The organism is Microbacterium sp. NPDC079176 (assembly GCF_040686675.1).
Classification (GTDB): Bacteria; Actinomycetota; Actinomycetes; order Actinomycetales; family Microbacteriaceae; genus Microbacterium.
The window spans coordinates 1-444,168 of record NZ_JBFBLM010000003.1 but is presented as its reverse complement, the minus strand read 5'-3'; the positions used below and the strand labels follow the sequence as shown (position 1 = coordinate 444,168).

Sequence of the window (444,168 nt, the reverse complement as noted above, 5' to 3'; positions counted from 1 at the left end):
CGAGCAGCGCGAGCAGCGCCGGTGCCGCGAGTGCCAGGATGCCGGCGGCGATCAGCAGCTTCCACGGCTGCCACCGGAGGAACGGGATGACGGCGACGTAGAGCAGTCCGTAGAGCGTGAGGATCACCGCGATCGGCGTGTTCAGCATCTCCAGCGCCAGACCGATCAGGAAGATGACCGCTCCGCGACCGATCAGCTGCAGGCGGAGGCTCGGCATCCGCTCGGGATCGGGCAGCACGCTGCGGCCGGTCATCAGGGCGATCGAGACGCCGGCGAGCACGGCGAACAGGATCGACGATCGCCCGTGCACCAGGTCGGTCCAGGTCGACAGGTCGAAGGGATCGAACGCCTCGGTCTCGCCGATGTGCGCTCCGGCCATGCCGAGGATCGCCAGCCCTCGGGCGACGTCGAGTCCGAGGATGCGCGGAGCCCGCCCGAACTCGTGGAACCACCGCGATGCGGGAGGAGGCTTCGACACAGTGCTCACGGATGAATCGTACGATGGGAGTTCTATGCCTTCCCCTGTGATCTTCTATCCTCCCGAGCTGCCGGTCAGCGCTGCGCGGGAGGAGATCGCCGACGCCATCCGCGACAACCAGGTCGTCATCGTGGCCGGAGCGACGGGCTCGGGGAAGACGACGCAGCTGCCGAAGATCTGCCTCGATCTCGGGCGCGAGCGCATCGCGCACACGCAGCCCCGACGACTCGCCGCCCGCACGATCGCCGAGCGCGTCGCCGAGGAGCTGCAGGTCGAGCTCGGCGGCCTCGTCGGATACAAGGTGCGCTTCACCGACAAGGTGTCCGACGACACGCGCATCGCGCTGATGACCGACGGCATCCTGCTCAATGAGATCCACCGCGACCGGCTGCTGCGCCGCTACGACACGATCATCATCGACGAGGCGCACGAGCGCTCGCTCAACGTCGACTTCCTGCTGGGATACCTCGTGCGGATCCTTCCCGAACGACCGGATCTCAAGGTGATCATCACGTCGGCGACGATCGATCCCGAGAGCTTCGCCCGACACTTCGCGACGCCCGAGGGTGTGCCCGCGCCGGTGATCGAGGTGTCCGGCCGCACCTTCCCCGTCGAGATCCGCTACCGCGAGCAGACGGAGGAGACCGAGGAGTCCGACGAGGTGACCGCCATCGTCGCGGCCCTCCGTGAACTCGACCGCGAGGAGCCGGGCGACGTGCTGGTGTTCCTGCCGGGCGAAGCCGAGATCAGGGATGCCGCCGATGCCGTGCGCGGCGCGTACGCGAAGGACCGCTCCCCCACCGAGGTGCTGCCGCTGTACGGCCGGCTGTCGGCGGCGGAGCAGCACCGGGTGTTCGAGAAGAGCCGCGTCGCCGGTGTGCGGCGCCGGGTCGTGCTCGCCACGAACGTCGCCGAGACCAGCCTCACCGTTCCCGGCATCCGCTATGTGATCGACACCGGCACCGCGCGCATCTCGCGATACAGCAACCGCTCGAAGGTGCAGCGGCTGCCGATCGAGGCGATCTCGCAGGCCTCCGCGAACCAGCGTTCGGGCCGCGCCGGGCGCACGAGCGACGGCATCGCGATCCGCCTGTACAGCGAGGAGGACTTCGACAAGCGCGCGGAGTTCACCGAACCCGAGATCCTGCGCACCTCGCTCGCCTCGGTGATCCTGCAGATGCTGTCGCTCGGCTTCGGCGACATCACCGCCTTCCCGTTCCTCACCCCGCCCGACTCCCGGGGAGTCAAGGCCGCCGTCGACCTGCTCACCGAGCTGGGCGCCGTCACCGGCAGCGGAGACGCACCTCGACTCACCCGCATCGGTCGAGACATCTCCCGAATCCCGATCGACCCCCGCTTCGCCCGCATGCTGATCGAGGCCGGACGCCCCGGCGGCGGCGACGTCACCCGCGACGTGCTCGCGATCGTCGCCGGAATGTCGATCCAGGACGTGCGCGAGCGGCCGTCGCAGGAGGCGCCGCAGAGCGTGCGCGACGAAGCCGACCGCATGCATGCGCGCTTCACCGACCCGACGAGCGACTTCCTGTCGATCCTGAACCTGTGGAACCACCTCAGGGAGCAGCAGCGCGAGCTCGGTTCGAGCGCCTTCCGTCGCCTGTGCCGTTCGGAGCATCTCAACTACGTCCGGGTGCGTGAATGGTTCGACGTGCACCGTCAGCTGCGGTCGCTCGTGCGGGAGAAGGACTCCTCGCGCGGGGGGACCGCGGATCCGGATGCGATCCATCGGGCTCTGCTCGCCGGACTCCTGTCGCAGATCGGCATCCTCGACGAGCGCAACACCGGCAAGGGCCTCGATCCGAAGAAGAAGAGGATGGCGGAATACCGTGGCGCCCGCGGCATCCGCTTCTCGATCTTCCCCGGATCCGCCCTGCGCAAGAAGGCCCCGCAGGCGGTCATGGCCGCCGAGATCGTCGAGACCTCACGCACCTACGCCCGCACGGTCGCCGCGATCGACCCCGCCTGGGCGGAGGCGCTCGCGGGCGATCTCGCGAAGCGCCAGGTCACCGAGCCGCACTGGTCGAAGGATGCCGGCGCGGCGGTCGCGTACGAGAAGGTGACGCTGTTCGGGGTCGAGATCATCCCCCGGCGCCGTGTGCAGTTCGCCCGCATCGACCGGGCGGCGTCGCGTGAGATGTTCGTGCGACACGCCCTCGTCGAGGGCGAATGGGATCCGACGCGCATCGACAAGCGGGTCAGCGCTTTCTGGCGCAGCAACGCCGAACTGCGCAAGCGCCTCGAGAAGCTCGAGGAACGTGAGAGGCGTCGCGACATCCTGGCCGGCGACGAAGCGGTGTTCCGCTTCTACGACGAGCGGATCCCGACCGACGTCTTCGACGTGCGCTCGTTCGAGAAATGGTGGCGCGACGCGCTGGCCGCGACCCCGAAGCTGCTCGTGATGCGCGAGGCCGACCTGCTCGACGACGAGAGCAGGGCCGATCAGAGCGAGTTCCCCACCCGGTGGACGCAGGGCGACCAGGTGCTCGGGCTCGCGTACCGTTTCGAACCGGGGGCGGCCGACGACGGCGTGAGCGTCGTGATCCCGTTGCCTCTGCTCGCGCAGATCGAGGACAGGGGCTTCGACTGGCAAGTGCCGGGGCTGCGCGCCGAACTCGTCACCGGCCTGCTCCGCGCACTGCCCAAGGCGATCCGACGGCACGTGGTGCCTGCGGCCGATTGGGCCGACAAGTTCGGTGCCGAGCTCGCCGGAGACGGCCCCGAGTCGCACGGCGGCCTTCCTCATCGCACGCTCAAAGAGGCGCTGGCACGCCTCATCCAGCCGCTCGCGAATCAGCTCGTCTCGGCTGCCGACTTCGAAGACGATCGCGTGCCCGCGCACCTGCGGATGAACTTCCGCGCCGTCGACGAGCGCGGGCGCGTCGCGGGATCGAACCGCGACCTCAGTGCGCTGCAGGCCGAGCTCGCCGACCGTGCGCGCAGCAGCGTGGCCCGGTCGATCGCGACCCCGCCCCGCCGCCCCGGCCCCTCGAAGGGACCGCAGCCCGCTGCCGTCGCCACCTCGATCGAGAAGGACGGCCTCACCGCCTGGACGTTCGGCGACCTGCCCGAGGTGCTCGACACCCGCGTGGCCGGCGGCGTCGTCCGCGGGTACCCGGCGATCGTCGACCAGGGGAAGACCGTCTCGGTGCGCGTCGAGTCCACGGCGGATGCCGCCGCCACCGCCACGCGGGCGGGCGTGCTGCGCCTCGTGCTGCTCGGTGTGCCCTCGCCCTCGTCGTACGTGCAGCAGCACCTCACCAGCCAGGAGAAGCTCGCACTCGCCGCGTCGCCCTACCAGTCGGCCGCCGCGCTCATCGAGGACTGCCGGGCCGCGGTCGTCCAGAGCACGATCGATCGGCTGGCGCCGGGCGGCCTCGTGCGCACCGAGGCCGAGTTCGTGCGCGTGCGCGACGCGGTGTCGGCGTCGCTCGTCGACGACCTCTTCGCCTGCGTGTCGCTCGTCGCTCGCATCCTCACGAAGACCCGCGATGTCGAGCGCGGCATCCGTTCGCAGAACTCCCTCGCACTGCTCGGGCCGCTGAACGACATCCGCACGCAGCTCTCGGGACTCCTGCACCCCGGGTTCGTCTCGGCGGCAGGCGTCGAGCGCCTCACGCACTTCCCGCGATACCTCGACGGGATGCTCGAGCGGCTGAAGACGCTCGCGAACGAGCCCGGCAAGGACCGCACGCGCATGAGCGAGTTCGAGCGCATGGCGAAGGCCTTCGAGGATGCCGGGGGCGCGATCCCGCCGCCCGCCGACGCGCCGCCGGCCCTGGTCGAGACCCGCTGGCTGCTCGAGGAGTACCGGGTGAGCGTGTTCGCGCAGCGTCTCGGCACCGCGCAGCCCGTCTCTCCGCAGCGGATCATGAAGGTGCTGTCGTCTCGGGGGTAGCCTGAATCCATGGCTCGCGCGATCGTCTACACAGAGTTCGGTTCTCCTGATGTGCTGCACCTGATCGAGATCCCCGATCCGATCGCGCTCAGCGGCGAGGCCGTGGTGCGCATCGAGGCGGCGGGTGCCAACCCGATCGACGCCAAGCTGCGCAGCGCGAAGCGCCCCTCGCCGCCGATCACCGAGCCGCGTGCCGTCGGGTTCGACGGTGCCGGGGTCATCGAATCGCTCGGCGACGACGTCGACGGATTCGCGGTGGGCGACCGCGTCGCGATCCGCGACACCGTCGGCACCTACTCGAGCATGCTCGCCGTACCGGTCGACAAGCTCGTCGCGCTGCCCGATTCCGTCACCGCAGCGGAGGGTGCCGGCATCGGCATCCCCGCCGGCACCGCCTATCAGGCGCTCCGCTCGCTCGGAGTCACGGACGGTGACGTGCTGCTCGTGCACGGCGGTTCGGGCTCGGTCGGCCAGGCAGCCGTGCAGTTCGCCGTCGCCTGGGGCGCCACCGTCATCGCGACCGCCAGCCCGGCCCGACACGATCAGCTGCGTGACCTCGGTGCGATCCCGGTCGCATACGGAGACGGGCTGCTGGAGCGCGTACGCGAGGCCGCACCGGTCGGGGTGACGGTCGCGCTCGACTGCGCGGGGACCGATGAGGCCATCGAGGTGTCGCTCGAGCTCGTCGCCGACCGCGACCGCATCGCGACGATCGTCCGCGGCCCCGATGCCGCGTCGTTCGGCATCCGGGCGTTCTCGGGCGGTTCACCCGTGCCGCTCACCGAGCAGGAGCTCGCGTGGCGCGCGGAGGCCCTCGGCGCGACCGTCGACCTGCTGGCGGCGGGCGACTTCACGATCGAGCTCGGCCCCGAACTGCCGCTGAGCGAGGCGGCACACGCTCATGAGCTCATGGAGTCCGGAGCCGCCTCGGGCAAGATCGTGCTGATCCCGTAAGCCGCTCAGGACCAGACGCGGGCAGCCGTGCACGCCGTCGCCATGGAGAGGGAGTTCGCGGCGATCAGTCGGCGCGTGGCCTCGGCCAGCAACGCTCTCATGCTCTCGAGCGCGTTCGACCACTCCCGCTGGGCACGGTCATAGGCCCGTTGCGCTTCCCCGTCCCAGGTCGATTTCAGTAGCGTCGCCTCGGAATCGAAGGCGTCGAGTTCGTGCTCGATGGCTTTCACGGTGAGCGCGAGCTCGGCGACGGTCTGTGCCACGGCGTCGTGACGAACAGCGACCTTCATCGTTCCTCCGAGAGTTCGTTCGAGAGATCCAGCTCGCGAAGCACGTACGGCTGCGAGACGGCATCGGTGAGGTAATACGTGTAGAAGATCACCGCGGCTTCGTCGGCGGTGAAGATCTCGTTCGAGAACACGCGCACCGCTCGGTCGTCGCTGATGGGGATGAGGGTGGTCCTGCCGTCTGCGGGCTCGGGCCGTCCGACCGTGTACAGGTGCGACTCACCGTCGGGGCCGGGAAGCCGCACCTCGACGGTCATAGCGTCCGCGGAGCCTGCGGCCTGCATGAAAGAGTCCGTCGCCCGCTCACGAAACCCAACGATGCTGCGTGAGTCCGCGCCTCGCCAGATGACGTACGTGTGCTCGTTCTCGGTACCCAGGAGGCGGAGCATAAGTCGCAGGTGTTCGGACGCGGGGCGTCGATTCTCCGTGATCCACCCCATCTGGCCACTGGTGAACTGTTGGGCGTGAGTTCTGCGATTGGTCACGGCACAATCTCTATTTCCACTCGTGTGACAAGGATCTCTTCCCCGTCCAGCTTTCCGCGGGCCGGTGTCCCTCCGTCGACGGCTTCATCGAACTGTCGTTGGGTGCTGCCCGGTCTGTTGTAGCCGTCGATGGCGTTCCCGGATTTCACTTCAATGCCCGTATACGTGTTGGGGCCATCATCATTCTTCACCAGGCCGTCGTACGACCGTCCATTCTGCGGCGAACCCTCATAGTCGACTTTCACCTTCGAACGGATCACATCAGACTGCTCCCGCCTCTCATATTGCTCGAGCCCGATCTTCTCTTTGTCGACCCAAGGCGGGGGATTCTCACCGGCAGCGAACTTTCCCTCGTAATCGCGCCGATCTCCGCGGTTGAGGCCGTGAACGCGGTCACCAGCCCCGTGGCTCTCGGTGAGCCATCGGCAGGCGGCGTCGCCCATCATCGTCGCGCCTGCACCGGCCACTCCGACTCCGGCGACGACCAGTGCGGGCGAACCTGCCAGCGCACCGGCTCCGGTGAAGGTGATGGCGCCGCCTCCGGCTGCCAGCGCCGCGCCGCCGAGGAAGGTTGCAGCGCCGCCCAGGAGTTCGAGGATGATGTCGGGGTGTTCCCAGAGCGTCTGCGCCGAGATCGCGAGCATGTCCATCGCGGCTCGGAACGGCTGGACGACAGCGAGGTTGACGATCACCTCGGTCGTCGCGTGCTGTGTTCGTGTCGCGGCCTCCGCGTCGGTCAGCGGAATCCGCGCCGCATCCGCGGCATCGTCCAACCGGATCGCGCAGTCGCGCGCATAGACCTCGAGAGTCGCCCGGGCGTTGAACAGGACCTCCCGCGCTTCATCGTGTGCAGGACCTGACGGATCGACGAAGGGCACGTCGGCCTCGGGGTGCCGGAGCCCTTGCCCGACGCGCAACTCCCGCACGTGTGCACGGTGGGCGGCCAGCGCCGCAGCAGCCTGTTGCTCTGCCTCGTTCCAGAGAGTGGGTGCCTTCGTCGAAGATCCGAGCGGTCGTGCTCAACCTGTCTGCGAAGTCTTCGGTGTCGGCCACACGGACGCAGAGCCCGTCGGACCATGCGCTGCTGAAACGCGTCGCGGCTGCGACGACCCAGTCGTGTCCGGCGTCAGCAGGCTTCGCGGCATCGGACGAGCCCAGCTCGCCGACGATGCGACGTGCCTTCGACGCCATCGCACGCAGCACGTCGGTATCGACTTCGTAGAATGCTCCGCCCGCGACTGCCATGCGTCGACGTTAGCAAGCGATACGTCGTCATATGGAGACAGCAAGAAGTATGCCGATACTCTCGCAACAGGACACCAGCCCACCCCCGACGGTGACACGTCAGAGGTGGGCCGGTGCTGATCTCTCGACCGATCAGGCGGGCGCGACCGGCCTCCCGATCGACAACATCAGACGGTTCGCCCAATTGAAGAACGCGGCACCGTGGATCACATCGGCGATCTCGAGGTCATCGAGTCCCGCCGCCCGCAGCCGGGCGATCCCGTCGGCGCCGAAGGTGCTGGGCGTGTCGGTCAGGGCGACGGAGGCCGCGACAACCGCGTTCCACCGCTCCCCGAGGTCGGCGTCGACTCCCTGATCCAGCAGGAGATCGACGTCGTCGACCCGCTTGCTGTGGTGCGCCGCGAAGCGCGAGTGCACCGAGGCGCAGAACACGCAGCCGTTGCGACGCGAAGCCGCGGTTGCCGAGAGCTCGCGCTCGGCCCGGGGAAGACCCTCCTTGGCGTTGTAGAAGATGTCCTTGTCGACGAGCGTGCGCGCCTTGAGCACCTCGGGGTCGCGCGCCAGCAGCCGGAAGTAGTCGTTCTTCGCCCGAGAGGCGTCGACCAGACCGTCGTAGTGGCGCTCGGTGAGCTCCTCCTCCGCGAGCGGCGGCAGATGCGGGGTCCACCCCACCTCGGCTCGCGTGAACGCCTCGGGGTGCGGTGCGTCATCGCGCAGAAGCTCGGTCATGCTGCCTCCTCTTCGGAGTCGGATGCCGCGGCGATGCCGGCGGCGGAGAGAACCCTCAGGCCCGTGATGACGCGCTGCTGGAACGCGAGGAACGAGACGAGCTGCGAGAGGGTGACGATGCCGTCGGCCGACCACCCCGCATCCACCAGCCGCTGGATGTCGACGGCCGCGGATTCGCGCGGCCGGAACACGAGCAGGTGCGTGTGCGCGAGCGCGGCGGCGACCCGCCCGCCGAGCGCCTCTGCGATGTCGGGCGACGGCGCGTAGCGCTCGCCCTCGGTGTTCTGGTCCTGCAGTCCCGCTTCGGTGTACGAGCCGAAGGGCCCGGTCACCGCAGCGTTCGTGGCCTCGGCGATCACGACGGTGGCGCGCTGCGGGTCCACAGCCAGGGCCCGGTCTGCGTAGAACTCGGCCGTCGCATCCGCGTCGCCGGCGAGGCGCGTCGCGAAAGCGGCGATCAGCTCGCGCTCGGCCTGCGACACCTCCTCCGTCGACACCGGCGCGAAGAGCGCGTCGAAGCTCGCCTGCAGCTGCTCCCTGGTGACGGGCCGACGGCGCCGCAGCGCATCGAGCTCGGGCGTCACCCCTACGATCTGATCGACGATGTCGGTGGTCATGCCTTCTCCTTGATGGTGTCGGTGAGGGTGTATCCGAGAGCGGGGGCGACGTGCTCTGCGAAGAGCTCGATCGAGCGCAGCACGTGCTCGTGCGGGGCGTCGACCGAGTGCACCTGGAACGCGACCTCGGTCGCCCTGTCGAGCGTGGCGTCTGCGGCGAGGGACTCGGCGACCTCTTCCGGGGTGCCGAGGTGGGTGTCGAGGGCCACGATCAGCTCATCGAGGGTGTCGCCGGGGATCGTCTGGCCCTGTCGGCGGAACCCCTCGGCGGCACGACGCAGCCCGACCTCAGCGAAGCGCAGGGCCTCCGCGCGGTCATCCGCGACGAACACGGTGCGCGAGGCGGTGACACGCGGGGCGACGCCGTCGGGGAGAGCCTCGAGGTACGCGTCGATGATCGGATCCTGCAGCGCCGAGAGCGGGGCGTGCAGCGCGTCCGTCGACCGCGGCTGAGTGCGCGAGAGCAGGAGGCCATGCCCGTGGATGCCGGCGCGATGGCCGCCGGGGGCCGAGAAGGTCGCCTGCCAGATGCGGTCGCCGAGAGTGCCGGCATCCGGATAGAGGGTGTTGTCGGCGCCGATGTCCCGCCCCGCGAGCGCGTCGAGCAGCAGTCGCAGCTTGCGGTCGTAGGTGGGCGCCTTCTCGCGCACGTCCTCACCGAACGGGACGAAGGACGAGGGGGTTCCGCCGCTGCCGAGCCCCAGGTCGATGCGTCCGCCCGAGAGCAGGTCGGCGACCACCGCATCTTCGGCGACACGCACCGCATCTTCGAGCGGCAGCGTGACGACCCCGGTGCCGAGACGGATGCGCGAGGTCTGCGCGGCCACGTTGGCGAGATAGACGAGTGGCGAGGGCAGGCCGCCCTCCGCGGCGCGGAAGTGGTGCTGTGCGACCCAGGCGCGACCGACGCCGTGCCGTTCGGCGTGCCGGATCTGCTCGGTGGCCAGCGCGTAGCGCTCGGCGGGCGACGCGTCGTCGAGCAGCCGGGTGAAGAAGGCGATCGTGGGTGCGGTCATGCGGGCTGCTCCGTTCGTCCGGGGACGGCCGCGAGCAGCTCCCGGGTGTAGTCGTGCTGGGGGTCGTGGAAGAGCTCCTCGGTGACGCCTTCCTCGACGATCCGCCCGCGGCGCATCACCGAGACGGTGTGACTGATCCTGCGCACCACGGCGAGGTCGTGCGAGATGAAGAGGTAGGTGAGACCGAGTTCGGCCTGCAGCGAGGTGAGCAGTTCGAGGATGCGCGCCTGCACCGTGACGTCGAGGGCCGACACCGCCTCGTCGAGCACGACGATCTCGGGGTCGATCGCGAGGGCCCTGGCGATCGCGACCCGCTGTCGCTGCCCACCCGAGAGCTCACGCGGCGTGCGCTGCGCGAGGTCGCTCGGCAGCGACACCCTGTCGATCAGGGCGAGCGCCCGATCCCTGCGGTCGGAGCGCGTGCCCACCCCGAAGTTCTGCAGCGGCTCGGCGATGATGTCGACGACCTGCTGTCGCGGATCCAGCGATGCGAAGGGGTTCTGATAGACGAGCTGGATGCGCCGGCGCAGCGCGCGCAACCGCTGGCCCGACAGCCCTGTCACGTCTTCGCCGTCGATCTCGATGGCCCCGGCATCCGGTTCATGGAAGCGCGTGATGAGGCGCGCGGTGGTCGTCTTGCCCGATCCGGACTCGCCGACCAGCGCGTGCGTCGTGCCCCGGCGCACCCGGAACGACACGTCGTCGACGGCCCGGAATCGCTCACGCCCCGCGACCCTGAACTCCTTGACGAGACCGCTCGCGGTGATCGCGAACGGGTTCTCGGCCGCGACCGCCGCGGCATCCCGCAGGAAGGGCGGCGCCTCGGGGCGGCGGAACCCCGTCGTGAACGCCGGGGCGTCGGCGAGGAGCTGCTTCGTGTATCCGTCCGAGGGTGCCGCGAGCACCTGGGCGCTCGCTCCCTGCTCGACGATGCGGCCGTCCTTCAGCACGACGAGCCGTTGGGCGCGGTCGGCCGCGACGCCGAGGTCGTGGGTGACCAGCAGGATGCTCGTGCCTTCCTCTCGACGCAGCTCGTCGAGCAGATCGAGCACCTTGCGCTGGACGGTCGCGTCCAAAGCGCTCGTGGGCTCGTCGGCGATCAGCAGCCGTGGCCGCAGCGCGATGGCCGAGGCGATCAGCACACGCTGGCGCATACCGCCCGAGAGCTCGTGCGGGTACTGCCGAGCTCGGAGGTCCGGATCATCGATACCGACCCGGTCGAGGAGCTCGATCGCCCGCGCGCGCCGCGAGCGACGATCGCGGTGGCCGTGCAGCTTCAGCACCTCTTCGACCTGGGCGCCGATCGGGCGCACGGGATCGAGCGAGGTCACCGGGTCCTGCGGCACGAGTCCGATCTCCGGACCCCGGATGCCGCGCAGCGCGCGATCCGTCCAGCCCGAGATGTCGAGCTCGCCGAGGCGCACCGTGCCGCCGTCGACCCTGCCGCCCTCGGGCAGCAGGCCGAGCAGGGCGTGCGCGGTGGTGGACTTGCCCGATCCCGATTCGCCCACGAGCGCGAGTGCCTCTCCCCCGGCGATCTCGAAGGAGACCCCGTGCACCACCTCCCGGCGACCGGCTCTGGTGGCGTACGAGACGGCGAGGCCGTCGACGGTGAGCACGCTCATCGCGGGTTCCTTCCGATGCGGTGCGAGATGCGGTTGGCGCTGAGCACGACGACGACCACGATGAGTCCTGGCAGTGCCGTGAGCCACCAGGCGGTCGCGATGTAGTTGCGCCCCTCGGCGATCAGCAGCCCCCATTCGGGGGTGGGTGGCGGAGCACCGTAACCGAGGAATCCGAGGGTCGAGATCGCGAGGATCGCGGTGCCGAACTGCAGGGCGGCGAGCGCGACGATCGGCGTGAGCGAGTTCGGCAGCACATGGCGACGGAGCACCGTGAAGAAGGTGCCCCCGCTGCCGTACGCCGCCTCGACGTACTCGCTGCGGCGCACTCTGGCGACCTCCGACCGCATCAGGCGGGCGAAGGCGGCGACGCTGCCGAGGCCCACGGCGATCGCGGCGTTCACCGTGCCGAAGCCGAGGAGGATGATCACCGACAGCGACAGCAGCAGGCCGGGGATGGCGAGCAGCACGTCGACGACGCGCATCAGGATGTCGTCGACGACGCCGCCGATCGCGCCGGCGATCGCACCGAGGATCGTCCCGAGCGCGAGGCCCACGGTGACGGCGATGAGCGCTCCCGAGAGCGAGTGCACGGCGCCGTGGACGACGCGGCCGAACAGGTCGCGACCGAGCGTGTCGGTGCCGAAGAGATGCGCCGCGCTCGGTGGCAGCAGCTTGTCGGCGGGGGTGCCGGTGAGAGGGTCGCCGGGTGCGAAGACCCCGGGGATCAGCGCCCAGAGCACGGCGAGCGAGACGACGGCGATCGCGAGGTAGAGCCCCCACGGCAGAGCGAGCAGTCCGCGCGCGCGTCGAGGCGATCGGGTGAGCGTTGCGGCATCCTGCTGCGGTGTCTCGGGCGGGGTGTCGACGGATGCGGCCACGGCGGCGACGGTCATGCCGATGCTCCTGACTTCGAGAGGGCGCGCTGGCGCGGATCGATCAGCGGGGTGACGAGGTCGACGGCGAAGCTGATGAGCACGAAGCCGAGGGCCGACAGCAGCACGACGCCCTGCAGCACCGGGATGTCCTGGTTCGACACGGCCTGCTCGGTGAGGCGGCCGATGCCGGTGCGACCGAACACGGTCTCGGTGACCACGGCCCCTCCCACGAGCTCGCCGAACAGCACCCCGGCGATCGTGAGCGTCGGCAGGGCCGCGTTGCGCGCGACCGACCGGGTGAGCACCCACGACGGCGGCGCGCCCTTGGCACGGACGACGGTGATGAACGGCTGCGCCTGCACCTGATCGATGGCGCGCACCAGCACCTGGGCGAGCGGAGCGGAGATCGGCACGGCGAGGGTCAGCACGGGAAGGACGAGCCCGGCGACAGGGTCGGCGCCGACGATCGGCACCCACCCGAGACCGAACGAGAAGACCTGGATCAGCAGGATGCCGAGCCAGAACACCGGCACCGCGACGAACAGCCCCGGCACCTGACGGATGCCGTCGCGCAGCCACGCGAACGGCGCGAGAGACGAGAGCCCTGCGACGAGCACGGCGATCAGCAGCGCGACCACGAGCCCCAGCGACGCGAGCAGCACGGTCGACGGCAGTGCCTCGGCGAGCATCTCAAGCACCGGGGTGCCGAACTGCGTCGAGTAGCCGAAGTCACCGGCCGCGAATCCGAGACCCGCGTGCACGTACTGCTGCCACCACGGCAGATCGGTGCCGTAGGTGGCGCGGATGCCGTCGAGCTGCTCCGGCGACAGCCCGAGGCTGGGGTCGGAGAACTTGATCAGGATCGCATCCCCCGGCAGCAGCTGCAGGAGGAAGAAGGTGGCCGTGAAGGCCGCGATCAGAACGATCGCGGCCTGCCCGGCTCGTCGGAGGACGAAGCTCATCGGTGCACCGTCTCAGTCATGCTCAGTGCTCGGCAAGCCAGACGCCCGAGAAGGTGGGGCGACCGACCGACTCGAAGTCCACACCGTGCACGTAGGTGGCGGCGCCGTAGACCTGCGGCTCCTCGAACAGCGGGATGACGTAGGCCTGCTCGGCGATGTAGTCCTGCACGGCCTGCGAGGCCGCCGCTCGCTTCTCGGTGTCCGGCTCCGAGGCGACCGCCTCGAGCAGGGCGTCGAGCTCGGCGTCGTTCGAGATCAGCGCGTCACGGTTCTTCGTGTAGTACTGGCTCTTGATCACGTCGAAGTCGGCGCGGCCGACCATCGAGTGGTAGAAGCCCGTCTTGAGCGGGTCACGGGTGTCCTCGGCATACGACCCGGCATCCGCCGGCTTGACCGTGAGCTCCACGCCGACCTTCGCGAGCTGCTGGGCGACGAGCTCGAGCGTCTGCTTCGACAGCGGCTGCGGTGCGGCCTCGTACACGGTGATCGCGAGGCGCTCGCCGTCCTTCTCGCGGATGCCGTCGGCCCCGGCCGTCCAGCCCGCCTCGTCGAGCAGCTTCTCGGCCTTGTCGGGGTCGTATGCGTAGTGCTCCGACTCGTCCTTGTATCCGAGCGCCTCCTGCGACAGCACCGAGGTCGCGACGGGGTAGTTCTCGGTGAACAGGGTGTCGACGACCTCCTGGGCGTCGACCGCGGCGACGAGCGCCTGACGCACCCTGATGTCGCTCAGCAGCGGGTTCTCGGGACGCAGCGAGATGGAGTTGTTGACGCCACGCGTCTGCGGTGCGTACAGCGTGAAGCCCGAGCTCTCGACCCGGTCCTCGTCGAAGGCCTGCACGTAGCGGACGTAGTCGGCCTGACCTGCGAGCAGCGATCCGATGCGCACGGAGTCCTCGGGGGTGACGAGCACGTGCACGGCGTCGACGTACGGACGGCCCTGGTTCTCGGCGCTCTCCGGCGCCCACGCGTAGTCCTCGCGGGCGGTGAGGGTGAACTCTGTGCCCAGCTTCTCGTCGGTGAGGGTGAAGGGCCCGGCGCCGATGATCTCCTCGGCGTTGCCCGCCCCGAAGTCCTCGATGGTGCCGTCGAGCGTCTCGGGCGAGAGCAGGCCGGAGTTGATGGTCGACGTCGCCTGCAGGAACCCGGGGGCCGGGGCCGAGAAGCGGAAGGTGACCGTGTCGTCGTCGACGACCTCGCTCGAGGCGTAGTTGTTGATCGCCTCGGAGACCGTGAGGCCGCGCTCGGGGTCGCCGAGGCCGTACGTGTCGAAGTTCTTCGCCACGGCCGCGGCGTCCAGCGGCGTCCCGTCCGAGAAGGTGACGTCGGGTCGCAGGTCGAACGTGTACTCGGTGGCGTCGTCGTTCACGGTCCAGGCCGAGGCGATCCACGGCTCGATCTCGAGCGAGTCGGGGTTCTGCCACGTCAGGCGCGCGGCGATGTTGTTGACCACGCCTCCGTTCGGGTAGAACCCGGCCTGCGGCGGGTAGAGGTTCGTGAAGGTCTGGTGCTCCAGATAGGTCAGCGTTCCCCCGGTGACGGGGTCGCCCGCGTCGGCGGAGGCGCCGCTCGGGGCCGGCGAGGACGCGCAGGCGGCGAGTCCCGCCGCGAGGACGAGCGGAAGCGCGACGGCGGCTGCGCGGATGAGACGGCGGTTCATGCGGGTCCTCCTGGACGGGATGCTGTGGTTCGGTGTGCGGGTGAACGTCACGCTAGGGACTCTCACGGTCGTGACGCGAATGGGGTCGTCATGTGCGGACCCGGCCTGTCACGAGGCGTCATGACGGGTCACCAGACGCAATCCGACGTAATGGATGACGCGGTTCAGCGGACGAGAAGCGATGATGCGGCACGCTGCTCGCTGCCGACCTCGACGCCGACGCCGACGCCGACGCCGAGACGGTCCCGCAGCGGGGTGGGCGCTCCGTCGCTGCGACCGAGCAGGCCCCGTCGACGCAGTTCGGGCGCGGCGAGGCGGGTGAAGGCCTCGAACTGTGCGGGCTGGAACGCGGAGAGCACGTTGAACCCGTCGGCTGCACCCTGGTCGCGCCAGGTCTCGAAGTGGTCCGCGATCGTCGCGGCGTCGCCGACCACGAATGCGGCAGGCACGGCATGGGCCGCGACGAGGTGGCGCCAGGTCAGCGCCGTCTCGCCGTCATCCCCGACGCGGAGTCCGGCGATGAGTCGCAGGCGCTCGATCAGCGCCTGCCCTGCCTCCCCGAGGCGCCCGGCCTGATCGCGGGTCACGACCTCGTCGAAGCCGGCGGAACGCAGCGGTTCGTCGGCGCCGACGCCCAGGGCGTCGGCCAGCGCGACGACCGATCTGTTCGCGGGGAATGCCGTGCGGGACGACTGATGCCCCTCGTCGAGCGGGACGAGCGCGAGCAGCCGTTCGACGATGCGGTGAGCGTCGGCATCCGTCGGTGCGACCACAGGAAGCACGGGCGCGATCACCGCCAGCCCCTCGGGCGCGCGGCCTGATCGGAGCGCGATGTCGCGCAGCTGCCGCCGGGTGGCGATCGCATCGGCGATGTTCGGGGCGGCGATGAGCGCGAGGTCGGCCTCGGTCGCGGCGAGCGCGCGCGACCGCGGCGAAGTGCCCGCGTGCACGAGAGGGATCCGCCCCTGCGGGGGGCGGGCGACGTTCAGCGGTCCGGAGACGCGCACGTGCTCGCCCCGGAGGTCCGCACCCCGGAGCCCGTCCGGGTCGATGAGCACGCCGCGTGCGGCATCCGCGATCCAGGCGTCCTCGCTCCACGAGTCCCACAGACGGCGCAGGGCGACGACGAACTCCTCGGCGCGGTCGTATCGGCTCTCGTTGTCGGCGTGCGCTTCGCGACCGTGGTTGCCCGCGGCTCGTGGCTCGGCTCCGGTGACGAGGTTGACGCCGGCGCGACCGCCTGTCAGCAGGTCGAGGGATGCGAGCGAGCGCGCCGTCGCATACGGATCGGCGTAGGTCGTGTTCACCGTCGCGATGAGGCCGATGCGAGAGGTGACCCCGGCGAGGTACAGCACGGCGCTCACCGGGTCGATCCGCGCGAGCAGGTACGGGTCGCGGAATTCGAGGTCCGGCCCGGTGGCCAGCCAATCACCGAAGAACAGGTAGTCGAGCCCCGCGTCCTCTCCCTCTCGCGCGATGCGACGGAGGATCTCGGCATCGGCCGAGGGGTCGCGATGCGCGCCCGGCTGACGCCAGCCGGAGGGATACGCGCCGAGAGTGCGCACCATGGCGCCGATGATGAGGGGTTCGGTCATGCACCCGAAAGTATGAGCGAGCTCGGCAGCGGGCCAATCGGCGGGGAAGCGCAGCGAAACGGATCGCAACACGGCGACACATCCTCCCCGAGTGTCGGAGCCCGATCGGAGGATGGGACCATGACCTCGACCTCCTCCCCCGCGCTCTGGGCACCGCGGTGCTGACCGCATGACCGAGTTCGCCACGAAGCGCCTGTCGGCCGGGCTGGAGGATCCGAGCGATCTGATCGCCGACCTCGACCGCGCGTTCGCGCTCGTCTGAACGGCATCCGTTCCGGCCGCCCCCGGATGCCCTGGTCTGAACACCCCGTGCTCAGCCTCCACCCCCTACGCTGAGATGATGACTGGTCTTCGTTGGGGAATCCTCGCGACCGGCGGCATCGCCGGGGCGTTCGCATCCGATCTGCGCACCGCCGGGCTCGATCTCGTGGCGGTCGGCTCGCGCTCGCAGGAATCGGCCGACGCCTTCGCCGCCCGCTTCGACATCCCGCGCGCGCATCCCTCGTACGAGGCGCTCGTCGCCGACCCCGAGGTCGACATCATCTACGTCTCGACCCCGCACCCGATGCATCATGAGAATGCCCGCCTCGCGCTCGAAGCCGGCAAGCACGTGCTGGTCGAGAAGGCGTTCACCCTCAACCGCTCGGAGGCGGAGGACCTGCAGCGTCTGGCCGCCGACCGGGGTCTGCTCGCGATGGAGGCGATGTGGACGCGCTACCTGCCGCACATGGTCCGCATCCGCGAGATCATCGCCGCCGGGACCCTCGGTGAGATCCGCGCCGTGAGCGCCGACCACACCCAGCTGCTCCCCTCCGACCCCGAGCACCGTCTCAACGCCCTCGAGCTCGGCGGCGGTGCCCTCCTCGACCTCGGGATCTACCCGATCTCCTTCGTGTGGGACATCCTCGGCGCCCCGACCGGCATCCACGCCGTCGGCCGCCTGATCGAGACCGGAGCGGATGCCGAGGTCGCCACCGTCATGACCCACGACGGCGGAGCGATCTCGACGACGCTCTCGTCGTCGCGTGCCGCGGGCCCCAACGCGGCGAGCATCATCGGCACGACGGCGCGCATCGACCTCGACCGCGTCTGGTACACCCCCACAACGTTCCGCGTCGTGCAGCCGGACGGCACGGTCGTCGAGGAGTACGTGTCCGAGGTCGACGGTCGCGGCATGCAGTACCAGGCCCTCGCGGCCGAGCGCCTCGTGGGCGACGGCGTGCTCGAGGGCGACATCCTGCCGATCGCCGAGAGCGTCGCGATCATGGGCACCCTCGACGAGATCCGCGCGCAGATCGGCGTGCGCTACCCGCGCGAAGGAGTGAACCATGGCTGAGGCCACCGACGCCCGCGTCGCCGTCTACCTGGACTTCGACAACATCGTCATCTCCTGGTACGACCGTGTGCACGGACGGAACGCCTACGGCAAGGACCGCCAGCGGATCACCGAGAACCCGACCGATCCGGAGGTCACGGAGCGGCTGTCCCGCGCCATGATCGAGGTCGGCGCGATCATCGACTACGCGGCCTCCTTCGGCACGCTCGTGCTCACCCGGGCGTACGCCGACTGGTCGTCGCCCGTGAACGCGGTCTACAGGTCGCAGCTCGTGGCCCGCGCCGTCGACCTCGTGCAGCTGTTCCCGGCCGCCGCCTACGCGAAGAACGGCGCGGACATCCGCCTCGCCGTCGACGCGGTCGAGGACATGTTCCGTCTGCCCGACCTCACGCACGTCGTGATCGTCGCCGGAGACAGCGACTACGTCCCGCTCGCACAGCGCTGCAAGCGTCTGGGTCGCTACGTCATCGGCGTCGGCGTCGCGGGGTCCACCGCGAAGTCCCTCGCCGCCGCGTGCGACGAGTTCGAGGCGTACGACTCGCTTCCCGGTGTGGTGCGCCCGAGCAAGACCGCGCCCGCGCCCGTCGTCACCGTTCCCGAGGTCGCCGTCGAGCCTGTGGCCGAGCCGGCCGCCGAGCCCGCCGCGAAGGCCAAGTCGCGACCGCCGACGAAGGCCGCCAAGGCGAAGGCCGCCGCCGCGGCGGCGACCGCTGCGGCACCGTCGTCGTCCGCGAAGCTCGACGAGCACGGAGAGGGCACCGAGCAGGGCGAGGCGACGGAGCTGCTGCATCGCGCGCTGCGCCTCGGGCACGACAAGGCCGATGCCGACGAGTGGCTGCACAGCTCGGCGGTGAAGACGCACATGCGTCGCATGGACCCGTCGTTCAGCGAGAAGGCCCTCGGCTACCGCTCGTTCTCGGACTTCCTCAAGTCGCGCGAGAGCATCGCGGAGCTCGAGGAGACCGGCCACGAGCGCCTGGTGAAGCTGCGCGACTCGGTCTGATCCGCGCCACCGGTCACGTCGTCACTCCTCGAAGTCATACTCCTGGAACGCCGCGACCTCGGGCACCCAGCGTTCCGAGACGAACGCGGTGTGCGCGGGGTGCGCGTCGTAGGAGCGGTACGCATCGCGGTCGCGGAACACCATCGAGAACTGATGCTCGAGGTCGCTCTTCGGGCTCACCTGGCGACGGATCGTGAAGTCCTCGACACCGGGGATCGACGTGAGCACCGCTCTGCCCGTCGCGAGGAACTCGCGCTCCTCGGGGCTGCCCGCCTCGTGCACGAGGCGGAAGACGACGGTGTGCTGGATGGTCATGCGGGATCTCCGGTCTGCTGGCTGCTGAAGGCGGCGTCGAACGCGGCGGTGGGCGCGGGCCAGAGCAGCGACCGCACGTAGGCGAGGGCCTCCGGCGCGCCGTGCAGGCGGTCCATTCCCGCGTCCTCCCATTCGATCGAGATGGGGCCGTCGTACCCGATCGCCTCGAGCGCGCGGAACGCGTCCTCCCAGGGCACGTCGCCGTGGCCGGTCGAGACGAAGTCCCACCCGCGTCGCGGGTCGCCCCACGGCAGATGCGATCCGAGCACGCCCGCACGCCCGTTGTGCGGTCGCATCCGGGTGTCCTTGCAGTCCACGTGGTAGATCCGGTCGGCGAAGTCGACGATGAACCCGACGGGATCGATGTTCTGCCACATCATGTGCGACGGGTCCCAGTTGAATCCGAACGCCCCGCGGTGGTCGATCGCCTCCAGCGCCCGCACGGACGACCAGTAGTCGTAGGCGATCTCACCGGGGTGCACTTCGTGCGCGAACCGCACGCCCTCGCCGTCGAACACGTCGAGGATCGGGTTCCAGCGCGCGGCGAAGTCCTCGAACCCGCCTTCGATGACGGATGCCGGTACCGGCGGGAACATTGCCACATAGGGCCAGATCGATGAGCCGGTGAACCCGACGACGGTGTCGACGTCGAGCTTGCGCGCGACCCGCGCCGCCCGCTTCATGTCGTCCGCCGCACGGGCGCGCACGCCCTCGGAGTCGCCGTCGCCCCACACGTAGTCGCGCAGGATCGCCTGGTGACGGAAGTCGATGGGGGCGTCGCACACCGCCTGGCCCGCGAGATGGTTCGAGATCGCGAAGATCTGCAGACCGTGCCGGTCGAGGATCTCGCGGCGCGAGGCGACGTAGGCGTCGTCCTCGTCGGCTCGCCGCAGGTCGAGATGGTCCCCGGATGCTGCGATCTCGAGGCCGTCGTATCCCCACTCGGCCGCCAGCCGGGCGACCTCCTCGAACGGCAGATCGGCCCACTGGCCGGTGAACAGGGTGACCGGGTGCGTGGTCATGGACACTCCTTCGTATCGCGTGACGGGTCAGGTGCCGAGCGCTCTCAGCGCCTGGATGCTGCGGGCGGCGAGCGCGTCCTGGCTCGCCGCGAGTGGTCGCCAGACGGATGCGGCGACGGCTATCGTCGCGTTCTCGCCCGTGAAGCTCTCCAGCCCGAGCGGCCCTCGATAGTCCGCATCGTCGAGGGCCCGGAGGATCTCCGGCCAGTCCGTGTGGTCGTCGCCCACGGCGCCCCGATCGCTGCCGCACACCTGCACGTGCGCGATCGCCGAGCCCGCCGCGCGGATGGCCTCCGCGGGCTTCTTCTCCTCGATGTTCAGGTGGTAGGTGTCGAGCGCGAGCCCGACGCCTGCGCCGAGCAGCGGTGCGAGCGCGTCGAGGCTCTGCTCGACCGTGTTGAGCACGCTCGTCTCGTAGCGGTTGAGCGGTTCTACGGCCAGGGTGATCCCGGCGGAGGCGGCCTCGGCCGCGACCGGCTCGAGGTTCGTGCGCAGCTCGCGCACCACTCGCGAACGGTCCTCGACGGACATCCGCCAGGTAGCCCCGGTGGGTGCGTAGAAGGGACCGGCGACCACCGCGGAGCCGAGCGTCGCGGCCGCCGCGATGCACGAGCGCAGGTAGTCCTGTGTGGCCCCCACATCACCGGCCTGCGCGAGCAGCGAGCGCCGCGGGCCCATGGCCCCGACGACGATCGAAGCGAGGCCGAGGTCGTCGAGCACGTCGCGGGCTCGCGACGGATCCCAGTCCCCGACGCTCTCGAGCGGAAGCTCGAGCGCCTGATACCCCATCCCCGCCGCCTTCCGCGCGAGCGGCTCGAGAGTCGCGTCGGTCAGTGGAGACGTCCACACCCACGTGTTGACGGCGATCGTGCGAGGCATCCTGCTCCTTCGGGGATGACGCGAGTGCTCCCACCCTCCCATCCGCGAGGCGCAGAGGGGAAGGGTGGGAGCATCACCGCGGGTTACGGGATCTGGCGTTCCTGCCAGACGGTCGGGTAACCGGGAAGGTTCTCCCCGCCGAACTTCGCGTAGTGCCCGTCCGGCATTCCCTCGTTGGCGGCGAGGTAGTCGTCCAGCTCTGCTTCGGTGATCGGCTTCTGCGGGAGCACCCACTCCTTCGGAACCTCTTCGCCGGCGAAGATCATCTGCGCGGCGAGCAGCGGCGTGCGCCACTGGAAGTTCGAGTACACCGGGGCGAGGCCCGTGAGACCCGTGTCCTTCCACTTGCGGAGGAAGCTCATCTCGTCCTCGCCGGTCATCACCGGGTAGTCGGCGCCGGCATCTTCGAAGGCTTCGATCGCGGCGACAGCGCCGTCACCGGCATCCATCCAGATTCCCTGCACGTCGCCCTTGGCGAGCTCGTCGCTGATGATGCTCTTGATCTCCGCGGGGTCGGCGCCCGTGAAGTAGTCCACGGCCTCGATCCCCGCCTCGTCGAAGAGCTTCTCCGCAGCGGCCCACCGGTGCTCGAGCACGTCGACTCCGGGGAGGATGCGCAGCGCCACGACCTTGTCGCCTTCTTCGAGGTTGTCGATGAGGAACTCGGCCGTGTCGATGCCCCACGCGAATCCGCCGATCGGGTGGATGAACGTGACCGGGCAGTCGGTGTCGACGCCGCGGTCGAACACGATCACCGGCTTGCCGGTCTCGCATGCGCGCTCGACGGCCGGCGTCATCGCCGCGGTGCTGTTGGGCGAGATGAGGAAGACGTCGCAGCCGCCCTCGGAGATGAAGTAGTCGATGTCGGCGATCTGCGTGTCATCCGAGTCCTGCGCGTCGCGGGTCTCCATCTCGCTGATCGCACCGGCCTCCTGCAGCGACTTGAGCTGCTCGTTCATCGTGATCCAGCCCGTCTGCCGCCACGGGTTCGAGATCGAGGCGTTCGCGAAGCAGGCCTTCTTGGGCCCCTCGCTGGCGAACTCCGACGTGTCGACCATCTCGGCGTTGATGTGCTGGAGATACGGCTCGGTCGCCGGCCCCTGGGGCTCGACACCCCGCTCCTCCATCTGCTTGTCGAACAGCTCCTGGTCGAACCATTCGGTGGTCTCGGCCGACTCCTCCGGGTTCTCCGACTCCGCCGGCGCCACGGACGGGTCTGTCGTACACCCGGCGAGCGCGATGAGGCCGAAGAGAGCCACCCCTGCGGTGGCGATCTTCATCGATCGTCGCATTGCTAATCTCCTCTGGTTTCTGTGTGGATGGTGCTGGTTGTTACGGGTTCTGAGGTCTCTGTGCGCGGAACGTCCGGAGACGACTGCGGGCCTCGCCGGCGCCGTGCCCGGAAGGCGACCGCGGAGTACGCCACTGCGGCGATGATGATCACGCCCTGCACGGCGTCTCGCAGCGTCGAAGGAACCCCCGCGATGTTCAGCAGCATGAAGAGGGCCTCGAGCGCGAAGGCTCCCGCCGCCGCCGCGACGATCCATCCCCGGCCTCCGCCGAGCACGACCCCGCCGAGGACGACGGCGGTGATGGCGACGAACTCGTAGCCGCGGCCGACCGAGGGATGCACCCCGGCGTACCCCACGAGCAGCACGGCGGAGAGCGTGGCCGAGAGCGACGAGATCACGAACGCCCGTGTCGTCACCCAGGCGCTGCGCGCCCCGGCGAAGTCGACCGCGGTCGAGTTGTCGCCGACCGCGACGAGGAGCTTGCCGAGCGGGCGCTTGGTGATCCAGATGCCCAGCGCGAGCCACCCGATCAGGATGAACACCGCCCAGGGGATGAACTCGAGCACCGGCACGTCACGGATGCCGCCACGGCCGATCTCGCGGAAGCTGTCAGCCGGGTTGCCCGTGGCCGCTCCCCCGGTCCACCACATGACGCCGCCGAGAAGGGCGAGCATCATGCCCAGCGTGACGATGAAGGAGGGCACCTTGAGCAGCGTGGTGATGACACCGTTCACGAGTCCGACGACCACCCCGAAGACGATCATGAGCAGCAGCACGGGCACGGTGCGGGAGTCGTCCTGCCCGACGAGGTTGCCGGCGACGATCACCTGCGCGGTGATCAGCGAGCCCTGCGACAGGTCGAACTCGCCCGCGATGATGACGAAGTACTGGCCGATCGCGACGATGGCGATCGGTGCGACGCGCTGGATGAACCTCATGAACTGCCCCGGCTCCGCGAAGCTCGGGTTGAGGATCATGACCGCGACGAGCAGGATCACCAGCAGCAGGAACACCGCGCCCCGAGGGCTCACGAGTGTGCGCAGAGCGTTCACGACCGGCCTCCTTCCGGGACGGTGCTCGTATCGGCGAGTTCGGATGCTGCGGCCGCCATCTCGGACTCGGCCGCCTTGGCGGCGTCGTCTCCCCCGGTTCTCGTGCCGCCGGCGCCGAAGCGCGGACGGCGACTGACGATCGACCGACGACTGTAGACGGCCACCGCGGCGACGATCACCACGCCGCGGACGACGTCCTTCAGGAACGGGTTGACCTGCATGACGCTCATCACGTTGTCGACGACCGCGAGGATCGCGACGCCACCGATGGCACCCCAGATCGAACCGCGTCCGCCGAGCAGCAGGGTGCCTCCGAGCACGACGGCCGCGATCGACAGCAGCGCGTAGCCGCCCTGCTGGCCGACCGTGGGACTGCCGACGCCGAGACGGCTGGCGAGCAGCAGGCCGGCGAGGCCCGCGAAGACGGAGCACAGCACGTGCGCGGCGATCAGCGGCGGGCGGGTGCGCACCCCCGACAGGCGCGCGATCTCGGGGTCGCCGCCGACCGCATACAGGTGGGCGCCGGTGCGCGTGCGGTTCAGCAGCAGCCAGACGACGACGGCGAGCGCGATCATGATGATCGTCGACACCGGCACGGGCCCGACTCCGGTGGCGCCGATGAGCTGGAACTCCCACGGCACGCTGCCCGCCGAGCCCTCGAAGTTGGTGTTCAGGATCCCCTGCAGGATCAGCCCCACGCCGAGCGTCGCGATGAACCCGTTGACCTTCAGCACGGTGACGATGAGTCCGTTGACCAGACCGATCCCGGCGCAGACGAGCAGAGTGATCGAGACCGCGGCCGGGATGTTCCCGGGGTTGCCGTTCATGATCGTCGCCGCCAGGAGGCTCGACAGACTCACGACGTAGGTCACCGACAGGTCGAGCGACGCGCCCAGCACCACGAGGGTCTGCCCGATCGCGACGAGCCCGAGGACGCTCATGCCGGTGAGGATGTCGCGGATGTTGCCGGGGCTGAAGAAGTTGCGACCGACGGTGCCGACGAGGATGGCGCCGACGATGAGCGTCAGGATGAGGATCCCGAGCACGATGACGGTCGAGTCGATCCGCACTCTCTTCATCGTGCACCCCCGTCGACCGTCGCGCCCGTGGCTGCGCCGAGGATCTCGTGCTCCGCGGAACCCGCCGGCAGCTCGGCGACCAGTTCGCCGTCGTGCATCACGAGGATCCGATCGCTCATGCCGATCACCTCCGGCAGCTCGCTCGACACCATCAGCACCGCCTTGCCCTGTGCCGCGAGGTCGCGCATGAGCCGGTACACCGCGTACTTCGCACCGACGTCGATGCCGCGGGTCGGCTCGTCGAAGAGCACGATCTGCGGCTGTGTGAGCAGCCACTTGGCGAGCACGACCTTCTGCTGGTTGCCGCCCGAGAGGAAGCGCACCTCCTGGTCGAGACCGCGGGAGCTGATCTCCAGCGAGCTGAGCACCCCCGGCACCTCTCGACGGGACGAGGCGGTGCGAGCGGTGAAGACGCTGCGGATCACGAGCAGGGTGTTGTCGAGCACCGACTGCCCGAGCGCCAGTCCCTGGGCCTTGCGATCCTCCGAGACGAGGGCGAGTCCCGCGCGCACCGCCGCCCTGGCGCTCGTGATGCGCGTCGATGAGCCGTCGACCCGCATCGAGCCCCGCACGAACGGGTCGATGCCGAAGATCCCCTCGACCAGTTCGGTGCGTCCGGACCCCTGGAGCCCGGCGATCCCGACGATCTCCCCGGCGCGGAGGGTGAGCGAGACGCCGTCGACGAAGGCGTTGCCGCAGCCGTCGAGCTCGAGCCGCGGCTCGCCGACGACGGTGCCGGCCACGGCATCCGGGTAGTACGACTGGATGGATCGGCCGACCATTCGGCGCACGAGTTCGTCGGTCGTCAGGGCGCTCGTCTCATCGGTCGAGACCAGAGCGCCGTCTTTGAGGATCGTGATGCGGTCGCACAGGTCGAAGATCTCCTTGAGCCGGTGCGAGACGTAGATCACCGCCACCCCGCGAGACGTGAGCCGGCGGATGATCGCGTACAGCAGCTCGACCTCGCGGTCGCTCAGCGCGGCGGTGGGCTCGTCCATCGAGATGACCTGCGCCTCGAACGACAGCGCCTTGACGATCTCGACGATCTGCTGCTCGGCGACGGTCAGCGAACCGACCCGGGCCTGCGGGTCGATGAACGAGACGCCGAGGTCGGCGAGGAGCTCGCCGGTGCGACGGATCATCGCCTTCTGATCGACGAAGCCGCCGCGTCGGGGCTCACGTCCGAGATACACGTTCTGCGCGACCGTGCGCTCGGGCAGCAGCGTGAACTCCTGGAAGACGGTCACGATGCCGTCATCCATCGCCTGCCGCGGGTGTGCGTGCCGCACCTCCGCGCCGCGGTAGCGCACCACGCCGTCGTCGGCGGGCTGAACCCCGGCGATGATCTTCATGAGCGTGGACTTGCCCGCGCCGTTCTCGCCGACGAGTCCGTGCACCTCCCCCGGACGCACATCGAAGTCGATGCCCTTCAGCACCTCCACTCCGAAGAACGACTTGCGGATGCCCGAGACCTCGAGCACCGGCTGTGTGATCGTCGCGGTCATGCCGCCACCTCCGTCCATCGTCCGTCCGCGGCCGCCGAGGCGAGGACCGCCTCGGTGAGCACCGCCGAGCGGACACCGTCCTCGAACGTGGGCAGCCCGTCGGGGGTCGCGCCGCCGATCGCCGCATACACGTCGGCGATGAAGCCGTTGAACGCGTCCTGATAGCCCATGGCATGCCCCGAGGGCACCCGCTGCAGACGAGCCGAGTCGGGCGATGCGGTGGAGGGGTCGCGCAGCAGCAGCCGGGACTCCTCTCGCATGCCGATCCACAGCTCCTCCGGGCGTTCCTGCTCGAAGCGCAGGGTCTGCCTGGTCCCGTGGAGTTCGAGAGTCAGGGCGTTCTTGCGTCCGGCGGCCATCTGCGAGACGAGCAGGGTGCCGAGGGCACCGGACTCGGTCTCGACGAGGATCGCGACGATGTCCTCCGTGTCGACCGCCCGTCCGGCTCGCTCGGCGAACACCCGGCGGGTGCGGGCGCTCAGCGACCGGATCCGCTGGCCCGTCACGAACTCGATGAGGTCGCAGAGGTGCGAGCCGATGTCGGCGAACGCCCGGGATGCCCCGCCGGATGCCGACCGCACCCGCCAGTCATCGTCCGTGGAGAGGAGCATCCAGTCCTGCAGGTACGAGCAGTCGAGGGTGAGGAGCTCCCCGATGCCGCCCAGGGCGACGCGGGCCCGCGCCTCCCGCACCATCGGGTGGTAGCGGTAGACGAAGGGAACCGCGGTGACGCGGCCGAGAGATCCGGCGACTCGTGCGAGTTCACGGGCGTCCGCCGCGTTCGTGGCGAGGGGCTTCTCGCAGATGACATGCTTGCCGGCTTCGAGCGCGCGCAGCGCAAGTCCGGCGTGCGTGGCGTTGGGGGTGCAGATGTGGACGACGTCGATGTCATCGGCCGCGAGGAGAGCGGCGGCATCGGCCTCAGCACGCACGGCGCCGAGTTCGTCCGCGGCCTGACGCCCGCCCGCGAGGGAGCCGGTGGCGACGGCGCGGAACTCGCCTCCCGCGTCCCTGGCCGCGGTGCGATGCACGCGAGCCATGAATCCCCCGCCGAGGATGCCGACTCGGATCGTCCCGAGACCGGTGTCTGTGACATCCGTTGTCATGGCGGTGAGTCTGACACGGCTCCTCGACTTTTGCTAGGTATTCGTCAAAAGTTCTTCGTAACGAATCGGAAGTCGACCGAGCGGTGGCGCAAGTCTGTGGTTTACTGACGCAATGGTCGAGGCACTCCGCACCGCCGCGGCGGCGAATCCCGGGGCGGGCGAGATCTTCCAGATCCTTCGCGACGGCACCGCCCGCACCAAAGCCGAGCTCGCGACCATCACGGGTCTCGCGCGGTCGACCGTCGCGCTGCGGGTCGATGCCCTGCTCGCCGCCGACCTGCTGCGACCGGCAGGCGAGGCGGTCTCGACGGGCGGCCGACCGCCTGCGCGACTCGCCTTCAACTCCCGTGCCGGAGTCGTGCTCGCCGTCGACCTCGGTGCCACTCACGCCACCAGTGCCGTCGCCGATCTCGCCGGCGTGATCCTCGACTCGCGCACCCGCACGATCGACATCGGCGACGGGCCCGAGAGCCTCCTCGATCTGATCCTCGACGATGCGGGCGCTCTCCTCGAGGCCTCCCGCGCTGCCGGCATCCCGCTGCTCGGGGTGGGCATCGGCGTGCCGGGTCCCGTCGAGCATTCGACCGGGCGACCGACCAACCCGCCGATCATGCCCGGCTGGGACCGCTTCGACATCCCCGCCTACGTGCAGCGCACGTTCGACGTGCCGGTGCTCGTCGACAACGACGTGAACATCCTCGCGCTCGGCGAGCAGGCCACCACGTGGCCGCACGTCGATGACCTCGTGTTCGTGAAGGTCTCGACCGGCATCGGGTCCGGCATCATCGCCGGCGGACAGCTGCAGCGCGGCGCGCAGGGATCGGCCGGCGATCTGGGGCACGTCCAGGTGCCGAGCGGCGCAGGCTCGACGAGGGAGCCCGGCGACGAGCGCGACCTCGAAGCGCTCGCGAGCGGGTCGGCGCTGGCCGCAGCTCTGCGGGAGGCCGGGCTTGCGGCGCACAGTCCCGCAGATGTGGTCGACCTCGTCCGCTCGGGCAATGCCGCTGCGATCGAGGCGACCCGTCAGGCCGGCCGAGATGTCGGCGAGGTGCTCGCGACCGTCGTCAATCTGCTCAACCCGTCGATCATCGTGCTGGGCGGCAGCATCGCCCGCGCCGGCGAGCACCTTCTCGCCGGGGTGCGCGAGGTCGTCTATCGACGATCCATCCCCCTGGCGACCCAGCACCTCGCCATCGTGCAGTCGCAGGCGGGTGACCGGGCCGCCGTGCTGGGCGCCGCGATCATGGTCGCCCGCGAGGTGCTCTCACCCGCGAACGTCGACCGCTATGTGGCGACAAAGGCGCGCTGACCGCACCGCCGCCGCCACAGCGGCTGACCTCAGAGAGTCGCCTCGAAGGGATCGAAGTCGGCATCCAGCGAGCCCACCTCGTCGATCGTGCTCTCGACCTGCACGAAGCTGCGCGATTCGGCGGCCTCTTCGATCGACAGCAGCGTGTCGAGCACGTGATAGCCGAATTCCCCCGTGGCGACATGCGTCCGGCCGGCGGCGATCGACCGCGCCATGTCCAGCAGACCGACGCCGCGTCCCGAGAGCACGCCCTCCTGCTTGACGTCGACGACGTCCTGCACGGTCGGTTCCGGCGGCACGAACACGCGGGACAGCGGTCGCGTGATCGTGATCGGTCCGCCGAACGTGTTGGGGTCGGGGATCACGATCGTGCCCTCGGTGCCCGTGATCTCGACGATGCCCTGGCGCAGCAGAGGTGAGTCGGTGCTGTAGAGGCTCTGCGCCTGTCCGCCCTGCTCGAAGTCCATCAGCACGCTCAGCGTCGACGGGATCTCGACCGGGAACTCCTGTCCGGCGAGCTCTCCCACCTGCACCGTGCGCGTCGGAGCACCCTGGAGTCCGAGGGCTGCGACGGCCGCCACCGGACCGAACACGTGCACGAGCGCCGAGACGTAGTACGGCCCCATGTCGAGCAGCGGACCCGCACCCTTGGCATACAGGAACGCGGGGTTCGGATGGAAGATCTCCGGCCCCTGCCACTGGAACGTGGTCTGGGCGAAGAGGGGACGACCGATGTCGCCGCGGGCGATCGCGCGCTTCGCGGTCTGCACGCCGGGTCCGAGCACGGTGTCGGGGGCGACGCCGACACGGAGACCGGCGGCCTCCGCCCTCTGCAGCAGGCGCTGCGACTCGTCGCGGCTGACGCCGATCGGCTTCTCCGTCCACACGTGCTTGCCGGCGGCGAGGATCGCCTCCGACACCTCGACGTGCACGGCGGGGATCGTCAGGTTCACGACGATGTCGATCTCGGGGTCGTTCAGCACGAGCTCGACACCGCCCGCGCGAGGAACGCCGTACTTCTCGGCCTGCGCCTTCGCGCGGTCCTCGAGCAGATCGCCGACGGCGATCACGCGCACGTCGGGGAAGGTCGTGAGGTTCGACAGGTACTGGTCGCTGATGTTGCCCGCGCCGATGATCCCGACGCCGACGGGCCCGTTGCCGATCGCCATCAGCCGGCGACCTTCTCGTCGAGGTAGACGCGGCTGCGCTCGACCGCATCCCAGAGGTCGCCGTCGAAGTGGTCGAACTCGACGATCGCGAGCTCGAGAGCGGGGGCGGCCGCGATGGCCTCGATGAGCGGCACGGTGCCCTCGCCGGCTGCCACCTGATCGGCGGGCGGGTAGGCGCTCAGGAGCGCGGGATCGAGCGTGCCGTCCTTGGCGTGCACCGCGATCACGCGGTCCCCGAGGCGCTGCAGCAGGGCGACCGGGTCGACCCCGCCGCGTGCGACCCAGTAGAGGTCGACCTCGAGCACGACACGCTCGTCGAGCAGGCCGGCGAGCACCTCGAGCCCGGTGACGCCGTCGAAGACGGCCTCGAGCTCATGGGCGTGGTTGTGGTAGCCGACACGCACGTCGACGGTCGCGCCGACGGCGGCCGCCTCGTTGAGCAGGCGCGCGGTCTCCGCGATCTGCTCGATCGACTCCCAGCGCGCGGGCTCCGTGTAGGGGTCGATGACGGTGCCCATGCCGAGCACCTTCGCCGCGGCGAACACCTCGGCGGGCGACGGCACCGGAAGAGTGGTCCCGCTGCCGTCCGGATTGACGAACGACTCGGAGGCGAGGAACGCGTGGCCGGAGGGAGCGGTCAGGCCCGCCGCAGACAGGGCGTCGGCGAGCGGCTGAGCCCGGCGCACGAAGTCGTAGGGCTCGACGGCCGTGAAGCCTCTGGCGGCCACCTCTTTCAGCGAGCCTTCGAGGTCGGTCTCGAGCTGATCCTTGATCGTGAACAGCTGGATGGAAGTCTGAATCGCCACGGGGTCTCCTTCGGTCGTCGGTGACGTGCGGGCTGCCTTCACCCGTCTGTCCGAGCACGCTATCACCAAATACCTCCGCGCGGAAGTTTTCAATCTGTAGACTCGCCTCATGAGTCTGGATCAGGATCGCCCGCGGCAGCGCGGTGCCTACGCGAAGGGCATCGCCCGTCGCCAGGAGATCCTCGATCGCGCCATCGAGGTCTTCGCCGCACGCGGAGCCGACCGCACGAGCCTCCGCTCCATCGCCAGTGCCGTCGGCGTCACTCACGCGGCCCTCACCCACTACTTCGGGTCGCTGGAGGAGCTGCTCGTCGCGGTCTACCAGGAGAGCACGGCGCCCGGTCGCCAACAGCCCGACGCCCTCCCGGCCGATGCGACGCCGGTCGAGCGGATGATCGAGTCCGCGCGCACCAACCGCGAGGTCCCCGGGCTCGTCCAGCTCTACTCCATGCTCGTCGCGACCGCACTCGAAGAAGGGCACCCGGCTGCCCGTGACTTCGCGACGACCCGCTTCGCGCGGTTGCGCACGGACATGGCCGCGCTCGTGCGAGAGCAGCAGGACACGGGTCTCATACGCGAGGACGTCGATGCCGAGGCCGTCGCCGCCCTGGTCGTGGCCGCCTCCGACGGCCTGCAGACGCAGTGGCTCCTCGACGACACCGCGCCGCAGCATGAGGCACTCGCCCTGCTCGATCGACTGCTGCGTCCGACCTCTCGCTAGGGTGAGGGTGTGACAGCACCCGGCACTGATCGACGGTCGCCCTACGAGCGCGCGCTCGGCGAGCGCATCTCGGAACTCCACCCGAAGACCGCCTGGTACTTCCGCACCATCCCCGACGGGCATGTCGGAGTCGGCACGGGCGTGTTCACGAGCGCGGGCTCGCGCCATCGCTGGTTGTGGCCGGTGTTCCGCATCGCGGAATCCCTCGGAGTCGCGTTCGCCGGATGGGAGCACGACGTCCCGTTCCGCATCGAGAACCGCACGGTCGCGGGCGAGGCGCTGGCAGTCAGGCACTTCGATCTCCCAGGACGCACCTGGGTCATGCCCGACGTCGTCTCCCTCGGCGCGAACCGCATCCTCCGCAACGAGATCGGCCCCCGTCGCACGGTCGTCACGACCTTCGACATCGACGTGCGTGACGGTGCCGTCGTGCTGACCATCCGCCGGGTCGGGATGCGGTTCGGGCGGCTGCGCATCACCGCTCCGCCCTTCCTGAGTCCGCGCATCGGTCTCGTCGAGCGCTGGGACGAACAGCGCGAGCGGCACCACGTGAACATGACCATCGACGCCCCGCTGCTCGGCCGCGTCTACGAGTACACGGGATTCTTCGAGTACGCGATCGAGAGCGAGACGCCGTGACGGATCCGATGTCCCTCTCCGCAGGACCCGTCGTGATCGGCGGATCGACCGGCTTCATGGGGCAGTACCTGATCCCCCGTCTGCAGTCAGCGGGGCGGAAGGTGATCACCGTCTCGCGATCCGGCGCCGACATCTCCTGGAGAGACCAGGCGGCGATCGATCGGGCCGTCGACGGTGCGTCGCTCGTGATCGGCCTGGCGGGCAAGAGCGTGAACTGCCGCTATACGCCCGAGAACCGCGCCGCGATCTTCCGCTCGCGGCTCGACACGACCTCGTCGCTGAGCTCCGCGATTGCGAAGGCCGCGAATCCTCCCCCACTGTGGGTCAACTCCTCGACGGCGACCATCTACCGTCATGCCGAAGAGCGTCCGATGACCGAGTCGTCGGGCGAGATCGGCACGGGGTTCTCCGTCGAGGTGGCCAAGGCGTGGGAGCGCGCGCTGTTCGCGGACGACCTCCCCCGGACGCGGCGGGTGGCCCTGCGCAGTGCGATCGTGCTCGGCCACGGCGGCGTGCTCGGCCCGCTGAAGAACCTGGCACGACTCGGCCTCGGAGGGGCGCAGCACGACGGGCGCTGGCCGATCAGCCGCGCCCGCCGCGCCGCGGGCACGGGCCACCGCCCCGGCGCACGCCGCGGACGACAGCGGTTCAGCTGGGTGCACGTCGAGGACCTCGCCCGCATCATCGATTTCCTCGAGGTCACGCCGACACTCGACGGGCCCGTGAACGCCGCATCTCCGAATCCGACCGACAACGCCGACTTCATGGCCACCGTGCGGCGGCTGCTGGAGGTGCGCATCGGTCCGCCGATGCCTCGGTGGATGCTCGAGCTCGGCGCCATCGGCATCCGCACCGAGACCGAGCTGATCCTCAAGAGCCGGTGGGTCATCCCCGAGAAGCTGACGCTCGCCGGGTTCGAGTTCGCGTATCCCCACCTCGAAGACGCCCTGCGGGAGTCCTTCGATCTCGAGCGCGCGTCGGCTAGCTCGACGTGTCCGCGGCCCCGCTCGACGACGCGTCGCCCTCGTCTCGCCGGCGCTTCTCGATCTCCTGACGCAGCCGCCACTCCTCGATCTCACGATCGAGATCCGCGATCTGCTGCTCCGTGCTGCGAGCGTCGACCGGCGGGGCCTGGCGTGGCTCGGGTCGGCGGGTCGCGGGGCGCGCAGCCGGCCGCATCCGGGGCAGCCGCAGACCCGCCTCCGAGTACTCCCTGCCGATCGCGAACCACAGCAGACCGCCGATCAGCGGCAGGAGGATCACGATGATGATCCACGCCATCTTCGGCAGGAATCTCACCTGCGCGTCGTCTCGGCGGATGATGTCGACCAGCGCGCCGATCATCAGCGCGATGACGAGGAGCGAGAACAGGAACGGCATGTGTTCAGGGTAGACGACGCCCGCGTCTCGCGCGCCTGCTACGGGAGCAGGTGACCCGCCGCGCGGAAGAGCTCGTACCACTCGGCGCGCGTGAGCTCGATGTCGGCGCCGGCAGCGGCATCCTGCACCCGCTGCGGGGTCGTGGTTCCGAGCACGACCTGCATCTTCGCGGGGTGACGCGTGATCCACGCCGTCGCGATCGCGATCGGTGCGACCGCGTACGACGCAGCCAGCCGATCGATCACGGCGTTGAGCTCGGCATACTCGGGGTTGCCGAGGAACACCCCCGTGAAGAAGCCGCCCTGGAAGGGCGACCATGCCTGGATCGCGATGCCGTTGATGCGGCAGTACTCGACGATGCCTCCGCCGTCGCGGACGATGCTCTGGTCCTCGCCTGCCATGTTCGCGGCGACCGGCTGCGCGAGGATCGGCGCGTGCGTGATCGACAGCTGCAGCTGATTGGCGACCAGGGGCTGAGTGACCGCGGTGCGCAGGAGGTCGATCTGCCGCGGCGTGTGGTTCGAGACGCCGAACGAGCGGACCTTGCCTGCGGCCTCGAGCTCGTCGAACGCCCTGGCGACCTCCTCGGGCTCGACCAGCGCGTCGGGGCGGTGCAGCAGGAGAACGTCGATGTGGTCTGTGCGAAGCGCCGCGAGCGACCCCTCGACCTGGCGGACGATGTGCTCGTATGAGAAGTCGAACGTGCCCTCGGCGGGGTGGATGCCGCACTTGGTCTGCAGCACGATCTCGTCGCGCTCGGCGGCCGTCAGGCCCAGCGCATCGGCGAAGCGGCTTTCGCAGAAGTGCATGCTGCCGCCGTAGATGTCGGCATGATCGAAGAAGTCGATGCCGGCGCTGCGGGCGGTGTCGTACAGTTCACGGATCTGCGCATCATCCTTGTCATCGATGCGCATCATTCCGGCGACGACGGCGGGGGCTGTGGCGGATCCGAAGGGGATGGTCTTCATACCCCCACGCTAGTGCGGTCAGGGCGTGAGCCGTGCGACCGATATGTCGAGCGCCTGCGCGATGTCGGCCAGATCAGCCACGGTGAAGTCGGCCTCACCCGCGAGCTTCCTGCGGAGCGCTGCGCGGGCGATTCCCGCTCGATCGGAGAGCCAGGGTGTGTCCCGGCCCCCGCGACGCAGTTCTTCTTCGATCGCATTCGCCACCGCACGTCGCACATCTGTCGTCATTCATAGACAGTATCGCCGCATACGGGGTGCGACAAGCGTTCAGCGCACCAGTATGACGGCATCCTGGCTTCATGCCGGTGCTATCGTGACTCACGTGAAGACACCGGGCGAGCAGTTCAATGCGGCGGTAGGCCGCCAGCTCCGCGCCGAGATCGCCGCCGCCGGAAGCAGCATCGCCGCGATGGCGCGCGAGGTCGGCATCGCGAGGAGCGCTCTCGACAACTACGTCACGGGCAAGCGCTCGATCCCGGTTCCCATCCTGTACGCGGTCAGCGCGGCCCTCGACATCGCACCGCACGTGGTGATCACGCGTGCCGAAGAGCGGCTCCGTTCCGAGGGCTTCCGCGGCGGCGCCACGATCACCGCCCTGCACCCCCGCACCGATGTCCGTGGTCGACGCCAGGATGAATCCGAAGTCGCGTTCGAGTCTCCTCTCGCACACGCTGACGACACCGACGATCTCTACGACTGACGACCACCCGGCGAGGAGGATCATGGAGGCCCTCCTTCGCCTGCTCGAAGAGAACGGGCTGCACCTCATCGAACGTCGAGGTCGGCGCCCCGGCGGCTACGAACCGCACACCGCGACCATCCGGGTCACCCCCGGTCTCAGCGCGAGGGCCACATCCAGCGTGATCGCGCACGAGCTCGGGCACGCGATGCTCGGTCACACCCCCACCGCGGATTCGTCGATCCGCGCGCGACAGGAGCGCCGAGCAGACGAGTGGGCGGCCCGACTGCTGATCGACGCCGACGCGTACGCCGAGGCCGAGAGAGCGCGAGGCACCCACCCCGCCAGCCTCGCCTTCGAGCTGGGAGTGACCGTCGAGCTCGTGACCGCCTATCGACGGCTGCTGCGTCGCGTCGGGGACACCACGTACGTCGGCGCGAGGATGGGGCGGGGCCAGTGGGAGCATCGCGCCCCGATCGTGTGACATGGCGCCGGGCGCGGCGCTGATTGAATGGCTGCATGACCTTCCGCACCACTCCGGCCCCGATCACCCTCACCGGCCGCCTCGTCGAACTCCGACCTCTGGAGACGTCTCATCACGACGGCCTCCTCGATGCGCTGCTCGAGGGTGAGCTGTGGAAGCAGGCGTGGTACACCTCGGTGCCCTCCCCCGACGGGCTCGCCGCCGAGATCGACCGTCGGATCGGCCTGATCGAGACCGGTGGGATGATCCCGTTCACCGCGTTCGACGCCGAAGGACGGATCCTCGGCCTCACGTCCTATTACGACCTGGAGGCCGACGTCCCCCGGCTGCACATCGGCTACACCTGGAATCGCCCGTCGGCCCACGGCACCGGCACCAACGCCGAGTCGAAGCTGCTGCTGCTCCGGCACGCGTTCGAGGACCTCGGCGTGTTCCGTGTGGGCTTGACGACGCAGTGGGTCAACTTCCAGTCGCGGGCGGCGATCGAACGTCTGGGAGCGAAGCAGGACGGTGTCATGCGCGCGATGAGCCGATACCGCAACGGCGCGCTGCGCGACAGCGTCGAGTTCTCGATCATCGAGCCCGAGTGGCCCGCGGTGAAGGCCAACCTCGAGGCGAGGCTGGCCAGACGCGCCTGACTACTCGGTGGCGTTGCCCGACCAGTTGTCCTTGCGACGGGTGGCCGAGCCGCTGGCGCGCATCACGAACGCGAGCGACAGACTCACGATGAGCAGGCCGGCGATGAAGACGATCGCCTGGAAGTCCTCGAGCGACTGCGCGAGCCCCATGAGCCAGATGCCTCCGAGGAAGAGGATCATGAAGAAGATGAAGCTGAGGATCACGGGATCTCCTGTCGTAGCGGCCGTCATCCAGGATACCGCCTAGCGCACACGCGGCAGCGACGGAACCCCCTGGGCGATCGCCCGCGGGGGTGATTGCGTGCAGGGATGAGCACACGACTGACTGCCCTCGCCATCTCCTGCACCCTCAAGCCGTCTCCCGCGGAATCGAGCAGCGACCTCCTGGGGTCCCAGATCCTGCAAGCTCTCGCGGAGCACGGAGTCGCCGGCCAGCTGGTGCGCGCCGTCGATCACTCGATCAGTCCCGGCGTCGAGACCGACATGGGCGAAGGCGATGAATGGCCGACTCTGCGCGAGCAGGTGCTGGCGGCCGACATCCTCGTGTTCCTGACCCCCACCTGGATGGGCCAGCACTCGAGTGTCGCGCAGCGGGTGCTGGAACGCCTCGACGCCGAACTGAGCGAGACCGACGATGCGGGTCGACCGATCCTGTTCGACAAGGTCGCGATCGCCGGAATCGTCGGCAACGAGGATGGAGCCCACCACATCGCCGCGATCCTGTTCCAGGCGCTGAACGACGTCGGGTACTCGCTGCCCGCCCAGTCGTCGATCTACTGGAACGGCGAGGCGATGCAGACCGTCGACTACAAGGATCTGTCCACGACCCCTGAGAAGGTCGCGCAGGCCACGGCGACGGCAGTGCGCAATGCCGTGCACCTGGCCCGCAGTCTCCAGGCAGACGGATACCCCGCGGAGTAGTTCAGGACTTCGGCGCGCTCCCGCTGTCAGCCTTCGGCTGCACGTAGTCGTCGATCACGAGCTCGCCCGTCGCGTTGAGAGCGCGCATCATCTCTTCGATGCGCGCCTTCTCGATGTTGTGCGGGTCCGGAGAGGTGAAGAGGAACTGCAGCGGGATCGCCGGGTGCATCCAGACGGTGAGACGGCCGGGGTCGCCGCCTTCGCGAGGATGCCAGGTCATCATGAAGCTCTCCTGGCGACGGAGCTTCGTGCCGACGATGACCTTCAGATGAGCGAGCGTCTCGTCGTCGATGAGGATCGGCTCCGAAGTGCCGTCATATCGCAGTCTTCCCATGAAGGAAACCGTACCCCGACGCGCGTGTCATCGTGTACTCGCGTGCGCGCTCTGGCGCGGCGAGAACGTCACAACCTCATCACGGCGCGAACGCTCCACGTCGAGCCCTGCGAGCTCGAGTCGTCGGAAGACCCGACGCGGAAGCACGGGCAGTTCGGCCGTGCGGCCCGACGGCGGCTTCGCGAGCCCGGTGATCAGCGAGAGATCGACGCCCGCGCCGCGCACCTCGATGCGGGCGTAGTCCGATCGCGTCCGCCAGACGAGGTGCTGCAGCTGCCGGAAGGGGATGCGGTGGGTCGCGTTTCCGGCGCGGATGCGCAGGTCGTCATCGCCGAACGCGACGCTGCAGGACAGCGTCCGTCGCCTCAGCACGGCGCGGAGCGTCAGATAGACCGGCAGTCCGACGACCGCGCCCGTGAGGATGATCGCGAGGCGGGCGCCCATGTGCATCACCGCGTCGTCGAATGCGATGAGCAGCACGGTACCCGCGGTGCCGACGACGAGGACCACCGCCACGATGGCGACCGTCAGCGCCCGCATGCGCAGGTCGATGGCGGAGAACTGGACGTGGGATCCGTCGCCGTTCTCGTCACGCTCCCATTCGGGTGCGACAGGAGGCGGGCGCCTGAGGGCATCACGCCGTCCGATGCGGTCTGTGAGGCGCGACAGAAGGCCCAGCCAGATCCATCCCGCGGCGGGACCGGCGGCGATCTGCAGCACGACGATGACCGCCCGCACGGGTTCGGGCAGGCCGGCGAGCAGCTCGCTCCCGGCGTCGATCACGACGATCATCACAGCCGTCAGCACCACGGCGACACCGAGGTGCACGGCGACGCCGGCGCGCACCGGGCGCATGTCCATCGTCGCGTTGACGAAGGAGAAGGCGATGCTCCAGCCGCCGAGCAGCATGAGCAGGAACGGGAAGAAGCTCAGGTCGTCGCCCGCGATCGTCCACACCGTCGCGGCCACCAGCAGGAGCACTCCCCACGCGAGCGGAGCCCGCACGAGCCGGCGACCGATCTCGCGCCGCAGCCTCCGCTCCGAGGTCGTCGTGGGCGCCGTGTCGGTCATCGCCCCCATCCTAGAGCGAGGCCGGACGTCATCACGGGGTCACGACGTCGCGTGCGGCAGTACCGTGGATCCATGACCGCTCCTGTTGATCCGACACTCACTCCCGCCTGGTCCGAACTCGCCGCGCTGCGCGAGTCGATCACCGCCGATCTGCGAGGCTGGTTCGCCGCGGATGCCGACCGTGCGGAGCGATTCTCGTTCCCGCTCGCAGACCTCCACGTCGACCTGTCGAAGAACCTCGTCACCGACGACGTTCTCGCAGCGCTTCTGCGCCTCGCCGAGCAGACGGGAGTCGCCGAGCGATACGCCGCGATGCTCCAGGGAAGCCACCTCAACACGTCCGAGGACCGCGCCGTGCTGCACACGGCACTGCGTCGACCGGCCGGCTCCTCCCCCGCGCTCGTCGTCGACGGACAGGACGTGGATGCCGACGTGCAGGCCGTGCTCGACGCACTCAGCACTTTCGCCACCAGAGTTCGCTCCGGAGAGTGGCTCGGCATCACCGGAAAGCGCGTCACCCACGTCGTCAACATCGGCATCGGCGGCTCCGACCTCGGGCCCGTCATGGTCTACGAGGCGCTCAAGCCCTATGCGGATGCCGGGATCGAGGCGCGGTTCGTGTCGAACATCGATCCCACCGACCTCGCGCAGAAGACCGCGGACCTTGACCCCGAGACGACCCTCTTCATCGTCGCGTCCAAGACCTTCACCACCCTCGAGACGCTCACCAACGCCCGCCTGGCGCGCGATTGGCTGTGGGCCGGACTCCAGGCCTCGGGAGCCATCTCCGACGACGAGGACGCCCGCACCGACGCCGTCGCGCACCACTTCGTGGCGGTGTCGACCGCGCTCGACAAGGTCGCGGCCTTCGGGATCGATCCGGCGAACGCCTTCGGATTCTGGGACTGGGTCGGCGGCCGCTACTCGGTCGACTCCGCGATCGGCCTGTCGCTCGCGATCGCGCTCGGACCCGACACCTTCCGCGATCTGCTGGCCGGCTTCCATGCGGTCGACGAGCACGTGCGCACCACGCCTCTCGAGCGCAACGTCCCGGTGCTGATGGGTCTGCTCAACGTCTGGTACGTCAACTTCCACGGCGCGCAGTCGCATGCGGTGCTGCCCTACGCACAGCAGCTGAGCCGGTTCCCGGCCTACCTGCAGCAGCTGACGATGGAGTCCAACGGCAAGTCGGTCCGCTGGGACGGCACCCCGGTCACCACCGACACCGGCGAGGTGTTCTGGGGAGAGCCCGGAACCAACGGCCAGCACGCGTTCTACCAGCTCATCCATCAGGGCACCCGGCTGATTCCGGCCGACTTCATCGCGTTCGTGAACCCGGCCTACCCTCTGACCGACGGCGGGCAGGACGTGCACGAGCTGTTCCTGGCGAACTTCCTCGCGCAGACGAAGGCTCTGGCCTTCGGCAAGACCGCCGCAGAGGTCGAGGCCGAGGGAACCACCGGAGCGCTCGTCGCGGCACGCACGTTCGCCGGCAACCGCCCGACGACCTCGATCTTCGCACCCGCGCTGACACCGCAGGTGCTCGGTCAGCTGATCGCCCTGTACGAGCACATCACGTTCACGCAGGGCACGATCTGGGGCATCAACTCGTTCGACCAGTGGGGCGTCGAGCTGGGCAAGCAGCTCGCGATGCAGATCGCTCCGGCCATCGGCGGGGACGAGGCGGCCATCGACGCGCAGGACGCCTCCACGAAGGCGCTGCTCTCCTATTACCGCGCGAACCGGAAGTAGGCGAGACAGCGGGAGCGGCGGATGCAGTCGGTCACACCCGGCGACGCGCACGTCAGTGCGCGTCGCCGGGCACTGGTCGTCGTCGCCGTCCTGGTCGTCGCGGCTGGTCTCGTCACACACCTCGCCGGTCGGGGTCCGATCGCGGACGCATTCGGCGACGCCCTCTATGCGGTGATGATCTACGTCGTCATCGCGATCGTGCTCCCACGAGCCCCGGCCTGGATCGTGGGTGCGAGCGCCGCGGCGCTGTGCGTGCTGATCGAGTGCTTCCAGCTCACCGGTCTGCCGGCGATCTGGTCCGAGGCCTTCTGGCCGGTGCGACTCGTCCTGGGCGTCGGATTCGATGCGCGCGACCTCGTCGCCTACGCGGTGGGCGCGGGTGCCGCCGCCCTCTGCGACCACGCGATCGGTCGCCGTCTCCGCGCACGCGCACAGTAGACAGAAGAAAGACCCCCGAGCGATGCTCGGGGGTCTTTCTCGTCGGTGGACCTAAGGGGATTCGAACCCCTGACCTCCTCGATGCGAACGAGGCGCGCTACCAACTGCGCCATAGGCCCTGACGTCTTCTACGCTATCACGCTCGAAGACCCTCTCGTGCCGCGAGGATCAGCCCGCTGCACGCTTCGCGAGGAGGTCGCGCACATGCGCCTCGATCTCCGCGTCGTCGACGTATCCCATCTTCGCGAACGGAGACGCGGCGGCCTGCGCGGCCGCCGGAATCTGCACGGGTGCGGCGGGCGCCATGCGCTCCGCTCGCTCACGAAGCTCGGCGAGACGAGCCGCAGCGCGGCGCTTCTCCTGCGCATCCAGCTCCGCTCTCGCCACCTGCGCGCGCGAGCCTGCGACCGACACCAGCGGCTCGGGCAGCGGACGCGGGGTCCATGTCGCCGGGCCCTGATCGTGCAGTTCGGGCTCTGCCCTCTGCACGGGCTGCTCGACGACGCGCACCGAACGCCGGGCGGCGCGGGCGGCGACAGCCGACATGCGCTGCAGGGCGAAGCCGGCGACGACGATGATCGACCCGCCGACCCAGAGCAGCAGCTGCGCCTGAAGCGCGATCAGCTGCCACACGCCGAGCCCGGTGACGACGAGACCGAGAAGCAGGGTCGAGGTGGCGACGATGCGCACACGGCGACGCGCGCGGGCCTGTCGCATGACGGGATCAGCCCTCGTTGCAGCCAGCTCTTCGCGGAGCTTCATGAGCTCCGCGGCTTCCTTCTCGGACTGCAGGCGCTTCGCGAGCTTCTGCTGCGCGAGGGCAGTCCGCGCGTTGAGTTCGAGACGGACCTCGCCGGGGGTCTCGCTGGTCTCGGCCAGCACCCGCAGGGCCTGGTTCAGTCTGACGGCGTTGCGCTCCGCGGCGTCGTACTGGAAGCGCCCACGCCAGGAGGGCAGCAGGTAGAGCATCCACAGGAGCACAGCGACGAGGACTATCACTCCCCCGCTCAGCACCGGCCCGTCCATGTCGACAACGGTACGGGAACATCGCTGGTCACGACGCTCAGTCGGAGCGTGTGTCGCGAGGAGTTCTGAAGTCAGCGGCGTGTCAGAGCGCGAAACGGTCCGACGGCGGGATCGTCGCGGCGTCCGGAGGCACCTCGCCGTTCAGCCACCGGGCCAGAACGCCCTGCGGCACATCCTCGCGAGTGAGGGCGAACGCGTAGTGATCCCGCCAGTCGCCGTCGATGTGGATGTAACGGCGACGCAGCCCTTCGTAGCGGAAGCCGAGCTTCTGCACGACCCTCAGGCTCGCGACGTTCTCGGGCCGGATGCAGATCTCCATGCGGTGCAGCGCATACTCCGTGAAGCAGGCATCGGTCGCGAGCGCGACGGCTGTGGGCGTGATGCCCTTGCCGGCGAAGCGCTCGCTCACCCAGTACCCGATGGTCGCCGAGCACAACGACCCCCTGGCGACTCCCCACACGTTGAGCTGCCCGGCGATCTCACCCTCGTACTCCATGACGAACGGATAGCCCGCGCCGTCGCGGTACTGCTGCAGCAGACGGCGGATGCTGAGTCGCATGTCGAACGAGACCGATCCGTACGGGACGGTGGCCTCCCACGGCTGCAGCCAGGAGCGATTGCTCAACAGCTCGTGCTGAAGAGCCCTCGCATCCCGAGAGCGCACGAGGCGCAACTCGATGGGACCATGCCGCATCCCCGTCGCCTGATCCATCCGCGCGCTCCCGACGCCGCGTCGACGCCTAGAGGCGTTCCGCGAACTCCTTGAGCCACGGCCGCAGCTCGGGGCCGAGGTCGTCGCGGTCGGAGGCGAGCTGGACGATCGCCTTGATGTAGTCGACGCGGTCGCCGGTGTCGTACCGGCGTCCACGGAAGATGACGCCCACCACACCGGGGCCGTCGGCGCTGGTGGCCAGCTCCTGCAGTGCGTCGGTCAGCTGGATCTCGCCGCCCTTGCCGGGTTCGGTGCGCTCGAGCACCTCGAAGATCGAGGCGGGCAGGACGTAACGGCCGATGATCGCCAGGTTCGACGGGGCGTCCTCGGGTGCGGGCTTCTCGACGAGGTCGGTGACGCGCACGGCATCCGATCCCTCGATGTCCTCGACGGCGGCGGCGCCGTACATGTGGATGCTCGCGGGGTCGACCTCCATGAGGGCGATCACCGCGGCGCCGCTGCGCTCGTGCTCGGCGATCATCTCGGTGAGCAGCTGGTCGCGCTCGTCGATGAGGTCGTCGCCGAGGAGCACGGCGAAGGAGCTGTCGCCGACGTGCGTGCGGGCACGCAGCACCGCGTGACCGAGTCCCTTGGGCTCACCCTGACGGACGAAGTGGATGTCGGCGAGGTCGCTCGAATGGATGACGCGCTCGAGACGCCCCGTGTCGCCCTTCTCCATCAGCTTGACCTCGAGCTCGGGGACCGAGTCGAAGTGGTTGGAGATCGCGTTCTTGTTGCGGCCGATGATGACGAGGATGTCATCGATCCCGGCGCTGGCGGCCTCTTCGACGACGTACTGGATCGCCGGCTTGTCGACGACCGGCAGCATCTCCTTCGGCATCGCCTTCGTCGCCGGCAGGAAACGCGTTCCCAGACCGGCAGCAGGAATGACAGCCTTCATCTTCCGTATACCCATCCACCCAGCCTAGTGGGGATGCCGCCGTAGACTCGGAGCCATGTCCCACGACGTAGAGCATGAGAAGCGCGCGCTTCGCGCCGAGCTCCGCGAACGCCGCCAGCTGCTGAGCGACTCGCAGCGGGAGGCCGCGGCATCCGCCATCACGCAGCGCCTCGACGAGCTGGTCGACGCGCTCGGCGCCCGGTCGATCTCATGCTTCCTCTCGACCACGACCGAGCCGGGCACCCGGGAGTTCGTCACCGGCGCGGTGCGCCGCGGCATCCGGGTCCTGCTTCCTGTGACACGGGCCGACGGCCTTCTCGACTGGGCCGTGGCGACCGATGACGACGACGTCGCGGAAGGCCTCTTCGGGCTTCCCGAGCCGACCGGCGAGGTGCTCGGTCCGATCGCCGTCAACGATGTCGACCTGATGGTGATCCCCGCCGCGGCCGTCGACCGCACCGGGATGCGCATGGGCTGGGGGCGCGGGTACTTCGACAAGACCATCGGTTCGATGGAGAAGTGCCCTCCGGTCTACGCAGTCATCTATGATTCCGAGGTACTCGACTTCCTGCCGAGGGAGGTTCACGACCAGCCGGTCACCGGCGTCGTGACTCCCACGCAGACCCTCCACCTGTCGCCCACGCGACGCTGACCCGCGAGGATCGCAATGCCCACCTATGCCTATGCCTGCCGTTCGTGCGGTCACGCCTTCGACGCCGTGCAGAGCTTCTCCGACGACGCGCTCACCGTCTGCCCCGAATGCGGCGGCGAGCTGCGCAAGCAGTACGGATCCATCGGCGTGACGTTCAACGGATCCGGCTTCTATCGCACCGACTCGCGAGCGGGCTCCGGCTCTTCCGCATCCGCCCCGGCATCATCGAAGGCAGAGCCGGCCAAGACCACGACCCCGGCCCCCGCGTCGACCAGCACATCTTCTTCCTGACCCCATCAACTCCCCGGAGGCATCCATGCTCAAAGGTTTCAAGGACTTCATCCTCCGCGGCAACGTGATCGACCTCGCGGTCGCGGTCGTCATCGGCACCGCGTTCACGGCGATCGTCACCGCCGTGGTGAACAGCATCATCACCCCGCTCGTCTCGCTGTTCTTCAAGGCGGATGCGACGGGCAACTTCGGACCGCAGGTGCAGAGCATCTACGGAGATACCGTCACGTTCCCCATCGGCGATCTCATCTCGGCGATCATCAGCTTCCTCTCGGTCGCTCTGGTGGTGTACTTCGTCTTCGTGCTGCCGATGAACACGTTCAAGGCCCACGTCGAGGCTCGCAAGGGCACCGCGGCCGAGCAGCCGGAGGAAGAGCCGGCGGCCGCCACCGAGGCCGAGCTGCTCGTCGAGATCCGCGACCTGCTCGCCGGGAACAAGCCGCGCAGCTGACTCGCAGTCCGCACCGCGAAGCGCACGGTCCGATTCGGCCCGTGCGCTTCGTCGTCTCCCGAACACGCCTGAGCCGCCGGTGCTCAGTAGTGCGGGGGCACGTCCTGCATCAGACGGTCGTCGTTGGGCCCCTTCGGGCCCGTCGTCCGCTGAGGTTCCCGGACGACCCGATCCGGGTCCGTGTCGGTGCCCGGCACGGGAGTCAGCCGGGCACGCCGCGATCCGGCGACCCGCACGACCTTCTGCCGCGGGGCACCGGAGTCCGGCTGATCAGTCATTCTGCGGGTCGGTGAGATCGATCGGCTGCGTGTCGTTGTCAGCTCGGGCCGCGGATGCCGAGATTCCCAAGACTCCCGCGATGCGTGTGGCCGCCGTGACGGGGTCGCTGTAGAGGTCGAAGGCGTGCACGCGCACGTAATGCCACCCGAGGCGGCGAAGCACGTTCGGGCGCAGCCGCAGGGCCTCGCGCAGTGACTCGCCACGAGACTCCGGGTCGGACTCGATGACGACGGCCTTGCCGTTGTGCTGTGCGACGAGCGGCAGCAGACCGCGGTAGTCGACGTCGACCGCTGCGCCGAGACGGCGCAGCTCTCGTGCGAGGGCGAGCGTCAGCGGGTCGGCGAGATCCTCCAGGCGTGCGTCGCGTCCCCGGGTGGCGAGGCCGCCAAGGATCGACATCAGGGTGGCCGCGCCGAACTCGAGGCGGCCGTCGTCGAACGACGAGGGGCGGATCGACGAGACGATCACCATGGACCGGCGGGCGCGGGTCATCCCGACCGTCAGCAACCGCTCCCCATCCGGCGTGGACAGGTCGCCGAAGTCGCTGAGCACTCGGCCGTGCTTGGTCAGGCCGTAGCCGAGTGAGAAGATCACCCGGTCGCGGCTCTCGGCCACGGACTCCTCGAGGGTGAGCACCGCGAAGGGCTCGGCGGTGTCGCGACCGACGAAGTCGGCGACGTCGGAGCGCCCGGCGAATGCCGAGGTGACGGCGGCCCTCACGCGCTCGGCGTGACGCCGGCTCGCGGTGACCACCATGAGCGACTCGTCCGGGCGATGCACGGCGTGCTCCACGACCAGCGTGACGACGCGTGCGACCTCTGCCTCGGGGCTCTCCACCGCACCCGACACGGGGTCGGGTGCGCCGGTGCCGCCTTCGACGTAGTCGACGGTGAGGCTGCCGCGACCCAGGTACGAGCCCGCCCAGGGCAGCGAGACGATCTCGCCGCCGTAGAACGCGTCGTTGATGAGCTCTGCGAGGTCCTCGCCGCCCGCGCGGTAGCTGCGCGTGAGGGTCATCACGGGAAGCAGTTCGGACAGACGCTCGAACACCGACACGGAGTCGAAGGGCACCTCGTGCTCCCATTCGGGGCCGGGGTCCACGGCGACGTGGAACGCCGTCGGAAGCTGGGTGACCGGATCGCCGAAAGCGACGACCTGACGGGCACGGCGGATCGCCGGGGCCGCTTCGGCGAGGTTGATCGCGGCCGCATCGACGAGGAGCACCGTGTCGAACTCGACGGAGTCGGGGATCTGCGGCACGAGGTAGGGAGACGAGATCCAGACCGGCGCGAGCACGCCGACGAGTGTGGGCGCGGAGCTCACGATCTCCGCTGTCGTCGTCGCCGGCTGCTTCAGTGCACGCCTGAGGTTCTGCGACTCCTGCGGCTCATCGACGATGGCGATCTTCCACTGGTTCGCGAGCTGCCAGGCGAGCAACGGACCGGCCATCGCGGCGTGTGCCTCGTCGACGAGACGGAAGTCCCGCTCGAGCCGGTCGACCACCGCCGTGTTCGCACCGAGCAGCGCTCGATCCTCCTGCAGAGCCCGTTCCAGCAGTGTCTGCCACCAGGCGAACTCCAGCTCGTCACCCACGCGCGACTCGGCGACGTGGCGAACGGACAGCTCCGCGAGCAGCGGCTCGAGACCGAGGTCGGCCAGCCGATCGCGCAGCTGCGCGCGCTCCACGAGGTTGTCGAAGACGTCGGACTTCGCCGCGAGACCGGCGAGAGTGCGCACGAGGCGGGCGACGGGGAGCGTCGACAGCGGTTCCCTGCGGCCGAGCGCGACATCGAGCTCGGCGAGCTCAGCCGTGACGCGCTGCCACGAGGAGTGGACGTCGGCGAGCCCGAGTGGAACCTCGGGCGCCACTCCGGCTTCCACGAACCGCTGCCACTGGGTGCGCTGCGCCTGGATGCGCAGCAGCGACTCGTGCATCTCGGTGACATGGACGCCCGGGCGCACGTACTCCTTGGCGAGGCGACGCAGCCGACGCCGGTTCGCCCCGGACATCGCGGGCGCGTCGCGGCGCGATCCGTGAGCCTGGATGAGCTCGCCCAGCGGACGCTCGAAGACGGTGGGGCTGAACCGATCGAGAGAGTCGCGGATGCCCTGCAGCAGCCGCAGGTACTCACCGAGCTCGTCGATCGTCGAGAACGGGCGCATATGCGTCTGGGCGATGAGGGCGTACCCGCGCTCGAGGAGTGCCGGCACGCTGTCGGAGTGCAGACGCGCTGCCAACTGGTGCGCCGACTTCGCCGCCTCGGTGCTCGAGAACGTGACTCCGTACCAGGGCGAGTCGTCGGGTCCGAAGCGGAACTCGCCGAGGCGCGCGGCCTGCGCGAGCGCCGCTGCCGCCGACGAGCGATCGTCAGCGAGACGGCGGAGGGTCTCGGCGCTGAGTCGCGCCGTGGTCGACGGCGGGGTGGGCAGGGAGGCGAGCCTCGTGAGATGCCTGGTGGCGTCGAGCACCGACGAGTTCGTCCCCGCGACCGGAGCGGTGAGAGCGCTGCGGTAGTCCCTGAGCACCGTGCGGAGACGCACGAGAGCGTCATCGACGTCGCTGACCTTCGGAGCCGTCGCCTTCTCGTTCCGGCCGATCGCGCGGACGAGGTCCCGACGCACGTTCGCGGGCGATACCGCCAGGCTGTCGAGGCCGATGCCCGCAAGACGGTGCCGCACGCCGTCGAGGGTCGACCGTCGCGCCGAGACGACGAGCACCCTCTTGCCGGCCCGCACGAGTTCGCCGAGCGCGTTGATCACGGTCTGTGTGCCGCCTGTGCCGGGGAGCGTCGCGACGGTCAGCGAATGTCCGGCGGCGATCCTGGCGAGGAGCGCCTCCTGCTCGGCATCCGCATCGAGCAGCAGATTGTCGGATGCCGGCGCCCGGTCGTCCGGTCCGGTGTGGTGCGGCGCGGGTCGGCGGGCCGAGACCTGCTCGCGGTCACCGACGTGACCGGCCAGAGCGTTGAGCACGACGTGGTCCAGACTCCCGCCGTCGCGGGACATGGCACCGCCGACATCGGCGAAGGTCGAGACCACGAGCCGCGGCAGCACCGTGAAGGTGTCGATCGACCGCGTCGTGGCCCGAAGGCTGTCGATCACGGGCTGCGGCTTGAAGATCCCGCCGTCGTAGGCGAGGGAGGCGAGAGCCGCGGCGTCGATCGTGATGCCGAAGTGCTCACGCGCGATGCGCACGAGCTCGGGGTTCACCTCGAACGCGCCCTGCAGCTTGAGTTCGAAGTCGGAGTGGTGCCGACGGATGGCGAGGGGGCGAAGCAGCACGGGCGCCGAGAAATCCGCCCCGCCGATGCGCCAGCCGGCGACGCCGACTGCGAGGTGCACCGCCTCGATGCCGCGAACGGTGCGCAGCTCGGTGTTCTTCGCGGTGATCCGCTCGGCGGCGAGCCTCGCAGTGCGCAGACCGACCTCGTCGCGGTAGAGGTTCGACAGCAGGGTCGATTTGCCGGTGATGAACTGGGGAAGACTGCCGGGGTGGGCCTTCGAGATGTCGATGCTGGATTCGACCGTGTCGCGGAAGTTCACGAGCGGCGATGAGCCGCCGAGGTCAGCAGCTTCCGCACGCAGCCGAGTGCGCTCGGCCTCTGCCGCATGCGCGATGCCGATACCGGAGACCGGCTCGTGCGATTCGCCGAGGGTCACTGCGGCATCGGTCGCTGCGTCATCCGCAGCCTTGCCTTCACGTCGCCACACACCTCACACACTAAGCGCGCCTCGCCCCACAGGCGGTATCCCGGGCGGGTTTCACCGTATTTCCGCCCGCTCGAGGGCGGAGCGACGACCCTGCGGACTGCTTCTGCACCCGAGCGACGAGTCGGTGCGGTCTCCCCCGGTCGCGCTCGTGGGGACGCCCCCGCACCCCCGCTCCGGTCAGTATGGAGGCATGACCTTCCGCTATGACTTCGCACCGACTCCGTTCGGCGACGCCCTCGCGGTGTTCTCCGACGAGGGGCTCGTCCGATTCGACCTCTCGGAGTCGAATGATCCATCGGTTCCCTGGCTCCTCGAGAACGTCGCGAGCCAGCTCCGGGCCGTCCCGGAACCCGACCCCGGTGCGGCAGACGAGGTCACCGAACTCCTCGACGCGTACTTCGGTGGATCGCCGGTGCGATTCCACGATCACCTGGCGCTCGACTGGCGCCTCATCGACGGGTTCGCGCGCACGGCGCTGCAGACCATCACCACCATCGAATGGGGAGAGACGATCAGCTACGGTGAGGTCGCGGTGCTGGCCGGGCGCCCCGGTGCCGCGCGGGCCGTCGGCACCGCCTGCCGTCTCAGTCCCTTCTCCATCGTCGTCCCCGTCCACCGCGTGGTGCGGTCGGATGGCACGACGGGTCAGTACGGCGCGCATCCCGAGCGCAAGAGGTTCCTTCTCGACCTCGAGTCGCACGGCTGACCGCACACGGGGACCCCGACGAGTAGGCCGTCGGGGTCCCCGTTCGCGTCATCGGCCGCTCAGTGGTCGACGGCCTTCTCGGCCCCGAAACCGGTGAGCGAGCGCACTTCCATCTCGGCCGCCAGGAGCGGCGACTCCTTGGTCCGGCTCGTGACCGTCCCGAGCCAGCCGAGGAAGAAGCCGAGCGGGATCGACACGATTCCCGGATTGTTCATCGGCCACAGCACGATGTCGATCCCGGGGATCATCGAGGTCGGCGACCCGGAGAACACCGGCGACAGGATGATCAGGATGATCGCCGCGGCGAGGCCGCCGTACATGCTCCAGACCGCACCGCGGGTGTTGAACCGTCGCCAGAACAGCGAGTAGAGGATCGTCGGCAGATTCGCCGAGGCGGCGACCGCGAACGCGAGCGCCACCAGGAAGGCGATGTTCTGCCCCTGCGCACCGATGCCGCCCACGATCGCGAGGATGCCGATCACGACCACCGTTCGGCGTGCGACGCGCACCTCGCCGTTGGGATCCGGCTCGACGGGGTTTCCGGCCGAGTCCTTCTTCCCCTTCTGGATCACGTTCGCATAGATGTCGTGCGCGAACGAGGCTGCTGCCGTGATCGTGAGTCCGGCCACCACCGCGAGGATGGTCGCGAAGGCGACGGCCGAGATGAACCCGAGGAGGACCGGCCCGCCGAGATACAGGGCGAGCAGCGGCGCCGCCGAGTTCGGCCCGCCGGGTGCCGCCGCGATCACGTCCGCGCCGACGAGCGCGCCTGCTCCGTAGCCGAGCACCAGTGTCAGCAGGTAGAAGCCGCCGATCAGCCAGATCGCCCACACCACCGAACGACGAGCCTCCTTGGCGGTGGGGACCGTGTAGAAGCGCATCAGCACGTGCGGGAGCCCCGCCGTTCCGAGCACGAGAGCCATGCCGAGAGAGACGAAGTCCCAGGGGTTCGCTCCGTACTGCAGTCCCGGCGCGAGGATCGCGTCGCCCTTGTCCGAATTCGCCACAGCCGCCTCGAGCAGCGTGTTGAGGCTGAATCCGTTGATCGCCAGCACCCAGATCGTCATCGCGATCGCACCGCCGATGAGCAGGAACGCCTTGACGATCTGCACCCAGGTCGTACCCTTCATGCCGCCGATGAGGACGTAGACGATCATCAGTACGCCGACGACGGCGATCACGATCGACTGACCGAGTCGGCCGTCGATTCCGAGCAGCAGGGAGACCAGCCCGCCGGCTCCCGCCATCTGGGCGAGCAGGTAGAAGAAGCACACTGCGAGCGTGGTGATCGCTGCCGCCATGCGCACTGGCCGCTGCTTCAGTCGGAACGACAGGACGTCGGCCATCGTGAACTTGCCGGTGTTGCGCATCAGCTCGGCGACGAGAAGCAGTGCGACGAGCCAGGCGACGAGGAATCCGATCGAATACAGGAAGCCGTCGTAGCCGTTGATCGCGATCGCACCGCAGATCCCGAGGAAGGATGCCGCAGACAGATAGTCGCCGGCGATCGCGAAACCGTTCTGCGGCCCCGTGAACGAGCGGCCCGCGGCGTAGTAGTCCGCCGCCGTCTTGTTGTTCCGGCTCGCACGGATGACGATGAACAGTGTCACCGCCACGAAGGCGACGAAGATCGAGATGTTGAGAACAGGATTGCTCTCCACCGCGATCTCCCCCGCGGCGGCGTGAATGCGGTTCATGCGTCAGCCTGCGCCTTCTCGAGCTCTTCGCGGATCTCGGTCGCTATCGGATCGAGTCTCCGGTTCGCGAATGCGACGTACCCCATCGTGATCGCGAAGGTGGTGACGAATTGTCCCAACCCCATGAGCAGCCCGACGGTGATATCTCCCCACACTCTCTGCGACATGAATTCGGTCGCGAAGGCGGCGAGCAGGACGTAGACGAAATACCAGATGAGGAAGAATGCCGCGAGCGGGAAGATGAATGAGCGCTGCGTCTTCTTCAGTTCGCGGAATCGTGGTGATTCCTCGACAGCGATGTAGTCGATCGCTCCCGGCGAATCTGCCGTCGGATGGTCGGTCATGGGGCCTCCTTGCCTCATGTTCTGCGGCTCGCCCCGCAGTGCCAGGCGAATGATAGGGTCGACGCTACGAAACGGGGACACAGCGCCGTCACCCCCGAAAGTAGGTAGTCGTGAGCACATCGACCGAGATGGAATCAGAGACCGAGCTCGTCGCCAGAGCAGTGCGCGAGCTCGCGCAGCGCACCCGGTTCCCGGTCGCCTTCGGCGGCCTGATCGATGAGGGCGTGGTCAGCGTCACCAGCATCGTCGGAAACCGCACGCACAGCCTCGACGGGTTGCGCGTCAGACCCGAACGCGGTCTCGGCGGACGGGCGATGATGGAGCTGCGCCCTCGCATGACGAGCGACTACGGGTCATCGCAGCAGATCACGCACGACTACGACGTGTTCGTGCTCGGCGAGGGCCTCAGGACTCTGCTGGCCCTGCCGATCGTCGTGAGCGGCCGTCCCCGAGGAGTCCTGTACGCGGGGGCCTGGGACCGGACACCCGTCGGCGGCGTGACCACGGCGCCGGCGATGCAGGTCGCACAGTCCGTCGCAGAGGAGCTCCGAGTTCGCGACGAGGTGGAACGTCGCCTTCGCTCGGTCACGCCGTCGTCCGCATCCGTCCCCCCGCGCCATCGCGAAGAGCTGCGGGAGAGCTTCGCCGAGCTTCGCAGCATCGCGGCATCCGTCGATGATGCGGATCTTCGGGCGCGCATCGCACAGGTGGAGCAGCGCCTCGTGATGCTCGCGGACGACGCGGTCTCCACCGGCACCGGGCCGATCCCGACGGTTCATCTCTCCCGCCGCGAGACCGATGTGCTCGCCTGCGCCGCCCTCGGCGCGACGAATGCGGAGATCGGCGGGCAGCTCGGCCTTCGCGAGGGCACCGTCAAGGCGTATCTCGGCACGGCGATGTCCAAGCTCGACGCCTCGACCCGCCACGCCGCCGTGGCCAAGGCGCGGCGGGCCGGGCTGCTCCCCTGAGTCACGCGCGGCACTCCGCGGCACAGCGCTGCACAGCGCTGCACAGCGCTGCACAGGCCCTGCTCAGCGCTCACGGCTATCGTGGATACTGGTCGGTGAACCCCGGCCCCGGACGAGGCAGACCAGTACCCGGTGAGCGAAAAGACTGGTCCGAAAGGACCGTCATGTCGTGGATCGTGCTTATCGTCTCCGGAGTCCTCGAAGCTGTATGGGCGACTGCGCTCGGCAAATCCGAGGGATTCACCAAGCTGTGGCCGAGCATCATATTCGCGGGCGGTCTGATCCTCTCGATGCTCGGGCTCGCATTCGCCATGCGTGATATCGCCACCGGCACCGCCTATGCGGTGTGGGTCGGCATCGGCGCGACTCTGACAGTGGTGTGGGCGATGATCACCGGCGACAGCGACATCTCCTGGCCGCGGATTCTGCTGCTCCTCGGCCTCGTCGGCTGCATCGTCGGCCTGAAATTGATCGACCCTGGTCACGAATAGGACTGCGGGCTCGGATATTCGGCAGTACTGTATTCCCATGGCAAGAAGAATTGTGCACCAGCTGGTTGACGACATCGACGGAAGCATCCTGGAAGTGGGCGAAGGCGAAACGGTCCATTTCTCGCTGAATGGCACTTCTTACGAGATCGATCTGAATTCCGCGCACGCAGAAGAACTGCGCGCGGCATTGGAACCGTATATCTCGGCTGGACGACGGGCCGGCTCGGCGGCCTCGTCGCGGTCAGCAGCACCCCGGAAGCGCGCGGGTCGCAATCCCGAGGTCGCGGCGATCCGCGCCTGGGCGAACGACAACGGCTACACGCTCTCAGAGCGGGGCCGCATTCCCGCCCCGGTCGTCGAGGCGTACAACGCCGCGCACTGACTCAGTCTGAGGTCGCGACTCCTGGTTGAGCCCACGGCTCATCCCGGAGCGTGATCTCCTGGGCCATGTCGGACAGGAACCGGATGACGACGTCACGCTCGTCCGGAGTGAGTCGCGCCGCCGAGTAGAAGCGCTTGGCCTGCTGACGACCCACCGTCTCCATGGCCGCCTGCCGCGTCTCCGGCGTGATGGTGATCGCGAGAGCGCGCCGGTCCGTCGGATGCGGCGCCCGCCGGATATGTCCGCCCTTCTCGAGGCGGTCGAGCAGCTTCGTCGTCGACGCCGTCGATATGCCGAGGTGCGTCGCGATCCCCCCGGGAGTGGCCGTGGCCCCGCGGTTCGCGCACACGATCAGGTAATGCAGTGCGCGCATGTCCGTGTCGTTCAGGCGCATGTAGCGCCGTGAGGCGAGTGACAGCTTCTGCTCCGCGTCGCGGAGCTCACCGAGGGCGCCCATGACGAGCGCGATCTGGCGCAGGTCCTCGGGGTCGACACCTGATCGATCGATCAGAGTGCTCCGCGGATCCGCCGACTCGACGTCGTAGATCGCCGCGTGCGCGAGGCCATCCGGAGAGATCGGGTCCTTGCGAGACAGCACATCGGACGCACCGCTTCCGCGGGGGGTGGCGTCCGGTCCTTCGTGCATGCCATCATGCTACACACGATTGTTTCGTGTTATGTTGATTATTAGCTAAGCTAGCGAAAATCGAGGAGGTTCCCCGTTGGATGAGGTCACCCTCCTCTCTGCAGACGGAGTCGCGATAGGCGTGTTCGCGAAAGACGCGGTACACACCACCGATACTCCTCTTCACCTCGCCTTCTCCTGCCATGTCTTCGACCGGCAGGGGCGTCTTCTCGTCACGCGGCGAGCGCTGACGAAGCGCACCTGGCCCGGCGTCTGGACCAACAGCTTCTGCGGTCACCCCCGCCCGGGCGAGGACATGACACAGGCAGTGCATCGACGCGCGCAGGACGAGCTCGGACTCCGTCTCACCGACATCTCCCTGGTGCTGCCTGACTACCGCTATCGCGCGGTCGACGCGAGCGGGATCGTCGAGAACGAGATCTGCCCCGTGCACGTCGCCATCGCAGACGGCCCCCTCTCCCCCGATCCCGACGAGGTCGCCGAGTGGGCCTGGGTCGATCCGGCCGAGTTCGCCGACGCCGTCATCGGCGCCCCCTTCGCGTACAGTCCCTGGCTCGTGGAGCAGCTGCCCCGGCTGCGCGACCTCGGGGTGGTGTGATCATGACCGCGACCGTGACGCAGACCGCGCCGCGAGAGGACATGAGCACCCGTGTCGAAGAGGTGCTCCGACAGCGCTTCGCCATTCACTGCGAGAACGCCGAGGTGTACGGAGCCGAGTTCGCCGCCCTCTGGCGCGCGACCGCCGACCACGCTCTCGGCGGCAAGCTCGTGCGCCCGCGGCTGCTGCTCGACATCCACCGCGCGCTCGTCCCGACCGCAGGCGAGGACGCGATGATCGGGGCCGTCGACATAGCGACCCATATCGAGCTCCTTCACTATGCCTTCCTCCTTCACGACGACGTCATCGACGGAGACCTGACCCGCCGCAAGCGACCCAACCTGATCGGGCAGCTCGCCGCCGGCACACCGGGCGCCTCCGAGCAGGACGCGCTGCACTGGGCCAGGTCCAGCGCGATCCTGATGGGCGATCTGATGCTCTCGGCCGCGATCATGGGCTTCGCCCGGGCGGATGTGCCGGCGCACACACGAGGACGCCTCCTCGACCTGGTCGAGCAGACGATCCTCGAGACGGTGGCCGGCGAGCACACCGACGTCGCATTGAGCCACGGGATCATCGCCTCCGACGTCGACACCGTCCTGTCGATGAGCGTCTACAAGACGGCCACCTATTCGTTCTCGCTCCCGCTGCGCGCCGCGGCGCTCCTCGCCGACTCCTCCACCTCGGCCGAGAAGACGCTGCAGGCCGTCGGCCGCCATCTGGGTCTCGCCTACCAGCTTCAGGACGACCTGCTCTGCGTCTTCGGCGACCACCGGACACACGGCAAGGACCCCTTCTCCGACCTGAGAGAGGGCAAGGAGACGGCCATCATCGCCTTCGCGCGGTCGACGAGCGCCTGGCACGACATCGAACCGCGGTTCGGTTCGGCGGACCTCAGCCTGCAGGACGCCACCTCGATGCGCGATCTGCTCCGCGAGTGCGGAGCGGAGCGATTCGTGATCGGCCTCATCGGCGATCAGCTCGACGCGGTCTACGCCCTGCTGTCCGAGGCGGAGCTCGCCGGCGAGATCAGCTCGGATGCCGCACGGTCGATCCTCGTCTCCACCTCCCGCCTCGAAGGGCGTCACGCATGACCCCGAACCCTCACGACGCATCGGGTGCGAGTCTGGGGCGGTTCAACCGCGCCGCCGACACCGCATCCACCGAGGTCATCCGCACATATTCGACATCCTTCGGACTCGCGACGCGCCTGCTCGGCGAGAGACACCGTCAGCACGTGCGCAACATCTACGCGATGGTGCGCATCGCAGACGAGATCGTCGACGGAGTCGCCGCCCAGGCGGGGCTCGACGAGTCGGCGCAGAGCGGAGCGCTCGCGTCGTACGTCTCGGAGACGCACCGGGCGATGCGCGTGGGGTACAGCACGGACCTCGTCCTGCACGCCTTCGCGCGAACGGCGAGGGAGTGCGGGATCGGCGAAGATCTCACGCAGCCGTTCTTCGACTCGATGGCCGCCGACATCGCTGCGGAGTCGCACTTCACGTCCTACGACGCGGCGGCTCATGAGCGCTACGTCTACGGCTCTGCCGAGGTGGTCGGCTTGATGTGCCTGCGCGTCTTCCTGCGGGACGAGCGGCGCACCGACAGAGAGCTCGAGACCCTGACGCACGGAGCACGGCAGCTCGGTGCGGCATTTCAGAACGTGAACTTCCTGCGCGACCTCGCGGATGACACGGATCGACTGCAGCGCGGTTACCTCGGCGACGGCGGCCGCCTCACCGACGGCGATCGGGACGAGTGGGTGCGCACGATCACGGCGCAGCTCGATGATGCGGCGCGCTCGATCCCGCTGCTGCCCAAGGACTCTCGCGCCGCGGTCCGCAGCGCACTCGCGCTGTTCGCCGCTCTCACGCGCCGGGTCGCGAAGACTCCGGCCTCGAGTCTCTACGAGCAGCGGGTGCGCGTACCCGATCCGGTGAAGGCGATGCTGGCCGCGCGCTCGGTGCTCGTGACCGCGATGGAGCGGAGCCGATGAGCCGGGTAGCGGTCATCGGCGCAGGCGTCGCCGGTCTCGCCGTCGCCGGGCTGCTCGCCCGTGACGGCCACGATGTGACCGTCTATGAGAAGAACGGCCGTGTCGGTGGTCGTGCAGGCACCATCGAGCGCGACGGCTTCCGCTTCGACTCCGGGCCCTCGTGGTACCTCATGCCCGAGGTGTTCGATCACTTCTTCGAGATGATGGGCACCTCGACCCAGGAGCAGCTCGATCTGACCCTCCTCGATCCCGGGTATCGCGTATTCCGGGCGCCGCTCGCGGACGGGCGCACGGCGCCGTCCGTCACGGTTCCCACCGGTCGTGACGCGGTCTCGCGCCTCTTCGAGTCACGCGAGCCCGGCGCCGCACAGGCCCTGGATGCCTACCTCGACTCGGCGCACGACGCCCGTGTGATGGCCGAGCGCTATTTCCTCTACAACCCGTTCACGAGGCTGCGCACGCTGATGACACCGGAGGTGCTGCGCGCACTCCCCCGTCTCTTCAGTCTGCTGGGCACACGCCTGCAGTCATTCGCCGCGCGGCGTTTCCGTGACCCGGTCATCCGGCAGCTGCTCGGGTACCCCGCCGTGTTCCTCGGCACGGACCCCCGCACCGCACCGGCGATGTACCACCTCATGAGCGCTCTCGACCTCGATGAGGGCGTCAGCTACCCCCAGGGCGGATTCTGGCGCGTCGTCGAGCGCATCGCGGAGCTCGCGGAGGCGGCCGGAGCCGAGATCGTGCTGGATGCCGATGTCACGGCGATCAGCACCGGCGTCCGGTCGGGCGCTCCGACCGTCACGGGCATCGAGTGGCGCGACGCCGACGGAATCGCGCACCGGGCCGAGGCGGACATCGTGGTGTCCGGCGCCGATCTCCACCACACCGAGACGGCGCTGCTGCCGCCGCACCTGCGCACCTACCCCGATTCCTGGTGGCAGCAGCGCACGAGCGGTCCCGGCGCCGTGCTGGTGATGCTCGGCATCCGTGGTTCCGTCCCCGAGCTGCCGCATCATTCCCTGTTCTTCACGGAGGACTGGGATGCGAACTTCGACGCGATCTTCGGCGACGACCCCGAGATCCCCTCGCCCGCCTCGATCTATGTCTGCCGCCCGAGCGCGACCGACCGCACAGTGGCCCCCGAGGGCCACGAGAACCTGTTCGTGCTCGTGCCGATCCCCGCCGACACGGCGTTGGGAGCGGGCGGCTCCGACGGTGCAGGCTCCGCCGCGATCGAGCAGGCCGCGGATGCGGCGATCGACCAGATCGCGAGCTGGGCCGGCATCCACGACCTGCGTGAGCGCATCGTGGTGCGCGAGACCAAGGGCCCCGCGGACTTCCTCGAGGACTACAACTCGTGGCGCGGCGGGATGCTGGGGCCGGCGCACATCCTGTCCCAGAGCGCGATGTTCCGTGCTCAGAACGAGTCGCGCCAGGTGTCGGGCCTGTACTACGCGGGTGCCACGACCGCGCCGGGCGTGGGGGTGCCGATGTGCCTCATCAGCGCGGAGATCGTTCTCAAGCGCATCCGCGGCGACCATTCCAGCGGCCCTCTCGATGTCACGGCCCCGGCAGGGTCGACCCGCGGGGAATCCTGATGGGCTTCCTGTATCTCGCGCTCCTGCTCATCACGCTCGGCTGCATGCTGCTGCTCGACCGGCGGTTCCGACTCTTCTTCTGGAGCGACGCGGTGACCGCGGCGATCGTCACGGCGATCGGACTCGCCTTCTTCCTCGCGTGGGACGTCGCCGGCATCGTCGGAGGGATCTTCTTCCGGGGCGAGGCCGCCGTCGCGACGGGGATCGTCCTCGCCCCCGAGCTCCCCATCGAAGAGCCTGTCTTCCTGCTCTTCCTCGTCGTCTGCACCATGGTCGTCTACACCGGGGCTGTGCGGATCCTCACCCGACTGCGCCGACGCCCGGCGGAGGTCGCCTCGTGACCTACATCGAGCTCTCCGCATGGTTCGTCGGCGTCGCCGTCGTGGCGGCCGCCGTTCTCTCCGTGGTCGCTGGTCGGAACAGAGCCCATCTCGGCGCGATCGCCGCGACCGTCGTCGTGCTCTTCCTCCTCACCGCCGTCTTCGACACCGTCATGATCGCCACCGGACTGTTCCACTACTCCCCCGATCACCTCCTCGGGGTGCACATCGGTCTCGCACCGCTCGAGGACTTCGCCTATCCGCTCGCAGGGGCCGTGCTGCTGCCGACCCTGTGGGCAGCGCTGCGCGCACGTCGACGCGCTCGCGCCGGCCTCCGAGGCGCCGAGGAGGATCCCTCGTGAGCTCCTCGACCCGCGGATCCACCGGTCGCGACGCCCGGCAGATCGTCCTCTCCTCCCGCCCCATCAGCTGGATCAACACGGCATTCCCCTTCGCGGCCGCCTACCTCCTCAGCACGCGCGAGATCGACCTGACGCTGATCATCGGCACCCTCTACTTCCTCGTGCCGTACAACCTGGCCATGTACGGCATCAACGACGTGTTCGATTACGCGTCCGACCTCGCCAACCCGCGCAAGGGCGGGATTGAGGGCGCGCTTCTCGCCCCCCGCATACACCGCGCGACCCTGTGGGCGGCGGTCGTGACGAACGTCCCGTTCCTGGTCTACCTCGTGGCGGTCGGGAATCCCGCATCCTGGCTCTGGCTCGCGATCAGCGTGTTCGCGGTGATCGCCTACTCCGCACCCGGGCTCCGGTTCAAAGAGCGGCCGTTCCTGGATTCGACGACCTCGAGCCTGCACTTCGTCACTCCGGCGATCGTGGGGCTGACCCTTGCCGAGGGCGCCGTCACCTCGACAGCGGTCATCGTGCTGCTCGCGTTCTTCCTGTGGGGCATGGCCGCGCACGCCTTCGGAGCGGTGCAGGACATCGCACCCGACCGCGAAGGGGGCATCGGCTCGATCGCGACCGTGATCGGAGCACGGGCGACCGTACGGCTGTCGATCGCGCTGTGGGCACTCGCCGGCATCGCCATGCTGTTCACGTCCTGGCCGGCACCCTTGGGCGCCGCACTCGCGCTGCCGTACATCGTCAACGCCGCACCCTGGTGGAACGTCACCGACGACACATCGGCGGGGACCAACCGCGCGTGGCGACGCTTCATCTTCCTCAACTACTTCGCCGGGTTCCTCGCGACGATGATCCTCATCCTCGCCTGGGTCTCCTGACGCACCCCGATCCCCTGCACCTTCCGAGAGGAATCTGATGTCCACCCCTGAGCACGCGCCCACCCCGCCGACCCGAGAGCGCACGCGTCGGCACTCCTGGGCGCGCGTCTTCATCCCCGTCGCCCTCATCCTCATCTGGCTGGTGGGCGCAGGGCTCGGCGGCCCGCTGTTCGGCAAGGTCGACGAGGTCTCATCGAACGATCAGACGAGCTACCTGCCTGAGTCGGCCGATGCGACGCAGGTGCAGAAGCTCCTCGGCGAGTTCAACGACAGCGATGCCATTCCGGCGATCGCGGTGTTCGTCGCCGATGACGAGCTGTCGGAGTCAGACCTCCAGACCATCTCGGATGCGGTGGCCGACGCGCCCTCCGTCGAGGGCGTGAGCGAAGACGTCTCTCCCGCTCTGACGTCGGACGACGGCAAGGCCGTCCAGGCGTTCATCCCGATCGAGGGCGACGCGGAACTCGCCGACGCGATCGATGCACTCGGCACTCAGCTGCGGGATGCCGCGCCTGACGGCGTCACCGTCTACATCACGGGTCCCGCAGGATTCAGCGCCGACCTCGTCGCCGGGTTCGCCGGCATCGACGGCCTCCTCCTGGGCGTGGCCCTGCTCGCGGTGCTCGTCATCCTCGTGCTGGTCTACCGCTCGTTCCTGCTGCCGATCGTCGTGCTCTCGACGAGCCTCTTCGCACTCTGCGTCGCGCTCCTCGTGGTCTGGTGGCTGGCGAAGTTCGAGGTGCTGCTGCTCAGCGGCCAGACCCAGGGCATCCTCTTCATCCTGGTCATCGGAGCGGCCACCGACTACGCGCTGCTCTTCGTGGCGCGGTTCCGCGAAGAGCTGCGCGTCACCCGAGACAAGGGGGCCGCCGTGCTGGCGGCCTGGAAGGGCTCCTTCGAGCCGATCGTGGCCTCCGGCGGGACTGTCATCGCCGGACTGCTCTGTCTGCTGCTCAGCGACCTCAAGTCGAACAGCACCCTCGGTCCGGTGGCCGCCATCGGCATCGTGTTCGCGATGCTCGCCGCGCTCACACTGCTGCCGGCTCTCCTGCTGTTGTTCGGCCGCGCGGTGTTCTGGCCCCGTCGCCCGAAGTTCGAGCCCGAGGTCGTCGCCGACGAGCACGGCATGCGCAAGACGGGCCTGTGGGCACGGCTCGCGAACCTCATCACCCGCCGCCCTCGCGTCATCTGGATCGTGACGACCCTGGTGCTGCTCGCCGGCGCTTCGGGCGTCCTGCAGCTGAACGCCGTCGGCGTGCCCCAGTCCGATCTCGTGCTCGGCGCGTCCGAGGCGCGCGACGGTCAGGTGGCTCTGGGCGAGCACTTCCCCGGCGGCTCCGGCAGTCCCGTGTACGTGGTCGTCGCGGAGGACGAGCTGCAGGATGCCGCCGACGTGCTGCTGGCCGACGATGGAATCGACGGGGTCTCTGTCACGGCCGCTGACTCGCCGAGCGGTTCGGCGCCGGTCACGGAAGACGGCCTGGTCGCCGTCGGCCCTCCCGGGACCCCGGTGCCCGAGCCCACCGTCGTCGACGGAGACGTTCTTCTTCAGGGCACTCTGACCGACGCGGCCGACTCTGACGCGGCTGCCGCGACGGTGCGGGACCTGCGCACCCAGCTGGACGAGCTCGATGCTCTGGTCGGCGGAGTGACGGCGACCGCGATCGACACGAACGACGCCTCGATCCATGACCGCAACCTGATCATCCCGGTCGTCCTGGTCGTGATCATGCTGATCCTGATGCTGCTGCTGCGGTCGATCCTCGCGCCGGTGCTGCTCATCATCACCACGGTGCTGTCGTTCGGCACGGCGATGGGCGTCTCGGCGCTGGTCTTCAACGGAGTGTTCGACTTCCCCGGTGCCGATCCTGCGGTTCCCCTCTACGGATTCGTGTTCCTCGTGGCACTCGGCATCGACTACAACATCTTCCTGATGACGAGGGTGCGCGAGGAGTCGCTCGAGCACGGCACACGCGAAGGCGTGCTTCGCGGACTCTCGATCACCGGCGGCGTGATCACGTCTGCGGGTCTCGTACTCGCAGCGACCTTCGCCGCCCTGTCGGTGATCCCCATCCTGTTCCTCGCGCAGCTCGCGTTCATCGTCGCGTTCGGAGTGCTGCTCGACACCTTCGTGGTGCGCTCGCTGCTCGTGCCGGCACTCGCCTACGACCTGGGTCGAGTGATCTGGTGGCCGTCGAAGCTGTGGCGCAACGGCCGTGACTGAGATGTGCCCTCGACTGGATTCGAACCAGCGACCTGCCCTTTAGGAGAGGGCTGCTCTATCCTGCTGAGCTACGGGGGCGAGGATTCCATTCTAGAGGAAGCCCCGCCCCCGCCTTCCGTTCACGCGGCGAGTGCCAGGTACGGCTCCCATCGCGGGTCGCTCCGCTCCGTGCCGCGGACCGTCCACGCCGTCCCGTGCGGAGGACGAGGTGCGAACCTCAGTTCCCAGCGCATCTCCTGCGGCGTGCGGTCGCTCTTGGTGTTGTTGCAGCGCAGGCAGCACGCGACGAGGTTCTCCCACGAATCAGCCCCTCCGCGCGAACGCGGCATCACGTGGTCGATGGTCGAGGCGGCCTTGCCGCAGTACCCGCAGCGGTGGTTGTCACGGCGGAGGACGCCCCGCCGTGTGACCGGGACGCGTCTGCTGATCGGAATGCGCACATACCGCGAGAGGACGATGACGGCAGGACGGTCGTAGACGCCGTGACTGCCCCAGACGGGGTCGTCCTCGACACGTTCGATGACCGTCGCCTTGTCGTTCATGACCAGGACCAGGGCTCTCTTGAACGACACGATCGCGAGCGGTTCGTATCCTGCGTTCAGTACAAGTGTGCGCATCGTCATCCTCTCGATCCGCCGGGACGGCTTCCCGGCACTCTCGACTCACACGAAGCCGCACAGGACGGAAGCGTTCGCGGGGATGAAAAAAAGGCGCTGTCTACAGACAGCGCCTCATGCGCACGGCAAGACCGTGGCGTCCCTGCGGACGATGCAGAAGGACGTGACGACCGAGGGCATCCATGGTTCGGATGTTCGGTATTCGCTCCATCAGCTTCTCCCGACTATGCGACAACGGGTTCAGGCTAACCCATCAGCAGCACAGGAGGGTCAAACTGCGGGTGAACGCACGAAGGCGTGTCCGCGAGGGAAAGATGAAGGTGCGAGCGATCAGCCCGCGTTGGCGCCGAGCCAGGCGATCGGCTCCATGAGGCCGCCGTTGACCCAGACCTCGAAGTGCAGGTGGTTGGCTGTCGAGCGTCCGGTGCTGCCGACGAAGCCGATGAGCTGTCCGGCGGCGACGGTCTGCCCCGCCTGGACCTGACGCGAACCGTAGATCATGTGACCATAGGTCGTCTGCACGCGCTGACCGCCCACGACGCTGTCGAGCATGACGGCGACGCCGTATCCGCCGATGCTCTCGGCAGAGGCACGGACGACGCCCGCAGCCGCAGCGTAGATCGGGGTGCCGGCCGGGGCGAGCATGTCGGCGCCCTGGTGAGCGCCGCCGACGGTGCGGCTGACGTTGTAGGAACCCTGAGGAAGCGGGTACCGGACCTCGCCGGAACCGGGCGACACCAGCGCGTAGCGACCGATGTCGAAGCTGGTGTTCGACGCAGAGGCGACGGAGGCTGCAGCGGCGGCCGCGCGGGCCTTCGCGGCCTCTTCGGCCTTCTTCTTTTCGATCTCGTCCGGAGTCGTGGCGCTGAAGGTACCGCGACTCAGCGGAGCGGCGGTCGCGTCGGACGCGACGACCAGAGACTGGGCGTCGACAGCAGCGAGCTGCTGGACGGTCGCCGCGGTCTCTGCCGGCTTCGATGCGGCGTAGGCGGGAAGAGCGACAGCAGCGACGAGAGCACCGACGGCCCCGAAGATGGCGATCGAACGCAAGGGCTTAACGACCTTGCGAGCGTCGACGCGGCTGCGAGAGCTGCGGGCGACTGCTCGATCTTCAGTTGTCTTCTCGGGCGATTCGATGTCTTTGGCCAAAACTTAGTCCTCCTGCGCCTGCACGCTCGGGAAGCGCTGGCTCGTCGGCACTCTGCTCTCGTGGCACGTATGTAGCTCGGGTACGTTGTGCGGTCTGACCGGGAGGTCGACGAGCCTGGAAGGCGAATCCTCTCGGGTGTCGTCAGCGGGCTTCTTCGACGACTCGTCCGAGGTTACCGGAAGATAACGATCCTGTCACCCTGCGAACCTGGCAATCCTCGGAGAGGCGGAATCACGCGGATGTCGGGCCCTTCGGCCTCGAAGTTCAGGCGGGCTCGCCGACCAGGAAGATGTGCGAGGCGAGTTCGACGGGGAGCTCCAGACCGTCTTCCTTGCCCTCCATCTGGATAAGCACGTAGCCCTCGTTGAAGCGATAGTCGCCCTTCGCACCGGGAACCACGCCTGCGTCTCGCAGCTGCTCGAGCAGCTCCGGGTCGACCTGAGCGGGCTCGGCGAGACGGCGGACGGTGCCATCGATCGGAGCGCCGGCGGCGTTCAGCTTCTGCACGAGCCCGATGACGCCCTCGTCGAACGTGCGCGCAGGCGCGTCGCCGAGCTGGTCGAGGCCCGGGATCGGGTTGCCGTACGGGGACTCCGTGGGGTGGCCGAGCAGCTCGACGAGACGACGCTCGACCTGCTCGCTCATCACGTGCTCCCAGCGGCACGCCTCTTCGTGGACGAACGCCCAGTCGAGGCCGATCACGTCGGAGAGGAGGCGCTCGGCGAGGCGGTGCTTGCGCATGACGTTGACCGCCTTGCGACGACCGGCGTCGGTGAGTTCGAGGGTGCGGTCTTCGGAGACGACGACGAGGCCGTCACGCTCCATGCGCCCGACCGTCTGCGAGACCGTCGGACCCGAGTGGCCGAGCCGCTCGGAGATACGCGCACGCAGCGGCACGATGTTCTCCTCCTCGAGTTCGAGGATGGTGCGGAGGTACATCTCCGTGGTGTCGATCAAGTCCGTCATGTGGCCCTCCGGGTCTTCTTAGGCAAGCCTACATTCCCGCGCGGACATCAGGGCGTCATGCGGTGAAGGCCCCGGGGGCCCACGCCGTAGAATCAACGCATGGCGATCGAGATTCCCCGTGACCTCCTGCCCGCTGACGGCCGCTTCGGCTGCGGTCCCTCGAAGGTGCGCACCGAGCAGCTCGATGCGCTGCTCGCCGCAGGTCCGACGTTGCTCGGCACCTCGCACCGACAGGCACCCGTCAAGAACCTGGTGGGCAGCGTCCGCGAGCAGCTCGCAGCACTCTTCCGCCTTCCCGAGGGATACGAGATCATCGTCGGCAACGGCGGCTCGACGGCGTTCTGGGACGCCGCCGCCTTCGGCCTGATCGAGCGCCGCAGCCAGAATCTGGTGTTCGGGGAGTTCGGCGGCAAGTTCGCCGCCGCCGCTGCCGCACCGTGGCTCGAGGCGCCGGATGTGCGCAAGTCCGAGCCGGGCTCGCGCACCGCTGCAGAGGTCGTCGACGGCATCGACGTCTACGCCTGGCCGCACAACGAGACGTCGACCGGCGTCTCGGCACCGATCGAGCGCGTGGTCGCCGACGGCGCTCTGACCGTCATCGACGCGACCAGCGCGGCCGGTGGCATCGACTTCGACGCCTCTCAGGCGGACGTCTACTACTTCGCGCCGCAGAAGAACCTCGGCTCCGACGGGGGCCTGTGGTTCGCCGCGGTGTCGCCCGCCGCCGTCGACCGCATCGAGCGCATCGCCGCTTCGGGTCGGTACATCCCGGAGTTCCTCAGCTTGAAGAACGCCGTCGACAACTCGCGACTTAACCAGACGCTGAACACTCCCGCGCTGACGACGCTGCACCTGCTCGACAGCCAGCTCAGCTGGATCCTGTCGAACGGCGGCCTCGCCTGGGCCGGCGCCCGCACGGCGGAGTCGTCCGGCATCCTCTACGACTGGGCGGCGGCATCCGAGGTGGCGACCCCGTTCGTCACGGACGCGGCGCACCGGTCACCGGTCGTCGTGACCATCGACTTCGACGACAGCGTCGATGCGGCGGCGGTCGCCAAGACCCTGCGCTCCAACGGCATCGTCGACACCGAGCCGTACCGCAAGCTCGGTCGCAACCAGCTGCGCGTCGCGACCTTCGTCTCGATCGAACCGGACGACATCCGACAGCTCACCCGCTCTCTCGACTACGTCCTCGGGCAGCAGGGCGCCTGACACCCACCGACGAAGACGAAAGGGGCCGCGTGCGAACGCGGCCCCTTTTCTCATTCGTCCCGTGGACGATCATTCCTCGTCGTCGGAGTCCTCGGAGTCGTCGGAGTCGTCGGAGTCGTCATCCTCGTCGTCGGAGTCGTCATCCTCGTCGGAGACGTCGTCCTCGTCGTCATCCGACTCGTCCTCGTCGTCGTCGTCCGCGGCGGCGGAGTCGTCGAGCTCGTCGATGTCGACTCCGTCGAGGTCACCGGCGTGCAGCTCTCGCGGCTCCGCGGCCAGTTCGTCCTCATCGATGTCGTCATCGTCGTCGTCGTCGAGTTCATCGTCGTCATCGTCGTCGAGGTCATCGCCGTCGAGATCGTCATCGGAGTCGTCGTCCTCGACCGATGCGGCATCCTCGTCGTCCGCGGCGGCCGCGGCCGCCTGCTCCGCGAGCTCCACCTGGTGGGCGCGGTACTCGGCGAGGCGTTCGGCCCACGGCACCCATTCGGGTGCGAGCAGGGCGCCGTCGCCCGGCAGCAGCTCGAGTTCGAGCACCGTCGGCTCCTCGTCATCGACGCGAGCGACCGTGACGGTCCAGAACCAGCCGGGGTATCCGGGGAGTCGGTTCTCGAAGCGCAGCGAGACCGAGCCGTCCTCCTCGGGGAGATAGTCGGCTGCGGGTCCGACGGTCGACGCCGGAGTGATCTCGTGCAGGGCGGCGAGCGCGAGATCGTGAGCGTCGATCAGACGCTGGTCCGCCTCAGGCTTCGAGGTCATCGGCTACCTTGCGCAGAACTGCCGCGATCTTGCGGCCTTGTGCAGACGAGGGGTAGCGGCCGCGACGCAGGTCGCCGCCCATTCCGTCGAGGAGCTTCACGAGATCCTCGACGATGATCGCCATGTCGTCCGCGGGCTTGCGCTTCGCCTTCGCGAGGCTCGGCGGCGCTTCGAGCACCCGGACGGACAGCGCCTGCAGGCCGCGCTTGCCGTCGGCGACACCGAACTCCACGCGTGCACCCGCCTTCACAGCGGCGCCGGCCGGCAGAGCGGAGGCGTGCAGGAAGACGTCCTGGCCGTCATCGGCGGCGATGAAGCCGAAACCCTTGTCTTCGTCGTAGAACCTGACCTTGCCGGTGGGCATGGAAGAAACCTCGCTGAGTCGGTGTGGAGCTGGATGGGACGCACGTGTGCGGCCACCCCCAGCCTACCGGTCGCCGGGCACGGAATCCGTAGGTCACGATGCGGAACCGTGCCACCCCGCAACGACTAGGCTGAGACGGATGAGCACCAAGAGTCCCGAACCTGAGGTTCCCGTTCGCCGCATCGATCGCATTCTGGCGTTCACGGCACTCGGACTCGCTGCGGCGTCCATCATCTGCTTCTTCGCGATCATCATCGGCACAGCGGTCGGCATGCAGCAGGAGGACTTCGGTTCAGGCGCATGGCCGTTCATCGCCGCGATCCCCTACTGGGGGCTCCCCGCCGCCTTCGTCATGATCATCGTGCTCCTCGCCATGAGCTTCATCCGCAAGGGGCGCGCGGCATCGCGGCCCTGAGGTATCCGGCATGAGCACGCACGCCCGACCGCTGGCCGAATGGCTGTCCGCGGCGAGCGACGAGCAGCTCAGCACCCTCTTCACGGCACGGCGCGTGCGCCCGGACGTCAACTGGCAGGACTTCTTCGACGCCGCCGAAGCGCTTCTCGATCCCGCGTCGCTCGCTCGGGTCCTCCCCACCCTGACGCGCGACGAGGCCGCAGCCCTTCTCGCGTTCGCAGCGAGTCCCGCGTCGGAACACTCCGCGCAGCGCGAGACCCTCGAAAGCCTCGCGCTGCTGCGCCCGGACGGGGCGCCCTTCCCGCCGGTGGTCACCGCCGTCGCAGATCGTGCGGAGCCGAGCGCGCCCAGCGACACCGTGCCGGAGCCCACGACCGGCACCGAGACGGCCCACGCTGCCGAGCGCGCCTTCACCACCGTCTCGGCCCTGGCCGATCTGCTCCTACTCGCCCGCGAGAAGCCCTTCACCCTGCTGGCCGGCGGCAACGTCAGCGCCGGCGAGAAGCGACAGCTCGGCGAGTCGGGCGTCGTGGCCGAATCGATCGACGCGCTGATCGCCATCGCCGTCGACTCGCGCCTCGTCGCACCGGACGCCCGCAGACTGCGCACGACGCCACAGACCGAGGAATGGCTGCGATCGTCCGTGGCCGATCGGTGGAGCACCCTGGTCGAAGGCTTCCGCGACGCTCTCCCCCGCGGTCTGCGCACCACGGAGGGCGGGTGGATCCCCCCGAGCGACTGGGCCGACGCTCACCCCTGGGACCCTGCCTGGGCAGAGCAGAGCACGGCTCTGCTGGAGCGCGCCCGTCTGCTCGGGCTCATCGCCGACGAGGGCCGTGAGCCCGCATGGGCGGCGGCGATCCGGCGCGGCGCGAGCGTCGACGCCACTCCCCTCACGGCACTCCTCCCGAGCGAGGTCGATCGCATCTTCCTCCAGAACGATCTGAGCGCGATCTCCCCCGGCCCGCTGGCCCCCGGTCTGGACGTGCGGCTGCGCACGATCGCCGCGCGCGAGTCCGCCGCTCAGGCCTCCACCTATCGGTTCGCTCCCGAATCGATCGCCCACGCACTCGTCGCCGGCGAGACCGAGCAGTCGATCCTCGAGTTCCTCGAGTCGCTCTCGCTCACCGGCATCCCCCAGCCGCTCCGGTATCTCGTCACCCAGACCGCCCAACGGCACGGCCTGGTGCGGGTGTCGACAGACGCCGAGACCGGGCGAACGCGCATCGAGAGCAGCGACCAGCATCTGATCGAGGCCATGTCCGTCGACCAGGGGCTGCGGCCGCTCGCCCTCACGAAGCACGTCGCCTCGCTCGAGACCCGCGTCGGGCGCGACACCGTGTACTGGGCGCTCACGGATGCCCGCTACCCGGCGACGCTCGTCGACGAAGACGGACACGCGGTGGCCGGCGAACGGAACCCGGTCTCCGAGGCGACGCCCGACCCGGCGCCGGACTACTCGGGCCTCATCGCCGCGCTGCGCTCGCACCAGGGTGCCGACGCCGACGCGGCCTGGCTCGACCGCGAGCTCGAGGCCGCCGTGCGCGCGAAGGCCGTGCTGCGGGTCAGCGTGGGCATGCCGGACGGATCGACCAGGGAGCTGATCCTCGAGGCGACCGGGCTGGGCGGAGGCCGGCTGCGCGGGCGCGACCGGGCGGCAGACGTCGAGCGCACGCTTCCGGTGTCGAGCATCCGCGCCGCCACCGTGATCGCACAGTAAACTGGACAGCTATGTCTGATGGCCCCCTGATCGTCCAGAGCGATCGCACCGTGCTGCTCGAAGTCGCCCACGCCGATGCCGAGAGCGCCCGCCACGAGCTGGCGATCTTCGCGGAGCTCGAACGCGCGCCGGAGCACATCCACACCTACCGGATCACGCGGCTCGGCCTGTGGAACGCCCGCGCCGCCGGGCACACCGCCGAGGACATGCTCGACACGCTGGACCGCTGGTCCCGGTTCCCCGTGCCCCCGTCGGTGGCCGTCGACCTGCGCGAGACCGTGAACCGCTATGGGCGCCTCGTCATCGAACGCGACGACGAGGGCACCCTGATCCTGCGTTCGACCGACCCCGCCGTGCTCGCACAGGTGGCGAACAACAAGCGCATCCAGCCGCTGCTGATCGGCCACCCGGCGCCCGACACGTTCGTCGTCGATGCCTGGGCGCGCGGTCAGATCAAGCAGGAGCTCCTGAAGATCGGCTGGCCTGCAGAAGACCTCGCCGGTTATACCCCCGGCACCCCGCACGAGATCGAACTGGCAGAGGACGGATGGGCGATTCGCCCCTACCAGCAGGATGCCGTCGACGCCTTCTCGAAGGACGGCTCGGGCGTCGTCGTCCTCCCCTGCGGCGCCGGCAAGACGATCGTCGGCGCCGGCGCGATGGCCGCGACGAAGACCACGACCCTCATCCTCGTCACCAACACGGTCTCGGCTCGGCAGTGGCGCGACGAACTGCTCAAGCGCACGAGCCTCACGCCCGAGGAGATCGGCGAGTACTCGGGGCAGGCCAAAGAGGTCAAGCCGGTGACGATCGCGACCTACCAGATCCTCACGGCCAAGAGGAAGGGCGAGTACGCCCACCTCGCCCTGCTGGATGCTCTCGACTGGGGCCTCATCGTCTACGACGAGGTTCACCTGCTCCCCGCACCGGTGTTCAAGCTGACCGCCGACCTCCAGGCGCGTCGCCGGATCGGCCTCACCGCCACGCTGGTCCGCGAGGACGGACGCGAGGGAGACGTGTTCAGCCTGATCGGGCCCAAGCGGTTCGACGCCCCGTGGAAGCAGATCGAGGCGCAGGGTTTCATCTCCCCCGCCGTCTGCTACGAAGTTCGGGTCGACCTCCCGCCGGACGACCGGCTCGAATACGCCGCCGCGACCGACGACGAGCGCTACCGCCTCGCCGCCTCCGCCCCGGCGAAGATCGACGCCGTGCGCGAGCTCATCGCGAAGCACAAGGACGAGCGGATCCTCGTGATCGGTCAGTACCTCGACCAGCTGGACTCCCTGTCGCAGTCGTTGAACGCGCCGCAGATCACCGGCGCGACGCCCATCGACGAGCGTGAGGAGCTCTACCGCGCGTTCCGCGAGGGCGAGATCTCGCTGCTCGTGGTGTCGAAGGTCGCGAACTTCTCGATCGACCTCCCCGAGGCGTCCGTCGCCATTCAGGTGTCGGGTTCGTTCGGTTCCCGCCAGGAGGAGGCTCAGCGCCTCGGCAGGCTCCTGCGCCCCAAGCAGTCGGGCCGCACGGCGAGCTTCTACACGCTCGTCGCACGCGACACGATCGACCAGGACTACGCCCAGAATCGCCAGCGGTTCCTCGCCGAGCAGGGGTACAGCTACACGATCATGGATGCCGACGCGATCGCGGCCTGACCGTCTTCACTCCCTCGGGAACAGCGCCGCTACGCGGAGGGCGAAAGCGCCGCTCCGAAGGATAGTCAGCATCCGCATGGCCGAAGTCACCATAATGGGGACATGACTGATGCGCGCATCCTGGTCGTCGACGACGAACCCAACATCCGCGACCTGCTCTCGACGGGTCTCAGCTTCGCCGGGTTCCAGGTGAAGACCGTCGCCAACGGCGCCGCCACGATCTCGGCGGTGCTCGAGGAGGAGCCGGACCTCATCATCCTCGACGTGATGCTTCCGGACATGAACGGCTTCAGCGTGACCAAGCGTCTTCGCGGCGCCGGGTTCACTGCGCCGATCCTGTTCCTCACGGCGAAGGACGGCACGGACGACAAGATCGAGGGGCTCAACGCCGGCGGCGACGACTACGTCACCAAGCCGTTCAGCCTCGACGAGATCGTCGCCCGCGCTCAGGCCATCCTGCGCCGCACGATGCAGGCCGACGAGGAGTCGATCATCCGGGCCGGCGAGCTGTCGATGGATCAGGACACCCACGACGTGCAGGTGGGCAAGGAGTCGATCGAGCTGAGCCCGACCGAGTTCAAGCTGCTGCGCTATCTGATGCTGAACCCGAATCGCGTGCTGTCGAAGGCCCAGATCCTCGACCACGTGTGGGAGTACGACTTCAACGGCGATGCCGGCATCGTCGAGAGCTACATCTCGTACCTCCGCCGCAAGATCGACCCGCACACCGAGGAGTCGGTGATCCAGACGAAGCGCGGCTTCGGATACATGCTCAAGGTCGGCAAGTAGTCCGGCACACCGCCGCACGCTGACGCCGCACAGCATCCGTCTCCAGGGAGGTCCGCATGGCGCACAAGCCTGACGCGATCACCCGGTGGTGGCGGTCGATCAGCCTGCGCGCCAAGGTGACGGGTGTCACGGTCGCAGTGCTCGCACTGGGTCTTCTCGCCGCGGGCATCGGCACCGTGCCGATCCTGCGCAACTCGCTCATCAGCAACATCGATGCGCAGCTTCCGGCCCTGGTGTCGGCGGATCTCGCGAGCCGCTACTTCGAGGTGACGGTCGAGGACGGCGAGACCGTCTACACCCCCACCGACTCGCCGCGAGACTTCTTCGTCGCGATCTACGACGCCGAGGGCGTGCTGCAGACGACCACCGGGAACTCCGCCAACGGACAGCCGCTCTTCCCCGCGACCTATTCGCCTCTCGACGTGCAGGCGAACGAGGACACGCCGTTCACGATGGAGGGGACCGAAGGGTCGAGCTTCCGCGCCGCTGTCGCGCGGGTGCCCGGAGAGGGCGACGGATCGCTGCGTATCCAGATCGTCGCGATGCCGCTCGAGTACGCGGATCGCATCATCAGCCAGTACTTCGGCATCTACATCACGGTCGCGTTCGTCACGATCTTCCTGGCCGCTCTGCTGACCCGCGGTCTGGTGACGCTGACATTCCGTCGGCTCGGGCAGGTCGAGTCGACCGCCATGTCGATCGCCGCCGGCGATTTCACCCAGCGTCTCACCGATCTCGAGCCCACGACCGAGGTCGGCCGCCTGAACAGCGCGATCAACACGATGCTCGACCGCGTCGACGCGTCGCTCGCGCAGCGAGATCGCACCGTGCAGCACATGCGGCGCTTCATCGGAGATGCCAGCCACGAGCTGCGCACTCCCCTGGTGAGCGTGCGTGGATACGCCGAGCTCTACCGCATGGGCGCGATCAAGGGCGAGGAAGACACCGCACGCGCGATGGAGCGGATCGAGAAGGAGGCGATCCGCATGGGCGTCCTGGTCGAGGACCTTCTCGCTCTTGCGCGCCTCGACGAGGAGCGGGAGCCCGAGATCGAAGCCCTCGATCTTCGACCGATCGCGCGGGACGCCGCTCTCGACCTGCGCGCGGCGGCTCCGGCGCGCACCGTGACCGTGGTCGATCGCACCGTCGAGGCTCCGCTGATCGATGTCACCACGCGCTCCACACCGGTCGTTCCCTCCGCTCCGGAGACGCCAGCACCCCGTGGGCTCTCACGCGGAACGCTCGCGCGCCTGCGCCGTCGCCCCCGGAACTCCGGTGCAGCCGTGCCGGCGATCGACTTCACCGAAGCGGCGGACATCCCCGTGCGCACGCCGCCGATCGTGCTCGGCGAGGAGAACAAGGTCCGCCAGGTCGTCACGAACCTGCTGGGCAATGCGCGACGCTTCTCGGCGGAGGAGAGTCCGATCGAGATCGTGGTCGACGCAGATCGTGTGCGAGGCACGGGGAGCATAGCCATCGTCGATCATGGTGAGGGGATCCCGCCGCAGATCCGCGAGCAGATCTTCGAGCGCTTCTGGCGCGCCGACACCTCGCGCGCTCGCGAGACGGGAGGGTCGGGCCTGGGTCTCGCGATCGTCTCGTCCATCGTGAAGGCGCTGCACGGAAGCGTCGCGGTGTCGGAGACGCCCGGCGGCGGAGCGACGTTCACCGTCACCCTCCCCCTCGCACCTTCACGCGCGACACCTGCGCATCTTCTCGAGGACACCCAGCCGATCGAGCCGCTCGACATCTGACGGCTCCTGCTGCACGGAGAATCCTCCGCGCAGGTTCTCCACAACGGCTGCGGGCGATCGCGCCGCATCGGCATCCGGCAGTCGCCCCTCCCCTACCGTCGGAGAACCGAACGAGAGGAGTTCCCATGTCCGTCATCACCGTCGACACCGAAGCAGTAGGTGCCGCCCAAGGAGCCGCACTGGCCACGATGGAGCGTCTGCAGACCGAGTCTGCGACGCTCATGTCCCAGCTGACGCAGCTGCAGGCATCGTGGGTCGGCACCGCCTCAGCCGCGTTCCAGTCATGCGCTGAAGAGTGGCGAGGAGCCCAGCTGCACGTCGAGCAGGTGCTCGAGTCCATCGGGCACTCGCTGGGCAGTGCGGCGACGCAGTACGCGGATGCCGATCAGTACTCGGCGAGCCTGTTCCGCTGACTCACGGGTTCGACCGCCCGCGAACGCAGAAACGCCCCGACCGAGGTCGGGGCGTTTCTGTTCAGCAGTGATGGATCAGAAGTCCATGCCACCAGACGGGTCACCCATCGGGGCCGGAGCCTTCTCGGGCTTGTCAGCCACGACGACCTCGGTGGTGAGGAAGAGAGCCGCGATCGATGCTGCGTTCTGCAGCGCCGAGCGGGTCACCTTCGCCGGGTCGATGATGCCCGCTGCGAACATGTCGACGTACTCACCGGTAGCCGCGTTGAGGCCCTGACCCGAGGGAAGCTCGGAGACCTTGTTCGCGACCACACCCGGCTCGAGGCCGGCGTTCAGGGCGATCTGCTTCAGCGGAGCCTCGATCGCGACGCGAACGATGTTCGCACCGGTCGCCTCGTCGCCCGAGAGCGAGAGAGCGTCGAGAGCCTTGGTGCCGGACTGGATCAGCGCGACGCCACCACCGGGGACGATGCCCTCCTCGACGGCTGCCTTCGCGTTGCGGACGGCGTCCTCGATGCGGTGCTTGCGCTCCTTGAGCTCGACCTCGGTTGCCGCGCCCGCCTTGATGACGGCGACGCCACCTGCAAGCTTGGCGAGGCGCTCCTGCAGCTTCTCGCGGTCGTAGTCGCTGTCGGTGTTCTCGATCTCGCGACGGATCTGCGTGACGCGACCCTCGATCTGGTCTGCCTCTCCGGCACCCTCGACGATCGTGGTCTCGTCCTTGGTGACGATGACCTTGCGAGCGCGACCCAGCAGGTCGAGCGTGGCGTTCTCGAGCTTCAGGCCGACCTCTTCGGTGATGACCTGACCACCGGTGAGGATCGCGATGTCCTGCAGCTGCGCCTTGCGGCGGTCGCCGAAGCCGGGTGCCTTGACGGCGACCGACTTGAAGATGCCCTTGAGCTTGTTGAGCACGAGAGTCGCGAGAGCCTCGCCCTCGACGTCCTCGGCGATGATGACGAGCTCCTTGCCGTCCTGGATCACCTTGTCGACGATGGGCAGAAGGTCCTTGATGTTCGAGATCTTCTGGTTCGCGATGAGGATGTAGGCGTCTTCGAAGACAGCCTCCTGGCGCTCCGGGTCCGTCACGAAGTACGGGTTCAGGTAGCCCTTGTCGAACCGCATGCCCTCGGTGAGCTCGAGCTCGGTGCCGAAGGTCTGCGACTCCTCGACGGTGACGACGCCCTCCTTGCCGACCTTGTCGATCGCCTCGGCGATGAGCTCGCCGATGGCGGGGTCAGCAGCCGAGATCGAAGCGGTCGCAGCGATCTGCTCCTTGGAGTCGATCTCCTTCGCGCTGGCGAGGAGCTCCTCGGTGATGGCCGCGACGGCCTTCTCGATGCCGCGCTTCAGCGAGATCGGGTCTGCGCCGGCTGCGACGTTGCGCAGACCCTCGCGGACCAGAGCCTGGGCGAGCACCGTGGCGGTGGTGGTTCCGTCACCGGCGACGTCGTCGGTCTTCTTGGCGACCTCCTTGACGAGCTCCGCACCGATCTTCTCGTACGGGTCGTCGAGCTCGATCTCCTTGGCGATGGAGACGCCGTCGTTCGTGATCGTGGGGGCGCCCCACTTCTTCTCCAGCACGACGTTGCGACCGCGCGGGCCGAGCGTCACCTTGACGGCGTCGGCGAGAATGTTGAGGCCGCGCTCGAGGCCGCGGCGGGCCTCCTCATCGAAAGCGATGATCTTTGCCATGAGTTTTGTCGTCCCTCCTGGACGTAGACGTTGGGTTTAGCACTCAGAGTGAGAGAGTGCTAACGCCATTCTGGCACTCGACCCCATCGAGTGCAAGCTGCGGGGAGGGACCGCGCGGCGCTCTACGGGGCAGGGGTGTCTGCGGGAGTCTCGGGAGCGGTGGTCGCGCGATCGAGTCCGATGACCACCGTGAGCTGCTTCGCGCCGGTGTCGTTCAGATCGGTGTAGAAATCGCTCTGCTCCACCTGCGCTCCGCCGATGAGGTTCGCGAGGCCGATGGCCGCGAGCTCGTCCTCGTCGGCGACGTAGTAAACCGTCGTCGTCGAGAAGTCCTGGCTCGCACTGTCGGTCGCGAACACGACGTCCGCTGCCCAGCCGTTGTTGATCAGGACGTCGCGCATCTGCTCGTCGAGCCCCTCGTCCGGGGATGCGTTGAGGATCATCACCGAGTAGGTGACGTCGACGACTCCGGTCTCGACGGGTGCAGGACTGGCCGTGGGGACGGCCTCCGGGAAGAGGCTGATACGCCCCATCACCACCAGCGAGCCGAAGATGCCGCCGATGATGAGCACCAGAGCGGCCACGAAAGACCAGAGGAGCACGACCCAGCCGTTCATCCCCGGGGCTTCGGCGCGATGCGCTCCGACGCGTCCGGATGATCGGGGGACGTCGTCGAATCGATCTCGGCTGGGCTTTGACACCCCTCGATGCTAACGGCACCGACCTCTGTATCCGCATCGAGCGCCGTCGGCGCGTGGCGGACGCGCGAGTCAGCCGACGAAACCGGGCGTGCGAGCGGCTCTCTGGAATGATCTCGAGTCGCGGATGCGCCGCAGCCGACGCACCAGCATCGGGTCGTACTCGAGGGCGGCCTCCGACTCGATCAGACGTCCGAGGAGCTGGTAGTAGCGCGCGGCGCTCATACCCAGCTGGGCGCGGATGGTCTCCTCTTTCGCGCCGCCGTGGCGCGGCCACGCGGTCTCCAGCGCGAGGATCGCACGATCGCGCTCGCTCAGCTCTCCCAGCATGAGATCAGATTAGGTCGCCGCCCCGCCGATTCCGGCACGCCACTCCCACCATCGCCCGAGTGGGTCGGCGGCTGCGCGCACCTGCCCGTCGAGCGCCACGACGAAACCGGGCCACTCCGCGGCGACGACGGGCGGATCCCAGGCGTCGAGGAGCGCGGGAGGGTCGATGGTCAGCCAGCGCGCGCCGAGTCCGCGGATGCGGTCGACGAGGGCTTCACGGGCCTCCCGGGGAATGTGCACCAGCACGCCGGGAGTCGTGACGACGAGGGCGGCGTCGCGGGGCGCCTCGGCGGCGAGCTCGTCGATCTGCTCGAGCGCGTCGCCTGCGACGAGGTGGGGAGGGGCGGATGCCGCGATGTCGAGCGCCGCCGACACCCGTTGCTCGCGCCCCTCCTCCCCCGGCCACACCAGACCCAGCAGCCAGCGCCGGTCACGCTCGTCTCGCGCGTCGAGCGGCGCGAGGTCGATGCCGGCTCGCCACACCACATCGGGCATCCGCATCGGCGGAAGGGCTCCGTCGACACGGCTCTCGAGGATCACGGTGGAGGGGCCGTCCGCGGGGTCGAGCGACGCGCGCAGCCGCCCGTCCGCGCCCACGAAGCGATACGAGTACCTGTCCGGATAGAGGCACAGTCCTGCGGAGGCTCCGACCTCGAGCAGCGCGATCGGGCCGTCGATCTCCGACAGCGCGGGCAGAAGCGGCGCGAGACGCAGAGGTTCGTTCGTCTGCAGGCGCCGGCCGCTGCACTCGGCCACGATCTCATCGGCGCGCGCGATCACGAACGACCGCCAGGCGCCGTAGCCGACGAGGCCGGCGCCCAGCATCCGTGTCACCGCGAACACGAGCGGGGGCTGCCGTCTGTTCTCCGGAATCCGCGCGAGCACGCCCTGGACCTCGGAGTCGGCGGCGACACCGTCGGCCCACTCGACATACAGGTCGCTGCGCCCCGGCGCCTCCTGCTCGGCGAAACGCGCGTAGCGCTGCTGCACGGCATCCGTCATGGATCCATTGTCTCGTGGCGCCGAGCGCCTCTGAACGCGAGAGAATGGATCAGACCCCCAGGAGGACCGATGTCGTACAGCGTGGACAAGACCGAAGAAGAGTGGCGCGAGGAGCTCGGCGAGGAGCAGTACGCCGTGCTGCGCGAAGCCGCCACCGAGCGCGCCTGGACGGGCGAGCTTCTCGACGAGGGCCGAGCGGGCCTCTACACCTGCGGCGCCTGCGGTGCCGAGCTGTTCAAGAGCGGCACGAAGTTCGACTCCGGATGCGGCTGGCCGAGCTTCTACGAGTCGATCCGCCCCGACGCGGTGCAGCTCACCGAGGACACGACGCTCGGCATGGTGCGCACCGAGGTGCGCTGCGCGAACTGCGGCTCTCACCTGGGCCACGTCTTCCCCGACGGATTCGGCACGCCCACCGGCGACCGCTACTGCATGAACTCGATCGCCCTGAACTTCACACCCGAAGAGTCGTGAACGCCCTCGAGGCGGTCCGCGCACGGCAGTCCTGGTCGAAGGTGACCGACGACGCGCCGTCGCGCGATGAGCTGCTGACGCTCGTCGCCGCAGCGGGTCGTGTGGCCGATCATTCGTCGCTGCGCCCGTGGCGTCTCATCGAGCTCCGCGGGTCCGACCGCGAGGTGCTCGGCGCAGCGATCGCGAAGGCGGAGGGTGACAAGTCCCCGTCGACCAAGCCTCTTCGCGCTCCGCTGCTGATCGCCGTGGTCGCCAGCTATCGCAAGAGCGACAAGGTTCCCCGGTGGGAGCAGGAGGCGGTCGCGTCAGGCGTCGCCCACATGCTCAGCCTGCTGCTCGACGAGGCCGGCTGGGGTGTGCTGTGGCGCACCGGTCGGTACACGCGCTCGAAGGCCATCGCGAAGGCTCACGGCATCGGCAAGAACGAAGAGCTGCTCGGCTGGCTGTATGTCGGCGGCAAGCCGCAGGGCAAGAAGCCGGGACGCCGCAAGCCGGTCGACGCCCGGGCACTCGTGACGCGGATGCCGCAGCCGAAGAAGAAGTAGGGCGCTCAGCTGCGTCGGCGACGCGGGAGTGCGACGACCACGGATGCCACGGCGACGATCACCATGCCGACGATCTGCCAGAGCGCCGGCCCCGCGGCCGCGGGCCAGATGAGGTCGATGATCACCGACGTGGCGAGCTGACCGAGCACCGAGCCGAGGCCCATCAGCAGCACGCCGGTATGCGCGACGATGAAGGCGCCGAGCAGGATGTACGCCGCGCCGAGGAATCCTCCGAGGTACAGCCACGGCTCGGTCGGCAGCGCATCGGGCACTCCTCGCACGGCGATGCTGATGCCCGCGGCGGCCAGCAGCGCGACGGTGCCGGCGATGAAGCTCATGAAGGTGGCCGCGAGGGGCGACCTCACGCGCTGAGCCAGCCTGCCGTTGGTCGCCGCCTGCCAGGCGATGCCGACACCCGCGGCGAACGGCAGCAGCAGCATCCAGAGCGGGGCGGTGGCCAGCACGTCCCCGCTCAGGGAGATGCCCACTGCGGCGAGCGCGAACGCGCCGCCCAGCACGCGTCCCGGCGTGATCGCGACCACTCCCGCCGGGCCGAACCCGATCCTGTCGAGGACGAGGCCGTGCAGCGTCTGTCCCGCCACCACGCCGACCGTGAACAGCGAGACGCCGAGCACGCCGGCGGTGATCCCCTGGGTCGATACGGTGAGTGCGCCGCAGGCGCCGCCGAGCAGCATCCAGAACGGGATGGTCCGATCGCGGATGCCGCCGCGCAGTCGTCCGACGCCTCGACGAGCCGAGGGAAGGCAGACGATCACGATCGCCAGGGCCGCGAGTCCCACGGAGAACGAGATGAGACCGGCCGCGATGCCGTTGTCGATCTCGACGCCCAGCACCCCGTTGATCCGCGCCTGGACAGCCGTCATGACGCCGATCGCGACCGCTCCGCCGAGCGCGAGGGGCGGGGAGAGACGACGAACCTGGGTCACCCGTCGACCCTAGCCGAGCGAGGATCCTCCTCCCGCAGCGTGCACGATGTCCGTGGCCGGGCGTACCCTGACGGCATGTGCGCGAGCTACGGACTTGACCCCCGGTTCACCGACACCGAACTCCTCGCAGCGGCCGACGAGGCCGTGCTCGACGGGCTCCGGGAGTGGGCTGAGCAGAATGCCCGCGAGACCGTTCGCCCCACCGGCAAGAACCTCCGCAATCTCAATCCGATCGTGGTCCAGCCCGACACCGCTCCGACGCTCGAGCCGGCGTGGTGGGGATTCCTCATCAACGGGGAGCCGTCGAAGTTCCCGTCGATCAACACCCGCTCCGAGCGGCTGCAGGAGCGCCCCGGCGGATTGAAGAGTCGCGCGCTCGTCCCTGCGACCAGCTGGTACGAGATGAAGAAGCCCGAGCGCGTGTGGCACGAGTTCCTCGTCGACGAGGGGGCCCTCTTCGGGATGGCGGCGGTCACCCAGAGAGGTCGCACCGCCGACGGCGAGTCCTTCACCTGCTACTCGATCGTGATGCGCCCCGCTCCTCCGCACCTCGCGGACGTGCACGACCGGATGCCGCTGCTGATCCCCGCGTCCCTGAGTGAGGAGTGGCTCACCGCCGAGCCCACGAAGGACATCATCGACGAGGCGCTGCTCGCCGCTGCGACGCTCGACGAGCGCGTGCACGCCGCGCCGCGCGCGAGCGACAAGGGCGCGGATCGGCTGTTCTGAGCTCATGGATTCGACGGATCTCGTCGCCACCGCGGCGGAGCGTGCAGAGGAGCTGCCGGGCGCGGCGCGGGAGAACCCGTTCGGTCCCGAGTGGGACGTGTACAAGGTGCGCGGACGCGTGTTCCTGCTGATCCCTCTCGACCAGACCGGGAGGGTCACGCTCAAGTCGCATCCCGACGACTCGGTCGCATTGCGCGAGACCTTCGCCGACATCGTCCCGGGGTACCACATGAACAAGAAGCACTGGATCACCCTGATGCCGGGGCCGTCACTCGACGAGGAACTCGTGTCCGAGCTGGTCACGGAGTCGTACCGTCTGGTGGTCGAGAAGCTCCCACGCGCCCAGCGGCCCGTGGATCCCGACCTGTTCGGGCGCCCCTCGTCCTGACGATTCCGCACCGGCCATCCACCGTGAGGATGACCCGCTGCCTCCGGGGAACGGTACCCAGGGAGGACGCGCGGGCTGCGGCGCCGTCGATAGCGTCGTAGACATGATCACAGCAGAAGGCCTCACGAAGAGATTCGGAGACAAGACAGCCGTCCAGGACGTGTCGTTCACGGTCAAGCCGGGCACGGTCACCGGGTTCCTCGGTCCGAACGGCGCGGGAAAATCCACCACGATGCGCATGATCGTCGGCCTCGACCGGCCGACGTCCGGCATCGCGACCGTCGCCGGCCGGGAGTACCGGAAGCTTCGCGCCCCGCTCACCGAGGTGGGGGTGCTTCTCGACGCGAAGGCGGTGCACACCGGCCGCACCGCTCGCAATCATCTGCGTGCGATGGCGGCGACCCACGGCATCCCCGCGTCGCGCGTCGACGAGGTCATCGACCTGGCGGGCATCGCGCCCGTCGCCCGCAAGCGCGCCGGGAAGTTCTCGCTCGGCATGGGGCAGCGGCTCGGAATCGCCTCGGCCCTGCTCGGGGATCCGCACACGCTGATCCTCGATGAGCCTGTCAACGGCCTCGACCCCGAGGGGGTGCGATGGGTGCGCCAGTTCGTGCGCCACGCGGCGTCCGAGGGACGCACGGTCCTGCTGTCCAGCCACCTGATGAGCGAGATGGCGCAGACCGCCGATCACGTGATCGTGATGGGCCGAGGCAGAGTGCTCGCCGACGCTCCGCTCGAAGAACTCGTCCGCGCCTGGACGACGAACACCGTGCGCGTCCGCACGCCCCGCGCTGCGGATCTGGCCACAGCGGTCGGCGGCCCGTCGGTCGAGATCGTGAGCTCGGCTCCCGATCTTCTCGACATCGTCGGCCTGCCGGCCTCCCGCATCGGCGACCTCGCCGCTCGCCACGGCATCCCCCTGCACGAGCTCACCCCGACCACCGGGTCGCTCGAAGACGCCTATCTGGCGCTCACCGGCGACTCGGTCGAGTACCGCACGAAGGAGATCTCATGACCGTCCAGGCTCCTGCCCGCACGCGCCAGCACGTCGACACCGGACACCGCCTCACGTTCGTCCGCGCGATCCGCGGCGAGTGGATCAAGCTCTCCACGCTTCGCTCCACCTGGTGGTCCATCGGCATCGCCGCAGTGCTCACCGTCGGCATCGCGGTGCTCATCGCTCAGGCGATCGACCTGCCGGGCTTCGACCCCATTCAGGCCGTGGTCATGCCGATCCAGTTCACGATGCTGCTCGCGGGCATCCTCGGTGCGATCTCCGTGACGGGTGAGTACTCGACCGGAATGATCCGCTCGACGCTGGCAGCCAACCCAAAGCGCGGCTCCGTGCTCGCCGCCAAGGCCGTCGTGATCGCGGTCTTCCTGTTCGTGTCGTCTCTGGTGATCTTCTCAGCCGCAGCTGTCGCCGTCTCCGCGGTCGTCGCGTCGCGCGATCAGAGCATCGACTGGTCCGATCCGGCGGCATCGCTCCTTCCGATCGTCGTGTCGTCGCTTGCCATGTCCGTCTTCGCTCTCATCGGCGTCGCATTCGGCTTCATCCTGCGCTCGGGCGCCGGAGCCATCGCCGCTACCGTCGGCCTGCTGTTCGTCCTGCCGATCGTCGCGAGCTTCTTCACGATCGCCGGCGACGCGTGGACGTGGCTCCTCGAGACCGCGAACTACCTGCCGGTCGCCGCCGCTCAGAGTGCGATCCTTCCCGAGGGAGCCGCCCTCGAGGGCCCGGTCGCGTATCTCACGCTGGCCGGCTGGGTGGCTGCGGGCATACTCGCCGCGTGGGGCGTGCTCCGCACCCGCGACGCGTGACCGAGAGCCGACCGATGACCGATCCGCGTAGAGTCGGCCGGTGACCACCCCGATCAGCCGCAGCACCTCAGTCCGCGAGGACGAGGGGCTGCGGCTGCCGCGTCCCCCCGGCGTCCTGCGCCGTTTCTGGGCGCGGCATCCGGTGGTCGCCGACGTCGTCATCACGATCCTGTGCCTGCTCCTCTCGCTCGTTCCCGCTGGTGCGATCACCCGCGATCTTCCGATGCCCCTCGCTATCGGCGTGGCGATCCTGGTCCCCGCCGCCGTGCTCGGCACGTGCGCGACTCTGCTCTGGCGGCGCAGGCACCCGCTGGTGCCGTTCGTGGCATCTTTCGCACTCGAAGCCCTGTTCCTCTTCGCGCTTCAGCCGATCGGCGCTCCTGTCCTGCTGGTCAGCTGCTACTCGCTCGCCGTGTACCGCTCGTCGCGGGCGGCGTGGACCGGCTTCGGCATCGCGATCGCATCGCTCGCGGCGCTCGCCGGTGCGCTCACCCTCACCGGCGTCATCACTCTGCAGATCGCCGCGAACGCCGTCGTGATGTCGCTGGTCCTCGGACTCATCGGCACTTTGATCGGTGTGAATGTCGGAGGACGCAAACGCTACCTGGCTGCGGTGATCGACCGCTCCCGCCAGCTGCTCGTGGAACGCGATCAGCAGGCCCAGCTGGCCGCAGCAGGCGAACGCGCCCGCATCGCCCGCGAGATGCACGACATCGTCTCGCACTCGCTCACGGTGATCGTCGCCCTGTCCGAGGGCGCAGCCGCGACACCGGATCCCGTGCAGGCGCGAACGGCGGCGTCCTCCGCCGCCGAGACGGCTCGCAGCGCGCTCACCGAGATGCGCGCGATGCTCGGAGTCCTCCGCGCCGATGATTCGCCACTCCCCCTGGCACCTCTCGAGCCGACGCCACCGCAGGAGACGGTCGCAGTGGCGCAGCGCGCCGGTTTTCCGGTGACGCTCTCCGTCACAGGCACCGCCTCGATCTCCACCGCTCTGTCGCATGCGCTCGGCCGCATCGTGCAGGAAGGCGTCACGAACGCCATGAGGCACGCGCCGATGGCGACGTCGATCGAGGTCAGGCTGATCTACGCCTCGGATTCGGTGATCGTCGAGATCCTCAACGACGGCGTCTCCGGCCCTGTCGGCACGACCGGGTTCGGCCTGCGCGGGCTCGTGGAACGTGCCGCGCATTCGGGCGGCACGATCACCTCTGAACCCGTCGAACGCGGTCGGTGGATGCTGCGCGCCGAGCTGCCTGTGTCGCCCGCCGATCCTGCTGACCTCGAACCGAAGGATGCACCATGACCGAGCCGATCAGGCTTCTCCTCGTCGACGACCAGGCTCTCATCCGCGTCGGCTTCCGGATGGTGCTCGACGCCGAGGCCGACATGGTCGTGGTCGGCGAGGCCGCGGACGGGCATGACGCGATCCTCCAGGCGTCCGGACTCCGTCCCGACCTCGTGCTGATGGACATCCGGATGCCGGGGCTCGACGGGATCGCGGCGACCGAGGCCATCGTCCGCGAGAATCCGGACACCCGTGTTTTGGTGCTCACGACCTTCGATCTCGACGAGTACGCCTTCGGCGCAATTCGCGCCGGCGCGAGCGGATTCCTCCTGAAGGACGCGCAGAGGCACGAGATGATCTCGGCGATCCGAGCCATCCACCGCGGTGACGCGGCCCTCTCACCGCGGGTCACGCGGATGCTGCTGGAGCATGTGACCCCGACGCTCGGCGCGACACCTGCAGCGTCCGCCACTGCGACCGAGGACCTGACGGCAGACCTCACCGACCGCGAGCGCGACGTCTTCGTCGAGATCGCGCGCGGCCTCACGAACGCGGAGATCGCTCAGGCGCTGTTCGTCAGCGAATCCACCGTGAAGACGCATGTCGGCAGGATCCTGTCGAAGCTGGGATCCCGCGACCGCATCCACCTGGTCATCCTGGCTCACAGGATGGGTCTGGTCGACGGCGGCCTGTCCTCGGGCTCTTAGCAAGGGCGGAGGACAGGCCGACAGCCTCAGGCCTTCGCCGGTGTCCACTCGGAGACGCGGTTCAGCGTCTCGATCTCGTCCTCGCGCAGTTCCAATCGCGCTCCGGCGAGAAGGTCAGGAACCTGCTCGACCGTCCGAGCACTCGCGATCGGGGCGGCGACCGTCGGCTGAGCACGCAGCCACGCCAACGAGGTCGCCGCGATCGAGGCGCCGTGGGCGTCGCCGATCTCCTCGAGAGCGTCGATGATGCGCAGCCCCGCCTCCGTCGCGTATTTGGCCGCACCGGAGGCGCGCGGCGAGGTCTGACCCTCGACGGCCGTCGAACGGTACTTGCCGGTGAGGAATCCGCTCGCGAGCGAGTAGTAGGGCACCAGGCTCAGACCGAACTCCTGCGCCACCGGGATGATCGTCTCCTCGACGTCGTTGCGGTGAACGAGGTTGTAGTGGGGCTGCACGGCGACGGGCGACGCCGATCCCGTGCGACGGGCGATCTCCACCCACTCACGGATGCGCTGCGCGGTGTAGTTCGACACCGCGACGTTGCGTACGAGGCCGTCTGAGACGAGCTCGCCGAATGCGGTGACCGTCTCCTCCAGCGGCACGGTCTCATCGTCGAAGTGCGCGTAGTAGAGATCGATGGCGTCGACGCCCAGTCGGGCGAGCGATGCCTCGGCGGCCCTGCGCACGTTCGACGCCGACAGCCCGGAGAACTCCGGGTGCTGGCTTACCTTGGTCGCCACGATGACGCCTTCGGGCTTGCGTGACGCGAGCCACTCACCGATGATCGTCTCGCTCTCGCCGCCCGAGTTGCCCGGCACCCACGAGCTGTACCCGTCTGCGGTGTCGATGAAATCGCCACCACCCGCCACGAAGGCGTCGAGCACGGCGAAGGAGGCATCACGGTCGGCTGTCCAGCCGAACACGTTGCCTCCGAGCGAGAGCGGGAAGACGTCTAGGTCACTGTTTCCGATACGAGTCATACCCGGGAGAACGTGTGCTCTGCTCGCACTATTTCCCGTGTGACGATCTGTGTCGTCGAGGGAGGCGCGGATGCGATCCGCTGGACGGTGCCGACTACAGGACTCGAACCTGCAACCCCCGTATTACAAGTACGGTGCGCTACCAATTGCGCCAAGTCGGCGGACACCACCCAGCTTAGCGATGGGCGGCGGGCACCGACGAACTACGGTGCCGGGGTCTCCGAGGGTGCGGGCTCCGTGGTCTCGGTCGGCGCGGGAGTCGGAGTCTCGGTGGCGTAGTACGCGTCGCTCGCGACCGTGAGCACGAACTGCGAGAACTCGCTCGGGTCGTCGAGGGCGCCGACGTAGGCCTCGCCGTTCACGACGATCATGGGCGCGGCAGTGAGCACGAGGTCGTCCGACCCGACGAGCGGGCCCTCCAGCGCACGGGACGTGGCTTCCTTCGCCCAGGTGACGTAGTCCTGATCCTCGATGCACGACCGGACGCTCTTGACGTTGTCCGAGCCGACCGCGCCGGCGATGTCGGCCAGCTGAGAATCGGAGAAGCCGTCGGTGTTCACCTCGGGCTGGTCATCGAGCAGATCGTGGTTGAACGCGTAGAACTGTGCCGGCGAGTGCGTCGCGACACAGGCCGCGGCCGCCGCCGAACGCAGGGAGTACTTGGTGCCGTTCGAGCTCGCGGTGAGCAGCGCGACCGGGTGGTAGGTGACCGTCGCCGCACCCTCCGAGATCCAGTTGACGAGCTGGCGCGCGTTGGCGCGCTCGAATTCACCGGCATCCGGCGACAGGTAGTCGACGTAGATGTGGATGTCGACCGTGCTCGACGTGGTGGGCTCCGGGGTCGGCGTCGTCTCGCCACCCGCCTCGGTCTCCTCCGGGCTCGGAGGCGCGACCGTCTCGTCGGACATCGCGGACGCGCTGATGTCGGAGACGAGGATGCCGTCGTCGTTCATCCCGCCCGGGGTGAGCTGCGGCTTCGAGACCTGTGCAAAGACGGCGAGCGTGATCGCGGTGCCGATGGCGCCGACGGCGACGACGGCGATCGCCCCGAGGATGATTCGTCGCATCACGCGCGCCCTCGACTGCTGGGCATGCACCTTCTGTGCCTTCTCCCGCACGACCTCACGCGAATTGCGAGGGCTGGGGACGTTCGGCGTCTCGTCGCTCGACATCGTTCCTCTAGACAGTCTCAGGGGGGCAGGGTGGCCCCGGACGCCACTCGGGCGGCGAACGCCGCGTTAAGCGGCCGAGATCGATGTTAACCAGCCAGGCTGAGAAATACCCAGATGCACGGGCATCTGCCATACTGATCCCGACCCGATGAGGGGTCACGGCGGATCGCTCCGCCGCTCTATCACTACGGATCGTCCGGCACGTACCTGCCGGTGAAGGAGAAACACAATGGCATCTGTGACTTTCGACGAGGCCACCCGCCTCTACCCCGGCGGAACCCGCCCGGCTGTCGACAAGCTCAACCTCGAGGTCGCTGACGGCGAGTTCCTCGTTCTCGTCGGCCCGTCCGGCTGCGGAAAGTCCACCTCGCTGCGTATGCTCGCCGGCCTCGAAGAGGTCAACGCCGGCCGCATCCTCATCGGCGACCGCGACGTCACCGACGTGCCGCCGAAGGACCGCGACATCGCGATGGTGTTCCAGAACTACGCGCTGTACCCGCACATGACGGTCGCCGAGAACATGGGCTTCGCGCTCAAGATCGCCGGCGTCGGCAAGGAAGAGCGCGCCAGCCGCGTGCTCGAGGCCGCGAAGCTGCTCGACCTCGAGGAGTACCTGACCCGCAAGCCGAAGGCCCTCTCGGGTGGTCAGCGTCAGCGTGTCGCGATGGGTCGCGCGATCGTCCGTCAGCCCCAGGTCTTCCTCATGGACGAGCCGCTGTCGAACCTCGACGCCAAGCTCCGCGTCCAGACGCGCACGCAGATCGCGTCGCTGCAGCGCCGCCTCGGCGTCACCACGGTCTACGTCACGCACGACCAGACCGAGGCTCTGACCATGGGCGACCGCATCGCCGTGCTGAAGGACGGACTCCTCCAGCAGGTCGGTTCGCCGCGTGACCTGTACGAGAAGCCCGAGAACGTCTTCGTCGCCGGCTTCATCGGCTCGCCCGCGATGAACCTGTTCAGCGCAGACCTGGCAGACGGCGGCGTGCGCTTCGGCACCGAGGTCGTCCCGCTCGACCGCGACACCGTGGGCCGCGCCAACGGTTCGCAGGTCACCGTCGGCGTCCGCCCGGAGGACATCACCGTCGGGCCCGCCGACGGCAAGGGCCTCTCGGTCGTCGTCGACCTCGTCGAGGAGCTCGGCGCTGACGGTTACCTCTACGGTCACACCGAGATCAACGGCAAGCGCGCCGACCTGGTCGCACGTGTCGACGGTCGCAGCCACCCCAACGCCGGTGAGACCGTCACCCTCGCGGCGAACGCGGGCCACGTGCACGCGTTCGACATCGAGTCGGGCGTTCGTCTGAACGACAAGCCGATCGTCTCCGCCTGATCGGACCCACTGACGCGGCGCGGGCTGACTTCGGTCGCCCGCGCCGCTTCTTTCTTTTCCGCCCCGACCCACTGGAGAGACATGCAGGATGCGCTGCGGATCACGGCGAGCTCGATCGACCCGGCCCTGCTCGCCCTCCCCTGGTCGACCCCCCTCGGCAAGTGGCCGTCCGAGCAGATCGTGTCGCTTCCCAAGGGGCTGTCACGGCATCTGGTGCGCTTCGCCGACCTCTCGGGCAAGGTCGTCGCGGTCAAAGAGACGACCGATGAGATGGCGAGGCGCGAGTACGAGATGCTCGGCAACCTGGCCAGGCTCGATGTGCCCTGCGTCGACCGCGTCGCCGTGATCGCGGGGCGATCGGATGCCGCCGGCGAGCCGCTCCCCGCCGCGCTCGTCACCTCGCACCTGCGCTTCTCCATGCCGTATCGCGCCCTCTTCACCCGGGTGCTGCGCCCCGACACGGCGAATCGCCTGGTCGACGCCCTCGCGGTGCTCCTGGTGCGCTTGCACAACGTCGGCTTCTACTGGGGCGACGTCTCGCTCTCGAACACGCTCTTCCGCCGGGACGCCGGCGCTTTCGCGGCCTACCTCGTCGACGCCGAGACCGGTGAACTGCACGAGGAGGGACTCACCGACGGGCAGCGCCTCTACGACCTCGACCTCGCCCGCACCAACATCGCCGGGGAGATCATGGACCTCGCGGCCGGCGGACGGCTCGAGCACGGCGTCGACGCGGTCGCGATCGCCGACGGCATCGTCTCGTCGTACCACTCGCTGTGGGCGGAGCTGACGGTGCAGGAGTCCTTCGCCGCGGCGGAGACCTGGCGCATCACGGAGCGCGTCGAACGCCTCAACGCCCTCGGATTCGACATCGACGAGATGTCGATGTCGACGACCTCCGACGGCACGGTCGTCGAGATCCAGCCGAAGGTGGTGGATGCCGGACACCACCAGCGCCGCCTGATCCGCCTCACGGGCCTGGACGTCGAGGAGAACCAGGCCCGCCGCCTGCTCAACGATCTCGACGAGTTCCGTGCCCGTTCGACCAAGCAGTGGGTCGACGAGGAGATGTACGCGCACGAATGGCTGACCCGCGTGTTCGAGCCCGTTGTGCGTGCGATCCCCTGGGAGCTGCGCGCCAAGCTCGAACCCGCAGAGGTGTTCCACCAGGTGCTCGAGCACCGGTGGTATCTCTCTCAGGCGCAGGGACGCTCAGTCCCGCTCGCCGAGGTCCTCACGAGCTACATCAACGAGGTGCTGCGCCACCGCCGCGACGAGGCGACCATCATGGGCCCGCCCACCGAGACGATGAGCCTGCCCGTCATCACAGGCACGCACTCCGTCGCCGATGACGACGACGAGGTCGACTGGCGCGACCTCGTCTGAGGTCAGTACCCGACCGTGAAGCGTCCGCGACGGTGCACCGGGCGCTCGATCTCGTCGACCACCGCGACCGCGAAGTCCGCCCCCGAGATGAAGGACTTGCCCTCGGCGTCACGCACGAGCACATCTCCACCATCGCGATAGTGACCGGTGCGCTCACCCTCGGCCCAGGGTCCGAAGACCTCGGCCGGGTGGATGAAGAACCAGTCCAGCGACCGGTCCGTGCTCTGGAGCAGTGCGAGCGAGTCGATGCCGACCTGTGCCTCGTGCTTGTACTCCTCAGGGAAGTCGAGGTCGAAGAGGCGCGGGCCATCCGGGGCGACCAGGCTTCCACCGGCGCCGCCGACCACGCCGAGACGGGTGCTCGTATCGGCGAGCTCCGCGATGACGTTCGTCAGCGCCTCGAGCACGCGGTCCGCCATGTCGCCACGCGGCGAGAGGGCCGAGACGACGGCATCCGCTCCGTCGAAGGCGTTCGCGAGCGACGAGGCGTCCAGCGCCGAGCCCTGCACGTACGAGGCGCCGTCGACAGCATCGGTCGGCGTGCTGCGTGAGATCGCGATCACGTCATGGCCGCGGCTCACCGCCTCGGACACGATGTGGCGTCCGGCGTAGCCGGTTCCTCCGAGCACGACGATCCGAGCCATGACTTCTCCCCTACTTCTTCGCGTTGCGGATGGACGACACCTGGTAGAGCGCGACCGAGGTCGCGATGCCGGCGTTGAGCGATTCGGTCACAGCCGAGATCGGGATCGACACGATCTGATCGCAGGTCTCGGCGACCAGACGCGAGAGGCCCTTGCCCTCTGAACCGGTCACGATCACGACGGGGCGGTCGGCCAGCTGCAGCTCGGGCAGCAGGACGTCGCCGTCGCCGTCGAGGCCGAGCACGAAGACGCCCTGCTTCTTGAACTCCTTGAGCTGCGTGGTGAGGTTGGTCGCCAGCGCGACCGGCACGCGTGCCGCAGCACCGGCACTCGTCTTCCAGGCTGCCGAGTTCACACCGGCCGAACGACGCTGCGGCAGGATGATGCCGTGTCCGCCGAACGCACCGGTCGAGCGGATGATCGCGCCGAGGTTGCGGGGGTCGGTGATGCCGTCGAGGGCGACGAACAGCGGGACCTCGCCCTTGTCGATGACGGCCTCGAGGAGGTCCTGCGGGTGCGCGTACTCGTAGGGCGGCACCTTGACGGCGACGCCCTGGTGGACTCCGTCGAAGCCGGCCATGCGGTCGAGCTCCTGACGCGTGACCTCGAGCACCGGGATTCCGCGGTGGGTGGCGATCGACAGCATCTCCTTGACGCGGTCGTCCATCTCGACGCGCTGCGCGATGTAGAACGCCGACGCGGGGATCTTCGCCCGGAGAGCCTCGAGCACCGAGTTGCGGCCGGTGACGACCTCGACCTCGGTGGTGTTGTCCTTCGCGCGGGCCGAGCGGTTCGGGTTTCCGCCGGACGTCTGACGCTGCCCCGGCTTGCCCTTTCCACCCGATGCCGCATAGCGCTCGGCCGCGGCCTTGCGCTTGCCCGCCGGGTGCCAGGCGCGATCCTCCGCCTTCGGGGTCGGTCCGCGGCCCTCGAGGGACTTGCGTCCGAGTCCGCCGGTGCCCTTGGTGGGGCCCTTCTTCTTGCCGTTGCTTGCGCCGGGGCGCTGTGGCTTAGCCATCGATACTCCAATGAGTTCCGGCCGGAGAGTCCTCCAGCGTGATTCCTGCCGCGGCGATCGCATCACGGATGCGATCGGCCGCCGCCCAGTCCTTGTCAGCGCGCGCCTGCGCGCGCTGGGTGATCATCGTCTGCACGAGCGCGTCGAGAGCAGAGGCCTGCGCATCGCCCGTCGAGGCGACACCCACGCGCTCGAATCCGAGGACGTCGAGCATCGCGAGCACCTCGCTCCTCGCCGTCCCGGCGCCGTCGGCATCACCGGCGTCGAGCGCCGCATTGCCCGCGCGCACGGTGTCGTGCAGGACTCCGAGCGCTTGCGGGATGCCGAGGTCGTCATCCATCGCGGTGGCGAACGCCTCGGGCAGCGACGTGCGCTCCCCCCAGCCGAAAGTCTTCGGAAGCATGCGCTCTGCGCGCTCGACGAACGTGCGGATGCGGCCGAGTGCCGCCTCTGCCTCGGTCCAGGACGACTCCGAGAGGTCGAGGCTCGAGCGATAGTGCGCGGCGGCGAGTGCGTAGCGCACCACCTGCGGATCCCGCTCCGAGAGCACGTCGCTCGCCAGGGTGAAGTTGCCCAGAGACTTCGACATCTTCTGTCCGCCGACCGTCACGAGGCCGTTGTGCACCCAGTAGCGTGCGAAGCCGTCTCCGGCGGCGGTCGACTGGGCGAGCTCGTTCTCATGATGGGGGAAGCGCAGGTCGAGGCCTCCGCCGTGGATGTCGAACTCGGATCCGAGGTAGCGCTTGGACATCGCCGAGCATTCGATGTGCCAGCCGGGGCGACCTGCGCCCCAGGGCGACTGCCACACGGCATCCGCCTGCTCGTCGGGCTTGGCACCCTTCCACAGCGCGAAGTCCTGCGGGTTGCGCTTGCCGCGAGGGTCGGCATCCTCCGCCGCCTCCATCGCGTCGACGGACTGGTTCGTCAGCGACCCGTACTCCGTCCACGAGCGGACGTCGAAGTAGACGTCGCCGGAACCGTCCGGTGCAGGGTACGCGTGGCCGCGCTCGATGAGGATCGCGATCAGCTCCTGCATCTGCGGGACGGACGCCGTCGCGCGCGGCTCATAAGTCGGGGACAGGATGCCGATGCCGGCATACGCTGCGGTGAACTCCTGCTCCATGCGGTACGCGAGCGCCCACCACGGCTCGACGTCCGTCGCGTTGACGAGCACCTTGTCGTCGATGTCGGTGACGTTGCGCACGAACGTGACGCGGCCGTAGCGGTGAGTCAGCCAGCGCCGCAGGAGGTCGAAGCTCAGCGCCGCTCGGACGTGACCGATGTGAGGGCCGGACTGCACGGTGGCTCCACAGACGTACATCGTGATGTTCTCGGGATCGAGAGGCACGAAGTCGCGCAGCTGCTGTGCGCGGGTGTCGTAGAGGCGGAGAGTCACCGCACAAGCTTACCGGGCGGCGCAATCCGAAGACTGGGTGTGCCCCCGGCCCTGCCGCCGCTCAGTCGACCGGGTAGACCTGCCCGGTCTGCACGCCGAGCACGCTCTTCGCGAAGGCCTGCCCCACGCGGTGCGACGACACGGGCACGAAGCCGGGGAACGACGAGTGATACGACGGTGCGTCCGCGAGCACCGACGGGCTCACGGCGTTGATGCGGATGCCGCGGGGCAGCTCGGTCGCCGCGGCGACGACGAAGGACTCGATGGCTCCGTTCGCGAGCGACGCCGCGGCGCCGGTGGCGATCGGCTCGCGCGAGAGGATGCCGGAGGTCAGCGTGATCGAGCCGCCGTCGCGCACATACGACGTGCCGATGCGCACGACGTCGAGCTGCGACAGCACCTTGCCGCGGAAAGCCGCTTCGTAGTCGCTCCGGCTCAGCTCGTCGAGCGAGCGGAAGGGCACCTCTCCCACGGCGACGATCACGGCATCGATCTGTCCGACCGAGGCGAAGAGGTGCTCCACCGACGCCGAGTCGGTGACATCGACGGACGGCTCGCTGCTGCGCGACGCCGAGATGACCTCGTGTCCGGCCAACGCGTCGACGGCCGTGCGGCCGACCTGTCCACTGGCTCCGATGACCAGGATCCTCATGCTGCCTCCTCCGGATCGCGCGACGATCGCACGACGTTCTCCGACAACGAGCGCGGATGCTGAGACATTCCCGCGCAATCCGCGACGCCTGTCAGACCGCATGCACCATCGCGACTGCCGTCACCGCGATCCCCTCGCCTCGCCCGGGAAACCCGAGTCCGTCGGTCGTGGTCGCCGTGACGGAGACCGGCGCGCCACCGAGCGCGGTGGACAGGACCTGCTCCGCCTCCGCGCGTCGCGTGCTGAAGCGCGGTCGATTGCTTTGGAACTGCGCCGAGACATTGCCGATCGCGAAGCCGGCCTCGGCGAGGATCTCCCGGGTGCGGGCGAGGAAGACGTCCGCGTGTGCGCCGGCGTACTCGGGGTGTGCGGTGCCGAAGTGCTCGCCGATGTCTCCGAGCCCTGCAGCGCCGAGCAGCGCGTCCACGATCGCGTGAGCGACGGCGTCGCCGTCGGAGTGCCCGGAGAGCGCCGGCTCCCCCGGCCACTGCAGGCCGGCGAGCCACAGGTTCCCGTCTCCTCCGAATGCATGCACGTCGGTGCCGAGGCCGACCCGGGGTCCCGTCCACGTCGGGGCGAGATCGGGTGCCGGAATGGCGACAGCCGCCAGCAGCTGGCGGGCGCGCTCGAGGTCGGCGGACGTGGTGATCTTGAATCCGCTGGGCGAACCCGGGATCTGACGCACGAGGTGTCCGGCAGCGGCGAACAGCGCCGCATCATCGGTGTACTCGACGTCCGAGCCGCTCGCAGCATCGTAGGCGGCCTCGAGAAGGGCGCGCGGAAACCCCTGCGGCGTCTGCGCTGCCGCGAGCTCGGAGCGATCCACCGGCGCGATGACCGCGTCTCCCTCGACCCGCTTAAGCGTGTCGACCACGGGGAGCGTCGGGATGACCCCTGTCTCGCCGTCGATCGCCCGGGCCACGGCGTCGATCACTTCCGGCGGGGTCAGCGCGCGCGCCGCGTCATGCACGAGAACTCGCGTGACGTCTCCCCACAGGGCCTTCAGACCGGCGGCGACCGACTGCTGTCTGTTTTCTCCGCCCGTCACGACCCTGCCGAGGTCGACGCGATCGCCGGCCGCAGCACGCACCTCGGTCTCCGCGTCGCCCTCGAACCCTGCGGGGGCGACCACGATGACCTGGGCGGGCCCCGCCGCGAAGACGCCGTCGAGCGCGTGGCGGAGGATCGAATGGCTGTCGATGCCGACGAACGCCTTGGGCGCTCCGGCATTCAGTCGCGTGCCGGAGCCGGCGGCGACGACGATGATCGCGGTGTCAGGGACGGGAAGCATGCTCACCAGGTTCACGTTACCGGCGCGCACGAAAAAAGGCGGATGCCGAAGCACCCGCCTTGTCTCGATCCGCTCAGGAAGCGAGGACCTCGTCGAGCAGCGCGCTCGCCTTGTCCTCGTCGGTCTTCTCCGCCAGAGCCAGCTCCGAGATGAGGATCTGACGAGCCTTCGCCAGCATCCGCTTCTCACCGGCCGACAGACCGCGGTCCTGATCCCGACGCCACAGGTCGCGGACGACCTCGCTCACCTTGATCACGTCGCCGGAGGCGAGCTTCTCGAGGTTCGCCTTGTAACGACGAGACCAGTTCGTGGGCTCTTCGGTGAACGGAGCGCGGAGCACCTCGAACACGTTGTCGAGCCCCTCCCGGCCGATGACATCGCGGACCCCGACCAGATCGACGTTCTCCGCAGGCACCTCGATGATGAGGTCCCCCTGGGTCACGTTGAGCTTCAGGTATTTCTTCGCCTCACCCTTGATGATGCGCTCCTTGACCTCGATGATGGTCGCAGCGCCATGGTGCGGATAGACGACAGTTTCGCCAACCTCAAAAAGCATAAAAACTTGTCCTTTCGGCAACCTCAAGGATACCACAGGGGACATGCGCTAAGGTTCGCGCCGCCGCGTCCTCGGGCGGTGCCCCGCATGCGCATAGAATGGGACGCGGATATCCCGTCGTACCTCAGGAGGACCCGTGAAATCGCGCCTTGTTGCGTCTGCCGCCATCAGCGCCCTCGTTCTTCTGGGCGCGACGGGCTGCACGTTCATCTCGCCGCAGGCGACGACGATCGAATACTCCGCCTCCGACGGCGTCAACGTCTCGGACTCCGACGGCCCCATCGACGTGCGCAATGCCTTCATCGTCGCGAACGAAGACGGATCGGTCGGCAACTTCATCGGCGCCGTGGTCAACCCGACCGCCGACAAGGCGACGCTCACGATGACCGTGTCGGGCTCCGATGAGCCGTTCACCGTCTCCGTGCCCGCGGGCAAGACCGTCAGCTTCGGTGCCGACGAGGAACCGCTGCGCATCGACGGACTCGACACCATGCCCGGCGCGACCATCGAGATCCACTTCCAGTCGGGCGACGGTGCCGGCACGAAGACTCAGGTTCCCGTTCTCGACGGCACTCTGCCGTACTACGCCGACCTCGTGCCCACGGAGCAGAAGTCGACACCGACGCCCGAGCCGGCCCCCACGGACACGGCTGCCCCCGCTCCGGCGGAGTGAGCCGGCGCATACGCTGACGAAGAGGCCGACACCCTGCGGGGTGCCGGCCTCTTCTCCGTCATGGGGACGGGCGTGCCGTCCGACGACTGCGTCAGCCCTCGAAGCGGTACCCGAGACCGCGAACCGTGACGAGCATGACGGGCTCCCCCGGGTTCTCCTCGATGCGGGAGCGGATCCGCTTGATGTGCACGTCGAGCGTCTTCGTGTCTCCGAAGTAGTCGCTCCCCCACACGCGGTCGATCAGCTGACCGCGCGTGAGCACTCGACCCGAATTGCGCATCAGCACCTCGAGGAGCTCGAATTCCTTCAGAGGCATGTTGATCTGCTGTCCGGCGACCGAGACGGTGTGGCGATCGATGTCGAGCGAGACGCGTCCCCCGTCGAGCACGCGCTCGTCGAGCTCGCTGTCGGCCTGCACCACGCGACGAAGGACCGCGCGCATCCGGGCGAGCAGCTCGCGGGACGAGTACGGCTTTGTGACGTAGTCGTCGGCGCCGAGCTCGAGTCCGACGACGATGTCCACCTCCGAGTCCTTGGCCGTGACCATGATGATCGGCACCGCCGAGGTCGAGCGGATCTGCCGGCACACCTCGGTGCCCGGCATGCCAGGCAGCATCAGGTCGAGGAGCACGACGTCGGCGCCGCGCTCGCGGAAGGCGGCCAGCGCCCCTGGACCGTCCTCGGCGATCTCGACCTCGTACCCCTCTCGGCGCAGGAGGTAGGCGAGCGGGTCGGCGAGGTCGGGCTCGTCTTCGACGAGAAGGATGCGGGTCATGCGTTCTCTCCGTTTCGGACGCGAGCAGCGGCCTTGGCCGCTTTGCGCTCGCGCTTCTTCTTGTTCTTCTGGTCCTTGTCGATGCTCGGGGGAGCGTCGATCCTCGGAAGCCTGATGGTGAAGGTCGAGCCTCGTCCGGGGCGCGACCAGAGGCGTACTTCGCCGCCGTGGCGCTGTGTCGCATGCTTGACGATCGAGAGTCCGAGCCCCGTTCCGCCGGTGCGGCGGGACCGCGCCTCGTCCGCCCGGTAGAAGCGCTCGAAGATCCGCTCCCGATCCGCCTCCGCGATCCCGATGCCCTGGTCCGAGACCGCCACTTCGACCACCCCTTCATCGGCCTTCACACCGATGCCGACGCGCGATCCCTTCGGGGAGTAGACGATCGCGTTGGCGATGAGGTTGCCGAAGGCCTCGATGAGGATCTGCGAGTCGCCGCGCACCCAGACTCCGCGATCGCCACCGCGGGCGAGTTCGACCCCGGCGGAGTCGGCCTGCACGACGTGCGCCTCGAGCGCGGTGGCGAGAACCTCGTCGATCGAGACGGGCCGCACATCGGACAGCGCATCGTCGGTCTGCAGTCTCGAGAGACTCATGATCCGACCGGTCAGCTGACCGAGACGAGCGGCTTCGGCCGAGATCCGGGTGGCGAAGTGGCGCACCTGAGCAGGGTCGTCGGCCGCCGATTCGATCGCCTCGGCGAGCAGAGTGACGGCTCCCACAGGGGTCTTGAGTTCGTGGCTGGTGTTCGCCACGAAGTCTCGGCGCATCTGATCGAGGCGCTCCTGCTCCGTGACGTCGCGGATGATCAGCAGCGTCATGCGCGGACTGATGGCGCTCGCCCGAGCCGACACGAGCCGTGGATCGAGGCTGAGCCCGCCGCGCGTGATGCGCAGCGACTCGGTCGCCGAACTGCCCTCGATGCGTCCGCCACGCACGAGCTGACGCAGCTCGGGGTTCTCCAGGGGTGCGCCCACCTCGATGCCGAACCTGGTCGCCGCCTTCGAGACGGCGAGCACGAGTCCGGAGGAGTCGACCACGCATGCTGCATCGTCCATGCTGCCGAGCACGGCGGTCACACCCTCCGGGACCACGAGCGAGGTCTCATCGGCCACGCGCGCCCGCGCACGATATGCCCAGGCCACGAGAAGGGAGAGGCCGACGCCGATCACGAGGCCGACGGCCAACGCGAGCAGCGCGATCTGCGGCAAGGTCATAACCCCAGCGTAGAGTGCGTTCACCCGCGGATCGGCGGGTTCGCCCGCCCCTGAGCCACGGCGAGAAGTACTATTCACGTGCTGGGCACCGTTCGTTAACCTTCGGAGCAGACAATCGCTTTCGGGCCTGTGCGGGAGCGCTGTGCTCTCCTCTCGTGCGAGCGGCCCGGCCGTCTCGCGTTGACACCACAGCCGAGACCCGAACGAAAGGTTGCGCCGACATGCGCGAAGTCTTCCATCAGTCCCTCGAGGACCTGCAGTCCCAGCTCGTGGAGATCGCCGACCTCGTCACGGTCTCCATCGACAAGGCCACCCGCTCCTTCGCCACGAGCGATGTCGAGCTGGCCGAAGAGGTCATCGCCGATGACGCCAAGATCGATGCGCTGGCCGTGGCGCTCGACGAGCAGGCCATCGAGATCCTGGCCCGCCAGCAGCCGGTCGCGCGAGACCTGCGCGTCGTCGTCACCGCGCTGCGCGTGAGCGCCTCGCTCGAGCGCATGGGCGACATGTCCGAGCACATCGCCCAGCTCGCGCGCCTGCGCTTCCCCGAGCGCGCGATCCCGAAGGGCCTCAAGGGCACCTTCACGAAGATGGGCGAGCTGGACGTCGAGATCTCGCGCACGCTCTCCGAGCTGCTGCGAACCCAGGACCTGAAGCTGGCCGACACCATCCGCAACACCGACGACGACATCGACGAGCTGCACGCCAGCGTCTTCGAGAAGGTGCTCAGCGACAACTGGAAGGGCGAGGCCACGGCGACGGTCGACGCGACGCTCGCCAGCCGCTACCACGAGCGCTTCGCAGACCACGCGGTCGCGGTCGCCAAGAAGGTCATCTACCTGGCGACCGGCGACTGGCGCATCGAGGAGGAGGACATCGCCCTCGCGGTCGAGCAGCAGCAGGAGCTCGGCCACGCCTGAGCGCCGATGACACGACGAAGGGGGCGGATGCTGTCAGCATCCGCCCCCTTCGTCTGCGGTGTTACTTCTTGCCCTGCGCTGCCACGGCGGCAGCACCGGCGGCGGCAGCCTCGGGGTCGAGGTAGCGGCCGGGACCGGTGGGGACGTTGTTCTCGTCGAGCTCGTACACGAGCGGGATGCCGGTGGGGATGTTCAGCTCGGCGATGTCATCGTCGCTGATACCCTCGAGGTGCTTCACGAGGCCGCGCAGCGAGTTGCCGTGCGCAGTGACGAGGACCGTCTTGCCTGCTTCGAGGTCGGGGACGATCGCGTCGTCCCAGTACGGCAGCAAACGATCGATGACGAGCTTCAGCGACTCCGTCCGCGGCACCTCGCCGTCGATGCCGGCGTAGCGCACATCATTCACCTGGCTGAACTCGCTGTCGTCGTCGAGCACGGGCGGCGGCACGTCGAATGAACGGCGCCACAGCTGGAACTGCTCCGGACCGAACTCCTCGAGCGTCTGCGCCTTGTCCTTGCCCTGCAGAGCCCCGTAGTGACGCTCGTTGAGGCGCCACGAGCGCGTGACCGGGATCCACAGACGGTCGGCCGCGTCGAGCGCGATGTTCGCGGTCTGGATCGCACGGCTGAGCAGCGAGGTGTGCAGCACGTCGGGCAGGATGCCCGCCTCGGCCAGGAGCTCGCCGCCGCGGCGGGCCTCGTTCCGGCCCTGCTCGTTCAGGCGGACGTCCACCCATCCGGTGAAGAGGTTCAGTTCGTTCCACTCGCTCCGGCCGTGACGGAGCAGGATCAGGGTGCGCTTCGAAGTCATGGCCCCAGTTTATCGGCGCAGCCGGACGCGTCCGCGCCCATGCCCTGCGAGGATTGACGCATGGCGTCATCTCCCCTCGGTCGGCCGACCCGCGGCACCACCGGGACGAACAGGCTGCGCCGCAACGACCGCTGGATCGCGGTGAGCCCCGCGTTCCGCCGCGCCACGGATCCGCTCGTCATCGACCTCGGCTACGGCGCCAGCGGGGTGACCGCCTTCGAGCTCGCCACCCGACTGCAGCGCGTGCGAGCGGATGCCGAGGTGCGCGGCCTCGAGATCGATCCGGTCAGAGTCGCGACCGCGACTCAGCAGCTGGTCGAGGTGCAGGCAGGGAACACCGCCTTCTCGCCCGATCTGCGCGTCTCCTTCGCCCGCGGTGGATTCGAGGTGCCTCTGCCTGCCGGGCGGCGCCCCGCGGTGATCCGCGCGATGAACGTGCTCCGCCAGTACGACGAGTCCGATGTCGCCGCGGCCTGGAGCACGATGGCCGGGCGCCTCGCTCCCGAGGGTCTGCTCGTCGAGGGCACCTGCGACGAGATCGGTCGGGTGTCGAGCTGGGTCGACGTCGACCCGACCGGATCGCCGCTCCGGTTCACGATCTCGCTGCGTCTCGCGGATCTCGAGCATCCGAGCATCGTCGCGGAGCGGCTGCCGAAAGCGCTGATCCACCGCAACGTGCCCGGCGAGCGCGTGCACGCCCTGCTCGTCGACCTCGATCGCGAGTGGAGCCGTGCGGCGCCGTTGTCGGCCTTCGGAGCGACGCAGAGATTCCTGGGCGCGGTCGCCGCTCTGCGCGATCAGGGCTGGCCCGTGCTCGGCGTCAAGAGCCGGTGGCGACTCGGTGAGCTCACGCTCCCGTGGAGTGCGGTCGCACCGCTCCCCTGAAGGGCGCTTCTCGCCCCGCGAGTCAGCCCGCCTGGCGCGGATCCGGTGCGCTCGGGCGTCGGGACAGTCGGGTGATACGAGGGATGTCGGCCGTGGCACCGGCATCCGCCGGCACGATCACCTGCTGCGTCGCGGCGATGTCGACCCCCTCGGCGCGGACGACGAGATCGCCGACCGGCGTGCGACGCGACAGGATCGCGAGGGCGATGGGTCCGTCTTCATGGTGCCGGGCGACCGACGTGATGTGACCGACCTCGTCGTCGCCCGCGAGCACCGCATCGCCGACCGCGGGCAGCACGGCCTCGCTGCCGTCGAGGTGCAGTGCCGCGAGCCTGCGCGGCGGGTGACCCAGGTTGTGGACCTTCGCGACGGTCTCCTGTCCGCGGTAGCAGCCCTTGTTGAGGTGCACGGCGGTGCGGATCCAGTCGGACTCGTGCGGCAGCGAGCGCTCGTCGACCTCGGCCGACCACCGCGGTCGCCAGGCGGCGATGCGCAGTGCCTCGGCGGCGAGGAGTCCGGCGACCTCTTCCGGTGAGAGCGTCGCTGCCAGCGCATCTGCTGCCTCGGCGGTCGCGATGGCGACTTTCCAGGCGAGGTCTGCACCCGGGTGATCGAGGACCTCGGCGTACTGGTGACCGCCCGCGCTCACGCGCTGCCACGGATCGGTCCAGATCAGCGGTGCGCCTGCAGGAGCGGATGCCGCAGCTGCCGCATGCTCAGCCGCCCCGCCTCCGTCGACGAAGCCGAGCAGCGCGAGATCGGGACGCACCGCGACGGTGGCCTGTGTGCGGAACTTCATCCGCGTCAGCCAGGTCGCCAACGCCTCGGCGTCGCCGGCATCCGCGATGAGCCAGGTCGATGCCCCGTCGTCGAGGACGCCGGCGGCGTGCTCGACGCGCCCCTGGGGATCGAGCACGAGCATCTCGGTGCTCTCGCCGGGCGCGAGCCGACCGACGGACTGCGAGGAGATGGAATCCAACCATCCGAGTCGTTCGGGGCCCGCGACCTCGATGACCGTCCGGTCGTCGAGCGGCACGATCGCCCCGCCTGAGGCGAGGCGACGCTGCTCACGGAACGCGTCGCCGAAGTGGGCGATCCCGCCGTCGCCGGTCACAGCGCCGGGGATGCCGGAGAAACCGGTCATGTCAGACCTTGGCCAATCGTGCCGACGCGTGCGCCCGCATAGGAGTGCCGAGAGCCGCGATGTCCCAGGCCCAGAGCAGGTGGTTGTCGACGAGTCCGTACATGCGCGTCGCGGCGCCGTACTCCTTGGCACCCGCACCGCGGACGATCGCGTCGGAGGCGATGTCGATGCGCGGACCGTTGATCTCGCCGAGGTAGAGCTCGAGCGTCCCGTCGGCGTGTGCGAGAGAGACCTCGATCGGGAATCCGCCCGATGCCGCGCGCAGTTGCTCGACGTCGTCGACTCCGCGCGTGACCGGCTCGGTCAGCGGCGGCAGCAGCCCGGGGCCGGGATCGGCGGCGGTGGCCGGACGGCTGAGTCTCCAGAAACCGGTCTCGGCGACGAGCGGGAGGGAGACCGCCTGGTCGTCGCCGGTGAACGTCGCGGTGGCCGAGTAGTTCAGGAACGGACCGCCGTCGTGGCTGAAGCTCACGCGATGCGTGAACTCACCCTGTAGACGCTCGTCGCCGACCGGATAGTCGATGACGCCGGTTCCCTCCCAGACGCCGATGAGCCACGAGAGCGGCGCGAGGTCGGCGGGGAGATCGGTGGGGAGCTCGAGCACGATGCTCAGCGCTGGCCGCGGAAGAGGTTTCTCAGCACGACGACCGAGACGAAGGCGATCGCGAGGCTCGCCAGGCCCAGGAGGCCGATGAAGAAGAGTTCGAGCGCCATGAGATCCATGGCCACCACTTTACCCTGCGGTAGACCCGGTGTCTCGTCTGCGGATCAGGTGAGGAGTGCGGCCAGGCCGAAGCCGACGGAGATCACGCCCATCAGCAGCAGCGCGCCGATCGTGCTGGCGCCCACACGGAAGATGAAGCCCTGTGTGCGCCCGTACTGCAGCTGCACGGCGAAGGAGAGGAGCACGATCGCGCCGAACGCGACGAGCAGCCACGGCACCCGCCACTCCTCGGCGACGAAGATGCCCACGCCGACAGCGGCCACCAAGGCGACGGCCCAGACGATGAGCACGCCGACGAAAGCATTACGCGGTGCGAGCGCTGGATCCGTCATGACTCCATTGTCACCCATCAGCGCCCGGTATCATTGCGGCACGGCGTACCCCGCCGTCCGGAAGGAGTGCGTGTGGCCCAGGTCCTGGTGTTGACCAATGCTCCGGTCTCGGAGCAGGTCCTGCCCGCACTCGAGCTCCTCAGCCATCGAGTGCGTCAGATCCCGGCCGAGCCCGCCCAACTCGTGAGCGCCCCCGAGTACGACATCGTGATCGTCGACGGTCGTCTCGATCTCGTCGGGGCGAAGTCCCTCTGCCGCCTGCTGCGGGCCACAGGGCAGGACGCCCCGCTGCTGCTCGTCGTCACCGAGGGCGGCATGAGCGCCCTCTCGGGCGAGTGGGGCATCGACGACGTGCTGCTGTCGACTGCGGGGCCAGCCGAGACCGACGCGCGGGTCAGGCTCGCACTCGCACGCCGTGACGAGGTCGCCGAACCGACCCGCGTACAGGCGTCGGGCGTCACGATCGACGAGCAGTCCTATTCGGCGAAGCTCCGCGGACGCCCGTTGGACCTCACCTACAAGGAGTTCCAGCTGCTGCACTTCCTCGCCACGCACCCCTCTCGCGTGTTCACCCGCGAGCAGCTGCTCAGCGAGGTGTGGGGATACGACTACTTCGGCGGCACCAGAACGGTCGACGTGCACGTCCGCCGACTGCGGGCGAAGCTGGGCGACCAGGAGCAGATCATCGGCACGGTGCGCAACGTCGGCTACCGATTCAACGTCTACGACGAGGAGCCGGTCGCCGCTGCGCGCTGACGCACGAGAGGTCAGTTCACGCGCGCGACACCTCACGGTGCTTAGATGTACCCCATGATCGATCCCGCACTCGCCGACGCAGGTCTCGGTGACGCTGAAGATGACGACTTCGATGCCATCGAGTCCCCGGACGCGCTCCTCCCCGACCACCGCTACCTCGATCGTGAGCTGAGCTGGCTCGCGTTCAACCAGCGCGTGCTCGAGCTGGCGGAGGATCCCTCGCTCCCCGAACTCGAGCGCGCGAACTTCCTCGCCATCTTCGCGAGCAACCTCGATGAGTTCTTCATGGTCCGCGTCGCCGGGCTCAAGCGTCGCATCGTGACCGGCCTGGCCGTGCCCACCAACATCGGCCGCTCCCCCGCCGACGCCCTCGCCGACATCGCTCGCGAGGCGCACGCGCTGCAGCTGCGCCACGCCGACGCGTGGAAGTCGCTGGTGCGACCGGCTCTCGCCGAATCCGGCATCGAGATCACCGAATGGTCCGAGCTCAGCGACGACGAGCGGTCCAAGCTCTCCGAGTACTTCGGCGCGCAGGTCTTCCCCGTCCTCATGCCGCTCGCGGTCGACCCCGCGCACCCCTTCCCGTACATCTCGGGACTGTCGCTCAACCTCGCCATCCGCATCCGCAACGCCCGCACCGGCCGCCAGGAGTTCGCCCGCCTCAAGGTGCCGCCCATGCTTCCCCGCTTCGTCGAGGTGCCCGGAACCGGCGAGATCAAGCGCTTCCTGACGCTCGAGGAACTGATCGCCAACCACCTCGGCGACCTCTTCCCCGGTATGGAGGTCCTCGATCACCACGCCTTCCGCCTGACCCGCAACGAGGACGTGGAGATCGAGGAGGACGAGAGCGAGAACCTCATCCAGGCGCTCGAGGCCGAGCTGCTGCGGCGCCGCTTCGGCCCGCCCATCCGCCTCGAGATCACGGACGACATGGACGAGGTCACGATGGACCTCCTCGTGCGCGAGCTCGAGATCACCGACCAGGAGATCTACCGCCTGCCCGGGCCGCTCGATCTGCGCGGCCTGTTCGACCTGTCGCGCATCGACCGACCCGATCTCCGCTACCCGCCGCATCTGCCCACCACCGCGGTCGCCTTCCAGCCCACCGGCAGCAACACGCGGGCCGACATCTTCAAGGCGATCCGCAAGTCGGACGTGCTCGTGCACCACCCGTACGAGTCGTTCACCACCAGCGTCGTGGCGTTCCTCGAGCAGGCGGCGCGCGACCCGCACGTGCTGGCCATCAAGCAGACGCTCTATCGCACCTCGGGTGACAGCCCGATCGTCGAGGCGCTGATCAACGCCGCCGAGTCCGGCAAGCAGGTGCTGGCGCTGGTCGAGGTCAAGGCCCGCTTCGACGAGGCCAACAACATCGTCTGGGCGCGCAAGCTCGAGAAGGCGGGAGTCCACGTCGTCTACGGCCTCGTCGGACTCAAGACCCACTGCAAGCTCGCCCTCGTCATCCGCGAGGAGGACGGCGTGCTGCGCCACTACTCGCACATCGGCACGGGCAACTACAACCCGAAGACCAGCCGCATCTACGAGGACTTCGGGCTGTTCACCACCGACGCCCAGGTGGGCAAGGACCTCACGCGTCTGTTCAACGAGCTCAGCGGCTACGCGATCGAGAAGAAGTTCAAGCGCCTCCTCGTGGCGCCGCTTCACCTGCGCAAGGGACTGGTGCGCCAGATCGACCACGAGCGCCGCAATGCCGAGGACGGCAAGCCCGCCGGCATCCGCATCAAGGTGAACTCGATGGTCGACGAAGAGGTCATCGACGCTCTGTACCGCGCCAGCGCCGCCGGCGTGAAGGTCGACGTGTGGGTCCGCGGGATCTGCAGCCTGCGCACCGACCTCGAGGGCATCAGCGACAACATCACCGTCCGCAGCATCCTCGGCCGGTACCTCGAGCACTCGCGCATCTTCGCATTCCACAACGACGGCGACGCCCAGGTCTACATCGGCAGCGCCGACATGATGCATCGCAACCTCGACCGCCGCGTCGAGGCGCTGGTGCGCGTCACCGACCCCGTCCACATGAAGGATCTGCTCGATTTCTTCGATCTCGCCATGGACCCGGGAACCACGTCGTGGCACCTCGGAGCCGACGGCGTCTGGACCCGCCACGCCGAGGATGCCGCAGGCAAGCCCCTCGTCGACCTGCAGGACAAGACCATGGGGTTGATCCAGCGGCGTCGTCGAGCACGGGCGGTTCGATGAGCGCGCACACGAGCACCCAGACCGCACGGTCGAAATGGACGGACAAGGCCGTGTATGCGGCCGGCGCGGTCGTGTGGAGGCTCATCGACGGCAAGCTGCGCATCCTCCTGATCCATCGCACGAAGTACCGCGACGTCACGCTCCCCAAGGGCAAGGTGGATCCCGGCGAGATGCTCGCCGAGACCGCGGTGCGCGAGGTGCATGAGGAGACCGGCATCCGCGTCTCCCTCGGCGTGCCCGTCGGCGTCAGTCGATACCACCTGCCGTCGAGCAAGCAGAAGGTCGTGCACTACTGGGCGGCCGAGGCGACGGCCGACGCGATCCGCGCCTCGACCTTCGTGCCGAACCGCGAAATCGCCGCGCTCGAATGGGTGAGCGTCAAGAAGGCCCGCGCCCGGCTGAGCTACCCCGTCGACATCGAGATCCTCGACTTCTTCACGCAGCTCGTCGACGACGGCGTGCTGCGCACCTTCCCGATCATCGCTCTGCGTCATGCGAAGGCGCTCTCGCGCTCGGACTGGGACGGGGCGGATGCCGCACGGCCTCTGACAGACCGCGGCGAGCAGCAGGCGAAGTCGATCGTCGGTCCGCTGCGGGCCTTCGGTGTGCGCAAGATCATCACGAGCGATGCCGTGCGCTGCATGCAGACCGTGGCGCCCCTCGCGAAAGCCCTCGACCGCAAGACCGTCACCACCCCGAAGATCAGTCAGGATGCGTGGGAGGACGGCGACGACGATCTGCGTTCCGTGGTCGGCCGGCGCGTGCGCTCCGGCAAGCCCGCGGTGCTGTGCAGCCATGGCCCGGTCCTCCCCGGAATCCTGACGGAGATCGCGCTGGCGACCGGCACCGTCCGCGGCTCGTACGTGAGCAGCGCAGCCGACCTCGAACCGGCCGCCTTCTCGGTCGTTCACCTCTCGGCGTCGAATCCGGGGTCGGGGATCATCGCGATCGAGACGCACATCCCCAAGGCGTGACACCGACCGGCTCGCGCTGCGAGCCGTGGGAAGGCCGCAACCGGTTCCGGGTGCGGCCTTTCACATGCCCCAGAGAGACGCGTGCCGTTCACCTCCCGTTCACCTGCGCGGGAGAGTCTCGTTAACCGCCGCACATAGCGTCACTGTGTGCCCTGCACCGGGCCCCACCCATCAAAGATCGAAGGATCCACAGTGAAGATCTCCCGAATCGCACGTATCGGCGCCGTCGGCGCCGTTGCCGCTCTCGCACTCGCCGGCTGTGCCGCGAACGAAGGCGGAACCGGCGGCTCCACCGACGCCCCGAGCGAGTCCACGCTCTCCGGCACGATCGAGGCCACCGGCGCCTCCTCGCAGGAGGCCGCGCAGCAGTCCTGGGTCGCCGCATTCCAGACCGCCAACCCCGACACGACGGTGAACTACACCGCCACCGGTTCGGGCACCGGCCGCGAGAACTTCATCGCCGGCTCCTCGAACTTCATCGGCTCCGACCGCGCGTTCGACGCCGACGAGCTCGCCGCAGGCGGCTTCGGCTCCTGCACCTCCGACGACATCGTCGAGATCCCCGTCTACATCTCGCCCGTCGCCGTCGCGTTCAACCTCGAGGGCATCGACGAGCTGAACCTCGACGGCCAGACCATCGCGAAGATCTTCTCCGGCGCCATCACCAACTGGAACGACGCCGCCATCGCCTCGCAGAACGAGGGCGTGGAGCTTCCCGACCAGGCGATCGTCCCCGTGCACCGCGCAGACGCGTCGGGCACGCAGGAGACCTTCACCAAGTACCTCAGCGCCGTCGCCCCCGACGTGTGGACCTACGAGGCCAGCGACGAGTGGCCGCTGTCGACCGGTGAGGCCGGCGACGGCACCTCGGGCGTCGTCGACGCGATCACCAACGGTGTCGGCTACATCGGCTTCGCCGACGCATCGCGCACCGCTGACCTGGGCCAGGTCGCCGTCGAGGTCGAGGGCGAGTACGTCGCGTACTCCGCCGAGGCAGCCGCAGCGCTCGTCGAGGCTTCCCCGCTCGAGGAGGGTCGCTCCGACCACGACCTCGCGTACGCCGTCGACCCGGCCGCAGCGCCCGCCGGCTCGTACCCGATCGCACTCGTCTCGTACCTCATCGGCTGCGTCGAGTACGACGACGCCGAGACCGCCGGTCTCGTGAAGGCGTACTTCCAGTACGTCGCGTCGGCCGAGGGCCAGGACGCTGCAGCAGAGGCCGCGGGCAGCGCCCCGATCTCGGACAGCCTGCGCGAGCAGATCAACACGGCGATCGACGCGATCGTCACGGAGTGATCGACGGCTCAGCACACCGCTGAGCCCCGGTCCCGACGCCCCCGTGGTGTCGGTCGTAGGACTCGACCGACACCGCGGGGGCACCCGCATGAAAACCCCGAACGTCCCTCAGAGCCTGGAGTCGCTCCGATGACCACAACCTCAACGGGTCCCGATACCACCCGTTCCACCGGGACGCGCACCGCTCCCCGCCGCCGCGGCGACCTCGTCTTCTCGGGCACCGCGCTGGCGGCGGGAATCATCATCCTCGTCACCCTCGCCGCGGTGGCCGTCTTCCTCATCGTGCAGGCGATCCCCGCACTGTCGTCCGACACCTCCAACAACCACATCCTCGAAGGGCAGTCGTTCCTGTCGTGGGTGTGGCCGTTCGTCTTCGGAACGCTGTGGTCGAGCTTCATCGCCCTCGTCATCGCCGCCCCGATCGCCATCGGCATCGCGCTCTTCATCTCGCACTACGCCCCTCGCCGCCTCGCCGGCGTCCTCGGCTACATCATCGACCTGCTGGCCGCCGTGCCCTCGGTCGTCTTCGGTCTCTGGGGAGCGCTCACCTTCGCGCCGATGCTCGTGCCCTTCTACAAGTGGCTGAACACGAACCTCGGCTTCATCCCGCTCTTCAGCGGAACGCCCTCCGGAACCGGCAAGACGATCCTCACCGCCTCCCTGGTGCTCGCGGTGATGATCCTGCCGATCATGACCGCGATCTGCCGCGAGGTCTTCCTGCAGACGCCCAAGCTTCACGAAGAGGCGGCCCTCGCGCTGGGAGCCACGCGCTGGGAGATGGTCCGGATGGCCGTGCTCCCCTTCGCACGCAGCGGAATGGTGTCGGGCGCGATGCTCGGCCTCGGTCGCGCACTCGGCGAGACGATGGCAGTGACCCTCGTGCTCTCGCCGCTCGGCATCGTCACCTTCAACCTGATCAACCCGGAGAACCCCACGACGATCCCTGCGATCATCGCGCTGCGGTTCCCCGAAGCCCACGACGAAGGCGTCAACACGCTGATCGCCGCGGGTCTGATCCTCTTCATCGTCACCTTCGCGGTCAACTTCGTGGCCCGCTGGATCGTCTCGCGCCGCGCCGAGTTCTCGGGAGCCAACTGACATGACCGCCACTCTCACGCCCTCACCGTCGCCCGCGTCCGTCGTCGCCCCGACGCACATCACCTCGGCCGGCCACCTGCCCAAGTGGGCCCCCTGGGCACTGCTGCTGGTCGCATTCGTCGTGTCGGCGACGATCTTCGCCTTCATGAACGTGGGCAACGACCCCGCCGACTTCAACATCGCGCTGACGCTCGTCGTCGGCCTGCTGTTCTACATGGTGCTCATCATGGTGATCTCCACCGTGGTCGAGAGCCGTCGCCACGCGATCGACCGTCTCATGACGGCGCTGGTCTCCGGCGCCTTCGTGGTCGCGCTCCTGCCCCTGATCTCGCTGCTCTACACCGTGGTCGTCAACGGCCTCATGCGGTTCGACGGAGAGTTCTTCAGCTTCTCGATGCGCAACATCGTCGGCGAGGGCGGCGGCGCGGTGCACGCCATCTGGGGCACGCTGCTCATCACCCTCGGCGCGACGATCATCTCGGTGCCGATCGGCCTGATGACCTCGATCTACCTCGTCGAGTACGGCGAAGGCCGCAAGCTCGCGCGCGGCATCACCTTCCTCGTCGACGTCATGACCGGCATCCCGTCGATCGTCGCCGGTCTCTTCATCTACTCGGTCTTCTCGATCATCGTCGGACCGGGCACGCGAATGGGCATCATGGGTTCGCTCGCGCTCTCGGTGCTGATGATCCCGGTCGTCGTGCGCGGCTCGGAAGAGCTGCTGCGCATCGTGCCGAACGAGCTCCGCGAGGCGGCCTACGCACTCGGCGTGCCGAAGTGGCTCACCATCCTCAAGGTCGTGCTGCCCACCGCGATCGCCGGAATCCTGACGAGCATCATGCTGGCCATCTCCCGAGTGATCGGCGAGACCGCCCCGCTGCTGCTCACCGTCGGAATCGTGCAGGGCATGAACCTGAACATGTTCAGCGGCCAGATGGCCACACTGCCGGTGTTCTCGTACATGCAGGCCAAATACCCCGGCATCCCCGTCGATGCCTACCTCGAGCGGGCCTGGGCAGCCGCCCTCACCCTGATCGTCATCGTGATGGTGCTGAACCTCCTGGCTCGCGTCATCGCCAAGGTGTTCGCCCCCAAGATCAACGGCCGCTGAGCCGTCATACCCGACTGAAGAAGAAGAAGGATTTCACGTGTCCAAGAGCATCGAAGTCAACGACCTCAACGTCTACTACAGCGACTTCCTCGCGGTCGAAGGCGTCAGCATCGACATCAAGCCCAACACAGTCACGGCCTTCATCGGCCCGTCGGGCTGCGGCAAGTCCACGTTCCTGCGCACCCTGAACCGCATGCATGAGGTCATCCCCGGCGCGCGCGTCGAGGGCGAGGTGCTGATCGACGGCAAGAACCTCTACGGCACCGGGGTCGACCCCGTGCTCGTGCGCCGCCAGGTCGGCATGGTCTTCCAGCGCCCGAACCCGTTCCCGACCATGTCGATCAAGGAGAATGTGCTCGCGGGCGTCAAGCTCAACAACACGCGCATGGCCAAGAGCGACCAGGATGCCCTGGTCGAGAAGTCGCTGCGTGGGGCGAACCTCTGGAACGAGGTCAAGGACCGCCTCGACCGCCCGGGCTCCGGCCTGTCCGGCGGTCAGCAGCAGCGTCTCTGCATCGCGCGTGCCATCGCCGTCTCCCCCGACGTGATCCTCATGGACGAGCCCTGCTCGGCGCTCGACCCGATCTCGACCTTCGCGATCGAGGAGCTCATCGCCGAGATCAAGACCCAGTACACGGTCGTCATCGTGACGCACAACATGCAGCAGGCGAGCCGCGTGTCCGACAAGACGGCGTTCTTCAACATCGCGGGCACCGGCAAGCCGGGCAAGCTCATCGAGTACGACGACACCCGCACGATGTTCACCACTCCGTCTGTCCAGGCCACCGAGGACTACGTCTCGGGTCGCTTCGGATAAGCATCCGCCTCAGCTTCGACCGGGCGCCCGTTCTTCGCGGGCACAGCTTCGGAGCTGCTGGTCCGAAACGCCGTGCGACCCTCTGGTCCCACGGCGTTTCGTCGTTTTAGTCCGAATCGGTGCCCGGGGCCAGACCGCGGCACTCATCCTGCAGAGACGAGCCAGGACGAATTGCGTCCACAGATGCCGGCATCATGGTCGAGAACGAGCATCGGGATCGCGGATGCTCCTCTGATGTGCAGCTCATCATCGATCGAGATCTGGACCTGGCGCGACCTTCGGGCGAGAAGCTCACGCCGGGCTCTCGACGCTCGCGTGCGGCGCGGGCAGCTCCGTCGAATCCGACGGGGGGTCTACGCTGCCGACACGGCCTGCGCGAGCGCCGTCGAGGCTGCTGAGCATGGAGGCTCTCTGGGATGCGCCAGCGCAGCACGGCACCTCGGCATCTGGGTTCTCGAGGATCCAGCTCTGCACGTCTGGCTTCGCGCAGACAGACACCATCACCCAGGCGTCAGCCGTGAGTGCACCTGCATCCGTCATTGGGATTCAGGCGCTTCCTCGCGAACGTTCGGGCTCCCTTCGGCACCTCGGATACTGCTGCAGATGCTCCACTGCCGCGGCGGCGAGGCGTTCTTCGTCGCGCTCGAGTCCGCGCGCCGCCTCGGCCTGATCGACGGCGATGGGCTGCGATGGCTGCGGCTGCACGTCGATACCTTTGGACGAGACCTGATCGACTTCTCCCGCGCGGATGCCGACAGCGGCCTGGAGTCACTCGTTCGGCTGCGACTCCGCAAGTACGGATGGTTCGTCCGCTGCCAAGTGCGGTTCGTCGCGAGCGGCATCGTCGATCTCATGATCGATGATTGGCTTCTCATCGAGACGGATGGCAAGACGAATCATGAGAGACAGTCGCATCGACACCGCGATCTCACCCGGGACGCCACGGCCGCCGCGTGGGGGCACGCCACACTTCGGTTCGACTATGCGATGGTCATACATGACTGGGATCTCGTCGAGCGAGCGATTGTCGGAATGATGGCGCTCAGGCCCTGATCATTCTCGGATCAGCGCCCCATTTACGGGCACAACTTCGGATGCCGGTCGACGACGCGCCGATCCGGGTGACTGCGCGCGGCGGGTCGGTCGAGAGCTCCGAAGTTGTGCCCGTAGCGGGCGGTCGGGCCAGGCGCACGGCACCTCAGTCGCGGGGCGAGAGGAGGTAGTCGTTCAGCTCGGCCGTCAGGGCGTGATCGACCGGGATGTCGACTCCGTCGACGGCGGTGATCGGGGCGGCGAGGCGAACGCTCGAGACCAGCCATGCGGCGTCAGCCCGGGGAAGGTCGGATGCCGGCACTCGGCTGTATTCTGCGACGAGTCCCTTCCCGGCCAGGTAGTCGTAGACGCTCAGCTGCGTCGTGCCGTGCAGGATGCCGCCGTTCGGGGCCGGTGTCACGAAGCGATCCCCGACACGCAGGATCAGCGACGCGGTCGGCGCCTCGAGCACGAAGCCGTCACGCGACAGGAAGATGGCGTCGTCGGCTCCTCGTCGATGCGCCTCGCGAAGCGCCGCCATGTTCACGGCGTAGGAGAGCGTCTTGGCGCCCAGCAGCAGCCACGGTGCTTTCTCGGCCACGTCGAGGTCGTATCCGCGGTCGAGGGTGACGACGCGGATTCCCTGCTCCCGCACAGTCGAGAAGTCGGATGCCGGCGCCGCGGTGACCCAGGCCGTCGGCGTGGGGCCGTGCTCGACGCCTCGGCTGAGGATGAGCTTGATGACGTACTCGCCCTGCTCGCAGTGTGCGGCGGCCCGCTCGATCGCCTGGTGCCACTGCGCCTGGTTGGGAAGCGGCAGATCGCACAGCTGCGCCGAGTGAGCCAACCGCTCGAGATGCGGCACGACCTCCTGCGCATGACCGTCGATCACGCCGATCGACTCGAACACTCCGTCGCCGCGCTGCGTGCTCAGCTCCCCCACGCTGAGCGCCGGAGCGGCCGCATCGACGAGAGTGAAAGTCTCTGCGAAGTCGGAACGGTCGACGTCAGCCGCCGCAGGATCGATCATCAGAGCAAAGCGCCGTGTCATGATCCGAGCCTAGGGCCCCGGGAATAGCTGCAGCATGATCTTGTTACAATGGAGTGGCCGGGCCGCATAACCCCGGGCTCCAATTTTTGCCGCTGCGAGCGGCCTTCCGCCGAGAGGCGTTTTTGCGGCCCGGTCTTTTCATGCCCGGGCCAGGGTTGCGCCCGTCGCGAGTCCCGCGAGGGCGCGCACTCACCCGGACGCGTCCGCTCAGGCGAGGGCTCCGGAACGCCACAGCACAGCGGAGGCCGACAGATCCTGCGCATAGCTGCTCAGCCGCAGGGCGCGGGTCGTGAGCTCACTGGCGCGCGACGGCTCGGTCGGCTCGTAATCGTCCGCTGTGTGCGTCGCTCCCGAGGCCTGGACCCGGCAGAACGCCGCCGCTCGCTCGAGGGCGACCGCGAAGTCCCCCCGGAACGCGCCACGGAGGATCGTGTCGATCAGCGCGACGAGCTCATCGGGGTTCGCCGGCACCGGCGCCCCGGCGATCACGGCATCGACCGACGCGAGTTCCACCCTGCCGCGCTCGTACAGCAGGGCAGCGGTCTGCGGGTCGCCGTGGATCGCCAGCTGCAGGATGTAGAGCCGCCAGAGGGCGCCCGGCAGGGTGCGGGACGGTGCCTTCGACCAGAGCTCGGCGATCTCGTCGATGCCGTGCTCATCGGTGAAGGCGACGAGTCTGTCAGCGCTCACACCGCTCTCGTCGGCACGGACACGGGTCAGCAGAGCGGATGCCGTCGCGTGCGCGATGCGCGTCTCCTCGGCGGGATCGTGACTGCCGACGATGTTGTCGAAGGCGCTGGTGGGCCGGCGCACCGGACGGGAGAACTGCTCAGGCATCAGTCCAGGGTACGCGCGATCCGGGAGGTCAGGCTGTCGGAATCACGACGACGGGGTCGGTCGTCGGCAGGCCGGAGGGCGAACCGCCGTCCTGCTCCACCGTGACCGCGATCACGTCGCCCGCCTGCATCTCTCCGGCGAGCACTGCCGTCGCTTCGCCGTCTTCGGCCGCGAACACGCCTGCCGGCACCGGGGTGTCGCCTCGGACATACCAGAGCTCGTAGGTCTCCCCCTCGGCGAGCGACGGGATGCCGTCGGTCACGAGCACGGACTTGCCGAGAGACGCCGACCAGTGCGCGGTCGCCGTGCCACCGCTCTCGAGAGAGACGCTGGCCTGCTGAGCATCATCGGCCGACTGGATGTCCTCGAGAGCGACGACGCTGGCCGGACGGTTGATGTACGTGTTGATCGCGACAGCGCCCGCTCCCACACCGACGAGCAGTGCGAGGCACGCGGCGAGCGCGAAGAGGAAGCGGAGGCGGTGTGCCGGAGCCTTCGGCGCGGCTTCCCCACCGAGAGCGGTCGGAGCGGAGTCCTCCGCAGGCGCGGCATCCGACGTCTCGTCCGCCAGGGCGTCAGGGGTCGAATCGGCGAACACGATGTCGCCGTTCTGCGGTGTCTCCGCGATCCGTGCGAGCAGCGTCGCGCGGATGTCGGGCGACGGAACCACCGGAGCTGCGCCGTCGGCGAGGAATCCTGCGCTGTCGGCATCCGCATCGACGATGCTCTGCCACTCGGGATGCGCTGCGAGAGCGGCGTGATAGCGCTGCTGGTCATCGGGCGACAGCGCGTCGAGTGCCGCTCCTGCCGCGAGTTCTGCGAATTCCTGCTCGTTCATGCCGTCACCCCCATAGCTGTCCTCAGACGCGAGAGCCCATCTCGCATCCGTGTCTTGATCGTCCCCAGCGGTGCCCCGACGAGCACTGCCACTTCGTTTTGACTGTAACCGCCGTAGTAGGCCAGGACGAGAGCTTCGCGCTGAGCCTCAGGAAGGCCCGAGAGTGCGTGAACGACCTTCTCGCCCTCGATGCCCAGCTCCACCGTCTCCGCGACACTGTCGTGCGCGACTCCGATATCCCTGAACCCGGCTCGCACGTCTCGGTCCGCACTGGACTGGGACGCCCGAACCCGGTCGACCGCACGACGGTGCGCGATCGTCATCACCCAGGTTCTTCCCTGTCCCTTGTTCGGAGCGAACTTCGTAGCGGATTGCCAGATCTCCAAGAAGACTTCCTGAAGCACCTCTTCGCTCTGCGAGCGATTGACGAGAACCCTGAGAATGAGGCCGAAGACACGGGACGACAGATTGTCGTAGAGCTCCGCGAACGCGCGCTGGTCACCGTCGCCGATGCGCAGAAGCAGGTCAGCGACAGCATCCCGAGCCGTACCGTCTTCCGGTACGTCCATTCCGTCGATGACCATCTCTACCAGCATGCCGCATCCACCCCGCTTTCCCGTGCAGCCGCCACCCGAAAGTGACGGAAATGAGTCCTCTTAAGTGCGGTTCGTCGAATGATGTTCGCGGCCGACCCCCGGAACGGATTGGATTCGACGACTCGAAAAAAACTTTGCGATTTCTCCCATCCGATCCCGACGGGGCTCCGAACGACTGTCAACGCCACGGAGAGGCCGTGGCAGTGTTCTGAAGGAGCTTGAGATGTTCAGCACCAAGAAGAAGGTCACCGCAGCCATCACCCTCGGCCTTGCGAGCGCATTCCTGCTCTCCGCATGTTCCATGGGCGGCACCACCGAAGAGCCGGCAGAGTCGACGGCCCCCGAGTCGTCCGAGACGATGGCTCCCGAGACCGAGACGATGGACCCGGCCGCCAACCTGGTCGGCCCCGGCTGCGCCGCATACGCAGAGGCTGTGCCGGACGGCGCAGGCTCCGTCGAGGGCATGGCTCTCGACCCGGTCGCCACCGCCGCATCGAACAACCCGCTGCTCACCACGCTGGTGGCGGCAGTCAGCGGACAGCTGAACCCCGACGTCAACCTCGTCGACACGCTCAACGGCGACGAGTTCACCGTCTTCGCTCCGGTCGATGACGCCTTCGCGAAGATCGACCCGGCCACCATCGAGGCTCTCAAGACGGACAGCGCCACGCTGAGCTCGATTCTGACGTACCACGTGATCCCCGGACAGCTGACCCCCGATGAGATCGTCGGAACGCACGCCACCGTGCAGGGTGCAGACGTCGAGGTCACCGGCAGCGGCGACGACCTGATGGTCAACGACGCGACCGTCATCTGCGGTGGAGTCCAGACCGCGAACGCCACCGTGTACCTCGTGGACACGGTTCTGATGCCCCCGGCCGAGTAAGGCCCGGGAACGCCGAGGCGGACACTCGGTAGGCCATCTCACCTCTCGGGGGAGGTCGGTGGGATGGTGCAAGGAGCCGCTGACGACATCGTCGTCAGCGGCTCCTTCTTTGCGCCCTAGACTGGAGGGGCGGGCCTCTAGCTCAGTTGGCAGAGCATCGGACTTTTAATCCGCGGGTCGTGGGTTCGAGCCCCACGGGGCCCACCGTTATCACCGTCGGCCGGATCCGGCCACCCCCTTCACCGCATCCGCGTCCTGCGAGAGAGTCGTGGCGTCCCCATCCGGGACATCCACCCCACGAAAGGACGCATCATGGCGACTCTCACCGACAGCCGAGTGGCATTCCTCGCGACAGACGGATTCGAGGACAGCGAGCTGACCAGTCCGTGGGAAGCGGTGCAGGGCGAGGGCGCGAGCGCCACGCTCATCGCACCGGACGGACAGCAGATCACCGGCAAGAACGGTCACGTGCAGCACGTCGACCTCACCTCCGAGAAGGCCACGGCCGACGAGTTCGACGCTCTCGTGCTTCCGGGCGGTGTCGTGAACGCCGACCACCTGCGGCTCGACAAGGCATCCATCGACCTCGCGCGCTCGTTCTTCGAGCAGCACAAGCCCGTCGCCGTCATCTGCCACGGCGCCTGGATCCTGATCGAGGCCGGCGTGGTCGACGGACGGACGCTGACCAGCTACCCGAGCCTCGCGACCGACCTCCGCAATGCCGGAGCCACCTGGGTCGACGAGGAGGTCGTGGTCGATGCGGGGCTCGTCTCGAGCCGCACGCCCGACGACCTTCCCGCGTTCAACGCGAAGCTGATCGAAGAGGTCGCTGAAGGCAAGCACGCCGAGCAGACCGCGTGATCTGAGCACCGGGCGGTCCGGTGTCAGGCGCCCGCGCGCGCCCGGTGACGCCGGACCGCCGCTCTGTTCGCACAGCGCACCGAGCAGAACCGCTGGCGGCCGTTGCGCGTCACATCGACGACCACGTTCGTGCAGGGCGAGGCCTCGCAGCGCCCGAGTCTATCCATGCCGCGGGTGACCAGGTGCAGCGAGGTTCCGACGGCGAAGATCGCACGGAGGACGTAGGGCAGAGACTGGACGTCGTCGCGGTAGTGCAGGTGCCAGCCTTCGCCGTCGTGGTTCGTGAGGCGAGGGTAGGCCGCTGCTCTGGCCATCTGCGCGTTGAGGATCTGCGCGCGGGCGTCCGGATCCCGTGCGTCGACGATCGTCAACCAGTCGTCGACCACTTCTCTCACGCGTGCGCGGTCGTCCGCCGCGGGTGGGAACGTCATCGTCATCCCCATCTCGAGTGTGCGCTCCTCGATGCCCGGACGGTCGGCGGGGAAGTCGTCGGCGAGGGATGCCGCGAGAAGCACCGCGTATTCTCCGTAAGGGTTGAGATGCATAAGGCCATTACATCACGCTGGAGTCATGACCTCCCTGCACACTCTGCCGATCCCTCACCAGACAGCGAGAATCCACCAGCACGCCTGGACCGCGGACTCCCGGCATCCGACCAGCGAGGGCGTCGTCGTGTACGTCCGCTGCGCTGAGTGCGGCACGCATCGCGTCGATCTCGAGACGCACCCGCAGCGGCCGGCGACGGCCCTCAGCGCCGAGTTCGCCCGGACCCGCCGAGACGAGACTTCAGACCGTGACGATGTCTCCGTCGTGCGGCATCCACGGCTGCTGCCCTGACCGCTGGAAGGCCATCGGGATGCCGCGCGCATCCCGCTCCAGCGTGTCCGACACCTGCAGATGCAGGTGGGGCTCGGTGCTGTTGCCGGAGTTTCCGCAGTCGCCGATCCGATCACCCCGAACGACGAGATCGCCGACCCGCACGGTCACGCTGCCCGCACGCAGGTGCGCCAGCAGTACGAGTCCCCTGTCGCATCTGATGGCGACGTGATTGCCGGCGACAGCCCCCGCGCCCCGACGCACACGCGAGGGCTGTGTGAGGGCGTATCCGAGAAGGGCCCCCATCGAACGACGCGCGACGTGGTCGACCTCGCCGTCATGGACGCGGACGACCTCGCCCGACACCGGCGAGAGGATCGAGCGCCCGAAACCGACGAAACCCTCCGGGCTCTCGGTGCCGAGCAGGCTCCGGATCGTGCGCGGCGCGCTGCGCCCGTCCACGCCCACCGGGACGAAGTCGATCGCATACGAGCTGCCGAACAGCGTCGTGCCGTGGCTCGGAACGCGGGACGCCGGGCTGTTCTGCACCAGCCATCGCCCCGTGAAGGGCAGGGACAGCACCACCGGCTCCGAGGGGGTCATTCCGTCAGCTCGATGAGCTTGCGCACGGTACGCGCATTGCGTGCCGTCCCGGCGACCCCGAGCAGCCTATCGAGCACCGCCTTGGTGAGCTTGGTGGTGTGCACGCCGCCCTCGGCGTAGTCGATCCACAGATCGTCGTCGACGAGCGCTATCCGCTCCCCCGGCACGAGCCGCTCCTGCAGGGCGTCGACCGCACCTGCCGACGCGGGGCCCTCGAGGAACATGGCGTGCAGCAGATTCTCGGATGCCCCGGGGAACGGCTGCTTCGCGTGCGACCGCACGAGCTGGTCGTGCGTGCGATGGACGACGGGCGTATCGACGCCGAACTCGGTCGCGATCATCGCGCGCACGTCGGCGCAGACCGATCGCGGGTCACTCGGCTGCTGGCAGATGATGTTGCCGCTCGCGATGTAGGTCGAGACCTCCCCCAGCTCGGGCGCGATCAGTTCGCGCAGCCGCGCCATCGGCACCCTGTTGCGGCCCGAGACGTTGACGGCTCGCAGGAGCAGGACACTGCGGGTCACGCAGCGTCGCTCGCGATGAGCTCGGCGCCTGCGTGTGCGAGCTCTGCGAGGGCTGCCGTGCTCGGCTCCGGCGCGACACCCGCGATCAGGTCGGTGAGGATCCGGACGCGAACTCCGTGTGCGATCGCATCGAGAGCGGAGGCGCGCACACAGTGGTCTGTGGCGATGCCGACGACGTCGGCCGTGATGACCCCGGCGGCGGTGAGGATCGCTCCGACCGTCTCCCCCGACTCGGTCGCACCCTCGAACATCGAGTATGCCGGGCGACCCTGCCCTTTGTGCACATGGTGCGTGACGGCCTCCGTCACCAGCAGGGGATCGTAATCCGCACCCGGCGTGCCCGCGACGCAGTGCACGGGCCAGGTGTCGACGAAATCCGGAACCTCCCCGAAGTGGCCGCCGTTGTCGCCCTCGGCGTCGTGCCAATCGCGTGAGGCGACGATGACGTCGTACTCCGATGCATGCAGGGCGAGGAAGTCCGATACCGCGGATGCCACGTCGTCGCCGCCCGCCACGGCCAGCGCCCCGCCCTCGGTGAAGTCGTTCTGGACATCGACGATCAGAAGCGCTCTGCTCATGATCCGAGGGTACGCCGCCCCCGCGCGCCCGCCCAACCCCGGGAAACCAAAAGGCCCCGGGATGTTGTTCACATCACGGGGCCTGCTGGAGCCGCTTGTCAGAATCGAACTGACGACCTTTTCATTACGAGTGAAATGCTCTGCCGACTGAGCTAAAGCGGCGCGATCATCGATATTACCCGTTCCGGAGCCGCACCGCGAATCGAGCCGACATCACTCGCAGCGGACGTCGCTCTCGGGCACCACGTCGTCGAGCAGGAAGGCCTCCACAGTGCTGTCGACGCAGCTGCTGCCCTTGTTGTATCCGGTGTGCCCTTCGCCCACGCGGGTGATCAGCACGCCCTCTTCGAGCTGCTGAGCGAGCGACTCGGACCACTCGTACGGGGTCGCCGGGTCATTGGTCGTGCCGACCACGAGGATGGGGCCCGCGCCCTCGGCGTTGATCTCGCCCCGGGTGCCGGTCGGCGGATAAGGCCACACCGAGCAGGAGTCGGGTCCGTTCCAGTACGGAGCGATGGTCGGAGCTCCATCCGCGATCTTCTTCTCGGTCGCCGCCTCGGCGGCAGGATCGTCCTCGACCGGGTAGTCCATGCAGTTGTACGCGCGGAACGCCTCGCTCGAGTTGTCGAGGTACGTGCCGTTCTCGCGACCGTTGTAGAAGTCGGCGAGGAAGAACGCCGTCGTCGGGTCGCCCTGCAGCGCCTCGTCGAGGGCCTGGGTGAGGTACTGCCAGCTGTCCGCCGAGTACAGTGCCGCGATGATGCCGGTCATCAGCGAGTCCGCGCCGAGCATGCGTCCGTCGCCGTTCTCGAGCGGAGCGGCGTCGACACTCGCCAGCAGCGCACCGAGGTCGGCCATCGCCTCGTCGACCGTGCCGGTGAACGGGCACTCCCCCGAGTCGAGGCAGTCCTGCATGTAGGCGCGAAGGGCCGACTCGAATCCGAGCGCCTGGGTCGCGCCGACATCGAGGCCCGAGACGGCAGGGTCGATCGCGCCGTCGAGCACGAGGCGACCCGCCTTGTCGGGGTAGAGGTCGGCGTACGTCGCACCGAGGAAGGTGCCGTACGAGTAGCCCAGGTAGTTGAGCTGCTTGTCGCCCAGCACCGCACGGATCAGATCCATGTCACGCGCCGCGTTGATCGTCGTCACGTACGGCAGGATGCCGCCGCTGTTCGCCTCGCACGCGTCTGCGAACTCCTTGTGCGCATCGAGGAGCTCCGCCTCCCACTCGGCGCTCCCGCGCTTGCCCGCGGGGATCGAGTAGAGGTAGTCGTCCATGCCCGCAGCATCGAAGCACGTCACGGCCGTCGATTCGCCGACGCCGCGGGGATCGAAGCCGATCACGTCGTAGTTCTCGATGAGGGCGGCTCCGACGGCGAAGTCGAGGCTGTCGCGGATGAGTTCGACTCCACTGGCGCCGGGACCGCCCGGGTTGGTCAGCAGCGAGCCCTGAGCCGTTCCCGTCGCCTGGTGGCGCACGACGGAGAGGGTGATCTCTCCCTCCCCCGGGTTCTCCCAGTCGAGCGGCGCGGTCACGTCGGTGCAGTCGAAGCCCGTGCCGCATTCGCTCCAGGTGAGCGTCTGCCCGTAGAACGGCAGCAGGTCGTCGGCGACGCCCTCCGTGTCAGGAGCGTTGGTGGTCGACGGCTTCGGCTCGGCCTGCTCGGGGATCATCGAATACAGACACCCGGAGAGTGCGACCGATGCCGCGGCGAGGCCCGCGATCACAGCGACGGCACGTCGGATGCGGGAAGTCGGTCGATTGTTCACGGTGTCCTCCCGCTCGTGACAGTCACGAGCAAGCTCTCCAGGGCGAGCAGCGGTGCGACATTGCGCTCCAGCGACTGGCGTGTGTCGGCAAGGTGGTCGAGTACGACAAGAGTACGGGTCTCGGGCCAGGCCGCCGCGAGAGCAGCCAGATCCTCACGAAGCTCACGGTTGATCAGCTCGTCGTCCCTGCCGAGCTGCAGCATCACGACGTCACGGAACAGCGACTGGAGATCGGTGAGCACCCTGTCGATCCCGTCGCGCAGACTTCGGGTCGCGCGTTTCTTCTGATCGTCTTCCAGGGCTGAGATCTGCGCTCGCAGGGCGGGCGGGACAGCCTGCCCCTCGGCGATCCCGACGGTGCGGAGCAGGGAGGCGCGCTCGGCCGCATCGCGCTCGGCAGTGAGCGCCTTGGCGTCGTCCGTGGCCGCCTGGATGATGCCCCCGGCGACCTCGACGGCGTCGTTGACACCGCGAACTCCCAGCACCGACCTCAGGGTCTCGTCGCGGCGGCGACGGGCGGATTCGTCGGTGGCCAGACGCTGGGCCATGCCGATGTGACGCTGTGCGTGGCGGGCGGCCTGCTCGGCGATGGCTTCATCAACCCCCGTGCGGAGGGTGATCAGACGTGCCACGTCTGCGACATCGGGCTCACGCAGTCGCAGCGAGCGGACGCGGGAGCGGATCGTCGGCAGCAGGTCGGCTTCGCTCGGTGCGCAGAGGATCCAGACGGTCTGCTCGGGCGGCTCTTCGAGCGCCTTCAGGAGCACGTTGGAGGTTCGCTCGACCATGCGGTCGGCATCTTCGACCACGATCACGCGGTAGCGGCCCGCAGAGGGCGCGAAGTACGAGCGCTCGACGAGCGCACGGGCCTCCGCGATCGTGATGATGACCTTGTCGGTGCGCAGGGCCGTCACATCGGGATGCGTTCCCGCGAGGACCTGACGCATGGCCGCCTCGTCGTCCGGGTGATCCGCGACGAGCGCCGCGGCGAAGGCATGCGCGAGGGTGGATCGTCCCGACCCGGGAGGACCCGTGATCAGCCAGGCGTGCGAGAGCGCGGACGGATCGGATGCGGCGTTGCGCAACGTGTCGACCGCGGCATCCTGCCCCCACACGTCGGCCCACGGGAAAGGTGCGGCGACAGTCTGGGGCATGCCCTCAGCCTAATCGGGAGCACCGACGTACGCGGCACCGCCGGGCGATGTACGTGGCACCGACCGGGTGAAGCCCTGGCCATAACGCGGTCGGGCGCACAGCCGGGCGGATCAGCCGATGAGCCTCGAGACCCGATCGCGGATCTGCTCGGCGATGTTCTCCGGAGTCGCGGCGGCATCGAGAACCAGGAACCGCTCCGGTTCGGCCTGGGCCAGGGCGAGGTACGCGTCGCGGACGCGGGCATGGAACTCTGTCTTCTCGGCTTCGAGCCGGTCGAACGGCTTGTCGGCGGAGTCGAGTCGCACGCGCGCCGACTCGGGATCGAGGTCGAGCAGCACGGTGAGATCGGGAAGCGCTCCCTCGGCTGCCCAGAGCGACAGGTCGCGGATCTCGTCGCCGTCCAACACACGCCCCGCGCCCTGATAGGCGACGGACGAGTCGAGGTAGCGGTCCTGCAGCACGACCTCGCCGCGGGCGAGCGCCGGTCGAACGACGGTCGCGACGTGGTGCGCGCGATCGGCCGCGTAGAGCAGAGCCTCTGCCCGCGGGGCGATGTCGCCGCGATGGTGGAGCACGATGTCGCGGATCAGCTGGCCGACCTCCGACCCACCCGGCTCACGGGTGCGCACGACCGTCCGCCCCGCATCCGTCAGCCACTGCCCGAGCAGGTTCGACTGCGTGGTCTTCCCCGATCCGTCTCCGCCTTCGAGCGTGATCCAGACTCCGGAGTCAGCCGTCACGAACCGGCCTTCTTCGCGGCGTTCGCGGCACGGGTGGCAGCGGCCTTCTTGGCGGCTGCGGACCGAGCGGCTGCCTTCTCCGCATCGGTCGCGGTCGCCTTCTTCGCGGGCGCCTTCTTCGCGGGCGCCTTCTTCGCGGGCGCCTTCTTGGCCGCGGGCTTCTTCGCCGCGGGCTTCTTCGCCGCGGGCTTCTTGGCCGCACCGCGTTTGGGCGCCGGCCCCTTGGCTCGCTTGTCTGCCAGCATCTGCACCGCGGTCTCGAACGTGATGTCCTCGACCTTCTGGCCCCGCGGAATCGTGACGTTGGTCTCACCATCGGTGACGTAGGCGCCGAAGCGTCCGTCGCGGATGCGGATCGGCTTGCCGCTCACGGGATCTGCCTCGAACTCGGCGAGCGCGCTGGATGCTCGGCGCGATCCGGCACCGTACTTCGGCTGCGAATAGATCTCGAGGGCCTTCTCGAGGGTCACATCGAAGATCTGCGATTCGCTCTCGAGCGAGCGCGAGTCGGTGCCCTTCTTCAGGTAGGGCCCGAACCGGCCGTTCTGCGCGGTGATCTCCTCGCCGCTCTCCGGGTCGGCTCCCACGACGCGCGGCAGGCTGAGAAGCTGCAGCGCCGTGTCGAGATCGATCGTGTCGACCGACATCGAACGGAACAGCGAAGCGGTGCGCGGCTTCGGCGCGGCATCCTTCTTCGCCCCACGCTTGGGCTTGGGCGCCTCGACGACCTCGCCGGTGGCCTCGTCGACCGCCGCATCTTCAGAGACGGGGTCGTTCTCCTGAACGTAGGGCCCGAATCGGCCGTCCTTGACGACGACGATCTTGCCGTTGTCCGGGTTCGTGCCGAGCACGCGGTCGCCGGCGACCGGCGCATCGATGAGCTCCTGCGCCTTGGCCTCGGTCAGCTCGTCAGGAGCGAGGTCTTCGGGAACGTTGACGATGCGCGGCTTCTCGTCCGGAGCGTCGGGGTTCGCGACCTCGAGGTAGGGTCCGTACTTGCCGAATCGCAGGGTGGCGGTCTCGGTGATCGGCGTGGAGTTGAGCGCACGTGCGTCGATCTCGCCGAGGTTGTCGACGGTCTGGCGCAGTCCGACGTGCGAATCCGAGCCGTAGTAGAAGGAACGCAACCATTCGACGCGCTTCTGCTCGCCACGGGCGATCGCGTCGAGGTCGTCTTCGAGAGCTGCGGTGAAGTCGTAGTCGATCAGGTCGGCGAAGTGCTCCTCGAGCAGGCGCACGACACTGAAGGCGAGCCACGTCGGCACGAGAGCCTGGCCGCGCTTGGTGGCGTAGCCGCGATCGATCACGGTGCCGATGATGCTCGCGAACGTCGAAGGGCGGCCGATGCCGTGCTCCTCGAGCGCCTTGACGAGCGATGCCTCGGTGAAGCGCGGCTTCGGGGTCGTGCGGTGCCCCTTCGCCTCGGCATCGGACATCCGGAGGTCATCGCCGACGGCGACCGCAGGGAGCGACTGGTTCTCGTCGGCGTCCTTGTCGTTGCGCTTCTCGTCGCGTCCCTCTTCGTATGCCTCGAGGAAGCCCTTGAAGGTGTAGACCGTGCCCGATGCGGTGAACTCGGCCTTCTGCCCGTCGGCGTCGACCGCGATCGTGACGGTCGTGGTCTCGTACTTCGCGTCGGCCATCTGGCTGGCGACGGTGCGCTTCCAGATGAGGTCGTAGAGGCGGTGCTCCTCGCGGTCGAGTTCGGCGGCGACCGACTTCGGGGTGCGGAAGTTCTCACCCGACGGGCGGATGGCCTCGTGCGCCTCCTGGGCGTTCTTGCTCTTCGACTTGTAGACGCGCGGCTTGAGCGGCACGGCGCTGTCGCCGTACAACGCGACGGCCTGGCTGCGAGCGGCCTGCACCGCCTGGGTGCTCAGCGCCACCGAGTCGGTTCGCATATAGGTGATGTAGCCCTTTTCGTAGAGCCGCTGGGCGACGCTCATCGCCTGCTTGGCACTCATGGAGAGCTTTCGTCCGGCCTCCTGCTGCATGGTGGAGGTGGTGAACGGCGCGTATGGGCTGCGGGTGCCGGGCTTGGCCTCGACCTTGGTGACCGTGCCCGTGCCTGCGGCGTCGATCGCCAGCGCGAGGGCCGCCGCCTTCGCCTCGTCGAGGATGATGACGGCCTTCTTGAGCTTGCCGTCGTCGTCGAAGTCGGTGCCTCGGGCGAGCTGACCGCCGTCCACGCGGACCAGACGGACCTTGAATCCGGACGACGAGGACGCGAGCGCCTCGACGTCCCAGTACTCGGCGGACACGAACGCCATGCGCTCGCGCTCACGCTCGACGATCATGCGGGTGGCGGCGGACTGCACTCGGCCGGCAGACAGACCGGTCTTGACCTTGTACCAGAGCACGGGCGAGACATCCCACCCGTACAGTCGGTCGAGGATACGGCGGGTCTCCTGCGCGTCGACCAGGTCGGTGTCGAGCTCACGCGTGTTGCCGATGGCCGCTTGGATCGCGTCCTTGGTGATCTCGTGGAACACCATCCGCTTGACGGGGACCTTGGGCTTCAGCGTCTCGAGCAGGTGCCACGCGATGGCCTCGCCCTCGCGGTCCTCATCAGTGGCGAGCAGAAGCTCGTCGGCAGTCTTGAGCGCCCGCTTGAGTTCGGCGACGGTCTTCGTCTTGCGATCGGAGACCACGTAATAGGGGTCGAAGTCGTTGTCGACGTCGATCGAGTACTTTCCGTACGCCTGCTTGTCCGCGGCGGGGATGTCCTTCTTGTCTGCGAGGTCGCGAATATGGCCGACCGAGCTGAGCACCTCGTAGCCATCGCCGAGGTACCCCTGGATCGACCGCATCTTCGTCGGAGACTCGACGATGACGAGCTTCTTGCCTTCAGCCAAGGGAGCATCCTTTCTTCGAAGCACACCATACACACCGCCGTGATGGGTTGGTCACAGAGGTCGCCTGCATTTTCGCCGGAAAGTGCCTCGCGCCGCAGTCAGATCCCCTCGGGTGGCCCAGCACGGGCTCGGGAGACGGCAGCGAGTCCAGCGTACTTCGCCTTGACCTGCACGGTCGCCACGAAGCCGTCGACGGCGCATTCGGTGAGTGCTGCACCGGAGGCCGCGGCGACCCGCGCGGCGAGGGTGCACGGGTCGACCGTGACGACGACTGCGCCGCTGGCAGCGTCGGCCGCTGCCAGGGCCGCGGCGTCGGCAGCTCCCGCTGCGCGCTGCGCAGTGACTGCCGCGCCGCCGACGGCGGCGAGTCCGAATGACAGAGTCGCGCCGACCACCAGCACGCCGGCCGCGAGCACCGACCCCGCCATCAGTGCTCCACCTCCACCGTCGAGAACATCAGAGTCCTCCGGCGAGCGCGCAACTCGACGCGCGCACGCCCACCCTCACGAAGCCGCCGACGGTGAAGTCGGTCTCTGCGGACACGCACACGAGATCGCCCGACGTGCTGCTCGACATCGACGCACCGGGCACTGCAGCCGACACCGCATGTGCGGCGGCCCCCTCGTCTTCTCCTCTGCCGAGGAGCCGGGCCGCGTCAGCGGTCGCATCCTGCAGTGCCACCTGACGGGAGGCTGCGCCCAGAGCGCCGGCTCCGAGTAGGAGGACGAGCACGACGGCGGGAACCGCGAGCGCGAGCTCCGCAGTCACGGAGCCGCGCTCGCCGGCATGGACGGAAGTCATCACGACACCGTCAGTGCCCGACGCACCAGGTCCGTGAGGATGCCACGCACCTCGTCTGACCTCATGATCACGACCAGGAGGCCGGCGAAGGCGACGGCCGCCATCGTGGTGATGGCGTACTCGGCGGTGGCCGCGCCACTGTCGTCGCCGAAGAGGGTTGCCGCGCTGCGCCGGGTGAGCGAGGGGATGGTGTTCATGTGTTCCTTCTTTCTATGGGACGGATACGCGGTGCATCCGGTGGAACTCGGCCGTCACAGCGGCAGTGGAGTGGAGGCGAGCACGCTCAGCAGAAGCGGTGCGACGCCGAGCAGCAGGAAGGCCGGGAGAGTGCAGACTCCGAGCGGGATGAGCAGCGTCGTCGAGAGCTTGGCCGCGCGAAGGCGTCCGTCCACCCGTGACGCGTGTCTCTCCTGGCCGGCGGAAGCCCGAAGCAGTTCACCCGCCGGGACCCCGGCAGCATGCGACAGCTCGAGCACCGCGCCGATGCGAGCGTCGTCACCGGGAGACGATGCCGGGCTCTCGGCGACGAGGCGCAGGGCTCGTGGGATCGACGCGCCTCCTGAGAGGGCGACCGCCATGAGCTCGGCTCGCATACCCGGTGTTCCCGGTTCGGGACGCGCCCGCGTGAGGAGTCGCCCGGTCCACGCGCGCGCCGCGGCGACGAGCAGGAGCCCGGCGACCACGCACCCGGCGCCGGCGGGCGTCCCGACGATGACGCCGACAGTGTCGAAGCCGAGGGCGAAGCCGAGGAAGAGGCCGGCGAACGGCATCCAGAGCAGGAGCTTGGCGGTTCCCGCGGGCTCGGCGAGCGCGATGCGCACGTCGTCCGCGGCGGATGACGCGTCGCGCAGCGTCTCAGCGAGCATCCTCAGCGCCTCGGCGAGCGGTGCGCCGACGGTCGTCGCGATCTCCCAGGCGGCCGCGAGGTCACGCCACGCGCCACCCTCCGCTTCGATGGCCGCGATGAGCGGGACGCCGCCATCCACACGGGCGATCACGGACGCAGCGTGACGGTCGCCGATCGAGGCAAGATGGCGCCATGCGACCATCGGCACCGCGCCGGCTTGGAGAAGCACCGCGAGCGTCTGCACCGATGTCGCGGCGTCGCCCCCGGTATCGACGACCGGACGACGCCATCCCCTCACCACGGCCGCACCTCCTCGATGCTCAGCCGATCCCCGCTCACCGCGAGCTCGCCGGCGTGCGCGATGCGTCTCCGCCCGCCAGGCGCCCTGTCGAGATGAAGGACGATCGTGAAGGCGCTCACAGCCTGGCGCGCGAGCGCCGTGGCATCCATCGCCGCGAGGGCGCCGAGCGCTTCGAGCCGGGCCGGCACGTCGCTGAGACCGCTCGCGTGGAGAGTTCCCGCTCCCCCGTCGTGTCCGGTGTTCAGAGCAGTCAGGAGTTCTCTCACCTCCTCGCCGCGGCATTCTCCGACCACGAGACGGTCGGGGCGCATGCGCAGCGACTCGCGGACCAACCGGGCGAGGCTGATGCCGCCGGCTCCCTCGAGATTCGACTGCCGTGCCTCCAGAGCGACGTGGTGGGGATGCTGCGGGCGCAGTTCGGCGACGTCCTCGATCGTGACGATGCGCTCAGAGGCCGGGACGGCTGACAGCAATGCCGACAGCAGCGTGGTCTTGCCCGTTCCCGTCCCGCCGGTGATGAGGATGTTGGCGCGCTCGGCGACGAGCTCGAGAAGCCAGCTGTGCTGGGCCGCGTCGAAGGAGCCGAGCGCCGCCAGCGCGTCGAGATCGGCAGCGCGCACTCTGGGCACACGGATCGAGAGCGCCGTCCCCGACGTCGAGATCGGCGCGAGCACGGCATGGACGCGGATGCCGGAGTCGAGCCTGACATCGACGCACGGAGCCTGGTCGTCGAGATGTCGACCGCCGAGTCCGACGAGCCCGACCGCGAGGTCGCGGACCTCCCGCTCGGACGCGCTCCACCCGAGCACGGGTTCCGCACCATGCCCTCGGTCGATGAACAGCCCGGATGCGCCGTTGACGAAGATGTCGGTGACCTCCTCGTCTGCGCAGTGCTCGGCGAGGAGGCCGAAGGCGGGATCGACCTGCAGCGGCGAAGGAGCACCCCGGACGGTTCCGTCGACGAGCGCCGCCGAGCCGCGCGGCTGAATGACGAAGGGATCAGGCATGCCCCGAAGCTAGGGCTCACGGCGGATCCGCGGGGTCGCCGCGGCGCTCCCGCGACGACCACTGTGAGCAACGTCTGGACGATGGCATCCGTGCAGAGCGGGTGTGGACGGCGTCAGATCGCGAGCCACAGGATGGGAGCGCTCCCGGCATAGAGATGGGCGGCACCTCACGGGGGGAATGAGATGCCGCCCACGGCGTCCCTCATGGGGGAATCGGGCACGCCAAGGCCAGAATGAGAATTCGGCTGTCGTCGAGTGTACGCAAGGCGACCGTCCTGACAAAACCCGTCGGACTACCGACTTTCGGCAGTAATGCGATGTCCGTGCCCGGGACTAGATTCGCCCTGACCTGATCGCGTCAGAGATGCGTTCATGCCCGCACGACCTGCCACGCCGCAAAGGAGCGCCTGCCGATGAGCAGCCAGATCGATCACCTTCTCGATGAGACCCGCCAGTTCCCGCCGTCCGAGGAGTTCGTCGCCCAGTCGGTCTCGTCTCCCCGGCTGTATGAGAGCGCGTCGACCGACCGCGAAGCCTTCTGGGCCGACCAGTCACGCGAACTGCTGGAGTGGCACAAGCCGTTCACTCGCGTGCTCGACTGGTCGACCCCGCCGTTCGCGAAGTGGTTCGACGACGGCGAGCTCAACGTCGCGTACAACTGCCTCGACCGCCACGTCGAGGCGGGCAACGGCGACCGTGTCGCTCTCCACTGGGAGGGCGAACCGGGCGACTCCCGGTCGATCACCTACGCCGAGCTGACCGAGGAGGTCAAGCGCGTCGCGAACGTGCTGGAGGGGCTCGGCATCGGCCATGGCGACCGCGTCGCGATCTACCTGCCGATGATCCCCGAAGCGGTCGCATCGATGCTCGCCGTCGCCCGCGTCGGCGCCATCCACTCGGTCGTGTTCGGCGGGTTCAGCGCCGACAGCCTCCGCTCGCGCATCGATGACGCAGGGGCGAAGCTCGTCATCACCGCCGACGGCGGCTACCGCAAGGGCCGCGTGTCCGCGCTCAAGCCGGCCGTCGACCAGGCGCTCGCCGACCGCGGCGACGGCGAGCAGCAGACGGTCGAGCACGTGCTCGTCGTCAAGCGCGGCGAGAACGAGGTCGACTGGGAGGACGGTCGCGACCTCTGGTGGCACGAGGTCGTCCCCGCGGCCTCCCCCGAGCACACTGCCGTGGCCTTCCCCGCCGAGAACCCGCTGTTCATCCTCTACACCTCCGGGACTACGGGAAAGCCCAAGGGAATCCTGCACACCTCCGGCGGGTACCTCACTCAGGCCGCCTACTCGCACAAGTACGTGTTCGACCTGCATCCCGAGACCGACGTGTACTGGTGCACCGCCGACATCGGGTGGATCACCGGACACAGCTATGTCACCTACGGTCCGCTGGCGAACGGCGCGACCCAGGTCATCTATGAGGGCACGCCTGACGCGCCGCACCCCGGGCGCTGGTGGGAGATCATCGAGAAGTACAAGGTCTCGATCTTCTACACGGCGCCCACCGCGATCCGCTCGTTCATGAAGATCGGCCGCAGCGTGCCCGCGAAGTTCGATCTGTCGTCGCTGCGCCTGCTCGGCTCGGTGGGCGAGCCCATCAACCCCGAGGCGTGGATCTGGTACCGCGACGTGATCGGCGCGGGCAAGACGCCCATCGTCGACACCTGGTGGCAGACCGAGACAGGCGCGATCATGGTCTCTGCACTGCCCGGTGTCACCGCCACCAAGCCGGGATCCGCCCAGGTGCCGCTGCCCGGAATCTCGATCGACGTCGTCGACGAGTCGGGCGCCGAGGTGGGCAACGGCAACGGCGGCCTCCTCGTCGTCACCGAACCGTGGCCGAGCATGCTCCGCGGCATCTGGGGCGACCCTGAGCGGTTCACGGACACGTACTGGGAGAAGTTCGAGAAGCAGGGCTACTACTTCGCCGGTGACGGTGCGCGCCTCGACCAGGACGGCGACCTCTGGTTGCTCGGCCGGGTAGACGACGTCATGAACGTCTCCGGACACCGCCTCTCGACGGCCGAGATCGAGTCGTCGCTCGTCGCACACGAGGCGACGGCCGAGGCCGCGGTCGTCGGCGCGGCAGATGAGACGACCGGTCAGGCCGTCGTCGCATTCGTGATCATCAAGGAGAGCTACCTCTCGGCGCACGACCCCGCCGGACTCGCGCAGCAGCTGCGCCTCTGGGTGGGTGAGCAGATCGGCGCGATCGCACGGCCCCGCGACGTGTACATCGTGGGCGAGCTTCCGAAGACGCGCTCGGGCAAGATCATGCGGCGTCTGCTGCGCGATGTGGCTGAGGGGCGCGAGGTCGGAGACACCACCACGTTGGCCGACACCGCGGTGATGAGCATCATCTCGGCGCAGGTCAAATAGCGCGGATACAGCAAACGCCCCCTTCCGAATCGATCCGGAAGGGGGCGTTGCCGTGTGCGCGTGGTGAGGGGTGGCGACCTCAGGCCAGGATGAACGTGGCCTCGACTTCGACCGGGCTGTCGAGCGGGAGCACCGGCACACCGACGGCCGCGCGGACATGCTGCCCGGCGTCGCCGAAGATCTCGCCGAGGACCAGGCTCGCCCCGTTGATCACGCCGGGCTGGCCGGTGAAATCGGGGGTGGATGCCACGAAGCCACCGAGCCGCAGCACTCCGGCGATCCTGTCCACGCCCCCGGCCGCAGCCGCAGCCGCCGCGAGAGCGTTCAGGGCGCAGGTGCGCGCATAGGCGTTGGCGTCCTCGGCGGTGACCTCTGCCCCGACCTTGCCCGTCGCGGGAAGCGCTCCCTCGACGAAAGGCAGCTGGCCGGAGGTGTAGACGAGTCCGTCGCGCACGACCGCCGGGACGTAGGCTGCGACCGGCGCCGCGACGACGGGGAGCTCGATGCCCAGCTCGGTCAGGCGCTCAGAGACGCTCATGCCGCTCCCCCTTCGAACTGGCGGGACGCCTCGGCTGCGGCAGCGAGACCGGCGTTGCCCGAGGCATCCGCCGTCACCGGGCGCTTGAAGTAGGCGACGAGCCCACCCTCGGGGCCCTGGATGACCTGCACGAGCTCCCAGCCCTGCTTGCCCCAGTTGTTGAGGATCGCTGCGGTGTTGTGGATCAGCAACGGGGTGGTCAGGTACTCCCAGGTGGTCATGGCACTCCTGTCTGGCGGCATCCGCGCTGGCGGCTGCGTCAAAGGCGGTATTCAGGGAACTCCCCTACGATCAAGCGTATGCCTCAAAAGAATCGCACGGTGAAAGGTGCGCTCGGCGGAGTCCTCGGACTCGTCGGGCTGAGCGCCGTCGCCGGCCTCCTCGTCGCGGCCAGCGTCACCCCGGTCCTCGCCATGACCGGTATCGCCGGGTCGCAGGCCCTCACCATCTTCGAAGACCTGCCGGAGAACCTTCAGGTCGGCGCGCCGATGCAGCAGTCGACCATCTATGCGACCGGTCTCGACGGCAACCCCGTCGCCCTGGCGTCGTTCTACGAGCAGAAGCGCATCCCCGTGGCGTACGACCAGGTCGCGCCGGTGATGTACGACGCGATCCTGTCGAGCGAGGACAAGAACTTCTACACCCACGGCGGCATCAACCTCGGCGCGACGCTGAAGGCCGCGGTCGGCAACGTCGCAGGCACGACCGATCGAGGAGCCTCCACGATCACGCAGCAGTACGTGAAGAACGTCCAGGTGCAGGAGTGCGAGCAGGACGTCGACCCCGCGGCCGAGGACTACTCCAAGCAGATCGAGCAGTGCTTCCTCGATGCGGCGGTCGCGGACGGCGGCAAGGGCGTCGAGCGCAAACTGCAGGAGATGCGTTATGCGCTGAAGATCGAGAAGGACTACTCGAAGAACGAGATCCTCCTCGGCTACCTCAACATCGCCAACTTCGGCGGCACCATCTACGGCATCGAGGCCGCAGCGAACCGGTACTTCTCCACCAGCGCGGCGAATCTCAGTCTCGCGCAGGCGGCGACGATCGCCGGCATGGTGCAGGAGCCCAACCGATTCCGCATCGACCGCCCCGAGGGAATCTGGACGGATGACGCCGGCGTGGCGCACAACGGGGACGCCGACGGCTACAAGGACACGAAGGATCGCAGAGACTACGTCCTCAATCGGATGCTCGCGGACGCGAAGATCACGCAGGCCGCGCACGACGAGGCCGTCGCCTCGCCGGTCACTCCCCTGCTGAGCGAGCCCCAGCAGGGCTGTGCGGCCGCGGGCGACAACGCGTACTTCTGCCAGTACGTGAAGGCCGTCATCGAGAACGACGAGGCGTTCGGCGCCACGGAAGAGGAGCGTCGCTCGAACCTCCGCCGCGGCGGAATGGAGATCTACACCTCCCTCGATCTGCGGGTCCAGCAGCCCGCGATCGACGCGGTCAGGGCGCAGGTCCCGCAGGCGATGCCCGGGATCCTCGTCGGTGGCACCGGAGTGTCGATCGAGGCGTCCACGGGTCGGGTACTCGCCATGGCACAGAACACCGTCTTCAACGAGACGACCGAGGCCAACCTGGCTGCCGGCGAGACCTCTCAGGTCTTCGCGGCCGACAAGGCGCATGGCGGCTCGACCTACGGGTTCGAGACGGGATCGACCTACAAGCTGTTCACGCTTCTGAGCTGGCTGGAGTCCGGCCACTCCGTGAACCAGGTCCTCGACGGTCGCCTCAAGACCTTCAGCCCCTTCACCAGGTGCGGGGACAAGGTGACGAACAGCTCCAAGATCAACAACTTCGGCAACTCCGGCGGCTCGGTGGGCAGCGTGCGACAGTTCACCGCGCAGTCCCTGAACACCGGTTTCCTCGCGATGGCGCAGCAGCTCGATCTCTGCGACATCAACGAGGTGGCGAAGCGACTCGGCGTCCACTACGGCAACGGCGACGACATCACGGTCGGCGGAACGAACGCCAACACCGCTCCGAACGATCCGTTCCCGACGGTTCTGGGCTCGAAGAGCGTGGCTCCTCTGCAGATGGCCGGCGCCTACGCCACCGTCGCCAACAACGGCGTCTACTGCGAGCCTCGCGTGATCGACCGGGTCGTCGGCGAGGACGGCGCGGAGATCACTCCTCCCGCGCAGAAGTGCTCCCAGCAGCTCACCCCTGAGGTCGCCGCGACCGCCGCGTACGCACTGCGAGGCGTCATGGAGGGCAACGGCACCGGAACGAGGGCCAACCCGTACGACGGAACCCAGCTGATAGGCAAGACCGGTACCGCCGAGAAGGAGCACACCATGCTCGTCGAGTCGAGCACCAAGGTCACGACAGCGGTGTGGGTCGGAAACGTCGACGGCCGCGTGCCGCTGAACGACTTCCGCAACGGCAACGGGACGCGACTCGGCGACATCCGCTACGGCCTCGCCAAGGCGATCCAGGGTGCCGCGGATGCCGTGTACCCCGCGGAGGACTTCCCTCGCCCCGACGACAAGCTGGTTCGTCAGGTTCTGACGAACGTTCCCGACGTGGTGGGCAAGTCCGTCGGCGAAGCGACCTCTCTCATCGAGGCTGCGGGCTTCACCGCAGCCGTCGGACCCGCCGTGGACGGTCCCGCCGGCGATGTCGTCATGGCGCAGGACCCGTCCGGACAGGCCCCGAGCGGTGCGACGATCACGATCTCGCCGAGCAACGGCCAGGGCGCGACGGTGCCCGACATCACCGGACAATCGAAGGCCGAAGCGCAGAGCGCGCTGTTCGGGGCAGGGTTCTCGTCGATCGACTTCGACGGGTCATGCAACGGTCAGAACGCCGCGGTCACGTCCACCGACCCGGCCGCGAACACACCGACGACGAAGAGCACGTCCATCAAGGTCCGCTGCAAGTGACGTCTCGCCACGCGGCGCACCCGGCCCTCATCGCGCTCGGCGCGGTGGGGGCCGCTGGTGCCGCAGCCGCCGTCTGGGGCATCGGCATCGAGCGCTACCTCTTCACGGTGCGTGAGGCGACCGCATCCGCTCTCGCCCCGGGTTCCGCACCGTTGCGCGTGCTGCACATCTCGGACGCGCACATGGCTCCGTGGCAGCACCGCAAGCAGGACTGGCTCGCGTCACTCGCGCAGCTGAAGCCCGATCTCATCGTCAACACCGGCGACAATCTCGGACACCGCGACGGTCTCGCCGGGATCAGACGTGCCTTCGAGCCGTTCGCCGGAATCCCCGGTGTCTTCGTGCACGGTTCCAACGACGTCATCGGCCCCTCGCCGCGGAATCCGATCCGCTACTTCGCCGGCCCGTCGCAGCGCCCGAGAGAGCTGAACTTCCTCGACACCGATGCGATGGACGCGTACTTCACCGACGAGCTCGGATGGACGAGCCTGAACAACGCCGCAGCGCGACTCATGGTGGCCGGCAGTCCCCTGGACCTGTTCGGCGTGAGTGATGCGCACTGCGACTGGGACCGGCTCGAGGACCTGCCGGACGCCATCGATGCTCTCGGCCCGCGGACTGCCGGCACATCCGTTCTCGGCGTCACGCACGCGCCCTATCAGCGCGTCCTGAACGGGTTCGTGGAGATGGGCGCCGACGCCATCCTCGGCGGCCACACGCACGGCGGTCAGGTGTGCCTGCCCGGTTTCGGTGCTCTCGTAGCGAACTGCGACATCCCGCTGAAGCAGGCGAAGGGTCTCAGCACGTGGACTCAGGGCGATCGCGCCGTGCCCCTCAATGTCAGCGCGGGCTGCGGACACTCGATCTACGCGCCGATACGCTTCGCGTGCCGCCCCGAGGCGACGCTGCTGACCCTGACGGCGCGCGGTTGATGCCTCGATTCGGCGCTGGGAGCTTTTCGCTGTAGACTCGGAGGGTTGCAAAACGGGGTGTGGCGCAGCTTGGTAGCGCGCTTCGTTCGGGACGAAGAGGTCGCAGGTTCAAATCCTGTCACCCCGACAAGTAACACCGGAAGGCCGTCCTCACGGGCGGCCTTCTCTGTATCCGGAACGAGGAGAAAGGCACCGCATGAGTCGCTTGCTCCCCCCGCCTCGACGACTGACCCGAGGCATCGCCCTCGCTCTCGCCCTGCCGTTCTTCGGCGGCATCGCGCTGCTGACGCTCACGCCGACGCGCATCGAGCAGTCCATGCCGAACCTGCTCGATCTCGTTCTGTCCGTTTCGCACCGACTGGGGTGGGAGTCTCTTGATTTCACCCGCCTCGAGGTCATCGCCAACGTTCTGGTCTTCGTGCCCATCGGCATCCTGGCTTTCATCCTCATCCCCCGCCGCCTCTGGCTGCTGGCGCTCGCCCTGGGCCCGGCAGTGTCCCTCTCCATCGAGGCCGCCCAGCGCCTCGCCCTGCCGAATCGTACGGCCACCGTGTCCGATGTGATCGCGAACTCCGGCGGCGCGCTGATCGGCGTAGCGCTCGCGATCCTGTGCACCCTCCTCTTCGCTCCGCGTGTCTCTCAGCACCGCCCGTCTACTCTGGAAGCATCATGACCTCGCCTGCACTCGTCGCCTTCGATCTCGACGACACCCTCGCCCCGTCGAAAGAGCCCATCGATGCTCGCATCGCCTCGTTGCTGCTCGCGCTGCTGCAGCGGGTCGAGGTCGCGATCATCTCGGGCGGCAACGAGGCGCAGTTCCGCGCTCAGGTGATCGCGCGGCTCGGAACCATCGACGAGGCGGCCGCGGCGCGGCTGCACCTGCTCCCCACCTGCGGCACACGGTACCTGCGCCACGACGGCACGGATTTCTCGCCGCTCTACGCCCATGACCTCACCGCGGAGCAGAAGGCCGGCGCTCTCGCCGCCCTGCGCGAGGAGGCGGAGCGTCTGGGGCTGTGGGAGTCTCAGCCCTGGGGTGAGATCCTCGAGGACCGCGGATCCCAGATCACCTTCTCTGCGCTCGGGCAGAAGGCTCCCCGCGATGCCAAGCACGAGTGGGACCCGTCCGGTGCGAAACGAGAAGCTCTTCGGGACGCCGTGGCGGCGAGACTCCCCGAGCTCGAAGTGCGATCCGGCGGTTCGACCTCCATCGACATCACTCTGGCCGGCATCGACAAGGCCTTCGGCATGAAGCAGCTCGCCGAGCACACCAGCATCCCCCTCACCTCGATGCTGTTCTACGGTGACCGACTCGATGAAGGCGGCAACGACTACCCCGTCCTGGCGATCGGAGTGCCCTCGGTCGCGGTCGAGGGGTGGGAGGACACCGCAGACAAGCTCGACGAGCTTCTCGCGACCCTCTGACCGCCCACCCCTCCCCTCGAATCCGGGGACGAGGTCAGCGGACGACGGCCTCCGACGCTGCCCGTGCGACCGGCACGAGGCGCGTGAGCTGAGTGACGTGCGACGGCTCGAGCTCCGCGAGTGAGGCGACGCCCAGAAGACGCATGGTGCGTTCGATCTCCGTCCGCAGGATCTCGATCGTGCGGTCGACGCCCGCACGGCCGCCAGCCATGAGGCCGTAGAGGTAGGCGCGGCCGATGAGGGTGAAGTCCGCTCCGAGCGCGACCGCCGCGACGATGTCCGCGCCGTTCATGATCCCCGTGTCGACCATGACCGTGAAGTCGTCGCCCACGGCGGTCCGGACCTCCGGCAGAAGGTGGAACGGAATGGGCGCGCGGTCGAGCTGCCGCCCGCCGTGGTTGGAGAGCACGATGCCGTCGACGCCCGCGTCACGCAGGCGCACCGAATCCTCGACGTTCTGCACGCCCTTGATCACGATCTTGCCCGGCCAGATGTCACGGATCACCGCAAGGTCGTCGTAGCTGATCGTGGGGTCCATAGCCGCGTCGAGCAGCTCGCCGACGGTGCCGCCGGTGGTGCTCAGCGACGCGAACTCCAGCTTCGGGGTCGTCAGGAAGTCGTACCACCACCACGGACGCGGGATGGCATTGATGATGGTGCCGAGCGTGAGCTGCGGCGGGATGCTGAAGCCGTTGCGCTTGTCACGCAGCCGCGCTCCGGCGACCGGGGTGTCCACCGTGAACTGCAGCGTGTCGAAGCCCGCGGCGGCAGCACGGCGAGTGAGTTCGTAGGAGATCTCGCGGTCGCGCATGACATAGAGCTGGAACCAGTTGCGTCCGTGCGGGTTGGCCGCCTTCACGCCCTCGATCGACGTCGTGCCCAGGGTCGAGAGGGTGAACGGGATGCCGGCCGCCGCCGCCGCTCCCGCGCCGGCGACCTCGCCCTCTGTCTGCATGAGACGCGTGAAGCCTGTCGGCGCGATGCCGAACGGGAGCGCCGACGGGCCGCCGAGGATCTCGACCGCGGTGTCGACGTCCGGAGCCGGCCGGAGGATGCCGGGGTGGAACTCCACATCCTGGAATGCCTGGCGTGCCCGCGTGAGCGACAGCTCGCCCTCGGCGGCGCCATCAGTGTAGTCGAACGCGGCCTTCGGCGTGCGCCTCTTGGCGATCGTGCGCAGGTCGTCGATCGTGAGCGCCGAGTCGAGACGGCGCTTCTTGCCGTTGAACTCGGGCTTCTTGAACTTCATCAGGTCGAGAAGCTCTGCGGGGTTGGGAACCTGGCGCTGGACCATGGCTGTCCTCTCAGTCGGTGGGTCGGACGCTGCGGGTGAGCCCCGCCGCGGTGTAGTAGCCGGTGATGTGCGCTCGGACGAGGGTCTGGGCGGTCGCCGCGTCACCCGCGGCTATGGCCTCGATGATGGCTCGGTGCTCGGCGCGCAGCAGGTCTGCCATGGCATCCCAGTCGGCGATGGATGAGGCGCCCTGCTGCACGTACGACTCGATGGAGGTGCGCAGGCCCGCCATGATCGCGGCGACGACGGTGTTGCCGCTCGACTCCGCGAGGGCGAGGTGGAGCTGGGCATCGAGGGTGAGGAACTCGTCAGGCGTCAGGGCGCCGACGTCCATCGCATCGAGCACGCTGTGCGCCGCGGTGAGATCGGGCGCGTGCTGGCTCGCGAGAGCGGCGACGACCGCGTCTTCGAGCAGCAGTCGCGTCTGCACCACGTCCGCCAGCGGAAAGCCCTGTGCGGCGACCTGGAGGCGCAGAAGCGTCGACATACCACCGGACGGGGTCGCGATCACGATCGCGCCCGACTGCGGCCCCGAGCCGGTCGAGGTGCGGATCAGCCCCATGACCTCGAGCACGCGCAGCGCCTCTCGGACGCTCGAGCGCCCGACACCCAGGTCCGCGGCGAGCTCGCGCTCCGAGGCGAGACGATCACCGGGGCCGAGACGCCCGTCGAGCAGGTCGCGCTCGACATGTTCGAGCACGAGCCTCCAGGCGCGCGCTGGCTGCTCCGGCATCCGCTCTCCTCATCGTGTGCATCGGCGGCATCGATCCTCGACGCAGCTGTGGTCTGACCACAGTAGCGTGTGTGGTCAGACCACGCAATCGGGGTACGCCGACACACCGCCCGAGGGCGGAGGATGACGCGAGGGCGTTCAGCCCAGCCGCCCACCCGACTCTTCGAGGTAGCACGCGCCGCACAGCGACTCGTAGGTCGTGATCTCCGGCGCCAGCGATCCGTCAGCGCCCTCGTCGATGGCGACCTGGTCGCCGTCGAAGACGAACCGACCACCGATCACACGACCGTTGAAGACGGCCTTGCGCCCGCAGCGGCAGATGGTCTTCAGCTCCTCGAGGGAGTGCGCGATCGCGAGCAGACGAGCCGACCCCGGGAAGGCGTGGGTGAGGAAGTCATTGCGGATGCCGTAGGCGATCACCGGGATGCCGTCTTCGATCGCGATGCGGAAGAGGTCGTCGACCTGCTCCGCCGTGAGGAACTGCGCCTCGTCGATCAGGAGGCAGGCGACATCGATCGACCCCCCGCGGACCGGTTCATCGGCGACCGCACGGCGCACGCGATCCCGGTGCTCGTCGAAGAGCTCGCGGACGTCCGCATCGGGAGCGATGAGATAGTCGACGTGCCGCGTGACACCGAGTCGACTCGCGATCTCGGATGCACCCTTGGTGTCGATCGCCGGCTTCGCGAGCAGCACGTGCTGGCCGCGCTCCTCGTAGTTGTACGCGGCCTGGAGCAGCGAGGTGGACTTGCCCGAGTTCATCGCCCCGTAGCGGAAGTAGAGCTTCGCCACCGGCGCGCTACTCGTTGATGCCGAGCGTGGCCGCCGTCGCCGCGGTGGACTTCGCCGCCAGCTCGGGATCCTTGTTCAGCTGCTCGCCGAATGTCGGGATGAGCTCGCGCAGTTCCGACTCCCAGCCGGGGTACTCGTCGGGGAAGCACTTCTTCAGCAGATCGAGCATGATCGGCACGGCGGTGGAGGCGCCGGGCGAGGCGCCGAGCAGACCGGCGATCGAACCGTCGGCCGCGGACACCACTTCGGTGCCGAACTGCAGGATGCCGCCCTTCTTGGGGTCCTTCTTCATGACCTGGGCGCGCTGCCCCGCGTCGATGAGCGTCCAGTCCTCGTCCTTCGCCGTCGGCATGAACGTGCGCAGGCTGTCGACCTTCTTGGCGTGGTTCTTCAGCAGCTCCCCCACCAGATAGGTGATGAGGTCGGGATTCGCGAACGCGACGCGCAGCATCGGCCACAGATTGTGCGTGCGCACCTGCGACACGATGTCGAGCATCGAGCCGTTCTTGAGGAACTTCGGGCTGAAGGTCGCGAACGGGCCGAACATCAGGGAGGCCTCGCCGTCGACCACGCGCGTGTCGAGGTGCGGGACCGACATGGGCGGGGCGCCCACCGAGGCCTGCGAGTACACCTTCGCCTTGTGCTGCGCGACGATCTTTGGGTTCGAGGTCTTGAGGAACTGCCCGCCGATCGGGAAGACACCGTAGCCCTTGATCTCGGGGATGCCCGAGCGCTGCAGCAGCTTGAGCGCCCAGCCGCCGGCGCCGACGAACACGAAACGCGCCTTGATCTGGTTCGGCGTGCGACCGATCGTCGTGCGGTAGTTGATGAGCCAGGTGCCGTCCTTCTGCTTCTTCAGGCTCTTGACCTCGTGGTTGGTGCGCAGCGCGACGCCCGACTCGGTGAGGTGGTCGAAGAGCTGGTGCGTCAGCGCACCGAAGTCGACGTCGGTTCCGGCGGGCACGCGGGTGGCCGCGAACGGCTCGCTCTTACGGCGCTGCTGCATGAGCAGCGGCGCCCACTTGTTGATGACGCGGGAATCCTCGCTGTACTCGATGCCCTCGAACAGCGGCTGCTTCTTCAGGACCTCGTAGCGGTCCTTGAGGTACTTGACGTCCTTCTCACCGCGCACGAACGTCATGTGCGGCGTCGCGTTGATGAAGGTCGACGGCGCATCGAGCACGCCGCGATCGACCAGAGACGACCAGAACTGACGACTCTGCTGGAACTGCTCGTTGATCGAGACGGCCTTGGCGGGGTCGAGCGGAGCGCCCTTCTGCTGCGGCATGTAGTTCAGCTCGCAGAGCGCCGCGTGGCCGGTGCCCGCGTTGTTCCACGGGTTCGACGATTCCTGAGCCACATCAGAGAGTCGCTCGAACGCGACGATCTTCCAATCCGGCTGCAGCTCGTGCAGAAGGGTACCCAGGGTGGCGCTCATGATGCCACCACCGATCAAGACGACATCGACGGTTTCGGTCACCACGACAGTCTAGTTCGCGGTCACGGCACGACAGACCACGCGGGGCCGTCCGGCGAGACCGGATCCGCATGACCGCGATGCGGTCAGGCTATGGCGACCAGGCGCTCGGCGAGGATCTCGGCGATCTGCACCGCGTTCAGCGCCGCGCCCTTGCGCAGGTTGTCGTTGCTGATGAACAGCACGAGGCCCTTGTTCTCGGGAGCGGACTGGTCGGCGCGGATTCGTCCGACGAAGCTCGGGTCCTTGCCCGCGGCCTGGAGCGGCGTGGGCACCTCGTCGAGGACGACACCGGGGGCTGCGGCGAGCACCTCGGCGGCGCGCTGCGGCGTGATGTCGCGGGCGAACTCGACGTTGATCGAGAGCGAGTGGCCCGTGAAGACGGGAACCCGCACGCACGTGCCGGCGACACGGAGGTCGGGCAGCTCGAGGATCTTGCGGCTCTCGTTGCGGAGCTTCTTCTCCTCGTCCGTCTCGTTCTGACCGTCGTCGACCAGGTTGCCCGCGAACGGGATGACGTCGAACGCGATCGGAGCGACGTACTTCTCGGGCTCCGGGAAGTCGATCGACGAGCCGTCGTGCACGAGGCGCAGCGTGTCGCCCTGGGCGAGGACGCCCTCGACCTGCCCGAGGAGCTCCTGCGCACCGGCGAGACCCGAACCGGAGACGGCCTGGTAGGTCGAGACGATCAGGCGCTCGAGACCCGCTTCGGCGTGCAGCGCCTTCAGAACCGGCATGGCTGCCATGGTCGTGCAGTTCGGGTTGGCGATGATGCCGCGAGGGCGGTCGTCGATCGCGTGCGGGTTGACCTCGCTGACGACCAGCGGAACCTCGGGATCGTTGCGCCAGGCGCTGGAGTTGTCGACGACGACGGCTCCGGCCTCGGCGAAGCGGGGAGCGTATGCGCGGCTGGCGGTCGCGCCGGCCGAGAAGAGGGCGATGTCGATGCCCGCGGCATCCGCCGTCTCGACATCCTCGACGATGACGGTCGCGCCGCCGAACTCGATGGCGGTGCCTGCAGAGCGCGACGACGAGAACAGACGCAGCTCGCGAATCGGGAAGGACCGTTCGGCGAGAATCTCGCGCATCACGGTGCCCACCTGGCCGGTGGCGCCGACGATGGCGACGGAGAGTCCTGAGTCGGAGATGCGGGTCATGATGTTCCTTGGCGTCGTGCAGTGCTGCATGCGAGGCTTCAGGCGCGACGTCGGGATGCGGATGCCGCGCCTGGCGCCGATGTCAGGGTTTCGGTGAGTCTACCGTGCCGTCCGGTGATCGAGGACCGACCGTCGGGCGGGGTGCGGGCCGGGTCAGCATCCCGAGTCAGTTTTGCGGATCGGGTCACGATTCGCGGACGGGATCAGCTGACACTTCCGCAGATCGTGCGGTCATCCGCAGATCGTGCGCGATCGGCGGAGGTCAGCGACCGGTGCCGGCGTGGACCGTGGCCTCGGCGTCGCCGTCGAGTCCGTACGCCGTGTGCACAGTGCGGGCGGCCTCGGCCAGGTCGGTGTCGCGGAGCACGACCGAGATGCGGATCTCGGACGTCGAGATCATCTCGATGTTGATGCCACCGGCCGACAGCGCCTCGAACAGCGTCGCGGAGACGCCCGAGTGCGTCCGCATGCCCGCTCCGACGACCGACAGCTTGCCGATCTGATCGTCGTGCACCAGGTTCTGGAAGCCCACTTCGGTCTGCTCCCCTGCGAGCGCCTTGAGCGCGGCCGAGGAATCGGCCTTGGGAACCGTGAACGAGATGTCGGTGCGACCCGTGGCCGACACGTTCTGCACGATCATGTCGACGTTGGCGCCGGACTTCGCAACGATCTTGAAGATCTCCGCCGCCTTGCCCGGCACGTCCGGAACGCCGGCGACGGTGATCTTGGCCTGGCCGAAATCGGTGGCGACACCGGCGACGATCGGTTCTTCCATGGCTGCTGCTCCCTCGGCTTCGCGGGGGTTCTTCATACCCTCGCCCAGAACGTATGTGCCCTCGGACGACGAGAACGTCGAACGGGCGTGGATCAGGACGCCGTGACGGCGTGCGTACTCGACAGCGCGAATGTAGAGCACCTTCGCGCCGTTGGCGGCGAGCTCGAGCATCTCCTCACTGCCGATGTGGTCGAGCTTCTGCGCCTTCGGGATGACGCGGGGGTCGGCCGTGAAGATGCCGTCGACGTCGCTGTAGATCTCGCAGACGTCGGCGTCGAGGGCCGCGGCGAGAGCGACGGCCGTCGTGTCCGAGCCTCCGCGTCCGAGCGTGGTGATGTCGCGGGTGTCGCGGTTGAAGCCCTGGAAGCCGGCGACGATGACGATGGCCCCCTCGTCGAGCGCTTCGCGCAGACGGATGGGGGTAACATCCACGATGCGGGCGGCGCCATGCTGCGAGTCGGTGATCATGCCCGCCTGGCTGCCGGTGAACGACCGTGCCTCGAAGCCCATCGAGTGGATGGCCATGGCCAGGAGCGCCATCGAGATGCGCTCACCGCTCGAGAGCAGCATGTCGAGCTCACGCGGAGCGGGAATCGGCGCGACCTCGTTGGCGAGGTCGAGCAGCTCGTCGGTCGTGTCGCCCATCGCGCTCACGGCGACGACGACGTCATGGCCGGCGCGACGCGTGTCGACGATGCGCTTGGCGACGCGCTTGATGCTCTCTGCGTCGGCGACTGAGGAGCCGCCGTACTTCTGCACGATGAGGGCCACGTTCACTCCCTGGGATGTCGGGCGGATCCGCCCACCCCCATTCTACGTTTGGCGCATATGCGCTTCTTCGCATGTGACGGTCGCGCCCGGGTGGGTCAGGGCGCGGGCGGCAGGGACACTGCAGGCAGGTCGGCTCGGGCAGCGGCCTGGGGACGGAGGCGTCCGCCGGTGGCCGCGAACCAGCAGCCCGCGATGATCAGCGGGAATCCGATGAGCAGCCCGGGCGTCAGCGGCTCGGCGAGCACGATCGCACCGAGGATGATCGCCACGACCGGGTTCACGTAGGTGAACAACGGCGCGCGGACGGGGCCGACCTCGCGGATGAGAGCGAAGAATGCCAGGAAGGCGACGGCGGTGCAGATGACGGCCAGCGCGAGGAGCGCGAAGATCGAGGGAAGCGTCGGCATCTGGTGCTGCGTGAGCAGCCCGATGGGCAGGTAGATCACGCCGATCATGAGCAGCGACAGCGTGATGGTGCCGAGCGAGGGGACGTCGTTCAGCTGTCGAGCGACGATGAAGGGGGCGATGGCATAGAGGATGGCGACCAGCAGCACCTCGCCGGCCGCGATCAGACTGACCTCACCACCGAACAGTCCGGGCCCGGCGACGACGATCGCGACGCCGATGAATCCCACGAGAAGACCGATCCCCCGCGCCGGGCGCAGGACTCCCCGGTCTCCCCCGCCCAGTGCGATGAGCGCCGCGAACAGCGGCACGGTCGCGACGAGCAGACCCGTCATGCCCGAGGGCAGGGTCATCTCGGCGTGGCCGAGCAGCACGAACGGACCCGCCATCTCGACGAGGCCGAACGCGAGCACCCAGGGCCAGTGCTTCCACGCCGCTCTCAGCGCACCGCCGCGAAGCGCGAACGGGAGGAGGAGCAGCGCCGCGATGAGGGTGCGCCCGGCGACGATCGCGGGGGGCGACAGGGACTCGACCGCGATGCTGATGAACAGGTATGGCACGCCCCACAGCAGCGCCATGGCCCCGAAGAGCAGCCACCCGCGTCGCGAGAAGCCGCCCTGTGCGTTCACAGCACGCGCCGACCCTCGAATGCGCGCCCGAGGGTGACCTCGTCGGCGTATTCGAGGTCGCCACCGACCGGAAGGCCGGAGGCGAGGCGGGACACGGTGATCTGCATCGTGGTGAGCAGGCGGCTGAGGTAGCTCGCAGTCGCCTCGCCCTCGAGGTTGGGGTTCGTCGCGAGGATGACCTCCTGCACCGTGGCGTCGCCGAGACGCGACATCAGCTGGGCGATGCGCAGGTCGTCGGGGCCGATGCCGGCGATCGGGCTGATCGCGCCCCCGAGCACGTGGTACAGGCCACGGAACTCGCGGGTACGTTCGATCGCGGCGACGTCCTTCGCGTCTTCGACCACGCAGATGACGGCCGGATTGCGTCGGGGGTCGCGGCAGATCGCACAGCGTTCCTGCTCTGCCACGTTGCCGCAGATCTCGCAGAAGCGCACCCGCAGCCGCACTTCCACGAGCAGCTCGGAGAGACGCGCGACGTCGAATGTCGGCGTCTGCAGGATGTGGAAAGCGATGCGCTGCGCGGACTTGGGGCCGATTCCGGGGAGTCGACCGAACTCGTCGATCAGCTCCTGGACGATGCCGTCATACATCAGGAGAACCTCGTCGGGGGCTCGTAGGGCTCTTCGCGAACGAACGTCGCGCCGAGCACCTGGCGGATCACGGCCTCGCCGTAGCGCTGGACTCCCCCGGCGGGGGCGCGCTCGGTGATCGCCGGGGCTGCGGCGGCCGAAGCCACTCTGCGCGCAGGGGATGCCTGTGCGGTCGTCGACCGCGCGGAGGGAGCGGTCGACGGCGAGCCTCCGGCGGGCGGCGCCGCCTGCGACATCGGCGCCGGCTCGTACGACGGGTCGTAGGGCGGCTCGTCGTCGAAGTACGGCGGCTCATCGTCGATGGGCGGAGGTGCGTCGTCTCGGATCTCCGGTGAGACGTCACTCGTCGCGCGGCTCGGAGGCGCCGCCGTCTGAGGCGCCGCCGTCTGAGGCGCCGCCGTCTGAGGCGCCGCTGCGGCAGAGGTGGCAGCAGGCACAGACGCCGCCGGCGGAGCGGTCACCGGAGCGGGCTCAGCGAGCTCGGATGCCGGGATCGACGCCACCGCCCACTCGGTGACGGGGGCCGAGGAACTCCCTGTCTGAGGAGCCGACGACCGAGCGGCCACGGTCTCCGTCTTCGGCGACTCACCACGCGGCTTCTCGGCGTGCGGGGTCTGCGATCGCGGTGACTGAGTTCGCGGTGACTCCGCTGACGCAGGCTCCGATGCGGGCGCGTCGTCGGTCGGGCGTCCCGATGAAGGCGTCGCGGACTGGCGAGGCGCTCCCCCCGCTGGCATCGGAGCAGGGAGGTACTTGACGCGCACGCCGAGCTCCTGCTCGATGGCGCCGCGCAGATGGTCGGAGGGACCCGAACCCGGCGTCGTGCCCTTGAACTTGGCGACATCGTGCTGGCTGGTGAAGCCCAGAGTCAGCACCTCGGTCTCCGTGACGTATGCGAGCGGCTGGACGGCGGTGGCCAGCAGCCACGACGTGCGGCTGACGCTCTCGAGCCGCTTGAGGACGGCCGGCCAGGCGGCGGTGATCTGCTCGAAGGCGACCGGCCCGGAGGGCGCTGCGACCTCGGCGGCCGGTGCGGCGTCGACAGCCGGTGCAGCGCTCGACGTCGCATCGGCAGGGGTCGCTTCGGCCGTGTCGGACTCCCCGGTCTCCCCGCCGGCCGGCTCGGTCGTGGTCGCCGGTCGATCGGCCGCAGCCTGAGGAGCAGCGGCGGGAGCGGCGGGAGCAGCAGCTGCGGGAGCAGCCGACGAAGCAACGGGAGCGGCGGGAGCAGCCTGTGCAGGCGCGGACGCCCGCGGCGGGGCGGAGGTGGCAGCGGCCGGTGCGGACGGGACGGCGGCGACGGCATCCGCTCCCGCAGCGAGCACGCGAGCGACCATCAGCTCGAGGTGCAGTCGGGGCGAGGTGGCGCCCGACATGTCGTCGAGGGCGGCGCTGACGATGTCGGCCGTGCGCGAGAGTCGGGCCGACCCGAAGGAATCGGCCTGCGTGCGCATGCGCGCGAGCTCGTCGTCGGCGATTCCACGGAGCACCGACGACGCTCCCGCGCCCACAGCCGCGATCACGATGAGGTCGCGCAGACGCTCGAGCAGATCGTCGACGAAGCGACGCGGGTCCTGGCCGGTCTGCACCACGCGGTCGATCGCCGGGAACGCCGCTGCGGCGTCGGCGCCGGCGAGCGCATCGACGATCTCGTCGAGCAGCGCGGCGTGCGTGTAGCCGAGGAGCGCCACGGCGCGCTCGTAGGCGACGGTCACGGTCTCGGAACCTGCGGGCGAGTCGGAACCGGCGATCAGCTGGTCGAGAAGAGACAGGGTGTCTCGCGGCGAGCCTCCCCCGGCGCGGACCACCAGAGGAAGGACACCGCGCTCGGCGACCACGCCCTCTTCGCCGCACAGCTTCTCGACGTACTCGAGCATCGCCGCCGGGGGCACCAGTCGGAACGGGTAGTGATGCGTGCGCGAGCGGATCGTGCCGAGCACCTTCTCGGGCTCGGTCGTCGCGAAGATGAACTTGACGTGCTCGGGCGGCTCTTCGACGAGCTTGAGGAGAGCATTGAACCCCTGCGGCGTCACCATGTGCGCCTCGTCGAGGATGAAGATCTTGTAGCGATCGCGGCTGGGGGCGAACGTCGCCCGCTCGCGCAGATCACGTGCGTCGTCGACGCCGTTGTGGCTGGCCGCGTCGATCTCGACGACGTCGAGCGAGCCACCGCCCGCCCGCGACAGCTCGACGCAGCTCGGGCACTTTCCGCAGGGCACGTCGGTCGGGCCCTCCGCGCAGTTCAGGCAGCGGGCGAGGATGCGCGCAGACGTCGTCTTTCCGCATCCACGGGGTCCGGAGAAGAGGTAGGCGTGGCCGACACGGTCGCCGCGGAGCGCAGTCATCAGCGGTTCGGTCACCTGGGACTGCCCGATCATCTCGCCGAACGACTCGGGGCGGTAGCGGCGGTAGAGGGCTGTGGTCACCAGAACAGCCTACGGCGTGCCACGGACGTTCAGGCAGACGAGCGCCGACGATCGCGCCCGGGATCCGCGACGCGCCGCTGAGACGGCCGAGGTTCGGCGAAGGCTCACGACGACGCGGCCTCGAAGACGCCGCCGACCACCTCGACGACCCCGCCCGTCGCGTCGACCAGCTCGCCGACCGCGCTCACCAGATGCACGACGCCACCCACCGCTTCGATCACCTCGACCACGGCTCCCGCGACCTCCATCGCGCCCTCGATCCCCGCGGCGACCCGCAGGGCCTGCGACTCGGTCTGCAGCACAGCCGTCCATGACCGCTCCAGACCGAAGAGCACCGCATAGGGCAGCAGTCGCTCGTTCAGCAGGAACCTCTGCAGTCGTTCCGCCGACGCCGCCGACGAGACGTCCGCCCGCAGATCCGCCCCGTCCGTCGACTGCGAGAACCGCAGCGGCTCCGCCTCGGCGAGGGCGATGTACTCGCGCATACCGGCGAGGTGCGCGCGCAGCGGCTGCGCCGCAGGGCGGAACCGGCGCCACGCCCGCGGAGCGACCACGATCGCCGCGACCGCCGCGACCAGGCCGACGACCAGCACGGCGTAGAGAGCCGCACCCGGCTCGCTCACCGACCAGGCGGCGATGAGCAGCAGAAGGCAGATGCCCCCCACCAGCACCGCGGCGACGCGGATCAGGAACGTGGCCCACCCGCGTCGACTCCGGTCGATGAGCCCCGCGGCCGCGAGCCGCTTCTCCGCCTCGTCGAGGGCACCGCGCACCCGGCGGTGCAGAGCCCGGGCATCCGCACTGAACCGTCGCACCCGCCCCGGGGTGTGATCCGGCCCGAACAGCGCCTCGAGCACGCTGAGCTCCTCGGACGTGAACGTCGCACCGTCGACGACCTCCATGCCGACGGGTGCACGCCGGTGCGACCTGCCGGTCGTCGCCGCGTCGGCGTCGACCAGCAGCCGCACCTTGCGCTGCACGGCCAGATCGATCAGCGCGGCGGCTACGGCCTTCCGATCCGCGCTCAGCAGCAGCGCGTCGTGCAGCACGGTCGCACCCTCGGCCGGGCTGAACCGCGCACCGGGGGACGCGACGCGCTGCACCGAGCGCGCCCGCTCGACCACCGCGAGCACGAACAGGAGCAGCGCGGGCGCGAGTCCGAACAGCGCTGCGGTGATCAGCACCTCACTCGATCGGCTCGATGATGGGGATGGCGGTCGTGATCACCGGGACGGATGCGGACAGCCGCGTGCCGTCCTCGCGCAGCGCGTCGGCGAACTGCCGCAGCGACGGGCGACCGGGGATGAGCGGTCCCTGATCCGCGAGTGGGACGACGACCTCCTGCTCGGTCGTGGCGATGTATGCCACATCGCGCACCGTGAACGGCACCGGGTCTCCGGAGAGCACTCGCACGCGCAGCTCACCCGTCGTGAGGGTGACCTGCAGAGAGGCCCCCTGCCACTGCAGCGGGTACGACAGCGACGGCCAGTCGGCGGGCAGCCGCGGGTCGAAGCTGAGCTCGCCGGCATAGTCGCGCATACCGCCGAAACCGCAGACGAGAGCGGTCCACACGCCTCCGGCCGACGCGACGTGCACACCGTCCGCCGCGTTGTGGTGCAGGTCGTGCAGGTCGACGAACAGTGACTGCCGGAAGTACTGCAGAGCGAGATCCTGGTAGCCCACCTCGGCGGCGAGGATCGACTGCACGACGGCCGACAGCGTCGAATCGCCCGTGGTCAGCGGGTCGTAGTAGTCGAAGTCGGCCTTCTTCTCCTCGGGCGTGAAGTGGTTGCCCTGCAGGAACAGCGCGAGCACGACATCCGCCTGCTTGAGCACCTGGAACCGGTAGATGACGAGCGGGTGGAAGTGCAGCAGCAGCGGTCGCTGCTCCTTCGGCGTGTGCGCCAGATCCCAGACCTCGCGCTCGAGGAACAGCGAGTCCTGCGGGTGGATGCCGAGCCGTTCGCTGAACGGGATGAACATCGCGTCGGCGGCGCGCTCCCACCCTTCCGCCTCGCCCTCGGCGAGTCCGGTGCGCTCGACGACCCTGGCGAACTCCTCGCCGTTGGCCTCCTGCGCCTCACGCACGACCTTCGCCGCGTAGCGCAGGTTGTAGCGCGCCATGACGTTCGTGTATAGGTTGTCGTTGACGACGGTGGTGTACTCGTCAGGACCTGTCACACCGTGGATGTGGAAGGTCTCGATGCCGTCGTCGTCCTTCGTGTCGGCGACGAGGCGCGAGGTGCGCCAGAACCCGAGTGTCGCCCACAGTCGCGCCGTCTCGATCGCGATGTCGATGCCCTCACGCCGCAGGAAGTCGTCGTCGCCCGTCGCGCGCACGTACTTGCCGAGCGCGAAGCTGACGTCGGCGTTGATGTGGTACTGCGCCGTGCCGGCCGCGTAATAGGCGGAGGCCTCTTCGCCGTTGATCGTGCGCCACGGGAACAGCGCGCCCGCCTCGTTGAGCTGCGCGGCCCGTCGGCGAGCCGCCGGAAGCATGAGCACTCGCGCCCGGAGGGCGTTGCGCGCCCACTGCGGCGACGTGTAGGTGAGGAACGGGAGCACGTAGATCTCGGTGTCCCAGAAGTAGTGTCCGCTGTATCCCGACCCCGAGACGCCCTTCGCGGGCACGCCGGTTCCGTCGGCGCGGGCCGAGGCCTGCGCGAGCTGCAGGAGGCACCAGCGGGTCGCCTGCTGGATGTCGTCCTGTCCGCCGATCTGCACGTCGCTGCGAGCCCAGAAGGCAGCGAGCCACTCGGCCTGTCGATCGAACTGCGCCTGGACACCCTCGACCGCGACGCGGTCGAGGGATCGACGGCAGCGGTCGACGAGCTCACGGGCCGGCACACCGCGGGAGGTGTGGTAGCTGACGAGCTTGGTGACCGTGATGGGCACCCCGGCCTTCGCCTGCACCCGGAACACGTTCTTCGAGATGTCCGCCTCGATGAGAGTGCGCGAGGTGTAGTCGTTCTCGGTCTCGATGATGTGGTCGGCGACCACTGCGACCGTCATGCCTGATGCCGCGACGCTGTAGGACAGCGCGGAGCGCAGTCCGTCCTGCCAGTACTCGCCGGGCTCGAGCACGCGCTCGGCGATCTTCTCGGCCTTGCGCGGATCGAATCCGCCCTTGGCCTGGTTCGGGGTGCCCGCGTACACGCCGGCACCGTCCTGGCGGTTGATCATCTGGCAGCTGACGGTGACCGGGGCGTCGGCGTTCTCGACGACGACCTCGAGTCGCAGCACGGCGAGGTGGCGCTCCTCGAAGCTGACGATGCGCTCATCGCGCATCCGCACGCGCTTGCCCGACGGGGTCTCCCACACCACGGTGCGCTCGAGCACGCCGGTGCGCATGTCGAGCGTGCGGCGGTACTCGCGCACGTCCGCCTCATCGAACGAGATCGGCTCGTCATCGACATAGACGCGCATGACCTTGGCGTCGGGGGCGTTGACGATCGTCTGCCCCACCTCGGCGAAGCCGTAGGCCTGCTCGGCGTGCCGGATCGGCCACGTCTCGTGCAGTCCGTTGATGAAGGTGCCGTGCTCGTGGGCGCCGCGCCCCTCGATGTGGTTGCCCCGGAGTCCGAGGTAGCCGTTGCCGACGGCGAACAGGGTCTCGGCGACCCCGTCTTCGGAGTAACGCGTCTCGATGAGGCGCCAGGGGTCTACGGGGAAGCGGTCGCGGTCGATCATGCGGTCTCCTCGTTGTCGGAGCGGGGTGCCTGAGCGGCGGAGTCGGACGGCGCGGACTCGTCGGCCGCGGGGTCGAGGAACACGTCGAGATCGTCGACGACGACCGTCGCGCCGGCGGCGCGCAGCGCGTCGGCCCCGGTGCCGCGGTCGACGCCGACGACGGTGGCGAATCCGGCTGCGGCGGCAGAGGCCGCGCCCGACGTCGCGTCCTCGACGGCGATGCTGCGGGCCGGGTCGACGCCCAGCGCCACGGCGCCGGCGCTGAACATGTCGGCGGCGGGCTTGGAGGCGAGGTTCTCGCGCTCTGCGACGACACCGTCGACCACGATGCGGAAGAACGAGCGGATGCCGGCGGCAGCCAGCACCTCTTCGGCGTTCTTGGAGCTCGAGACGACACCGAGCGGGATGCCGGCGGCGGAGAGCTTCTCGACGAGCGCGAGCGATCCGGGGAACGGGGCGATGCCCTCGCCACGCAGGGACTCGGCGAACGCGGCGTTCTTGCGGTTGCCGATGCCGCAGATCGTCTCGGCCTCGGGCGGGTCGTCGACCGCACCCCAGGGGATCTCGACGTTGCGGCTGCGCAGCAGACTGGCCACGCCGTCATAGCGCTTCTTGCCGTCGACGTAGTCGAAGTAGTCGGCATCCGAATACGGAGGAGTGATGCCCCAGCGCTCGAACACGTCGTCGAAGACGACCTTCCACGCGCGCATGTGCACTTCGGCGGTCGGCGTCAGCACGCCGTCGAGATCGAACAGGACGCCTTCGGCGCGGAGCGGATCGGGCAGGGCTTCGGGCACAGCAGCCTCCAGGAGAAGGACGAGGGTTCCGGCACCTCTCCGTGCCACTGTGCAAGCGTAGTGCGGCTCGGCACCGAGCGGTAACCCCCGAGGGCGTATCGGTCAGAGCAGACGGAACGTCTGCCGGGCGATCTCGAGCTCTTCGTTCGTGGGCACCACGAGCACAACGACTCTGGACGCGTCCGTCGAGATCCGCCGGACTCCGCGCTGGCGTGCGGCATTGCGCCCGTGATCGATCTCCACGCCGGCGAATCCGAGCGTCGCCATCGCTTCCGCGCGCACGGCCGCTGCGTTCTCGCCGACCCCCGCGGTGAAGGAGATCACGTCGACTCCGCCGAGCTGCGCGATGTACGACCCCGCATACGCCCTGAGCCGGTGGATGTAGACGTCGAACGCGAGCGTCGCCGCCGCATCTCCCGCTTCCCTGCCCGCGAGGATGTCGCGCATGTCGCTGCGCCCTGCGAGGCCTTTGAGCCCACTGCGCGTGTTGAGGAGCGCATCGAGATCGTCGATCGAGTACCCGGCTCGACGCGAGAGGTGCACGAGGGCCGCAGGATCGAGATCGCCGGACCGGGTCCCCATGACGAGCCCCTCGAGCGGAGTGAGCCCCATCGAGGTCTCCACCGATCGGCCACCCTCGATCGCGGTCACCGAGGCGCCGTTGCCGAGATGGAAGACGAGCTGGCGGAGTGTGCCCAGGTCGCGCCCGAGGAACGCGGCGGCCGACTCGCTCACGAACTGGTGGCTGGTGCCGTGGAATCCGTATCGGCGCACCCGGTGCTCCGCGGCGAGCTCTGCGTCGATCGCATAGGTGTAGGCGGCCGGAGGCAGTGTCTGATGGAACGCCGTGTCGAACACGGCGACGTGCGGGACGCCGGAGAACACCGCCCTCGCCGCGACGATCCCGGCGAGGTTCGCGGGGTTGTGCAGCGGGGCGAGCACCGAGAGCTCCTCGATCTGCTCCTCGACGTTCGGTGTGACGAGGGTGGGTGCGTAGAACCGTGCCCCGCCGTGCACCACCCGGTGTCCGACTGCGACGGGCGGATGCTCGTCGAGCAGCGGACCGTGCTCGGCGAACTGGTCGAGCATCACCGTGAACGCGGCATCGTGATCGGCTACGGGCTGCTCGGAGTCGTACGAGGCATCGAGCATCGTGACGACGGCATCCCCTCCGGCATCCGGACGCACCGTGTGGCGGACGGCACTGAGGTCCTGTCCGATCCGGTCGATGAGTCCCGTCGCGAGCTCGTTCTCGTTCTCGATGTCGATCAGGCTGTACTTGAGCGACGAGGAACCGCTGTTGATGACGAGGATCGCGCTCATGCGGTCGCTCCTTCGGACTGCGCCTGGATCGCCGTGATCGCGACGGTGTTGACGATGTCGTCGACCAGGGCACCGCGCGAGAGGTCGTTGATCGGCTTGTTGAGACCCTGCAGCACGGGGCCGATCGCGACGGCACCCGCCGATCGCTGCACCGCCTTGTACGTGTTGTTGCCGGTGTTCAGGTCGGGGAAGACGAAGACGGTCGCCCGCCCTGCCACCGCCGAGTCGGGGAGCTTCGCCTTCGCCACCGCTGCGTCGGCCGCGGCGTCGTACTGGATCGGGCCTTCGACGAGCAGCTCGGGTGCACGCTCGTGCACGAGTGCGGTCGCGGCTCTGACCTTGTCGACGTCGGCACCCGAGCCGGACTCCCCCGTCGAGTACGACAGCATCGCGATGCGCGGCTCGATGCCGAACTGCTGTGCGGTCGCTGCCGACGAGATCGCGATGTCGGCCAGCTGCTCGCTCGTCGGATCCGGGATCACCGCGCAGTCGCCGTAGACGAGCACCCGGTCGGCGAGCGCCATGAGGAAGACGCTCGACACGACGGTGACGCCCGGCTTGGTCTTGATGATCTCGAACGACGGGCGGATCGTGTGCGCCGTCGTGTGCGCGGCACCCGAGACCATGCCGTCCGCGAGGCCCAGGTGGACCATCATCGTGCCGAAGTACGACACGTCGGTGACCGTGTCGGCGGCCTGGGCCAGCGTGATGCCCTTGTGCGCCCGCAGCCGCGCGTACTCGGCCGCGAAGCGCTCGACCATCTCGGGATCGTTCGGGCTGATCACCTGGGCCGCCGAGATGTCGACGCCCAGCTCGACCGCCCGAGCCCTGACCGCCGACTCGTCGCCGAGGATCGTGAGATCCGCGACCTCCCGGGCCAACAGGGTCGCCGCCGCTCGGAGGATGCGGTCGTCATCGCCCTCCGGCAGCACGATGCGTCGACGGTCGGAGCGTGCTCTCTCGATGAGGCCGTACTCGAACATCAGCGGAGTGACGACGCGCGACTCCGCGAGACCGAGCTGAGTGGTGAGCTCGGCGATGTCGACGTGGGTCTGGAAGAGCCCCAGCGCCCGGTCGTAGCGGCCCCGCGACTCGGGCGAGATGCGGCCACGGGCCCCCATCACGCGCACCGCGGTGTCGTAGGTGCCGAGGTCGGTCGCGATGATCGGCACGGTCGAGGTGAAGCCGTCGAGCAGCTGGACGATCGGCTCGGGAAGCGGGAAGGGGCCGTTCAGGATGATGCCGGCGACTCGGGGGAACGTGCCGGACGCATCCGCGAGCAGCGTCGCGAGCAGCACCTCGGTGCGGTCGGCGGGGATCACCACGACCGACTCCTCCGTGAGCCGGGGAAGCACGTTCACCATCGACATGCCCGCGACGACGATCGTCAGCGCCTCGCGTGCGAGACGGTCGCGGTCACCCTTGATGAGCCGGCCGTCGACCGCGGCGAGGATGCCGTCGATCGACGGTGCCACCAGGGTGCGGTCCTCGGGGATCGCCCACACCGGCGTGGTCTTCTGCGGGCGCACCGCCGCGACGGCCTGTTCGATGTCGTCGAGCCGATCGGGGTCGGCCCGGTTCACGATGATCGCGAACAGCTCCGCACGCTCGACCTCGAGTTCGGCGAGCGCGAGCGCCCCGATCTGTCCGACCGCGGCGGGAGTGCGGGCGGTGGTCGTGCCCAGCTGCTCGGCCTGCCGCTGCTGATCGCGACCGCTGAGCACGAGCAGCACGGGCGCCGCCAGGTTCGCGGCGATCCGGGCGTTGTACCCCAGCTCTGCGGGGCTGGCGACATCGGTGTAGTCGCTGCCGATGATGACGACCGCGTCGCACTGGGCTTCGACCGCCTTGAACCGGGCGACGATGGTCGACAGCGCCCGGTCGGGGTCGTCTCGCACATCGTCGTAGGTCACGCCGATGCAGTCCTCGTAGTCGAGGTGCACCCCGTCGTGTGCGAGCAGCAGCTCGAGCACGTCGTCGCGCTCGGTCACCGACCGGGCGATCGGGCGGAAGACGCCGACCCGCGGGGTGACGCGCATGAGCGCGTCGAGCACGCCGAGGGCGATGGTCGACTTACCGGTATGGCCTTCGGCCGAGGTGATGTAGATGCTCTGCGCCACAGTCCCACCCTAGGTGCACGACCTCATGATCTCGCTGGGTTGACAGCCGTGCGAAACAGCTCAGCAGGGCGTCGAGAGCGCATCGACCACGGCTGCGGCGTCAGAGGCGTAGCGCGTGTAATAGGTGGGGTCGAGGTTGATCTGCACCCGGTGGATCGCGAGCGACGGATCCATCGACTGCCAGTCGGGGACTCTCGCGAGGCGCTCGTAGAACAGCGTCGCGGCGGTCGCCGGGTCCATGCGCTGCTCGGCCGAACCCCACCAGTGCTGCTGTTGGAAGAGTCCGATGCTCGTCGTCCGGCTGCCGTCGGGGTTCGTGAACCCGCTCGTCTCCCAGTCGCCGTAGTCGATGTTGTTCAGGCTGCTCTCGCCCATCGCCGTCATGACGCCCAGGATCTGCCCGTCTCGACCGAAGCCGAGCGCGGTCGCCGTCTGCATGATGGTCGCGGCGTTCTCGAGCTGCTCCCCCTGCCAGCCCGCGACACCCGCCTCCGGGAACGTGGTCGGATCGGAGATGCAGATCGCCAGCGGCTTCTCGTGGGCGAGTCCCAGCGGGATCAGCACCGCGGCGAGCGCGACCACGATCACCGCCGCCGCAGAGAGTGCGACGCGTCGCAGCACCTTCGCCCGCCGCATCCGCCGCTGCGCTCGACGTCGCGGCGACGCGCGGTGCGTGCGTGCGCGCTGCCGACTCGCCGTCTTGCCGTCAGTCGCCTTGCGGGCGCCTGCCTTCCTGCGAGCCGCCGTCTTCCTCGTCGACGGCGTCTTCCTCGTGATCACGCCCCGAGAGCTCATACGCTGCGAGTCTCGCGTCCGCCTCTGCCGACGAACGCGGCGAGGCCGCCCCCGATCGCACCGAACAGATGCGCCTGCCACGAGATGCCCTCGCGAACGCCGACGACGCCGGCGAGCATCGAGCCGCCGTAGAGTCCGATCACGATGAGCGCGACGATCGCATAGAGCACGCGATGAGCGACTCGTCCCGGCGCGAAGACCCGCATCACGGTGTATCCGAAGTATCCGAAGACGAGTCCTGATGCCCCGACGGTCAATGCTCCTGGCGCGTTCACGAGCCAGGTGCCGAGGCCGCCGACCACGGCGGCGAATGCGGTGACGGTCCAGAACCTGCGGGCGCCTTCGACAGCGACGAGGCTGCCGAGCACGAGAAGCGGCACGGTGTTGCCGATCAGGTGCGCCCAATCCGCGTGCAGGAGAGGCCCGACCACGATGCCCCCGAGACCCGAGAGGTCCCAGGACCGAAGACCGAAGCCCGTGAAGGACCCGGGGAGGATCGCGTCGACGAGCTGCACGAGCCACATCAGGGCGACGAGCAGCAGAGGCGCCGCGAAACGGCCGAGAGCGCTGGAGCGCGGGGAGTCGGCGGTGCGGGTCACATCGGGCCTTGTCACGTCACGATCCTGTCAGGACTGCCCCGGAGGACCCTGACAAAAAGAAAGTGACCCTCCGCGCACCCAGCAGAGCCCGGTTACCCTTGCTGCGTTTCCGCCCTGGGGGAATTGGCCTGGATGCCGCCACGCGGAGAGCCGTCGACAAGTCTAGCCGATGTCTGCCCCTGCTCTTTGACAGACTGGGCAGGTCATGGATCCCGTCGCCGCCCCTCCCCTGTCGACGTGGCATTTTCCGGGCACGCTGCGCACCTACCAGGCCGAGGTCCTCGACCGGATCCCTCCGGGAGGCGCAGCCCCGCTGCACATCGTCGCCCCGCCAGGCTCCGGGAAGACGCTGCTGGGCCTGCTGCTCGCCGCACGCGAAGGTCACCGCACTCTCGTGCTGTCGCCGACGGTGACCATCCGCCATCAGTGGGTGCGCACCGCGTCGGAGCTGGCGCCGGACGCGGCGGCCGTCTCGGATGATCCCGAGCGTCTCGGCGACCTGACGGTGCTCACCTATCAGCTGCTCAGCGTGACGGGAGACGGCTCACCCTTCGACGACCTCGCCAGGGCGATCTGGACGGAGGAACTCGTCGCGAGCGGCCGCAGCGAGGCGGATGCCGCGACGTGGCTCGCCGAGCTGGCGGTCGACAACCCCGCCCGCCACCGCTCCGGCATCCGCAGTCGTGCGCGCCGACTGCGTTCGCGTTTCACCCGCCAGCGCCCTTCGGAGCTCGCTCGCGTGCTGCACCCGAACGCCGTCGCGCTCATCGACCGACTCGTCGAGGCGGGGGTGCGCACGGTCGTGCTCGACGAGTGCCATCATCTGCTCGACCACTGGGCGATCGTGGTGGCCTATCTGGTCGCCCGCATCCGAGAGAACGGCGCGGAGCCGACGCTGATCGGCCTCACCGCGACCCTGCCGTCGCCCGACGACGAGACCGAGTACGAGAACTACAGCCACCTCCTGGGCGAGGTCGACTACGAGGTGCCGACACCGGCGGTGGTCAAGGAGGGCCACCTGGCTCCGTATCGCGATCACGTGATGTTCACCGAGCCCCTGCCCAAAGAGGCCGCGTTCATCCGACGGCACGAATCGCTACTGCACGACCTGATCACGCAGGTGCTGTCGACCCCCGACGCGCTGTCGTACCTCGAGCATCACCTCCAACCCGCAGAGCCGCAGGACGCCTCTCTCGCCGAGACTCCGCTCGCCCGCCTCGACCGGGCCTTCGCGACGGACTTCGCCCTCACCCGGTCATGCGCTCTCGTGCTGCGCGAGGTCTCTCCGCAGCATCCGCTCATCGCCTCCATCCCGCCGGCCCTGCTCGACCGATGCACGACCGACGACCTGCTGACGGTCCTGTCACGGTTCGCCCAGGCACGGCTGCTCTCGGATCCCTCTGCCGTGCGCCAGTGGGAGTACGTGCGGCGCTCGCTCGCGGACTTCGGGTACGCGCTGACCGACCGGGGTATCCGACGCGGCCGCAACCCGATCGAGACCACTCTGGCGTTCTCCGCCGCCAAGGACCACGCGGCCGTCGAGATCCTCCAGCGAGAACTCGCCGGCGCCGACGGCGATCGGATCCGCGCGGTCGTCGTGACCGATTTCGTCGAGCACGGCAACAGCCGCGGTCTGGCCGGTGACGCACCCGCCGGGGCGCTCCGCACGTTCGGCCTCCTCGCCGTCGACGCTGTCACCTCCCGACTGCGCCCCGTGCTGCTGACCTCGCAGCACCTGCGTGTCCGCGCCGACGACGCCGCCGACATCGCGGTCGCGCTCGGCGAACTGCTCGGCGAGCCGGTCGGCATCGCGGAGGGCACCGGTCCCGTGCGCGACCTACAGGTGCGCGCCGCCGGAAGCGGACGAGTCGTCGCGGCCGTGTCCGAGCTGATCCGCCGAGGCGATGTGCGCCTGCTCGTCGGCACCCGGGGGCTGCTCGGCGAAGGCTGGGACTGCCCGTCGGTGAACACCCTCGTCGATCTCACGACCGTGGCCACCTCATCCGGCACCCAGCAGCTGCGGGGGCGCACCCTGAGGCTCGATCCGGCATGGCCCGAGAAGGTCGCGCACAACTGGTCGGTCGTCTGCCTGATCCCGTCGCACGTCGACCTCGACGATGCGTCCGAGTCCCTGCGACTCCGTCGTCGGCATTCGCATCTGTGGGGGCTGAGCGCCGAGGGCGACGGCCGGATCGTCAGCGGACTGGGTCATGTACTCACCGCACCCGCCGTCGAGGCGTGGACTCGTGTGCTCGACAAGGACCCGTCGACGACGATCGCGGATCTCGGCGCCCTCGTGCGCGCGCAGTGGCCCTCTCGGAGTCGGACGAGGGAGGAGTGGCGGATCGGCGAGCCGTACCGTGCCCACGAACGGGAGACGGTGTCGATCCGTCGGACGACCCGCGCCCCACTGCTTCGCGCCGCGCAGACGGCGAGGGCGGGAGCGGTCGGCGGCTTCCTCGCCGGCGCCGCGACGACAGGCGTGCTCGTCACCGTGCTCGCGCTCTTCGGGGTCTCCTTCGCCCCTGCCCTCGGGGTCGCGCTCGCGCTGATCGGGGGCGCTGTCGCTGCGACGGCATCCGCTGTGCGCATGCTCGTCCGCTCTCTGCGCGATCGCTCGCGGCCGGCCGAGATCTACCGAGCCGCGGCGGTCGCCGTCGCCCGCACGCTGGAGGAGGCAGGACGCGTCGGGCGGATCGACGAGTCAGCGATCACTGCGCGGCCGGACGACGCCGACCCCACCTGCATCCGCATCGAGCTCGGCGGCTCCGTCTCGGACGCACGCGTGATCGCCGATGCCGTCGAGGAGCTCTTCGCACCGGTGCGCACACCCCGGTTCCTGCTGCGCATCGACGCGGCCGGGCTGCCGCGGGTCCGGGTGCTCGAACGCCTCGCCGACCGCCTCTCCCCCGGACGCACGCTTCTCGCAGTGCCTCGCCTGATCGCCCGGCGGCGCGGAGACGCCGAGCGCTTCTGCGACCATTGGCGGGCCCTGATCGGCACGTGCTCACTGCACGAGCTGAGCGGGGTGCAGGGACTCGCCCTGCTGCGTGTCGCGCGCAGCGCCGACAGCCGGGTGGACCCCGCAGAACCCCGGGCTCGTGTCTGGGGCTGATGCCCGACGCCGGTTCTCACCCCAACCGTAGGCAGCCGGGTTACGATCGGTTCACGCGCACCGCAGCGCCCACGCGAGAGGGAACGCATGCCAGAGAACCCGCCCCTGATCCCGGCCGTCGTCGACGCCGAGCAGTTCGCCGCGCAGACGTCTGCCATCGTCGAGTCCGTCGGACGGGTGATCGACGGCAAGCCGGATGCCGTGCGGAGCGCGCTCGTGTGCCTGCTCGCCGAGGGACACCTGCTGATCGAGGACGTGCCAGGCGTCGGCAAGACGATGCTGGCACGCGCGCTGGCCGCGAGCGTGGATGCGACCGTCCGCCGCATCCAGTTCACTCCCGACCTCCTCCCCGGCGATGTGACGGGCGTGAGCGTCTACAACCCCGTCGATCGCGAGTTCGAGTTCAAACGCGGCGCGGTTTTCGCGCACATCGTGATCGCCGACGAGATCAACCGCTCGTCACCCAAGACGCAGTCGGCGCTGCTCGAGGCCATGGAGGAGGGGCAGGTGACGGTCGACGGGTCGACCCACGTGCTGCCCGATCCGTTCCTGGTCGTCGCGACCCAGAATCCGCTCGAGATGGAGGGGACCTATGCGCTGCCCGAAGCACAGCGCGACCGCTTCATGATGCGCATCTCGATGGGCTACCCGGATGCGGCGGCCGAGGCGCTCATGCTGCGACAGCGAGACACCGTGAACCCGCTCGCCGCGGTGCGAGCGGTCGCCGACGCGGCGTCGATCTCGGGACTGATCGCCTGGGCGCGCTCCGTGCATGTCGCGCCGGCGCTCGAGGAGTACACGGTCGCTCTGGCGCAGGCCACCCGAGCCGACCCCAATCTGCACCTGGGTGCGAGCCCGAGGGCGACTCTTCAGCTGATCCGCGCCGCGAAGGTGTGGGCGGCACTCGACGGACGCGACTTCGTGATCCCGGACGACGTGACCGCGCTGATCGTCCCGGTCTTCGCCCACCGACTCCTTCCCGCCCGCGGCGCGCACCGCGCCGGAGCCCAGCCGGTCGAGGCGGCCCTGCGGCAGATCGTCGAGCGCGTGCGGGTGCCCGTGACCGCGCGCTCCTGACCCGCCGCTCGCCATGCCTCGCCGTCGAACCCTCACCCTGCGGGGAACGGGTGCGCTCCTCTCCGGTCTCGGCTGCCTGATCGCGGCGAACATGCTGGGCGCGCCGATCCTCCTCTACATCGGCATCCTCCTTCTCGTGCTCACCGTCTTCTCGGTTCTCGTCGTGCGGCTGCCGCGGCGCACGGGCACCGTCACGCGGCAGGTCTCGACCGACCTGCTGACCGTGTCGGAGACCTCGCGAGTGACCCTGCGCTTCACCCTGCGGGCCCTGCGCGTTCCCCGCGGCCTCTGGCGCGACGTGCTACCGCCCGCGGTGAGCGGCGACTCGGCGGGCGAGTACCCGTCCGAGACCGGCCAGCTGACCTATCTGATCACCGGCGTCCGTCGCGGCGTGTGGCCGATCGGCCCACTGGTGGTGCGCACCGTCGACCCGTTCGGTCTCGCGCAGCGCGAGCAGGCGTTCGGCGAGACGCGCACGGTCACCGTCGTCCCTGAGGTGTTCACGCTCGCGCCGCTGACCGTCAAGGTCGGGGCCGCCGGCGGGACCGCGCACACGTCCTCGAGTCGGCTCGGGCAGGGCAGCGACAATCTCTCGCCGCGCCGCTACATCCCGGGCGACTCGATGCGCCGCATCCATTGGCGGGCGACCGCGCATCGCGGACAGCTGATGGTGCGGCAGGAAGAGGAGGAGTCCAGCCCCGACGCTCTCGTGATCCTCGACCGCAGCGCCGCACGCTGGGCGCGCCCGGGTGATGCCGAGGACCCCGCTTTCGAGACCGCGGTGTCGATGTGCGCCTCCGTCGCCGTGCACCTCGTGCAGGAGGGATACGGCGTCGATGTGATCGACAGCGGCGGGACTCTGCTGGGCACGCTGCGCGGCCACGAAGACGATCGGGACGGCCTTCTCGTCGCCCTCGCGCTGGTCGGCCCGCGCGGCGAGCCCCGCGACCTCCCGACTCTGGTCGGTGGCACACCTCCGGGTCCGCTCGTCTACATCACAGGCGAGATCGACGACGAGGATGCCGCCCTGCTGCGCCCGTCCGGAGCGGCAGCGCCGATGCTGTTCGCGACCGCACCGGGCGCCGGCGTCGTCGCGGCGGCCGAGCGGAACGGCTGGCGCTTCGCGAGACTCGGCGACGACATCGCAGAGGCGTGGGAGGACGTGCTGCCCGACCGCATCGGCGGCACCGCGGACCACCGGGGAGCGACCGATGTCCCGAGCTGAACGACAGGCCGAACGCGGATCCCGCCTGTCGTGGCACCGCGAGCACGAGCTGCCCGTCGGCACCGTCCTGCCGTCGGTGCTGGCTGCGGGGGCCGGGCTCGTCGCGATGTGGCCGTTCACCTCGGTCATCGAACCCGGCAGCTGGTCGTTCGCGGTGCTCGCCGTGATCGTCGTCACGGCGCTCACGGGCATGACGTGTCGCACGCTGATGCGCGGCCGTCCGGCCTGGGCACGCGACCTCGTCACGATCGCCGTCCAGATCCTGGTGGTGATGGGCACCGTCAGCCTGCTCGTCGCGGGCGACACCGCGGTGTTCGGCGTCATGCCCACCGAAGCGACGTTCTACACCTTCCAGGCTCTCGCAGCCGCTGCCTGGGAGGAGATCGCGTTCGGTTCGGCCCCGCTCGCCGCATCACCGGGGCTCCAGGCGGTGATGGGCCTGGGGTTCGGCGTCGTCGCCATCCTGCTCGACCAGCTCGTCGCCCAGCGCGGCGCGATCCTCGCCAGCCTCCTCACCGCCGTCGTCGGATCCATGCCGATGATCGCCACTCTCGGGGGTGTGAACGTCGTCTGGTTCGTGCTGCTCGGCATCCTGATCCTCGTGCTGCTGCGGTACACGGCGGCGCAGAATCCCGATTCGCCGCGGCGGACATCCGTGGCGGTCGCCGCCGGCGTCGGCGTCGCTGCGCTCGCGGCGACGGTGATCGTCGCACCGGTGCTGCCGGTCTCGGCCACTCTCACGGGTACAGGTACGGGGGTCACCGTCGATGCGTCGCTGCGCCTCGGCGATGACCTGCGACAGCCGAACCCTGTCGAGGTGCTCACGTTGGCGACGACGGCGGACACCGCGCCCTACCTGCGACTCACGACGCTGTCGTCGTTCGACGGGCGCGTGTGGGAGCCCGATCGCGGCGACCTGCAGGCGCAGAGCGAGGGATTCGGCCCCGACGAGTGGGCGGACGACATCGAGACGACCGACCAGAACACCTCCATCCGCGTGATCCGGATGTCGAGTTCATGGCTCCCCGTGCCGTACCCCGCGACCGGCGTGCAGGGACTTTCCGCCGCCTGGCGGGTGAGCCCCGAGAACCGCACTCTCGCGTCTCGCAACGGGGATGCCGTCGGCAACGACTACACGGTGCGGTCGCTCGAGGTCTCACCGACTCTCGAGCAGATCCGCGCGCTTCCCGCCGCTTCGCCGATCGTCGACCCCGATGCCGAGCCGGTCGACCTGCCGGACGTGATCGGCGAGACGGCGGCCGAGGTAACGGCGGACGCCACGAACGACTACGACCGCTTGGTCGCGCTCCAGTCGTGGTTCCGGAGCCAGTTCGCCTACTCTCTCGAGACCCCTGTCGATGAGGGCTTCGACGGCACCGGAGCCGATGCGGTCGCCGAGTTCCTCGAGGTGCGGTCGGGATACTGCATCCACTTCGCCGGGGCGTTCGCGCTCATGGCGGAGAGCCTCGACATGGAGGTGCGCATCGTCGTCGGGTACCTCCCCGGGGCGCTGACCGAGACGACGCGCGGCGATGAGGCGGTGTACTCGGTCTCGAGCGACCAGTTGCACTCATGGCCCGAGGTCCTCTTCCCCGGCGTGGGCTGGGTCCCGTTCGAACCGACGGCGTCTCTCGGGGTTCCGACGGCCTTCAGCGCCGCGGCGACGACGGGCGGGGGGACGGGCGGCGCCGCGACGCCCGCTCCGACGGCGGCTCCCAGCACCGAGCAGACCTCGGGACCGGAGCTCGAGCGTGAGGATGCCGGCGACAACGCCGGCGCGACCGGGGAGCGTCGTCAGCTCGACCCCACTCCCGTCGTACTGACGACGCTCGGGGTGCTGGTGGTGCTGCTGATTCCCGCATTCGCTCGTCTCGCGCTGCGGTTCGCGCGACGCGGGCGCGCGCGGGACGGTGACGCCGGAGCCGCGTGGGCCGAGCTGCGGGCGACCATGCAGGATCTGCGCGTACCCCTGTCGGACGCCGAGACCCCTCGCATGCGCGGCGATGACCTCGTGAGAGACAGCGGCGTGAATGCCGACGCCATCAGAGTGCTCGTCGCCGCAGTCGAGCAGGCGAGCTATGCGCGCCCCTCGGCGAGTGCGGCCCGAGATCTCGACGCCGCTCTGATCGATGTGACGGCTCAGCTGCGCCGCAGCGTCGATCGCTGGACGAGGGTCCACGCGTTCCTGCTGCCGCGATCGCTCTTCGTCAGCCGCCGCACCGACGTGCCGCTGCTCGTCTGAGTAGTACCGCGACTGCCGAAGGTGCTGGCCAGGGGATCAGGCGGCGTGCAGCTCGCAGCGCACCGAGTCGCAGGATTCGCAGACGACGAACTGGGTGCGGCAGGCGGGGTCCGGGCAGTTCGCGGTGCGCTTGGTCGGCACACCGCAGCCGACGCACTCGCCGATGACGGCCGCGTGGTCGGAGAAGTCGACGGAGCCGCGCTTGTCGAACACGTAGAGTGACCCCTCCCAGAGGCCCTCGTCACCGTACTGCTCGCCATAGCGGACGATGCCGCCCTCGAGTTGGTACACCTCGCCGAACCCGCGGGCTGTCATCAGGCTCGAGAGCACCTCACAGCGGATGCCGCCCGTGCAGTAGGTGACGACCGGCTTGCCTTTGAGGTCGTCGTAGGCACCCGAGTCGAGCAGCTGCACGAAGTCGCGAGTCGTCTCGGTGTCGGGAACGACCGCTCCCCGGAAGCGGCCGATCTGCGCCTCGAGCGCGTTGCGTCCGTCGAAGAACACGACCTCGTCGCCTCGCTCCCCCATCAGCTCGTGCAGCTCTTCCGGTGTGAGCCGAGTGCCGCCGCCGATGACGCCGTTCTCATCGACCCGCAATTCGCCCGGCGCTCCGAATGACACGATCTCGTCGCGCACCTTGACGCTGAGCTTCGGAAAGTCGACGCTGCGACCATCCGCGTCGACGCCGGTGCCTTCGCTCCACTTGATGTCGGCGTTCTTGAAGGGCGCATAGGCCCGGAATGACCGCGCCCATTTCTTCAGCGCCAGAAGGTCACCGCCCAACGTGCCGTTGACTCCGTCCTTCGAGATGAGGAGCCGTCCGCGCAGCCCGAGCGCTTCGCCGAGGTCGCGCTGCCACACCCGGATCGCATCCGGATCGGCGAGCGGGGTGAAGACGTAGAAGAGGACGATCTTGGGGGTTGCCACCCAGAGATCCTACGTCGCACGAGCGGGAGCCCGACGCCGCAGCGGCACCCGAGTGCCGAGAAGCCGCCCGACGTGACGATGCACCGCGGGCACGAGTCCGACGTGCTCTCCGGCGTCCGCACGCGTGAGCAGCTTCGTCATCACGTACAGCTGAGAGACGATGCCGCTCTCGGTCTCGAGGTCCCGACGGAATCGCCGCGCGATCTGATCTGCCACGTGCGGAACGGCCAGGGAGTGTCCGAGCAGGAACGCCGGGTCATAGCCGCGCGGCGCCAGACCCCAGGACTCCCAGTCGGCGATCGCGAACGGCTCCCGGTGAAGGTTGTTCCAGTGCAGGTCGCCGTGGCTCGCCACCCAGTCGTCCTGGTCGACGTCGAGGTCGATGCCGAAGAACACGCCGATCCTGCGGCGCATGATCTCGGAATCGAGCACGGTGCGCTCCGTCGGCGTCGCCGCGACGGCGTCGAGGTTGCGTTCGAGCGCGGTCCACCACGTCTCGTCCAGCCCGGGCGTCCGCTCGAGCACGGATGTCGGAGCGCACACCCGACCGGGAAGCAGGCTCATGAGGTCGGCCCGATACACCAGCGGTCCTTCCTCCCACGCCCGCGCGTCGATCAGTCGGGGCTTCTCGACCCCGGTGATGGTCATCGCGTCCTGGTTGCCGACCCACCACGAGCTCCTCGCCCACTCGCTTCGAGCCCAGACGACTCGCAACCAGTATGAGGAGCCGGCCCGTTCGACGGCTGAGCCGATCGACCGGTCGCGCCATCCGAAGCGGGAACGGCCGATCGCATCGAGGCCGAGGTCTGCGAGAGCGCGGGAGTGTGCCAGGCGCAAGGCGGTGCGCACAGGAGTGCTGGCCACGGTGGGCAAAGGGTCTGTCGCCATGAACGTCCTTCCGAGACGAGTTCGCCGATCGGTGTCGGCTGCGCGGCCGGGCTCACACACCCTGGCCGTGCGCTCTTATATGACTGCATAGTGTCTACGTCCGAGGCTAGAGAGCATCGCTTTGCGGGCGCAAGGCTCGGACGGATCGCATACCGGTGGAGCAGCATCCCGCCGGATGATGCTCCTCACACGAGCTGGTCATGGGCTGCCCACCCGATCGGATAGACTGTTCAGGTTGTTCCTTGGTGACGTGTCCGAGCGGCCGAAGGAGCACGCTTGGAAAGCGTGTGTTGTGCAAGCAACCGCGGGTTCGAATCCCGCCGTCACCGCCAAAAAGCATGAAGGGTCTCCGCGCCAGCGGGGGCCCTTCATGCTTTTTATCGAGCGCTGGCGATTCGGGGAGGCGCGAGCGCAGCGAGCACCGGGGACGCCGCCCGGCCGAGAACTCAGTCGAACGTCACGCCGAAGCTCTGTCCGCCCGGCTCCGCAGGGAGCGGTGTCATGCCCAGCCGCTTGTAGAAGGCGGCGGCGCCCGTGTTGTTCGGGTCCATGCCCAGATGCAGCCCCCGCACTCCGCGGCGGCGCAGTTCGGTGAAGAGCGTCTCGATCAGCTGGCGCCCGAGTCCCTGACCCTGGGTCTCGGGCAGGAGGTCGATGTGCAGGTGCGCGGGGTACTCCTCCGCGTTCGCGTCCCGGCCCGGGGCCTGCGCATAGCCGTATTCGATCATGCGATCCTCACGGGTGCTCGGCTCGTCGACCCTCGGGTACCGCTCCTGTCGCCTAGGCCACCACTCGTCGCGGAACCAGGTCGCGAAGGCATCCGTGTCGTCCGTCGCCACGATGTAGCCGATCACGCGCTCGTCGTCGGTCTCGACGACCCAGGCGAGGTCGGGGTGGCGTTCGACGTACGGCACGGCGAAGAGGTCGCCCCAGAGCGAGTCGTCCGAGAAGATCCCGGTCGCGTCGGCTCCGGCATCCGCAGTCCTGACGCAGACGTCGTAGAGGGCGGCGCGGTCGGACGGACGATACGGACGGATGCGCGACAATGCTGCTCCTCGATGCGATGTGGACGGTGTCAGCCTACCGGCGCGACTGCGGGGTCGTCCCGCTGCGACGTCGACTGCACCCACGGCAGCAGCCAGGCCCCCAGCACGAGAACGACGCCGGCGCCGACCAGCGCACCGCCCAGCGTGTCGGTGGCCCAGTGCACCGACAGGAGAGTACGCGAGAGCGCCATCGCGACCACCCAGAGGATGCCGAGGATCGCGGTCCACACACGAGGGAAGACCAGCCACAGGACCATCGCGATCGTCGCCGCGTTGGCGGCGTGCCCCGAGGGGAACGATCCGTAGTCGCTCACGACGATCATGTCCTCCGGGCGCGCTCGTCCGAACAGGTGCTTCAGCAGCTGCACGGCGCCGGCGCTCGCGAGGAACGCCACAGCGGCGAACACGGCGGCCTGCCATCGCCGAGCCACGAGAAGAGCGGTGATCAGCAGCAGCGGAACGAGCAGGATCGCTATCCACCCGCCGCCAATGCTGTTCAGCACCAACGCGAACGACAGCATGGCGTCGGTGCGGTACGTGCTGATCGTCTCGTTCCACCAGGTGTCGAAGCCGGGAGGCTCGGTGTACCCGAACACGATCGCCGCTCCGAGGAGCGTCGCCGCGACGAGCATCCCTATTCCCCACCACAGCAGCGTTCGTGATCTCATCGAACCATTCTGCCGGTCGGAAGCTGAAAGTCAGGGAGCCAGCATGCCGACAGTCCGTGGGCGCACGATCAGCCACAGTGACAGGACCCCGATGGCCGCGCATCCCACCATCACGGAGGCCATGGTCGTGGCGGTGATCCCCGCACCCTGAGAGACCCAGCCGACGACCGGCGAGATCAGCCCTGCGACGCCGAAGTTCGTGGCTCCGATCACGGACGCCGCGGTGCCCGCCGCCTTGCCGTGCCTGTCGAGAGCGAGCACCTGCACGTTCGGGAAGGTGAAGCCGCAGGCCGTCATGAAGACGAACAGCGGGATGACCGTGCCCCACAGCCCGAGGCCGAGCTGATCGGTCACGATGATGGCGATGCCCGCGAGAAGCAGGACCGCCGTCGAGTAGGCCATGACCCACTGCGGTCCGAAGCGCGCGGCGAGTCGCGAGGCCGTCTGCACGCCGGCGACGACACCGAGCGAGTTGACCGCGAACAGGAGACCGTACTGCTGCGCGTCGAGCCCGTGCGTCTGCTGGAACAGGAACGGCGAGGCCGACAGGTACGAGAACAGACCCGAGAAGGTCATGCCCCCGATGATCAGCACGCCGATGAAGACGCGATCGGAGAACACCGAGCGGTAGCGCTGCATAACTGTCGCGCCGCCCTTCTCCTGGCGGCGTGCGATCGGCAGCGTCTCGGGGATGAAGACGATGGCCGACACGAGCATCACGACGCCGTACAGGGCCAGCACGACGAAGATGCCGCGCCACGGCATCAGCGTGAGCAGCCATGAGCCGATCAGCGGGGCGATCACCGGGGCGACGCCCGACACGAGGGCGAGCCGCGACAGCATCACCACGAGCCTGCGGCCGCCGAACAGATCGCGGACGATGGCCATGGCGACGACGCCGCCCGCGGCCGCTCCCACGCCCATCAAGACTCGCGCGCCGCTGAGCAGCGGAAGGGTGGGCGCGTACGCCGCCGCCGCACTGGCGAGCACGTGCAGCGCTGTCACGACGATCAGCGGGATACGGCGGCCCACTTTGTCACTGAGCGGGCCCACGACGAGCTGACCGAGCGCGAAGCCGATCATCGTGCCCGTCAGGGTCAGCTGGATCGCTGCCGCCGTGGTCTCGAAGTCCTGCTCCAGCACCGGGAAGGCAGGCAGATACAGGTCGATCGTGAACGGGCCGAGCGCGGTGAGCGCGCCGAGCAGCACGATGTACAGGGCTCGACGGCCGTTCGAGATCGAGTCGCCGGGGTGCAGCATGATCGGCGCGGTGGCCGGGTTCGAGCCGAGCGTGCGGATCGCGCCCGTCGACGACGGGATGCGGATGCTGCCCGTGGCGGTCCACTCAGGAGCGGGGGCGGTCGGGATGGAGTCAGTGCGTGGAGCGTCGGGCACGACGGTCCTTCCGGAGTTGGAGGGGATCAGGTGAGTCGCGAGGGATCACGTCGCGAGAGCGGCCGAATCCGCGACGGAAGTCGAATCGATTCGATCCGGGCGAAGTCTCCATGCTACAGCCCGCTCGCGCCCACCTGCGTGCGCCATCGACGCTGAGGGGTCAGCCCAGGCGAGCGAGCCCCTGCTCGAGGTCGGCGATCAGGTCGTCGACGCCCTCGATGCCGACGGACAGCCGAACGACGTTCTCGGGCACGGCGAGCGCGGTGCCCCGCACCGAGGCGTGGGTCATGTCCGGCGGGTATCCGATCAGCGACTCGACACCGCCGAGGGACTCCGCGAGCTGGAACAGCTCGGTCGATTCCGCGAACGACTTGGCTGCATCGGCACCGGCGGAGAGACCGAGTGACAGCATCCCGCCGAACCCGCTCATCTGCCGCGTGGCGACGTCGTGCCCCGGGTGAGAGGCGAGCCCCGGGTAGTACACGGTCGCGAACTCCGGGCGGCCGGCTGCCCATTCGGCGATGGCCTGCGCGTTCTCGGAGTGCTGGCGCACCCGCACCGCGAGCGTCTTGATGCCGCGAGTCGTGAGCCAGGCGTCGAGAGGCGCGGAGACCGCACCCACCGCGAACTGCTGGAACTTGACCTGCTCGAAGAAACGGTCGTCGCGGAACACGACAGCACCGCCCAGCACGTCGGAGTGCCCGCCCAGGTACTTCGTGGTGGAGTGCACGACGAGATCGGCGCCGAGCGAGAGCGGCTGCTGCAGTGCCGGTGAGGCGAAGGTGTTGTCGACGACGGCGATCGCCCCGGCCGCGTGGGCGATCTCGGCGATGAGCTCGATGTCGACGATCTTCAGCAGCGGATTGCTGGGCGTCTCGACCCAGACGATCTTCGTCTCGGGCCGGATCGCCGCGCGCAGCTCGTCGACGTCCGACAGCTCGACCGTCGTGGTCTCGATGCCCCAGGGCGCGAGCACCTTGGTGAGCAGGCGGTAGGTGCCGCCGTAGACGTCGTTGCCGAGCACGATGTGATCGCCGGGTCGGAGGATGCCGCGCAGCAGCGCATCCTCCGCAGCGAGCCCCGACGCGAACGACAGCGCGTTCGCGCCGCCTTCGAGTGCGGCGAGCTGCGTCTCGAGCGATGACCGTGTCGGGTTGCCGGCTCGGTTGTACTCGTACCCGTCTCGGAACCCGCCGATGCCGTCCTGCACATGCGTCGAGGCCTGATAGATCGGCGGGATGATCGACCCGGTGGTCGGGTCAGGCGCCTGACCTGCGTGGATGGCTCTGGTGGCGAAGGCATGCTCGGACATGTCCCTCAGCCTACGTCCGCTCCGGCGACCGCATCCGCTCCTGTTACGTCCGGCGTCCGGCGTCCGTGCGGGATCAGCGGGAGATGTACGACAGCAGGTCCTGTCGCGTGAGCACCGTGTGCGGCTTGCCGTCGAGGGTGACGAGCAGCGCGTCGACGTCGGCGAGCGCCGCACGTGCCTGCGCGATCGGCGCGTGGATGCCGATGAGGGGCAGCCTGTCCCCCACATGATCGCCCACGGCGTCCGCGGGCTTCGCATCGCCTCGGAACAGCAGGTCCAGCAGCCCCTTCTCGTCGACCGTGCCGACCACCTCGCCCATCATGACCGGCGGCTCGGCGCTCAGCACCACCAGCTGAGAGACGTCGTACTCGGTCATCATGCCGATGGCCTCGAGCACGGTGTCGGTCGGATGCGCGTGCACCAGATCGGGGATGCCCTCCCCCAGGCGGGCCGTGCGCGCGGCGAGCACGTCGCCGACGGTCTCGCCCTCCTCCACCTCGCTGAACCCGTACGAGCGCATCCAGCCATCGTTGAAGATCTTGCCGAGATACCCGCGCCCGCCATCCGGCAGCAGCACCACCATCACGGCGTCCGCCGGAAGGTCACGCGCCACCCGCAGCGCGCCGACCACGGCCATGCCGCTGGAGCCTCCGACGAGGATGCCCTCTTCTCGCGCGAGCCGCCGGGTCATCGCGAACGACTCGGCGTCGTCGACGGCGACGATCTCGTGCGGCACGCTCGGGTCGTAGGCGCCGGGCCAGATGTCCTCGCCGACTCCCTCGACCAGGTACGGGCGCCCGGTGCCGCCGCTGTAGACGCTGCCCTCGGGGTCGATTCCGACGATGCGGACCCGATCGTCCGACACCTCCCGCAGATACCGGCCGGTTCCGGTGATCGTGCCCCCGGTGCCGACCCCGGCGACGAAGTGCGTGACGCGGCCGTCGGTGTCTCGCCAGATCTCGGGGCCGGTGGTCTCGTAGTGGCTGCGCGGCCCGTTGGGGTTCTCGTACTGGTTGGGCTTGAACGCCCCGGGGATCTCGCGGGCGAGCCGGTCGCTCACGCTGTAGTACGACTCGGGACTGTCGGCCGCCACCGAGGTCGGAGTGACGACCACCTCGGCACCATAGGCGCGCAGCACGTCGATCTTGTCCTCGCCGACCTTGTCCGGCAGCACGAAGACGCACTTGTACCCGCGCTGCTGGGCGACCAGCGCGAGTCCGACGCCGGTGTTGCCGCTGGTCGGCTCGACGATCGTGCCGCCCGGCCGCAGGTCGCCCGAGGCCTCGGCCGCGTCGATGATGCGCGAGGCGATGCGGTCCTTCGCGGAGCCGCCGGGGTTGAGGTACTCGAGCTTCACGAGAACCGTGCACTCCACGCCCTCGGTGACGTGCTGGAGCTTCACGAGGGGCGTGTCGCCGACGAGGTCGACGATGGAGTCTGCGTACTTCATGTTCACAGCGTACGTGCGACGATGCCGCGACCGGGGCTGTGTTGCGCCCGATCGCGGCATCGTGTGCTCGACCTGTCTCCGAGAGCCGATCAGCCCTTGGTGGACCCCGCCAGGAGTCCTCGCACGAAGTACCGCTGGAGCGAGAAGAAGACGATCAGCGGGACGATGATCGACACGAAGGCTCCTGCGGTGAGCAGGTACCATCCCTCGCCGCGACCGGTGATCTCGGCGAGCACCTTCGTGATCGGCGAGGCGGCGCCGTCGGCGAACACGAGGGCGACGAGCAGGTCGTTCCACACCCACAGGAACTGGAAGATCGCCACCGACGCGATCGCCGGCATCGTCAGCGGAAGCACGATCCGGAAGAAGATCTGTCCGCGGGATGCGCCGTCGACGCGAGCCGCCTCGATGATCTCCCCCGGGATCTCCGACATGAAGTTGTGCAGCAGGTAGATCGCCAGCGGCAGCGCGAACATCGTGTGCGCGATCCACACCTGTGCGTAGCCGCCCGAGGCGTCCAGTCCCTGCGTCACCTGGACGCCGAACAGGTTGATGCCCCGCGAGAACGACGACAGCAGCGGCACCAGAGCCATCTGGATCGGCACGATCTGCAGCGCGAACACGAAGATGAACAGCGCGTTGCGTCCCTTGAAGTCGATCCAGGAGAACGCGTAGGCCGCCATCGCCGCGATCATCAGCGGGATGAGCGTGGCGGGGATCGTGATCACGATGGAGTTGAAGAACGACTCCAGGATCGTCAGCTGCGTCGTTCCGGACTGCAGCACGGCTACATAGTTGTCGAGCGTCAGCTGCGGGTTGGTGAAGACCGTCCACCAGCCGCTCGTCTCGATCGCGTCCCTCTCACGGAACGACGAGATGAACAGGCCGAGCGTCGGAATCGTCCACACCACGGCGATCACGATCGACGCGACAGTGGCCCACGGACGGCTCAGGCGCTTGCGCGCGCGGCCGGCCGAGGCTTCGAAGCGTCCGGCGGTGGTGATCGCCCTCGTGCTCTGTCCGGTGTCTGAGTTCACGGTGTCGGTCATCGGATCTCCCGCTGCTTCTTGATCTGGCGCGCGTTGTAGATCACGATCGGGAGCACCAGGATGAACAGGATGACGGAGAGCGCAGCGCTGCGTCCCGCCTCGAACTTGGAGAACTGCGTGTACATCTCGTTCGCGAGCACCGAGGTGCCGTAGTTGCCACCGGTCATCGTGCGGACGATGTCGAAGACCTTCAGCGAGGCGATCGAGATGGTGGTGAGGACGACGATCAGCGCGGGGCGGATCGACGGGATCGTCACCGAACGGAATCGCTCCCACGCGTTCGCGCCGTCGAGCTCGGCCGCTTCGAGGAGCTCTGTGGGAACTCCCTTGATCGACGCCGACAGGACGACCATCGCGAAACCGGTCTGCACCCAGATCAGCACGACGATGAGGGCGAGGTTGTTCCACGGTCCGTTGAGCAGGAACTGCTGCGGTTCTCCGCCGAACCAGACCAGGATCTGGTTGAGCAGACCGATCTGCTCGAACTCCGGACCGCGGTAGGCGTAGACGAAGCGCCAGATGATGCTCGCGCCGACGAACGAGATCGCCATCGGCATGAAGACGAGGAGCTTGTAGATCTTCTCGCCGCGGGTCTTGTCGATGAACACCGCGTAGGCCAGACCGACGATGGTCGAGAGCGTCGGGACCAGGAGCACCCAGACGATCGTGTTCACGACCGAGGTGACGCCGTCGGACTGCGTGAAGATCCAGAGGTAGTTCGAGAAGCCGACGAAGTCGCTGCCGGTGGAGTTCCAGAACGACGCGTAGACCGTCTGGATGGACGGCAGGATCAGGCCCGCGAGCAGCAGCAGCATGGCCGGGGCCATGAATGCCACGAGCTGGATCAGGTACCCGGCTCCGTCGCGGGAACGGTAGTCGAGGAAGAAGAACAGGGCGCCGACGGCGACCGCTACTCCCATCGCCCAGTAATAGGAGTTGAAGAACCACATCACCGCGAACGGGATGAGCAGGCACATCGCCAGGCGGATGCCGGTGTAGAGCGCGCCCTTGCGGGGCGCGATGTCGACGAGAAGCAGGATGACGACGACGACCACCGCGAACGCGATGACGACGGCGAGAGCCTGGGCGATCGGGGGCAGAGACCCGATCCATTGGAAGAACACAGTCGCGTTCATGGATTCCCCTTCATGAGACGGAGCTGATCAGCGGTCCGCGCGGCGATGCGCGGACCGAGAGGGAGAAGGTGGGCCGCCCGACGGGGCGGCCCACCTCATCCGATCAGCTGGAGGGCCAGCCGGTCTCGATCTGGGTCAGGACCTCGTCGGTCGAGGTGCCGTTGATCCAGGCGACCATGCCCTTCCAGAAGGTTCCCGAGCCGACGGCGCCGGGCATCTGGTCGGATCCGTCGAAGCGGAACGTGACCGAGTCGTCCTGGAGCAGCTTGATCGACTCCTGCAGGATCGGGTTCTCGACGGCCTCGATGTCGACGCCCTTGTTCGCAGACGTCACGCCACCGAGTGCCAGACGGCTGTCAGCCCACTCGGGGCTCGAGAGGTACTCGAGCACCTTCTGCGTCGCCTCGTCGTCGCTGAACGCGCCGACGATCTCGCCACCACCGGTGATGAACGTCTCGTCCTCGCTCTGGCTCGGAAGCAGGAACGCCCACACGTCGCCGTCCTCGGCGATGTTCGTGCCCTCGGGGAAGAAGCCCGACAGGAACGACGCCTGGTGCGTCAGTGCGCACTCGCCGCTCGCGACTGCAGGGGCCACGTCGCCGAATGCCGTGGAGTTGACCGAACGCACGTCGCCGAAGCCGCCGTTGACGTAGGCCGGGTTGAGCAGGATCTCGCCGGTGGCGTCGAACGCCTCCTTGATCTGCGGGTCGGTGAAGGGGATCTCGTTCTTGACCCACTGGTCGTAGACGTCGGCGCCCGCGTTGCGGAGCACGAGGTCCTCGATCCAGTCGGTGCCGGGCCAGCCGGTCGCCACACCCGACTCGAAGCCGGCGCACCAGGGTGCCTTGCCGCTCTTCTCCTGGATGGTCTGGGTCAGTGTGAGCAGCTCGTCCCAGCTCGTGGGCTCCTGGACTCCCCACTCGGCGAACTTCGTCGGCGAGTACCAGACCCAGCCCTTGACGCTCGCCATGAGCGGCGCGCCGTAGAACTCGTCCTCGTAGGTGCCGAAGTCGACCCACCCCTGCGTCCAGTACTCCTTGGCGTTCGCCTCGACGGCGTCAGGGGCCGGCTTCAGGAAGTCGCGAGCCGCGTAGTCCGCGAACAGACCCGGCTGCGGGAAGATCGCGATGTCGGGCGGGTTGCCGCCCTGTGCACGGGTGCCGAGCTGAGTTTCGAAGTCCTGGCTGCCCTCGTACTTGATCGTGATGTCGTTCTCCTTCTCGAAGTCCGCCCAGGACTCTGCGAGAAGTTCTGCCTCTCCTTCGACGATCGTGCCGTAGATCGTGACGGTGTTGTCTCCGCCGCCGCCTTCTCCCCCGCCGTCCGTGCCGCCGGGAGCACCACAACCGGCGAGCGCGATGCCCGCGACTCCCAGCAGTGCGATTGGCGCGTAACGCCGGGAACGCTGTGACAGACCCATGTGAATTCTCCTCTTCGAGTTTCCCGGCTCCCACGACATTCCGCGCCGCCCCTCGGCACAGAATCGGGAACCGATTCCAGGACAACCTATCGGGGTCCGACGCCGCGGCACAATAAGCCAGGATCACAGACTGACAACCATTCGCAGCGCCCTGGCACGAACCATGGGAGCGCTCCCTCACAATTCCTGTGGAACCGGTTCCTTTTCGTCCCTGCGACCCGTTACGCTGTCATCGGCGCAGGGGTGGGGGCTCGCGTCGCAGTCATGGTCGAGGAGGACCGGATGAGCACGATCGCCGACGTCGCGGCGCGCGCTGGCGTGTCGAAGGCGACGGCGAGCCGAGCACTCAGCGGACGCGGTTACGTCTCGGAAGACACCCGCAAGCGGGTCGCCGATGCTGCCGGAGAACTCGCCTATGTCGCACACTCCTCCGCGACGAGTCTCGCCACGGGTCGCACGCAGACCGTCGGAGTCATCATGCCGCCGGTCGACCGCTGGTTCTTCTCGGAGCTGCTCGCCGGCATCCAGGAATCGCTGTTCGCCCTCGACTACGAGCTCGCGCTCTACGGCATCCGCGAAGGCAGCGAGACCCGCGAGCGCCTGTTCGATGTCGTGCTGCCCGGGCGACGGTTCGACGGGATCATCGCCGTCGGCATCCAGCCCAGCGCACAGGAGCTCGAACGTCTGCACCGCTCCGAGCGACCGCTCGTCAGCGTCGGTCCGTACAGTGAGGGATCCAGTGCCGTGTCGATCGACGACATCGCCGCCGCCCGGATCGCCACCGAGCACCTGATCGAACTCGGCCATACCGATATCGCGTTCGTCGGCGGATCCACGGATCCGGACCATCTCAGCTTCGGCGACGCCCAGCGCGTCGAGGGATATCTCGAGGCTCTCGCTGCGGCGGGACTCGAGGCGGTCGCGAGGATCGCGGACAGCCGCCCGACCATGCCCGGCGGCTACGCCGCCGCCGTCGAGCTCCTCGGTGACCGCAGAGGACGCCCCACCGCGATCGTCGGCGTCTGCGACGAGGCGGCGATCGGCGCGATGATCGCGGCACGTCGCCTCGGCATCGCCGTGCCGACCGAGCTCAGCATCGTCGGAGTCGACGACCACCAGCACGCCGAGATGTTCGCGCTCACGACCATCAGGCAGTCACCGCGCGAACAGGGCCACGAGGCAGTGCGCCTGCTGCGGCAGCAGATCGACCACCCGGATTCTCCGCGCGAGCGCACCGTGACGACATCCTCGCTGGTCGTCCGGAGCTCCACCGCCGGACGACGCTGACCGCTCCTCTGCGGATCTGCGCCCCGGACGCACGAAAGCCCCGGGCGGACCCGGGGCTTTCGTGAAGCGTTCAGACGCTTCCAGGGCGAGGCATCACGCCGCGACCTGGAACGGATTACTTGAGGGTAACCGTGGCGCCTGCCTCTTCGAGGGCAGCCTTGGCCTTCTCGGCTGCTTCCTTGTTCGCGCCCTCGAGCACGGCCTTGGGAGCACCGTCGACGACGGCCTTGGCCTCGCCGAGACCGAGCGAGGTGAGCTCGCGGACGGTCTTGATGACCTGGATCTTCTTGTCGCCGGCAGCCTCGAGGATGACGTCGAAGGAGTCCTTCTCCTCAACCTCTTCAGCAGCGCCGCCGCCTGCGCCTGCAACGGCGACGGGGGCAGCAGCGGTGACCTCGAACTTCTCCTCGAACGCCTTGACGAAGTCGTTGAGCTCGACGAGGGTCAGGCCTGCGAACTGCTCGAGCAGCTCCTCAGTGGTGAGCTTAGCCATGATGTATCTCCTAGATAGGTGGGTTTGTTGAACGAGATCGTGGGTCGCTCACGCGGCCTCAGCGGTCTCCAGCTTTTCGCGAAGAGCATCGATGGTGGCAGCAGCCTTGCCCATCGTCGCCTTCATCATGCCCGCAGCCTTCGCCAGCAGAACCTCACGGCTCTCGAGCGCGGCGTACTTGTTGACCTCGTCGGCAGAGAGGGCGTTGCCCTCGAAGATGCCGGACTTGATCACGAGAAGCGGGTTGGCCTTGGCGAAGTCACGAAGAGCCTTGGCAGTGGCGACGAAGTCGCCATGCACGAACGCGACAGCCGACGGACCCTTGAGGTCGTCGTCCAGCGCGGTGATGCCAGCCTTGTTGGCGGCGATCTTGGTCAGCGTGTTCTTCACCACGGCGTACTCAGCGTCCTGACGGATGCTGTTGCGCAGCTCCTTGAGCTGGGCAACCGTCAGACCGCGGTACTCGGTCAGCAGAACGGCAGTCGAGTTCTCGAATGACTTCGTGAGCTCGGCAACCGATGCGTCCTTCTGCGCCATGGTCACTCCTTGGTGTGTACGAGGCGCCTCACGGAGGTGAGGCGCCGACCCCTGACCGCATGCAACAGAAAAGCTCCGGCGCAAGCGCACGGAGCTCTGAAAGTTCGTGTCCTGCGCGGGCCCCTGCTGAGCAGAGCTTCGATCGCCTCGCGTTCTCACGCACGACGATGACCAGCGGTCTTCGGTTGTTCCCAGGCTACCTCATCGACCGCCGACCCTCAAATCGGACGTCAGTCCCGGTGCGCCGCGCGTCCCCGGTGCCCGGCGAGTGCGTCGGCGGCCCGGATGAGACTCAGGTGCGAGAGTGCCTGCGGAGTGTTGCCGGCCTGCCGCTGGTGTCCGACGTCGTACTCCTCCGAGAGCAGGCCGAGATCGTTCGCCATCGCCATCACTCCGGCCATGAGGTTCTGCGCGTCGCCCGTGCGCCCGCTCGCCGCATACTGCTCGACGAGCCAGAAGCTGCAGGCGATGAAGGGATGCTCCCCTCCACCGAGTCCGTCGACCCCGGACTCGGTGCGATAGCGCCGCACGAATCCGTTCACGAGCAGGCGACTCTCGATCTCGGCGACGGTGCGCAGCATGCGCGGATCGTCGGCGGCGCAGTACCCGACCTGCGGCAGCAGCAGCAGCGAGGCATCGACGTCGCCGGATCCGTAGTGCTGGACGAAGTGGCCGCCCTCCGCATCGACACCGCGGTCGTCGATCTCGCGACGCAGGCGATCGCGCACGCCCTCCCACCGCTCGGCATCGCCGGCGAGACCATGCTCCCGCACGGCACGGACTCCCCGGTCGAGCGCGGCCCACATCATGACCCGCGAGTGCGTGAACCATTGCGGCTCGCCCCGGATCTCCCAGATTCCGTTGTCGGGGCGATCGATCGACGCGATCACCTGCTCGACGAGCGCGCGCTGCAAGGGCCAGGAGAAGTCCCCCTCTTCCAGACCCGCGATCCTGGCCGCCTCGAGAGCGACCAGGACCTCGCCGATCACATCACCCTGGTATTGGTCGACGGCCCCGTTGCCGATGCGCACCGGCGCTGAACCGTCATAACCGGGGAGACTGGTCAGCTCGCGCTCGAGGAGATCGCGCTCACCGGCGATCCCGTACATGATCTGCACCTCCCGCGGTTCCCCCGCGACGGCCCGGAGCAGCCAGCGACGCCACTGATGCGCTTCGGCGAGGAAGCCATGAGCGATCAGCGCCTCGAGCGTCAGCGCGGCATCCCGCAGCCAGACGAAGCGGTAGTCCCAGTTGCGCGAGCCGCCGAAATCCTCGGGCAGCGAGGTCGTGGCCGCGGCGACGATGCCTCCGGTGTCCTTGTTGGTGAGCGCACGCAGCACCAGCAGAGAGCGGACGACGGCGTCGCGATGCGGGCCGTCGTGGCGGATCCCGCTCGCCCATCCCTGCCACCAGGCCCGCGTCCCGGCGATCGCCTCTTCGACGTCGAGCGGCTTCGGCGCGTGCTCATATGAGAGGAACCAGCTGAGCGTGAGGTCCCGGATCTCGTCGGGGCCGACCGTCACCGTCGCCCGGTGCCGATGGTCCTCGGCGTGGAATCGCACGCCGCGCACGATCACCGACTCGGGCCCGGCCGTCGCATGCAGCGCCGGGTGATCCGGAGTGCCGACCTGCCGCACCCACGGCAGCCGACGGGAGTAGTCGAAGTGCAGGCGCAGCTCGGTGTCGAACTCGACGCTGCCCGAGACGCCGACGACCCTGCGGATGACTTCGGTGCGCGTCGGCTGGATCGGCATGAACTCGTGCACCTCCGCGACGCCCTCCGCCGTCTCCCACCGGGTGACCAGGATGAAGGTGTCCGAGAGGTAGTACCGCGTCGATGTCGCTCCGGCATCGCTCGGGCGCAGCGTCCAGCATCCGTGACCGGGGTCGCCCAGGAGAGCGCCGAACACCGAGGACGAATCGAAACGCGGAAGGCACAGCCAGTCGATGCTGCCGTCTCGCGAGACGAGCGCGCCGGTGCGGCAGTCGCTGAGCAGGGCGTAGTCCTCGATCGGAGCGGGCATCGACCGAGTCTGGCATGTTCACCCGAGGGTCGGAGCGATTACGGTGAGAACATGACCGATGCGACGACGCTGGTGATCCTCGGTGCAGGTGGCGACCTCACCTCTCGGCTCCTCCTGCCCGCTCTGGGCCAGCTGCTGAAGAGAGAACCCGCGCGTTCGGTGCGGATCGTCGGCGCCGATCGCGAGGAGTGGACGGATGCCGAGCTGCGGGCCGTCGTCGACACGGCCTTCGCCTCGATGGACGCCGAGGACGCGGCAGCCCGTGTCGACGTCACCTACGCCCGCACCGACATCACGCGCGCCGACGATCTGCGTGCGCTGCTCGGCGGACTCACCGGCCGCGTGGCCCTCTACTTCGCAGTGCCTCCGGCCGTGGCGGCGGCGTGCATCGCCGCACTCACGCCCGACATGCTGCCCGCGGGCGCCATGCTCGTGATGGAGAAGCCGTTCGGCACCGACGAGTCGAGCGCCCGCGAGCTGAATAGCATCCTCACCGCCCTCGTGCCCGAGACCCAGGTGTTCCGCGTCGACCACTTCCTGGGTCGCTCGACCACGCTGAACCTCCTCGGCGCACGGTTCGCGAACCGCATCCTCGAACCGCTCTGGTCTGCGGAGAGCATCGAGTCCATCGACATCGTCTACGACGAAGCGCTGGCGCTCGAGGGGCGTGCGGGTTACTACGACAAGGCCGGCGCACTGGTCGACATGATCCAGAGTCATCTGCTCCAGGTGCTCGCGGTGCTCGCGATGGAAGAGCCCGCCACCCTCGACGAGGTCGACTTCCGCGCCGCGACCGGCGCGGTGCTCCGCGCGACCGCCGTGTGGGGCGACGACCCCGCCGGGTCGTCTCGCCGCGCCCGCTACACCGCGGGGGAGATCGACGGCACCGCGAAGCCCTCGTACGTCGACGAACCCGGCGTCGACCCGGGTCGGGAGACCGAGACGCTCGCCGAGGCGACCTTCGAGGTCCGCAACGCGCGCTGGGCGGGAATCCCGTTCCGGCTCCGCTCCGGCAAGGCCCTCGGAACGCCCGCCAGAGAGATCGTCGTGCGCTTCCGTCCTGTCCGCCATCTGCCCCGCGGGCTCACCGGCACGTCCGACGGAGCGGTGCTGCGCTTCTCGCTCGGTCCCGACCGGATGTCGCTCGAGCTGAACCTGAACGCATCCGAGGACCCGCTCGAGCTGGAACGCGCGATCCTGTCCGCGGAGCTCGGCGAGGGCGCGCTCAAGGCGTACGCCGAGGTGCTGTCCGGCGTCCTCGACGGGGATCCGATGCTCGCCGTGCGGGGAGACGCCGCCGAGCAGTCGTGGCGGATCGTCGCCCCCATCCTCGAGGCGTGGCAGCGGGGCGATGTGCCGCTCGACGACTACGTCGCCGGATCCGCCGGCCCGGAGGCGTGGCCGACGCGCAGCTGAGTCTCTGCCGGGGTCGAACGCCCGAGGGAACGCCCCGGGCGGCGTGTGCGGGAGGGAGAGTCGGCGACCGGGGTTACCCTCGATAGGTGACCCCCGAACTCCAAGCTCGCATCGTCGCGGATTCCCGCGACCGCGTCGCCTGGATGCGGGCACGGTCCCGTGGGATCACCGCCACGGATGTCGCCGGCCTCACGAGCGAGCGGTCCATCGCCCGCGCCGCCGACTCCAAGCTCGGCGGCGGGCCCCGGTTCGGAGGCAACGCCTACACCGATCACGGACGCCGCCGCGAGCCCGAGATCGCCGCCTGGGTGGCGGCGACCCACGGCATCCTCCCCTCCTCCGCCCTGTTCCGCGCCGAGGTCGAGCACCGCCATCTCGCGACTCCCGACGGTATCGCCGTCGACGCCGACGGTCGCGTGAAGCTCGCGGAGATCAAGACCACGAACAAGGCGTTCCGCGGCATCCCCCGCACCTACCTGCGCCAGGTGTGGTGGCAGCAGCACGTGCTGGGCGCCGAGCGCACGCTCTTCGTCTGGGAGGAGCACGTCGACTTCTCCCCCATCCATGACGAACCCCGCTGCGTCTGGATCGACCGCGACGACCGCGAGATCGCGAAGCTCGTCGGCCTCGCCACAGATCTCATCGACGAGCTCTACCGGCGCACCACCGGTCAGCAGGTGCCGACCCGCATCGCGGATGCCGCGGCGGCCGCCGCCGCCAGCCGGCGCGAGCACCTGCGCGAGCGCGATGCGTTCCGCGCTCTCGCACTCGCCGACTGAGCCGGTCCGCACCGCACGAACTCACGTGCAGGACGCGTTGAGCCCGAGCAGCGCGATCGACAGCTGGCGCGAGGTCCCGGCCGACACCCAGGACGTACCGGCCAGGAGGTTGGTCACCGTCAATGTCGTGGTGCTGCCGAGAAGGTTGGAGATGAGGCTGGCGAGCAGACTCTGAGTGAGGACGGCGGTGTGGGTGTAGAGGCCGCCGGCAGGACCTGTCGTGGTGATGTTCGCCGCCGGGACCACTGCTGTCGTCGCTCCCTGGGTGAGTGTGAGCCTGACCCCGCTGGCGGGATACACCGACGTCCACACGAGCCGGACGTTCTGGAAGACGCCCAGACCGTTGTTCGCCACCGTGCAGGCGATGATCGTGGCGGGGGGAACGCGGAACGCCGTGATCGTGGCTCGACCGTACTCCGGGTCGGTGAATGCCGCGTCGGTGATCTGCGCCGGCGGCGCGAGGGCCACTCCGCAGAGCAGCGCCGCACCGGCGACTCCGGCCAGGACGCGCTGCCGCCGCACGATCACGACTCGCCTCGGTGAGCTCCGGTGCTGCGGCGGCGCCGGGTCGCACTCAGCGCGGCACCACCGGCCACCAGGGCCAGCGCCCCGCCGATCGCCCAGGGAGCGAAGGTCGCACCGCCCGTCGTCGCCAGCCCGCCGTCGGGTCCGACCGTCGCGGACTCTCCGGCGCCGCGTGCATGCACGCGCACCTGGGTGCTGCCGTCGTCCGCGCCGTCCAACGCGATGACGAGCCTGAGGTGGGCCACCTCTGTGTCGGCCATCTCGACGAGCGGCACCTCGAGGCCGTCACGAGGTATCGACCAGCCGGACTCGAGTGTGGTCGCGCCTCCCCGGCATCCGCTCTCATCCCACTCCTGCGCACAGCGGAGCACGTCCATCACCAGCGCCGCACCGCCGCTCGCACTGACTCCGACCGCCACGGTCCCGGGGTCCGGTGCCTCAGCGCTCACCGTCACATCCCACTGCACGGGCTGGCCAGGCAGGAGGCTCGACGCGGCATCCCAGTCGGCGACGGAGACCAGCCGCAGCACCTGTCCCTGCACGACCTCGGTCGAGGGGGCCGCCCACGCCGGACTCACCGCGACGAGCGCTGCGCAGACGACCGCACAGGCACCCGCGATGCACGCCACCCGCCGGTTCATCGGTCGACTCCCGCCGGATCGACCTGCTCGCGACTCTCCTTCCGGGAGCGCGGCCAGAACGCCCAGACGACGAGGACCGTCGCGCCGATCGTGAGTCCGCCCAGCACGTACGGATCGCCCATCGCGACGATCACGGTCGCGAAGCCGGGGATCGAGAACAGCACGATCCGAACGGTCTGCACGGTGTACGGATACGGATCGTCGGCCGCGTTCGCGTCTCCGCGCATCGTGATCACCCGTTCGTCCGCACTCGCACCGGGATCGATCGAGGTGATGCGGTGCGTGACCGGCAGATCGCCTGCTCGATCGACGGTGACGACGTCGCCGACCTGCACCTCGGATGCCGGGACGCTCTGGACCACCGCCACGGAACCGGCGGGAATCGTCGGCGCCATCGATCCCGTGCGGAACATGATGAGGGTGATGTTCGCCGTGAAGGCGACGATCACGAGCACGATGCAGATGACCCCTGCGGCGGCGGCGAGCCAGAGGAGGACATCGGCGAGCGCCCTCCCGAGAGTGCCTCGCGAGGACGCCGCGGCGGGTGCCGGCGACGCGGACGCATCATCGACCGTCGCCTGTTCACGCAGGCTGCGCCTCGTCGGTGCACTCATGTCTCCTCCTCACGTCATCCGATGCTCTGCCCGCACGTCAGCTCGACACTCCGGCGATCTGCCATGTCTGGATCGCCGTCAGCCCTTGCGCGCCGTTGTCGGTCGCTGCCGGCAACGTCACTGCGAAGCAGTAGTTCACGGTCGTTCCGCCGTTGGCCGCGACCGCCTGGGTGCCGGTGCCGCCGACCGACAGCAGCGAGTTGTCGGGAACGACAGCCGTCCCGGCCGTGTAGGTCGTGCTGTTGCAGGCCGTCCCCGCGATGGCCCTCACCCCGTATCGCAGGTAGGTGCCGAGCCCGGTTCCCGCCGTCGACGTCACGCTGAGCTGCAGCGTGCCGGCCACTGACGGATTCGCGGTCCGCACGCTGAACAGCGCGTACGTGGTGTTGCCGGGAGCCATGGCCGAGAACGGTGCGCTGAACGACAGCGCCGCCGGCGTGCCCACCGGGTGGCTCGAGAACGTGGCACCGTCGGTCGCCCCGACGATGTCGAACCGCCCGGCGGTGAAGGTCGCATTGCCGTATTCGGAATCGTTCCAGGCGGCCAGGGTCATCGTCGCGCCGACGCCGAACACCAGCCCGCCCGCGAGCACAGCGCGTATCCGACGGGAGAGCAGTCGCTTCCCCTCCCGCATGCCTCTGCGGGTGTCGGCCATGATCAGTTCGCAGTCGAGGTGGCCGTGAACTCCCAGGTCGCGGTCGCGGCGGCGCCCTGCGTGAGACCGGCGCCCGCGGTCACCGCGAAGCACAGCTGCACAGGCGTTCCCGCCGTCCCTGCCGGTGCGCCCTCGGCGAGAGGAACCGACGTGGCTCCCGTCTGAGCGCTCAATGTGGTGCCCGTCGCGACGACGGTTCCTGCCGCCGTGGCGTCGCACACGTCGCCCGCGTCGATGGCCGTCACGGTGTACGACAGGTTGGCCTCGTTGCCCCCCGTGCCCGCGGTGATCCCCGACGGCACCAGCGTGGCGCCGTTGGTGGTCGTGCTGTCGAGACGCACCCAGAACGGTGCGTAGACGACGTCGCCCGGAGACATCGACGACGCCACGGCGGGCAGCTGGAAGACGAGCGCCGCTGCAGTGTCCCCCAGATCGACGTTGTGATCGTCGTACCCGTCGGTCGCGCTCGTCGTGGATCCCTCCAGATTGAACGAGCCTGCGGTGAAGGTGCCGGTCGCGAACTCGGAGTCGTTCCATGCCGCGAGCGTCACCCCGATTCCGACGCCGAGCACCAGCCCACCGGCGAGCACTGCCAGAACCTTGCGTTGCGTGTCCTTCTCAGCCATGACATTCCCCCTCAGGAATCTCACGAGACGCAGATGGCTGGGGATGGTCGCCCTTCGCGGCCTGCATCCGGTACTCGTGTCGTTCCCGACAGCTTTGTCCACTTCCTGCGCCTGTTCAAGGCCTTCCGCGTCACGATTGCGCATTCCGGCTCACGAATTGCGCAGAAACGTCTATCGGTTTCTGCGACCGATCGGATGGTTGCAGTTCGTCCAGAGCTGCAGCTCAGCTCGCGAGAACACGCTGCGCCTCGACGGAGACTTCGGCCGCGATGGTGTCGAGCAGCGCGGAGCGCAGGTTCCACTGCTGCCAGTACAGCCTGACTCGCAGCGGCGGCCCGCCGAGCGGCACGAGCTCGCGCTCCTTCTGCAGGAGCGGCAGCATCCCCCATCCGAGGCCGAGCCGCACGGCGAGCGCGTAGTCGTGCGACGCGGGCACGTAGTGCCGAGGAGCCCCGTGGTGCGCGACCCCCATCCGCTCGAGCCATTCGTGCTGAAGCGTGTCTCGTCTGTCGAAGTCGACGAAGGGCGCCGCGCTCAACGCCTCTCTGGTGACACCGGAGGAGAACCAGCGATCAGCGAACGCCGGTTCTGCCATCGCGTGATACTCCAGCACGCCGAGCGGTGCGACGGAGCACCCGGCGACCGGCGCCGCCTCACTCGTGACCGCCGCCATCACCGTGCCGGACTCGAGCAGCCGAGCCGTGAAGTTCTGGTCGTCGCGGTGCAGGTCGAAGTCGAGGTCGTGGGCTGCCGAGAGCCGTGCGAGCGGAGGCAGGAACCACGTCGCCATCGAGTCCGCGTTCACGGCGAGCGGTATGCGGGTGCGGGGCGCCTCGTCGCCCTCGAGGCCGAGTCCTGCGAGGGCATCGTGCTCGAGGAGTGCCAGCTGTCGTGCGAGCCGCACGACAGCCTCGCCCGCCTCGGTGAGACGGGCAGGCTTGGTGCGCACGACGAGGACCCGTCCGAGCTGCTCCTCGAGCGTCTTGAGCCGCTGGCTCACGGCGGAAGGAGTCACACGCAGCACCCGCGACGCCGCGTCGAGGGTTCCCTCGTCGGCCACGGCGGCGACAGTGGCGGCAAGCTCCGGATCGATCTTCACATTAGCCATGCTAATGGCGCACAAGGAATCATCGCTGGTGCTCATGTCCGTGCCATCCGTACCGTGGACTCATGCTCTCCGTCTTCTCGGGTCTCGGACTCGGCCTCTCCCTGATCGTCGCCATCGGCGCGCAGAACGTGTTCGTCCTCCGTCAGGGCATCCGCAGAGAGCACGTCCTGCCGGTCGTCATCATCTGCGCCGTGTCCGACGCCCTGCTCATCGCCGCCGGCGTCGCGGGACTCGGCTTCGTCATCTCCGCAGCCCCGTGGCTCGTGGTCGTCGCGCGCTGGGCGGGGGCCCTGTTCCTCCTGGCCTACGGCATCCTCGCCGCCCGCCGCGCCTGGAGGGGCGGGGAGGAGCTGCGAGTCGACCGGACCGGTGCGGAGGGCTCGGCGCCCGGGTCGGGCGGCGGAGCCACGACGGCGACCCGCACCGCGCTCGCTCCCGTGATCGCGACGGTTCTCGCCCTGACCTGGTTGAACCCGCACGTCTACCTCGACACGGTCCTGATGCTCGGGTCGATCGCCGCGACGCACGGCGACGAGCGCTGGCTGTTCGCCGCCGGAGCGATCGCCGCCAGCATCCTGTGGTTCACCGCGCTGGGGTTCGGCGCCCGCTATCTCGGCCGCTGGCTGCGCACGGAACGAGCGTGGCGCATCCTCGACGCGCTGATCGCCGTCGTCATGATCACCCTGGCTGTCAGCCTGGTGCTGCCGGTGCTCGGCGGCTGACCCTGCGTCGCAGACGTGAGCGGACGCCCGTCAGTCGCCGTCGAGGGGCCGAAGGATGCGAGTGAGGAACCTCTGGGTGCGCTCATGCTGCGGCGCGCCGAAGATATCGGCCGGCGCGCCCTGCTCGACGACCACACCCGCGTCCATGAAGAGCACATGATCCGCCGCCTCGCGCGCGAAGCTCAGCTCATGCGTCACCACGACCATGCTCCACCCCTCGTCGGCGAGCTCCTTGATCACGAGCAGGACCTCCCCCACGAGCTCGGGGTCGAGTGCGCTCGTCGGCTCGTCGAACAGCAGGAGGTCGGGACGCAGCGCGAGAGCGCGGACGATGCCGACCCGCTGCTGCTGACCGCCGGAGAGCTCGTGAGGTCGAGCACCGGCCTTGTCGGCGAGCCCCACGCGGGCGAGCAGGACGCGGGCCTCGGCGACCACCTCGGCCTTGGGTCTGCCCTGCACCCGCCATGGTCCCTCGATCACGTTCTCGAGCACCGAGAAGTGCGGGAAGAGGTTGTGATGCTGGAAGACCATCGCCGACCGATCGCGCAGCGCGAGACGCTTCTGCGCGCGCGTGCGCTTCGACACCGGATCCGACGGGGCGAAGTCGATGTCGGGGCCCCCGGCCACGACGATGGTCCCGGCATCCGGCGTCTCGAGCCCGTTGAGCGCACGCAGCACTGTCGTCTTGCCCGATCCGCTCGGACCGATGAGCACGACGACCTCTCCGCGGTGCAGCGTGAGGTCGATGCCGCGGAGCACCTCGTTGTCGCCGAAGCGCTTGTGAAGACCGCGGGCGGTGAGCAGGGCGTCGGCGGTGGACCTGGGCGAGTGCGCCGGATCAGTGAGCGACATTGCGATCGAGTCTCCTCTCGAGTGCGCTCTGGCCGAACGACAGCACCAGGCAGATCACCCAGTACACGAGCGCGGCAGCCAGGTAGACGACCATGAACTCCAGGGTCGCCGCCGCGATCTGCTGCGCCACCTTGAAGAGCTCGGTGACGAGGATCAGCGAGGCCAGCGACGTGTCCTTCACCAGCGAGATGAACGTGTTGGACAGCGGAGGCACCGAGACCCGCGCTGCCTGGGGAAGGATCACCCGCGTGAGTGTGCGCGTGCGATTCATGCCGACCGTGTACGCCGCCTCCCACTGCCCCTTCGGGACGGAGAGGATGGCGGCGCGCACCACTTCGGCTCCGTACCCGCCGACGTTCAGCGATAGTGCGATGATCGCGCTGGTCCAGGGATCAAGCTTGAGTCCGATCGATCCGAGCCCGTAGAAGATCACGAACAGCTGCACGATCATCGGCGTGCCGCGGATGACCGAGATGTAGAACCTGGCGATGCCCGACAGCACGGGATTGACCGAGATCCGCATCAGCGCTGCGCCGATGGCGAGCACGAGACCCAGCGCGAAAGAGATCAGCGCGAGCGGAACCGTCACCGTCACCCCCGCGAGGGCGATCGGTCCGAGCGAGTCGAAGAACAGCTGCCAGGGATTCTCCATGGGCTACTGGGTCACGTCTTCGCCGAAGTACTTGTCGCTGATCTCGGCCAGGGTGCCGTCGGCACGCAGCTCTTCCAGAGCGCCGTCGATCGCCTCGACGAGGTCCGTCTTGTCCTTGGTGAAGACGAATGCCTGCTCACCGGCCTCGTCGGTCTCGGCGGCGATCTTCAGGCCGGACGGGCTGTTGGTGGTCTCATAGTCGAGGAAGGTCAGCTTGTCGTTGACGGTCGCATCGACGCGGCCCTGACGCAGCAGCTCGACGGCCTGCGCCCACCCCTCGACGCCTTCGACGGTGGCACCGGACTCGGTGGCCAGCTCGTACCAGTTGCTGGTGAGAGACTGCGCCGTCGTCTTGCCCTCGAGGTCGTCGAACGACGAGATCGAGTCGTCGTCCTCGGCGACGACGATGACTCCCGGCGAGACGGTGTACGGGGTGCTGAACAGGTACTTCTCCTGGCGCTCCTCGTTGATGCTCACCTGGTTGGCGATCACGTCGAAACGGCCCGCGTCGAGACCGGCGAAGATCGCATCCCACTGGGTCTCCTGGAACTCGACCTCGAGGTCGAGCTTGTCGGCGACCGCCTGGATGATCTCGACGTCGAATCCGGTCAGGTCGCCGGTTCCGCCGTCATCGTGGAAGCTGAACGGACGGTACGTGCCCTCGGTGGCGACCGTCAGCGTGCCGTCCGTGACGAGGCCGAAGCCGGATCCGCTCTCACTCGAGCTGCTGTCGGCAGGCGTGGTGCTTCCGCTGCACGCGGTGAGTGCTGCTGCGGCGACGACCAGTGCGGTGACGGCGATGATGCGACGGGACATGTGACCCTCCTGGGGTGCGGTGAGGCGCGAGTGCTGTGGCGCGGAACTCATTCACAGTACGCGGCATCGGACCGGCATCCCAACATCCGATGACGTCCGATGTCGTACTGCACGCAGAAAGGCCCCCGCAGAATGCGGGGGCCTTTCCGGAATCACACTCAGATGGCGTTGACATCCAGCGGGATGCCGGGGCCGAACGTGGTCGACACGGCGCCCTTCTGGATGTAACGGCCCTTGGAGCTCGACGGCTTGAGGCGGACGATCTCCTCGAGCGCTGCGCCGATGTTCTCGTCGAGCTGCTCGGCCGAGAACGACGACTTGCCCACGACGAAGTGCACGTTGGCGTGCTTGTCGACGCGGAACTCGATCTTTCCGCCCTTGATCTCCTCGACGGCCTTGGCCGTGTTGGGGGTCACGGTGCCGGTCTTCGGGTTCGGCATGAGTCCACGCGGACCCAGGACCTTTCCGAGACGACCGACCTGGCCCATGAGCTCCGGGGTCGAGACAGCCGCGTCGAACGCGGTCCAGCCTGCGGCGACCTTCTCGATGAGCTCGGCGCCGCCGACCTCATCTGCACCTGCGGCGATCGCTGCCTCGGCCGCGGGGCCGGTGGCGAAGACGATGACGCGGGCGGTCTTACCGGTGCCGTGGGGCAGGATGACGGTGCCGCGCACCATCTGGTCTGCCTTGCGGGGGTCGACGGCGAGCTTCAGCGCGACCTCGACGGTCGAGTCGAACTTCGACGAGCCGGTCTCCTTGGCGAGGGCGACTGCCTCGGTGGGAGTGTAGAAACGGTCTGCCTCGATCTTCTCGGCGGCAGCCTTGTAAGCCTTGGACTTCGTAGCCATGATTATTCTCCTCAGCCCTCGACCGTGATGCCCATGGAACGGGCGGTGCCGGCGATGATCTTCGAGGCAGCCTCGATGTCGTTCGCGTTCAGGTCGGCCTGCTTGGTCTCGGCGATCTGACGGACCTGGTCCTTGGTGATCTTCGCCACCTTGACCGTGTGCGGCGTCGACGAGCCCTTGGGCACGCCGGCGGCCTTCTTGATGAGCTCCGCGGCCGGCGGGGTCTTCAGGATGAACGTGAAGCTGCGGTCCTCGTAGACGGTGATCTCGACGGGGATGACGTTGCCGCGCTGCGACTCGGTCGCGGCGTTGTACGCCTTGCAGAACTCCATGATGTTGACGCCATGCTGACCGAGCGCGGGGCCGATCGGCGGCGCCGGGTTGGCTGCACCGGCGTTGATCTGAAGCTTGATCAGGCCGGTCACCTTCTTCTTCGGTGCCATATCCTCTTCCTTTCATCGAACGGATGCCGGTTGCATCCGCTCTCCCGCGAACCCGGCATCTCCGGGCTGCGGTCGTCTGCGCGCACGCCGAAGCGGCACACAAACCAGACAAGTCTACCTGATGCGGAGCGGGCCCGGGAACGCGAGAACGGCCGCCCCGAATGGGACGGCCGTTATCGGAGAAGCGTAGGTCAGACCATCTTCGTGACCTGGTCGAACGACAGCTCGACCGGGGTCTCGCGCTCGAAGAGCGACACGAGCACCGTGAGCTTGCCGCTCTCGGGCTTGATCTCGCTGATCGAACCGGGAAGACCCGCGAACGAGCCCTCCTTGATCGTGATGGTCTCGCCGACCTCGAAGTCGACCTCGGCCGGAAGCGGACGAGCGACGGCGAGGCCGCCCTTCGACGCGATGTTCTTGGCGGTCGGGACGTCCTTGACCTCGACGAGCGACTTCAGCATGTTGAAGGCCTCTTCGAAGCGCAGCGGCGTCGGGTTGTGGGCGTTGCCCACGAAGCCGGTGACGCCAGGCGTGTGACGCACGACCGACCAGGTGTCCTCGGTGAGCTCCATGCGCACGAGCACGTAGCCGGGGATGCGCACGCGGGTGACCATCTTGCGCTGGCCGTTCTTGATCTCGACCACGTCTTCCATCGGGACCTCGATCTGATAGATCTCGTCCTCGACCTCGAGCGTCGACTTGCGCTGCTCGATGTTGGCCTTGACCTTGCGCTCGAATCCGGCGTAGGAGTGGATGACGTACCACTTGCCCGGAAGCATCCGCAGGTCGAGGCGGAACGCCTCATACGGGTCTTCCTCGGCGTCGTCGCCCTCTTCGGACTCATCGTCGTCGGACTCGGCCACGGCGTCATCGTCGCCGTTGATGTCGGGTCCGTCGTAAGGGGTGACCTCGTCGGCCTCAGCGGCCTCGAGCTCGGCGGTCTCTTCCGCCACAGAATCGTTCAGGACCTCAGCGGCAGCCTCAGACTCGGCCGCTTCGTCCAGGTTGAGAGCGTCGTTCACGATCGCGTCCGCCTCCGGGTCGTCGATTTCGATGTCGTTGTCGTCGTCCTGCACATCGGCGTCGGCGTCTCCGTCGACGTCCTCGATGTGGAGGGCGACATGTTCGGCCGAGGTGACCGACTGCTCTTCCGCAGCGAGCACGTTGCCCTCCTGGGCCTCGTCCTCTTCGCTGGACTGCTCAGCAGCAGTCGCCCAGTCGGCGTCGTCGGAATATCGTTCAGACACGTTGTTTCTTTCCAATCACTGCGGCCAGGGCCGCGAGGGCGTCAGGCGCCCGGGACCCCGAAGACGATGTGCGTGACCCAGGCGAACAGGGTGTCGAGTCCGTAGACGATGCCCATGACGATGAGAACGAAGACGAGCACCACTGCGGTGAACTTGACCAGTTCCTTGCGGGTCGGCGTGACGACCTTGCGCAGCTCGGCGATGACCTGACGGAAGAACAGAGCGATGCCCCCGAAGAAGCCCACGATGCCACGCTTCTTCTCGCGGGTGGCGCCGGCCGCGACGACCTCGCCGCGCGGTTCGTCCTGATCCATCCTGAATGTACCTTTCGTGTGTCAGCGTGTGCTGACGCGCAGGGCGGACAGGAATCGAACCTGCAACCTGCGGTTTTGGAGACCGCTGCTCTGCCAATTGAGCTACCGCCCTAGAGACCGGGAGGTCTCGGGGTGTCATCTCCATCCTGCCATCGTTACCCGACCGCAAGGACCGGGGCACGGCGAAAGAATGCAGACAACAACTGCTCGTCAAGCATACGGCATCCGTCGGTCAGCGCCGAACCGGGCCCGCTCTCGTCGTTGTTGTTAGGCTCGGCGGGCGGACGAAACGGGAGGGGGCGCAGTGAGCGCTGACGTGCAGCAGTTCCAGGTGGACCTGCGCGGTGTCGTCGACCTCCTGAGCCGCCACATCTACTCGAGTCCTCGCGTGTATCTGCGCGAACTGCTGCAGAACGCCCGCGATGCGATCACCGCACGGCGCGAGGTCGACGGGCAGGGCGGGAGCATCCGCATCACCGCGCTGACGGACACCACGGGCGAGTTCGTCCTGCGCGACGACGGGATCGGCCTGACCGCCGCCGAGGTGGGGGATCTGCTCGCCACGGTCGGCCGCAGCTCGAAGCGCGACATCTTCGACCTCCCGCGCAGCGACTACCTCGGTCAGTTCGGCATCGGCCTGCTGAGCTGCTTCATGGTCGCCGATTCGATCGTCATCCGCTCGCGCAGCGTCCGGGGCGGCCCGGCCGTCGAGTGGACGGGCAGCGCGGACGGGACCTTCCGCGTCGTGGAGATCGACGACGATCTGCCGATCGGCACGAGTGTGCATCTCCGCCCTCGTTTCGACGCCGACGAGCTGCTGCGCCCCGCGGCCGTGCGAGAGCTGGCCACCGCCTTCGCCGAGTTCCTCCCCGTGCGGGTGATCCTCGACTCTCCGAGCGGCGACATCGACATCACCCGGCGCGCGCCGTTCCTCGACCCCGCCGACGACATCGACGGCGCCGTGCAGTACGGGCGCGACCTGCTCGGTGCGAGCCCGCTCGACGTGATCGAGCTCAGCGAGCCGGCCACCGGCACACGGGGACTCGCCTACGTCCTGCCCTACGCTCCCCCGCCGGGCGCCCGCCAGGCGACGCGCATGTATCTCGGCAGGATGCTCCTGGGCGAGCGGGTCGACGACGTGCTGCCCGAATGGGCGTTCTTCGTGCGCGCCGTGGTCGATTCGACCGGCCTCGCCCCGACGGCGAGCCGCGAATCGCTCGTCGACGACGCGGCCCTCGAGCGTGTGCGCGAGCAGCTCGGTGCCGGCATCCGCCGCTGGGTGCTCGAGCTGGGCCTGCGCGAACCGCACAGACTCGCCCAGTTCGTGGCGATCCACGAGGTCGGTCTGAAGTCGCTGGTGCGGCACGACGACGAGCTCGCGCAGTTCATCACGCGCTGGCTGACCCTCGAGACCACCCACGGAACGATGCGCATCGGCGACCTCGTCGAACGATACCCGCACGTGCGATTCGCGCAGTCGGTCGACGAGTTCCGCCAGGTCGCAGGGATCTCCCCCGGGTCCGAGGTGCTGGTCAACGGCGGCTACCTGTACGACGCGGACCTCGTGCGGATGCTGCCGGAGCTCTACCCGCACGTGACGATCGAACTCGTCGACGTGGCCGGGGAGCTCGATCGTCTCGACCCTCCGCCGCTGGACGACCGCGACGCCGCGCTGGCCCTCGAGGCCCGCGCCGGCGGCGTGCTGACCGCATCCGGCTGCTCCGTCACCGTGCGGTCGATCGACCAGCCCGAACTCGCAGCGCTGTACGTCGCCGACCCTGAGGTGCTGCGCAGGATCGACCGCGGCCGCACGAAGGGCATCACCGGATCGCTGTGGGGCGGGGTGCTCGACCGCATCGACTCGACCCTCTCGGCCTCCCGCGACGACGATCTCAGCGCGCGCCTGTGCCTGAACTGGTCGAACCGCGTCGTGCGCGCGCTCGTCCGCGTGCAGGACGACGCGGTGTTCGCCCGCACCGTGCAGCTGCTCTACATCCAGGCGCTGCTGGCGGGACACCATCCGCTCTCCGACGCCGATCGCGCACTCATGTCGACCGCGCTCTCGGACCTCGTCTCGCTGTCCGCCGGCATCGAAGCGGATTCGATCCCCTTCGACGACGCCCCCTGATCTCGCTCCGACCGCTCGCTCCGACCGCTCGCTCCGTTCGAAGGATCCCCCCATGACCAGTCCGAAGAAGCGCTTCTCTCAGCTCATCGAGGAGATCGACCGCACGACCTGGGGTCCGGCGGAGCAGGCGCTGGTGGCGGATGCCGTCTCGCTCGCCGTCGAGCTCGGCGACGAGCGGCTCGAGTACGAGGCGCGGATGAGGCAGACCGCCTCCGCGAACATGAACGGCGCGACCGATGTGATGCTGAACTCGTTCGCGTGGTGCCTCGCCCGACACGACTCCGACCCGCAGCGCTTCCCCGCCGACCTCGACTACGGCGGCGCCGATCTGATGTGGCAGTTCAAATGGATGGCGTCTTCTCTGCGTTCGTCGCCCGCGTTCTCGACCGAGCAGATCACCGCGGTCCTCGACGACATGGAGACGCACTATCGCAAGGCAGGGCTCGGCATGAGCGGAGTGCTCACGGCCCGATTCGAAGACGCCTGGGACGCCGGTCGACTCGACGACGCCGAGGCTCTGCGCGCGCAGCTCGAGGCCACACCCCGAGACGACCACAGCCACTGCGACGCCTGCGGACGCAGCCAGTTCGCCGGCTTCTTCGCCGAGACCGATCGGGATGCCGAGGCCATCCGACTCGTCGAGGAGATGCTCGAAGGCGGCTTCTCGTGCGGCGAAGAGCCCGAGCACGCACTGTCACGCGTGCTCGTGCCCTACCTTCGTGCCGGGCGCTTCGACGAGGCGAGGAGCGCGCACCTGCGCAGCTACCGGCTCGCGAAGGACAACCCGGACAACCTGCGGATCGTCGCCCACAACATCGTGTTCGCCGCCCTCACCGGCAACGAGGCACGCGCGCTCGCGCAGGTCGAGCGTCACATCGGCTGGCTCGCTCACGACGGACTCAACGTCGATGCCCACTTCGCCGCGCTGGCGGCGTTCGCTTTCGCCCTCGATCGTGTGACTGCGGCGGGTCACGGCGATGCCACGGTGCGCGGTGCCGACTCCCCCGCGCTCGAGGAGTTCTTCGGCGAGCACGACGGAGCATGGGGTGCCGCCGAACTCGCCGCCACCGCGTGGGCTGCCGCCGAGCGCATCGGCTCGGACTTCGATCTGCGGGACGGCACCGAGGGCCACGCCCGCAGCCTCACCCGCCTGCGCGCTCTCGCCGACGAGCACTACGACGTGCCCATCCGGTCGGATGCCTTCGTCACAGCTCCGGACGCGGCGACACCCGACGATCCCGACGCGTGGTTCGAACGGGTCATGAACCTCGCCCAGTTCGGCGCGGAGCACGAGACGTTGCGCGCCCTGCCGCACGCGCTGAGCGTCGAGGACCCCTCGAAGCTCGCCGAGCTCCTGTCGATGCGCCTCGGCATCCTGATCGCCCTCGACCGAGCAGAAGAGGCTGCCGACCTGCTGCCGGCGCGGATCGATGCCCTGCGCGCCGCCGGCCTCGACGCACAGGCCGATCTCGAACTGCGCCTCGGTCTCGCGACCTTCGGCCTGAACACCCCCGAGGCTGCGGCGGCGCTCGAGGACGAGCTCGCGAACACGGACGCTCTGCCCGCATGGTCGCGCGGAGATCTGGCGATCAGCCGCGCGTCGCTGCACCTGCACGCGGATGAACCCGGCGCCGCCCTCGACATGGCGGAGATCGCGGCTCGCGCCTTCGCCGAGGCCGAGGACGCGCGCCTCTCGAACACGACGACGCTCGTCGCCATCTCGGCCGTGCTGCAGAAGGGCGACATCGAAGCGGCATCCGCTCTGCTCGATCGCTTCTTGGCCCAGGACGATCTCAGCATCGGTCATCGCGCGCAGGCGCTGCAGACGCGCGCGAAGGTGCGCGGAGGAAGCGAGTCGTTCGCGGAGGGCGCTGCAGATGCCGACGAGGCGACCCGTCTTCTCGCCGGGCTCGGTGCGACCACGGCCCTGGCCGCCGCGCACCTGCTCGCGGGGGCGCTCTGGGAGGACGCGGGCGACCCCGAGAAGGCCGTCACCCGCTACCGGGTCACCTCGCGGCTCGTCGCGCAGGAGGGCGGCGACCAGGCGGGCGCGGACTTCCGGCTCGCGCGCGCGATGCTCGCGGCCGGGGACGCCGAGGTGGCGGCCGAGCTGTTCGGACAGGTGCTCGAGCGCGAAGAGCAGGCCGAGGTGCCCGCCGCCTCCCGAGCGATGACGGCGTCTCTTCTCGCGCGCGCCCTCGGATCGGCCGGCGAGTTCGGACAGGCTGTCGGCGCATTCGGGTATGCGGGCGAGTTGTTCGGCGAGGCGGAGGAGCATGCCGACCAGGCGATGGCGCTGACCGAGCGCGCCAAGATCCTCGCCCGGTTCGACGAGCACGCGGAGGCGATCGCGACACTCGAATCGGCATCCGAGATCGTGCGCCGGGCCCCCGAGGCGGTCGGCGCCCTCGCTGACGTGCTGCACAACCTCGGACAGGCTTATGCGGCCACGCAGGACGACCGCGCCTTCGCCCTCTTCGACGAGGTCGCCGCGCTCGCTCACGAGCACGAGGCGGCGTGGCTGCTCGCCGACGTCACCGACTCGCGGGGCCGGGCGCTCGCCCAGTTCGGCCGCACCGACGAGGCCGTCGCCGCTGCGCTCACCGCGGCCGACGGATTCGCGGCGATCGGGGATGCGGGCTCGGCCGGCGGCTCCGAGCTGTTCGCCGCCCGTCTGCTGGTCGGCGACGACCGGGCTGCGGACTCCGTGCCGATCTACCGCAGCGCCCTCGAGCACTCCGACGGCTACCCGCCGCTGCAGCAGGTCTCGGCGCTCGAACTCGGCAACGTGCTCGAGGCGCTCGGACGCCACGGCGAGGCGACCGAGGTGCGGGCACTCCTCGACAGCTGACTCAGAGGAACTGCTGACTCAGAGGAACTGACGCCAGTTGGCCCGCGCGAGGTCGAGCAGCTCGTCTCCCTTGCCCGACATCACCGTGCGGATCGCGTACAGAGCGAAGCCCTTGACCTGCTCGGCCTCGATGGCCGGGGGCATCGACAGCTCCTGGCGCTCGGTCACGACGTCGAGCAGCGCAGGGCCGTCATGCGCGAGCACCTCGCGGACGGCATCCGGCAGGTCCTCGCTGTTCTCGACCCGACGGGCGAAGATCCCCATGGCCTCGGCGATGGCCGCGAAGCTCGGGTTGTCGAGCGCGGTGCCGTAGTTGACGAAGCCCGCGGCCTTCATCTCGAGCTCGACGAAGTTCAGCGACGAGTTGTTCACGACGACGGTCTTCACGGGCAGCTTGTTCTGCGTGAGCGTGAGCAGTTCGCCCAGCATCATCGCGAGCCCTCCGTCGCCGGCGAGCGCGACCACCTGACGAGCCGGATGCGAGACCTGCGCGCCGATGCCATGAAGCAGCGCATTCGCCATCGACCCGTGCGTGAACGAGCCGATCAGGCGTCGGTTCTCGGTCATCGACAGATAGCGGGCGGCCCACACGGTGGGCGAGCCGACGTCGGCGGTGAAGATCGCGTCATCCGCGGCCTGCTCATCGAGCAGCCGGGCGAGGTACTGCGGATGGATGGGGCGGCCCGCCTTGGTCGGCGTCGCGAGGTCGTCGAGCTTGGCCCTGGTCTTGCGATAGTGCGCGGTGGAGTCGTCGAGGTGACCGCGGTCGTTCGTCTCGGCGAGTCGCGGCAGCAGCGCCGTGACGGTCGCGCCGACGTCGCCGACCAGACCCAGATCGAGCGGATGCCGTCTGCCGAGCTGCGAGCCGCGGATGTCGACCTGGATCGTCGTGGCGTGCTCGGGATAGAACTGCTCGTAGGGGAAGTCGCTGCCCAGCACCAGCAGCGTGTCGGCGGCTTCCATCGCCCGGTAGCCGGAGGCGAAGCCAAGCAGCCCCGTCATGCCGACGTCGAACGGGTTGTCGTACTCGATGAACTCCTTGCCCCGGAGCGCGTGCACGATCGGCGCACCGAGTCGGTCGGCGAGTGCGATGACCTCGTCGTGAGCCCCCTCGACACCCGCGCCTGCGAGGATCGTTGTCTTCTTCGAGGCGTTGAGCAGCGTCGCGGCGCGCGCGAGCTCGTCTCCGCTCGGCACGATCACGGGGTGGGAGCGTTCGATGACCACGGCTCGGTCGTCGGCGATCTCCGAGAGCGCGACGTCGCCCGGGATCACGAGCACCGCGACCCCGCGCTGCTCGATGGCGGCGCGCATCGCGATCTCCAACAGGCGCGGCATCTGCTTGGGGTCGGCGACGTACTCGACGTAGACGCTGCACTCGCGGAAGAGCTCCTGCGGGTGGGTCTCCTGGAAGTACCCGGTGCCGATCTCGGTGGTGGGGATGTGCGCGGCGATCGCCAGCACCGGCACCCGCGAGCGGTTCGCGTCGAAGAGTCCGTTGATCAGGTGCAGGTTGCCCGGACCGCACGAACCGGCGACCACCGCGAGCTCACCCGTGAGCGACGCATCGGCCGCCGCCGCGAAGGCCGCGGACTCCTCGTGCCGCACGTGCACCCAGCGGATGCCGCCGTCCTTCCGGAGGGCGTCGGTGAACCCGTTGAGGGAGTCGCCCGGGAGGCCGTAGACACGGTCGATCCCGTTGGCGCGGAGGGTCTTGACGATGTTCGCTGCGACGGTTGCCATGCTTCCAACCTACGCCCGGGTGCTGCGGAGGGATCCGGCATCCGTCGAACATCCGCTCTCCGGATGCCGCACTGCGGAGACGACGATGGGGGCGGATGCCGTGGCATCCGCCCCCATCAGGGAGAGTCGCTCAGCCGATGCGGATCAGCTTCTTGTTGACGAACTCGTCGGCGGCGAGGTGACCCAGCTCACGCGACGTGCCGCTGCGCTTGATGCCGCCGAACGGCAGCTCGGGGCTGTCGGCCAGCACCAGGTTGACGTAGACCATGCCCGCCTCGATGTTGTCGGCGACACGCTCGGCCTGCTCGGCATCGGTCGTGAAGACGTACGAGCCGAGCCCGAAGGTCGTGTCGTTCGCGAGGGCGACAGCGGCATCCTCATCGGCGACCCGGTAGACGACCGCCGCGGGGCCGAAGAGCTCCTCGCGGTAGACGTTCATGTCGGGCGTCACGTCGGCGAGCACGGTCGGGGCGAAGAACGCCCCGTCGCGGGTGCCGCCGGTCAGCAGCGTCGCTCCCTGCTCGACGGCCTGGTCGATCTGCTTCTGCAGGTTCTCCGCCGCCGTCTCCGACGAGACCGGGCCGAGCACGGTGTCGTCGAGCGTCGGGTCGGTCGCCTGCACCGATGCCATCGCGGCCGTGAACTTCTCGACGAACGAGTCGTACAGGTCGTCGACGATGATGAAACGCTTCGCGCCGTTGCACGCCTGGCCGTTGTTGTCGAGACGCGCGTCGACGCCCGCCTGCACGGTAGCGTCGAGGTCGTCGGTCGAGAGCACGATGAACGGGTCGGACCCGCCGAGCTCGAGCGCGACCTTCTTGAGGTTGCGTCCGGCGATCTCGGCGACCGCTGCGCCTGCGCGCTCCGAGCCGGTGAGCGAGACGCCCTGCACGCGCGGGTCGGCGATCATGTCGGCGATCTGCTCGTTGGTCGCGAGGACGTTCTGGTACGCGCCCGTCGGGAATCCGGCGTCGTGGTAGATCGCCTCGATCGCGGTCGACGACTCCGGGCACTGCGGAGCAGGCTTCAGCAGGATCGTGTTGCCGACGATCAGGTTCGGCGCAGCGAAGCGGACGATCTGATAGGCCGGGAAGTTCCACGGCATGATGCCGACGAGCGGTCCGAGCGACGACCGGCGCACGATCGCCGAGCCCTCGCCGAGGATCGCGATCGGCTGGTCGGCCATGATGGCCTCGGCCTGGTCGGCGTAGTACTCGGCGATGTCGGCGGCGAAGTCGACCTCTCCGAGGGCGGCCTCGCGGGGCTTGCCCATCTCGCGCACGAAGACGTCGGCGAGCTCCTCGCGGCGCTCGCGGTGCAGCTCGGCGGCGCGACGGAGGAGCGCTGCGCGCTCAGCCACGGTCGAGGACCGGGACCATTCGCGGTGCGCCTCGTCGGCGGCCGCGACAGCCGCCTCGATCTGCGCATCCGTGAACGTGTCGAAGGACGCCAGCGTCTCTCCGGTGGCGGGGTTGATGACGGCGTAATCGGTCATGTTCTCTCCTCCTCTGGCCGACCGGTCAGGAGACCGGGATCAGCGTGTACTTGGTGGACAGGTACTCGTGGATGCCCTCGAGACCGCCCTCGCGGCCGACGCCGGACTGCTTGACGCCGCCGAAGGGGGCTGCGGCGTTCGACACCACGCCCACGTTGAGACCCATCATGCCGGTCTCGAGCCGGTCGATCATCCGCTGCCCGCGCTGCAGGTTCTCGGTGAACACGTACGAGACCAGCCCGTACTCGGTGTCGTTGGCGAGACGGACGGCCTCGTCCTCGTCCTCGAAGGTCGCGATCGCCAGCACCGGGCCGAAGATCTCCTCGCGGAGGATCGCCGAGCCCGCCACCACGTCGGTGAGCACGGTCGGCTCGTAGAAGGTGCCCGTGCCCTCGACGGCTTTGCCACCCGCGAGCAGGGTCGCGCCGCGCTCGACGGCGTCGTCGACGAGCTCGCCGGCCTTCGCGACGGCATCCTCGTCGATCAGCGGGCCGATGGCCACGCCCTCTTCGGTGCCGCGGCCGATCTTCATCGCGTTGACGCGCTCGGTGACCTTGCGGCCGAATTCCTCGGCGACGTCCTTGTGCACGATGAAGCGGTTGGCAGCGGTGCACGCCTGGCCGATGTTGCGGAACTTCGCGGCCAGTGCGCCGTCGACGGCCTTGTCGAGGTCGGCATCGTCGAAGACGACGAACGGCGCATTGCCGCCGAGCTCCATCGACACGCGCAGCACGCCCTCAGCGGCCTGGGCGATGAGCTTGCGGCCCACCTCCGTCGAACCGGTGAACGACAGCTTGCGCAGGCGCGGGTCGGCGATGATCGGGGCCGAGAGCGCCGACGACTTGGAGGTCTGCACCACGTTCACGACACCGGCGGGGAGGCCGGCCTTCTCGAGCAGCGACGTGAAGAACATCGTCGTCAGCGGCGTGAGTGCCGGGGGCTTGATCACCACGGTGCAGCCGGCGGCGAGCGCCGGCGCGATCTTGCGAGTGGCCATCGCGAACGGGAAGTTCCACGGCGTCACGAAGAACGAGGGGCCGACGGGCCGCTGCGAGACGACCATGTGGCCGGTGCCCTCCGGGTTGATGCCGTAGCGACCGCTGATGCGCACGGCCTCCTCGCTGAACCAGCGGAGGAACTCGCCGCCGTAGCCGACCTCGCCGCGCGCCTCGGCGAGCGGCTTGCCCATCTCGAGGGTCATCAGCAGCGCGAGATCCTCCTTGTGCTCCTGCACGAGGTCGAATGCCCGGCGCAGGATGTCGCTGCGGGTGCGAGGTGCGGTCGCGGCCCATGCGTCCTGCGCGGCGACTGCCGCATCCAGCGCGCGGATGCCGTCACCCGGTGTCGCGTCGGCGATCGTGCGGATGACCGCACCGGTCGCGGGGTCCTTCACGTCGAACGTGCCCCCGGTCTCGCCGTCGATCCACTCTCCCCCGATGAAGAGGCCGGTGGGGATGCTGTCGAGCAGCGCCTGCTCAGTCTGAGTGCTCATGGAATCTCTTTCTGTGGGGAGGATGGGATGCCGGTGCCGCGGGATTCCGTCAGCGCCGGCGGTTGCTCGCGGGAGCATCCATGCTGAGGGTCTCGCCGCGGAAGAACGCCGGGCGCTTGATGGACTGCCAGATCATGATGACGATGCCGATCACGATGATGCCGACGCCGAGGACGAACACGAGTCCGAGGCCCCCGATGTTCGATCCGCTGCCGTACGCGGGGTCCATCGAGTCGATGAGCGTCGTGACGAACAGGACGGCGAGGATCGCACCGCCGACGAGCGGGAACAGGAACGTGAAGAAGAAGCTCCTGGCGGAGTCGAACCACTGCTTGCGGAAGTACCAGACGCACGCGAACGCGGTGAGGCCGTAGTAGAAGCAGATCATCATGCCGAGCGACAGGATGGTGTCGGTGAGGACGTTCTCGCTGACGAGGCGCATCACGGCGTAGAAGACGGATGCGACGACGGCCGACACGATCGTCGAGTAGCCCGGCGTGAAGAACCGCGGGCTGACCCGGGCGAACTTCTTGGGCAGGGCGCCGTAGTGCCCCATCGCCAGCAGCGTGCGAGCGGGTCCGACTGCGGTCGACTGCAGCGAGGCCGCCGAACTCGACAGCACCGCGAGCGAGACCAGGAACGCCAGCGGTCCGAGGATCGGATCCGAGAGCGCGAAGAACACGTTCGCCGAGATGTCCTCGTTCGCGAGCCCGTAGTCGCCCGTGCCGACGCCGGCGAACATGATGAGGCCGATGGCCAGCAGCAGGTAGAGGGCGACGACGACGACGACCGTGACCATCGCGGCGCGCCCCGGCGTCTTGGCCGGGTCCTTCGTCTCCTCGTTCATGGTGAGGACGACGTCCCAGCCCCAGAAGATGAAGATCGACAGCGAGAGCCCTGCGGCGAAGGCGCTGAAGGACGGAACCTCGAACGGGTTGAACCACGACCACGAGAAGGGGGTCGGCTCGGGAGCGTCTCCGGAGACGGCCTTGACGATCGCGACGGTGGCGAAGACCACGAGCACGAGCACCTGGAAGCCGACGAGGATGTACTGGAACTTCTGCGTCGTCTGCATGTCGCGGTACGACACGAGCGTCGCGCCGAGCATGAAGAGCAGGCACACGACGACGTTGATGATCGGGTTGAACGCCAGGTCGGCGATCTCGGGGTTGCCGCTGAGCTGGGCGATCAGCAGGAAGAGGAACTCGACCGCGATGCCGGCGAGGTTCGACAGCACGATGACGGTGGCGGCGATCAGGCCCCAGCCCGTCATCCAGCCGATCCACGGCCCGAACGCCCGCACTCCCCACGTGAACGAGGTGCCGGAGTCCGGCATCATGCGGTTGAGCTCGCGGTAGCCGAAGGCGGTCAGGAGCATCGGGATGAAGCCGACGAGCATGATCGCGGGCACCTGGGTGCCGACGACGGCGACCGTCGGGCCGAGCGATGCGGTGAGCGTGTAGGCCGGCGCGATGGTCGAGACGCCGATGACGACGGCTCCGAGCACTCCGACGGCACCCGCGCTCAGCCCTTTCTGCGAGATGCCGGTCGTCACACCGGATGCGGGCTCCGTCGCCCGGTTCGTGCTGCTCATCAGCGGACTCCTGCTTCGGCGCGGGTGCGCGGGACGACGATCATGGGAACGGGCAGTTCGTGCAGCATCTTCGCTGCGGTCGAGCCCAGGAACAGGCGGCGCGGCTGCGCCAGGCGGCTGGAGCCGACGAGGACGACCTCGCCGGGGAGCCACGAGAGGTTCGCGACGGCATCTTCGACGGTGTCGCCGGGGGCCTCTTCGACCTCGGCCTTCAGCTCGTCGGGCAGCAGGCTCTTGGCGACCTCGAGCACGTCGTTCGCGTGCGCGTCGCCGACCACGCGGATCGCGCCGGTGTCGAGACCGGGCGGCACGTCGAAGGGCACGAGCGAGACGAGGCGCAGGCCGACACGGGACTCGGTCGCGATCGCGGCGGCCTCGTCGAGGAGGTTGTCGGCACCCGCGCGGTTGCCGACCGCGGCCGTCACGCGAGGAAGCACGTGATCGTCCTGGTCCGCGGTGCCCGCAGGGGCGAGCGCGACGGGGATGGTCGACGAGTGCAGCAGCTCCGACGCGACGCTGCCGAGGCGGTGGCGGCCGAAGATGCTGCCGCCGGCCGTGCCGATGACGATCAGCCTGGCGCCGAACTCCTCGCCTGCGGCGATCAGCCCTTCGGCGAAGGACTCGCCGAACCGCACGTGGCCCGTGCGGGTGAGCTCCTGCGGCAGTCGGACGACCGCATCCTCGAGCCATTCCTTCGCCTGGCGGCGGATGTGGTCCTCATACGCCCGCTCGGGGGGAACGGCCGCGCTGCGGGTGCCCTCCGACGGCAGCACGATCACGAGGTGCAGCACCGCGCCGAGGCTGCGGGCGAGCCGCGCGCCGAGCGCTGCGGCATCCGCTCCCGCATCCGTCGCGGTGTAGCCGACGACGACCGCGCCGGTCATCAGCCGACCTCGGCGGTGTCGCCGGCGGCGCGCGTCGCTTCGACGATGTTCGAGGCGACGAGGTGCCCCATGCGGATCGCGCCGTCGACGTGCTGATATCCGGCGCCCGCCATGTCGCTGCACGCGAAGTGGATGGGGCCGACGGCCGAGCGGAGGTCGGCGCCATAGCGGTGGAGTCCGCCCATGTCGAAGCTCGCCGCGTACGCTCCGCGGGTCCACTCCTCTGTGCCCCAGTCGCTCTCGTAGTAGACGACCGGGTTCTTCGCCTCGTCGCCGTAGTAGTGCGAGAGGGACTCGAGGATGCGCTCCTTGCGCTCCTCGGCCGACAGCGTGAACAGGTCGTCGGCGTTCTGGTCGCTGACGAAGCCGACCAGGGTGCCGCGCTCGTCGCCGTGGTTCGTGTTGTCGTACGCCTCGTGCGCGAGCTCGTACGGGCTGAACGCGGTGCCGCTGAGGCCCTGCTCGCGCCAGAACGGGCGGTCGTAGACGGCGTGCACCTTGATGACGAAGCCCATCGAGATGTGCTGGTGCATCTGGTGCTGGCGCCGGGGAAGCGGCGGGACGAAGGCGATACGGCTGTAGAGCACCGGAGCATGCGCGAGGATCGCGAAGCGGGCGCGCACGGTGGTGTCGTCGGTCGTGGCGGTCACACCGTCGACGCCCCATTCGAGCGAGCGCACCGGCTGGTTGAGGATGACGTCGTCGCCCAGGCGCTCGGCGAGCAGCAGCGGCACCTTCTGCAGACCGCCCACCACCCGCTTGTCGAGGATGAAGTCGGCGTCGACGAGGTTGGAGTACGACCCGGCGGATGCCGCCATGAGCAGCGACTGCAGCAGCGAGAACGAGTGCGTCGGCTTGGTGAGCATCGCGGAGCCGGTGGCGAAGGCGAGATTGCGCACGGCCTCGTCATCGTCGGTCTGCACACGCAGCCAGGCGTCCCAGGTGATCGAGTCCCATTCCTTCGCGAGCGGGTGCTCCCACGGACGGTCGGGGTCGATCTCGGCGACCATTGCGTCGAGGCGCTCGGTGATCTCGGCGATGACGGCCTCGGTCTCAGCGGACACCGGGAACATCTCGCCGGTGAAGCGATGCGTCTGCCCGTCCGGACCGACGTAGACGCTGTCGCCCTCGCGATAGCGGCTGTAGGTCTCGAGCCCCAGCTCGTCGATGGTGTCCTTCAGGGCGTCCTGGTCGGGCGAGACCCACTGGCCGCCGATCTCGAGCATGGCGCCGTCGATGACGTCGGTCCACAGTCGTCCGCCGACGCGGTCACGCGCCTCGAGTACGGCGACCGACAGGCCGGCCTTGCGCAGGTCGTTCGCCGCCGTGAGCCCTGCGGCTCCGGCTCCGACGATCAGCACGTCGCGAGTGATCTCAGCCATCTGCTTCTCCTTCATTGGAAAGGTTGTGCCGGCCGCGACTCGAAATCCCCCGATCCTCGTCGCGGCCGGACGTGTGGTGGCAGTCGCGGACGAACCGCGACTGCTGGTCTGTCAGCCCGCGGTGGCGGCGAGCGCGGCCGCGACGACGTCGAGGCCCTCGTTCAGGAGGTCGTCGCCGATCGAGAGCGGTGGGAGGAACCGGATGACGTTGCCGTAGGTGCCGCACGTCAGGACGATGACGCCCTGCGCGACGCAGGCCTTGGCGACCGCGGAGGTGAGGGCGGCGTCGGGCGCGTTGGTCTCGGGGTCGACGAACTCGGCGGCGATCATGGCGCCGTGGCCGCGAATGTCTCCGATGCGGGCGTCCTTCTCCTGCATGGCTCCGAGGCGTGCCGTGAGGATCTCGCCGATCTCGCGAGCGCGCTCGATCACGCCGTCGTTCTCGAACACATCGATCGCGGCGAGCGCCGCAGCGCAGGCGATCGGGTTTCCGCCGTAGGTGCCGCCGAGGCCGCCTGCGTGCGAGGCGTCCATGATCTCGGAGCGCCCCGTGACGGCGGCGAGGGGCAGACCGCCCGCGATGCCCTTGGCGGTCGTGATGAGGTCGGGCTCGATGCCGAAGATTTCGCTCGCGAACATGTGGCCGGTGCGGGCGAAACCGGTCTGCACCTCGTCGGCGATGAACACGACGCCGTTCGCGCGGGACCACGAGGCGATCGCCGGGAGGAAGCCCTCCGCCGGGACGATGAAGCCGCCCTCTCCCTGGATCGGCTCGATGATGACGGCGGCGAGGTTGTCGGCGCCGATCTGCTTCTCGAGCTGCAGGATCACACGGGCGGCGGCCTCTGCGCCGTCGAGACCGTCGCGGAACGGGTACGACATCGGCGCACGGTACACCTCGGGGGCGAACGGGCCGAAGCCGCTCTTGTACGGCATCGACTTCGCGGTCAGCGCCATGGTGAGGTTGGTGCGGCCGTGGTAGCCGTGGTCGAAGGCGACGACGGCCTGGCGACCGGTGTGCTTGCGGGCGATCTTGATCGCGTTCTCGACGGCCTCGGCGCCGGAGTTGAACAGGGCGCTCTTCTTGGCGAAGTCGCCGGGAGTGAGGCGGTTGAGCGCTTCGGCGACACCGATGTACGACTCGTACGGCGAGATCATGAAGCAGGTGTGCGTGAACTGCGCGGCCTGCGCGGCCACGGCTGCGGCGATCTTGGGGTGCGCGTTGCCGACGGTCGTCACGGCGATGCCGGAGCCGAGGTCGATCAGCGAGTTGCCGTCGGCATCCACGACCACTCCCCCGCCGGCGGCGACGGCCGCGACGGGAACCGTGTGCCCGACGCCGGCGGCGACGGCATCGGCCTTGCGGGCGAGGATCTCGGCCGAGCGGGGGCCGGGAAGGTCGGTGACGAGACGACGCTCCTGGGGGAGGTCGGGTCCGCCGAGCGGGACTGCAACAGCTGCGGTGTCGAGGAGAGCCATGTCCGTGAGCGTACGACCGCATCCGACGTCGGCGCATTCGCCCGGCTGTACAATCTGGGAGAGATCATCGCCCGACCGTATAAGCGCTGATCCGGATGCCGAGAGGACCGCAGCGCATGGACGACGCCGAACAGCCCACGCTGCGCGCTCTCTTCCGGCGCCGCGATCTCGGGCTCGTGCTGATCTCGGACGCGGACGGCCTTCCGGACGGCGCCCTCGATCGCCCCCTGCGGTGGGTGCACAGCTCCGACCTCGCCGACCCGACGCCGTTCCTCGCCGAGGACCTCGCACTGCTGACGACGGGCACCCAGTTCGACGTCGGCACCGATTTCGACGTCTACGTCGGGCGGCTGGCGGATCGCGGGGTGCTCGGCCTCGGATTCGGCACGGACGTGCACCGTGCCGCGATCCCCGACGAGCTGATCCTCGAGTGCGCACGCCGCGGGATCCCCCTCTTCGAAGTCCCCTATCGCACGCCCTTCATCGCCGTCGCCCGCGCGCACTCCGAAGCGATCGCGGCGCAGGCCTACGCCCGCAGGTCGTGGGCGCTCGACACCCAGCGCGCACTCGCACTGGCCGCGCTGCGCCCCCGCGGACTCGACGCGACCGTCGCAGAGCTCGGCCGCCGTCTGGGTGTCTGGGCCGGAATGTACGACGCGTCCGGCGCCCTGCAGCTGTCGCACCCCCGATCGGCCGTCACTGCAGGACGACTGACCGAGCTCGGCGAACGGGTCACCGAGATCCTCACCCGTGGGCTCGAGGCCGGGCAGTCGCTCACGATCGACGATCAGACGTTCACGCTCTTCACGGTGGGGCGCGGCGGACACCTGCGGGGGGTGATCGCGTTGGCTGTCGATGCGCTCGACGCCGAGGCGCGCACGGTCGTGACGTCGGTGATCGCGATGGCCGGACTCGCGCTCGAGCAGAGCGACCAGCTCGCCCGCAGCAAGCGTCGGCTGAACTCGCAGCTGCTGAGCTCGCTGCTCGACGACGATCCGTCCCTCGCGCGGAAGGTCCTCGGCTCGATGCCCTCTGCACCCGTGGTGGTCGCGATCGCCGCGGATGCTCCGACCGGCCCGTTCGCCGACTGGTGGGATCGGCGCAGGGCCGAGCACGGCACCGCCAGCTTCCTCGCCGAATCATCCGAGGGCGTGGTGCTCTGCCTGTCCATGGCCGATGACGCACTGCTCGACGAGGTCGCCACCCGGTTCGGCATCCGCATCGGCGCGTCCGGTTCCGAGTCGTACGACGCGTTCTCCCGAGCCCACGCACAGGCGCTCGCGGCGCTGCGCCAGCAGTCCGGCGCCGGGGTGTTCCACTTCGCCGATGCCGCCGGATCCAGCATCCTCAGCGCACTGGCCACGGATGAGGCCCGACTGGTCGCCGAATCGCGACTCGCGCCGATCCGCGACCACGACGCGCGATCCGGCGGCGACCTCGAACGGTCGCTGCGCACCTGGCTCGAGCACGATGCGAAGGCGGATCCTGCGGCGGCGGCACTCGGCGTGCACCGCCACACGCTGCGGTCGCGGATCGCCCAGGCCGGAGCGCTCCTGGGAAGCGACCTGTCGTCGTTCCCCGCCCGCGCCGAGCTGTGGACGCTGCTGCAGACCGCACGGGACTGAACCGGGGTCCTCGACCGAACGGCCGGCGGTCCCCGCCCGGCGGAGTGGGCGGATGCCGGGCCTCCGCCATCCGCGCGCCCTTCAGTCGGGCCGTCGTTCGGCGGGGTGAAGGTAGCGTCCGACGAATTCCTCGAAGAGCGGGACCATGTCGACGGAATCGTCGAGGAGCCACTGGAGCTGGATGCCGTCCATGACCGCGCTGATCAGCCGGGCCGCCCGAGCGGGGTCGATGTCCTCGCGCACCTCTCCGTCGGCCTGACCTCGCCGCAGGATCTCTTCTGCGGCCACGGCGCGCTCGCGGTATCGGGCGGCGAAGTCGGCGTGCGACGGGTGGTCGGGGTCTGTGGCCTCCGCCGAGACGATCGCGTAGAGCGCGGTGAGACCCCGCGAGGTCTGGTTGTGCGCGACGACGCGCGTGGCCTGTTCGATCAGGGTGTGCTCGGCAGGGTCGCCCGCCGCCTCCCGCACCTTCTCGTCACGTTGGTGGAGCACCTCGGCGAAGAGCTCCTCCTTGCCCGCGAAATGGTGCAGCAGGCCGGTCGGCGTCACGCCGACGCGCTTCGCGATCTCCCGCAGGGATCCACCGTGGAATCCCGTGCGGGAGAACACCGCGAGCGCTTCGTCGACGATCGCCTGCCTGCGCGCCTGGCCGGTGGCGTAGGGACCGCGAGGCCGTCGCGCCGCCATCTGCTGCTCATCCGTGCTCATGCGCCCGTCCTGTCTCTCGGCGCGAAAGCGCGGACCTCAGCCGTGGTGGCCGTTCCCCGTTCCCCACGACGAGCCGAACACCTGCTGCCGCATGGCGGGCCGCAGGCGCTGCTCCATGTCGCGATCCACGAAGTAGTCCTTGAGTGTATCTTTCGTGAGCTCGTTGCCGATCGCGGCCATGATCATCGACTGGTCGAGCGACAGGTAGCGCTCGGCGATCGTGCCGCTCTTCACCGCCACCGCGTCGAAGAACCCGCCGGGGCCGTAGGCGCCGAGGTCCGTCTCGATGCCGTGCAGGTTGTCGAGCGCGCCCGTGCGATCGTACGGAAGCGCCAGGAACGCGGCGTGCGGCGTCACGACCCCGTCACCGAACTCCGGAGCGGGATCGGTCCCCGTGGTGCATCCGGGCCTGTCGATGTCGACGTCGGTCTTCTCCGCGTCCGAGGTGTACCCGTCCGCCCGCATCCCGGCTACGTCGACCCCGTACTCCGCGTACCCGCCGAACGGGTCGCTCGCGGGCGAGAAGCCCCAATAGCCGTATCCGGCCTCGTCCAGCCCGTGCTGCTTCTGCACGGCGACGGTGATCGGGTGGTTGAGCTTCCACGAACGCGGACCCCACGTGGTCTCCGGCACGAGCAGGTCGGGCATCAGCGACTCGAACATGCTGCCGCCCCAACTCGGCACGAACGACATCCCGTCATATGCGTAGGCGCCCTCCCACACCTCGACGCCGTCATAGGTGCGGTACTCGCCCTGAGGGAGCTGCTCCTGCCACGCCCAGTCGCACCCGGGAGGCATCGTGCGATGCGTGCCGTACAGGGCCGTGGCCGGGATCTGACCGTTCGCGATGCCGAGGTAGGTCGCGATGCGGCTCTCGCTCACGGTCGTGTCGTAGTGGTGGCACGTGTAGAACGCGGTTTCCCCCGAGCCGTTGTACATCGGCGCCTCGACGCTGCACTCCGGCGGAGCCGCATCCCAGAAGCCCCCGCGGTTCGTGCCTGCAGGGAGTCCTGCCGCGCCTTCGGGGTCGAAGAACGCCGCGAAGTCCATGGAGTCGTACAGCGCGTCCGCCTGCTGCGCGAGGTCGGGCTCCGCTTCGCGGACGATGCGCAGTGCGGCGGCGAGCCACCCGTTGTCGACCGTGCTGAGGAACGGGTGCACCGGGTCTCCCGAGTCGGGCCATGTCGTGAGCTTCTCGCCGGTCGTCGGCGAGTACCAGTTGTAGAACATGCCGCTGGCGTCGTTGCGCTCGAGGGTTCCGAGCGTCTCCAGCGTCGTCGACATGCGATCGCGCGCCTCCTCGTCGCTGATGACTCCGAGGTCGCGAGCCGTGACCGTCGACCACAGGTATCCGCCGATGTTCGTCGGCGAGGTGTAGGCGCTCGGCGTCTCGAGGTCGCCGCTCACGTTGTCGGCGGGAAGGCCGGTCTCCTCATCGGTCATCGCGTCGAGGGAGTGCCAGGTGTCCACCACCCAGCGGTTCAGGTCACCGGTGCCGGGGCGTCCACCGCCGGCCGTCGCGGGCCCGGCGACCGTCAGGCCCGCAGTCACGAGTCCGATCGTCGCCAGCGTGCTCATCCATCGCTTCATCGTGTCTCCTCATCGAGAACGGCGCCGCCGAGCGCGGCGCTCCGACCTGCGAAAACCTAACACGTGTTCGTTGTTCGCTCAACCCCCTCCTCGTGACAGGAAGGCGACCGGGATCCACGCCGCCTGCGGGCGCTCAGCGCGGCGCGTGCGGGCGCTCAGCGCGGCGCGTGCGCCTCGAGGAACTCGTACACATCCGTCGTGTCGACGCCCGGGAAGGCCCCGGTCGGCAGTGTGGCGAGCAGAGTGCGCGGGGTCCTGACGTTCGGCCACGAGTTCTCGCGCCACCGATCTTCGAGGTCGGCGGGCGCCCGGCGGCAGCACACCTCGACCGAGTGCTTCGAGACTCCGCGATGCGGGGTGTCGCGGCCGACGAACCACTTCGTGTCGTCGAATCGCACGCCGACGCTGACCGAGTGCAGTCCCTCACTCGACGCCTCGACGCGGGCCGTGCACCAGTAGGTGCCGTTGCCCGTGTCCGTGTACTGGTAGTACGGGTTGAAGCGGTCGTCCTCGTCGAACACCACGCGGCTGGTCCATCGGCGGCAGCACATCTGCCCCTCGATCGATCCGAGGCGATCGGTCGGGAAGTTCACGTCATCGTTCTCGTACGCCTTCGTGATCGTGCCCGACTCGTGCACCTTGAGGAAGTGCACGGGGATGTCGAGGTGGCGCGTCGCGAGGTTCGTGAATCGGTGCGCAGCGGTCTCGTACGACACCGAGTACGCGTCGCGCAGATCCTCGATCGAGATCGCCCTGCGCGTCTTCGCATCCTTCAGCGCCGGCACGACGTGGGCCTCCGGCACCAGCAGCGCCCCGGTGAGGTAGTTCGTCTCGACGCGCTGGCGCAGGAACTCGGCATAGCTGCGCGGCTCGGAGTGACCGAGGATGCGGCTGGACAGCGCTTGCAGCACCGCGGTCCGGGCATCCCCCTTGGCCGGGACGCTGCTCGAGAGGTACAGACGTCCGTTCGCGAGGTCGGCGACGCTGCGGGTGGTCTGCGGCAGGTCCGGGGCGTAGTGCAGGGTGAATCCGAGGTACGCGGCGATCTCGGAAGCCGTCCGCTGGGTGAGGGGTCCGCCAGGGTGCCCGACCGCCGCGAGGATCTCCGCCGCCTTCGTCTCGAGATCGGCGAAGTGGTTGTCCTGCCGCCGCATGAGGTGGCGGAGCTCGACGTTCGCGCGCCTGGCCTCCTCGGGAGTGGCCGCGCGCTCGTCCTTGAGCCGGTCGATCTCGCCGTGCAGTGCGAGCAGGGCCTTGAGCGCGTCCGTCGGCATGCTCTTCGCGATCCGGAAGGGCTCGATGCCGAGAGCCTGGAACGTCTGCCCCTTCATGGCCCGTTCGAGGGCGATCTCGATCGCACTGCGTTCATCGAGCGGCTCGCCCTCGAGCAGCGCGTCGATCGTGACGCCGAGAGCGCGCGCGATCGACTGCAGCTGCGTGAGCTTGGGCTCGCGCTTGCCCGTCTCGATCATCGACATCTGGCTGGGCGCTCGATCGACCGCCGCCGCGAGGTCGTCGAGGGTCATCCCGCGCGCCGTGCGCAGCTGACGGATGCGGCGTCCGATCGTGAGGGCGTCGGCGTCTTCTTCGACCGCTGGAGTGCTCATGCCGCCGATTCTGTCACAGAAACAGAATTTCGGCTGATCTTCACTCCCCGATCGGCCATCGAAGGGCGCGAACTTCACACACAGTGGAAACACGCCACCCGGCTTCACGGTCCGGGCATCCAACGGAGGAGACACCATGACGAACACCGCCCAGAACCACACCCCCCGCCCCGCAGGGCTGCGCGCCGGGGACCAGGTTCAGACGGCCGCCGAGCTCCGGGAGATCTGGGAGACGGATCCCCGCTGGGACGGCGTCGAGCGCACGTACACGGCAGAGGACGTCATCCGCGTCCGCGGCTCGGTCCGCGAGGACGCGACGCTCGCGCACCGCGGAGCCGAGAACCTGTGGAACCTGCTGCACACCGAGGACTACGTCCGGGCACTGGGCGCCTACACAGGCGGGCAGGCGGTGCAGCAGGTGCGGGCGGGCCTCAAGGCCATCTACCTCTCGGGCTGGCAGGTCGCGGCCGACGGCAACCTCGCCGGTCAGACCTACCCCGACCAGTCGCTGTACCCCGCCAACTCGGTGCCGGCGGTCGTGCGTCGCATCAACAACGCGCTGATCCGTCAGGACCAGCTCGAGCACGCCGAGGGCGATGTCACGCAGGACTGGCTCGCGCCGATCGTCGCTGACGCCGAGGCGGGCTTCGGAGGACCGCTCAACGCCTACGAGCTCGCGCAGTCGCTGATCCAGGCCGGTGCCGCAGCCATCCACTGGGAGGACCAGCTCGCGAGCGAGAAGAAGTGCGGCCACCTCGGCGGAAAGGTGCTCGTGCCGACGCAGCAGCACATCCGCACCCTGAACGCCGCGCGTCTCGCCGCCGACGTGGCCGGAGTCCCGACGGTGATCATCGCCAGGACGGATGCTCTCGCGGCCGACCTGCTCACCAGCGATGTCGACGAGCGCGACCAGCAGTTCACCACCGGCGAGCGCACGACCGAGGGCTTCTACCGCATCCGCCCCGGCATCGAGTCGGTCATCAGCCGAGGCCTCGCCTTCGCGCCGTACGCCGATCTGCTGTGGGTCGAGACGGGTGAACCCGACATCGAGCTGGCACGTGAGTTCGCCGCCGCGATCCATGCCGAGTTCCCGGGCAAGCTGCTCGCCTACAACTGCTCACCGAGCTTCAACTGGAAGCGCCACCTGTCGGACGCCGAGATCGCGACGTTCCAGCAGGAGCTGGCTGACCTGGGCTACAAGTTCCAGTTCATCACGCTCGCCGGCTTCCACGCCCTGAACCACTCGATGTTCGACCTCGCCCGTGGCTACGCCGAACGCGCCATGAGCGCGTACGTCGAGCTGCAGGAGGCCGAGTTCGCCGCGGAGGCGAACGGCTACACCGCCACCAAGCACCAGCGCGAGGCGGGCACCGGCTACTTCGACGTCATCTCTACCGCGCTCAACCCCGACAGCGCGACCCTCGCCCTCGCCGGCTCCACCGAAGCCGCGCAGTTCCACTGAGCCACTTGTGAAGGACACACGATCATGACCACTCCCATCGCTCCCCCGACCACCAGCCCGACCACGGCTCCGATCCAGACCACGCAGCAGGGTCCGGCGATCGCGGTCACCGGTCCGCTGCGCGACCGCTACGACGAGATCCTCACCCCCGAGGCGATCGCCTTCCTCACCGAGCTTCACCACCGATTCGCCTCGCGCCGCCACGATCGGCTCGCCGACCGGATGCGCCGTCGGTTCGAGATCGGCAACGGCCACGACCCGCGCTTCCGCGACGACACCGCGCACATCCGCGCGGATGCCGACTGGCGGGTCGCAGGCGCGGGGCCGGGTCTCGAGGACCGCCGCGTCGAGATCACGGGTCCGACCGACCCGAAGATGACGATCAACGCACTGAACTCGGGTGCTCGCGTGTGGCTCGCCGACCAGGAGGATGCCACGAGTCCGACCTGGAAGAACGTCGTCGAGGGGCAGCTGTCGCTGCGCGACGCGATCCGCGGCGAGCTGTCCTTCCGCTCCCCCGAAGGCAAGGAGTACCACGTCACCGCCGAGCGCACACCGACGATCGTGATGCGTCCGCGTGGCTGGCATCTGCCGGAGAAGCATCTGCAGTTCACCGACCGCGCGGGGCGCCGCACGGCGGCATCCGGCTCGCTCGTCGACTTCGGCCTGTACTTCTTCCACAACGCGCAGGAGCTCATCGCGAACGGTCGGGGCCCCTACTTCTACATCGCGAAGATCGAGTCGAGCGAGGAGGCGAAGCTGTGGGACGACGTGTTCTCCTTCAGCGAGGAGTACATCGGCATCCCGCACGGCACCGTCCGCGCGACCGTGCTGATCGAGACCCTGCCCGCGGCCTTCGAGATGGACGAGATCCTCTACGAGCTGCGCGACCACTGCGCGGGTCTCAACGCCGGGCGCTGGGACTACATCTTCTCGATCATCAAGAACTACCGCGGCCGCGGCGCGCGTTTCGTGCTCCCCGACCGCAGCGAGGTCACGATGACGGTGCCGTTCATGCGGGCGTACACCGAGCTACTCGTGCAGACCTGCCACAAGCGGGGCGCCTACGCGATCGGCGGCATGAGCGCCTTCATCCCGAACCGCCGCGACCCCGAGGTGACCGAGCGGGCGATCGAGAAGGTCTCCGCCGACAAGAAGCGCGAGGCCGGCGACGGCTTCGACGGCACGTGGGTCGCGCACCCCGATCTGATCCCCACAGCGCTGGCGGAGTTCGACGCCGTGCTCGGCGACCACCCGAACCAGGTCGGCCGCCAGCGCCCCGAGGTCATGGTGACCGCGTCGCAGCTGCTCGACCTGCACATCGGGCGGCCGATCACCGCGCAGGGCGTGCGCGACAACGTGTCGGTGGCGATCCGCTACCTCGAGGCATGGCTGCGAGGGCTCGGCGCCGTGGCGATCGACAACCTGATGGAGGATGCCGCGACGGCGGAGATCAGCCGTTCGCAGGTGTGGCAGTGGATCCACCAGGACCGCTCCACCGAGGACGGCACCGCGATCACCGCCGACTACGTCGAAAGCCTGATCGCGGAGATCCTCGGCGAGGTCGACCGGCACGACGGCGACAGGTTCGACGATGCCGCCTCGGTGTTCCGCGACGTCGCCCTGCAGGAGGAGTTCCCGGCGTTCCTCACACTCGGCGCCTACAGCAGGTTCCTCGTCGAGAAGGCCTGAGAGTCTGACGAGGAGCCCCTCGGATGCCGCCATCGGCAGCCGAGGGGCTCCTCGTGCGTGATGCGGAGGACCGCCGGAGCCCGCCGCCGCCAGCGGGCGTAGCCTGAGAACATGAGCGACGTGTGGTCCGACATCTCGTCCGAGTTCCTTCACCTCTACCCGCGAGGGCGCCGACTGATCGCGGTCGCCGGAGCGGATGCCGAGCGCTCGCGTCGAGCGGCGGACGACCTCGCGACGGCGCTGATCGCCGCCGGGCAGCACGTGGAGCGTGCGCACAGCACGGATGCCGATGAAGCGGCGTTGCGCGGCGACGTGATCGCTCCGTTCCGCACCGGCTCCGATCCGGCGGCGGTCCTGATCGTCTCGGGCCCGGCAGCGCTGCTCAGCCCGACGGCGAGGGGCATCTGGAACTTCATCGTGTGGCAGCTCGCCGGTGATGAGTCCCCGCACTCGATCGCCGGCGCGATCGTCGACGTGACGGACCCGGCGGCTCCGACGCGGCGCTTCGCTGACTACTGCGCGCTGCCTTCCTCGTTCGGCGCGTGACGCCGAGGGGGATTCGCGGGTGCCCCGGTCTCCCCTGACCGAAGCACCCGCACGTCCACCCGCGCCCTCGCGCAGGTGGTCCGTCATGCCCGACGCTTTCGCGCCTGTCCCCCGAACTTCCGGACGGGCGATCCCGCCGCGTCCGGAAGCCGTGACGGCCGATGCGCCAGGAGCGGAGCTCCGTTGCGATCTGCCGTCATGGCCCGCCTGGGGACACGGGCAGGTTCAGGTTAGGAGCGGCTCCGACGATCCGGAAGCGCCGCAGGACGTTGCGTCACCCGGTGCGCTCGGCCCGGCACGCAGAACCTCAGATGGCACGAGATTCGCGATCATGTGTCACTCTCTGTCGGGGTCGGCGAAGCAGCCGGACAGCGCCCGGCAGGCCCGCGCGGGCGCGCGCGTCGGTCCGCGACGGACAGCCCCGACCGGGTCGGCCCGATGGGCCGGCCTCGGTCAGGCGCTGGGGGCGGACTGCTCGTCGCTGAGCAGCATCGCCTCGGCGAGACGCGGCGGCTGCGTGCGGGCCGCGAGGCGGAAGGCACTGGGACTGTGCCCCACGTGCCGGGAGAACTGGGCCCGAAGCGCGGACGCGTCGGCGAAACCGGAGCGGGCTGCGACCGCCGCAAGGTCCTGCGGGGGTGTCGACAGCAGCTCTTCGCGCGCCGTCACGAGACGCCGACGCAGCAAGCGGTTCGCGGGGCTCTCGTCGGCACCTTCATACAGGCGGAACAGCTGGCGACGGCTGACGTGCAGGTCGGCGGCGAGCTCTGCGATGCCGAATGCCGGATCACGATGCCGCCGCTCGATGATGCGCCCCGCCTCCGCGCGGAACTCACTCGTCCGGCTGGTCTCGCCGTCGCCGGGGAACTGTCGGAAGAGCCCTCGCACGAGCGCGATCAGCGCCGCCTCGGTGCCGGCGAGCGCCCCCTGACCCTGATCCGGATCCTGCGCCCACTCGAACAGCATCCGCGCGAGTGAGGCTCCCGCTGCCCGGGTGAGTGGGGTGTCCGGGAACATGTCGGCCCCTCGAGCGAGGACGTGCCGATAGCCGGGGAGGGCCGCCACGGGAACGACGACCCCGGTCGAGTTGGTGACCCCGAACTGCTCGACGGCCGATGGGCCCAGGCTCGACATGAAGCCGACGCGGCCGACGCCCATGGCCTGCACCCCCGCCGCGGTGTTCAGGCGCTGCCCGCCCTGCTGCACCATCCCGACGATGATGATGTCCTCGCCCTCGGCGATCGCTCGCTCGTAGCTCACGGTGTGCGCCGTCTCGAGGGTGCTGTAGAGCATGGTCGAGCCGATGGACCTGCGAAGCAGCGCCGCCTCGAACGCATCCGGATCGTCGGCCTTCATCGCGCCGAAGTTCGACAGCTGCAGCATGCCGATTCGACCGTCGAGGCGAATGACCTGCTCGGAGAACCACGAGGGAAACGCGAACGCCTCGGCGCCTCCGATCGATGACGACCACAGTCCACCCGAAAGCCGGGCGAGCCAGCCGGCCAACTCCGCGTCGTCGATCATTCGCCCCATCGCAACCCCCAGCGGAAGCCCGCCGCGTGCGCATCGGCTGCTCCGTCCCCGCCCTCACCCTAGGTTCGCGCCAGAAGCCATGCAATATACGTTGCGTGCGGCCGCGACAGCGGCGCGCCGCCAGCCGTCGTGCGCGTCAGCGGAACGACGCAGCCACCGAGTTGCGGTGATAGTCGAACACGATGCTGGTCCTGGTCGAGGCGACGCTGCTCTGGGCCGACAGATGCTCGAGCACGAACTCCCGCATCTCCGATGAGTCGGCCACCGCGATGTGCAGCAGGAAGTCGTCATCGCCGCCGAGGAAGAAGACCTGGATCACCTGGGGCAGAGCGCGCACACGGTCGGCGAACTCGACGATGCTCTCGCGTCGAGCGCTCGGTCGAAGGCTCACTCCGATGATGGCCTGCAGGCCGGCGCCCAACTTCCGCTCGTCGACGCTGGCATGGAAGCCGCTGATGACTCCGCGTTCGACGAGTGCGCGCAGACGCGCGTGCGCGGTCGACGGCGCGACTCCGAGGTGACCCGCGAGCTCGGCGTTCGTCATCCGACCGTCCGCGCTCAGCAGCTGTACGATCCTCGCATCGATCGCGTCGAGCGCCGGCGCCCGAAGGGTATTCGGCTGAGGGGTTTCGGGTGACGTCTCCATACGAACGATTATGCAGGAATCAGCCGAAGCGCGAATCTTCTTCAGGCATTCTGTCGAATGATCGAAGTTTCTGCGATTCTGAAATGCACTCACGCAACCGTCACTTGGAGGATCGATGAAGATCGGCGTGCCGACCGAGGTCAAGAACAACGAGAACCGTACCGCGCTCACCCCCGCAGGCGCAGACCGTCTGGTGCACGAGGGCCACCGCGTGCTCGTGCAGTCCGGGGCGGGCGTCGGTTCAGGCATCTCCGACGAGGCCTATCGGATCGCGGGTGCCGAGATCGTCGACACCGCCGAGGAGACGTGGGGCGAGGCGGAGCTGCTCATCAAGGTCAAGGAGCCGATCGCCCAGGAGTACGGGTTCCTGCGCTCGGATCTCACCCTCTTCACCTACCTGCATCTGGCCGCCGACCGAGCGCTGACGACGGCGCTCGTCGACGCGGGCACCACCGCCGTCGCCTACGAGACGGTGCAGCTGCCCGACCGCAGCCTCCCTCTGCTCGTGCCGATGAGCGAGATCGCGGGACGCCTGTCCGTGACGATGGGGTCATACTCCCTCATGCGATCCGCAGGAGGACGGGGCGTGCTCATGGGAGGCATCGCGGGCGCCCCGCGCGCCAAGACCGTCGTGATCGGCGGCGGTGTCGCCGGTGAGCACGCGGCCGCGAACGCGCTCGGGCTCGGATCACAGGTGACCGTCATCGACATCTCGCTGCCGCGACTCCGCGAGCTCGAGCACCGCTACGGCGGTGCTCTGCAGACTCGCGCGTCGAGCCGGTACGACATCGCCGAAGAGCTCGCGACGGCCGACCTGGTCATCGGATCCGTGCTCATCCCCGGGGCTGCGGCGCCGAAGCTCGTGACCGACGACATGGTCGCGACCATGAAGCCCGGATCCGTGCTGGTCGACATCGCCATCGACCAGGGCGGATGCTTCGAAGGCTCGCGCCCCACGACGCATGACGACCCGACGTTCGCAGTGCACGACTCCATCTACTACTGCGTTGCGAACATGCCGGGCGCGGTGCCCGAGACGGCCACGCGCGCACTGACCAACGCCACGCTCCCCTATGTCTCGGCGATCGCCGGCAAGGGGTGGGAGCGTGCAGCAGCCGACGACGCCGCACTGGCCCAGGGCCTCAACGTCCAGGGCGGCCGCATCACCCTGGATGCCGTCGCGCGCGCGCACGGCATGCACACCGCCTGAGCGGAGAGCATCAGCACGAAAGAACCGTGATTCTTGACGACCATTCACCCGTCATCGGCGGGGTCGACCCGGGTACGCTCGTAGTCGTGACCGAACGCGCTCCTCTCTCCCGCAAGCTCTCCGCCATCGCCGAATCCGCGACCCTCAAGGTCGATGCCAAGGCCAAGGCACTCAAGGCCGAAGGCAAGCCGATCATCTCGTACGCCGCCGGCGAGCCCGATTTCGCGACCCCGCAGTTCATCGTCGACGCGGCCGCCGAGGCGCTCGCCGATCCCGCCAGCTACCGGTACACCCCGGCTCCGGGCCTGCCCGCGCTGCGCGAGGCGATCGCCGCGAAGACGCTGCGTGACTCCGGCCTCGAGGTCTCGCCGAGCCAGGTCATCGTGACCAACGGCGGCAAGCAGTCGGTCTACCAGGCGTTCCAGGCCGTGGTGAACCCGGGCGACGAAGTGCTTCTGCCTGCGCCGTACTGGACGACCTACCCCGAGGCGATCCGTCTTGCGGACGGCACGCCGGTCGAGGTCTTCGCGGGCGCAGATCAGGACTACAAGGTCACCGTCGACCAGCTCGAGGCCGCTCGCACCGAGCGCACGACCGCGCTCGTGTTCGTGTCGCCCTCCAACCCCACCGGATCGGTGTACACGGCCGAGGAGACGGCGGCGATCGGCGAGTGGGCACTCGAGCACGGCATCTGGGTCATCTCCGACGAGATCTACCAGAACCTCACCTATGAGGGCGTCAAGGCGACCTCCATCGTCGAGGCCGTGCCCGCGGTGGCGGGGCAGACGATCCTCGTCAACGGCGTCGCGAAGACCTACGCCATGACCGGCTGGCGCGTGGGCTGGATGGTCGGACCGGCGGATGCCATCAAGGTCGCCGCGAACCTGCAGTCCCACCTGTCGAGCAACGTCAACAACGTCGCACAGAAGGCGGCGATCGCTGCCCTCAACGGGCCCCAGACCGAAGCCGAGCAGTTCCGCGAGGCGTTCGACCGCCGCCGCCGCCTCATCGTGTCCGAACTGTCGAAGATCGACGGACTCGTGGTGCCGAACCCGCTGGGCGCCTTCTACGTCTACCCCGACGTGCAGGGTCTGCTCGGACGCACGTGGGGCGGCAAGACGCCGACGACCTCGCTCGAGCTCGCCGACCTCATCCTCGAGCAGGCCGAGGTGGCCGTCGTCCCGGGCGAGGCATTCGGTCCCTCCGGGTACATCCGCATGTCGTACGCGCTCGGCGACGACCAGCTCCTCGAGGGTGTGCAGCGACTGCAGCGTCTGTTCGCCTGAGGCCGGTCTGCGACGAGATCAGTCCTCGTCGTGGAAGCCGATCAGCCAGCGGATGCCGTAGCGGTCGGTGACGGTGCCGTCGTAGTCACCCCACACGCGCTTCTGCAGAGCGTCGGTCACTCGGCCGTGCTCTGACAGCCGGTCGAACCAGCTCGTCAGCGTCGACGCGTCGGCGGTGCCGAGCAGAGAGAGGAACATCCCGCTCATCTGCACGGCATCGTCGTCCGCGCCGGCATCCGCTCCCGCCAGTTCGACCGGTCCTGAGAGCTGCCCGTGGGCGACCGCATCGGCCGGACCGTCTGCACGACCCGCACTGGCATAGTCGACGAGCTGAAGCTCTCCTCCGAAGACGTCACGGTAGTGCTCCAGCGCTTCGGCCGCGTTTCCGGGAAACAGCAGGTACGGGATCAGTCCGCTCATGCCGCGAGTGTACGGCGAACGGGCGACGTTGTCAGGCGGGCGCGGGCTCGCTGCGTCGCGACTCAGAGCTCGACGCCGAGCAGCACGGGCTCCGGCTGCAGCACGAGACCGAACTCCGAATGGACGCGGCTCTGGATGAATCGTGCGAGCTCCGAGACCTCGGCCGCTGTCGCCCCGCCCCGGTTGGTGAGGGCGAGCGCGTGCTTCGTCGAGACCGAGGCGCGCGAGCGCGGCAGCTTGAACCCCTTGCGGATTCCGGCCTGCTCGATCAGCCACGCTGCGCTCACCTTGACGTCGGGGGCCTCCGGCTTGGCGGGAGGGACATACCCGTCGTACGAGGCGAGCGGGATCACCGTGACGGTATCCAGATCCGGGGTCACCGGCCACCGCGGGCACTCGGGCGGCAGAGCACGGGCCACGACCTCCGGCACGATCGCGTTCTGGAAGAACGAGCCGACGCCATGGGTGTCCGGATCGTTCTCGTCGAGCAGCATCCCCTTCGAGGCGCGGGTGGCGAGGATCCGCTCGCGCACCCAGGTCAGCGGCACCGGGGCGTCGGAGTCCAGACCCAGCGCCCTCCTGAGCTGCTCGCCGCGCACCACCCGCTCGTCAGCGACGAGAAGGTCGACCGTGACCGACAGGATGACGGCCCGACGCTGCGGCACGCTGCCGTAGTGATGCTTGAGCACGGAGGTGCGGAAACCGAGCCCCAGTTCGGATGCCGGCACCACCGACACCTCGCCGGTGGCCTCGTCGATCAGCTCGACCTCGACCAGGGTCTCCTGGATCTCCTGCCCGTACGCCCCGATGTTCTGCACGGGTGAGGCGCCGACGGTGCCCGGGATGCCGCTCATCGCCTCGAGACCGGCGTAACCGTGCTCGACCGCATAGGCGACGAGTTCGTCCCAGCCATGCCCCGCCTGCACACGCAGCCTGATGCGTCCCGCGTGCGGCGAGGGCAGCTCCTCGATGCCGCGGGTGAGGACGCGGATGACCGTCCCCTCGAACGACTCGTCGCCGATGAACAGGTTGGATCCTCCGCCCAGCACGAACCACTCGTCGCCGCGTGACCAGACATCGGTGAGCGCGTCGATCAGCTCCGCCGTGGTCGATGCCTCGAGCATGCGCTCCGGGGCGCCTCCCGTGCGCAGGGTCGTGAGAGTCGCGAGCCTCAGCGGCTCGACCTCGTGCACAGCGCCGCCCATCAGGAGGCGACGCGCAGCTGCGCCTTGACGAGGACCGTCGTCTCAGCGAACGTGACCTTGAGATCGATCCGAGTCGACTCGTCGTCGACGGCACCGACGGTCGCGATGACGTGGAGGTCCGCTCCCTCGGTCGGGTGCACCACGACCGGCTTGGTGAAGCGCACGCCGTAGTCGAGGATCCGCGTTCCCGGTTCGAGAGCCGCGACGACCACCGACGACGCGATGCCCATCGTGAGCATGCCGTGCGCGAGCACTCCCGGCAGACCCACCTCGGCGGCGATGTCGTCCCGGTAGTGGATCGGATTGAAGTCGCCCGATGCTCCTGCGTACCGCACGAGCGATTCGCGGGTGAGATGGACGGTGCGCTCCGCGACGACGTCTCCGACAGCGAACGGCATCACTCGGCTCCTTCTTCCGCGCCGACCAGCAGCACGCTGGTGGCGGTGACGACGTGCTCGCCGTCGGCATCCGTGATCTCGGCCGCGCTGGTGATCATGGCGTTTCCGCCCATCATGCGGATGCCGGTCACACGCAGTCGACCTGTGAGCTCGTCACCCGCGACGATGGGGCGCGAGTACGCGAACTTCTGCTCGGCGTGGATCGTGCGCGCCAGGACGATGCCGGAGTCCGGTTCAGCGAGGAGCTGCTGGAGAGTGTGGTCCTGGATGACCATCGCGAACGTCGGGGGCGCGACGACGTCGGCGAAACCGGCTGCGCGAGCCGCCTCGACGTCGGTGTGCTGCGGTGCATCGGCGAAGACGGCACGCGCGAACTCACGCACCTTCTCACGGCCGACGAGGTAGGGGGACGTCGGCGGGAACTCCCGGCCGACCAGGTCTTGGTTGACTGCCACCCCTCGATCCTACTTTCTCGGTCATGGGGCACGGTGCCCGTAAGCCGGAACTAAGGGCGTTCAGTCCTTCTTCTTGCGCCCCTTGATCGCCTTCATCGCCATCTGCACCGCGATCACCACGAGGTATGCCGCGAACAGCATGTTGCCCAGCGTGGGGTCGATCAGAGTGGCCAGCCAGGCTCCGAGCGCGGTGGTCGTGCAGGCGGAGACCCCGACGATCGCCGCGGCGACGAGATCGACGTTGTGATTGCGCAGGTTGCCGATGGTGCCCGAGATCGCGGTCGGGATCATCATGAGCAGTGACGTGCCCTTGGCCACGAGGTCGCTCGTGCCGAATGCGAGCATCAGCACGGGCACCACGATCACGCCCCCGCCTACACCGATCAGACCGGCGAGGACTCCGGTGCCGACTCCGACCGCGAGCAGCGCGAGCCCGTTGAGCAGCTCCAGCTCGAACTCGGCGTCGCGCGAAGGGACGACCAGGAACAGGCTCACGATCACGATCACGAGGAAGCCGACGAAGAACCAGCGCAGCACCGTCTGCGAGATCTTCGGCAGCAGCCGCGTGCCGATCTGCGCACCCACGACGGCGCCTGCCGCCAGGATGAGAGCGGGGATCCACGCCACCGATCCGTTGATCGCGTAGGAGATCACGCCCACCGTCGCCGTCGGGACGATCGCTGCGAGCGACGTGCCGGCGCCGAGACGCTGATTGAAATGCAGGAAGAGCACGAGCAGCGGAACGATCACCGTGCCGCCGCCGACGCCGAAGAGGCCGGAGAGGAGGCCTGCGATCAGGCCGATTCCGATGAATGCCGTATAGGCGCGAGGCCCTCTGCTCAGGGTCTCTGCATCGCTCACCGGATCAGCCTACCCTCCGCGGCGTCGGCACCTCGGTCATGTGTCCTCCATACCCCTGGGACCGGGTCTCCTCCTGTGCGACACTGGATCGCATCAGACGGCGTCGTCGATGACCCGGATCGAAGGAGATCTCATGGTGCGCAGTTCCTATCCCGATGTCGAGATCCCCGCGGTCTCGATCCACCAGTTCCTCTTCGGAGACGTCGAGGAAGACCGTCTCGACGCGGTCGCCCTCGTCGACGGAGTCAGCGGCGCCACCACGACCTACCGTCAGCTGATCGCCCAGATCGACCTCTTCGCGGGCGCGCTCGCAGCGCGAGGGGTGGACGTCGGGACGAAGGTCGGGGTCCTCTGTCCCAACATCCCCGCCTTCGCGACGGTCTTCCACGGCATCCTGCGGGCAGGAGCGACGGCGACCACGATCAACTCCCTGTACACGGCCGAGGAGATCGCGAACCAGCTGACCGATGCCGAGGCGACGTGGCTGATCACCGTCTCGCCGCTGCTGCCGGGCGCGAAGGCCGCCGCGGACGCCGTCGGACTCGCCGACGACCACGTGATCGTCCTCGACGGCGCCGAGGGGCATCCATCGCTGCCTGCCCTGCTCGGCGAGGGTCGCCCCGCTCCCGAAGTGAGCTTCGACCCGGCGACGCATCTCGCCGTACTCCCCTACTCCTCGGGAACGACCGGCCGGCCCAAGGGCGTCATGCTGACCCACCGCAACCTGATCGCGAACGTCAGCCAGTGCCGCTCGACGATCTCTCTCGGTGACGACGACCGAGTACTCGCCGTCCTGCCGTTCTTCCACATCTACGGGATGACGGTGCTGCTGAACTTCGCGCTGCGCCAGCGCGCGGCTCTTGTCACGATGCCGAAGTTCGACCTGACGGAGTTCCTCCGGGTCGTGCAGGAGCACCGGACGAGCTGGGTCTTCATCGCGCCGCCGATCGCCGTCGCGCTCGCGAAGCATCCGCTCATCGATCAGTACGACACCTCCGCGATCAAGGTCATCTTCTCGGGGGCTGCTCCGCTCGACGGCGCTCTCGCATCCGCAGTGGCCGATCGGCTGGGGTGCACGGTCTGTCAGGGCTACGGAATGACGGAGACGAGCCCGGTCACGCACGCGATCCCGTACGACCGCCCGGACATCGACCGCTCATCCGTGGGGATGCTGCTCGCGAACACGGAGGCGCGTCTCGTCGCGGAGGACGGCTCCGATGTCACTGCACCGGCCGAGGGCGCCAGCGAACCGGGCGAGCTCCTGATCCGCGGTCCCCAGGTGATGGCCGGATACCTCAACCGGCCGGATGCGACGGCCGAGATGCTCGACAGCGACGGCTGGCTTCACACCGGCGACGTGGCGACGGTGACGCACGACGGCATCTTCCGGATCGTCGACCGTCTCAAGGAGCTCATCAAGTACAAGGGCTATCAGGTCGCGCCGGCCGTGCTCGAGGCGGTCCTGCTCGAGCATCCGGCCATCGCCGATGCGGCCGTGATCGGCGTGCCCGACGCGGATGGACAGGAGGTACCCAAGGCGTTCGTGGTCGCGCAGCAGGGAGCAGACCTCGACGCGGATGCGGTGATGGCGCACGTCGCCGCCCATGTCGCGCCTCATGAGAAGGTGAGGCAGGTCGAGTTCATCGACGCCATTCCCAAGTCGGCATCCGGCAAGATCCTGCGCAAGGATCTGCGCGCACGCTGAGTCCAGGCGCCGGATACACGAAGAAGCCCGCCGTCCCTCACGGGGCGGCGGGCTTCTTCGAGTGAGCGAGGTGCTTACTCGGACTTCTTCTCGACAGCGTCCTCGGCGGCAGCCTCGGCTGCTTCGCCCTCGGCCTGCGACTCGGCGCCGGCCTCGACGGTCTCGTCTGCCGGAGCCTCCTCGACGGGAGCCTCCTCAGCGGGAGCCTCCTCGACGACCTCGGCCGGCTTCTCAGCCTTGGCAGCCTTCTTGGTGGACTTCGCCTTGGGGGTGACGGGCTCGAGAACGAGCTCGATCACTGCCATGGGGGCGTTGTCACCCTTGCGGTTGCCGACCTTCGTGATGCGGGTGTAGCCACCCTCACGGTCTGCGACCAGCGGGGCGATCTCGGCGAAGAGCGTGTGAACGACGCTCTTGTCGCCGATGACCGAGAGAACGCGACGACGAGCGTGCAGGTCTCCGCGCTTGGCGAAGGTGATCAGGCGCTCGGCGAGCGGACGCAGGCGCTTGGCCTTGGTCTCGGTCGTCTTGATCGACTTGTGGGTGTACAGAGCCGCCGCGAGGTTGGCAAGCAGCAGGCGCTCGTGTGCGGGGCCGCCTCCGAGGCGGGGACCCTTAGTGGGCTTGGGCATAATCGTCTAACTCCTGGTCAGAAAGGTCGGGTATCAGAAGGACTCGTCTTCGCTGCCGCCGTAGAAGTGGGCGCCGTCGAAACCGGGCACCGAATCCTTGAGCGACAGACCGAGCGAGATGAGCTTGTCGCGCACCTCGTCGACCGACTTCTGGCCGAAATTGCGGATGTTCATGAGCTGCGTCTCCGACAGGGCGACGAGCTCGGAAACAGTGTTGATGCCCTCACGCTTCAGGCAGTTGTACGAGCGGACGGAGAGGTCGAGGTCCTCGATCGGCATCGACAGCTCGCTGGAGTTCACTGCCTCCACCGGTGCCGGGCCGATCTCGATGCCCTCAGCCTCGACGTTCAGCTCGCGGGCGAGACCGAACAGCTCGGTGAGCGTCTTCGCAGCCGAAGCGACGGCGTCGCGGGGGCTGATGGCGGACTTGGTCTCGACGTCGAGGACGAGCTTGTCGAAGTCGGTGCGCTCACCCGCACGGGTGGCGTCGACGCGGTAGCTGACCTTGAGCACCGGCGAGTAGATCGAGTCGATCGGGATCTGACCGGCCTCGGCGTACTCGTTGCGGTTCTGCGTCGCCGAGACGTAGCCGCGGCCACGCTCGATCGTGAGCTCGAGCTCGAACTTCGCCGTCTCGTTGAGCGTCGCGATGACGAGCTCGGGGTTCTGGACCTCGACACCGGCCGGAGCCGAGATGTCAGCGGCGGTCACTTCGCCCGAACCGGTCTTGCGCAGGTAAGCGGTGATGGGCTCGTCGCGCTCCGACGAGACCACGAGCTGCTTGATGTTGAGGATGATCTCGGTGACATCCTCCTTCACGCCGGGGATGGTGCTGAACTCGTGCAGCACGCCGTCGATGCGAACGCTGGTGACCGCGGCGCCGGGGATCGACGACAGCAGGCTGCGACGAAGCGCGTTGCCGATCGTGTATCCGAAGCCGGGCTCCAGAGGCTCGATGATGAACCGGCTACGGTTCTCGACGATCTTTTCCTCGGTCAGTGTGGGACGCTGTGCAATAAGCACTCTGTGTTCCTTTCGATCACATGCCCGCTATATGACATGTGGTGGGGTGAGGTCTTGAGTTTTGGGAGTCGATGCCCGCGCTGGCGGGCGTCGAGCCGCTCGGACCCGAAGGACCGAGCGGCTCAACAAGCCGGATCAGACGCGGCGGCGCTTCGGCGGGCGGCAGCCGTTGTGCGCCTGCGGCGTGACGTCCTGGATCGAGCCGACCTCGAGGCCGGCGGCCGTCAGCGAGCGGATCGCGGTCTCGCGACCCGAGCCCGGTCCCTTGACGAAGACGTCGACCTTCTTGACGCCGTGCTCCTGCGCCTGGCGGGCGGCCGACTCGGCAGCCATTCCAGCGGCGTAGGGCGTCGACTTGCGCGAGCCCTTGAAGCCCACGCCACCCGACGATGCCCAGCTGATGACAGCGCCGGACGGGTCGGTGATCGAGACGATCGTGTTGTTGAACGTCGACTTGATGTGGGCGTGGCCCAGCGCGATGTTCTTCTTTTCCTTGCGGCGCGGCTTGCGCGCGGCGGCCTTGGGTGCAGCCATGAAAGTGTTCTCCTAGTCCCTGGGGCCGCGCTTAGCGGGCCTTCTTCTTGCCTGCGACGGTGCGCTTCGGGCCCTTGCGGGTACGGGCGTTGGTCTTGGTGCGCTGACCACGGACCGGGAGGCCACGACGGTGGCGGATGCCCTCGTAGGAGCCGATCTCGACCTTGCGGCGGATGTCTGCGGCGACCTCGCGGCGCAGGTCACCCTCCACCTTGTAGTTGCCTTCGATGTAGTCGCGGAGGGCGATCAGCTGGTCATCGCTGAGGTCCTTCACGCGGATGCTCTCGTCGATCTCCGTAGCCTTGAGGATCTCGACCGAGCGGGTACGGCCGACGCCGTAGATGTAGGTAAGGGCGATCACCACGCGCTTATCGCGCGGGATGTCAACGCCGGCAAGACGTGCCATGCGGTTCTCCTGAGTGTTGTGGAGGTGTGGAGCAGGATCGGTGCTCGGGCCTCCGCCCCGAGGTGTCCCCCACTCGCGTGGGATCTGATCCTGCCGTTGTGTGTATTGAGTTGTGAGTCAGATCCGAAGAGTCCGTCGGCATCGCCGACGGGCGCTCAGCCCTGGCGCTGCTTGTGGCGCGGGTTGCTCTTGCAGATGACCATGACGCGGCCGTGACGGCGGATCACCTTGCAGTGATCGCACATGGGCTTGACGCTGGGGTTGACCTTCATGATGTGTCCTATTCGCTGTCTTCACCGGGCAGGCTGAGTGCCTGGGGTGTTACTTCTCGACCGATCAGCGGTAGCGGTAGACGATTCGTCCGCGGGTCAGGTCGTAGGGGCTGAGCTCCACGACCACACGGTCTTCGGGGATGATGCGGATGTAGTTCTGCCGCATCTTGCCTGAGATCGTTGCAAGGACCTTGTGTCCGTTGGAGAGCTCAACGCGGAACATCGCGTTGGGCAGAGCCTCGGAGATCACGCCCTCGATCTCGATGACACCGTCTTTCTTAGCCATAGCCTCGCTGACGCTTCTGCAGACCGGTCGATCTGCGGTGGGTGATTGGATTGCGATACCTCTGCCGATTCAGACACGCCGAATCAAGGCGCAAGGCACCAAGGATCTATGTTATCCGACAACGGGAGTTCCGGCAACCTGAGCAGAATGCCGGAACTCCCGTTGATCGGACCAGACGGGATCAACCGAGGATCTTGGCGAACTCCGCCTCGATCTCGCTGTTCTCGATGCGGTTACCGTTGACCTCGACGGTCGGGGTCCCGGTGATCTCGTGCGCCTTCGTCTGCGAGTCGGCGAACTTGTTGTAGGTGCCGTCGGCGATGCAGTCAGCCGCGGCGCCCGCCCCGGCCTGCTCGGCGAGCGCGCTCAGCTCCTCGACGCTGAGACCGGCCGAGTTCTCCTCGGGCTGGTTCGCGAAGAGCAGGTTGAAGTAGTCGAGAGTCGAGTCGGGAGCCTCGGCGGCGACGCAGTACATCGAGCCGGCCGACAACGAGGAGTACTCCCCCGTCGTCGAGTAGCGGTTGAGGATCGACACCGGGTGGATGTTCAGCGTGATCTTGTCGTCGGCGGCTGCCGCCTGCAGCTGCTCGCCGTAGACGTCCTCGAACTGCCCGCAGACGGGGCACATGAAGTCGACGTAGGTGTCGATCTCGTCCTCGCCCGACCCGAACGAGATGGCGCCGGTCTCCTCGTTCACGATCGAGCTCTGCGGGGCCGTGCCCGGGGAGGTCGCCTGGTTGTTCAGGAACACGACGACGAAGGCCAGAACGGCCAGCACGACCACCACTGCCGCCGAGACGCCGATCACGAACCAGTTGGTGTTGCTCTTCGCGGCTGCCATTGCTTTCCGTTTCTGTCGCGGTCCGCCGATGGCGGACCCGGCTTGAAGTCCTCGGGCGCACGCGCACCCATACACCCATTGTGCCCGGAGAAACCTATGCGCACGTTGTGATCGAGCGCTGGATCGCCGATCGGGTCGTGACCGACAGCGCCGGCTTCAGGCGATCGGGGTCGGCGTCACGCCGAACGGGGCGAGACCGGCCGCTCCCCCGTCTGCCGCGGTCAGCACCCAGATCCCGTCCGCGTGCAGTGCGACGCTGTGCTCCCAGTGCGAGCCGTCGGTGCCGTCGACCGTCGAGACGGTCCAGTCGTCGTCCTCGACGAAGGTCTCGTCGCTGCCGGCAGTGACCATGGGCTCGATCGCCAGCACGAGACCGGGCTTGACCTCGGCGCCCGGGTCGGGCGTGCGGTAGTTGAAGACGCTGGGCGCCTCGTGCATCTTGCGTCCGATGCCGTGGCCGACGTACTCGCGCAGGATGCCGTACGTCTCGCCGGAGACGGCTGACGGGCCCTGCGCCTCGATGTAACCCTGGATCGCGGCTCCGATGTCACCGAGGTGCGAAGCGGACGCCATGGCGGCGATCCCCGACCACATCGAGCCCTCCGTGACCCGCGAGAGCTCCTCGCGCCGGGCGACCAGCTCGCGGCGCGTCTCATCAGGGACGACGACGGTGATGGCGCTGTCGCCGTTCCAGCCCTGGTACTGCGCGCCGCAGTCGATCGAGACGATGTCGCCTGCCTGAAGGACCCTCTCACCCGGGATGCCGTGGACGACCTCTTCGTTCACCGAGATGCAGGTGGTGTGCCGGTATCCGCGAACGAGCTGGAAGTTCGATTCCGCGCCACGGGCGAGGATCACACGGTTCGCTTCGGCGTCGAGCTCGAGAGTCGTGACACCGGGTCGTATCAGCGGCCGCACGGCGTCGAGCGCAGCCGCCGTGATGAGACCGGGCTCCACCATCGCACGCAGCTGAGCCGCGCTCTTGTAGATCGACTTGCGGAACATCGTGCGGTGATCAGGCCGCGAGGCGCAGACCGCGCGCGGTCAGCGCCGCGAACACGCGCTCGGTGATCTCGTCGAGCGAGCCCACGCCGTCGATGCGGTCGACGATCCCTCGAGGGCCGTAGACCTCGAGGATCGGGGCCGTCTCGTGCTCGTAGATGTCGAGACGGTGTGCGATCGCTTCATCCGTGTCATCCGACCGACCCTGCTCCGCTGCGCGGAGCTTGAGACGCTCGATGCTCTCTTCGCGCGGGACGTCGAGCAGGATGACGGCGTCGAGGGACTCCCCCCGGGCACCGAGGAACGCGTCGAGGTGCTCGACCTGCGCGGCATTGCGGGGGTATCCGTCGAGCAGGAAGCCCTTGGCTGCATCGTCCTGCGAGAGGCGATCGCGAACGATCTCGCTGGTGAGCTCGTCGGGAACGAGATCGCCCTTGTCGAGGATCGCCGTGACCTGCTGGCCGAGCGGCGTGCCCTCCTTGATGTTCGCGCGGAAGATGTCGCCCGTCGAGACGACCGGGATGCCGTAGGACTCTGCGATGCGGACGCCCTGCGTGCCCTTCCCCGAGCCCTGCGGACCGACGATGAGGAGACGAGCTGATCGAGTCATCGGAGGAGCCCTTCGTAGTGTCGCTGCTGCAGCTGTGCGTCGATCTGCTTGACCGTCTCGAGACCGACACCCACGATGATGAGGATCGAGGCGCCGCCGAACGGGAAGTTCTGGTTGGCGCCCACGGTGGCGAGAGCGATGAGCGGGATCAGCGCGATGAGGCCGAGGTAGATCGACCCGGGCAGCGTGATGCGCGTGAGCACGTAGTCGAGGTACTCGGCAGTCGGACGACCGGCACGGATGCCGGGGATGAACCCGCCGTACTTCTTCATGTTGTCGGCGACCTCGACCGGGTTGAAGGTGATCGCGACGTAGAAGTACGTGAAGCCGATGATCAGCAGGAAGTACACGGCCATGTAGATCGGGCTGTTGCCGGTCGTGAAGTTCGCGCTGATCCAGGTGACCCACGCTGCCGGCTCGGAGCCGTCCTGCGGGGTGTTGAACTGTGCGATGAGCGCCGGGATGTACAGCAGCGACGAGGCGAAGATCACGGGGATCACACCGGCCATGTTGACCTTGATCGGAATGTACGTGTTGGTGCCGCCGTAGGTGCGGCGACCGACCATGCGCTTGGCGTACTGCACCGGGATGCGCCGCTGGGACTGTTCGACGAAGACGACGAGGCCCATGACGATGATTCCCACCAGAAGCACCAGGAGGAAGACCTCGAAGCCCTTGCTCTCCCAGATGAGCCACATGGCTCCGGGGAACGTGGCGGCGATCGAGGTGAAGATGAGCAGCGACATGCCGTTGCCGATACCGCGCTCGGTGACGAGCTCTGCGAACCACATGATGAGGCCCGTGCCGGCGGTCATCGCCATGATGATGAGCAGCTGCGCCCACCACACGTCGTTGGTGAGGAGGTTCTGGCACGCGGCGATGTCGGTGGTGCCGAAGAGCTGACCGCTGCGGGCCACCGTGACCAGCGTCGTCGACTGCAGCAGTGCGAGGGCGATGGTGAGGTAGCGCGTGTACTGGGTCAGACGGGCCTGGCCGGCCTGGCCCTCTTTGTGCAGAGCCTCGAAGTGAGGGATGACCACGCGAAGGAGCTGGGTGATGATCGTCGCGGTGATGTACGGCATCACGCCGAGGGCGAAGATCGAGAGCTGGAGGAGCGCGCCACCCGAGAACAGGTTGACGAGTCCGAGGAGTCCCTCCGTCCCGGAGTTCAGCGCGAGGCACTCCTCGACGTTCGGGAAGTTCACGAACGGAGCAGGCACATTCGAGCCAAGCCGGTAGATGGCGACGATGGCGAGGGTGAAACCGATCTTCCGACGCAGGTCGGGCGTGCGGAAGATCCGCGCGATGGCGCTAAACAAGGACGTCCTCCTGAAAGGTTGCCGATCCCTGAAGGACGGCTGAAAGAACAGGCTAACCCATAAGAGGGGCCGGAGAATCTCCGACCCCTCTCATGAAGTGGTTACTTGACGGATCCGCCAGCCGCCACGATCTTCTGCTCGGCGGAACCCGAGACCTTGTCGACCGCGACGGTGAGCTTCACGGCGATGTCGCCGTCTCCGAGAACCTTGACCTTCTCGTTCTTGCGAACGGCACCCTTGGCGACCAGGTCGCTGATGGTGACGTCGCCACCTGTGGGGTACAGCTCCGCGAGCTTCTCCAGGTTCACGACCTGGTACTCGACGCGGAACGGGTTCTTGAACCCGCGCAGCTTCGGGGTGCGCATGTGCAGAGGCATCTGCCCACCCTCGAAGCCGACGCGAACGGTGTTGCGAGCCTTCGTGCCCTTGGTACCGCGACCCGCGGTCTTACCCTTGGAGCCCTCACCGCGACCGACACGGGTCTTCGCGGTGTTGGATCCGGGGACCGGACGCAGGTGGTGCACCTTCAGCACGCCGGGGCGGGATGCCGGAGCATCCTTCTTCGGCGCAGCCTTCTTGGCAGCCGGCTTCTTGACGGCGTCGGCCTTGGCCTCGGTCGCCTTCGCCGGTGCCTTCTTGGCGGCGGGCTTCTTCTCGGCTGCGGCCTTGGGAGCGGCAGCCTTCTTCGGGGCCTTCTCGGCGCCTGCGGCTTCGTTCTTCTCAGCCATTAGTCGATCTCCTCAACCTTGACGAGGTGGGCGACGGTCTTGACGTAACCGCGCGTCTGCGCGTCGTCGGGGCGAACGGTGCTGTCACCGATTCGCTTCAGACCGAGGCTGCGCAGCGTGTCACGCTGGTTCTGCTTCTCGCTCACCTTGGACTTGACCTGCGTGACCTTCAGGCGCGCAGCCATCAGGCACCTACCTTCTGTGCGGCGATGGCGTCAGCCTCCGCACGGACGAGACGCGCGGGTGCGACCTGGTCGAACTCGAGGCCACGACGTGCGGCGACCGCACGGGGCTCCTCGAGCATCTTCAGGGCCGTCACCGTCGCGTGCACGATGTTGATCGTGTTCGACGAGCCGAGCGACTTCGACAGCACGTCGTGGATGCCGGCGCACTCGAGCACGGCGCGAACCGGACCACCGGCGATGACACCGGTACCGGCAGCGGCCGGACGGAGCAGGACGACGCCTGCTGCGGCCTCACCCTGCACGGGGTGCGGGATGGTGCTGCCGACGCGCGGAACGCGGAAGAAGTTGCGCTTGGCCTCTTCGACACCCTTCGAGATCGCCAGAGGGACCTCGCGGGCCTTGCCGTAGCCGACGCCCACCAGACCGTTGCCGTCGCCGACGACCACGAGAGCGGTGAAGCTGAAGCGACGACCACCCTTCACGACCTTCGAGACGCGGTTGATGGTGACCACGCGCTCGAGGAACTGGTTGTCCCCACGGTCGCGGGAGTTGCGGTCACGGCCACCCTGGTTGCGGTCGCTACGGCCGCCACGGCGGTTGTCGCGCTGAGACGGCTCTGCCTGCGTGGTGCCGGTGGCAGTCTCGGAAGTGGCAGCTGCCGCTTCGGTCACTTCGTTCTCCTTGTTGTCACTCACAGTGCCAGACCCCCTTCGCGGGCGCCGTCGGCGATGGCGGCGACACGACCGGCGTAGCGGTTTCCGCCACGGTCGAACACTGCCTCGGAAACGCCGGCAGACTTCGCACGCTCGGCGAGAAGCTCGCCGACCTTGCGGGCCTTGGCGGTCTTGTCACCCTCGAGCGAACGCAGGTCGGTCTCGAGCGTCGATGCCGACGCGACGGTGTGACCCTTGCTGTCGTCGACAAGCTGCACGAAGACGTGGCGAGCCGAGCGGTTGACGACGAGGCGCGGACGCGCCTCGGTGCCGACGACCTTCTTGCGAAGGCGGGCATGACGACGCGCGCGGGCGTCAGACTTTGACTTGAGAGCCATGGTTACTTACCACTCTTTCCGGCCTTGCGACGCACGACCTCGCCGGCGTAACGCACGCCCTTGCCCTTGTACGGCTCGGGCTTGCGGATCTTGCGGATGTTCGCAGCTGCCTCGCCGACAGCCTGCTTGTCGATACCACTGACGGTGAGCTTGTTGGTGCCCTCGACCGTGAGCGTGATACCGGCGGGCGGGTCGATGAGGACCGGGTGCGAGAAGCCGAGGGCGAACTCGACCGAGCTGCCCTTCTGAGCGACACGGTAACCGGTTCCGACGACCTCGAGACCCTTGGTGTAGCCCTGGGTCACGCCGATGATGTTGTTGTTGATGAGCGTGCGGGTCAGGCCGTGAAGCGACCGGGACTCACGCTCGTCGTCGGGACGGGTGACGAGAACCTGGTTCTCCTCGACCGCGACCTCGATGGGCTTGGCGACCGTCAGGGTGAGCTCACCCTTGGGGCCCTTCACCGCGACCTCACGGCCGTCGACCGAGATGGTCACGCCCGCGGGAACGTCGATGGGAAGTCGTCCAATACGCGACATTTTCGATTACCACACGTAGGCGAGAACTTCTCCGCCCACGCCCTTCTGCTCTGCCTGACGGTCAGTGAGGAGACCGGAGGAGGTGGACAGGATGGCCACGCCGAGTCCGCCGAGGACCCTGGGCAGCTCGGTGGACTTCGCGTAGACGCGGAGGCCGGGCTTCGACACGCGCTTGATGCCCGCGATCGAACGCTCACGGTTGGGGCCGTACTTCAGCTGCAGGGTGAGGTTCGATCCGACGCGAGCGTCAGTCGTCTCCCATCCAGCGATGTAGCCCTCCTGCTGGAGGATCTCGGCGATGTGCGTCTTGAGCTTGCTCGACGGCAGGGTCACGGAGTCGTGATGCGCCGAGTTCGCGTTGCGCAGACGGGTCAGCAGATCTGCGACCGGGTCTGTCATTGTCATTGTTGTTTTCCTTTGTTCATGAGGTTCCGGCTGCCGTTACACGACAGACGGCCTGCGATGACACGCAATCTTCAATTGTACGGGATCGGGCGGGGCGCTGTGCGCCCCGCCCGAAACCGCTTACGCCTGGGCGTCTTCCGTACGGAAGGGGAAGCCGAGGTGACGAAGAAGCGCGCGACCTTCGTCGTCCGTCTTCGCGGTGGTGACGACGGTGATGTCGAAACCGCGAACCCGGTCGATCTTGTCCTGATCGATCTCGTGGAACACGCTCTGCTCCTGGAGACCGAAGGTGTAGTTGCCGTTTCCGTCGAACTGCTTGCCCGAGAGGCCGCGGAAGTCGCGGATGCGGGGCAGAGCGAGCGAGACGAGACGGTCCAGGAACTCCCACGCACGGTCACCGCGGAGGGTGACGTGTGCGCCGATGGCCTGGCCCTCGCGCAGCTTGAACTGCGCGATCGACTTGCGGGCCTTCGTGACGAGCGGCTTCTGACCGGTGATCTTGGTGAGATCGTCGATCGCGCCGTCGATCACCTTGCTGTCGCGGGCCGCTTCACCGACACCGGTGTTCACGACGACCTTGACCAGACCGGGGATCTGCATCACATTGGTGTAGCCGAACTCATCCTGCAGCTTCTGCTGGATCTCGGCCTTGTACTTCGCCTTCAGGCGGGGCTGGATCTTGCCAGCCACCGCAGCGTCGGTGGTTGCCATCAGAGGTCCTTACCTGACTTCTTCGCGTACCGCACACGGACGGTGCGCTTGACGCCGTCCTTGGTCTGCTCCTCGACCCGGTGGCCGACCTTGGTCGGCTTCTTGGTCGAGGGGTCGACGAGTGCGACGTTCGAGATGTGGATGGAGGCCTCGACAGTCTCGAGGCCGCCCGTCTTGGTGCCACGCTGCGTCTGTCCGACGCGCGTGTGCTTGGTGACGTAGTTCACGCCTTCGACGATGACGCGGTTCTTGTCGGACAGGATCTCGAGGACCTTACCCTGCTTGCCGCGGTCGCCGCCACGCTCCTGCGTGGCTCCGGTGATGACCTGAACCAGGTCACCCTTCTTGATCTTCGCCATGACTTAAATAACCTCCGGCGCCAGCGAGACGATCTTCATGAACTTCTTGTCACGAAGCTCGCGACCGACCGGTCCGAAGATACGGGTGCCGCGGGGCTCCCCGTCGTTCTTCAGGATCACGGCGGCGTTCTCGTCGAACTTGATGTACGAGCCGTCGGGACGACGCGTGGACTTGACCGTGCGGACGATGACGGCCTTGACCACATCGCCCTTCTTGACGTTGCCGCCGGGGATCGCGTCCTTGACGGTCGCGACGATCGTGTCACCGAGTCCGGCGTAACGACGGCGCGAGCCGCCGAGCACACGGATGGTGAGCAGTTCCTTCGCGCCGGTGTTGTCGGCGACCTTGAGGCGGGATTCCTGCTGGATCACTTGGCCTTCTCCAGAATCTCCACCAGACGCCAGCGCTTCGTGGCGCTGAGCGGGCGGGTCTCGTTGATCAGGACGAGGTCGCCGATGCCGGCGGAGTTCGCCTCATCGTGCGCCTTGACCTTCGAGGTGCGGCGGATGACCTTGCCGTAAAGCGGGTGCTTCACGCGGTCCTCGACCTCGACCACGATGGTCTTGTCCATCTTGTCGCTGATGACGTAGCCACGACGCGACTTGCGGTACCCACGGGCATCCGCATCGCGAACATCGTGCTCTGCGTGCTCAGCCTCGACGGCAGCTTCCTTCTTGGTGGCCATCACTCAGCCTCTTCCTTCACGGCGTCGTCAGCGGAGTCCGCCTTCTTCGCCTTCGACTTGGTCGCCTTCTTGGCCGGAGCCTCGACCGGAGCGGGCGTCGCACGGATGCCCAGCTCGCGTTCGCGGATCACGGTGTACAGGCGCGCGATGTCGCGCTTGACGGCGCGGATGCGGCCGTGGCTCTCCAGCTGGCCGGTGGCCGACTGGAAACGGAGGTTGAACAGCTCCTCCTTGGCCTTACGCAGCTCCTCAACGAGGCGCTGGTCTTCGAACGTGTCGAGCTCTGCCGGAGCGAGCTCCTTGGTGCCGATCGCCATTACGCGTCGCCCTCCTCGCGCTTGATGATGCGTGCCTTCAGCGGCAGCTTGTGGATTGCTCGGGTGAGGGCCTCGCGAGCGAGCTCCTCATTGACGCCTGCGACCTCGAAGAGGACGCGACCCGGCTTGACGTTGGCGACCCACCACTCGGGGGAACCCTTACCGGAACCCATGCGGGTCTCGGCAGGCTTCTTGGTGAGGGGGCGGTCGGGGTAGATGTTGATCCACACCTTTCCACCACGCTTGATGTGACGCGTCATCGCGATACGAGCGGACTCGATCTGACGGTTGGTCACGTAAGCGGGGGTGAGGGCCTGGATGCCGAAGTCGCCGAAGGAGACCTTCGTGCCACCGGTGGCCTGGCCATCACGCTTGGGGTGATGCTGCTTGCGGTACTTGACCTTGCGGGGAATAAGCATCAGGCAGACGCTCCTTCTGCGACAGGGGCCTCGTTGCGCGGCGCGCGGCGGCGGTCGCCACCACGGTCGTCACGACGGGACTTCGGGGCGTTGGCCTGCTCGCGAGCAAGCTCCTTGTTGGTCAGGTCACCCTTGTAGATCCAGACCTTCACGCCGATGCGGCCGAAGGTGGTCTTCGCCTCGTAGAAGCCGTAGTCGATGTTCGCGCGCAGCGTGTGCAGCGGCACACGACCCTCGCGGTAGAACTCCGAGCGGCTCATCTCGGCGCCGCCGAGGCGGCCGGAGACCTGGATGCGGATGCCCTTGGCGCCAGCGCGCTGCGCGCCCTGGAGACCCTTGCGCATCGCACGACGGAACGCCACGCGAGCAGACAGCTGCTCGGCGATGCCCTGTGCGACGAGCTGAGCGTCAGCCTCGGGGTTCTTGACCTCGAGGATGTTCAGCTGGATCTGCTTGCCCGAGAGCCTCTCGAGGTCGCCGCGGATGCGCTCGGCCTCGGCGCCACGACGACCGATCACGATGCCCGGACGGGCGGTGTGGATGTCGACGCGGACGCGGTCACGGGTGCGCTCGATCTCGATGTTCGAGACACCGGCGCGGTCGAGCTGCGTCTTCAGCAGGTTGCGGATCTTGATGTCCTCGGCGACGTAGTCGGCGTAACGCTGACCCGGCTTCGTCGAGTCCGAGAACCAACGCGACACGTGGTCCGTGGTGATGCCGAGGCGGAAGCCGTACGGGTTTACTTTCTGTCCCATTACTTGCTCGCCTTCTTGTTGCTGTCGCTTGCAGCGGCCGGAGCCGCCTCAGGCGTCGAGAGCACGACCGTGATGTGGCTCGTGCGCTTCTTGATCTGGAAAGCGCGACCCTGTGCACGAGGCTGGAAACGCTTGAGCGTCGTCCCCTCGTCTACGTAGGCGTTAGCCACGTACAGGTCCTGCTCGTCGAGGTACTCGCCGTCACGATCCGCCTTGACCTGTGCGTTGGCCATGGCCGACGCGACAAGCTTGTAGATCGGCTCACTGGCGCTCTGCTGTGCGAACTTCAGGATCGCCAGAGCCTCCTGGGCCTGCTTGCCCTTGATGAGCGCGACGACACGACGAGCCTTCTGAGGGGTCACGCGGATGTGTCGCACGCGTGCGATGGACTCCACCATTTCTCTCTCCTCTATCGCCACCGCGTCAGCGGCGGCGGCCCTTCTTGTCGTCCTTCTCGTGGCCGCGGAAGGTGCGGGTGGGCGCGAACTCGCCCAGTTTGTGGCCGACCATGGTCTCGGACACAAACACGGGGATGTGCTTGCGACCGTCGTGGACCGCGATCGTGTGACCCAGCATGGCCGGGATGATCATGGACCGGCGAGACCAGGTCTTGATGACGTTCTTGGTGCCGGCTTCGTTCTGCACGACCACCTTGCGAAGCAGGTGATCGTCGACGAAGGGGCCCTTCTTAAGACTGCGAGGCATCTTCTCTTACTCCTACTTACGCTTCTTGCCGGCGTTACGACGACGCACGATGTACTTGTCGCTTTCCTTGTTGGCGTGACGGGTGCGACCCTCAGCCTGGCCCCACGGAGAGACGGGGTGACGTCCACCGGACGTCTTGCCCTCACCACCACCGTGCGGGTGGTCGACCGGGTTCATCGCGACACCACGGACGGTCGGGCGGACGCCCTTCCAGCGCATGCGGCCGGCCTTGCCCCAGTTGATGTTCGACTGCTCGGCGTTGCCGACCTCGCCGATGGTCGCGCGGCAGCGCGCATCGACGTTGCGGATCTCGCCCGAGGGCAGACGCAGCTGGGCGAAGTTGCCATCCTTGGCCACGAGACGGACGGATGCACCGGCCGAACGTGCCATCTTCGCGCCGCCACCGGGACGGAGCTCGATCGCGTGGATGACGGTACCCGTCGGGATGTTCTTCAGCGGGAGGTTGTTGCCCGGCTTGATGTCGGCACCAGCACCCGACTCGACGACGTCGCCCTGCTTCAGCTTCGCCGGCGCGAGGATGTAGCGCTTCTCGCCGTCGAAGTAGTGCAGCAGCGCGATGCGTGCCGTGCGGTTGGGGTCGTACTCGATGTGAGCGACGCGGGCGTCGACGCCGTCCTTGTCATTGCGACGGAAGTCGATGACACGGTACTGGCGCTTGTGGCCACCACCGATGTGACGGGTCGTGATGCGGCCCTGGTTGTTGCGACCACCGGTCTTCGAGAGCGGGCGCAGCAGCGACTTCTCCGGCGTCGATCGGGTGATCTCGGCGAAGTCAGCCACCGACGAGCCGCGACGGCCCGGGGTCGTGGGCTTGTACTTGCGAATAGCCATTATTGTCCTTATCCCCCGGATCAGCCGATTGCCGTGAAGATGTCGATGGTGCCCGACTTCAGGGTCACGATGGCGCGCTTGGTGTCCTTGCGCTTGCCGGTGCCGAAGCGGGTGCGACGAGCCTTGCCGACGCGGTTGAGGGTGTTGACCCCTGCGACCTTGACGCCGAAGATCTTCTCGATGGCGAGCTTGATCTCGGTCTTCGAAGCGCGCGGGTCCACGAGGAAGGTGTACTTACCCTCGTCGATGAGACCGTAGCTCTTCTCGGACACGACCGGCTTCAGGATGACGTCGCGCGGGTCCTTGTTCAGGGCCGTCTGGAGAACAGATGCCTGCTCGCTCATGCGGAGACCTCCTGGTTGGCGCCGGACTTCGAGGCGATGAAGCCCTCGATCGCGGCCTGGGTGAAGACGATGTCGTCGGAGACGAGAACGTCGTAGGCGTTGAGCTGGTCGAACGTCAGAACGTGAACGTTGCTGAGGTTGCGGATGCTCTTGAGCGCGAGCTCGTCGTTGCGCACGATGACGACCAGGACGTTCTTCGACGTGGCGACCTGCGAGAGGAAGCTCACGGCTGCCTTCGTCGAGGGGGCGCCATCGGTGCCGAACGTGTCGATCACGTGCAGACGGTCCCCGCGGAAGCGATCGCTGAGTGCACCACGGAGGGCTGCGGCGATCATCTTCTTGGGGGTGCGCTGCGAGTAGTCGCGCGGCTTGGGGCCGTGCACGATTCCACCACCGGTCATGTGCGGCGCGCGGATCGAACCCTGACGGGCGTTACCCGTGCCCTTCTGCTTGAAGGGCTTGCGGCCTGCACCCGAGACCTCACCGCGACGCTTGGTCGAGTGGGTTCCCTGGCGAGCCGCCGCGAGCTGCGCGACGACGACCTGGTGGATGAGCGGGATGTTCGTCTTGGCGTCGAACAGTTCGGCGGGAAGCTCGATCGAGCCAGCCTTCTTGCCGTCTGCCTTGAGGACGTCAAGCGCGAGAGTGGAGTCAGCCATGATCAGGCACCCTTCACTGCGTTGCGGACGTAGACGATGCGACCACGAGCACCGGGGACGGCGCCCTTGACGAGCAGCAGACCCTTCTCGATGTCGACGGCGTGCACCGTGAGGTTGAGGACGGTCACGCGCTCGCCACCCATACGGCCGGCCATGCGCATGCCCTTGAAGACGCGGCTCGGGGTCGACGATGCGCCGATGGAGCCGGGCTTGCGGTGGTTGCGGTGCGAACCGTGCGAAGCCGAGACGCCCTTGAAGTTGTGACGCTTCATGACACCGGCGAAGCCCTTGCCCTTGCTCGTGCCGACGACGTCGACGAGCTGACCGGCTTCGAAGGTGCCGTCGACCGTGAGCTCCTGGCCCAGCGAGTAGTCAGCGGCATCCGCGGTGCGGATCTCGGTGACGTGACGACGCGGCGTGACGCCGGCGGCCTCGAAGTGGGCGGTCAGCGGCTTGTTCACCTTGCGCGGGTCGATCTGGCCGTACGCGATCTGCACGGCGTTGTAGCCGTCCTTCTCGGGGGTACGGATCTGCGTGACCACGTTCGAGGCGAGCTCGATGACGGTGACGGGAACGAGCTTGCCGTTCTCGTTCCACACCTGGGTCATACCGAGCTTGGTGCCGAGCATGCCCTTGGAAATCTTGGAGTTGATGTCAACCATGTCCGACCTCAGAGCTTGATCTCGATGTTGACATCGGCAGGCAGGTCGAGACGCATCAGCGAGTCGACAGCCTTCGGCGTCGGGTCGACGATGTCGATCAGACGCTTGTGGGTGCGCATCTCGAAGTGCTCGCGGCTGTCCTTGTACTTGTGGGGCGACCGGATGACGCACACGACGTTCTTCTCGGTCGGAAGGGGCACGGGGCCGACGACTGTTGCGCCCGCACGGGTCACGGTGTCGACGATCTTGCGTGCGGACGTGTCGATGACCTCGTGGTCATACGACTTCAGGCGAATGCGGATCTTCTGTCCCGCCATTGTCTGCTCTCTCTCTTTAAGCGTCTTACCGACCTGGGCCGGGTGACCCAGGGGCATTGGACGCACGTCGGCGCTGTTCGCGCCTCGGCACTCGAACGGCTCTCGCGAGTCGATCTGCTGCACCACTGTTCTGCTGTCATCCCGCACGCCTCGGCGAGCGGATGTCCGACCTCCGCCGCGCACGGCGAAGCCCTCGTGATGAAGATGTCGGGATCGTTCTGCCACCCGCGGCCTAGGTCCCTGCGCGTCTGCGCCGCCTATGCACTGTCGTGATGGTGATCCGGCTGACGCTGAGCGCGCCGGAATGTCGAACCTGTCTATTCTGCCACGGCCGATTTCACTTGCGCAAACCCGGGCGTGTCGCAGTCGCTGAGCATCCCCTGAGTGCGCACCCCAGCCGTCGGATCGGCGCCTCTGATCGACGCCGCCGACGACCCCTCAGCGCGCTGAGGAGAGCGGGGCGAGGCATCCCCATGCCTCGCCCCGCTTGGGGAGGGCGTTCAGTGCGAGGGGGCACACCGAACGCGAGGACTCCGGCGTGAAGGGACGCCGGGTTCCTCGACCGAGGGCGCGGCGAAAAGACCGCCGCGCGGGCGGGAAGACGTCTGAGCGCACAGAGTGCGCGCGTCGCACGATGATCCCCAAAATCGTTATCCCCAGTTTGACGCGGCGAACCGCGTGAATTCGGGAAGTCGAACCCCTTCGACATCCCTGATCGCAAGTTCCCCAGGCGATCGTCATCCATTCTAAGGGAACCCGGTCGTGAAACGCGATACCGGCGGGCCGAATACTTGGTGCCGCACGCAGAGGAGCGGCGACTCCCCGGTGGGGGGAGTCGCCGCTCTGCGTCTCAGACGCGTGGTCTCACTCGTTGCCGACGGCCTTGTCGGCGCTGTCGCGGATCTCGTCGATTTTGTCAGCGGCACCCGGTGCGATCTTCTTGGCGAAGTCGGCGACGCCGTCGAGCACCTTGTCGCTGATGTCTTCCGCCTGCTCGCTCTTCACTGCCTCGGCGATCTTGTCCTTGTTCTGCTCGTACAGATCCTTGCCCTTGTTGACAGTCTCATCGATACCCATGCGGGCCCCCTTGTGTGCGTTCTGATGCGGCGGATCCCCGACGCACGTTCATTCTGCACGCAACGGGTGATGGGCGGAAGTATTTCAGGCGGGGACGCCGCTGCCGTGGACTCGCGCGCCCGCGAGGGACATGCACCCTACGACTGCCAGAAGTTCTTCTTGACTGTCACCTCCTGCACCTTGATGCCCGGGTTCAGGGCACGGATCTGCGCGTACAAGCGGAGCGGGCCGGACAGGAAATAGGGAAGCGCATACTGACCGAAAGTCTGAGAGTTCGCCGCGGTATCGCGCGTCGCGGGAATCTCGACCACGGGCTGCGCGGCAGCCCCCACTTTGGCACCAGAGCCGTTGAGCACATCCGCAATCACGCGAAGCTGGAAGCCGTGGGTGACTCCGGTCGCGCTCAGGTAGATGGTGATGTCGCCTGTTTCTTTAATGGTCGAACCCGTGGTCGCCAAATAGTACTGCCCTGGTGTCACGCGGATCGGGGTCCAGACGCCATGAGGCACCACGGTGTTCCATGCGTACGTCGTCGACTGATGAAGGGGCACGGGATCCTCCGCTGGGGGCTGAGATGGCTCGACTTCGACGTAGTTCTCGAAGTCGACCGAGTTGGTGAATCCCAGCTGGAGCGGCGTGCCGCCGATCCAGAGGGAGACGTGGACATGGGGGCCGTAACCGGTTTCGCTGCCGAAACCGGACGCGCCCGAGTAGGCGATCACCTGTCCGCGAGCGACTCGTGCGCCCAACGGAACCGTGCTCGACTGCAGGTGCAGATAACGAATGTAGTTGCCGTCGTCTGCCCGGAGCGCCAGGTAGCGTCCGGTCGCGGTCGTCGTCGAATCCTTCCGGTCGACGATCACTCCGTTCGCGGCCGCCCTGATCTGCGTGCCGGTGATGACCGCATAGTCGGTGCCCGGCTCGCCCGAGGGCGGATTCCGGTTCTTGTGCCCCTGCCAGGAGCTCGAGATGCGGACTTCGCCGCACGGCCGAAGGTAGGCTCCCGCCGCGGTCGCGCTGAGACCCGGCGAGAACAGGTCCCACCCCACGGCGGAAGCCCCGACGACCCCGCCGGCGGCGATCAGCATCGCGCGCCGAGAGAGGAGCGGCTGTGGTGAGCGGCTCGCCGAGGGCTCAGCGTCCCCCGCGTCGCACACTAGCGGTCGCCGCCTTCGTTCTCGCCGCGGATCAGGTTCTCGATCTGCTCCTCCGGGAGTGGCTCGAGCGATGCCGACGACATGCCGAGCTCAGGCGCGGAGGGCGAGCCTCCGATCGTGCACTGGGCCTGCGCCTCGAGCCCGGAGGCCTGCGCCGGAACCAGCACGAGCCATTCTGGAGTGACCGACCGCTTCTCGATGCGGGTGTCTTCGATGGTGAAGGCGACGTCGGCGGGGAATGCCGAGAGCGTCGCGTCGATGCAGATCTGCGCCAGCTCGTCGCTGGCGAACCCGCCGAAGTCATCAGCCGGCGCCTGCGTGGGCTCCGGGCTGGCCGAGGGGTCGGGAGTGGGGTCTGCGGCCGAGGGGCTGGGATCGGGAGTCGAGGCCGTCGAGGTCGGCACCGGGCTCGACGCGCTCGGCAGCGCAGCGCAACCCGAGGCACCACCGACGAGGAAGACGACCAGAGCACTCGCGGCGACACACCGAGCAAGGGGGGATCTCATGATTTTGAATGTACCCAGCGACGAGCCTCAGCCGTGGATGCGACGCGGACAGTCGCCGGGAATCTTCGGCGACCCGCGTTCAGTGCGCGGTGGAACCGGGGGCGACCACCGTGCGAACCGTGCGGAACAGGATGATGAGGTCTTGCATGAGCGACCAGTTCTCGACGTAGTACAGGTCGAGGCGGATGGTCTCCTCCCACGACAGCGACGAGCGTCCGCTCACCTGCCAGAGTCCGCTCATGCCGGGCTTGACGAGCAGGCGGCGATGAGCGAAGTCGTCGTAGAGCGCTACTTCCGTGGCACGCTGGGGCCGCGGTCCTACGAGACTCATGTGCCCGAGGAACACATTGACCAGCTGAGGCAGCTCGTCGATGGAGTGCCTGCGGAAGAAGCGCCCGACCTTTGTGATGCGCGGATCGTCGTTGATCTTGAACAGCGGCGTTCCTGCATCGCCCTGCAGATCGAGGAGGGTCGCCAGCTGATCGTCGGCGTCCGCCACCATCGATCGGAACTTCAGCATGCCGAAGGTGCGCCCTCCGCGGCCGATCCGTTCCTGACGGAAGAAGATGCCCCCGGGTCCGTCGATACGGATCGCGATGGCGGCGATCAGGAAGACCGGCGACATGACCACGAGCAGCAGCGAGGAGCCGACGATGTCGAAGGCCCGCTTGAGGAAGCGCTTGGCACCTTCCATACGCGGGAAGTCGACGTGCACGAGAGGCAGACCGGCGACGGGCGTCGCATGCATACGAGGTCCGGCGATATCGGTGAGCACCGGGGCCATGATGAGCTGGATGTCGCGGTCGGACACCGAATATCCCAGGCGGCGCATCGTCAGTGGGTCGAGATCATCGGACCCGACGATGATCAGCGCATCGAAGCGCACCTCGTCGAGCACTCTCTCGACGTTCGCGATGTCGCCGAGCACCTCGAAGCCCGAGATGTCGGCAGCGGAGGTGGTCTCGGTGATCACCCCGAGTATCTCGTACCCGCTGCTCTTGGCACGCCGGATCTCGCGTCCCACGAGGGCGACCTTCGACGGCTCGCCGATCACCACCGCCCTGTGCAGATACCGCCCCGTCTTCTGCCGCCCACGCAGCCACTGTCGGCACATCCACCGCGACAGCAGGAGCAGCACGAGTCCGAGGGGGAAGACGACCGCGACGAGCGCGCGCGAGACCTCCATGCCGAGGAAGAACGCGATGGCGACGGTGACCGCGAACACGGCGACCGATGCGTTGACGATGCGGCGGTACTCATCCGCTCCGTGCCCGACCGTGTGACGGTCGCGGGAATCGGTCGCGTCGAGAGCAATCAGCCAGAGGATGCCGATCACCGCGAGCACCAGGAGATAGGACACTCGGGGCCCCCCCGGCCAAAAGACACCGGTCAGCAACCCGGGAAGCACGATGAGGGAAGAGATGATCAGCGTGAGCAGGACGACGACGACGTCGTTGTAGAAGAGACGACTCGCGTAGAGCCGAGTCCATGCGACTCGCCGGGCTTTCTTCATCTGCACCGGGGCGGTGTTCCTCGGCTCACGCGCGGCGCTGGAGCCACCGTGCTCGAGTTGAACGACGAAGACACTCACCCCCCTTGACTGCGCTGACGCCAGAACGCGTGCAAGTATATCGGGCTGCCGCCGAGCCGGGGATAGACCTCAGCCGGTGCAGTCGTCGGTGACTACGGGCTTCTCTCCCCGCACCATCGGGTTCGTCTGCACCGCGAGCGGTCCGTAATCGCCGTCTGATCCTACGAACGTCGCCGTCACATCGATCGAGTCCCCTGGGTCGAACCACGCCTCGAACGCGACGACCGGTCGGCCGAGGTCATCGATGTCGCGGTGCATGACCGACACCTCGTCGCCGTTGAAGGTGGCGTCGCTCAGGGTCGTTCCCGGAGGACCGTAGATGAAGATCCAGTCACGGAAGCGGGCGCCGAAGGTCATGCTCTGCACATAACGGGGCAGCGCCTCGGCCTGACGTTGGGTCAGCGGCAGCGTGAGCGAACCCGTGGCTGTGAACGTCGTGTTGCCCGCCTCACAGATCGCCGTGGCCGTCGTCGCGGTCTCCGTGAAGTAGTCGATCTTCGAGCCGTTGCTGTTGTTGAAATAAATGCCGACAGTCGTCGTATCGGAGTTGACCGTCGGGAGCACTCCGCTGATCCTGGCGCCTTCGATCGCGTCGGCCACCTGCTCGTCATCGCTCCAGACGAGCACGCTGCCCTGCGACGCGCTCTCCGTGATCGCCCACAGCATGTCTTTCGGATCGAAGTCCCCGGTCGCGATCTTGTCGAACACGGCCGCCGCCGTATCGGCGAAGAATCCATCGACGCGCTCGGGCTCCTTGTAGGAGTCCCAGCGCCCATAGACCTCGCTGAGCAGCAGCGACACCGCGTTCTCTTCGGACAGAACCTCACCCGAAGCGAGCTCGATCGGCCCTGTCGCCTTGAGGATCCGAGACAGTGCAAGAGGGTCGATCGAGATCACGCCGGCGATCTCGTCGTCGGCGATGTCACGCTGCCACCAGGCGCGCATGATCTTCGCCGCGGTAGGGAAGTCGGGGCGGCTCATGCTCGTGTTGATGTGGTCGACGAGATAGCTCGTGTAGAGCTCGATGGCGTTCGGGGGCACGTCGACGTCGACGGCGACGCCGTTCTGGTAATTGCCGCTGTCGCCCTGCGCCCCGATCGAGATCGAGCCCTCATCGACCTTCACGAGAGTCTGTGCGGCAGCGCTGCCGCCGAGGGCGAGCGTCTCGGCGTTGTTCTGGAAGACGAGCAGGTAGTTGCGCTCGCCGTCGCCTCCGAGCAGTTCCGGAAGGACGCCGATCATGGGGGCGGCCGTCGACATCACCTCGTCGACCTGATCGACCCCCTCGCGCACCACCGAGACGAGGAAGGGCGACTGGGAAACGGACTCCAGGCCGTCAGCGAGCCCGATGATGTGCTGCGCCTGGTCGTCGGTGGCATCGAGAAGCCGCTCCGTGATCGATCCGGTGGAATCCTCGTCACCCATCACGGGCACCGCGACACCGTTGACGAGAGCATCGAGCGACTGTGCCGCAAGGCGCACCCCCTTGAGGTTGTCGCCCACGACGGGGATCCACTCCATGACCCGCCACACCGGATCGGATGCTGCTGCGCCAGCGCTGGCCGCACTCTCTGACAACCGAGGGAGTACTTCGTCGACGTCGACGTCGCCGCCCTGGATCTCCGTGATGAGGTCTTGGCTCTCGACGAGCCCATCCTTCACCGTGATGGCACGCAGCCCGACCCAGCACACGGCGACAAGGAAGGCGATGATGACCAGGATGACAACGGTCCAGATTCGGCGCCGCCTACGCTGACGGCCCGGCTGCTGTTCATCGATGCCCTGCGCATCCTGACGAGCTGCGCTCATGGACGACGTACCTTTCGTGCGGGAATGATCTGGTGAATTGTACCGGCGGCGCCTGGGGCCGCCTCGGCGGCACTCACTCGGCCACCGAGGAGATGAAGATCGGAGACGCGCCGAGAGTCAGCGTGACCCCGCCGTCTTCCGGCTCGACCGTCTCCGTGTTTCCGGACATATCTGTGACGTTGAGAGGGACGTCTGACGCGAAGGTGCGCTGCACCTCGCCCTGCTTCGCCCACGCGATGCGCGTCTCGTCGCCTTCCGACCCGAACACCTCCACCGTGGTCGTGTCGTCGGATTCATCCGAGGCGAAGGCCTTGTCGCGCAGCTGTGTGATCATCAGCGCCTGAGCGAAGGCCCCGGGCTTCGGAGCCAGAGCGACGACGTCCGCTCGCGGCGAGTTCTCGTAGAGTCCGAAGTTCGACTCCCCCGCGGCGGGGTCGGCAGCGTCGTTGACGAGGTCGTACCAGAAGTACTTCTCCACGCCGTTTGCAAAGGCAAGGGCCTGGTTGCGCACCATCATCTGCCCCTGCTCGAGCACGGAGACCCCGTCGTAATGCGTGGGGAATCCCATCTCGGTGACCCACACAGGCCGCGTCTCCCCCGCGAACTCCTGCATGTCGGCGTAGGACTGCTGCACCGTGCCGGCGATCAGATCGGCGTCGCGATTGATCCACGACTCGTAGGGGTGGTAGCTCGCCGCGTCGGTCACGGCCATGCCGCCGGCCTGCCAGAACCCGGTGAACCACTCGCTGTCGTAGAGGGCGGTGGAGCCCGTGACGATGGGGAGGTCCGGATACGCCGTGCTGACGTGGTCGCGGACGGCCTGCGCGATCGGCACGTAGCAGGCGGGGGCCGGCCCGCAGGCCGTGTCGTTCTCGCGATGGTTGAACTCGTTCAGGACTTCGAGACCGACGAGATCGAACCGGTCGGCGACGGCCTTCGCATAGGCGCCGTATGCCTGGATCGCCGCCTCGTTGCCCGGCGCCTTCCTGGCACCGTAGAGCCTGTTGCCGTACACGACGAGGCCCAGCAGCTTCACGTCGTTCGCGTGCATGCGCTCGAACTCGCGCACATAGTTCTGGTCCCACACGTACTGGCCGGCGACCTTCTCGTTCCGCTCCCACGAGATGTCGTTGCGCACCTCGGCGAAGCCGATCGCGGCCGCCAGAGATCCGGTGCCGATGAAGGCCTCCTTCTCGACGTGGGCTCCCACGCCGAAGCGCCCGTCCTGGCTCATCGAGAAGCCGTCGGCGTCGATCACTGCGACGTCCGTCTGGATCTGCCGCCCGGAGGAGTCGTTGACGGCGACGGTGTAGTGCCCCTGAGTCACGCCGGTCAACGGCAGGGCGGAGAGAGGGCCTGCGGACCCGAACTCGCCGGTGATCGGCTCACCGCCGGCCGTCGATGTGGCGCTCCACTGCACGGGTCCCTCAGCGAGGGAAACGGCGAGAACCGCGGATTCATCCGTCATGACGAGTGAGTCGTTGACGATGCCCGCCGGAGTCTGCACGGCTTCGAAGGAGCCGTTGGGCACGAGGTTGTCGGTGCCGGCCGCGGTGATCGACACGTCGTCGATCCCGAACCCGCGCACGGCACCGGAGAGCACGACATCCAACGTCGATGCGGCGGGCTGATCGGCCGTCGAGGTGAACGGGAACTCGATCGTCTCCCATTCCGCATCCAGCTCGGGAAGCGTGAAGGTCTGGCCCCCCGCGGTCAGGCGAACACCGGTCTCGGTCTTCTCCTCGGCGAGCACCCGCACCGAGGCGCTGAGCGTGTACTCCGTGTCCGGCGCGAGTGCGACGGGAGCGGTGGCGGCGACGATGTCCGCGTCGTCAGCGGGGGCATCCACCCGCAGAGACACAGCGCCCTGCGCGGCGTCGCCGACTTCGGGCAGAACCGCGCCGACCACTCTGCGGTCTGCAAGTGTCCATCCGTCGACCGATGCGCGTGCCACATTCGTCACCGGAACCACGGCCGGCGACTCGGTGACGACCGGCTCGGGAGAAGCCTCAGGAGAGGCATCGGCGCGAGGCTGCGCCTGCTGCCCGGAGATGACCATCACAGCAGCGGCACCTCCTCCGACAAGGAGCACGGTGACCGCGCTCGCGATGATTATCGTCTTCTTCGTCGCGCGCAGCGCCATCATGCCCTTCCCCCGGAATGTTCGGTTTACAACATATCGGGTCGAAGTCGAGACGAAGCTGACAGCCCGCGGCGGCTGGCGCTCCGAGAACTTCCCTAGACTCGACGCATGCGTGCAGAGGCTCCACCGACATGGCGCGCCCGCGTGCCCTTTGGTGCGAGGTCGACGCCGTGAGCGGTGTGCTGGTGCACGAATGGCTCGCTCCGAGAGGCGGCTCCGAGAACGTCTTCGAGGCTCTGAGCGAGGTGTTCCCCGACGCGGCGCGCTATTGCCTGTGGAACGACAGCGAGGGCCGCTTCGTCGTCGACGGCGAGACCTGGCTGGCTCGCACACCGCTGCGCGGACGGAAGGCCGCGGCGGTCGGGCTGATGCCGCTCGCCTGGCGGACGCTCCCCCGCGTCGACGCGGAGTGGATCCTCACGAGCTCGCACCTCTTCGCGCACCACGCGAGATTCGCGGGCGCCGGGCGCAGCGCTCCGAAGCTCGTGTACGCACACACCCCGGCACGCTACATCTGGAACCCCGAGCTCGATGTGCGCGGCAACACGTTGGCCGCGAGGGCCGCTGCGACGCTGCTGAAGGGGCTGGATCGACGGAGGGGCCAGGAGCCCGTCGCGATCGCCGCGAACAGCGTGTTCGTGCAGAAGCGCATCGCCGAGGCATGGCATCGCGAGAGCACGGTGATCCACCCTCCCGTCGATGTGACCGGCTTCCTCCGCTCACCGCAACCGGACGAAAGGGACCAGGACGCGCTCGCGCAGTTGCCCCAGACCTTCCTCCTCGGCTTCTCGCGGTTCATCCCCTACAAGCGACTCGACCTCGTGATCGAGGCCGGCATCGCCGCCGACGTGCCGGTCGTGCTCGCGGGTGCGGGACCGCATGAGGATCGTCTGCGCTCGTTCGCCGAGGAGCGCGCCCCGGGTCGGGTCTTCTTCGTGAGGTCGCCGGGAGCGGAGCTCTACCGCGCGCTGCTGCAGCGCTGCACCGCGCTCGTCTTCCCTGCGGTCGAGGATTTCGGCATCGTTCCGGTCGAGGCCATGGCTGCAGGTCGACCGGTGATCGCCGCACCCGTGGGCGGCACGACCGAGACCATCGTCGAAGGCACCACCGGCGCGTTCGTCGAGAGCTGGACGCGCGACGAGCTGCGCCGAGCCGTCGAGGTGGCCGCCGCTGTCTCACCCGACGCGTGCCGCGCGCAGGCGATGAAGTTCTCCGAAGCGGTGTTCGCGGATCGCATCAGGGAGTGGGTGGCGGAGTCGGTCGACGGCGCACACCCGTCGGAAGCGAGGAGCGCATGACCGTTCTCGTGGATGACCGATACCGCGGCGCACACGGCATCGGCCGCTACGCCGCAGAGGTCCTCCCCCGACTGTCCCTGCCCTGGGAACCCCTGCACCTCGGTGGGACACCGTTCTCCGCGGTCGATGCGATCCGCCCTGTGGGTGCCGCCGCCGCTCCCAGCGCTCTCGTCTATTCGCCCGGCTACGGCGCGCTCATGCGTGCTCGAAAGCAACTGCTCACGCTGCACGATCTCATCCAGTTGAGCAGCCCGGGGCTCGGGCGGTGGAAGTTCGCCGCCTACTACTCCGGCCCGATCAGGAACGTCGTGCGCAGAGCCGGTGTCGTGCTGACGGTCTCCGAGACATCGGCTCGAGCGCTCCGCTCATGGGTGAACGACGACGACGTCGAGATCGTGAACGCGGGCAACGGATGCTCGGATGCGTTCCACCCGCGCGCAGGCACGTCGGAGCAGTCTGACCCCTACGTCCTGTTCGTCGGCAACGGCCGTGCCCACAAGAACCTCGACGTCGTGCTCGACGCCCTGGCCTCGGCGCGCGACGTTCGCCTGGTCGCCGTCGTGCCCGAGCGCGAGATCGCCGCCCTCGACGCCAGGGCGGCGCACCGGCGCGTCGACACGAGAGTGCGCTGGGTGAGTGGCGTCGACGACGAGAAGCTGGCGGACCTCTACCGGGGCGCGGCGGCCACGGTGATGCCCTCGACCCTGGAAGGGTTCGGTCTTCCCGCATTGGAGTCGATTCGCTGCGGAACGCCGGTCGTGTACTGGGCCGGGTGCGAATCGGTCGCGGAGATCGTCGAAGATCGCGGTCACGCGGTGACCTCCCCTGACGATGCGCAGGAGTGGGCGAGCGCGCTGACCGAGGCGGTGGTCACCGAGCGACGGGTCGTTCCGCCCGACGGCTACGACTGGAACCGCACCGCGGCGATCATCTCGGACACGATCACCAGACTGCTCGACTGACTACGCTCGGCGTCGCCGGACCGACCGGAGAAACTCCTCCAGCGAATCGGTCTTGTGCTCCCACGAGGCGGAGGACGCAGCCTGACCACCGGCACGATTCGGTGACGGGTGCCCCAGGGCGCGCTCCAGCGCGGCATCCGCGTCGCCGACGTCGGTGTACACCTCTATGCCGAGATCGGGTGAGGCGCGGAGGCCGGGCGTCTCGCGCGCCACGACGGCGAGACCTGCCGCGAGATACTCGTAGAGCTTCATCGGGCTCCGACCGGCGTTGAGGGGACTGTCGGATAGCGGCAGGAGGCCGACGCGCGCCGTGTGCAGCAGCGCCGGAACGTCGGCGTAGGGGACGGGGCCGACGACGTCGACGTTCGACGGCACGGGCCGCGGCGGTCGGCGGTCGGGGCCGGCGATGACGAACTCGACCTCTGGCCGCGCTCGGGCCCAGGCCTCGACGCGCTCCCAATCGAAGCGATCGTCGAGCGCCCCGACGTAGACGCACCGCGCCGGACGGGGACGATCCTCGGCAGCCGGCTGTGTGAAGCGTGCGACCTCAGCCCCGTTGCTCAGCACGAGCGAGGGGACGTTCAGCGCTCCGAGCCCTTGCAGGACCTCGTCGGAGGTGGCGACGACACCGTCGACCTCGGCGAGTATGCGCCGCTGCAGCGCGTTCTTCAGCCCACCGGCGTACAGATCGGTGGGTCGATAGATCACGCGCTCCGAGAGCGATCGCACGGAGCGGTCCCAGAGAAGTGGCTGATCGATGAGCACGGCGTCGAATCCTGCGGAGATGCCCGCACGCTCCAGCATCCGAGCCACGCTGGGGGCTCCGACCGGCGCCGGCAGGATCGTGCGCGGGACGACCTGGAGGACCCCGTCGTCGTCTCGCCGAGCGCGGCGCGGCACGCCTGCCAGCTGCTGTCTGTCCACTCGTCCGGTCAGCCGATGCACGAGGGAGATCGGAGTGCTCAGATGCACGACGTCCGCTCCACGCTGGGAGAGCACACGAGCGTAGTGGTGACTGCCGACCCGGAAGGCGCCGAACGGATGGCTGTGCGAGAGGAACAGGATGCGAGCGGGCGAGGCGCCCGCTCGCCCCGTGGCATCGGTCATGCTCGCGCCCTGCGCACGGCGTCACGGATCTCGTGCTGGATGCCCTCGAGAGTCGCCGCCGCGTGACGCACGCGTTCGGAGACCTCCGATGCGCGCTCCGGCGTCGGCAGAAGCGCAGCGAGCATACGAGTCGGATCGCTCGCAGACGAGTCGACGGAGACGCCGTGCAGTCCGATGGCGGCGAAGGCCTTCGTGATCTTCATCGTGGGGCCGGGAACCAGTTCGAGCGGAACCGCCCCGCTCAGAGCGGCGAGCACGAGCACATGCATGCGGTCGCTGATGACGATCCGCGCCGCGTCGTAGCGTTGCCGGAGGCGCTCCTCCTGAGCCAGCGGATCGGTGTCGCCCCAGGCCTCGAACTCACCACCGAGCAGCTGTGCGAGCTCTCGCGCTCGACTCTCGTCCTCCCGCACCTGGACGACGGTACGGATGGAGAGGCCGGCGCGCTCAGCGGCCTCACGCACCGCAGCGAGCCAGTCTGCATCCGGCAGAGGACGCGCGCCGCGCAGACTCACCAGCAGCTCGGGGCGCTCGCCCCACGGGAGTCCGAGGCGCGAGCCGGCGGAGAATCCGATGTCCGGCGCGAGCCGACCGCATCGCGCGGTCCTCAGCGTCGCCTCGTCGCGCCACAGCGTCACCTGCGAGAGACGAGCTGCCAGGCGATGAATGGCGAGAGCGGGCTGCGACGGCGCGCGGATACCGCGCGGCGGACGGACGACGATCCCTCCCTTGAGACGGACGATGAGGGTCTCGACGAGGAAGACCAGCTCTCGCAGCCCGTTGCCTCGGTCGAGAGGGATCTCACCGGCTTCGAACACCAGCACGGGGCGACGAGGAGCGAGAACCAGCAGCCGGAGCCAGCGCGGCACGGATTTCTTTGTCCGCAGCACGATGGCCTCAGCAGGCAGGCCCAGCTGCCTCAGCCACACATCGGGCGCATCCCCCGTGTACGCGACCAGCTCGTCGCTCGTGCCCATCGACCACTCGAGGGTCTCGCGGCGGATCAGCGCGTCACCGATGTTGCCGGCGGGGCCGGTCAGCGACACGAAGGTTCGGGTCGCTCGGGACGCCTTGGACGATCGTGAATCCCGGCGGCGCATGAGGTAGATCTCCTCGCTCCTCCGTGGAGGACGGTTCTCGGATGCCCGCGGCAGTGAACATACCGTGACGATCAGGGGATGATGATTCCGGTTCCAGGGTCCGTGCCAGTGCCGGGGTCCGTGCCAGTTCCAGGATCCGTGCCGGTGCCCGGGTCCGTGCCGGTTCCGGGGTCCGTGCCTGGGTCGGTCGGCGGCGCCGGTGTCTCGGTCTCTCCGGGAGGCGCGGGGTCGGACGGAACGACCGGCTCGGGCTCCGGCTCGCTCGGCTGCGAGGGCCGCGGGACAGGCCGCGACTCCTCGTAGTCGGGTTCCTCGGTCTCGACCGGCAGCACGCGCGTGACCGTGACGGGTGCGCTGACTCGCACGCCATCCTCGTTCTCGGCGGTGACTGTGTAGACGACGCTCTCGGTCGCGCAGGAGAAGGGAACGGCACGATCGGTGAGATTCGCCGGCAGCGCTGCGGCGATAGGAAGCTCGAGCGCGTCGACCTGCGCATCTCCTGCCCCGATCGCCACACTCTCCGCGTCGTCGATCTGCCAGCTCAGCAGCACCTGTGCGTCTTCGGCCTCCTCGGAGGCACATTCGACTGTCGCGGTATTCGCGGTGAAGCTCTTGATCACGGGGTCCGCCGCAGGAGTGGACTGCTGAGGCGTCGGTCGCGTGGACGGTTCGGCTCCTGCCGGTGCCGCGACGCTGCTGAGCGTGCCGATGATCGCACCGGCGGCGACTGCGAGCAGCACGGCGACGCCGGAGAGCACCATCAGCAGGGCACTGCGCTTCCTCGTGCGCCTTTCGGCCCGACGGTGCCTGTCGCGCCGGGCGAGAGCGCGCGGCTCTCCGGCGTCGGACGAGATCGCGGCCGCCACGGGGGCACCGCTCGTCGACCGAGCGCCCTGCGGGTCATCAACGCCACTGGCATCGAAAGCGACGGTCACGGGCGCGTTCTTCGTCGAGGGCCTGGGCGCGGAGGCCGCACCGACGGCATTGGACCCCGGGTTCTTCGTCCAGTCGATGTATTCGGCGATGACGTCGTCAGTGGGGCCGTCGGCGATGAGCTCGCCCTTGTGCACCCACAGCACCCGCTCGCAGGTCTCCTTCAGCGAGCCGGTGGAGTGGCTGACGATCATCACGAGACCGGCGCTGGCACGCAGCTCGTTGATCCGCTTCTCGCTCTTGGTGCGGAATCGCCGGTCTCCCACGGCGAGCGCCTCGTCGATGAGGAGGATCGAGTGCGCTTTCGCCGATGCGATCGCGAATCGCAACCGTGCCGCCATGCCTGAGGAGTATGTGCGCATGGGGTGGTAGATGAAGTCGTTGAGCTCGGCGAAGTCGGCGATCTCGTCGACGTGCTCGGCCGCTTCCTCCGGTGTGAAGCCCATCGCCAGCAGTCCAAGGCGGATGTTGTTCTCGCCCGAGAGCTCGGGCACGAGAGCCGCGTTCACACCGAGAAGCACGGGGCGCTCTCGGGCGAAGATGCGCCCCTCCGAGGGCGGGATGAGACCGGTCATCGCCCGGAAAAGCGTCGACTTGCCCGAGCCATTGTGCCCGACGACGCCGATCGACTCGCCCTCTGATGCCGTGAAGCTCACCCCTCGCAGTGCGGGGACCGTTTGGAGGTCACGTCCTCCTCGGATCGAGCGCATACTCATCAACGATTCGCGGGCCGTCACCCTTTTACCCGACGCGTATACGCGGTAATCGATGTGCACGTCCTCAGCCACGATCATCGCGCGAGGCGTCTGATCGGCCATGGCTGACTGTTGTCCGGGAAGAAGAAGATCAGTCACTGAGGCCATACCTCGGTTCAGCCCGCCAGAAGTAGATCACGCCGCCGACGATCATTCCGAGTGCCCATATCGGAGCTGCGATCCACGCGAGCAGCGGAGCTGTGTACCCCTCGAGCAGTACGTCGCGTGCGATGGCAATGAACTCATAGATCGGGTTGAGGTGCACGATAGTCAGCAGCGTCGGGAGGTCGGCGAGCGCTCCATCGAGGTCGAAGAAAATGCCACTGGCGTAGAACAACACGCGGCTGATGATGGGCACAAGCTGCTGCACGTCACGCGTGCGCACTGAAATCCGGGAGACCACGAGGGCGACTCCGAGATTGAACACGCCCATAACCGCAAGAATCGGGATGACCAGCAGCCATGACCAGGCGATGGGTTCGCCGAGGATGAGCAGAAGGATGCCGAGCATCAAAACCACCGGGACCATCCGCATCGCCTGCTCGGCGATCACAGAGATCGGGAGCAGGATGCGCGGGAAGCCGAAGCTCTGGACGAGCTTGCTGTTGCTGGTGATCGACTTCGAGCCGCTGCCAAAGCAGCCTGTGAAGAACTCGAAGACGAAGACGCCGACGAGAAGAAACTGCACGTAGTTTTCGGGCCGGGCGGCACCCGAGAGGATGAAGTGGAAGATCACGCCATACGTGATCGCGAGCGAGAGCGGTTTGAGGACGATCCAGAGCACACCGAGGCGATTCGGCAACAGACCCGAGATCAGACGGCTGCCTGCCAGCCGCACTGCGAACGCGCGAAGTCGCCATGTTTCTGCCAGATAGCCGCCGAGCCGAGGGCGGGTTCCCACCTCGGTCAGACCGGCAACCGCGGGCGCAGCAATCGCTCCCATTCGGATTCCTCTACCTCTCTCTACCCCGACACGAGACGTCCAAGCGCCAGGGCGGCATATCGGAACATGCTACCCCAGCGACTATCCGGCGTCTGAGCGCCGGTTCAGTCGCGACCGTAGATGTCGCGGGTGTAGATCTTATGGACGACGTCGTCGAGCGCATCCGTCGAGCGGTTGGCGATGATGACATCGGCCCTGGACTTGAACTCGTCGAGATCGCGAACGACCTCGGAGTGGAAGAACTCGTCCTCCTCGAGCGACGGCTCGTACACGACGACTTCGACGCCCTTCGCCTTGATGCGCTTCATGATGCCCTGGATCGACGACGCGCGGAAGTTGTCCGACCCGGACTTCATGACGAGGCGATAGACGCCCACGGTCCGGGGCTCTCGGGCGAGGATGTCGGAGGCGACGAAGTCCTTGCGGGTGCTGTTGGCATCGACGATCGCCGCGATGAGGTTCTGCGGCACCTTCGAGTAGTTCGCCAGCAGCTGCTTGGTGTCCTTCGGCAGGCAGTATCCGCCGTAGCCGAAGGATGGGTTGTTGTAGTGCGACCCGATGCGCGGGTCGAGTCCCACTCCCTCGATGATCTGCTTCGTGTCGAGCCCGTGCACCACTGCGTAGGTGTCGAGCTCGTTGAAGTACGCCACGCGCAATGCCAGGTAGGTGTTGGCGAAGAGCTTGATCGCCTCGGCCTCGGTCGACTCGGTGAGCAGCACGGGCACGTCGGTGGCGATCGCCCCTTCGAGCAGAAGAGCGGCGAATGCCTCGCCGACGGGGCCGCGATCGCCGACGACGATGCGCGACGGATAGAGGTTGTCGTGCAGCGCGCGCCCCTCTCGCAGGAACTCCGGAGAGAAGACGATCGTCGCCTGCCCATGCTCCGCGTTCATGCGCGCGGTGAATCCCACCGGCACCGTCGACTTGATCACGATCGCGGCGTCCGGGTTCACGGCGAGCACGGTGTCGATGACGTTCTCGACCGACGAGGTGTCGAAGTAGTTGGTCACCTCGTCGTAGTTCGTCGGCGTGGCCACGACGACGAAGTCGGCGTCCCGGTAGGCCTCCTCGGCGTCGACGGTCGCCGTGAGATCGAGCTCGTGCGTGGCGAGGTAGTCCTCGAGCTCGACATCGGCGATGGGCGAGACTCTGCGGCTGAGCATCTCGACCTTCGCGGGGTCGATGTCGACGGCGAACACCTCATGGTGCTGGGCGAGGATGACGGCGTTGGACAGGCCGACGTATCCGGTCCCTGCGATGGCGATCTTCATGCCCTCAGGCTATCCCGGCCCACGGATAGACTCGTGCGCGATGACACCGCGCCCTCAGCTCACCATCGTCATGCCGGTCTCGGGTGACGACGCGACTGTCGCGACGGCTCTCGAGAGCGCGCTCGCGCAGAGCCTCGTCGACATCGAGATCGTCTGCGTCGACGACGCGTCGACCGACGGCACCGCCGCCGTGCTCGAGCGATTCCGGCGACGCGACCCGCGCGTGCGGGTCGTGCGCCATGAACGCAATCTCTCGGCGTTCCAGGCGCGCCGCACCGGCGTCCTCGCGGCGAGCGCCGATCGTGTGCTGTTCCTCGACGGCGACGACGAGCTGACGCCGGATGCCGCGGCGATCGCGGTCGCGCAGGCCGAGGCGACGGATGCCGACATCGTCGGTTTCGGCGTCACCGTGGTCGAGCGCGACGGCCGCACCGGCAGTCCCTACGAGGTGCGGCTGCAGCCTCCGCAGCGTCCGTTGACCGGCCACGAGGTGCTGAGCGGGCTCTTCCCGGTGGGCAAGCCGGCTCAAGGCCAGCTCTGGCGATTCCTCTTCCGCACGCGCATTCTGCGCGAGGCCTACTCCCTGGTCCCGGAAGACCTCGCGCTGGCTCGCGTCAACGATCTTCCGCTGCTCTTCCTCGCGGCGGCGCTCGCGACGAGCTACACCGCTGTTCCCGACAAGCTCTACCGCTATCACTTCGGACGCGGCGGCAGCGGGCACCGCGTCGACTCCGTCGAACGGGCGCGGTTCTACACCGGGGCGATCGACTCGGTCGATGCGATCGGACCGGCCGTCGAGACCCTCTCCGCGTCTCATGCAGACCTCGGCCTCGTCCGCGACACCTACGAGTCGGTGCGGCTGTCGATCATCGGATACGTGTGCTTCCAGCTCGTCGAGCACAGCGACGATGCGGTACTCGACAGCGCCCTCGCGCACCTGCACACCGTCGCCGACGGTCAGGACATCGTGCACGCGGCCGCGCGGTTCTACCCCGGCACGCTCACGGCGCTGAAGTTCCACACGACGTGGCAGGGTCTGCCAGAGCGGCCCGCACGCAGCATCCTGCTCGTCACGTCGACCATACGCACCGGCGGCGTCTCGGCGGTGCTCACCTCGCAGGCGCGCTACCTGCACGAAGCGGGATACCGCGTGACCGTCGCGGCGCGCAACGGCGGGAGCGACGCGAGCGCGCTGCCCACCGGCATCCCGTTCATCGAGCTGGCCTCCCGCACGCTGCCGGCCCAGCTCGCGCAGTGGGCCGAGATCTGCCGAGCGCATGAGGTCGACGTGATCATCGACCACCAGGTGCTCTACATGGACAGCTGGCCGGAGTTCGCGCTCGTGGCCCGAACCGAGGGCGCTGCGACCATCGGCTGGCTGCACAACTTCGTCGCCCGACCCGTGTACGACGGCAATGACCGGCTGACCCTCATCGAGCGGTGCAGCCCGACGCTCGCCCAGCTCGTCACGTTGTCGCCGCTCGACGTAGCCTACTTCCGGCTGCGCGGCATCGAGCATGTGGCCTACCTGCCCAATCCCCCGTCACCCCTGATGCTCGAGTCGGCGGCTCACGCCGGTGCGAAGCCCGCTCCGGCCAGTCGACTGAAGCTGGTGTGGTGGGGGCGACTCGAGCAGCGCACCAAGCAGGTGAGTGAGCTCGTCGAGGTGGGCGTGCAGCTACGCGCTCTGGGCGTGCCCTTCGACCTCACCATCATCGGCCCCGACTGGGACGACGTCACAGCGAAGAAGCTCAACGCGCTCGCACGGCGGAGGGGAGTCGGCGACGCCGTCGCCGCCGTCGGGCCGCTGCGAGGGGCTGCGTTGGTCGCCGCGATCGACTCGGCAGATGCCTTCGTCTCGACGAGCATCATCGAGGGTTACCAGCTCACGATCGCCGAGGCGCAGGCGCGGGGGTTGCCTGTGTTCATGTACGAGTTGCCTTGGCTCACGCTGGTGCAGGAGAACCACGGAGTCGTCGCGGTGCCGCAGGGCGACGCACGGGGCCTCGCCTCCCGACTCGCCGAGACGCTCGAGGACCCCGAACACTACGCGCAGCTGTCGCTGGCCTCGTTGGACGCTGCGTCGCGGGCTCGCGACTTCGACTTCGCTCAGCTCTATCGCGACGTGGTCACCGGTGCGCTTCCGCCGAGGTTCTCACCGCAGCCCACGCTCGACGATGCCCGACAACTGCTCGGCCTGCTGGTGTTCTTCGCCCAGCGTGCGACACGGCGTCCCGGCGCTGCCCCCGATTCGCCGACGTGGGGCGCTCGAGTATGGCAGTCGGCCGCGCCGCTCGGCCGGGCGACACTGCGGCGCGTCCCGGGGCTGCAGCCGCTCGCGCACCGCGCGAAGGGATGGCTCGGCGCGCGCTGAGCTGTCCGAACCCGCGCGCCCACACGGACGCCACTCCGAGAGTCGTGACCCTCCCGCATAGGATGGCAACGAGCCAGCCCGGTGCACATCGAACGTGTGGCCCGCGTATTCCCACAGATCTCCGGAGTCCTCCATGCCAACCGCGCCCCGCGTCTCGATCGTGATTCCACTGTTCGACGATGTCGAGACCGTTGCGGCGGCTCTGGAGAGCTGCCTCGCCCAGACGCTCGCCGAGGTCGAGATCATCTGTGTCGATGACGCCTCGACGGACGGCACTGCCGACGTGGTCGAGCGATTCCGAGAACGTGACTCGCGCATCCGGCTCCTCCGGCATCCGCGAAACCTCACCGCGTTGCAAGCGCGACGCGCGGGGGTCATCGAAGCAGCTGCGCCGCACGTGCTCTTCCTGGACGGCGACGACGAACTGCTCCCCGATGCCGCCCAGAAGGCTCTTGCGGCCGCCACGCGACACGATGCTGACCTTGTCGGATTCGGCACTGAAGTCGTGACGCCTGATGGACGGATCGTCGGCGGATACCAGAAGCGACTCGCTCCCCAGCACAGCGCGCTTTCGGGAACCGGAGTTCTCGGAGGGCTCTTCCCGTCGGGCGAGCCTGCGCAAGGGCAGCTCTGGCGTTTCCTGTTCCGCACTGCGGTTGTTCGCAAAGCGTACGAACTGTTGCCGACCGACCTTGCGCTCCCCCGTGTCAACGACCTGCCTCTCTTGTTCCTGGTCGCGGCGCTTGCGAACAGCTACGTCTCGATCGACGACCGCCTCTACCGTTATCACTACGGACGAGGCGGAAGCGGGCAGGTGGTCGAGACCGTAGATCAGGCGTACTTCTACGCCGACGCGATTCGATCGATCGACAGCATCGCATCCGCGGTCCGTTCGATCGCACGCACCCGCAGCAACCCTGGCATTCTGCTCGATGCCTACGACTCCGCACGACTGTCGATCATCGGACACGTGCTCTCCCATCTCCTGGGACACACGGCTCCACACCTCACGGATGACGTGCTGGCACACCTGAACACCTGCGCTCCCCCGGTCGACCTCGTCCTGGCGGCAGCACGGTTCCACCCCGAGACGCTTTCGGCGCTGAGGCGTCACAGTGCGCCGATCGAGCTGGGCGCCGCCCCCGTCCGCAGCGTCATGCTGACGACCCGCTCACTGACGACGGGCGGTGTCTCGAATGTGCTGCTCACGCAGGCCGCGTATCTGCGGCAAGCCGGGTATCGAGTGCTCATCGTCGCTCGAAGATTCAACAGCAACCGCAACCTCGTGCCCGAGGGCGTCGAGTTCGTCGAGATGGTCGGGCGCGGTCTGCCGGAGCGACTCATGGAATGGGCTGCGATCTGCCGATCGCGCGCTGTCGACCTCATCATCGATCATCAGGTCATGTACTCGAGAGACTGGCCGGAGTACGCGCTCACGGCGCGAGCCCTGGGCGTCGCGACGATCGGGTGGATCCATTCGTTCGCAGGGCGGCCCACCTACGACGGCAGCGGGATGCACGGGCTGCTGAAGGAGTCTCTGCCGCTCCTGGCTACCACGGTCACCCTGTCGCCGCTCGATGTCGCGTTCTGGAAGCTGCGCGGTGTGGTGCGCACCGTCTATCTGCCGAACCCGCCATCGCCGTTGATGATCGAATCACAGGGCGAGGCGTTCGCGCGCAGACGCCCTGACGGACGGATAGAGCTCGTGTGGTGTGGTCGGCTTGATGATCGGACAAAGCGCGTCACAGATCTGATCGATGTCGCGCACCAGCTTCGCAGGCTCTCAATCGACTTCCACATCACGGTGATCGGCCCCGACGGGGGCGATCTCACCTCAGATCGATTCAACGAACTCGCGCGTGTGCGCGATCTCGGGGACGTCATCGAGGCCGTCGGGGAGAAGCGGGGACAGCAGCTGATCGACGCGATCGACGGCGCCCATGCTTTCGTCACCACGAGCGTGATCGAGGGCTATCAGCTCACGATCGCCGAAGCTCAAGCCCGGGGTCTGCCGGTGTTCATGTACGAGTTGCCCTGGTTGATGGTGGTTCAGGGGAATGACGGGGTGGTCTCGGTCCCGCAGGGCGACGCCGCAATTCTCGCCCGCCAGATCGCTGCGGTCTTCGCGTCTGCCGAGAGATACGAGCGACTCTCGGCTGCATCGCTGATCGCTGCCCAGCGGGCACGATCGTACGACTTCGCCCACCTGTACGAACAGCTGATCGCGGGTTCCCTGCCTTCTCAGTACTCGCCCCTCCCCACTCTCGAACAAGCGCAGACCCTGCTTGACTGGACCATTTTCTACGCGGACCAGCGCACGGGGCCGCGCGCGGACTCGACGCCACGGCGCGACGGCGGTGGCACAGGCAAACGGCGCATCGCAGCAGGTTCACAGCGCGGGGGCTCTTCATTCAGGCAGCGTGTCTGGCAGGCGGCCCAGCCGGTCGGGCGCACGTTGCTCCAGGTCTTTCCTGCACTGCGACCCGTCGCGCAACGCGCAAAGGCGATGCTGACCGTCGGGCGCTGATGCTCTTACAGGTCGAACACCGTCCGGATTCGAGCTGTGAGTGAGTGGATCTCAGCACGCGAAGCCTGGATCGCTCCCGCGAGTCTGGTGCGCTCAGAGTCGAGTCTGTCCGCACGGTCGGCGATGCTGTCATGGTGTCCCGTGAGCGCACCGAGCCCGGCTGCGGCAAGAATGCGCTCGATCTTCTGCGGGTCGGCCGCACTTCCGAGCGGATACGCACCCTCGGTTGCGCCCATTATGAGTGCGTGGGCCCGGTCGCTCACGACCGCGAGCGAGCGCGCGTACACACCGCGCATATGGCGGTCGAGGTCATCATGCCGGGTGCTTGGGGCCCCGAGATAGCGTCCGCCGAGGACCTCGGCGAGCTGCACAGCACGGGGAGCATCGCGCGCCACCTGTGCGACGGTCGCGATCGTCGTGCCCGTGCGCCTGGCGAACCCTCGAACAGCGCGGAACCAGGAATCATCCGGCCATGGACGATCGAACCGGAGAGTCACGGCGGTGTACGGTCTGTTCCCTTCGTCTTCCCAGGCCGAGGTCGACGATCCCTGTGCGAAAGCCCAGTCGGGCGCCACCTCGCCGAAGCCGGCGGCGTCGCGTGAACCGGGATCTCGCCATGAGACGAGTGCAGCCTCTCGCAAGACGGGGTCGAACTCTACGGCTGCCCCAGTCTCCAGGTCTTTGAGGCCGAGCCCTGCGGCGATGACCAGGCCACCTCGACGAACGACACGCTCCATCTCTCGCGCTCGATCGGGCAGCGGATACGGCTGGTCTGCGCGAGGGCTGATCTCCCCCGCATTGAGGACGTAGACCGGGCGCATCACACCGTCGCTGGCTCGCAGCCACTTGTCGCGGTCGGAATAGAGCGTGCCATCTGAGACGAGGGGTAGACCGGAGACGTAATCCGATGTCTGCCCGGCGAGATGCACGTGAAGGCGTGCACCCGCGTGTGTAAGCGCTTGGAGGAGCCCCGCACGTAGCGCCGAGTCACCGAGGTTGTCGTCTTGCCCGGACGGCTGAACGAACGCGTGCCTCATCGATAGCCCTCCACACGGCAACCATAGTATGGAGAAGTGATCTCGCTCTCCGATGACGCGCGTCCCGCACCGCGGCCCGTCGTGCAAGAGGTGCACCGACCGATTGCCCCGCTGCTGCGCTACATCGATCAGATCGTCGGCGGCGGGAGCGAGCACCTGGAGTTTCGTTTCTCACAGGGGGTTCTGACTCGATTCGACATCGACGTCCTCCACGTCGCCGACGAGAATCTCGGTAATCTCCTCGGGACACCCGATGCGGGTGCCCCCGCGTCGCCCCTGGCGGTCGCTGTGCTGGTGCGAAACCTGCGCAGGCATGACATCGCTCTGATCCGCACGATATCGCGGGCTTCCTCTGAACCACCACGCGGGCGGTCCGCCCGGTGGGCACAGTCACTCCTCGACAGAGCGACTGACGCCTTTATCGTGTTCGACGAGTCGACGCCCACACCAGACGCGGACAAAACCACCCTCATCCCGCACGCCCACTACCGCGACCGCTTCATGGGGTATCCCCGAGCGTCGATCGTGCGAAACCGAGTTCTGTGCATCGCACCCACTGAGCTTCCCCCAGAGACGCGCGGACTGGTCGCGATACCGCGGGCTGCGAATACGGCCGACCTCGAACTTCGTGTGGTCGGCTCAGCGGCACCGGCTCTGGCGGGGGCGATCGACTCTGAAGCAGCACGGTATCCGCGGCATCTGTCCGCGCGACTCGAAGCTGTCTCGGATGGTGCGCAGGTGCAGGAGATCGATGCCGCCGAACTCACGATCATCCCCGAGACGCGGACCATCGAGCACTACCAGACGCTTTTCCTCGTGCTTTCACTCGACCGCCCGGTGCTCACACCACGCACCAATGCCATGACACGGCTGGCACAGCAAGTGGGGCCCGAGTGGTTGCACCTCAGTGACGGCCCAGTGACCGCGGATGCACTGGATCTCGCGCTGGCGCGGGTACGGGCGGCGCCTGACGGGACCCGACCGAATCTGGAAGGACGCAGTCTGCAGACGACCCAGAACGCCTACGCGGTGCTGTTCGAAGACGTGGCCCGTAGGCGAGCGAGGTCCTGAATCTCCTCGCGCTAGGATCATCGAGATCGTTCGTGCGCGCGGCAAGGCCCCGCAGGATTCATCTTCTTTCACTTCTTGAGGTAGTACCTGTGTCCAATTCCCCCCGCGTCTCGATCATCATCCCGTTGTTCAACGACGAGGAATTCGTTGCGACAGCCCTTCAGAGCTGTCTGGCACAGAGCCTCGCGGACATAGAGATCATCTGCGTCGACGATGCATCCACCGATGCGACGGTAGAGATCGTGGAAGAGATCCGCCGCAGGGATGCGCGGGTCCAGTTGATTCGTCAGCCTGAGAACCGGTCGGCCTTTCAGGCGCGTCGAGTCGGTATCGAGGCCGCGAACGCTCCCTACATCCTTTTTTTGGACGGTGACGATGAGCTCGCCCCGCACGCGGCATCCGCCACGCTGCGCAAAGCCATATCGGCCAAAGCTGATGTCGTCGGCTTCGGCGTCGACATCGTCACGGCGGATGCGCGCACCCCGCGACGCTTCGAAGCAGCATTGCAACCGAAGTTCGGCGAGTTGCGCGCTCCGGATATCATCCCCGCTCTGTTTCCGGTCGGCGAAGAAGCGAACGGACACCTGTGGCGATACCTCTTCGAGACAGCCCTGCTCAAGAGCGCATACCAGGACATCGATCCCGATCTGAACTTCTATCGCGCGAACGATCTGCCGATCACTCTGCTCGCCCTCGCGCACGCGACGAAATACGTGTCCATCGCTGAGCGCCTCTATCGCTATCACTTCCGCCGCGGCACCAGCGGCCACGCGGTCGACGGTGTCGAACGTTTCGCGTTCCTCTTGGGCGGCGTCGAGCCGATCTCAGCCATCTCGAGCCAGATCGAGCGGCTGGCCGAGCAGATGGCTGATCCCCAGCCACTTCTCCGCTGCTACGAATCAACTCGACTGCACATCATCGCCAACGTCCTCCGAAGCTGCGTACGTGACACGTACGGTCCGCTGCAGCGGACGTGCCTGTCGATGCTCGAGGCGCGTGTCGGCAGACTCGACGTCATCCGAGCTGCGGCCGGCTTCTGCATCGAGGCCCTCGATCTCCTGTCCCTTACAGCGCCCGAGCCTGCCAACCATCCCGCCCCTCGGCGCAGCGTGCTGCTGCACACGGCTCACCTCGACACCGGCGGATTGCAAGCGGTTCTGCTGGAGCAGGCCGCCGCGCTCGCTGCTGCGGGTCACACCGTCACCATCGCCGTTCTCCGACACACCCCGCGGCAGCTCGACCTCCCGCCTGGAGTGACGGTCGAGCTCGTGACGGGGTCTGCCGTCTCCCGAATCGATCGCTGGCTCGAGATCTGCCGTGATCACTCGGTCGATGTGGTCATCGACCATCACATTCTGTACAACGAGAACTGGGCGTGGTACGCGCTTGCAGCGATGACTGCGGACATTCCGACCATCGGGTGGATTCACAACTTCGCTTTGCGCCCAGTCTTCGACGCGAGTCAGCGGACGTCCTTCCTCACGATGCACCTGCGCCTGCTCTGGCGGGTTGTGACGCTCTCCCGAGCCGACGTCGCCTTCTGGAAGCTGAGAGGTCTGGAGCACGTCGTCCACCTTCCGAACCCGCTGTCGCCTCTCGCGCTCAGCGCGTTGGAGAGACAGACCCCGCGGCAGTATCCCGATGGGCCCATAGAACTGGTCTGGTGGGGGCGCTTGGACGGACCCACGAAGCAGGTCCTTCAACTCGTTGATACCGCGCGGGAGCTGAAGGCTAGAGATGTCGATTTCAGGCTGAGGATCATCGGACCGGCATCCAACAACCTGACTCCGGCTGAAGTTCGAGCTGCGGCCGTCGAGCAAGGCGTCGACGAGTTCATCGAGCTCGTCGAGGAGCGCGACTCCGACAGTCTGACGTCGGAGCTTGCGAGCGCCCATCTGCTCGTGAGCACGAGCGCCATCGAGGGCGCTCCGCTCACTCTCGTAGAGGCTCAAGCGCTGGGCATGCCTGTCGTGATGTACGACCTTCCGTGGTTGTCCGTCGCACAGGGCAACGACGGCATGATCAGAACCGCTCCAGGCGACCCTGCTGCCCTGGCAGAGGCGATCGCAGGGGTCGCAGCAAGTCGCGAACGGTACGAGCAGTTGTCGAACGCTTCGCGATCGTTCGCGCACTCGGCGGCCTCTGTGGACGTCGATGCGCTCACCGTGGCACTCCTCTACGACGAAATCCCCGCGGAGTCCTCGCCCGAGCCCACGTTGGAGGACGCTCGGCTGCTCATGGACTGGCTCGTTCGCTTCGCCGAGCGCAACGCGCGTGACGGCGCTCAGGGCAACCCCCGAGAGCTCCAAACGCTGCGACGCACGCTGGACCGCACACAGCGACGCCTCGAGCAGATCACGAGCGGTCCCTCGTACCGTGTGGGACGGATCGTCACGCTTGTGCCACGGAAGGTCGCCGCACTGCTCAAGCGCTCACGCTGATCTGACGAGTCATATCCCCGGCGGAGCGCCCTCGCGGGCAGCCCCGCCGCATTGAGGGCCCTCCTCCTCGAAGTCACATGCCGGTCGCCGCGCGCTGCCTCCGCACGTCTTCCAGCATCACGCGCGCACGCGCAGCGAACGAATGCTCGGTCCGCACGTGCTGCGAGATCGCTCGGAGACGCTCATCGTCGTAGAACTTGGCAGGACCGCTTTCGACTGTAGCCAAGAGGTCGATCGGCGCCGTGAAAGTCGCAACTCCGGCGGGAAGGATATCGGCGGGGAACAGGCCCTTGAGGCCCTCGACATCGTCAGTCAGCAAACGCCCGCCTGATGCCAGCACGTCGAAGATGCGGTTAGAGACGAAGCCCTGATCGCGCATATCGGGCCAGTGATCGTTCAGCGCCCACTCCGCGCTGCGGTAGTACCGTCGGAGTTGTTCGTTGGGGACGTAGCTGCCCGCAATGTACTTCTCGTCGACGAACTTCTCCCAGTTCTTGCCGTAGATCATGACTGGGAGCCCCGCGTTGGCAGTCTCGCAAGCCGCTGGCCGGTACTGTTGGCGAGAATTGCCGACCATCAGGAGCTTTTTCTGAACTTCGGGAACTGCGGCATCATCGACAAAGAAGCGCTCGGGGTCCGTGCATTGCAGCAAGGGCTTGACGTCCAGTCCCCACTGCTCAGCGACGGTGCGGGGCCAGGACGCACTCGCCGCGTAGCGCAGGTCGTATGCCTCCAGCTCTTTCGCCGTGACCTGCTCGGGGTGGCTTATCACCCAGATCAGGCTCGTCGCTCCCACGGGCAACTGCACAGACTTGAGACCGCGCAGGTTGAGAACGACATCGTCGGAGTTCGACGTCGGACGATCGGCGTTCGGCCCGTAATCGACCGACACACGTTCGCCGAGTGAACGCAGTGCCTCAGCGAGCGAATTGGCAAAGTGGAAGTCGCCCCATGCGAGGGAGCGTTCGTCCGCGGGTGCCGCAGTCTTGATCGACCACTGCAGAGGTCGCGCCGGACGATCTTGCACCCGCGCGACCGAGCTGCCGTCGCGAGGACGCCAGATCGCGCGACTCCACGCTTCAGGCGACTTTGGCGCAGATGCCGCGATGAACCCGTCGAAGGCCGCACTCGCACCACTTGCGGCGATCGCTTCTTCAGACCCGGAAGGCGCATCGGGCCACAATGACGCGAACATCCGCACGTCGTGCTCACCGGCGCGTGCTGCAAACGGCGACGCGCCCATGGACTGAACGACGTTGTCAGTGCGCACGACAACAGGCTTCCCCTCAGCCTCGGCGGCGCGCTGGGACAGGTCTACATCGACCCAGAGATGTGCGAGCTTGGTGTTGACGCCATGGATGTCCCGCAACGTCGACGAAGACATCAAGATCGGCAAGGTTGCACCGGGCACGTTGAGATTCGGCGAAGCGAAGTTGCCCCAGTCTGCCGGGAGACCGTGCAGGAGACGGATCGGGTCTCTCCGCCCGGGGGCGTACACGACACCCAGATCTTCGATCAGACGGCTCTTGTCGAGCACGATCGGGTGGATCGCCGCCGCGTCGCTCGCACGGAGAGCGTCAACGAGCTCACCGATCGATCCCCGGGTGAAGAACGTCTGAGCCGTCGTGATGTAGATGTACTCACCCCGTGCTTCGCGGATGGCGTGATTGATGCGAAGGGGGGCGCAGTCGTTCACGCCGACCAGTGGAATCACTCGAACGTCAAGAGCGGCGAACTCCGCAAGTACGACTGATTGCAGCAAGAACCATGAGTGCGAGCTCGGGATGACGAGAACCTCCGCTGGCACGTCACCCAAGTGGTTCTGGATGTTCGTAAGTGCCAGCTGGGCTTCTGCTGCTGAGCCGACGCCATCTACCACTACGGTCACCAGCCCGGGAACCGTGTCAGGTAGTTCCGCGTTCTTCCAGCGACGACGATCCCTTACGTAGAAGTTCCACGCGATGGACTGCGCTTCACTTATTCGATTCGGGTCCTGATCGTCCTCGCTGTATCGGACGCCGACGAAGGGTACCTGGACGAGCTCCGTGTGCTCACTCAACGAAAGAATGAGGTCGTAGTCCACTGCCCGCAGTAGCGACTCATCGAAACCGCCCACCTGTTCGATCAGGCTGCGGCTCACTACGATCGCCGTCTGGTCGATCGAGTTCGCGGTCAGCAGGGACTCCCTCGAAGCTGGCTTGGTGCGATACGCCTCGCGCCCGTTCCGCGACACTTGCACGATTGAGTACCCGGCGTCATGTCCGCGCTGCTCGAGGAACGCAACCATCGAGTGAAGGAATTCCGGTTCCCACTGCTTATCAGAGTCCAAGAACGCGACGTACTCACCTCTCGCTCTCTCGAGCGCCGCGTTTCGTGCGGCGCAGACGCCACGATGCGTAAGCGCCAGCGCCACAATGCGGGGATCGCGTCCGGCTGCAGCTTCCAGCACAAGCTGCGTATCGTCTGTCGACCCGTCATCTGCGACGATCAGTTCCCATTTCGCGTATGACTGCGCGGACACCGACTCGATAGCCACACGAAGCTGACCGGCGCGATTCCATGTCGGGAGGATCACCGACACGAGCGGAAGGCTGTCCGTCCTCGCGTCGAACTCGTCGCGCACGGACGCAAGTTCTTTGCTGGGCGGCGGCGGCTCACTGGTGCTGCCCGTCTGAGCAAACAAGATCTCGCGGTCACGCCACTCCGTGCTCTGGCGGAGCAAAAAAGACCGCACGTCGTCGAGCGTGACGCCAGGACGCAAGCTCTTGCCGGAAGCATCGTATGGCAATGGCGCATCGTTCCCACGCTCCCGGAGAAACGCAGTGAGGGGCCCAAACTCATCCACGGGAAGTCGATCGTCGACCTGGGCCGGGTCGAAGAACATGGAGGTCGGGATCTCATGACATCCGTTGACATCCTTGATATACGCGATAAGCGGGTCTTGCTCCATTTTCGACCACTCGCGCGGGAAGACGTAGCTCGGGTTGAAGAGCGGATGCGGGCTGAAGCCAGCTCGGCGCCCGCGTTCGAGGTAGTGAGAAATAGCGTCATCGAGAGACTTGAATCGTCCCGCTACCTGAATCTGGTACCACTCGAGGTCGAAGACGAGAGAAGCCCTGATCAGGCGAATTTCGGCTTCATAGACGTGGCCGCCGGACTTCTGGTTCGAGTCCTTGGATGCGCCCGCTGCGCCGGACTTTAGTCGGGCTCCGCCTCTCAGTCTCTTCTCGAAGTTTCGGACTGTCGACACAATCCGAGCGCTGAGGGCCTGCCGGGTGTCAACGAGCAGCATCAGGGTGATGATCTGGACTCCGCCCAGCACAATCAGTGCCCATTCGGACGAGAGCATCACCGCGACGACGACGCCAGCGAGCAGCGCGATCGCTATCAGAGCAAGGATCTTCCGACTGCCGACCTTCATTTTCCCAGCTCTCTTTGAATTGTGTTCTGCGTGAACGCAGCGTCTGTGCAGTAGCCCAAACCGGAACGCGCTAAAGCGATCGGGTCTTCCAGGCGGTTATGTTCGCGGGGACGGAACGGGTAGTTCGGTCGCGTCGCGCGCAGGAAGTCTCGTACCCCGATCATGTGTTCCGGTAGGGCGCTCTCGGCTTCGCGAAGCAGCCGGTCAGCGCCGAGACCATAGGGATCGAATCGCAGGGTGTCAAACTTCAGCAAGGGTAGGCGTCCATCTATGAGCAGTCTGTCCGCGAGAGCGACGGCGGGATTGTAGGCACGAAGAATCTCGTCCGTCGCGGGTCGAGTACGGCCCAGAATCACACCACCGCTCCGCGGCATAACGCGCACCTCATCATGGTGGCGACGCCTCTCCTGCGCGAGCGACTCCTCCTCGACTGTCGGCTCCAAGTACCCGCCCGCCGAGAAGCCCGAATCCGTAACGGCAAGCGTCATCCCGACCTCGTACTGCATGATCACTGACTTGCGGTCCGAGACCGGCTCCATGTCTCGCCAGAAACGCTGGAAGCCGTTCGACCGGGACACTGCGCTCGAAACCGTGACGAAGAAGCTTTGTGCGTGCCCGCCGTGGTTCACGGACCAGGTCATCCCCATCAGATCGTTCTTCGAGGCCTGCTCGCTGTTGAGGATCTCTTCCAACGAGACGACAGGCCCTACGAAGGTGTCGTTGACGATCACGAGACGGTCGTAGGCCGCGTAGTCGCCGACAAGGTCTAACGCCCACTTGTAGCTGAAGAAGTCGTAACCGTAGTTGGGGCGGGTGACGAAGTCGACGTTCGCCGGCAGCGATTCGAGATCTGCCTCGCCTATGCCCGAGGTCGACACGACCACGACTCGAGCGGCAGAGTCCGCGTAGTTCCTGATCGCCGCTGCAGTGTGTTTGCGCAGCGTACGCCCGACGTCGAAGTGCGCCATGACAACCAGCACGGACATGTTTCGTCGACCCTCTCGTTTCGCACATGCGACGCCAGCTCGCGCATGCGATTCCCCCGTTGTCGGCGCAGACGTCTCGTATCGATTCGGCTTGCGTCATCAAACTTCTGGCCATCATATCGCACGGCCCACGTGCTGCCTCGTGGTCGTGAGACACGACACCTGCGCAGACATTCCGCCTGAGTTGACTATAGAATCGGAGGCGCTGATATCGCAGGAGGAGACTGAGATGCCCTCGGTGCGCGACAACGAGGATGAGCTCGCTGAGGAGTTCACCGTATCCAGCCCCAACCCATTGGCGCGCTCACTGTTGAAGGTGAGCGCGGTGGGCCCGAGCGCACATGTCAACGTGACATTGCTTGACTTTAACCCTGCGGCGATGTTCGCCGGCGTTAAGACCGCGCTGGAGACCGCCGTACTCATCGGCGAAGTCACCCACCGCCCCATCAGGATTGTCCTGCTGCGCCCGACGGGACTGCTGGGCGACGACCGCGCGCAGTTCGTCAAGGAACGACGCAGCGCTCTCGAGAGGGCGTTCCCGGAGACCGAATGGTCGATCGTGTGCGACGACGAGCTCACGAGCCTCACCTTTGGCACCGACGATATCTGGGTCGCCACGCACTGGATGACCGCTCATGCACTGGATCTCGCCTCACGCGTCGGTGCGATCGACCTCCACCGCGTCATCTATCTCGTCCAGGACTACGAGCCCGACCACTTCGCAGGTGACAGAGACCGCCCTGCTGCGGAATCCACTTACCGGGCGGGATTTGTGTTGCTGGTCAACTCGCGCCAGGTAGCCGCTTTCCTGAGGGGGCACGGCGTCGACGTCAACGACGAGCATGTGTTCGCCCCCCAGTTCGATTCGCGGTATCTGCGAACTGTAGCCTCGCGGCGCTCGACTGAGACCGTACCGCTGATCTTCTTCTATGGGCGCCCTTCGACCCCGCGCAACATGTTCGGACTCGGCATCGAAACACTTCGACGCGCGGCCAGCGAGTTCGCACGTCGCGGCAACGAGGTCGAGTTCGTGATGGCCGGCGAAAGCGGCCCCGATATCGACCTCGCTAATGGATTCACGTTGCGTAATCTCGGCGTGCTCGAGCGCACGGCCTACTTCGATGAGATCGCGCGAGTCGACGTCGGCCTGACGCTACAGGCAACGCCGCATCCCAGCCATCTTCCGTTCGATCTTGCAATCTCCGGCGCGTTCGCCGTTACCAATGAAGTCGACGGCTCTCGTAACCAAATGCATCCCCGAATCGTGGCCACGTCTTCAACACCAGAGGCGTTGAGTACCCTCCTCGTCGCGATGGTCGACAGGGCGCGAAATGGCGCGCGCGTGCCCATCGGGTATCTACCGGTGAGAGACGGGCAACTCGGGTCATCGCTTCGAAACGCCGTGGTTGCCACGACCAGGGATGCCGGCATGGCTCCGATGTCGCGCCATTAACTGCACCGCTGAGCGCTCGTCTTGGCACGAGCGCTAGGCTTCAGCGACTCTGCCCAGGAATCTCTCCACCGTCTGTCCGATCACGATATCCGGGTGCAGTTCATCCACTAGATCCCAGTCGACGTCCGGTCCCCAGTGGAAGTGGAACTCGCTGAAGAAGTACTTTCCCCACCAGGAGAGCAGGCCGGGGAAGTCGCCGATGCTGAAGAACGAGTTGCCGAAGACGAGGACCTTGATCTCACTCGGCGCTGTGGCGTTGACCCACCTGAACCGCCGCCCGATCGATCCTTTCGGTGGGAAGTGCTTCTCGACCATCGTGAGTCCCGCACCGTATGCGGAGACTTGTGCCTCGCTCGGCTCGACGATCCGTGAATGGATGGGCAGCCCAAAGCGCTCAGTGAGGTCACCAGCGGCGTAGCGAACCTCATCCATACGGATGGCGTTGATGACCGGCACCAGTTGCGAGTCGATCCGCGCCGCTATGTGGGCGAACACACTTTGTGCTCCGGTCGCTGACAGATGCGTGTCGGCCATGAGGTACGGGTCGTCTACGTAGGACCGCTGCTCGAACGGCTCGAGGCCGCTGATGTAGAAGTCGTCACCCGATAGCCTGCTCTCAAGCTCTCGGAACAGAGGACTGGGCCCACCGATCTTCAGGGGGGGGCGTCAGCCCGGAGAATGGTCAACTTTTCTGGCAGAACCGTCTGCAGATATTTGATCCCACGCGCCTCACATTGGTCTCGTCGCTGCGCGAACACGCCTGCCCACCGGTCTACGAGGGAGTTGAGTGTGTCATCAACGGGCGCTTGATACTGCGAAAGCAGGGAGTTGCTCCCGTCCGCGAGGAAGAGATGCCCGCGCAGACCGACCAATGCTGAATTATCTGGCGACCGCAAACCTATAGGCAGAAGGTTGGCGACTGCCTGATTCAGGACGGCGGCGCCATTGGCTGTGATACGCATCGCTGCCTCCCTGCCACCGCAGAAAGCTTTCACCACCAGTCTGCCGGATAGCACGTCGGCTGCGGTGAACGGTCGGGAACAGTGGAGCAAGAACGTGGTGTCTTGGCTCGTGATCTTCAGCAGGTCATCACGATTACCGCTCGGACGGGCTTCTCCCACGCGGTCATCGTCGAAGAGTGCGACCACGCGAACATCCCGGTTGTCTTCCGCGTCCCTGTCGAACACCCACCCACTGATGGTCTGGTTGTCGAAGTCGAAGCGTTCCGCATAACCGTGCACCCGCACGACTGTAGCGAACAAGCCATCGTACGAACACGCGAAGCGCCGGGTCTAGCGCTTCGGAACCGTCGGCAGAAAACGCTCGATGCCCTGCGCGATCACGACGTCGGGCATGTCCTCACGAACTGCGTCATCCGACACTTCGGGTGTCCACACGAACTTCGACTCTCGGAACACGCGCATGAACCACCAGGAGAGGCGGTCCTCCATCGGTGCGACCTGAGTGTATGAGTTGCCGAAGATCAGGACACGCTGATCGATCAGCGGATCATCGCACCGCCAGGACGAACGCTTCGGCGTCGCGTCGTCGTGGTAGTCCAGCTTCGTCAGTCGTCTCCCAAATGTCAGGGACTCTGGGTCCGGAGCAGGCGCGAACTCCGCCACGCCCTGCCCGAGTAGATGGTTCCCGAGGTCAGATTCAATTTACGCCGACGCCGTGAGCGGAACCTCTCGGACTTCCGCTGCCGCCTGAGGGTCGATCCGTTCGAGGAGGTCGACGGTGAGCGCTCGTGTTCCCGCTGGCGTCCAATGGCTGCCTGTTCGAGGCCACATCCGGTCGTTCGAAGCGTCTCCGTCCAGCACAGAGAACGCGTCCACATACCAGCCGCGGTCGACGGACAGCTCCCGATTGATGCCTGAAAGGGCTGCAGTCGGCCCGTCGATGTGCCGGTACTCAGGAGGCAGCAGATGCGGGTAGAGCGAGCTGTTCTCGGGGATCAGCGTCTGGAAGAACCTCGGCCCCAGCCTGGTGACGCGCTGGTGGCGGTCCCGGATCAGCATCGTCCACGCGTTAGTGACCCTCTCAAGTTCGGCCCGGTGATCCGGCTCATTCCAGCGAGCGTACTGGTCGAGGGCTGAATTTGACCCGCCACGTATAAACAGCTCCCCCATGCTGCCGAGAACGGCAACCTCGTTCTCTGACACGGTTCCGACCGGAAGGAATACCGGAGACATGTGCGCAGGTATGGTCACTCGGCGGTATAGCTCAGGCTTCATGTGATCTCGCATCCTAAGTCGGCAGTCCGAACAGGACTCTGCCGGTCGGGCGACCTCGGCCACCACGACGGCGCCGAGCGACGCCGTCGATTGGTGAGTGCACGGGCACCGACGGTTACGTAGCTAGCCGCTGCTCCACCAACCCCTACCTATAAGCGAGCGCGAGGTGAATACGCCAACGCTTGCTCGGGAACCTAGACCGGGATCCGCACCGTAGGAGCGTCGCCCGTCTCCCAGAAGTCCGCGTCCAAGACGCGGGTCACCGGGTCGGGCTCCTCCGCCCACACCGCAGCCTGCCGTGCGCCCTCGGACGAGCGAGCAGCCGCTCGAGCCTCATTCTGGCGCTGCAGTTCGGCCGCGGCAGCGCGACGCTCCCACAGCTCGCGTTCGATCATGGTGCGATCTCTGGCGTGGATCATCGCCCTCAGGATCATCGCGAGCAGCAGCCCCAGGTACCCGCCGACCGTGTTCGACAGCACGTCGAGAACGGTAGACACGCGCTCGTCCAGGGCGATGCCCTGCGTGAACTCGATCGCTCCGGAGAAAGCCGGCAGCAGGAAGATCGCGAGCCACCAGGCCTTGCGCGCGAGCGCGAGTCCGAGCAGGAATCCGAGCGGCACGAACATGCCGATGTTGGCGACGAACTCCAGCTCGTTGTAGCCGAACCGCTCGGGCACCCCGAGGTTGTGCAGTGCGCGGAGCACGCGCCCGGCGATGCTGTCGAACTCGAGCTGCTCGGGCTGCGGCCACATCGTCACCAGCAGCACGAAGGCGGAGTAGACGATGAGCAGCAGCGTCGAGATCCACAGCCGGGCATGGCTTCGCGGAGGCGGCGGTCCCACGTGGATCTGTGTCATGGTCGCGTTCCTCTCATGCCCGGGGCCGGGCGACGACGCCTGCGGACAGACTCGGGCCATGCTATCGATCGTCGATCGCGTCTCGCCGCGAAGTCACCGAGAAACCGCCCCGAGGCCCACTACCCCGGGTACGACACAGGGGCCGGACCCGAAGGCCCGACCCCTGTGCGAGAAAGCAGATGCTTACTTGATGATCTTCGTGACCGTACCGGCGCCGACGGTGCGTCCACCCTCACGGATGGCGAAGCCGAGGCCCTCCTCCATGGCGATCGGCTGGATCAGCTCGACCGTCACGTCGGTGGTGTCGCCGGGCATGACCATCTCGGTGCCCTCGGGCAGCGTGATGACGCCGGTGACGTCGGTGGTGCGGAAGTAGAACTGCGGGCGGTAGTTCGTGTAGAACGGGTTGTGACGCCCACCCTCATCCTTGGACAGGATGTACGCGGTACCGGCGAAGTCGGTGTGCGGCGTGACCGAACCCGGCTTGACGATGACCTGACCGCGCTCGACGTCCTCACGCTTCGTGCCACGGAGCAGGAGACCACAGTTCTCGCCGGCCCATGCCTCGTCGAGCTGCTTGTGGAACATCTCGATACCCGTGACCGTGGTCTTGACGGTCGGACGGAGTCCGACGATCTCGACCTCGGAGTTGATGGCCAGCGTGCCACGCTCGGCGCGGCCGGTGACGACGGTTCCACGACCGGTGATCGTGAAGACGTCCTCGACGGGCATGAGGAACGGCTTGTCCTTGTCGCGCACGGGGTCGGGAACGTTGTTGTCGACGGCCTCCATGAGGTCGAGGATGGACTGGGTCCACTTCTCGTCACCCTCGAGTGCCTTCAGAGCGGAGACGCGGACGACAGGAGCGTCCTCGGCGAAGCCCTGCGAGGCGAGCAGCTCGGAGACCTCGAGCTCGACGAGCTCCAGGATCTCCTCGTCGTCGACCATGTCGGCCTTGTTCAGTGCGACGAGCAGGTAGGGGACGCCGACCTGCTTGGCGAGCAGCACGTGCTCACGCGTCTGAGCCATCGGGCCGTCGGTGGCGGCGACCACGAGGATCGCGCCGTCCATCTGAGCAGCACCGGTGATCATGTTCTTGACGTAGTCGGCGTGGCCGGGAGCGTCAACGTGCGCGTAGTGGCGCTTCGGGGTCTCGTACTCGATGTGCGAGATGTTGATGGTGATTCCACGCTGGCGCTCTTCCGGCGCCGAGTCGATGGAAGCGAAGTCGCGCTGCACGTTCGTGTCGGAGGGGTACTTGTCAGCAAGCACCTTCGAGATCGCTGCGGAGAGCGTGGTCTTGCCGTGGTCGACGTGACCGATGGTTCCGATGTTGACGTGCGGCTTGGTCCGCTCGAACTTGGCCTTAGCCACTTGGTCCTCCTCAGGACGTCGTGTAGAGGTCACCGGGCACTGGATTGCGACCGGATCTCTACGGGTTAGGTTCTCAGTTTAGTAGAGAGGGAATGTGAAGTTGTAGGGGACCTGGGAGCCGGGCGTGAACCCGGCTCCCAGGAAAGTGTTACTCGCCGCCGCCCTGGTGCTTCTGGACGATCTCGTCGGCCACAGCGCGGGGAACCTCAGCGTAGCTGTTGAACTCCATCGAGTAGACGGCGCGGCCCGAGGTCTTCGAGCGCAGGTCACCGATGTAGCCGAACATCTCGGACAGCGGGACGTGTGCACGGACGACCTTGACGCCTGCGGCGTCCTCCATCGACTGGATCTGGCCACGACGCGAGTTCAGGTCGCCGATGACGTCGCCCATGTACTCCTCGGGAGTACGCACCTCGACCGCCATGAGCGGCTCGAGAAGCGCCGGGTTCGCCCGACGAAGGGCTTCCTTCATGCCCATCGATCCTGCGATCTTGAACGCCATCTCCGAGGAGTCGACGTCGTGAGCAGCACCATCGACGATGGTCGCCTTGACACCCACGATGGGGTATCCGGCGAGCACGCCGACGTTCATCGCGTCCTGGAAGCCGGCATCGATCGAGCCGATGTACTCACGCGGGATGCGACCACCGGTGACCGCGTTGACGAACTCATACGTCTTCTCGTCGTCGAGGTCGAGCGGCTCGATGTTGAACTGGATCTTCGCGAACTGACCCGATCCACCGGTCTGCTTCTTGTGCGTGTAGTCGTACTTCTCGACGCCCTTGCGGATCGTCTCGCGGTACGCCACCTGCGGCTTGCCGACGTTGGCCTCGACGTTGAACTCGCGCTTCATGCGATCGACGAGGATGTCGAGGTGCAGCTCGCCCATGCCCTTGATGGTCGTCTGACCGGTCTCGGGGTTGAGCTCCGTGCGGAAGGTCGGGTCCTCTTCAGCGAGCTTCTGGATGGCGACACCCAGCTTCTCCTGGTCGGCCTTGGTCTTCGGCTCGATCGCGACCTCGATGACGGGCTCGGGGAACGTCATCGACTCGAGGACGACCGGCGAGGCCGGGTCGGTGAGGGTGTCACCGGTGGTGGTGTCCTTCAGACCGATGACGGCGTAGATGTTGCCGGCGGTGACCGAGGGAACCGGGATCTCCTTGTTGGCGTGCATCTGGAAGATCTTCCCGATGCGCTCCTTCTTGCCCTTGGTCGAGTTGATGACCGCAGCGCCGGAGTCGAGCTGTCCCGAGTAGACGCGGACGTAGGTCAGGCGACCGAAGAACGGGTGCACGGCGACCTTGAACGCGAGAGCCGCGAACGGGTCCTTCGCGTCGGGGTGACGCTCGATGATCGTGTCGTAGTCCTTGGGGTCGTGCGCCTCGATCGAACCCACGTCGAGCGGGTTCGGGAGGTAGTCGACGACGGCATCCAGCATCGGCTGCACGCCACGGTTCTTGAACGCGGAACCGCAGAGGACCGGGTAGATCTCGGAAGCCACGGTGAGCTTGCGGATCGCGCCCTTGATCTCGGCGACGGTCAGCTCCTCGCCACCGAAGAACTTCTCGAGCAGCGCGTCGTCGGTCTCGGCGACCGTCTCGAGGAGCTGCTGACGGTACTCGTCGGCCTTCTCCTTGAGGTCGGCCGGGATCTCCTGGATCTCGTAGGAGGCACCCATGGTGACGTCACCCTTGGAGTCACCCGCCCAGACGAGCGCGCGCATCTCGACGAGGTCGACGACGCCGATGAAGTCGTTCTCCGCACCGATGGGCAGCTGGATGACCAGCGGCTTGGCGCCGAGGCGGTTGATGATGGTGTCGACGGTGAAGTAGAAGTCCGCGCCGAGCTTGTCCATCTTGTTGACGAAGCAGATGCGGGGGACGTTGTACTTGTCGGCCTGACGCCACACGGTCTCGGACTGGGGCTCGACGCCCTCCTTGCCGTCGAAGACGGCGACAGCACCGTCGAGGACGCGGAGCGAGCGCTCCACCTCGACCGTGAAGTCCACGTGACCGGGGGTGTCGATGATGTTGATCTGGTTCTTGTTCCAGTAGCAGGTCACGGCGGCAGACGTGATCGTGATGCCGCGCTCCTTCTCCTGCTCCATCCAGTCGGTGGTCGAGGCACCGTCGTGGGTCTCGCCGAGCTTGTGGTTGACGCCCGTGTAGAACAGGATGCGCTCGGTCGTGGTGGTCTTGCCAGCATCGATGTGAGCCATGATGCCGATGTTCCGAACCTTGCTCAGGTCGGTGAGCACGTCTTGTGCCACAGGAGTGTCCTTATCTTTTGTGCAGTCGTACTGCGAAGAGGGGGGTGCCCGCCCCCGATGTGTGATCGGGGGCGGGCGAAGCTGTTTACCAGCGGTAGTGAGCGAACGCGCGGTTCGACTCGGCCATCTTGTGCGTGTCCTCGCGGCGCTTGACCGCTGCACCGAGACCGTTCGACGCGTCGAGGATCTCGTTCTGGAGACGCTCGGTCATCGTCTTCTCACGACGACCCTTGGCGTAGCTGACGAGCCAGCGCAGCGCGAGGGTGTTCGCGCGGTGCGGCTTGACCTCGACCGGAACCTGGTAGGTCGAGCCACCGACGCGGCGGCTCTTGACCTCGAGAGTCGGGCGCACGTTGTCGAGCGCCTTCTTCAGAGTGGCGACGGCGTCCTGACCGTTCTTCGCCTCGACGCCACGGAGGGCGTTGTAGACGATCGACTCGGCGAGGGACTTCTTGCCGTCGACCAGGATCTTGTTGACCAGCTGGCTGACGATCGGAGCGCCGTATACCGGGTCGTTGACGACGGGACGCTTGGGGGCGGGACCCTTACGAGGCATTGGACTCAGCCCTTCTTTGCGCCGTAGCGGCTGCGAGCCTGCTTACGGTTCTTGACGGCCTGGGTGTCCAGGGCGCCACGGACGATCTTGTAACGGACACCGGGGAGGTCCTTGACACGGCCTCCACGGACGAGCACCAGCGAGTGCTCCTGGAGGTTGTGACCCTCACCGGGGATGTAGGCGGTGACCTCGGTGCCGTTGCGGAGCTTCACACGAGCGACCTTGCGCATCGCCGAGTTCGGCTTCTTCGGGGTGGTGGTGTAGACGCGGGTGCAGACCCCGGCCTGCTGCGGGTTCGACTTGAGTGCAGGCGCCTTGGTCTTCGAGACCTTGGGCGAGCGACCCTTGCGAACCAACTGCTGAATGGTTGGCACGTTCTCTCCTCATAATGCTGCACGGTGACAGCGTGATGGGTTTCACATCAGTGACCCACCGGCACGCCGGAATCGACGAGCCTTTGTGGTGGTGGGTATGCCGTGGGGGCGGACCGGCATGGTGCCGACGCCCAGCGCGCACGTCGAGACGTGCACACACCTGATCAAGTGTAATGCCGCGTAACGTGGTGGTCAAATGAAGGCCGCTCAGCGGCGGTCGCTAGGCCTGGTCCGAGTCGAACGGGGAGTCGAGCGAATCGGTGAGCTCGGCGAGCAGCGCCTCGATCTGCGGCTCGACATGCTGCGAGATCGCGGCCTGGATGTAGATGCGGTGGCGCAGCAGGATGCCGCATATCTCACGGCCGACCATGTTCGCGTACTCGTCGGCGAGGGCCACCTCCTGTCGCAGCGCCACCTTCGCCTCGTCGCTCAGCGGCGGCAACGGCGGCAGATCGTCGACCGCCTCGTCCGCCAGTCCCGCGATCGTGAAGAGGAACGGCGCACCGGGGACCGGCTCAGGATCGAGCGGGAGTCCGTCGAACTCCGGATCCAGCCCGTCGGCTGGACGGTAGCTGCGCGCCCGGTTCCGTGCGGCCTGCTGGTCGAGCTCGCGCTGGAGCATCGGGAGGTTTCTTGCGGTGTACTCGGCCACGGCATGGTCGACGATCGTCTTGATCCGAGTCGAGAGGCCGTGCTGCACGCCGTGCGGCGTGTTCGAGCCGATGCCCGCCGCCGACAGGATCGGCGAGCCCAGGCAACGCCGACAGGGCGCGACCCGACCACGATGGGTCGCCGGCTCCCAGCGCGGCACCCACCGCAACCAGGCCTCGACGGCCTGGTCGACCTGCGTCTCCAACGAGCGCTCCACACGTAGAGCGTACGGCGCGTGCACCGCTGCTGCCGAGATTTCGTCTCGACGGCGGGGCGTCATTCCTCGTCGTCGCGCTCCCACGGCCACTGCGGCTGCTGCGCGCGCGTGCGGCGCAGCGCGATGCCGCCCCAGGCGGCGATGGCCCCGGCGGCCAACAGCACCGCGCTCGCCCCGCCACGGACGAGATCGCCCGCAACGACCGTCGCGACGATCAGGTCACCGCTCGCGACCGCGACCGCGACCCAGAGGACGACCAGATGCGCGAGCGCCGTGGCCAGCGCGACGGCGGGCGCCGCGAGGAACGACGGATGCGATCGCCGCAGCGACCCCCAGAGCGACAGCGCGAACGCCACCACCGCCGCAAGCATCCCGACCGCTCCCGGCACCTGCCCCAGGCCAGGGACGGCGATGATGTCCCGGTCGGTGGCCACGCTCAGCGCGCCGAGGCCGAACACCGCCAGGGCGAAGAAGCTGATCGCGGCGAGAACCAGAGCCAGGATGGCCGAAACCCCCGGGGACGCGGGTCCACGGGGGTTCGGCGATGACATGTGCGTGATTACCTCGAGAGCGTCGGACCGGCCTCGAGCGTGCGCTCGTACTCACGCTGCGCCTCGGCGTTGAGCTCGGTCTTGCGCGCCCCGCTGCGGGCGACCCACGCGCCGAACCAGATGGTCAGCTCACGGCCGAAGACGAACGCCGCGATGGCGAGCGGGTGGAAGAGCTGGGCTCCGATGAGCTCGCTCCCCTCCCGAGCCGTGAGCAGCCAGAACGGCGCCTCGAAGAGAGCGCCGAGGATGTGTCCGCCGTAGGCGATGAGCCCGACGATGATGCCGAAGACCACCCAGAGACCCCAGCGTCCGCGGTTGATGAACGCTCCGAGAAGCCAGAAGCCGAGGAAGAACACCACGACGGGGACCCAGAAGCCCCAGGTCATCAGCGGAGCGAGAGCCGCTTCGCCGATGTTCTCGCCCGTGATGTCACCCGCGACGGCACGAAGGCCGAGCGTCGCACCCAGGTAGAGGATCGCGAAGGCGACGGTCGCGAGCAGACCGATCGCACCGGCGGTGCCGCGGTTTCCCCGCTCGCGGGGCGGCTCTGGAGCCTGGACGAAGATCGGCTGCTGCTGGACCGGCGCGATGACCGGTTCGGCGGCGGCAGGCTCGGACGGGACGATCCGGGTCTCGGTGTGGTCGGCCGACGAGTACGCGGCTCCGGCGAGAGCGGACTGCTCGTGCGCGACCGGCGGCGTGTAGGCGGGGGGTGCGTCGGCATCCGTGCTGAACGACTTCGTCGTGTCGGCATCCGTGTTCCGCGACGTCGTCGTGTCGTCTGCGTCGAGGTACTTCGGGTCGTTGAGCTCGGGCGTCGCGAAGGTGCCGGGGTGATCCTTCTCGGCGGCTTCGAACGCGGCGAGATCCGGGTCGACGGCGGGCTGGGCAGGTGTCGGAGCCGACGTGTCGTGCGCAGCGTCCGCGGGCGTGCCATGCACGCCTGCACCCGCTGCGGCGGCGGCGTCGAGTCCAGCGTTCGCGCTGTCGACGACGTCGTTGACGTCCTTCGGCCGCTCGGGCTGGGGAACCTCGGGGTCACTCATGGGGGTGCGCCTCTCATCGGATGTGTGCATTGCGAGATTACCGCCGCCCGACCGCACCCCGAGGGAGGCGTGCCGACGTGTCGTGCAGCCCGTGATCGCTAGGGAAGCGTCGAACGGAGGGTGTCGCCGACGAACGATGCGACGACCGGCACGATCGGCATCGAGAACCAGACGAGAGCGCCGATCACGCCCGCGCACAGCACTCCGGCGACCCAGCTGATCGCCACGTTCCGCCCGGCCACACGCGTCATGCCATCACGCTACGGCCGCCGTCGCACGACGGGTGATCGCAACGCCGCGAACGCGACGACCATGATGGCGGATCAGCCCTTCGTGGCGCCCGCGGTCAGTCCGCCGACGATGTACCGCTGCAGGAACAGGAACAGGATCATCACCGGGATGGCGGCCATCACCGCGCCGGCCGAGAAGGCCGACCAGTCCGCGTATCGAGGGTTGGCGACGAGCTTGGTGAGACCGACGACCAGGGTCTGCTGCTCGACATCGACGAGCATGACGCTCGCGATCACGTACTCGTTCACCGTGCCGATGAACGACAGCAGCGCGACGACCGCGAGGATCGGCGCGACCAGCGGCAGGATCATCGTGAAGAAGATGCGCGCGTGTCCGGCGCCGTCGATGCGCGCCGCTTCATCGAGCTCCATCGGCAGGGTGTTGAAGAACCCGTACATCAAATAGGTGTTCACCCCGAGCGCGCCGCCGAGGTAGACGAGGATCAACCCCGTGTGCGTGTTCAGTCCGATCGCGGGGAACCAGTCCCCCAGCGTCGACATCAGCAGGAAGATCGCGACCACGGCGAGGAGCTGCGGGAACATCTGCACGACGACGATCGTGACGAGGCCGATGCGGCGACCCGCGAAGCGCATGCGCGAGAAGGCGTATGCCGCGAGGGCGCCGATGAACACCGTCACGGCTCCCGTGACCACGGCAATGACGAGCGTGTTCAGGAACCACAGCCCGTAGGGGTTCTGCGGGTCGCTCAGGATGCGCACGTAGCTGTCGAAGCCGAACGCCGAGAACAGCTGGTTCGATCCGGTCAGTGTTCCTCTCGGATTGAGCGAGGCCGAGACGACGTACAGCAGCGGGAACAGCGCGAAGGCGCTGACGACGATGGCGACCACATGGCGCCATCCGGTGTCGGCGAACCATGCGCCGAAGCTGCGGCGACGCGGCGCGAGGTTCTGTTCGACGGCGACGGTGCGGGCGGTGGTGCCGATGTCCGTGGTGCTCATGTCAGTTCAGCTCCTCGAGGGCCTTGGTCTTGCGGAAGCTGATGATCGAGATCGTCGCGACCACGATGAAGATCAGGATCGTGAACGCGGAGGCGAGGCCGTAGTCGCGGGACTGCCCCGTGAAAGCCACCTTGTAGACCATCGAGATCAGGATGTCGGTGTGCCCGACCGGAATGCTGACATCGTCGAACCGCGGCCCGCCCTTGGTCAGCATGTAGATCAGGTTGAAGTTGTTGAAGTTGAACGCGAACGACGAGATCAGCAGCGGCGCCACCGTGACGAGCAGCAGCGGAAGCTTGATGCGCCGGAAGACCTGCCACGGGTTGGCGCCGTCCATCACCGCGGCCTCGTTGACGTCTTCGGGGATGCCCTGGAGGGCGCCCATGCAGACGAGGAACATGTAGGGGAAGCCGAGCCAGAGGTTCACCAGCAGCACCGAGACCTTCGCGAGGTTCGGATCGGTGAGCCAGGGGATGTCCGCTCCCCCGAAGATCACCTGGTTGATGAAGCCGAAGCTCTCGTTCATCATCCCGGCCCAGACGAGCGCGGAGAGGAACGCGGGGAATGCGTACGGGAGGATCAGGATGATCCGGTACCCGTTGCGGAATCGCATCCGTGTGTTGTTGAACACCAGCGCGAGGAGCAGGCCGAGGAAGAACGTCGTCGCCACGGAGAGCACCGCGAACACGAAGGTCCAGATCGTCACCGAGATGAGCGGGCCGCGGATCGAGTCGTCGGTGACCGCGCGCACGAAGTTGTCGAACCCGACAGTGGTCTGCCAGCCGGGGAGCAGCTCGGCGCCGTCCTCGGCGATGAACGACCCCTCCCCCGTGTCGGAGTACACCGCGCCGGTCGTGGTGTCGGTGATGGTGTCGGCATCCGCGTCGTACTCGAGCGTCGAGACGTACAGGTAGCCCTTCTGGCCGTCGGGCGCACGCAGGCTGCCGTCGTTGGGATCGTCGCTGAACGGCACCGAGAGCTTCTCCAGCTCTTCCGAGACCGTGAACACCTTCGCGAGGGGCAGCGTGGTCCAGCCGTCGACGGCCACAGCCTGGTCGCCGTCGAACTCGGCGTCGACCTCCTCCAGGGGCTGCTCGGCCGTGCCGAGCAGCGCGTCGCCGGAGTCGGGATCGGTCACCAGCAGGCCGTAGGTGCCGAACTGCTCGACGACCGTGACCGGGTACGTCGGGGAGTCCTCCACGCGCTCCTGGGCGGAGGCGAGGAGCGACGAGATCGCCTGGTCCTTCGTGCCGTTGTGGCCGGTGCCGTAGTTGGTGAAGCCGATGTACCCGGTGTACAGCAGCGTGAACACCTGGAAGATGATCAGGAAGATGATGCCGGGCGTGAGGTACTTCGCGGGGATGCGCTTGCGCGAGAAGTAGATGTAGTTGACGAGCACGGTGACGGCCACGACCAGGCCGAGCACCAGCCACTCCTGCTGCCCGAAGAGGACGAACGCCGCATACAGCGCGATGGCGTCGACGATCGCCAGCAGCAGGATCTTCAAGAGCATCCAGCCGATCGGCCCGGATGCGGCCTCGGCGATGCCGGCGGCCTGGCGCTGGCGCTTGGTGAGTGGAGCCGTGGGCTCGGCGGTGTCTGTCATCTCGTCCCCGTCGTCGAGCTGCCGGGGCGGACGAGGTCCGCCCCGGCAGGGATGGTGCTGGGTGTCTTACTTGATCGCTGCGGTGACGTCGTCGACGAGCTTCTGCCACGTCGACGCCGGGTCGGAGCCGTTGATGATCGCGGCCTCAGCCACGCCCCAGAACTCCCAGACCGATCCCATCGCGGGGATCGCGGGCATCGGGACGGCATCCGCACCGACGGCCTGGAAGCCGGCGATGATCGGGTCGGAGGCGGCGGAATCGGCGGCGGCCGTCAGCGCGGGGAGGATGTTGCCGGCCTCGAACAGCTCGAGCTGCACCTCTTCGGTGCCGATGTAGTTCACGAGGAAGTCGTTCGCGGCGACCTTGTTCTTCGACTCGGAGCTCACGAAGAAGCCCTTGACGCCGGCGAACGGCGACGCGGTCTCACCCGTGGGGCTGGGGATCGGGTCGATCGCGACGTTGATTCCGGCGTCGACTGCGGCGCCGACGTTCCACGGGCCGGTCAGCCAGAAGGACGCGGTGCCGTCGAGGAACTGCTGCTTGGCGATCTCGCCGTCGACGTCGGTGTTCAGCGTGCCTGCGGCGCCCTGAGCGGCGAGCCAGTCGGCGAAGGCCGTTCCGCCCTCGCTGCCGAGCTGCAGATCTGCGGAGTCGTAGCTGCCCGAGTCGTCGGTGCCGAAGACCGGAGCGCCGAACGCCGTCTGGAACGGGTACAGGTGGTACGGGTTGCCCTCGGTGCCCTGCTCGACGACGAACGCGCCCTTCGAGACCATGTCGTCGAAGCTCGTCGCGGCGGCGGGCACCATGTCGGCGTTGCGCAGCACGGCGATGTTCTCGACCGCGTAGGGAAGCATGTAGACGGTTCCGTCGTAGGTCGCCGCCTGAAGGGCGACGGGCAGGTAGTCGGCCGACGAGTCGCCGAGCTCGAGCGGGGCGACCACGCCGTTGGTCGAGAGCTCTCCGAGCCAGTCGTGCGCGCCCATGACCACATCGGGGCCCTTGCCGGTCGGCACCTGCTGGATGAAGTCGTCCTTCATGTCGTCGACGGACTTGCCGACGAGCTCGACCTTGACTCCGGTCTTCTCCTCGTAGGAGTCGGCGGCGCTCTGCAGCGCGTCGACGCGCTCGGCGTCGACCCAGACGGTCAGCGTGCCGCCGTTCTCACCCTCGGACGCGTCGCCGCCGTCGGTTGCGGTCGAGCAACCGGCCAGGGAAAGAGTCGAAACGATCGCGATGACGCCGGCGGCGACGATGCCCCTCTTGTTCACCTTCATTGGTGTGTGCCTCTCTGAGTACTGGTGGCCTGCAAGGACTGCAAGCGCTTACAGTATGCATCGAGAACGACGGGAATCGCAATGCAAAAGCCCTTCGATATCAAGCTGTAACCGCGGATTGGTGCGTGAGAGTCGATGGAAGCGCTTCCAAGCGAGCGTGAAAACGGCGGTGTCGATACACTTTGCGTATGGCTGACAGTTCCTTTGACATCGTCTCGAAAGTGGATCACCAGGAGGCCGAGAACGCCCTGAACCAGGCGCGCAAGGAGATCGAGCAGCGCTACGACTTCAAGGGCACGGGCGCCTCCATCGCCTGGAGCGGCGAGCAGATCCTGATCATCGCCGGCACCGAGGAGCGCGCGAAGGCCGTTCTCGACGTCTTCCAGTCGAAGCTCATCAAGCGCGGCATCTCGCTCAAGAGCCTCGAGTCGGGCGAACCCTTCGCCAGCGGCAAGGAGTTCCGCATCGTCTCGACCCTCAAGGACGGCATCTCCTCGGAGAACGCGAAGAAGATCAACAAGCTCATCCGCGACGAGGGTCCGAAGGGCGTGAAGAGCCAGATCCAGGGCGACGAGCTGCGCGTGCAGTCGAAGAGCCGCGACGACCTCCAGTCGGTGATCGCGCTGCTCAAGGGCGCGGATCTCGATCTCGACCTGCAGTTCATCAACTACCGCTGATCCCACAACGCAGGGGACGGATGCCGCCGCATCCGTCCCCTTTTCTGTGCCCTCGGATCCCATTCCGATATATGGGTCGGAGTGACCGAGACTGGATGCAGTCGCGTCCCGATGCGACAGACGATGCGGCGATGCATGACGCGCTGCCGAACCACGGTTCCGCGCTTCGCGGATCGCGGTTCCCGCCTTGTGGGGACTGGGCGCAGTTCAGCTCCGTGCACGCCATCGTCTGTGGTCGGCGAGTGTCCCAACACTCGCCGACCACAGAATCACCCGTACTCAATCCTGCGACGACGCGCCGACGACAAGCGCCTGCGTGATCGTCGGAAAACTCGTCTGTGGATTATTGGCATCGCGATCCACTTCGTGATGTAGTGGCCGTCCGGGCACATCATGGGGAGCCCGGATCTGGAAAGCAACTGGGGGCAGTCCATGAACACCAACAACTCGATGACGAGTATTCGAGAAAGCAAGCAGCTCTTGGCGGAGGAGGTGTTTCAGCACATCGGCGCGCAGATCGTCGACGGTGTGCTGGAGCCGGGGTATCGCATCCGCGATGTCGACGTCGCCGAAGAACTGCATGTGTCACGGACTCCGGTGCGAGAGGCGTTACAGCGTCTCGAGCGTCTCGGGCTCGTGACGATGTACCCGAGCAGATACACCGAGGTCACCGCCGTCACGGCAGAGACCGTCGAGCAGACGCTCGAGTTCGCGGGGTATCAGGCGGGGATGGCCGCGCGGATGGGCGTCGCACGGATGAGCCAGCAGGACCGCGAGAGTCTCGCCGCACTGGTCGAGGAGATGTACACGGCGCTCGATGACGACGTGCACATCTCCAACACGCGGTGGGCGGTGTTCTCGTTCCTCAGCGCGCGCAGTCGTAACGCGCAGCACCAGGTGCTGATCAACGACGCGAGCATGGCTCTCTTCCGCAATCTCCGCGGCTGGAGCGTGCCCGAGAACGACCGCGAGCGCATGCTCCAGGTCTACCGGGACTTCCACGACGCGGTGCTGCGCGGCGATGCCGACGAGGCCGAGCAGCAGGCACGTCTGATGCACTACGTCTGACCACTGGGTCGGACACTGCGCCTGATCACTGTCGGCGCGCGGCCGTCCAGCCTCTGACCCATCGGTCGAGGCGGCGATACGCTTCCTCTCTGGCCCCATGCCGCGAGAGGAAGACGTCGTGCAGGGCTCCGTCGATGCGCTCGACGGTGACAGACGGACCGAGCTTCAGCGACGCCCGCGCGATGTCGTCGACGACCAAGACCGAGTCTGCTCGGGTGAGGTCCTCCGACCATCGCGTGGGCGTCGCTGAGCGTGCGGACAGCAGCACGCACACGGGCGCGTCGATCGTCAGCCCCGCCGCGACCTTGGCGTGTCCGGTGAGGATCGCGTGGAACCACCCCGCGTGGACGGCCATCGTCTGCGCCGGACGCCAGAGGAGGTTCACCTCGACCGGATCGTCGGGGTCGGCGACCTCCTGCTGCGCGCGGGTGTAGAAGCCGAGATCGACCTGCGGCGCGACCTCCCGAGGAGCCCACCTGGCCTGCAGCTCGGCGACCGGAGCGATGAGCGGGCGGGCGGAAGCGACCTGGAACTCGAGCCAGGGGCTGTTCAGGATCACGGCATCCGCCGCCTCGGGGTGCCGCGACGCCCACAGGCTCAGGGTGAGTCCGCCGGTCGAGTGGCCGAGCAGCACGAGCCGCCGGGGGGATGCCGCGGCTCCAGTCCCGTGCCCCATCGCGGACAGAGCCGCGGCGATGTCCTCGTCGTACGCGACGAGGTCGGTGATGTAGCCGGGAGTCTGCCCATCGCGCAGACTCCGGCCGTACTTGCGCAGGTCGAGCGCGAAGAAGCGCGCCCCGCGAGACGTCCAGAATCGAGCGAGCCGCTTCTGGAAGAAGTAATCCGACCAGCCGTGCACATAGAGCACGTCGACATCGTCCAGCGGGAGGCTCTGCCCGCGCAGCCGGTCCCACCAGGGCCGGTCCCGCGGCACCGCACGCACGAGCGTGGCGACGAGCGGTCCCTCATCGTCCTCGCCAAGCTCGAGCGTGAGCTGCTCGAACTCGTCGCCGAGGACGTCCGGTATCCACTCAGGCATGCCGCCAGGCTATCGAAACGGTGTCGACTACTGGGGAGCGGTGTGTCCGACCGTGAGGCTGCGCACGACCTGCTGCGCGAGCGGTGCCGGATCAGCGGCCCCGGCTCCGTTGTCGAAGGTCACCAGCCGGATCCAGTCCGGACCGACTCGCACGTCGACGATCTTCTCGCCGTTCGCACCCGTGCTCGCCGTGGCGGCATCGGCTCCCTCGAGTTCGACGGGTTCACCGTCGATCTTCTCGGACGCCCATGCCCCGGCGGGAAGTGTCGTGAGCATCAGATAGCTGGATCCTTCGTACTCACTCCCGGCCGACTTGAAATAGCAGATGCGCGATCCGTTGACGACCTCGTACACCTCCGCTGGGATGCCCCAGCCGCCGAAGTCCGAGAAGAGCGCGGCATCCGTCACTCCGAATTCGGCATTCACCTGCTCCGGTGTGATGAAGCGCTCGCACGGCGCACCGACGATGTCGCTCTCGACGTAGTCGACCTCGCGCAGGCTCGCAGCCGCTGAGGCGGCGATCCGACGCAGCGCCTCTTCGATCGGAGCGGTGTCATCCGCTCCCAGATCGGGGTCGACGACGGTGGCCGACAGCAGCACGTCTCCGTCGGGAAGCTCGAAGCCGCAGCGCCCGTCCTCGCAACTCGCCTGCTCACCCCAGAAGCCCTGACGCTCGGTCGCGCCGGCGATCACAGCCCGAGCATCCGGCACGATCGTGACTTCCCAGCTGCGCTCCGTGTCGCCCGCGGAGCACGCGATCCCCCCTGCGCGCTGGAACATGTACTGCCCGGGGCCTGGCAGCCAGCCCATCGCAGACACGAGCGACAGCGCCGGTGCGACCGGCGTCGACGGCTCCCCCACGAGTTCGGCCATGGTGGCGGCGACGTCGTCGCACGTCACATCGAACGCCGCCGCCGGTTCGACGATGGACGCCGGCGTCGGGGACGGTGTGCCGGTCGACGACGCCGTCGCAGACGGCGACCCTGATGGCTTCGGCTCGGCGGCCGGCTCGGCAGCGCACCCTGACACCAGCAGCAGAGCGGCTGTGCCGAGGACGATCAGGGATCGCAGTCGCATCCCTTCACCCTACGGATGCCGCCCCGCAGGCGCACCGGGTGCCGGCAACGATCCGGTGTCGGTCACTCTCCGCGGGAGACGCGCACCATCTCGTCACGCGGCACGACCTTGACGCGCGCGCGCTCGTGCGGCGCACCGAGAGCGACCTCGTGCTCGTCGAGCCGGTGCCAGCCTTCGAGGTCGGTCCACTTCACACCGCGCTCGAGCAGCAGGGCGGGGATCGCCTCTTCAGACGGGTCCTCCGGGTGCCACCACGAGCCCTGGTCGTTGATGATGTGCCGCACGGTCTCCATGGCATCCGACTTGGTGTGGCCGATCAGGCCCACCGGCCCGCGCTTGATCCACCCTGTCGCGTAGATGCCGGGCATCTGCTGGTTCGAGTCCTTGGCGAGCACCTGGCCCTCGCGGTTGGGGATGACGCCGTGCTTCTTGTCGAACGGAACGCCCGGAAGCGGCGAGCCGAAGTAGCCGATGGCGCGGTAGAGCGCCTGCAGCGGAACCTCGCGCATCTCGCCCGTGCCCACGGCTCCGCCCTGTCCGTCGGGCTTCGTGCGCTCGTAGACGAGGGCCGCGACGCGACCGGCGTCGTCCTTGCGGACCTCGACCGGCCGGGCCCAGAAGTGCAGGTGCAGACGACGCGATGCCGTGCCTCCCGCATTGTTGACCGAGTCGCGCTTGCGCCACGACTGCAGGATGCGGTCGATCACCATGACCTGCTTGTTGCTGGCCACCGCGTCTTTCGACGCCTCGTCGTAGTCGAAGTCCTCGTCGTAGACGACCATGTCGACGTCACGCAGCTCGCCGAGCTCACGCAGCTCGAGCGGGGTGAACTTGACCTGAGCGGGTCCGCGGCGTCCGAACACGTGCACATCGGTGACGGCGCTCGCCTGGAGACCCTCGTAGACGTTCTCCGGCACCTCGGTGACGAGCAGGTCTTCGGCGTGCTTCGCCAGCATGCGGGCGACGTCGAGAGCGACGTTGCCATTGCCCAGCACACCGACGGATGCGGCGTCGAGCGGCCACTCGCGCGGCACATCGGGGTGGCCGTCGAACCAGCTCACGTAGTCTGCTGCCCCGTAGGCGCCGACCGCGTCGATACCGGGGATGTCGAGCGTCGTGTCACGGATCGCGCCGGTGGCGAAGATGACCGCGTTGTAGTGCTTCTTCAGGTCGTCGAGGGTGATGTCCTCGCCGAACCGCACGTTGCCGAACAGCCGGATGTCACCGCGGTCGAGCACATCGCGCAGCGCGTTGACGATGCCCTTGATGCGCGGGTGGTCGGGTGCGACGCCGTAGCGGACCAGGCCGTAGGGGGCGGGGAGCTGCTCGAAGAGATCGATGGAGACGTCGAACTTGCGCTCGGCCTTCAGCAGGATGTCTGCTGCGTAGATGCCGGCGGGGCCCGCTCCGACGATGGCCAGTCTGAGCTTGGTCATAAGGGGTCCTTTCGTATGCCGTCACGCCCGGCGCACGCGGCCGAGGGCCGCGACGCGATCAGCTGGAGCGTTCGACGAGGGTCTCTGCGAAACGAGTGAGCGCTTCGCGCACGGTGCCACGCGGGAGCGGGGCGAGCGCGTCGATCGCATCCTGAGTCCAGGAGTGCGCGAGCGCGAGGGTCTTCTGCGTTCCGACGTGGTCGCGGAGCTCGGTCAGCGGTCCGTCGAGGATCGCGGGGTCGGCCCCTTCGGCGATGCGCGCCACCCCGTCGTCGATGCGAGCGGCGAGATCGATCGAGGCGTCATCGGCCTCGGCCTTCAGCAGCAGGTACGGCATCGTCGGAACCCCGGCCCGCAGGTCGGTGCCCGGCACCTTGCCGGTGTCCTCGGGCTTCGCCGACAGGTCGATCACGTCGTCGAGCAGCTGGAAGGCGACGCCGATCTTCTCGCCATACACGCGCAGCGGCTCTTCGTACTCCGACGGTGCGTTGGAGAAGATCACGCCGCCCTGCGTCGCCGCGGCGATGAGAGAGCCGGTCTTGTCGGCCAGCACCTGGAGGTAGAACTCGATGGGATCATCGTCGGGCTGAGCGCCGATCGTCTCGTGCATCTGTCCGAGGACGAGGCGCTCGAAGGTGTCGGCCTGCAGCCGGATGGCCCGCTCGCCCAGGCGCGACATCAGCTGGCTCGCACGGGAGAAGAGGATGTCACCGGTCAGGATCGCGATGTTGTTGCCCCACACGGTCTGCGCCGCGGGCACTCCACGACGGCGATCCGCACCGTCCATGACGTCGTCGTGATACAGCGAGCCGAGATGGGTGATCTCGAGCGCCTTCGCGACATCGATCACCTGATCGGTGTTGCCGTCGCCGAGCTGGGCCGCGAGCAGCGTCAGCACGGGGCGGATGCGCTTGCCCCCCGCCTCGTACAGATAGCGGCTGGCGGCATCGGCGAGCGGATCGGCCACACGCACGTCGTCGGCAAGACCGGTCTCGACGAGCTCGAGCCCGTCTTCGATCGCCTGCGCGATGCGTCGACCGGCGGTGCCGATGAAGACACGGTCGCTGAAACCGAGACGGCTCGCCAGTCGCGAACCCGGGGCTACGCGGCTCGAAGTCACGGTCTCAGCCTACCGTCGTCAGCTGGGCGGGTACGCGCGTCGCATTCACGCGGGCTTGAACGCCCGGTGCAGCGCGACGATACCGAACGAGAGGTTGCGGTATTCGACCTCGGTCCACCCGGCCTCGCGGATCCACGCGGCGAGCTTCTTCTGGTCGGGCCAGTCACGGATCGACTCGTTCAGGTAGTCGTAGGCGTCGCCGTTGGTGCCGGCGACGCGAGCCACCCGAGGAAGCACCTGCGAGTTGTAGAAGCGGTACGCGGCGCGGAAGACCGAGCCCGGCGGGGTCGAGAACTCGTTGATCACCAGACGACCGCCCGGCTTCGTGACGCGCAGCAGCTCACGCAGCGCCTTCTTCGGGTCGTTGACGTTGCGCAGCGCGTACGACATGGTGACGGCGTCGAACTCGCCGTCGTCGAACGGCAGATCGGTGGCATCCGCCTGCACGAACGAGAGATTGCGGATGCTGCCGTGGCGGCGCTGCCCCTCGGCGAGCATGCCCGGCGAGAAGTCGGCGGCGACGACCTGCGCACCGCTGCGGGCGAGGGATGCCGACGAGGACGCGGTGCCCGCACCGAGGTCGAGGATCTTCTCCCCCGGCTTCGGGGCGACGGCCCTCGTCGTGGCCGCGCGCCAGAGCGCGTCGTTGCCGACCGTCATCGCCGTATTCGTCCGGTCGTAGCCCGCGGCGACCTGGTCGAACATGCCGCTGACGCGGGCGGGGTCCTTGCCGAGATCGGCGCGGTTGGCTTCGTTCGAGGTCACACGCCCAGTCTAGGCGCGAGGTGCAGCGCGTCGAGGCGGTCGAGCCAGAGATCCGGCGTGGCATCGTCGAAAGGGGCGAGGCGATCTCGCACCCGCCGCTCGAGATCGAGGGCCAGAGCCTCGAGTCCGGCCATGATCTCGGCGGGGTATCCGTAGCTCACGCTGTGCTCGGCCCACTCGTCGCGGTCGTCGACCCATGTGCCGCGCGGACCCTCGACCCGCACGACGTCGAGGTCCATGTCGATGCCGACGGCGAGGAGCGGGTCGTCCGACCAGCGCACCTCCCATCCGATGTCGATGTAGATCCGCATGCCCTTCGGGTGGTCACGGTTCACGGTCAGGGCGAAGTCGGACCGCCTCGGCACGAGCGTGACATTGGGGGCCTCGGCGATGTAGCCCGCGCCCGGTCGAGCGCTCGACCAGCCGACGGGCTGGCCGAGCCAGTCGCCCCACTCGTCGGCGCCGAGGTACACGCACTCATGACGCCAGTGCGGAGACCCGTCCCACTTGCGCCACTGGAAGATCATCTCGGTGCCGGGTGCGGGGCGGACGTCGCTCATGCACTCAGCGTAGGCGTGGCCTGTCACATCCCGGTCGACGGGTGACGAACTAGGCTGGAGGGGTGAGCAGCAGGCTGGTCGTGGAGACCCGTGAGATCGATCCGGTCGAGGATCTCCTGGCCTACGCCGACCCGTCGCGGCCTCTCGCCTGGCTGCGCCGCGGCGACGGCATCGTCGCCGTCGGCGACGCCATCGTCGAGACGGTCCGCATCCCCGCCGGCGCAGCGGCCCTGCGATCCGCTGCGATCGCTCGGGCATGGCGAGAGCTCGCGCAGGATGCCGAGATCGACGACGAGCTCGGGCTCCCCGGCTCCGGGCTGGTCGCCTTCGGTGCGCTGACCTTCGACGAGGACTCCGCCGCCGACAGCATCCTCGTCGTGCCGGCGCTCGTGATCGGTCGACACCACGGGCGCACCTGGATCACCCGCATGCGCTCGGCGTCGGCACCCGCGCCCGCGCCGCGGCCCACTGCAACCGAGCCGCGGCCAGAAGCGGCGACGATCGCCTACGGCCCGCACTGGGCCGGCACCGTCGGCCCCGGTGCCCAGAGCCCGCAGGGCTATCAGGACTCGGTGCGCCAGGCACTCGAACGCATCGCCGCCGGCGAGCTCAGCAAGGTCGTGCTCGCACGCGACCTCACCGGCAGCATCCCGGCCGGTTCCGACCTGCGTCGACTCGTGCGCGCGCTGTCGACCGGATACCCCGACACGTGGGCGTTCGCTGTCGACGGGCTGATCGGCGCGAGTCCCGAGACCCTCGTCACCGTGCAGCAGCGCACCGTCACCGCCCGCGTGCTCGCCGGAACGATCGGTCGCGGAGCCGACGCGGATGCCGACACCGTCGCATCCAGCCACCTGGCCTCCAGCACCAAGGACCTCGACGAGCACGAGTACGCGGTGCAGAGCGTGCTGGCCTCGCTGCGTCCGCACACCCGCGCACTGGCGGCGAGCGAGCAGCCGTTCCTGCTCAAGCTGCCGAACCTCTTCCACCTGGCGACCGACGTCGAGGGCGAGCTGGCCGATGGCGGCTCGTCACTCGACCTGGTCGGGGCCCTGCATCCGACCGCCGCCGTGGCCGGCACCCCGACGTCTGCGGCGATCGCGGCGATCCGCGAGCTCGAGCCGTTCGACCGTGGACGGTACGCCGGTCCGGTGGGATGGGTCGACGCGGCCGGCAACGGCGAGTGGGCGATCGCGCTGCGCTGCGCGCAGTTCACCCCCGCCGAGACCGACATCGCCGTCACCGCCTACGCGGGCGCAGGCATCGTCGCGGGCTCCGACCCCGAGTCCGAGCTGCTCGAGACCCGGGTCAAGTTCCGTCCGCTGGTCGACGCGCTCGCCTGACCCGCGCCCGGACCGGCCGCGGTCAGCTCGCCGCGAGCCGCTCCTTCTCCGCGTCGACATCGAAGTCGGCCGCCGGCCACTGCGGATCGATCCGCTGCAGCGCGTCGAGCAGCAGCTCCTGCACGGCGAGGCGGGCGAACCACTTGTGGTTCGCCGGGATCACATGCCACGGAGCCGCCTCGGTCGAGGTGCGCTCGAACATGATCTGATACGCCGCCATGTAGTCGTCCCACAGCAGTCGCTCGTCGACATCGCCCGGGTTGTACTTCCAGTGCTTGTCGGGTCGCTCGAGCCGCTCCATCAGTCTCGACTTCTGCTCGTCCGGCGAGATGTGCAGCATGACCTTGACGATGCGCGTGCCCGATGCGGCAACCGCGGCCTCGAACTCGTTGATCGCGTCGTACCGGCGCTCGATCTCGTCCGCCGGGGCCAGCGAACGCACCCGACCGATCAGCACGTCCTCGTAGTGCGAGCGGTCGAAGACGCCGATGAACCCGGGCTCCGGGAGGCGCCTGGACACACGCCACAGGAAGTCGTGCTCGAGCTCTTCGTCGGTCGGCGCCTTGAACGCCGTGAGCGCGACGCCCTGCGGATCGACCCCGCCGACCACGTGGCGCACGATGCCTCCCTTGCCCGCGGAGTCCATCGCCTGCAGGATCAGCAGCACCGAGTCCTTCGCCACGCCGACGCGGCTCTCGGCGAAGAGCCGCTCCTGCAGCTGATTGAGCTCGTCGAGGCCCGCCTCGAGATCGCGCTTGCCGTCGGCTTTCGCGCCGCTGTAGCCGGGTGTGCTCTGCGGATCGAGGTCGGAGAGGCGGAATCCGTTGCCGACCTGGAGGGCCTTGGCCCACTCATGCGCTGTCATGCGTTCATCCTGCCACTGCGCATCCGCAGCGGAGGCGAAGATCCTCAGCGGGACAGCGGGACCTCGATCAGCTGACGGCCACCGGCCGGGGTGGTGAGGGCCTGGTCGAGTGCCGTGCGGGTCGTCACGCGCTGGTATTCCCATCCGTAGGCGAGTGCCAGCTGTTCGAGCCGCACGGCATGGGGCGTGTAGAACGCGCGATCGAGATCGGCCCGATCCGCCGTGCCCGCGACCTCGAGGCCGTCGAAGATCGTGCCGCCGCCGTCGTTGCCCACGATGACCTGGATGCGAGGCTCGTGCTCGTCGGGCGGGAGCAGCAGGGCGCCGACATCGTGCAGGAAAGTCAGATCGCCGAGCAGCACGCGGGTGACCCCGGGCGCTCCCCCGGCCTGACTGGCGAGCGCGATGCCCGTGGCGGTGGCGATCGTGCCGTCGATCCCCGCGAGCCCGCGGTTGGCGTGCACCGGGACCTTCTTGCCACCGAGCACCGCATCGGCCACCCGCACGAGCCGCGACGAGCCGAAGACGAGTCGATCGTGCGGCCAGGTCGCCCGCCAGACGGCGTCGGCGAGCAGCTCACGGTCGAGCGGCCGGCGCACCGCCGCCAGCTCGGCCTTCACCGCGTCGCGCCGCGCCGACGGATCGGTCGACGTGAGACCGTCCTGGTCGGGCGCCCGCTCGCTGAGATCGACGGCGTGAGCCGCGGATGCCGTGAGCCACGCACCGAGCCACTCGCGGTCGGCGACGCCGGGTGCGACCGACACGGACGCCGCGGCCGTCGTGCGGCCGTTGAGATCGAGAGCCTCGCCGCCACGTCGGACGGCGATCACGTCGACATCCGGCCGCGACAGCAGGCGAGCTACCTCACGGCTGAGGGTCGGGTGCCCGAGCACGACGGCGCGCTCGATGCGACCGCCCAGCTCGTCGTCGCCCAACAGCGCGCGATAGCCGTGCACGACCTGGCGGCCGAAGCGCGCACCGCTGACGATCTCGGCGATCAACGGCCAGGATCCGGCGTGCGCGATCTCTTCGGCATCCGGTCCCGCGTCGGCGCCGGCGATGACGACCGTGCGCGGCCCCCGCTCGAGCAGGAGCGGTTCTGCCGCCACCGGTCTGGGCACGTCGCCCGGCACGATGTCGACGGTCGGCACGTCGCCCGACAGCGGCTCGCGCGACGGCAGGTTCAGGTGCACGGGGCCGGCGACACCGGCCAGACCGTGGGTGGCATCCGCGCCCATCGCCGCGGCGACGGCGCGCATCGCGAGACCCGCCCAGTCACCGTCGCCCGGCACGGGGGCATCGATCTGCTCGCGCACCCAGGAGGCGAACATGCCCGGCTGGATGGTGGCCTGATTGGCTCCCACTCCGCGCAGCTCGGGCGGCCGATCGGCCGTCAGCAGCAGCAGCGGCACCCCCGAGTGGAAGGCCTCCATTGCTGCGGGAAGGAGGTTGGCGGCAGCGGTCCCCGAAGTGCAGAGCACCGCCGCGGGCACACCCGTCTCACGCGAGAGACCGAGCGCGGTGAATCCTGCGACTCTCTCGTCGATGCGCACGTGCAGACGCAGCTGCCCCTGATTCGCGGTATGCACCGCGGCGAGCGCGAGCGCCTGAGATCGAGACCCCGGCGAGAGCACGAGATCGCGCACGCCGTGGCCGATCAGGTCGGCGATCAGGGATGCCGCAGCATCCGTCGCGGGCGATGACGTCACGGACGCGCGTCCGGCGCTGTACCGTCCGGTGCGGCTCCGTCGTCGGTCTCGTCCTCGAGACGAGCGAGCTCCTCCTCGAGACGGCGGATGCGCGCATCCTGCTCGCTCTTGCTGATGCTGCGGAGGAACTGGGGGTCGTCGTCGGGCGCGATGATCGTGATCGCTCCGCCGTTGTCGTTCGCGCGGCGTCGGCCGATCGTGAACCAGAGGATGCCCCCGATGACCGGGATGAGGATGACGATGGCGATCCAGGCGGCCTTGGGCACACCCCGGTGTCGCGTCGGCGGCTGCACTGCGCAGTCGACGATGCTGTACACCCAGAATATGGCGGCCAGGAAGCCGCCAACGATCAACAGTCTCGCCACCCCTCCAGTGTAGGCGGCTCTGTGACGCGTGGATCTGCCTGGGCGCTCAGCGCGGGCGCCGATGCCCGATTGTTAGACTGCGCGGACCATGCCTGCCCCGTCGATGCCGCTGCGTCACCAGGGCGTCGAGCGGATGCTGATCCTCCGAGTCGGTCTCGCCCCTCGGCCTCGCCCTGCTGCTCGTCATCGGCGCGTGGTCGGCGTCGCACGGCAAGGCGGATGCGCACACGACGCTGTGCCTCGCTCCGGGCGCGAGCGTCGCGTCGGTCGCGGCGCACCACGAAGAGACGAGCGTGGTCGAGTCCGCTCCGTCGGACGACGCCGGGATCGTCATGGTCGCGGCGCTCTGCTGCGTCCTCCTCGTGCTGCTCTCGTTGCGCTCCGTCAGAGGCGCGCCGCTGAGCCCTCGCGCTGCGGTGGTGCGTGCATCGGCTCCGAGCCGCGCCGGTCCTCGTCTGCACGTCCCCGCACTCACCCTCGCTCAGCTCTCGGTCTCCCGCACCTGAATCAGGCACGCCGCTCGTCGGAGACCCCGGCCGCGCTCGTCGCGGCTCACTCACCCTGCCTGATCCGAACCGTTGGAGAACCCATGAAGACCCCTGCCAAGGTGGCCCTGATCACCGTCGCCGCCGCGATCGTCCTCGCGATCGTCGGCGTCGCCTACGCCCTGTCGCAGCGCCCCGCAGAACCCCTGCCGCCCGAGGGCGAGAAGCGGCAGACCGTGCGCACCGACTCGCACGTCCTCGACGACGGAGGACCGGACGCCGTCACCGTCGTCGAGTTCCTCGACTTCGAATGCGAGGCCTGCGGAGCGTTCTATCCGATCGTCGAAGACCTGAGCGAGAAGTATTCGGGCGAGATCACCTACGTCGTGCGGTACTTCCCTCTGCCCGGTCACATCAACTCGACGCAGGCCGCTCTCGCCGCCGAAGCCGCGGCACAGCAGGACCGCTTCGAGGACATGTACCACCGCCTCTTCGAGACGCAGGACCAGTGGGGCGAGAAGTCCGAGGAGACGCCCGAGGTGTTCCGGGGAATCGCGGCCGAGCTCGGACTCGACATGGCCGCCTACGATGCGGCGATCACCGACCCGGCGACGCTCGATCGCGTGCAGGCCGACAGGAGCGACGGCGAGCGGCTCGGAGTGCGCAGCACCCCCAGCTTCTTCATCGACGGCGAGCCCGTGGTGCTGGAGGCGTGGGGGGACCTCGAAGCGGCTCTGGAGAAGGCCGTGGAGCAGTAGCCCGCAGAGCCGTCGTCAGAGGAGTCCTCGGGCGAGGAGCGCCTCCTGGTACGCGCCCGCCTTCGCGCTGACGACCTGACGGCAGGCGATCAGCGTCTCGATCTGCGCGTCGAGAGAGCGCTCGTGCGCGCGCAGCAGGGCGAGACGCTCGGCCTCGTTGCCGCTGCCGGCGCGCACCAGGGCGGCGTACTCACGCAGCAGGGCGATGGGGGCGCCGGATTCGCGCAGTCGCGCCAGCAGCGCGAGCCACGCGAGCGAGTCGTGCGCGTAGACCCTCCGACCGCCGGGGGTGCGCGGCACGTCGCGAGGGAAGAGCCCTTCTGCCTCGTACCAGCGCAGCGTGTGCACGCTCACGCCGGCCAGACGGGCGAGCTCGCCGATGCTGAACGTGCGCGTCGTGTCGATCACATCCTCCACGAGGACTCCTCCTTGACTTCGAGTGCACTCTAGATCGTACGGTCGGAGCATGACAGATGCACTCCCCCCTCTCGACATGATCGCCCGTCAGCAGCCCCTCGCCTCGGAGTTCGGCTACCGCTCCACTGCGGCCGAGGTGATCGCCGGGGTCGACCTCTCGGGCAAGACCGCGATCGTCTCGGGCGGATACTCGGGACTCGGACTCGAGACGGTGCGTGCGCTCGCGAATGCCGGAGTGCGCGTGATCGTGCCTGCGCGTCGCCTCGACGCCGCCGAGGAGGCGCTCGCAGGGATCGACGCGGTCGACGTCCGCAGCGCCGACCTCGGCGACCTCGACTCGGTGGCAGCGTTCACCGAGACCGTCCGTCGCGACGGACGCCCGATCGATCTCGTGCTCGATGTCGCCGGCATCATGGCCACCCCGTTCGGTCACACCGCGCAGGGCTTCGAGTCGCAGTTCGGCACCAACCACCTCGGCCACTTCGCCCTGGTCAACGGAGTGGCCGACCTGCTGCCGGAGGGCGCTCGCGTCGTCTCCTACTCCTCGGGAGGGCACTTCCGCTCCCCTGTGCGATTCGAGGACATCGACTTCGAGACGACGCCCTACGACCCGTGGGTCGCCTACGGGCAGTCGAAGACGGCGAACGCGCTGTTCGCCATCGGGCTGGCCCGTCGTGGCGCGGCCCGCGGCATCCTCGCCTTCTCGGTGCACCCGGGCGGGATCATGACCGACCTGCAGCGGCACGTGCCCCGTGAGGAGCTGATCTCACGCGGCTGGATCGACGAGGACGGCACGCCGAACCCGCGCTTCAAGACTCCGGCAGAGGGAGCGTCGACGGGTCTCTGGGCCGCGACGGCTCCCGAGCTGGCCGATCGCAGCGGCGCGTACTGCGAGGACTGCTCGATCAAGGGCATCGTCCCGCCCGAGCACACGGACATGACGACCGGCGGCGTGAAGCACTGGGCGATCGATTCCGAGGCCGCCGAGCGGCTGTGGGCGCTCTCGGTCATCGCGACGGGAGTCGACGGCTTCGCCTGAGCGGCGGCCCGCGTCGGGCTGCTGCCGTCAGTCGGCGGCGAGACGGAGGATGCGGTCGTCGCCGGGCGAGGGGCTTCCGCGTCCGTCGGTATTGTTCGTGAGCACCCAGAGCATGCCGTCCGGTCCGGCGACGACGTCGCGCAAACGCGGAATCGACGCCGAGCGACAGCGTCGATCTGGTGCGCGCCGATGAACCCATTACGGAGAGTCGGATGCAGGAGCACAATACCGATATGAACGAGGGCGCTTCCGTGGAGCAGCCCGTGCCTGCGGAGGGGCCGGCAGGGCCGCACGACGATGTCGCGCCGCCACGGACGAGCGGGGAGTCGGATGCGGTGCTGGGCCGCCGTGCGCAGCTTCTCGCCACCGAGCACTGGGGGCTTCTCGCCGCCCGCAGCACCGCGCAGAGCGAGGTGCTGTCGCGCATCACGATCTTCCTGACCCTCGTCTCCGCCGGACTCGTGACCATCGGACTGCTGGGGCAGGCGTCGGACTTCGGCGGGTGGTTCGGCGGCGCGTCACTCGCGATCCTCGCGTTCCTCGCGGTCATCGGCTTCATGACCCAGGTGCGCGTGATGAACGTGTCGGAGGAGGACATGATGTACGTCGTCGCGATGAACCGCATCCGCGGCGCGTACGTCGACCTGGATCCGGAGGTCGCCGATGTCTTCCTCGCCTCGCCGCACGACGATGAACCGGGGATGAAGCGCACGTACTCGTTCCTCCGTCCCCGTCGCCTGAGCATCCTGCTCGGCAGCTCGGTCATGCTGCTGATCGTCGTGAACGCCTGCGTCGTGGGGATGCTGGTCGGCTCGGCCGTGATCGCGGGTGGCGGCGCTTTCGCCGGGGCGATCGCGCTCGGCATCGTCGCCGGACTGGTGCTCGCCGCCGGCTTCATGACGTTCGGCGGCGTCGGCTACCGCTGGGCATGGAGCCATCACGCGCCACGACGTTCCACTCCGGAAGGCGACGGTCGGTCGCTACGCTGAGCGCATGACCGAGGCGCGAACCCCCACATCGCATCCCGTCGCCGCCGTACTGCGGCGCATTCCTGCCACCCTCGCGATGGTGGCTGTGATCGTCGCCGTCGGCGTGATCTGGCAGGGCCTGTGGACCCCGTTCGAGAAGACCGACCTGTTCGGCACCGTCGCATACGGCCTGCCCAACCTCGCGCAGGGGATGTGGTGGACGCCGCTCACCGGCACGTTCTTCGTCAACGAGCCGTGGGTGTACCTGTTCACGATCTCGGGATTCTGGGGCATGGCGTATCTCGAATACCGACGTGGCACCAGGGTCGCCCTCGCGTACTACTGGGTCGGACAGCTCTTCGCGATCCTCGCCACCGCGCTCGTGCTGTTCGTCGCCTCGCAACTGCCCTGGGCCTGGGCTCAGGAGCAGGCCCAGGCGCTCGATGTCGGCGCCTCCGGCGGCACCATGGCGTGCATCGCCGCCGCGATCGGGCTCTTCCGCCCGCCATGGCGAGTGCGCGGCTGGCTCGTGCTGCTCGGTTTCGTGTTCATCGCGATGCTGTTCTGGGGTGCGGTCGCCGATCTCGAGCACTTGCTCGCGGTGCTGCTCATCCTCGTCGTCGACCGCACCCTGCGTGTGCAGCGGACCACGGTGCGAGAGCAGCGTCTGATCGCCGTGATCTCGCTCATGGTGCTCGGAGCGGTCGAGATCATCACGACTCTCGTCGCCACCGACGGCCCGTTCGGCCCGACCGAGCCCGCGTCGGGAGGGTTCATCGACCTCGCGCTCGACCTCGTCGTCATCGTGGTGCTCGTGAACGGACTCCTGCGCGGTCGTCGCTGGGCGTGGGTTCTCGTGATGCTGCTCGGTCTCTTCAACATCCTGGTCGCAGCGCTGGTCCTCATCCTCATCACGGTGTTCTCGCAGGCGCAGATCGATCTGCGGTGGGACGGCGAGACGGAGCTCGCGCTCGCCAACGGCTTCCTCTGGGTGATCCTGCTCGTCTACCTGATCGCCGTGCGCCGCGCGTTCCGGGCGAAGCGCAAGTCTCTCCTCGGCATCCAGCCCGCCCCCACGGTCGACGACGTGAAGACCGAGCTGCGCGCGCACGGCGGGGGCACCCTGTCGTGGATGACGACCTGGGAGGGCAACAGCTACGCCCGCAGCGATGCCGGGATCGTCGCCTACCAGCGACGGGCCGGTGTGGCGCTCGCGCTCGCGGATCCGATCGGGCCGCCCGCATCCCGCGCAGTCGCCGTCACGGAGTTCATCCGCACGGCGGAGCTGGCAGGCCTCGTCCCGTGCTTCTTCAGTGCAGACGACGCCACCCGGGCCGCTGTGCCCGCCGGCTGGCGCAGCTTGGTCGTCGCCGACGACACCATCGTCGACCTGCCGGATCTGGAGTTCACCGGCAAGCGCTGGAACTCGGTGCGCAGCTCTCTCAACCGGGCGGGGCGCGAGGAGATGACCTTCCGGATGACGCGCCTGGCGGACGAATCGTGGGGCGTACGGCAGCAGCTGCGTGCGATCTCCGAGGCATGGGTCGGTGACAAGGACCTGCCTGAGATGCGGTTCACTCTCGGCACGCTGGATGAGGCGGAGGACCGCGAGGTGCGACTCGCTCTCGCGATCGCCCCGAACGGTGACGTCGACGGCTTCCTCTCGTGGCTGCCGGTCTATGGCGAAGGCGGCGTCGTGCGCGGCTGGACGCTCGACCTGATGCGCCGCCGCGACGGCGGCTTCGCACCCGTCATGGAGTACCTGATCGGTTCGTCCGCGAAGCAGTTCTCCGAGGAGGGTGCCGAGATCATGTCGCTCTCGGGTGCTCCGCTCGCGCACGACTATCCGCCGGACGCGGGCATCATCGCCGTCCTCAGCGAACGCCTCGCCGAAGCGCTCGAGCCCGTGTACGGCTTCGGCTCGCTGCACCGCTTCAAGCAGAAGTTCCACCCGCGGTACGAGACCATGTATCTGCTCTTCCGCGACGAGAGCGATCTCGCGGCGATCGGCACAGCGCTCACCCGCGCGTTCCTGCCGGATGCGACGCTGAGGCAGTTCGCGGGAGCGGGGCTGGAGCTGGTGCGCGGCAGCAAGGACTGAGGCCTCACCTTCCTGAGGCGATGATTCCGCGCTCGCCGAGAGCGGCAGCGCCAGGATGAAGCCATGACCGACACCTCCGTTCCCGTCACGTTCGCGAACTTCGCCGAGATCGAGACCGCCCGCATGTTCGCCGCGATCGCGGCGTCGGCCGACGGTTCCAACCGGTGGAACCACTATCGAGTGCCGACGCCGATCGACCAGCAGACCGTCATCAGGATGAATCGCGACACCCTCTACAGCGCTGCGATCATCGACATCTCCGAAGGGGCGACGATCACCGTGCCGGATGCCGGCGACCGGTACGTCTCGGTGATGCTGGTGAACGAGGGCCACTACATCGACCGGGTGCTGCACGACCCCGGCGTCCACTCGCTCTCGGCCGAAGACCTCGGTTCCGATTTCGTGCTCGCGGCCACTCGCATCCTGGTGGATTCCGAGGATCCTGATGATGTCTCGATCGTGAACGCCCTGCAGGACGAACTCGCTGTGAGCTCGACCGGCGCGCGGGAGTTCGCTGCGCCGACCTACGACGAATCGAGCTTCGCCGAGACCCGCCAGGCGCTCCTCACCCTCGCGAAGGGCCTCGGCGGTCTGGAGCGCTGCTTCGGTCGAGCCGAGGACGTCGACCCCGTGCGGCACCTTCTGGGGACCGCAGCCGCCTGGGGCGGTCTGCCCGAGAACGAGGCCTTCTACCTCAACGTCGATCCCCGGCTCCCGGTCGGCGAGTACACGCTGCGGGTCGGCGACGTGCCGGTGGACGGCTTCTGGTCCGTCTCGCTGTACGACGCGGAAGGCTATTTCGCTCCGAACGACGCCGGTGCATACAGCGTCAACAGCGTGACGGGCGTGCGGGATCCGGACGGGTCGATCACCGTGCGCTTCGGCGGCGACCCCGCACTGCCCAACGTGCTTCCCCTCACTCAAGGGTGGAACTACCTGGTGCGTCTCTACCGACCTCGACCAGAAGTGCTGGACGGCACGTGGTCGTTCCCCGCACTCACGGCGAGCTGATCCCGCGCCCGAGGGGTGGCGCTACGGGGTCGAGCGGAGCGGCACCGAGACGTCGCCGCCCGCTTCCTCCGTCAGTCGCTCCCCCATCTGCACGAACGTCGGCTCTGCGATGAACCCCCCGGCGAAGAGGGCCTGACCCTGTCTGAAGGTCTGGGACCTGCGGATCGCCTCCTCCGGCGCGAAGCCGAACACCTCGGCCAGCTCCGCCAGGTCGCGCGGCGCGTTGACGCGCATCAGACCGAGGTTGTCGCACTGCGAGAGCACGTTCGGATGGATCTTCGTCGGCCGCTGTGTCGACAGGAACAGCCACAGCCCGAACTTGCGCCCCTCGGCGGCGATCTGCACGAGTTGCTCGGTGAGCGCCCGCTCGACCTCGGTGCGCGGGTCGGGAGGGCACAGATTGTGCGCCTCGTCGATCACGATGAGCAGGGGCTTTCGCTCCTCGCGACGAGCCCACAGGTGCTCGAGCACCGCGAGGGCTGCGACCTTCGGTTCGGCGGGGTGGTCGAATCCGCCGAGGTCGAGCACCGTCACCCGCGGCCGCTGCTCGATCACGTCGACGACCGACGGCTCGCCGCGGGACCAGAGCTCCCACTCCAGCACCTGCAGGTTCTCCATGCGGTCGGCGAGTCGGTTGCGGGCGTCGTGCCCGCCGTCGCGCAGGTGGGGCACGATGCGATCCGAGCCGAGCAGCCTCGCGTTCTGATCGAGATGGAGGAGGACGTTGTACTCCTCGGCATCCTGGATCGGACTCATCCGCAGCACGGCTGCCTTGGATGCCGGCGACAGATCGATGTAGCGCACGCGCAACGGCTCGCCCTCGACGCGCCCCGAGCGGAACACCCGGATGTCGGAGTCCGCGATGCGCTCGGCGTGATGCGGGGCCGCGGACGGCCGCGTGCTCTGCAGCCGCACGAAGTCGGCGTTCGGGTCGAGGATCAGCATCGGCAGCTCGGTCTCGAGCAGGAGCTGCTCGAGCACGACGCCCAGCGCGTAGGTCTTGCCGCTGCCGCTCTGGCCGCACCAGAAAGTGTGCCGGTTGAAGCGCCGCGGATCGAGGGTGACGGTTCCGAGCCCGCTGTCGAGAGGCGTGCCGATGGTGAGTGCGGTCATGAACTCAGAGTGCCCGCAGAGGGCGGGTGGCGAAAGCGGACCTCACCTTGTCGGTGCGATGCGCGGGTCAGTCGCTCGGGCGCCTGCGCAGCTGCTTGACATCAGTGCGCTGCTGCTTCGCCTTGAGCCGCCGCTCTTTCGACCCTCGACTCGGCTTGGTCGCGCGGCGCTGCGGCGCCGGCGGACGCAGCGCCTCGGCGACGATGCTCGCGAGTCGTTCACGTGCGGCGTCGCGGTTGCGCAGCTGGGCGCGGTGCTCGGATGCGGCGATGGTCAGCACGCCGTTCACGAGACGCCCGCTCAGCCGATCGAGGAGGCGATCACGCTGGTGCGGGGTGAGCGTCGTGCTGCCCGCGGCATCCCAGAGGAGTTCGACCCGCGAGTCCGCCGTGTTCACACTCTGTCCGCCGGGGCCCGACGACCGCGAGAAACGCCACGACAGCTCGGCCTCGGGGATCGTGAGACCCGACGAGACCCGCAGACCGGGGCGATGAGGACTGGGCATGTGTCCATCATCCCCCGGCTGCGGAGCCTGCGTCTCAGCTGCGGGCGTCGGTGACCGCGACCGGGACGTCCCTCGCGTCGGTCTCGACCTCGGCCCCAACATCGTGCGTCCGCGCGTCCTTCTTGGCCGTGTTCGCGATGTGCGCACGGGACACGACGATCACGGCGACGATCATCAGCGCGACGCCGAGCCAGTAGGGAGCCGCATGGCTGACCGTGACATAGAGCGCACCGGCGATCAGAGGGGCCGCCGTGTTCATCGCGGCGTTGAGCGACTGCGTCGCTCCGCCGAGCCAGCCCTGCTCGTCGTCGCCGACCGCGTTCGACATGGCTCCGTCCATCGCCGCGGTCGAGGCGCCCTGCCCTGCGGCGAGCATCAGCGCACCGACGATGAACACCCACGGCTGCGCGAAGATCGACGCGACGACAGCGAGCCCGGCCAGTCCGATCGCCTGCGCCACGATGCCGCTGATGATCACGCCGCGCTCGCCGATGCGAGGAAGCAGGATGCCGAGCAGCACGCCCTGGATGAGGACGTCGATGATGCCGACGCCTGCCGTGAGCAGACCGATCTGCGTCGGCCCCCACTGGATCGAGTCCAGCGCGAGCACGCTGAAGTTGTTGACGAAGAAGCCGAACGGGAGCGCCAGGAGGCCGAATCCGATCATCAGACCACGCAGCTCTTTGCGTCCGAACGCTTCCTTGAAGACGCCGAACGGCTGGATCTCGCGCACCGAGATGCGCTCGATCCGGTTCTCGGGCGCGAGGCTCTCGGGCAGCAGGAAGATGCTGAGGATAGCGATCACGAGGGCGACGGCTGCGGTGAGGAAGACCGGCAGCTGCAGGCTGACGGCCGCGAGGAGTCCGCCGATCGCGGGTCCGATCATCATGCCGATTCCCGAGAGCGCACCGAGCAGACCGAACCGCTGAGCGCGCTTCTCGGGCGGCGTGATGTCGGCGAGGTAGGCGAAGAGGGCCGGAAGGTCGCCGGCGGTGAGTCCCTGGATGACCCGCGCGAGCACGAGCACCCAGATCGCTCCCCCGATGCCGAACAGCGCCATGGCGAACGCCGCTCCGAAGGCGGCGGCGATGATCACCGGTCGCCGCCCGAAGCGGTCGGACAGGCGACCGAGGAAGGGGGCGACCAGGAAGGCGCACAGGCCGTTGATCGCTTCGAGGATGCCGACCCAGATGGCGAGGTCACCTTCGTGCGACACGTACTGCAGCACGACGAACGGCAGGACGGGAAGCACGACGGTCATGCCGACGACGGTGAGCATCGTCAGCACGATGAGCATGGTCCAGGCGCGCTTGTCGCTGCGCGCGAGCGATGTGTTTATTGAAGTCACTCCGAAACTGTATCAATACCAGTTTTGTTGTCAAGCCAGTTTCGGATCGGGTTCGCGATATCGTGGACGCATGACGAACGTTGAGCCGATCGGTCGCCGCGAGCGCAAGAAGGCCGCGACGCGCAAGAACATCTCCGATGTCGCGACGATGATGTTCCTCGAGCGCGGGTTCGACAACGTCAGCATCCGCGAGGTCGCGGACGCGGCCGACGTCTCCCCGACGACGGTGTTCGCGCACTTTCCGCAGAAGGAGGCGCTCGTCTTCGACGAGGACGACGAGCAGCGGGACCGGCTCGTCTCCGCCGTTCGCGACCGCGCCCCGGGCGTCACCATCAACCGCGCGATCCACGACTTCTACACGGCCGAGGTGCACGCGAACCTCGCCGAGCACGGCGCGGAGGTGTCGCAGGTCTTCTCGCGGTTCCTCAACGAGACGCCGGCGCTGCGTGAGTACGCCGCCCGGATGTGGCTGCGACACGAGGACGCGCTCGCGGATGCGATCGCGGTCGAACTGGGACTGACCCTGGCCACCCCGGAGATCCGCGTGTACTCGCGGTTCGTGCTGCAGATGCAGCTGCTCGTCAACGAGAGCGACGACCAGCTCGGGATCCTCGCCGCCGGATTCACCGTGCTCGAGAACGGATGGGCGCCGGTCGAAGCGCGGATCACCGGCGAGGACTGACGGCGTCACCGGTGAAGTGGACGCGACGGCGGGAGTCGAACCCGCAACGCCATCAGGTATGAGCTGAGGCCCGGGACCGCCCGGATCGCCGCGATGGGAATGACGCTACCCGGCCCCGACCGGGAAGACCAGGAACGTTGCGGGGATTGACAGAGTGAGTCCGCGCATGACAAGGACCGTCGCGGGGCGTCACACGTCGGCGTCGGCCCGGCGGTGTACCGTCACGATCATGGCAGCCGCAGACGCCCCCGTCACGACCGGACAGAAGACGCATCGCTACCTGCGTCTGGCGCTGGTTCTCATCGTCGTCGCGCTGATCTTCGCTGTCGTGCTGCAAAGCATCGTCGTGTCGTGGACACCCCTGATCTTCGGCTGGAACCCGCTGCCCTCGATCAGCCACGCCTTCTACACACCGGTCCGCGACGTCTTCGTCGGCACCCTGATCGCGGCATCCGTGGCCCTGCTCGCGCTCTCGGGACGCAGTCGCGCGACGACCCTGCTCGACGTGTGCGCGGTGTTCGCGCCGCTCATCGCGATCGTTCCCGTGGGCATCGCCGATCCGCGCGCGGTCGACCGGATGCCGTGCCCGACGGCGCAGGAGTGCATCCCCGTCGACGCCGTCGCAAGCGCGAAAGCGGGAATCGCCGTCTACGCCGTGGTAGTCGTGGCGGTCGTGGTCACGATGGCGCTGATCCGTCGCCGCACCCGCACCCCGAATCGCTCGGCGACGCTCGTCTCGATCATCGCGCTCGTGACCGCGGTCGTGGTCGTGGCGCTCGCTTTCGCTCCGGCGGTCAACGAGCACTTCCCGTTCAACTTCTGGCCGGTCAACAGCATCCACTTCGCAGCGACCCTGTTGTTCTTCGGAGTGTTCGCAGCCGTCCCGATCCTCTACGCGGGCGGGCCGCTCGACCCGGACGAGACGCCACCCACGCCCCGACAGCGCACGATCTATCGGTGGATCTCGGGGCTGATGATCGCCGACCTCGTGCTGCTGGTGGTGGCTCTGCTCTTCCGTCAGGCTTTCGGCGAGACTCCGGTCGTGCTGATCGGCGAGGCCGTCGCGCTGATCCTGTTCGCCACGTTCTGGTGGGTGCAGACCTTCCAGCGGTGGGACGACCCGAACCCGCCGTCGATCGCCGCGCCTCGACCGTCCACCGCGTGAGGGCGCTCAGCCGTGTGAGGGGTCGGCCGCGCCCTCAGCGCCGGATCGAGTCGTGGAAGGGGTTCGGCTCGAGCGTGAAATCGGTCGACGCGTCGGCCCAGGTGCCGCCGCCCGCCGACGATCGACCCCGCCGCAGAGCGCCGAGCAGCGCCGTGGTAGGCACGCCGACGGCGAGCGCCGCGGTTCCGCGGAGTGTGCGGTCGTTCGACCCGAGCACACTCGCGCGATACCACGCCTCATGCATCGCGCCACCGCGGGCCGCCGGCACGCGCTTCGCCGGGAGCCCCCCGGCGCGGCGCAGCGCGACGAGCTGTTCGACGTGCTCCCACCAGGTCGACTCGGCCGAGGGGTGGAAGTAGTTGTCACGCAGCCAGACGGGGTGCGGATGCCGGAAGCGCCCGGCCACGACCTCACTGCGCCCGCCCAGCAGACCGCTGCCGACGAACACTGTGTTCAACAGGCTCTTGCTCACTCCGAACGAGTCGAGGGCGATCACGGGCACCCCCTGCGCCACCGCCTCGACCGCCGCGGTGGAGCTGACCGTGACGAGTCCGGCCGCCGTCGACAGCGCCTGTGCCATGGATCCGTAGGAGACGACGAGGTTCTCCGGACGCCTCGCAGGGAGCAGATCGAGGTACGCGTCGCGTTCGAGATGCGTCTCCGACTCACCGGGCCGCGACCGCAGCTTGACCACCACACGACGGTTCGGGTCCGCTTCGGCCGCGCGCACGAGGGTGGCCGCGATCTCGGCGCGCTCCTCCCGGTCGGTGGGCACGAGGGCCTGGGCCGCGAACACGATGTCGGTCGCCGGCATCCGCACCGCCCGGGGCTCGGCCGGCCTCTCGGCGACGAGGGTTCCGGACGATCCTCCGGACTCGGCCGCGATCACCCGTGCCCGATCAGCCGCCACCATCCGCGATCGGGATCTCGCGAACGGCAGGGTCGCGAGCGCCGTCGGCACCTGCACGCCGATCCGGCGACCGAGCTCGGCGAACGCGCGCTCCTCCCGATGCGAGTGCACGACGAGCAGATCGGCGTTCCGCCGGTACTCGAGGGCACCGCGCTGCGCGGGAACGGCCATGCCCGGAAGTCCGGCGACGACGACCGGTCGCACGGTGAGCCCGTCGACGACCCGGCCCAACAGGCGAACGAACGGGCCGCGGCCGGCGAGCAGCACGACGTCAGGGCGCTGGCCCTCGAGCCAGGCGCTCACGCGCGCGAAGGACAGGCGGGTCACATCGTCGGACAGCATCCCCGTGCCCGCCAGCGCACTCCGCTGCTGGTCGAGGCTGGCGGTCAGCGGCGTCTGCACGAGCAGCAGGTGCGGACGGATGCCGGGCACGCTGCCGAGCAGCGACGCCGACCATTTCACGAACGAGTCGGCGTCGGCGATCGCGACGACCCGCAGCGAACCGGATCCGCTCATGCCGGGATGCGGCGCAGCTTGGCCATCGGCGCCCGCTCACTGTCGAACACGCGCTTGACGCCGTCGCCCAGAGCCATCTCGATCACGCGGATGTCGCGCACGAGGTGCTCGAGTCCGGTGGGTTCGAGGGATGCCGCATGGTCGGAGCCCCACATCGTGCGGTCGAGCGTGATGTGGCGTTCGACGGCCACCGCTCCGATCGCGACGGCGGCGAGCGAGATCTGCAGCCCCCGCTCGTGGCCCGAGTATCCGACCGGAACACCGGGGTAGCGGTCGCGCAGGGTGGCGATCGCGCGCAGGTTGGCCTCTTCGGGCTCGAGCGGATACGTCGAGGTGGCGTGCATCAGCACCACCCGGTCGGTGCCGAGGGTCGTGAGGGCGCGGTCGATCTGCTCGATCGTCGACATGCCGGTGGAGAGGATGACGGGCTTGCCGGTCTCGCGCAGCGCGACGAGCAGCTCGGTGTCGGTCAGGCTCGCGGAGGCGACCTTGTGCGCCACGACGTTGAGGTCTTCGAGGAATGCGACGCTCGGCACGTCCCACGGCGACGCGAACCAGTCGAGCCCGAGCATCGTGGCGTGATCGCCGATCGCGATGTACTCGTCACGGCCGAACTCGACGCGGCGGCGGTAGTCGAGGTAGCTCATGGTGCCCCACGGCGTCTCGCGCGGAACATCGCGCATGTGCTCGGGGGTGGAGATCTCGGGGGTGCGCTTCTGGAACTTCACGGCGTCGGCTCCCGCCTTCGCCGCGACGTCGATCAGGCGCTTGGCGAGGTCGACGTCGCCGTTGTGGTTGAGGCCGATCTCCGCGATGACATAGGCGGGGTGACCGCCGCCGATCACGCGTGAGCCGATGCTGACAGTCATGGTTCCTCCGGTCGTCGAAATGGCCTTCTCTCCTGAGTACGCGCCGGGGGTGAACGCCGAACGACAGGAGGGTTACCGGCACCGGTCAGGCGGGCAACACCCGTTCGATCAGCTCGCGGACGGCGCCGTGGCCGCCCCGGCGCGTCAGCACGACCCTGGCGGCCTCGAGCACCAGCGGATGCGCGTCGGCCACCGCCACCGGCCAGCCGACGATGCGCAGCGCCGGCAGGTCGTTCACGTCGTTGCCCAGGTACGCGATGTCGGCCAGCGCGATGCCGACCTCCTCGGCCCACCCGCGCAGCGCGGACTCCTTGTCGTCGATGCCGTGCAGCACCGGAACGCGCAGCTTGTCGGCCCGAGCCCGCACCACCGCGTTGACCTCGGTGGAGAGGATCAGCATCGGGATGCCGGCCCGCCGCAGCAGCGACACCCCCATGCCGTCTTCCCGGCTCACCCGCACCCGTTCGATGCCGTCGGCGTCGACCGTCGCCGTGTCGTCGGTGTGCACGCCGTCGAAGTCGGTCACGATCGCTCGCACCGGCACCCGGTCCGGGCTCTCGTGAAGGGCGGCGAGCGCTCGGGCGATGCGGAGCTGCTGCTCGTCGTCGATCTCGATCGCCGTCCATTCGGGCACCTCGGCGACGCGGATGCGGCCGAAGAAGCGGTGCTCCGCCTCACGGAAGCCGTCAGCGCGGAAGACGTAGAACGCGCCCGTCTCGAGGTAGTGCGGCTCGCGATCCTGGCGACGCGGGCGACGCGCGGCGTCGTGGTTGAGTGCGACGGCTGCGTCGGCATCCGCGCTGCGTGCCCAGAGGAATCCGTAAGTCTCATGGGCCGCGAACACGCTGTCCGCCCGACGCGCGCTCACCTCGCGCACGGCACGAGACAGGGCCTCGCGCGGGATGAACGGCGATGTCGCCTGCAGGAAGGCCACCACGTCAGCCCGGTCTCCCCCGGCGGCGAGCTCGTCGAGAGCATGCAGGATGGCCGACTCCGACGACGCCGTGTCGCCGGAGATCGCGGTCGGTCGCCGCACGACTCGCGCCCCGGCCGCCTCGCTCACCGCCGCGATCTCGTCGTCGTCGGTCGACACCACCACGAGGTCGATCCCCTCGGCCTCCAGCGCCGTGCGCACGGCGCGTTCGATGAGAGGCACACCGCCCACACGGCGCAGGTTCTTGCGCGGCACGCCTTTCGACCCGCCACGCGCCGGGATGATCGCGACGACCCTGCCGACATCCGTCCTCTGCTGCTGCTGCTGCTGCTGCTCGATCATGCCGCTCGTCCCCTCGCCGTCATCGCCCGTCATCGTCCGTCATCGCCCTCTGAGCACGCGCCAGGCACGCGAGAGTCTGCGCCGCGCGGCGAGCACGGTGAGCCGCACCTGCTCGACTCGACCGATGCCGCCCACCGGGCGCAGCACGCGACGGATCGCCGTCTCGCGCGGGGCCCCGGGCAACCGCAGTTCGATCAGCCTCTCGGGCGCGAAGTAGCGATCGCGATCGGACGGGCGGATGCCGGAGAGCAGCTGCTCGGCACGATCGCGGAGGTGTGCGGCGACGACGGGCTGCATGACGTAGCCGACCGCGTCGATCAGGAGCTGCATGCGCGCCGGATCGCGATACGGGGAGTCCGGCCTGGTCAGCGCGTCCACGATCGTCGCAGGCACCCGGTTGCTGTTCTCGTACGGGGTCAGACGTGCGAGCACGGTGTCGGTGCCCACCGCCTCGATCTCTCGACCGAACAGGGTCTGGACGGTCGGCAGCGCCGTCGAGAATCCGGCGATGACGGCCCTGGCATCGACCCGCTCGGCCAGCGCCTCTGCGGCGAGCGCGCCGCGGTACTCGCGGAAGTCGATGCCGTGGACCGCTGCTCGGTCGCGCAGCGCGTCGCTGAGCCGAGGCGGCGCCGACGGGTGCGGCTTGAAGACGATGTGCTGTGGTCGCCGGCCGGCCGCACGATCGATCATCTCCTTCTGCAGCGCGATCTCCTCGCGCTCGCCGACCAGGCCGAGGGCGGACAGGTACTGGCCGAGGACGAGCACTGTCGGCTCTCCGTCGAGCGCGCTCTCGAGCTCCGCCGTGTCGTCGACCGCCTCGGCGGTCTCGGCGAGCACCGCCCGGAACAGATCGGGTGAGACCGGCACCGGCGTCGCGACGGGCGAACCCACCAGCGGTGTGACCCCCGGCACCACGTCGACGTGCACGACGCGGCCGATCCGAGCGGTGATCGTGTGCGGCATCCGCACCCGCATCGGCGAGTACGTCATGAGCCCGTCGCCGATGATCGTGAGACGCGCATGAGGGAAGATCTGCATCAGGACGCGCGCCGGGGCGACCTGCGGGCTCTGCACGAGCAGTTCGAGGTCGCCGGGGTCGATCCCCCATGCCCTCGTCAGCAGTCGCCGCAGCAGCGGCAGGTCGGCGGCATCCGGCTTCCAGGAGCTCGGATGCAGCGGACCGAGCAGCGCGTCGAGATCCTCGATCCGGTCGAACCGGTCGCGGAGGCTCGCGAGCGCCGGGTCGGCGACGATGCCCACGGACGTCTCGGGCACCCGCGAGGACACGAACGGCACGAGCACGCGCTCGCCATGCTCGCCGAGCAGCCCGCCGTCGAGCGCGGCGGCGACGGTGGCGAGCCCATAGGCGCTGTGCACCGCGAAGAGCTGGGTCATGCCGCACGTCCGACCGCACGCAGCAGCGGGGCGAGCACTCGGCGACGCGGCCCGTCGAGGCGCGACAGCACGGCCGTCGTCTCACTCTGGGGCAGGCGGGCCAGCAGCCCGCGGAGGCCCGCGCGCATCTCGGCGCGCAGCGACGGCGTCATCCGCCTCGATCGCACCAGGTGCCGGGACGAGAGGGCCATCACGCTCCACACGGCCTTCGGGAGGAAGCGGTCGGCCTCGGCATCCGCCTCGACGATGTCGAGCACCTCCCCCATCGCCCGCACGAAGTCCAGCTGGCGGCGGTCGCGCACCTGCGTCAGCGATGTCGACACCCCCCGGCGGTAGAGCAGGGCAGGAGCGTCGACCACCGCGAACGACCGGGCCTGCAGATGCAGACGCCAGATCCACGGACGATCCTCGGCGGTGAACAGGCCGGGTGTGAACCCCGCGATTCCCTCGTCGATCAGGCGACGGTGCAGGATGCCGGCCCACGCGAACGGATAGTCGACCATGGTCGGCTCGTTCTCGGGCAGGATCGCGTCGCGCGGAGAGCCGACCGCCTCGCGCCACGGGTGAGGCGCCGGCACCAGGGTGCGCACGCCGTCCTTCACGGTGACGTGATCGGTGCGGAGCATGTCGCAGCGCAGCTCATGCAGTCGGCGCACCAGCACCGAGAGCCGCCCCGGCTGCATCCAGTCGTCGCCGTCGAGAAAGCAGAACGCGTCGCCGTCGACCCGCTCGAGCCCCTGATTGCGGGCGCTCGCGAGCCCCTTCGGCCGGGCGTTGACGATGACCTCGGCGTGCGGGAAGCGCTCGGCGTAACGTCGCATGAGCATGCCGGTGTCATCACGGGAGCCGTCGTCGATCGCCACCAGCTTGAGCGCGGCGGGATCGTCGAACTGCCGTGTCAGCGTCTCGAGCGTCGTGCCGATGTAGGCTCCTGCGTCCTTGGCGGGCAGGATGACGGTCACGAGCGGTGTGCGCACAGAACTCCCCCGGGTCGACGGTGTCGGAATGCTCTCAGGCGCTCCTTGCCGGTCGGCGGCCTGCGGGTGAACGCGCGGTGACGTGATCTCGGTCGACCCCGGCGTGGCGATGCCGGATTCGCACCGCGCCCGGGGATCGGCGACGATGGGACCATGCTCTGGCCGTTCGGAACGACGTGGCGCCCGGTGCGGCAGAAGCGCCGCAGCACGGTCGACCTGCGGTGGCTGAGCGCCCGCACCTGGACCCGCCGCTGGTACCCGCAGGGCATCGACCTGGGCCTGTGGCAGGGGCGTCGGACTCTCGCCGTGAGCTGGTTCCGGCAGCAGCTCGACGGACACCATCTGGCATCGCGGGTCGCGTTCGTCGACCTCGAGCGCTCCCGACATCTCGACGTGCTGCTCGCGATCGACGAGGACGGTGAGCTCCAGCCCGCCCGGATCCACGCCGGCGGACTCGCGTGGTTCGACGACCGCCTGTTCGTCGCAGCCACCGGCCGTGGCATCTGGGAGTTCGACCTCGCCGACATCCGGCGCGTCCGCGGCCCGGAGGCGCGACGCCTCGCCGGCGCGCGGGGACGCGGTCTGCGGGCCACCGCGCTCGTCGCGGTGCGCACCCGCGTGCACCCGCTCGACCTCCGCTGCTCGTACCTCGGCCGCGTCTACGACGACGAGGGAGTGCCCCTGCGGAGGGTGCTCATCGGCGAGTACACCCGCGACGACGAGGGACGCATCGGCGAGTTCTCCGTGCCGGACGGCGATGGCGACGAGTTCCGCGAGATCAGCCGTTTCTCGCCAGGGATCACGCACATGCAGGGCGCCGTCCGCTGGGGTGACCGGCACTTCGTCTCGCAGTCGGATCACATGCGACCCGGCGTCCTGTGGACGGGGAACCGCGATTCGCTGGCACGCGACCGGGTGCCGCTGCCCGTCGGCTGCGAGGACCTCGCGCTCGACCTCGACGAGAAGCTGCTGTGGTCGCTCGGCGAGCACCCGTGGAAGCGCGTCGTGCGCGGCATCCCGTTCCGGACGCTGGGCATCGACGGCTGACAGCTGACACCTCAGGTCGCGAACGTAGACTGAGCAGGTGAAGAACCGTGCACCTTTCCTCGTCTACACCGTGCTGCGTCTGCTGGCCTTCCTCGTGCCGCTGGCGATCATGTGGTTCTTCTTCCCGATCTTCCGCGAGTACTGGTGGCTCGCCGCGATCTTCGCCGCGCTCATCGGCGTGAGCATCTCGATGCTGTTCCTGCGCCGGCCGCTCACCGACGCCTCGGCCCGGATCGTCGAGCGCCGCGAAGGCAAGAGCTCCGCCGCGCAGAAGGACGCCGACGTCGAGGACGACGCGATCGACGGCGCCGAGAGGGCCTGACGCACAGCGCCAGCCGGTTCGATCGGCGGCTCAGCCGGCGAGGGCCCAGAAGAACGCACCGGCATAGAGCAGTGCGGTCAGCGATGTCAGCGCCAGGGCCGTGACGAGCTCCTTCGCCTGACGATAGGTCCAGACGATCAGGATGGCCGGGAGCCCGGCGAGCAGCGCGAGCAGCCCGATCCACGCGATCGGGTACAGCAGTGCGATGAACGCGAGGATGCCGAAGGGCACGATCACGAACAGCGTGAAGAGCACCTGGGTCGCGCGCTTGCCGATCAGCACCGTCAGCGTGCGCTTGCCGACCAGGCGATCCTGATCGATGTCGCGCAGGTTGTTGGCGAGCAGCACGGCGCAGGCGAAGAGGCCCGCCGCGATCGCCCCGAGCCACGCCTGCTGGGGCAGTTCGAACGCCTGCACCCACGTCGTGCCGAGCGTCGCGACGAGGCCGAAGAAGATGAAGACGAACACCTCGCCGAGAGCGTTGTACCCGTAGGGCCTCTTGCCGCCGGTGTAGAACCACGCGGCGATGATGCACGCGGCGCCGATGGCCAGCATCCACCACTGCTCGGTGCGGACCACGATCGCGACGCCGACCGCCGCAGCGAGCGCGAAGAAGACCAACGCGGCGACGAGCACGGTGCGGGGCTTCACCCGACCGGATGCCGTCAGGCGGGCCGGGCCGACGCGCACGGCATCGGTGCCCCGGATGCCGTCGCTGTAGTCGTTCGCGAAGTTGACGCCGACCTGCAGCAGCACGGCGACCGCGAGGCACGCGAGCGCGATCACCCAGTGGAACTCCGGACCGGTGCTGCGTGCGGCGCCGGTGCCGATGACGACGGGGGCGACGGCGAGCGGAAGAGTGCGCAGCCGTGCGGCGCCGATCCAGTCGCGGACTGTGACGGGCCCGGCGTCGATGGCGGTCTGGGTCGCCGGATTGCCGCTCGCCCGCTTCGCGGGATTGCCGCTCACACGGGGCTGATTCTTCTTGCGCTTCGAGGATGCTGCCACGCAGGGAATCCTACTGGGGGCGCCGATGGACGCCCCCTCTGCGCCTCAGTCTCGGCGGAAGTTCAGATGGATGACACCGCTCTCGGCCACCTCGGAACGCAGCTCGTAGTCGTTCTCGATGCCGCGCAGTCCGTCCCAGATGCGCTGCCCGCTGCCGATCACGAGCGGGTTGACCGCAAGGTGCAGCCGGTCGACCAGGCCCCTGCGCAGGAACTGCCGCACGACGTCGATGCCGCCGCCGACGCGCACGTCCCGGTCGCCGGCCACCGCTGCAGCCCGGGCGAGCGCCTCCTCCGGGGTCGTCTCGAGGAAGTGGAAGACGGTCCCGTTGGCGAACTCGATCGGCTCGCGCCGTGCATGCGTGAGCACGAAGACCGGCACCTCGAACGGCGGCTCGTCGCCCCACCATCCGCGCCACTCGGTGTCATCGGGGTTCTGGTGCAGACCGAACATCCCGGCACCCATGATCTCGGCGCCGACGCCCTCGAAGTACTCCTGGGCGTATCTCTCGTCGACGCCGGTCGTGCCGGCACCCGACGTGTCGCCGAGCACGCGGCTGCGGAACGTCCGCGTCGCGGTGTACGCCCCGACCAGACGCGACCAGTCCTCGCCGAACGGATTCTCGGGTGATTGGTCGGTGGTCGTCGCCAATCCGTCGAGGGAGACGTTGAGATCGACGCGGACTGCCATACGGGCTCCTCGGTGCGGTGTTCTGGGTGTTCTCGGTCGTGCGGTGGCGGGCGGGATCAGCCGTCGGGGTTGGTGTCCTTGCCGTCGAGCCAGAGCGTGTCGGACGCATCGCCGTGCGCGCCGCCCTTGCCGACGTGCTTGTCGCTGATCTTCGGCCCCTTGAGTATCACGTGGACCATCGCCTGGGCATGCCCGTGCCCGAGACCGTAGTCCTGCTTGAGCCAGTTGAGGACGACGGTGGACTTGGTCGTCTCGTCGAAGCCCTGCTCCTTCGCCAGTTCGATGAACTGCCGCGGGGTGAGGCCGGTCTGCGTCTCGACCTTGTCGAGGTATGCCTGGAAGGACATGGGTGCTCCTGGTGTGTCGTGGGTCAGTCCTCGGAGAGGAAGGTCTGGATGATCGTGGCGGACGCATGGATGCCGATGAGGCGCAGCGTTCCGCGACCGATGTTCGTGAAGGAGTGTGGAACGAAGGCCGGGCCCGTGGCCGTGTCACCGGCGGAGGCGACGATCGTGTCCGCGCCCACCGTGATGCGCGCCGTGCCTTCGAGCACCACCCACGTCTCGGGGTAGGGATGCCAGTGCAGCCCGGGCCCGTCGCCGGGCTGATTCTCGACGTAGAAGTAGGAGATGGCCGCACCGTGATCCGCGCCGACGAAGCGTCGGCTGTTCCCGGTTCCGATGCGGATGTCCGCTGCGGCGACGGCTGCGAGAGCAGATGACGTGGTGTTCATGAGCCCAGTCTCGACAGGCAGTGATGAACGACCTAGAGTTTCGATGTGGATCGAAACTCTGTCGTCGCAGGTGCCGGCACGCCACGCGAGGGCGTCGAGCACCCCGACCACCGCGTGGAGTTCCTTCTGAGCCCCGGAGACATCCAGGCGGTGCGATTCGGCATATCCCCCGGGCATGAGCTCGCCCACGCGGTGCGCGTGCTGCTGCGGCCGGCCCAGCATCCCCTGCAGTGGGGATGGCTGCGCGCCGTGCGCGATCGGCTGCCTCGCGAGAGCTTCCGCCTGCTCGCCGTCGTCGTCGGCGATGACGGCTATCTTCCCGACTTCTTCACGACCGCCCCCGCATGGGACATGACACCGGAGACCGAGCTGTCGGCGCTGCGCAGCGCACCCCTCGATCCACTGCGCGTCGACCTCGGCAAGATGGTCATCCGCTCGACCGGCGCTCGCCGACGCGCACTGCGCGACATGCAGCAGCAGCCCGAACGAGCGCGGGCGATGATCGCAGACGCCTGGTCGGAGATGTGGGATGCCGCACTGGCGCCGGTCTGGCCGCAGCTGGATCGGCTGCTGCGAGCCGACATCGCGGTCCGATCGCGAGTGATCGCCACGTCGGGGATCAGAGAGATGGCCGGGGGCCTCCACCCGAAGGTGACCTGGGGCGACGGGGCCGTGCGCGTCTCGCTGCGCCGCCACAGCGAGGTCGTCGACTGCCACGGAAGCGGGCTGGTGCTCGTTCCGTCGGTGATGTCGACATGGGGGTGCATGGTGCTCACCGAGCCGCCGGCGCAACCCACGCTGTTCTACCCGGCGCGCGGGGTGACCGCCGGCTGGTCGAGGGACGCCGCCGAGATCTCCGGGGCGCTGGGCGCCCTCCTCGGCCCCGCTCGCGCCGGCATCCTCCTGGGAGCCGGCACGTCCCGCACGACCTCGCAGGTCGCTCAGGACGCGGGAATCGCGGTGTCGACCGCATCCCACCACCTCACCGTGCTGCGCGACGCAGGACTGATCTCGAGCGAGCGCGACGGCGCGAGGATGCTGCATCTGCGCACGCCCCTCGGCGAGGCGATGGTCGGCGCCGCCCTGTGAGCACCGCGCGTCCGCGCTATGCGGATGCGTCCGGCGCGACCGAGATGATCGGCCGGTGCTCGTAGTAGGTCTGCAGCACGACCGTGGTGCGGGTGCTCACGTTCGCGGCCAGCCGGATGTCGCGCACGAGCTCTTCCAGCGCGCGGGGCGAGGCGACCCGCACGAACAGCATGTAGCTGGCGTCTCCCGCGATCGAGTGGCACGCCTCGATCGCGTCGAGGTGTTCGAGAAGCTCGGGGGCGTTGTCGGGCTGCGCCGGGTCGAGCGGCGTGATCTCGATGAAGGCGGACAGGGGCGTGCCGACGAGTTCGGGGTCGAGGATCGCGCGGTAGCCGGTGATGATCCCGCGCGTCTCGAGGCGACGCAGACGTGACTGCACGGCCGACACGGAGAGGCCGACAGCATCGGACAACTGGGACAGTGTCGCGCGGCCGTCTCGTGAGATCTCGGCCAGGATCGCGCGGTCGACAGAGTCATCCATAGATGTAATATTATCGTCAGGATTCCGTATATGCCGGAATCTTTCCGTCAAACTCTCCGATCGGAGGTCCCGATGTCCATCATTTCTGCCCACAGCACCGCTGTTCAGGCCATCGTCGGCGAACCCGAGGTCGTCGAGGACGCATCGATCGCCGAGCAGAGCGTCGCCTGGGCTCAGCTCAAGGACGCCGCGATCGCGATCCGCGAGATGCAGATCAAGGACGGATCGATCCCGGATGCCGCGCACCACGCCGCGGCGCGCGACCTCGTCGCCGCGATCACCGCCGGCATCCGCGCACTCGCTCCCGCCTTCCCGCACGACGCCGAGTACCTCGCCGCCTCCGTCGTCGACTTCGACCGCTGGGTCTCGGAGGGCTTCGGCGTGCCGGACTTCCTCGACTCGCTCCTGGCGTTCCAGCCGCAGCAGCACCGCGTCGACGGCATCCGCCACCTGGTCGTCTTCCCGATGTACACGCAGAACGGATCGAGCGACCGACTCGTCGAGGCGCTGATCGTCGAGACGATCTGGCCCGAGTTCATCGCCGCCCTCGAGGCCGGCGACTACGGCAACAAGCTGTTCGTCTCGCTGCGTCTGGTCGACTTCACGCCCGGCTACGACACCAACTCGGCCGTGCTGTTCCCCGAGACCGTCGCGATGCGCGAGATCCCCTCGTTCACATGGGGCGCGATCTTCCAGGACCGCGAGGCCGCTCGCTACCGCCGGGTCACCCGCGCCGCTGCCGCGATCACCAACCTCGACCTGCCTGAGCGCGCGAGCGCGATGCTCGACGATCAGCAGGTGGCTGAGAAGACCTTCGTCATGTGGGACATCATCCACGACCGCACCCACATGCGCGGCGACCTGCCCTTCGACCCGTTCATGATCAAGCAGCGGATGCCGTTCTTCCTCTACTCGCTCGAGGAGATGCGCTGCGACATGACGGCGTTCCGCGAGTCGGTGAACATCGAGCGCACCCTCGCGGCCCGCATCGCCGCGGGTGAGGAGCTCACCGAGACCGAGCAGGAGATGCACGACTACGCGCACCTCGTGCAGTACGCGGTGATCTTCGACCGGATCTTCCGCTTCTCGATCACCGGCACCCGCACGCGCAACTACGACGCCGTCGGCGGACAGCTGCTGTTCGCCTGGCTGCACCAGCGCGGCGTGCTGCACTGGACCGACACGGCGCTCACCTTCGACTGGGACAACGTGCCGGATGCCGTCGTGGCTCTGGGCGACGCGATCGACGACCTGTACTGGCACTCGATCGACCGCCCGAAGGTCGCGCACTGGCTCGCCGCGTACGACCTCGTGCGCGGCACGCTCACGCCGCACCCGGCATCGCAGTGGGCCCGCGGTCTGTCGGACGAGATCCTCGCCGGCGCGCCGAAGGGTTACACGGATGCCGTGATGGACGACGAGTTCCCGCTGTCGATGTTCTTCGAGACCCTCGACAAGAAGATGAAGGCGGTCATCGAGTCGACCGTCGGCATCCGGGGCACCGACGACTGACTCGAATCGCGCATTTCTGGGGTCCGATCGTGTGGTGCGACCGGACGCAGCGTCTGCGGCCATTCCTGCCCGGGGTGGCCGCAGAACTGTTTCGTCACGAGAGTTGAGCACATGAGCGTCAGCGACCGCACGATCCTCCTCGCCGGAGCCACCAGCCCGTCTGGCCTCGCCCTGGCGCGAGCACTCGTCGACGCCGGCGCGCGCGTCGTCGCCACCGGCCGATCCTCAGAACGGCTGCACGCGCTCGACGCACTCGGCGCACAGGTCGAGGTGGCCGACGCGACCTCGCTGGCGTCGATGACGGAACTCGCTTCCCGCCTGCAGGCGATCGACGCCGTGATCCCGCTGGTCGGCGGCTGGCGCGGCGGAGGGGGCCTCGCCGGGCAGACCGACGACGACCTGCACGCGCTTCTGCCCGCGTTCGATGCGGTGCGCGCCACCAGCCGCGCCTTCGACTCCCTGCTACGCGCCTCTGGCGCCGGACGTTTCGCGATCGTCTCGTCGACAGCGGTCGGTCGCCCTCTGGCGGGAGGCGCGAACTACGCCGCCGTCAAGGCCGCGAGCGAGGCGTGGACGCGCGCGGTGGCGCAGGGCTTCGCGAAGGCAGCGCGGGATGCCGTCGAGCCCCTGCGCGCGGCATCGGTCGTCTTCCGCGCCAAGGCACTGGACCCGGACTCGCTCGCGCCGCAGGTGCTCGCGCTGTGGGATGCGGACGCCGCCGATCTCAACGACCGGATCATCACGCTCGACTGATCACCGCAGCCCGTTCCGCCGCCGACGCGTTCAGCTGGTGACGCCGTTCCGCTAGCGGCGCGCCTCCGGCACCTCAGGAGGGAGCCCTCGGAGGGGCGGCGGAGCATCCGCGACGCGCGCATCGACGCTGCGGTCCTCCGCGGAATCCGCTCGGCCCTCGGCCACCGCGTCCGCGTTCCACTCGGCGCCGGTGCCCGTGCCGCCGCCCGTGTTCTCGCCTGCGTCGTCCGGTGCGCCGTCGCCGTCGCCGTCGGGTTCGCCGTCGCCGGGATTCTGCTCCGGCGCGTTCGCGTAGAGCTCGGTGAGCTTGCGATACGACTTCGTGAAGAAGGCCAGCGTCGCGGCGATCACCATGATGATGCCCGCGAACAGGCAGATCAGGGCGATGCCCCGAGCCTCACCCTCACCCAGCAGCCATTCCCACTGCTGCTGCCCCTCGGGCGTCCTCATGTACGGGATGATCAGGAACTCCGCGATCGGCGCGATGAGGAATGCCGTGATCGGAGCGGCTGCGGCTTCCATCGCCGCGGCGACGCCGAACACACGCCCCTGCCTGTCATAGCGGACGACCTTCTGGATGATGGTCTGCTCGGCCGCCTCGACGGGCGGCACGAGGGCCATGTAGATCCACATGCCGACGACGTAGAGCGGCCACCATTCGCGCAGCATGAACACCGACCCCAGGATGCCCATCGCGATCACGACGAGCAGCAGGGTGCGCATGGGTTTCGCCCCGAGGCCGAACTTCGCCACGAGCCCGCCGCCGATCAGGAACCCGGTCGACGCGAACGCCAGCGCGAAGCCCCACATCTGCGCGTCGAAGAGCGTGAGACCGTACGGATCCATCAGCGCCATGTACACGCCGCCGATGAGGTTGTTGAACGTCGAGAAGATGATCAGCGCGAACAGTCCGGGGGCCAGCCGGATCGCCGCCACACTGCCGCGGAAGTCGAGGGCGCTCTTCGCATCGGGGTCTGGCTGCGGCGCCCCCTCGGGGATGCGGATGAAGAGCAGGTGCACGAAGGTCAGCACCATCGCGCCGATCGCGATCGCGAGCGTCCACCCCATGCCCAGGAAGCCGATGGACAACCCGGAGAAGACGCTGGTCACGAGGAAGGCCAGACCCTGCACCGTGCCGACCAGGCCGTTGGCGTTGGCCCGTCGATCTTCGGGGACGAGCAGCGTGACGGTCGTCGAGAGCGCGATGTTGCGGAGCTGCTCGATCACCCCGCCGAACAGGATGATCGCCGAGAACAGCCAGAACCACGGACCGCCGAGGTCGAGCAGCGCCGCCTCCGGCTGCCAGACGTAGAGAACGCCGGCGATCAGGAAGGCGACCGCCGAGATGACGCTCGAGAGCAGCATCACCGTGTGTTTGCGATTGCGGTCGACGATGGTGCCGAAGATCATCGCGAAGAAGGCGATGAACAGCATGTACGCGCCGCCGATGACGCCGGTCGCGAGCACGGACTGCGTCTCGATGTAGACCCAGAAGGTCAGCGCGAACCACAGAAAGCTCGTCGTCACGTTCGCGATGAGCGTGTTGACGAGGACGTTCGCGAAGGCGGTCTTCGCAGCGCTGCGCTCCATGAATTAGAGGGTAGGCGGGGCCTCGGACATTCGCTAGAGCGGTATGCCGGCCGGGGGACGCCGGGCTCGGCATCCGCCCGTAGGCTTGTGCGGTGACTATTCAGCATGACCCCGCGGTCCGGGGCTTCGCCAGCGACAACTATTCCGGCGTCCACCCCGAGGTCCTCGCGGCCATCGCAGCGGCGAACGGCGGCCACCAGGTCGCGTACGGCGAGGACGCCTACACCGCACGTCTGCAGGAGGTGTTCCGCGCCCACTTCGGCGAGGGCGTCCAGGCGTTCCCGGTGTTCAACGGCACGGGTGCGAACGTCACCGGCCTGCAGTCGATGCTGCCCCGCTGGGGAGCCGTCATCGCGGCATCCTCCGCGCACATCAACGTCGACGAGGGCGGAGCGCCCGAGAAGATCGGCGGATTCAAGATCCTCGCCGTCCCGACCGACGACGGCAAGCTCACGCCCGAGCTCGTCGACCGCGAGGCCTGGGGCTGGGGCGACGAGCACCGCGCGCAGCCGCTCGTGGTCTCGATCACGCAGTCGACCGAGCTCGGCACCCTCTACTCCGTCGACGAGATCCGGGCTCTCGCCGATCACGCGCACGAACGCGGCATGACCCTGCACCTCGACGGCGCGCGCATCTCGAACGCGGCCGCAGCCCTCGACGTGCCGCTGCGCGCGTTCACCCGCGACGCCGGCGTCGACGTGCTCAGCTTCGGCGGCACGAAGAACGGCGCCATGCTCGGCGAGGCCATCGTGGTGCTGAACCCCGAGGCATCGAACGGACTGCAGTACTCCCGCAAGTTCAACATGCAGCTGTCGTCGAAGATGCGCTTCGTCTCCGCCCAGCTCATCGCGCTGCTCGAAGGAGACCTGTGGCTGCGCAACGCCCAGCACGCGAACGCCATGGCGCAGCGGCTGCGCGGGGCGATCGAGGCCGGCATCGCGGCCGGTGAGATCACCGGCGTCTCGTTCACGCAGCCGACCCAGGCGAACGGCGTGTTCGCGCAGCTGCCCGATGGCATCGCCGACCAGCTGCGCGAGAAGTTCCGCTTCTACGACTGGGATGCCGCGCGCAACGAGGTGCGGTGGATGTGCGGCTTCGACACCGAGGAGTCCGACGTCGACGAGTTCGTCGCAGAGCTCGCGCGCCTCACGACACGCTGAGCTGAGCGGGACTGAGCGGAGCGGCTAGCGCAGCAGACCGAGGTTCGCGAGCGCCAGGCGGATGAGGGTGCCTCGCCCGCCCTCCATCTCGGCGGCGACGGCGTCCGATGCCGCGGCCTCGGGCGAGAACCAGGTGACCTCGAGTGCATCCTGGCGCGGCTCGCACGTGCCGGTGACCGGCACCACGAACGCGAGCGAGACGGCATGCTGACGGTCATCGTGGTAGGCGCTGACCCCCGGGATCGGGAAGTACTCGGCGACCGTGAAGGGCAGCGGCTGCGGCGGCAGCAGCGGGAACGCCATCGGGCCCAGATCGTTCTCGACATGGCGGAACAGCGCATCGCGGATCGTCTCGCCGAACCGCACTCGCCCCGAGACGATGGTGCGCGTCATCTCGCCCATGGGCGTCGAACGCAGCAGGATGCCGATCTCGGTCACCTGCCCGGAGCCATCGGTCCTCACCGGGATCGCCTCGACGTAGAGCATGGGCAGATGGCGTCTCGCCTCCGCCAGCTCGAAGTCGCTCAACCACCCCGGGTTGGAGTCACGCGAGGGCTGTGCGGCGCCGAAGCCCTCCATGCCGTCGTCGGGCTCGGGGTCGGGATCAGGTGTGCGGACGGCCATGTCTCCTTTCTACCAGCAGCGCCCTCCGGCGAACACCGACTTGAGGCCACGACCGGCATACGATCCGATGATCGTCTCCTGCGGGTGTCGGACGGCGCTGGCAGGATGGGACCGTGAGCGAAGAACTGATGATCGACGGGCTCCTCACGCGCTGGTCGACGGAAGATCGCGCGGGGATGCCGCTGCTGGTGCTGCTGCACGGATACGGCGCCGACGAGCACGACCTGTTCGGTCTCGTCCCTTACCTGCCGGACGGCATCGTGGTCGCGTCCGTCGCCGCCCCGCTCGCTCCCCCGTGGCCGATGCCCGGGCGCTCGTGGTACGCCATCGAGGGTCTCGACGGCCGCAGCTCGGCATCCGTCACCGTCGCGGCAGAGGCGTTCCTGCGCTGGCTCGACGATGTCAGGGCCGACGCCCCTGCCGTGGCCCTTCTCGGGTTCTCGCAGGGTGCCGCCGTCGCCCTGCAGGCCATGCGACTCGCGCCCGGGAGCATCGACACCGTGGTGGCCCTCAGCGGTTACGCAGCGCCCGGCGAGCTGCCGGGCGACGATGCGCTGACCGAGGCGCGACCGCACGTCTTCTGGGGCCGAGGCACGAACGACCAGGTGATCCCCCAGGCGCTGGTCGCGCACACCGCCGAGTGGCTTCCGGCGCACTCCGAGTTGTCCGGACGCGTCTACACCGGGCTCACGCACAGCATCTCGGAGGAGGAGCTCCGAGACGTGCGCGCGTTCCTCACGAAGTGGTTGGAGCGCGCCGTCGAGGCGTGACCGCCCCCGCACGCAGCCGCGACACGCCCGGGGTTGCGAAACTCCGACACGCCCGGGTATCGTCGTTGAGTCCTGTCCGCCGTGTCTGGAAGTCCTTTGATCTGATCCGTCGCCTCCGCGCTCATCTTTCCGCGCGCTGACCCGACGATCGCCGACTCCACGGCAGACCACCGCCCGCTGTCCTTCGACAGCGACCCGCTCAGACGGGCCCATCGGGCGACCGGTGTCAGTGCACCCTCGCACTGGACAGGAGACACCATGTCAGTCCCCACTCTTCATTCATCGGTCACCCTCGATCGACTCACCTTCACCTGGCCCGACGGCACGTCAGCGCTCGACTCGGTCTCCGGATCATTCGGCTCCGGTCGCACCGGCCTCGTCGGTCGCAACGGCGCCGGCAAGTCCACGCTGCTGCGGCTGATGGCGGGCGAGCTGACCCCGACGGCCGGGCACCTCACCACCACCGGCGAGGTCGCCTACCTGCCGCAGCAGCTCACACTCGACGTCGACCGCCGGGTCGCCGATCTTCTCGGAGTGGCTCCCGCCCTCGATGCCGTCCGTGCGATCGGCGCGGGCGACGTCGATCAGGTGCACTTCGACACGGTCGGCGACGAGTGGGACATCGAAGCGCGCGCCGAGATGTCCCTGGCAGACGCCGGGCTCGCCCCCGAGTTCCTCGACCGGAGGGTCGGCGAGCTGTCGGGTGGTGAGGCCGTGCTGGTCGCGATCGCCGGCATCCGTCTCCGGCGCGCGCCGATCACCCTGCTCGACGAACCGACCAACAATCTCGACCGCGACGCCCGCGCGAGACTCGCGGCGATGGTCCGCTCGTGGAAGGGCACACTCATCGTTGTCAGCCACGACCTGTCGCTGCTCGAACTGATGGACGACACCGCCGAGCTCTACGCCCAGACGCTGAGCGTGTTCGGCGGGCCGTACTCCGAATGGCGCGCCTGGTTGGACGCCGAGCAGGATGCCGCGAGGCAGGCGGAGGTGACGGCGAAACAGGAGTTCCGCAAGGAGAAGCGCCAGCGCATCGAGGCCGAGGTCAAGCTCGCCCACCGAGCGCGCACCGCCAAGAAGGCCGAGATCGAGAAGCGCGTGCCGAAGATCGTGGCCCACGGGCGCAAGATGGCGGCCGAGGTGTCGGCGGGCAGGCTGCGCACGGAGGTCGGGGCGAAGGAGGATGCAGCCCGCACTGCGCTCGACGAGGCGGGGCGGCGCCTGAGGTCCGACGCGTCGATGAAGATCGAGCTGCCGGATCCGCAGGTGTCACGCAGTCGTCGCATCGCGACGATCGGCGACGGCGAGAGGTCGTGGATCATCCAGGGCCCCGACCGGGTCGCGCTGATCGGGCGCAACGGCGCCGGAAAGACCACGCTGCTCGAACGGCTCGTGGCCGACGTCGGCCACGACTCCGGAGAAGCGCTGCCGCTCGACGCGGACCGGCCCGATCCGTCAGGTGACGACGCGGATCTCCGGAGCTCCGGAGCGCGCCTCGTCGCGACAGCTCTCACCGACCGGATCGGCTACCTGCCGCAGCGCGTCGACGGGCTCGAGGAGAACCGGTCGGTATTCGAGAACATCGCGGATGCCGCACCGCAGGTGCCCGAGAAGGAGCTGCGCAATCGCCTCGCACGGTTCCTCATCCGAGGGGCCACCGCGGAGCGACCTGTCGCCGCTCTGTCAGGCGGCGAGCGGTTCCGCGTGGCTCTGGCGAAACTGCTGCTCTCGGACCCCGCACCCCACCTCGTGGTGCTGGACGAGCCGACGAACAACCTCGACATCGACACGGTCGATCAGCTGGTCGAGGCGCTCCGGGCATACCGCGGGGCGGTGCTGGTCGTGAGTCATGACGATGCGTTCCTCGCGCGTCTCGACCTGGGACTCACGCTCGAGATCGACGTCGACGGCTCACTGACCTCGAGGTGAGCTCACGCCCGTCGGCTCCGCATCGCCCGGGTATGGGCGATCGCGGGGTCGGCGGCGAGCAGGGTGTAGTCCTCGGATTCTCGAGGGACGAGCGCGACCCGCCCCTCGGCGTCGTGGGCGATCCCCCACCCGTAGCGTTTTCCCCGCGGTGATGAGCGCAGGCAGGGCTGCCCCTTCGAGAAGAACGCCTCGCGTGCGGCGGAGTCGTCGGGGTCGATCCCGGCACGCAGCGCATGCGTGGTGAAGATCACGTCGTCGGAGGTGCGCGCATACGGCTCCTGCGCGATCAGTCGATAGTGCAGTGCGGCGATCGTGGGCCTCTCACCCGTCGGCGGCTCTTCGGCGTGGTCGACGGGACAGTCTTCTGCGACCTCGATGAACGTGCTCGCGTAGTTCGTGGTGTGCGTCGCCATGCCTACAGCATGCCCGCACCCTCGGACAATGCCGACCCCGATGTCGGTGGCACGGGTGATGATGGAGGGATGAGCGACGTGCTCGAACGCTTCACCCCTGCCACGCAAGACTGGTTCCGGGGTGCGTTTCCCGAACCCACGCCCGCCCAGTCGGGCGCCTGGAATGCGATCTCTGCCGGAAAGCACGCGCTCGTCGTCGCACCGACCGGCTCGGGCAAGACGCTCTCGGCCTTCCTCTGGGCGATCGACAGCGTGTTCCGCGAGCGCATCGAGCAGCCCACCCCTCCCGCGAAGCGCACGAAGGCCGCCGACGCCTCGCGCACGCGCATCCTCTACATCTCGCCGCTGAAGGCGCTCGGCGTCGACGTGGAGCGCAACCTGCGCTCGCCCCTCATCGGCATCGGCCAGTCGGCCAGGCGGCTCGGCGTCGAGGCCCCTTCGGTGACGGTCGGCGTACGCTCGGGCGACACGACCTCGAGCGATCGCCGCAAGCTGGTCTCCGATCCGCCCGACATCCTCATCACGACCCCCGAGTCGCTGTATCTGATGCTCACCAGTCGCGCCGGCGAGACGCTTCGCGATGTGCACACGGTCATCATCGACGAGGTGCATGCGGTCGCCGCGACCAAGCGCGGAGCCCACCTCGCGGTGAGCCTCGAGCGTCTCGATGCGCTGCGTCGCACCCACGGCCACGACCAACCCGCACAGCGCATCGGCCTGTCGGCCACCGTGCGTCCGATCGACGAGGTCGCGCGGTTCCTCGGCGGCGCGGCGCCTGTCGAGATCGTCGCGCCGCCGGCGTCCAAGACGTTCGAGCTGGGCGTCGTGGTGCCGATGGACGACATGACCAATCCGCCACCCCCTCCCGGCGCGCCGAAGGACGCGGGAGACGCGGCGGATGCGGAGTACACCGAGGTCACCGGCTCCGTGTGGCCCCACGTCGAGGAGGCGATCGTCGATCGCATCCTGCAGAACAAGTCGACCATCGTGTTCTCCAACTCGCGTCGCCTCGCCGAGCGCCTCACCGGGCGACTCAACGAGATCTACTCCGAGCGCATCGGCGTCGCACTGCCCGAGGCCTCCGTGCCGGCAGCCATGATGGCGCAGGCAGGTGCCACCGCCGGAGCAGACCCCGTGCTCGCCAAGGCGCACCACGGGTCGGTCTCGAAAGAGCAGCGCGCCCAGGTCGAAGAAGAGCTCAAGTCCGGTGTCCTGCGCTGCGTGGTCGCGACGAGCAGCCTCGAGCTCGGCATCGACATGGGTGCGGTCGACCTGGTGATCCAGGTCGAGGCCCCGCCGTCCGCGGCCTCCGGTCTGCAGCGCGTCGGGCGAGCAGGTCACCAGGTCGGCGAGATCAGCCGGGCCGCCCTCTTCCCGAAGCACCGCGGCGACGTGCTGCACACCGCGATCGTCACCGAGCGGATGCTGGCGGGCAAGATCGAGGCGATCCAGGTGCCCCGCAATCCGCTCGACATCCTCGCGCAGCAGACGGTCGCCGCCAGCGCCCTCGGCGAGATCAGCGTCGAGGAGTGGTTCGAGACCGTGCGTCGCTCGGCTCCGTTCCAGTCGCTCCCCCGATCGGCCTACGAGGCGACGCTCGACCTGCTCGCCGGACGGTTCCCCTCCGATGAGTTCGCCGAACTCCGCCCGCGGCTGGTGTGGGACAGAGACGCCGGCACCCTGACCGGACGTCCGGGCGCGCAGCGCATCGCCGTCACGAGCGGGGGCACGATCCCCGATCGCGGACTCTTCGGGGTCTTCGTCGCCGGCGAGTCGACCGGCGCCCGCGTCGGCGAGCTCGACGAGGAGATGGTCTACGAGTCGCGAGTGGGCGACGTCTTCACGCTCGGCACGACGAGCTGGCGGATCGCCGAGATCACCCATGACCGGGTCAACGTCATCCCCGCCTACGGCCAGCCCGGCAAGGTGCCGTTCTGGCACGGAGACGGCATCGGCCGACCGTTCGAGCTCGGCGAGGCGCTGGGGAGGTTCTCGCGAGAGGTCTCCGCCGCGACTCCCGAGAAGGCCGCCCAGCGACTGATCGAAGCCGGACTCGACGCGCAGGCGCGGATGAACCTGATGGCGCACCTGACCGAGCAGCGCGAAGCGACCGGAACGCTGCCGACCGATCGCACTCTGACGGTCGAGCGCGGGCGCGACGAGGTCGGCGACTGGCGGGTCATCCTTCATTCCCCGTACGGCATGAAGGTGCATGCACCGTGGGCGCTGGCGATCAACGCCCGCATCCGCGAGCGACTCGGAGTCGAGGGCTCTGCGGTCGCGAGCGACGACGGCATCATCGTGCGCATCCCGGATGCCGAGGCCGAGCCGCCCGGGGCCGAGCTCTTCGTGTTCGACCCGGATGAACTCGAGCAGCTCGTCACCCAGGAGGTCGGCGGCTCGGCGCTGTTCGCGTCGCGCTTCCGCGAATGCGCGGCGCGCGCGCTGCTCATGCCGCGCACCAACCCCAACCGGCGCACCCCGCTGTGGCAGCAGCGTCAGCGTTCGGCCCAGCTGCTCGAGGTGGCGCGCCGGCACCCGACGTTCCCCGTGATCCTCGAGACGCTCCGTGAGGTCCTGCAGGACGTCTACGACCTGCCCTCGCTGCGCACGCTGGCGGTGTCGATCGCCGACCGGCGCATCCGGCTCGTCGAGACGCAGCCGCCTCAGCCCTCGCCCTTCGCCCGCGACCTGCTGTTCGGCTACGTCGGTGCCTTCATGTACGAAGGGGACTCCCCCCTCGCCGAGCGCCGGGCGGCCGCCCTCTCGGTCGACCCCGCGCTGCTCGGCGAGCTGCTCGGCACAATCGAGCTCCGCGAGCTGCTCGACCCCGACGTCATCGCCCAGTTCGAGAGAGAAGCGCAGCGCCTCGACCCCGAGCGACGAGCGCGAGGTCTCGAAGGCGTCGCCGATCTGCTGCGGATGCTCGGTCCGATGGATGCCGCCGAGATCGACGCACGACTCGACCCGGAGACGGGGTCCGCGTCCGACCACCTCGACGCGCTGATCGCCGCCCGCCGCGCGATCCCCGTCACCGTCGCCGGCACCACGCGCGTCGCAGCCATCGAGGACGCCGGTCGGCTGCGTGACGCACTCGGTGCCGCGCTGCCCACCGGCATCCCCGTCGCATTCCTCGAACCGCTCGCCGATCCGCTCGGCGACCTCATCGCGCGCTATGCCCGCACGCATGGTCCCTTCACGACGGATGCCGTCGCGACGCGATTCGGGCTCGGCGCCGCCGTCGCGCGGCATACCCTGCAGCGGCTCGAGCACTCGGGCAGACTGACCAGCGGTTACTTCCTGCCCGAGGCCTCGGGCACGGGGAACGAGACCGAATGGTGCGACACCGAGGTGCTGCGCCGCCTGCGGATGCGGTCGCTCGCCGCGATCCGAGGCAGCGTCGAGCCCGTGTCGCCCGAGGCGTATGCGCGCTTCCTGCCGGACTGGCAGCACCTGGGACGCCCGCTCGAGGGACTCGACGGGGTGCTCGCGGTGATCGAGCAGTTCGCCGGGGTGCCCGTGCCCGCGAGCGCGTGGGAGTCGCTCGTGCTGCCCTCTCGGGTGCGCGACTACTCCCCCGCCCTGCTCGACGAGCTCACTGCCTCGGGAGAGGTCATCTGGTCGGGCCACGGCACGCTGCCGGGGCGCGACGGCTGGGTCTCGCTGCATCCCGCAGACCTCGCGCCGTTCACGCTGCCCGAGCCCGACGACGAGATCGCCGCCGACTCGCTCGAGGCCCGAGTGCTGATCGCGCTGGATGCGGGTGGCGCGTACTTCGCCGGTCAGCTGAAGGACATGACCGGCGCCGAGAACGAGCAGTCCGTGCTCGAGGCGCTGTGGGCGCTGACGTGGGGCGGCCGGGTCACCAACGACACCTTCGCCCCGATCCGGTCGCTGCTGGCCGGTGGTTCCCAGGCGCACCGGGTCACCCGACGCGCTCCGCGCACGCGCACCTATCGGGGGATGTCGCTGGCACGGACCGCGCCCCGACCGACGTCGATCGGCGGGCGCTGGTCGCTGCTGCCCACCGTCGACACGGATGCCGCTCGTCGTGCGACCGTCACCGCAGGGCTGCTCCTCGACCGCTACGGCGTGGTCACCCGCGGAGCCGTGCAGGCCGAGGGCGTGCCGGGCGGGTTCGCGCAGACATACCGGGTCCTCGCCGGCTTCGAGGAGGCTGGGCACTGCCGCCGCGGCTATGTGATCGAGAGGCTCGGCGCGGCGCAGTTCGCGGCATCCGCCACCGTCGACCGACTTCGCACGTTCGCCGGGCTCGCCGATCCGCCTCCCCGCAATGCCGTCACGCTCGCCGCGACAGATCCCGCCAACCCCTACGGCGCGGCGCTCGGATGGCCCAAGCGCGACGAGGTCTCGCATCGCCCCGGGCGCAAGGCCGGAGGCCTGGTGGTGATCGTCGACGGATCGCTCATCCTCTACCTCGAACGCGGGGGACGCACGGTGCTGTGCTTCACCGACGACGCCGAGGTGCTGCGCGCGGCAGCGACCGACCTCGCAGCGACCGCCCGCGCGCGGCGCCTCGACACCCTCACGGTCGAGAAGGTCAACGGCGAAGGCGTGTACGGCACCGAGCTCGCCCTCGCTCTGCAGGAGTCCGGATTCGTGGCCACCCCCCGCGGCTACACGCTGCGCAAGGCGATCTGACCGGCCCATGACCACTGATTCTAGGCTGGACGCATGATCGGGGAGTTCATCAGCGGCGTCCGCACCCTGCTGCGCGGTTTCGGCACATGGCGGCGCCGACCGGGGCTCATGGCCCTCGGTCTCGTACCGGGCTTCATCGCCGCGCTGGTGCTGCTCGCCGGACTCGTGCCGCTCGCGCTCGCTCTCGGGCCGATCTCCGACGGTCTCACCCCCTTCGCCGACGGCTGGATCCCGGCCTGGCGCTCGGTGCTGCGCGCCGCCGTAGGCATCGTGATCTTCGCCGCGGCGCTCGCACTCGCGAGCGCCGTGTTCAGCGCCCTCGCCCTGACGATCGGCGACCCGTTCTACCAGCGCATCTGGCGCGCTGTCGAGGCCGATCTCGGCGACGCCCCGCCCTCGGACGGCGGCGGATTCTGGATGGCGGTCGGCGAGGGCCTGAGACTCGTGGTCCTCGGCATCCTGATCGCGATCGCCGTGCTGCTGCTCGGTCTCGTCCCTCTCATCGGCGGATTCCTCGGTGCGGTGGGCGGCGTCGTGCTGTCGGGACGGATGCTCGCCCGCGAGCTCACCGGGCGGGCGTTCGACGCCCGCGATCTCAGCCCTGCCGACCGGGCGGTGCTGTTCCGCGGCAGCCGCGCGCGCGTGCTCGGCTTCGGTGTCGCCACGCAGCTGTGCTTTCTGATCCCCGGCGGGGCTGTCGCGGTCATGCCCGCCGCTGTCGCGGGTGCCACTGCCCTCGCGCGCACCATGCTGCAGCGCACGCCGCTGCCACAGCACACTCCGCAGCACGCTCCACAGCACACTCCTCCGCCTCCCCTGCCGGGCAGCGTCTCGGCGCCGCTGCCGCCACCCCCCGGGTCAGGGCACGCCTGATGCCCGAGGGCGATACCGTCTTCCGCACCGCCAGACGTCTCGACGAGGCGCTGGTCGGCGGTGAGGTGGCGCGCTTCGACCTTCGGGTGCCGCGATTCGCGACGCTCGATCTGACGGGTCAGCCGATCCTCTCGTCGATCGCGCGCGGCAAGCATCTGCTGCTGCGGATCGGCGACAGCACGCTGCATTCCCATCTGCGCATGGACGGCGCCTGGCTCGTCTACCGGGCGGGTGAGAAGTGGCGGCATCCGGCGTTCAAGGTCCGCGCGATCGTCGGCACGGCGCAGCGCGAGGCGGTGGGCATCGACCTCGCCGAGATCGAGGTCGTTCCGACCCGCGACGAGGACGAGCTCGTCGGCCATCTCGGCCCCGATCCGCTCGGCCCGGACTGGGATGCCGTCGAGGCCGCCAGACGCGTGAGCGCCGACACCCGCAGCATCCACGTCGCCCTTCTCGACCAGCGGAACGTCGCGGGGTTCGGCAACGAATACGCCGCGGAACTCCTGTTCCTCCGCGGAATCCTGCCGACGACCCCCGCACCGGAGGTCGACGTTCCCGCGCTGCTCGACCTCGGCGTGCGCACGATCCGCGCGAACCGCGATCGTCGCCATCGCACCTTCACCGGAGTCGATCGCCCCGGTCAGGGGACGTGGGTGTACGGACGTGCCGGACGCCAGTGCCGCCGCTGCGGAACCCCCATCAGACGCGGCGAGCAGGGCGCGGATCCGACCCGCGAGAGGATCACATTCTGGTGTCCCGTGTGTCAGCGATGACCCGCATCCATGCTCGGGAATGAATCCGGCACCCCCGTGGTTATTGATATATCCGGAGAACTCCGGAACACGGGAGGAATCGTGGGAAAGAACTACGTCGACATCGAGAACGACCAGGGCGCCACGCTGCGATACCGCAAGCACGCCAACGGTCGCGGTCTCGTCGCGCACGGCGCGAAGGTCCATCCGAAGGCGCACATCGAAGCGGGCGCCTACATCGAACCCGGCGCCCGTATCGGCGCGGGGGCGACCATCGCCCGCGGCGCATGGATCGAACCGGATGCCGTGATCGGCGAGGGTGCGCACGTCGACGCGCACGCACACATCGGCCAGGGTGCCGCCGTCGGAGACGGCGCGCACATCGGCGTCCGCACCGAGGTCGGCGCGGGAGCGCGGATCGTCCGCGGTGCGCGCATCGGCGACGACGAGACGGTCGCGGCCGGACTGACGGTCGCCACCGACCCGAAGGGGCTGTGGCTCGCGGCCTGATCGGCCGCGCTCTCAGAACGTCTCACCTCATCCGCCGGGTACCCTGGAGCACATGGCGACTCAGGGACGACGACCGGCAGGACGTGCCGGCAAGGGCTCGCCCGTGCGGCGCAACAAGGCCGCACCGGCTCAGCGGTTCCCGCCGCCCAAGCCTCCGAAGAAGACCGCCAAGGTCGTCTTCGACGCGCCCGACACCGAACCGGAGCAGCCGCGCACATTCCGTCTCGGGGTCGTCCCCGGCGCGACGCCGGGCAAGTGGATCGATGCCTGGAAGCAGCGGATGCCGCATGTGCCCATCGAGCTGGTGACGATCGAGGTCGCCGATCAGCGAGACGCCATCGGCGACCTCGATGCGGCCCTCGTGCGCCTGCCGCTGGCAGATGAGAACCTGCACATCATCACGCTGTACGACGAGGTGCCGGTGGTGGTCGCATCGATCGAGTCGCACCTCCTCGCGGCCGACGAGTTGACCGTCGCCGATCTGTCGGGCGAGATCGTGATGGTCCCGACCGACGATGCGCTCGGTCCGATCGACATCCCGGGTGCCGTCGCGCCGGCCTTCGCACCGCTGTCGGTCGCGGACGCCATCGTGACCGCCGCCACCGGGACGGGCATCGTGATCGTCCCCATGTCGCTCGCACGCCTGCACCACCGAAAGGATGTCGGCCACCGACCCCTGGCCGACGGCCCCACCTCGACGGTCGCCCTGGCTTGGCGCCGCGATCACACCACCCCCGACGTCGAGACGTTCATCGGGATCGTGCGCGGCCGCACGTCAAACTCGTCCCGATGACGCGAGCGCGCCGCCACCGCGACGGCTCCGCGGCGGCTCCGTGATGTGGTCGGAGTCGGCGGCGACGTCGACCGTGTCCCGTCGTCGTTAGACTCTCGTGGTGGTCTCGCTTCTCTACGTCTGTGTGCGCCCCGAACTCGGGGCGGCGGATGCCGAGCACGCCTCGTTCCGACGGGCGCTCGGCGTCGACGTCGTCGACCGCCTCGACCTGCTCACCGAGCGCCTCGACCCCGCGCGCCTCGCGCGATACAGCGGCGTCGTCGTCGGCGGCTCGCCGTTCAACGTCAGCGACGTCGAGAAGTCCGCCGTGCAGCTGAGGGTCGAAGCGGATCTCGAGCACATCGCGCGGCTGGCGATCGACTCGCAGGTCGCCGCCTTCTTCACCTGCTTCAGCATCGGCGTGGTGACGCGGATGCTCGGCGGCCAGGTCACGTCGGACACCCCCGAGTCGGCGAGCGCCACCGTGATCGAGACCACCGCCGCCGGCGCCGCGGACCCCGTCTTCGGTCCGAGCTCCCCCGCGCTCACCGTCTTCACCGCTCATAAGGAGAGCGCTGCGGCTCTGCCGGAGGGCGCGGTGCTGCTCGCCACGAATGACACCTGTCCCGTGCAGGCGTATCGGGTGGGCACCCACCTCTACACGGCGCAGTTCCATCCGGAGCCGACTCCGCGGGACTTCGCCGATCGGATGACGTTCTATCGCACCACCGGGTACTTCGACCCCGACGAGTTCGACGCCGTGCAGGGGCAGGTGCTGTCGGCATCCGTGACGGAGGGTGCGGCGCTGCTGCGCCGTTTCGCGCAGACGTTCGCGGCAGCCTGACGCCCGCGGGCTCAGCCGAGCCGCGGGCTCGGCCGGTCAGCCGAGCCCGTCGCCTCAGCCGCGCAGCAGCTCGACCCGTTCGCGGAGGTATGCCTCGAGCGGCATCCAACCGCCTGCCGTGCTCCATCGCACGGATGGCACCGTGTCGACCATCGCCAGAGGCCCGGATGCTCCGCCCGCGTCCACGACGGCGAGGTCGATCACCGACCATCCGACGTGCACGACATCGCCCTCGTCGAACCCGCCCCGCAGTGCCAGAGCACGTCGTTCTGCGCGCTCGCGCGCGGACTCCGCCGTGTAGCCGCGGCGCCCCGGATCGGCGGCCCTCAGCACCTCGGCGGTCGCCAGTGCGTGCGTCTCGGTGAGCAGCAGCACCCCGAGGTGCCACGCCTCGCCCACCCGCACGATGCGGCGTCCGCGCCACCGCGATTCGCGCTCTTCACCGAGTCCCTCCTTCGGAAGGCCGGCGAGCGCACGCACCGCGTCGGCGACGAGCGCGGACGCGGCCGTCACAGCTCCCCCTGCGGTGTCTCGCGGACGAGCGCCGGGTCGACGAGTCGTGCCGCCTCGCCGCGGATCAGCATCCCGATCAGGGGGAACAGCAGCACCGACAGCATCCCGGCCCCGACGAGTGCTGCCGCCGTGCCGGTGTCGATCATCTTCTGATCCACCCCGATCGCCGTCACGGCGACGATGATGGGCAGCCCGGTGGCGGCCAGCAGCCCGATCGCGGTGCGGTCCCTGGCGCTCGCGCCCGTCGGCGCGGAGAGCTGCGCGGTCGTGCCGCGGAGCACGAGCAGCGCGACGAGGAACAGCGGAAGCATCAGCATCGCGGACGACGAGCCGGTGAGCGCCTGCAGGTCGAAGTTCACGCCCGTGTAGAGGAAGAAGATCGGCACGAGGAAGCCGAACGCGATGGCCTCGAGCTTCGTCTCGACCGCCTCGGCGTCCTTCTCGGGCGCGCGCGCCATGATGATGCGCCACACCGCTCCGGCGACGAATGCACCCAGCAGCATGTCGAGGTCGAGCACGACGCTGAGGCCGACCAGCGACGCGATGAGCAGCAGCACGAACCGCACGCCGAACTGGTCGGAGGTGTGCAGAGTCGCACGCACGAACGAGTGGAGGCGCCCGTGCGGCATCCTCCGAGCCATGAGCACGGCGAGCCCCGCGAGCACGACGAAGGCGAGCAGCACCGCGGTGGCGAGCGGGGTGGTGCGGGTGCTGAGGAAGAGCGAGATCGCGATCAGCGGCAGGAACTCGCCGACCGCGCCGATCACGGTGACCGCACGTCCGAACGGGGTGTCGGTCTCCTGCGCATCCCTGAGGATCGGCATCAGCGTGCCGAGTGCGGTGGAGCTGAGGGCGATCGCGATCACGACCATCCCCTCGCCCGGGGCGAGGAGGAAGCCGATTCCGATGCCCAGCACCACGCTGATGGCCCACCCGATCGAGGCGCGGACGAGGGGCCGTCCGGCGACCGCCCGGAAGTCGATCTCGGAGCCCGCGATGAAGAACAGCATCGCGAGACCGAAATCACTGAGCTTCTCGAGGATGGGCGTCGGCTCGACCCAGCCGAGCACCGCGGGCCCCGCGAGAATCCCGAGGACGAGCTCGAACACGATGATCGGCACGCGGATGAGGGGTCGGATGCCGCGCGCCAGCAGCGGCGCTGCCACGGCGAGCAGCGGGATCAGCACCAGTCCGAGATCGCCCGCGTCCACGCTCCCAGAGTAGCGACCCGTCGTCGCGATGCGTCCGATTCGCCCGGTGGTCGCATCCACGGCAGAATCGATGCACACCCCCGAGGAGCCCTCATGTCTCAGCCCGACACCGCCCGCCTGCTGATCGCCTGCGATGATCAGCCCGGCATCGTCGCCGCCGTCGCCGGCGTGCTCTCCGTCCACGGCGCGAACATCATCTCGCTCGACCAGCACTCCACCGACTCCGAGGGCGGCCGGTTCTTCCAGCGCACGGTGATCCACCTCCCCGGGCTCTCTGCGGCGCGCACGGCTCTCGAAGCCGATCTGGCTCAGGTCGCCGAGCGGTTCGGCATGGAGTGGTCGCTGCACGACACCGCGCGGCGCAAGCGCGTCGCGATCTTCGTCTCGAAGTACGATCACTGCCTGATGGAGCTGCTGTGGCGCACGCAGCGAGGCCAGCTCGACATCGACGTCACGATGGTCGTCTCGAACCACCCCGACCTCGCCGAGTCCGTACGCTCGTTCGGGGTGCCGTTCGTGCACATCCCCTCAGGCGACAAGCAGACGATGGAACAGCGTCAGCTCGAGCTCCTGCGCGGCAACGTGGATCTGGTGGTCCTCGCCCGGTACATGCAGATCCTCACCGACGACTTCATCGAGGGTCTCGGCGCCCCGATCATCAACATCCACCATTCCTTCCTCCCCGCGTTCATCGGGGCGAACCCGTATGCGAGGGCGAAGGACCGCGGTGTGAAGCTGATCGGAGCCACCGCGCACTACGCGACAGCGGATCTCGATGAGGGACCGATCATCGAGCAGGACGTCACCCGTGTCACGCACTCGGAGTCGGCCGCCGATCTGCAGCAGCGCGGCGCCGACGTCGAACGCCTCGTTCTCGCCCGTGCCGTGCAGTGGCATGCCGAGGACCGTGTGATCGTCCACGGCCGGTCCACCGTCATCCTCTGACCCGGGGCGCCCAGAGGGGTGCGACGCCTCGAGCCGATGACGTCGCTGGCAAGCCCCCGTACCTGGCCAGCTTCACAGCCCGGATCGACAACGACCCTCACCGGGCCTCCGGCACTCCCGCCAGCAGGTCGGCGAAGGCCTCGGCGGCGGTCGCATGACCGGCCAGTGCCGCGCCCTGACCCATCCAGAGCGACTGCAACTCGCCGAGGTTCTGTTCGCCCGCTGCCGCGCGGAATCGGCCGGTGAGCCAGTTCTGCATCGGGAACGGGGCGATCGTCCCGCTCGCCTCGATCGCCCGCACCGCACGGTTGCGGGTGCCGCGGGCGAGGCGTCCGCTCATCGCCTTCGTGAGAACGGTGCCGTCGGCGGCGGTGGAGCGGATGGCGTCGCGATGCGCCTGGTTCGCCGCCGACTCCGCCGTCGCGAGGAAGGCCGTGCCGACCTGCACGGCTGACGCTCCGAGCGCGAACGCGGCGGCGACTCCGCGCCTGTCGGCGATGCCGCCGGCCGCGATGACCGGCACATCGACGGCATCCACGACTTGCGGCACGAGTGCGAAGGTCCCGACGAGCGATTCCTCGGCCGGACGGAGGAACGACACCCGATGGCCGCCGGCCTCGAAGCCGGTCGCGACGACGGCGTCGACCCCGGCGCCCGCGAGTGCGACGGCTTCGGCGACGGTCGTCGCGGTTGCCACGACACGGATGCCGCGGCGGTGCGCCTCGTCGACGACGGCCCCGGACGGAACCCCGAAGACGGTGCTCAGCACGGGTGGTGCCGCCTCGAAGATCGCGTCGAGCTGCTCGTCGAGGGGAGGCAGGTAGCGCTCGGGGCGGGCGGGCACCTCGAGTCCGACCGCGTCGTAGAACGGCTGCAGCGCCTGCGCGAACACGGTGTGCTGCGGATTCGGCTCGACCTCGTCGCCGGTCGGCAGCCAGATGTTCACCGCGAAAGGACGCGAGGTCGCCTCCCGCAGAGACGCGATCGTCGCGCCGATGCGGTCGGCGTCGTAGCCGTAGAGCCCATAGCCGCCGAGGCCGCCGGCCTCGCTGACCGCCGCCGTGAGCCCGACGGAGGAGAGCCCGCCGAACGGACCGAGGATGATGGGGTGTTCGATGCCGAGCAGTGCGCGCAGATCACTCATGCCTCGAGGCTATCTCCGCTCCCCTGCCCCGAGGCGGGCGCGCGACCGATGCCGCACTCGGATGCCGGTGATAATCTCGGCGTGAGGGATCAGGGAGGCGCGCATGAGCGAATGGTTCGGGCAGATGCTCGGCTTCGTCGCGGCCGCGCTCGGGGTCATCGCGGTGCCGGATGCCGCGGCACTCGGTGTCGCGATCGCGCTGATCGCCCTGACGACCCTCACGATCGCCGTGGCGCTGAGCGTCGCACCGCCCTCTCCACGCAGCGCCCCGCACCCGCTGCGGGCGATCGACGTCTCGACCCTGCTCGCCCAGAGCGATCCTGACGCCGCCGGTCACCCGCGTCCTCGTGCGCCGGGAGTCGCCGTCTCCGCGTAGTCCGTCCTCGTACGGGACTGCGCGGCTTTCGCCGACCCTTCCCGACACACGAACGGACTTCCATGGACATCTTCGCCTTCCCACCCCTGACCTTCCTGCTCGACGCGGCGTACGGCGCCCTCGCCGGGCTCTCCGCACTGCTCGAACCGCTCGCCGGAGCATCCGCCGCCGCACTCGCCGTGGTGCTCGTCACGCTTCTCGTGCGCGCCCTGCTGATTCCCGTCGGCGTCTCGCAGGCGAAGGCCGAGCAGACCAGAGCGCGCCTGGCTCCTCGGCTGCGAGAATTGCAGCGCCGGCACAAGAAGAATCCCGAGCGCCTGCAGAAGGAGATGCTCGAGCTCTACCGCTCCGAGAACACGTCTCCGTTCGCCGGGATGCTGCCGGTCCTCGCTCAGGCGCCGGTCGTCGGCATCCTGTACACGCTGTTCATCCGCCCCGACATCGCCGGGCACCCGAACGACCTGCTCACGCACGACCTGTTCGGTGCACCGCTGGGCACCAGTTTCGTCTCCGCCGTCTTCGGCGGCACGGCGACGCCGGAGACGCTGTGGGTCTTCGGTGCGCTGATCGCCGTGATGATCGTGGTGGCCGAGATCACACGACGGGTCTTCCGGCCGGCCGTGGTCGACGACGACTCGCCGCTGAACTCGCCGACGATGCTGCGTGTGACCAGCGCTCTGCACTATCTGACGGCCGTCTTCGCGATGTTCGTGCCGCTCGCCGCCGCGCTGTATCTCACCGTGACCGTGGTCTGGACGCTGGTGCAGCGGATGCTGCTGCGGCGCCGCTATCCGCTGCCCGTGCCTGCTGCGGTCAGCGCCTGACGGGTCGGCCGGTCATTCGGGCAGCGGGATCGGCGCGGTGAAGGGACCGGGCTCGTCGTCGCGGCGGGCGCCGTCGGGCCCGGTCCCGACCTCTCGGGCTGCGGCCGCATCGTCTCGACGGCGCTGACGTCGCACGCCGAGCGTCGTGCCGACGCTCGCCGCCACCACCAGGGCGATCGCGAGCATCCGCAGCGGAGTCGCCGACTGCCCGAGGATCAGCCACCCGGCGAGCGTCGCGAATGCGGGCTCGAGGCTCAGGAGCACGCCGAACACGCGTTGCGGCAGGCGACGCAGCGCGGCGAGCTCGAAGCTGTAGGGGATCACCGACGACAGCACGGCGGTGACCGCGGCGAGCAGCAGCAGCTGCATGTCGCCCGCGACGGTGACCGCGGCCGGCACACCGACCGGGATCAGCAGGATCGCGGCCACGACCAGGCCGACCGCGAGTCCGCTGCTGCCGGGGATGATGGCACCCACCCGGGCACTCATCCGGATGTACATGGCCCAGAAGCCGGCGGCGATCAGGATGAAGACGATCCCGAGCGGATCGAGGGGCTCGGCGCCGATCAGTCCGTCGACGCCGAGCAGCACCATCCCGAGCAGCGCGACCCCCACCCAGGCGGCATCGACGAGGCGCCTGGTCAGCACGGCGGCGAGGACGAGCGGCCCGAGGAACTCGATCGCGACGGCCGGACCGAGCGGGATGCGGTCGATCGCGGCATAGAAGAAGCCGTTCATCGCGGCGAGCGAGACCCCGAACAGCACGGCGGCGAGCCACTGCGACTTCGACCACCGGAATGGTCTCGGGCGCACGATGACGACCAGCAGCAGCGCCGCGATCGCCACGCGCAGCGAGGTCACACCCCACGGGCCGAGCACCGGGAAGAGCTGGGCCGCGACCGCGGCCCCGAACGGCAGCGACAGGCAGGAGCAGACCACGAGCACGACGCCCACGAGCGGACGGGACGGCGTGGACTGCTTCACCCAGCCAGCCTACGGCGCGCGCGGATGCCGACGAACCGGCCCTGTCAGAGGTGCTTGCCGCCGGTGACCGCGAGCACCGCGCCCGAGGTGTACGACGACTCCGCCGACGCGAGGTACACGTAGGCGCCGGCGAGCTCTGCCGGCTGTCCGGCCCGGCCGAGAGGCGTGTCGGATCCGAAGGTCTTCACCCGCTCGTCCGACCAGCCGGTGGCCGGGATCAGCGGCGTCCAGATGGGGCCGGGAGCGACGGCGTTCACGCGGATGCCGCGCTCTCCCGCCTCCTCGGCGAGCGCCTTGACGAACGCGACCTGCGCCGCCTTGGTCATCGCGTAGTCGATGAGGTTGGGCGACGGCTCGAAGGCCTGCACGGACGACGTGACGATGATGCTGGAGCCGGACTCAAGATGCGGGTACGCGGCCCTGGCCGAGTACAGCAGGCCGAAGAGGTTGGTCTCGAACACGCGGCGGAGGCGGTCGGTCTCGAGATTCTCGAAGCCGTCGATGTCGTGCTGGTACGCGGCGTTCAGCACCAGGATGTCGAGGCCGCCGAGGGCGCTCCGCGTCTCGGTCACCACCTCGGTGGCGAAGGCCTCGTCGCGGACGTCGCCGGCGAGGCTCAGCCCCTGGCGGCCTTCGGCGCGCACGAGATCGATGGTCTCGTCGGCATCCGCCTGCTCCTCCGGCATGTGCACGATCGCCACGTCGGCTCCCTCGCGGGCGAAGGCGATCGCGACGGCTCGGCCGATTCCGGAATCCCCGCCGGTGATCAGGGCTCTACGCCCCTCGAGACGCCCGTGGCCCACGTACGACTCCTCGCCGTGGTCGGGAGTCGGGCGCATGTCGTCGGTCAGTCCCGGCTGGTTCTGCTGCTGACCGGGGAATTCCTCGTCGCGGTGCTGGCTGCGGGGGTCGGGGGTGCTGTCTGCCATGGTGTCTCCTCTTCCTCGCGACTCGCCATCATCGTGCGTGGCCTGAGTCGGGCGTTCAACGAGACTCGCGGCCCGTCGGCGCCCTCGGGAGGGGGTTGACAATCGACACCTCGATCGACGATCGGAGTGCGACAGGTGAATGGCTCGGGCCGCTCAGGCCCCGGGGGCGGCGGGCTCGTCGTCGGCCGACGCGACGGAGCCGGACGTGTCCTGTGGCTCGGGAACGAGATACAGCCCGCTCGGCGCGTTCGCGGTGAAGGCGAGCGCCTCGATCCAGGCGCGGTTGATCGACGGCTGCCTGCTGCCGAAGTACTTGAAGGCGAGCGAGCTGCCCGGCTGCACCCACACCGTCGTGCGGCCGCCGCCGACGCTCGCGTCTTCGCGCCAGCTGAACGGGAACGGCTCGGCGCGTCGCAGCTTGGCGGTCATCACGAGCTGCAGGTGGGTGAGGGCGCGATCCTCGATCTCGGTCTTCACGCTGCCCTCGTAGATGAACTTGCCCATTCGCCCTCTCCTCTGGTGTGCAGGTCTTCGTCATGCAGTTTATGGGACCGCAGGCCCTCGATGCGTCGCCCCGAGCGGGCTGTCCAGACGGGGTCGGAGCGGGCCGAAGTCAACCCCCTGCGTGCGGATCCCTTCGCCGATATCCTGGCAGGAACCGCGAGGAGACCCACCATGAACGCACGACACATCGACGACCGTTCCGATGAGGGCTACACCCCCACGACCACTCACGCCGAGTTCGGCGAGGGCAACCCGCGCCTGCGCGTCACGCGCGACGGCGAGCGCGCCGAGTTCGCCCTCGAGGTCGACGTGGTGCGCATCGGCTCCGCTGCCGACAACGAGCTGCGGCTCGACGGCGCCGACCCCGTGCACGCCACGATCACGCACGACGACCGTGACGAGTACGTCCTCGAACTCCACGGCGAGGGCGAGATGAACAGCAACCCCGACGCCACCGCCACCCACCCCGGCGATCGCACCCAGACGCTGCGCACCGGCGCACGCTTCACCGTCGGCGAGTGGGAGCTGGTCTACGCACGCGACGAGTTCGCCGACCACGGGCGCCCGTACGGCGGACGCCTCGGCGGCGAGTACTCCGACCAGCCGCTGCAGCCCCCGCGGCCCGACTACTCCGACGAGGCGACCATCGAGTCCGACGCCCCGACGCACGCGGACTCCGCCGAAGAGAAGTGACAGCAGAGCAGTCACCGCTGGACCGCGTCAGCGAGGTCGCCGCTGAGCGCGGACTGCGCATCTGCGTGGTGGAATCCCTGACCTCGGGACGTCTGGCGAGCACGATCGGCGCGGGGGCCGACGCCGGTGAGTGGTTCGCCGGCGGCATCGTGGCCTACCTCACCGATGTGAAGGAGAGCCTGCTCGGACTCACGCCGGGAACGGATCCGTGTTCCCCCGAGTGTGCCGAGCATCTCGCCGCGAGCGCACTGCGGCTGTTCGACGCCGACGTCTGCATCTCGACGACGGGGGTCGGCGGGCCCGATCCTGAAGGCGGGCACGAGCCCGGCACCGTCTACGTCGGATGGGCCACGGGCGACGGGGTCGGTCACCGCAGGCTGGCGCTCAGCGGCGATCCGCAGGAACTCCTCGACGAGACGGTCGACACCGCCATGCGGCTGCTCGCGTTCCATGCCGAGGGCATCCGCCCTGCGGGACCGCGGCGCTCGGGACCGGGGTCTTCGGCATCCGCGGCTGCCGAAGACGACGCCGAAGACGACGCCGAGGAAGGTGGCGCGGCAGAGCCCACGGCCTGAGCCCTGGCTCTTCTGCGCTCGACCCGTCTCCCGTCAGCGTCCGGGTACGACGCCGATGCGCAACGGCGCGCCGGGAGCGGATGCCGCGGTGATGGCCTCGTCGAGGTCGGCGAGCTGCCGCACTTCCCCGACCGCGTCCACGAACGGGTAGGCGCGTCCTCGTCCTGCGAGGAATGCGACAGCCTCGGCGAGCTCCGATCCCGTGTAGTTGTGCACGCCGGTGACGGTCACCAGCCGGCGAACGATGCTCTCGGCGTCGAGGGGCACCGGCTCGGCAGGGAAGACGCTCCCGACCAGCACGACCGTGCCCCCGGTGGCGACGCCGGCGAGCGCCTCGGCCACGGCATGCCCCGAGGCCTCGATCACGACGTCCGGGTCACGATCGATCGGACCGGCGCCGAAGCGTGCGGCCAGCGCCAGCCGTTCGGGTGCGGGGTCGAGCACCTCGACCGTCGCGCCGTGCTCCACCGCGATCGCCGCGGCCGAGAGCCCGACGAGTCCGGCTCCGTGGATGCGGACGGTCGCGCCGTCGAGGTCGTGATCGCGCGCAGCCCGGGCGACGGCGGCCCAGGCGGTCGCGGTCGCGCACGATGCCGGAGCGAGCACCGCGGCCGGCAGGGACTCGGGCACCCGCACGATCGCCGTGCCCGCCCGCACCTGGACGTGCGAGCCGAACGCGCCGGTGAGGTCGCCGTGCACGCCGATGCGGTCATGACCGTACTTGCCGAGCGTGCGGCACTTCTGCGGCACACCCCGGGCGCACCTGTCGCAGGTGCCGCACGAGATCGTGACCGACCAGACGATCCGATCCCCGATGCGCACGGGGACGCCGTCGACCGTCGAGGCCCCGCCGTCGCCCAGGGCGATCACGCGTCCGACGCTCTCGTGTCCGAGCACCAACGGCACCGGGGCGGACCGACGTCCGTGCACGGTGTGGACGTCGGACCCGCAGATCGTCGACATCTCGACGGCGACGAGCACGTCGTGCTCACCGAGCGCGACACCGGGCACGGCGATCATTTCGTGCGGGTGGCCCTCACCGATCCACACCATCGCTGTGGCCGCGGGCCGCAGGGCCACGTCGCGACGGTGGCCGGGAGGACGGATCAGCAGAGTTCCCATGTCAGGGCCTCAGACCGTGGGCACGAGAGGGAGCAGCCCGCGCTCGGTGAGCGTGCCGCGAAGATGCGTCACGTCCTCGAGCACGACGTCGGCACCGGCGAGCTCGAGCGCGCCCGCGTCGTGGGCGCCCGTCAGGACGCCGGCGACGAGACCGGCGCCTGCGCGGCGGCCCGACTCGACGTCGCTGATCGTGTCTCCGGCGACAGCGACAGCGGCGACCGACGAGGTCTGCGTGCGGATCAGCGCCGCGAGCACGAGATCGGGTGCCGGACGCCCGCGCCCGGCGTCGACCGGCGAGAGGGCGAGGTCGATGAGCCCGCGCCAGCCCAGACCGTCGATCAGCGCATCGCGGGTGACCGGCGCGAATCCCGTCGTGAGCACGACCCTCAGACCGGCGTCCTTCAGCCCCTGGATCGCATCGGCCGCCCCGGGGATCTCGGTGACCCCCTGCTCGGCCACGATCTCGGCGTAGGCGCCTTCGAATGCGGCCGTCGCGCGCTCGGCGGCGGCACGGTCTCCTCCCGCGAGGTGCGTGAAGACCTCGATCTTGGACTGCCCCATGGTGGCGCGCACGTGCGCGAGCGCGTCGTCCCACGGCATCCGATCGGCGACGCCGGTGCGTTCGGCGGCGCGCTGGAACGCCGTCTCGACGACCCCGTCGTCGAGCACGGTCGTGCCGGCCATGTCGAGCACGATGAGTTCGAGCGCCGGTGCCGGAGCTGCGTCGAGCTGAGTGGTCATGGGGTTCCTTCCATTGCAGGTGTCCACCCGAAGGTGGCGGTGAGATTCTCTTCGGCGAGCCCCAGACCCGTGGTCATTCCGATGCCGGTGGTCGCGGCGAGCACCAGCACCCCCTCGTCGACCGTGTCGATGAGGAAGTCCTTCGACGCCTTCGCATACACGCCCTGCCAGCGCTCCAGCACCCGTGGGGCCGGCATCTCGAACAGCGCCTCCGCCTCGGCGAGGAACGCCGTGAACGCGGCCTCGGGTTGGAACGGCTCCGGCGCGGTCGATGTGGCGTGCGAGTCGCCGATGATGAGCGTGCCGTCCGGCAGCTGCGTGTACATCTGATTGAGATCGAGCGCGGCGAGGTCCGGACGCTCCGAATGCAGGCGATCGCGGAGCGCGGCGGTGGCGGCACCGTCGGGGAAGCGTCCGTAGCGGACGAGCGACCACCCGGTCAGCAGCGGGGCGGAGAGCGGATGCCCGAGACTCACCGCTGCACGCATCATGTCGAGAGCGCACCGGACGACGCCTGACCGTTCCGCCACCTCCGGCAGCAGCTGGTCGATGTCGTGATTCGCCGCGACGACGACCGCGCCTGTGGTGATCGCGCCTCTCGTCGTCTCGACGCGGCGTCCGGCGACGGAGGTCGCCGCCGTGCGGAAGCGGAAGTCGACGCCCAGTCCTGCGAGGTGCCGCACGATCGCCGCGGCGGCGGTGCGCGGATCGGTCTGCAGGTCGGTCTCGATGTGCGCTCCGCCGAGGAGTCCCCGGCGACGGAGCGGGGCGAGGCGCAGCAGCTCATCCGCATCGAGCATCCGGATGCCGCCATCGGCCGCCGCCTGCTCGAGCACGGCGATCTCGTCGGCGTGGCGGGCGGCGACCAGTGTCCCCGACTCGCGGATCCAGAACCCTGCATCCTGAGCGAGGCGCAGCCACAGGTCTCGGGACAGGTCCGCGTAGCGCCGGGCCTCCCCCGTCTGCGCGCCGATGCAGAGGTGGCCGAAGTTGCGGATCGTCGCGCCGACGGGAGCATCCGCTCTGTCGACGACGATGACGCTCAGACCCCGCCGCACCGCCGCGTACGCGGCGCCGAGGCCGATGATCCCCGAGCCGACGACCACGAGGTCGGCGGAGTCGGTCGAGCCGGCGCGGCCGCTCATCGGAACACCTTGCGCATCCACATCGCGAGCCCTTCGACGACGAGCACGGTGACGAGGATCATCAGCACGATCGCCGTCACGGTCTCATAGCGCGAACCCTGGCTGGCGTTGAGCAGGTAGTACCCGACACCGCCTCCGCCGACGATGCCGAGGATGGTCGCGGCGCGGATGTTCGTGTCGAGCATGTAGAAGCTGTGCCCGATGAGCGCCTGCATGCCCTGCGGCACGGTCGCCGAGGCGTAGGTCTGCAGCCGGGTGGCGCCGACCGCCCGCAGGGCCCGTTCGGGCCCACGGTCGACCTCCTCGAGGGAATCGGCGATCAGCTTGCCGAGCAGACCGATGCCGCCGATGGCCAGCGCGATGACTCCCGCCTGGGCGCCGAGGCCGGTGATGACGACGAGCACGATCGCGAGGATCAGCTCGGGAATGCCGCGGATGCCGACGAGCAGGAAGCGCGCGATGCCCCGCGCTCCCGCTCCGGGTGCGACGTTGCTCGCGGCGAGGGAGCCGAGGATCAGCGACGGCAGCAGCGTGAGCACCGTCGCCGCGAGTGCGATCGCGACCGTGTCCCGCATGGCCGCGATCATCGCGGACGCCTCATAGCTGCCGAATGACGGCGGCCAGAACTTCGCTGCGACCTCGGGGAGCTTGGCCCAGAAGGTGAAGAAGTCCATCCAGTTGATCTGGCTGACGACGACGCTGCCGATGACGACGAGCACCGCCGTCCCGATGCCGATCGTGTTGCGCACCCGCTCCGCGGTCCACGGTCGACGCACGGCGGTCTGCGGGCTGGCCGCCCACTCCGGGCGCTCCGTCGTCACCGCGCCCGTCGCCCCGCGCAGTCGCGGGCGGATGATGCGGTCGATCCACGACCGCGTCTGCCGCTGCTGGCCGAGCATTGCCCCGCGCACCAGGCTCGACACGATCTCCATCACGACGCACAGGATGAAGATGACCAGGGCGATGCCGAGGCCCTTGCCGTAGTTCAGCGACTTGAAGGCGTAGGACATCTCGAGTCCGAGGCCGGCCACGCCCACGTAGCCGAGCACGACGCTGCCGCGCAGGTTGATGTCGTTGCGGTGCAGCACCGTCGCGACCCAGCTCGGCAGCACCTGGGGAAGGATTCCTGAGGCGAACTCCTGCATCTTCGATCCCCCCGCGGCGCGGATCGCGAGCCGGGGGCCCTCGTCGATCTGCTCGATCGCGTCGGCGAACATCTTCGAGATCATCCCGATCGAATGGATGCCGATGGCGAGGATGCCGGGCAGGGTGCCGAGCGAGAACATGAGAACGAACGCCATCGCGAGCACGACGTCCGGCAGCGCTCGGGTGAGCACTCCCACGAACCGCGCGGCGGCACGCCATCCGTTGCCGGGGGTCGTGTTGGAGGCTGCGAGGTAGGCGATCGGCACCGACAGGGCGGCGGCGAGCAACGTGCCGACGAGCACGAGCCCCACGGTGAGGGCGATCAGCCAGGCGAGGTCGGCCGGTTCAGGGAACGAGAGGCCGCCGACACGGGCCATGAAGTTCTCGGCGTTGCCCCAGCTCTGCACCATCGCCGGGATCGAGATGCCGACCTCGTCGACCGCGAGGATGCCGAGCACCAGGAGCGCCAGCAGCGTCAGCCCGGCGGCGATGCGCTCGGCGGAGATCGGGCGGCGAGGAGCTCGATCGGCGACACTCGTGCGTGCGGGGGTCGCGTGCGCCCGAGGCGGGTCCGAGAGGACGGTCATGAGGCCCGCGCCTTGTCGAGCTGGGCGACGTCGACCGTGATCTCGGTGAGTTCGTCCTGCACGGCGCGGATCTCTGCGGTGGTCGTGGCGACGCGGCCGTAGATCTCCATGACCTCGGCCTTGGTCAGGTCGCCGGTCGGGGTGTCGAGCACGATCTCGCCGTGGCGCAGCCCCACGATGCGGTCGGCCCACGAGATCGCGAGGTCGACCTGGTGCAGGCTGCAGACGACCGTGAGCCCCTCGTCGGCGGCGATCTCACGGATCAGCGCCATCACCTGGTCGCTGGACTCCGGGTCGAGGGATGCGACGGGCTCGTCGGCGAGCAGGATGTCGGGCTTCTGCATCAGGGCGCGGGCGATCGCCACGCGCTGCTGCTGGCCGCCGGAGAGGGTGTCGCTGCGCTGATAGGCCCGGTCGAGCAGCCCGACGCGATCGAGGTGCTCGAGGGCGCGCAGCTTCGCCGCCTTCGAGTAGCCCCAGAGGCCGAGCCGCGGGCCGCGGACCTCCGACAGAGATCCGGTGAGCACGTTCTCGAGCACCGTCAGCGAGGGCACGAGCTCGAACTGCTGGAAGATGAATCCCACCCGGCTGCGGAGGGCGCGTAGTGCCTTGCCCTTGAGCGTCGGGACCTTCGCGCCGAGCACCTCGATCTCGCCCGAGGTCGGCACCTCGAGACCGTCGAGGTGGCGCAGCAGCGTCGACTTGCCCGAGCCGGAGAGCCCGAGCAGCACGACGATCTCGCCGCGTGAGACCTGCAGCGATGCGTTCTTCAGCGCGGTGGTCGAGCCGAAGGTCTTCGTCACACCGTCCAGGCGAATGAGGGCATCGGATGCCGTGTTCATGTCAGTTCTCCAGGGTCGTGGCGTCGAGCGTGGTTCTTGCGGGTGAGCGCCCCGCGCTCCGCTGCCCCGGGGTGGGAGCACACTACGGAACGGGGGCGCTCGGCTGACGCTGCGGTCAGCGATCGGGCGTCAGCCCTGGCACTGCTCCGCTTCGGTCTCCTTGCAGATGTCGCGGATCAGGTCGTAGTACGCGTCGTCGACGGGCTTGGTGGCGTAGAACACGCTGCGGAACGCATCAGTGTCCGCGCCCTCGATGCCGGCGGCGATGATGTCGTCGATCGTGATCTCGGAGAGTCCGTCGATGAGCTCCTGCGCGACGTCGTCCGGCAGAGTCGACGAGTAGACGAGCGGCGCTCCGGGGACCATGGTCTCGTCGATGACCTTGACGGTATCCGACTTCTCGACCTCGGAGTCCTCGGCGAATCCGACCTCGCACTCGACGCCTTCGCCGACCTTCTGCACGCTCACGTCATGCTTGCCCGCGAAGACGGGCGTGATGTCGGTCTTGGGGTCGATGCCCGCCTCGAGCAGGTTGTAGGAGGGGAAGAGGTATCCCGACGTCGACGAGGGATCGACGAAGCAGACCTTCTTGCCGGCGAAGTCCTCGATGCTCGAGATGTCGCTGTCGGCAGGCACGATGGCCTGGGAGTAGTACCCGGGCTCCTGGCCCTCCTCGGTCACGATCGAGGAGATCGGGGTGAGCTTCGCGCCGTTGTTCGTGGCGGTGACGTAGGTGAAACCGGAGAACGAGGCGACATCGACCTTGCCGGCGACGGCTGCCTCGATGAGCGCCGCGTAGTCGGTGGACTCGTGGTACTCCACCGTCTTGCCGGTGATCTCGGCGATGTAGTCCATGAGCGGCTGGTAGTTCGTCTCGGTGTCGACCGAGTCGGGCACGACGCCGAAGACGAGCGTGTTCTCGTCGACGGCGAATCCGCCGTCGACCGATGATGCGTCGGCACCGGACGCGCCGGTGGCCTCTGCGGAGCCGGAGCAGGCGGCGAGGCCGAGCGCGAGGATCGCGGCGCCGGCGAGCACGGGGAGAGCGCGGAGCTTCATGAGGACCTTTCGGAGTGGGAGGGGTGATCCACGAGCCACTCTGACAGGGCAACAGCCAAGATATGTACCTAACTTGGAAGAGTTCAAGGTCCGTTCACCCGGTCTTTCCTCGGATGAACATCGAGGGAACGCGCAACCGTTCCACCTCGATAGCGAAGTAGTATGCCTATGTGGCCGAAGCTGTATACACCCAGATCGCAGACGACCTCCGCGCGCAGATCGCGGCGGGCACCCTGCGCCCCGGCGACGACGTGCCGACCGAGGCGGAGCTCGCCGACCGGTGGCGCACCTCGCGGGGTCCGATCAGGAACGCTCTCGCCGCCCTGCGCGGAGAGGGCCTGATCGAGACGGGGCGGGGACGCCCCGCGCGGGTCGTGTCGCGCAAGGCCAGCCAGGCGGTCGATGTGTCGGTGCCGTTCACTCGCTGGGCCCGCGATCTCGGGGTGACTCCGGGCGCGCAGACGCAGGAGTTGAGCCTTCGCAGGGCCGGTGACCGCGCAGAACTGCTCGGAGTGTCGCCCGACGACACGATCGTCAGCGTCGTGCGACTGCGCCTGCTCGACGGCAGGCCGACGATGCTCGAGCGGCTCTTCTACACCGAGGCAGTAGGACGACGACTGCTCGACGTCGACACGGACGAGGTCTCGATCACGGAGTACCTCGGGTCGGTGGGACACCCGATCGTCGGGCTCGAGCACCAGATCGACGCCGTCGCCGCCGACGAGCAGGATGCCGCCCTGCTGCGCGTGCCGCAGGGAACGCCGATCCTTCGACTCAGCCGCATCTCCCGTGATGCGAGCGGGCGCATCTTCGAGGCGTCCGAAGATCGCTACCTCAGCGAGGTGGTGCGGTTCACGGTCGCGGCGTCGGGGATCTCGACGGACGGGCACTACATGCGTGCAGTGGGCGGCTGAGAGCCGGCCAGTCGATCGGCATCGATTCCTCGAGGTGACTCGTCGGAGGAAGCCGATCGCGAGCGCGATGGGGATCAGATTCCAAAGACCGCGCTCGCGATCACAGCGCTGGGGATGCGCTATTTCTGGGGTATACCCAATGTAAGCGCCCGGCTACACCATGGAACACGGTCTATAGTCGAGATCTACCCTGGACTTTCGTCTAGGTTTCACGTCGAAAACCCCGGAATTCCGCGGATCTGGCTCCCAGCGTACCGGAATACCGGTACGCAATCCCCTGCCATTTTCAAGCCGGGATGCTGGGATGCCGGAGGCGTCAGACGATCGGCAGCAGCGCCGAGACGACCCAGCGGCCGTCGACTTCGCCGGCGCTGAATTCGCCGCTGGCACCGAGAACCCGTTCGGCCATGCGGCCGATGCCCGTGCGGCTCGAGGAGAGCTCGCGACGCGGCGTGATGGAGAGCGGACTGCTCACCGCCATCTTCGCGGCGTCGTCGTCGATGTCGAATCGGATCTCGACTTCGCCCGCGCCGGCGTACTTGAGGACGTTGGTGGCGGACTCTCGCATGATGCGCGCGAGGATGATCTCGGCGGCCCGCGGGACGCGCTCATCGGAAGGGTCGCCGATGACGGCCACGGCATGGCCGGCGGCTTCGAACTCCTGCGCGGCCTCCTCGACGGAGGCCACCAGATCACCGGAGGGCATTCCCTCGGAGCGGGGTCCGTCGTCTGCGAGGTCGATCACGAAGCGGAGGTCGGTCATCGCCTTGCGTGCGGCGATGCGAATCGCCTCCTGCGAATCTCTGCTCGTGCGATCGTCGTCGAGCATCTGCACGTGCAGCGCCACCACGGTGAGGTGGTGCGCGATGCTGTCGTGCAGCTCGCCGGCGATCCAGCGCCGCTCAGCGAGTACTGCCTGGCGTTCCTGCTCGGCCTTCTCGGCCAGTTGCATCTCTAGCGTCCGCCCTCGAGCGAATGCCAGGCGAAGCGCATAGCCGACGGCTCCGGATACTGCGGCGCCGACCAGGAAGATGCCGATGTTGAACGCATCCGTCGAATCGCCCATGGCGACCAACGCGGATGCGACGAGGAAGACTCCGACATAGGACAGGACCAGTGAGGTCCACCCCAGGCGCACGATCAAGCCGGCCGCGAAAGCGGCGACGGTCAGCACCTGGGCTTCGATGCCGGGGATGAAGGATAGGGCGAACACGACGCCGAGGGCGTATGTCGCGATGAGTGGCGACCAGAGGAAGAGGCCGAGGACTGCAGTGGATGCGATCCCGATTGCCGCTGTCAGAGGTTCCAGCCCCGGAGGGAGGAACAGTCCGACGATGTCGAAGATGACGATGGTCCCGACGACCGCCAAAACGGCGATGCGTTCTATCGTGCTGAGCTTCTCGCCCCTGCCGAGTCGGGTGACGTCAGAGCGGTCACCCGTCGAAAGACTTGAAGCCATACTTCAGTATCTCCTTTTCGCCATATAGATTAGCGGTAGAAGCCGAAGAAGTGACCAACCTGGTTCCAGAAAGACATATACGTTCACCTCCTTTATTGCACTTTTGACTAGCGATGTACTCATCTTCTCGGTGATCTGCGAGCGGCACATCTGTCTCACGGCTACACCTCGATAGCCAAAGGTCTAATACCTCGCGCCGCAGGTAGACCCCGGTTAGGCTTCCTCCATGTCCCAAATCCGCGTCGTGATCGTCGATGACGATCCCCTGGTGCGCTCAGCGCTCTCTCACTTCGTCTCCCGCGACCCGGAGATCACGGTGATCGCCGAGGCGGAGTCCGGGCTCGAGGGCATCGAGGTCGTGGAACGCGAGCGCCCCGACGTGGTGATGATGGACGTGCAGATGCCGGAGATGAACGGCATCGAGGCGACGGCGGTGATCAGCGAACGCTGGCCTGAGATCAAGATCCTCGCCGTCACCACGCTGGACGGCAGCGATACCGTGCTTCCGATGCTCAGCGCAGGTGCGTCGGGCTATCTGCTGAAGGACTCGAGCGCGGCGAGCATTCTCGAAGGTGTGCGAGAGGTGTACAGCGGAGCGAGCTCGCTGTCGCCGCGGATCGCGTCGCTGCTGATCAAGCACGTGCGGGATACGGAGCCCGTCGGCGGCGACGACACCCTGGAGGCGCTCACGGATCGCGAGCAGGAGGTGCTGCAGCGACTCGCGCAGGGGATGTCCAACGCCGAGATCGCGCGCACACTGATCGTGTCGGAGGGAACCGTGAAGGCCCACCTCGGCCGCATCATGTCGAAGTGGCACGTGCGCGATCGCGTGCAGATCCTCGTCACGGCAGCGCACGCCGGGCTGGTCGACTTCCGCTGAAGCGGGCAGCTGACCGGCGAGACCGCTGACCGGCGGGACCCCTGACCGGCGGGACCGCTGACCGGCGAGACCGCTGACCGGCGGGATCATTGGAGTGAGACTGTTGAGGCGCGTCCATTGAGCCGGGCACGGCGAGACGAGCCCGTTGAGCCGGGCACTGTGAGTCCGGCCCGCTGGGGCTGGCTCGCTGAGTCTGGCCGGCTGTTCGGGATCAGCAGCACTTGCCGTGAGGATGCCGCCGCGTATCACCCGGTTCGAACGAGGCACCTTCGGTCACGGTCCGCGGGGAGGCTGTGTTGTGGGGTGCGCCAGCGTTGGTCGGGGTCCCACCAGTTCGGTCCACGGACTTCGGGGAGCCCGTTGTTCATACGGATCTCCCACTGCGAGGTGCCCAGGGATCGGTGGTGCCACCAGCACAGCGGCACACCGTTGTCGGTATGGGTCGGCCCACCGCGGGCGTGTTCGGTGACGTGATGGATCTCGCACCAGGATGCGGGCACGTGACACCCGGGGATGAGGCATTCCTTGTCGCGGGCGATGATCGCCCGGCGTTGATGCACGGTGAACACGCGGTCGGTGGTGCTGATCCCGATGATGCGCCCCTCGTCCAGGAGCACCCGCTGGATCGCCCCCGCACATGCGGTCTGCGCCGCGACGGACACAGGCACATGCGCACCGGATCCGGGGATCGTCGCCCACCCGCCATTGCCCGCACCACCACCCGCGCCGGCGATGCCCGCACCGAAGGCAGAACCTTCCGCATGGTGGGCGAGGTCTGTCGCGTCGACGGTGACGACGAGCACCGGGGATGCACCACCGAGCGTGGGCATGTCCTTGTGACGGGCGGCTATCGCGAGAGCGGCGGCGAGAGCATCGTGGCGTTTCTGCGACGCCGTGCGATCATCGAGCACGCTGCGCTCATCCACATTGAACGGATCAACACCCGGGTCAGCACCGGTGTCTGTGTCTGTGTCTGTGTCTGTGTGACCGGTGTCACCGCTGGGGGTGAAGAACACTCCCGGCATGGGCGGGCCGTCACCCTTCGGGTTCAGCATCGCGTCCAGGATCAGCTGCAACTGGGCCGCGGCATCCGGAGTCAGATGTCCCCGGATCGCATGCATCCCGTCCGTGAGACGACCGATCGTGATCCCGCGCTTGCGCCGCGCGTCCTCATCCTTCGGCTCCTCCCCGTCCGGGTCGAACATCGAGGCGAGATCCTCCGCAAGAGATTTCAAATCCTGCACCGTCGGCGCCGGACCAGAATCCGCGCCCCCGCCGATCCCGTGCCCGCGGGCGCACCCCGCCAACGCCACATCCGCCGCCAACCGCTGATCCACGCTCAATCGGTCCCACACCCGCTCGATCGGGCCCGTCGCCGCCAGAAACCCCGTGACACCCACCACACCATCCAACAAGGCCACGCGCATCTCCGACCACCGCGCCGGCATCCGCTCCCCCGCCAGACTCACCGGCCGGCGCACCAGATCGACGACCCTGTCGACCCGGGACGCACCCCGCACATCCACGCCGACCATCCGCTGCACCAGCTCGTTCACCCCGCGACACCCTGCCGCATGCGGAAACCCCGCAGGATCCCCGGTCGCCACGGTCTCCACGATCACCGCCTCGGCCCGCCGGAACACGGCCCCCACCGCCTGCAGCACCGCGACACGCTCCGCATCGCTCAACCCCGCCAACGCGTCATCACACAGCACCGCATCAAGGTCAGTGACGACCCGACCCAGACGCTCCACGATGCTGTTCATACCCTCGAGTCAACACGGGGCCACCGACATCCGACCCCCGAAACCAGTCCGATTTATCCCAGATCACAGCACGTATTCCAATCTCCCGGAATGCCGCACAACGCAGGCACAAGAGGAGCGGAGAGACCAGTCAACGAGGGCAGAAGAGACAAGAGGAGCGAGAAACGAGGAACGAGACACGAGGAACGAGGAACGAGGAACGAGACACGAGGAACGAGACACGAGACACGAGAAACGAGGAACGAGGAACGAGGAACGAGACACGAGACACGAGACACGAGGAACGAGACACGAGGAACGAGAAACGAGGAACGAGGAACAAGGACCCAGACACGAGGAACGAGACCCCGCCACGAAGCACCCGTCACGGGGCACCCGATCAGCGCCGGAGCGGCTCGGCCTTCATGAAGACGTCGACCGCGTCTTCGCTCTCGAGTTCGAAGCCGTGCCTCTCGTACAGCCGTCGCGCCGGACTGCCCTGCAGCACATTGAGGCGGAACGGCCGGTCATCGCCCGCATGACGCGTCTCCAAGGCGTCCGCCAGCACCGCGGAGCCGAGGCCGCGGCCCTGCTGAGCGGGATCGAGGTAGAAGTGCTCGATCCACACCGCGTCGCTCTCGGGCCTCACCGCGATGAGGCCCACGTCCTGCCCGGCAACCACGATCACTCGCGTGTTCTGCGGGACGAACCCATCGAGGAACCGCTGCCGCACACGCACCGGGTCGAAGCGTCCGAGACGCTCCAGATCGGCGCGCATGACGATCGCTCGCAGCTCCGACATCCAGTGCGCATCCGACCGACTGCTCTCTCGAAGACTCCACCCGGCGCACACAGCATCCATACAATCACGCAGGCCACGCACCCGGAGCGACCACGACCACGACCACGACCACGACCACGACCACAGAACCACCGCCGCAGAACCACCGCTACAGCGCGAGCAGCACGATCCCGCCCGCGACGACCGCGGACGCGGCGAGACGCCATCCGGGCCTGCTCTCCTTCAGGGCGAAGACACCGAACAGGCTGACCAGCACGACGCTGACCTCGCGCAGCGGCGCGACCAGTGCGACCGGAGCGATCTGGATGGCCGTGAGCACCAGGATGTACGAGAGCGGCGACAGGATGCTGAACGCCACGATGCGCTTCCACTGCGTGCGGCCGAGCGCGCGAACGGCCGCCCATCGGCCTCGGACGCCGAGCGAGTAGAACGGGATCTCGAGCAGCATCGTCCCCACCATGAAGGCGACGGGCGAGAGGTTCCACGTGCGCACGGCGTTGGCGTCCCAGATCGTGTAGACCGCGATCGCGACGCCGGTGAGCAGACCGAACACGAGCCCGGGATCCAGGCGACGCGACCGGTCGGCGCGTCCTCGGTCGACGAGACCGATCGCGACGACTCCGAGGATGATCGCCGCGACGCCGGCGAGCGCGAGGGCCGACGGACGTTCCCCGAGCACCAGCACGGCGACGATCACAGAGAGGAACGGCCCGGTGCCCCGAGCCGTCGCGTAGACGGTCGAGAGGTTGCCTTCGCGATATCCGCGTTGCAGCACCGCCATGTAGGCGACGTGCAGCACACCGGAGACTCCGACGCCGAGCAGGAACGCCAGCACGTCGTCGGTGCCGAGCCCGCCGGTGAACGGCACGACCCCGATCCAGACGGCGGTTCCTCCCACGGCCCCCCACCAGAGGAACGGCGTCCCTGCGCGGCTCACGCCGTGGGCGATGATGTTCCAGGCGGCGTGCGTGACGGCTGCGGCGAGGACGAGAGCGAAGGCGAGAGCGGACACCAGAGACCCTTCCGTTCTTCGCGGGCGCGACGAACAGGGTCCTCCGGGCTTTTGTCCTGTCAGATGACGGCGCTCCTGCGGAGGAGCACCGTGGCGCCGCTCGGACCAGACGGGACGAACCCCGGAACCCTAGGCGCTATCGAGATCGACCGTACCGGCCGATGGTGACGAGAAGGTGAACGACCGCCATCCGACCGTCGCGGAAATCGCGCATCGAGTCGCCGATTACGATCGAAGGACCGCCCCTCCAGGAAGGTCGCTCATGCCCGTCACCCCGGACGCTCTCGCCCACGCCGAGGATCTCGCCGACTTCGTCGCCGCCTCGCCCTCGAGCTATCACGCCGCCGCCGAGGTGGCCAGGCGCCTCGCGGATGCCGGTTTCACGCGGCTCGAAGAGGATCAGGCCTGGGATGTCGCCCCCGGCGGACGCTATGTCGTCGTACGAGACGGTGCCGCGATCGCGTGGACGGTTCCGGGGGACGCCACCGCGACCACGCCCGCTCACATCCTGGGTGCTCACACCGACTCCCCCGGCTTCAAGCTCAAGCCGCAGCCGACGACCGGTTCGAGGGGCTGGCTGCAGGCGGCCGTCGAGGTGTACGGCGGTCCGCTGCTGAGCTCGTGGCTCGACCGCGAGCTGCGTCTCGCCGGACGGCTGGCCCTCGCCGACGGACGCGTGGTGCTCGCCGACACGGGAGCGCTGCTGCGGCTTCCCCAGCTCGCGATCCACCTCGACCGCGAGGCGAACACGGGCCTCGCGCTCGACAAGCAGTCCCAGACGCAGCCGGTCTGGGGCCTCGGCGACCCGACCCAGGAGGACATCCTGGCCGAGCTCGCCGGTTCGGCCGGCGTCTCGGCATCCGACATCCGCGGTTACGACGTCGTGATCGCCGACACGGCGCGCGGCGCGATCTTCGGCAAGGACCGCGCGTTCTTCGCTTCCGGCCGACTCGACGACCTCGCCTCGGTGCACGCCGGCGTCGTCGCGCTCGAGAAGATCGATACGGCAGTCAGCGGACCGATCGCGATCCTCGCGGCGTTCGACCATGAGGAACTGGGCTCCAACTCCCGCTCCGGCGCGGGCGGCCCCCTGCTCGAAGACATCCTCGGCCGCGTCTACGACGCGCTCGGCGCCGACGCCTCCGAGCGTCGACGCGCGTTCTCCGCGTCGTGGTGCCTGTCGAGCGACGTGGGCCACTCGGTGCACCCGAACTACGTGCACAAGCACGACCCCGTCGTGCAGCCGGTGCTCGGCTCGGGACCGATCCTCAAGCTCAACGCCAACCAGCGCTATGCGACGGATGCCGTCGGCTCCGCCGCCTGGCGCGGCTGGTGCGAGACCGCCGACGTGGTCACGCAGGAGTTCGTGTCGAACAACAACGTGCCGTGCGGCTCGACGATCGGCCCGATCACGGCCACGCGTCTCGGCATCCGCACGGTCGACGTCGGCATCCCGATCCTGTCGATGCACTCGGCGCGCGAGCTCGCCGGCGTCTCGGACCTGCACGACCTCACCCGCGTCGCCGGAGCTTTCTTCGCCGGCTGAGCCCTGACGACGCCCTCGCGGCCCTGCGCAGTGCCAGGATGATGGCATGACGGACATCAAGCCTGCTCTCATCGAGCGCGCGGGCATCGAGATCATCCCCGAATCCGAGCGCACCGCGAAGCCGAGTGACCTCTTCTGGCCGTGGTTCGCGGCGAACGTGTCGGTGTTCGGCATGTCGTACGGCTCGTTCGTGCTGGGCTTCGGTATCTCGTTCTGGCAGGCGACCCTCGTGTCGATCATCGGCATCGTCGTGTCGTTCCTGCTGTGCGGACTGATCGCGATCGCCGGCAAGCGCGGTTCGGCGCCCACCATGGTGCTGTCCCGTGCGGCGTTCGGCGTGCAGGGGCAGAAGGTTCCGGGCATCGTCTCGTGGCTGACGTCGATCGGCTGGGAGACGTTCCTCGCGATCATGGCCGTGCTCGCCACGGCCACCGTCATCACGCAGCTCGGCGGTGACGGCGACAGCATCGCGCTGAAGATCACCGCCACCGTGATCGTCGCCGCGCTCATCGTCGCGGCATCCGTGCTCGGCTATCACACGATCATGAAGCTGCAGTCGGTGCTCACCTGGGTCACCGGCATCGTGACGGTGCTCTACATCGTCCTCGCCGCTCCGAGCATCGACATGGCGGCCGTCCTCGCGCGTCCGGACGGCGGGATCGGACAGGTCACCGGCGCACTCGTCATGGTCATGACCGGCTTCGGCCTCGGCTGGATCAACATCGCCGCCGACTGGTCGCGGTACCAGAAGCGCACGGCATCCGACGGGGCGATCGTCCTGTGGAACACGATCGGCGGCTCGGTGGCTCCCGTGATCCTCGTCATCTTCGGTCTGCTGCTCGCCGGATCCGACGACGAGCTCAGCGCGGCGATCGCCGCCGACCCGATCGGCGCGCTCGCGACGATCCTGCCCATCTGGGTGCTCGTTCCGTTCCTGCTCACCGCCGTGCTGGCGCTCGTCTCCGGCGCGGTGCTGGGCATCTACTCCTCGGGCCTCACGCTGCTGAGCCTCGGCATCCGCATCCCCCGCCCGTCCGCGGCGGCGATCGACGGCGTGATCCTCACGATCGGCACGATCTACGTGGTGTTCTTCGCGACCGACTTCCTCGGTCCGTTCCAGAGCTTCCTCATCACGCTGGGCGTGCCGCTGGCGTCATGGGCCGGCATCCTGATCGCCGACATCCTGCGCCGCAAGAAGGACTACGACGACGAGGCGCTCTTCGACAGCCGCGGCCGCTACGGCGCGTGGGACTGGGTCTCGATCGGCACCATGGTGATCGCGAGCGTGATCGGCTGGGGCTTCGTGCTCAACGGATTCGCGGATGCGGCGCCGTGGAACAACTGGCAGGGCTACCTGCTCGGCCTCGTCGGGGGTATCGACGGCGACTGGGCCTATGCCAACCTCGGGGTCTTCTTCGCCCTCGTGCTGTCGTTCGTCGTGACCTGGTTCGCCCGGGCCGGAAAGATCCGCGCGCAGGAGGCTTCGGCGTGAGCGACGGTCCCTGGCTGATCGTGATCGATCCTCAGCAGATCTTCGCGTCGCCCGGATCTGCGTGGGGATCGCCGTTCTTCGCCGACACGATGCCGCGCATTCGCGAGCTGGCCACGACTTTCGGCGACCGCGTGATCGTCACGCGCTGGATGCCGACGGCAGACCGCTCGACCTCGTGGGGCGCCTACTTCGCCGCGTGGCCGTTCGCCGACCAGCCGCCGACGGATCCGCTGTTCGACCTCGTCCCCGACGCGGCCGGGCTGTCGCCGCATCCGACTCTCGACCTGCCGACCTTCGGCAAGTGGGGCGCAGAGATCGAGGCGGTCGTCGGCCGAGGGGCGGACGTCGTGCTGACGGGTGTCGCGACCGACTGCTGCGTCATCTCGACCGCACTGGCCGCAGCGGATGCCGGAGCGCACGTCACCGTGGTCGGCGATGCCTGCGCGGGATCGACGGCGGAGAATCATGCGGCCGCGATGCAGGTGATGGGTCTCTACCCGCCGCAGATCACGATCAGCGACACCGCCTCCGTGTTGTCGGGGCTCTAGCTCTCCGCGCGCACCGCGGCCGCGATGTCGGCGGGCGACCCCCGCCACGGAGCTCCGTGCCCGGGCAGCACCCATGATGCCGACACGGCAGCCAGCCTGTCGAGAGACGCGATGGCCTCGGTCGGCTCATCCGTGAACGGCGCGGGCTGAGGACCGACCTGCCCCGTCAGCACATGGCGCGTGGTGAGGGCGTCGCCGACGAACACCGCGTCCGCTGCGGGAATGTGCACCGCGATGCTGCCCGGCGAGTGTCCCGGCATCCCGATGATGACCGGAGATCCCGGCAGGTCGAGCACCTCGCCGTCGGCGACCGTCATGACGTCGGTGACATGGCGCGTGCGCAGCCCGTTCTTGCGCACGCCGTAGGCGAGAAAGCCGAGCAGTGGACCGACGCGAGCGGGTCCCATCGGGGTCTTCGGCTTCTCACCCGTGCGCACGCGGTGCGCGTCGGCGCTGTGGATGAAGATCGGCACGTCTGCTTCGCTGCGCAGCCGCTCGGCGAACCCGATGTGGTCGCTGTCGCCGTGGGTCAGGACGAGACCCCGGATGTCGGAGAGCGGGCGCCCCAGTTCTGCGAGGGTGCGCTGCAGATCGTTCCAGTGGCCGGGCAGCCCGGCGTCGACGAGCGTGATCCCCTCGGGCAGATCGATGAGGTATGACGCGACGATGTCGTTGCCGAGTCGATGCAGGTGCGGTGCGAGCTTCATGGCCGTTCCCTTCGCGGTGGCTTATGATGGCTAGACTACGTAGCTATCATAGCTAATGTCAATAGCCATGAAGGAGACCCGGATGCCGACCCCCGAACGAACCTCGCTGGCGGCCATCATCGACGCCGGTCGCGACATCCTCGAATCCGCCGGACCCGCGGGACTCACCATGCAGGCGGTCGCCGAGCGAGTGGGCGTCCGCGCACCTTCCCTCTACAAGCGGATCCGCGATCGTGACGCTCTGCTCTCCGCAGTGGCGGAGGCCTCGGCCGACGCGCTGACGGTCAGGCTCGACGCCGCAGGCGACGAGCTCCCCCTCCTCGCCTCCGCCTACCGCACCTTCGCGCACGAACGCCCGCACGCGTTCCGCCTGCTGTTCACCGCCTCCGCGCCCGAAGACGCCCTGCACCGGACGTCTGTTCCGGTGCTGCGCTCATGCGCCGCTCTCGTCGGGCCGGATCGGGCGCTCGATGCGGCCCGGCTCTTCACCTCCTGGGCGACCGGGTTCCTGCAGATGGAACTCGCCGGAGCCTTCCGTCTGGGCGGCGACGTCGACGAGGCGTTCGACTACGCGGTGGAGCGCATACTCGCGGGACTGACCGCCTGAGAGGTCGGAGCACCCCGCTCGGTGGCCTGCCGATCTCGCCGCTCGGCGAGCGGCTGCGCCGAAGAGCAACCGGAATACTGCCAAGATGATGCGCGGAGAGGGGTTTCCATGACCGCGAGCGCGCACGACGACGGATCCGTCCACCCGACGAAGGGTCGTCGCCCCTGGCATCGCACGAAGGTGGCCGCCGGAATCGTGCTGATCGTCGTCGCCGTGGTGGCGATCATCGGCGCGCTCACCCCCTGGCCGTCCGCGATGGCCATCCGCGCGGTGTTCACCCGGGGCGGCGACGAGACTGCCGCCGAGATGGACAAGCACGTGCCCGACACCGAACTCACCGAGAAGCTCGATCTCGCGTATGCGGACGGCGGCGCCGACACCACGATGGACGTCTTCACACCGGCCTCCGCCACGGGCCCGCTTCCGACCGTCGTCTGGATTCACGGCGGCGCCTGGATCTCGGGATCGAAGGAGAACGTCGATCCGTACATGCGGATCCTCGCTGCGGAGGGCTACACGACCATCGCCGTGAACTACACCATCGGACCCGAAGGGGTGTATCCGCTCGCCGTGCACCAGCTCAACGACGCGCTCGCGTACATCGACGCGCACGCCGACGAGCTGGGCGTCGACCCGACCCAGATCGTGCTCGCGGGCGACTCCGCCGGAGGTCAGCTGGCCAGTCAGATGGCGACGCTCATCACGAGCCCCGACTACGCCGAGATCCTGGACGTCACCCCGGCGCTCGAGGCCGAGCAGGTGGTGGCGACCGTGCTGAACTGCGGCGTCTACGACCTGGCCGCACTCGCGACGCTCGACGGCATCGCCGGTTGGGGGCTGAAGACCTCGATGTGGGCGTACTCAGGCACCAAGACCTGGGCCGAGGACTCGACCGGTGCCACGATGTCGACGATCGACTGGGTCACCGAGGACTTCCCGACGACCTACATCTCGGGCGGCAACGGCGACGGTCTCACCTGGCTGCAGTCGATCCCCATGGCCCAGCGGCTCGACGCGCTCGGCGTCGACGTGACGACCCTCTTCTGGCCCGCGCCGCACGAGCCGCAGCTGCCCCACGAATACCAGTTCCATCTCGACATGCCGGATGCGCAGACGGCCCTGCAGAAGACCATCGACTTCCTGGACGCGCACACCACCCGCTGACGGGGGCAGAGTCGGCGTGGGCCGTCTTTCGTGTCCCGCTGCCTACTTCATCGTGTCGAGGATGCCGACGAGGTCGTCGAACGTGGTGAGCGGATTGAGGATCGCGAAGCGGGTGTTCGGGCGGCCCCCGTGCGAGCTCGGCACGACGAACGCACGCTGCGAGTCGAGGAGCTCGTCGGACCACCGGTCGTAGTCGCCGCGTTCCCAGCCCTCGCGTTCGAAGACGACGACCGACAGCTGCGGGTCGCGCACGAGACGGAGCTCGGGCCGCGCGGCTATCTCGGCGGCGATCCGCTGCGTCAGAGCGAGCGTCGCGCTCACGGCCTCGCGATAGGCCGTCACCCCGTAGGTCGCGAGCGAGAACCAGAGCGGCAACCCCCGGGGGCGCCGGGTGAGCTGGATCGAGTAGTCCGACGGGCTGAAGTCGCCCGCGTCGGTGAGCGTGTCGAGGTATTCGGCGTGCTGGGTGTGCGCGCGACGACCCGCATCGGGGTCGCGGTAGATCAGCGCGCAGCAGTCGAAGGGCGCGAACAGCCACTTGTGCGGATCGACGATCACCGAGTCGGCTCGCTCCACCCCGGCGAAGACACCCCGGGCTTCGGGGGCGAGCATGGCGGTCAGCCCATACGCGCCGTCGATGTGCAGCCAGAAGTCGAACTCGTCCTTCAGCGCGGCGATGCCGGCGATGTCGTCGACGATGCCGAAGTTGGTCGAGCCGCCGGTGGCGACCACAGCGCAGATCTCGTCGCCGTGCTCGGCGAGTGCGTCTCGCACCGCGTCCGCCCTCAGCACGCCGTCGTCTCCGGCCGGCACGAGCAGCACGTCGGCGTCCATGACCTTCGCCGCCGACTTGTTCGAGGAGTGCGCCTCGACGCTGCACACGATCTTCCAGCGACGAGGCAGCTCCTTGCCCGCGTCGAGCAGCTTCGCCTTCGCCGCCTCGCGCGCCGCGACGAGTGCCGACAGGTTGCCGATCGTGCCACCCTGCACGAACACCCCGCCCGCGGTGTCGGGAAGGCCGAACTCGGAGGCGAGGAACGACAGCACCTCGTTCTCGGCGTGCACGGCTCCTGCACCCTCGAGCCAGCTGCCGCCATAGAGGCCGGATGCCGAGACCACGAGGTCGAACGCGATCGACGCGATGGTCGGCGCCGTCGGGATGAACGACAGATACGCCGGGTGGCTCGTCGTCAGGCAGGCGGGAGCGAGGATGTGCTCGAACACGCTGAGCGCCCGCTGCGATCCGAGACCCGCATCGGTGATCGTCGTGCCGACCAGACGGTCGAGCTCGGCGGGCGACTGGGGCTTGTCGAGCGGCACATCGGCCGCGAGCATCCGCCGGCGCGAGTAGTCGAGCACTGCATCGACGATCGCCGTCGATTCGGCCGAGGCCGCGTGCATGCGTTCTGCTCCCATGAGCTGTCCTTACCTGAGGGTTTCTGCGGGCTGTGCGGGCTGTGCGGGCTGTGCTGCCCGTCGTGCTGCGCCGGGCTCGAGATCGTCCGACACCGGAACGGAGGGCTCCGGCACGTCCGTCACGGGGACATCGAGCACGGCGGAGAGGGTGCGGCGAGCGAGTGCCGCCCGATCGCGCGGCGCCCAGTGCACCAGCGAGTGGGCGCTCATCCCGTCGACCATGGCGAGCAGCATCCACGCCGACGAATCGGGATCGACCCGCACTGCCGGATCTTCGGCGATCGCCCGGGCGATGAGGTCTTCGAGGGCGCTGTGCCAGAGGTCCATCTCGGTGCGCACCCGGGTGCCGAGCGCCTCGTTGCGGGCTCCGAGCGCCCACGACTGGACCCACACCATCGCCACGTCGTCGCGCGAGTCGTCGAGCAGCGTCTCGATGAGACGCAGCAGATTCGTGCGCAGGTCGACAGTCGGGTCGTAGGAGGAGATGACCTCTTCGCGCTCGGCCGCGACGATCGTCGTGAAGACCTCGGCGACGAACGACTCCATCACGGGCCGGTAGTGGGCGACGAGAGCGGGAGTGACGCCGACCCGCGCAGCGACGGCGCGCACGGTGAGGGCCTCGAGGCCGCTCTCCGAGGCGAGCGATACGGCGCCGTCGAGGATCGAGCGTTCGCGCTCCTCCGGCGGCAGCCTGCGCGGTGCGGCGGCTCTTGACGTGGTCTTCATCACGGGTTACCGTATCACTCGTTGATCGCGTGTTCAATAGCGACGGCGACTCTCGTTGCCGAGGTCGTGATCAGCAGCGAGGGAGACAACCATGGCCTGGCACATGCCCGCCGAGACCGCACCGCACGACCGCACCTGGATGGCGTTCCCCGCCGAGGGGCCGACGCTCGGCGAGACGGCGGCCGAGCGCGACGAGGGCTACGAGACCTGGACCGCCGTCGCCCATGCGGTCGCCGAGTTCGAGCCGGTCACGATGATCGTCGACCCGGCGGAGATCGCCCGCGCCCGGCGGATGCTCAGCGGTGCCATCGACATCGTCGAGGCGCCGGTCGACGAGTTCTGGATGCGCGACTCCGGGCCGACGTTCGTCATCGACGACGAGCGACCCGGCGTGCTCGGCGCGGTGGACTGGATCTTCAACGGGTGGGGCGCACCGGCCTGGGCGCAGTGGCAGAAGGCGGCGCAGCACGCGCGCATCATCGCCGGGGCCGTCGACGCCGAGCTCGTGAGCTCGACCCTCGTCAACGAGGGCGGCGGAATCCACGTCGACGGCGAGGGCACCGTGCTGCTCACCGAGACCGTGCAGCTCGATCCGCGCCGCAACCCCTACGCCGACAAGGCCCGCGTCGAGGCCGAGATGGCCCGCACTCTCGGCACCTCGAAGGCCGTGTGGCTGCCCCGGGGCCTCACCCGCGACTACGACGACTTCGGCACGAACGGCCACGTCGACATCGTGGCGACGATCGTCTCCCCCGGTCGGCTGCTGCTGCACGATCAGCAGGATCCCGCGCACCCCGACCACGAGGTCACCCGCGAGCTGCGCGCGCACCTCGGCGATCAGACCGATGCCGCCGGTCGCCGCTTCGAGATCGTCGACCTGCCCGCGCCCGCGACCCTGCGCGACGGCGAGGGGTTCGTGGACTGGAGCTACGTCAACCATCTGGTCACCAACGACGGCGTCGTCGCGTGCGGGTTCGGCGACGAGAAGGCGGATGCCGCCGCGAGGGCCATCCTCGCCGACGTCTATCCCGGCCGCCGGGTCGTCACCGTCGACGCGCGCCCGCTGTTCGACCGCGGCGGCGGCATCCACTGCATCACCCAGCAGCAGCCGAGTGTGGGGGTGTCCGCATGATCGACGTGGTCGAGGCGTCGATCGCCGACCTGCGGCGAGCGCTGGAGACGGGCGCTGCCACCTCCGTCGAACTGGTCGACGCCTACCTCGCGCGCATCGCCGCCTACGACGGCCTCGATACGGACACGGCTCTGAACGCGATCGTCGTCGCGAATCCCGAGGCGCGCACGGAGGCCGAGACATCGGACGCGAGACGTGCCCGTGGCGAGACGCGGGGGCCGCTCGACGGCATCCCGTACACGGCGAAAGACAGTTATCTCGTGCGAGGGCTCACGGCGGCCGCCGGCAGCCCCGCCTTCGCCGACCTCGTCGCGCAGCGCGACGCGTTCACGATCGAGCGTCTGCGGTCGGGAGGCGCGATCTGCCTCGGGCTGACCAACATGCCGCCGATGGCGAACGGCGGCATGCAGCGCGGCGTCTACGGCCGCGCCGAGAGCCCCTACAACGCCGACTTCCTCACCGCGCCCTTCGCCTCCGGGTCGTCGAACGGCTCGGGCACGGCGACGGCTGCCAGCTTCGGCGCGTTCGGTCTGGGCGAGGAGACCTGGTCGAGCGGTCGCGGCCCGGCCACGAACAACGCCCTGTGCGCCTACACGCCCTCACGAGGCGTCATCTCGACGCGGGGCAACTGGCCGCTCGTGCCGACGATGGATGTCGTCGTGCCGCACACCCGCACCATGGCCGATCTTCTCGAGGTGCTCGATGTGATCGTCGCCGACGACACCGAGGTCCGCGGCGATTTCTGGCGCGCACAGCCGTGGGTGTCACTGCCGCAGTCCTCCGAGGTCCGCCCCGCGTCGTACCGCGCGCTCTCCACCGATGCGGCGGCAGCTCTCGACGGCGCTCGCATCGGAATCCCGCGCATGTACATCAACGCCGACTCCGACGCGGGCACCGCCGACGATGCGAGCATCGGCGGCCCGACCGGCCGGCGCATCGCGACGCGTCCGTCCGTGATCGACCAGTGGCAGGCGGCCCGACGGAGCCTCGAGGCGGCCGGCGCGACGGTCGTCGACGTGGACTTCCCGGTGGTGTCGAACTACGAGGGCGATCGACCCGGCGCCCCGACCATCGCCACCCGCGGGCTCGTCACGCCGGAGTACCTGCACCGCGAGATCGTCGACCTGTCGGCCTGGGCCTGGGAGGATTTCCTGCAGGCGAACGGCGACCCGCGGCTGCACACTCTCGCGGAGGTCGACGGGGCATCGATCTTCCCCCACCCTGAGGGTGCGCTGCCCGACCGCTACACCGGCTTCGACGACGACATCGCCGAGTACCCGGAATGGGTGCGCGAGAACCCCGGCGTCGGATTCGAGGACATGCCCGAGCTGCCGGACGGCCTCCGCGGACTCGAGGAGACCCGCCGGGTCGACCTCGAGCAGTGGATGGACGAGCTCGAGCTCGACGCGGTCGTCTTCCCCGCGGTGGCCGACGTCGGGCCGGCTGACATGGATGTGAACGAGTCATCCGCCGACCTCGGCTGGCGCAACGGCACCTGGATCGCGAACGGCAACCTGACCATCCGTCATCTCGGCATTCCGACCGTGACGGTGCCGATGGGTCTGATGGCCGACATCGGCATGCCGATCGGCCTGACGCTCGCCGGCCGCGCCTACGACGACTCGTCGCTGCTGCGACTCGCGGCCGGGTTCGAAGCCGTCGGCGCACCCGGCGAGCGGCGTACTCCCCCGCTGCGCACGCCGCGCCTCTGACCTCGGCGGAAGCCGATCCCACCGCGCGACATTTCACTATTGTGACGCTCGCCACGATTGTTATATGTTTTTCCTGTCCGTCACGACAGGAAGCGACCCATGAGCACCGAGAACAACGAGCGCGAGCTCGAGGCCGGCATCGTCACCGATCTGTCCGGACGCATGACGTACGGGTCGTATCTGTCGCTCGACCAGCTGCTCACCGCCCAGAATCCCGTCAGCGTCCCGGAGCACCATGATGAGCTGCTGTTCATCATCCAGCACCAGACGACCGAGCTCTGGCTCAAGCAGCTGCTGCACGAGCTGTCGTCCGCACGCCAGCTGCTCGCGAGCGACGACCTCCGTGAGGCGCTGAAGAGGGTCGCGCGGGTCAAGCGCATCCAGGACGTCATGACCCAGCAGTGGGCGATCCTCGCGACGCTCACGCCCACCGAATACGCGCAGTTCCGCGGAGCGCTCGGCAATTCCTCCGGCTTCCAGTCGGTGCAGTACCGCGCCGTCGAGTTCGCGCTGGGCAACAAGAACGAGAAGATGCTGAGCGTCTTCAGCGACCACCCCGCGAACCTCGCGCTGCTCACCGCCGAATGGCACAAGCCGACGCTCTATGACGAGTTCCTGCGCTACGCCTCGCGACGCGGCCTCCCGATCCCGACCGAGATCCTCGACCGGGACGTGCGTCTCCCCTACCGCGAGACGCCCGCACTCGTGCCGGCCATCCGCGAGATCTACCAGAACCACCAGCAGCACTGGGATCTGTATGAAGCGTGCGAAGACCTCGTCGACCTCGAGGACAACTTCCAGTTCTGGCGCTTCCGTCACCTCAAGACCGTCGCGCGCACGATCGGCATGAAGGTCGGCACCGGCGGCTCGAGCGGAGTCGGCTTCCTGCAGCGCGCCCTCGACCTGACGTTCTTCCCCGAGCTCTACACCGTGCGCACCGAGATCGGCGGCTGATGCACGCGGCGACCTTCTTCGACGGCGAAGGATGGCGCGACGGCATCATCGACCGCGACGGCGAGCGGATGCGACTCCGCGCCGAGCCTCCCGCCGGCGATCTGCCTCGTCTGGCCGGCGTGGTCATCGGCGGCTTCACCGACCACCACGTGCACCTTCAGCTCGTCGACCACACGCTGCTCGCGAGCTCGACCCTGGGCCGCGTGGTCGACCTCGGGGCGGACCCGGCCGTCATCGAACCGCTGTCCCGGGCATCGTCGCCCCACGACTTTGGAGATCTGCGCCACACCATCCCGGATCATGCGGATGTCCGCCGAGCCGACGCGGGGATTCCGGAGTTCCGGCGAACCGACGCCTCGCACCGTGTCCAGGTCGACTTCGCCGGCGCATTCCTCACTCCCGTCGGCGGGTACCCGAGTGACCGCGACTGGGCCCCCACAGCATCCTTCCGCGAGATCACGGACGCAGAGACGGCGCGCGCGGCCGTCACCGCGATGGCGGATGCCGGAGCATCCTGCATCAAGGTGGCGAGCAACGCCACCGCAGGCCCCGTCTTCGACGACGACCTGTTCCGCACGATCGTCGACGCCGCCTCGGCCCGCGGGCTGTCCGTGGTCGCCCATGCCGAGGGACCGGGCCAGGCGCAGCGCGCCGCTCGCCTCGGGGCCGCCCGTCTCGCCCATGCACCGTTCACCGAACGGCTCGCCGACGACGAGATCGCCCGACAGGCGGCATCCGTCTCGTGGATCTCGACGCTCGCGATCCACGATGCGGACAGCGAGGAGCGAGCCACCGCGGTCGACAACGTCCGCCGCTTCCACGCCGCCGGCGGAATGGTGCTCTACGGCACCGATATGGGCAACGGTCCGACGCCCGTGGGCCTGAACCCCGCCGAGCTTGCAGCGCTCCGCGAGGCAGGCATCGCGGGCGATGACCTCCTGCGCGCTCTCGCGCCGCTGGACCCGCTCGATCCCGCCGCTCTGCTCCTGAGACTCCCCGGCATCGACGCCGACCCGACACTCGCCCGCCCGCCCGCCCGCTGACCAGCGCAGATCTGAAGGCATGACATGACCGACTCACCCGAGACCACGACCGCCGCTCCGACCGCCGACAGCACCCTCCTCGACCTCGCGCAGGCTCTCGACGCGGCCGATCCGCTGCACTCGCACCTCTCCGCCTTCGCCGAAGCGCCCGGCGTCGGCGCCTACCTCGACGGCAACTCGCTCGGCCGGCCCCTGAAGGACACCCCCGAGAAGCTCGCCGCATTCGTGCGCGACGACTGGGGCACCCGCCTGATCCGCTCGTGGGACGAGCAGTGGATGGCCCTTCCGATGGAGCTCGGCGATCGCATCGGACGTGTCACCCTCGGCGCCGCCGCGGGTCAGACCGTGGTCGCCGACTCGACCAGCGTGCTGATCTACAAGCTGATGCGCGCGGCCGCCACCGCCGACCCCTCGCGCACCGAGCTCGTCATCGAGGCGGGCAACTTCCCGACCGACCGATTCATGGCCGAGGGCGTCGCCGCCGAGACCGGCATGACGGTGCGGTGGATCGAGCCCGATCCGGTGCTCGGGGTGCAGATGGCCGATGTGGTCGCTGCGATCTCTGCGAAGACGGCGCTCGTGTCGCTGAGCCACGTCGACTACCGCTCCGGCGCCCTCGCCGATATGCCGGCGATCACCACCGCGGTGCACGAGGTCGGCGCGCTGATGATGTGGGATCTGTGCCACTCGGCCGGCGTGATCCCCATGCAGCTCGACGACTGGGGCGTCGACATGGCCGTCGGGTGCACCTACAAGTACCTCAACGGCGGCCCTGGCTCCCCCGCGTTCGCCTACCTGCGGCGCGAGCATCAGGGCGTGCTGCGCCAGCCGATCCAGGGGTGGTGGAGCGCCGCCGACATCTTCGCGATGGGTCCGCAGTACGAGCCGGCCGGCGACATCCGTCAGCTGCTCAGCGGCACTCCCCCGATCACCTCGATGCTCGCGATGCAGGGCATGCTCGACCTCATCGAGCAGGCGTCGGTCGAGGCGATCCGTGAGAAGTCGCTCTCGCTCACCGATTTCGCGGTCCGCGCCCACGACGAGGTGCTCGCGCCTCTCGGCGTGCGCCTGCTCAGCACCCGCGACGCCGCACAGCGCGGAAGCCACGTGACCATCGGCCACCCCGACTTCCGCGCGGTGACGCAGCGACTGTGGGCCGACGGCATCATCCCCGACTTCCGCTTCCCCGACGGCATCCGTCTGGGGCTCTCCCCTCTCAGCACGTCGTATGTCGAGACGCTCACCGGCGTCCTCGCCGTGCGCGACGCACTGGAGTCGCATGACCGCTGACCGCGCAGAGGCGACCACAGGCCCCGTGCTCGATGACATCGATGCGCGCCCCGGCAGCACCGCCTCCCTCTTGCGCACTCTGGTCGGGCTGTATCTGCGACCTCTCGGCGGCTGGATCTCGACGGCCGACCTGGTCGCCCTCGCCGGCGATCTCGGGATCCCCACGGCGCAGGCGCGCACCGGCGTCACCCGTCTCAAGCAGAAGGGACTGCTGCTCGCCGAGCGCAGGCACGCGGCCGGGTATCTGCTGAATCCGGATGCCGCGACGATGCTCGAGCGCGGCGATCGGCGCATCTTCGAGATGCGCGAGATGACGGATGCCGACAGCTGGTGCCTCATCTCGTTCTCGATGCCCGAGAGCGCGCGAGCCACCCGGCACCAGCTTCGCCGTCGCCTGCAGTGGATCGGGGCGGGTGTCGTCTCTCCTGCGCTCTGGATCTGTCCGGGGCATCTGCAGGGCGAGGTGCAGGAGATCGTCGACGACCTCGAAGCGAGCGAGTGGGTGACCCTGTTCCAGGCCGGCACGCCGACGACGGCCCGCACACTGCCCGAGGCCGCCGCCGACTGGTGGGACCTCGAGTCGCTGCGCGCCGAGCACCTCGCGTTCCAGGCCTCGCTCGCGGCGCTGCCCACCGCGCCGTTCGCCGCGTATGTGCAGCTGCTCGACCGCTGGCGAGTGCTGCCCTACGTCGATCCGGGGCTGCCGCCGTCGATGCTGCCGGCCGAGTGGCCCGGTCGGCGCAGCGTCGCCGAGTTCCAGAGGCTGTCGACAGAGCTGTCGGATGCCGCGTGGCGGCGTGTGCGCGACGTCACGCGACACTCCGCGGCCGGAAGCTCCGCGACCGGCGCCGAGCTCACCGCGGCGGGGCGGTCGTAGCCCGCACCACCAGCCGCGTCGGCAGGATCACGTGCATCTCGTCGACCTCCTGCCCCGCGAGCAGCGTGAACACCATGTCAGCCGCGACCGCGCCGAGTCGCCGCATCGGCTGCTGGATGGTGGTGAGCGGCAGCGCCCTTCTGGTGGCCTCCGGCACGTCGTCGAATCCGATCACCGACAGATCGTCGGGCACCCGCAGACCGAGCTCGTGGGCGACATCGATGACCGCGATCGCGGAGAGGTCGTTGGCGGCGAAGATCGCCGTGGGACGCGAGTCGCCGCTCAGCATGATGCGGGCGGATTCCCTGGTCGCGTCGAGCTCGTAGCGACCGACACCGATGAGCGACGGATCGAGGGGGATCCCCGCGTCCGATAGAGCCCTGCGATACCCGGCGTCGCGCAGCCCGGCCGAGCGCAGGTCGGGGCGACCGGCGAGGAAGCCGATGCGGCGGTGGCCCAGTTCGATGAGGTGTCTGGTCGCGACGAGCGCGCCTCCGAAGCTGTCCGACTCGACCGTGGGCAGGTCGGCCCGGCCCGTGTGCGGGTCGATCGCGACGACGGGGATCTCGGTGCCGGCGCTGACGACCGTGGGCGTGACCATGATCGCGGCGTCGATCAGCGTGCCGGAGAGCCTGCTCAGGGATCGGCGTTCCCATCCGTCGCCCGCGCCGAGGTGGGAGCCGCTGTACGCGAGCAGATCGAAGGAGGTGTCGTGCACGGCCGAGCCGACGCCCTTCAGGATCTCGGCGCTGAAGGGTTCGAAGTCCGCCAGCAGCACGCCGATCACACCGGTGCGCCGCGCGCGCATGCTGCTCGCCACGAGGCTCGACTCGTAGCCGAGCTCCTTCACCGCGTCGAGTACGCGCTGCACCGTGGCATCCGCGATCCCGTACCGGCCGTTCACCGCCTTCGAGACGGTCGACACGGACACTCCCGCCGCTTTCGCGACATCATGGATCGTCGTGCGTGCCCCCATGAGACGCCAGCGTAGTCTCCCGCCGATCGCGATGGAAACTGTTTTCGAAAACGTTTGACGATCGAGCGCGTCCGCCGGAGACTCATGCCACTGCGGTCTCACCAGAGTGTCCGCAGGCGCCCCGCAGTGACGCGGCGCGCAACTCGATGAGGAGAACGATCACATGAACAGCAGAAGGCTCCCCCTCGCCTCCGCAGTCACGGTCCTGGCCGTCGGAGCGCTCGCGCTCTCGGGCTGCACCGCGGACTCGTCCGGCTCCGGTGACGGCGGCGACACCAGCATGACCCTGTGGCACAACTCGACGACGGGCCCCGGAGTGGAGTTCTGGGAACAGACCGTCGCGGATTTCGAGAAGGACAACCCGGGCGTCACGATCGACATCCAGTCGATTCAGAACGAGGATCTCGACGGCAAGCTGCAGACCGCCCTCAACTCGGGCGACGCCCCCGACATCTTCCTGCAGCGCGGTGGCGGCAAGATGGCGGCGATGGTCAAGGCCGGCCAGCTCAAGGACCTCACCGACGCCATCGACGGCCCGGCCGCCGACGAGATCCCCGATGCGTCGTACTCGGCGAACAGCCTTGACGGCAAGATCTACGCCATGCCCGTCGCCGTGTTGCCCGGCGGCCTCTTCTACAGCCAGGACCTCTTCGACCAGGCCGGCATCACCGAGAACCCGACGACCCTCGAGGAGCTCGAGGTCGCCACCGAGGCGCTGAAGGCGGAGGGGATCGACCCGATCGCACTCGGCGCCAAGGACGCCTGGCCCGCCGCGCACTGGTACTACTGGCTGGCGCTGCGCGAATGCAGCTCGGACACCCTGGCCGCCGCGGCGGACGAGATGGACTTCAGCGACGACTGCTGGGTGCGTGCCGGTGAGGACCTGCAGGCGTTCGCCGAGACTGAGCCCTTCAACTCCGGATTCCTGACGACTCCCGCACAGCAGGGCGCGGGCAGCTCGGCCGGCCTCATCGCGAACCACCAGGCCGCCATGGAGCTCATGGGCGCCTGGAACCCCGGCGTCATCGGCTCGCTCACCCCTGATCAGAAGCCGCTGGCCGACCTCAGCTGGTTCCCGTTCCCCGAGGTCGAGGGCGGAGACGGCGAACCCGGCTCCATGATGGGTGGCGTCGACGGCTACTCGTGCTCGGTGGATGCACCGGACGCCTGCGTCGACTTCCTGAACTACATCGGCACCTCGGACGTGCAGACCGCGTACTACAAGGCGTTCAACGCCCCGCCCGTCAACACGGTCGCTCAGGAGGCCGTCACCGAGCCCTACCTGCAGACGATCCTCGAGGCGTACAACGCTGCCCCCTACGCGACGCAGTGGCTCGACACCGTCTACGGCCAGAACGTGGGCAACGCGCTGAACGTCGCCGTGGTCGACCTGCTCGCCGGCAACAGCAGCGCGGAAGACCTCGTCAAGGCTGTGCAGGATGCCGCAGCGAAAGCGTGACATGCGTGCCCGGCTGGAAGTGATCCTTCTGGCCGGGCCCGCCCTGCTCGTGTTCCTCGCCTTCGTCATCTTCCCGGTGCTGATGGCGGCGTACTACGGGTTCTTCAGCTGGCAGGGCTACGGCCCTCCCACCGACTTCGTCGGACTGAAGAACTACCTCACGATCCTCCAGGACCCGCTGTTCCACGACGCGCTCGCGCACAACGGGTTCATCCTGGTGTTCTCCCTCGTGCTCCAGGGCCCGATCGCCATCGTGCTGGCGCTGCTGCTCAACCGCAAGATGCGCGGCCAGTCGCTGATCCGCGTGCTGATCTTCGTCCCGTACGTGATCTCCGAGGTCGTCGTGGGCACGGGGTGGAGCCTGATGCTGCAGACCAACGGCGCGATCAACGCGATGCTGACGAACATGGGCCTCGGGTTCCTCGCCACCGACTGGCTGTCGGATCCCGGCATCGCGATCTGGACGCTGATGGCCATCATCACGTGGAAGTACATCGGCTTCGCGGTCATCCTGTTCCTCGCAGGCCTCCAGGGCATCCCGGAGGAGCTGCACGAGGCGGCGGCGATCGACGGCGCGTCCTACTGGCAGATCCAGTGGCGCATCACTCTGCCGCTCCTGGCGCCGACTCTGCGCATCTGGGCGTTCCTGTCGATCATCGGCTCACTGCAGCTGTTCGACCTCGTCTACATCATCTGGGGCCAGTACATCGCTTCCACCGCGGGCACGTCGACCATGGCGACCTACATGGTCTCCGAAGGCCGCAACGCCGGCAACTACGGCTACGGCAACGCGGTCGCGGTCGTCCTGTTCCTCATCTCGCTCGTGGTCGCTCTCATCTATCAGCGTGCGGTGCTGCGCAAGGACACCGACGGCGCCCTCACGGGTGCCTCGGGTCGCAAGCGCGGCTCCCGGTCGCGCGCGTCGCAGGATGCCGTCCCGCAGGATGCCGTCGCAGACGCAGACGCCGACTCCGGTGCAGACGCCACCACACAGAAGGAGTACGTCCGATGACCGCCACCTCGGTGCTCGTCACCCAGCGACCCGCACGTCTCGGACGCCCGGGTCGAACCGCCACGCCGAAGCTCCCGTGGGCGCATCCGACCGTGTACTTCGTCGCGCTGATCGCCGTCGGACTGATGCTCGCGCCCATCGCATACATCATCACCGGCGGGTTCCGCACGAACGCGCAGATCACGACCGACCCGTCGGGGTTCCCGTCTCCCTGGGTGGTGTCGAACTACCTCGACGTCCTCACCGGCGACGTGTTCTGGCGGCTCGTGGGCAACTCGACGATCGTCGCCCTCGCGACCACCGTGGGCACCGTCGCTCTCGCGCTGATGGCGGCATACGTGCTCGCTCGATACCGGTTCGCCGGTCGCGGCGTGCTCTACGCCTTCTTCGCCGCGGGCCTGATGTTCCCGCTGACCGTGGCGATCACGCCGCTGTACATCGTGGTGCGCAGTCTCGGGCTGATGAACTCGCTCGGCGGAGTGATCCTGCCGCAGATCGCCTTCGCCCTGCCGACGACCATCATCATCCTCGTGCCGTTCCTCCGGGCGATCCCCGATGAGATCGAGGAGGCCGCGTTCATCGACGGATGCAGCCGCATCGGGTTCTTCTGGCGGATGGTGCTGCCGCTCTCCCTGCCGGGAGTGATCACGACCGGCATCCTGGCGTTCATCGGCAGCTGGAACGGCTATCTGCTGCCGCTGTTCATCCTCAACGACGCCTCGGCGTTCACCTTGCCGCTCGGCGTGCAGTCGTTCGCCTCGCAGTACTCGGTCGACACCGCGAAAGTGCTGGCATTCACCTCCCTGTCGATGATCCCTGCGCTGATCTTCTTCAGCCTGTTCGAACGGCGGATCGTGGGAGGGCTGACCGGTGCTGTCAAGGGCTGACACGGTCGCCGTCGCGACCCCGCACGTCGACGAGAACGAGAACGAGAAAGAGAACAAGATGTCGCAGTACGCAGGCGCCGCGCCGCGCTCGCCCCGCGTCGAGGAGCTCCTCGCGCGGATGACCCTCGAGGAGAAGCAGGCGCAGCTCGTCGGCTTCTGGGTGGACCAGGGCGTCGAGGTCGTCGCGCCGATGTCGGGCGAGAGGAAGAGCTCGACCCGCTACGAGGACGCCTCGGAGCACGGGATCGGTCACCTCACCCGGGTGTACGGCACGCGTCCGGTCGACCCTGTGGAACGCGCCGAGTGGCTGTGGGCCGAGCAGCGCCGCCTGAAGCAGCAGACCAGACTCGGCATCCCCGCCATCGTGCATGAGGAGTGCCTGACCGGTCTCGCCGCCTGGAAGGCAGCGACCTTCCCGACGCCGCTCGCCTGGGGCGCCGCGTTCGACCCCGAGCTCGTCGAGGAGGTGGGCCGAGCGGTCGGATCATCGATGCGCGCACTCGGGATCCATCAGGGCCTCGCTCCCGTGCTCGACGTCATCCGCGACCCCCGTTGGGGCCGGGTCGACGAGTGCATCGCCGAGGACCCGCTGGTCGTCGGCCGGGTGGGCACGGCGTATGTCCGCGGCCTCCAGTCCGAGGGCGTGCACGCGACCCTGAAGCACTTCATCGGATACTCAGCCTCGAAGGCCGGACGCAATCACGCGCCCGTGAGCGCGGGCGTGCGAGAGATCGAGGACGTGCTGCTCCCGCCGTTCGAGATGGCGATCCACGAGGGCGGCGCCCGCAGCGTGATGAACTCCTACGTCGACATCGACGGCGTTCCCGTCACGGCAGACGCGCACTACCTGACCGGAATCCTGCGCGATCGCTGGGGGTTCGACGGAGTCGTCGTGTCGGACTACTTCGCGGTCGACTTCCTCTACAGCATGCACCGCGCAGCCGCGGACTCAGCGGACGCCGCCAGGCTCGCGCTCACAGCGGGAATCGATGTCGAGCTGCCCTCGCCCGACGCCTTCGTCACGCTCGCCGATCAGGTGCGGGACGGTCGGCTCCCGGTCGAGATCCTCGACAGGGCCGTGGGCCGGGTGCTCGCGCAGAAGGAGGAGCTCGGGCTGCTGGATGCCGACTTCGACACCCCTCCGACCGCGATCGACCTGGATCCGGCAGAGCACCGTGCGCTCGCGCGCCGTCTCGCCGAGGAGTCGATCGTGCTGCTGAGCAACGACGGATCCCTGCCGCTCGCGCCCTCGACCACCGCCAGGATCGCCGTGATCGGGCCGAACGCCGACAGCGCCGAAGCGCTGATGGGGTGTTACTCGTTCGTCAACCATGTGCTCGCGCATCACCCCGACACCCCCGCAGGCATCGATCTGCCGACGGTCGCCGGCTCGCTGCGCGACGAGTTCCCCGCCGCCGAGATCGTCTCGGCGATCGGATGCGATGTCGAGGGCTCCGATCGCTCCGGCATCCCCGCCGCGGTCGACGCCGCCTCCGCTGCCGACGTCGCCGTCGTCGTGGTGGGCGATCGCGCCGGCCTCTTCGGACGAGGCACCGTGGGCGAGGGCAACGACGTCGAGGACCTCGAGCTCCCCGGCGTCCAGCGCGAGCTGGTCGAGGCCGTCGTCGCGACCGGCACTCCTGTGATCCTCATCGCGATGACCGGACGTCCGTACGTCCTCGACTGGGCGCTGCCGACCCGTGCGGGCGCCGCCGGGACCATGACCGGCCTCGGAGCAGTCGACGGCTCGGCCGTGGCGAACGAGGCAGCCGCGGGCATCCCCGCGGCTGTGCTGCAGACGTTCTTCCCCGGCGAGGAGGGCGGCCCCGCGATCGCGCGGGTGCTGAGCGGTCGCGTCGCTCCGTCGGGTCGGCTGCCGGTATCGCTGCCGCGTTCGGCGGGAGCGCAGCCGTACTCGTATCTGCACCCCGTGCTGGGCGGGCTCACGGATGTCACGAGCGCCGACTCGACGCCCGTGCGGCCCTTCGGCTTCGGTCTCAGCTACACGACCTTCGCCCACGATCAGCTCACCGCACCCGCATCGGTCACCTCGGGGGAGAACTTCCGGGCGACGGTGCGCGTGCGCAACACCGGCGAGATCGCTGCCACGGACGTCGTGCAGCTCTACGCGCACGACGAGGTCGCGAGCGTGACCCGTCCGGTCGCCCAGCTGCTGGACTTCCGGCGGATCGCGCTCGCGCCCGGCGCCGAGCAGATCGTCGAGTTCGACGTGCCCATCGACCGACTGGCCTTCACCGGGCTCGACGGCGTCAAGCGGGTCGAAGCAGGAGCCATACGCCTGTGGGTCGGCGGCGCCTGTGACGAGGAGGAGACGGTCGCCCGGCTCGAGATCGTGTGAGGCGTCAGCCCTTCACACCCGCGATGAACGCGCTCACGTGCTCCTGGAGCTTCAGGATGCGCATCTCGCGGGCGAGCTCGCGGTCGTAGCCCTCGTACGCGAGCGGCGGCAGCACGCGCACGTTCTGGGAGCATCCGAACTCCGCGCAGACGAGAGTGCCGATGCTGTCGCCCTTGCGGCCGGCCGGACCCGCCTTGCGGGCGACGTACAGCTGCACGTCGTTGCGCAGGGTGACGTCCTCGCACCAGGAACACTGGGCTCTGGCCGTGACGCGCTGCTCGGCGCGCTGCAGGATCACGCCGGTGAGGACGTCATCGACCCAGGCGACGACATAGGAACGTCGAGGGAGCTTGGGATCGACCCAGCCGAGGTAGTCGAGCTTCTCGACGTCGAGGTCGGCGAAGCCGGCGGGCAGGGTGAGATCGGAGACCTCCTTGCGGGAGGCGTTGATGAAGGAGGCGCGCAGGGTGCGCTCGTCGATGGGACGCATGGGTCGGTGCTTTCGTGTGGGCCGCAGAGGGCGGCGGAAGAGGAATGGAGGACGGCATCCGCACGGATGCCGGGTACGACGTGGTTCCGGGGACGGGATGTTCCGCCTCCGGCCGATCGTCAGCCTCTGTCCGTGGCGCTGAACGCGCCCACGGCTCCATTCCGCGCTCGATCCGGAATCCGGAGAGCGCTCTTCGACAACAGCACCCCGAGAGTCTACGCCCGTTTGTTTCGGAGCATGTCGGCTCGGGTTTCCTCGCCGCCACGGCCGACCTACTCTTGCCGGAACGTCCGCTCATGAAGGAGACCACCGTGTCCACGCCGCTGAACCGCCTTTCGCCCCTCTCGGTGCGTGAGCGTTCTGCGTGCATGTGCCGCCACGGCTTCGCATGCTCCTCGTTCGAGGCGGGTCACGCGCTGCACCTGATCCAGGCGCGCATCGCATCGGCGACCCCGACCGAATGGGCCGACGCGATCGTCGAGCACGCCGACGCGGCGACCGGCGAGCTGAGCGTGCGCACCCTCGACGGGGCGACTCACGCACTGTGGAACAGCGGCGGCGCAGCGCTCGAGGCTCCTGCGGGCACGCCGATCGCGCTGCACGTGCGCTACGGCGTGCTGGCCGTCGGTCGCACGCAGTTCAACGTCGCGCTCTCCTGAGGGCGCCGTGCGCCTCGCTGCCGCTCAGGCGGCCGCCATCATCATGTCCTTGACGGCCATGCACGCGTCCATGCAGTCCTTGCAGGTCTGAGCGCACATCTTGCACACCTCGCTGTGGTCGGCGTGCGCCATGCACTCGTCCATGCACGTCTGACACATCGCGATGCAGGCGTCGAGCATCGCCATCATCGACGCAGGGGTCATGCCCTGCATCCGCATCATCGACCGCATCATGGTGTTGCACATGTCCGCGCAGTTCATGCATGCCGGCGAGCAGTCCATCATCTGCGTCGAGCACACCGTGCAGGCCTGCTCGCAGGCCGAGCACGCGTCCATGCAGGCCTGCATGACCGACATGTCCATGGTCGCCATGTCGGGCATCGACATCATGTTCGAGCGCATGGCGCCCATCATCATCGAGTCCATGTTCTACCGCTTCCTTCGTCGACCGCAGCCGAGGTGAGAGCGGGCAGGACCACCCGCCTGGGGCCAGGCTAGTCGTCGCCGACGTCCGCGTCGACGGGGAGGTGGCGCTGTCACGCCCGACCGCGGTTGTCAATCCCGTGTGCAGGATTCTCGGTCCGTGCGACGGTGGACATCCATTGATCGACTGATGAAAGGAATCGCGCCATGAGTGGAGCAGACGACATCAAGAACGCAGCCGAGAAGGCCGGCGGAAAGATCAAGGAGGGCGTCGGAAAGGCGACCGACAACGAGCGCCTCGAAGCCGAGGGTCGCGCCGACCAGACGAAGGCTTCGGTCAAGCAGGCCGGAGAGAACGTCAAGGACGCCGCACACAACGTCGGCGACGGCCTGCGGGACGCTTCCCGGGACTGATCCCCTGAAACGGAGTGAGGCCCGCCGAAGCGGGCCTCACTGCGTGAATCAGCGGGTGCGGCTGCCGGAGATCGCTCGGATCAACCAGGCGATGACCGCGATGGCCAGCAGCACCAGGCCGACCCACAGGAGGAACTGCAGGGACTGCACGAGCCCGCCGGTGATCGCCAGGATGATGGCGACCACGATGATGATGATCAGCAGGATGTTCATCGGTCTTTCCCTTCTTGGGGGCGCGGGGGAGTGCGCCCATCGGTCACTCAACCTAGACCCCCGGGGCCTGTCACCGGAGGGCCTTGACGCGGGGCTTCCCGCCGTGCGAGAGGAGCAGACGACATGCCAGGACGCAGGAACAACTCACTGAAGGATCCGGAGCTGTACGAAGAGCTCCGCGATGACGGCGCCTCGAAGGAGAAGGCCGCCAGGATCTCGAACGCCGCAGCCAGAGACGGCCGCAGCACGGTCGGGCGCCGAGGCGGCGAGCACGGCGACTACGAGGACTGGACCGTCGACGAACTGCGCACACGCGCCAAGGAGATCGGCCTCACCGGTTACAGCGGCAAGCGCAAGGCCGAGCTCATCTCGGCGCTGCGCGATCATTAGGTCCGCGTCTGTGGCCCGGTTCGGTGTCGAGGAGGAGTTCGTCCTCCTCGACGAGCAGACACTCGTGCCGTCGGCCATGAGTCCTGAGACGCGCGAGCGCATCCTCGACGCGGCGGGCTCCGGTCTCACTCCTGAGTATCTGACCTGCCAGCTCGAGTCGGCGACCGAGCCGTGCCTCACGCGAGGGGATGCCGAGGGGCAGCTGCGTCGCACGAGAGGGATTCTCGGCGAGGTCGCTGCGAAGCAGGGATCGATCGTGGCCGCCTCCGGCACCCCCTTCATCTCGCCGAACCGCCTCGTGGTCTCGTCGTCGCCCCACTACGACGCGGTGTCCGCCCAGCTCGTCGAGATCACGCGCGAGCACGAGGTCAACGGCCTGCACATCCACGTCGAGGTGCCCGACGAGGAGGAGCGCGTCCGCGTGGTCAACCGCGTGCGGGCCTGGTTGCCTCCGCTGCTCGCCATCACCGGCAATGCGCCGTTCGCGCACGGGCGGGATTCGGGCTACGCGAGTTGGCGCAGCATCCTGATCCGTCGACTTCCTGCCTCGTGGAGTCCTCCTCTCTTCCACGATCTGAGCGACTACCGCTCGCACGTCGATCAGCTGGTCTCGATGGGGGCCATCGCCGAAGCCAGCTCGCTGTCATGGACCGTCCGCCTGTCCGAGAGGTTCCCCACCGTCGAGGTGCGCGTCTTCGATGCGCAGCTGACGGTCGACGACACGCTGCTCGCCGTGGCCCTGACTCGCGCGCTGCTGGTGAGCGACGCCCTCGACGACTGTCACGGTCTGAGCCTCGACGCGATCGACGCCTCGCTGTGGACCGCGGCCAGATACGGCACGGATGCTCGCCTCGTCGACCCGGTGGACGGATCGATCGAACCGGCCTGGACGATCGCCGACCGGCTGCTCGAACGGCTGCGCCCGGCGCTCGCCCAGCTCGGCGACGACGATTTCGTGGTCGACGGCCTCGCCCGCCTCCGATCCGAGGGCACCGGCGCCCAGCGCCAGCACCGCGCCTACGCGGATGACGGCGCCGCCGGACTCCGCGAGCTGTATCGGACGAGCACCGCGACCCGCTGACCGCCCCGGAGGTCTCCCGGCGGCAGTAGTGTCGCCGTGTGGCATCCTCTCGCTTCGCGCCGCTGCAGCGGCTCGTGATATCCGTCGCCGTCCTCGCGTCCTTCGTGACCTTCCTCGACGGCACCGTGGTGACCGTCGCCCTGCCCGCGATCAGCCGAGAGCTCGGCGGCGGCATCACCACTCAGCAGTGGGTGGTCGACGCGTACCTCATCACCCTCAGCGCGCTGATCCTGCTCGCGGGGTCGCTGTCGGACGCCTACGGCCGGGTGCTCGTCATGCGCATCGGCCTGATCGCCTTCGGCGTGGCATCCGTCGCGGTGGCCGCCGCACCCGATCCCCTCATCCTGATCATCGCGCGCGCGGCGCAGGGCGCCGCGGGTGCGCTGCTCGTGCCCAGCTCGCTCGCGCTGATCACGGCGACGATGCGCGCCGACGTGCAGTCGCGGGCGATCGGCGTCTGGACCGCGTTCACGACGGCGGCACAGCTGGTCGGCCCCCTGCTGGGCGGGCTCTTCGTCGACTTCCTCTCGTGGAGATTCGTCTTCCTCATCAACGTGGTGCCGATCGCCGTCACGCTCGTGCTGCTCTCGCGCCTGAAGCTGAAGGAGCACCCCAGCGGTGTGCGGGTCGACTGGCTCAGCGGGGCGCTGTGCGCGATCGGTCTGGGCGCTGTGGTCTTCGCGCTGATCGAGCAGCCGAACCTCGGGTGGCAGTCCCCCGCGATCTGGATGCCCGGCATCGCCGGAGCGGCGCTGTTCGCCTGGTTCCTGGTGCGCCAGCAGCGCTCGGCCTCCCCGCTGATGCCGCTGTCGCTGTTCCGGGTGCGCGACTTCGCCTGGGGCAACCTCGCCACCCTCTTCGTCTACGCCGCACTGTCGCTCAACGGCTTCGTCGTCGGCGTCTACCTGCAGCAGGGCGCAGGTCTCAGTGCCACGGCGGCCGGCCTCGCGAGCCTGCCGATGACGATCCTGATGATCCTCGTCAGCTCGCGCGCCGGATCCTGGGCCGGTCGTTTCGGGCCCCGCATCTTCATGACCGTCGGTCCGCTCATCATGGCGGTCGGCGCGCTGATGCTGCTGCTCGTCCGCGAGGACTTCGACTACTGGTGGCAGGTATTGCCGGCGATGATCGTGCTCGGCCTCGGGCTCTCGCTCACCGTGGCTCCGCTCACCTCGGCGATCCTCGGCGCCATCGACGAATCCCGCTCGGGCATCGCCTCCGCGGTCAACAACGCGGTCTCCCGCGTCGCCGGGCTGCTCGTCGTCGCGATGCTGTCGACCATCATCGGCGGCACGCTCGATCTCGCGGGCTTCCACAACGCGGCCTGGGTCACCGCCGCGCTGCTCGTGCTCGGCGGTGTGGTGTCGTGGATCGGCATCCGCCGCAATCCGGCCGAGGAGGCCGAGGCTCCGGCCGTCGACGGGGCACCCTCGCCGATCGGTTGACGATGTCGGTGGTCGGGCGCACACTGGGGGCATCGTCCTACCGAGCACCCGGAGGTCCACCGTGAGCACGCCCCAGACGCCCCTTCCGCCCGTCGTCGACGTTGACACGTGGCGTCGCGAGCTCGACGCACTGCGCGTGCGTGAGAAGGCGGCGACGCGAGAACTCGATGCGATCGCGGCACAACGACGACGACTGCCGATGGTCGAGCTGCCCGACTACACGCTCGTCGGCGAAGACGGGCCGGTGCGGCTGCCCGAGATCTTCGGCGAGCACCGCCAGCTCATCGTCTACAACCACATGTGGACCGACGGCAATGAGTGGCAATGCCCCGGCTGCACCGGCTTCACGTCGCAGTTCACCCGCCTCGACTTCCTCGAGCGCTACTACGACGCCCGCTTCGTGATCGTGACGAACGGACCGATCGATGAGGCACTGGCCTACCGCGACAGGGTGGGCAACCGCATGACCTGGTATTCGAGCGCCGACAGCACCTTCGGTGCCGACATGGACGCCGGGCCGAACGAGGGCTTCGGCGTGAACGTGCTGCTCCGCGACGGCGACACGGTCTATCGCACGTGGCACACGAACGGCCGTGGCACCGAGCGCATGAGCCAGCTGCAGGGTCTCGTCGATCTGCTGCCCTTCGGCCGACAGGAGGAGTGGGAGGACTCCCCCGCCGGCTGGCCCCAGCATGAGACGTATTCTCAAGGGATGGGTTCGAAAGAGATCGCCGCACTGTACGGGGCCGGCAGCTGAGGCGCGCCACGGTCGAGGTCGCCGCCATCGCCGTGCTGGTCCTCACGCTCACAGGGTGCGTCACGACCATCTCCGACCCTCCGGCGCAGTTCGCCCTTCCCCCCGCGGGAGCGACCCCCGACTATCAGCTCGGCGGCGGCTACGACCCCGCCGACGGAGTCGGCATCGTCGGCCGGGACCGCTCGGATGTGCCCGCCGACGGGCTGTACTCGGTCTGCTATGTGAACGGATTCCAGACCCAGCCGGGCGAGCTCGACACCTGGCCCGACGACCTCGTGCTGCAAAGCGACGGCGAGCCGGTGTTCGACCCCGATTGGCCCGATGAGGCTCTGCTCGACACGTCGACGGACGAGCGCCGCGAGCGCATCGCCGAGATCGCCGGACCGTGGATCGAGGGGTGCGCCGAGTCGGGATTCGACGCGGTCGAGTTCGACAACCTCGACTCGTACACCCGCTCGGACGACGCGCTCACTCTCGACGACAACCTCGCCCTCGCGGCGCTGCTGGTCGACGTCGCCCACGACTCCGGACTCGCGGCCGGGCAGAAGAACGCCGCCGAAGACGCACCGGTGCTGCGCGAGCACGCAGGATTCGACTTCGCCGTCGTCGAGGAGTGCAGCGTCTTCGACGAGTGCGGGGCGTTCACCGACGTCTACGGAGACGCCGTGATCGACATCGAGTACTCCGACGAGCTGCCGCGGTCGTTCGACGAGATGTGCGCCGACGACGACGCCCCCTCGTCGATGGTGCTGCGAGACCGCGACCTCGTCACGCCGTCAGACGACGGGTACGTGTTCGAGACCTGCGATCGCTGACCGTCGCCTCAGCAATGCACATCGATATGCTGGCCCCGTGAGCATGACGGGGGATCACGGTGGCGCCACGCCTGCGGCCTCGCGCCCGGCGCCCGCGCAGGTCGTGCGGCACGCTGTCTCCCGGTGGACGCGCGGGATCGCCGAGCTGCCCCGATGGATCTGGTTCGCCGCAATCGCGGTCGCCGCCGTGGCCATCGTCGTCGCGGCGATGGGCGGGTTCACCCGTGCAGAGGCTTCGCCGACGCTGCGCGGCGCGGATGAGGAGGTGCGCACCTCGCAGTACGCGATCACCGTGCTCGACGCCGAGTTCGTCACCGAGGTCGAGTCGGAGTATCTCGAGGCGGAGCCCGGCGAGAAGCTGCTCGTGATGAGCACGCGCATGGAGAATCTCTCGGATGCTCCGATCGGAGTCGGCACCACCGTCGACCGCATAAGCACCGGGTTCGTCAACACCGGCCGTCCGCTTCTCGACCTCGCAGGCGTCCCCGCGAGTGACTCGGTGGCGGTCTGGCGAGCGGACGGGTCATCCGGCCAGGTCATCCTGCAGCCGGGCGTCCCCAGCCAGGTGACCTTCGCCTGGACCATACCCGAGGACGCGTTCCTCGACGGTTCTGTCGCGCTCGACGTGCACGAGGTGCAGATCCAGCGTGGAGCGGTGATCCTCTCCTCACGAGCGGTCACGTGGCGCCCCGCCGCCCTCAGCGCACGCATCTCGGTCACCGCCCAGGAGACACGATGAGACGCGCGACCCCCTGGCTGGTCGGCGCTGCGCTGGTGGTCGCGGCCGGCGTGCTGACCGCCGTCACCCCGAGCGATGACGACGTCATCGGTCCGACCGTCGTGCGTGGTGCCTTCGGCGACCCCGTCGCATCCCGCACTCTGATCGCGGCAGCGACGGACGCGACGTTCGCGGACAAGGTGGCGGTGTCCGGTGGCGACTGGAGCGCGGAGGGGAACTGGCTCGTCGTGACGGTGATCGCCTCGGCGCCCCGCACGGAGGTGGATGCCGCCATCCAGCTCGCGACGCTGACGATCGACGATCGCGTGTTCCAGGCCAGCGAGCGACCCGACGCGACGCTGACGTCGACCCCGCTGCGACTCGGCATCGACACGGTCGGGACGCTGGCCTTCGAGCTGCCACCGGATCTGACATCGGGGCAGGCGGACCTGCGTCTCATCTCCTCGTACTTCACCGCCGAGCTCGACGACGTGATCGCGATCGCGGTCGAACTGGACGACCTTCCTCGCACGCCGAGTCTCGAGCTCGATGACCCCGAACTGCGGATCCCATGAGCTGGTGGCGGACGCAGCGGACCGGGCTGATCGCGGTGGCGATCGCGGCCGTCGCGATGGTCAGCGCCACGGCATGGCTCGACATCGCGCCGAGCATCCGGCCGACGGATCGGGTGATCGACGCCGACACGACGGTCGACATCGCCGGACAGACCCTCACGCTCGGGCCCACGGAATGGGCGGAGTTCGAGGCGCCTGCGGGGACCCGCACCCTCAGCGTCCGACTGTCGTCGAGCGGCGGATCCGCGGCATCGCTCTGCGGACAGACGACGCTCACAGAGATCGACGCCGATCGCACCTGGCTCAGCTCTCGCGCAGACCTCGATGTGCCCTACGACGAGGGCGAGAGCTCATGCATCGCCGAGCCGGCGTCGTACCGCATCCTGCTGACCTTCCTGCTTCCCGACGACGCCGATGGCCCGTTCCTGCTCGATATCGAGGGCAGTGACGACGACCTCGCCCGCTTCCGTATCGAGCCCTGACGGGCGGGTGTCGAGGCCAGACCGGGGCCGGCCGATGACGGCGTCATAGGCCGTGGCGACGATCGCCACCCTGAGCGGTTCGGCGACGGCACCGATGGCGACGGTGACGAGCGGGAAGAACCCCGCCCAGAACGACGATTCGTGGCCCCCGATCAGCAGCAGGACTCCCCGGGTGCCCGCCTGCTCGGCGAAGCCCCACGCGGCGTAGGCCAGTGCGTAGACGCCGAAGAGCAATGGCCCGCCACGCCAGATCACCGCGACGGCAGCCCAGAGGCCTTCGAGTCGCATCACCAGCGTGCGCGCGATGCTCAGGACCGCCCCTCGCGCCGCTCCCCCGCCGACGCGTGCGAACGGCGGAGTCGAGTCGAAGGTCGTGCCGAAGATCACACCGGCGACCGTGAGCCAGGCCGCGGGGACGAGGAGTGCGGCGACGAGGATTCCGGCCAGCCAGGTCGCCCCTTCCCATACGGCGGCGATGGGTTCGATGTTCACCGAGAACCAGTCGCCGAGGCTCTGCAGCCACCCGGCCGCCTCTCGTTCACCGAACCAGTCCAGGACGCTGACCCACCACCGTGCGACGAGTGTGAAGAGCATGAAGGTCCACAGCACCTCGGCATAGGTGGCCAGGATGATCGTCCACCGCGGCAGCCGGTCGGCGAAGCGCGTGAAGAGCAGTCGTGCGATCAACGCGATCACGAGCACCGTCACCGGCAGCACGCCGACCGCGATGACACCACCGCGATCGCCCATCTGGACGAGGTCGTACCCGGAATCGGCCAGCGCGATCGCGCTCGCGATCTGGAAGAACTCGATCTGGTCGGCATCGAGCAGACCCCACGCGGTGTAGAAGGCGAAGAACGGCAGGATCGCGGCGAGAGTCGCGGAGGCGAACTCGCGGAGGCCACCGGCATCCTCCCTCCGGCTGTGCGGCAAGGAGGGGCGCACAGTGAGATACATCGCGACGTACGCGACGAGTCGGGCGGCGACCGCCAGCGGCAGCAGCAGCAGGCCCCCGAGCGTGGTGTGACCGCCGACGAAGCCGGCGAGCTCGATCAGTACGCGATGCAGCGCCTCGCCCCCGAGATACCAGGCCATGAGCGCAGGCCAGTGTCGGGCGAGGATGCGCCCGAACGTGCGGAGGGCCTGTGACATGTGCCCTACCGTACCGGTGGATCACCGTCGTCGAGCGGCATGAGGACACCGACCCCGGCTCACGCCAGCGGCATACTCCGCGCCACATCGGGCGTCAACCCGGTTCTCACCGCCGCCCTGCGGGGGCACCATGTCGTCGTGAACGCATCGACGTGGACTCCCCGCCGCGCCGTCTCGGCCGCAGTGGCGCTGCTGCTCGCCGCCGCACTCTCGGGCTGCGGCCTGACTATCCCGGCCGACCCGGACGGCACTCTCGCGTCGGCGACCGGCGCTGACCTGAGGGTCGGCGTCTCGGCCGATCCCGGGCTGGTCGACACTGATCGGGACACCCCCACAGGAAGCATCGCCGACCTCGTGACAGGCTTCGCCGACAGCATCGACGCCGACATCGACTGGACCTACGGGTCGGAGGAGACGCTGGTCCGGATGCTCGAGCGCGGCGACCTCGACCTCGTGGCGGGCGGCTTCACCTCTGACACCCCCTGGATCGACAAGGCCGGGGTCACCCGCGGCTATCCCGAGATCGACGGAGCCGACGGTCGCGAGATCGTGATGCTCGTGCCACTCGGCGAGAACGCGTTCCTCAGCACTCTCGAACGTCACCTCGACGAGGCGGTGGGGTCGCGATGACCGTGCAGCGGATCGGCCGCACCGAGCTGCCAGACGAGCAGCGCGCAGCGCTCCGCCGAGCGATCGGGTGGGAATGGTTCACCATCGCCTACACGTCGGTGACGATCGCGGTGATCGCCCTGGTCGTCGGCAACTCGCAGGCGATGCGCACCGCGTGGATCGAGGACATGCTGTCGCTGATCCCGCAGATCGCCTTCCTCGTCGCGCTGATCTTCATCCGCAAGCGCCCCTCGGTCAAGCATCCCTACGGCCTGCACCGCGTGATGGGAATCGGACACCTCGTGGCGGGCGTCGCCCTGCTGGCGGTCGGACTCAATCTGGCGGTCGAAGCGGTGACCGGGCTCATCGCCCGCGAGCACCCGACCATCGGCACGGTGCAGCTGTTCGGGCAGACGATCTGGCTCGGCTGGCTGATGGTCGCCGTGATGGCCGTGGTCATCGTCGGCCCGGTGTTCTTCTACGGACCGGCGAAGGCGAAGCTCGCGCCCGTGCTTCACAACAAGCTGCTCTTCGCCGACGCCGACATGGCCAAGGCCGACTGGCAGACCACGGTCGCCTCGATCGTCGGCGTGCTCGGTGTGGGTGCCGGCGTGTGGTGGCTCGACGGCGCTGCGGCTCTCGTGATCTCGCTCGGGATCGTGTGGGACGGCTGGCGCAACACCAAGACCGCCGTGATCGATCTCATGGACCAGCGCGCCAGGACGTACGACAGCAAGCACCCGCATCCGCTCGCCGGTGACGTGATCTCGACCATGCGCTCCCGCCCCTGGGTCACGGAGGCGGGAGTGCGGATGCGGGATCAGGGGCAGGTCTTCCACATCGAGGCGTTCGTCGTGCCGCATCGCGGAAAGGTGTCGATGGGCGACGTCACCGACCTCGCAACGCGCATCACCGACCTCGACTGGAAGGTGCAGGATGTCGTCGTCGTCCCGGTGGAGGAGCTCCCCCAGGGCGTCGACACCTCGGGCCGCGACTGACCGTGCTCGGAGCGAGACCCCGGACGGCAGGACGCCCACCGCACCAGTTAGGGGGAGTCCGTGCCGAGGCGGAGCAGCCGATGCGCGCCCCTTGACAGAACGCGCTCACCCGCTCAGTGGAAGGGGCACCCACGGGACGCGGGTGCCGATGACGATGCCGATACGGATGCCGCCGAGCGCACCGCACCGCCGGACCGCGGCTTGGTGGGCAGCCGACGCCGGCCGACGTCGAGCCCTTCGTCGAGGATCCGCAGGTCGGGGTCGCTGAGCACCGTGATCGCCGCGGCCAGCCCTGCGATCGCGAGCTTCTCGCCCGGGCAGCGGTGCCCCGTCGGGACGTCGGCGCCACCATGAGGAACGAATGCGGCGAGCGCTTCGTAGTCCTCGATGTCGCGGAAGCGCTCGGGGTCGAACCGCTGGGGACGCGCCCAGAAGCGGTCGTCCGTGTTGGTGCCCTGCAGGTCGAGGACGACGCGTCCTCCGGCATCCACCGTCTGACCGTCGATTTCGATGTCCGCGGTGGCCCAACCGGGAAGCATCGGCACGAAGGGAGAGGTGCGACGGATCTCCTGCGCGAACATGATCGACAGCGGTCCGCCGACGACCGACCCGCGCTCGACGGCCTCGGCCGCGATGCGCTCGCGCCAGTCGGGACGCTCGTGCAGCTCCTTCGCGGCGAATGCCACGAACCGGGCGACTGCGATCATCGGACGGATGCTGTTCTGCAGCTCGACACCGGCGACGCGCGCCGGGAGCAGCTCGCCGTCCTCGTCGCGGTGATGCGCCCATACCTCGAGCGCCGTGCCCGATTCGGCGCGCAGCGAGCCGTGCCGCACCGCCTCGATGAGCCGAGCGGAATGACGGTCGGACCACCACCGGTTCGCCAGGGCGGCGACGTACACCGGCGAGTACGGCGAGCCGAAGCCGTCGACGATCTGGGCGAGCCGCGCCGCCCATCGGGTCTGGGCCGCCGGCGTGCCCGGCACACCCGCCCAGCCCATGATCGCCCGGCCCAGCGCGCCGACGGCCGCGTCGTAGGCGCTGCGGGTGCCGCCGTCGAGCCACGCCCGGCGCTCGCTCTGCCATTCGCGCTCGAGCCAGGGCGTGAGTCGTGCGACCTGCTCGTCCTCATAGAGGGCGCCGACGAAGGCGGCTTTGCGGTGCCGGTGGGCTGTGCCGTCGAGGCTGTGCACGGAGCCGTGCCCGAACAGGCTCTCCTGCACGATCGCGGGCATGGCTCCGGAGCGCGCGATGCGGGTCTCGTCGTAGAAGAGCTCGACCCCCTCCACTCCCCTGACGAAGACCGCGTCACTGCCGAGCAGCCGCATCGGCGCCGATCTCGCACCCGGCGGCACCCGTCGCCAGATCCGTGCCCCGAACCCGTAGCCGCGGGTCAGCAGGGTGGGAGCGTCGTCCTGTGCCAGTGCGCCGAGCTTTCGCGCCGCACGCGCGGGGATGTCGATGAGTGCCATGCTGCGACGTTCGCAGAGACGTGGTCGCCGAACCAGGGGGAGGCGCGAGCGGGGCCTCTGTGCTAGTGCCTCACTCGTGCCGCGCGACCCGCACTCCCCCACGCGCGGTCGTCAACCCCCTGTCTGCGAATCGGAAGCCACGCGATCATCGTCACGACGCGAGAGGAGTTCCGACATGGCGAAGAACGTGCGCACGATGGACTGTCAGCCCGACGATGTCTTCCGGGTGCTGGGCAACGGTTGGCTGTACCCGGCGTGGGTGGTGGGCGCCTCGCGCATGCGCGACGTCGATGAGTCGTGGCCGCAGCCGGGCGCTGAGCTGCATCACTCGGTCGGCGTCTGGCCCGCTCTGCTCGACGACACGTCCGTGGTGGAGGAATGGTCGCCGCCGAACCGCATGGTCATGCGCGCGAAGGGTTGGCCGATCGGCGAGGCCCGCGTCACTCTGCGGGTGCGGTCGTATGACGGCGGCACGATGGTGCGCATCGACGAGGAACCCGTGAACGGCCCCGCCACGCTGCTGCCCGGTCTGGTGACCGCTCCCCTGCTGCGCTGGCGCAATTCCGAGACCCTGCACCGCCTCGCCTACCTCGCAGAGGGGCGTGCGTCCTGACCCGCTCCTGCCCATATATTGGGTCGTGAGCCGCGACCTCCGCGGATGCGGAGGGATGCACGATGGCCGATGTGACGCAGTCCGCCTGGCGACGCTTCTGGGAACAGGGCGGCTGGTGGCGGGCCGTCATCCTCGTGGTCGTCTACTTCGTGCTCTACAACGGGCTGTCGCTGCTGTTGACCCCGTTCGCGGCTCAGATCGAGGATCCGCAGAGCGCGGCGGGGATCCTCGTGTTCTACGCGATCCCGGTTCTCGTCGGCTGCCTGCTGCTCATCGGCTTCGCGGCATCCGTCGGCTGGCTGGGTGAGATCTTCCGTCCGCAGCCGATCCGCGGACGCGGATGGATGTGGATCGCGGTAGCCGTCGTGCTCCTCTTCAACGTGCTCCACATGTTCGCCATCGACTACGGAGCGGCCGGATTCGAGGTCGTCGCGACCTGGCTCCTCGCCGGACTGTTCATCGGCTTCGCCGAGGAGGTGCTGACGCGCGGCCTCGTGGTGAACCTGCTGCGCAAGGCGGGTCAGCGTGAGCTCGTCGTCGCGGTGATCTCCTCGGCCCTGTTCGCCCTGCTCCACGCCGGCAATCTGCTCACCGGCCAGTCCCTGTTCGCGACCCTCATCCAGCTGGCCTACACCTTCGCGTTCGGCATCTGCATGTACCTCGCGATGCGCGTGACCGGGACCATCGTCGCACCGATCCTGCTGCACGCCAGCACCGACCCGAGCATCTTCCTGCACACGACCTACCCGGCGGAGAGCGCGTTCGGCTCGATCGCGAACCTCGGCAACATCGTGGTGATCGTCGTCGGCGTGATCTGCCTGTTCTTCATCCGCGGTCGCGTCGAGCAGACGCAGGCGGCGGCCCCGGGTGTCGGGGCCGCCGCCTGACCCTCACGCGGCAGACGGTCGCAGCACGACCTTGATGCAGCCGTCCTCCTTGCGCTGGAAGGTGCGATACAGCTCCGGCGCATCCTCGAGCGGAGCATCGTGGGTCATCAGATCCATCACGCCGAGGGGGTCGGAGAGGTCTTCGACGAGCGGCATCAGATCGTCGGTCCAGCGCTTCACGTTGCACTGGCCCATACGGATGCCGATCTGCTTGTCGAACAGGGTCTTCATCGGCAGGATGTCGGCATCGCCCGCGTAGACGCCGCTGAGCGACACCATGCCACCCCGGCGCACGACGTCGATCGATGCGTACACGGCGGCGAGTCGGTCGATCCCGGCCTTGTCGAACACGGCGCGGGCGGCCGGATCCGGCAGCAGTCCGACGGCCTTCTGCACGAGGGCGACGCCGGCGTTGCCGTGCGCCTCCATGCCCACGGCGTCGACCACGGAATCCGCGCCGCGCCCGTCGGTGAGGTCCCGCAGCTCGGCCACGACGTCATCCGTGAGGTCGAAGACCTCGACTCCGTGGCGTGCCGCCATCTCCCGGCGTTCCGCGACCGGGTCCACGGCCAGCACCCGGTATCCGCGGTGCGCTCCGATGCGGGCTGCGAACTGCCCGACGGGGCCGAGCCCCATCACCGCGAGCGTCCCGCCCTCCGGCACGTTCGCGTACTCCACACCCTGCCAGGCCGTCGGCAGGATGTCGCTGAGGTACAGGTACCGCTCATCGGGGAGATCGGACGCGATCTTGATGTGGTTGTAGTCGGCGAGCGGGACGCGCAGGTATTCGGCCTGCCCGCCCGGCACCTGGCCGTAGAGCTTGGTGTAGCCGAACAGCGCGGCGCCGCTGCCGTACTCCTTCACCTGCGTCGTCTCGCACTGCGACTGCAGGCCGCGCAGGCAGAAGAAGCAGTGCCCGCACGAGATGTTGAAGGGGATGACGATGCGATCGCCGACCGCGAGGTCGCGCACACCGCTGCCCACCTCCACCACGACCCCCATCGGCTCGTGGCCGAGGATGTCGCCCTTGTCGAGGAACGGTCCGAGCAGTTCGTAGAGGTGCAGGTCGGAACCGCAGATCGCCGAGGAGGTGATCCGGACGATCGCATCGGTGGCGTGCTCGATGGTCGGATCCGGTACCTCCTCGACCGCCACGTTGCGCGTTCCCTGCCAGGTGAGTGCCTTCATCGTCATCCTCCTCGTTACGTGTCGAAGGGCCACCCTCCATCGACGGCGCGCGAAGGGACAGAGGGTTGACAGGCGGTTCCTGAACGTTCGACAGTCGCGGTGCACATCGGAATATGGGAAACTGGACCCACCATCGGTGATCATTCGATACGCCTCGTCTCGCGGGCACTGTGGCGTACTGGGGAGATCATCATGGGCAAGTTCATCTACGAGGGCACCGTCAAATCGGACATCGAGGACAGGGCGCTCACGCACCTGCAGCTCGTGATGACGGCGAAGCTCAGGAGAGGCGAGCCCTTCTCGTTCTCCTGGCGCGAGGACATGGCTGTCGGCGGCGGTCGGACGACTGTCTGGGTGCACGCCGGCAGCTCCCTCGTCTTCAAGTACAGCGGGAGCCGTCAGCCGCAGATCAACCGCGCGTGGATCGAAGCGCTGGCGTTCACGGCGAACGCCCCCGGCGGTCTGCGCCTGGTGAGCGAGCCGGCCGAAGGCACGGCGCCGCCGGTCGAGCGCGTCGAGGTTCCGGCGCAGGCCTGACGGATCTTCTCCTCCCCAGTCCTCGCGGCGTCGGATGCACCGGTCGCGAGGAGGAAGAATGGGATCGTGTCCCCGAATCCCCAGCGGCGACTGCTCGCCTCCGTGCGCAGGATCCTGCACACCGATCCCTCATCCGTCGCCCACACCGAGGCGATGCCGATCATCGACGAACGCACCGTGCCGCGTGTGCTCGACCTCGCGACCCGCATCGGCGAATCGATGTTCGGGGTCGGCGCCTCGGCGCACGAGGTCACGCTCGCCATCACCCGCATCTGCGCCGCGTACGGCATGCGGGACGTGCAGGTCGATGTCACCTACAACTCGATCACGGTCTCGTTCCACCTGAGCGGCGAGGTCTGGCCCGAGACGCTCGTGCGGGTCGTGCGCGTCGCCGCCCCCGACCACGCCAAGCTGCAGAGAGTGCAGGCCCTGGTCGCCGACATCGACGACGGACTGGATCTCGAATCGGCCCGCTCGACGTTCCGCGCCCTGCGGCGCGTGCCCTTCGGCTACCAGCAGCCGGTGGTCATCGTGGCACGAGCGCTGCTCGCCGTCGGAGTGAGCATCATGCTCGGGGCCTCGCCGCTCATCGTCGGGCTCACGTTCATCGCGGCGCTCTGCGCGGCGTTGACCCAGGCCGGCCTCGCGCGCGTGCGCGTTCCGCTGTTCTTCAGTCAGATCGCCGGAGGGTTCGTCACCACGGTCGTCGCGGTCGCCGTCTCGGCCCTCGGGGCCGCCGGTATCGAGCCCTTCGTCGGCATCCGACCATCGATCATCGTCGCGTCGGGAATCGTGCTCATGCTCGCCGGACTCACCGTGGTGGGGGCCGCTCAGGATGCGATCGACGGATTCGCGCTCACCGCAGGCGGACGCATCCTCGATCTGACGATGCAGACGCTCGGAGTCGTGATCGGCATCCTCGTCGGCCTCGAACTCGGCAGCGTGCTCGGCTTCACGATGGGTCTGCCCGATGACCCGGCCCCGTTCGGTCCGCTCCTGAACCAGTTCGCGGGGGCGATCATCATCGCGATCGCCGTCGCCGTCTTCAACGGCGCGGGTCTTCGGATCATCCTCGTCAGCGCGCTGCTCAGCGCCGTCACCATCGCCGGCTATTCGACGATGGTCGGTCTGAACCTGCATCCGGCTGCGGCGAGCGCGATCGGCGCCCTGCTCGCGAGCTTCATCGGGATGCTGATCGCGGTGAAGCTGCACGTCCCGTCGGTCGCGGTCACCACGGCCGCGATCGTGCCGCTCGTGCCCGGTGTCGCGGTGTTCCAGGGCCTGCTCGAGATGATCCACGCGGCAGGGTCGGCATCCGGGGTCGTCGGCATCGGCGGCTCTCTGGTCGATGCCGCGGTGATCGGAATCGCACTGGCTTCGGGCGCATCGCTCGGCCTGTATCTGGGAACGCCCGTGCGCGCCACCCTCAGCAGCGTCGCGAAGAACCGGGCGCGGGTCGTCCGGCGCTGAGCCGAACGACGCGAGCGACTCAGACCTGGGGTCCGAGCGCGCCGCCGCCGGGCTCCCCCGCGGCGTCGCCCTTCAACTCGACGAGGATGGTGTGCGTCGACGTCGCGCCCGTGTTCTCTCCCCAGTGGCGTTGGGCCGGCAGCCAGACGGCCTGACCCGCGGTCAACGACGTGTCGAAGGTGCGCTCCCCCGCTGACAGACGGCGCGAGAAATCGCTGAGGGTCACCATCACGCTGTTCGGATGATCGTGAGGAGTCGTGCGGTCGCCCGGCTCATCCGTGTACTCGAGCACGCGCACGAGATCGTTCTCCCAGAGCGTGCGGTAGTGATCGGGGTTGGTGACAGTGGGATCGTCGGTGACCATGCGGTCACAGTACGCCCCGATATTCCGCGCCGACAGGGGTACTTCGCGCAGCCGCGCGCGTCAGGCGTCGGCGCGCACGGTCTCGAGCGACGGGTAGTCCGTGTATCCCTCGGCCGTGCGTCCGTAGAACAGCGCGGGGCGCGGCTCGTTGAGCTCGGCGTCCTGACGCCAGCGCTCGACGAGGTCGGGGTTCGCGATCACCGGACGGCCCGCTGCCACGGCGTCGGCCCACCCCTCCGAGACGAGCATCTCGGCCTCGTCGCGGGTGGTCTGCGCGGCGAATCCGGAGTTGACGATCAGCGGGGCACCGGCCGTGCGGCGGATGCGCTGCACGAGCTCGCTGGTCGGCACGGCACTGAGCACGTCGATGAATGCGAGGCCGAGCGGTGCGAGGCCCTCGGCGACGGCGAGGTAGGTGGCGAGTGCGTCGGCGTCGTCCTCCTCGAGGACGCCCTGGATGTTGTGCTGCGGCGACAGACGGATGCCGGTGCGGTCGGCCCCGACCGCCTCAGCCACCGCCGACGTGACCTCGATCGCGAACCGCGCGCGGTTCTCGGGCGATTCGCCGTACTGATCGTCACGGATGTTCGACACCGGCGAGAGGAACTCCTGCACGAGGTAGCCGTTCGCGCCGTGCACCTCGACGCCGTCGAAGCCCGCGGCGATCGCGTTGCGTGCGGCCTGCACGAACTGCTCGACGACCATCGGGATCTCGTCGAGCGTGAGAGCGTGAGCGACCGGCATGTCGACCTTGCCGACCGGGGTGTGCGTCTGGCCGGGGGCGGCGAGCGCGCTCGGGCCCACGACGCGCGGCTCACCGGAGATCTCGGGGTGCGAGACGCGGCCGCCGTGCATCAGCTGCATGACGATCGTGCCGCCGGCCTCGTGCACGGCGTCGGCGATCCGCCGCCATCCGTCGATCTGCGCGGGAGTGACGATGCCGGGCTGCCCGGAGTACGACTTGCCCTCGGCAGCCGGCCACGTGCCCTCGGAGATGATGAGACCCTGGCCCGCGCGCTGGCGGTAGTACTCCACCATCGTCTCGGTGGGCACACCGTCGTCGTCCGCACGGGTGCGGGTGAGCGGCGCCATGACGACGCGGTTGGACAGCGGGAGGGCGCCGAAGACGGCCGATTCGAAGAGGGTCACGCTCAGGGACAAGCGCCCTGGGGTGCCGAGTATTCCCCTGCGGAGATACGCAGACCGGATGCTCAGTCGGCGACGCGGCCGTACATCTCCCCCACGGGCACCGCGACCTCGAGCACATTGCCCGGCTGGGCGAGCGGGCAGGCCCACGCCGGGTCGTAGGCGCACGAGGGGTTGTAGGCGAAGTTGAAGTCGAGCACGATCGTGCCGCGCTCGGCATCCGACCCGAGGTCGGCGCCCTTGATCGTGTCGATCAGATAGCGGCCGCCTCCGTAGGTTCCTCCCGGACGACCGGCGAGAGCGTCGCGCACGGGGATGAAGATCCCGCCGCCGTAGGTCGTCAGACGCCACACGTCGAGCGACCCGGTGTCGGGGACCTCGACCCTGCCGATGCGCTCGAAGGGAACCACGCCGTCGGTGCCGGTCGCGAACTCGAAGCCCCCGGGCTCGGCCTCGAGGATCGGCAGCTCGAAGCGCCACTGCGGATCGTACGACGCGATCGGGAGCCCTTCGAACAGCGGTCGATCGTCGGCCATCAGCGGGGTCGCCGCATGGTGCAGCAGCAGGTCGTCGCGCTCGATGCGCCAGAGCTCGTGCGCGTCTTCGGCGGAGTCCGCCCGACGCACGGCGTCGTAGAGGGCGAAGACACGGCGTCGCCAGTCGACGACCTCTGCGGCGGTGCGGGCTTTCGTGAGCGTCATGTGGTTCAGGCTACGCGGCTCGCGCCCCCGGGTTCACACGTCGGTGTCGCGCGGCAGCACCGTGAGCACGCGTTCGATGTGGTCTCGGAACTCGACCAGGTAGTCGCGGAGGAAGGTCGCGGTGCCCTCGTTGTGGACCGTCCCGTCATCGGCGAAGGTGTCGGGCGAGAACTGGATGTAGGCCTCGGGCGCCGTCATCTGACGGGCGTTGCAGAAGCTCAGCACCCCGCGCAGGCTCTGCTGGGCGACCGCCGTGCCGATCGCGCCCACCGAGGCGCCGATCACCGCGGCGGGGATGTGGTCGAAGGAGTTCTGCCCCCACGGCCGCGACGCCCAGTCGATCGCGTTCTTGAGGCCGCCGGGGATCGAGCGGTTGTACTCGGGCGTCACGAAGAGCACGGCATCCGCCGAGGCGATGGACTCCTTCAGATCGACGGCCACCGCGGGGTAGTCGGCGTCATAGTCCTGGCTGTAGAGAGGGAGGTCTCGGATCGGGATCTCGAAGAACTCGAGATCATCCGGCGCCAGCCTGATCAGCGCCGTCGCGAGGATGCGGTTGATCGAGGTGGACGAGAGGCTTCCGACGAAGTATCCGACCCTGTATGCCATGACTGTTCCTCATTCCCCTAGTCGTGAGATCAGTCTCGTCCGGGCTCGCGTCTGCGTCCAGCCCCCGTGGCGAATGGTCCGCCGCCTTCGGCTCAGTCGCCGAAGGCGGCGAGCAGCTCCGCGAAGTGGTCGAGATCCTCGGCCGTCCAGCGGCGCAGCCTCTCGCCGAGGCGCTCTTCGTACCGAGCGCGGGCGAGGGCCACCCGCTCCTGCGCCAGCTCCGTGGCGACGAGCACCCGCGCGCGGCGATCGTCCGGGTCGGGGACGCTCTCGACGAGACCGAGCTGCTCGAGTTGGCGCACGTGCCGACTGACGGCCGACTTGTCGGTCTGCAGGCGCTCGATGATCGCGCCGGCCGAGGTCGCCTTGCCGGTGGCGATCGACGTGAGCACCTGGTATCCGAGAGGCTGCAGGTCGGGGTGCACGGTGGTCGCGGCTTCGCGCCAGCTCACCCGGATGCGGGCGAAGAGCCTGCCCAGCTCGTGCTCGACCCTCGAGATCGCCTGATCGAGGTCAGGGGTTGCGGCGCCGTCTATCGGGGCGACTTCGTCGGACGAGGCACTCATGCTCGCCAGCTTACGATGAAGCCCCGCCGGCGCTGTGCTGGCGGGGCTTCGATCAGATCACCGACTCGTGATCCGTCCGCACGATCACTTGTCGAGCAGACCTGCGGTGGTGAGCCATTCTTCCGCCGCGGTCGCAGCCGACGCCTTCTCGTCGCCCTCGACCCGTTCGCGCAGATCGATCAGGTCGTCGGTGGTGAGCTTCGCGGAGATCGCATTGAGCACCTCGGCGAGCTTGTCGGTGTAGATGTCCTTCGAGAGCAGCGGGATGACGTTCTGCGCCGAGATCATGTTCTCCGGGTCCTCGAGGACGACGAGGTCCTCGGACTTGATCGCCGGCGACGTCGTGTAGATGTCGGCCACCTGCACCGTGCCGTCGACGAGCGCCTGCACCGTGTCGGGACCGCCGAAGTCCTCGTACGGGACGAACGTGACCTGTCCCGCTTCGACGCCCACGCCGTAGACGTCGCGCAGCCCCGGGATCCCGTAGCCGAGTTCGCCGAACTGCGGGTTCGACGCCAGGGAGAACGGCTCGAGAGCCTTCAGGTCGCCGATGGCCGTCAGGTCGTTGTCCTCGGCGGTCTTCTTCGTCACCACGTAGGCGTCCTTGTCCTCGGCCTCGGCCGAGTCGAGCACCTGCAGGTCGTCCGCGCCCACCGCATCCGGCAGCGCCGCATCGACGTCCTCGGTCGTCCGCTCCTCGTATGCCGTGTCGTAGTAGGCCAGCAGGTTGCCGTTGTACTCCGGGATGAGGTTGATGGACCCGTCCTGCAGCGCGGGGATCGTCTGCTGGCGCGGACCGATGTTGAACTTGGTCGAGACGTCGAAGCCCTCGGCCTCGAGCGCCTGCGCGTAGATCTCGCCGAGGATCTCGCTCTCGGGGAAGGCGAAGGAGCCCACGACGATCGCGTCGCCCTCGGCGGCGTCACCGCCCGAGGACGTCGGGTCGGCGGTCGCGCAGCCGGCGAGCACGACGGTGGTGCTGACGGCGAGCAGGCAGGCCGTCAGCCAGGTCTTACGGGCTCGAGAGGTCATGCGGGGGTCCTTTCGTCGACGATCGGCGCCACAGCGGCATCCGACCTGTTTCGTTGCACACTGCGGAGGGGACGGCTCGTCTGCCCCCGAGTACGGGTGAGGCGCTGGAGGAGCGCGAAGACGCCGTCGACGCTCAGCGCGAGAACGGTCACCAGGAGCGCCCCGCCGAGGATCACGGTGTAGTCGTTGAGGCCGATGCCCGACGAGATGATCCGCCCGAGGCCGCCGAGTCCGACGTACGACGCGATCGTCACGGTCGCGATGACCTGCAGCGTGGCCGAGCGGATCCCGCCGATGATCACCGGCAGCCCGAGAGGGATCTCGACCTTGCGGAGGATCTGCATCTCGGTCATCCCGATCGCGCGCGCCGCATCGATCGACTCGCGGCTGACGCTCTCGAGCCCGGCGTAGGCGCCGGCGAGCAGCGACGGGATCGCCAGCAGCACGAAAGCGACGACGGAGCCGACGAGGACGGCCGGAGTGGTGCTGAGACCGGAGCGCAGCACCATCGTGAGGAAGAACAGGAGCCCGAGCGTCGGGAGAGCGCGCATCGCACCGGTGAAGCCGATCACGAACTGGCGACCGTGCCCGGTGTGCCCGATGTAGAAGCCGAGCGGCAGAGCGATCAGCATCGCGATGACGAGCGAGACGCCCGAGTAGATGAGGTGCTCGACGAGTCGGTCGCCGATGGGCAGCGGGCTCTGCGAGCCCGGCACCCAATTGGCGGGGTCGAGGATCCAGGCGATGGCGTCGAGGAAGAAGTTCATCGGACACCGGCCCCCGGGGGCGCGAGCACTCGACGGGTGCTGACACTGTCGGTCGCGGGGTCGGGGTCGGTCGGGTCGCCGCTCGTGCCGCGCACGCCGGCGGCGCGGCTCCAGGGCATGAGGACCCGCCCGATCGCCACGAGGATCAGGTCGAAGACGAGAGCGATGAGCAGGCTCATGACGATCCCGACGACGACCTCCTCGAGGATGCCGCGCTGCTTGCCGTTCTGGAAGAGGTAGCCGAGGTTCTCCGAGCCGATGATCACGCCCACCGAGACGAGGGCGATGGTCGACACGGAGACCACGCGGAGGCCGGCGATCAGCACGGGGCCGGCGAGAGGGAACTCGACGCGCCAGAACCGGCCGCTGCGCGAGAAGCCGATGGCCTTCGCCGACTCGATGATCGACCGATCGACCGATCCGAAGGCGTCGGTCGCCGAGCGCAGCATGATCGCGACCGCGTAGATCGTCAGCGCCACGACCAGGTTCGTGTCATCGAGGATCCGGGTGCCGAGGATGACCGGCAGGATGACGAAGAGCGGCAGGGACGGGATCGTGTAGAGCAGGCTGCCCGTCGTGATGATGAACGTCCGGGCCACGCGATTGCGGCTGGCCACCCAGCCCAGCGGCACCGCGATCAGGAAGCCGAGGATGATCGGAATGATCGCCAGACGCACGTGATTGATCGTCAGATCGAAGATCAATCCGAGGTTGGAGGCGATCCAGTTCATCCGAAGTACCGTTCTTTACGGTCTTGGGACGCCGAATCGCGAAGTCAAGACATTCGACTGAACCACAGAATATCGCTCTCGACAACCCGGGCCGACACGTCGCGTGATCGGCCCGGGCTCTCGGTCAGACCTCTGAGAGCAGACGGAACACCTTGGATGCCGCGTGGATCTCGTCCTGCGTGAGCTCGGCCACGACCGTGCGCAGGCGCGAGGCGTGGTCGCTGCGCAGCTCGGTGAGGGCGGAGCAGGCCGACGGCGTCGCCGTCAGGACCCGCAGCCGGCCGTCACGCTCGTCCGGCCTCGACTCGATCAGGCCCAGCTCCTCCAGCATCCGCACCTGGCGACTGATGACGGACTTGTCCATCTCGAAGCGCTCGGCGAGCTCGTGAGCGCTGGCGGAGCCCGCCCGATCGATGAAGGTCAGCAGCTTGTAGCCGCCCACCTGCAGCTCGGGGTCGATGCGCGCCGCCGACTCCCTCCAGAGCGTCCGAGTCCTCGCGAAGATGAGGTTCAGATGCGTCTGGAGGTCGCCGAGGGCGGTGTCGACGTCGGCGGGCGCCGCCGCTTCGGAGGTGACCATGTCAGCGCCCCGACTCCCGCTCGTCGCGCTCGAGCACGGTCGTCACCGAGCCGGTCGAGGGTGAGGCGGACTCGGTGCCCGAGATGCGGATGGCTCCGGTCGACATGGTGGCGCCGACCTCGGCCTCGGAGACCTCGAGAACGGACTCCTCGGCCTGCTCGCGCAGCTGCTCGGCGGCGTTCTTCGTCGACAGCGGCTTGTTCTTGATGAACGCGATCGCGATGATGGCGATCACTGCGAGCGGAATGGCGATGATGAACGCATCCGCGATGCCGTGGCCGTAGGCTCCCTCGACGATCGTGCGGATCGTGTCGGGCAGCTGCGTGACCTTGGGCACATCGCCAGAGGCGAGGTGCTTCAGCGCGTCGATCTCATCGGGCGTCGTGGGAGTGAATCCCTCGAGCGCGTCGGAGATGTAGTTGCCGACGCTGGTCGAGAGCGAGGCACCCATGACCGTCACGCCGATGGTGCCGGCGATCGTGCGGAAGAAGTTGACGTTCGACGAGGCGGCGCCCAGCTGCTGCGGCGCGGTGTCGTTCTGCACGATGAGCGTGAGGTTCTGCATGACCATGCCGAGACCTGCGCCGAGCACGAACATGTAGGTCGCGACCAGCGGGAACGGGGTGTCGTAGCGCAGGGTCGCCATCAGGCTGACGCCGATCGTGGTCAGCACGGAGCCCGTGAGCATCCATCCCTTCCACTTGCCGAAGCGGCTGACGAGCTGGCCGATGATGATCGACGCACCCATCTGTCCGACGATCATCGGGATCGTCATGAGGCCGGACTCGGTCGGTGTGGCACCGCGGGCGAGCTGGAAGTACTGGGCGAGGAACACCGAGGTCGCGAACATCGAGACGCCGATGGCGATCGACGCGATGACCGACAGCGTGAAGGTGCGGTTGCGGAACAGCGACATCGGCACGATCGGTTCCTTGACGAAGAACTCGACGGTGATGAACGCGGCGATCGCGACACCCGCGGTGACGGCGAGCATGATGCTGGTCGAGGAGTCCCAGTCGAACTGGCTGCCGCCCATCGAGACCCAGATGAGCAGGGTCGAGACGCCGACCGCGAGCAGCACGATGCCGAAGTAGTCGATCGACACCTTGCGGTCGCGCTGGGGCTTGGGCAGGTGCAGGGTGAACTGCAGCAGCACGAGGGCGAGGATGGCGAAGGGCACGCCGACGAAGAAGTTGGAGCGCCAGCCCCAGACGTCGGTGAGGAGTCCGCCGAGCAGCGGGCCGCCGATGGTGCCGAGGGCCATGATTCCGCCGACCACGCCCATGTACTTGCCGCGCTCGCGCGGCGAGATGATGAGGGCGACCGCGATCATCACGAGCGACATCAGTCCGCCGACGCCGATGCCCTGGATCACGCGGACCGCGATGAGCATGTTGGTGTCGGTCGAGAAGCCGGCGATCACGGTGCCGACCGTGAAGATGATCAGCGACAGCTGCACGAGGATCTTGCGATCGACGAGGTCGGCGAGCTTGCCCCAGATGGGGGTCGAGACGGCGGTCGCGAGGAGGCTGGCGGTGATGACCCAGGTGTACTGCGACTGGGTGCCGCCGAGGTCGGCGATGATGACCGGCATGGAGGTCGACACCACGGTGCCCGAGAGCACGGCGACGAACATGCCGACGACGAGGCCCGAGATCGCGGTGAAGACCTCGCGAGGCGAGCGCACCGCGTCGCCTGAGGAGGTGGGTGAGATGTGTGTCACAGTGGAGAGCTCCTGTGTAGAAAGTTGATAAGAGTCAACTATACGCCTATTGGTTGCGAAAGTGCAACTGTAGACCGGAGGCAACCATCTGTCGATGGAGTGGGACGCTAGCCGCGGCTCTCGTCCTTGGTCGGCTCGACGACGCGCTGGTCCAGAGACCACGACGCGAGCAGCGCGAGACGCTCGGCCGAGGGCGAGCCCGGCTCGGCCGAGTAGATCAGCAGCACGTTGCCCGGCTCGGCGGTGATCGCGAGCTCCTCGTACGCCAGGGTCAGCTCGCCGACGAGCGGATGCCGGAATCGCTTCGTGCCCGCGCCGTGGATGCGCACATCGTGCGCCGCCCACAGCCGGCGGAACGTCTCGCTGCGCGTCGACAGCTCGCCGACGAGATCCTGCAGACCCTTGTCGTGCGGATCCCGCCCGGCTTCGGCTCGCATGATCGCGACGCACATCTCGGCGAAGAGATCCCAGTCGGGATAGAAGTCGTGCGCTGCCGGGTCCAGGAACTGGAAGCGCGCGAGATTCGGGGTGCGGCCGCCGTCGCCGATCACCGGCGAATAGAAGGCTCGGGCGAGATCGTTCGTGGCGACCAGGTTCTGGTGGGGGTCGCGGACGAACGCGATCGCATCGGTGATCGACGACAGCGCCCACTGCAGGCTGGTTCGTGCAGCCCCGGGCTTCGCCGACCGGCGACGCGAGCGGCCGCTCGACGGGATGCCGTCGGCGGCGCGGGCGAGATCGAGCAGATGCGCGCGCTCGGCGTCGTCGAGTCGAAGGGCTGACGCGAGCGCGTCGAGCACCGCGGCGGACGCGCCGGCGATCGCGCCGCGCTCGAGCTTCGCGTAGTACTCGACGCTGACTCCGGCGAGCGCTGCGGCCTCACTGCGCCGCAGGCCGGCGACACGTCGGTTCCCTCCGGCCGGGATGCCGACCGACTCGGGCGCGACGCGCGCGCGGCGGGTCATCAGGAACTCGCGGACCTCGGATCTGTTGTCCATGCTCAGGACGCTACCCCCGACCGTGCTTCGGAGGGAGGTTCTCGCAGTACACCCCTCGACAGGGACTCCCTCGGAGCACCCGACAGGCGCAGAGTGGACAGCATGACATCCGCAGCCCGCCCCTCCGTCGACCGGGTGCTCCCCGCCCTGCTGCTTCTGCTGACCGTCTTCGGGCCGATCTCGATGGACCTCTACCTGCCCGCTCTTCCGGCTCTCACGGCAGCGCTGGGCGCCGCCACGTCGGTCGCGCAGTTCACCGTGACCGCCTGCCTCATCGGTCTGGCGGCCGGTCAGCTCATCGCCGGGCCGGTGTCGGATCGATACGGCCGCCGCGGCGTCCTGCTCATCGGCATCGTGGCGTACATCGTCACGTCGATGCTGTGCGCGATCAGTCCGACGGTCGAGCTGCTGATCGCCGCCCGATTCGTGCAGGGACTCGCCGGCGGCGTCGGCATCGTGATCGCCCAGGCGGCCGGGCGTGACGTCTTCTCCGGCGGGACGCTGATCCGCTTCTACGCGCGGCTCACGGTCGTCGGCGGCTTCGCGGCGATCGTCGGCCCGCTGCTCGGGGGCCTCCTCAACACGATCATCGACTGGCGGGGGCTCTTCGTCTTCCTCGCCGTCATCGGCGCCGCCATCCTGATCATCGCGCTCGCGCGGTTCGGGGAGACCCTGCCGATCGAGGCACGGTCGACCGGCGGTCTGACCCGCACCCTGAGCGACTATCGGACGCTCCTGCGAGACCGCGTCTTCGTCGGCGCCGTCCTGAATCAGGGGCTGATGTACGCCGCGCTCTTCGCCTACCTGTCCGGCGCGACGTTCGTGCTGCAGGACATCTACGGCCTGTCGCCCCTCGGTTACGCCCTCGCGTTCGGCGCGAACTCCGCGGGATTCATGGTCTTCGGCCACCTGGCCGGCCGATTCTCCGAACGAGGGCACGTGCACGCCGTCCTCGCCGCCGGTGTCGTGGTCGCGACCGCCGGTGCTCTCGGCCTGCTCGCCGCCGGACTCACGACGATGCCGCTGTGGGTCGTGCTCGCGTCGCTGTTCGCCCTCGCCGCGGGCGTCTCCATCTCGTCTCCCCCGGCCACCACCCTCGCTCTGGTCGGATACCCGCAGATCGCCGGCACCGCCTCGTCGCTTCTCGGGATGGTGCGGTTCGGCTTCGGGGGTATCGCCGCCCCGCTCGTCGGCGTCGCCGGTGCCCTGAGCATCCTGCCGCTCGGCGTGGTCACCGTCTCCGCGACCGTGCTCGCGGCCGTCACCCTGGTGCTGATCGGCACCGCACGCGGGCGCACGCCACGGCACTCGCCGCACACGACCTCATCCGCCGCCCTCACCCATTGAAGGAGAACATCATGAGCACGGACACCGTCAGCACCCGCACCATGCGCGCCGTCGTCATGCACGCCCCCGGAGACGTCCGCGTCGAGGAGGTCCCCCGCGCTTCCGTCGTCGAGCCGACGGATGCGGTCATCCGCGTCACCGCCGCCTGCATCTGCGGCTCGGACCTCTGGCCCTACCGCGGCATCGAGCCGGTGGACCACCCCACACCGATGGGTCACGAGTACATCGGCGTCGTCGAGGAGGTCGGCGACGAGGTCCGTGACATCGCGGTCGGCGACTTCGTCGTGGGATCGTTCGTCGCGTCCGACAACACGTGCGAGATCTGCCAGGCGGGATTCCAGTCGCGCTGCATCCACCAGGTCATGATGGGCGGCGTCGGCACCCAGTCCGACTACGCCCGCATCCCTCTCGCCGACGGCACTCTCGTCGCCGTCGAGGGCGATCCGACCCCCGCGCAGACGCGCAGCCTGCTCGCGGCATCCGACGTCCTGGGCACCGGATGGTTCGCCGCCGTGGCCGCCGAGGCGGGGCCGGGCAAGACCGTCGCCGTGGTCGGCGACGGAGCCGTCGGCCTGCTCGCGATCCTCGCGGCGAGGCAGCTCGGAGCCGAGCGGGTCATCGCGATGTCCCGCCACGCCGACCGTCAGGCTCTGGCGACGAAGTTCGGGGCCACCGACATCGTCGAGGAGCGCGGCGACGCAGGCGTCGCGAAGATCAAGGAGCTCACCGGAGGGTACGGCGCCCACTCCACCGTCGAGGCGGTCGGCACCCAGGAGTCGATGATGCAGGCGATCCACGCCACGCGTCCGGGTGGACACGTGGGGTACGTCGGCGTGAGCCACGGCGTCGAGCTCGACGGCCTGGACCTGTTCTTCTCGACCGTCAGCCTTCTGGGCGGGCCGGCGCCGGTGCGCCGCTTCCTGCCCCAGCTGATCGACCTCATCATGACCGATCAGATCGATCCGGGGGCCGTCTTCGATCTGACGCTGCCGATCGAGCAGGCGGCCGAGGGCTACAGGGCCATGGACGAGCGTCGCGCCACCAAGGTGCTGCTCACCACCGACTGATCGGAACCCCGACGGCGGCGGGCACCTTTCTCGTGCCCTCCGCCGTCGGCGAAGGAACCTCGCGGTCAGCGTGCCGTCGCGGCCGACCCGTCGAGGTCGAGGTCCACATCGACGTACCAGTCGCTGTGGCCGCCGTGCTCTCCCGAGTCCGGAGAATCGGGATAGAGGCGGTGCGCCTGCAGCTTCGCCGCGTGCTCGCTGAAGTCGGGCTCGTCGTCATCGAACTCGTGCGGCCCGACCAGCAGGTCGTTGCCCACGCCGATCACGAGGTCGGCGCAGTCTTCGCGCCCGCCGACGAGGATGGGGATCTCGACGGCGTCGGCCTCCCCCTCTTTGGCGACGGCTGCGGCGAGAGTCACGAGAGAGTCCGCCACGTCATCCGTGGTCACCAGCTGCTGGCCTGCGTACGAGACGATCTTCATGGATCCATCCTGGCCGACTCGGCCGATCCGCGGCGCAGGGTTGCGCGGCGGCGCACGGTTCGATATGCGGGCGGGGTCAGCTCACATCCGGGCGTAGCGGGCGCGGGCGAAGCAGAACAGGCCGTACAGAGCGAGGCCGGCACCGACCACCCACAGGATGACGGCGCCGAACGGGAGTCCGGCCAGAGCGCGCAGCGCCGAGTCCAGGCCGCCGGCGGTCTCGGGGTCATGCGTGAGCGCCGCGATGACGAACAGCACACCCGCGACGCCGACCGCGATGCCCTTGGCGACATAGCCGGCCGTTCCGAAGGCGGCGATGCCGGATCGCGCTTTTCCGGACGGCACGGACAGATGCTCCATGAACGCGCGAGTGATGCCCCGGACGACGAAGGCGACGCCGACGGCCGCCACTCCGAGTCCGACGAGCACGAGGAGCACGACGCCGGCCGGCACCGCGAGCAGCTTCGCGCTGAACGACTGGGAGGATTCGGACGACTGCGACTGGCCCCCGAGCGCATAGACCAGAGCCGTCGCGCCGATCGCGAGATAGGCGACAGCCGTGCCGAGGAACTTCGCCCGGTGCGCCCACTTCTTCTTCGCGTCGGGATCGCGCTCGACGACCGCCTCGGCGATCTGCCAGATCGCGAGAGCGAGCAGGCCGAGCACGATCAGCCACAGCAGGAACACGCCGGCGGGAGACTCCTGGATCTGCTGCATGGCACCGCCCTGATCGGCGTTCTCGCCGCCACCGCCGGTCGCGATCGAGATCGCGATGCCCCCGATGAGGATGTGCAGGATGCCGAGCACGACGTAGCCGACGCGGGCGAGGACGCGGAAGGCGGTCGAGTCCTGGGCGGCTCTCGCGGTGGAGGCGGCCGAGTCGCGAGTGTTCATGGATTCACGGTGCTTTCGATCGGTTCTTCAGAGGTGTCGGGAGTGGGGGTCGCAGACGCGAGGCGCCGCGCACGGATCGCCTCCATGCAGGCCCAGACGAATGTGGCGACGGCGACGCCCTCGAGCATTCCCGCGACGACGTCGCTCAGCCAGTGGGCATGCAGGTAGGTGCGGCTCCACATCATGAGGAGCACCCACACGACGCCCACGACCCAGACCCATCGACGACGGAGCACCAGTGCGAGGACGACCACGACGGTCGTGGCGACAGCCGTGTGCCCGGATGGAAAGGACGTCGCGACGCTCTCGGCGAGCGAGTCCGCCGGTCGCGTGCGCCCGATCACTGCCGCCATGGTCGCGCCGATCGCCACGACGGCGACCATCGCGATCGCCAGCGTCGCGGCATCCCACCGCCGACCGCGCCAGATGAGCGCAGCGATCAGCAGCGCTCCGACGACCATCATGCCGATGGTGCCGCCGACCACTGCCGGGACCCAGGCGACGACGACCCAGATGTCGCTGGTCAGCGCGACCATGAGGTCGTGCCACCAGACGTCGATCGCGAGCGGCTCGTGACCGCCGAGGGCGACCACCGCCCGCAGCACGACGAAGGCGAGGGTCGCCGCGACACCGACGACGATCGCGCCGGTGCCGCGCTGCACCTCGGTCACGCCGACATCAGGCGAGGGGCTCGTTGTCGCGCATGCTGCGACGGGTCACGCGGTCGCCGGTCGCCGGGTCGACGGCGGTGCGGTCGACGGTCTCGGTGCGACGGCTGCGCATCGTGAGGATGAGGCTGATCAGGAAGACGACGACTCCTGCACCCATGAGGATGTAGCCGATCAGATCGAGATCGACGTAGCCGCCGGTGTCGATGTTGAGTGCGAAGACCAGGATCGCTCCGATGACGAAGAGCGCGATGCCGCTGCCGATGCCCATATGTCCATTCCTCTCCGAGACCGCGTCCGCGGTCTCGCGACGACCAGAATATGGTCAACACCGATTGAGTCAATACCCGTGGACACGTCCATCATCCCGTGATATGGATGGGAACGATGACTGATCTCGAACGCCGCGTGGCGATCTTCGCCGCACTCGCCGATCAGACGCGCCTGCGCATCGTCGACCTGCTCACCCTCGGCGACCTCTCGTCGTCGGAGATCGGCACGACGCTCGACCTGAGATCGAATCTGATCGCCCACCATCTCGGCGTCCTCGAGTCCGCGCGCATCATCACGCGCACGCGCTCGGAGTTCGACAGGCGGCGCAGCTACATCGGGCTCCGCCCCGAGGTGTTCGACACGCTCGCACCGCCGAGCGTCGCTCCCCCGCGCCGGGTGCTGTTCGTGTGCACCGCGAACTCGGCACGATCGCAGCTCGCCGAGGTCATCTGGCGCGACATGAGCGCGATCGACGTGGCCTCCGCCGGCACCCAGCCCGCCTCCGCGGTGAACCCCGAGGCGCTGGCGACAGCCGAACGCCACGGGCTGATCATCGACCCGGCGCGGCCACCCCGCCACGTCGACGAGGTGCGCACGGACGACGACCTGGTGATCACGGTGTGCGACGACGCGCACGAGCGGATGCTCACGGGCGACGACCTGCACTGGTCGGTGCGGGATCCTGCCAGGGTCGGCACAGCCGCCGCCTTCGAGAGCGCCTTCGACACGCTCTGCCAGAGGATCCGCGCGCTGTCGTCGCGGCTGATCGCGGCCTGACAGCCCCGGCCCGGATGTCCCCGGCCCGTGCGACGATCTGCACGTCGACGGGAGAACACGATGCGGGGCGAAGCCACCGTGCTGCACGCCGATCTCGACGCGTTCTACGCCTCGGTCGAGCAGCGCGATGCGCCTGCTCTGCGCGGCCGGCCCGTCATCGTCGGCGGAGGCGTGGTGCTGGCGGCGAGCTATGAGGCCAAGGCCCGAGGGGTGCGCACTGCGATGGGCGGCCGCCAGGCGCTCGAGCTCTGCCCGGATGCCGTCGTCGTCCCGCCGCGCATGGAGGCGTACTCGGCGGCGAGCAAGGACGTGTTCGCGATCTTCCGCGACACGACCCCGCTCGTGGAGGGCCTCTCGATCGACGAGGCCTTTCTCGAGGTCGGCGGGCTGAGGCGCATCGTCGGCACCCCCGAAGAAGTCGCAGTGCGGCTGCGGAATCGGGTGCGCGCGGAAGTCGGCCTGGCCATCTCGGTGGGCGTGGCGCGCACCAAGTTCCTCGCCAAGGTCGCCAGCGCGGTCAGCAAACCCGATGGGCTGCTCGTGGTCGAACCCGACCGGGAAGAGCAGTTCCTGCTGCCGCTGCCGGTCGAGCGCCTGTGGGGCGTCGGGGCGGTGACGGCCGAGAAGCTGCACCGCTACGGGGTGCACACGGTCGGTCAGCTGGCGGAGCTCGAAGCGGCGACGGCCGAGCGGGTGCTGGGCAAGGCTGCGGGCTCGCACCTGCACGCCCTCGCCCGCCTGCGCGACCCGCGCCCGGTCGACACGACCCGGCGCCGCGGCTCGATCGGCTCGCAGCGCGCCCTCGGCTCGCGCGCCCGCACAGCGGACGAGCTCGACCTCTTCCTCACGCAGATCATCGACCGGCTCGCCCGCCGGCTCCGCGACGGCGAGCGCGTCTGCCGCACGGTCGTGCTGCGCCTTCGTTACGGGGACTTCGCCAAGGCGACCCGATCACGCTCTCTCCGAGTGCCGACCGATCGCACCGCGATCCTGCTCGACGTCGCGCGGACGCTGCTCGCCGCGGCCTGGCCCGAGATCGAGGCGCGGGGCATCACCCTCATCGGGATCTCGCTGTCGCAGCTCGACCGCGCCGAGAACGCGCCACCCGAACTGCCGATCGACTGGGGCGACGACGAACGACTCGACACGGTGCTCGACACCCTGCGCGGTCGCTTCGGCGCGGCATCCGTCTCGCGCGCCGCTCAGCTGGGGCGCGACCCGGGGTGGTCGAGTCCGATCCTCCCCGAGCACGAGTGAGCGCTCGACGTCAGAGCTGGTCGAGCACCAATTCGCCGCGCGAGTTCAGCTGATCCATCATGTGGGCGACCCGTTTGGGGTCGATCGCGGGCATCGTCGGGTCATCGAACTCGAGCACCAACGGGATGCTGGGGTGCACCCAGATGGTCATGCGGCCGGACGATGCCTCGGGCTTCGAGAGCCAGGTCATCATGAAGCTCTCATTGCGGCGCAGCTTCGTGCCGATCACGATCTTCACGTGCGCCAGAGTGGCGTCCTCGATCTCGATCGCGGGCCGCGAGCTGTTGTACTCCAATTTCCCCATGATGAGAACTGTACGCTCAGCGGAACCGATCGGGACCGCCCCACCCTCCGACCCATGCCTCCACGTGCGGGTTCGAGCGCAGCAGATGCACGCCTTCCGCACGGACGGTCAGGGTCTCGAATCCCTCTGCCGTGCCCCATCGCGCGGCTCGCCGCAGCGCTCGTCGCGAGTGCAGCACACCGGCGGGCGAGCCGGCGGAGTCGACGAGATCGACGGTGCCGACGTCACCCGCACCGAGGCCCGCGACGAGCTCGGCGATCCCTGCCGACTCGAGGACCACGACCGGGCGGTCGAGCTCCCAGAGCACCCTGGCCTCGGGCTCGTCGCCGTCGATCACGATGCGCGGGTCGTCGATGTCGAGTCCGGACGTCGCATCGAGCATCACGCGCGACCGCGGGAACGCGGTGAGGATCGAGTCCACCGCGATGAACAGCGCCTCCCGGGTGTGCGTGCCGCGCAGCCGGACGACGAGATCCGGGACCGCCGACAGCAGTCCCCGCGGAGCCGAGCCGTCGACCGGGATCGACGAGACGAGTGTCATGGTCTGGGCGTTCGCGCGCTCGAGCCCGGAATCCGTGCGCTCGGCCCACTCGGGCCCGTCGTGCCAGGCCACGGCCGTCGGCACGTGCGCCAGCACGGCGCCGGCCTGCCACATCCGATGCGCCCACTCCCAGTCCTCCCCGCCGTAGGTCGAAAACGACTCGTCGAAGCCGCCGGTCTCCTCGAACAGGCGACGCGAGCAGGCGATCACCGCGCCGATGACGAACCGGTACGAGCGGTCGTCGGCGTCGAGCAGGTCACGGCTGCGTGCGTACTCCTCGGCGAGCCAGGCCGGCTCCGGGAGCTCCCGGCCGATCACCGCCCCGGTCACGGGAGTCTCCGCATCGATGCCCGAGAAGTCGGCGTGGCGACGCCGTCCGACCGTGACCGCCTCGGGAAGCAGCGCCGGAAGACGGGTGAGCGCCCGCACGTACCCGGGTTCCGGGGCGGTGTCGGCATCCAGGAAGCAGAGCACGTCCCCGGTGCTCGCTCGTGCGCCGAGATTGCGTGCAGCGGCGAGGCGGAAGCCCCGGTCGTCCTGCCGCACGAGGGTGACCCCCGGCGGCACGAGGACATCCCCGGCGGAGCCGTCGTCGGCGACGACGATCTCGAGGAGTTCGCGCGGATAGTCCTGCGTCGACAGCGCCGACAGCGTGCGGGCGAGCTCCCCGGGCTGCTCGTAGTGGGCGACGATCACCGACACTTTCGGCAGCGTCTGCGGCCGGACCCCGTCGAGCGAGTCCCACCTGTTGCCGACGACCCACGGGCGCCGTGTCACCACGCCAGCCCGCCCCACCAGCGCACGTAGGCCTCCGCCGCGTCCGGCCACGACATCGGCAGCCGAGTGAGTCCGTGCCAGGTCGTCTCGGGTCGTTCGAACGCCGCCCGCACCGCGGTGGCGAGCTCTGATCCGTCGACGGTCTGCACGGTTCCCGGACGCAGCGCCGCCATCTCGTCCATGTAGCGATTGCGCACGGCGACGGGACGGCGCCCCCAGCCGATCCACGATGCGAGGGACCCCGACGCCGACACATGGCGATGGGCGATCACCGGCACCGACACCGCGCGTCCCCGCCGGGCGATCTCCTCGTCGTCGAGCCAGCCCGTCACGTCGACCTCGACCCCGAGGGCGCCCGCGCGACGGACGAACTCCTCGAGCTCCGCGGCGTGGCCGTCGGACGCCCGGCCGAGAACCGTCATCCTCGTGATGCCCGCGGACGCGGCTGCGCGGGCCGCCTCGTCGTGTCCCTTGCCCGGGTAGAAGTAGCCGAGCACTCCGATCGACGCGTCAGCCGGCGTCCGCGGCACCTCGGGCCGCAGCTCGACGGGCAGCGGGATGCTCACCGCCGGGCCCGTCCACACCCGCTCCTCGCGCAGCAGCGCACGCTCGTGGTCGCTGTTCACCGCCACTCCACGCGCCGCCGCCGCCACCGCCGCGTACGCGGCCCGCCGCCGTGGCAGGTTGCGCTCGCCGTCCGACGCCTGCGGCACATCGTGCAGGGTGACGCTGATCGCGCACCCGGCGGCGAGGTCTCCGAACGCCTGCGCCGCCTCCTCGGGAGAGCGCCCCCAGAGCCGGTCGGTGAAGTGCACGTGCAACGGGGCGCGGTCGTCGTCCGCATCCAGGCCGTGCGGTTCCACGGTGCGGATCGACGGGTCCGCGACGCGGACCGCATCGGCCATCTGCCGTCCGTACATGGCGACGCCGTGCGTCCCAGGGTGGACGAGCAGCAGCGGGGTGACGCTCATCGTGCTCGCCAGACGTCGAGAAGGGGCGCGAGACGGGTCACGGCGGCGTCGACGAACTCCGGGTGCGTGACGTACCACTCGCGGTGAGCGGCACGCACCTCGGCGTCGTCGACCGCAACGCCGTCGACGATCCAGTGCGCGCGCGGCTCGTCCGCCAGCCCCCACGCGTCGACGACCTCCGGCTCCAACGGCGCGCGCACCGAGTTCAGCAGCGGGCGCCCGGGGTCGGTCGGGCCGCCCGTATGGCCGAGCATCTCGAGCATGCGGGCACCCAACGGCATCCACACCGCATCGCCCGGATGATTGACCGTGCGCATGTGATCGGCCGTGACGGAGTCGAAGAGGTCGGAGACCGCCACGTCGGCGCTCTGCTCGCGCAGGCGCAGCGTGTCGATCGACGTCTGTCCCACGGCCCGCACCTCAGCGGGCGCGAGCGCGGCGACGACGGGGATGCCCGCGGCGGCGGCGAGAGTGCGCACGTCGTGGTACGCCACGACGGGCGGATCTCCCTCGACGCCGGGAACCCGGAAGGCGGATTGGAAGGGATGCAGTCCGGCGAAGCGCACCGGGGGCACGGTCATGACCCGGGCATCGGTCACTGCGGCGATCTGCCGTGTCCCCAGCGGCAGATCGCGATAGTCGTCGCGGATCGGCTGGCTCACGACGACGTCGGCGAGGCCGGCGATCTCGTGCAGGCGCGCGGCGTCGACGGCGGTCATCTCGTGCACGGCGGGGACGCGCACGAATCGGTGCTCCGGCGCATCCATCACCACGCGCAGCGACTCGGCCTGGCAGTTGCCGAGGACGACGCCGAATCGTTCGGGAAGCGGGGTGAGCCCGTAGAACTCCGAGTAGTGCTTCTGACGCGCTAGCACCACGGAGCCGGTCGGCGCAACGCCCGTGCGCGGTTCGGGATCGTGGCTCATGATTCGAACGTACCCCCTTCGATCGCATCAGTCGTGCGCCCCCTTTGCTGTGCGGTCACCCCCGTCATCGCGACCCCGCACGTCGATGCTCTGCCCGCCCACGGAGAACCACATCGTCACCGAACCCGCCCTCATCCGCGTCGCCTCGATCCCGGCCACCCATCCCTACGTGCGCGCCATCGCCGACACGGATCGAGTGAAGGTCCTCCCCGATCCGCCCGTTCCCGGCGCAGCTGCGGGCGTCTGGTGGCCTCCGGTGGCTCTCACCCCGCAGTGGCTGGTGTCGCACGCAGATGAGTTCGATGTGCTGCACGTGCACTTCGGCCTCGAATCCTTCTCGCCCGACGAGCTGCGCGAGGCGCTCGAGACCGCGCACCGGCTCGGCCGCCCGGTCTTGTACACCGTGCACGACCTCGAGAACCCGCAGCTGGTCGAGCAGGCGCCGTACCGAGAGCTGCTCGATGTGATCATCCCGTCGGCCGATCGCCTGGTCACGCTCACCGCGACCGCGGCGGACGAGATCGAACGACGGTGGCACCGGAGCAGCGAGGTGCTGGCGCACCCCACTCTGCTCGACGATGCGCCGGTGATCGTGCGCTCGGGCGACGCGACCGTGCGGGTCGGCATCCACCTGCGCGACCTGCGTCCCAACATCGACGCGGAGCGTGCGGTCCGCACGGCTGTCGACGCGGCCGGACAGCTCGCCGAGGCGGGTCGCGCCGTCGACTTCGAGATCCTGCTGAACGAGCGCACGCGGGATGACGAGGCGGCAGCCCGCGTGGTCGCCGCCGCGGCCGACCACCCGTCCGTGCACGTGCGGCGCACCCCGCGGCTGAGCGACGCGGACATCGCCGCGTGGATCGGCGGCCTCGACCTCTTCGTCCTGCCGTACCTGCACGGAACCCACTCGGGATGGGTCGAGCTCTGCCACGACCTGGGGGTCCCCGTGGCCGGGACCGAGGTGGGGCACATCGGCTCGCAGCATCCCGACGACTTCTTCGTCATCGAGCTCGACGACGCGCGGACGCTGGCAGCGGCCGTGTCGCGCGCGTCGGACGCGCCGCCCCGGCCGCCGATGGACACGCGCAGGTCCGAGAGGCTGGCCGAGCGGCAGGCGGTGCGCACCGCCCATGCGCGGCTGTACGCCGAGGCATGTGCGCGCGTCACCGAGGGGGTCCGCGCATGATCGGTCGCGAGCAGCTGCGGGTGCTGGTCGTGGCGCCCGAACGTCATCCTCTTCGCCAACCGCACGCGGGCGGGCTGGAGGCCGTGGTCTGGAACCGCGTGCGCTGGCTGCGCAGCCGCGGCCACCATGTGGAGCTGTGCGCGGCGGAGGGATCGGACTTCCTCGACGCCGACACCGACCTGCACCTGCCGAGTCCGCGGTGGCACCGGGCGCGGGATGCGTCCGACACCGACTTCCCCGAGGGGCACCGCCGTCTCATGACCGACGCCTTCGCCCGAGTGCGGGATCGGCTCGACGCGCCGGAGACCCGCGTCGATGTCGTCGACAACCACAGCCTCCACGGCGATCCGATCCTGTGGAGCCGTGAGATCGGGGTTCCGGTCGTCACGACGCTGCACACCCCTCCCCTCGCCGACATGGTGATCGCGTCGAATGCTCTCGACGGCTCGTCGCCGCACAGGTTCCTCGCGGTCAGCCAGTACACGGCGCGCGCGTGGTCGGCCGAGGGCGTCGAGGCGTTCGTCTTCACCAACGGCGTCGACACCGCACAGTGGAGTCTGGGATCGGGCGGAGGGGACTGGGTGTGGTTCGGCCGGATCGTGCCCGAGAAGGCACCCCATCTCGCCATCGATGCCGCTCGACGCGCCGGCGCACGCCTGAAGCTCGCGGGCCGCGTCGGCGACGCCGCCTATTTCGACCGCGAGGTGCGCCCACGTCTCGGCCGGGGCATCGACTACGTCGGCGCGCTGCGACAGCCCGAGCTCGCCGCGCTCGTCGGGGCCTCATCGGTCGCCCTCGTGACACCGGTGTGGTCGGAGCCCTTCGGGCTGGTGATGGCCGAGGCGCTCATGACCGGCACGCCCGTCGCCGCGTTCGACTCGGGAGGCACCAGTGAGGTGCTCGCCGGAATCCCCGGCACCGCCGTGGTGCCGTCCGCCGACACCGAGGCGCTCGCGCGCGCCGCGACGAACCTGGTCGCGCAGTCGCGCAGCGGACTGCGCCGACGGGATGTGCGCGACGCCGCCTCCGCGCGGCATTCGCTCGACCATCGGCATCGCGAGATCGAACGGGTCCTCACCGTCGCCGCTCAGAGCGCGATGCCCGCCCACGAGTTCGTGGAGGCGGTCGGAGCATGATCGCCTGGTACGTGCACCATCACGGGTGGGGCCACCTGACGCGGATGCAGGCGATCCGCCCGCACCTCGCCGACGAGGTCACGGTGTTCTCGAGCCTGCCTGAGCCCGAGTCCCTGGCACCGCGGACGACATGGGTTCAGCTGCCCTCCGACTCCGACCCGGTCGTCGGGGCCGACGGAGTGCGCCGAGAGGCGCACGAGCTCGGCGATGTCACCGCGAACGGCAGCCTGCACTGGGCACCCCTCGGGCATCCCGGGCATCAGGCTCGCCTCTCGGTGATCGCCGACTGGGTGGCCGTCCACCCGACCGCGGCCTTCGTCGTCGACGTCAGCGTCGAGATCACGATGCTCGCCCGCCTGATGGGCGTGCCGACGATCGTCTTCGCTCAACCGGGCGAGCGCACCGACGCCCCGCACCGGCTCGGATACGACCTCGCCGACCTCATCCTGACGCCCTGGCCGCAGGGAACGATCGAGGCGACGGCGCTCGTCGGCCGCGAGCGCGTGCGAGCGGTCGGCGGCGTGTCTCGCTATGACGGCCGAGCCCGCGTCGACACCGGCGATGAGCACCCCCGTCGCGTGCTGTTCCTCGGCCGCGCTCTCGACCGTGACGGGCTCTCGGAGACCGTCGAGCTGCTCAGAGCGGACGGGTGGGACGTCGAGAGCGCCGGCGCGAACGACGACGATCGGGTCGACGACGTCTGGCCCCTGCTGTGCCGCGCCACGGTCGTGGTGAGCGCGGCGGGCCAGAACAGCATCGCCGACCTCGCCGCCGCCGATGCCCGCGCCGTCGTGATCGCCCAGGAGAGGCCCTTCGGCGAGCAGGAGGACATGGCCCGCGTGCTCGCCGCACAGGGCTTCGCCCAGAGTCTTCCGGTCGATGCGGAGCCCTCCCAGGTCGTGGACGGCATCCGCCGAGCGGCCGAGACCGCTCCCCGCTGGCACGCGTGGCAGGTGCACGGGGCTGCGGCCCGCGCCGCGAGCGCGATCGAGGAGGTGGCGCGATGAGCGTCCGCGTCGCCGTCATCACGCCGGCTTCGATCAACCGTCTCGACCATCTGCAGCGTCAGCGGCGGTTCCTCGACGAGGTGAGCACACCCGGCGTCGAGATCATCCGCATCGAGGCGTGGCTCGATGCGGATGCGCCGCCGTCACCGCCCGCAGCCCGGTTCGTGCATGTGCCGCCGGGCGACCACGGCATGCGCGTCGGCGCGGCGCGGAACGCGGCGGCCTCGCTCGCGCTCGCTCAGGACGTCGACCTGCTGGTGTTCCTCGATGTCGACTGCCTGCCGGGACCGGGACTCGTCGAGCGATATATCGGTGCCGCGCGAACGCACCCGCAGGACCTCCTCTGCGGCCCGGTGACCTATCTCCACAGTGTGCAGCGCCCGTCGACACCGCACGATCTCGGCATCCTGACCCGTCCGCACCCCGCTCGCCCGCTGCCCGCGGGCGACGCCGTCGTCGCGGCGACCGATGACGAGTTCGACCTGTTCTGGTCGCTCTCGTTCGCGGTGACCCCCGAGACCTGGACGCGTCTCGGCGGATTCGACGAGGTGTACGAGGGCTACGGCGCCGAAGACACCGACCTGGGTCGACGCGCACGGGCGCGTGGCATCGGTCTGCGCTGGGTCGGCGGCGCGCATGCCTACCACCAGTGGCATCCGGCAGGCTCTCCGCCCTGGCGCCACCTCGACGACATCCTGCGCAACGGCGCTCTGTTCGCCGCGCGATGGGGCGAGTGGCCGATGCGCGGCTGGATAGACAGCTTCATCGAGGGCGGTGCCGTGGAACCTCACGGCGACGGCTTCCGCCGCGTCGATCGCGCGAGCGCATCCCGTCGCTGAACCGCTCGACGGGAGGTTCGGATGCCGGGGAATCCGCACTACGCTCGGCAGCATGACGGCGTCTTCCCCCGATGAGCACCCGCTGCTTCGCGCGCACCGCACCCTGCGTCCGGGATTCGGCACCGAAGCGGCGGTCTACGGAACGATCCTCGTGAGCGGACTGATCGCCGTCTCGTCCGCACACGGAGAGACGTCTGCCGCGGTGCTCCTGTCGGTCGGAGTGACCGTCATCGTCTTCTGGGCGGCGCATGTCTACGCGAGCGCCGTCGCCCGGCTCGGCCGAGACGATCCCGAGCAGATGGGCGTGCGCACGGCCATCGGCCGCTCGGTGCGCCATTCACTCGGGATGCTGAGCTCGGCCGGGATCCCCGCGCTCATCCTCGTCGCCGGCACGACGCGGGTCATTCCCGACGATGCCGCGAACGACGTCGCCCTGTGGTCGGGAACCGTCATCCTGGCCTTCCTCGGCTATGTGGCCTTCCTCCGTCGGGGCAGCTCCATCCCCGTCCGCATCCTCGGGGCGCTGAGCACGGCGTTGTTCGGGGTGGCCTTCGTCGTGCTGAAGGCGTTCGTGCACTGACGTCCGGTCAGGCCGGCAGGATCACTCTGATCTGCGCGGCGACCTCGTCGACGATCTGCTCGACCGAGTGAGCGATGTTGATCGTGGCGGACATGGTCAGGAACATGACGGCCGAGACGATGCGGGCGAGCGCCGCGGCCTCGTCGGCCGAGACCCGCGTATCACGGGCCATGACGTCGGCGACCAGCTGCTCGGTCTGCCCGGTGAGGGCGAGCGCCTCACCGTGATGCGGTTCTTCGGGGTCGCCGAACACGATCTCACGCAGGTAGGTGCGGCCGTTGTCGATCTGGGTGCGGTTGCATTCGATGACCGGCCGGATCACCGCCAGCACACCCTCGAGAACACCGTCCGCGTCGGCGGCGGCGGCGCGTCCGCGCTCGAGCGCCTCGGCGTACATCGAGTTCTGCACGAGCAGCAGCAGCTCTCCCTTGGTCTTGGCGTAGAGGAAGAGCGTTCCCGTGCCGATGTCGGCGCGATCGGCGATCTCCTGCGTCGTGACGTCGTCCACCCCTCGTTCGGCGAAGAGCTCGCCGGCAGCGGTCGTGATGCGCTCGAGCTTGTCGAGCTTGTTGCGCTCACGTCGACCGAGAGGGCGGGAGTCGACAGTCATGACGTCCTTCGGAATAAATAATGATCACGCTCAGTTCTGATCATAGTCACCAGGGCGTGGGCTCGGTTCGCCCATTCTCCCACGAGCGCCTCATCGATCCACGGTGAAGCCGTGACGGCATCCGTTCGATCCCTCCCACAGAAAGCCCGCCCTCATGCCTTCTCTCTCTGGAGCAGTAGTCCTCGTCACCGGCGCGAACGGAGGGATCGGCACGCACTTCGTCCGCGAAGCCCTCGCGCGCGGCGCCTCGAAGGTCTACGCCTCCGCACGCACGCCCCGCGAGTGGGATGACGAGCGCATCGTGCCGCTCGCCCTCGACGTCACCGATCCGGCATCGATCGCCGCAGCCGTCGCGGCCGCACCCGACGTCACCGTGCTCATCAACAACGCCGGCGCTTCGCCCTCGAGCCCCGGCATCCTCTCGCACAGCGACGAGGAGATCCGCGCGAACGTCGAGACCAACTTCCTCGGCCCGCTGTTCCTCGCTCGCGCCTTCGCGCCGATCCTCTCGGCCCAGCCGCAGTCGGCGCTCATCGACATCCACTCGGCCTTGAGCTGGTACGCCGTCGCCGGCATCTACAGCGCGACCAAGGCGGCGCTGTGGTCGGCGACGAACTCGCTGCGCCTCGAGCTCGCCCCGGCCGGAGTGCACGTCGTCGGGGTGCACGTCGGATACGTCGACACGGCCATGGCGGCGAACGTCACCGACCCGAAGCTCGACCCGGCCGTGCTCGTGACCACAGTGCTGGATGCCACGGAGGCGGGCGAGTACGAGGTGCTCGCCGACGACACCTCGGTGCAGGTCAGGGCCGCCCTGAGCGCCCCGCTCGAGGCGCTCTACCCGCAGCTGGCGCGCACCTCGGAGCAGTAGTCCACACGGCGAAGGCCCCGGGAGCGATCGGATCGCTCCCGGGGCCTTCGTGCGTCCGGATGCTCTGCAGCGATCAGGACTCAGGCTCCCCTGATCACGACCTTGCCGCGGATTCCGCCCCGGGTCAGCGACGCGATGCCGTCGGCGGCCTCCTCGAACGGGAGCACGCGACCGACGATCGGGCGGATGGCTCCCGCGTCGACGAGTTCTGCGATCTGGCGCAGCTGTTCGCCGCTCGCCCGCATGAAGAGGAACGTGTAGGCGACGCCCAGGCGCTTCGCCTGGGCCCGGACCTTGCGGCTGAGCACGGCCATGGCCAGTCGGAGCAGTGGATTGAGGCCGGCTGCGCGGGCGAACTCGGGTGTGGGCGGACCCGAGATCCCGACCGCCCTGCCTCCCGGCCGCAGGATGCGCAGCGACTTCTCGAGGTTCTCGCCGCCGAGGCTGTCGAGCACGACGTCGTATCCACTGAGGACCTCCTCGAAGTCCTCAGACCGGTAGTCGACGACATGGTCGGCGCCGAGCATCCTCACGAAGTCGGCGTTCGCGCCGCTCGCGGTCGTCGCCACCTCCGCGCCCAGGTGCTTCGCGAGCTGGATCGCGATCGATCCGACGCCACCGGCTCCCGCATGGATCAGCACCTTGTCGCCCCGCCGCACCTCGCCGATCTCGACCAGGGCCTGCCAGGCCGTCAGCGCGACGAGCGGCAGCGACCCCGCCTCGTCCATCGTGATCGACGCGGGCTTCAGCGCCACGTCGCTCTCGTCGATCGTGATCCGCTCGGCGAAGGTCCCGATGCGACGATCGCGCGGACGCGCGTAGACCTCGTCGCCGATCGCGAAACGGCTCACGCCGGCGCCGACGCGGATGACCGTGCCCGCGACGTCATGCCCGAGGACGATCGGCAGACGGTACGGCCGGATCGCTCTGAACTCGCCGGCGCGGATCTTCTCATCCAGCTGGTTGACACCCGCCGCCTGCACGCGGACGAGCACGTCGCGCTCGCCCACGGAGGGCTCGGGCACGTCGGCCGCGTGCACGGCGGTGTCGTACTTCGAGAGGACGAAAGCTCTCATGGGTGATCTCCGGAATCCGTCGCAGAATAACGACTGAACTCTATTATGAGCGCACTCAGTTTTCTTGTCAACCGCGGCGAAATGTTCTCAGTCGAGTCGAGAGGACAGCTCCTCGATGATCTGCGCGACCTCGCGTCGCGCATCCGCCAACCGTTCGATCTCCGCGTCGAGGCCGGCGAGCGCGGTGTCGGACGATCCGTGACGGCGTGCGATCTGCAGGTTCGCCCGGATGTTCAGCGACGCCCCCGACAATCCGGCGCCCAGGGCCTCTGCGGCGACGGCGAGATCAACGGCGATGTGAGGGTTGCCCGCCTCGACGAGCACCCGCACGTCGCGCAGCATCCGCACGCCGATGCCACCGACCTGGGCCGCGGACTCGGCCGCCTCGACGGCCGCCTCGCGGACGCGCTCGTCGCGGGACTGGTCGTCGCTGGGCAGTGCGAGGGCAGCTCCGAAGCGTGCCGAGACGACGCCGTCCGCCTCGACCGCCCGCAGCGCCTCGACGCGTCGCCCGGTGAGCGGATCGAGGCGCTCCGATGCTCGAGGGTCGTCATCGGAGTACCCGCCCACCATGCTCATCAGCGAGGCGGCGATCGCGAGCATCACTCCCGACGCGGCGCCTCCCCCGGGAGAACCGGTCGGACGACTCAGCGCGTCGAACCAGTCGTCCATCGGGGTGGATGCGGGGATGTCGGCGGAGTCCTCCATGACCGTCACCCTACGAGCTACGACCAGAGCAGCGGGAGCAGCGACACCACGAGACCCACGAACCCGACGCCGGCGAACACGATCCCGAGGGTGAGGACGACGCGGCGTGCATGCGGCGGCTCCCCCACCCGCGCGTGGGAGGGGTTGTTCGCGCTGACCACTCCGTCGGCCCAGCCGGCCTCCGCGGTCGCCGATTCCTGCCGGCTCAGCGGTCGCTCATGGAAGTCTCCGCCGGCGAACCAGCGGGCGAGCAACGCCCCGTCGCGCTCGATGACGGCGATCTCTGCGGGCAGCCACGGCCCCTCGATCGTCCGGATGAGGACGCCGATCAGCAGCATCGGCAGACCGAGCCCGAGGCCGACCCACGACAGCACCTCGCCGACGAGCGCGAGGGTGTCGAGCATCTGCATGATCTCATCGTAGAGAGTTCGGTTAACCCTCGTCGGCCTCTGACGCAAGGCCCTCGGCACACTCGCTTCGATCGCATAGCGTCGGCCACACGAGAGGGAGGAGCGCACAATGAGCACGAACATCGAGATCGACGGCCGGAATTTCGTGCTGCGTGACGATCGCCCTCTGAGGCAGGTGATGGACGAGATCGAGGCCGCCGCATCCGCAGCGCCGACCTTCATCACCCTGTCGGGCGACGACCGCAGCATCAGCGTGCTCATCCGCCCCACGACGCGCGTGGTGATCTCGGTCGAGAAGGCCGCGCACGTCGATACGACCGGACACATCGAGCCGGACCACGCCTCATGGGATCTCCCGTTCGAAGACTGGGAGATGTGACGTGCAGGAGCTGTGGCTCGTCAGGCACGGAGAGAGTGTCGGCAACGTCGCCGCGACAGCCGCGGAGACCGCCCGCGCCGAGGTGATCGACCTCGCGACCCGAGACGCCGATGTGGCGTTGTCGACCACCGGCGCCGAGCAGGCGCGAGCGCTGGCGGCCGCGTTGCACGGCGGCCCTGTCACGCCCCAGATCGCCTGGTTGTCGCCGTACGTGCGGGCCCAGCAGACGTTCGCGCTCAGCATGGAGGGCGTGGAGGGCGTCGCCGGCGTCGAGCGGGTGCTCACCGACGAACGGCTGCGCGACAGAGAGCTCGGCATCCTCGATCTGCTGACCCGGTGGGGCGTCGCCGCCCGGCATCCCGAAGAGGCCGACCGTCGGGCGCGACTGGGCAAGTACTACCACCGGCCGCCCGGAGGAGAGTCGTGGGCCGATGTGTCCCTGCGCCTGCGGTCGTTCCTGCGAGATGCACTGGCCGACGACGCCCGCGTCGGTCTCGTCGTCGCGCATGACGCCGTCGTGATGCTGCTGGTCGCACTGCTGACCGGAATGGACGAGACGCGCCTCATGCAGTTCGCCTCGACGAACCCGGTGCTCAACGCCTCGGTGACGCGGCTGCGCCTGGACGGCCGGCAGTGGCAGCTCGAGGACTTCTCCGACGTGCGCCACCTCGCACAGCTGGGCGCCGACATCACCGTGCACCCGGGAAGCCCCGATGTCGGCCCGGGATGAGCCGACGCGGGTGACGCCGCAGCTGCTGCAGGAGTGGGGTCTGCCCGACCCCGGCGACTCGAAGAAGTCCCGCGGCACGGCCATGATCATCGGCGGCTCGCCTCTCTCGGCCGGCGCGGTCGTGCTGGGCGGAGAGGCCATGCTGCGCGTCGGAGCGGGCAAGGTCGCGGTCACGACCGACGCCTCGGTCGCGGATGTCGTGCGGATCGCGTTCCCCGAGGCCGGGGTCTACGAATCGCCCGATCCGGGCGAACCGATGACCGACGACCTGCGCAGCGCCTGCGAAGGAGCGGATGCGGTGCTGGTCGGGCCCGGGCTGGACGACCCCGACGATGCCCTCGGGTGGCTGCGGCGGCTGGCGGGCCACGACATCTCCTGCCTCGTGGTCGACGCCTTCGCCGTCGGTGCACTGCGCGACGTGCCGCGCTCGGATCTTCCGGCGTCCCTGATCGTCAACGCCAATCTCGACGAGGCCGAGCTCCTGCTGGGCCGCCCCGTCGACGACCTCTTCTCGGAGCTGCCGGGACTCGCTCAGGAGCTCGACGCCGTGATCCACTGCTACTCCGCCGTGGTCTCACCCTCGGGCACCGCATGGCGACTCGACGACGGCGGCCCCGGCCTCGGCACGGCCGGATCGGGCGACGTCGTCGCGGGCGCCATCACCGGCTTCGCCGCCCGAGGACTCGCCCCGGAACGCGCCGCCGTCTGGGGAGCATGGGCGCACGCCCGCGCAGGAGACCGACTCGCCGAGCGCAGGGGTCTCGGCTACCTCGCCCGCGAGCTGGTGCGCGAACTCCCCGCCGCCGTGCTCGACGCCGACGGGGCTCGAGGCGACGTCGACTGAGCCTCAGGTCACGCGTCCGTCGCCCGGTCGCGAGACCCGGAGCCAGCGGTAGCCGTATGCCGGCACCTCCAGTTCGACCTCGCCGTCCGGCCCCAGCGCGATCTGGGCGGGATCGAGCAGATCGACGAGCCTCGTGCCCTCAGGCTCGTCCTCCACCCGGAACGACGTGGTGACCGGCACCTCGGCGAAGTTGTGGAGGGCGATCATCCTGCCCACGTCCGCGGCGAGCGAGTGCGCGAGGAGCGAGGCGGCCGGCTGGTCGATGATCTCGAGCGTTCCCCAGCCGAGTTCCGGCGAGATCCGATACGCCGAGGTGAGCGCCCGCACGAAATACAGCATCGACTCGCGGTCACCCAGCTGCGCGGCCACGTTCACGTGCTCCGGCGCGTACCCGTCGGACGGTGGCCGAGCGACGAGCCGGCTGGGCGCGGCATCCGAGAATCCCCCGTTCTTGTCGACCGACCACTGCATCGGCGTCCGCACCGCTTCGCGGCCGGGGATCTCGATGTTCTCCCCCATGCCGATCTCCTCGCCGTAGAACAGCACCGGGGTGCCGGGCAGGGTGAAGAGCAGGCTGTAGGCCATGCGGATGCGACGAGGGTCGCCCTCGAGCATCGGAGGAAGGCGGCGGGTGATGCCCCGCCCGAACACGCGCTGGCGCTCATCGGGCGCGAAGGCGTCGAACACCTCCTGACGCTCGCTGTCGCTGAGCTTGTCGAGGGTCAGCTCGTCGTGGTTGCGCAGGAAGTTCGCCCACTGCACCTCGGATCCGAGCACGGGTCGAGCCCGCAGCGCCTCGATCAGCGGAGCGGGGTCCTTGCGGGCGAACGACAGGTACAGCGACTGCATCCCGACGAAGTCGAACTGCATGGTGAGCTCGTCCTCATCCTCACCGCCGAAGTACTGCACCTGCTGGTCGTAGGGCAGGTTGACCTCGCCGAGCAGGATCGCCTCGCTCGACCGGCGCTGCAGGAAGCGGCGGATGTCGCGCAGCAGATCGTGGGGCTCGGGGATGCCGGAGCCCTCGGGGATCTCGAGCAGGAAGGGCACCGCATCGACGCGGAAGCCGGAGATGCCCAGCTGCAACCAGAAGCCGATGACCTTCGCGATCTCGTCACGCACCCGAGGGTTGGCGATGTTCAGGTCGGGCTGGTGCTCGTAGAAGCTGTGCTGGTACCACTGCCCCGACTTCTCGTCCTTGCCCCAGATGCCGTTCGCCTGCCCGGGGAAGACGGCGTTCTTCTGTCCCTTCGGAGGTGCGTCGTCACGCCACACGTAGTAGTCGCGATACGGCGAATCCACGCTCCGTTTCGCGGCGACGAACCACGGATGCCGGTCGGAGGTGTGGTTGATGACCAGGTCGACGATCACCCGCATCCCGCGGTCCCGTGCAGTGCGGATGACCTCGACGAAGTCGCCGTGGTTGCCGAGTCGCGAGTCGATCCCGTAGAAGTCGCTGACGTCGTAGCCGTCGTCGCGGTCGGGCGTCGGATAGAACGGCATCAGCCACAGGCAGGTGACGCCGAGCTGCGAGAGGTAGTCGATGCGCTGGGAGAGGCCCTGCAGATCGCCGACGCCGTCGCCGTTCGAGTCGAGGAACGTCTCGACGTCGAGGCAGTAGATGACTGCGGTCTTCCACCAGAGGTCGCTCGTGTCGGTGATCTTCACAGTCGCTCCTTCAAGGCGGGGATGAGCTCGGATGCTGCGGCGTCGAGGTATCGGGACTGCTCGGAGCCGACGTGATGCAGGTAGACGCGGTCGAACCCGATCCGAACCAGATCCGCGATGCGGTCGGCCAGTGCGGTCGCGTCGTGGTCGATGAGGACGGCCTTGCGGAGCCCCTCCTCATCGATCCCGACCAGCGCCGCCTCGAAGTCCTCCGGCTGCTCGAGATCCCAGGTGACCGGAGGCGCGAGCAGTCCGTTCCGCCACTGCTCGCGCGCGATTCCGAACGCCGCATCGTCGCTCTCGGCCAGGCTGAGATGCACCTGCAGGATGCAGGGACCCGTGCCTCCTGCACCCCGGTAGGCATCGACGACGCGCTGCAGTGCGGCCGGTTCCTGCGCGACCGTCGCGAGGCCCTGCGCCCACGACGCCGCCCACTCCGCCGTCTCGGCGCTCACAGCGGTCGCGAACAGCGGCGGCGGTTCAGCCGGTCGGCTCCAGACCCGCGCGCGATGCACGCGCACCAGACCGTCGTGGTCCACCTCCTCTCCCCCGATCAGTCGGCGGATCACGTCGACGCTCTCGCGCAGTCGGTCGTTGCGGATGCTCTTGTCGGGCCATCCGTCGCCCGTCACGTGCTCGTTGACCGCTTCGCCGCTGCCCATCGCCGCCCAGAAGCGGCCGGGGAACATCTCCTCCAGCGTCGCGAACGCCTGCGCGATCATCACCGGGTGATACCGCTGACCCGGAGCATTGACCATGCCGATCGAGAAGCGGGTGCGGGCGAGCGCGGCGGCGATCCAGCTCAGGGCGAAACCCGACTCGCCCTGAGTCGTGGTCCACGGTGCGAGGTGGTCGGAGCACATCGCCCCGTCGAACCCTGCGCGCTCCGCCTCGACCACGGCCTCGAGCAGGGCGCTCGGGGGGATCTGCTCGTGCGATGCATGAAAACCGATGAACACCATGCGCCGAGTCTGGCAACGAACAGCGCGCGGCGGCAGTGGTGGACACTCCGGAACGAGTCTGGCAAGATGCGACGCCCGGACCGGCCCGCGGTCTCAGCTGCCCGGGCTCACGATCCCGAGTTCGTAGGCCAGGATCACCGCCTGGACGCGACTGGGTAGATCGAGCTTCACCAGGATGCGGCCGAAATGCGCCTTGACCGTCGACTCGCTCAGATGCAGCGTCTGCGCGATCTCGCTGTTGGTGAGGCCGCGCGCGACCTGCAGGAAGACGTCACGTTCCCGCTCGGTCAGCGCCGAGAGCGCGCCCTCACGGGCCCCGGGGTTCGGCGGCGCGAGGTGCGGCAGGGCGACCTCGATGAGCTTCGCGGTGATGCGGGGTGCGACCACCGCATCCCCGGTGGCGACCGTGCGGATCGCGGCGACGAGCTCGGCCGGTCTCGTGTTCTTGAGCAGGAACCCGGCGGCCCCGGCCTGCAGGGCTCCGAAGGCGAACTCGTCGAGATCGTACGTGGTCAGCACCAGCACCCTGGTCCGCGGCAGACGCGCGGCCAGGTCCTGCGTGGCCCGGATTCCGTCGATCCCCGGCATCCGCACATCCATCAGGATGACGTCGGGGGTCAGCGCGATCGCGGCCTCGACGGCGGAGGCGCCGTCGGCCGCTTCGCCGACCACGTGCACGTCGTCCTCCGCCTCGAGCACGAGACGGAGGCCGTAGCGGACGAGCTCCTGGTCTGCCGTCTGGGTCATCTCGCTCATCAGATGCGACGACAGCAGCACCGTCTTCCCCTCCCCCGCCAGCTGCCGCAGCAGAGCCCTGATCCACAGGATGCCGTCGGGGTCGAGACCGTTCACCGGCTCGTCGAGGATGATCGTCTGCGGATCCCCCAGCAGGGCGGCGGCGATGCCCAGCCGCTGGTTCATGCCGAGCGAGAATCCCCCGACTCGCCTGTCGGCCACGGCATCCAGACCCGCGATCCCGATCACCTCCCGCACTCGGGCCGCACCGATCGCGTGCGTGGCGGCGATTGCGAGCAGATGCTTGTAGGCGGTGCGGCGTCTGTGGGCCGACCGGGCGTCGAGCAGGACGCCCACCTCGCGCAGCGGCGCGGGCAGATCGGCATAGGGGCGACCGTTCACCTCCGCCGTGCCGGCCGTCGGCCTGTCCAGACCCACGATCATTCGCATGGTGGTGGACTTGCCGGCCCCGTTCGGCCCCAGGAATCCGGTGACCGTACCCGGTTCGACCGTGAAGTCGACTCCGTTCACCGCCACCCGCTCGCCATAGTGCTTGGTCAGAGACTGAACTCGGATCATGTCGCGCCTTTCGTCATCTTCGACGCTACGAACGGCCGCACACGGGCACATCGGGCTGCGGTCCTGAACAGGGCGAGCGGGCAGTACCTGGGTCTACAGAGTCCTCGCTGCGTGTCGCGTTCTTCGGACTCATCGTCATCAGCCTCTTGGCGCTGTTCTTCTCGCGCGGCATCCCTCAGGAGATCGAAATCCGTCGACGACGCGAAGACAGAGTCGTCGACGGATGACGGGGTCTGATCATTCCGCGGCGAGCGCCGCCCGCCGGATCAGGCGGTGTCCGCGTGCGGCAGTGCCAGCTCCACGAGGCTCACGACGAACTTCCCCGGCTCCTCGAGCATGCAGAGGTGGGCGGAGTTCTCGAACCAGACGACGTGCGTCGACGGAGTGGACACGCGTTCGATCCACCGTTCGACGGGTGGCGTGGGAGTCGTCCAGTCATGGCGTCCGAGGAACTGGAGCATCGGCACGTCGAACGCGGTCCTGTCGCTCGCGTCGAACGACAGCAGAGCGGGCAGCACCTGCGGCATGGTCACCTGCTGCCCGACGCTGATGAGTTCCACCTCGTCCTCCGTGTAGTACGGCGAGAGTGCTTCGGAGTCCGTGAAGTACGCGGACTCCGACCGATAGGCAGACAGCCCGCCGTAGTGCTGCGCCCACCTCCTGCACGTCACGATGCGCTCCAGCGTGAGCGGCTGCGCTCCGGGATACTCGCCGAGCGACTCGAGTTCGGCGACGGCGTCGTCGTTCTGATCGGCGATCGCACTGCGCATCGCGAACGCGAAGCTCTCGGCCTCGTTCTCGGGGCCGGAGATCACCTGCCCGACCCCGATGTAGGCCCAGAGCAGATCGGGTCGCCGCTCAGCCACCGTGATGCCGATGATCGTCCCCCAGCTATGGCCGAGGACCCCCACCCTGCGCACGCCCAGTTCGCGCTGGAGCCACGTGATCAGCTCCACGAGATCGTCGACGTACCGCTCGACGCTCAGGTCCATCCCGTCATGCGCGCCGACCGCAGACCTGCCGCTGGCGCGCTGGTCGTAGTTGACGACGGTGAAGTAGTCCTCGACAGCGCGCTGCCAGATCCACGACGACGGCAGAGCGGGAAGCGCCGGTCCGCCGTGGCAGACGACGAGGACCGGGTTGCGGGCATCCCGACCTCGGATCGAGACGAACTGCGCGACACCTCCCAGCTCGACGTACGCGGTGCGATCGATCGCGTCGGGGTTGGGGATGCGGCACAGATCCGCGATGACGGCTCGGCCTGTGTCGTCGGTCATGGCAGCCAGAGTAGCCGTCGCCTTCTCGCCCGGACGAGGAGCAGAACCCCGCCCCCGAGCACGGCGATGCCCACGCCGATCGCGAGCCATGCGTCCCGAGCGTCGAGTCCCGTGGAGGGAAGAGTTGCGATGAACGTGTTCGTGAAGACGAGGCCGATGGTCTGATCGGAGACCGTGACCGTGGTCGATGTTCCGGGAACCTCTTCACCGTCGACCGTGATCCTCGTCTCGGTCGCCCCGCCCGTGTCCGTCTCGGTGACCACGCAATCGCTGCCCGAGGGCACTCCCTCGATCTGCGCCGTCGCTCGGTCCGGTCCACCGATCTCGTACGACGAGTCGAGGACGACGAGGCCGGGTTCCGGGTGGGACGAATCGATGAGCACGCATGTCACCTGCACCGGGAAGAGCCGGGAGACGGCGTCCGCACCCGATCCGTCGACGATCTTCGTGATGCGGAGATCACCGGTGGTGAACACGTTGGTGCTCGCCACAGACGTCTGATCCGAGGAGTCCACATCCGGGAGCGGTGCGAGCTCCGCTGTGGTTCCGGCGACGGCGTCGCCTGCCTGTGCGCCCTCGGTCACGACCAGGGTGGTGTAGTCGGCATCCGCCGGATCGGTCTCCGTGACTCCGCACTCGGCGCCCTGCGGAAGCTCGGTCCACGTGATCGTCTCTCCATCGGCGATCGCCCTCACCCTGCCGGGGTGACACCGGGTGGTGGCGCGGCGAGCGTGCTCATCCGCCTCAGATGACGGCTAGCGCGCCTCAGATGACGGCTAGCGCGACCGGGCTTCGCTCTCGATGGGCTGCCGACTGGCCGACTCACGCACTCGGAACCACAGCGTCAACTCCATGATCGCGCGACCGATCATGTCGTGATCGCCCATGCGGAGATCGTCGAACGAGTCGCGATATCCCGAGGCCGTTCCAGGCTCGGGAGCGACGAGGGACTGATATCCCATCGTCCAGTCCCGGAAGCGCCGTTCGTGCAGCGGTTCTTCGATCAGCACGCGGACATCCGTGTGGCGCGGGTCGCGGCCGATCCGCTCCATCAACGCCTCAACGTCAGACCTGGGCCCCTCGAGGATCTGCACGAACTCTCCGCCGCGGTAGAGCAGCATCCCGGTGATGTCGCGGTCGCTGTTGCGGGCGCGACTCACCGCCAGCAGTTCACCGAGCTCGTGTTCGCCGAACGGCTGCGTGGCGCTGCTGCAGTAGACGAGCGAGACGAGCGGATTCTGTTCAGTCATTCCGCACCCCGTCCCTGCCGTGGTGAGCGGACCGATGCGCGCTGACCTCGACGGTGGCCGTCACCGCTGCCATCGCTCGATGGTGGTCCGCGAAGTCGCCGATGGAGCGCGAGGCCGCATCGAATGCGCGCCAGACGCCGTCGGACAGACGGTCGACGTAGCCGAGGAAGGAGCCGTCCTGGCTGCCCACGTAGAAGCCGTCTGCCACGCTCGCCCAGAGCGGGCGAACAGGCGTCGGCGATTGATCACCCATACTCTCAGCGTACCTTCGAGATTCCGGGCGGGCTCCGGATCATCCTCCAGGCGGAGTGACGATCGGAACACGCGGTCCGGCTCTGGCAGGATCAAGGACATGATCACGGTTCACCTGCGCTACGAGATCGACCCCGACAAGCTCGACGACTTCACCGAGTACGGCCGGGCATGGATCCGTCTGGTGGCGAAGCACGGCGGGACCCACCACGGCTACTTCATGCCGAGCGAAGGCGACAGCGATGAGGCGTTCGCGCTGTTCACGTTCCCCTCGTTGGCCGAGTACGAGGTCTACCGCACGGCATCGAAGACCGACCCCGAGTGCATCGAGGCCTTCGAGTTCGCGCGCAGGACCCAGTGCATCCGCCGCTACGAGCGCCGCTTCCTCAGCCCCGTCTTCTCGGCCGACGCCGACTGAGGAGGATGCTCCCGCCCGGTGCGTCAAGGGGGTTCGACGGTGCCGCTCTCCGTCCTAGCGTCTGCGCATGGCTATCGAACTGAATCACCCCGCCCTCCGACACGCCCGCTCGCTGGTCCGCGACGGCAAGGTCGTCCGCGACGAGCGCGACGACTGGTCGGAGGCCGCGCCCAGCGCTGACGACGAGAACCGCTTCATCGAGCAGCACGGATGGACCGAGTTCTCCCACTGGCACCTGGGCATCGACAAGAGCGAGAACCCCGAGACGAAGGAGGCGTACTCCTTCCCCTTTGGGGATCTCCGCTCGGTGCGCCGCTCGGGAGTCATCTCCGGTGAGAGCCGTGCCGGGCAATACGACCACACCGAGATCCGCGACGAGCTGCGCAAACTCCTCGAGCTGATCGACGCCGACCGCGACTAGCTCGGACTCCGGATGCCTCAGTCCGAAAGCGACCGTTTGCCGGGATGTTCGGCCCCGCCCGTGGCCACGGGCCGCGACATCATGATCTCGATCCGTCCGTCGGGGAACGTCTCGCTCGCCCCATCGGGCGTGAATCCCAGGCGCGTGTACGCCGCGATCCCCCGGGGGTTGCTCTCCATCACACCGAGATGGATCGTGTCCGCTCCGCGGGAGGAGACATAGTCCACGCAGGCGACCATCAGCGCGTCGACGGCTCCCTGACCCCGGTGCGCCGGTGCGACCCAGACCCCGTTGACCACCCAGCGGCCGCTCATGTCGTAGACGCCGCCGATCCCGACGTCCTCGCCATCGATGCTCGCGATGAATGCTCCGGGATGAGTCGAACGGCTCCGCCAGACGTCGTCGCCGAACGCGGACTCCCGCTGCAGCGTCGACCCGAACATCTCCGGGGACTCTGCGAGCGCGGCCAGCCGAAGGTCTCGGTAGCGTTCCCACGTCGCAGACGGCGCCGGAGTGATCGTCACATGCATGCCAGAAGCCTGCCAGAGCGCGGGACGCGACGTCAGATCCGGTCGCTGACTACGGCCCCCGCGTCGTCGCTGAGCGCGTTCCGCTTGTCGCGTCGGCTCTCCCGAATGACGCTGATGACGCTGATCGCCAGCAGGATCAGAAGCAGGCTCTCCACGTACCCGAGTGCTCCGGTCCCCGAGTCGTCCGCAAGCGAATGCTGCGCGGGGACCGATGCGGACGGAAGCCCGACGTCGGACCCGACGTAGAGGACCCAGTCGGTGAGAGCGTGAATGAGCATGGCGACCCAGATGCGTCCGGTGACGCGACGGATCCAGTAGTAGGTGGCGCCGGCTGACATCAGGGCGGCCACATTGAAGGCGATGATGAAGAGCGGCAGACCGCTGAACAGGTAACCCGGAATATGGGCGAGCGCGAACACGAAGCACGTGAGGAGGAACACGGCGAACTCGCCGAAGTGCGCGCGGACCGCTGTGAGCAAGACGCCCCGGATCACCAGCTCCTCACCGAAGCCGACCATCAGCGTTCCCAGCGCCACGACGACCAGGAAGCCGAGCGAGCGCTCAGCCCAAGGCACGTCGAACAGCTCGACCACCGGCACGGCGAACGCGAGCACGGGTATCGAGATCAGCCACCACCGGCGAGGGGTGAGGGTCGGGGTCGGTCGCTCCCTCCACACCTCGGCACCCCCGCCTGCCCACCGCAAGAACAGCAGAACGCCGCCGATGCCCACAGCCAGGGGGATGAAGTGACCGAGGGAGAAGTCCGCCAACGAGCCGTCGTCGCCGACCAGCCCGCTGAGGAGGTTGCCGAGCCCCCATGCGCAGAGAACGTAGAAGACCACGACCCCGAGTGCGAGCCAGATGCTGCGGGGACGTCCGATTGCGGTCTTCATCCTGAGGCTCCCCTGATCCGGCGGCGGCGCCCCGTCGACGCCGCATGAGAGCGAGCTTCCGGTCTCCGAGGCAATCCTAGGGTTGCGGAACCTCCGCTCGTCGTTCGCCGACTGACGCAGAGAGGTCGCTCACCCCTTCGGAGCGAACGAGCCCAGAGCCGACCGATACTGCGCGCTGTCGCTGCGCACCTCATCGGTGACCAACAGCGCGTGAGGGCCGATCTGTCGCACGTGCAACTCGCGGCACGGGATGGTCACGACCTTCAGCAGGCCGCGACGCCAGGCATCCGCGAGCGGCTCGACGTCTCGATGCTCGGGACTCTCGGCGAGCGTCGTCGGTCGTGTCTCGACGTGAGAATCGAAGCCGCGGCGCTCCCAGTCCCGATATGCCTCATCGTCGAAGACATCGCCGCCGAACTCGTCTCGCCATGCCGGCCCGACGAGCTCGCGCAGAAGGCGCTCCCGCTCCGTGGAGCTCAGATCTGAGCTGAACACCGCATCGAGCAACCCTCGGTCGGGTTCGACGGCGGCGTGAGCGAGCACGTCCTCCCAGATCCGCGACCAGGCTGCCGACCATCGGTCGCGGGTGACGGCATCCACCGGGTTCGCCGCAGCCGCGGGCGTCTCGATCAGCCTCGGCGGCAGCGTCTCGCCGACAGGACGCAGATCGTGCGCCTCTCGAATCCAGAGCAACTCGAGCAGGAGCTGTGGTCTGTCCTCCACGGTGATGGACATGTCGTGCGGCCAGGGGTTGCCCGGCATCGGAGTCGTCGATCGCATCCCGTCAGTCCATCGGATCGCCGTGCGGCTTTCAACCGGTTGCTGTCCCCCGAACGGCGGATACCGGAGGATGCCGGCATACGAGAGGATGGCCTTTTCTGCGGAATGCGAGCGACGGGTGGACGCGATGAGGGGCTCTCGATGACGGCACCCTGGCAGCCGGTGGATGGGCTGTCCGATTTCGCGGAGCTCATGGCGCATGAGCAGGAGTTCAGCGGTGATCGGGTCGACCCCGCGGTGCGCAGAAGACGCCGGCGACGAGGACTCATCATCACCGCCGTCTGCGTGGTCCTGTTGCTGGCCGTGACCGGAGGGTACGTCGGGTGGGCGCTCACGGCTCCGGTGGATCCGCCGGCCGTGACCGCACGCGCACCGCAGGTCCCGGTCGGCGACGCGGCTGCCGTCGCCACGCATACGGCTGCGGCATCGGCGATCAGCGTGTCCGGCGCCGACGCGTACCTGGGCGAGGGAGCGAGCGGCACGTGGTCGGTGACGGGGACGGGCGAGCCGCTCCCGATCGCGAGCATCACCAAGCTCATCACCGCCCTCGTCATCCTCGACGCGTCACCGCTCGCCTCCGCAGACGACCCCGGACCGACCATCACGTTCGGCAAGGCCGATCACGACCTCTACGACCAGTACTACGTGCAGGGCGCGACCATCGCTCCGATGCCCACCGGCACCTCGATGTCGTTGCATGATGCCCTGGCCGTCATGCTCATCCCCTCCGCGAGCAATTACGCCGACGCGCTGTCCTCCCGGATCTTCGGGTCGCAGAGCGCTTTCCTCAGTGCGACGCGCGCCTGGCTCGCATCCCACGGCCTCACCGGAACGACGGTCACCGAGCCCACCGGCATCAGTCCGCGCAACACGAGCACGCCCGCCGATCTGCTGGCCATCGCGAAGCTCGCCGCCGCGCATCCGGCGATCGCTCGGATCGTCGCGACCCCCTCGGTCTCGATCCCCGGCGCCGGTCAGCTGATCAACACGAACGCCCTCCTCGGCACCGCCGGTATCACGGGACTGAAGACCGGCAACCTCGGCGAGGGCACGCACAGCCTGCTGTACACGGCGACGCTCGACGTGGGCGCGGCCGATCCGCTCGCGATCACCGGCGTCGTCCTCGGCGGATCATCGCGCGAGTCGGTGAATGCCACCGTGATCGCCGAGCTCGAGAGCATCCGCTCCGGCTTCCATCAGGTGCCCGTCGCGAGCGAGGGCCAGGAGATCGGAACGATCTCGACACCCTGGGGGTCCACCGCCACCCTGGTCATCGGCGAGGACGCATCGATCTTCACCTGGTCGGACACGCCGATCGAGCTGACGATGGACATCGACACCCCTCCCACCTACCGCGACGGCACGGCCGTGGGGACCGTCACCTGGACCGCCGGACCGAACACCGTCACTGCCCCGGTGACCATCTCGGGGACCATCGATCCTCCCACCGAGTGGTGGCGCCTCACCCACCCGTCCGAGCTCGGCTCCGCGACGGATGCCGAGGGCTGAGGCCGCTCGACCGCGCATCGGAACGCTGCGTGCCGACCTTCGGACGAAAGTCGAAAGATCGACCGATCGGCCTCCGCCTGCGTTCTCCGGCTATACGATCTGCATCGAGGCGCCAGGCCCGATGTGCTCTGCGGAAGGACAGCCGGATATGTCAGCAGACCCGATGACCTCTCGACCTGAGGCGCCGAGATCCGGCCCCGTATCCGCATGGGCGCCGCTGGCCATCCCGGCGTTTCGGGTGCTGTGGTTCGCGCAGCTGGGCAGCAACATCGGCACCTGGATGCAGACCGTCGGCGCGCAGTGGTACCTCGTCGACGC

General features: G+C 68.5%; 451 protein-coding genes, 9 tRNA genes, 1 other RNA gene, 4 pseudogenes and 1 riboswitch (1 of these 466 only partly in view). Of the genes and pseudogenes, 173 read left to right on the top strand and 292 right to left on the bottom strand.

Translation table 11 applies throughout. The annotated features are described in order from the left end of the window. On the bottom strand, positions 1-487 hold the start of the coding sequence (locus AB0P11_RS09585) for a heparan-alpha-glucosaminide N-acetyltransferase domain-containing protein (protein ID WP_363521492.1). 701 nt of this gene lie to the left of the window's left edge; only the first 487 of its 1,188 coding nucleotides appear in the window; it begins with the start codon at positions 485-487; its stop codon lies off the left edge, out of view. 25 nt (positions 488-512) lie between these two features. Here AB0P11_RS09585 and hrpA point away from each other — a divergent pair, with 25 nt between their 5' ends. Both hrpA and AB0P11_RS09575 read left to right on the top strand, forming a co-directional pair. Then, entirely contained in the window at positions 513-4,391 is a 3,879-nt protein-coding gene (gene hrpA, locus AB0P11_RS09580; protein WP_363521489.1) for an ATP-dependent RNA helicase HrpA, read from the top strand. 9 nt (positions 4,392-4,400) lie between these two features. Then, positions 4,401-5,345, top strand: coding sequence for an NADP-dependent oxidoreductase (locus AB0P11_RS09575; RefSeq protein ID WP_056279981.1), 945 nt, complete (start codon positions 4,401-4,403; stop codon positions 5,343-5,345). Positions 5,346-5,350: 5 nt separating this feature from the next. Here the strand turns inward: AB0P11_RS09575 and AB0P11_RS09570 are convergent, their stop codons facing one another. From AB0P11_RS09570 to AB0P11_RS09520, 11 genes are all read right to left on the bottom strand, one after another. After that, positions 5,351-5,635, bottom strand: a complete 285-nt coding sequence (locus AB0P11_RS09570) for a WXG100 family type VII secretion target (protein ID WP_363521486.1) — start codon at positions 5,633-5,635, stop codon at positions 5,351-5,353. Further along, positions 5,632-5,889, bottom strand: a complete 258-nt coding sequence (locus AB0P11_RS09565) for a hypothetical protein (RefSeq protein WP_150115090.1) — start codon at positions 5,887-5,889, stop codon at positions 5,632-5,634. The genes AB0P11_RS09570 and AB0P11_RS09565 overlap by 4 nt, the downstream gene beginning before the upstream one ends. 224 nt (positions 5,890-6,113) lie before the next feature. Continuing rightward, positions 6,114-7,043: a hypothetical protein gene (locus AB0P11_RS09560; protein WP_157538289.1), complete on the bottom strand. Its 930-nt coding sequence runs from the start codon at positions 7,041-7,043 to the stop codon at positions 6,114-6,116. 451 nt (positions 7,044-7,494) lie between these two features. Then, complete coding sequence (locus AB0P11_RS09555; RefSeq protein ID WP_072591572.1) at positions 7,495-8,091, bottom strand: alkylhydroperoxidase domain protein; 597 nt, start codon at positions 8,089-8,091, stop codon at positions 7,495-7,497. After that, positions 8,088-8,708, bottom strand: coding sequence for a CMD domain protein (locus AB0P11_RS09550; protein WP_363521482.1), 621 nt, complete (start codon positions 8,706-8,708; stop codon positions 8,088-8,090). The genes AB0P11_RS09555 and AB0P11_RS09550 overlap by 4 nt, the downstream gene beginning before the upstream one ends. Then, positions 8,705-9,724 carry a putative FMN-dependent luciferase-like monooxygenase gene (locus tag AB0P11_RS09545; protein ID WP_230100347.1) on the bottom strand — a complete coding sequence of 340 codons (1,020 nt, stop codon included), beginning with the start codon at positions 9,722-9,724 and terminating at the stop codon, positions 8,705-8,707. Before AB0P11_RS09545 ends, AB0P11_RS09550 begins: the two co-directional genes overlap by 4 nt. Then, a complete protein-coding gene (locus AB0P11_RS09540) occupies positions 9,721-11,349 on the bottom strand; it encodes an ABC transporter ATP-binding protein (RefSeq protein ID WP_363521479.1) in 1,629 nt (542 codons plus the stop codon). The genes AB0P11_RS09545 and AB0P11_RS09540 overlap by 4 nt, the downstream gene beginning before the upstream one ends. Then, positions 11,346-12,242 (bottom strand): ABC transporter permease, encoded by an 897-nt coding sequence (locus tag AB0P11_RS09535; RefSeq protein ID WP_072591576.1) that lies wholly within the window; start codon positions 12,240-12,242, stop codon positions 11,346-11,348. Before AB0P11_RS09535 ends, AB0P11_RS09540 begins: the two co-directional genes overlap by 4 nt. Next, entirely contained in the window at positions 12,239-13,186 is a 948-nt protein-coding gene (locus AB0P11_RS09530) for an ABC transporter permease (protein ID WP_053097150.1), read from the bottom strand. Before AB0P11_RS09530 ends, AB0P11_RS09535 begins: the two co-directional genes overlap by 4 nt. Positions 13,187-13,208: 22 nt before the next feature. After that, positions 13,209-14,843 (bottom strand): TIGR04028 family ABC transporter substrate-binding protein, encoded by a 1,635-nt coding sequence (locus AB0P11_RS09525; RefSeq protein WP_285364205.1) that lies wholly within the window; start codon positions 14,841-14,843, stop codon positions 13,209-13,211. A gap of 164 nt (positions 14,844-15,007) precedes the next feature. Continuing rightward, positions 15,008-16,438: an NtaA/DmoA family FMN-dependent monooxygenase gene (locus tag AB0P11_RS09520; RefSeq protein WP_082586681.1), complete on the bottom strand. Its 1,431-nt coding sequence runs from the start codon at positions 16,436-16,438 to the stop codon at positions 15,008-15,010. Positions 16,439-16,778: 340 nt separating this feature from the next. Between AB0P11_RS09520 and AB0P11_RS09515 the strand changes: the two genes are divergently transcribed. Next, entirely contained in the window at positions 16,779-17,774 is a 996-nt protein-coding gene (locus tag AB0P11_RS09515) for a Gfo/Idh/MocA family oxidoreductase (RefSeq protein WP_295101422.1), read from the top strand. Next, complete coding sequence (locus AB0P11_RS09510) at positions 17,767-18,777, top strand: NYN domain-containing protein (RefSeq protein WP_053097157.1); 1,011 nt, start codon at positions 17,767-17,769, stop codon at positions 18,775-18,777. Before AB0P11_RS09515 ends, AB0P11_RS09510 begins: the two co-directional genes overlap by 8 nt. Before the next feature lie 21 nt (positions 18,778-18,798). Here AB0P11_RS09510 and AB0P11_RS09505 read toward each other — a convergent pair whose 3' ends face one another. The 8 genes from AB0P11_RS09505 to AB0P11_RS09470 form a co-directional block, all read right to left on the bottom strand. Continuing rightward, positions 18,799-19,092 carry a Dabb family protein gene (locus tag AB0P11_RS09505; protein WP_053097158.1) on the bottom strand — a complete coding sequence of 98 codons (294 nt, stop codon included), beginning with the start codon at positions 19,090-19,092 and terminating at the stop codon, positions 18,799-18,801. Beyond that, the gene (locus AB0P11_RS09500; protein WP_363521473.1) at positions 19,089-20,114 is read right to left on the bottom strand and encodes a sugar phosphate isomerase/epimerase family protein; all 1,026 of its coding nucleotides are present in this window, start codon (positions 20,112-20,114) and stop codon (positions 19,089-19,091) included. The genes AB0P11_RS09505 and AB0P11_RS09500 overlap by 4 nt, the downstream gene beginning before the upstream one ends. Before the next feature lie 27 nt (positions 20,115-20,141). Beyond that, positions 20,142-20,993, bottom strand: a complete 852-nt coding sequence (locus tag AB0P11_RS09495; RefSeq protein WP_363521471.1) for a sugar phosphate isomerase/epimerase — start codon at positions 20,991-20,993, stop codon at positions 20,142-20,144. An 83-nt stretch (positions 20,994-21,076) separates the two neighbouring features. Further along, positions 21,077-22,285: a substrate-binding domain-containing protein gene (locus tag AB0P11_RS09490; protein WP_053097165.1), complete on the bottom strand. Its 1,209-nt coding sequence runs from the start codon at positions 22,283-22,285 to the stop codon at positions 21,077-21,079. A 2-nt stretch (positions 22,286-22,287) separates the two neighbouring features. Next, entirely contained in the window at positions 22,288-23,337 is a 1,050-nt protein-coding gene (locus AB0P11_RS09485) for an ABC transporter permease (RefSeq protein ID WP_363521469.1), read from the bottom strand. Beyond that, positions 23,334-24,416, bottom strand: coding sequence for an ABC transporter permease (locus tag AB0P11_RS09480; RefSeq protein ID WP_363521466.1), 1,083 nt, complete (start codon positions 24,414-24,416; stop codon positions 23,334-23,336). Before AB0P11_RS09480 ends, AB0P11_RS09485 begins: the two co-directional genes overlap by 4 nt. Further along, positions 24,413-25,921: a sugar ABC transporter ATP-binding protein gene (locus tag AB0P11_RS09475; protein ID WP_363521463.1), complete on the bottom strand. Its 1,509-nt coding sequence runs from the start codon at positions 25,919-25,921 to the stop codon at positions 24,413-24,415. Before AB0P11_RS09475 ends, AB0P11_RS09480 begins: the two co-directional genes overlap by 4 nt. After that, the gene (locus AB0P11_RS09470) at positions 25,918-27,027 is read right to left on the bottom strand and encodes a Gfo/Idh/MocA family oxidoreductase (RefSeq protein WP_053097173.1); all 1,110 of its coding nucleotides are present in this window, start codon (positions 27,025-27,027) and stop codon (positions 25,918-25,920) included. Before AB0P11_RS09470 ends, AB0P11_RS09475 begins: the two co-directional genes overlap by 4 nt. Before the next feature lie 112 nt (positions 27,028-27,139). Between AB0P11_RS09470 and AB0P11_RS09465 the strand changes: the two genes are divergently transcribed. Beyond that, complete coding sequence (locus tag AB0P11_RS09465) at positions 27,140-28,336, top strand: ROK family protein (protein ID WP_363521460.1); 1,197 nt, start codon at positions 27,140-27,142, stop codon at positions 28,334-28,336. 29 nt (positions 28,337-28,365) lie between these two features. On the opposite strand, the gene AB0P11_RS09460 is transcribed toward AB0P11_RS09465, so the two are convergent. Further along, positions 28,366-29,505, bottom strand: coding sequence for a Gfo/Idh/MocA family oxidoreductase (locus AB0P11_RS09460; protein ID WP_363521457.1), 1,140 nt, complete (start codon positions 29,503-29,505; stop codon positions 28,366-28,368). Then, the gene (locus AB0P11_RS09455) at positions 29,505-30,311 is read right to left on the bottom strand and encodes a sugar phosphate isomerase/epimerase (RefSeq protein WP_072591586.1); all 807 of its coding nucleotides are present in this window, start codon (positions 30,309-30,311) and stop codon (positions 29,505-29,507) included. The genes AB0P11_RS09460 and AB0P11_RS09455 overlap by 1 nt, the downstream gene beginning before the upstream one ends. A 109-nt stretch (positions 30,312-30,420) precedes the next feature. Here AB0P11_RS09455 and AB0P11_RS09450 point away from each other — a divergent pair, with 109 nt between their 5' ends. The 3 genes and pseudogenes from AB0P11_RS09450 to AB0P11_RS09440 all read left to right on the top strand — a co-directional run. Further along, complete coding sequence (locus AB0P11_RS09450) at positions 30,421-31,032, top strand: TetR/AcrR family transcriptional regulator (protein WP_230100358.1); 612 nt, start codon at positions 30,421-30,423, stop codon at positions 31,030-31,032. 9 nt (positions 31,033-31,041) lie between these two features. Next, positions 31,042-31,671, top strand: a complete 630-nt coding sequence (locus tag AB0P11_RS09445; protein ID WP_363521454.1) for a DUF4166 domain-containing protein — start codon at positions 31,042-31,044, stop codon at positions 31,669-31,671. A gap of 8 nt (positions 31,672-31,679) precedes the next feature. Beyond that, a pseudogene (locus tag AB0P11_RS09440) lies at positions 31,680-32,636 on the top strand (DUF1731 domain-containing protein); the annotation flags it as partial. A gap of 16 nt (positions 32,637-32,652) precedes the next feature. Here the strand turns inward: AB0P11_RS09440 and AB0P11_RS09435 are convergent. The 3 genes from AB0P11_RS09435 to AB0P11_RS09425 form a co-directional block, all read right to left on the bottom strand. Continuing rightward, positions 32,653-33,015 (bottom strand): PLDc N-terminal domain-containing protein, encoded by a 363-nt coding sequence (locus tag AB0P11_RS09435; protein ID WP_363521779.1) that lies wholly within the window; start codon positions 33,013-33,015, stop codon positions 32,653-32,655. Positions 33,016-33,089: 74 nt separating this feature from the next. Beyond that, positions 33,090-34,019: an aldo/keto reductase gene (locus AB0P11_RS09430; RefSeq protein ID WP_363521451.1), complete on the bottom strand. Its 930-nt coding sequence runs from the start codon at positions 34,017-34,019 to the stop codon at positions 33,090-33,092. 18 nt (positions 34,020-34,037) lie between these two features. Next, positions 34,038-34,247 (bottom strand): hypothetical protein, encoded by a 210-nt coding sequence (locus AB0P11_RS09425; protein ID WP_053097185.1) that lies wholly within the window; start codon positions 34,245-34,247, stop codon positions 34,038-34,040. A 94-nt stretch (positions 34,248-34,341) separates the two neighbouring features. On the opposite strand from AB0P11_RS09425, the gene AB0P11_RS09420 reads away from it, so the two are divergent. From AB0P11_RS09420 to AB0P11_RS09410, 3 genes are read left to right on the top strand one after another with little or no spacing between them, the layout of a single operon-like run. Continuing rightward, entirely contained in the window at positions 34,342-34,719 is a 378-nt protein-coding gene (locus AB0P11_RS09420; protein ID WP_232224461.1) for a helix-turn-helix domain-containing protein, read from the top strand. A gap of 22 nt (positions 34,720-34,741) precedes the next feature. Then, entirely contained in the window at positions 34,742-35,182 is a 441-nt protein-coding gene (locus AB0P11_RS09415) for an ImmA/IrrE family metallo-endopeptidase (RefSeq protein ID WP_082297859.1), read from the top strand. A 35-nt stretch (positions 35,183-35,217) separates the two neighbouring features. After that, positions 35,218-35,820 carry a GNAT family protein gene (locus AB0P11_RS09410; RefSeq protein ID WP_363521446.1) on the top strand — a complete coding sequence of 201 codons (603 nt, stop codon included), beginning with the start codon at positions 35,218-35,220 and terminating at the stop codon, positions 35,818-35,820. On the opposite strand, the gene AB0P11_RS09405 is transcribed toward AB0P11_RS09410, so the two are convergent. Next, a complete protein-coding gene (locus tag AB0P11_RS09405) occupies positions 35,821-36,051 on the bottom strand; it encodes a hypothetical protein (protein ID WP_150115093.1) in 231 nt (76 codons plus the stop codon). A 78-nt stretch (positions 36,052-36,129) separates the two neighbouring features. On the opposite strand from AB0P11_RS09405, the gene AB0P11_RS09400 reads away from it, so the two are divergent. Then, positions 36,130-36,741, top strand: a complete 612-nt coding sequence (locus AB0P11_RS09400; RefSeq protein WP_187250542.1) for an NAD(P)H-dependent oxidoreductase — start codon at positions 36,130-36,132, stop codon at positions 36,739-36,741. A gap of 1 nt (position 36,742) precedes the next feature. Here the strand turns inward: AB0P11_RS09400 and AB0P11_RS09395 are convergent, their stop codons facing one another. Beyond that, positions 36,743-37,075, bottom strand: a complete 333-nt coding sequence (locus AB0P11_RS09395; RefSeq protein ID WP_053097194.1) for a hypothetical protein — start codon at positions 37,073-37,075, stop codon at positions 36,743-36,745. A gap of 27 nt (positions 37,076-37,102) precedes the next feature. Beyond that, positions 37,103-38,146 carry a hypothetical protein gene (locus AB0P11_RS09390; RefSeq protein ID WP_056279936.1) on the bottom strand — a complete coding sequence of 348 codons (1,044 nt, stop codon included), beginning with the start codon at positions 38,144-38,146 and terminating at the stop codon, positions 37,103-37,105. Between the two features lie 72 nt (positions 38,147-38,218). On the opposite strand from AB0P11_RS09390, the gene pgi reads away from it, so the two are divergent. Together pgi and AB0P11_RS09380 are read left to right on the top strand one after the other, a co-directional pair. Continuing rightward, entirely contained in the window at positions 38,219-39,898 is a 1,680-nt protein-coding gene (pgi, locus tag AB0P11_RS09385; protein WP_363521441.1) for a glucose-6-phosphate isomerase, read from the top strand. A 21-nt stretch (positions 39,899-39,919) separates the two neighbouring features. After that, positions 39,920-40,336 (top strand): DUF2809 domain-containing protein, encoded by a 417-nt coding sequence (locus AB0P11_RS09380; RefSeq protein ID WP_363521438.1) that lies wholly within the window; start codon positions 39,920-39,922, stop codon positions 40,334-40,336. Positions 40,337-40,382: 46 nt separating this feature from the next. On the opposite strand, the gene AB0P11_RS09375 is transcribed toward AB0P11_RS09380, so the two are convergent. From AB0P11_RS09375 to galU, 4 genes are all read right to left on the bottom strand, one after another. Further along, a tRNA-Ala gene (locus AB0P11_RS09375) sits at positions 40,383-40,455 on the bottom strand. 49 nt (positions 40,456-40,504) lie between these two features. Beyond that, positions 40,505-41,362 (bottom strand): hypothetical protein, encoded by an 858-nt coding sequence (locus tag AB0P11_RS09370; RefSeq protein ID WP_053097199.1) that lies wholly within the window; start codon positions 41,360-41,362, stop codon positions 40,505-40,507. 82 nt (positions 41,363-41,444) lie between these two features. Then, positions 41,445-42,056 (bottom strand): GNAT family protein, encoded by a 612-nt coding sequence (locus AB0P11_RS09365; protein WP_053099195.1) that lies wholly within the window; start codon positions 42,054-42,056, stop codon positions 41,445-41,447. Between the two features lie 46 nt (positions 42,057-42,102). After that, entirely contained in the window at positions 42,103-42,990 is an 888-nt protein-coding gene (galU, locus tag AB0P11_RS09360; protein WP_053097201.1) for a UTP--glucose-1-phosphate uridylyltransferase GalU, read from the bottom strand. Positions 42,991-43,030: 40 nt separating this feature from the next. On the opposite strand from galU, the gene AB0P11_RS09355 reads away from it, so the two are divergent. The 3 genes from AB0P11_RS09355 to mscL are packed head-to-tail and all read left to right on the top strand — an operon-like array spanning position 43,031 to position 44,369. After that, entirely contained in the window at positions 43,031-43,627 is a 597-nt protein-coding gene (locus AB0P11_RS09355) for a 5-formyltetrahydrofolate cyclo-ligase (protein ID WP_053097203.1), read from the top strand. A gap of 15 nt (positions 43,628-43,642) precedes the next feature. Further along, positions 43,643-43,918: an FmdB family zinc ribbon protein gene (locus tag AB0P11_RS09350; RefSeq protein ID WP_053097205.1), complete on the top strand. Its 276-nt coding sequence runs from the start codon at positions 43,643-43,645 to the stop codon at positions 43,916-43,918. A 25-nt stretch (positions 43,919-43,943) separates the two neighbouring features. Continuing rightward, positions 43,944-44,369, top strand: a complete 426-nt coding sequence (mscL, locus tag AB0P11_RS09345) for a large conductance mechanosensitive channel protein MscL (RefSeq protein ID WP_053097207.1) — start codon at positions 43,944-43,946, stop codon at positions 44,367-44,369. Between the two features lie 83 nt (positions 44,370-44,452). Here mscL and AB0P11_RS09340 read toward each other — a convergent pair whose 3' ends face one another. Beyond that, a complete protein-coding gene (locus AB0P11_RS09340; protein WP_053097209.1) occupies positions 44,453-44,647 on the bottom strand; it encodes a hypothetical protein in 195 nt (64 codons plus the stop codon). Further along, on the bottom strand, positions 44,640-48,308 hold the full coding sequence (locus tag AB0P11_RS09335; protein ID WP_232224562.1) for an AAA family ATPase: 3,669 nt from the start codon (positions 48,306-48,308) through the stop codon (positions 44,640-44,642). The genes AB0P11_RS09340 and AB0P11_RS09335 overlap by 8 nt, the downstream gene beginning before the upstream one ends. 241 nt (positions 48,309-48,549) lie before the next feature. Between AB0P11_RS09335 and AB0P11_RS09330 the strand changes: the two genes are divergently transcribed. Continuing rightward, positions 48,550-49,065, top strand: coding sequence for a methylated-DNA--[protein]-cysteine S-methyltransferase (locus AB0P11_RS09330; RefSeq protein WP_053097213.1), 516 nt, complete (start codon positions 48,550-48,552; stop codon positions 49,063-49,065). Positions 49,066-49,124: 59 nt separating this feature from the next. Here AB0P11_RS09330 and AB0P11_RS09325 read toward each other — a convergent pair whose 3' ends face one another. Then, positions 49,125-50,762 (bottom strand): cation acetate symporter, encoded by a 1,638-nt coding sequence (locus AB0P11_RS09325; protein WP_056279927.1) that lies wholly within the window; start codon positions 50,760-50,762, stop codon positions 49,125-49,127. Then, positions 50,759-51,106 (bottom strand): DUF485 domain-containing protein, encoded by a 348-nt coding sequence (locus AB0P11_RS09320; RefSeq protein WP_053097216.1) that lies wholly within the window; start codon positions 51,104-51,106, stop codon positions 50,759-50,761. The genes AB0P11_RS09325 and AB0P11_RS09320 overlap by 4 nt, the downstream gene beginning before the upstream one ends. A 110-nt stretch (positions 51,107-51,216) precedes the next feature. Between AB0P11_RS09320 and AB0P11_RS09315 the strand changes: the two genes are divergently transcribed. The 3 genes from AB0P11_RS09315 (at position 51,217) to AB0P11_RS09305 (ending at position 52,947) form a co-directional block, all read left to right on the top strand. Then, positions 51,217-52,074, top strand: a complete 858-nt coding sequence (locus tag AB0P11_RS09315; RefSeq protein ID WP_053097217.1) for a LuxR C-terminal-related transcriptional regulator — start codon at positions 51,217-51,219, stop codon at positions 52,072-52,074. 86 nt (positions 52,075-52,160) lie between these two features. Continuing rightward, a riboswitch (guanidine-III (ykkC-III) riboswitch) is annotated at positions 52,161-52,228 on the top strand. Positions 52,229-52,238: 10 nt separating this feature from the next. Next, on the top strand, positions 52,239-52,565 hold the full coding sequence (locus tag AB0P11_RS09310) for a multidrug efflux SMR transporter (protein ID WP_053097219.1): 327 nt from the start codon (positions 52,239-52,241) through the stop codon (positions 52,563-52,565). Between the two features lie 37 nt (positions 52,566-52,602). Continuing rightward, complete coding sequence (locus tag AB0P11_RS09305) at positions 52,603-52,947, top strand: Lsr2 family protein (RefSeq protein WP_053097221.1); 345 nt, start codon at positions 52,603-52,605, stop codon at positions 52,945-52,947. Between the two features lies 1 nt (position 52,948). Here AB0P11_RS09305 and AB0P11_RS09300 read toward each other — a convergent pair whose 3' ends face one another. Continuing rightward, positions 52,949-53,593, bottom strand: a complete 645-nt coding sequence (locus AB0P11_RS09300; RefSeq protein WP_363521429.1) for a MarR family transcriptional regulator — start codon at positions 53,591-53,593, stop codon at positions 52,949-52,951. A gap of 76 nt (positions 53,594-53,669) precedes the next feature. Between AB0P11_RS09300 and idi the strand changes: the two genes are divergently transcribed. The 8 genes from idi to AB0P11_RS09260 are packed head-to-tail and all read left to right on the top strand — an operon-like array spanning position 53,670 to position 61,575. Then, on the top strand, positions 53,670-54,191 hold the full coding sequence (gene idi / locus AB0P11_RS09295; RefSeq protein WP_056279923.1) for an isopentenyl-diphosphate Delta-isomerase: 522 nt from the start codon (positions 53,670-53,672) through the stop codon (positions 54,189-54,191). A gap of 2 nt (positions 54,192-54,193) precedes the next feature. Beyond that, entirely contained in the window at positions 54,194-55,285 is a 1,092-nt protein-coding gene (locus tag AB0P11_RS09290) for a polyprenyl synthetase family protein (protein WP_363521426.1), read from the top strand. Then, a complete protein-coding gene (locus tag AB0P11_RS09285) occupies positions 55,282-56,187 on the top strand; it encodes a squalene/phytoene synthase family protein (RefSeq protein WP_363521423.1) in 906 nt (301 codons plus the stop codon). The genes AB0P11_RS09290 and AB0P11_RS09285 overlap by 4 nt, the downstream gene beginning before the upstream one ends. Beyond that, entirely contained in the window at positions 56,184-57,785 is a 1,602-nt protein-coding gene (crtI, locus tag AB0P11_RS09280; protein WP_363521420.1) for a phytoene desaturase family protein, read from the top strand. Before AB0P11_RS09285 ends, crtI begins: the two co-directional genes overlap by 4 nt. Beyond that, a complete protein-coding gene (locus AB0P11_RS09275; protein ID WP_072591598.1) occupies positions 57,785-58,126 on the top strand; it encodes a lycopene cyclase domain-containing protein in 342 nt (113 codons plus the stop codon). The genes crtI and AB0P11_RS09275 overlap by 1 nt, the downstream gene beginning before the upstream one ends. Then, complete coding sequence (locus AB0P11_RS09270; RefSeq protein ID WP_053097231.1) at positions 58,123-58,467, top strand: lycopene cyclase domain-containing protein; 345 nt, start codon at positions 58,123-58,125, stop codon at positions 58,465-58,467. The genes AB0P11_RS09275 and AB0P11_RS09270 overlap by 4 nt, the downstream gene beginning before the upstream one ends. Further along, positions 58,464-59,351, top strand: coding sequence for a prenyltransferase (locus AB0P11_RS09265; RefSeq protein WP_056279918.1), 888 nt, complete (start codon positions 58,464-58,466; stop codon positions 59,349-59,351). Before AB0P11_RS09270 ends, AB0P11_RS09265 begins: the two co-directional genes overlap by 4 nt. A 37-nt stretch (positions 59,352-59,388) precedes the next feature. Beyond that, a complete protein-coding gene (locus AB0P11_RS09260) occupies positions 59,389-61,575 on the top strand; it encodes an MMPL family transporter (protein WP_053097235.1) in 2,187 nt (728 codons plus the stop codon). A gap of 4 nt (positions 61,576-61,579) precedes the next feature. Here AB0P11_RS09260 and AB0P11_RS09255 read toward each other — a convergent pair. The 4 genes from AB0P11_RS09255 to AB0P11_RS09240 all read right to left on the bottom strand — a co-directional run bounded on the left by AB0P11_RS09255 (position 61,580) and on the right by AB0P11_RS09240 (position 64,308). Then, positions 61,580-61,653 (bottom strand) — tRNA-Arg (locus tag AB0P11_RS09255). 41 nt (positions 61,654-61,694) lie between these two features. Then, on the bottom strand, positions 61,695-62,192 hold the full coding sequence (locus AB0P11_RS09250) for an HNH endonuclease (protein ID WP_053099198.1): 498 nt from the start codon (positions 62,190-62,192) through the stop codon (positions 61,695-61,697). Between the two features lie 330 nt (positions 62,193-62,522). Next, a complete protein-coding gene (locus AB0P11_RS09245) occupies positions 62,523-63,242 on the bottom strand; it encodes a M23 family metallopeptidase (protein ID WP_053099199.1) in 720 nt (239 codons plus the stop codon). Positions 63,243-63,606: 364 nt separating this feature from the next. After that, the gene (locus tag AB0P11_RS09240; RefSeq protein WP_053097237.1) at positions 63,607-64,308 is read right to left on the bottom strand and encodes a metal-dependent transcriptional regulator; all 702 of its coding nucleotides are present in this window, start codon (positions 64,306-64,308) and stop codon (positions 63,607-63,609) included. A gap of 99 nt (positions 64,309-64,407) precedes the next feature. Here AB0P11_RS09240 and serC point away from each other — a divergent pair, with 99 nt between their 5' ends. Next, entirely contained in the window at positions 64,408-65,520 is a 1,113-nt protein-coding gene (gene serC / locus AB0P11_RS09235) for a phosphoserine transaminase (RefSeq protein ID WP_056279913.1), read from the top strand. Positions 65,521-65,589: 69 nt separating this feature from the next. On the opposite strand, the gene AB0P11_RS09230 is transcribed toward serC, so the two are convergent. Next, on the bottom strand, positions 65,590-66,279 hold the full coding sequence (locus AB0P11_RS09230) for a DUF3027 domain-containing protein (protein ID WP_363521413.1): 690 nt from the start codon (positions 66,277-66,279) through the stop codon (positions 65,590-65,592). Next, on the bottom strand, positions 66,263-66,643 hold the full coding sequence (locus tag AB0P11_RS09225) for a cold shock domain-containing protein (RefSeq protein ID WP_053097241.1): 381 nt from the start codon (positions 66,641-66,643) through the stop codon (positions 66,263-66,265). The genes AB0P11_RS09230 and AB0P11_RS09225 overlap by 17 nt, the downstream gene beginning before the upstream one ends. 139 nt (positions 66,644-66,782) lie before the next feature. On the opposite strand from AB0P11_RS09225, the gene AB0P11_RS09220 reads away from it, so the two are divergent. The 6 genes from AB0P11_RS09220 (at position 66,783) to AB0P11_RS09195 (ending at position 73,386) form a co-directional block, all read left to right on the top strand. Continuing rightward, entirely contained in the window at positions 66,783-67,058 is a 276-nt protein-coding gene (locus tag AB0P11_RS09220) for a hypothetical protein (RefSeq protein WP_053097244.1), read from the top strand. A 10-nt stretch (positions 67,059-67,068) separates the two neighbouring features. Then, the gene (locus AB0P11_RS09215) at positions 67,069-68,778 is read left to right on the top strand and encodes a helicase-associated domain-containing protein (RefSeq protein ID WP_363521409.1); all 1,710 of its coding nucleotides are present in this window, start codon (positions 67,069-67,071) and stop codon (positions 68,776-68,778) included. 11 nt (positions 68,779-68,789) lie between these two features. Further along, entirely contained in the window at positions 68,790-70,430 is a 1,641-nt protein-coding gene (locus tag AB0P11_RS09210) for a DNA repair helicase XPB (protein WP_056279908.1), read from the top strand. 102 nt (positions 70,431-70,532) lie between these two features. Continuing rightward, on the top strand, positions 70,533-71,219 hold the full coding sequence (locus AB0P11_RS09205) for a response regulator transcription factor (RefSeq protein ID WP_053097249.1): 687 nt from the start codon (positions 70,533-70,535) through the stop codon (positions 71,217-71,219). Between the two features lie 56 nt (positions 71,220-71,275). Next, entirely contained in the window at positions 71,276-72,973 is a 1,698-nt protein-coding gene (locus AB0P11_RS09200; protein ID WP_072591604.1) for a HAMP domain-containing sensor histidine kinase, read from the top strand. Positions 72,974-73,098: 125 nt separating this feature from the next. Continuing rightward, positions 73,099-73,386, top strand: coding sequence for a WXG100 family type VII secretion target (locus AB0P11_RS09195; protein WP_056279906.1), 288 nt, complete (start codon positions 73,099-73,101; stop codon positions 73,384-73,386). Between the two features lie 75 nt (positions 73,387-73,461). Here the strand turns inward: AB0P11_RS09195 and groL are convergent, their stop codons facing one another. The 4 genes from groL to AB0P11_RS09175 all read right to left on the bottom strand — a co-directional run bounded on the left by groL (position 73,462) and on the right by AB0P11_RS09175 (position 77,111). Further along, on the bottom strand, positions 73,462-75,081 hold the full coding sequence (gene groL, locus AB0P11_RS09190) for a chaperonin GroEL (RefSeq protein WP_053097253.1): 1,620 nt from the start codon (positions 75,079-75,081) through the stop codon (positions 73,462-73,464). A 122-nt stretch (positions 75,082-75,203) separates the two neighbouring features. Beyond that, positions 75,204-75,782 (bottom strand): LytR C-terminal domain-containing protein, encoded by a 579-nt coding sequence (locus tag AB0P11_RS09185; RefSeq protein WP_230100374.1) that lies wholly within the window; start codon positions 75,780-75,782, stop codon positions 75,204-75,206. Positions 75,783-75,851: 69 nt separating this feature from the next. Then, positions 75,852-76,109: a DUF3263 domain-containing protein gene (locus AB0P11_RS09180; RefSeq protein WP_053097256.1), complete on the bottom strand. Its 258-nt coding sequence runs from the start codon at positions 76,107-76,109 to the stop codon at positions 75,852-75,854. Between the two features lie 9 nt (positions 76,110-76,118). After that, positions 76,119-77,111: a DUF2332 domain-containing protein gene (locus AB0P11_RS09175; protein ID WP_053097259.1), complete on the bottom strand. Its 993-nt coding sequence runs from the start codon at positions 77,109-77,111 to the stop codon at positions 76,119-76,121. Positions 77,112-77,180: 69 nt separating this feature from the next. Here AB0P11_RS09175 and msrB point away from each other — a divergent pair, with 69 nt between their 5' ends. Next, entirely contained in the window at positions 77,181-77,585 is a 405-nt protein-coding gene (gene msrB / locus AB0P11_RS09170; RefSeq protein WP_363521401.1) for a peptide-methionine (R)-S-oxide reductase MsrB, read from the top strand. Continuing rightward, positions 77,582-78,130 (top strand): nitroreductase family protein, encoded by a 549-nt coding sequence (locus AB0P11_RS09165; RefSeq protein ID WP_053097263.1) that lies wholly within the window; start codon positions 77,582-77,584, stop codon positions 78,128-78,130. Before msrB ends, AB0P11_RS09165 begins: the two co-directional genes overlap by 4 nt. Positions 78,131-78,135: 5 nt before the next feature. On the opposite strand, the gene AB0P11_RS09160 is transcribed toward AB0P11_RS09165, so the two are convergent. Beyond that, on the bottom strand, positions 78,136-79,077 hold the full coding sequence (locus AB0P11_RS09160; protein WP_056279900.1) for a DMT family transporter: 942 nt from the start codon (positions 79,075-79,077) through the stop codon (positions 78,136-78,138). Between the two features lie 75 nt (positions 79,078-79,152). On the opposite strand from AB0P11_RS09160, the gene AB0P11_RS09155 reads away from it, so the two are divergent. The 6 genes from AB0P11_RS09155 (at position 79,153) to AB0P11_RS09130 (ending at position 84,010) form a co-directional block, all read left to right on the top strand. Beyond that, positions 79,153-79,806, top strand: a complete 654-nt coding sequence (locus AB0P11_RS09155) for an SOS response-associated peptidase family protein (RefSeq protein ID WP_056279898.1) — start codon at positions 79,153-79,155, stop codon at positions 79,804-79,806. Positions 79,807-79,810: 4 nt separating this feature from the next. Then, entirely contained in the window at positions 79,811-80,194 is a 384-nt protein-coding gene (locus AB0P11_RS09150) for an MmcQ/YjbR family DNA-binding protein (protein WP_285364164.1), read from the top strand. Positions 80,195-80,297: 103 nt separating this feature from the next. Continuing rightward, positions 80,298-81,209, top strand: coding sequence for an ATP-binding cassette domain-containing protein (locus AB0P11_RS09145; protein ID WP_053097271.1), 912 nt, complete (start codon positions 80,298-80,300; stop codon positions 81,207-81,209). Next, entirely contained in the window at positions 81,206-82,015 is an 810-nt protein-coding gene (locus AB0P11_RS09140) for an ABC transporter permease (RefSeq protein ID WP_363521395.1), read from the top strand. Before AB0P11_RS09145 ends, AB0P11_RS09140 begins: the two co-directional genes overlap by 4 nt. A gap of 40 nt (positions 82,016-82,055) precedes the next feature. Continuing rightward, a complete protein-coding gene (locus tag AB0P11_RS09135) occupies positions 82,056-83,321 on the top strand; it encodes a histidine kinase (RefSeq protein ID WP_056279894.1) in 1,266 nt (421 codons plus the stop codon). After that, positions 83,318-84,010, top strand: a complete 693-nt coding sequence (locus tag AB0P11_RS09130; protein WP_056279892.1) for a response regulator transcription factor — start codon at positions 83,318-83,320, stop codon at positions 84,008-84,010. Before AB0P11_RS09135 ends, AB0P11_RS09130 begins: the two co-directional genes overlap by 4 nt. Positions 84,011-84,036: 26 nt before the next feature. Here the strand turns inward: AB0P11_RS09130 and AB0P11_RS09125 are convergent, their stop codons facing one another. The 3 genes from AB0P11_RS09125 to AB0P11_RS09115 all read right to left on the bottom strand — a co-directional run bounded on the left by AB0P11_RS09125 (position 84,037) and on the right by AB0P11_RS09115 (position 86,162). Next, entirely contained in the window at positions 84,037-84,990 is a 954-nt protein-coding gene (locus tag AB0P11_RS09125; protein ID WP_056279890.1) for an aldo/keto reductase, read from the bottom strand. Between the two features lie 88 nt (positions 84,991-85,078). Next, positions 85,079-85,151: transfer RNA gene (locus AB0P11_RS09120), tRNA-Thr, on the bottom strand. A 42-nt stretch (positions 85,152-85,193) separates the two neighbouring features. Further along, a complete protein-coding gene (locus tag AB0P11_RS09115) occupies positions 85,194-86,162 on the bottom strand; it encodes a thioredoxin domain-containing protein (RefSeq protein ID WP_363521391.1) in 969 nt (322 codons plus the stop codon). Positions 86,163-86,391: 229 nt separating this feature from the next. Between AB0P11_RS09115 and ugpC the strand changes: the two genes are divergently transcribed. Both ugpC and AB0P11_RS09105 read left to right on the top strand, forming a co-directional pair. Continuing rightward, positions 86,392-87,495, top strand: coding sequence for a sn-glycerol-3-phosphate ABC transporter ATP-binding protein UgpC (gene ugpC, locus AB0P11_RS09110; RefSeq protein ID WP_053097292.1), 1,104 nt, complete (start codon positions 86,392-86,394; stop codon positions 87,493-87,495). Between the two features lie 81 nt (positions 87,496-87,576). Continuing rightward, a complete protein-coding gene (locus AB0P11_RS09105) occupies positions 87,577-88,881 on the top strand; it encodes a DUF4032 domain-containing protein (protein WP_053097294.1) in 1,305 nt (434 codons plus the stop codon). 2 nt (positions 88,882-88,883) lie between these two features. Here the strand turns inward: AB0P11_RS09105 and AB0P11_RS09100 are convergent, their stop codons facing one another. The 6 genes from AB0P11_RS09100 to AB0P11_RS09075 all read right to left on the bottom strand — a co-directional run bounded on the left by AB0P11_RS09100 (position 88,884) and on the right by AB0P11_RS09075 (position 94,438). After that, on the bottom strand, positions 88,884-89,525 hold the full coding sequence (locus tag AB0P11_RS09100) for an NAD(P)H-binding protein (protein ID WP_363521387.1): 642 nt from the start codon (positions 89,523-89,525) through the stop codon (positions 88,884-88,886). 10 nt (positions 89,526-89,535) lie between these two features. Then, positions 89,536-90,543, bottom strand: coding sequence for a 23S rRNA (guanosine(2251)-2'-O)-methyltransferase RlmB (rlmB, locus tag AB0P11_RS09095; protein WP_053097298.1), 1,008 nt, complete (start codon positions 90,541-90,543; stop codon positions 89,536-89,538). After that, on the bottom strand, positions 90,536-91,939 hold the full coding sequence (cysS, locus tag AB0P11_RS09090; protein WP_056279887.1) for a cysteine--tRNA ligase: 1,404 nt from the start codon (positions 91,937-91,939) through the stop codon (positions 90,536-90,538). The genes rlmB and cysS overlap by 8 nt, the downstream gene beginning before the upstream one ends. A 61-nt stretch (positions 91,940-92,000) precedes the next feature. Further along, positions 92,001-92,591 (bottom strand): short chain dehydrogenase, encoded by a 591-nt coding sequence (locus tag AB0P11_RS09085; protein ID WP_056279884.1) that lies wholly within the window; start codon positions 92,589-92,591, stop codon positions 92,001-92,003. A 91-nt stretch (positions 92,592-92,682) separates the two neighbouring features. Continuing rightward, positions 92,683-93,888 carry a 2-C-methyl-D-erythritol 4-phosphate cytidylyltransferase gene (gene ispD / locus AB0P11_RS09080; RefSeq protein ID WP_363521382.1) on the bottom strand — a complete coding sequence of 402 codons (1,206 nt, stop codon included), beginning with the start codon at positions 93,886-93,888 and terminating at the stop codon, positions 92,683-92,685. Between the two features lie 67 nt (positions 93,889-93,955). Beyond that, complete coding sequence (locus AB0P11_RS09075; protein WP_053097304.1) at positions 93,956-94,438, bottom strand: CarD family transcriptional regulator; 483 nt, start codon at positions 94,436-94,438, stop codon at positions 93,956-93,958. Between the two features lie 136 nt (positions 94,439-94,574). Here AB0P11_RS09075 and AB0P11_RS09070 point away from each other — a divergent pair, with 136 nt between their 5' ends. Beyond that, complete coding sequence (locus tag AB0P11_RS09070; RefSeq protein WP_053097306.1) at positions 94,575-95,111, top strand: hypothetical protein; 537 nt, start codon at positions 94,575-94,577, stop codon at positions 95,109-95,111. 91 nt (positions 95,112-95,202) lie between these two features. On the opposite strand, the gene AB0P11_RS09065 is transcribed toward AB0P11_RS09070, so the two are convergent. Continuing rightward, on the bottom strand, positions 95,203-95,886 hold the full coding sequence (locus AB0P11_RS09065) for a response regulator transcription factor (RefSeq protein ID WP_053097307.1): 684 nt from the start codon (positions 95,884-95,886) through the stop codon (positions 95,203-95,205). Next, on the bottom strand, positions 95,883-97,100 hold the full coding sequence (locus AB0P11_RS09060; protein ID WP_072591611.1) for an ATP-binding protein: 1,218 nt from the start codon (positions 97,098-97,100) through the stop codon (positions 95,883-95,885). The genes AB0P11_RS09065 and AB0P11_RS09060 overlap by 4 nt, the downstream gene beginning before the upstream one ends. Before the next feature lie 221 nt (positions 97,101-97,321). Here AB0P11_RS09060 and phoU point away from each other — a divergent pair, with 221 nt between their 5' ends. Beyond that, positions 97,322-98,020, top strand: coding sequence for a phosphate signaling complex protein PhoU (gene phoU / locus AB0P11_RS09055; protein ID WP_053097311.1), 699 nt, complete (start codon positions 97,322-97,324; stop codon positions 98,018-98,020). Positions 98,021-98,081: 61 nt separating this feature from the next. Here phoU and AB0P11_RS09050 read toward each other — a convergent pair whose 3' ends face one another. Then, complete coding sequence (locus tag AB0P11_RS09050; RefSeq protein WP_053097313.1) at positions 98,082-98,831, bottom strand: phosphoglyceromutase; 750 nt, start codon at positions 98,829-98,831, stop codon at positions 98,082-98,084. A 60-nt stretch (positions 98,832-98,891) separates the two neighbouring features. Here AB0P11_RS09050 and AB0P11_RS09045 point away from each other — a divergent pair, with 60 nt between their 5' ends. Beyond that, positions 98,892-99,716 carry a class I SAM-dependent methyltransferase gene (locus AB0P11_RS09045; RefSeq protein WP_363521378.1) on the top strand — a complete coding sequence of 275 codons (825 nt, stop codon included), beginning with the start codon at positions 98,892-98,894 and terminating at the stop codon, positions 99,714-99,716. 22 nt (positions 99,717-99,738) lie between these two features. On the opposite strand, the gene AB0P11_RS09040 is transcribed toward AB0P11_RS09045, so the two are convergent. The 3 genes from AB0P11_RS09040 to AB0P11_RS09030 all read right to left on the bottom strand — a co-directional run bounded on the left by AB0P11_RS09040 (position 99,739) and on the right by AB0P11_RS09030 (position 101,916). After that, positions 99,739-100,860 carry a folate-binding protein gene (locus AB0P11_RS09040; RefSeq protein ID WP_363521375.1) on the bottom strand — a complete coding sequence of 374 codons (1,122 nt, stop codon included), beginning with the start codon at positions 100,858-100,860 and terminating at the stop codon, positions 99,739-99,741. 1 nt (position 100,861) lies between these two features. Next, on the bottom strand, positions 100,862-101,464 hold the full coding sequence (locus tag AB0P11_RS09035; RefSeq protein ID WP_053097319.1) for an FABP family protein: 603 nt from the start codon (positions 101,462-101,464) through the stop codon (positions 100,862-100,864). A gap of 164 nt (positions 101,465-101,628) precedes the next feature. Then, positions 101,629-101,916, bottom strand: coding sequence for a hypothetical protein (locus AB0P11_RS09030; RefSeq protein WP_053099202.1), 288 nt, complete (start codon positions 101,914-101,916; stop codon positions 101,629-101,631). 72 nt (positions 101,917-101,988) lie between these two features. Between AB0P11_RS09030 and AB0P11_RS09025 the strand changes: the two genes are divergently transcribed. The 8 genes from AB0P11_RS09025 to AB0P11_RS08990 all read left to right on the top strand — a co-directional run bounded on the left by AB0P11_RS09025 (position 101,989) and on the right by AB0P11_RS08990 (position 111,241). After that, positions 101,989-102,672: a response regulator transcription factor gene (locus AB0P11_RS09025; protein ID WP_053097321.1), complete on the top strand. Its 684-nt coding sequence runs from the start codon at positions 101,989-101,991 to the stop codon at positions 102,670-102,672. A gap of 54 nt (positions 102,673-102,726) precedes the next feature. Beyond that, positions 102,727-104,892, top strand: coding sequence for an RNA degradosome polyphosphate kinase (locus AB0P11_RS09020; RefSeq protein WP_053097323.1), 2,166 nt, complete (start codon positions 102,727-102,729; stop codon positions 104,890-104,892). Continuing rightward, positions 104,889-105,866 (top strand): NUDIX hydrolase, encoded by a 978-nt coding sequence (locus tag AB0P11_RS09015; protein WP_053097325.1) that lies wholly within the window; start codon positions 104,889-104,891, stop codon positions 105,864-105,866. The genes AB0P11_RS09020 and AB0P11_RS09015 overlap by 4 nt, the downstream gene beginning before the upstream one ends. 192 nt (positions 105,867-106,058) lie before the next feature. Then, on the top strand, positions 106,059-107,162 hold the full coding sequence (pstS, locus tag AB0P11_RS09010) for a phosphate ABC transporter substrate-binding protein PstS (protein ID WP_053097327.1): 1,104 nt from the start codon (positions 106,059-106,061) through the stop codon (positions 107,160-107,162). A 129-nt stretch (positions 107,163-107,291) separates the two neighbouring features. Beyond that, the gene (gene pstC / locus AB0P11_RS09005; protein ID WP_053097329.1) at positions 107,292-108,260 is read left to right on the top strand and encodes a phosphate ABC transporter permease subunit PstC; all 969 of its coding nucleotides are present in this window, start codon (positions 107,292-107,294) and stop codon (positions 108,258-108,260) included. Position 108,261: 1 nt separating this feature from the next. Beyond that, complete coding sequence (gene pstA, locus AB0P11_RS09000; RefSeq protein ID WP_053097332.1) at positions 108,262-109,371, top strand: phosphate ABC transporter permease PstA; 1,110 nt, start codon at positions 108,262-108,264, stop codon at positions 109,369-109,371. Between the two features lie 37 nt (positions 109,372-109,408). Then, positions 109,409-110,188: a phosphate ABC transporter ATP-binding protein PstB gene (gene pstB, locus AB0P11_RS08995; RefSeq protein WP_045254296.1), complete on the top strand. Its 780-nt coding sequence runs from the start codon at positions 109,409-109,411 to the stop codon at positions 110,186-110,188. A 603-nt stretch (positions 110,189-110,791) separates the two neighbouring features. Then, positions 110,792-111,241, top strand: coding sequence for a DUF559 domain-containing protein (locus tag AB0P11_RS08990; RefSeq protein WP_363521367.1), 450 nt, complete (start codon positions 110,792-110,794; stop codon positions 111,239-111,241). A 145-nt stretch (positions 111,242-111,386) separates the two neighbouring features. Here AB0P11_RS08990 and AB0P11_RS08985 read toward each other — a convergent pair whose 3' ends face one another. From AB0P11_RS08985 to sigK, 4 genes are all read right to left on the bottom strand, one after another. Continuing rightward, complete coding sequence (locus tag AB0P11_RS08985) at positions 111,387-112,271, bottom strand: aminodeoxychorismate lyase (RefSeq protein WP_056279875.1); 885 nt, start codon at positions 112,269-112,271, stop codon at positions 111,387-111,389. Between the two features lie 207 nt (positions 112,272-112,478). Next, the gene (locus AB0P11_RS08980) at positions 112,479-113,108 is read right to left on the bottom strand and encodes a DNA-directed RNA polymerase subunit beta (protein WP_363521365.1); all 630 of its coding nucleotides are present in this window, start codon (positions 113,106-113,108) and stop codon (positions 112,479-112,481) included. A 28-nt stretch (positions 113,109-113,136) separates the two neighbouring features. Further along, positions 113,137-113,946 carry an anti-sigma factor gene (locus AB0P11_RS08975; protein WP_072591616.1) on the bottom strand — a complete coding sequence of 270 codons (810 nt, stop codon included), beginning with the start codon at positions 113,944-113,946 and terminating at the stop codon, positions 113,137-113,139. Beyond that, positions 113,943-114,542 carry an ECF RNA polymerase sigma factor SigK gene (gene sigK / locus AB0P11_RS08970; RefSeq protein ID WP_363521362.1) on the bottom strand — a complete coding sequence of 200 codons (600 nt, stop codon included), beginning with the start codon at positions 114,540-114,542 and terminating at the stop codon, positions 113,943-113,945. The genes AB0P11_RS08975 and sigK overlap by 4 nt, the downstream gene beginning before the upstream one ends. Before the next feature lie 223 nt (positions 114,543-114,765). On the opposite strand from sigK, the gene AB0P11_RS08965 reads away from it, so the two are divergent. From AB0P11_RS08965 to AB0P11_RS08955, 3 genes are all read left to right on the top strand, one after another. Continuing rightward, positions 114,766-115,428 carry a fasciclin domain-containing protein gene (locus AB0P11_RS08965; RefSeq protein ID WP_053097339.1) on the top strand — a complete coding sequence of 221 codons (663 nt, stop codon included), beginning with the start codon at positions 114,766-114,768 and terminating at the stop codon, positions 115,426-115,428. Positions 115,429-115,559: 131 nt separating this feature from the next. Then, a tRNA-Lys gene (locus AB0P11_RS08960) sits at positions 115,560-115,632 on the top strand. Positions 115,633-115,740: 108 nt separating this feature from the next. Beyond that, positions 115,741-116,289, top strand: coding sequence for a type 1 glutamine amidotransferase domain-containing protein (locus tag AB0P11_RS08955; RefSeq protein ID WP_053097341.1), 549 nt, complete (start codon positions 115,741-115,743; stop codon positions 116,287-116,289). A 23-nt stretch (positions 116,290-116,312) separates the two neighbouring features. On the opposite strand, the gene AB0P11_RS08950 is transcribed toward AB0P11_RS08955, so the two are convergent. Continuing rightward, positions 116,313-116,834 (bottom strand): CGNR zinc finger domain-containing protein, encoded by a 522-nt coding sequence (locus AB0P11_RS08950; RefSeq protein WP_363521358.1) that lies wholly within the window; start codon positions 116,832-116,834, stop codon positions 116,313-116,315. A 25-nt stretch (positions 116,835-116,859) separates the two neighbouring features. On the opposite strand from AB0P11_RS08950, the gene AB0P11_RS08945 reads away from it, so the two are divergent. Then, positions 116,860-117,126: a hypothetical protein gene (locus tag AB0P11_RS08945; RefSeq protein WP_363521355.1), complete on the top strand. Its 267-nt coding sequence runs from the start codon at positions 116,860-116,862 to the stop codon at positions 117,124-117,126. Here AB0P11_RS08945 and AB0P11_RS08940 read toward each other — a convergent pair. The 13 genes from AB0P11_RS08940 to AB0P11_RS08880 all read right to left on the bottom strand — a co-directional run bounded on the left by AB0P11_RS08940 (position 117,076) and on the right by AB0P11_RS08880 (position 128,286). Beyond that, complete coding sequence (locus AB0P11_RS08940; RefSeq protein WP_187250576.1) at positions 117,076-117,708, bottom strand: M23 family metallopeptidase; 633 nt, start codon at positions 117,706-117,708, stop codon at positions 117,076-117,078. The two genes, AB0P11_RS08945 and AB0P11_RS08940, sit on opposite strands and share 51 nt — an antisense overlap. Beyond that, positions 117,705-118,232, bottom strand: a complete 528-nt coding sequence (locus AB0P11_RS08935; protein ID WP_072591619.1) for a DUF1697 domain-containing protein — start codon at positions 118,230-118,232, stop codon at positions 117,705-117,707. The genes AB0P11_RS08940 and AB0P11_RS08935 overlap by 4 nt, the downstream gene beginning before the upstream one ends. Then, on the bottom strand, positions 118,229-118,810 hold the full coding sequence (locus tag AB0P11_RS08930; RefSeq protein WP_056279866.1) for an isochorismatase family protein: 582 nt from the start codon (positions 118,808-118,810) through the stop codon (positions 118,229-118,231). The genes AB0P11_RS08935 and AB0P11_RS08930 overlap by 4 nt, the downstream gene beginning before the upstream one ends. 86 nt (positions 118,811-118,896) lie before the next feature. Beyond that, positions 118,897-118,972: transfer RNA gene (locus AB0P11_RS08925), tRNA-Thr, on the bottom strand. A gap of 51 nt (positions 118,973-119,023) precedes the next feature. Then, entirely contained in the window at positions 119,024-120,580 is a 1,557-nt protein-coding gene (locus AB0P11_RS08920) for an alpha/beta hydrolase (protein ID WP_363521350.1), read from the bottom strand. After that, positions 120,577-121,734 carry a DNA polymerase III subunit delta' gene (locus AB0P11_RS08915; protein WP_363521347.1) on the bottom strand — a complete coding sequence of 386 codons (1,158 nt, stop codon included), beginning with the start codon at positions 121,732-121,734 and terminating at the stop codon, positions 120,577-120,579. The genes AB0P11_RS08920 and AB0P11_RS08915 overlap by 4 nt, the downstream gene beginning before the upstream one ends. A 111-nt stretch (positions 121,735-121,845) precedes the next feature. After that, positions 121,846-122,475 (bottom strand): dTMP kinase, encoded by a 630-nt coding sequence (gene tmk / locus AB0P11_RS08910; RefSeq protein WP_363521344.1) that lies wholly within the window; start codon positions 122,473-122,475, stop codon positions 121,846-121,848. Next, on the bottom strand, positions 122,472-125,330 hold the full coding sequence (gene topA / locus AB0P11_RS08905; protein WP_363521341.1) for a type I DNA topoisomerase: 2,859 nt from the start codon (positions 125,328-125,330) through the stop codon (positions 122,472-122,474). The genes tmk and topA overlap by 4 nt, the downstream gene beginning before the upstream one ends. A gap of 98 nt (positions 125,331-125,428) precedes the next feature. Continuing rightward, the gene (locus tag AB0P11_RS08900; RefSeq protein ID WP_056279855.1) at positions 125,429-125,758 is read right to left on the bottom strand and encodes an Rv3654c family TadE-like protein; all 330 of its coding nucleotides are present in this window, start codon (positions 125,756-125,758) and stop codon (positions 125,429-125,431) included. A gap of 28 nt (positions 125,759-125,786) precedes the next feature. Continuing rightward, a complete protein-coding gene (locus AB0P11_RS08895; RefSeq protein ID WP_053097363.1) occupies positions 125,787-126,131 on the bottom strand; it encodes a TadE family type IV pilus minor pilin in 345 nt (114 codons plus the stop codon). Further along, on the bottom strand, positions 126,131-126,328 hold the full coding sequence (locus AB0P11_RS08890) for a DUF4244 domain-containing protein (RefSeq protein WP_053097366.1): 198 nt from the start codon (positions 126,326-126,328) through the stop codon (positions 126,131-126,133). The genes AB0P11_RS08895 and AB0P11_RS08890 overlap by 1 nt, the downstream gene beginning before the upstream one ends. Before the next feature lie 54 nt (positions 126,329-126,382). Then, positions 126,383-127,279, bottom strand: a complete 897-nt coding sequence (locus AB0P11_RS08885) for a type II secretion system F family protein (RefSeq protein WP_363521336.1) — start codon at positions 127,277-127,279, stop codon at positions 126,383-126,385. Then, on the bottom strand, positions 127,273-128,286 hold the full coding sequence (locus tag AB0P11_RS08880) for a TadA family conjugal transfer-associated ATPase (RefSeq protein WP_053097367.1): 1,014 nt from the start codon (positions 128,284-128,286) through the stop codon (positions 127,273-127,275). The genes AB0P11_RS08885 and AB0P11_RS08880 overlap by 7 nt, the downstream gene beginning before the upstream one ends. 413 nt (positions 128,287-128,699) lie before the next feature. Here AB0P11_RS08880 and acs point away from each other — a divergent pair, with 413 nt between their 5' ends. Next, the gene (gene acs / locus AB0P11_RS08875) at positions 128,700-130,667 is read left to right on the top strand and encodes an acetate--CoA ligase (RefSeq protein WP_363521332.1); all 1,968 of its coding nucleotides are present in this window, start codon (positions 128,700-128,702) and stop codon (positions 130,665-130,667) included. 79 nt (positions 130,668-130,746) lie between these two features. Here the strand turns inward: acs and AB0P11_RS08870 are convergent, their stop codons facing one another. Both AB0P11_RS08870 and AB0P11_RS08865 read right to left on the bottom strand, forming a co-directional pair. Continuing rightward, complete coding sequence (locus AB0P11_RS08870; protein ID WP_363521329.1) at positions 130,747-131,205, bottom strand: RidA family protein; 459 nt, start codon at positions 131,203-131,205, stop codon at positions 130,747-130,749. After that, a complete protein-coding gene (locus AB0P11_RS08865; RefSeq protein WP_053097373.1) occupies positions 131,202-131,426 on the bottom strand; it encodes a DUF4177 domain-containing protein in 225 nt (74 codons plus the stop codon). The genes AB0P11_RS08870 and AB0P11_RS08865 overlap by 4 nt, the downstream gene beginning before the upstream one ends. A gap of 78 nt (positions 131,427-131,504) precedes the next feature. Between AB0P11_RS08865 and AB0P11_RS08860 the strand changes: the two genes are divergently transcribed. From AB0P11_RS08860 to AB0P11_RS08840, 5 genes are all read left to right on the top strand, one after another. Continuing rightward, entirely contained in the window at positions 131,505-134,093 is a 2,589-nt protein-coding gene (locus tag AB0P11_RS08860) for a transglycosylase domain-containing protein (protein ID WP_053097375.1), read from the top strand. Continuing rightward, complete coding sequence (locus AB0P11_RS08855; protein WP_072591628.1) at positions 134,090-135,025, top strand: metallophosphoesterase; 936 nt, start codon at positions 134,090-134,092, stop codon at positions 135,023-135,025. Before AB0P11_RS08860 ends, AB0P11_RS08855 begins: the two co-directional genes overlap by 4 nt. 53 nt (positions 135,026-135,078) lie before the next feature. Continuing rightward, positions 135,079-135,152 (top strand) — tRNA-Pro (locus tag AB0P11_RS08850). 69 nt (positions 135,153-135,221) lie between these two features. Then, a complete protein-coding gene (locus tag AB0P11_RS08845) occupies positions 135,222-135,698 on the top strand; it encodes a VanZ family protein (protein ID WP_363521324.1) in 477 nt (158 codons plus the stop codon). Then, on the top strand, positions 135,695-136,450 hold the full coding sequence (locus AB0P11_RS08840) for an HAD-IIB family hydrolase (RefSeq protein ID WP_056279843.1): 756 nt from the start codon (positions 135,695-135,697) through the stop codon (positions 136,448-136,450). Before AB0P11_RS08845 ends, AB0P11_RS08840 begins: the two co-directional genes overlap by 4 nt. 34 nt (positions 136,451-136,484) lie before the next feature. Here AB0P11_RS08840 and AB0P11_RS08835 read toward each other — a convergent pair whose 3' ends face one another. The 17 genes from AB0P11_RS08835 to ffs form a co-directional block, all read right to left on the bottom strand. Beyond that, positions 136,485-137,744, bottom strand: coding sequence for an alpha-hydroxy acid oxidase (locus AB0P11_RS08835; protein WP_053097383.1), 1,260 nt, complete (start codon positions 137,742-137,744; stop codon positions 136,485-136,487). Positions 137,745-137,754: 10 nt separating this feature from the next. After that, entirely contained in the window at positions 137,755-138,477 is a 723-nt protein-coding gene (locus tag AB0P11_RS08830) for an FCD domain-containing protein (RefSeq protein WP_363521321.1), read from the bottom strand. Positions 138,478-138,615: 138 nt separating this feature from the next. Beyond that, on the bottom strand, positions 138,616-139,269 hold the full coding sequence (locus AB0P11_RS08825) for a thymidine kinase (protein WP_056279839.1): 654 nt from the start codon (positions 139,267-139,269) through the stop codon (positions 138,616-138,618). A gap of 7 nt (positions 139,270-139,276) precedes the next feature. Next, on the bottom strand, positions 139,277-140,749 hold the full coding sequence (locus AB0P11_RS08820) for a malate:quinone oxidoreductase (RefSeq protein WP_363521318.1): 1,473 nt from the start codon (positions 140,747-140,749) through the stop codon (positions 139,277-139,279). A gap of 83 nt (positions 140,750-140,832) precedes the next feature. Beyond that, positions 140,833-141,903 carry an aspartate-semialdehyde dehydrogenase gene (locus AB0P11_RS08815; protein WP_053097389.1) on the bottom strand — a complete coding sequence of 357 codons (1,071 nt, stop codon included), beginning with the start codon at positions 141,901-141,903 and terminating at the stop codon, positions 140,833-140,835. Positions 141,904-142,165: 262 nt separating this feature from the next. Continuing rightward, positions 142,166-143,449: an aspartate kinase gene (locus tag AB0P11_RS08810; protein ID WP_053099207.1), complete on the bottom strand. Its 1,284-nt coding sequence runs from the start codon at positions 143,447-143,449 to the stop codon at positions 142,166-142,168. A gap of 95 nt (positions 143,450-143,544) precedes the next feature. Further along, positions 143,545-144,483, bottom strand: a complete 939-nt coding sequence (locus AB0P11_RS08805; protein ID WP_363521314.1) for an EamA family transporter — start codon at positions 144,481-144,483, stop codon at positions 143,545-143,547. Beyond that, the gene (gene recR, locus AB0P11_RS08800; protein WP_053097391.1) at positions 144,480-145,073 is read right to left on the bottom strand and encodes a recombination mediator RecR; all 594 of its coding nucleotides are present in this window, start codon (positions 145,071-145,073) and stop codon (positions 144,480-144,482) included. The genes AB0P11_RS08805 and recR overlap by 4 nt, the downstream gene beginning before the upstream one ends. Beyond that, positions 145,073-147,499 (bottom strand): DNA polymerase III subunit gamma and tau, encoded by a 2,427-nt coding sequence (locus tag AB0P11_RS08795; protein WP_363521311.1) that lies wholly within the window; start codon positions 147,497-147,499, stop codon positions 145,073-145,075. The genes recR and AB0P11_RS08795 overlap by 1 nt, the downstream gene beginning before the upstream one ends. A gap of 104 nt (positions 147,500-147,603) precedes the next feature. After that, on the bottom strand, positions 147,604-148,683 hold the full coding sequence (locus AB0P11_RS08790) for a hypothetical protein (protein ID WP_363521308.1): 1,080 nt from the start codon (positions 148,681-148,683) through the stop codon (positions 147,604-147,606). 1 nt (position 148,684) lies between these two features. Then, on the bottom strand, positions 148,685-151,189 hold the full coding sequence (locus AB0P11_RS08785) for a glycosyl hydrolase family 65 protein (protein WP_363521305.1): 2,505 nt from the start codon (positions 151,187-151,189) through the stop codon (positions 148,685-148,687). Continuing rightward, complete coding sequence (locus AB0P11_RS08780) at positions 151,186-151,986, bottom strand: HAD-IA family hydrolase (protein ID WP_056279832.1); 801 nt, start codon at positions 151,984-151,986, stop codon at positions 151,186-151,188. The genes AB0P11_RS08785 and AB0P11_RS08780 overlap by 4 nt, the downstream gene beginning before the upstream one ends. A 102-nt stretch (positions 151,987-152,088) precedes the next feature. Continuing rightward, a complete protein-coding gene (locus tag AB0P11_RS08775; protein ID WP_363521302.1) occupies positions 152,089-153,309 on the bottom strand; it encodes an acetate kinase in 1,221 nt (406 codons plus the stop codon). Beyond that, a complete protein-coding gene (gene pta, locus AB0P11_RS08770; protein ID WP_056279828.1) occupies positions 153,306-155,429 on the bottom strand; it encodes a phosphate acetyltransferase in 2,124 nt (707 codons plus the stop codon). Before pta ends, AB0P11_RS08775 begins: the two co-directional genes overlap by 4 nt. A gap of 60 nt (positions 155,430-155,489) precedes the next feature. Next, positions 155,490-156,224 (bottom strand): hypothetical protein, encoded by a 735-nt coding sequence (locus AB0P11_RS08765; protein ID WP_363521299.1) that lies wholly within the window; start codon positions 156,222-156,224, stop codon positions 155,490-155,492. Continuing rightward, positions 156,221-156,838 carry a rhomboid family intramembrane serine protease gene (locus AB0P11_RS08760; protein WP_232224462.1) on the bottom strand — a complete coding sequence of 206 codons (618 nt, stop codon included), beginning with the start codon at positions 156,836-156,838 and terminating at the stop codon, positions 156,221-156,223. Before AB0P11_RS08760 ends, AB0P11_RS08765 begins: the two co-directional genes overlap by 4 nt. Before the next feature lie 43 nt (positions 156,839-156,881). Continuing rightward, an RNA gene (gene ffs, locus AB0P11_RS08755) (signal recognition particle sRNA small type) lies at positions 156,882-156,978 on the bottom strand. A 50-nt stretch (positions 156,979-157,028) separates the two neighbouring features. On the opposite strand from ffs, the gene AB0P11_RS08750 reads away from it, so the two are divergent. The 4 genes from AB0P11_RS08750 to AB0P11_RS08735 all read left to right on the top strand — a co-directional run bounded on the left by AB0P11_RS08750 (position 157,029) and on the right by AB0P11_RS08735 (position 164,482). Further along, positions 157,029-159,938: a hypothetical protein gene (locus AB0P11_RS08750; protein ID WP_363521295.1), complete on the top strand. Its 2,910-nt coding sequence runs from the start codon at positions 157,029-157,031 to the stop codon at positions 159,936-159,938. Positions 159,939-160,025: 87 nt separating this feature from the next. Beyond that, a complete protein-coding gene (locus AB0P11_RS08745; protein ID WP_363521292.1) occupies positions 160,026-161,015 on the top strand; it encodes a MoxR family ATPase in 990 nt (329 codons plus the stop codon). Between the two features lie 13 nt (positions 161,016-161,028). Then, the gene (locus AB0P11_RS08740) at positions 161,029-162,240 is read left to right on the top strand and encodes a DUF58 domain-containing protein (RefSeq protein WP_056279818.1); all 1,212 of its coding nucleotides are present in this window, start codon (positions 161,029-161,031) and stop codon (positions 162,238-162,240) included. Next, on the top strand, positions 162,227-164,482 hold the full coding sequence (locus AB0P11_RS08735; RefSeq protein ID WP_363521289.1) for a DUF3488 and transglutaminase-like domain-containing protein: 2,256 nt from the start codon (positions 162,227-162,229) through the stop codon (positions 164,480-164,482). The genes AB0P11_RS08740 and AB0P11_RS08735 overlap by 14 nt, the downstream gene beginning before the upstream one ends. A gap of 36 nt (positions 164,483-164,518) precedes the next feature. On the opposite strand, the gene AB0P11_RS08730 is transcribed toward AB0P11_RS08735, so the two are convergent. Both AB0P11_RS08730 and AB0P11_RS08725 read right to left on the bottom strand, forming a co-directional pair. Continuing rightward, complete coding sequence (locus AB0P11_RS08730; protein WP_056279814.1) at positions 164,519-165,409, bottom strand: rhodanese-related sulfurtransferase; 891 nt, start codon at positions 165,407-165,409, stop codon at positions 164,519-164,521. Between the two features lie 9 nt (positions 165,410-165,418). Continuing rightward, positions 165,419-166,297 (bottom strand): aminoglycoside phosphotransferase, encoded by an 879-nt coding sequence (locus tag AB0P11_RS08725; RefSeq protein WP_157538284.1) that lies wholly within the window; start codon positions 166,295-166,297, stop codon positions 165,419-165,421. Positions 166,298-166,541: 244 nt separating this feature from the next. On the opposite strand from AB0P11_RS08725, the gene AB0P11_RS08720 reads away from it, so the two are divergent. Beyond that, a tRNA-Ser gene (locus AB0P11_RS08720) sits at positions 166,542-166,629 on the top strand. 114 nt (positions 166,630-166,743) lie between these two features. Here AB0P11_RS08720 and AB0P11_RS08715 read toward each other — a convergent pair. From AB0P11_RS08715 to AB0P11_RS08680, 8 genes are all read right to left on the bottom strand, one after another. Then, positions 166,744-167,343, bottom strand: coding sequence for a GNAT family N-acetyltransferase (locus AB0P11_RS08715; protein WP_187250358.1), 600 nt, complete (start codon positions 167,341-167,343; stop codon positions 166,744-166,746). Between the two features lie 29 nt (positions 167,344-167,372). Further along, positions 167,373-168,011, bottom strand: coding sequence for a phosphatase PAP2 family protein (locus tag AB0P11_RS08710; protein ID WP_072591647.1), 639 nt, complete (start codon positions 168,009-168,011; stop codon positions 167,373-167,375). Between the two features lie 30 nt (positions 168,012-168,041). After that, positions 168,042-169,271 (bottom strand): multidrug effflux MFS transporter, encoded by a 1,230-nt coding sequence (locus tag AB0P11_RS08705; protein WP_053099210.1) that lies wholly within the window; start codon positions 169,269-169,271, stop codon positions 168,042-168,044. A 295-nt stretch (positions 169,272-169,566) separates the two neighbouring features. Further along, positions 169,567-170,718 carry a cystathionine gamma-synthase gene (locus AB0P11_RS08700; RefSeq protein ID WP_053097421.1) on the bottom strand — a complete coding sequence of 384 codons (1,152 nt, stop codon included), beginning with the start codon at positions 170,716-170,718 and terminating at the stop codon, positions 169,567-169,569. A gap of 73 nt (positions 170,719-170,791) precedes the next feature. Beyond that, positions 170,792-172,168, bottom strand: coding sequence for a cystathionine beta-synthase (locus AB0P11_RS08695; protein ID WP_056279809.1), 1,377 nt, complete (start codon positions 172,166-172,168; stop codon positions 170,792-170,794). 89 nt (positions 172,169-172,257) lie between these two features. Next, a complete protein-coding gene (locus AB0P11_RS08690) occupies positions 172,258-173,217 on the bottom strand; it encodes a carbohydrate ABC transporter permease (RefSeq protein ID WP_053097424.1) in 960 nt (319 codons plus the stop codon). Continuing rightward, a complete protein-coding gene (locus AB0P11_RS08685) occupies positions 173,214-174,353 on the bottom strand; it encodes a sugar ABC transporter permease (protein WP_053097425.1) in 1,140 nt (379 codons plus the stop codon). Before AB0P11_RS08685 ends, AB0P11_RS08690 begins: the two co-directional genes overlap by 4 nt. 103 nt (positions 174,354-174,456) lie before the next feature. Beyond that, positions 174,457-175,773: an extracellular solute-binding protein gene (locus AB0P11_RS08680; RefSeq protein WP_053097426.1), complete on the bottom strand. Its 1,317-nt coding sequence runs from the start codon at positions 175,771-175,773 to the stop codon at positions 174,457-174,459. A 282-nt stretch (positions 175,774-176,055) separates the two neighbouring features. Here AB0P11_RS08680 and AB0P11_RS08675 point away from each other — a divergent pair, with 282 nt between their 5' ends. After that, positions 176,056-177,060 carry a LacI family DNA-binding transcriptional regulator gene (locus tag AB0P11_RS08675; RefSeq protein ID WP_053097427.1) on the top strand — a complete coding sequence of 335 codons (1,005 nt, stop codon included), beginning with the start codon at positions 176,056-176,058 and terminating at the stop codon, positions 177,058-177,060. A 115-nt stretch (positions 177,061-177,175) separates the two neighbouring features. Here the strand turns inward: AB0P11_RS08675 and rplL are convergent, their stop codons facing one another. From rplL to AB0P11_RS08660, 3 genes are all read right to left on the bottom strand, one after another. Further along, positions 177,176-177,553 (bottom strand): 50S ribosomal protein L7/L12, encoded by a 378-nt coding sequence (gene rplL / locus AB0P11_RS08670; protein ID WP_042539579.1) that lies wholly within the window; start codon positions 177,551-177,553, stop codon positions 177,176-177,178. Positions 177,554-177,601: 48 nt separating this feature from the next. Next, a complete protein-coding gene (gene rplJ, locus AB0P11_RS08665; RefSeq protein WP_053097428.1) occupies positions 177,602-178,090 on the bottom strand; it encodes a 50S ribosomal protein L10 in 489 nt (162 codons plus the stop codon). Positions 178,091-178,320: 230 nt separating this feature from the next. After that, positions 178,321-180,114, bottom strand: a complete 1,794-nt coding sequence (locus AB0P11_RS08660; RefSeq protein ID WP_363521279.1) for a glycoside hydrolase family 15 protein — start codon at positions 180,112-180,114, stop codon at positions 178,321-178,323. A 51-nt stretch (positions 180,115-180,165) separates the two neighbouring features. On the opposite strand from AB0P11_RS08660, the gene AB0P11_RS08655 reads away from it, so the two are divergent. Next, on the top strand, positions 180,166-181,530 hold the full coding sequence (locus AB0P11_RS08655; protein ID WP_363521276.1) for a glucose-6-phosphate dehydrogenase: 1,365 nt from the start codon (positions 180,166-180,168) through the stop codon (positions 181,528-181,530). An 86-nt stretch (positions 181,531-181,616) separates the two neighbouring features. Further along, positions 181,617-182,309, top strand: coding sequence for a YqaJ viral recombinase family protein (locus AB0P11_RS08650; protein WP_053097431.1), 693 nt, complete (start codon positions 181,617-181,619; stop codon positions 182,307-182,309). A 21-nt stretch (positions 182,310-182,330) separates the two neighbouring features. Here AB0P11_RS08650 and AB0P11_RS08645 read toward each other — a convergent pair whose 3' ends face one another. The 6 genes from AB0P11_RS08645 to AB0P11_RS08620 all read right to left on the bottom strand — a co-directional run bounded on the left by AB0P11_RS08645 (position 182,331) and on the right by AB0P11_RS08620 (position 186,469). Continuing rightward, positions 182,331-182,837, bottom strand: a complete 507-nt coding sequence (locus AB0P11_RS08645; RefSeq protein WP_056279802.1) for a hypothetical protein — start codon at positions 182,835-182,837, stop codon at positions 182,331-182,333. Continuing rightward, complete coding sequence (locus AB0P11_RS08640; protein WP_072591652.1) at positions 182,834-183,475, bottom strand: hypothetical protein; 642 nt, start codon at positions 183,473-183,475, stop codon at positions 182,834-182,836. Before AB0P11_RS08640 ends, AB0P11_RS08645 begins: the two co-directional genes overlap by 4 nt. Then, entirely contained in the window at positions 183,472-184,089 is a 618-nt protein-coding gene (locus AB0P11_RS08635) for a signal peptidase I (protein WP_363521272.1), read from the bottom strand. The genes AB0P11_RS08640 and AB0P11_RS08635 overlap by 4 nt, the downstream gene beginning before the upstream one ends. Positions 184,090-184,126: 37 nt before the next feature. Then, positions 184,127-184,744, bottom strand: a complete 618-nt coding sequence (locus tag AB0P11_RS08630; protein WP_056279798.1) for a SipW-dependent-type signal peptide-containing protein — start codon at positions 184,742-184,744, stop codon at positions 184,127-184,129. A gap of 2 nt (positions 184,745-184,746) precedes the next feature. Next, the gene (locus AB0P11_RS08625; protein WP_363521268.1) at positions 184,747-185,370 is read right to left on the bottom strand and encodes a SipW-dependent-type signal peptide-containing protein; all 624 of its coding nucleotides are present in this window, start codon (positions 185,368-185,370) and stop codon (positions 184,747-184,749) included. Positions 185,371-185,593: 223 nt separating this feature from the next. Continuing rightward, a complete protein-coding gene (locus AB0P11_RS08620; protein ID WP_200955182.1) occupies positions 185,594-186,469 on the bottom strand; it encodes a LysR family transcriptional regulator ArgP in 876 nt (291 codons plus the stop codon). Positions 186,470-186,540: 71 nt separating this feature from the next. On the opposite strand from AB0P11_RS08620, the gene lysE reads away from it, so the two are divergent. Next, a complete protein-coding gene (gene lysE / locus AB0P11_RS08615) occupies positions 186,541-187,200 on the top strand; it encodes an L-lysine exporter (protein ID WP_363521265.1) in 660 nt (219 codons plus the stop codon). Positions 187,201-187,230: 30 nt separating this feature from the next. On the opposite strand, the gene AB0P11_RS08610 is transcribed toward lysE, so the two are convergent. The 8 genes from AB0P11_RS08610 to AB0P11_RS08575 all read right to left on the bottom strand — a co-directional run bounded on the left by AB0P11_RS08610 (position 187,231) and on the right by AB0P11_RS08575 (position 192,484). Further along, positions 187,231-188,052, bottom strand: coding sequence for an amino acid ABC transporter ATP-binding protein (locus tag AB0P11_RS08610; protein WP_363521262.1), 822 nt, complete (start codon positions 188,050-188,052; stop codon positions 187,231-187,233). After that, entirely contained in the window at positions 188,039-188,704 is a 666-nt protein-coding gene (locus tag AB0P11_RS08605; protein WP_053097440.1) for an amino acid ABC transporter permease, read from the bottom strand. Before AB0P11_RS08605 ends, AB0P11_RS08610 begins: the two co-directional genes overlap by 14 nt. A gap of 3 nt (positions 188,705-188,707) precedes the next feature. Further along, entirely contained in the window at positions 188,708-189,520 is an 813-nt protein-coding gene (locus AB0P11_RS08600) for an amino acid ABC transporter substrate-binding protein (protein ID WP_285364039.1), read from the bottom strand. A 158-nt stretch (positions 189,521-189,678) separates the two neighbouring features. Then, positions 189,679-190,368 (bottom strand): 50S ribosomal protein L1, encoded by a 690-nt coding sequence (gene rplA, locus AB0P11_RS08595; RefSeq protein ID WP_053097442.1) that lies wholly within the window; start codon positions 190,366-190,368, stop codon positions 189,679-189,681. An 11-nt stretch (positions 190,369-190,379) separates the two neighbouring features. Next, positions 190,380-190,811 carry a 50S ribosomal protein L11 gene (gene rplK / locus AB0P11_RS08590; RefSeq protein WP_053097443.1) on the bottom strand — a complete coding sequence of 144 codons (432 nt, stop codon included), beginning with the start codon at positions 190,809-190,811 and terminating at the stop codon, positions 190,380-190,382. A gap of 191 nt (positions 190,812-191,002) precedes the next feature. Then, positions 191,003-192,058 carry a transcription termination/antitermination protein NusG gene (gene nusG / locus AB0P11_RS08585; RefSeq protein ID WP_056279788.1) on the bottom strand — a complete coding sequence of 352 codons (1,056 nt, stop codon included), beginning with the start codon at positions 192,056-192,058 and terminating at the stop codon, positions 191,003-191,005. A 41-nt stretch (positions 192,059-192,099) separates the two neighbouring features. Next, the gene (gene secE / locus AB0P11_RS08580) at positions 192,100-192,372 is read right to left on the bottom strand and encodes a preprotein translocase subunit SecE (protein ID WP_053097445.1); all 273 of its coding nucleotides are present in this window, start codon (positions 192,370-192,372) and stop codon (positions 192,100-192,102) included. A 39-nt stretch (positions 192,373-192,411) separates the two neighbouring features. Continuing rightward, positions 192,412-192,484 (bottom strand) — tRNA-Trp (locus AB0P11_RS08575). 192 nt (positions 192,485-192,676) lie between these two features. Between AB0P11_RS08575 and AB0P11_RS08570 the strand changes: the two genes are divergently transcribed. Both AB0P11_RS08570 and AB0P11_RS08565 read left to right on the top strand, forming a co-directional pair. After that, on the top strand, positions 192,677-194,500 hold the full coding sequence (locus AB0P11_RS08570) for an HSP90 family protein (RefSeq protein WP_320490280.1): 1,824 nt from the start codon (positions 192,677-192,679) through the stop codon (positions 194,498-194,500). Between the two features lie 52 nt (positions 194,501-194,552). Next, positions 194,553-197,351, top strand: coding sequence for a hypothetical protein (locus AB0P11_RS08565; protein ID WP_363521255.1), 2,799 nt, complete (start codon positions 194,553-194,555; stop codon positions 197,349-197,351). A gap of 18 nt (positions 197,352-197,369) precedes the next feature. Here the strand turns inward: AB0P11_RS08565 and poxB are convergent, their stop codons facing one another. From poxB to gabT, 7 genes are all read right to left on the bottom strand, one after another. Continuing rightward, positions 197,370-199,094, bottom strand: coding sequence for a ubiquinone-dependent pyruvate dehydrogenase (gene poxB, locus AB0P11_RS08560; protein WP_187250345.1), 1,725 nt, complete (start codon positions 199,092-199,094; stop codon positions 197,370-197,372). Positions 199,095-199,224: 130 nt separating this feature from the next. Beyond that, positions 199,225-200,589 carry an NAD-dependent succinate-semialdehyde dehydrogenase gene (locus AB0P11_RS08555; RefSeq protein WP_056279780.1) on the bottom strand — a complete coding sequence of 455 codons (1,365 nt, stop codon included), beginning with the start codon at positions 200,587-200,589 and terminating at the stop codon, positions 199,225-199,227. Positions 200,590-200,614: 25 nt separating this feature from the next. Next, positions 200,615-202,081 (bottom strand): NAD-dependent succinate-semialdehyde dehydrogenase, encoded by a 1,467-nt coding sequence (locus tag AB0P11_RS08550; RefSeq protein ID WP_053097450.1) that lies wholly within the window; start codon positions 202,079-202,081, stop codon positions 200,615-200,617. 49 nt (positions 202,082-202,130) lie between these two features. Then, positions 202,131-203,675, bottom strand: a complete 1,545-nt coding sequence (locus AB0P11_RS08545) for an APC family permease (protein ID WP_056279777.1) — start codon at positions 203,673-203,675, stop codon at positions 202,131-202,133. Then, positions 203,675-204,559, bottom strand: coding sequence for a universal stress protein (locus AB0P11_RS08540; RefSeq protein WP_053097452.1), 885 nt, complete (start codon positions 204,557-204,559; stop codon positions 203,675-203,677). Before AB0P11_RS08540 ends, AB0P11_RS08545 begins: the two co-directional genes overlap by 1 nt. Next, entirely contained in the window at positions 204,559-205,941 is a 1,383-nt protein-coding gene (locus tag AB0P11_RS08535) for an NAD(P)/FAD-dependent oxidoreductase (RefSeq protein ID WP_363521250.1), read from the bottom strand. The genes AB0P11_RS08540 and AB0P11_RS08535 overlap by 1 nt, the downstream gene beginning before the upstream one ends. Positions 205,942-206,052: 111 nt before the next feature. Next, the gene (gene gabT / locus AB0P11_RS08530) at positions 206,053-207,420 is read right to left on the bottom strand and encodes a 4-aminobutyrate--2-oxoglutarate transaminase (RefSeq protein WP_363521247.1); all 1,368 of its coding nucleotides are present in this window, start codon (positions 207,418-207,420) and stop codon (positions 206,053-206,055) included. Between the two features lie 116 nt (positions 207,421-207,536). Between gabT and AB0P11_RS08525 the strand changes: the two genes are divergently transcribed. Beyond that, positions 207,537-209,045 (top strand): PucR family transcriptional regulator ligand-binding domain-containing protein, encoded by a 1,509-nt coding sequence (locus AB0P11_RS08525; RefSeq protein ID WP_363521244.1) that lies wholly within the window; start codon positions 207,537-207,539, stop codon positions 209,043-209,045. Positions 209,046-209,126: 81 nt separating this feature from the next. Here AB0P11_RS08525 and AB0P11_RS08520 read toward each other — a convergent pair whose 3' ends face one another. The 3 genes from AB0P11_RS08520 to AB0P11_RS08510 all read right to left on the bottom strand — a co-directional run bounded on the left by AB0P11_RS08520 (position 209,127) and on the right by AB0P11_RS08510 (position 212,950). Further along, a complete protein-coding gene (locus AB0P11_RS08520; RefSeq protein WP_363521241.1) occupies positions 209,127-209,753 on the bottom strand; it encodes a TetR family transcriptional regulator in 627 nt (208 codons plus the stop codon). Positions 209,754-209,789: 36 nt separating this feature from the next. Beyond that, entirely contained in the window at positions 209,790-211,343 is a 1,554-nt protein-coding gene (locus AB0P11_RS08515) for a glucoamylase family protein (protein WP_363521238.1), read from the bottom strand. Between the two features lie 155 nt (positions 211,344-211,498). Beyond that, a complete protein-coding gene (locus tag AB0P11_RS08510; protein WP_363521235.1) occupies positions 211,499-212,950 on the bottom strand; it encodes a helix-turn-helix domain-containing protein in 1,452 nt (483 codons plus the stop codon). A 136-nt stretch (positions 212,951-213,086) separates the two neighbouring features. Here AB0P11_RS08510 and aceA point away from each other — a divergent pair, with 136 nt between their 5' ends. The 3 genes from aceA to AB0P11_RS08495 all read left to right on the top strand — a co-directional run bounded on the left by aceA (position 213,087) and on the right by AB0P11_RS08495 (position 216,650). Beyond that, positions 213,087-214,412, top strand: coding sequence for an isocitrate lyase (gene aceA, locus AB0P11_RS08505; protein ID WP_056279769.1), 1,326 nt, complete (start codon positions 213,087-213,089; stop codon positions 214,410-214,412). 24 nt (positions 214,413-214,436) lie between these two features. Beyond that, entirely contained in the window at positions 214,437-216,104 is a 1,668-nt protein-coding gene (gene aceB / locus AB0P11_RS08500) for a malate synthase A (RefSeq protein WP_363521232.1), read from the top strand. A gap of 111 nt (positions 216,105-216,215) precedes the next feature. After that, positions 216,216-216,650 (top strand): hypothetical protein, encoded by a 435-nt coding sequence (locus tag AB0P11_RS08495; RefSeq protein ID WP_363521229.1) that lies wholly within the window; start codon positions 216,216-216,218, stop codon positions 216,648-216,650. Positions 216,651-217,103: 453 nt separating this feature from the next. Here AB0P11_RS08495 and AB0P11_RS08490 read toward each other — a convergent pair whose 3' ends face one another. Continuing rightward, a complete protein-coding gene (locus tag AB0P11_RS08490; RefSeq protein ID WP_363521226.1) occupies positions 217,104-218,174 on the bottom strand; it encodes a helix-turn-helix domain-containing protein in 1,071 nt (356 codons plus the stop codon). Between the two features lie 145 nt (positions 218,175-218,319). Then, entirely contained in the window at positions 218,320-218,829 is a 510-nt protein-coding gene (locus AB0P11_RS08485) for an Lrp/AsnC family transcriptional regulator (RefSeq protein WP_053097462.1), read from the bottom strand. A 115-nt stretch (positions 218,830-218,944) separates the two neighbouring features. On the opposite strand from AB0P11_RS08485, the gene ald reads away from it, so the two are divergent. Next, positions 218,945-220,039: an alanine dehydrogenase gene (gene ald, locus AB0P11_RS08480; protein WP_053097463.1), complete on the top strand. Its 1,095-nt coding sequence runs from the start codon at positions 218,945-218,947 to the stop codon at positions 220,037-220,039. Positions 220,040-220,125: 86 nt separating this feature from the next. Then, positions 220,126-221,325: a pyridoxal phosphate-dependent aminotransferase gene (locus tag AB0P11_RS08475; protein WP_053099212.1), complete on the top strand. Its 1,200-nt coding sequence runs from the start codon at positions 220,126-220,128 to the stop codon at positions 221,323-221,325. Between the two features lie 18 nt (positions 221,326-221,343). On the opposite strand, the gene AB0P11_RS08470 is transcribed toward AB0P11_RS08475, so the two are convergent. The 5 genes from AB0P11_RS08470 to AB0P11_RS08450 all read right to left on the bottom strand — a co-directional run bounded on the left by AB0P11_RS08470 (position 221,344) and on the right by AB0P11_RS08450 (position 224,664). After that, on the bottom strand, positions 221,344-221,745 hold the full coding sequence (locus AB0P11_RS08470) for a VOC family protein (RefSeq protein ID WP_230100390.1): 402 nt from the start codon (positions 221,743-221,745) through the stop codon (positions 221,344-221,346). Positions 221,746-221,807: 62 nt separating this feature from the next. After that, on the bottom strand, positions 221,808-222,938 hold the full coding sequence (locus AB0P11_RS08465) for a UDP-N-acetylmuramate dehydrogenase (RefSeq protein ID WP_295100849.1): 1,131 nt from the start codon (positions 222,936-222,938) through the stop codon (positions 221,808-221,810). Positions 222,939-222,949: 11 nt separating this feature from the next. Continuing rightward, a complete protein-coding gene (locus AB0P11_RS08460; RefSeq protein ID WP_056279756.1) occupies positions 222,950-223,348 on the bottom strand; it encodes a MaoC/PaaZ C-terminal domain-containing protein in 399 nt (132 codons plus the stop codon). After that, positions 223,348-223,803 (bottom strand): MaoC family dehydratase N-terminal domain-containing protein, encoded by a 456-nt coding sequence (locus AB0P11_RS08455; RefSeq protein WP_056279753.1) that lies wholly within the window; start codon positions 223,801-223,803, stop codon positions 223,348-223,350. The genes AB0P11_RS08460 and AB0P11_RS08455 overlap by 1 nt, the downstream gene beginning before the upstream one ends. A 60-nt stretch (positions 223,804-223,863) precedes the next feature. Continuing rightward, positions 223,864-224,664: a sulfite exporter TauE/SafE family protein gene (locus tag AB0P11_RS08450; RefSeq protein WP_363521220.1), complete on the bottom strand. Its 801-nt coding sequence runs from the start codon at positions 224,662-224,664 to the stop codon at positions 223,864-223,866. 133 nt (positions 224,665-224,797) lie between these two features. Between AB0P11_RS08450 and AB0P11_RS08445 the strand changes: the two genes are divergently transcribed. Further along, on the top strand, positions 224,798-226,369 hold the full coding sequence (locus AB0P11_RS08445) for an AMP-binding protein (protein WP_187250332.1): 1,572 nt from the start codon (positions 224,798-224,800) through the stop codon (positions 226,367-226,369). Between the two features lie 74 nt (positions 226,370-226,443). Here the strand turns inward: AB0P11_RS08445 and rplQ are convergent, their stop codons facing one another. From rplQ to AB0P11_RS08265, 36 genes are all read right to left on the bottom strand, one after another. Then, positions 226,444-227,001, bottom strand: coding sequence for a 50S ribosomal protein L17 (rplQ, locus tag AB0P11_RS08440; protein ID WP_053097470.1), 558 nt, complete (start codon positions 226,999-227,001; stop codon positions 226,444-226,446). A 33-nt stretch (positions 227,002-227,034) separates the two neighbouring features. Continuing rightward, entirely contained in the window at positions 227,035-228,024 is a 990-nt protein-coding gene (locus AB0P11_RS08435) for a DNA-directed RNA polymerase subunit alpha (RefSeq protein ID WP_042538798.1), read from the bottom strand. Positions 228,025-228,159: 135 nt separating this feature from the next. Then, positions 228,160-228,558: a 30S ribosomal protein S11 gene (gene rpsK, locus AB0P11_RS08430; protein ID WP_045253826.1), complete on the bottom strand. Its 399-nt coding sequence runs from the start codon at positions 228,556-228,558 to the stop codon at positions 228,160-228,162. 31 nt (positions 228,559-228,589) lie between these two features. Continuing rightward, positions 228,590-228,964 (bottom strand): 30S ribosomal protein S13, encoded by a 375-nt coding sequence (gene rpsM, locus AB0P11_RS08425; RefSeq protein ID WP_047524098.1) that lies wholly within the window; start codon positions 228,962-228,964, stop codon positions 228,590-228,592. Between the two features lie 155 nt (positions 228,965-229,119). Then, positions 229,120-229,236: a 50S ribosomal protein L36 gene (gene rpmJ, locus AB0P11_RS08420; protein WP_033106073.1), complete on the bottom strand. Its 117-nt coding sequence runs from the start codon at positions 229,234-229,236 to the stop codon at positions 229,120-229,122. Between the two features lie 64 nt (positions 229,237-229,300). Continuing rightward, the gene (gene infA, locus AB0P11_RS08415) at positions 229,301-229,522 is read right to left on the bottom strand and encodes a translation initiation factor IF-1 (RefSeq protein ID WP_017201569.1); all 222 of its coding nucleotides are present in this window, start codon (positions 229,520-229,522) and stop codon (positions 229,301-229,303) included. A gap of 181 nt (positions 229,523-229,703) precedes the next feature. Next, positions 229,704-230,363, bottom strand: coding sequence for a thioredoxin domain-containing protein (locus tag AB0P11_RS08410; protein ID WP_053097471.1), 660 nt, complete (start codon positions 230,361-230,363; stop codon positions 229,704-229,706). 156 nt (positions 230,364-230,519) lie between these two features. After that, the gene (gene map, locus AB0P11_RS08405; protein WP_053097472.1) at positions 230,520-231,368 is read right to left on the bottom strand and encodes a type I methionyl aminopeptidase; all 849 of its coding nucleotides are present in this window, start codon (positions 231,366-231,368) and stop codon (positions 230,520-230,522) included. Positions 231,369-231,378: 10 nt separating this feature from the next. Next, entirely contained in the window at positions 231,379-231,975 is a 597-nt protein-coding gene (locus AB0P11_RS08400; RefSeq protein ID WP_053097473.1) for an adenylate kinase, read from the bottom strand. Next, positions 231,972-233,294 (bottom strand): preprotein translocase subunit SecY, encoded by a 1,323-nt coding sequence (gene secY / locus AB0P11_RS08395; RefSeq protein ID WP_053097474.1) that lies wholly within the window; start codon positions 233,292-233,294, stop codon positions 231,972-231,974. The genes AB0P11_RS08400 and secY overlap by 4 nt, the downstream gene beginning before the upstream one ends. Positions 233,295-233,395: 101 nt before the next feature. Further along, the gene (gene rplO, locus AB0P11_RS08390; protein ID WP_072591670.1) at positions 233,396-234,022 is read right to left on the bottom strand and encodes a 50S ribosomal protein L15; all 627 of its coding nucleotides are present in this window, start codon (positions 234,020-234,022) and stop codon (positions 233,396-233,398) included. Then, positions 234,022-234,207, bottom strand: coding sequence for a 50S ribosomal protein L30 (rpmD, locus tag AB0P11_RS08385; RefSeq protein WP_042538783.1), 186 nt, complete (start codon positions 234,205-234,207; stop codon positions 234,022-234,024). The genes rplO and rpmD overlap by 1 nt, the downstream gene beginning before the upstream one ends. Further along, the gene (gene rpsE, locus AB0P11_RS08380) at positions 234,207-234,878 is read right to left on the bottom strand and encodes a 30S ribosomal protein S5 (RefSeq protein ID WP_053097475.1); all 672 of its coding nucleotides are present in this window, start codon (positions 234,876-234,878) and stop codon (positions 234,207-234,209) included. The genes rpmD and rpsE overlap by 1 nt, the downstream gene beginning before the upstream one ends. Positions 234,879-234,898: 20 nt before the next feature. Continuing rightward, positions 234,899-235,258, bottom strand: coding sequence for a 50S ribosomal protein L18 (gene rplR / locus AB0P11_RS08375; protein ID WP_053097476.1), 360 nt, complete (start codon positions 235,256-235,258; stop codon positions 234,899-234,901). 2 nt (positions 235,259-235,260) lie between these two features. Next, positions 235,261-235,797, bottom strand: coding sequence for a 50S ribosomal protein L6 (gene rplF / locus AB0P11_RS08370; RefSeq protein ID WP_053097477.1), 537 nt, complete (start codon positions 235,795-235,797; stop codon positions 235,261-235,263). Between the two features lie 6 nt (positions 235,798-235,803). Continuing rightward, positions 235,804-236,202, bottom strand: coding sequence for a 30S ribosomal protein S8 (gene rpsH / locus AB0P11_RS08365; protein ID WP_045253835.1), 399 nt, complete (start codon positions 236,200-236,202; stop codon positions 235,804-235,806). Positions 236,203-236,322: 120 nt separating this feature from the next. Continuing rightward, a complete protein-coding gene (gene rplE, locus AB0P11_RS08360; protein WP_053097478.1) occupies positions 236,323-236,913 on the bottom strand; it encodes a 50S ribosomal protein L5 in 591 nt (196 codons plus the stop codon). Further along, complete coding sequence (gene rplX / locus AB0P11_RS08355; RefSeq protein ID WP_045253837.1) at positions 236,913-237,272, bottom strand: 50S ribosomal protein L24; 360 nt, start codon at positions 237,270-237,272, stop codon at positions 236,913-236,915. Before rplX ends, rplE begins: the two co-directional genes overlap by 1 nt. 3 nt (positions 237,273-237,275) lie before the next feature. After that, on the bottom strand, positions 237,276-237,644 hold the full coding sequence (rplN, locus tag AB0P11_RS08350; protein ID WP_053097479.1) for a 50S ribosomal protein L14: 369 nt from the start codon (positions 237,642-237,644) through the stop codon (positions 237,276-237,278). Beyond that, positions 237,641-237,958, bottom strand: a complete 318-nt coding sequence (gene rpsQ, locus AB0P11_RS08345) for a 30S ribosomal protein S17 (RefSeq protein WP_053097480.1) — start codon at positions 237,956-237,958, stop codon at positions 237,641-237,643. Before rpsQ ends, rplN begins: the two co-directional genes overlap by 4 nt. Next, a complete protein-coding gene (gene rpmC / locus AB0P11_RS08340) occupies positions 237,958-238,275 on the bottom strand; it encodes a 50S ribosomal protein L29 (RefSeq protein WP_017829202.1) in 318 nt (105 codons plus the stop codon). Before rpmC ends, rpsQ begins: the two co-directional genes overlap by 1 nt. Beyond that, positions 238,275-238,694 (bottom strand): 50S ribosomal protein L16, encoded by a 420-nt coding sequence (rplP, locus tag AB0P11_RS08335; RefSeq protein WP_053097481.1) that lies wholly within the window; start codon positions 238,692-238,694, stop codon positions 238,275-238,277. The genes rpmC and rplP overlap by 1 nt, the downstream gene beginning before the upstream one ends. After that, positions 238,694-239,449 carry a 30S ribosomal protein S3 gene (rpsC, locus tag AB0P11_RS08330; protein ID WP_363521209.1) on the bottom strand — a complete coding sequence of 252 codons (756 nt, stop codon included), beginning with the start codon at positions 239,447-239,449 and terminating at the stop codon, positions 238,694-238,696. Before rpsC ends, rplP begins: the two co-directional genes overlap by 1 nt. After that, positions 239,449-239,847, bottom strand: coding sequence for a 50S ribosomal protein L22 (gene rplV / locus AB0P11_RS08325; RefSeq protein ID WP_053097482.1), 399 nt, complete (start codon positions 239,845-239,847; stop codon positions 239,449-239,451). The genes rpsC and rplV overlap by 1 nt, the downstream gene beginning before the upstream one ends. Before the next feature lie 25 nt (positions 239,848-239,872). Beyond that, positions 239,873-240,154 carry a 30S ribosomal protein S19 gene (rpsS, locus tag AB0P11_RS08320; protein WP_017829205.1) on the bottom strand — a complete coding sequence of 94 codons (282 nt, stop codon included), beginning with the start codon at positions 240,152-240,154 and terminating at the stop codon, positions 239,873-239,875. A gap of 12 nt (positions 240,155-240,166) precedes the next feature. After that, positions 240,167-241,006 carry a 50S ribosomal protein L2 gene (gene rplB / locus AB0P11_RS08315; protein WP_053097483.1) on the bottom strand — a complete coding sequence of 280 codons (840 nt, stop codon included), beginning with the start codon at positions 241,004-241,006 and terminating at the stop codon, positions 240,167-240,169. A 20-nt stretch (positions 241,007-241,026) separates the two neighbouring features. Then, a complete protein-coding gene (gene rplW / locus AB0P11_RS08310) occupies positions 241,027-241,350 on the bottom strand; it encodes a 50S ribosomal protein L23 (RefSeq protein WP_053097484.1) in 324 nt (107 codons plus the stop codon). Next, positions 241,347-242,009 (bottom strand): 50S ribosomal protein L4, encoded by a 663-nt coding sequence (gene rplD / locus AB0P11_RS08305; protein ID WP_053097485.1) that lies wholly within the window; start codon positions 242,007-242,009, stop codon positions 241,347-241,349. Before rplD ends, rplW begins: the two co-directional genes overlap by 4 nt. Before the next feature lie 2 nt (positions 242,010-242,011). Next, complete coding sequence (gene rplC, locus AB0P11_RS08300) at positions 242,012-242,671, bottom strand: 50S ribosomal protein L3 (RefSeq protein ID WP_053097486.1); 660 nt, start codon at positions 242,669-242,671, stop codon at positions 242,012-242,014. A gap of 8 nt (positions 242,672-242,679) precedes the next feature. Then, positions 242,680-242,988 (bottom strand): 30S ribosomal protein S10, encoded by a 309-nt coding sequence (gene rpsJ, locus AB0P11_RS08295; protein WP_017201594.1) that lies wholly within the window; start codon positions 242,986-242,988, stop codon positions 242,680-242,682. 864 nt (positions 242,989-243,852) lie between these two features. Beyond that, positions 243,853-244,065 carry a hypothetical protein gene (locus AB0P11_RS08290; protein ID WP_053099214.1) on the bottom strand — a complete coding sequence of 71 codons (213 nt, stop codon included), beginning with the start codon at positions 244,063-244,065 and terminating at the stop codon, positions 243,853-243,855. A 137-nt stretch (positions 244,066-244,202) separates the two neighbouring features. Then, positions 244,203-245,153, bottom strand: coding sequence for a M23 family metallopeptidase (locus tag AB0P11_RS08285; RefSeq protein ID WP_295102471.1), 951 nt, complete (start codon positions 245,151-245,153; stop codon positions 244,203-244,205). A 68-nt stretch (positions 245,154-245,221) separates the two neighbouring features. Then, positions 245,222-245,728 carry a hypothetical protein gene (locus AB0P11_RS08280; protein ID WP_295102469.1) on the bottom strand — a complete coding sequence of 169 codons (507 nt, stop codon included), beginning with the start codon at positions 245,726-245,728 and terminating at the stop codon, positions 245,222-245,224. Between the two features lie 79 nt (positions 245,729-245,807). Beyond that, positions 245,808-247,319: a sugar transferase gene (locus tag AB0P11_RS08275; protein ID WP_363521204.1), complete on the bottom strand. Its 1,512-nt coding sequence runs from the start codon at positions 247,317-247,319 to the stop codon at positions 245,808-245,810. 69 nt (positions 247,320-247,388) lie between these two features. Further along, a complete protein-coding gene (locus tag AB0P11_RS08270; protein WP_363521201.1) occupies positions 247,389-249,128 on the bottom strand; it encodes a DUF4012 domain-containing protein in 1,740 nt (579 codons plus the stop codon). A 73-nt stretch (positions 249,129-249,201) separates the two neighbouring features. Further along, on the bottom strand, positions 249,202-251,274 hold the full coding sequence (locus AB0P11_RS08265; protein WP_363521198.1) for a hypothetical protein: 2,073 nt from the start codon (positions 251,272-251,274) through the stop codon (positions 249,202-249,204). A gap of 128 nt (positions 251,275-251,402) precedes the next feature. Here AB0P11_RS08265 and AB0P11_RS08260 point away from each other — a divergent pair, with 128 nt between their 5' ends. Continuing rightward, positions 251,403-252,569, top strand: a complete 1,167-nt coding sequence (locus AB0P11_RS08260; protein ID WP_363521195.1) for a glycosyltransferase — start codon at positions 251,403-251,405, stop codon at positions 252,567-252,569. Then, the gene (locus AB0P11_RS08255; protein ID WP_363521193.1) at positions 252,566-253,531 is read left to right on the top strand and encodes a glycosyltransferase family 1 protein; all 966 of its coding nucleotides are present in this window, start codon (positions 252,566-252,568) and stop codon (positions 253,529-253,531) included. The genes AB0P11_RS08260 and AB0P11_RS08255 overlap by 4 nt, the downstream gene beginning before the upstream one ends. Here the strand turns inward: AB0P11_RS08255 and AB0P11_RS08250 are convergent, their stop codons facing one another. The 5 genes from AB0P11_RS08250 to AB0P11_RS08230 all read right to left on the bottom strand — a co-directional run bounded on the left by AB0P11_RS08250 (position 253,532) and on the right by AB0P11_RS08230 (position 259,640). After that, entirely contained in the window at positions 253,532-254,638 is a 1,107-nt protein-coding gene (locus AB0P11_RS08250; RefSeq protein ID WP_363521190.1) for a glycosyltransferase, read from the bottom strand. Continuing rightward, positions 254,635-255,738, bottom strand: a complete 1,104-nt coding sequence (locus AB0P11_RS08245; protein WP_363521188.1) for a hypothetical protein — start codon at positions 255,736-255,738, stop codon at positions 254,635-254,637. The genes AB0P11_RS08250 and AB0P11_RS08245 overlap by 4 nt, the downstream gene beginning before the upstream one ends. Before the next feature lie 71 nt (positions 255,739-255,809). Then, positions 255,810-257,489 (bottom strand): ATP-binding cassette domain-containing protein, encoded by a 1,680-nt coding sequence (locus tag AB0P11_RS08240; protein WP_363521186.1) that lies wholly within the window; start codon positions 257,487-257,489, stop codon positions 255,810-255,812. Between the two features lie 28 nt (positions 257,490-257,517). Next, the gene (locus AB0P11_RS08235; protein WP_363521183.1) at positions 257,518-258,369 is read right to left on the bottom strand and encodes an ABC transporter permease; all 852 of its coding nucleotides are present in this window, start codon (positions 258,367-258,369) and stop codon (positions 257,518-257,520) included. 104 nt (positions 258,370-258,473) lie between these two features. Beyond that, positions 258,474-259,640 (bottom strand): nucleotide sugar dehydrogenase, encoded by a 1,167-nt coding sequence (locus AB0P11_RS08230; protein WP_363521181.1) that lies wholly within the window; start codon positions 259,638-259,640, stop codon positions 258,474-258,476. 40 nt (positions 259,641-259,680) lie between these two features. Between AB0P11_RS08230 and AB0P11_RS08225 the strand changes: the two genes are divergently transcribed. Both AB0P11_RS08225 and AB0P11_RS08220 read left to right on the top strand, forming a co-directional pair. Next, the gene (locus tag AB0P11_RS08225; protein ID WP_363521178.1) at positions 259,681-262,014 is read left to right on the top strand and encodes a glycosyltransferase; all 2,334 of its coding nucleotides are present in this window, start codon (positions 259,681-259,683) and stop codon (positions 262,012-262,014) included. Positions 262,015-262,147: 133 nt separating this feature from the next. Continuing rightward, positions 262,148-264,541, top strand: coding sequence for a glycosyltransferase (locus AB0P11_RS08220; protein WP_363521175.1), 2,394 nt, complete (start codon positions 262,148-262,150; stop codon positions 264,539-264,541). Positions 264,542-264,546: 5 nt separating this feature from the next. Here the strand turns inward: AB0P11_RS08220 and AB0P11_RS08215 are convergent, their stop codons facing one another. Beyond that, complete coding sequence (locus tag AB0P11_RS08215; protein ID WP_363521172.1) at positions 264,547-265,578, bottom strand: hypothetical protein; 1,032 nt, start codon at positions 265,576-265,578, stop codon at positions 264,547-264,549. Positions 265,579-265,614: 36 nt separating this feature from the next. On the opposite strand from AB0P11_RS08215, the gene AB0P11_RS08210 reads away from it, so the two are divergent. From AB0P11_RS08210 to AB0P11_RS08200, 3 genes and pseudogenes are all read left to right on the top strand, one after another. Further along, positions 265,615-266,649: a hypothetical protein gene (locus AB0P11_RS08210; protein WP_363521169.1), complete on the top strand. Its 1,035-nt coding sequence runs from the start codon at positions 265,615-265,617 to the stop codon at positions 266,647-266,649. A gap of 32 nt (positions 266,650-266,681) precedes the next feature. After that, positions 266,682-267,089, top strand: a pseudogene (locus tag AB0P11_RS08205) (glycosyltransferase family 2 protein); the annotation flags it as partial. Positions 267,090-267,362: 273 nt separating this feature from the next. Further along, a complete protein-coding gene (locus tag AB0P11_RS08200; RefSeq protein WP_363521774.1) occupies positions 267,363-269,090 on the top strand; it encodes a glycosyltransferase family 4 protein in 1,728 nt (575 codons plus the stop codon). A 73-nt stretch (positions 269,091-269,163) separates the two neighbouring features. Here the strand turns inward: AB0P11_RS08200 and AB0P11_RS08195 are convergent, their stop codons facing one another. Continuing rightward, complete coding sequence (locus AB0P11_RS08195; protein ID WP_363521166.1) at positions 269,164-272,511, bottom strand: glycosyltransferase; 3,348 nt, start codon at positions 272,509-272,511, stop codon at positions 269,164-269,166. Beyond that, positions 272,508-273,497, bottom strand: coding sequence for a rhamnan synthesis F family protein (locus AB0P11_RS08190; RefSeq protein ID WP_295102038.1), 990 nt, complete (start codon positions 273,495-273,497; stop codon positions 272,508-272,510). The genes AB0P11_RS08195 and AB0P11_RS08190 overlap by 4 nt, the downstream gene beginning before the upstream one ends. Positions 273,498-273,726: 229 nt before the next feature. On the opposite strand from AB0P11_RS08190, the gene AB0P11_RS08185 reads away from it, so the two are divergent. Beyond that, on the top strand, positions 273,727-274,950 hold the full coding sequence (locus tag AB0P11_RS08185) for a hypothetical protein (protein WP_363521163.1): 1,224 nt from the start codon (positions 273,727-273,729) through the stop codon (positions 274,948-274,950). Between the two features lie 33 nt (positions 274,951-274,983). Here AB0P11_RS08185 and AB0P11_RS08180 read toward each other — a convergent pair whose 3' ends face one another. From AB0P11_RS08180 to AB0P11_RS08105, 16 genes are all read right to left on the bottom strand, one after another. Further along, complete coding sequence (locus tag AB0P11_RS08180; protein WP_363521160.1) at positions 274,984-275,484, bottom strand: hypothetical protein; 501 nt, start codon at positions 275,482-275,484, stop codon at positions 274,984-274,986. A 119-nt stretch (positions 275,485-275,603) separates the two neighbouring features. Next, positions 275,604-276,191, bottom strand: coding sequence for a hypothetical protein (locus AB0P11_RS08175; protein ID WP_363521157.1), 588 nt, complete (start codon positions 276,189-276,191; stop codon positions 275,604-275,606). Positions 276,192-276,242: 51 nt separating this feature from the next. Then, the gene (locus tag AB0P11_RS08170; RefSeq protein WP_363521154.1) at positions 276,243-276,401 is read right to left on the bottom strand and encodes a hypothetical protein; all 159 of its coding nucleotides are present in this window, start codon (positions 276,399-276,401) and stop codon (positions 276,243-276,245) included. Between the two features lie 213 nt (positions 276,402-276,614). Then, positions 276,615-277,115: a hypothetical protein gene (locus AB0P11_RS08165; protein ID WP_363521151.1), complete on the bottom strand. Its 501-nt coding sequence runs from the start codon at positions 277,113-277,115 to the stop codon at positions 276,615-276,617. A gap of 266 nt (positions 277,116-277,381) precedes the next feature. Next, complete coding sequence (locus AB0P11_RS08160) at positions 277,382-278,044, bottom strand: VanZ family protein (RefSeq protein WP_056279707.1); 663 nt, start codon at positions 278,042-278,044, stop codon at positions 277,382-277,384. 183 nt (positions 278,045-278,227) lie between these two features. Further along, positions 278,228-279,418, bottom strand: coding sequence for an elongation factor Tu (tuf, locus tag AB0P11_RS08155; protein ID WP_053097508.1), 1,191 nt, complete (start codon positions 279,416-279,418; stop codon positions 278,228-278,230). Positions 279,419-279,566: 148 nt separating this feature from the next. Then, positions 279,567-281,687 carry an elongation factor G gene (gene fusA / locus AB0P11_RS08150; RefSeq protein ID WP_053097509.1) on the bottom strand — a complete coding sequence of 707 codons (2,121 nt, stop codon included), beginning with the start codon at positions 281,685-281,687 and terminating at the stop codon, positions 279,567-279,569. 85 nt (positions 281,688-281,772) lie between these two features. After that, positions 281,773-282,243: a 30S ribosomal protein S7 gene (gene rpsG, locus AB0P11_RS08145; protein ID WP_050722490.1), complete on the bottom strand. Its 471-nt coding sequence runs from the start codon at positions 282,241-282,243 to the stop codon at positions 281,773-281,775. A gap of 5 nt (positions 282,244-282,248) precedes the next feature. Beyond that, positions 282,249-282,617: a 30S ribosomal protein S12 gene (rpsL, locus tag AB0P11_RS08140; protein ID WP_013584051.1), complete on the bottom strand. Its 369-nt coding sequence runs from the start codon at positions 282,615-282,617 to the stop codon at positions 282,249-282,251. Between the two features lie 220 nt (positions 282,618-282,837). Then, on the bottom strand, positions 282,838-283,485 hold the full coding sequence (locus AB0P11_RS08135) for a hypothetical protein (protein ID WP_053099216.1): 648 nt from the start codon (positions 283,483-283,485) through the stop codon (positions 282,838-282,840). Between the two features lie 59 nt (positions 283,486-283,544). Then, positions 283,545-284,036: a hypothetical protein gene (locus AB0P11_RS08130; protein WP_363521144.1), complete on the bottom strand. Its 492-nt coding sequence runs from the start codon at positions 284,034-284,036 to the stop codon at positions 283,545-283,547. Positions 284,037-284,044: 8 nt separating this feature from the next. Continuing rightward, positions 284,045-285,082 (bottom strand): ABC transporter, encoded by a 1,038-nt coding sequence (locus AB0P11_RS08125; RefSeq protein WP_363521141.1) that lies wholly within the window; start codon positions 285,080-285,082, stop codon positions 284,045-284,047. A 98-nt stretch (positions 285,083-285,180) separates the two neighbouring features. Then, complete coding sequence (locus AB0P11_RS08120; RefSeq protein ID WP_171821933.1) at positions 285,181-285,333, bottom strand: hypothetical protein; 153 nt, start codon at positions 285,331-285,333, stop codon at positions 285,181-285,183. Between the two features lie 72 nt (positions 285,334-285,405). Beyond that, on the bottom strand, positions 285,406-286,332 hold the full coding sequence (locus tag AB0P11_RS08115; protein WP_053097512.1) for a sugar ABC transporter permease: 927 nt from the start codon (positions 286,330-286,332) through the stop codon (positions 285,406-285,408). A 1-nt stretch (position 286,333) separates the two neighbouring features. Beyond that, positions 286,334-287,938, bottom strand: a complete 1,605-nt coding sequence (locus AB0P11_RS08110) for an ABC transporter permease subunit (protein WP_363521137.1) — start codon at positions 287,936-287,938, stop codon at positions 286,334-286,336. A 66-nt stretch (positions 287,939-288,004) separates the two neighbouring features. Continuing rightward, positions 288,005-289,213 carry a maltose ABC transporter substrate-binding protein gene (locus AB0P11_RS08105; RefSeq protein WP_053097514.1) on the bottom strand — a complete coding sequence of 403 codons (1,209 nt, stop codon included), beginning with the start codon at positions 289,211-289,213 and terminating at the stop codon, positions 288,005-288,007. A gap of 188 nt (positions 289,214-289,401) precedes the next feature. Between AB0P11_RS08105 and AB0P11_RS08100 the strand changes: the two genes are divergently transcribed. Both AB0P11_RS08100 and AB0P11_RS08095 read left to right on the top strand, forming a co-directional pair. Continuing rightward, positions 289,402-289,890, top strand: coding sequence for a YajQ family cyclic di-GMP-binding protein (locus tag AB0P11_RS08100; protein ID WP_053097515.1), 489 nt, complete (start codon positions 289,402-289,404; stop codon positions 289,888-289,890). A 432-nt stretch (positions 289,891-290,322) separates the two neighbouring features. Next, on the top strand, positions 290,323-290,958 hold the full coding sequence (locus AB0P11_RS08095) for a GntR family transcriptional regulator (protein ID WP_053097531.1): 636 nt from the start codon (positions 290,323-290,325) through the stop codon (positions 290,956-290,958). Between the two features lie 25 nt (positions 290,959-290,983). Here the strand turns inward: AB0P11_RS08095 and AB0P11_RS08090 are convergent, their stop codons facing one another. From AB0P11_RS08090 to AB0P11_RS08065, 6 genes are all read right to left on the bottom strand, one after another. After that, positions 290,984-291,997 carry an alpha/beta hydrolase gene (locus tag AB0P11_RS08090; RefSeq protein ID WP_363521132.1) on the bottom strand — a complete coding sequence of 338 codons (1,014 nt, stop codon included), beginning with the start codon at positions 291,995-291,997 and terminating at the stop codon, positions 290,984-290,986. Positions 291,998-292,024: 27 nt separating this feature from the next. Beyond that, complete coding sequence (locus tag AB0P11_RS08085; RefSeq protein WP_363521129.1) at positions 292,025-293,074, bottom strand: hypothetical protein; 1,050 nt, start codon at positions 293,072-293,074, stop codon at positions 292,025-292,027. A 62-nt stretch (positions 293,075-293,136) separates the two neighbouring features. Further along, positions 293,137-294,510, bottom strand: a complete 1,374-nt coding sequence (locus AB0P11_RS08080; protein WP_295104781.1) for an FAD-dependent oxidoreductase — start codon at positions 294,508-294,510, stop codon at positions 293,137-293,139. A gap of 58 nt (positions 294,511-294,568) precedes the next feature. Further along, positions 294,569-295,630: a polyprenyl synthetase family protein gene (locus AB0P11_RS08075; protein WP_363521126.1), complete on the bottom strand. Its 1,062-nt coding sequence runs from the start codon at positions 295,628-295,630 to the stop codon at positions 294,569-294,571. A gap of 45 nt (positions 295,631-295,675) precedes the next feature. After that, positions 295,676-296,395 (bottom strand): class I SAM-dependent methyltransferase, encoded by a 720-nt coding sequence (locus AB0P11_RS08070; RefSeq protein WP_056279690.1) that lies wholly within the window; start codon positions 296,393-296,395, stop codon positions 295,676-295,678. Then, entirely contained in the window at positions 296,392-296,955 is a 564-nt protein-coding gene (locus AB0P11_RS08065; protein ID WP_056279688.1) for a hypothetical protein, read from the bottom strand. Before AB0P11_RS08065 ends, AB0P11_RS08070 begins: the two co-directional genes overlap by 4 nt. A 62-nt stretch (positions 296,956-297,017) precedes the next feature. Between AB0P11_RS08065 and AB0P11_RS08060 the strand changes: the two genes are divergently transcribed. Then, positions 297,018-298,298 (top strand): isochorismate synthase, encoded by a 1,281-nt coding sequence (locus AB0P11_RS08060; RefSeq protein WP_056279686.1) that lies wholly within the window; start codon positions 297,018-297,020, stop codon positions 298,296-298,298. A gap of 22 nt (positions 298,299-298,320) precedes the next feature. Here AB0P11_RS08060 and AB0P11_RS08055 read toward each other — a convergent pair whose 3' ends face one another. The 3 genes from AB0P11_RS08055 to AB0P11_RS08045 are packed head-to-tail and all read right to left on the bottom strand — an operon-like array spanning position 298,321 to position 301,237. Next, positions 298,321-299,163 (bottom strand): polyphosphate kinase 2 family protein, encoded by an 843-nt coding sequence (locus tag AB0P11_RS08055; protein WP_285363984.1) that lies wholly within the window; start codon positions 299,161-299,163, stop codon positions 298,321-298,323. 44 nt (positions 299,164-299,207) lie between these two features. After that, positions 299,208-300,872, bottom strand: coding sequence for a 2-succinyl-5-enolpyruvyl-6-hydroxy-3-cyclohexene-1-carboxylic-acid synthase (gene menD / locus AB0P11_RS08050; RefSeq protein WP_363521121.1), 1,665 nt, complete (start codon positions 300,870-300,872; stop codon positions 299,208-299,210). Beyond that, on the bottom strand, positions 300,869-301,237 hold the full coding sequence (locus tag AB0P11_RS08045; protein ID WP_053097541.1) for a PLD nuclease N-terminal domain-containing protein: 369 nt from the start codon (positions 301,235-301,237) through the stop codon (positions 300,869-300,871). The genes menD and AB0P11_RS08045 overlap by 4 nt, the downstream gene beginning before the upstream one ends. 293 nt (positions 301,238-301,530) lie before the next feature. Between AB0P11_RS08045 and AB0P11_RS08040 the strand changes: the two genes are divergently transcribed. Both AB0P11_RS08040 and AB0P11_RS08035 read left to right on the top strand, forming a co-directional pair. Continuing rightward, entirely contained in the window at positions 301,531-301,743 is a 213-nt protein-coding gene (locus tag AB0P11_RS08040) for a hypothetical protein (protein ID WP_363521118.1), read from the top strand. A gap of 83 nt (positions 301,744-301,826) precedes the next feature. Then, on the top strand, positions 301,827-302,480 hold the full coding sequence (locus AB0P11_RS08035; protein ID WP_363521115.1) for a thioredoxin domain-containing protein: 654 nt from the start codon (positions 301,827-301,829) through the stop codon (positions 302,478-302,480). Positions 302,481-302,495: 15 nt separating this feature from the next. On the opposite strand, the gene AB0P11_RS08030 is transcribed toward AB0P11_RS08035, so the two are convergent. Then, positions 302,496-302,897 carry a MerR family transcriptional regulator gene (locus tag AB0P11_RS08030; protein ID WP_056279678.1) on the bottom strand — a complete coding sequence of 134 codons (402 nt, stop codon included), beginning with the start codon at positions 302,895-302,897 and terminating at the stop codon, positions 302,496-302,498. A 49-nt stretch (positions 302,898-302,946) separates the two neighbouring features. On the opposite strand from AB0P11_RS08030, the gene AB0P11_RS08025 reads away from it, so the two are divergent. Beyond that, on the top strand, positions 302,947-303,936 hold the full coding sequence (locus AB0P11_RS08025; protein ID WP_363521112.1) for an oxidoreductase: 990 nt from the start codon (positions 302,947-302,949) through the stop codon (positions 303,934-303,936). 27 nt (positions 303,937-303,963) lie between these two features. Here AB0P11_RS08025 and AB0P11_RS08020 read toward each other — a convergent pair. Then, positions 303,964-304,083 (bottom strand): annotated as a pseudogene (locus tag AB0P11_RS08020) (PQQ-dependent sugar dehydrogenase); the annotation flags it as partial. An 86-nt stretch (positions 304,084-304,169) separates the two neighbouring features. Between AB0P11_RS08020 and AB0P11_RS08015 the strand changes: the two are divergent. The 3 genes from AB0P11_RS08015 (at position 304,170) to AB0P11_RS08005 (ending at position 308,016) form a co-directional block, all read left to right on the top strand. After that, entirely contained in the window at positions 304,170-304,925 is a 756-nt protein-coding gene (locus AB0P11_RS08015; protein WP_150115106.1) for a hypothetical protein, read from the top strand. A 4-nt stretch (positions 304,926-304,929) separates the two neighbouring features. After that, complete coding sequence (locus AB0P11_RS08010) at positions 304,930-307,005, top strand: DUF2156 domain-containing protein (protein WP_363521109.1); 2,076 nt, start codon at positions 304,930-304,932, stop codon at positions 307,003-307,005. A 63-nt stretch (positions 307,006-307,068) separates the two neighbouring features. Next, the gene (locus tag AB0P11_RS08005) at positions 307,069-308,016 is read left to right on the top strand and encodes a DUF1214 domain-containing protein (RefSeq protein WP_056279676.1); all 948 of its coding nucleotides are present in this window, start codon (positions 307,069-307,071) and stop codon (positions 308,014-308,016) included. A 21-nt stretch (positions 308,017-308,037) separates the two neighbouring features. Here the strand turns inward: AB0P11_RS08005 and AB0P11_RS08000 are convergent, their stop codons facing one another. The 3 genes from AB0P11_RS08000 to AB0P11_RS07990 form a co-directional block, all read right to left on the bottom strand. Beyond that, a complete protein-coding gene (locus AB0P11_RS08000; protein ID WP_363521106.1) occupies positions 308,038-309,129 on the bottom strand; it encodes an ATP-binding protein in 1,092 nt (363 codons plus the stop codon). Positions 309,130-309,196: 67 nt separating this feature from the next. Next, positions 309,197-309,634 carry an alternative ribosome rescue aminoacyl-tRNA hydrolase ArfB gene (gene arfB / locus AB0P11_RS07995; RefSeq protein ID WP_363521103.1) on the bottom strand — a complete coding sequence of 146 codons (438 nt, stop codon included), beginning with the start codon at positions 309,632-309,634 and terminating at the stop codon, positions 309,197-309,199. A gap of 34 nt (positions 309,635-309,668) precedes the next feature. Next, positions 309,669-310,982, bottom strand: a complete 1,314-nt coding sequence (locus tag AB0P11_RS07990) for an MFS transporter (RefSeq protein ID WP_363521100.1) — start codon at positions 310,980-310,982, stop codon at positions 309,669-309,671. A 70-nt stretch (positions 310,983-311,052) separates the two neighbouring features. On the opposite strand from AB0P11_RS07990, the gene AB0P11_RS07985 reads away from it, so the two are divergent. Then, on the top strand, positions 311,053-311,664 hold the full coding sequence (locus AB0P11_RS07985; protein WP_285363968.1) for a helix-turn-helix domain-containing protein: 612 nt from the start codon (positions 311,053-311,055) through the stop codon (positions 311,662-311,664). Between the two features lie 17 nt (positions 311,665-311,681). Here the strand turns inward: AB0P11_RS07985 and AB0P11_RS07980 are convergent. After that, a tRNA-Met gene (locus tag AB0P11_RS07980) sits at positions 311,682-311,757 on the bottom strand. Positions 311,758-311,893: 136 nt separating this feature from the next. Here AB0P11_RS07980 and AB0P11_RS07975 point away from each other — a divergent pair. After that, a complete protein-coding gene (locus tag AB0P11_RS07975; RefSeq protein ID WP_363521096.1) occupies positions 311,894-312,829 on the top strand; it encodes a hypothetical protein in 936 nt (311 codons plus the stop codon). Positions 312,830-312,863: 34 nt separating this feature from the next. On the opposite strand, the gene AB0P11_RS07970 is transcribed toward AB0P11_RS07975, so the two are convergent. The 5 genes from AB0P11_RS07970 to AB0P11_RS07950 form a co-directional block, all read right to left on the bottom strand. After that, positions 312,864-314,255 (bottom strand): DUF6716 putative glycosyltransferase, encoded by a 1,392-nt coding sequence (locus tag AB0P11_RS07970; protein ID WP_056279664.1) that lies wholly within the window; start codon positions 314,253-314,255, stop codon positions 312,864-312,866. After that, positions 314,252-315,124, bottom strand: coding sequence for an N-acetylneuraminate synthase family protein (locus AB0P11_RS07965; protein ID WP_056279662.1), 873 nt, complete (start codon positions 315,122-315,124; stop codon positions 314,252-314,254). Before AB0P11_RS07965 ends, AB0P11_RS07970 begins: the two co-directional genes overlap by 4 nt. 85 nt (positions 315,125-315,209) lie before the next feature. Beyond that, positions 315,210-316,400, bottom strand: a complete 1,191-nt coding sequence (locus tag AB0P11_RS07960) for an acylneuraminate cytidylyltransferase (RefSeq protein ID WP_363521771.1) — start codon at positions 316,398-316,400, stop codon at positions 315,210-315,212. Between the two features lie 39 nt (positions 316,401-316,439). Next, on the bottom strand, positions 316,440-317,798 hold the full coding sequence (locus AB0P11_RS07955) for a polysialyltransferase family glycosyltransferase (RefSeq protein WP_056279661.1): 1,359 nt from the start codon (positions 317,796-317,798) through the stop codon (positions 316,440-316,442). Beyond that, positions 317,795-318,775, bottom strand: coding sequence for a glycosyltransferase family 2 protein (locus tag AB0P11_RS07950; RefSeq protein WP_056279659.1), 981 nt, complete (start codon positions 318,773-318,775; stop codon positions 317,795-317,797). The genes AB0P11_RS07955 and AB0P11_RS07950 overlap by 4 nt, the downstream gene beginning before the upstream one ends. A gap of 153 nt (positions 318,776-318,928) precedes the next feature. Between AB0P11_RS07950 and AB0P11_RS07945 the strand changes: the two genes are divergently transcribed. Next, the gene (locus AB0P11_RS07945) at positions 318,929-319,822 is read left to right on the top strand and encodes a hypothetical protein (RefSeq protein WP_056279657.1); all 894 of its coding nucleotides are present in this window, start codon (positions 318,929-318,931) and stop codon (positions 319,820-319,822) included. A gap of 37 nt (positions 319,823-319,859) precedes the next feature. Beyond that, entirely contained in the window at positions 319,860-320,144 is a 285-nt protein-coding gene (locus tag AB0P11_RS07940; protein ID WP_053097557.1) for a DUF4229 domain-containing protein, read from the top strand. A 30-nt stretch (positions 320,145-320,174) separates the two neighbouring features. Here AB0P11_RS07940 and AB0P11_RS07935 read toward each other — a convergent pair whose 3' ends face one another. The 4 genes from AB0P11_RS07935 to AB0P11_RS07920 are packed head-to-tail and all read right to left on the bottom strand — an operon-like array spanning position 320,175 to position 322,575. After that, on the bottom strand, positions 320,175-321,152 hold the full coding sequence (locus AB0P11_RS07935) for a 1,4-dihydroxy-2-naphthoate polyprenyltransferase (RefSeq protein WP_053097558.1): 978 nt from the start codon (positions 321,150-321,152) through the stop codon (positions 320,175-320,177). Between the two features lie 45 nt (positions 321,153-321,197). Next, a complete protein-coding gene (locus AB0P11_RS07930) occupies positions 321,198-321,842 on the bottom strand; it encodes a dihydrofolate reductase family protein (protein WP_053097559.1) in 645 nt (214 codons plus the stop codon). 56 nt (positions 321,843-321,898) lie between these two features. Next, positions 321,899-322,189 carry a DUF4287 domain-containing protein gene (locus AB0P11_RS07925; RefSeq protein WP_053097560.1) on the bottom strand — a complete coding sequence of 97 codons (291 nt, stop codon included), beginning with the start codon at positions 322,187-322,189 and terminating at the stop codon, positions 321,899-321,901. 23 nt (positions 322,190-322,212) lie between these two features. Further along, entirely contained in the window at positions 322,213-322,575 is a 363-nt protein-coding gene (locus AB0P11_RS07920; RefSeq protein WP_082586670.1) for a cupin domain-containing protein, read from the bottom strand. A gap of 45 nt (positions 322,576-322,620) precedes the next feature. On the opposite strand from AB0P11_RS07920, the gene AB0P11_RS07915 reads away from it, so the two are divergent. Then, a complete protein-coding gene (locus AB0P11_RS07915) occupies positions 322,621-323,664 on the top strand; it encodes a DUF5937 family protein (RefSeq protein ID WP_285363947.1) in 1,044 nt (347 codons plus the stop codon). A 16-nt stretch (positions 323,665-323,680) separates the two neighbouring features. On the opposite strand, the gene AB0P11_RS07910 is transcribed toward AB0P11_RS07915, so the two are convergent. Further along, positions 323,681-324,145, bottom strand: a complete 465-nt coding sequence (locus tag AB0P11_RS07910; protein ID WP_053097561.1) for an Lrp/AsnC family transcriptional regulator — start codon at positions 324,143-324,145, stop codon at positions 323,681-323,683. A 72-nt stretch (positions 324,146-324,217) separates the two neighbouring features. Here AB0P11_RS07910 and AB0P11_RS07905 point away from each other — a divergent pair, with 72 nt between their 5' ends. Continuing rightward, positions 324,218-325,657 (top strand): DUF6421 family protein, encoded by a 1,440-nt coding sequence (locus AB0P11_RS07905; protein WP_053097562.1) that lies wholly within the window; start codon positions 324,218-324,220, stop codon positions 325,655-325,657. 111 nt (positions 325,658-325,768) lie between these two features. Further along, positions 325,769-326,410, top strand: coding sequence for an SDR family NAD(P)-dependent oxidoreductase (locus AB0P11_RS07900; protein WP_363521085.1), 642 nt, complete (start codon positions 325,769-325,771; stop codon positions 326,408-326,410). Positions 326,411-326,461: 51 nt separating this feature from the next. Here the strand turns inward: AB0P11_RS07900 and AB0P11_RS07895 are convergent, their stop codons facing one another. Beyond that, positions 326,462-328,000: an MFS transporter gene (locus AB0P11_RS07895; RefSeq protein WP_230100401.1), complete on the bottom strand. Its 1,539-nt coding sequence runs from the start codon at positions 327,998-328,000 to the stop codon at positions 326,462-326,464. Between the two features lie 92 nt (positions 328,001-328,092). Between AB0P11_RS07895 and AB0P11_RS07890 the strand changes: the two genes are divergently transcribed. Continuing rightward, positions 328,093-329,160 (top strand): low specificity L-threonine aldolase, encoded by a 1,068-nt coding sequence (locus AB0P11_RS07890; RefSeq protein ID WP_053097565.1) that lies wholly within the window; start codon positions 328,093-328,095, stop codon positions 329,158-329,160. A 24-nt stretch (positions 329,161-329,184) separates the two neighbouring features. On the opposite strand, the gene AB0P11_RS07885 is transcribed toward AB0P11_RS07890, so the two are convergent. Continuing rightward, on the bottom strand, positions 329,185-329,784 hold the full coding sequence (locus AB0P11_RS07885) for a DUF4916 domain-containing protein (RefSeq protein WP_053097566.1): 600 nt from the start codon (positions 329,782-329,784) through the stop codon (positions 329,185-329,187). 113 nt (positions 329,785-329,897) lie between these two features. Between AB0P11_RS07885 and AB0P11_RS07880 the strand changes: the two genes are divergently transcribed. Together AB0P11_RS07880 and AB0P11_RS07875 are read left to right on the top strand one after the other, a co-directional pair. Next, positions 329,898-330,554 (top strand): alpha/beta fold hydrolase, encoded by a 657-nt coding sequence (locus tag AB0P11_RS07880; RefSeq protein WP_285363941.1) that lies wholly within the window; start codon positions 329,898-329,900, stop codon positions 330,552-330,554. A gap of 258 nt (positions 330,555-330,812) precedes the next feature. Then, entirely contained in the window at positions 330,813-332,486 is a 1,674-nt protein-coding gene (locus AB0P11_RS07875) for an ABC-F family ATP-binding cassette domain-containing protein (RefSeq protein WP_363521080.1), read from the top strand. A gap of 2 nt (positions 332,487-332,488) precedes the next feature. On the opposite strand, the gene AB0P11_RS07870 is transcribed toward AB0P11_RS07875, so the two are convergent. Then, complete coding sequence (locus tag AB0P11_RS07870; protein WP_363521077.1) at positions 332,489-332,899, bottom strand: DUF6157 family protein; 411 nt, start codon at positions 332,897-332,899, stop codon at positions 332,489-332,491. Positions 332,900-332,968: 69 nt separating this feature from the next. Here AB0P11_RS07870 and AB0P11_RS07865 point away from each other — a divergent pair, with 69 nt between their 5' ends. The 6 genes from AB0P11_RS07865 to AB0P11_RS07840 all read left to right on the top strand — a co-directional run bounded on the left by AB0P11_RS07865 (position 332,969) and on the right by AB0P11_RS07840 (position 341,312). Next, positions 332,969-337,561 (top strand): ATP-dependent helicase, encoded by a 4,593-nt coding sequence (locus tag AB0P11_RS07865; protein ID WP_363521074.1) that lies wholly within the window; start codon positions 332,969-332,971, stop codon positions 337,559-337,561. A 33-nt stretch (positions 337,562-337,594) separates the two neighbouring features. Further along, positions 337,595-338,434 carry an EI24 domain-containing protein gene (locus tag AB0P11_RS07860; RefSeq protein ID WP_363521071.1) on the top strand — a complete coding sequence of 280 codons (840 nt, stop codon included), beginning with the start codon at positions 337,595-337,597 and terminating at the stop codon, positions 338,432-338,434. Next, positions 338,434-339,207 (top strand): DNA-formamidopyrimidine glycosylase family protein, encoded by a 774-nt coding sequence (locus AB0P11_RS07855; protein WP_056280260.1) that lies wholly within the window; start codon positions 338,434-338,436, stop codon positions 339,205-339,207. The genes AB0P11_RS07860 and AB0P11_RS07855 overlap by 1 nt, the downstream gene beginning before the upstream one ends. Before the next feature lie 81 nt (positions 339,208-339,288). Then, entirely contained in the window at positions 339,289-339,696 is a 408-nt protein-coding gene (locus AB0P11_RS07850; protein WP_053097570.1) for a DapH/DapD/GlmU-related protein, read from the top strand. 52 nt (positions 339,697-339,748) lie between these two features. Further along, on the top strand, positions 339,749-340,489 hold the full coding sequence (locus tag AB0P11_RS07845; RefSeq protein WP_285363933.1) for a LysR substrate-binding domain-containing protein: 741 nt from the start codon (positions 339,749-339,751) through the stop codon (positions 340,487-340,489). 100 nt (positions 340,490-340,589) lie between these two features. Beyond that, the gene (locus AB0P11_RS07840) at positions 340,590-341,312 is read left to right on the top strand and encodes a GMP synthase (protein WP_053099224.1); all 723 of its coding nucleotides are present in this window, start codon (positions 340,590-340,592) and stop codon (positions 341,310-341,312) included. A gap of 54 nt (positions 341,313-341,366) precedes the next feature. Here the strand turns inward: AB0P11_RS07840 and AB0P11_RS07835 are convergent, their stop codons facing one another. Then, positions 341,367-341,825, bottom strand: coding sequence for a hypothetical protein (locus tag AB0P11_RS07835; protein ID WP_056279635.1), 459 nt, complete (start codon positions 341,823-341,825; stop codon positions 341,367-341,369). Beyond that, on the bottom strand, positions 341,822-343,036 hold the full coding sequence (locus AB0P11_RS07830; protein ID WP_053099225.1) for a cation:proton antiporter: 1,215 nt from the start codon (positions 343,034-343,036) through the stop codon (positions 341,822-341,824). The genes AB0P11_RS07835 and AB0P11_RS07830 overlap by 4 nt, the downstream gene beginning before the upstream one ends. Positions 343,037-343,129: 93 nt before the next feature. Between AB0P11_RS07830 and purU the strand changes: the two genes are divergently transcribed. Beyond that, a complete protein-coding gene (purU, locus tag AB0P11_RS07825) occupies positions 343,130-343,981 on the top strand; it encodes a formyltetrahydrofolate deformylase (protein WP_056279633.1) in 852 nt (283 codons plus the stop codon). Between the two features lie 97 nt (positions 343,982-344,078). Here the strand turns inward: purU and AB0P11_RS07820 are convergent, their stop codons facing one another. Beyond that, on the bottom strand, positions 344,079-345,125 hold the full coding sequence (locus AB0P11_RS07820; RefSeq protein WP_363521063.1) for a nitronate monooxygenase: 1,047 nt from the start codon (positions 345,123-345,125) through the stop codon (positions 344,079-344,081). A 103-nt stretch (positions 345,126-345,228) separates the two neighbouring features. Between AB0P11_RS07820 and AB0P11_RS07815 the strand changes: the two genes are divergently transcribed. Both AB0P11_RS07815 and yidC read left to right on the top strand, forming a co-directional pair. Further along, positions 345,229-345,501, top strand: a complete 273-nt coding sequence (locus AB0P11_RS07815; protein WP_053097575.1) for a DUF6412 domain-containing protein — start codon at positions 345,229-345,231, stop codon at positions 345,499-345,501. Positions 345,502-345,563: 62 nt separating this feature from the next. Continuing rightward, a complete protein-coding gene (gene yidC / locus AB0P11_RS07810) occupies positions 345,564-346,325 on the top strand; it encodes a membrane protein insertase YidC (RefSeq protein WP_072591720.1) in 762 nt (253 codons plus the stop codon). A gap of 12 nt (positions 346,326-346,337) precedes the next feature. Here yidC and AB0P11_RS07805 read toward each other — a convergent pair whose 3' ends face one another. The 3 genes from AB0P11_RS07805 to AB0P11_RS07795 all read right to left on the bottom strand — a co-directional run bounded on the left by AB0P11_RS07805 (position 346,338) and on the right by AB0P11_RS07795 (position 348,742). Continuing rightward, positions 346,338-347,309 carry a DMT family transporter gene (locus tag AB0P11_RS07805; RefSeq protein WP_320490435.1) on the bottom strand — a complete coding sequence of 324 codons (972 nt, stop codon included), beginning with the start codon at positions 347,307-347,309 and terminating at the stop codon, positions 346,338-346,340. Between the two features lie 44 nt (positions 347,310-347,353). Continuing rightward, the gene (locus AB0P11_RS07800) at positions 347,354-348,238 is read right to left on the bottom strand and encodes an SDR family oxidoreductase (RefSeq protein ID WP_056279629.1); all 885 of its coding nucleotides are present in this window, start codon (positions 348,236-348,238) and stop codon (positions 347,354-347,356) included. Positions 348,239-348,391: 153 nt separating this feature from the next. Next, the gene (locus tag AB0P11_RS07795; RefSeq protein ID WP_363521057.1) at positions 348,392-348,742 is read right to left on the bottom strand and encodes an ATP-dependent DNA ligase; all 351 of its coding nucleotides are present in this window, start codon (positions 348,740-348,742) and stop codon (positions 348,392-348,394) included. A gap of 171 nt (positions 348,743-348,913) precedes the next feature. Here AB0P11_RS07795 and AB0P11_RS07790 point away from each other — a divergent pair, with 171 nt between their 5' ends. Both AB0P11_RS07790 and AB0P11_RS07785 read left to right on the top strand, forming a co-directional pair. Continuing rightward, on the top strand, positions 348,914-349,435 hold the full coding sequence (locus AB0P11_RS07790; protein ID WP_053097580.1) for an FHA domain-containing protein: 522 nt from the start codon (positions 348,914-348,916) through the stop codon (positions 349,433-349,435). After that, the gene (locus tag AB0P11_RS07785) at positions 349,432-350,010 is read left to right on the top strand and encodes a nicotinamide-nucleotide amidohydrolase family protein (protein WP_363521053.1); all 579 of its coding nucleotides are present in this window, start codon (positions 349,432-349,434) and stop codon (positions 350,008-350,010) included. Before AB0P11_RS07790 ends, AB0P11_RS07785 begins: the two co-directional genes overlap by 4 nt. Positions 350,011-350,043: 33 nt before the next feature. Here AB0P11_RS07785 and AB0P11_RS07780 read toward each other — a convergent pair whose 3' ends face one another. The 6 genes from AB0P11_RS07780 to AB0P11_RS07755 all read right to left on the bottom strand — a co-directional run bounded on the left by AB0P11_RS07780 (position 350,044) and on the right by AB0P11_RS07755 (position 356,652). Then, a complete protein-coding gene (locus AB0P11_RS07780) occupies positions 350,044-351,132 on the bottom strand; it encodes an alcohol dehydrogenase catalytic domain-containing protein (RefSeq protein WP_363521050.1) in 1,089 nt (362 codons plus the stop codon). A gap of 9 nt (positions 351,133-351,141) precedes the next feature. Continuing rightward, the gene (locus AB0P11_RS07775; RefSeq protein ID WP_072591725.1) at positions 351,142-351,873 is read right to left on the bottom strand and encodes an HAD family hydrolase; all 732 of its coding nucleotides are present in this window, start codon (positions 351,871-351,873) and stop codon (positions 351,142-351,144) included. Next, positions 351,870-353,018 carry a TIGR03364 family FAD-dependent oxidoreductase gene (locus AB0P11_RS07770; RefSeq protein ID WP_363521047.1) on the bottom strand — a complete coding sequence of 383 codons (1,149 nt, stop codon included), beginning with the start codon at positions 353,016-353,018 and terminating at the stop codon, positions 351,870-351,872. The genes AB0P11_RS07775 and AB0P11_RS07770 overlap by 4 nt, the downstream gene beginning before the upstream one ends. Further along, positions 353,015-354,751 (bottom strand): ABC transporter permease subunit, encoded by a 1,737-nt coding sequence (locus tag AB0P11_RS07765; RefSeq protein ID WP_363521044.1) that lies wholly within the window; start codon positions 354,749-354,751, stop codon positions 353,015-353,017. Before AB0P11_RS07765 ends, AB0P11_RS07770 begins: the two co-directional genes overlap by 4 nt. Continuing rightward, the gene (gene phnC / locus AB0P11_RS07760) at positions 354,748-355,593 is read right to left on the bottom strand and encodes a phosphonate ABC transporter ATP-binding protein (protein WP_363521041.1); all 846 of its coding nucleotides are present in this window, start codon (positions 355,591-355,593) and stop codon (positions 354,748-354,750) included. The genes AB0P11_RS07765 and phnC overlap by 4 nt, the downstream gene beginning before the upstream one ends. Before the next feature lie 129 nt (positions 355,594-355,722). Further along, positions 355,723-356,652: a phosphate/phosphite/phosphonate ABC transporter substrate-binding protein gene (locus AB0P11_RS07755; protein WP_363521038.1), complete on the bottom strand. Its 930-nt coding sequence runs from the start codon at positions 356,650-356,652 to the stop codon at positions 355,723-355,725. Between the two features lie 170 nt (positions 356,653-356,822). Here AB0P11_RS07755 and AB0P11_RS07750 point away from each other — a divergent pair, with 170 nt between their 5' ends. After that, the gene (locus tag AB0P11_RS07750; RefSeq protein ID WP_363521035.1) at positions 356,823-357,566 is read left to right on the top strand and encodes a GntR family transcriptional regulator; all 744 of its coding nucleotides are present in this window, start codon (positions 356,823-356,825) and stop codon (positions 357,564-357,566) included. A 316-nt stretch (positions 357,567-357,882) separates the two neighbouring features. Here AB0P11_RS07750 and AB0P11_RS07745 read toward each other — a convergent pair whose 3' ends face one another. Next, positions 357,883-359,025, bottom strand: coding sequence for a histidine kinase (locus tag AB0P11_RS07745; protein ID WP_187250275.1), 1,143 nt, complete (start codon positions 359,023-359,025; stop codon positions 357,883-357,885). Positions 359,026-359,251: 226 nt separating this feature from the next. On the opposite strand from AB0P11_RS07745, the gene AB0P11_RS07740 reads away from it, so the two are divergent. Beyond that, a complete protein-coding gene (locus AB0P11_RS07740) occupies positions 359,252-359,905 on the top strand; it encodes a response regulator transcription factor (RefSeq protein WP_222839407.1) in 654 nt (217 codons plus the stop codon). A gap of 245 nt (positions 359,906-360,150) precedes the next feature. On the opposite strand, the gene AB0P11_RS07735 is transcribed toward AB0P11_RS07740, so the two are convergent. From AB0P11_RS07735 to AB0P11_RS07725, 3 genes are all read right to left on the bottom strand, one after another. Next, positions 360,151-361,671 (bottom strand): DUF222 domain-containing protein, encoded by a 1,521-nt coding sequence (locus AB0P11_RS07735; RefSeq protein WP_363521032.1) that lies wholly within the window; start codon positions 361,669-361,671, stop codon positions 360,151-360,153. Positions 361,672-362,050: 379 nt separating this feature from the next. Then, positions 362,051-362,452, bottom strand: coding sequence for a GNAT family N-acetyltransferase (locus AB0P11_RS07730; protein ID WP_261987849.1), 402 nt, complete (start codon positions 362,450-362,452; stop codon positions 362,051-362,053). A gap of 148 nt (positions 362,453-362,600) precedes the next feature. After that, positions 362,601-363,464, bottom strand: a complete 864-nt coding sequence (locus AB0P11_RS07725) for an EamA family transporter (protein WP_072591732.1) — start codon at positions 363,462-363,464, stop codon at positions 362,601-362,603. Positions 363,465-363,726: 262 nt separating this feature from the next. On the opposite strand from AB0P11_RS07725, the gene AB0P11_RS07720 reads away from it, so the two are divergent. Genes AB0P11_RS07720 through AB0P11_RS07710 form a run of 3 tightly spaced genes read left to right on the top strand, consistent with a single transcriptional unit; the run spans position 363,727 to position 367,050 of the window. Next, entirely contained in the window at positions 363,727-365,010 is a 1,284-nt protein-coding gene (locus tag AB0P11_RS07720; RefSeq protein ID WP_363521028.1) for a M18 family aminopeptidase, read from the top strand. A gap of 46 nt (positions 365,011-365,056) precedes the next feature. Further along, positions 365,057-366,502 (top strand): cytosine permease, encoded by a 1,446-nt coding sequence (locus tag AB0P11_RS07715; RefSeq protein ID WP_363521025.1) that lies wholly within the window; start codon positions 365,057-365,059, stop codon positions 366,500-366,502. Continuing rightward, complete coding sequence (locus tag AB0P11_RS07710) at positions 366,499-367,050, top strand: isochorismatase family protein (protein WP_363521022.1); 552 nt, start codon at positions 366,499-366,501, stop codon at positions 367,048-367,050. Before AB0P11_RS07715 ends, AB0P11_RS07710 begins: the two co-directional genes overlap by 4 nt. Here AB0P11_RS07710 and AB0P11_RS07705 read toward each other — a convergent pair. Further along, a complete protein-coding gene (locus AB0P11_RS07705) occupies positions 367,047-367,757 on the bottom strand; it encodes an MBL fold metallo-hydrolase (RefSeq protein ID WP_363521019.1) in 711 nt (236 codons plus the stop codon). The genes AB0P11_RS07710 and AB0P11_RS07705 overlap by 4 nt on opposite strands. Before the next feature lie 82 nt (positions 367,758-367,839). Between AB0P11_RS07705 and AB0P11_RS07700 the strand changes: the two genes are divergently transcribed. Together AB0P11_RS07700 and AB0P11_RS07695 are read left to right on the top strand one after the other, a co-directional pair. Then, entirely contained in the window at positions 367,840-368,364 is a 525-nt protein-coding gene (locus AB0P11_RS07700) for a TetR-like C-terminal domain-containing protein (protein ID WP_053097597.1), read from the top strand. 108 nt (positions 368,365-368,472) lie between these two features. Next, positions 368,473-369,528, top strand: coding sequence for an alpha/beta hydrolase (locus AB0P11_RS07695; protein WP_363521015.1), 1,056 nt, complete (start codon positions 368,473-368,475; stop codon positions 369,526-369,528). A gap of 42 nt (positions 369,529-369,570) precedes the next feature. On the opposite strand, the gene AB0P11_RS07690 is transcribed toward AB0P11_RS07695, so the two are convergent. Beyond that, on the bottom strand, positions 369,571-370,944 hold the full coding sequence (locus AB0P11_RS07690; protein ID WP_053097599.1) for an aminotransferase class V-fold PLP-dependent enzyme: 1,374 nt from the start codon (positions 370,942-370,944) through the stop codon (positions 369,571-369,573). Positions 370,945-370,953: 9 nt separating this feature from the next. Continuing rightward, positions 370,954-371,670, bottom strand: a complete 717-nt coding sequence (locus AB0P11_RS07685; protein ID WP_363521012.1) for a TetR/AcrR family transcriptional regulator — start codon at positions 371,668-371,670, stop codon at positions 370,954-370,956. A 91-nt stretch (positions 371,671-371,761) separates the two neighbouring features. Here AB0P11_RS07685 and AB0P11_RS07680 point away from each other — a divergent pair, with 91 nt between their 5' ends. The 6 genes from AB0P11_RS07680 to AB0P11_RS07655 all read left to right on the top strand — a co-directional run bounded on the left by AB0P11_RS07680 (position 371,762) and on the right by AB0P11_RS07655 (position 378,678). Then, the gene (locus AB0P11_RS07680) at positions 371,762-372,802 is read left to right on the top strand and encodes an agmatine deiminase family protein (protein ID WP_285364664.1); all 1,041 of its coding nucleotides are present in this window, start codon (positions 371,762-371,764) and stop codon (positions 372,800-372,802) included. Continuing rightward, positions 372,799-374,514 carry an amidase gene (locus AB0P11_RS07675; protein WP_363521009.1) on the top strand — a complete coding sequence of 572 codons (1,716 nt, stop codon included), beginning with the start codon at positions 372,799-372,801 and terminating at the stop codon, positions 374,512-374,514. Before AB0P11_RS07680 ends, AB0P11_RS07675 begins: the two co-directional genes overlap by 4 nt. A 99-nt stretch (positions 374,515-374,613) precedes the next feature. Further along, the gene (locus AB0P11_RS07670; RefSeq protein WP_053097603.1) at positions 374,614-375,468 is read left to right on the top strand and encodes a tryptophan 2,3-dioxygenase family protein; all 855 of its coding nucleotides are present in this window, start codon (positions 374,614-374,616) and stop codon (positions 375,466-375,468) included. Beyond that, entirely contained in the window at positions 375,468-376,511 is a 1,044-nt protein-coding gene (locus tag AB0P11_RS07665) for a hydrolase (RefSeq protein WP_363521004.1), read from the top strand. The genes AB0P11_RS07670 and AB0P11_RS07665 overlap by 1 nt, the downstream gene beginning before the upstream one ends. 24 nt (positions 376,512-376,535) lie before the next feature. Then, positions 376,536-377,801 (top strand): aminotransferase class V-fold PLP-dependent enzyme, encoded by a 1,266-nt coding sequence (locus AB0P11_RS07660; RefSeq protein ID WP_072591740.1) that lies wholly within the window; start codon positions 376,536-376,538, stop codon positions 377,799-377,801. Next, on the top strand, positions 377,791-378,678 hold the full coding sequence (locus AB0P11_RS07655; protein ID WP_363521001.1) for a PaaX family transcriptional regulator C-terminal domain-containing protein: 888 nt from the start codon (positions 377,791-377,793) through the stop codon (positions 378,676-378,678). The genes AB0P11_RS07660 and AB0P11_RS07655 overlap by 11 nt, the downstream gene beginning before the upstream one ends. Here AB0P11_RS07655 and AB0P11_RS07650 read toward each other — a convergent pair. Next, positions 378,656-379,654 carry a LacI family DNA-binding transcriptional regulator gene (locus AB0P11_RS07650; protein ID WP_053097606.1) on the bottom strand — a complete coding sequence of 333 codons (999 nt, stop codon included), beginning with the start codon at positions 379,652-379,654 and terminating at the stop codon, positions 378,656-378,658. The two genes, AB0P11_RS07655 and AB0P11_RS07650, sit on opposite strands and share 23 nt — an antisense overlap. Positions 379,655-379,817: 163 nt before the next feature. Between AB0P11_RS07650 and AB0P11_RS07645 the strand changes: the two genes are divergently transcribed. From AB0P11_RS07645 to AB0P11_RS07630, 4 genes are read left to right on the top strand one after another with little or no spacing between them, the layout of a single operon-like run. Continuing rightward, positions 379,818-381,113: an extracellular solute-binding protein gene (locus tag AB0P11_RS07645; protein ID WP_187250262.1), complete on the top strand. Its 1,296-nt coding sequence runs from the start codon at positions 379,818-379,820 to the stop codon at positions 381,111-381,113. After that, on the top strand, positions 381,094-382,125 hold the full coding sequence (locus AB0P11_RS07640; protein WP_082297874.1) for a sugar ABC transporter permease: 1,032 nt from the start codon (positions 381,094-381,096) through the stop codon (positions 382,123-382,125). The genes AB0P11_RS07645 and AB0P11_RS07640 overlap by 20 nt, the downstream gene beginning before the upstream one ends. Beyond that, on the top strand, positions 382,122-383,012 hold the full coding sequence (locus AB0P11_RS07635; protein ID WP_056279587.1) for a carbohydrate ABC transporter permease: 891 nt from the start codon (positions 382,122-382,124) through the stop codon (positions 383,010-383,012). The genes AB0P11_RS07640 and AB0P11_RS07635 overlap by 4 nt, the downstream gene beginning before the upstream one ends. A gap of 58 nt (positions 383,013-383,070) precedes the next feature. Further along, a complete protein-coding gene (locus AB0P11_RS07630) occupies positions 383,071-385,371 on the top strand; it encodes a glycoside hydrolase family 3 N-terminal domain-containing protein (RefSeq protein WP_363521768.1) in 2,301 nt (766 codons plus the stop codon). Positions 385,372-385,375: 4 nt separating this feature from the next. On the opposite strand, the gene AB0P11_RS07625 is transcribed toward AB0P11_RS07630, so the two are convergent. Further along, entirely contained in the window at positions 385,376-385,861 is a 486-nt protein-coding gene (locus tag AB0P11_RS07625; protein ID WP_053097609.1) for an FBP domain-containing protein, read from the bottom strand. Between the two features lie 311 nt (positions 385,862-386,172). Here AB0P11_RS07625 and AB0P11_RS07620 point away from each other — a divergent pair, with 311 nt between their 5' ends. After that, complete coding sequence (locus AB0P11_RS07620) at positions 386,173-386,520, top strand: hypothetical protein (RefSeq protein WP_363520995.1); 348 nt, start codon at positions 386,173-386,175, stop codon at positions 386,518-386,520. A gap of 24 nt (positions 386,521-386,544) precedes the next feature. On the opposite strand, the gene AB0P11_RS07615 is transcribed toward AB0P11_RS07620, so the two are convergent. Continuing rightward, positions 386,545-386,724 (bottom strand): hypothetical protein, encoded by a 180-nt coding sequence (locus AB0P11_RS07615; RefSeq protein WP_261987848.1) that lies wholly within the window; start codon positions 386,722-386,724, stop codon positions 386,545-386,547. Between AB0P11_RS07615 and AB0P11_RS07610 the strand changes: the two genes are divergently transcribed. Then, positions 386,723-386,983 (top strand): hypothetical protein, encoded by a 261-nt coding sequence (locus AB0P11_RS07610; protein ID WP_363520992.1) that lies wholly within the window; start codon positions 386,723-386,725, stop codon positions 386,981-386,983. The two genes, AB0P11_RS07615 and AB0P11_RS07610, sit on opposite strands and share 2 nt — an antisense overlap. Positions 386,984-387,150: 167 nt before the next feature. After that, positions 387,151-387,357, top strand: coding sequence for a CsbD family protein (locus tag AB0P11_RS07605; RefSeq protein ID WP_187250259.1), 207 nt, complete (start codon positions 387,151-387,153; stop codon positions 387,355-387,357). 48 nt (positions 387,358-387,405) lie between these two features. Here AB0P11_RS07605 and AB0P11_RS07600 read toward each other — a convergent pair whose 3' ends face one another. Continuing rightward, positions 387,406-387,570 (bottom strand): hypothetical protein, encoded by a 165-nt coding sequence (locus AB0P11_RS07600; RefSeq protein WP_167347464.1) that lies wholly within the window; start codon positions 387,568-387,570, stop codon positions 387,406-387,408. 123 nt (positions 387,571-387,693) lie between these two features. On the opposite strand from AB0P11_RS07600, the gene AB0P11_RS07595 reads away from it, so the two are divergent. The 7 genes from AB0P11_RS07595 to AB0P11_RS07565 all read left to right on the top strand — a co-directional run bounded on the left by AB0P11_RS07595 (position 387,694) and on the right by AB0P11_RS07565 (position 393,351). Beyond that, the gene (locus AB0P11_RS07595; RefSeq protein WP_056279581.1) at positions 387,694-387,960 is read left to right on the top strand and encodes a Rho termination factor N-terminal domain-containing protein; all 267 of its coding nucleotides are present in this window, start codon (positions 387,694-387,696) and stop codon (positions 387,958-387,960) included. Between the two features lie 10 nt (positions 387,961-387,970). Next, entirely contained in the window at positions 387,971-389,041 is a 1,071-nt protein-coding gene (locus AB0P11_RS07590) for a YbdK family carboxylate-amine ligase (RefSeq protein WP_363520987.1), read from the top strand. A gap of 38 nt (positions 389,042-389,079) precedes the next feature. Further along, on the top strand, positions 389,080-390,486 hold the full coding sequence (locus AB0P11_RS07585) for an MFS transporter (protein ID WP_053097614.1): 1,407 nt from the start codon (positions 389,080-389,082) through the stop codon (positions 390,484-390,486). 61 nt (positions 390,487-390,547) lie between these two features. Then, positions 390,548-391,243, top strand: a complete 696-nt coding sequence (locus tag AB0P11_RS07580) for a DUF899 family protein (RefSeq protein WP_072591748.1) — start codon at positions 390,548-390,550, stop codon at positions 391,241-391,243. Positions 391,244-391,278: 35 nt separating this feature from the next. After that, positions 391,279-392,058, top strand: a complete 780-nt coding sequence (locus tag AB0P11_RS07575; protein WP_320490743.1) for an endo alpha-1,4 polygalactosaminidase — start codon at positions 391,279-391,281, stop codon at positions 392,056-392,058. 37 nt (positions 392,059-392,095) lie between these two features. Then, positions 392,096-392,797 (top strand): hypothetical protein, encoded by a 702-nt coding sequence (locus AB0P11_RS07570; RefSeq protein ID WP_363520983.1) that lies wholly within the window; start codon positions 392,096-392,098, stop codon positions 392,795-392,797. Further along, a complete protein-coding gene (locus AB0P11_RS07565) occupies positions 392,794-393,351 on the top strand; it encodes a hypothetical protein (RefSeq protein ID WP_056279570.1) in 558 nt (185 codons plus the stop codon). The genes AB0P11_RS07570 and AB0P11_RS07565 overlap by 4 nt, the downstream gene beginning before the upstream one ends. A gap of 350 nt (positions 393,352-393,701) precedes the next feature. On the opposite strand, the gene AB0P11_RS07560 is transcribed toward AB0P11_RS07565, so the two are convergent. Beyond that, a complete protein-coding gene (locus AB0P11_RS07560; RefSeq protein WP_363520980.1) occupies positions 393,702-394,985 on the bottom strand; it encodes a hypothetical protein in 1,284 nt (427 codons plus the stop codon). 39 nt (positions 394,986-395,024) lie between these two features. Here AB0P11_RS07560 and AB0P11_RS07555 point away from each other — a divergent pair, with 39 nt between their 5' ends. Both AB0P11_RS07555 and AB0P11_RS07550 read left to right on the top strand, forming a co-directional pair. Next, on the top strand, positions 395,025-395,615 hold the full coding sequence (locus AB0P11_RS07555; protein ID WP_363520977.1) for a hypothetical protein: 591 nt from the start codon (positions 395,025-395,027) through the stop codon (positions 395,613-395,615). Beyond that, positions 395,612-396,592 (top strand): cation transporter, encoded by a 981-nt coding sequence (locus tag AB0P11_RS07550; RefSeq protein ID WP_072591753.1) that lies wholly within the window; start codon positions 395,612-395,614, stop codon positions 396,590-396,592. The genes AB0P11_RS07555 and AB0P11_RS07550 overlap by 4 nt, the downstream gene beginning before the upstream one ends. 113 nt (positions 396,593-396,705) lie before the next feature. On the opposite strand, the gene AB0P11_RS07545 is transcribed toward AB0P11_RS07550, so the two are convergent. Then, complete coding sequence (locus AB0P11_RS07545) at positions 396,706-398,064, bottom strand: cytochrome P450 (protein ID WP_363520973.1); 1,359 nt, start codon at positions 398,062-398,064, stop codon at positions 396,706-396,708. 175 nt (positions 398,065-398,239) lie between these two features. Here AB0P11_RS07545 and AB0P11_RS07540 point away from each other — a divergent pair, with 175 nt between their 5' ends. Continuing rightward, a complete protein-coding gene (locus tag AB0P11_RS07540) occupies positions 398,240-398,677 on the top strand; it encodes an SRPBCC family protein (protein WP_363520970.1) in 438 nt (145 codons plus the stop codon). Positions 398,678-398,739: 62 nt separating this feature from the next. After that, the gene (locus tag AB0P11_RS07535) at positions 398,740-399,564 is read left to right on the top strand and encodes a CPBP family intramembrane glutamic endopeptidase (RefSeq protein ID WP_363520967.1); all 825 of its coding nucleotides are present in this window, start codon (positions 398,740-398,742) and stop codon (positions 399,562-399,564) included. Between the two features lie 3 nt (positions 399,565-399,567). Here the strand turns inward: AB0P11_RS07535 and AB0P11_RS07530 are convergent, their stop codons facing one another. Further along, entirely contained in the window at positions 399,568-400,752 is a 1,185-nt protein-coding gene (locus tag AB0P11_RS07530) for an alcohol dehydrogenase catalytic domain-containing protein (protein WP_056280245.1), read from the bottom strand. A gap of 192 nt (positions 400,753-400,944) precedes the next feature. On the opposite strand from AB0P11_RS07530, the gene AB0P11_RS07525 reads away from it, so the two are divergent. Next, the gene (locus AB0P11_RS07525) at positions 400,945-401,289 is read left to right on the top strand and encodes a hypothetical protein (protein WP_053097624.1); all 345 of its coding nucleotides are present in this window, start codon (positions 400,945-400,947) and stop codon (positions 401,287-401,289) included. A gap of 66 nt (positions 401,290-401,355) precedes the next feature. Beyond that, positions 401,356-402,759, top strand: coding sequence for a threonine/serine exporter family protein (locus tag AB0P11_RS07520; RefSeq protein ID WP_053097625.1), 1,404 nt, complete (start codon positions 401,356-401,358; stop codon positions 402,757-402,759). Positions 402,760-402,778: 19 nt separating this feature from the next. On the opposite strand, the gene AB0P11_RS07515 is transcribed toward AB0P11_RS07520, so the two are convergent. The 11 genes from AB0P11_RS07515 to AB0P11_RS07465 all read right to left on the bottom strand — a co-directional run bounded on the left by AB0P11_RS07515 (position 402,779) and on the right by AB0P11_RS07465 (position 411,976). Beyond that, positions 402,779-403,123, bottom strand: coding sequence for a hypothetical protein (locus tag AB0P11_RS07515; RefSeq protein WP_053097626.1), 345 nt, complete (start codon positions 403,121-403,123; stop codon positions 402,779-402,781). Positions 403,124-403,183: 60 nt separating this feature from the next. Further along, entirely contained in the window at positions 403,184-404,272 is a 1,089-nt protein-coding gene (locus tag AB0P11_RS07510) for an alkene reductase (RefSeq protein ID WP_363520961.1), read from the bottom strand. Positions 404,273-404,334: 62 nt separating this feature from the next. Beyond that, positions 404,335-404,970, bottom strand: coding sequence for a DUF1684 domain-containing protein (locus tag AB0P11_RS07505; RefSeq protein WP_056279558.1), 636 nt, complete (start codon positions 404,968-404,970; stop codon positions 404,335-404,337). 33 nt (positions 404,971-405,003) lie between these two features. Next, positions 405,004-405,579, bottom strand: coding sequence for an NADPH-dependent FMN reductase (locus AB0P11_RS07500; protein WP_053097629.1), 576 nt, complete (start codon positions 405,577-405,579; stop codon positions 405,004-405,006). 92 nt (positions 405,580-405,671) lie between these two features. Beyond that, a complete protein-coding gene (locus AB0P11_RS07495) occupies positions 405,672-406,145 on the bottom strand; it encodes a MarR family transcriptional regulator (protein WP_072591758.1) in 474 nt (157 codons plus the stop codon). Between the two features lie 84 nt (positions 406,146-406,229). Then, positions 406,230-407,177, bottom strand: coding sequence for an ABC transporter substrate-binding protein (locus tag AB0P11_RS07490; RefSeq protein WP_363520957.1), 948 nt, complete (start codon positions 407,175-407,177; stop codon positions 406,230-406,232). After that, the gene (locus AB0P11_RS07485; RefSeq protein ID WP_053097632.1) at positions 407,174-407,944 is read right to left on the bottom strand and encodes an ABC transporter permease; all 771 of its coding nucleotides are present in this window, start codon (positions 407,942-407,944) and stop codon (positions 407,174-407,176) included. Before AB0P11_RS07485 ends, AB0P11_RS07490 begins: the two co-directional genes overlap by 4 nt. Further along, positions 407,941-408,675, bottom strand: coding sequence for an ABC transporter permease (locus tag AB0P11_RS07480; RefSeq protein WP_363520953.1), 735 nt, complete (start codon positions 408,673-408,675; stop codon positions 407,941-407,943). The genes AB0P11_RS07485 and AB0P11_RS07480 overlap by 4 nt, the downstream gene beginning before the upstream one ends. Before the next feature lie 124 nt (positions 408,676-408,799). Beyond that, positions 408,800-409,255: a MarR family transcriptional regulator gene (locus AB0P11_RS07475; RefSeq protein ID WP_053097635.1), complete on the bottom strand. Its 456-nt coding sequence runs from the start codon at positions 409,253-409,255 to the stop codon at positions 408,800-408,802. Between the two features lies 1 nt (position 409,256). Then, on the bottom strand, positions 409,257-410,978 hold the full coding sequence (locus AB0P11_RS07470; RefSeq protein WP_082297877.1) for an MDR family MFS transporter: 1,722 nt from the start codon (positions 410,976-410,978) through the stop codon (positions 409,257-409,259). A 107-nt stretch (positions 410,979-411,085) separates the two neighbouring features. Beyond that, entirely contained in the window at positions 411,086-411,976 is an 891-nt protein-coding gene (locus tag AB0P11_RS07465) for a helix-turn-helix transcriptional regulator (RefSeq protein ID WP_285364616.1), read from the bottom strand. Between the two features lie 102 nt (positions 411,977-412,078). Between AB0P11_RS07465 and AB0P11_RS07460 the strand changes: the two genes are divergently transcribed. Together AB0P11_RS07460 and AB0P11_RS07455 are read left to right on the top strand one after the other, a co-directional pair. Next, positions 412,079-413,323, top strand: coding sequence for a multidrug effflux MFS transporter (locus tag AB0P11_RS07460; RefSeq protein ID WP_363520949.1), 1,245 nt, complete (start codon positions 412,079-412,081; stop codon positions 413,321-413,323). A gap of 41 nt (positions 413,324-413,364) precedes the next feature. Next, positions 413,365-414,390: a zinc-dependent alcohol dehydrogenase family protein gene (locus tag AB0P11_RS07455; RefSeq protein WP_056280243.1), complete on the top strand. Its 1,026-nt coding sequence runs from the start codon at positions 413,365-413,367 to the stop codon at positions 414,388-414,390. Between the two features lie 65 nt (positions 414,391-414,455). On the opposite strand, the gene AB0P11_RS07450 is transcribed toward AB0P11_RS07455, so the two are convergent. From AB0P11_RS07450 to AB0P11_RS07435, 4 genes are all read right to left on the bottom strand, one after another. Then, positions 414,456-414,812 (bottom strand): hypothetical protein, encoded by a 357-nt coding sequence (locus tag AB0P11_RS07450; protein ID WP_056279548.1) that lies wholly within the window; start codon positions 414,810-414,812, stop codon positions 414,456-414,458. 81 nt (positions 414,813-414,893) lie between these two features. Further along, positions 414,894-415,706, bottom strand: a complete 813-nt coding sequence (locus AB0P11_RS07445) for a DUF1206 domain-containing protein (protein WP_053097639.1) — start codon at positions 415,704-415,706, stop codon at positions 414,894-414,896. Then, positions 415,703-416,377 (bottom strand): phosphatase PAP2 family protein, encoded by a 675-nt coding sequence (locus tag AB0P11_RS07440; RefSeq protein WP_363520944.1) that lies wholly within the window; start codon positions 416,375-416,377, stop codon positions 415,703-415,705. The genes AB0P11_RS07445 and AB0P11_RS07440 overlap by 4 nt, the downstream gene beginning before the upstream one ends. A gap of 7 nt (positions 416,378-416,384) precedes the next feature. Then, complete coding sequence (locus AB0P11_RS07435) at positions 416,385-416,645, bottom strand: DUF6458 family protein (RefSeq protein WP_053097641.1); 261 nt, start codon at positions 416,643-416,645, stop codon at positions 416,385-416,387. 116 nt (positions 416,646-416,761) lie between these two features. On the opposite strand from AB0P11_RS07435, the gene AB0P11_RS07430 reads away from it, so the two are divergent. Both AB0P11_RS07430 and dinB read left to right on the top strand, forming a co-directional pair. Next, the gene (locus tag AB0P11_RS07430; protein WP_315985312.1) at positions 416,762-417,424 is read left to right on the top strand and encodes a helix-turn-helix domain-containing protein; all 663 of its coding nucleotides are present in this window, start codon (positions 416,762-416,764) and stop codon (positions 417,422-417,424) included. Positions 417,425-417,484: 60 nt separating this feature from the next. Continuing rightward, entirely contained in the window at positions 417,485-418,681 is a 1,197-nt protein-coding gene (gene dinB / locus AB0P11_RS07425) for a DNA polymerase IV (RefSeq protein WP_285364610.1), read from the top strand. Positions 418,682-418,691: 10 nt separating this feature from the next. Here the strand turns inward: dinB and AB0P11_RS07420 are convergent, their stop codons facing one another. The 4 genes from AB0P11_RS07420 to AB0P11_RS07405 are packed head-to-tail and all read right to left on the bottom strand — an operon-like array spanning position 418,692 to position 422,200. Next, positions 418,692-418,985, bottom strand: coding sequence for a hypothetical protein (locus tag AB0P11_RS07420; protein ID WP_053097644.1), 294 nt, complete (start codon positions 418,983-418,985; stop codon positions 418,692-418,694). A gap of 16 nt (positions 418,986-419,001) precedes the next feature. Continuing rightward, on the bottom strand, positions 419,002-420,306 hold the full coding sequence (locus AB0P11_RS07415; protein ID WP_363520939.1) for a glycosyltransferase family 2 protein: 1,305 nt from the start codon (positions 420,304-420,306) through the stop codon (positions 419,002-419,004). Beyond that, the gene (locus tag AB0P11_RS07410) at positions 420,300-421,274 is read right to left on the bottom strand and encodes a hypothetical protein (protein ID WP_363520936.1); all 975 of its coding nucleotides are present in this window, start codon (positions 421,272-421,274) and stop codon (positions 420,300-420,302) included. The genes AB0P11_RS07415 and AB0P11_RS07410 overlap by 7 nt, the downstream gene beginning before the upstream one ends. Continuing rightward, positions 421,271-422,200, bottom strand: coding sequence for a WcbI family polysaccharide biosynthesis putative acetyltransferase (locus AB0P11_RS07405; protein WP_363520933.1), 930 nt, complete (start codon positions 422,198-422,200; stop codon positions 421,271-421,273). The genes AB0P11_RS07410 and AB0P11_RS07405 overlap by 4 nt, the downstream gene beginning before the upstream one ends. An 85-nt stretch (positions 422,201-422,285) precedes the next feature. On the opposite strand from AB0P11_RS07405, the gene AB0P11_RS07400 reads away from it, so the two are divergent. Genes AB0P11_RS07400 through AB0P11_RS07380 form a run of 5 tightly spaced genes read left to right on the top strand, consistent with a single transcriptional unit; the run spans position 422,286 to position 426,948 of the window. Then, positions 422,286-423,386: a hypothetical protein gene (locus AB0P11_RS07400; protein WP_363520929.1), complete on the top strand. Its 1,101-nt coding sequence runs from the start codon at positions 422,286-422,288 to the stop codon at positions 423,384-423,386. Beyond that, the gene (locus AB0P11_RS07395) at positions 423,383-424,522 is read left to right on the top strand and encodes a glycosyltransferase (RefSeq protein ID WP_072591771.1); all 1,140 of its coding nucleotides are present in this window, start codon (positions 423,383-423,385) and stop codon (positions 424,520-424,522) included. Before AB0P11_RS07400 ends, AB0P11_RS07395 begins: the two co-directional genes overlap by 4 nt. Continuing rightward, positions 424,519-425,529, top strand: a complete 1,011-nt coding sequence (locus AB0P11_RS07390; protein ID WP_053097650.1) for a glycosyltransferase — start codon at positions 424,519-424,521, stop codon at positions 425,527-425,529. The genes AB0P11_RS07395 and AB0P11_RS07390 overlap by 4 nt, the downstream gene beginning before the upstream one ends. Beyond that, positions 425,526-426,368 (top strand): galactosyltransferase-related protein, encoded by an 843-nt coding sequence (locus AB0P11_RS07385; protein WP_363520925.1) that lies wholly within the window; start codon positions 425,526-425,528, stop codon positions 426,366-426,368. Before AB0P11_RS07390 ends, AB0P11_RS07385 begins: the two co-directional genes overlap by 4 nt. Positions 426,369-426,420: 52 nt before the next feature. Then, the gene (locus tag AB0P11_RS07380; RefSeq protein ID WP_363520922.1) at positions 426,421-426,948 is read left to right on the top strand and encodes a hypothetical protein; all 528 of its coding nucleotides are present in this window, start codon (positions 426,421-426,423) and stop codon (positions 426,946-426,948) included. Positions 426,949-426,955: 7 nt separating this feature from the next. Here AB0P11_RS07380 and AB0P11_RS07375 read toward each other — a convergent pair whose 3' ends face one another. Then, positions 426,956-427,558: a helix-turn-helix domain-containing protein gene (locus AB0P11_RS07375; RefSeq protein WP_363520919.1), complete on the bottom strand. Its 603-nt coding sequence runs from the start codon at positions 427,556-427,558 to the stop codon at positions 426,956-426,958. A 154-nt stretch (positions 427,559-427,712) separates the two neighbouring features. Between AB0P11_RS07375 and AB0P11_RS07370 the strand changes: the two genes are divergently transcribed. Next, positions 427,713-428,429 carry an SDR family oxidoreductase gene (locus AB0P11_RS07370; RefSeq protein ID WP_363520916.1) on the top strand — a complete coding sequence of 239 codons (717 nt, stop codon included), beginning with the start codon at positions 427,713-427,715 and terminating at the stop codon, positions 428,427-428,429. 80 nt (positions 428,430-428,509) lie between these two features. Here the strand turns inward: AB0P11_RS07370 and AB0P11_RS07365 are convergent, their stop codons facing one another. The 3 genes from AB0P11_RS07365 to AB0P11_RS07355 form a co-directional block, all read right to left on the bottom strand. Then, positions 428,510-429,505, bottom strand: coding sequence for an NADP-dependent oxidoreductase (locus AB0P11_RS07365; RefSeq protein ID WP_363520913.1), 996 nt, complete (start codon positions 429,503-429,505; stop codon positions 428,510-428,512). Positions 429,506-429,592: 87 nt separating this feature from the next. Beyond that, the gene (locus tag AB0P11_RS07360) at positions 429,593-430,213 is read right to left on the bottom strand and encodes a cyclodeaminase/cyclohydrolase family protein (RefSeq protein WP_363520910.1); all 621 of its coding nucleotides are present in this window, start codon (positions 430,211-430,213) and stop codon (positions 429,593-429,595) included. 17 nt (positions 430,214-430,230) lie between these two features. Then, the gene (locus AB0P11_RS07355) at positions 430,231-430,623 is read right to left on the bottom strand and encodes a hypothetical protein (protein WP_053097656.1); all 393 of its coding nucleotides are present in this window, start codon (positions 430,621-430,623) and stop codon (positions 430,231-430,233) included. A gap of 109 nt (positions 430,624-430,732) precedes the next feature. Here AB0P11_RS07355 and AB0P11_RS07350 point away from each other — a divergent pair, with 109 nt between their 5' ends. Genes AB0P11_RS07350 through AB0P11_RS07340 form a run of 3 tightly spaced genes read left to right on the top strand, consistent with a single transcriptional unit; the run spans position 430,733 to position 432,576 of the window. Beyond that, entirely contained in the window at positions 430,733-431,002 is a 270-nt protein-coding gene (locus tag AB0P11_RS07350; protein ID WP_056279522.1) for a hypothetical protein, read from the top strand. A 1-nt stretch (position 431,003) separates the two neighbouring features. Further along, positions 431,004-431,732, top strand: coding sequence for a histidine phosphatase family protein (locus AB0P11_RS07345; protein ID WP_363520907.1), 729 nt, complete (start codon positions 431,004-431,006; stop codon positions 431,730-431,732). After that, positions 431,716-432,576, top strand: a complete 861-nt coding sequence (locus AB0P11_RS07340) for an ADP/ATP-dependent (S)-NAD(P)H-hydrate dehydratase (protein ID WP_363520904.1) — start codon at positions 431,716-431,718, stop codon at positions 432,574-432,576. The genes AB0P11_RS07345 and AB0P11_RS07340 overlap by 17 nt, the downstream gene beginning before the upstream one ends. A gap of 3 nt (positions 432,577-432,579) precedes the next feature. Here AB0P11_RS07340 and AB0P11_RS07335 read toward each other — a convergent pair whose 3' ends face one another. The 8 genes and pseudogenes from AB0P11_RS07335 to AB0P11_RS07300 all read right to left on the bottom strand — a co-directional run bounded on the left by AB0P11_RS07335 (position 432,580) and on the right by AB0P11_RS07300 (position 439,300). Next, positions 432,580-434,244: an alpha-amylase family protein gene (locus AB0P11_RS07335; RefSeq protein ID WP_363520901.1), complete on the bottom strand. Its 1,665-nt coding sequence runs from the start codon at positions 434,242-434,244 to the stop codon at positions 432,580-432,582. After that, complete coding sequence (locus tag AB0P11_RS07330; RefSeq protein ID WP_363520898.1) at positions 434,241-435,206, bottom strand: TIGR03885 family FMN-dependent LLM class oxidoreductase; 966 nt, start codon at positions 435,204-435,206, stop codon at positions 434,241-434,243. Before AB0P11_RS07330 ends, AB0P11_RS07335 begins: the two co-directional genes overlap by 4 nt. 93 nt (positions 435,207-435,299) lie before the next feature. Next, a complete protein-coding gene (locus tag AB0P11_RS07325) occupies positions 435,300-435,593 on the bottom strand; it encodes a LuxR C-terminal-related transcriptional regulator (protein ID WP_363521764.1) in 294 nt (97 codons plus the stop codon). 33 nt (positions 435,594-435,626) lie between these two features. Then, positions 435,627-436,520: pseudogene (locus tag AB0P11_RS07320) on the bottom strand (ATP-binding cassette domain-containing protein); the annotation flags it as partial. A 266-nt stretch (positions 436,521-436,786) separates the two neighbouring features. Then, complete coding sequence (locus tag AB0P11_RS07315) at positions 436,787-437,797, bottom strand: alpha/beta hydrolase (protein WP_363520895.1); 1,011 nt, start codon at positions 437,795-437,797, stop codon at positions 436,787-436,789. Continuing rightward, positions 437,794-438,492 carry a DUF5979 domain-containing protein gene (locus AB0P11_RS07310; protein WP_363520892.1) on the bottom strand — a complete coding sequence of 233 codons (699 nt, stop codon included), beginning with the start codon at positions 438,490-438,492 and terminating at the stop codon, positions 437,794-437,796. Before AB0P11_RS07310 ends, AB0P11_RS07315 begins: the two co-directional genes overlap by 4 nt. A gap of 81 nt (positions 438,493-438,573) precedes the next feature. Further along, positions 438,574-439,047 (bottom strand): BLUF domain-containing protein, encoded by a 474-nt coding sequence (locus AB0P11_RS07305; RefSeq protein ID WP_230100436.1) that lies wholly within the window; start codon positions 439,045-439,047, stop codon positions 438,574-438,576. Beyond that, entirely contained in the window at positions 439,040-439,300 is a 261-nt protein-coding gene (locus AB0P11_RS07300; protein WP_056279511.1) for a hypothetical protein, read from the bottom strand. Before AB0P11_RS07300 ends, AB0P11_RS07305 begins: the two co-directional genes overlap by 8 nt. A 99-nt stretch (positions 439,301-439,399) precedes the next feature. Here AB0P11_RS07300 and AB0P11_RS07295 point away from each other — a divergent pair, with 99 nt between their 5' ends. Continuing rightward, positions 439,400-439,717: an NIPSNAP family protein gene (locus tag AB0P11_RS07295; protein ID WP_053097674.1), complete on the top strand. Its 318-nt coding sequence runs from the start codon at positions 439,400-439,402 to the stop codon at positions 439,715-439,717. Between the two features lie 67 nt (positions 439,718-439,784). Further along, a complete protein-coding gene (locus AB0P11_RS07290) occupies positions 439,785-440,138 on the top strand; it encodes a hypothetical protein (protein ID WP_072591808.1) in 354 nt (117 codons plus the stop codon). A gap of 17 nt (positions 440,139-440,155) precedes the next feature. Here the strand turns inward: AB0P11_RS07290 and AB0P11_RS07285 are convergent, their stop codons facing one another. From AB0P11_RS07285 to AB0P11_RS07275, 3 genes are all read right to left on the bottom strand, one after another. Further along, the gene (locus tag AB0P11_RS07285; RefSeq protein ID WP_056279504.1) at positions 440,156-440,668 is read right to left on the bottom strand and encodes a GNAT family N-acetyltransferase; all 513 of its coding nucleotides are present in this window, start codon (positions 440,666-440,668) and stop codon (positions 440,156-440,158) included. A gap of 32 nt (positions 440,669-440,700) precedes the next feature. Beyond that, positions 440,701-441,561: a type II CAAX endopeptidase family protein gene (locus AB0P11_RS07280; protein ID WP_363520886.1), complete on the bottom strand. Its 861-nt coding sequence runs from the start codon at positions 441,559-441,561 to the stop codon at positions 440,701-440,703. A gap of 129 nt (positions 441,562-441,690) precedes the next feature. Continuing rightward, complete coding sequence (locus AB0P11_RS07275; protein ID WP_363520883.1) at positions 441,691-442,341, bottom strand: hypothetical protein; 651 nt, start codon at positions 442,339-442,341, stop codon at positions 441,691-441,693. A gap of 141 nt (positions 442,342-442,482) precedes the next feature. On the opposite strand from AB0P11_RS07275, the gene AB0P11_RS07270 reads away from it, so the two are divergent. After that, the gene (locus AB0P11_RS07270; RefSeq protein WP_363520880.1) at positions 442,483-443,850 is read left to right on the top strand and encodes a D-alanyl-D-alanine carboxypeptidase; all 1,368 of its coding nucleotides are present in this window, start codon (positions 442,483-442,485) and stop codon (positions 443,848-443,850) included. Beyond that, positions 443,837-444,168, top strand: a 332-nt coding sequence (locus AB0P11_RS07265; protein WP_363520877.1) for an MFS transporter, incomplete at its 3' end; no start/stop codon positions are given. The genes AB0P11_RS07270 and AB0P11_RS07265, both read left to right, overlap by 14 nt.

Bases quoted from the DNA above. Each gene is read 5' to 3' on its own strand.
- hrpA (WP_363521489.1), top strand. From the start codon at position 513: ATGCCTTCCCCTGTGATCTTCTATCCTCCCGAGCTGCCGGTCAGCGCT.
- AB0P11_RS09575 (WP_056279981.1), top strand. From the start codon at position 4,401: ATGGCTCGCGCGATCGTCTACACAGAGTTCGGTTCTCCTGATGTGCTG.
- AB0P11_RS09570 (WP_363521486.1), bottom strand. From the start codon at position 5,635: ATGAAGGTCGCTGTTCGTCACGACGCCGTGGCACAGACCGTCGCCGAG.
- AB0P11_RS09565 (WP_150115090.1), bottom strand. From the start codon at position 5,889: ATGACCGTCGAGGTGCGGCTTCCCGGCCCCGACGGTGAGTCGCACCTG.
- AB0P11_RS09555 (WP_072591572.1), bottom strand. From the start codon at position 8,091: ATGACCGAGCTTCTGCGCGATGACGCACCGCACCCCGAGGCGTTCACG.
- AB0P11_RS09550 (WP_363521482.1), bottom strand. From the start codon at position 8,708: ATGACCACCGACATCGTCGATCAGATCGTAGGGGTGACGCCCGAGCTC.
- AB0P11_RS09545 (WP_230100347.1), bottom strand. From the start codon at position 9,724: ATGACCGCACCCACGATCGCCTTCTTCACCCGGCTGCTCGACGACGCG.
- AB0P11_RS09540 (WP_363521479.1), bottom strand. From the start codon at position 11,349: ATGAGCGTGCTCACCGTCGACGGCCTCGCCGTCTCGTACGCCACCAGA.
- AB0P11_RS09535 (WP_072591576.1), bottom strand. From the start codon at position 12,242: ATGACCGTCGCCGCCGTGGCCGCATCCGTCGACACCCCGCCCGAGACA.
- AB0P11_RS09530 (WP_053097150.1), bottom strand. From the start codon at position 13,186: ATGAGCTTCGTCCTCCGACGAGCCGGGCAGGCCGCGATCGTTCTGATC.
- AB0P11_RS09525 (WP_285364205.1), bottom strand. From the start codon at position 14,843: ATGAACCGCCGTCTCATCCGCGCAGCCGCCGTCGCGCTTCCGCTCGTC.
- AB0P11_RS09520 (WP_082586681.1), bottom strand. From the start codon at position 16,438: ATGACCGAACCCCTCATCATCGGCGCCATGGTGCGCACTCTCGGCGCG.
- AB0P11_RS09515 (WP_295101422.1), top strand. From the start codon at position 16,779: ATGACTGGTCTTCGTTGGGGAATCCTCGCGACCGGCGGCATCGCCGGG.
- AB0P11_RS09510 (WP_053097157.1), top strand. From the start codon at position 17,767: ATGGCTGAGGCCACCGACGCCCGCGTCGCCGTCTACCTGGACTTCGAC.
- AB0P11_RS09505 (WP_053097158.1), bottom strand. From the start codon at position 19,092: ATGACCATCCAGCACACCGTCGTCTTCCGCCTCGTGCACGAGGCGGGC.
- AB0P11_RS09500 (WP_363521473.1), bottom strand. From the start codon at position 20,114: ATGACCACGCACCCGGTCACCCTGTTCACCGGCCAGTGGGCCGATCTG.
- AB0P11_RS09495 (WP_363521471.1), bottom strand. From the start codon at position 20,993: ATGCCTCGCACGATCGCCGTCAACACGTGGGTGTGGACGTCTCCACTG.
- AB0P11_RS09490 (WP_053097165.1), bottom strand. From the start codon at position 22,285: ATGCGACGATCGATGAAGATCGCCACCGCAGGGGTGGCTCTCTTCGGC.
- AB0P11_RS09480 (WP_363521466.1), bottom strand. From the start codon at position 24,416: ATGAAGAGAGTGCGGATCGACTCGACCGTCATCGTGCTCGGGATCCTC.
- AB0P11_RS09475 (WP_363521463.1), bottom strand. From the start codon at position 25,921: ATGACCGCGACGATCACACAGCCGGTGCTCGAGGTCTCGGGCATCCGC.
- AB0P11_RS09470 (WP_053097173.1), bottom strand. From the start codon at position 27,027: ATGACAACGGATGTCACAGACACCGGTCTCGGGACGATCCGAGTCGGC.
- AB0P11_RS09465 (WP_363521460.1), top strand. From the start codon at position 27,140: ATGGTCGAGGCACTCCGCACCGCCGCGGCGGCGAATCCCGGGGCGGGC.
- AB0P11_RS09460 (WP_363521457.1), bottom strand. From the start codon at position 29,505: ATGGCGATCGGCAACGGGCCCGTCGGCGTCGGGATCATCGGCGCGGGC.
- AB0P11_RS09450 (WP_230100358.1), top strand. From the start codon at position 30,421: ATGAGTCTGGATCAGGATCGCCCGCGGCAGCGCGGTGCCTACGCGAAG.
- AB0P11_RS09435 (WP_363521779.1), bottom strand. From the start codon at position 33,015: ATGATCGGCGCGCTGGTCGACATCATCCGCCGAGACGACGCGCAGGTG.
- AB0P11_RS09430 (WP_363521451.1), bottom strand. From the start codon at position 34,019: ATGAAGACCATCCCCTTCGGATCCGCCACAGCCCCCGCCGTCGTCGCC.
- AB0P11_RS09425 (WP_053097185.1), bottom strand. From the start codon at position 34,247: ATGACGACAGATGTGCGACGTGCGGTGGCGAATGCGATCGAAGAAGAA.
- AB0P11_RS09415 (WP_082297859.1), top strand. From the start codon at position 34,742: ATGGAGGCCCTCCTTCGCCTGCTCGAAGAGAACGGGCTGCACCTCATC.
- AB0P11_RS09410 (WP_363521446.1), top strand. From the start codon at position 35,218: ATGACCTTCCGCACCACTCCGGCCCCGATCACCCTCACCGGCCGCCTC.
- AB0P11_RS09405 (WP_150115093.1), bottom strand. From the start codon at position 36,051: ATGACGGCCGCTACGACAGGAGATCCCGTGATCCTCAGCTTCATCTTC.
- AB0P11_RS09400 (WP_187250542.1), top strand. From the start codon at position 36,130: ATGAGCACACGACTGACTGCCCTCGCCATCTCCTGCACCCTCAAGCCG.
- AB0P11_RS09395 (WP_053097194.1), bottom strand. From the start codon at position 37,075: ATGGGAAGACTGCGATATGACGGCACTTCGGAGCCGATCCTCATCGAC.
- AB0P11_RS09390 (WP_056279936.1), bottom strand. From the start codon at position 38,146: ATGACCGACACGGCGCCCACGACGACCTCGGAGCGGAGGCTGCGGCGC.
- pgi (WP_363521441.1), top strand. From the start codon at position 38,219: ATGACCGCTCCTGTTGATCCGACACTCACTCCCGCCTGGTCCGAACTC.
- AB0P11_RS09380 (WP_363521438.1), top strand. From the start codon at position 39,920: ATGCAGTCGGTCACACCCGGCGACGCGCACGTCAGTGCGCGTCGCCGG.
- AB0P11_RS09370 (WP_053097199.1), bottom strand. From the start codon at position 41,362: ATGGACGGGCCGGTGCTGAGCGGGGGAGTGATAGTCCTCGTCGCTGTG.
- AB0P11_RS09365 (WP_053099195.1), bottom strand. From the start codon at position 42,056: ATGCGGCATGGTCCCATCGAGTTGCGCCTCGTGCGCTCTCGGGATGCG.
- galU (WP_053097201.1), bottom strand. From the start codon at position 42,990: ATGGGTATACGGAAGATGAAGGCTGTCATTCCTGCTGCCGGTCTGGGA.
- AB0P11_RS09355 (WP_053097203.1), top strand. From the start codon at position 43,031: ATGTCCCACGACGTAGAGCATGAGAAGCGCGCGCTTCGCGCCGAGCTC.
- AB0P11_RS09350 (WP_053097205.1), top strand. From the start codon at position 43,643: ATGCCCACCTATGCCTATGCCTGCCGTTCGTGCGGTCACGCCTTCGAC.
- mscL (WP_053097207.1), top strand. From the start codon at position 43,944: ATGCTCAAAGGTTTCAAGGACTTCATCCTCCGCGGCAACGTGATCGAC.
- AB0P11_RS09340 (WP_053097209.1), bottom strand. From the start codon at position 44,647: ATGACTGATCAGCCGGACTCCGGTGCCCCGCGGCAGAAGGTCGTGCGG.
- AB0P11_RS09330 (WP_053097213.1), top strand. From the start codon at position 48,550: ATGACCTTCCGCTATGACTTCGCACCGACTCCGTTCGGCGACGCCCTC.
- AB0P11_RS09325 (WP_056279927.1), bottom strand. From the start codon at position 50,762: ATGAACCGCATTCACGCCGCCGCGGGGGAGATCGCGGTGGAGAGCAAT.
- AB0P11_RS09320 (WP_053097216.1), bottom strand. From the start codon at position 51,106: ATGACCGACCATCCGACGGCAGATTCGCCGGGAGCGATCGACTACATC.
- AB0P11_RS09310 (WP_053097219.1), top strand. From the start codon at position 52,239: ATGTCGTGGATCGTGCTTATCGTCTCCGGAGTCCTCGAAGCTGTATGG.
- AB0P11_RS09305 (WP_053097221.1), top strand. From the start codon at position 52,603: ATGGCAAGAAGAATTGTGCACCAGCTGGTTGACGACATCGACGGAAGC.
- AB0P11_RS09300 (WP_363521429.1), bottom strand. From the start codon at position 53,593: ATGCACGAAGGACCGGACGCCACCCCCCGCGGAAGCGGTGCGTCCGAT.
- AB0P11_RS09290 (WP_363521426.1), top strand. From the start codon at position 54,194: ATGACCGCGACCGTGACGCAGACCGCGCCGCGAGAGGACATGAGCACC.
- AB0P11_RS09285 (WP_363521423.1), top strand. From the start codon at position 55,282: ATGACCCCGAACCCTCACGACGCATCGGGTGCGAGTCTGGGGCGGTTC.
- crtI (WP_363521420.1), top strand. From the start codon at position 56,184: ATGAGCCGGGTAGCGGTCATCGGCGCAGGCGTCGCCGGTCTCGCCGTC.
- AB0P11_RS09275 (WP_072591598.1), top strand. From the start codon at position 57,785: ATGGGCTTCCTGTATCTCGCGCTCCTGCTCATCACGCTCGGCTGCATG.
- AB0P11_RS09260 (WP_053097235.1), top strand. From the start codon at position 59,389: ATGTCCACCCCTGAGCACGCGCCCACCCCGCCGACCCGAGAGCGCACG.
- AB0P11_RS09250 (WP_053099198.1), bottom strand. From the start codon at position 62,192: ATGCGCACACTTGTACTGAACGCAGGATACGAACCGCTCGCGATCGTG.
- AB0P11_RS09240 (WP_053097237.1), bottom strand. From the start codon at position 64,308: ATGACGGACTTGATCGACACCACGGAGATGTACCTCCGCACCATCCTC.
- serC (WP_056279913.1), top strand. From the start codon at position 64,408: ATGGCGATCGAGATTCCCCGTGACCTCCTGCCCGCTGACGGCCGCTTC.
- AB0P11_RS09230 (WP_363521413.1), bottom strand. From the start codon at position 66,279: ATGACCTCGAAGCCTGAGGCGGACCAGCGTCTGATCGACGCTCACGAT.
- AB0P11_RS09225 (WP_053097241.1), bottom strand. From the start codon at position 66,643: ATGCCCACCGGCAAGGTCAGGTTCTACGACGAAGACAAGGGTTTCGGC.
- AB0P11_RS09220 (WP_053097244.1), top strand. From the start codon at position 66,783: ATGAGCACCAAGAGTCCCGAACCTGAGGTTCCCGTTCGCCGCATCGAT.
- AB0P11_RS09215 (WP_363521409.1), top strand. From the start codon at position 67,069: ATGAGCACGCACGCCCGACCGCTGGCCGAATGGCTGTCCGCGGCGAGC.
- AB0P11_RS09210 (WP_056279908.1), top strand. From the start codon at position 68,790: ATGTCTGATGGCCCCCTGATCGTCCAGAGCGATCGCACCGTGCTGCTC.
- AB0P11_RS09205 (WP_053097249.1), top strand. From the start codon at position 70,533: ATGACTGATGCGCGCATCCTGGTCGTCGACGACGAACCCAACATCCGC.
- AB0P11_RS09200 (WP_072591604.1), top strand. From the start codon at position 71,276: ATGGCGCACAAGCCTGACGCGATCACCCGGTGGTGGCGGTCGATCAGC.
- AB0P11_RS09195 (WP_056279906.1), top strand. From the start codon at position 73,099: ATGTCCGTCATCACCGTCGACACCGAAGCAGTAGGTGCCGCCCAAGGA.
- groL (WP_053097253.1), bottom strand. From the start codon at position 75,081: ATGGCAAAGATCATCGCTTTCGATGAGGAGGCCCGCCGCGGCCTCGAG.
- AB0P11_RS09180 (WP_053097256.1), bottom strand. From the start codon at position 76,109: ATGCTGGGAGAGCTGAGCGAGCGCGATCGTGCGATCCTCGCGCTGGAG.
- AB0P11_RS09175 (WP_053097259.1), bottom strand. From the start codon at position 77,111: ATGACGGATGCCGTGCAGCAGCGCTACGCGCGTTTCGCCGAGCAGGAG.
- msrB (WP_363521401.1), top strand. From the start codon at position 77,181: ATGTCGTACAGCGTGGACAAGACCGAAGAAGAGTGGCGCGAGGAGCTC.
- AB0P11_RS09155 (WP_056279898.1), top strand. From the start codon at position 79,153: ATGTGCGCGAGCTACGGACTTGACCCCCGGTTCACCGACACCGAACTC.
- AB0P11_RS09150 (WP_285364164.1), top strand. From the start codon at position 79,811: ATGGATTCGACGGATCTCGTCGCCACCGCGGCGGAGCGTGCAGAGGAG.
- AB0P11_RS09145 (WP_053097271.1), top strand. From the start codon at position 80,298: ATGATCACAGCAGAAGGCCTCACGAAGAGATTCGGAGACAAGACAGCC.
- AB0P11_RS09140 (WP_363521395.1), top strand. From the start codon at position 81,206: ATGACCGTCCAGGCTCCTGCCCGCACGCGCCAGCACGTCGACACCGGA.
- AB0P11_RS09130 (WP_056279892.1), top strand. From the start codon at position 83,318: ATGACCGAGCCGATCAGGCTTCTCCTCGTCGACGACCAGGCTCTCATC.
- AB0P11_RS09125 (WP_056279890.1), bottom strand. From the start codon at position 84,990: ATGACTCGTATCGGAAACAGTGACCTAGACGTCTTCCCGCTCTCGCTC.
- AB0P11_RS09115 (WP_363521391.1), bottom strand. From the start codon at position 86,162: ATGTCGAGCGACGAGACGCCGAACGTCCCCAGCCCTCGCAATTCGCGT.
- ugpC (WP_053097292.1), top strand. From the start codon at position 86,392: ATGGCATCTGTGACTTTCGACGAGGCCACCCGCCTCTACCCCGGCGGA.
- AB0P11_RS09105 (WP_053097294.1), top strand. From the start codon at position 87,577: ATGCAGGATGCGCTGCGGATCACGGCGAGCTCGATCGACCCGGCCCTG.
- AB0P11_RS09100 (WP_363521387.1), bottom strand. From the start codon at position 89,525: ATGGCTCGGATCGTCGTGCTCGGAGGAACCGGCTACGCCGGACGCCAC.
- rlmB (WP_053097298.1), bottom strand. From the start codon at position 90,543: ATGGCTAAGCCACAGCGCCCCGGCGCAAGCAACGGCAAGAAGAAGGGC.
- AB0P11_RS09085 (WP_056279884.1), bottom strand. From the start codon at position 92,591: ATGAGGATCCTGGTCATCGGAGCCAGTGGACAGGTCGGCCGCACGGCC.
- AB0P11_RS09075 (WP_053097304.1), bottom strand. From the start codon at position 94,438: ATGCTTTTTGAGGTTGGCGAAACTGTCGTCTATCCGCACCATGGCGCT.
- AB0P11_RS09065 (WP_053097307.1), bottom strand. From the start codon at position 95,886: ATGACCCGCATCCTTCTCGTCGAAGACGAGCCCGACCTCGCCGACCCG.
- AB0P11_RS09060 (WP_072591611.1), bottom strand. From the start codon at position 97,100: ATGACCTTGCCGCAGATCGCGCTGCTCGCGTTGGCCGTCGGCCTCGTG.
- phoU (WP_053097311.1), top strand. From the start codon at position 97,322: ATGCGCGAAGTCTTCCATCAGTCCCTCGAGGACCTGCAGTCCCAGCTC.
- AB0P11_RS09050 (WP_053097313.1), bottom strand. From the start codon at position 98,831: ATGACTTCGAAGCGCACCCTGATCCTGCTCCGTCACGGCCGGAGCGAG.
- AB0P11_RS09045 (WP_363521378.1), top strand. From the start codon at position 98,892: ATGGCGTCATCTCCCCTCGGTCGGCCGACCCGCGGCACCACCGGGACG.
- AB0P11_RS09040 (WP_363521375.1), bottom strand. From the start codon at position 100,860: ATGACCGGTTTCTCCGGCATCCCCGGCGCTGTGACCGGCGACGGCGGG.
- AB0P11_RS09030 (WP_053099202.1), bottom strand. From the start codon at position 101,916: ATGACGGATCCAGCGCTCGCACCGCGTAATGCTTTCGTCGGCGTGCTC.
- AB0P11_RS09020 (WP_053097323.1), top strand. From the start codon at position 102,727: ATGATCGATCCCGCACTCGCCGACGCAGGTCTCGGTGACGCTGAAGAT.
- AB0P11_RS09015 (WP_053097325.1), top strand. From the start codon at position 104,889: ATGAGCGCGCACACGAGCACCCAGACCGCACGGTCGAAATGGACGGAC.
- pstC (WP_053097329.1), top strand. From the start codon at position 107,292: ATGACCACAACCTCAACGGGTCCCGATACCACCCGTTCCACCGGGACG.
- pstA (WP_053097332.1), top strand. From the start codon at position 108,262: ATGACCGCCACTCTCACGCCCTCACCGTCGCCCGCGTCCGTCGTCGCC.
- AB0P11_RS08990 (WP_363521367.1), top strand. From the start codon at position 110,792: ATGCTCCACTGCCGCGGCGGCGAGGCGTTCTTCGTCGCGCTCGAGTCC.
- AB0P11_RS08985 (WP_056279875.1), bottom strand. From the start codon at position 112,271: ATGACACGGCGCTTTGCTCTGATGATCGATCCTGCGGCGGCTGACGTC.
- AB0P11_RS08980 (WP_363521365.1), bottom strand. From the start codon at position 113,108: ATGCCTGAGCAGTTCTCCCGTCCGGTGCGCCGGCCCACCAGCGCCTTC.
- AB0P11_RS08975 (WP_072591616.1), bottom strand. From the start codon at position 113,946: ATGAACGAGCAGGAATTCGCAGAACTCGCGGCAGGAGCGGCACTCGAC.
- sigK (WP_363521362.1), bottom strand. From the start codon at position 114,542: ATGCTGGTAGAGATGGTCATCGACGGAATGGACGTACCGGAAGACGGT.
- AB0P11_RS08965 (WP_053097339.1), top strand. From the start codon at position 114,766: ATGTTCAGCACCAAGAAGAAGGTCACCGCAGCCATCACCCTCGGCCTT.
- AB0P11_RS08955 (WP_053097341.1), top strand. From the start codon at position 115,741: ATGGCGACTCTCACCGACAGCCGAGTGGCATTCCTCGCGACAGACGGA.
- AB0P11_RS08950 (WP_363521358.1), bottom strand. From the start codon at position 116,834: ATGCATCTCAACCCTTACGGAGAATACGCGGTGCTTCTCGCGGCATCC.
- AB0P11_RS08945 (WP_363521355.1), top strand. From the start codon at position 116,860: ATGACCTCCCTGCACACTCTGCCGATCCCTCACCAGACAGCGAGAATC.
- AB0P11_RS08940 (WP_187250576.1), bottom strand. From the start codon at position 117,708: ATGACCCCCTCGGAGCCGGTGGTGCTGTCCCTGCCCTTCACGGGGCGA.
- AB0P11_RS08930 (WP_056279866.1), bottom strand. From the start codon at position 118,810: ATGAGCAGAGCGCTTCTGATCGTCGATGTCCAGAACGACTTCACCGAG.
- AB0P11_RS08915 (WP_363521347.1), bottom strand. From the start codon at position 121,734: ATGCCCCAGACTGTCGCCGCACCTTTCCCGTGGGCCGACGTGTGGGGG.
- AB0P11_RS08900 (WP_056279855.1), bottom strand. From the start codon at position 125,758: ATGGCGGGGTCGGTGCTCGCGGCCGGCGTGCTGGTGGTCGGCGCGACT.
- AB0P11_RS08895 (WP_053097363.1), bottom strand. From the start codon at position 126,131: ATGACTTCCGTCCATGCCGGCGAGCGCGGCTCCGTGACTGCGGAGCTC.
- AB0P11_RS08890 (WP_053097366.1), bottom strand. From the start codon at position 126,328: ATGAACACCATCCCCTCGCTCACCCGGCGCAGCGCGGCAACCCTCTTC.
- AB0P11_RS08880 (WP_053097367.1), bottom strand. From the start codon at position 128,286: ATGCCTGATCCCTTCGTCATTCAGCCGCGCGGCTCGGCGGCGCTCGTC.
- acs (WP_363521332.1), top strand. From the start codon at position 128,700: ATGAGCAGCCAGATCGATCACCTTCTCGATGAGACCCGCCAGTTCCCG.
- AB0P11_RS08870 (WP_363521329.1), bottom strand. From the start codon at position 131,205: ATGAGCGTCTCTGAGCGCCTGACCGAGCTGGGCATCGAGCTCCCCGTC.
- AB0P11_RS08865 (WP_053097373.1), bottom strand. From the start codon at position 131,426: ATGACCACCTGGGAGTACCTGACCACCCCGTTGCTGATCCACAACACC.
- AB0P11_RS08860 (WP_053097375.1), top strand. From the start codon at position 131,505: ATGCCTCAAAAGAATCGCACGGTGAAAGGTGCGCTCGGCGGAGTCCTC.
- AB0P11_RS08845 (WP_363521324.1), top strand. From the start codon at position 135,222: ATGAGTCGCTTGCTCCCCCCGCCTCGACGACTGACCCGAGGCATCGCC.
- AB0P11_RS08840 (WP_056279843.1), top strand. From the start codon at position 135,695: ATGACCTCGCCTGCACTCGTCGCCTTCGATCTCGACGACACCCTCGCC.
- AB0P11_RS08835 (WP_053097383.1), bottom strand. From the start codon at position 137,744: ATGGTCCAGCGCCAGGTTCCCAACCCCGCAGAGCTTCTCGACCTGATG.
- AB0P11_RS08830 (WP_363521321.1), bottom strand. From the start codon at position 138,477: ATGCCGGAGCAGCCAGCGCGCGCCTGGAGGCTCGTGCTCGAACATGTC.
- AB0P11_RS08815 (WP_053097389.1), bottom strand. From the start codon at position 141,903: ATGACCCGCATCTCCGACTCAGGACTCTCCGTCGCCATCGTCGGCGCC.
- recR (WP_053097391.1), bottom strand. From the start codon at position 145,073: ATGTATGACGGCATCGTCCAGGAGCTGATCGACGAGTTCGGTCGACTC.
- AB0P11_RS08785 (WP_363521305.1), bottom strand. From the start codon at position 151,189: ATGATCGACCGCGACCGCTTCCCCGTAGACCCCTGGCGCCTCATCGAG.
- AB0P11_RS08775 (WP_363521302.1), bottom strand. From the start codon at position 153,309: ATGAGCGCGATCCTCGTCATCAACAGCGGTTCCTCGTCGCTCAAGTAC.
- AB0P11_RS08765 (WP_363521299.1), bottom strand. From the start codon at position 156,224: ATGAGCTCTCGGGGCGTGATCACGAGGAAGACGCCGTCGACGAGGAAG.
- AB0P11_RS08750 (WP_363521295.1), top strand. From the start codon at position 157,029: ATGGATCCCGTCGCCGCCCCTCCCCTGTCGACGTGGCATTTTCCGGGC.
- AB0P11_RS08745 (WP_363521292.1), top strand. From the start codon at position 160,026: ATGCCAGAGAACCCGCCCCTGATCCCGGCCGTCGTCGACGCCGAGCAG.
- AB0P11_RS08740 (WP_056279818.1), top strand. From the start codon at position 161,029: ATGCCTCGCCGTCGAACCCTCACCCTGCGGGGAACGGGTGCGCTCCTC.
- AB0P11_RS08735 (WP_363521289.1), top strand. From the start codon at position 162,227: ATGTCCCGAGCTGAACGACAGGCCGAACGCGGATCCCGCCTGTCGTGG.
- AB0P11_RS08725 (WP_157538284.1), bottom strand. From the start codon at position 166,297: ATGGCGACAGACCCTTTGCCCACCGTGGCCAGCACTCCTGTGCGCACC.
- AB0P11_RS08710 (WP_072591647.1), bottom strand. From the start codon at position 168,011: ATGAGATCACGAACGCTGCTGTGGTGGGGAATAGGGATGCTCGTCGCG.
- AB0P11_RS08705 (WP_053099210.1), bottom strand. From the start codon at position 169,271: ATGCTGCACCCCGGCGACTCGATCTCGAACGGCCGTCGAGCCCTGTAC.
- AB0P11_RS08700 (WP_053097421.1), bottom strand. From the start codon at position 170,718: ATGTCCGAGCATGCCTTCGCCACCAGAGCCATCCACGCAGGTCAGGCG.
- AB0P11_RS08695 (WP_056279809.1), bottom strand. From the start codon at position 172,168: ATGAAGTACGCAGACTCCATCGTCGACCTCGTCGGCGACACGCCCCTC.
- AB0P11_RS08690 (WP_053097424.1), bottom strand. From the start codon at position 173,217: ATGACCGACACCGTGAACTCAGACACCGGACAGAGCACGAGGGCGATC.
- AB0P11_RS08685 (WP_053097425.1), bottom strand. From the start codon at position 174,353: ATGAACGCGACTGTGTTCTTCCAATGGATCGGGTCTCTGCCCCCGATC.
- AB0P11_RS08680 (WP_053097426.1), bottom strand. From the start codon at position 175,773: ATGGGTCTGTCACAGCGTTCCCGGCGTTACGCGCCAATCGCACTGCTG.
- AB0P11_RS08675 (WP_053097427.1), top strand. From the start codon at position 176,056: ATGAGCACGATCGCCGACGTCGCGGCGCGCGCTGGCGTGTCGAAGGCG.
- rplL (WP_042539579.1), bottom strand. From the start codon at position 177,553: ATGGCTAAGCTCACCACTGAGGAGCTGCTCGAGCAGTTCGCAGGCCTG.
- rplJ (WP_053097428.1), bottom strand. From the start codon at position 178,090: ATGGCGCAGAAGGACGCATCGGTTGCCGAGCTCACGAAGTCATTCGAG.
- AB0P11_RS08660 (WP_363521279.1), bottom strand. From the start codon at position 180,114: ATGCCCGCTCCGATCGAGGACTACGCCCTGCTCAGCGACTGCCGCACC.
- AB0P11_RS08655 (WP_363521276.1), top strand. From the start codon at position 180,166: ATGACCGATGCGACGACGCTGGTGATCCTCGGTGCAGGTGGCGACCTC.
- AB0P11_RS08640 (WP_072591652.1), bottom strand. From the start codon at position 183,475: ATGAACCGGCGGGTGGCGTGCATCGCGGGTGCCTGTGCGGTCGTCTGC.
- AB0P11_RS08635 (WP_363521272.1), bottom strand. From the start codon at position 184,089: ATGAGTGCACCGACGAGGCGCAGCCTGCGTGAACAGGCGACGGTCGAT.
- AB0P11_RS08630 (WP_056279798.1), bottom strand. From the start codon at position 184,744: ATGGCCGACACCCGCAGAGGCATGCGGGAGGGGAAGCGACTGCTCTCC.
- AB0P11_RS08625 (WP_363521268.1), bottom strand. From the start codon at position 185,370: ATGGCTGAGAAGGACACGCAACGCAAGGTTCTGGCAGTGCTCGCCGGT.
- lysE (WP_363521265.1), top strand. From the start codon at position 186,541: ATGCTCTCCGTCTTCTCGGGTCTCGGACTCGGCCTCTCCCTGATCGTC.
- AB0P11_RS08610 (WP_363521262.1), bottom strand. From the start codon at position 188,052: ATGTCGCTCACTGATCCGGCGCACTCGCCCAGGTCCACCGCCGACGCC.
- AB0P11_RS08605 (WP_053097440.1), bottom strand. From the start codon at position 188,704: ATGGAGAATCCCTGGCAGCTGTTCTTCGACTCGCTCGGACCGATCGCC.
- AB0P11_RS08600 (WP_285364039.1), bottom strand. From the start codon at position 189,520: ATGTCCCGTCGCATCATCGCCGTCACCGCACTGGTCGTCGCCGCAGCA.
- rplA (WP_053097442.1), bottom strand. From the start codon at position 190,368: ATGGCTACGAAGTCCAAGGCTTACAAGGCTGCCGCCGAGAAGATCGAG.
- rplK (WP_053097443.1), bottom strand. From the start codon at position 190,811: ATGGCACCGAAGAAGAAGGTGACCGGCCTGATCAAGCTTCAGATCAAC.
- secE (WP_053097445.1), bottom strand. From the start codon at position 192,372: ATGGATCAGGACGAACCGCGCGGCGAGGTCGTCGCGGCCGGCGCCACC.
- AB0P11_RS08565 (WP_363521255.1), top strand. From the start codon at position 194,553: ATGACCAGTCCGAAGAAGCGCTTCTCTCAGCTCATCGAGGAGATCGAC.
- poxB (WP_187250345.1), bottom strand. From the start codon at position 199,094: ATGGCAACCGTCGCAGCGAACATCGTCAAGACCCTCCGCGCCAACGGG.
- AB0P11_RS08555 (WP_056279780.1), bottom strand. From the start codon at position 200,589: ATGACCGATTACGCCGTCATCAACCCCGCCACCGGAGAGACGCTGGCG.
- AB0P11_RS08550 (WP_053097450.1), bottom strand. From the start codon at position 202,081: ATGAGCACTCAGACTGAGCAGGCGCTGCTCGACAGCATCCCCACCGGC.
- AB0P11_RS08545 (WP_056279777.1), bottom strand. From the start codon at position 203,675: ATGAGCAGCACGAACCGGGCGACGGAGCCCGCATCCGGTGTGACGACC.
- AB0P11_RS08540 (WP_053097452.1), bottom strand. From the start codon at position 204,559: ATGACCGGCGCGGTCGTCGTCGGCTACACCGCGACGGATGCGGGAGCG.
- AB0P11_RS08535 (WP_363521250.1), bottom strand. From the start codon at position 205,941: ATGGCTGAGATCACTCGCGACGTGCTGATCGTCGGAGCCGGAGCCGCA.
- gabT (WP_363521247.1), bottom strand. From the start codon at position 207,420: ATGGCTCTCCTCGACACCGCAGCTGTTGCAGTCCCGCTCGGCGGACCC.
- AB0P11_RS08525 (WP_363521244.1), top strand. From the start codon at position 207,537: ATGGACGACGCCGAACAGCCCACGCTGCGCGCTCTCTTCCGGCGCCGC.
- AB0P11_RS08520 (WP_363521241.1), bottom strand. From the start codon at position 209,753: ATGAGCACGGATGAGCAGCAGATGGCGGCGCGACGGCCTCGCGGTCCC.
- AB0P11_RS08515 (WP_363521238.1), bottom strand. From the start codon at position 211,343: ATGAAGCGATGGATGAGCACGCTGGCGACGATCGGACTCGTGACTGCG.
- AB0P11_RS08510 (WP_363521235.1), bottom strand. From the start codon at position 212,950: ATGAGCACTCCAGCGGTCGAAGAAGACGCCGACGCCCTCACGATCGGA.
- aceA (WP_056279769.1), top strand. From the start codon at position 213,087: ATGACGAACACCGCCCAGAACCACACCCCCCGCCCCGCAGGGCTGCGC.
- aceB (WP_363521232.1), top strand. From the start codon at position 214,437: ATGACCACTCCCATCGCTCCCCCGACCACCAGCCCGACCACGGCTCCG.
- AB0P11_RS08495 (WP_363521229.1), top strand. From the start codon at position 216,216: ATGAGCGACGTGTGGTCCGACATCTCGTCCGAGTTCCTTCACCTCTAC.
- AB0P11_RS08490 (WP_363521226.1), bottom strand. From the start codon at position 218,174: ATGATCGACGACGCGGAGTTGGCCGGCTGGCTCGCCCGGCTTTCGGGT.
- AB0P11_RS08485 (WP_053097462.1), bottom strand. From the start codon at position 218,829: ATGGAGACGTCACCCGAAACCCCTCAGCCGAATACCCTTCGGGCGCCG.
- ald (WP_053097463.1), top strand. From the start codon at position 218,945: ATGAAGATCGGCGTGCCGACCGAGGTCAAGAACAACGAGAACCGTACC.
- AB0P11_RS08470 (WP_230100390.1), bottom strand. From the start codon at position 221,745: ATGAGCGGACTGATCCCGTACCTGCTGTTTCCCGGAAACGCGGCCGAA.
- AB0P11_RS08460 (WP_056279756.1), bottom strand. From the start codon at position 223,348: ATGCCGTTCGCTGTCGGAGACGTCGTCGCGGAGCGCACCGTCCATCTC.
- AB0P11_RS08445 (WP_187250332.1), top strand. From the start codon at position 224,798: ATGGTGCGCAGTTCCTATCCCGATGTCGAGATCCCCGCGGTCTCGATC.
- rplQ (WP_053097470.1), bottom strand. From the start codon at position 227,001: ATGCCCAAGCCCACTAAGGGTCCCCGCCTCGGAGGCGGCCCCGCACAC.
- rpsK (WP_045253826.1), bottom strand. From the start codon at position 228,558: ATGGCTGCACCCAAGGCCGCCGCGCGCAAGCCGCGCCGCAAGGAAAAG.
- rpsM (WP_047524098.1), bottom strand. From the start codon at position 228,964: ATGGCACGTCTTGCCGGCGTTGACATCCCGCGCGATAAGCGCGTGGTG.
- rpmJ (WP_033106073.1), bottom strand. From the start codon at position 229,236: ATGAAGGTCAACCCCAGCGTCAAGCCCATGTGCGATCACTGCAAGGTG.
- infA (WP_017201569.1), bottom strand. From the start codon at position 229,522: ATGGCTAAGAAAGACGGTGTCATCGAGATCGAGGGCGTGATCTCCGAG.
- AB0P11_RS08410 (WP_053097471.1), bottom strand. From the start codon at position 230,363: ATGGCAGCCGCGAAGAGCAACACCAACTGGTTCGTGATCGGCGTCTCG.
- map (WP_053097472.1), bottom strand. From the start codon at position 231,368: ATGTTCCGCAAGTCGATCTACAAGAGCGCGGCTCAGCTGCGTGCGATG.
- AB0P11_RS08400 (WP_053097473.1), bottom strand. From the start codon at position 231,975: ATGACTCGATCAGCTCGTCTCCTCATCGTCGGTCCGCAGGGCTCGGGG.
- rplO (WP_072591670.1), bottom strand. From the start codon at position 234,022: ATGGCTGAGAAGAACGAAGCCGCAGGCGCCGAGAAGGCCCCGAAGAAG.
- rpmD (WP_042538783.1), bottom strand. From the start codon at position 234,207: ATGGCTGCGCGCCTGAAGGTCACGCAGGTCAAGTCCAAGGTGAGCGAG.
- rplR (WP_053097476.1), bottom strand. From the start codon at position 235,258: ATGGCTCTCAAGTCAAAGTCTGACGCCCGCGCGCGTCGTCATGCCCGC.
- rplF (WP_053097477.1), bottom strand. From the start codon at position 235,797: ATGTCGCGTATTGGACGACTTCCCATCGACGTTCCCGCGGGCGTGACC.
- rpsH (WP_045253835.1), bottom strand. From the start codon at position 236,202: ATGACAATGACAGACCCGGTCGCAGATCTGCTGACCCGTCTGCGCAAC.
- rplE (WP_053097478.1), bottom strand. From the start codon at position 236,913: ATGGCAACCACCGACGCTGCGGTGGCTGGCAAGATCCAGCCCCGCCTG.
- rplX (WP_045253837.1), bottom strand. From the start codon at position 237,272: ATGGCGAAGATCAAGAAGGGTGACCTGGTTCAGGTCATCACCGGAGCC.
- rpsQ (WP_053097480.1), bottom strand. From the start codon at position 237,958: ATGGCCACCAAGAAGGAAGCTGCCGTCGAGGCTGAGCACGCAGAGCAC.
- rpmC (WP_017829202.1), bottom strand. From the start codon at position 238,275: ATGGCGATCGGCACCAAGGAGCTCGCTCCGGCAGAGCTCGACACGTTC.
- rplP (WP_053097481.1), bottom strand. From the start codon at position 238,694: ATGCTTATTCCCCGCAAGGTCAAGTACCGCAAGCAGCATCACCCCAAG.
- rpsC (WP_363521209.1), bottom strand. From the start codon at position 239,449: ATGGGACAGAAAGTAAACCCGTACGGCTTCCGCCTCGGCATCACCACG.
- rplV (WP_053097482.1), bottom strand. From the start codon at position 239,847: ATGGTGGAGTCCATCGCACGCGTGCGACACATCCGCGTGACCCCTCAG.
- rpsS (WP_017829205.1), bottom strand. From the start codon at position 240,154: ATGCCTCGCAGTCTTAAGAAGGGCCCCTTCGTCGACGATCACCTGCTT.
- rplB (WP_053097483.1), bottom strand. From the start codon at position 241,006: ATGGCTATTCGCAAGTACAAGCCCACGACCCCGGGCCGTCGCGGCTCG.
- rplW (WP_053097484.1), bottom strand. From the start codon at position 241,350: ATGAGCGAGCAGGCATCTGTTCTCCAGACGGCCCTGAACAAGGACCCG.
- rplD (WP_053097485.1), bottom strand. From the start codon at position 242,009: ATGGCTGACTCCACTCTCGCGCTTGACGTCCTCAAGGCAGACGGCAAG.
- rplC (WP_053097486.1), bottom strand. From the start codon at position 242,671: ATGGTTGACATCAACTCCAAGATTTCCAAGGGCATGCTCGGCACCAAG.
- rpsJ (WP_017201594.1), bottom strand. From the start codon at position 242,988: ATGGCGGGACAGAAGATCCGCATTCGCCTGAAGTCGTATGACCACGAG.
- AB0P11_RS08290 (WP_053099214.1), bottom strand. From the start codon at position 244,065: ATGGGTATCGATGAGACTGTCAACAAGGGCAAGGATCTGTACGAGCAG.
- AB0P11_RS08285 (WP_295102471.1), bottom strand. From the start codon at position 245,153: ATGCTGATCGCCGCCGGCGGGGTCGTCGGGGCTTCCGCCGTGGGGTGG.
- AB0P11_RS08280 (WP_295102469.1), bottom strand. From the start codon at position 245,728: ATGAGATCCCCCCTTGCTCGGTGTGTCGCCGCGAGTGCTCTGGTCGTC.
- AB0P11_RS08270 (WP_363521201.1), bottom strand. From the start codon at position 249,128: ATGAGCGCAGCTCGTCAGGATGCGCAGGGCATCGATGAACAGCAGCCG.
- AB0P11_RS08265 (WP_363521198.1), bottom strand. From the start codon at position 251,274: ATGATGGCGCTGCGCGCGACGAAGAAGACGATAATCATCGCGAGCGCG.
- AB0P11_RS08260 (WP_363521195.1), top strand. From the start codon at position 251,403: ATGGCGCGCCCGCGTGCCCTTTGGTGCGAGGTCGACGCCGTGAGCGGT.
- AB0P11_RS08255 (WP_363521193.1), top strand. From the start codon at position 252,566: ATGACCGTTCTCGTGGATGACCGATACCGCGGCGCACACGGCATCGGC.
- AB0P11_RS08250 (WP_363521190.1), bottom strand. From the start codon at position 254,638: ATGACCGATGCCACGGGGCGAGCGGGCGCCTCGCCCGCTCGCATCCTG.
- AB0P11_RS08245 (WP_363521188.1), bottom strand. From the start codon at position 255,738: ATGCGCCGCCGGGATTCACGATCGTCCAAGGCGTCCCGAGCGACCCGA.
- AB0P11_RS08240 (WP_363521186.1), bottom strand. From the start codon at position 257,489: ATGGCCGATCAGACGCCTCGCGCGATGATCGTGGCTGAGGACGTGCAC.
- AB0P11_RS08235 (WP_363521183.1), bottom strand. From the start codon at position 258,369: ATGGGAGCGATTGCTGCGCCCGCGGTTGCCGGTCTGACCGAGGTGGGA.
- AB0P11_RS08230 (WP_363521181.1), bottom strand. From the start codon at position 259,640: ATGAAGATCGCCATCGCAGGGACCGGATACGTCGGCCTGTCCAACGCC.
- AB0P11_RS08225 (WP_363521178.1), top strand. From the start codon at position 259,681: ATGACACCGCGCCCTCAGCTCACCATCGTCATGCCGGTCTCGGGTGAC.
- AB0P11_RS08220 (WP_363521175.1), top strand. From the start codon at position 262,148: ATGCCAACCGCGCCCCGCGTCTCGATCGTGATTCCACTGTTCGACGAT.
- AB0P11_RS08215 (WP_363521172.1), bottom strand. From the start codon at position 265,578: ATGAGGCACGCGTTCGTTCAGCCGTCCGGGCAAGACGACAACCTCGGT.
- AB0P11_RS08195 (WP_363521166.1), bottom strand. From the start codon at position 272,511: ATGAAGGTCGGCAGTCGGAAGATCCTTGCTCTGATAGCGATCGCGCTG.
- AB0P11_RS08190 (WP_295102038.1), bottom strand. From the start codon at position 273,497: ATGTCCGTGCTGGTTGTCATGGCGCACTTCGACGTCGGGCGTACGCTG.
- AB0P11_RS08185 (WP_363521163.1), top strand. From the start codon at position 273,727: ATGCCCTCGGTGCGCGACAACGAGGATGAGCTCGCTGAGGAGTTCACC.
- AB0P11_RS08180 (WP_363521160.1), bottom strand. From the start codon at position 275,484: ATGGCCGACACGCATCTGTCAGCGACCGGAGCACAAAGTGTGTTCGCC.
- AB0P11_RS08170 (WP_363521154.1), bottom strand. From the start codon at position 276,401: ATGGAGGACCGCCTCTCCTGGTGGTTCATGCGCGTGTTCCGAGAGTCG.
- AB0P11_RS08160 (WP_056279707.1), bottom strand. From the start codon at position 278,044: ATGACACAGATCCACGTGGGACCGCCGCCTCCGCGAAGCCATGCCCGG.
- rpsG (WP_050722490.1), bottom strand. From the start codon at position 282,243: ATGCCTCGTAAGGGTCCCGCCCCCAAGCGTCCCGTCGTCAACGACCCG.
- AB0P11_RS08130 (WP_363521144.1), bottom strand. From the start codon at position 284,036: ATGTCATCGCCGAACCCCCGTGGACCCGCGTCCCCGGGGGTTTCGGCC.
- AB0P11_RS08125 (WP_363521141.1), bottom strand. From the start codon at position 285,082: ATGAGTGACCCCGAGGTTCCCCAGCCCGAGCGGCCGAAGGACGTCAAC.
- AB0P11_RS08120 (WP_171821933.1), bottom strand. From the start codon at position 285,333: ATGACGCGTGTGGCCGGGCGGAACGTGGCGATCAGCTGGGTCGCCGGA.
- AB0P11_RS08115 (WP_053097512.1), bottom strand. From the start codon at position 286,332: ATGAGCACCACGGACATCGGCACCACCGCCCGCACCGTCGCCGTCGAA.
- AB0P11_RS08110 (WP_363521137.1), bottom strand. From the start codon at position 287,938: ATGACAGACACCGCCGAGCCCACGGCTCCACTCACCAAGCGCCAGCGC.
- AB0P11_RS08105 (WP_053097514.1), bottom strand. From the start codon at position 289,213: ATGAAGGTGAACAAGAGGGGCATCGTCGCCGCCGGCGTCATCGCGATC.
- AB0P11_RS08100 (WP_053097515.1), top strand. From the start codon at position 289,402: ATGGCTGACAGTTCCTTTGACATCGTCTCGAAAGTGGATCACCAGGAG.
- AB0P11_RS08095 (WP_053097531.1), top strand. From the start codon at position 290,323: ATGAACACCAACAACTCGATGACGAGTATTCGAGAAAGCAAGCAGCTC.
- AB0P11_RS08090 (WP_363521132.1), bottom strand. From the start codon at position 291,997: ATGCCTGAGTGGATACCGGACGTCCTCGGCGACGAGTTCGAGCAGCTC.
- AB0P11_RS08085 (WP_363521129.1), bottom strand. From the start codon at position 293,074: ATGCGACTGCGATCCCTGATCGTCCTCGGCACAGCCGCTCTGCTGCTG.
- AB0P11_RS08080 (WP_295104781.1), bottom strand. From the start codon at position 294,510: ATGACCAAGCTCAGACTGGCCATCGTCGGAGCGGGCCCCGCCGGCATC.
- AB0P11_RS08065 (WP_056279688.1), bottom strand. From the start codon at position 296,955: ATGAGCGACGTCCGCCCCGCACCCGGCACCGAGATGATCTTCCAGTGG.
- AB0P11_RS08055 (WP_285363984.1), bottom strand. From the start codon at position 299,163: ATGACAGCGCATGAGTGGGCCAAGGCCCTCCAGGTCGGCAACGGATTC.
- AB0P11_RS08035 (WP_363521115.1), top strand. From the start codon at position 301,827: ATGAAGACCCCTGCCAAGGTGGCCCTGATCACCGTCGCCGCCGCGATC.
- AB0P11_RS08025 (WP_363521112.1), top strand. From the start codon at position 302,947: ATGACAGATGCACTCCCCCCTCTCGACATGATCGCCCGTCAGCAGCCC.
- AB0P11_RS08015 (WP_150115106.1), top strand. From the start codon at position 304,170: ATGAACGAGGGCGCTTCCGTGGAGCAGCCCGTGCCTGCGGAGGGGCCG.
- AB0P11_RS08010 (WP_363521109.1), top strand. From the start codon at position 304,930: ATGACCGAGGCGCGAACCCCCACATCGCATCCCGTCGCCGCCGTACTG.
- AB0P11_RS08005 (WP_056279676.1), top strand. From the start codon at position 307,069: ATGACCGACACCTCCGTTCCCGTCACGTTCGCGAACTTCGCCGAGATC.
- AB0P11_RS08000 (WP_363521106.1), bottom strand. From the start codon at position 309,129: ATGACCGCACTCACCATCGGCACGCCTCTCGACAGCGGGCTCGGAACC.
- arfB (WP_363521103.1), bottom strand. From the start codon at position 309,634: ATGCCCAGTCCTCATCGCCCCGGTCTGCGGGTCTCGTCGGGTCTCACG.
- AB0P11_RS07985 (WP_285363968.1), top strand. From the start codon at position 311,053: ATGACGAACGTTGAGCCGATCGGTCGCCGCGAGCGCAAGAAGGCCGCG.
- AB0P11_RS07975 (WP_363521096.1), top strand. From the start codon at position 311,894: ATGGCAGCCGCAGACGCCCCCGTCACGACCGGACAGAAGACGCATCGC.
- AB0P11_RS07970 (WP_056279664.1), bottom strand. From the start codon at position 314,255: ATGAGCGGATCCGGTTCGCTGCGGGTCGTCGCGATCGCCGACGCCGAC.
- AB0P11_RS07965 (WP_056279662.1), bottom strand. From the start codon at position 315,124: ATGACTGTCAGCATCGGCTCACGCGTGATCGGCGGCGGTCACCCCGCC.
- AB0P11_RS07960 (WP_363521771.1), bottom strand. From the start codon at position 316,400: ATGATCGAGCAGCAGCAGCAGCAGCAGCAGAGGACGGATGTCGGCAGG.
- AB0P11_RS07955 (WP_056279661.1), bottom strand. From the start codon at position 317,798: ATGACCCAGCTCTTCGCGGTGCACAGCGCCTATGGGCTCGCCACCGTC.
- AB0P11_RS07945 (WP_056279657.1), top strand. From the start codon at position 318,929: ATGCTCTGGCCGTTCGGAACGACGTGGCGCCCGGTGCGGCAGAAGCGC.
- AB0P11_RS07930 (WP_053097559.1), bottom strand. From the start codon at position 321,842: ATGGCAGTCCGCGTCGATCTCAACGTCTCCCTCGACGGATTGGCGACG.
- AB0P11_RS07925 (WP_053097560.1), bottom strand. From the start codon at position 322,189: ATGTCCTTCCAGGCATACCTCGACAAGGTCGAGACGCAGACCGGCCTC.
- AB0P11_RS07920 (WP_082586670.1), bottom strand. From the start codon at position 322,575: ATGAACACCACGTCATCTGCTCTCGCAGCCGTCGCCGCAGCGGACATC.
- AB0P11_RS07910 (WP_053097561.1), bottom strand. From the start codon at position 324,145: ATGGATGACTCTGTCGACCGCGCGATCCTGGCCGAGATCTCACGAGAC.
- AB0P11_RS07905 (WP_053097562.1), top strand. From the start codon at position 324,218: ATGTCCATCATTTCTGCCCACAGCACCGCTGTTCAGGCCATCGTCGGC.
- AB0P11_RS07900 (WP_363521085.1), top strand. From the start codon at position 325,769: ATGAGCGTCAGCGACCGCACGATCCTCCTCGCCGGAGCCACCAGCCCG.
- AB0P11_RS07895 (WP_230100401.1), bottom strand. From the start codon at position 328,000: ATGGAGCGCAGCGCTGCGAAGACCGCCTTCGCGAACGTCCTCGTCAAC.
- AB0P11_RS07885 (WP_053097566.1), bottom strand. From the start codon at position 329,784: ATGGCCGTCCGCACACCTGATCCCGACCCCGAGCCCGACGACGGCATG.
- AB0P11_RS07875 (WP_363521080.1), top strand. From the start codon at position 330,813: ATGTCAGTCCCCACTCTTCATTCATCGGTCACCCTCGATCGACTCACC.
- AB0P11_RS07870 (WP_363521077.1), bottom strand. From the start codon at position 332,899: ATGGCGACGCACACCACGAACTACGCGAGCACGTTCATCGAGGTCGCA.
- AB0P11_RS07865 (WP_363521074.1), top strand. From the start codon at position 332,969: ATGAGCGACGTGCTCGAACGCTTCACCCCTGCCACGCAAGACTGGTTC.
- AB0P11_RS07860 (WP_363521071.1), top strand. From the start codon at position 337,595: ATGATCGGGGAGTTCATCAGCGGCGTCCGCACCCTGCTGCGCGGTTTC.
- AB0P11_RS07855 (WP_056280260.1), top strand. From the start codon at position 338,434: ATGCCCGAGGGCGATACCGTCTTCCGCACCGCCAGACGTCTCGACGAG.
- AB0P11_RS07845 (WP_285363933.1), top strand. From the start codon at position 339,749: ATGGCGACTCAGGGACGACGACCGGCAGGACGTGCCGGCAAGGGCTCG.
- purU (WP_056279633.1), top strand. From the start codon at position 343,130: ATGTCTCAGCCCGACACCGCCCGCCTGCTGATCGCCTGCGATGATCAG.
- AB0P11_RS07820 (WP_363521063.1), bottom strand. From the start codon at position 345,125: ATGAGTGATCTGCGCGCACTGCTCGGCATCGAACACCCCATCATCCTC.
- AB0P11_RS07815 (WP_053097575.1), top strand. From the start codon at position 345,229: ATGAGCGAATGGTTCGGGCAGATGCTCGGCTTCGTCGCGGCCGCGCTC.
- yidC (WP_072591720.1), top strand. From the start codon at position 345,564: ATGGACATCTTCGCCTTCCCACCCCTGACCTTCCTGCTCGACGCGGCG.
- AB0P11_RS07800 (WP_056279629.1), bottom strand. From the start codon at position 348,238: ATGGCAGACAGCACCCCCGACCCCCGCAGCCAGCACCGCGACGAGGAA.
- AB0P11_RS07795 (WP_363521057.1), bottom strand. From the start codon at position 348,742: ATGGGCAAGTTCATCTACGAGGGCAGCGTGAAGACCGAGATCGAGGAT.
- AB0P11_RS07790 (WP_053097580.1), top strand. From the start codon at position 348,914: ATGAACGCACGACACATCGACGACCGTTCCGATGAGGGCTACACCCCC.
- AB0P11_RS07780 (WP_363521050.1), bottom strand. From the start codon at position 351,132: ATGGGAACTCTGCTGATCCGTCCTCCCGGCCACCGTCGCGACGTGGCC.
- AB0P11_RS07775 (WP_072591725.1), bottom strand. From the start codon at position 351,873: ATGACCACTCAGCTCGACGCAGCTCCGGCACCGGCGCTCGAACTCATC.
- AB0P11_RS07770 (WP_363521047.1), bottom strand. From the start codon at position 353,018: ATGAGCGGCCGCGCCGGCTCGACCGACTCCGCCGACCTCGTGGTCGTC.
- AB0P11_RS07765 (WP_363521044.1), bottom strand. From the start codon at position 354,751: ATGACCGTCCTCTCGGACCCGCCTCGGGCGCACGCGACCCCCGCACGC.
- phnC (WP_363521041.1), bottom strand. From the start codon at position 355,593: ATGAACACGGCATCCGATGCCCTCATTCGCCTGGACGGTGTGACGAAG.
- AB0P11_RS07755 (WP_363521038.1), bottom strand. From the start codon at position 356,652: ATGAAGCTCCGCGCTCTCCCCGTGCTCGCCGGCGCCGCGATCCTCGCG.
- AB0P11_RS07745 (WP_187250275.1), bottom strand. From the start codon at position 359,025: ATGGCTTCAAGTCTTTCGACGGGTGACCGCTCTGACGTCACCCGACTC.
- AB0P11_RS07740 (WP_222839407.1), top strand. From the start codon at position 359,252: ATGTCCCAAATCCGCGTCGTGATCGTCGATGACGATCCCCTGGTGCGC.
- AB0P11_RS07735 (WP_363521032.1), bottom strand. From the start codon at position 361,671: ATGAACAGCATCGTGGAGCGTCTGGGTCGGGTCGTCACTGACCTTGAT.
- AB0P11_RS07730 (WP_261987849.1), bottom strand. From the start codon at position 362,452: ATGTCGGAGCTGCGAGCGATCGTCATGCGCGCCGATCTGGAGCGTCTC.
- AB0P11_RS07720 (WP_363521028.1), top strand. From the start codon at position 363,727: ATGCCCGTCACCCCGGACGCTCTCGCCCACGCCGAGGATCTCGCCGAC.
- AB0P11_RS07715 (WP_363521025.1), top strand. From the start codon at position 365,057: ATGACGGACATCAAGCCTGCTCTCATCGAGCGCGCGGGCATCGAGATC.
- AB0P11_RS07705 (WP_363521019.1), bottom strand. From the start codon at position 367,757: ATGAAGCTCGCACCGCACCTGCATCGACTCGGCAACGACATCGTCGCG.
- AB0P11_RS07700 (WP_053097597.1), top strand. From the start codon at position 367,840: ATGCCGACCCCCGAACGAACCTCGCTGGCGGCCATCATCGACGCCGGT.
- AB0P11_RS07695 (WP_363521015.1), top strand. From the start codon at position 368,473: ATGACCGCGAGCGCGCACGACGACGGATCCGTCCACCCGACGAAGGGT.
- AB0P11_RS07690 (WP_053097599.1), bottom strand. From the start codon at position 370,944: ATGGGAGCAGAACGCATGCACGCGGCCTCGGCCGAATCGACGGCGATC.
- AB0P11_RS07685 (WP_363521012.1), bottom strand. From the start codon at position 371,670: ATGAAGACCACGTCAAGAGCCGCCGCACCGCGCAGGCTGCCGCCGGAG.
- AB0P11_RS07680 (WP_285364664.1), top strand. From the start codon at position 371,762: ATGGCCTGGCACATGCCCGCCGAGACCGCACCGCACGACCGCACCTGG.
- AB0P11_RS07675 (WP_363521009.1), top strand. From the start codon at position 372,799: ATGATCGACGTGGTCGAGGCGTCGATCGCCGACCTGCGGCGAGCGCTG.
- AB0P11_RS07670 (WP_053097603.1), top strand. From the start codon at position 374,614: ATGAGCACCGAGAACAACGAGCGCGAGCTCGAGGCCGGCATCGTCACC.
- AB0P11_RS07665 (WP_363521004.1), top strand. From the start codon at position 375,468: ATGCACGCGGCGACCTTCTTCGACGGCGAAGGATGGCGCGACGGCATC.
- AB0P11_RS07660 (WP_072591740.1), top strand. From the start codon at position 376,536: ATGACCGACTCACCCGAGACCACGACCGCCGCTCCGACCGCCGACAGC.
- AB0P11_RS07655 (WP_363521001.1), top strand. From the start codon at position 377,791: ATGACCGCTGACCGCGCAGAGGCGACCACAGGCCCCGTGCTCGATGAC.
- AB0P11_RS07650 (WP_053097606.1), bottom strand. From the start codon at position 379,654: ATGGGGGCACGCACGACGATCCATGATGTCGCGAAAGCGGCGGGAGTG.
- AB0P11_RS07645 (WP_187250262.1), top strand. From the start codon at position 379,818: ATGAACAGCAGAAGGCTCCCCCTCGCCTCCGCAGTCACGGTCCTGGCC.
- AB0P11_RS07640 (WP_082297874.1), top strand. From the start codon at position 381,094: ATGCCGCAGCGAAAGCGTGACATGCGTGCCCGGCTGGAAGTGATCCTT.
- AB0P11_RS07635 (WP_056279587.1), top strand. From the start codon at position 382,122: ATGACCGCCACCTCGGTGCTCGTCACCCAGCGACCCGCACGTCTCGGA.
- AB0P11_RS07630 (WP_363521768.1), top strand. From the start codon at position 383,071: ATGTCGCAGTACGCAGGCGCCGCGCCGCGCTCGCCCCGCGTCGAGGAG.
- AB0P11_RS07625 (WP_053097609.1), bottom strand. From the start codon at position 385,861: ATGCGTCCCATCGACGAGCGCACCCTGCGCGCCTCCTTCATCAACGCC.
- AB0P11_RS07610 (WP_363520992.1), top strand. From the start codon at position 386,723: ATGCCCTGCATCCGCATCATCGACCGCATCATGGTGTTGCACATGTCC.
- AB0P11_RS07615 (WP_261987848.1), bottom strand. From the start codon at position 386,724: ATGACCCCTGCGTCGATGATGGCGATGCTCGACGCCTGCATCGCGATG.
- AB0P11_RS07605 (WP_187250259.1), top strand. From the start codon at position 387,151: ATGAGTGGAGCAGACGACATCAAGAACGCAGCCGAGAAGGCCGGCGGA.
- AB0P11_RS07600 (WP_167347464.1), bottom strand. From the start codon at position 387,570: ATGAACATCCTGCTGATCATCATCATCGTGGTCGCCATCATCCTGGCG.
- AB0P11_RS07595 (WP_056279581.1), top strand. From the start codon at position 387,694: ATGCCAGGACGCAGGAACAACTCACTGAAGGATCCGGAGCTGTACGAA.
- AB0P11_RS07565 (WP_056279570.1), top strand. From the start codon at position 392,794: ATGAGACGCGCGACCCCCTGGCTGGTCGGCGCTGCGCTGGTGGTCGCG.
- AB0P11_RS07560 (WP_363520980.1), bottom strand. From the start codon at position 394,985: ATGTCACAGGCCCTCCGCACGTTCGGGCGCATCCTCGCCCGACACTGG.
- AB0P11_RS07555 (WP_363520977.1), top strand. From the start codon at position 395,025: ATGAGGACACCGACCCCGGCTCACGCCAGCGGCATACTCCGCGCCACA.
- AB0P11_RS07550 (WP_072591753.1), top strand. From the start codon at position 395,612: ATGACCGTGCAGCGGATCGGCCGCACCGAGCTGCCAGACGAGCAGCGC.
- AB0P11_RS07545 (WP_363520973.1), bottom strand. From the start codon at position 398,064: ATGGCACTCATCGACATCCCCGCGCGTGCGGCGCGAAAGCTCGGCGCA.
- AB0P11_RS07540 (WP_363520970.1), top strand. From the start codon at position 398,240: ATGGCGAAGAACGTGCGCACGATGGACTGTCAGCCCGACGATGTCTTC.
- AB0P11_RS07535 (WP_363520967.1), top strand. From the start codon at position 398,740: ATGGCCGATGTGACGCAGTCCGCCTGGCGACGCTTCTGGGAACAGGGC.
- AB0P11_RS07530 (WP_056280245.1), bottom strand. From the start codon at position 400,752: ATGAAGGCACTCACCTGGCAGGGAACGCGCAACGTGGCGGTCGAGGAG.
- AB0P11_RS07525 (WP_053097624.1), top strand. From the start codon at position 400,945: ATGGGCAAGTTCATCTACGAGGGCACCGTCAAATCGGACATCGAGGAC.
- AB0P11_RS07515 (WP_053097626.1), bottom strand. From the start codon at position 403,123: ATGGTCACCGACGATCCCACTGTCACCAACCCCGATCACTACCGCACG.
- AB0P11_RS07505 (WP_056279558.1), bottom strand. From the start codon at position 404,970: ATGACGCTCACGAAAGCCCGCACCGCCGCAGAGGTCGTCGACTGGCGA.
- AB0P11_RS07500 (WP_053097629.1), bottom strand. From the start codon at position 405,579: ATGGCATACAGGGTCGGATACTTCGTCGGAAGCCTCTCGTCCACCTCG.
- AB0P11_RS07495 (WP_072591758.1), bottom strand. From the start codon at position 406,145: ATGAGTGCCTCGTCCGACGAAGTCGCCCCGATAGACGGCGCCGCAACC.
- AB0P11_RS07490 (WP_363520957.1), bottom strand. From the start codon at position 407,177: ATGACCTCTCGAGCCCGTAAGACCTGGCTGACGGCCTGCCTGCTCGCC.
- AB0P11_RS07485 (WP_053097632.1), bottom strand. From the start codon at position 407,944: ATGAACTTCTTCCTCGACGCCATCGCCTGGATCCTCGACCCCGCCAAT.
- AB0P11_RS07480 (WP_363520953.1), bottom strand. From the start codon at position 408,675: ATGAACTGGATCGCCTCCAACCTCGGATTGATCTTCGATCTGACGATC.
- AB0P11_RS07475 (WP_053097635.1), bottom strand. From the start codon at position 409,255: ATGGTCACCTCCGAAGCGGCGGCGCCCGCCGACGTCGACACCGCCCTC.
- AB0P11_RS07465 (WP_285364616.1), bottom strand. From the start codon at position 411,976: ATGGACAACAGATCCGAGGTCCGCGAGTTCCTGATGACCCGCCGCGCG.
- AB0P11_RS07460 (WP_363520949.1), top strand. From the start codon at position 412,079: ATGACATCCGCAGCCCGCCCCTCCGTCGACCGGGTGCTCCCCGCCCTG.
- AB0P11_RS07455 (WP_056280243.1), top strand. From the start codon at position 413,365: ATGCGCGCCGTCGTCATGCACGCCCCCGGAGACGTCCGCGTCGAGGAG.
- AB0P11_RS07450 (WP_056279548.1), bottom strand. From the start codon at position 414,812: ATGAAGATCGTCTCGTACGCAGGCCAGCAGCTGGTGACCACGGATGAC.
- AB0P11_RS07445 (WP_053097639.1), bottom strand. From the start codon at position 415,706: ATGAACACTCGCGACTCGGCCGCCTCCACCGCGAGAGCCGCCCAGGAC.
- AB0P11_RS07435 (WP_053097641.1), bottom strand. From the start codon at position 416,645: ATGGGCATCGGCAGCGGCATCGCGCTCTTCGTCATCGGAGCGATCCTG.
- AB0P11_RS07430 (WP_315985312.1), top strand. From the start codon at position 416,762: ATGACTGATCTCGAACGCCGCGTGGCGATCTTCGCCGCACTCGCCGAT.
- dinB (WP_285364610.1), top strand. From the start codon at position 417,485: ATGCGGGGCGAAGCCACCGTGCTGCACGCCGATCTCGACGCGTTCTAC.
- AB0P11_RS07420 (WP_053097644.1), bottom strand. From the start codon at position 418,985: ATGGGGAAATTGGAGTACAACAGCTCGCGGCCCGCGATCGAGATCGAG.
- AB0P11_RS07410 (WP_363520936.1), bottom strand. From the start codon at position 421,274: ATGAGCGTCACCCCGCTGCTGCTCGTCCACCCTGGGACGCACGGCGTC.
- AB0P11_RS07405 (WP_363520933.1), bottom strand. From the start codon at position 422,200: ATGAGCCACGATCCCGAACCGCGCACGGGCGTTGCGCCGACCGGCTCC.
- AB0P11_RS07400 (WP_363520929.1), top strand. From the start codon at position 422,286: ATGCTCTGCCCGCCCACGGAGAACCACATCGTCACCGAACCCGCCCTC.
- AB0P11_RS07395 (WP_072591771.1), top strand. From the start codon at position 423,383: ATGATCGGTCGCGAGCAGCTGCGGGTGCTGGTCGTGGCGCCCGAACGT.
- AB0P11_RS07390 (WP_053097650.1), top strand. From the start codon at position 424,519: ATGATCGCCTGGTACGTGCACCATCACGGGTGGGGCCACCTGACGCGG.
- AB0P11_RS07385 (WP_363520925.1), top strand. From the start codon at position 425,526: ATGAGCGTCCGCGTCGCCGTCATCACGCCGGCTTCGATCAACCGTCTC.
- AB0P11_RS07380 (WP_363520922.1), top strand. From the start codon at position 426,421: ATGACGGCGTCTTCCCCCGATGAGCACCCGCTGCTTCGCGCGCACCGC.
- AB0P11_RS07375 (WP_363520919.1), bottom strand. From the start codon at position 427,558: ATGACTGTCGACTCCCGCCCTCTCGGTCGACGTGAGCGCAACAAGCTC.
- AB0P11_RS07370 (WP_363520916.1), top strand. From the start codon at position 427,713: ATGCCTTCTCTCTCTGGAGCAGTAGTCCTCGTCACCGGCGCGAACGGA.
- AB0P11_RS07365 (WP_363520913.1), bottom strand. From the start codon at position 429,505: ATGAGAGCTTTCGTCCTCTCGAAGTACGACACCGCCGTGCACGCGGCC.
- AB0P11_RS07360 (WP_363520910.1), bottom strand. From the start codon at position 430,213: ATGGAGGACTCCGCCGACATCCCCGCATCCACCCCGATGGACGACTGG.
- AB0P11_RS07355 (WP_053097656.1), bottom strand. From the start codon at position 430,623: ATGCAGATGCTCGACACCCTCGCGCTCGTCGGCGAGGTGCTGTCGTGG.
- AB0P11_RS07350 (WP_056279522.1), top strand. From the start codon at position 430,733: ATGAGCACGAACATCGAGATCGACGGCCGGAATTTCGTGCTGCGTGAC.
- AB0P11_RS07340 (WP_363520904.1), top strand. From the start codon at position 431,716: ATGTCGGCCCGGGATGAGCCGACGCGGGTGACGCCGCAGCTGCTGCAG.
- AB0P11_RS07330 (WP_363520898.1), bottom strand. From the start codon at position 435,206: ATGGTGTTCATCGGTTTTCATGCATCGCACGAGCAGATCCCCCCGAGC.
- AB0P11_RS07315 (WP_363520895.1), bottom strand. From the start codon at position 437,797: ATGACCGACGACACAGGCCGAGCCGTCATCGCGGATCTGTGCCGCATC.
- AB0P11_RS07305 (WP_230100436.1), bottom strand. From the start codon at position 439,047: ATGACTGAACAGAATCCGCTCGTCTCGCTCGTCTACTGCAGCAGCGCC.
- AB0P11_RS07300 (WP_056279511.1), bottom strand. From the start codon at position 439,300: ATGGGTGATCAATCGCCGACGCCTGTTCGCCCGCTCTGGGCGAGCGTG.
- AB0P11_RS07295 (WP_053097674.1), top strand. From the start codon at position 439,400: ATGATCACGGTTCACCTGCGCTACGAGATCGACCCCGACAAGCTCGAC.
- AB0P11_RS07290 (WP_072591808.1), top strand. From the start codon at position 439,785: ATGGCTATCGAACTGAATCACCCCGCCCTCCGACACGCCCGCTCGCTG.
- AB0P11_RS07285 (WP_056279504.1), bottom strand. From the start codon at position 440,668: ATGCATGTGACGATCACTCCGGCGCCGTCTGCGACGTGGGAACGCTAC.
- AB0P11_RS07280 (WP_363520886.1), bottom strand. From the start codon at position 441,561: ATGAAGACCGCAATCGGACGTCCCCGCAGCATCTGGCTCGCACTCGGG.
- AB0P11_RS07275 (WP_363520883.1), bottom strand. From the start codon at position 442,341: ATGCGATCGACGACTCCGATGCCGGGCAACCCCTGGCCGCACGACATG.
- AB0P11_RS07270 (WP_363520880.1), top strand. From the start codon at position 442,483: ATGACGGCACCCTGGCAGCCGGTGGATGGGCTGTCCGATTTCGCGGAG.